Source organism: Streptomyces flaveolus, from assembly GCF_014648815.1.
Lineage (GTDB): Bacteria > Actinomycetota > Actinomycetes > Streptomycetales > Streptomycetaceae > Streptomyces > Streptomyces flaveolus.
The window spans coordinates 1-365,578 of record NZ_BMRV01000008.1; the positions used below are offsets into that span (position 1 = coordinate 1).

The 365,578-nt window shown below is 72.7% G+C and carries 305 protein-coding genes, 4 tRNA genes, 5 pseudogenes and 2 riboswitches; of the genes and pseudogenes, 126 read left to right on the forward strand and 188 right to left on the reverse strand.

What is annotated here, in order from left to right:
• The 18 genes from IEZ05_RS19575 to IEZ05_RS19660 form a co-directional block, all read right to left on the reverse strand.
• The coding region (locus tag IEZ05_RS19575) for a 2-oxoacid:acceptor oxidoreductase family protein (protein WP_189231465.1) at nt 1-594 on the reverse strand (594 nt) is incomplete at its 3' end.
• Nucleotides 595-740: 146 nt separating this feature from the next.
• Nucleotides 741-2,051: a dihydrolipoamide acetyltransferase family protein gene (locus IEZ05_RS19580; protein ID WP_189231466.1), complete on the reverse strand. Its 1,311-nt coding sequence runs from the start codon at nt 2,049-2,051 to the stop codon at nt 741-743.
• Nucleotides 2,052-2,061: 10 nt separating this feature from the next.
• Nucleotides 2,062-3,027: an alpha-ketoacid dehydrogenase subunit beta gene (locus IEZ05_RS19585; RefSeq protein ID WP_189231735.1), complete on the reverse strand. Its 966-nt coding sequence runs from the start codon at nt 3,025-3,027 to the stop codon at nt 2,062-2,064.
• A gap of 17 nt (nt 3,028-3,044) precedes the next feature.
• Nucleotides 3,045-4,202 (reverse strand): pyruvate dehydrogenase (acetyl-transferring) E1 component subunit alpha, encoded by a 1,158-nt coding sequence (pdhA, locus tag IEZ05_RS19590; protein WP_189231467.1) that lies wholly within the window; start codon nt 4,200-4,202, stop codon nt 3,045-3,047.
• The gene (locus IEZ05_RS19595) at nt 4,199-5,455 is read right to left on the reverse strand and encodes an AMP-binding protein (protein ID WP_189231468.1); all 1,257 of its coding nucleotides are present in this window, start codon (nt 5,453-5,455) and stop codon (nt 4,199-4,201) included. Before IEZ05_RS19595 ends, pdhA begins: the two co-directional genes overlap by 4 nt.
• A 14-nt stretch (nt 5,456-5,469) precedes the next feature.
• The gene (locus IEZ05_RS19600) at nt 5,470-5,991 is read right to left on the reverse strand and encodes a flavin reductase family protein (protein ID WP_189231469.1); all 522 of its coding nucleotides are present in this window, start codon (nt 5,989-5,991) and stop codon (nt 5,470-5,472) included.
• Nucleotides 5,991-6,797, reverse strand: coding sequence for a thioesterase II family protein (locus IEZ05_RS19605; RefSeq protein WP_189231470.1), 807 nt, complete (start codon nt 6,795-6,797; stop codon nt 5,991-5,993). The genes IEZ05_RS19600 and IEZ05_RS19605 overlap by 1 nt, the downstream gene beginning before the upstream one ends.
• The gene (locus tag IEZ05_RS19610; protein ID WP_229869763.1) at nt 6,794-9,235 is read right to left on the reverse strand and encodes a type I polyketide synthase; all 2,442 of its coding nucleotides are present in this window, start codon (nt 9,233-9,235) and stop codon (nt 6,794-6,796) included. Before IEZ05_RS19610 ends, IEZ05_RS19605 begins: the two co-directional genes overlap by 4 nt.
• Nucleotides 9,232-18,417: a type I polyketide synthase gene (locus IEZ05_RS19615; protein ID WP_189231471.1), complete on the reverse strand. Its 9,186-nt coding sequence runs from the start codon at nt 18,415-18,417 to the stop codon at nt 9,232-9,234. The genes IEZ05_RS19610 and IEZ05_RS19615 overlap by 4 nt, the downstream gene beginning before the upstream one ends.
• A gap of 56 nt (nt 18,418-18,473) precedes the next feature.
• On the reverse strand, nt 18,474-24,743 hold the full coding sequence (locus IEZ05_RS19620; protein ID WP_189231472.1) for a type I polyketide synthase: 6,270 nt from the start codon (nt 24,741-24,743) through the stop codon (nt 18,474-18,476).
• A 233-nt stretch (nt 24,744-24,976) separates the two neighbouring features.
• Nucleotides 24,977-26,620 (reverse strand): NAD(P)/FAD-dependent oxidoreductase, encoded by a 1,644-nt coding sequence (locus IEZ05_RS19625; RefSeq protein WP_189231473.1) that lies wholly within the window; start codon nt 26,618-26,620, stop codon nt 24,977-24,979.
• Between the two features lie 63 nt (nt 26,621-26,683).
• A complete protein-coding gene (locus tag IEZ05_RS19630; RefSeq protein ID WP_189231474.1) occupies nt 26,684-29,488 on the reverse strand; it encodes an ATP-binding protein in 2,805 nt (934 codons plus the stop codon).
• An 81-nt stretch (nt 29,489-29,569) separates the two neighbouring features.
• Nucleotides 29,570-30,769, reverse strand: a complete 1,200-nt coding sequence (locus IEZ05_RS19635; protein WP_229869764.1) for a cation:proton antiporter domain-containing protein — start codon at nt 30,767-30,769, stop codon at nt 29,570-29,572.
• A gap of 153 nt (nt 30,770-30,922) precedes the next feature.
• Nucleotides 30,923-32,197 (reverse strand): NAD(P)/FAD-dependent oxidoreductase, encoded by a 1,275-nt coding sequence (locus IEZ05_RS19640; protein ID WP_189231476.1) that lies wholly within the window; start codon nt 32,195-32,197, stop codon nt 30,923-30,925.
• Nucleotides 32,198-32,345: 148 nt separating this feature from the next.
• A complete protein-coding gene (locus tag IEZ05_RS19645; protein ID WP_189231477.1) occupies nt 32,346-33,356 on the reverse strand; it encodes an MBL fold metallo-hydrolase in 1,011 nt (336 codons plus the stop codon).
• Between the two features lie 136 nt (nt 33,357-33,492).
• A complete protein-coding gene (locus IEZ05_RS19650; RefSeq protein ID WP_189231478.1) occupies nt 33,493-34,101 on the reverse strand; it encodes a TetR/AcrR family transcriptional regulator in 609 nt (202 codons plus the stop codon).
• A 61-nt stretch (nt 34,102-34,162) separates the two neighbouring features.
• Nucleotides 34,163-35,725, reverse strand: coding sequence for an MFS transporter (locus IEZ05_RS19655; protein WP_189231479.1), 1,563 nt, complete (start codon nt 35,723-35,725; stop codon nt 34,163-34,165).
• A gap of 131 nt (nt 35,726-35,856) precedes the next feature.
• Nucleotides 35,857-37,740 (reverse strand): AfsR/SARP family transcriptional regulator, encoded by a 1,884-nt coding sequence (locus IEZ05_RS19660; RefSeq protein ID WP_189231480.1) that lies wholly within the window; start codon nt 37,738-37,740, stop codon nt 35,857-35,859.
• A 635-nt stretch (nt 37,741-38,375) separates the two neighbouring features.
• Here IEZ05_RS19660 and gndA point away from each other — a divergent pair.
• Entirely contained in the window at nt 38,376-39,821 is a 1,446-nt protein-coding gene (gene gndA / locus IEZ05_RS19665) for an NADP-dependent phosphogluconate dehydrogenase (RefSeq protein ID WP_189231481.1), read from the forward strand.
• A 625-nt stretch (nt 39,822-40,446) separates the two neighbouring features.
• On the opposite strand, the gene IEZ05_RS19670 is transcribed toward gndA, so the two are convergent.
• From IEZ05_RS19670 to IEZ05_RS19685, 4 genes are all read right to left on the reverse strand, one after another.
• Nucleotides 40,447-41,097: an aspartate/glutamate racemase family protein gene (locus IEZ05_RS19670; protein WP_189231482.1), complete on the reverse strand. Its 651-nt coding sequence runs from the start codon at nt 41,095-41,097 to the stop codon at nt 40,447-40,449.
• Between the two features lie 5 nt (nt 41,098-41,102).
• On the reverse strand, nt 41,103-41,447 hold the full coding sequence (locus tag IEZ05_RS19675) for a GNAT family N-acetyltransferase (RefSeq protein ID WP_189231483.1): 345 nt from the start codon (nt 41,445-41,447) through the stop codon (nt 41,103-41,105).
• Nucleotides 41,448-41,472: 25 nt separating this feature from the next.
• A complete protein-coding gene (gene panD / locus IEZ05_RS19680) occupies nt 41,473-41,892 on the reverse strand; it encodes an aspartate 1-decarboxylase (protein ID WP_189231484.1) in 420 nt (139 codons plus the stop codon).
• A gap of 347 nt (nt 41,893-42,239) precedes the next feature.
• A complete protein-coding gene (locus IEZ05_RS19685; RefSeq protein WP_189231485.1) occupies nt 42,240-43,475 on the reverse strand; it encodes a PucR family transcriptional regulator in 1,236 nt (411 codons plus the stop codon).
• A gap of 311 nt (nt 43,476-43,786) precedes the next feature.
• Between IEZ05_RS19685 and IEZ05_RS19690 the strand changes: the two genes are divergently transcribed.
• Nucleotides 43,787-44,395, forward strand: a complete 609-nt coding sequence (locus IEZ05_RS19690) for a helix-turn-helix domain-containing protein (RefSeq protein WP_189231486.1) — start codon at nt 43,787-43,789, stop codon at nt 44,393-44,395.
• 133 nt (nt 44,396-44,528) lie between these two features.
• On the opposite strand, the gene IEZ05_RS19695 is transcribed toward IEZ05_RS19690, so the two are convergent.
• From IEZ05_RS19695 to IEZ05_RS19705, 3 genes are all read right to left on the reverse strand, one after another.
• Nucleotides 44,529-45,893 (reverse strand): NAD(P)/FAD-dependent oxidoreductase, encoded by a 1,365-nt coding sequence (locus tag IEZ05_RS19695; protein ID WP_189231487.1) that lies wholly within the window; start codon nt 45,891-45,893, stop codon nt 44,529-44,531.
• 194 nt (nt 45,894-46,087) lie between these two features.
• On the reverse strand, nt 46,088-47,182 hold the full coding sequence (locus IEZ05_RS19700) for a dihydrodipicolinate reductase (protein WP_229869765.1): 1,095 nt from the start codon (nt 47,180-47,182) through the stop codon (nt 46,088-46,090).
• 170 nt (nt 47,183-47,352) lie between these two features.
• A complete protein-coding gene (locus IEZ05_RS19705) occupies nt 47,353-48,801 on the reverse strand; it encodes an APC family permease (RefSeq protein WP_189231488.1) in 1,449 nt (482 codons plus the stop codon).
• Nucleotides 48,802-49,413: 612 nt separating this feature from the next.
• On the opposite strand from IEZ05_RS19705, the gene IEZ05_RS19710 reads away from it, so the two are divergent.
• From IEZ05_RS19710 to IEZ05_RS19790, 17 genes are all read left to right on the forward strand, one after another.
• The gene (locus tag IEZ05_RS19710) at nt 49,414-50,949 is read left to right on the forward strand and encodes a flavin-containing monooxygenase (RefSeq protein WP_189231489.1); all 1,536 of its coding nucleotides are present in this window, start codon (nt 49,414-49,416) and stop codon (nt 50,947-50,949) included.
• On the forward strand, nt 50,942-51,877 hold the full coding sequence (locus tag IEZ05_RS19715; RefSeq protein WP_229869766.1) for an alpha/beta fold hydrolase: 936 nt from the start codon (nt 50,942-50,944) through the stop codon (nt 51,875-51,877). The genes IEZ05_RS19710 and IEZ05_RS19715 overlap by 8 nt, the downstream gene beginning before the upstream one ends.
• Nucleotides 51,861-53,255: a flavin monoamine oxidase family protein gene (locus tag IEZ05_RS19720; protein ID WP_189231490.1), complete on the forward strand. Its 1,395-nt coding sequence runs from the start codon at nt 51,861-51,863 to the stop codon at nt 53,253-53,255. The genes IEZ05_RS19715 and IEZ05_RS19720 overlap by 17 nt, the downstream gene beginning before the upstream one ends.
• Nucleotides 53,252-53,956 carry a transporter gene (locus IEZ05_RS19725; protein WP_189231491.1) on the forward strand — a complete coding sequence of 235 codons (705 nt, stop codon included), beginning with the start codon at nt 53,252-53,254 and terminating at the stop codon, nt 53,954-53,956. The genes IEZ05_RS19720 and IEZ05_RS19725 overlap by 4 nt, the downstream gene beginning before the upstream one ends.
• Nucleotides 53,957-53,982: 26 nt before the next feature.
• Nucleotides 53,983-55,341 carry an NAD-dependent succinate-semialdehyde dehydrogenase gene (locus tag IEZ05_RS19730; RefSeq protein WP_189231492.1) on the forward strand — a complete coding sequence of 453 codons (1,359 nt, stop codon included), beginning with the start codon at nt 53,983-53,985 and terminating at the stop codon, nt 55,339-55,341.
• A 29-nt stretch (nt 55,342-55,370) separates the two neighbouring features.
• Complete coding sequence (locus tag IEZ05_RS19735; RefSeq protein WP_189231493.1) at nt 55,371-56,486, forward strand: Zn-dependent alcohol dehydrogenase; 1,116 nt, start codon at nt 55,371-55,373, stop codon at nt 56,484-56,486.
• Between the two features lie 17 nt (nt 56,487-56,503).
• Entirely contained in the window at nt 56,504-57,760 is a 1,257-nt protein-coding gene (locus IEZ05_RS19740; RefSeq protein WP_189231494.1) for an aspartate aminotransferase family protein, read from the forward strand.
• Nucleotides 57,761-57,859: 99 nt separating this feature from the next.
• Entirely contained in the window at nt 57,860-59,416 is a 1,557-nt protein-coding gene (locus IEZ05_RS19745; RefSeq protein ID WP_189231495.1) for a long-chain-fatty-acid--CoA ligase, read from the forward strand.
• A 143-nt stretch (nt 59,417-59,559) separates the two neighbouring features.
• The gene (locus tag IEZ05_RS19750) at nt 59,560-61,137 is read left to right on the forward strand and encodes a class I adenylate-forming enzyme family protein (RefSeq protein ID WP_229869767.1); all 1,578 of its coding nucleotides are present in this window, start codon (nt 59,560-59,562) and stop codon (nt 61,135-61,137) included.
• Nucleotides 61,138-61,140: 3 nt separating this feature from the next.
• A complete protein-coding gene (locus IEZ05_RS19755) occupies nt 61,141-61,923 on the forward strand; it encodes an SDR family oxidoreductase (RefSeq protein ID WP_189231496.1) in 783 nt (260 codons plus the stop codon).
• A 29-nt stretch (nt 61,924-61,952) separates the two neighbouring features.
• Nucleotides 61,953-63,191 (forward strand): acyl-CoA dehydrogenase family protein, encoded by a 1,239-nt coding sequence (locus IEZ05_RS19760; RefSeq protein WP_189231497.1) that lies wholly within the window; start codon nt 61,953-61,955, stop codon nt 63,189-63,191.
• On the forward strand, nt 63,191-64,291 hold the full coding sequence (locus tag IEZ05_RS19765) for a phosphotransferase family protein (protein ID WP_229869785.1): 1,101 nt from the start codon (nt 63,191-63,193) through the stop codon (nt 64,289-64,291). The genes IEZ05_RS19760 and IEZ05_RS19765 overlap by 1 nt, the downstream gene beginning before the upstream one ends.
• Before the next feature lie 192 nt (nt 64,292-64,483).
• Nucleotides 64,484-64,717, forward strand: a complete 234-nt coding sequence (locus tag IEZ05_RS19770; RefSeq protein WP_189231499.1) for a hypothetical protein — start codon at nt 64,484-64,486, stop codon at nt 64,715-64,717.
• On the forward strand, nt 64,714-66,333 hold the full coding sequence (locus IEZ05_RS19775; protein WP_229869768.1) for a sodium:solute symporter family transporter: 1,620 nt from the start codon (nt 64,714-64,716) through the stop codon (nt 66,331-66,333). The genes IEZ05_RS19770 and IEZ05_RS19775 overlap by 4 nt, the downstream gene beginning before the upstream one ends.
• Before the next feature lie 264 nt (nt 66,334-66,597).
• Nucleotides 66,598-67,464 carry a phytanoyl-CoA dioxygenase family protein gene (locus tag IEZ05_RS19780; RefSeq protein WP_189231500.1) on the forward strand — a complete coding sequence of 289 codons (867 nt, stop codon included), beginning with the start codon at nt 66,598-66,600 and terminating at the stop codon, nt 67,462-67,464.
• 48 nt (nt 67,465-67,512) lie between these two features.
• Nucleotides 67,513-69,726: an ATP-binding SpoIIE family protein phosphatase gene (locus IEZ05_RS19785; RefSeq protein WP_189231501.1), complete on the forward strand. Its 2,214-nt coding sequence runs from the start codon at nt 67,513-67,515 to the stop codon at nt 69,724-69,726.
• Between the two features lie 51 nt (nt 69,727-69,777).
• Nucleotides 69,778-70,404 (forward strand): TetR/AcrR family transcriptional regulator, encoded by a 627-nt coding sequence (locus IEZ05_RS19790; protein ID WP_189231502.1) that lies wholly within the window; start codon nt 69,778-69,780, stop codon nt 70,402-70,404.
• Between the two features lie 71 nt (nt 70,405-70,475).
• Here the strand turns inward: IEZ05_RS19790 and IEZ05_RS19795 are convergent, their stop codons facing one another.
• The gene (locus IEZ05_RS19795) at nt 70,476-73,691 is read right to left on the reverse strand and encodes a bifunctional cytochrome P450/NADPH--P450 reductase (protein WP_189231503.1); all 3,216 of its coding nucleotides are present in this window, start codon (nt 73,689-73,691) and stop codon (nt 70,476-70,478) included.
• 252 nt (nt 73,692-73,943) lie between these two features.
• Between IEZ05_RS19795 and IEZ05_RS19800 the strand changes: the two genes are divergently transcribed.
• The gene (locus IEZ05_RS19800) at nt 73,944-75,005 is read left to right on the forward strand and encodes a zinc-binding dehydrogenase (RefSeq protein WP_189231504.1); all 1,062 of its coding nucleotides are present in this window, start codon (nt 73,944-73,946) and stop codon (nt 75,003-75,005) included.
• Nucleotides 75,006-75,113: 108 nt separating this feature from the next.
• Here IEZ05_RS19800 and IEZ05_RS19805 read toward each other — a convergent pair.
• A pseudogene (locus IEZ05_RS19805) lies at nt 75,114-75,266 on the reverse strand (DUF1345 domain-containing protein); the annotation flags it as partial.
• A gap of 134 nt (nt 75,267-75,400) precedes the next feature.
• On the opposite strand from IEZ05_RS19805, the gene IEZ05_RS19810 reads away from it, so the two are divergent.
• Entirely contained in the window at nt 75,401-76,621 is a 1,221-nt protein-coding gene (locus tag IEZ05_RS19810) for a metallophosphoesterase (protein WP_189231505.1), read from the forward strand.
• Nucleotides 76,622-76,819: 198 nt separating this feature from the next.
• Here IEZ05_RS19810 and IEZ05_RS36375 read toward each other — a convergent pair whose 3' ends face one another.
• The 6 genes from IEZ05_RS36375 to IEZ05_RS19840 form a co-directional block, all read right to left on the reverse strand.
• Entirely contained in the window at nt 76,820-76,933 is a 114-nt protein-coding gene (locus tag IEZ05_RS36375) for a helix-turn-helix domain-containing protein (RefSeq protein ID WP_229869769.1), read from the reverse strand.
• Nucleotides 76,926-77,255: an alpha-amylase gene (locus IEZ05_RS36815; RefSeq protein WP_189231506.1), complete on the reverse strand. Its 330-nt coding sequence runs from the start codon at nt 77,253-77,255 to the stop codon at nt 76,926-76,928. Before IEZ05_RS36815 ends, IEZ05_RS36375 begins: the two co-directional genes overlap by 8 nt.
• A gap of 489 nt (nt 77,256-77,744) precedes the next feature.
• Complete coding sequence (locus IEZ05_RS19825; protein WP_189231507.1) at nt 77,745-78,203, reverse strand: MaoC family dehydratase; 459 nt, start codon at nt 78,201-78,203, stop codon at nt 77,745-77,747.
• A 32-nt stretch (nt 78,204-78,235) separates the two neighbouring features.
• Nucleotides 78,236-79,582 (reverse strand): MFS transporter, encoded by a 1,347-nt coding sequence (locus tag IEZ05_RS19830; RefSeq protein ID WP_189231508.1) that lies wholly within the window; start codon nt 79,580-79,582, stop codon nt 78,236-78,238.
• A 132-nt stretch (nt 79,583-79,714) separates the two neighbouring features.
• Nucleotides 79,715-80,941, reverse strand: coding sequence for an acetyl-CoA C-acetyltransferase (locus IEZ05_RS19835; protein WP_189231509.1), 1,227 nt, complete (start codon nt 80,939-80,941; stop codon nt 79,715-79,717).
• Nucleotides 80,942-81,044: 103 nt separating this feature from the next.
• The gene (locus IEZ05_RS19840; protein ID WP_189231510.1) at nt 81,045-81,947 is read right to left on the reverse strand and encodes a LysR family transcriptional regulator; all 903 of its coding nucleotides are present in this window, start codon (nt 81,945-81,947) and stop codon (nt 81,045-81,047) included.
• Between the two features lie 153 nt (nt 81,948-82,100).
• On the opposite strand from IEZ05_RS19840, the gene IEZ05_RS19845 reads away from it, so the two are divergent.
• The 3 genes from IEZ05_RS19845 (at nt 82,101) to IEZ05_RS19855 (ending at nt 85,432) form a co-directional block, all read left to right on the forward strand.
• Nucleotides 82,101-83,018, forward strand: a complete 918-nt coding sequence (locus IEZ05_RS19845) for a CoA transferase subunit A (protein WP_189231740.1) — start codon at nt 82,101-82,103, stop codon at nt 83,016-83,018.
• Between the two features lie 26 nt (nt 83,019-83,044).
• The gene (locus IEZ05_RS19850) at nt 83,045-83,821 is read left to right on the forward strand and encodes a CoA-transferase subunit beta (protein WP_189231511.1); all 777 of its coding nucleotides are present in this window, start codon (nt 83,045-83,047) and stop codon (nt 83,819-83,821) included.
• A 63-nt stretch (nt 83,822-83,884) separates the two neighbouring features.
• The gene (locus tag IEZ05_RS19855) at nt 83,885-85,432 is read left to right on the forward strand and encodes a 3-hydroxyacyl-CoA dehydrogenase (protein ID WP_189231512.1); all 1,548 of its coding nucleotides are present in this window, start codon (nt 83,885-83,887) and stop codon (nt 85,430-85,432) included.
• A 112-nt stretch (nt 85,433-85,544) separates the two neighbouring features.
• Here IEZ05_RS19855 and metC read toward each other — a convergent pair whose 3' ends face one another.
• The 9 genes from metC to IEZ05_RS19900 all read right to left on the reverse strand — a co-directional run bounded on the left by metC (nt 85,545) and on the right by IEZ05_RS19900 (nt 93,823).
• Entirely contained in the window at nt 85,545-86,744 is a 1,200-nt protein-coding gene (metC, locus tag IEZ05_RS19860) for a cystathionine beta-lyase (protein ID WP_189231513.1), read from the reverse strand.
• The gene (locus IEZ05_RS19865) at nt 86,741-88,003 is read right to left on the reverse strand and encodes an MFS transporter (protein ID WP_189231514.1); all 1,263 of its coding nucleotides are present in this window, start codon (nt 88,001-88,003) and stop codon (nt 86,741-86,743) included. Before IEZ05_RS19865 ends, metC begins: the two co-directional genes overlap by 4 nt.
• 79 nt (nt 88,004-88,082) lie before the next feature.
• The gene (locus IEZ05_RS19870) at nt 88,083-89,300 is read right to left on the reverse strand and encodes an ATP-grasp domain-containing protein (protein WP_189231515.1); all 1,218 of its coding nucleotides are present in this window, start codon (nt 89,298-89,300) and stop codon (nt 88,083-88,085) included.
• A gap of 21 nt (nt 89,301-89,321) precedes the next feature.
• Nucleotides 89,322-90,563, reverse strand: coding sequence for a radical SAM protein (locus IEZ05_RS19875; protein WP_189231516.1), 1,242 nt, complete (start codon nt 90,561-90,563; stop codon nt 89,322-89,324).
• Nucleotides 90,564-90,664: 101 nt separating this feature from the next.
• Complete coding sequence (locus IEZ05_RS19880) at nt 90,665-91,876, reverse strand: ATP-grasp domain-containing protein (RefSeq protein ID WP_189231517.1); 1,212 nt, start codon at nt 91,874-91,876, stop codon at nt 90,665-90,667.
• 490 nt (nt 91,877-92,366) lie between these two features.
• Nucleotides 92,367-92,780, reverse strand: coding sequence for a hypothetical protein (locus IEZ05_RS19885; RefSeq protein WP_189231518.1), 414 nt, complete (start codon nt 92,778-92,780; stop codon nt 92,367-92,369).
• Nucleotides 92,781-92,826: 46 nt separating this feature from the next.
• Nucleotides 92,827-93,357: a protease inhibitor I42 family protein gene (locus IEZ05_RS19890; protein WP_189231519.1), complete on the reverse strand. Its 531-nt coding sequence runs from the start codon at nt 93,355-93,357 to the stop codon at nt 92,827-92,829.
• Entirely contained in the window at nt 93,317-93,658 is a 342-nt protein-coding gene (locus tag IEZ05_RS19895; protein ID WP_229869771.1) for a hypothetical protein, read from the reverse strand. Before IEZ05_RS19895 ends, IEZ05_RS19890 begins: the two co-directional genes overlap by 41 nt.
• 27 nt (nt 93,659-93,685) lie before the next feature.
• Complete coding sequence (locus IEZ05_RS19900) at nt 93,686-93,823, reverse strand: hypothetical protein (protein ID WP_189231759.1); 138 nt, start codon at nt 93,821-93,823, stop codon at nt 93,686-93,688.
• 202 nt (nt 93,824-94,025) lie between these two features.
• Between IEZ05_RS19900 and IEZ05_RS19905 the strand changes: the two genes are divergently transcribed.
• Nucleotides 94,026-94,592: a DUF6328 family protein gene (locus IEZ05_RS19905; RefSeq protein WP_189231520.1), complete on the forward strand. Its 567-nt coding sequence runs from the start codon at nt 94,026-94,028 to the stop codon at nt 94,590-94,592.
• Between the two features lie 143 nt (nt 94,593-94,735).
• On the opposite strand, the gene IEZ05_RS19910 is transcribed toward IEZ05_RS19905, so the two are convergent.
• The 4 genes from IEZ05_RS19910 to IEZ05_RS19925 all read right to left on the reverse strand — a co-directional run bounded on the left by IEZ05_RS19910 (nt 94,736) and on the right by IEZ05_RS19925 (nt 99,727).
• Nucleotides 94,736-94,978 (reverse strand): DUF5302 domain-containing protein, encoded by a 243-nt coding sequence (locus IEZ05_RS19910; protein WP_189231521.1) that lies wholly within the window; start codon nt 94,976-94,978, stop codon nt 94,736-94,738.
• A gap of 92 nt (nt 94,979-95,070) precedes the next feature.
• Nucleotides 95,071-96,483, reverse strand: coding sequence for a DEAD/DEAH box helicase (locus tag IEZ05_RS19915; RefSeq protein ID WP_189231522.1), 1,413 nt, complete (start codon nt 96,481-96,483; stop codon nt 95,071-95,073).
• 206 nt (nt 96,484-96,689) lie between these two features.
• Nucleotides 96,690-98,156, reverse strand: a complete 1,467-nt coding sequence (gene pntB, locus IEZ05_RS19920) for a Re/Si-specific NAD(P)(+) transhydrogenase subunit beta (protein WP_189231523.1) — start codon at nt 98,154-98,156, stop codon at nt 96,690-96,692.
• 5 nt (nt 98,157-98,161) lie between these two features.
• Entirely contained in the window at nt 98,162-99,727 is a 1,566-nt protein-coding gene (locus IEZ05_RS19925; protein ID WP_189231524.1) for a Re/Si-specific NAD(P)(+) transhydrogenase subunit alpha, read from the reverse strand.
• Between the two features lie 272 nt (nt 99,728-99,999).
• Here IEZ05_RS19925 and IEZ05_RS19930 point away from each other — a divergent pair, with 272 nt between their 5' ends.
• Nucleotides 100,000-101,784 carry an ATP-binding SpoIIE family protein phosphatase gene (locus IEZ05_RS19930; protein ID WP_189231525.1) on the forward strand — a complete coding sequence of 595 codons (1,785 nt, stop codon included), beginning with the start codon at nt 100,000-100,002 and terminating at the stop codon, nt 101,782-101,784.
• Nucleotides 101,785-101,965: 181 nt separating this feature from the next.
• On the opposite strand, the gene IEZ05_RS19935 is transcribed toward IEZ05_RS19930, so the two are convergent.
• Entirely contained in the window at nt 101,966-103,882 is a 1,917-nt protein-coding gene (locus IEZ05_RS19935) for an ABC transporter ATP-binding protein (protein WP_189231741.1), read from the reverse strand.
• A gap of 126 nt (nt 103,883-104,008) precedes the next feature.
• Here IEZ05_RS19935 and IEZ05_RS19940 point away from each other — a divergent pair, with 126 nt between their 5' ends.
• The 5 genes from IEZ05_RS19940 to IEZ05_RS19960 all read left to right on the forward strand — a co-directional run bounded on the left by IEZ05_RS19940 (nt 104,009) and on the right by IEZ05_RS19960 (nt 110,595).
• Entirely contained in the window at nt 104,009-105,004 is a 996-nt protein-coding gene (locus tag IEZ05_RS19940; RefSeq protein ID WP_189231526.1) for a lysylphosphatidylglycerol synthase transmembrane domain-containing protein, read from the forward strand.
• Between the two features lie 150 nt (nt 105,005-105,154).
• Complete coding sequence (locus tag IEZ05_RS19945) at nt 105,155-105,979, forward strand: S1 family peptidase (RefSeq protein WP_229869772.1); 825 nt, start codon at nt 105,155-105,157, stop codon at nt 105,977-105,979.
• A gap of 273 nt (nt 105,980-106,252) precedes the next feature.
• The gene (locus IEZ05_RS19950) at nt 106,253-107,332 is read left to right on the forward strand and encodes a mechanosensitive ion channel family protein (protein WP_189231528.1); all 1,080 of its coding nucleotides are present in this window, start codon (nt 106,253-106,255) and stop codon (nt 107,330-107,332) included.
• A 129-nt stretch (nt 107,333-107,461) separates the two neighbouring features.
• Nucleotides 107,462-109,681, forward strand: coding sequence for an NADP-dependent isocitrate dehydrogenase (locus IEZ05_RS19955; protein ID WP_189231529.1), 2,220 nt, complete (start codon nt 107,462-107,464; stop codon nt 109,679-109,681).
• A gap of 116 nt (nt 109,682-109,797) precedes the next feature.
• Nucleotides 109,798-110,595 carry an N-formylglutamate amidohydrolase gene (locus IEZ05_RS19960; RefSeq protein ID WP_189231530.1) on the forward strand — a complete coding sequence of 266 codons (798 nt, stop codon included), beginning with the start codon at nt 109,798-109,800 and terminating at the stop codon, nt 110,593-110,595.
• Nucleotides 110,596-110,616: 21 nt separating this feature from the next.
• Here the strand turns inward: IEZ05_RS19960 and IEZ05_RS19965 are convergent, their stop codons facing one another.
• The 3 genes from IEZ05_RS19965 to IEZ05_RS19975 all read right to left on the reverse strand — a co-directional run bounded on the left by IEZ05_RS19965 (nt 110,617) and on the right by IEZ05_RS19975 (nt 113,212).
• Complete coding sequence (locus IEZ05_RS19965; RefSeq protein WP_189231531.1) at nt 110,617-111,132, reverse strand: hypothetical protein; 516 nt, start codon at nt 111,130-111,132, stop codon at nt 110,617-110,619.
• Nucleotides 111,129-111,707: an RNA polymerase sigma factor gene (locus tag IEZ05_RS19970; protein ID WP_225638991.1), complete on the reverse strand. Its 579-nt coding sequence runs from the start codon at nt 111,705-111,707 to the stop codon at nt 111,129-111,131. The genes IEZ05_RS19965 and IEZ05_RS19970 overlap by 4 nt, the downstream gene beginning before the upstream one ends.
• 71 nt (nt 111,708-111,778) lie before the next feature.
• Complete coding sequence (locus IEZ05_RS19975; protein ID WP_189231533.1) at nt 111,779-113,212, reverse strand: S8/S53 family peptidase; 1,434 nt, start codon at nt 113,210-113,212, stop codon at nt 111,779-111,781.
• 187 nt (nt 113,213-113,399) lie between these two features.
• On the opposite strand from IEZ05_RS19975, the gene IEZ05_RS19980 reads away from it, so the two are divergent.
• Nucleotides 113,400-116,273 carry a CHAT domain-containing protein gene (locus IEZ05_RS19980; RefSeq protein WP_229869787.1) on the forward strand — a complete coding sequence of 958 codons (2,874 nt, stop codon included), beginning with the start codon at nt 113,400-113,402 and terminating at the stop codon, nt 116,271-116,273.
• A gap of 7 nt (nt 116,274-116,280) precedes the next feature.
• On the opposite strand, the gene IEZ05_RS19985 is transcribed toward IEZ05_RS19980, so the two are convergent.
• The gene (locus tag IEZ05_RS19985) at nt 116,281-118,215 is read right to left on the reverse strand and encodes a LuxR family transcriptional regulator AbsR2 (RefSeq protein ID WP_189231535.1); all 1,935 of its coding nucleotides are present in this window, start codon (nt 118,213-118,215) and stop codon (nt 116,281-116,283) included.
• A 72-nt stretch (nt 118,216-118,287) separates the two neighbouring features.
• On the opposite strand from IEZ05_RS19985, the gene absR1 reads away from it, so the two are divergent.
• Complete coding sequence (gene absR1, locus IEZ05_RS19990) at nt 118,288-119,367, forward strand: beta-glucuronidase AbsR1 (RefSeq protein ID WP_189231536.1); 1,080 nt, start codon at nt 118,288-118,290, stop codon at nt 119,365-119,367.
• Between the two features lie 159 nt (nt 119,368-119,526).
• Here absR1 and IEZ05_RS19995 read toward each other — a convergent pair whose 3' ends face one another.
• From IEZ05_RS19995 to IEZ05_RS20035, 10 genes are all read right to left on the reverse strand, one after another.
• On the reverse strand, nt 119,527-120,903 hold the full coding sequence (locus tag IEZ05_RS19995; RefSeq protein WP_189231537.1) for an NtaA/DmoA family FMN-dependent monooxygenase: 1,377 nt from the start codon (nt 120,901-120,903) through the stop codon (nt 119,527-119,529).
• 17 nt (nt 120,904-120,920) lie between these two features.
• Nucleotides 120,921-122,126 carry an LLM class flavin-dependent oxidoreductase gene (locus IEZ05_RS20000; protein ID WP_189231538.1) on the reverse strand — a complete coding sequence of 402 codons (1,206 nt, stop codon included), beginning with the start codon at nt 122,124-122,126 and terminating at the stop codon, nt 120,921-120,923.
• Between the two features lie 101 nt (nt 122,127-122,227).
• On the reverse strand, nt 122,228-122,974 hold the full coding sequence (locus tag IEZ05_RS20005) for a GNAT family N-acetyltransferase (protein ID WP_189231539.1): 747 nt from the start codon (nt 122,972-122,974) through the stop codon (nt 122,228-122,230).
• A 55-nt stretch (nt 122,975-123,029) separates the two neighbouring features.
• Entirely contained in the window at nt 123,030-124,055 is a 1,026-nt protein-coding gene (locus IEZ05_RS20010) for an ABC transporter substrate-binding protein (protein ID WP_189231540.1), read from the reverse strand.
• A gap of 55 nt (nt 124,056-124,110) precedes the next feature.
• Nucleotides 124,111-124,893, reverse strand: coding sequence for an amino acid ABC transporter ATP-binding protein (locus tag IEZ05_RS20015; protein WP_189231541.1), 783 nt, complete (start codon nt 124,891-124,893; stop codon nt 124,111-124,113).
• Nucleotides 124,890-125,870: an amino acid ABC transporter permease gene (locus IEZ05_RS20020; RefSeq protein ID WP_189231542.1), complete on the reverse strand. Its 981-nt coding sequence runs from the start codon at nt 125,868-125,870 to the stop codon at nt 124,890-124,892. Before IEZ05_RS20020 ends, IEZ05_RS20015 begins: the two co-directional genes overlap by 4 nt.
• A 210-nt stretch (nt 125,871-126,080) precedes the next feature.
• Entirely contained in the window at nt 126,081-126,230 is a 150-nt protein-coding gene (locus IEZ05_RS20025) for a hypothetical protein (protein ID WP_189231543.1), read from the reverse strand.
• A gap of 31 nt (nt 126,231-126,261) precedes the next feature.
• A riboswitch (SAM riboswitch) is annotated at nt 126,262-126,371 on the reverse strand.
• Nucleotides 126,372-126,424: 53 nt separating this feature from the next.
• Complete coding sequence (locus tag IEZ05_RS20030) at nt 126,425-127,084, reverse strand: glutathione S-transferase C-terminal domain-containing protein (protein ID WP_189231544.1); 660 nt, start codon at nt 127,082-127,084, stop codon at nt 126,425-126,427.
• Between the two features lie 101 nt (nt 127,085-127,185).
• The gene (locus IEZ05_RS36820; protein ID WP_268255213.1) at nt 127,186-127,308 is read right to left on the reverse strand and encodes a putative leader peptide; all 123 of its coding nucleotides are present in this window, start codon (nt 127,306-127,308) and stop codon (nt 127,186-127,188) included.
• Nucleotides 127,309-127,460: 152 nt separating this feature from the next.
• Nucleotides 127,461-127,534, reverse strand: a tRNA-Pro gene (locus IEZ05_RS20035).
• Between the two features lie 179 nt (nt 127,535-127,713).
• Here IEZ05_RS20035 and IEZ05_RS20040 point away from each other — a divergent pair.
• Nucleotides 127,714-128,688 (forward strand): bile acid:sodium symporter family protein, encoded by a 975-nt coding sequence (locus IEZ05_RS20040; RefSeq protein WP_189231545.1) that lies wholly within the window; start codon nt 127,714-127,716, stop codon nt 128,686-128,688.
• 66 nt (nt 128,689-128,754) lie between these two features.
• Nucleotides 128,755-129,135, forward strand: a complete 381-nt coding sequence (locus tag IEZ05_RS20045; RefSeq protein ID WP_229869773.1) for a hypothetical protein — start codon at nt 128,755-128,757, stop codon at nt 129,133-129,135.
• Nucleotides 129,136-129,218: 83 nt separating this feature from the next.
• Here IEZ05_RS20045 and IEZ05_RS20050 read toward each other — a convergent pair whose 3' ends face one another.
• From IEZ05_RS20050 to IEZ05_RS20075, 6 genes are all read right to left on the reverse strand, one after another.
• Nucleotides 129,219-130,535 carry an MFS transporter gene (locus IEZ05_RS20050; RefSeq protein ID WP_189231546.1) on the reverse strand — a complete coding sequence of 439 codons (1,317 nt, stop codon included), beginning with the start codon at nt 130,533-130,535 and terminating at the stop codon, nt 129,219-129,221.
• Nucleotides 130,536-130,706: 171 nt separating this feature from the next.
• Nucleotides 130,707-131,657, reverse strand: coding sequence for a VOC family protein (locus tag IEZ05_RS20055; RefSeq protein WP_189231547.1), 951 nt, complete (start codon nt 131,655-131,657; stop codon nt 130,707-130,709).
• Entirely contained in the window at nt 131,638-132,762 is a 1,125-nt protein-coding gene (locus IEZ05_RS20060) for a 4-oxalomesaconate tautomerase (protein WP_229869774.1), read from the reverse strand. Before IEZ05_RS20060 ends, IEZ05_RS20055 begins: the two co-directional genes overlap by 20 nt.
• A complete protein-coding gene (locus IEZ05_RS20065; RefSeq protein WP_189231548.1) occupies nt 132,759-133,466 on the reverse strand; it encodes a 4-carboxy-4-hydroxy-2-oxoadipate aldolase/oxaloacetate decarboxylase in 708 nt (235 codons plus the stop codon). Before IEZ05_RS20065 ends, IEZ05_RS20060 begins: the two co-directional genes overlap by 4 nt.
• A complete protein-coding gene (locus IEZ05_RS20070; RefSeq protein ID WP_189231549.1) occupies nt 133,463-134,215 on the reverse strand; it encodes a PIG-L deacetylase family protein in 753 nt (250 codons plus the stop codon). Before IEZ05_RS20070 ends, IEZ05_RS20065 begins: the two co-directional genes overlap by 4 nt.
• Nucleotides 134,216-134,263: 48 nt before the next feature.
• Complete coding sequence (locus IEZ05_RS20075; protein WP_189231550.1) at nt 134,264-134,914, reverse strand: GntR family transcriptional regulator; 651 nt, start codon at nt 134,912-134,914, stop codon at nt 134,264-134,266.
• Nucleotides 134,915-135,124: 210 nt separating this feature from the next.
• Here IEZ05_RS20075 and IEZ05_RS20080 point away from each other — a divergent pair, with 210 nt between their 5' ends.
• The 3 genes from IEZ05_RS20080 (at nt 135,125) to IEZ05_RS20090 (ending at nt 137,862) form a co-directional block, all read left to right on the forward strand.
• The gene (locus IEZ05_RS20080; protein ID WP_189231551.1) at nt 135,125-135,472 is read left to right on the forward strand and encodes a cupin domain-containing protein; all 348 of its coding nucleotides are present in this window, start codon (nt 135,125-135,127) and stop codon (nt 135,470-135,472) included.
• Between the two features lie 135 nt (nt 135,473-135,607).
• The gene (locus IEZ05_RS20085) at nt 135,608-136,771 is read left to right on the forward strand and encodes a Gfo/Idh/MocA family protein (RefSeq protein ID WP_189231552.1); all 1,164 of its coding nucleotides are present in this window, start codon (nt 135,608-135,610) and stop codon (nt 136,769-136,771) included.
• A gap of 86 nt (nt 136,772-136,857) precedes the next feature.
• Nucleotides 136,858-137,862, forward strand: coding sequence for a Gfo/Idh/MocA family protein (locus IEZ05_RS20090; RefSeq protein ID WP_189231553.1), 1,005 nt, complete (start codon nt 136,858-136,860; stop codon nt 137,860-137,862).
• 44 nt (nt 137,863-137,906) lie between these two features.
• Here the strand turns inward: IEZ05_RS20090 and IEZ05_RS20095 are convergent, their stop codons facing one another.
• From IEZ05_RS20095 to IEZ05_RS20115, 5 genes are all read right to left on the reverse strand, one after another.
• Nucleotides 137,907-138,320: a VOC family protein gene (locus IEZ05_RS20095; RefSeq protein WP_189231554.1), complete on the reverse strand. Its 414-nt coding sequence runs from the start codon at nt 138,318-138,320 to the stop codon at nt 137,907-137,909.
• Between the two features lie 95 nt (nt 138,321-138,415).
• The gene (locus IEZ05_RS20100; protein ID WP_189231555.1) at nt 138,416-139,318 is read right to left on the reverse strand and encodes a sugar phosphate isomerase/epimerase family protein; all 903 of its coding nucleotides are present in this window, start codon (nt 139,316-139,318) and stop codon (nt 138,416-138,418) included.
• A 1-nt stretch (nt 139,319) separates the two neighbouring features.
• Nucleotides 139,320-140,246: an ATP-binding cassette domain-containing protein gene (locus tag IEZ05_RS20105; RefSeq protein WP_189231556.1), complete on the reverse strand. Its 927-nt coding sequence runs from the start codon at nt 140,244-140,246 to the stop codon at nt 139,320-139,322.
• Nucleotides 140,247-140,253: 7 nt separating this feature from the next.
• Nucleotides 140,254-141,336: an ABC transporter permease gene (locus IEZ05_RS20110; protein WP_189231557.1), complete on the reverse strand. Its 1,083-nt coding sequence runs from the start codon at nt 141,334-141,336 to the stop codon at nt 140,254-140,256.
• The gene (locus IEZ05_RS20115) at nt 141,336-142,358 is read right to left on the reverse strand and encodes a sugar ABC transporter substrate-binding protein (RefSeq protein ID WP_189231558.1); all 1,023 of its coding nucleotides are present in this window, start codon (nt 142,356-142,358) and stop codon (nt 141,336-141,338) included. The genes IEZ05_RS20110 and IEZ05_RS20115 overlap by 1 nt, the downstream gene beginning before the upstream one ends.
• A 228-nt stretch (nt 142,359-142,586) precedes the next feature.
• Between IEZ05_RS20115 and iolC the strand changes: the two genes are divergently transcribed.
• From iolC to IEZ05_RS20140, 5 genes are read left to right on the forward strand one after another with little or no spacing between them, the layout of a single operon-like run.
• Nucleotides 142,587-143,549: a 5-dehydro-2-deoxygluconokinase gene (gene iolC, locus IEZ05_RS20120; protein WP_189231559.1), complete on the forward strand. Its 963-nt coding sequence runs from the start codon at nt 142,587-142,589 to the stop codon at nt 143,547-143,549.
• 13 nt (nt 143,550-143,562) lie between these two features.
• Complete coding sequence (locus tag IEZ05_RS20125) at nt 143,563-144,450, forward strand: Cgl0159 family (beta/alpha)8-fold protein (RefSeq protein WP_189231560.1); 888 nt, start codon at nt 143,563-143,565, stop codon at nt 144,448-144,450.
• A gap of 56 nt (nt 144,451-144,506) precedes the next feature.
• Complete coding sequence (gene iolB, locus IEZ05_RS20130; protein WP_189231561.1) at nt 144,507-145,400, forward strand: 5-deoxy-glucuronate isomerase; 894 nt, start codon at nt 144,507-144,509, stop codon at nt 145,398-145,400.
• Complete coding sequence (gene iolD, locus IEZ05_RS20135) at nt 145,397-147,268, forward strand: 3D-(3,5/4)-trihydroxycyclohexane-1,2-dione acylhydrolase (decyclizing) (protein ID WP_189231562.1); 1,872 nt, start codon at nt 145,397-145,399, stop codon at nt 147,266-147,268. The genes iolB and iolD overlap by 4 nt, the downstream gene beginning before the upstream one ends.
• A 32-nt stretch (nt 147,269-147,300) precedes the next feature.
• Nucleotides 147,301-148,086, forward strand: coding sequence for a GntR family transcriptional regulator (locus IEZ05_RS20140; protein WP_189231563.1), 786 nt, complete (start codon nt 147,301-147,303; stop codon nt 148,084-148,086).
• 3 nt (nt 148,087-148,089) lie between these two features.
• On the opposite strand, the gene IEZ05_RS20145 is transcribed toward IEZ05_RS20140, so the two are convergent.
• From IEZ05_RS20145 to IEZ05_RS20170, 6 genes are all read right to left on the reverse strand, one after another.
• Nucleotides 148,090-148,767 carry an NUDIX domain-containing protein gene (locus IEZ05_RS20145; RefSeq protein ID WP_189231564.1) on the reverse strand — a complete coding sequence of 226 codons (678 nt, stop codon included), beginning with the start codon at nt 148,765-148,767 and terminating at the stop codon, nt 148,090-148,092.
• Between the two features lie 64 nt (nt 148,768-148,831).
• Nucleotides 148,832-149,689 carry an alpha/beta hydrolase gene (locus IEZ05_RS20150; RefSeq protein WP_229869775.1) on the reverse strand — a complete coding sequence of 286 codons (858 nt, stop codon included), beginning with the start codon at nt 149,687-149,689 and terminating at the stop codon, nt 148,832-148,834.
• A gap of 2 nt (nt 149,690-149,691) precedes the next feature.
• A complete protein-coding gene (locus tag IEZ05_RS20155; protein ID WP_189231566.1) occupies nt 149,692-150,690 on the reverse strand; it encodes an amidohydrolase family protein in 999 nt (332 codons plus the stop codon).
• Nucleotides 150,674-150,907 (reverse strand): DUF1427 family protein, encoded by a 234-nt coding sequence (locus IEZ05_RS20160; protein ID WP_229869776.1) that lies wholly within the window; start codon nt 150,905-150,907, stop codon nt 150,674-150,676. Before IEZ05_RS20160 ends, IEZ05_RS20155 begins: the two co-directional genes overlap by 17 nt.
• Nucleotides 150,904-151,050: a DUF1427 family protein gene (locus IEZ05_RS20165; RefSeq protein WP_189231567.1), complete on the reverse strand. Its 147-nt coding sequence runs from the start codon at nt 151,048-151,050 to the stop codon at nt 150,904-150,906. Before IEZ05_RS20165 ends, IEZ05_RS20160 begins: the two co-directional genes overlap by 4 nt.
• 7 nt (nt 151,051-151,057) lie before the next feature.
• A complete protein-coding gene (locus tag IEZ05_RS20170) occupies nt 151,058-151,612 on the reverse strand; it encodes a quercetin 2,3-dioxygenase (RefSeq protein WP_189231568.1) in 555 nt (184 codons plus the stop codon).
• Between the two features lie 164 nt (nt 151,613-151,776).
• On the opposite strand from IEZ05_RS20170, the gene IEZ05_RS20175 reads away from it, so the two are divergent.
• The gene (locus IEZ05_RS20175; RefSeq protein WP_229869777.1) at nt 151,777-152,229 is read left to right on the forward strand and encodes a MarR family winged helix-turn-helix transcriptional regulator; all 453 of its coding nucleotides are present in this window, start codon (nt 151,777-151,779) and stop codon (nt 152,227-152,229) included.
• A 12-nt stretch (nt 152,230-152,241) separates the two neighbouring features.
• Here IEZ05_RS20175 and IEZ05_RS20180 read toward each other — a convergent pair whose 3' ends face one another.
• Complete coding sequence (locus tag IEZ05_RS20180; protein WP_189231569.1) at nt 152,242-153,030, reverse strand: MBL fold metallo-hydrolase; 789 nt, start codon at nt 153,028-153,030, stop codon at nt 152,242-152,244.
• A gap of 95 nt (nt 153,031-153,125) precedes the next feature.
• Between IEZ05_RS20180 and IEZ05_RS20185 the strand changes: the two genes are divergently transcribed.
• From IEZ05_RS20185 to IEZ05_RS20195, 3 genes are all read left to right on the forward strand, one after another.
• A complete protein-coding gene (locus tag IEZ05_RS20185) occupies nt 153,126-153,734 on the forward strand; it encodes a CGNR zinc finger domain-containing protein (protein WP_189231570.1) in 609 nt (202 codons plus the stop codon).
• A 100-nt stretch (nt 153,735-153,834) separates the two neighbouring features.
• Nucleotides 153,835-154,080, forward strand: a complete 246-nt coding sequence (locus IEZ05_RS20190) for a DUF5133 domain-containing protein (protein ID WP_189231571.1) — start codon at nt 153,835-153,837, stop codon at nt 154,078-154,080.
• A 160-nt stretch (nt 154,081-154,240) separates the two neighbouring features.
• Nucleotides 154,241-155,140, forward strand: coding sequence for a Vgb family protein (locus tag IEZ05_RS20195; RefSeq protein ID WP_189231572.1), 900 nt, complete (start codon nt 154,241-154,243; stop codon nt 155,138-155,140).
• A 137-nt stretch (nt 155,141-155,277) separates the two neighbouring features.
• On the opposite strand, the pseudogene IEZ05_RS37090 reads toward IEZ05_RS20195, so the two are convergent.
• Nucleotides 155,278-156,021 (reverse strand): annotated as a pseudogene (locus tag IEZ05_RS37090) (CAP domain-containing protein); the annotation flags it as partial.
• Between the two features lie 168 nt (nt 156,022-156,189).
• Here IEZ05_RS37090 and IEZ05_RS20205 point away from each other — a divergent pair.
• A complete protein-coding gene (locus IEZ05_RS20205; protein ID WP_189231573.1) occupies nt 156,190-156,717 on the forward strand; it encodes a DUF1062 domain-containing protein in 528 nt (175 codons plus the stop codon).
• Between the two features lie 90 nt (nt 156,718-156,807).
• On the opposite strand, the gene IEZ05_RS20210 is transcribed toward IEZ05_RS20205, so the two are convergent.
• Nucleotides 156,808-157,776: a GlxA family transcriptional regulator gene (locus IEZ05_RS20210; RefSeq protein ID WP_189231574.1), complete on the reverse strand. Its 969-nt coding sequence runs from the start codon at nt 157,774-157,776 to the stop codon at nt 156,808-156,810.
• Between the two features lie 135 nt (nt 157,777-157,911).
• On the opposite strand from IEZ05_RS20210, the gene IEZ05_RS20215 reads away from it, so the two are divergent.
• Nucleotides 157,912-158,550: an HD domain-containing protein gene (locus tag IEZ05_RS20215; RefSeq protein ID WP_189231575.1), complete on the forward strand. Its 639-nt coding sequence runs from the start codon at nt 157,912-157,914 to the stop codon at nt 158,548-158,550.
• 89 nt (nt 158,551-158,639) lie between these two features.
• Nucleotides 158,640-159,566, forward strand: a complete 927-nt coding sequence (locus IEZ05_RS20220; RefSeq protein WP_189231576.1) for an NADP-dependent oxidoreductase — start codon at nt 158,640-158,642, stop codon at nt 159,564-159,566.
• A gap of 145 nt (nt 159,567-159,711) precedes the next feature.
• Here the strand turns inward: IEZ05_RS20220 and IEZ05_RS20225 are convergent, their stop codons facing one another.
• Nucleotides 159,712-160,059: a MerR family transcriptional regulator gene (locus IEZ05_RS20225; protein WP_189231577.1), complete on the reverse strand. Its 348-nt coding sequence runs from the start codon at nt 160,057-160,059 to the stop codon at nt 159,712-159,714.
• A gap of 539 nt (nt 160,060-160,598) precedes the next feature.
• Complete coding sequence (locus IEZ05_RS20230) at nt 160,599-161,324, reverse strand: dienelactone hydrolase family protein (protein ID WP_189231578.1); 726 nt, start codon at nt 161,322-161,324, stop codon at nt 160,599-160,601.
• Nucleotides 161,325-161,627: 303 nt separating this feature from the next.
• On the opposite strand from IEZ05_RS20230, the gene IEZ05_RS20235 reads away from it, so the two are divergent.
• The gene (locus IEZ05_RS20235; protein WP_189231579.1) at nt 161,628-162,065 is read left to right on the forward strand and encodes an ankyrin repeat domain-containing protein; all 438 of its coding nucleotides are present in this window, start codon (nt 161,628-161,630) and stop codon (nt 162,063-162,065) included.
• A gap of 57 nt (nt 162,066-162,122) precedes the next feature.
• Here IEZ05_RS20235 and IEZ05_RS20240 read toward each other — a convergent pair.
• Nucleotides 162,123-162,196 (reverse strand) — tRNA-Pro (locus IEZ05_RS20240).
• A 100-nt stretch (nt 162,197-162,296) separates the two neighbouring features.
• On the opposite strand from IEZ05_RS20240, the gene IEZ05_RS20245 reads away from it, so the two are divergent.
• The 3 genes from IEZ05_RS20245 (at nt 162,297) to IEZ05_RS20255 (ending at nt 165,885) form a co-directional block, all read left to right on the forward strand.
• Nucleotides 162,297-162,824, forward strand: coding sequence for a DUF309 domain-containing protein (locus tag IEZ05_RS20245; protein WP_189231580.1), 528 nt, complete (start codon nt 162,297-162,299; stop codon nt 162,822-162,824).
• A 134-nt stretch (nt 162,825-162,958) separates the two neighbouring features.
• Nucleotides 162,959-163,732 (forward strand): precorrin-6A synthase (deacetylating), encoded by a 774-nt coding sequence (cobF, locus tag IEZ05_RS20250; RefSeq protein ID WP_189231581.1) that lies wholly within the window; start codon nt 162,959-162,961, stop codon nt 163,730-163,732.
• Between the two features lie 74 nt (nt 163,733-163,806).
• Nucleotides 163,807-165,885, forward strand: coding sequence for an MDR family MFS transporter (locus IEZ05_RS20255; RefSeq protein WP_189231582.1), 2,079 nt, complete (start codon nt 163,807-163,809; stop codon nt 165,883-165,885).
• A gap of 47 nt (nt 165,886-165,932) precedes the next feature.
• Here the strand turns inward: IEZ05_RS20255 and IEZ05_RS20260 are convergent, their stop codons facing one another.
• Complete coding sequence (locus IEZ05_RS20260; RefSeq protein WP_189231583.1) at nt 165,933-166,682, reverse strand: cobalt-precorrin-6A reductase; 750 nt, start codon at nt 166,680-166,682, stop codon at nt 165,933-165,935.
• 158 nt (nt 166,683-166,840) lie between these two features.
• Nucleotides 166,841-167,554, reverse strand: coding sequence for a DUF4232 domain-containing protein (locus IEZ05_RS20265; protein ID WP_189231584.1), 714 nt, complete (start codon nt 167,552-167,554; stop codon nt 166,841-166,843).
• Between the two features lie 278 nt (nt 167,555-167,832).
• On the opposite strand from IEZ05_RS20265, the gene IEZ05_RS20270 reads away from it, so the two are divergent.
• On the forward strand, nt 167,833-170,139 hold the full coding sequence (locus IEZ05_RS20270; protein WP_189231585.1) for an ATP-binding protein: 2,307 nt from the start codon (nt 167,833-167,835) through the stop codon (nt 170,137-170,139).
• On the opposite strand, the gene IEZ05_RS20275 is transcribed toward IEZ05_RS20270, so the two are convergent.
• From IEZ05_RS20275 to IEZ05_RS20285, 3 genes are all read right to left on the reverse strand, one after another.
• A complete protein-coding gene (locus tag IEZ05_RS20275; protein ID WP_189231586.1) occupies nt 170,136-170,912 on the reverse strand; it encodes a sulfite exporter TauE/SafE family protein in 777 nt (258 codons plus the stop codon). The genes IEZ05_RS20270 and IEZ05_RS20275 overlap by 4 nt on opposite strands.
• 60 nt (nt 170,913-170,972) lie before the next feature.
• Nucleotides 170,973-172,487, reverse strand: a complete 1,515-nt coding sequence (locus IEZ05_RS20280; protein WP_189231587.1) for a long-chain-fatty-acid--CoA ligase — start codon at nt 172,485-172,487, stop codon at nt 170,973-170,975.
• Nucleotides 172,488-172,579: 92 nt separating this feature from the next.
• Nucleotides 172,580-173,767 (reverse strand): thiolase family protein, encoded by a 1,188-nt coding sequence (locus IEZ05_RS20285; RefSeq protein WP_189231588.1) that lies wholly within the window; start codon nt 173,765-173,767, stop codon nt 172,580-172,582.
• A 181-nt stretch (nt 173,768-173,948) separates the two neighbouring features.
• Between IEZ05_RS20285 and IEZ05_RS20290 the strand changes: the two genes are divergently transcribed.
• The 7 genes from IEZ05_RS20290 to IEZ05_RS20320 all read left to right on the forward strand — a co-directional run bounded on the left by IEZ05_RS20290 (nt 173,949) and on the right by IEZ05_RS20320 (nt 180,333).
• Complete coding sequence (locus IEZ05_RS20290) at nt 173,949-174,758, forward strand: alpha/beta hydrolase (RefSeq protein ID WP_189231589.1); 810 nt, start codon at nt 173,949-173,951, stop codon at nt 174,756-174,758.
• A 241-nt stretch (nt 174,759-174,999) separates the two neighbouring features.
• Complete coding sequence (locus IEZ05_RS20295) at nt 175,000-175,332, forward strand: DUF3140 domain-containing protein (RefSeq protein ID WP_189231590.1); 333 nt, start codon at nt 175,000-175,002, stop codon at nt 175,330-175,332.
• Nucleotides 175,332-175,982, forward strand: a complete 651-nt coding sequence (locus IEZ05_RS20300) for an HhH-GDP family DNA glycosylase (RefSeq protein ID WP_189231591.1) — start codon at nt 175,332-175,334, stop codon at nt 175,980-175,982. The genes IEZ05_RS20295 and IEZ05_RS20300 overlap by 1 nt, the downstream gene beginning before the upstream one ends.
• A gap of 148 nt (nt 175,983-176,130) precedes the next feature.
• Nucleotides 176,131-177,006 (forward strand): hypothetical protein, encoded by an 876-nt coding sequence (locus IEZ05_RS20305; RefSeq protein ID WP_189231592.1) that lies wholly within the window; start codon nt 176,131-176,133, stop codon nt 177,004-177,006.
• 168 nt (nt 177,007-177,174) lie between these two features.
• Nucleotides 177,175-178,578 carry a type I glutamate--ammonia ligase gene (locus tag IEZ05_RS20310; protein ID WP_189231593.1) on the forward strand — a complete coding sequence of 468 codons (1,404 nt, stop codon included), beginning with the start codon at nt 177,175-177,177 and terminating at the stop codon, nt 178,576-178,578.
• Between the two features lies 1 nt (nt 178,579).
• The gene (locus IEZ05_RS20315) at nt 178,580-179,725 is read left to right on the forward strand and encodes an amidohydrolase family protein (protein WP_189231594.1); all 1,146 of its coding nucleotides are present in this window, start codon (nt 178,580-178,582) and stop codon (nt 179,723-179,725) included.
• Nucleotides 179,726-179,805: 80 nt separating this feature from the next.
• Nucleotides 179,806-180,333 (forward strand): NUDIX hydrolase family protein, encoded by a 528-nt coding sequence (locus tag IEZ05_RS20320; RefSeq protein ID WP_189231746.1) that lies wholly within the window; start codon nt 179,806-179,808, stop codon nt 180,331-180,333.
• Between the two features lie 115 nt (nt 180,334-180,448).
• Here the strand turns inward: IEZ05_RS20320 and IEZ05_RS20325 are convergent.
• The 15 genes from IEZ05_RS20325 to IEZ05_RS20395 all read right to left on the reverse strand — a co-directional run bounded on the left by IEZ05_RS20325 (nt 180,449) and on the right by IEZ05_RS20395 (nt 194,682).
• A tRNA-Pro gene (locus IEZ05_RS20325) sits at nt 180,449-180,522 on the reverse strand.
• 106 nt (nt 180,523-180,628) lie between these two features.
• Nucleotides 180,629-181,960, reverse strand: coding sequence for an MFS transporter (locus IEZ05_RS20330; protein WP_189231595.1), 1,332 nt, complete (start codon nt 181,958-181,960; stop codon nt 180,629-180,631).
• Nucleotides 181,961-182,117: 157 nt separating this feature from the next.
• Nucleotides 182,118-182,477, reverse strand: a complete 360-nt coding sequence (locus tag IEZ05_RS20335; protein WP_189231596.1) for an MmcQ/YjbR family DNA-binding protein — start codon at nt 182,475-182,477, stop codon at nt 182,118-182,120.
• A gap of 41 nt (nt 182,478-182,518) precedes the next feature.
• Nucleotides 182,519-183,052: a GNAT family N-acetyltransferase gene (locus IEZ05_RS20340; protein WP_189231597.1), complete on the reverse strand. Its 534-nt coding sequence runs from the start codon at nt 183,050-183,052 to the stop codon at nt 182,519-182,521.
• Nucleotides 183,049-183,645 carry a helix-turn-helix domain-containing protein gene (locus tag IEZ05_RS20345; RefSeq protein ID WP_189231598.1) on the reverse strand — a complete coding sequence of 199 codons (597 nt, stop codon included), beginning with the start codon at nt 183,643-183,645 and terminating at the stop codon, nt 183,049-183,051. The genes IEZ05_RS20340 and IEZ05_RS20345 overlap by 4 nt, the downstream gene beginning before the upstream one ends.
• 33 nt (nt 183,646-183,678) lie before the next feature.
• Nucleotides 183,679-185,061, reverse strand: coding sequence for a B12-binding domain-containing radical SAM protein (locus IEZ05_RS20350; RefSeq protein ID WP_189231599.1), 1,383 nt, complete (start codon nt 185,059-185,061; stop codon nt 183,679-183,681).
• Between the two features lie 69 nt (nt 185,062-185,130).
• Complete coding sequence (locus IEZ05_RS20355; RefSeq protein WP_189231600.1) at nt 185,131-186,033, reverse strand: LysR family transcriptional regulator; 903 nt, start codon at nt 186,031-186,033, stop codon at nt 185,131-185,133.
• Nucleotides 186,034-186,060: 27 nt separating this feature from the next.
• Nucleotides 186,061-187,254 (reverse strand): glycine C-acetyltransferase, encoded by a 1,194-nt coding sequence (locus tag IEZ05_RS20360; RefSeq protein WP_189231601.1) that lies wholly within the window; start codon nt 187,252-187,254, stop codon nt 186,061-186,063.
• Nucleotides 187,255-187,282: 28 nt separating this feature from the next.
• Nucleotides 187,283-188,311 carry an L-threonine 3-dehydrogenase gene (tdh, locus tag IEZ05_RS20365; protein ID WP_189231602.1) on the reverse strand — a complete coding sequence of 343 codons (1,029 nt, stop codon included), beginning with the start codon at nt 188,309-188,311 and terminating at the stop codon, nt 187,283-187,285.
• Nucleotides 188,312-188,497: 186 nt separating this feature from the next.
• Entirely contained in the window at nt 188,498-189,073 is a 576-nt protein-coding gene (locus tag IEZ05_RS20370) for a GAF domain-containing protein (RefSeq protein ID WP_189231603.1), read from the reverse strand.
• Complete coding sequence (locus IEZ05_RS20375) at nt 189,070-189,705, reverse strand: GTP-binding protein (protein WP_189231604.1); 636 nt, start codon at nt 189,703-189,705, stop codon at nt 189,070-189,072. The genes IEZ05_RS20370 and IEZ05_RS20375 overlap by 4 nt, the downstream gene beginning before the upstream one ends.
• Nucleotides 189,683-190,057 (reverse strand): DUF742 domain-containing protein, encoded by a 375-nt coding sequence (locus tag IEZ05_RS20380; protein ID WP_019330485.1) that lies wholly within the window; start codon nt 190,055-190,057, stop codon nt 189,683-189,685. Before IEZ05_RS20380 ends, IEZ05_RS20375 begins: the two co-directional genes overlap by 23 nt.
• Before the next feature lie 2 nt (nt 190,058-190,059).
• A complete protein-coding gene (locus tag IEZ05_RS20385; protein ID WP_189231605.1) occupies nt 190,060-190,494 on the reverse strand; it encodes a roadblock/LC7 domain-containing protein in 435 nt (144 codons plus the stop codon).
• A 74-nt stretch (nt 190,495-190,568) separates the two neighbouring features.
• Nucleotides 190,569-192,755, reverse strand: a complete 2,187-nt coding sequence (locus IEZ05_RS20390) for an ATP-binding protein (RefSeq protein ID WP_189231606.1) — start codon at nt 192,753-192,755, stop codon at nt 190,569-190,571.
• Between the two features lie 733 nt (nt 192,756-193,488).
• On the reverse strand, nt 193,489-194,682 hold the full coding sequence (locus tag IEZ05_RS20395) for an MBL fold metallo-hydrolase (RefSeq protein ID WP_189231607.1): 1,194 nt from the start codon (nt 194,680-194,682) through the stop codon (nt 193,489-193,491).
• Nucleotides 194,683-194,849: 167 nt separating this feature from the next.
• Here IEZ05_RS20395 and IEZ05_RS20400 point away from each other — a divergent pair, with 167 nt between their 5' ends.
• Nucleotides 194,850-195,434: a carboxymuconolactone decarboxylase family protein gene (locus tag IEZ05_RS20400; RefSeq protein ID WP_189231608.1), complete on the forward strand. Its 585-nt coding sequence runs from the start codon at nt 194,850-194,852 to the stop codon at nt 195,432-195,434.
• A 59-nt stretch (nt 195,435-195,493) separates the two neighbouring features.
• A complete protein-coding gene (locus IEZ05_RS20405; protein ID WP_189231609.1) occupies nt 195,494-196,114 on the forward strand; it encodes a TetR/AcrR family transcriptional regulator in 621 nt (206 codons plus the stop codon).
• Nucleotides 196,115-196,151: 37 nt separating this feature from the next.
• Here the strand turns inward: IEZ05_RS20405 and IEZ05_RS20410 are convergent, their stop codons facing one another.
• Complete coding sequence (locus tag IEZ05_RS20410) at nt 196,152-196,937, reverse strand: SGNH/GDSL hydrolase family protein (protein ID WP_189231747.1); 786 nt, start codon at nt 196,935-196,937, stop codon at nt 196,152-196,154.
• Between the two features lie 225 nt (nt 196,938-197,162).
• Complete coding sequence (locus tag IEZ05_RS20415) at nt 197,163-198,101, reverse strand: M23 family metallopeptidase (RefSeq protein WP_189231610.1); 939 nt, start codon at nt 198,099-198,101, stop codon at nt 197,163-197,165.
• Between the two features lie 4 nt (nt 198,102-198,105).
• A riboswitch (cyclic di-AMP (ydaO/yuaA leader) is annotated at nt 198,106-198,263 on the reverse strand.
• A 438-nt stretch (nt 198,264-198,701) separates the two neighbouring features.
• Here IEZ05_RS20415 and IEZ05_RS20420 point away from each other — a divergent pair.
• Nucleotides 198,702-199,499 (forward strand): tyrosine-protein phosphatase, encoded by a 798-nt coding sequence (locus IEZ05_RS20420; protein ID WP_189231611.1) that lies wholly within the window; start codon nt 198,702-198,704, stop codon nt 199,497-199,499.
• A 25-nt stretch (nt 199,500-199,524) separates the two neighbouring features.
• Here IEZ05_RS20420 and IEZ05_RS20425 read toward each other — a convergent pair whose 3' ends face one another.
• The 20 genes from IEZ05_RS20425 to IEZ05_RS20515 all read right to left on the reverse strand — a co-directional run bounded on the left by IEZ05_RS20425 (nt 199,525) and on the right by IEZ05_RS20515 (nt 220,688).
• Nucleotides 199,525-199,644 carry a DUF6126 family protein gene (locus IEZ05_RS20425; RefSeq protein ID WP_189231612.1) on the reverse strand — a complete coding sequence of 40 codons (120 nt, stop codon included), beginning with the start codon at nt 199,642-199,644 and terminating at the stop codon, nt 199,525-199,527.
• Nucleotides 199,641-200,306, reverse strand: a complete 666-nt coding sequence (locus IEZ05_RS20430; protein WP_189231613.1) for a helix-turn-helix domain-containing protein — start codon at nt 200,304-200,306, stop codon at nt 199,641-199,643. Before IEZ05_RS20430 ends, IEZ05_RS20425 begins: the two co-directional genes overlap by 4 nt.
• 76 nt (nt 200,307-200,382) lie before the next feature.
• Entirely contained in the window at nt 200,383-201,768 is a 1,386-nt protein-coding gene (locus IEZ05_RS20435) for an aspartate aminotransferase family protein (RefSeq protein WP_189231614.1), read from the reverse strand.
• On the reverse strand, nt 201,769-203,685 hold the full coding sequence (dxs, locus tag IEZ05_RS20440) for a 1-deoxy-D-xylulose-5-phosphate synthase (RefSeq protein WP_189231615.1): 1,917 nt from the start codon (nt 203,683-203,685) through the stop codon (nt 201,769-201,771).
• A gap of 27 nt (nt 203,686-203,712) precedes the next feature.
• Entirely contained in the window at nt 203,713-204,867 is a 1,155-nt protein-coding gene (ispG, locus tag IEZ05_RS20445; protein WP_189231616.1) for a flavodoxin-dependent (E)-4-hydroxy-3-methylbut-2-enyl-diphosphate synthase, read from the reverse strand.
• Between the two features lie 4 nt (nt 204,868-204,871).
• On the reverse strand, nt 204,872-205,894 hold the full coding sequence (gene hpnH, locus IEZ05_RS20450; RefSeq protein WP_189231617.1) for an adenosyl-hopene transferase HpnH: 1,023 nt from the start codon (nt 205,892-205,894) through the stop codon (nt 204,872-204,874).
• A 6-nt stretch (nt 205,895-205,900) separates the two neighbouring features.
• Nucleotides 205,901-206,542 (reverse strand): phosphorylase family protein, encoded by a 642-nt coding sequence (locus tag IEZ05_RS20455; RefSeq protein ID WP_189231618.1) that lies wholly within the window; start codon nt 206,540-206,542, stop codon nt 205,901-205,903.
• On the reverse strand, nt 206,542-208,584 hold the full coding sequence (gene shc, locus IEZ05_RS20460; RefSeq protein WP_189231619.1) for a squalene--hopene cyclase: 2,043 nt from the start codon (nt 208,582-208,584) through the stop codon (nt 206,542-206,544). The genes IEZ05_RS20455 and shc overlap by 1 nt, the downstream gene beginning before the upstream one ends.
• 118 nt (nt 208,585-208,702) lie before the next feature.
• Nucleotides 208,703-209,767, reverse strand: a complete 1,065-nt coding sequence (locus IEZ05_RS20465) for a polyprenyl synthetase family protein (RefSeq protein WP_189231748.1) — start codon at nt 209,765-209,767, stop codon at nt 208,703-208,705.
• Between the two features lie 68 nt (nt 209,768-209,835).
• Nucleotides 209,836-211,269, reverse strand: coding sequence for a hydroxysqualene dehydroxylase HpnE (hpnE, locus tag IEZ05_RS20470; protein WP_189231620.1), 1,434 nt, complete (start codon nt 211,267-211,269; stop codon nt 209,836-209,838).
• Complete coding sequence (locus IEZ05_RS36385; RefSeq protein WP_229869778.1) at nt 211,266-211,409, reverse strand: DUF6380 family protein; 144 nt, start codon at nt 211,407-211,409, stop codon at nt 211,266-211,268. The genes hpnE and IEZ05_RS36385 overlap by 4 nt, the downstream gene beginning before the upstream one ends.
• Complete coding sequence (hpnD, locus tag IEZ05_RS20475; protein WP_189231621.1) at nt 211,406-212,356, reverse strand: presqualene diphosphate synthase HpnD; 951 nt, start codon at nt 212,354-212,356, stop codon at nt 211,406-211,408. Before hpnD ends, IEZ05_RS36385 begins: the two co-directional genes overlap by 4 nt.
• Nucleotides 212,353-213,255 (reverse strand): squalene synthase HpnC, encoded by a 903-nt coding sequence (gene hpnC / locus IEZ05_RS20480; protein WP_189231622.1) that lies wholly within the window; start codon nt 213,253-213,255, stop codon nt 212,353-212,355. The genes hpnD and hpnC overlap by 4 nt, the downstream gene beginning before the upstream one ends.
• A 360-nt stretch (nt 213,256-213,615) precedes the next feature.
• Complete coding sequence (locus tag IEZ05_RS20485) at nt 213,616-214,395, reverse strand: ABC transporter ATP-binding protein (protein ID WP_189231623.1); 780 nt, start codon at nt 214,393-214,395, stop codon at nt 213,616-213,618.
• Nucleotides 214,388-215,317, reverse strand: a complete 930-nt coding sequence (locus IEZ05_RS20490; protein WP_189231624.1) for an ABC transporter permease — start codon at nt 215,315-215,317, stop codon at nt 214,388-214,390. The genes IEZ05_RS20485 and IEZ05_RS20490 overlap by 8 nt, the downstream gene beginning before the upstream one ends.
• A gap of 96 nt (nt 215,318-215,413) precedes the next feature.
• Complete coding sequence (locus IEZ05_RS20495) at nt 215,414-216,286, reverse strand: glycosyltransferase family 2 protein (RefSeq protein WP_189231625.1); 873 nt, start codon at nt 216,284-216,286, stop codon at nt 215,414-215,416.
• Nucleotides 216,287-216,294: 8 nt separating this feature from the next.
• The gene (locus tag IEZ05_RS20500) at nt 216,295-217,074 is read right to left on the reverse strand and encodes a CDP-alcohol phosphatidyltransferase family protein (RefSeq protein ID WP_189231626.1); all 780 of its coding nucleotides are present in this window, start codon (nt 217,072-217,074) and stop codon (nt 216,295-216,297) included.
• Complete coding sequence (locus tag IEZ05_RS20505) at nt 217,052-218,116, reverse strand: iron-containing alcohol dehydrogenase family protein (protein ID WP_189231627.1); 1,065 nt, start codon at nt 218,114-218,116, stop codon at nt 217,052-217,054. The genes IEZ05_RS20500 and IEZ05_RS20505 overlap by 23 nt, the downstream gene beginning before the upstream one ends.
• The gene (locus IEZ05_RS20510; RefSeq protein WP_189231628.1) at nt 218,104-218,856 is read right to left on the reverse strand and encodes a phosphocholine cytidylyltransferase family protein; all 753 of its coding nucleotides are present in this window, start codon (nt 218,854-218,856) and stop codon (nt 218,104-218,106) included. The genes IEZ05_RS20505 and IEZ05_RS20510 overlap by 13 nt, the downstream gene beginning before the upstream one ends.
• Nucleotides 218,853-220,688, reverse strand: coding sequence for a DUF5941 domain-containing protein (locus IEZ05_RS20515; protein ID WP_189231629.1), 1,836 nt, complete (start codon nt 220,686-220,688; stop codon nt 218,853-218,855). The genes IEZ05_RS20510 and IEZ05_RS20515 overlap by 4 nt, the downstream gene beginning before the upstream one ends.
• Before the next feature lie 452 nt (nt 220,689-221,140).
• Here IEZ05_RS20515 and IEZ05_RS20520 point away from each other — a divergent pair, with 452 nt between their 5' ends.
• Both IEZ05_RS20520 and idi read left to right on the forward strand, forming a co-directional pair.
• Entirely contained in the window at nt 221,141-222,079 is a 939-nt protein-coding gene (locus IEZ05_RS20520) for a cation diffusion facilitator family transporter (RefSeq protein WP_189231630.1), read from the forward strand.
• A 329-nt stretch (nt 222,080-222,408) separates the two neighbouring features.
• Nucleotides 222,409-223,002 carry an isopentenyl-diphosphate Delta-isomerase gene (gene idi / locus IEZ05_RS20525; RefSeq protein ID WP_189231631.1) on the forward strand — a complete coding sequence of 198 codons (594 nt, stop codon included), beginning with the start codon at nt 222,409-222,411 and terminating at the stop codon, nt 223,000-223,002.
• A gap of 9 nt (nt 223,003-223,011) precedes the next feature.
• Here the strand turns inward: idi and IEZ05_RS20530 are convergent, their stop codons facing one another.
• Nucleotides 223,012-223,464 (reverse strand): ATP-binding protein, encoded by a 453-nt coding sequence (locus IEZ05_RS20530; RefSeq protein WP_189231749.1) that lies wholly within the window; start codon nt 223,462-223,464, stop codon nt 223,012-223,014.
• A 204-nt stretch (nt 223,465-223,668) separates the two neighbouring features.
• On the opposite strand from IEZ05_RS20530, the gene IEZ05_RS20535 reads away from it, so the two are divergent.
• Complete coding sequence (locus IEZ05_RS20535) at nt 223,669-224,424, forward strand: enoyl-CoA hydratase/isomerase family protein (RefSeq protein WP_189231632.1); 756 nt, start codon at nt 223,669-223,671, stop codon at nt 224,422-224,424.
• Here IEZ05_RS20535 and IEZ05_RS20540 read toward each other — a convergent pair.
• A complete protein-coding gene (locus tag IEZ05_RS20540) occupies nt 224,411-225,046 on the reverse strand; it encodes a DJ-1/PfpI family protein (protein ID WP_189231633.1) in 636 nt (211 codons plus the stop codon). The two genes, IEZ05_RS20535 and IEZ05_RS20540, sit on opposite strands and share 14 nt — an antisense overlap.
• 39 nt (nt 225,047-225,085) lie before the next feature.
• Nucleotides 225,086-226,045, reverse strand: coding sequence for a GlxA family transcriptional regulator (locus IEZ05_RS20545; RefSeq protein WP_189231634.1), 960 nt, complete (start codon nt 226,043-226,045; stop codon nt 225,086-225,088).
• 113 nt (nt 226,046-226,158) lie between these two features.
• Here IEZ05_RS20545 and IEZ05_RS20550 point away from each other — a divergent pair, with 113 nt between their 5' ends.
• The 3 genes from IEZ05_RS20550 to IEZ05_RS20555 all read left to right on the forward strand — a co-directional run bounded on the left by IEZ05_RS20550 (nt 226,159) and on the right by IEZ05_RS20555 (nt 229,728).
• Nucleotides 226,159-227,028 (forward strand): SCO6745 family protein, encoded by an 870-nt coding sequence (locus tag IEZ05_RS20550; RefSeq protein ID WP_189231635.1) that lies wholly within the window; start codon nt 226,159-226,161, stop codon nt 227,026-227,028.
• Between the two features lie 94 nt (nt 227,029-227,122).
• Nucleotides 227,123-227,248: an LPFR motif small protein gene (locus tag IEZ05_RS36825; protein ID WP_267889763.1), complete on the forward strand. Its 126-nt coding sequence runs from the start codon at nt 227,123-227,125 to the stop codon at nt 227,246-227,248.
• A 116-nt stretch (nt 227,249-227,364) separates the two neighbouring features.
• Nucleotides 227,365-229,728 carry a Tex family protein gene (locus tag IEZ05_RS20555; protein WP_189231636.1) on the forward strand — a complete coding sequence of 788 codons (2,364 nt, stop codon included), beginning with the start codon at nt 227,365-227,367 and terminating at the stop codon, nt 229,726-229,728.
• Nucleotides 229,729-229,889: 161 nt separating this feature from the next.
• Here the strand turns inward: IEZ05_RS20555 and IEZ05_RS20560 are convergent, their stop codons facing one another.
• Nucleotides 229,890-231,536 (reverse strand): ABC-F family ATP-binding cassette domain-containing protein, encoded by a 1,647-nt coding sequence (locus IEZ05_RS20560; RefSeq protein WP_189231637.1) that lies wholly within the window; start codon nt 231,534-231,536, stop codon nt 229,890-229,892.
• Nucleotides 231,537-231,571: 35 nt separating this feature from the next.
• Complete coding sequence (locus IEZ05_RS20565; protein ID WP_189231638.1) at nt 231,572-232,603, reverse strand: oxidoreductase; 1,032 nt, start codon at nt 232,601-232,603, stop codon at nt 231,572-231,574.
• A 76-nt stretch (nt 232,604-232,679) separates the two neighbouring features.
• Here IEZ05_RS20565 and IEZ05_RS20570 point away from each other — a divergent pair, with 76 nt between their 5' ends.
• Complete coding sequence (locus IEZ05_RS20570; RefSeq protein WP_189231639.1) at nt 232,680-233,633, forward strand: FAD-dependent oxidoreductase; 954 nt, start codon at nt 232,680-232,682, stop codon at nt 233,631-233,633.
• Between the two features lie 50 nt (nt 233,634-233,683).
• Here IEZ05_RS20570 and IEZ05_RS20575 read toward each other — a convergent pair whose 3' ends face one another.
• Together IEZ05_RS20575 and IEZ05_RS20580 are read right to left on the reverse strand one after the other, a co-directional pair.
• Nucleotides 233,684-235,417, reverse strand: a complete 1,734-nt coding sequence (locus IEZ05_RS20575) for a BCCT family transporter (protein WP_189231640.1) — start codon at nt 235,415-235,417, stop codon at nt 233,684-233,686.
• Nucleotides 235,418-235,497: 80 nt separating this feature from the next.
• Entirely contained in the window at nt 235,498-236,781 is a 1,284-nt protein-coding gene (locus tag IEZ05_RS20580) for a M14 family metallopeptidase (RefSeq protein ID WP_189231641.1), read from the reverse strand.
• Between the two features lie 455 nt (nt 236,782-237,236).
• Between IEZ05_RS20580 and IEZ05_RS20585 the strand changes: the two genes are divergently transcribed.
• Nucleotides 237,237-238,730 (forward strand): M1 family metallopeptidase, encoded by a 1,494-nt coding sequence (locus IEZ05_RS20585; RefSeq protein WP_189231642.1) that lies wholly within the window; start codon nt 237,237-237,239, stop codon nt 238,728-238,730.
• Between the two features lie 22 nt (nt 238,731-238,752).
• On the opposite strand, the gene IEZ05_RS20590 is transcribed toward IEZ05_RS20585, so the two are convergent.
• Complete coding sequence (locus IEZ05_RS20590; protein WP_189231643.1) at nt 238,753-239,238, reverse strand: macro domain-containing protein; 486 nt, start codon at nt 239,236-239,238, stop codon at nt 238,753-238,755.
• Nucleotides 239,239-239,280: 42 nt separating this feature from the next.
• Entirely contained in the window at nt 239,281-240,747 is a 1,467-nt protein-coding gene (locus tag IEZ05_RS20595) for an amino acid permease (RefSeq protein ID WP_189231644.1), read from the reverse strand.
• Between the two features lie 232 nt (nt 240,748-240,979).
• Between IEZ05_RS20595 and IEZ05_RS20600 the strand changes: the two genes are divergently transcribed.
• A complete protein-coding gene (locus IEZ05_RS20600; RefSeq protein ID WP_189231645.1) occupies nt 240,980-241,702 on the forward strand; it encodes a MerR family transcriptional regulator in 723 nt (240 codons plus the stop codon).
• Nucleotides 241,703-241,739: 37 nt separating this feature from the next.
• Here the strand turns inward: IEZ05_RS20600 and IEZ05_RS20605 are convergent, their stop codons facing one another.
• Genes IEZ05_RS20605 through IEZ05_RS20615 form a run of 3 tightly spaced genes read right to left on the reverse strand, consistent with a single transcriptional unit; the run spans nt 241,740 to nt 246,335 of the window.
• Complete coding sequence (locus IEZ05_RS20605; protein WP_189231646.1) at nt 241,740-243,920, reverse strand: 3-hydroxyacyl-CoA dehydrogenase NAD-binding domain-containing protein; 2,181 nt, start codon at nt 243,918-243,920, stop codon at nt 241,740-241,742.
• Nucleotides 243,921-243,954: 34 nt separating this feature from the next.
• Nucleotides 243,955-245,169, reverse strand: a complete 1,215-nt coding sequence (locus tag IEZ05_RS20610) for an acetyl-CoA C-acetyltransferase (RefSeq protein ID WP_189231647.1) — start codon at nt 245,167-245,169, stop codon at nt 243,955-243,957.
• Between the two features lie 11 nt (nt 245,170-245,180).
• Complete coding sequence (locus tag IEZ05_RS20615) at nt 245,181-246,335, reverse strand: CaiB/BaiF CoA transferase family protein (protein WP_189231648.1); 1,155 nt, start codon at nt 246,333-246,335, stop codon at nt 245,181-245,183.
• A 239-nt stretch (nt 246,336-246,574) separates the two neighbouring features.
• Here IEZ05_RS20615 and IEZ05_RS20620 point away from each other — a divergent pair, with 239 nt between their 5' ends.
• Entirely contained in the window at nt 246,575-247,753 is a 1,179-nt protein-coding gene (locus IEZ05_RS20620; protein WP_189231649.1) for a saccharopine dehydrogenase family protein, read from the forward strand.
• A gap of 387 nt (nt 247,754-248,140) precedes the next feature.
• Here the strand turns inward: IEZ05_RS20620 and mmpA are convergent, their stop codons facing one another.
• Complete coding sequence (gene mmpA, locus IEZ05_RS20625) at nt 248,141-248,287, reverse strand: morphogenic membrane protein MmpA (protein WP_189231650.1); 147 nt, start codon at nt 248,285-248,287, stop codon at nt 248,141-248,143.
• 71 nt (nt 248,288-248,358) lie between these two features.
• The gene (locus IEZ05_RS20630) at nt 248,359-249,060 is read right to left on the reverse strand and encodes an endonuclease V (protein ID WP_189231651.1); all 702 of its coding nucleotides are present in this window, start codon (nt 249,058-249,060) and stop codon (nt 248,359-248,361) included.
• 43 nt (nt 249,061-249,103) lie between these two features.
• Here IEZ05_RS20630 and IEZ05_RS20635 point away from each other — a divergent pair, with 43 nt between their 5' ends.
• On the forward strand, nt 249,104-249,400 hold the full coding sequence (locus IEZ05_RS20635; protein WP_189231652.1) for a YciI family protein: 297 nt from the start codon (nt 249,104-249,106) through the stop codon (nt 249,398-249,400).
• A gap of 12 nt (nt 249,401-249,412) precedes the next feature.
• Here the strand turns inward: IEZ05_RS20635 and IEZ05_RS20640 are convergent, their stop codons facing one another.
• Nucleotides 249,413-249,742, reverse strand: coding sequence for a plasmid stabilization protein (locus tag IEZ05_RS20640; RefSeq protein ID WP_189231653.1), 330 nt, complete (start codon nt 249,740-249,742; stop codon nt 249,413-249,415).
• A gap of 281 nt (nt 249,743-250,023) precedes the next feature.
• Here IEZ05_RS20640 and ssgD point away from each other — a divergent pair, with 281 nt between their 5' ends.
• Nucleotides 250,024-250,440 (forward strand): spore wall synthesis regulator SsgD, encoded by a 417-nt coding sequence (gene ssgD, locus IEZ05_RS20645; RefSeq protein WP_189231654.1) that lies wholly within the window; start codon nt 250,024-250,026, stop codon nt 250,438-250,440.
• Nucleotides 250,441-250,579: 139 nt separating this feature from the next.
• Here the strand turns inward: ssgD and IEZ05_RS20650 are convergent, their stop codons facing one another.
• Nucleotides 250,580-251,251, reverse strand: coding sequence for a GOLPH3/VPS74 family protein (locus tag IEZ05_RS20650; RefSeq protein WP_189231655.1), 672 nt, complete (start codon nt 251,249-251,251; stop codon nt 250,580-250,582).
• 323 nt (nt 251,252-251,574) lie between these two features.
• Here IEZ05_RS20650 and IEZ05_RS20655 point away from each other — a divergent pair, with 323 nt between their 5' ends.
• Together IEZ05_RS20655 and IEZ05_RS20660 are read left to right on the forward strand one after the other, a co-directional pair.
• Nucleotides 251,575-253,206, forward strand: a complete 1,632-nt coding sequence (locus IEZ05_RS20655) for an ABC-F family ATP-binding cassette domain-containing protein (protein WP_189231656.1) — start codon at nt 251,575-251,577, stop codon at nt 253,204-253,206.
• Nucleotides 253,207-253,509: 303 nt separating this feature from the next.
• Nucleotides 253,510-254,484 (forward strand): acyl-ACP desaturase, encoded by a 975-nt coding sequence (locus IEZ05_RS20660; protein WP_189231657.1) that lies wholly within the window; start codon nt 253,510-253,512, stop codon nt 254,482-254,484.
• Nucleotides 254,485-254,548: 64 nt separating this feature from the next.
• Here IEZ05_RS20660 and IEZ05_RS20665 read toward each other — a convergent pair whose 3' ends face one another.
• Nucleotides 254,549-254,794 (reverse strand): WhiB family transcriptional regulator, encoded by a 246-nt coding sequence (locus IEZ05_RS20665; protein ID WP_189231658.1) that lies wholly within the window; start codon nt 254,792-254,794, stop codon nt 254,549-254,551.
• A 216-nt stretch (nt 254,795-255,010) separates the two neighbouring features.
• On the opposite strand from IEZ05_RS20665, the gene IEZ05_RS20670 reads away from it, so the two are divergent.
• Nucleotides 255,011-255,799 carry a VOC family protein gene (locus IEZ05_RS20670; protein ID WP_189231750.1) on the forward strand — a complete coding sequence of 263 codons (789 nt, stop codon included), beginning with the start codon at nt 255,011-255,013 and terminating at the stop codon, nt 255,797-255,799.
• Between the two features lie 38 nt (nt 255,800-255,837).
• Here IEZ05_RS20670 and IEZ05_RS20675 read toward each other — a convergent pair whose 3' ends face one another.
• Together IEZ05_RS20675 and IEZ05_RS20680 are read right to left on the reverse strand one after the other, a co-directional pair.
• The gene (locus IEZ05_RS20675) at nt 255,838-256,935 is read right to left on the reverse strand and encodes a LacI family DNA-binding transcriptional regulator (protein ID WP_189231659.1); all 1,098 of its coding nucleotides are present in this window, start codon (nt 256,933-256,935) and stop codon (nt 255,838-255,840) included.
• A gap of 60 nt (nt 256,936-256,995) precedes the next feature.
• Nucleotides 256,996-258,000 (reverse strand): multicopper oxidase domain-containing protein, encoded by a 1,005-nt coding sequence (locus IEZ05_RS20680; RefSeq protein ID WP_189231660.1) that lies wholly within the window; start codon nt 257,998-258,000, stop codon nt 256,996-256,998.
• A gap of 189 nt (nt 258,001-258,189) precedes the next feature.
• Here IEZ05_RS20680 and IEZ05_RS20685 point away from each other — a divergent pair, with 189 nt between their 5' ends.
• Nucleotides 258,190-260,667 (forward strand): ThuA domain-containing protein, encoded by a 2,478-nt coding sequence (locus tag IEZ05_RS20685; protein ID WP_189231751.1) that lies wholly within the window; start codon nt 258,190-258,192, stop codon nt 260,665-260,667.
• Nucleotides 260,668-260,681: 14 nt separating this feature from the next.
• Nucleotides 260,682-262,871 carry an OmpL47-type beta-barrel domain-containing protein gene (locus IEZ05_RS20690; RefSeq protein ID WP_189231661.1) on the forward strand — a complete coding sequence of 730 codons (2,190 nt, stop codon included), beginning with the start codon at nt 260,682-260,684 and terminating at the stop codon, nt 262,869-262,871.
• 1 nt (nt 262,872) lies between these two features.
• Here the strand turns inward: IEZ05_RS20690 and ligD are convergent, their stop codons facing one another.
• On the reverse strand, nt 262,873-263,898 hold the full coding sequence (gene ligD, locus IEZ05_RS20695; RefSeq protein ID WP_189231662.1) for a non-homologous end-joining DNA ligase: 1,026 nt from the start codon (nt 263,896-263,898) through the stop codon (nt 262,873-262,875).
• A 74-nt stretch (nt 263,899-263,972) separates the two neighbouring features.
• Here ligD and IEZ05_RS20700 point away from each other — a divergent pair, with 74 nt between their 5' ends.
• Nucleotides 263,973-265,040 carry an ATP-dependent DNA ligase gene (locus tag IEZ05_RS20700; protein WP_189231663.1) on the forward strand — a complete coding sequence of 356 codons (1,068 nt, stop codon included), beginning with the start codon at nt 263,973-263,975 and terminating at the stop codon, nt 265,038-265,040.
• A gap of 11 nt (nt 265,041-265,051) precedes the next feature.
• On the opposite strand, the gene IEZ05_RS20705 is transcribed toward IEZ05_RS20700, so the two are convergent.
• Entirely contained in the window at nt 265,052-266,242 is a 1,191-nt protein-coding gene (locus tag IEZ05_RS20705; RefSeq protein ID WP_189231664.1) for a zinc-dependent alcohol dehydrogenase, read from the reverse strand.
• 197 nt (nt 266,243-266,439) lie between these two features.
• Between IEZ05_RS20705 and IEZ05_RS20710 the strand changes: the two genes are divergently transcribed.
• Entirely contained in the window at nt 266,440-267,444 is a 1,005-nt protein-coding gene (locus tag IEZ05_RS20710) for a DUF3048 domain-containing protein (protein ID WP_189231665.1), read from the forward strand.
• Here IEZ05_RS20710 and IEZ05_RS20715 read toward each other — a convergent pair whose 3' ends face one another.
• Nucleotides 267,445-267,909, reverse strand: coding sequence for a MarR family winged helix-turn-helix transcriptional regulator (locus IEZ05_RS20715; RefSeq protein ID WP_189231666.1), 465 nt, complete (start codon nt 267,907-267,909; stop codon nt 267,445-267,447).
• Between the two features lie 224 nt (nt 267,910-268,133).
• Here IEZ05_RS20715 and IEZ05_RS20720 point away from each other — a divergent pair, with 224 nt between their 5' ends.
• From IEZ05_RS20720 to pcaDC, 7 genes are read left to right on the forward strand one after another with little or no spacing between them, the layout of a single operon-like run.
• Complete coding sequence (locus IEZ05_RS20720; RefSeq protein ID WP_189231667.1) at nt 268,134-268,889, forward strand: CoA transferase subunit A; 756 nt, start codon at nt 268,134-268,136, stop codon at nt 268,887-268,889.
• On the forward strand, nt 268,889-269,533 hold the full coding sequence (locus tag IEZ05_RS20725; protein ID WP_189231668.1) for a CoA transferase subunit B: 645 nt from the start codon (nt 268,889-268,891) through the stop codon (nt 269,531-269,533). Before IEZ05_RS20720 ends, IEZ05_RS20725 begins: the two co-directional genes overlap by 1 nt.
• The gene (locus IEZ05_RS20730) at nt 269,530-270,732 is read left to right on the forward strand and encodes a thiolase family protein (RefSeq protein ID WP_189231669.1); all 1,203 of its coding nucleotides are present in this window, start codon (nt 269,530-269,532) and stop codon (nt 270,730-270,732) included. Before IEZ05_RS20725 ends, IEZ05_RS20730 begins: the two co-directional genes overlap by 4 nt.
• 33 nt (nt 270,733-270,765) lie before the next feature.
• On the forward strand, nt 270,766-271,539 hold the full coding sequence (gene pcaH, locus IEZ05_RS20735) for a protocatechuate 3,4-dioxygenase subunit beta (RefSeq protein WP_189231670.1): 774 nt from the start codon (nt 270,766-270,768) through the stop codon (nt 271,537-271,539).
• A gap of 5 nt (nt 271,540-271,544) precedes the next feature.
• Nucleotides 271,545-272,150 carry a protocatechuate 3,4-dioxygenase subunit alpha gene (pcaG, locus tag IEZ05_RS20740; RefSeq protein ID WP_189231671.1) on the forward strand — a complete coding sequence of 202 codons (606 nt, stop codon included), beginning with the start codon at nt 271,545-271,547 and terminating at the stop codon, nt 272,148-272,150.
• Nucleotides 272,147-273,475, forward strand: a complete 1,329-nt coding sequence (pcaB, locus tag IEZ05_RS20745) for a 3-carboxy-cis,cis-muconate cycloisomerase (protein WP_189231672.1) — start codon at nt 272,147-272,149, stop codon at nt 273,473-273,475. The genes pcaG and pcaB overlap by 4 nt, the downstream gene beginning before the upstream one ends.
• A 2-nt stretch (nt 273,476-273,477) precedes the next feature.
• Nucleotides 273,478-274,593, forward strand: coding sequence for a bifunctional 3-oxoadipate enol-lactonase/4-carboxymuconolactone decarboxylase PcaDC (gene pcaDC, locus IEZ05_RS20750; protein WP_189231673.1), 1,116 nt, complete (start codon nt 273,478-273,480; stop codon nt 274,591-274,593).
• Nucleotides 274,594-274,602: 9 nt separating this feature from the next.
• Here the strand turns inward: pcaDC and IEZ05_RS20755 are convergent.
• Nucleotides 274,603-277,276, reverse strand: a pseudogene (locus IEZ05_RS20755) (ATP-binding protein).
• 240 nt (nt 277,277-277,516) lie between these two features.
• On the opposite strand from IEZ05_RS20755, the gene IEZ05_RS20760 reads away from it, so the two are divergent.
• Nucleotides 277,517-278,587, forward strand: a complete 1,071-nt coding sequence (locus IEZ05_RS20760) for a DUF2510 domain-containing protein (protein WP_189231674.1) — start codon at nt 277,517-277,519, stop codon at nt 278,585-278,587.
• Nucleotides 278,588-278,732: 145 nt separating this feature from the next.
• Here the strand turns inward: IEZ05_RS20760 and IEZ05_RS20765 are convergent, their stop codons facing one another.
• Nucleotides 278,733-279,344 (reverse strand): TetR/AcrR family transcriptional regulator, encoded by a 612-nt coding sequence (locus IEZ05_RS20765; RefSeq protein WP_189231675.1) that lies wholly within the window; start codon nt 279,342-279,344, stop codon nt 278,733-278,735.
• 250 nt (nt 279,345-279,594) lie between these two features.
• Here IEZ05_RS20765 and IEZ05_RS20770 point away from each other — a divergent pair, with 250 nt between their 5' ends.
• Both IEZ05_RS20770 and IEZ05_RS20775 read left to right on the forward strand, forming a co-directional pair.
• Entirely contained in the window at nt 279,595-280,425 is an 831-nt protein-coding gene (locus IEZ05_RS20770; RefSeq protein ID WP_189231676.1) for a phosphatase PAP2 family protein, read from the forward strand.
• Nucleotides 280,422-281,384 (forward strand): DMT family protein, encoded by a 963-nt coding sequence (locus IEZ05_RS20775; protein ID WP_189231677.1) that lies wholly within the window; start codon nt 280,422-280,424, stop codon nt 281,382-281,384. Before IEZ05_RS20770 ends, IEZ05_RS20775 begins: the two co-directional genes overlap by 4 nt.
• A gap of 15 nt (nt 281,385-281,399) precedes the next feature.
• Here IEZ05_RS20775 and IEZ05_RS20780 read toward each other — a convergent pair whose 3' ends face one another.
• Nucleotides 281,400-283,454 carry a phosphocholine-specific phospholipase C gene (locus IEZ05_RS20780; RefSeq protein ID WP_189231678.1) on the reverse strand — a complete coding sequence of 685 codons (2,055 nt, stop codon included), beginning with the start codon at nt 283,452-283,454 and terminating at the stop codon, nt 281,400-281,402.
• 174 nt (nt 283,455-283,628) lie between these two features.
• Here IEZ05_RS20780 and IEZ05_RS20785 point away from each other — a divergent pair, with 174 nt between their 5' ends.
• Nucleotides 283,629-284,924, forward strand: a complete 1,296-nt coding sequence (locus IEZ05_RS20785; RefSeq protein ID WP_189231679.1) for an MFS transporter — start codon at nt 283,629-283,631, stop codon at nt 284,922-284,924.
• An 85-nt stretch (nt 284,925-285,009) separates the two neighbouring features.
• A tRNA-Arg gene (locus IEZ05_RS20790) sits at nt 285,010-285,127 on the forward strand.
• A gap of 68 nt (nt 285,128-285,195) precedes the next feature.
• Here IEZ05_RS20790 and IEZ05_RS20795 read toward each other — a convergent pair.
• A complete protein-coding gene (locus IEZ05_RS20795; RefSeq protein ID WP_189231680.1) occupies nt 285,196-290,217 on the reverse strand; it encodes a DNA-binding protein in 5,022 nt (1,673 codons plus the stop codon).
• 41 nt (nt 290,218-290,258) lie between these two features.
• A complete protein-coding gene (locus IEZ05_RS20800; protein ID WP_189231681.1) occupies nt 290,259-291,128 on the reverse strand; it encodes a DUF4132 domain-containing protein in 870 nt (289 codons plus the stop codon).
• A gap of 205 nt (nt 291,129-291,333) precedes the next feature.
• Between IEZ05_RS20800 and IEZ05_RS20805 the strand changes: the two genes are divergently transcribed.
• The 3 genes from IEZ05_RS20805 to IEZ05_RS20815 are packed head-to-tail and all read left to right on the forward strand — an operon-like array spanning nt 291,334 to nt 293,509.
• The gene (locus IEZ05_RS20805; protein WP_189231682.1) at nt 291,334-292,407 is read left to right on the forward strand and encodes an aromatic ring-hydroxylating dioxygenase subunit alpha; all 1,074 of its coding nucleotides are present in this window, start codon (nt 291,334-291,336) and stop codon (nt 292,405-292,407) included.
• On the forward strand, nt 292,404-292,574 hold the full coding sequence (locus IEZ05_RS20810) for a hypothetical protein (protein WP_189231683.1): 171 nt from the start codon (nt 292,404-292,406) through the stop codon (nt 292,572-292,574). The genes IEZ05_RS20805 and IEZ05_RS20810 overlap by 4 nt, the downstream gene beginning before the upstream one ends.
• Nucleotides 292,571-293,509 (forward strand): PDR/VanB family oxidoreductase, encoded by a 939-nt coding sequence (locus tag IEZ05_RS20815; RefSeq protein ID WP_189231684.1) that lies wholly within the window; start codon nt 292,571-292,573, stop codon nt 293,507-293,509. The genes IEZ05_RS20810 and IEZ05_RS20815 overlap by 4 nt, the downstream gene beginning before the upstream one ends.
• Here IEZ05_RS20815 and IEZ05_RS20820 read toward each other — a convergent pair.
• Nucleotides 293,460-294,278: an IclR family transcriptional regulator domain-containing protein gene (locus IEZ05_RS20820; protein WP_189231685.1), complete on the reverse strand. Its 819-nt coding sequence runs from the start codon at nt 294,276-294,278 to the stop codon at nt 293,460-293,462. The genes IEZ05_RS20815 and IEZ05_RS20820 overlap by 50 nt on opposite strands.
• 235 nt (nt 294,279-294,513) lie before the next feature.
• Between IEZ05_RS20820 and IEZ05_RS20825 the strand changes: the two genes are divergently transcribed.
• The 4 genes from IEZ05_RS20825 to IEZ05_RS20840 are packed head-to-tail and all read left to right on the forward strand — an operon-like array spanning nt 294,514 to nt 297,851.
• Complete coding sequence (locus IEZ05_RS20825) at nt 294,514-295,482, forward strand: ABC transporter substrate-binding protein (protein WP_189231686.1); 969 nt, start codon at nt 294,514-294,516, stop codon at nt 295,480-295,482.
• Nucleotides 295,479-296,252, forward strand: a complete 774-nt coding sequence (locus IEZ05_RS20830; protein WP_189231687.1) for an ABC transporter permease — start codon at nt 295,479-295,481, stop codon at nt 296,250-296,252. The genes IEZ05_RS20825 and IEZ05_RS20830 overlap by 4 nt, the downstream gene beginning before the upstream one ends.
• Nucleotides 296,249-297,028 carry an ABC transporter permease gene (locus tag IEZ05_RS20835; protein WP_189231688.1) on the forward strand — a complete coding sequence of 260 codons (780 nt, stop codon included), beginning with the start codon at nt 296,249-296,251 and terminating at the stop codon, nt 297,026-297,028. The genes IEZ05_RS20830 and IEZ05_RS20835 overlap by 4 nt, the downstream gene beginning before the upstream one ends.
• Before the next feature lie 22 nt (nt 297,029-297,050).
• Nucleotides 297,051-297,851: an ABC transporter ATP-binding protein gene (locus IEZ05_RS20840; protein ID WP_189231689.1), complete on the forward strand. Its 801-nt coding sequence runs from the start codon at nt 297,051-297,053 to the stop codon at nt 297,849-297,851.
• Between the two features lie 29 nt (nt 297,852-297,880).
• Here IEZ05_RS20840 and IEZ05_RS20845 read toward each other — a convergent pair whose 3' ends face one another.
• The 8 genes and pseudogenes from IEZ05_RS20845 to IEZ05_RS20880 form a co-directional block, all read right to left on the reverse strand.
• A complete protein-coding gene (locus IEZ05_RS20845) occupies nt 297,881-298,876 on the reverse strand; it encodes a LacI family DNA-binding transcriptional regulator (protein ID WP_189231690.1) in 996 nt (331 codons plus the stop codon).
• A 46-nt stretch (nt 298,877-298,922) separates the two neighbouring features.
• Nucleotides 298,923-299,597, reverse strand: coding sequence for a GntR family transcriptional regulator (locus IEZ05_RS20850; protein WP_189231691.1), 675 nt, complete (start codon nt 299,595-299,597; stop codon nt 298,923-298,925).
• Complete coding sequence (locus tag IEZ05_RS20855) at nt 299,594-300,595, reverse strand: proline racemase family protein (protein WP_189231692.1); 1,002 nt, start codon at nt 300,593-300,595, stop codon at nt 299,594-299,596. Before IEZ05_RS20855 ends, IEZ05_RS20850 begins: the two co-directional genes overlap by 4 nt.
• A gap of 9 nt (nt 300,596-300,604) precedes the next feature.
• Nucleotides 300,605-301,495 (reverse strand): dihydrodipicolinate synthase family protein, encoded by an 891-nt coding sequence (locus tag IEZ05_RS20860; RefSeq protein ID WP_189231752.1) that lies wholly within the window; start codon nt 301,493-301,495, stop codon nt 300,605-300,607.
• Nucleotides 301,496-301,522: 27 nt separating this feature from the next.
• Nucleotides 301,523-302,869 (reverse strand): annotated as a pseudogene (locus IEZ05_RS36395) (FAD/NAD(P)-dependent oxidoreductase); the annotation flags it as partial.
• The gene (locus IEZ05_RS20870; RefSeq protein WP_189231693.1) at nt 302,859-303,182 is read right to left on the reverse strand and encodes a (2Fe-2S)-binding protein; all 324 of its coding nucleotides are present in this window, start codon (nt 303,180-303,182) and stop codon (nt 302,859-302,861) included. The gene IEZ05_RS20870 and the pseudogene IEZ05_RS36395, both read right to left, overlap by 11 nt.
• Nucleotides 303,179-304,330 (reverse strand): NAD(P)/FAD-dependent oxidoreductase, encoded by a 1,152-nt coding sequence (locus IEZ05_RS20875; protein ID WP_189231694.1) that lies wholly within the window; start codon nt 304,328-304,330, stop codon nt 303,179-303,181. The genes IEZ05_RS20870 and IEZ05_RS20875 overlap by 4 nt, the downstream gene beginning before the upstream one ends.
• An 88-nt stretch (nt 304,331-304,418) precedes the next feature.
• Nucleotides 304,419-305,078, reverse strand: a complete 660-nt coding sequence (locus IEZ05_RS20880; RefSeq protein ID WP_189231695.1) for an MmyB family transcriptional regulator — start codon at nt 305,076-305,078, stop codon at nt 304,419-304,421.
• Between the two features lie 232 nt (nt 305,079-305,310).
• Here IEZ05_RS20880 and IEZ05_RS20885 point away from each other — a divergent pair, with 232 nt between their 5' ends.
• Both IEZ05_RS20885 and IEZ05_RS20890 read left to right on the forward strand, forming a co-directional pair.
• Nucleotides 305,311-305,964 (forward strand): helix-turn-helix domain-containing protein, encoded by a 654-nt coding sequence (locus IEZ05_RS20885; RefSeq protein ID WP_189231696.1) that lies wholly within the window; start codon nt 305,311-305,313, stop codon nt 305,962-305,964.
• Between the two features lie 139 nt (nt 305,965-306,103).
• On the forward strand, nt 306,104-306,325 hold the full coding sequence (locus tag IEZ05_RS20890) for a hypothetical protein (protein ID WP_189231697.1): 222 nt from the start codon (nt 306,104-306,106) through the stop codon (nt 306,323-306,325).
• A gap of 36 nt (nt 306,326-306,361) precedes the next feature.
• Here IEZ05_RS20890 and IEZ05_RS20895 read toward each other — a convergent pair whose 3' ends face one another.
• The gene (locus tag IEZ05_RS20895; protein ID WP_189231698.1) at nt 306,362-307,042 is read right to left on the reverse strand and encodes a 4'-phosphopantetheinyl transferase family protein; all 681 of its coding nucleotides are present in this window, start codon (nt 307,040-307,042) and stop codon (nt 306,362-306,364) included.
• 265 nt (nt 307,043-307,307) lie between these two features.
• Complete coding sequence (locus IEZ05_RS20900; RefSeq protein WP_189231699.1) at nt 307,308-308,645, reverse strand: 6-phospho-beta-glucosidase; 1,338 nt, start codon at nt 308,643-308,645, stop codon at nt 307,308-307,310.
• Nucleotides 308,646-308,973: 328 nt separating this feature from the next.
• Here IEZ05_RS20900 and IEZ05_RS20905 point away from each other — a divergent pair, with 328 nt between their 5' ends.
• The 5 genes from IEZ05_RS20905 (at nt 308,974) to IEZ05_RS20925 (ending at nt 315,571) form a co-directional block, all read left to right on the forward strand.
• Nucleotides 308,974-309,759 carry an IclR family transcriptional regulator gene (locus IEZ05_RS20905; protein WP_189231700.1) on the forward strand — a complete coding sequence of 262 codons (786 nt, stop codon included), beginning with the start codon at nt 308,974-308,976 and terminating at the stop codon, nt 309,757-309,759.
• Nucleotides 309,760-309,815: 56 nt separating this feature from the next.
• The gene (locus IEZ05_RS20910; RefSeq protein WP_189231701.1) at nt 309,816-311,009 is read left to right on the forward strand and encodes a sensor histidine kinase; all 1,194 of its coding nucleotides are present in this window, start codon (nt 309,816-309,818) and stop codon (nt 311,007-311,009) included.
• Entirely contained in the window at nt 311,006-311,674 is a 669-nt protein-coding gene (locus tag IEZ05_RS20915) for a response regulator (RefSeq protein ID WP_189231702.1), read from the forward strand. Before IEZ05_RS20910 ends, IEZ05_RS20915 begins: the two co-directional genes overlap by 4 nt.
• 128 nt (nt 311,675-311,802) lie before the next feature.
• Nucleotides 311,803-313,911 carry an MMPL family transporter gene (locus IEZ05_RS20920; protein WP_189231703.1) on the forward strand — a complete coding sequence of 703 codons (2,109 nt, stop codon included), beginning with the start codon at nt 311,803-311,805 and terminating at the stop codon, nt 313,909-313,911.
• 259 nt (nt 313,912-314,170) lie between these two features.
• Nucleotides 314,171-315,571, forward strand: coding sequence for a glycoside hydrolase family 16 protein (locus IEZ05_RS20925; protein WP_189231704.1), 1,401 nt, complete (start codon nt 314,171-314,173; stop codon nt 315,569-315,571).
• Nucleotides 315,572-315,638: 67 nt separating this feature from the next.
• On the opposite strand, the gene IEZ05_RS20930 is transcribed toward IEZ05_RS20925, so the two are convergent.
• On the reverse strand, nt 315,639-316,562 hold the full coding sequence (locus tag IEZ05_RS20930) for a helix-turn-helix transcriptional regulator (RefSeq protein WP_189231705.1): 924 nt from the start codon (nt 316,560-316,562) through the stop codon (nt 315,639-315,641).
• A 157-nt stretch (nt 316,563-316,719) separates the two neighbouring features.
• Between IEZ05_RS20930 and tkt the strand changes: the two genes are divergently transcribed.
• Genes tkt through gnd form a run of 6 tightly spaced genes read left to right on the forward strand, consistent with a single transcriptional unit; the run spans nt 316,720 to nt 325,242 of the window.
• Nucleotides 316,720-318,795, forward strand: a complete 2,076-nt coding sequence (tkt, locus tag IEZ05_RS20935; protein WP_189231706.1) for a transketolase — start codon at nt 316,720-316,722, stop codon at nt 318,793-318,795.
• 42 nt (nt 318,796-318,837) lie between these two features.
• A complete protein-coding gene (tal, locus tag IEZ05_RS20940; RefSeq protein WP_189231707.1) occupies nt 318,838-320,007 on the forward strand; it encodes a transaldolase in 1,170 nt (389 codons plus the stop codon).
• A complete protein-coding gene (gene zwf / locus IEZ05_RS20945; RefSeq protein WP_189231708.1) occupies nt 320,004-321,782 on the forward strand; it encodes a glucose-6-phosphate dehydrogenase in 1,779 nt (592 codons plus the stop codon). The genes tal and zwf overlap by 4 nt, the downstream gene beginning before the upstream one ends.
• On the forward strand, nt 321,779-322,714 hold the full coding sequence (opcA, locus tag IEZ05_RS20950) for a glucose-6-phosphate dehydrogenase assembly protein OpcA (RefSeq protein ID WP_189231709.1): 936 nt from the start codon (nt 321,779-321,781) through the stop codon (nt 322,712-322,714). Before zwf ends, opcA begins: the two co-directional genes overlap by 4 nt.
• A complete protein-coding gene (gene pgi, locus IEZ05_RS20955) occupies nt 322,707-324,359 on the forward strand; it encodes a glucose-6-phosphate isomerase (protein WP_189231710.1) in 1,653 nt (550 codons plus the stop codon). Before opcA ends, pgi begins: the two co-directional genes overlap by 8 nt.
• Nucleotide 324,360: 1 nt before the next feature.
• The gene (gene gnd / locus IEZ05_RS20960; RefSeq protein WP_189231711.1) at nt 324,361-325,242 is read left to right on the forward strand and encodes a phosphogluconate dehydrogenase (NAD(+)-dependent, decarboxylating); all 882 of its coding nucleotides are present in this window, start codon (nt 324,361-324,363) and stop codon (nt 325,240-325,242) included.
• Nucleotides 325,243-325,294: 52 nt separating this feature from the next.
• Here gnd and IEZ05_RS20965 read toward each other — a convergent pair whose 3' ends face one another.
• A complete protein-coding gene (locus tag IEZ05_RS20965) occupies nt 325,295-327,091 on the reverse strand; it encodes a bifunctional sugar phosphate isomerase/epimerase/4-hydroxyphenylpyruvate dioxygenase family protein (protein WP_189231712.1) in 1,797 nt (598 codons plus the stop codon).
• Nucleotides 327,092-327,106: 15 nt separating this feature from the next.
• A complete protein-coding gene (locus IEZ05_RS20970; protein WP_189231753.1) occupies nt 327,107-327,985 on the reverse strand; it encodes a shikimate dehydrogenase in 879 nt (292 codons plus the stop codon).
• Between the two features lie 154 nt (nt 327,986-328,139).
• Here IEZ05_RS20970 and IEZ05_RS20975 point away from each other — a divergent pair, with 154 nt between their 5' ends.
• Nucleotides 328,140-328,805, forward strand: coding sequence for a TetR/AcrR family transcriptional regulator (locus tag IEZ05_RS20975; RefSeq protein WP_189231713.1), 666 nt, complete (start codon nt 328,140-328,142; stop codon nt 328,803-328,805).
• A 161-nt stretch (nt 328,806-328,966) separates the two neighbouring features.
• Nucleotides 328,967-330,331, forward strand: a complete 1,365-nt coding sequence (locus IEZ05_RS20980) for an MFS transporter (protein ID WP_189231714.1) — start codon at nt 328,967-328,969, stop codon at nt 330,329-330,331.
• A gap of 22 nt (nt 330,332-330,353) precedes the next feature.
• Here the strand turns inward: IEZ05_RS20980 and IEZ05_RS20985 are convergent, their stop codons facing one another.
• Entirely contained in the window at nt 330,354-330,947 is a 594-nt protein-coding gene (locus IEZ05_RS20985) for a TetR/AcrR family transcriptional regulator (protein WP_189231715.1), read from the reverse strand.
• A 142-nt stretch (nt 330,948-331,089) separates the two neighbouring features.
• On the opposite strand from IEZ05_RS20985, the gene IEZ05_RS20990 reads away from it, so the two are divergent.
• Both IEZ05_RS20990 and IEZ05_RS20995 read left to right on the forward strand, forming a co-directional pair.
• A complete protein-coding gene (locus IEZ05_RS20990; protein WP_189231716.1) occupies nt 331,090-331,977 on the forward strand; it encodes an NAD(P)-dependent oxidoreductase in 888 nt (295 codons plus the stop codon).
• Nucleotides 331,978-332,044: 67 nt separating this feature from the next.
• On the forward strand, nt 332,045-333,274 hold the full coding sequence (locus tag IEZ05_RS20995) for a serine hydrolase domain-containing protein (RefSeq protein ID WP_189231717.1): 1,230 nt from the start codon (nt 332,045-332,047) through the stop codon (nt 333,272-333,274).
• Nucleotides 333,275-333,292: 18 nt separating this feature from the next.
• Here the strand turns inward: IEZ05_RS20995 and ribA are convergent, their stop codons facing one another.
• Nucleotides 333,293-333,955: a GTP cyclohydrolase II gene (ribA, locus tag IEZ05_RS21000; protein ID WP_189231718.1), complete on the reverse strand. Its 663-nt coding sequence runs from the start codon at nt 333,953-333,955 to the stop codon at nt 333,293-333,295.
• Between the two features lie 54 nt (nt 333,956-334,009).
• On the opposite strand from ribA, the gene IEZ05_RS21005 reads away from it, so the two are divergent.
• Nucleotides 334,010-334,774: a creatininase family protein gene (locus IEZ05_RS21005; RefSeq protein ID WP_189231719.1), complete on the forward strand. Its 765-nt coding sequence runs from the start codon at nt 334,010-334,012 to the stop codon at nt 334,772-334,774.
• A gap of 161 nt (nt 334,775-334,935) precedes the next feature.
• Here the strand turns inward: IEZ05_RS21005 and IEZ05_RS21010 are convergent.
• The 5 genes and pseudogenes from IEZ05_RS21010 to IEZ05_RS21030 form a co-directional block, all read right to left on the reverse strand.
• Nucleotides 334,936-335,805: pseudogene (locus IEZ05_RS21010) on the reverse strand (lysylphosphatidylglycerol synthase transmembrane domain-containing protein); the annotation flags it as partial.
• Nucleotides 335,802-336,908, reverse strand: coding sequence for a hypothetical protein (locus IEZ05_RS21015; protein ID WP_189231720.1), 1,107 nt, complete (start codon nt 336,906-336,908; stop codon nt 335,802-335,804). The pseudogene IEZ05_RS21010 and the gene IEZ05_RS21015, both read right to left, overlap by 4 nt.
• A complete protein-coding gene (locus IEZ05_RS21020) occupies nt 336,905-338,098 on the reverse strand; it encodes a glycosyltransferase family 4 protein (protein ID WP_189231721.1) in 1,194 nt (397 codons plus the stop codon). Before IEZ05_RS21020 ends, IEZ05_RS21015 begins: the two co-directional genes overlap by 4 nt.
• Complete coding sequence (locus tag IEZ05_RS21025; RefSeq protein WP_161168933.1) at nt 338,095-338,493, reverse strand: 6-pyruvoyl trahydropterin synthase family protein; 399 nt, start codon at nt 338,491-338,493, stop codon at nt 338,095-338,097. The genes IEZ05_RS21020 and IEZ05_RS21025 overlap by 4 nt, the downstream gene beginning before the upstream one ends.
• Nucleotides 338,494-338,649: 156 nt before the next feature.
• Nucleotides 338,650-339,633: a zinc-dependent alcohol dehydrogenase gene (locus tag IEZ05_RS21030; RefSeq protein WP_189231722.1), complete on the reverse strand. Its 984-nt coding sequence runs from the start codon at nt 339,631-339,633 to the stop codon at nt 338,650-338,652.
• 109 nt (nt 339,634-339,742) lie between these two features.
• On the opposite strand from IEZ05_RS21030, the gene IEZ05_RS21035 reads away from it, so the two are divergent.
• Nucleotides 339,743-340,558: a CDP-alcohol phosphatidyltransferase family protein gene (locus IEZ05_RS21035; RefSeq protein ID WP_229869780.1), complete on the forward strand. Its 816-nt coding sequence runs from the start codon at nt 339,743-339,745 to the stop codon at nt 340,556-340,558.
• On the opposite strand, the gene IEZ05_RS21040 is transcribed toward IEZ05_RS21035, so the two are convergent.
• The 6 genes from IEZ05_RS21040 to IEZ05_RS21065 form a co-directional block, all read right to left on the reverse strand.
• Nucleotides 340,525-341,793 (reverse strand): MDR family MFS transporter, encoded by a 1,269-nt coding sequence (locus IEZ05_RS21040; protein ID WP_373298815.1) that lies wholly within the window; start codon nt 341,791-341,793, stop codon nt 340,525-340,527. The genes IEZ05_RS21035 and IEZ05_RS21040 overlap by 34 nt on opposite strands.
• Nucleotides 341,790-343,574: an ABC transporter permease subunit gene (locus tag IEZ05_RS21045; RefSeq protein ID WP_229869781.1), complete on the reverse strand. Its 1,785-nt coding sequence runs from the start codon at nt 343,572-343,574 to the stop codon at nt 341,790-341,792. Before IEZ05_RS21045 ends, IEZ05_RS21040 begins: the two co-directional genes overlap by 4 nt.
• A 15-nt stretch (nt 343,575-343,589) precedes the next feature.
• Nucleotides 343,590-345,092: an ABC transporter substrate-binding protein gene (locus IEZ05_RS21050; RefSeq protein WP_189231724.1), complete on the reverse strand. Its 1,503-nt coding sequence runs from the start codon at nt 345,090-345,092 to the stop codon at nt 343,590-343,592.
• A 108-nt stretch (nt 345,093-345,200) separates the two neighbouring features.
• Nucleotides 345,201-345,674 (reverse strand): GNAT family N-acetyltransferase, encoded by a 474-nt coding sequence (locus IEZ05_RS21055; RefSeq protein ID WP_229869789.1) that lies wholly within the window; start codon nt 345,672-345,674, stop codon nt 345,201-345,203.
• A gap of 97 nt (nt 345,675-345,771) precedes the next feature.
• On the reverse strand, nt 345,772-346,197 hold the full coding sequence (locus IEZ05_RS36400) for a hypothetical protein (RefSeq protein WP_229869782.1): 426 nt from the start codon (nt 346,195-346,197) through the stop codon (nt 345,772-345,774).
• Nucleotides 346,198-346,248: 51 nt separating this feature from the next.
• Nucleotides 346,249-348,909, reverse strand: a complete 2,661-nt coding sequence (locus IEZ05_RS21065; protein ID WP_189231726.1) for a hypothetical protein — start codon at nt 348,907-348,909, stop codon at nt 346,249-346,251.
• Nucleotides 348,910-349,240: 331 nt separating this feature from the next.
• Here IEZ05_RS21065 and IEZ05_RS21070 point away from each other — a divergent pair, with 331 nt between their 5' ends.
• Nucleotides 349,241-350,353, forward strand: a complete 1,113-nt coding sequence (locus IEZ05_RS21070; protein ID WP_189231727.1) for a hypothetical protein — start codon at nt 349,241-349,243, stop codon at nt 350,351-350,353.
• A 170-nt stretch (nt 350,354-350,523) separates the two neighbouring features.
• Nucleotides 350,524-352,122, forward strand: a complete 1,599-nt coding sequence (locus IEZ05_RS36405; protein ID WP_229869783.1) for a serine/threonine-protein kinase — start codon at nt 350,524-350,526, stop codon at nt 352,120-352,122.
• Between the two features lie 23 nt (nt 352,123-352,145).
• On the opposite strand, the gene IEZ05_RS21080 is transcribed toward IEZ05_RS36405, so the two are convergent.
• The 3 genes from IEZ05_RS21080 to IEZ05_RS21090 all read right to left on the reverse strand — a co-directional run bounded on the left by IEZ05_RS21080 (nt 352,146) and on the right by IEZ05_RS21090 (nt 356,029).
• Nucleotides 352,146-353,252, reverse strand: coding sequence for an ADP-ribosylglycohydrolase family protein (locus IEZ05_RS21080; protein WP_229869784.1), 1,107 nt, complete (start codon nt 353,250-353,252; stop codon nt 352,146-352,148).
• Between the two features lie 110 nt (nt 353,253-353,362).
• On the reverse strand, nt 353,363-354,301 hold the full coding sequence (locus IEZ05_RS21085; RefSeq protein WP_189231757.1) for an alpha/beta hydrolase: 939 nt from the start codon (nt 354,299-354,301) through the stop codon (nt 353,363-353,365).
• Between the two features lie 114 nt (nt 354,302-354,415).
• Nucleotides 354,416-356,029, reverse strand: a complete 1,614-nt coding sequence (locus tag IEZ05_RS21090) for a phosphodiester glycosidase family protein (protein ID WP_189231728.1) — start codon at nt 356,027-356,029, stop codon at nt 354,416-354,418.
• Nucleotides 356,030-356,394: 365 nt separating this feature from the next.
• Between IEZ05_RS21090 and IEZ05_RS21100 the strand changes: the two genes are divergently transcribed.
• Entirely contained in the window at nt 356,395-357,213 is an 819-nt protein-coding gene (locus IEZ05_RS21100; RefSeq protein WP_189231729.1) for an SAM-dependent methyltransferase, read from the forward strand.
• A gap of 10 nt (nt 357,214-357,223) precedes the next feature.
• Here IEZ05_RS21100 and IEZ05_RS21105 read toward each other — a convergent pair whose 3' ends face one another.
• The 5 genes from IEZ05_RS21105 to IEZ05_RS21125 all read right to left on the reverse strand — a co-directional run bounded on the left by IEZ05_RS21105 (nt 357,224) and on the right by IEZ05_RS21125 (nt 363,865).
• Nucleotides 357,224-359,107, reverse strand: coding sequence for a discoidin domain-containing protein (locus IEZ05_RS21105; RefSeq protein WP_189231730.1), 1,884 nt, complete (start codon nt 359,105-359,107; stop codon nt 357,224-357,226).
• 152 nt (nt 359,108-359,259) lie between these two features.
• Complete coding sequence (locus tag IEZ05_RS21110) at nt 359,260-360,624, reverse strand: GH1 family beta-glucosidase (RefSeq protein ID WP_189231731.1); 1,365 nt, start codon at nt 360,622-360,624, stop codon at nt 359,260-359,262.
• A 38-nt stretch (nt 360,625-360,662) separates the two neighbouring features.
• Entirely contained in the window at nt 360,663-361,502 is an 840-nt protein-coding gene (locus tag IEZ05_RS21115) for a carbohydrate ABC transporter permease (protein ID WP_189231758.1), read from the reverse strand.
• A gap of 7 nt (nt 361,503-361,509) precedes the next feature.
• Nucleotides 361,510-362,511 carry a carbohydrate ABC transporter permease gene (locus tag IEZ05_RS21120; RefSeq protein ID WP_189231732.1) on the reverse strand — a complete coding sequence of 334 codons (1,002 nt, stop codon included), beginning with the start codon at nt 362,509-362,511 and terminating at the stop codon, nt 361,510-361,512.
• A 37-nt stretch (nt 362,512-362,548) separates the two neighbouring features.
• Nucleotides 362,549-363,865 (reverse strand): ABC transporter substrate-binding protein, encoded by a 1,317-nt coding sequence (locus tag IEZ05_RS21125; RefSeq protein WP_189231733.1) that lies wholly within the window; start codon nt 363,863-363,865, stop codon nt 362,549-362,551.
• A gap of 182 nt (nt 363,866-364,047) precedes the next feature.
• Between IEZ05_RS21125 and IEZ05_RS21130 the strand changes: the two genes are divergently transcribed.
• Nucleotides 364,048-365,403 carry an ROK family transcriptional regulator gene (locus tag IEZ05_RS21130; RefSeq protein ID WP_189231734.1) on the forward strand — a complete coding sequence of 452 codons (1,356 nt, stop codon included), beginning with the start codon at nt 364,048-364,050 and terminating at the stop codon, nt 365,401-365,403.
• Nucleotides 365,404-365,578: the final 175 nt, after the last annotated feature.

Below are 365,578 nucleotides of genomic sequence, written 5' to 3' on the forward strand. Positions count from 1 at the left end.
CGACCGCAGGAACTTCTCCGTACCCTCCGTCGGACGGTGATACATCCAGCTCAGCAGGCCCAGCGCGAACATGTTCTTGCTGCGCTCGGCCTCCTTGCGGCTGAGATCGAACTCCCTGAGCGCCTCCACCGTCAGCGTGGTCAGCGGCACCGGATGCACCTGATACCCGTCGAGGGAACCGTCCTCCAGCGGAGAGGTCTCGTAACCGACCTTCTGCATCGCACGCCGGGTGAACTCGTCCGTGTTCACGATGATCTCCGCACCCCGCGGCAGATCACCCACGTTCGCCTTCAACGCCGCCGGATTCATCGCCACCAGCACGTTCGGCGCATCCCCCGGGGTGAGGATGTCGTGGTCGGCGAAATGGAGCTGGAAGGACGAGACGCCCGGCAGCGTGCCGGCGGGCGCCCGGATCTCGGCCGGGAAGTTCGGCAGCGTCGACAGATCGTTGCCGAACGACGCCGTCTCCGAGGTGAAACGGTCACCGGTGAGCTGCATCCCGTCACCGGAATCCCCGGCGAACCTGATGATCACCCGGTCGACGGACTTCACCGCCTTCACCGAGTTGTTGACCGACACTGCGGTGCTCCTCATGTGTTCGGGTACAGGAAGGACGGGCGGAAGGCGGACCGGCCGCCAGGCGGGGGATGGCTGGCGGCCGGCCCTGTCACGGGGGGCGTCACACAGTCTGCGACGGCGGTCTGTGCAACCTCTGGACATCGGCTGGAGGCGGGCCGCGCTCAGCTCCAGGCGATCAGGCGACGGGGGCGCTCCAGCACCGCGGCGACGTCCGCGAGCACCTTGGAACCCAGTTCCCCGTCGACCAGCCGGTGGTCGAAGGACAGCGACAGGGTGACGACCTGGCGGGGCACCACCTTGCCCTTGTGCACCCAGGGGCGGGGTGTGATCGCGCCGACGGCGAGGATGGCCGCCTCCCCCGGGTTGAGGATCGGTGTGCCGCTGTCCACGCCGAAGACACCGATGTTGGTGACGGTGACCGTCCCACCGCTCAGCGCAGCGGGACTGGTCCGCCCGGCCCTGGCCGCGTCGACCAAGTCGTCCAGAGCGCCCGCGAGTTCGGCCAGTGACAGCGTGTGCGCGTCCTTGACGGCCGGGACGATCAGCCCGCGGGGGGTGGCCGCGGCGATGCCCAGGTCGACGTAGTGCTTGCGGACGATCTCCTGGGCCTCGTCGTCCCAGGAGGCGTTGATCTCCGGGTTGCGTGCGACGGCGACCAGGAGGGCCTTGGCCACCAGGAGCAGCGGGCCCACCCTGCGGTCCGCGAAGCGGGGCTCCCTTCTGAGCTCGCGCACCAGCTTCATGGTCCGGGTCACGTCGACGGTGACGAACTCGGTCACGTGCGGGGCGCTGAACGCCGAGGCGGTCACGGCCGCCGCGGTGGCCCGCCGCACTCCGCGCACCGGCACCCTCGTCTCCCTCGGCTCGCTGTCCGGGGCGGCTGCAGACTCCTGTGGGACGGAGGGCGATGCGGGAGCCGGGGCCGGTGCGACCACGGTGCCGGCCGTGTTCGCGGCCGCGTGTACGTCCGCCCGCAGGATGATGCCCTGCGGGCCCGAGGGCACGACGCGGGAGAGGTCGACGCCGAGGTCCTTGGCGAGTTTGCGCACCGGCGGCTTGGCCAGGACGGGTCCGGGACCGGAGGCGCGGCCGGGCTCGGCGAGGCGGGCGGGAGGCGGGTTCGCCGTGCGGCCACGGCGGCTCGTGGACCCGGAGGCGACCCCGTAGCCGACGAGCACCGGTTCCCGGGCCGGCGGTGCGGGTGACGGGTCCGGGGATGCCTGGGCCACGGTGATGACGACCGTGCCGACGGGCACCGTCTCGCCCTCCGCGCACCGCAGTTCCCGCACCACCCCGTCGAACGGGATCGGCAGTTCCACCACGGCCTTGGCCGTCTCTATCTCGCACACGGTCTGCCCGTCGACGACGGTGTCGCCGGGCCGCACGTACCAGGTCAGGAGCTCCGCCTCCGTGAGTCCCTCGCCCACGTCGGGCATCCGGAACTCCAGCAGTCCTGCGGCAGTGTCAGTCATGGGTGGTCCCTCAGTACGCCAGCGCGTGGTCGACGGCGGCGAGCACGCGGTCGAGGTCGGGCAGGTAGTGCTCCTCGAGCCGTGCCGCCGGGTAGGGGGCGTGGTGTCCGCCGACCCGCAGGACCGGGGCCTCCAGCGAGTAGAAGCACCGGGTGGTGATCCGGGCGGCGATCTCCGCGCCGGCCCCGAAGAAGACGGGTGCCTCGTGCACGACGACCAGGCGGTGGGTCTTCGACACGGAGTCCTGCACGCTGTCGAAGTCGACGGGGGACACGGACCGCAGGTCGACCACCTCCAGTGAGCGGCCCTCCTCGGCCGCCGCCTCGGCGGCCTCCAGGCACAGCCGCACCATGGGGCCGTAGGCGACGAGGGTCAGGTCGGTGCCGGGGCGCACCACCCGCGCCCGGTGCAGGGGATCGGGGGCGGCGGCCTCGTCGACCTCGCCGGTGTCCCAGTAGCGGCGCTTGGGCTCGAAGAAGATCACCGGGTCGTCGCTGCGGATGGCCTGCTGGAGCATCCAGTAGGCGTCCGAGGGATTCGAGGGCGAGACGACCTTCAGTCCCGCCACGTGGGCGAAGAGCGCCTCCGGGGACTCACTGTGGTGTTCCACGGCGCCGATGCCGCCGCCGTAGGGGATCCGGACCACGACGGGCATCCGGATCGTGCCGTGCGAGCGGGCGTGGAGCTTGGCCAGCTGGGTGACGATCTGGTCGTAGGCGGGGAAGACGAAACCGTCGAACTGGATCTCGACCACGGGCCGGTAGCCACCGAGCGCCAGCCCGATGGCCGTGCCGAGGATGCCCGACTCGGCGAGCGGGGAGTCCATCACACGGTCCTCGCCGAAGTCCTTCTGCAGGCCGTCGGTCACCCGGAAGACGCCTCCGAGCCTGCCGACGTCCTCCCCCATCACGAGGACCGAGGGGTCGTCCTCCAAAGCTTTGCGCAAGGACCGGTTGAGTGCCTTGGCCAGTGTCATCGTGTCCGCGGGCATGGTCATCCACTCTCCGGGCGGGCGAAGGATCGGTGATACTCCTCGAACTGACGCCGTTCCTCTTCCAGGACCGCGTGCCCTTCGGCGTACACGTGGTCGAAGACGGCCGGCCGCTGCGGGTCGGGCATGTTCCGCACCTCGCGACGGACCCGGTGGGCGAGGTCCCGGGCCTGTTCCTCGACCTCCTCGAAGAACGACGGCGCCGCGTGCCCGGCTTCGGTCAGGTGGACGCGGAGCCGGGCGATGGGGTCCCTCGCCCGCCAGTACTCCAGTTCCGTCTGGGTGCGGTACCGGGTCGGGTCGTCCGAGGTGGTGTGGGCGCCCATGCGGTAGGTGAACGCCTCGACGAGGAAGGGACCGTTGCCGCTGCGGATGTGGTCCAGCGCGAACCGCGTCACGGCGTGCACCGCGAGGACGTCGTTGCCGTCCACCCGCACGCCGGGGAATCCGTAGCCGTGGGCCCTGCGGTAGAGCGGGCCGCGCTGCTGCCGGGTGACGGGCTCGGAGATGGCCCACTGGTTGTTCTGGCAGAAGAACAGCACCGGCGCGTCGTGGACGGCGGCGAAGGTGAACGCCTCCGCGACGTCACCCTCGCTGCTGGCGCCGTCCCCGAAGTAGGCCACGGCCGCGGCGTCCGAGCCGTTCTTGGCCAGGCTCATGGCGTACCCGGTGGCGTGCAGGGTGTGTGCGCCGACGACCAGGGTGTACAGGTGGAAGCGGGACTCGCGCGGGTCCCATCCGCCGTTGGTGACTCCCCGGAACAGCCGGACCACGTCGACCGGGTCCACGCCCCTGCACCAGGCGACGCCGTGTTCGCGGTAGCTCGGGAACACGTAGTCGTCGGGGCGCAGTGCGTGGGCCGAGCCGACCTGGGCCGCCTCCTGGCCCGCCAGCGGCGGCCACAGTCCCAGTTCGCCCTGCCGTTGCAGGGCGGTGGCCTCGGTGTCGAGGCCGCGGGAGATCACCATGTCCCGGTAGAGGGTGCGCAGCAGCTCCGGGTCGTAGCCGGGGATCTCCTCCGGGGGTGCGACCAGGGTGCCCGCCGGCGTCAGCAGTTGCAGCGTCTCCGGTTCCTGCGGGCGGGTCATGAAGGCGTTCACGGCGTCCGTGAAGCCGGGCGCCGGGGCCGTGGGCGAGCGGTCACTCGTGGGCAAGGTCATGTCACTTCCATCTCGGGGCGGGCCGCCGGGGCCGCCGGCCGGTCGTCGCGGCCGGGTCCCCGTGCCGCGCGGCCGGTGAGGTCGAGGGTGTGGTCCTGGGTCCAGCAGCCCCGCCAGCCCGAGTGCTGCACGTCCTCGGGCCACCAGGGCGGGCCGGTCGCGACGATGGAGCCGACCGCTCCCTGCGGCAGGCTCTCGCCGCCGGCTCCGGCGACGCGCAGGCGCAGCGGCGGCACCGAGCTGCCCGCGCCGGGTTCGTGGGGCCGTCCGCCGTCCCGGGCGAACAGCTCCTGCGCGGTCCACGGCACCGCGCCGTCGGTCGGGGCGAACTCGGACCACAGCCGGGTGCCGGGGCGGACCGCGAAGTGCCGGGAGACCAGCCGACGCGTGCAGGGGCCGCCGATGAGCACCACGGTGCCCGGGCCCTCGGCGGTCCGCACGGTCCGCCGCTCGGGGGGCGGGCCTGCGTCGAGGCGGTCGGCGTACTCCTCCGGGGTGAGCACCGTGACGCTGTCGCGCGCCCCGGTGAGCGGCCAGCCGGGGTCCTGGTCCCACGGCGCGGTGTGCAGCATCGCGCCGCAGCTGTAGGCCCACCACATGGCCGCCAGAGCGGCCGGCGACGCCGGTTCCTGGTCGATGGTCACGGTGCCGCCGGGCACGCCGGCCCGTCGGCTGCGGTCGGCCGCGGAGCGCAGCCAGGACCGGTGGTCGATCAGCCGCTCCCGGCCGTGCCGGTCGAGCAGCAGATGGGCGCCGCCTTCCGCCGACGAGCGGGACAGGGCCGCCTCCACCGGGACCGAGGCGATCTTGCGCCAGGTCGCCGGGTCGTCCAGGGCGAGCGACGGGGCGCCGCTCACGGCGGGGTCGTAGGTGGAGCGGCTGCACAGGACGGCACGCGCCCCGGTGGCGCGCACGGCGGCCGCCGTGCCGCCGGGGCCGTTCGGTGCGGGGACGCACACTCCCCCCGCCTTGAGCACGGCGAGCTGGGCGACGAGCCCCTGGCGGTGGTTCTCGCAGCGGACGACCAGCGGCTCCCCGAGCTGGACCCCGCCGCGTACCAGGGCGGAGGCCAGCCGGACCGCCTGGCGGTCGGCCTGGGCGTAGGTGAGCCGGTGCCAGCCGTCCTGGATCGCCACCCGGTTCGGATGATTGCCGGCGGTGTGCGCGAAGATCTGGTCGAGGGCGAGGGCGGCCGGTGGGCCGTCCCGGGACGGGAGGGTGGGCTCCCGCCGCTTCCGCTGGTGCGTGGTCACTGGTCCTCCCCGTCTCAGGAGATGAAGTCGTAGGACAGGTGGTCCTCGGTGTCGGGCCAGGTGGCGAAGCGCCGCAGCCCGTACAGCAGGGGGTGCTGCTCCTCCGCCATCCGGGTGACGCGGGTGACCCGGCCCATGATCACGACGTGGTCGCCGACGACCTGGTCGTTGGTGACCGTGCAGTCGGCGATCGTGTGGGCGGCGTCCACCAGGTGGGGACCGGCCGCGTCGTCGCCGGTGCGCCAGGGCACCCGGTCGAAGCGGTCCGGTGCCCCGGAGGCGAAGAGTTCGGCGGTGGCCCGCGCCCGGCGATGCAGCAGGTTGACCGCGAACCGCCGGCCGTCCTGGACGGCGTCCAGGGTCGGGCTGCCCCGGCGCATGCACACCAGCAGCACGGGCGGTTCCAGGGACACGCTGCACAGCGAGGTGAGGGTCATGCCGCGGTGCGCCCCGTCGGGTCCCGTGGTGGTCACGACGGTCACGCCGGTGGGGAATCCGGCCATGAGGGTGCGGAAGTCGGCGGGATGCCCGTGCATCAGTACGCTCCTTCCCGGCCGCCCGTGGCCGCCGAGGACGACAGGGTGCCGAGCGCCTCCCGGATCTCGGCCACCACGGCCTCCGTGAACGCCGGGAAGGCGTCACCGAGGAAGTGGAAGTGGCCGCCGGTGAAGAGCCGGCGCCGGAACGCGCCCTCGGTCTCGGGGGCCCAGGCCGCCGCGCCCGGAGCGGGCGCCAGTGCGTCGTCCGTCGAGGCGAACACCGTCAGCGCGCCGGTCAGGGGCCGCCGCCCGGGGTCGGGCCGGTAGGAGTCCAGGGCCCGCAGGTCGGACCTGATCACCTTGAGGAACCGGTCCTTGAACTCGGGGAGTTCGTCGAGCCGGTCCGGCATGCCGCCGAGCCGGGTGAGCCGGCGGACGAACTCCACGTCGGACAGGCTGGGGTCCAGGAGGCGGATCGCGGGCTGGATGCCGGGTGCCTGCCGGCCGGAGACGCCCAGCCACAGCGGGGCGGTGCCGCGGTCCTGCAGGGACCGTGCGGTCTCGGAGGCGACGACCGCGCCGAGGCTGTGCCCGAACAGGGCCAGGGGTGTCCCGTCGGAGACGGCGAGCACGTCCTCGGTGACCCGGGCGACCAGCGCCTTCATGTCGGTGACGGGCTGCTCCGCGTGCCGCCTGCCCCGGCCCGGCAGGTCCAGGAGCAGCAGGTCCCAGGTGGGCGGCAGGAAGCGGGTCATCGGGTGGTAGACGCTGCCCGAGCCGCCCGCGTGCGGGACGACCACCAGACGGACGGCGGGCGCGGCGACGGCCCGGGGCCGGACGAAGGCGCCGGTGCCGGTCGTCATGCGCCCACCCCCCGGCCGGCGGCCGCGGTCGCGGCGATGCTTTCGGCGAGCTTGCCCAGCAGGTCCCGCAGGGGCATGGAGAGGGACAGCTCGTCGGCGGTCATGCCGACCTCGAAGTGCTCCTCGACGCGGGTGATGAAGAGGGTGGAGGTGAAGGAGTCGCCGCCCACGTCGAGGAAGGTCAGCTCGGGGTCGAGGGCCTCCGCCTGCAGGACCTCCTGCAGCAGGTCCAGGAGGTAGCGGGTCAGCGGCTCGGCTTCCAGCGACTCGGGAAGGGCGACTCCCGCCGCGGTCTCGGCGGCGGGCCCGGGCTCGGGAACGGCGGCCGGCTCGTCGATCCAGTACGTCCTGCGACGGAAGGGATAGGTGGGCAGGTCTCCGACGAAGCGGGCGCCGGGGGCGGACAGCGCGCCCAGGCGGAGGTCGGCTCCCGCGGTGAACAGCTCGGCGAGGGCCGTCCGCAGCAGGCCGGGGGCGTCCTCGGGGCCGGCCCCGGCCAGCGGCAGGACGGTCCGGCGGCCGTGCGCCTCCCACGACAGGGCGACGCGGTCCTCCGTGTCGGCGGCGGTCCGCCCGGTGCCCTCCGCCGGCCTGGCGTGGACGCCGAGCCGGGCCAGCATGTCGCACAGGCGGTCCGCGGGGTGCTCGGCCCCGGTGCCGGTGCCCGCGTCCCGCAGGCCGGGGTGGGCGTCGGCGAGGCCGGCGACCACGGCCTCCAACTGCCCGGCCGGGCCCCCGGTGTGGAGGGTGATCCGGCGCGGCGGTTCCTGCGCGGGAGCCGTGACCACGCCCTGGGCGCGCCAGTCGGCGAGGGCTTCGGCGAGGTCGCGGGCGGTGGCACCGGTCAGCGCCAGCCGGTGGGCGAACGGGGCGCGTCCGGCGCGCAGGGTGTGGCACAGGTCGGCCGGCCGTGCGTCGGTGCGGCGCAGCAGCGAGCCCACGCGGTCGGCGAGCCGGTCGAGTGCCGCGTGGTCCTTGGCGCTCAGGGTGAGCAGTTCCGGGCCGGGCGGGATGGGGGCGGGCTCCGCGGGCGGCCGGTGGGCCTCGAGGACGGCATGGACGTTCGTGCCGCTCATGCCGAAGGAGTTGATGCCGGCGACCCTGCGGGACAGTCCGCCGGGCCACGGCGTGTTCCGGCGCGGCACGGTGAAGTCGAGCCGCCCCCACGGGATGTGCGGGTTCAGTTCGCCGTCGTCGGGGTGCGCGGCAGCCGGGATCACCCCGTGCTGGAGCATCAGCACGGTCTTCATCACGGACGCGATGCCGGAGGCGCCTTCGAGGTGGCCGAGCCGGGACTTGACGCTGCCGATGGCCAGCGGGACGCCCCGGCGGCGGACCGCCTCCCCGAGCACCCCGTCCAGGGCGCCGATCTCGATCGGGTCGCCGAGCACGGTGCCGGTGCCGTGGGCCTCGACGAAGCCGACGTCGGCGGGGTCGACCCGGGCGTCGGCCAGCGCCGCCCGGATCACTTCCTGCTGGGCCGGTCCGTTGGGGGCCGTCAGCCCGGAGGCGGCGCCGTCGTGGTTGACGGCCGTGCCCCGGATGACGGCGAGGACCGGCCGTCCCTCGCGCTCGGCGTCGTCGAGGCGCATCAGGGCGACGACGCCGACCCCCTCGCCGCGCCCGTAGCCGTCGGCGGTGGCGAGGAAGGACTTGGACCGGCCGTCCGGTGCCAGCGCCCTCGTCTGGCACAGCGAGACCATCAGGCTCGCGGAGAGCAGCAGGTTGGCGCCGGCGGCCAGCGCGTAACGGCACTCGCGGTTGCGCAGCCCCTGGACCGCCAGGTGCAGGGTGGTCATGGAGGAGGAGCAGGCCGTCTCCACCCCGAGGACGGGGCCGGAGAAGCCCATCAGGTGGCTGACGCGTCCGGCGCCGAAGCTGAGGCCGCCGCCCGTGATGTAGTACGGGTCGATGCGTGACATGTCCGAGCGGTCCTCGTTGCGCTCGCTGTACTCGGACGTCATCATGCCGAGGTAGATCCCGACGTCGAGCCGGTCGGAGCGGCGGACCGCGATGCCGGCCCGCTCCAGCGCCTCCCAGCTGGTCTCCAGGAGCATCCGCTGCTGGGGGTCGAGCAGCCGGGCCTCACGCCGGGAGAGCCCGAAGAAGTCGGCGTCGAAGTCGGCGATGGCGTCGAGGAAACCGGCGCGGTCGACGTAGGAGCGGCCGAGCCGTCCGACGGACGGGTCGTACACCGCGCGCAGGCCGGGCCGGTCGGCGGGGATCGCGGACAGCGCCGAGTCGGTGCCGCACAGGAACTCCCAGTACGCCTCGGGCGTGTCGATGGCCGGCGGCAGCCTGAGCCCCATGCCGACGACGGCGACGGGTGCGTGACGCTCCTCCTCGAGCTCGGCGATCCGGGCCCGCAGCCGGTGGGAGAGCCGGAGCTGGTCCTCCATCAGGGCGCGGACGGCTTCGGTGTCCATGGCCTCACTCATGCCTGCCTGTCTCCTTTCTGGGATACGTCGCTGTGGACGGCCTGGACGAGTTCCTCGAAGGACAGTTCCGCGAGGTCCGGGAGGCCGGCGGCCTCCGCCTGGTCCGGTGTCTGCGGGCGGTCCGGACGGCCGGGGTCGGCGGGCCGGGCGGGTTCGGGGTGGAGCAGGCCGAGGATGTGGTCCGCGAGGCGCGGGACCGTGGGGTGGTCGAGGGCCACGGTCGCCAGGAGATCGACCCCGAGGGACTGGGAGAGCCGGGTCCGCAGGTCGATCACCATGATCGAGTCCAGGCCCATGTCCCCGAAGGTGGTCTCCTCGTCGAGTGCCGCGGGCTGCCCGAGGGTCTCCCCCGCGGCTTCCCGGACGAAGTGCCGCAGCGCCGCGTCGCGTTCGCCCGGCTCCAGCGCGGCGAGGTGGGCGCCGAACCAGCCGCGCGGCCGGCCGGACGGGTCCGCGTCCGGACGGCGGGCGCCGTGGGCGTCTCCCCCGGCGTGGGCCTCCAGCAGGCGAGCGCGCGGATGGTCGCCGAGCGCCTCGGTGAACCGGTCGGGTGCGAGGTCTACGGCGATGACCCGGGCTCGGCGGGCGGTGAGCGCGGTCAGCAGCAGCGCCTCGGCCGCCTCGTCGGTGAAGGTGCCGATGCCGAGCCGGGTGGTGGCCCGGCGCACGGTCTCCGAGGCGGCCATCCCGCCCTTGCCGCCGGGCACCCAGGGCCCCCAGGCGATGCTCGTGGCGGGCACGCCCTCGGCACGCAGCGTCTCGGCGAGGCCGGTCAGGTAGCCGTTGGCGGCGGCGTAGGCGGTCTGTCCCGCCGAGCCGAGCACACTGGAGGCCGACGAGAACAGGACGAAGGCGTCGAGGTCGTGGCCGCGCAGAGCCTCGGCGAGAACGTCTGCGCCGTGCGCCTTGGCGGCGAAGACGCGCTCGGCGGCGCCGCGGTCGACGCGGCCGAAGGCCCGGTCGTCGGTGGCCCCGGCGAGGTGCAGGACCAGGCGCAGCGGATGGACCGCTGCGGCCCGTGCGACGGCGCGGGCGCAGTCGGCGGGGTCGGTGACGTCGCCGCGCACCACGTGGACCGGTGTGCCGGCGGCGGTGATCTCCTCGATGAGGCGGCGCGTCTCCGGGTCCGGTTCCGAACGGGCCATCAGGGTGACGGCGGCGCAGCCGTTGCGGGCGAGGACCGCCGCGGTGCTCAGGCCCAGTCCGCCGAGTCCGCCGGTGACGAGGGCGGCGCCGGAGAGGCCGTCGGCCGTGGTGTCGGCCGGGGCGGTCGCGGGGACGAGCCGGGCGGTGCGGGTGCGGCCGGGGCCGATCTCCAGCCGGGTCTCGACCGTGCCGTCGTCGAGGATCCGGTCGAGGGCGCGCAGCAGGCCGGGGGCGTCCCAGCCGTCCGTGAGGGTCACGCGCAGCAGCCGGCGTTCGCTCTCCTCGGCCTCGACACCGGCCAGCAGACCCCACAGCGCCTCGCGCAGGGGGGCGTGCGGGGTACTGCCGTCGACCGGGACGGCGTAGGGCACGTCCTGGGGGACGGAGCGCAGGGCGGCGGCGAGGTCGAGGACGGCCTCGGTCGCGGGTCGCGCGCCGGCCGGTGCGTCGGCGGTGAGGAAGCGGGCGTCGACGATCAGGTCCGGGGTCCGAGCGAGCGGCGACTGTGCGTCGGCCGCGAGGGTGTGGTGGCCCGCTTCCTCGGCGGCCCGGGTGAGGAGCTTCCCGGCGGGGGTGGCGGCGCCGACGACGGCGACCGTCCGCTCCCGGGTGGCGGCCGGGTCGGTGGCGGCCGGGGCGGGCAGCTCGGTCCAGGCCAGGTCCCAGGTGTGGCGGGTGCCCTGGCGCAGCGAGGACTGGAGCACGGCGCGGGAGGCCGTGCGGAACCGGAAGCCGTCCATGGCGAGGACGGTGGCGCCGCTCTCGTCGAACAGGTGCAGGTCGGCGGTCTCCACCCGGTGGAACCGGTCGTCGGCCGTCTCCCGCAGCTCGGCTCGGACGTGCCCCCACAGGGGCCGGCCCGGGGTGGGCCGGCCGGGGAACGACACACGGGCCGCGGCGAACGGGATGACCAGGGCCTCCTCCTGGTCCAGCGGCTCCGCGTCGTCCTCGTGGATGGCGAAGCAGACGGAACTCTGCAGGCAGGAGTCGAGCAGGCCCGGGTGGATCTCGTAGTCCTCGGCGGGCTCGTTCGTCTTCTCCGGCCAGTCGAACCGGATCAGGGCCTCGTCCCCCCGGATCCAGGCGTCCCCGACCCAGCTGAAGGACGGGCCGAGCAGGTAGCCGATGCCGCGCAGTTGGCGGTAGAAGGCCTCGCCGCCGAGGTGACGGTCGGCGTGTGCGATGAACTCCCGCGGGTCGGGCGCGGTGCGGTGTCCGGCCGGGTCGGCCGGGATGCGGCGTGCGGTCAGGTGCTCCTGCCACAGATGGCGTTCCGGGTCGAGGAGGCTCTGCACGCTGACCGTGCGGGTGCCCCGTTCACCGTCGCGCTCGATGATCTGCAGCTCGTAGCGCTCGCCGTCGTGCAGCACCAGCGCGCGCGGGAAGTGCAGGTCCTCCAGGACCACCCGGTCGCCGTCGCGGCCCAGCGCGGACAGCACCGTGGCGGTCTGGGAGGCACCCGCCACCTGGACGGTGCCGAACAGCCGGTGGTCGTCGAGGTGCGGCGGGTACACGGTGCTGCGCTCGGTGACGAACACCCGCCCCTGGATCGCCGGTGAGCGCAGCTCGGTGCCCCACGGCGGACCGGCCGGGGCGGCCGCGGGCACGGTCCGCCGGTCCTGCGGTGCGGCGGACGCGGGGGCCGGTGTGCCGGCCCGGCCGGCGCCCCGCCAGTAGGGGGTCGCGGCGAACGGGTAGAGCGGGGCAGCCGCGCGCGGGGTGCGGCGCGGTGCCTGTACGGCGGCCCAGTCGATGTCCTGGCCGAGTTCGTACAGTTCCTTGGCGGCGGCGGCCAGGGCGGCCCGGTCCCCGGTCCCGCGCCGCAGCGAGGGCAGCAGGGTGCCGTCCGGGACCGAACCCCCCGCGCGCACCAGGTTCACCAGCGTGCCGTCCGGGCCGATCTCCAGGCAGACGTCCACCTTCTGCTCGGCGAGCCGCCGCGCACCGTCGTGGAAGCGGACGGGGTTGCGGGCGTGCCGCACCCAGTACTCCGCGTCGAACGTGCCGGGTTCGGCGAGGGTGCCGGTGAGGTTGGAGATCAGCGGGATGCCCGGGTCGGCGAGGTCCAGGGCGGCGGCGGTCTCCCGCAGCCGAGGCAGGACGGGGTCGAGCAGCCGCGAGTGGAAGGCGTGCGAGACGGTGAGCCGGACGCCGCGTACGCCCTCCTCGGTGATCCGGGCGGCGAACCGCTCGATGTCCTCCGGTGCGCCGGCCACCACGGTGGCGTCCGGGGCGTTGACGGCCGCGATGTCGAGGGGGGTGTCCGCCAGCAGGGCGCGCACCTGCTGCTCGGAGGCGCGGACGGCCAGCATGGCTCCGCGCCGGGTGCCCTGCATCAGCTCGGCCCGCCGGGCGATCAGCCGCAGCCCGGACGACAGGTCCGTCACTCCGGCGTGGACGGCGGCGGCGACCTCGCCGACGCTGTGGCCCATGACCACGTCCGGGGTGACTCCCCAGGACTCCCACAGGGCGGCCAGCGCGCTCTCCAGGGCGAACAGGGCCGGCTGGGTCACCCGGGTCTCGTCGACGGCCTTCGGGTCGTCGCCGTAGAGGACGAGTTCGACCAGGGAGCCGCCCAGGACGGGGGCGAGTTCGCGGTCGCAGCGGTCGAAGACCTCCCTGAAGACCGGCTCGGTCTCGTACAGTTCGCGGCCCATGCCGAAGCGCTGGCTGCCCTGTCCGGAGAACAGGAAGGCGATGCGCGGGCGGCCGGTGGTCCGGCGGTCCGTGAGCGGGGCGGCGAGTTGGGCGAGGAGCTTGTCGCGGGTGTCGCCCAGCAGGGCGCGGCGGTGCGGGAAGTGGGCCCGGCCCGCGGACGCGGTGGCGGCCAGGCCGGCCAGTTCCTCGTCGTCCGCGGCGGTCAGCCGCTCTCGCCAGGAGGCGGAGAGCCGCTCCAGGCCCGCCGCGTCGGGGGCGGACAGGGGGACGAGGTGCGGGGTGCCGGCCGGGGCGCCGCTCGTGGCGGCAGGGGCCCCGGCCGGTGCGTCGGCGAGCACCACGTGCGCGTTGGTCCCGGTGAGTCCGAAACCGGAGACGCCGGCCACGCGCGGGGCAGCGCCGGAACGCCAGGGGGTGGGGGTGTCCACCACCCGGACGTTCATCTCCGCCCAGTCCACGTGCGGGTTGGGTGCCGCGAAGTGGAGGTTGGCCGGGATGAGATCGTGTCTCAAGGCGAGCACGGTCTTGAAGACCGCCGCCATCCCGGCGGCCGACTCGCAGTGACCGATGTTGCTCTTGACGGAGCCGATGTGGAGCGGCTCGCCGGGCTTGCGGTCCGGGCCCAGGACGTGCCAGGCCGCGCCCAGTTCGATGGGGTCGCCCAGGGCGGTCCCGGTTCCGTGGGCTTCCAGGTAGGAGACCTGGGATCCGGTGACGCGGGCGTCGGCGAGGGCGTCGGCGAGCAGGGCCCGCTGGGCCGTGCCGCTGGGGGCGGTGAGCCCGGAGGAGGCGCCGTCCTGGTTGACGGCGGTGCCGCGGATCACGGCGAGCACGCGGTCGCCGTCGCGCCGGGCGTCGGTGAGCCGCTTGAGGACGAGCACTCCGCAGCCCTCGGCGCGCACGAAACCGTTGGCGTCCGCCGAGAACGTCCGGCAGCGTCCGTCGGGCGACAGCATGTGCGCGCGGCTGGCCGAGACGGAGGCCATCGGGTCGAGGATGACGTTGACCCCGCCGGCCAGCACCGTGTCCGACTCGCCGCCGCGCAGCGACCGCACCGCGAGGTGCAGGGCGACGAGGGAGGACGAGCAGGCGGTGTCCACGGCCATCGCGGGGCCGTTCAGCCCGAGGGTGTACGCCAGGCGGCCCGCGGCGGCGTTGAGCGAGGTGCCGGTGCTGTAGTAGGCGTCGAGGTGCTCGGCGCCGGTTCCGGCGAGCACCCGGGCGTAGTCGGCGTAGCTGATGCCGACGAAGACGCCGGTGCGGGTGCCGCGCAGGGCGTGCGGGTCGGTGCCGGCGTCCTCCAGGGCGTGCCAGGCGGACTCCAGGAGCAGGCGTTGCTGCGGGTCGAGGTTCTCCGCCTCGCGGCCGGGGATGCCGAAGAAGGCGGCGTCGAACCGTTCGATGTCCGTGAGGAAGCCGCCCTGGTCGGTGGTGATCCGGCCGCTCTCGGGGGCGTCGTCGCCGTGGAAGGCGGCGGTGTCGTAACGGCCTTCGGGAACGGGGCCCACGGCGTCGCGGCCCTCGCGCAGCAGGGTCCACAGGTCCTCGACGGAGTCGGCCTGCGGGAAGCGCCCGGCCATGCCGACGATCGCGATCGGCTCGTGTGCGGTGCTCGGGGACTCGCCCGGGGCCTCGTCGTACGGCGTGGCGGCGGGTGCCGGGGGGTCGTACGGCGTGGTGGTGGCAGCCGGAGTGCCGTTCGGCGTGGCGGCGGGGGCGGGGGCGGGCCGCTGCTCGGGCGCGGGCGGGGCCGTCTCCGGCGAGGGGGCGGCCGGCGGGGCGTCGGTGAGCAGGTACTCCGCCATCCGGGTCACCGTGGGGTGGTCGAACACGTCGGCCGCGCGCAGGGAGACCTCGAAGGCCTGGCCCAGGCGTCCGACCAGATCCACGGCCATGATCGAGTCGAGGCCCAGGTCGAAGAAGCCGGTGTCGTCCTTGACGGCCGCCGCGGTCTCGAAGCCGAGCTGGGCGGCGACGATCCGGGCCACGTGGACGCGGGCGGCGGCGGGCCGGGCGCGCTCGGGCACCGCCGCCAGCCCGGCCACGACCGACGGCTCGCGGACGGCCGCCAGGGGCTCGTCCCGCACCGGGTCCGGCAGGTCGGCGGAGAACAGGCCGCGGGCCCGGAAGCGGGACATGACCGAGCGGAACCGGGGCATGTCCAGCGGGCAGACGACGACGTGTCCGGAGACGGCGGGGGACGCGGCGAGCGCGGCACGGCCGGCGGCCGCGTCGAGGGCGCCGACGCCCAGCCGGGCGAAGGTGTCGCGGCTGGCGGAGTCGGCCATGCCCGACTCGCCCAGGTCCCAGGGCCCGTAGGCGATGCTGACCGCGGGCAGGCCACGGCCGGCGCGGTGCGCCACCAGGGCGTCGAGACCGCCGTTGGCCGCGGCGTAGCCGGCGCACCGGTCGGTGCCCCACACGGCCGAGACCGAGGAGATCACGGCGAAGAAGTCCAGCGGCCAGTCGAGCGAGGCACGGTGCAGCAGCCAGGCACCCGCGAACTTGCCGCGCAGGGCGTCGGCGAAGTGCGCGGCGCCGGCTTCCGCGGCGGGCACGCGGTCCAGCACGCCCGCCGCGTGCAGCACGCCCCGCACGGGCGGCATGGCCTCCAGTGCGGAGCAGGCGGTCGCCACGGCCTGAGGGGTGTCGCATCCGCCCGGCCGGTAGACGGCCTCGACACCGGCGGCGGCGAGGTCGTCGAGCAGCTCCCGCGCCTCGGGGGCCAGGTCCTCCCGGCTGCGCCGGCCGATCAGCAGGAGGTGGCGGGCGCCGCGGGCGACCAGCTCGGAGGTCAGCTCGCGGCCGACGCCGCCGAGACCGCCGGTGACGACGTAGGTGGCCTCGGGGACCACCCGCAGGGGTTCGGTGGGTGCGGTGTTCTCGACGAGACGGGCGGTCAGGACCGCGCCGTCGCGGACGGCGGCCCGGTCCTCGGCCGCCTCCCCGCGGGTGGCGGCGTCGCTCTCCCCCGCGACGAAGGACAGCAGGGCGTCGAGATCCGCGTCGCCCGGGTCGGCGGGCAGGTCGACGACGCCGCCCCAGCCGGCCGCGAGTTCGAGGCCGAGGACGGGTCCCAAGCCGTGCAGGAGGCCGTGGTCGGTCGCCGCCGTGGTGTCCTGCGGCCGGGTCCGGCAAGCGGCCCGGGTCAGGGCGAACACCCGGTGGCCGCCCGCGCGGGCGGCCGCGGCGACCGCGGCCGTCACCGCAGCGCACAGGGCGGCTCCCGGCTCGGCGGGGTCGCTCGCCGTGTCCGGGGCGCCGTCGCTCCCGGGAAGCGGGGTGGCGCGCAGGGCGAGGACGAGCGGGACGCCGGCCTCGCCGGTCGTGTCCTGGCCGGCGGCCCACGTTCCGGCCCAGGCGGCGGGGTCGGCCGGAAGTCGCCCGTGCCGCCAGCCGTCGGGCAGGTCCGTGGCGGACGGTGCGAGCACGGTGCCGGTCAGCCCTCGTGCGGCGGCCCGGCCGGCCAGCGCGACGAGGAGGTCCTCGTCGTCGCCGGCGAGGACGACGGAGCGGCCGGCCGGAGCGGTCGAGGCGGCCTGGGGCCGCCACGCCACCTCGTGCACGAGCGGTACGGCGGGGGCGGCCGGGGCGGTGTCCTCCCGGCCGGCAGTGGCGGCACCGGGGCCGGCGGCCCGCGTCGGGGGTGCGAACCGGCTGCGCTGCCACGGGTAGGGGGGCAGGTCGACGACCCTGCGGGGCAGGCCGGGACCGGCGGCGTCGGGCGCACCGCCTCCCTCGGTGACCGCGACCTCCGGCACCGTGCGTCCCTCGGCGAGCGCCCGCAGGGCCTCGGCGGCGGAGCGGGGGTCGGCCGCGGTGACGGTCGCGTGCACGTCCATGGGCGTGCGTCCGGCGGTCGCGGTGTGCGCGAAGGCCGGGTAGTCGGCGGCGGGGAGTGCCTCCAGCGCGCCGGCGTACTGGGCGGCACGCGCCCGCAGCGCCTCCACGGTCTTGGCGGAGACGGCGAACCCGGTGACCGTGACGGGCGCGGAATCCTCGTCGGGGCCGGCCGGCACCTCCTCGGCCGACAGCGGTCCGACGATCGCGTGCGCGTTGGTGCCGCTCATCCCGAACGAGCTGACGGAGGCGCAGTCACCCGACAGCGGGGACCACTCCCCCAGCGTGTCGGGCACCGTCATTCCGGTCCCCGACAGGTCGATCCGCGGGTTGAGGTGGCGGAAGTGGACGACCGGGGGCACCTGGCGACGCGAGACGCACAGCATCGCCTTGATCAGCCCGGCCACCCCGGCGGTGCCCTCGAGATGCCCGAAGTTGGTCTTCAGCGCGCCGACCGGCAGCGGTGCGCCGCCGTTGCGCCGGCCCAGCGCGGTGGCCAGTGCGTCCATCTCGATCGGATCGCCGAGGGGGGTGCCGGTGCCGTGCGTCTCCGCGTAGCCGACGGCGTCCGGCTCCAGACCGGCGTCCGCCAGGGCCGCTTCGATCAGCGACACCTGCGCGAGGACGTTCGGCGCGGTGAAGCCGCTGGAGCGGCCGTCCTGGTTGACGGAGGTGCCCCGGATCACGCCGAGCACCCGGTCCCCGTCGCGCAGGGCGTGGTCGAGGCGCTTCAGCAGCACCGCGCCCACGCCCTCGCCGCGGGTGAAGCCGTTGGCGCGGGAGTCGAACGTCTTGCACAGGCCGTCCGGCGACAGCGAGCGGGTCTCCTGCACCAAGCGCATGGTCTGCGGCGACATGATGAGGTTGGCGCCCGCGGCGAAGGCGAGTTCGCACTCGCCCCGGCGCAGCGCCTGCACCGCGAGGTGAACGGCGACGAGGGAGGACGAGCAGGCCGTGTCGACGGTCATGGTGGGCCCGGTCAGGCCCAGCGCGTAGGCGACCCGGCCGGCGGCGAAGTTGTGCCCGTTGCCGGTGGCCCAGTAGGCGTCGGGTTCGCCCTCGCACCATTCCCGGTAGTCCTGCCACATCACGCCGAGGTAGAGACCGGCCCGGGCCTCGGCGAGCGTGCCCGCCGGGACGGCCGCGTGCTCCAGGGCCTCCCAGGCCACCTCCAGCAGGAGCCGGTGCTGCGGGTCCAGGTGGCGGGCCTCGCGGGGGCTGATGCCGAAGAAGCCCGCGTCGAAGTCGAGGACCTCGTCGAGGAAGCCTCCGCGCTGCGGCAGTCCCCGCCAGGCGTCGGCGAAGGGGCCCTTGCGGTGCTCCGGCATGGGACGCACCAGGTCGCGGCCCTCGGCGAGGGCGGTCCAGTACGCGTCGAGCGTGTCGATGCCGCCGGGCAGCCGCAGCCCCGCGCCGATGATCGCGACGGGCTGGTTCCCCCGTTGCTCGGCGAGCTGCTGCCGCAGGGAGCGGACGGTGTCCAGGGCCCGCGTGAGCGGCGTCTGCCTGCCTCCCTGGGAGGGGGATGTCTCGTGCATCGGGGTTCCTTGTGGTCGGGGCGTCAGGGGGGCCGGCGGGGTGGTCCGGTCGGCGCTCACCGGGTCTCCTGCGCTCGGGTGACCTGCTCGGTCAGGGCTTTGGCGAGGGTGCGGAGCGTGCCGTACGTCCACATGAGGGTCGGCGACAGGCGCAGCCCGAAGGCGGCCTCCAGCCGGTTGCGCAGTTCGAGGCTCATCAGCGAGTCCAGGCCGAGGGACTCGAACAGGGTGTCGCGGTCCACACGTTCGGGGCTGAGGCGCAGCACCTGGGCGGCGAGTTCACGGACCTTGGCCTCGACCAGGCCGTGGCGTTCCTCCTCCGGTGCGTCCAGCAGACCGGCCGCGAAGGCGCTCCCGGCGGTGACGGAGCCGCCGTCCCGCAACGCCTCGCGCAGGTCGCGCCAGGCGCTCAGGGCCACCGTGTCGGGGGCGGCCTCGAACCAGCGGCGCAGGTCGAGGGGGACGTAGCCGTGGACGGGCCGTTCCTCGGTGAGCAGGCGGGTCAGAGCGGCCCAGGCCTCGTCCGCCGGGAAGCTGCTCATGCCGCGGTCCCCGAGGCGGGCGCCGGCCTCCGCGCTGCGCGCGGCCAGACCGATGTCCGCGAACGGTCCCCACTGCACGCTGAGCGCGGGCAGTCCGCGGTCGCGGCGCGCTTCGGCGACGGCGTCGAGGTAGGCGTTGGCCGCGGCGTAGGCGGCCTGTCCCGGGTTGCCGACGAGGGCCGCGACGGACGAGAACAGGACGAAGAAGTCCAGCGGTTCCTGACCGGTCGCCGCCTCCAGGCTGCGTACGCCGTCCACCTTGGGCTGCAGCACCTTGGCGATCTGACGAGACGTCAGGCTGCCGATGGTGGCGTCGGAGACCACGCCGGCCGCGTGCACGACACCGCGCAGCGGCGGCAGGCCCCGCTCGCGCAGGCCGTCGAGCGTCCGGCGTACGGCGGTGCGGTCCCGCACGTCACAGTGCGGGGTGTGGACCACCGTCCCCGCGGAGCGCAGCGCCGTCAGCCGGGCGGCTGCCTCGGCCGAGGGCGCGGACCGGCCGACCAGGACGAGCGTGCCGGCGCCGTGCGCGGCGAGGAACTCGGCGAGCGAGAGACCGAGGGCGCCGAGGCCGCCGGTGATCAGGTAGGCGCCGTCCGCGCGGAACCGGCCGTCGCGCAACGGCTCGGGCGCCACGTGCGCGACCTCGGCGAGCCGGGTCAGCACGAGCCGGGGGCCGTGCGGGTCGTGGTCGAGGTCGGCCGTCGTGCCGGTCACGCCGGCGCAGTCGTACGTCCTCGGCGGCAGGGCGGTGAGCCTGCCGTCGGCGGCCAGCGTCAGGACGTCGGCCAGCAGCCGGGCGAACAGGGCGGGGCGGCGGACCCGCAGCGCCTCCAGGTCGGTCGAGCCGAAGGTGGCGCCGGCGGGCAGCGGCCGTGCCTGCGGGGCCGGGTCCGGCAGGGCCGCCCGGGTGACGTCCTCGACGTAGCGTCCGTCCGGGGCCAGGAGGTCCCAGGCATGGGAGGCGGTCGCTCCACCGCGCGGGCCGAGGACCATGTCGACGCCCTCGCCGGCGATCGCCTCGACGGCCGACGGCCAGTGGGGATCGGCGGCGTCGAGGACCTCGAGGGCACCGGCGGCGCGCAGCGACTCGGCGTGCCGGGCCGCTCCGTCGACGACGGCCAGCGGGACGGCACCCCGGCTGCGGGCGATCTGTACGGCGGCGAGCGCGTCGGGCAGGGCCGGGGTGTGGATCAGGACGGTGTCGCCCTCCGCCAGCCGGCCGACGTGGGTCAGCGCGTACCAGGCGGTGACGGCCGGGAGGGTGAGGGCGGCGGCCTCGGCGTCGTCGAGCCGGTCGGGCAGCCGGACGGTGTGGGCCGCCTCGGCGAGCACGTGCCCGGCGAGCGCACCGGGTGCCACGGCGGTGACGCGGTCCCCGGGGCGCAGCCCGCTCACGTCGGGGCCCACGGCGCTGACGCGGCCCGCGCACGCGCGGCCGAGCGGCAGGGTCACGGGGGCTCGTCCGGCGCGGATCTCCGCGAGGTCGCGCAGGTCGGCGGGCGACACGGCGGCGGCCGTGGTGTCGATGACGACCTGGCCGGGTCCGGGCGTCGGTGTCGGGTGCGGGAGGAACTCGGCCGTGGTGGAGGTGCCTCGCCGGGCGGCGCCCAGCCGGAAGGGCTGGGGGCCGGTGCGCCAGGCGGGACGCGCCGTGCCGTCGGCGCCGTCCGTGTCGCCGCCCCGGACGATCCGGGCGGCCAGCCGACGGTCGCCGCGCAGGGCGAGCTGGTCGTCGGCGCCGTCGTCGAGCAGGGCGCGGCCGCACTGGGCGGCCCAGTCCGGGTGGGAGGCGTCCACGTCGACGAGCCGGGGCCGCAGTTCGGAGTGCTCGCGTTGCAGCACCCGTCCGTAGCCCCAGTACAGGGCGGCGCCGGGATCGGGCGTGTCGGCCGCCGTGACGCTCTGGGCCCGGTCGGTGAGCACGGTGAGCCGGGGCAGCGAGGGCAGGGCCGCGCAGACGCGGACCACGGTGGTGAGGTGGGTGAGTCCGCGCTGCTGGGCGTCGGGGCCGACGCAGGCGCGCGGGGCGAGGAAGACGACGCCGTCGACGTCGCCCGTGAGGGAGTTCTCGGGGTGGGCGGGGTCGTCCACCGTGGTCACCTCGGCGCCGGCCGCGCGGAGGGCGTCGGCCAGGTCCTGGGTGCCGCCCGTGCCGCCGCAGACGACCCAGCGCCCGGCCGTGGCCGAGCCGGCGGCGCGGGGCGGCGCGGCGGTGGTGTCGGTCCAGTGGAGGCGGTGCAACCGGTCGGCGTGCGCGTCGTGGCCGTCCGAGGTGGGCAGGGACCGCAGGACCAGGCCCTCCATCACCAGCAGCGGACGCCGGTCGCCGGTGAGGACGCGGACGTCGACGGTGCCGTCGGGGCGGCGCAGGACGTGGGAGTGGAGCGCGGTGACGGGTTCGTCGCCGGCGTGCAGCACGTGGACGGCGCGTACGGCGGTCGGCATCAGCGCCTCGGCGCCGTCGTCGAGCAGCAGGGCGACCTGGAGCGCCCCGTCCCACAGCACGGGGTGCGGGACCCGGGGCCGCAGGCCGGCCCACAGCTCCTGCGGGAGCCGTATTTCGCCGAGCGCCTCGTCGCCCGACGGGTGGCGCCGCAGGGAGTGCACCACCTGGAACGCCGGCCCGTAGTTCTGGCCGCGGGCGGAGCAGCGGCGGTAGAACTCGCCGGGGTCCTCGGCCGCGACCTCGTCGGCCCAGGCGGGGAGGCCGAAGCTCTCCGGGGCGTCGGTGCCGGGCTCGGCGCCGGCGGTGGCGACGACGTCCCACTCGGTGGCGCCGGGCGGCAGGGACAGCAGGCGGAAGGCACCGCCGCCGGGCGCGTCCTGCCACTCGGTGGTGAAGCGGACGGGGTCCGCGCCGATCGTCACCTCCTTGCGGAAGGAGACGTCCACGAGCCGGCCGGGCAGTGTGCCCGTGCGGGCCGCGGCGGTGTGCAGGGCCAGCGCCAGCATGCCGGTGCCGGGGAGCAGCGCGGTGTCGTAGAGCTTGTGGTCGGTGAGCCAGGGCTGGGTGAGGGGGGACAGCTCCAGGGTGCCGTGCCACACGCCGGGGCGGCCGGGGGCGGGGGTGAGCGGTGCCTCGAACCCCTGCGCGGCGTCGCCGGTGCGGCGGTTGTCGGCGGGCCAGAAGCTCTCGCGCTCGAACGGATAGGCTGGCACCGGGAAGCGGCCGTCGCGGGGCAGCGTGCCGAAGGGTTCCAGACCGGCGGTGTAGGCGCGCGCGAAGGCGCGGGCGACGTCCCGGGTGCCGCCGTGCCCGCGGCGCAGGGTGGTGAGCAGCGCCAGGGGTTCCTCGCGTACGGCGGTCTGCTGCTCCAGGGCCGGCTGCAGGACGGGGTGCGGGCTGATCTCCACCACGTGGGTCACACCGCTGTCGAAGAGGGCGTCCGTCGCGGAGACCAGCTCGATGGGTTCGCACAGGTTGCGGACCCAGTAGTCGGGGCCCAGGGCGCCGCCGTCGACGACGCGGGCCTCGACGGTCGACATGAGGGGGATGTCGCCCGCGGCCGGCCGGATCGGGGCGAGGCCGGTCATGAGGTCCTCGCGCAGCACGCCCATGCCGGCGCTGTGGGAGGCGTAGTCGATGTTGACCAGGGCGCAGTACGTGCCCTCGGCCTCCAGCAGTTCCCTCAGCGCGAGGACGTGGTCGCGGTCCCCGGACAGGACGCAGGAGTGCGGGCCGTTGTGCGCGGCGAAGGAGACGAGGTCCTCGAACCCCTCCAGGGCCCGCTCGGCGGCCTCGCGGTCGAGGTCGACGGCGAGCATCAGTCCGCGGCCGGACACCCGCTGGGCGATCAGCGCGCCGCGGCGGGCGAGGACGAGGGCGGCGTCGTCCAGGGACAGGGCGCCGGCGAAGGTGGCGGCCGTGATCTCGCCCTGGCTGGTGCCGAGCACGACGTCGGGGGTGACGCCGGCCGCGCGCCACAGCTCGGCCAGGCCCAGGGACATGGCCCACAGCGCCGGCTGGAGGACGTCGGTGCGCGTCGTCCACGTGTGGGCGATCGTGTCGGGACCCGCGTCGGCGTCGGGGGCGAACACGTCGGTCAGGTCCCAGTCGACGTGCGGGGCGAGGGCCTTGGCGCAGCGGTCGACGACGGAGGCGAACAGGGCGCTGTCGCGGTAGAGGGCCACGCCCATCTCCCGCCACTGCGAGCCCTGCCCGGGGAAGACGAAGGCGGTGCGGCCGTGCGGCACGGCCCGTCCGGTGACGACGTCGGCGTCCGCGGCGGCGGGGTCGTCGAGGGCGGCGAGGCCGGCGGCGGCCTGCCGGAGGTCCTCGGCGACGACCGCGGCCCGCTCCGGGAAGTGGTCGCGGCGCCAGGCCAGCGTGCCGGCCAGCTCGGCGGCCTCGTACTCGCCACCGGCGCCGAGCGCGTCCCGGAGCTGGGTCGCCCGGCGGGCGAGCACCGGGGCTCGCTTCGCGGACAGGGTGACGACGGGGGGTACCGCGGTCTCGTCGGACCGGTCGTGGCGGTCCGCGGGCCGGGGCTGCGGCGGGGAGGAGACGACCACGTGGGCGTTGGTGCCGCCCCAGCCGAAGGAGTTCACCCCGAGGAGGACCGGGCCCTCGGCGGGCAGGGCGAGCGGCTCGCGCAGCACGCTCAGGTTGAGGTCCTCGAACGGGATGTCGGGGTTGAGCTCCTCGGCGTGCAGGGACGGCGGAACCGTGCGGTGGCGCAGGGAGAGCAGGACCTTGATCAGCCCGGCCAGACCGGAACTGCCTTCCAGGTGGCCGATGTTGGTCTTCAGCGACCCGATCGGCAGTGGGTCGCCGGCCGGACGGGCGCGGCCGAGGACCGCGCCGAGCGCGCCGGCCTCCGTGGGGTCGCCGCGCTTGGTCCCGGTGCCGTGGGCCTCGACGTACGACAGGGCGGCGGCCGGCACGGTGTGCTCCCCGTAGCTGCGGCGCAGCAGGTCCTCCTGGCCCTCCTGGCTGGGGCTGACCAGGCTGTGGCCGCCTCCGTCGTTGTTGGTCAGGGTGCTCACCAGGACGCCGTGCACCCGGTCGCCGTCGCGCAGCGCGCGGGCGAGGGTCTTCAGGTAGACGGCGGCGACGCCCTCACCGCGGACGAAGCCGTTGGCGGACTTCGCGAAGGAGGCGCAGCGGCCGTCCGGGGAGAGCCCGCCGAAGTGGGTGAGGCCGATGCTGACGTGCGGGTCCATCATCAGGTTCGTGCTGCCGACGATGGCGGCCTCGATGTCGCCGGCGCGCAGCGCGCGGGCGGCCAGGTCGAGACCGACGAGCCCGGAGGAGCAGCCGGTGTCGACGGCGAGGCTCGGGCCGCGCAGCTTCATGAGGTAGGAGAGCCGGTTGGCGAGGATGTCGCGGCCGGTGCCGACCAGGGAGTGGGAGGTGTGCAGGGCGCCGCGCGCCTTGCGGAGCAGCTCGTAGTCGTGCCAGACGGTGGCGACGTAGACGCCGGTCCGCGAGCCCGCGAGGTCGCTCGCCCGCTGTCCGGCGTCCTCCAGTGCCCGCCAGCCGACCTCGAGGAGCAGCCGCTGCTGGGGGTCCATGGCGGCCGCCTCGCGCGGGGAGATCCCGAAGAATCCGGCGTCGAAGAGGTCGATGTCGTCGAGGAAGCCGCCTACCGCCGGGATGCGCAGCCGGGGGTCCAGTTGTGCGGAGGCGTCCCAGCGGTCGGACGGCACCGGCACGATGGCTTCCTGACGGTTCATCAGCAGGTGCCACAGGCTGTCGACGTCCGGTGCTCCGGGGAAGCGGCCGGCCATGCCGACGACGGCGATCAGCCCTTCGGGATCGGGTGTGGAATGCGCGTTCATTCGCTGCCTTTTCGTCCTGGGAGTAGTGCCGGGCTCGGCCTGGGACCTCACTCGCGGGTGCCGACGGCGTCGTGGGCGCGGACCTCGACGGTCCCCTGGGCGGGACCGGATATCCGTGAACTCGTGTGGTTCCAGGCTAGGAAGAGCGCCGGGTGCGGGAGAACCCCCTGCCACGCGGAACGGGGGGTTCTCCCGCTGCCCCCTGAGACGGGCATAGGGGGTGCGGCGGCCGGCTATTTCCCGGCGCGCAGTCGCATGCGGACGAGCCCCTTGCTCGCGTTGATCATGCGGGGGCCGATCTCCGGCGGCGCGTCCTTGCGGCACCAGCGCGCGTTCATCGCCATCTTGGCCGGGGACATGGCGAAGCAGCGGGTGTCGCGCTCCCCGAACCGGAACGACGGCGCGATGAAGTCGGCGTCCCGGATGTAGGAAAGGATCTTTCGCGCCGCCTCCGAGGAGGTCTCCGTGCCCTGGTCGACCGCCTCGCACAGCTCCCTGGTGAGGGGTCCCATCCGGGTGAAGCCCTCGCTCACCGGGAGCGGGGACCCGGGGTGTCCGAACTCCTCCAGCTCGCGGAAGACGCCGTCGTCACCGGTGCGCTCGAACCGGTAGTAGGCGTCCTCCAGCATGACGTTGCCGAGCATGGTGCCGAGCATCCAGGTGCGGTTGACGGCGTTCCACAGCTCGTAGTCGCGGAACCCGACGAAGGAGCTGTAGACGATGTCGTCGTGGAAGTCGAACAGGCCCTGCTGGAGGTCCTCCAGGTACCCGAACCGCTCCATGGACCAGTCGCCGTCCTTGCTGGCCGCGATGAGGCGCCAGCCGAGGGCGTTGACGAGTTCCATCGTGTTGGTCAGGCCGCGCGAGTACAGGGCGTCGATGAAGCCGGCCGCGTGGGAGGTGAGGCAGAACCGCTCGCCGACCACCTGCTTGGCCGAGTACTGCAGCCGGCCGGTCGACACCCAGGGGCGGACCGCCTTCGCCCCGCGGAACTGGTGCGCGATCTCGGGGTACCGGGCCAGGAAGTCGTCGAACTCCTGCTGCGGGGTGCGGTCGCCCTTGGGGTGGACGCGGGGATCCAGGGTGAGGCCCACGCTGCACAGGGGGTTGAGCGAGTGCTCGTTGTTGTCGAACGGGATCACCCACAGCCAGCCGCCGTCGAAGACGTGGTGCAGGGTGCCGTGGTGCCAGGGATTGGGCTGGTCGTGCCGTCGGGCCGCCGGCGCCTTGTCGAAGGGCTCGACCCCGATCATGTGGGTGAACAGGCACCGGGAATGGGTCCTGGCCCGGGTGGGGGTCTCGCGCAGGGCGAACTTCTCGGCCAGCGGGGAGCGGAAGCCGCTGCCGTCGACCACGTAGTGCGCGCGGAACTCCTCGCCGCCGTCGGTGCGCAGGACGGCGCCGGTGTCCGGGTCGGTCTCGACGTCCACGATCCGGGTGCCGAGCCGCGGGTGGGCGCCGTACTTGACGGCCACGTGGAACAGGTAGGCGTCGATGTCCTGGCGGAACAGGTGGGTCTCGGTGCGCAGCACGGAGGGGACCACCAGTTGGTTGATCTCCTGCCAGTCCTGCGGGGAGCCCTCGCGGTGGTAGACGAAGCCGAAGTTCTGCTTCTGGCCGCAGTTGCGCGAGACCTGCTCGCGGATGCCCTTGAAGCTCGACAGGGCGCGCAGCTCGGGCACCTTGTAGCGGTCCGCGATGAGCCTGGTCAGGCCCGAGGTGTAGGGGATGGTCGACTCCCCGACGGCGAACCGCGGGTGGGTGCCGGCGTCGAGGAGCAGCACCTTGACGCCGTTCCGTGCCAGGACGGCGCCCAGCATTCCGCCGGCCATGCCGCTGCCGAGGATCGCCACATCGTATTGGTCACTGCGGTTCATGGGGTTCCTGACCCTCCTCGTGGGGTGGTGACTGCCGCTGACGGGCAGGGGGACCTGGGCGGTTCACCCGGCCAGAGCCCGGTTCTGGCGGAGATCGCCGCGGGTACGGACGCCGAGCTTGCGGAAGATCCGCGTCAGGTGCTGCTCGACGGTGCTGACGGTGATGCCGAGGCGTGCGGAGATCTGCTTGTTGCTGAGCCCTTCGCCGGCCAGTGAGGCGACGCGCTGCTCGGCCGGGCTGAGCAGGTCCAGGTCCTGTGCCGGAGCCGTGCCGGGCGTTCCCGGCGGTGCCATCCGGGTCGGCAGCAGGCGGGTGAACTCCGCGGCGAGGGCCGGTGCTCCACAGGCGCCGGCCAGGTGCGCGGCCCGCTGCACGAGCGCCCGGGCCTCGGTGTCCCGGCCGGAGCGCAGGTGCGCGACCGCGAGTTCCGCGAGGGCCCCGGCCAGCTGGAGCCGGTCCCCGGAGCGCTCCAGGATGGCCGTGGCGCTCTTCAGCAGGGCGCCCCGCTGGGAGGGCCGCCCGGCGGCGGCGAGGACCCGCAGGGAGATGCCGCGGGTGCGGGTCAGCGCGTCCCCGGCCAGGTCGAGTTGCTGCCGGGCCAGGGCGTGCGCGCGGTCGTTGTCGCCGAGGGCCAGCAGGGCCCGCGCGGCACCGGACCGCCAGGGGACGAGGGACGGCTGGTCCAGTCCCCAGGCGCGCATGAGGGCACCGCAGTTGGTGAAGTCGTCGAGGGCGGCCCGGGGCTGCCCGGTGGCGAGGTAGTGCTGTCCCCGGGCATGCAGGTAGTACAGGCCGAACCGGCTGTCGAACATCCCCTGTGGCAGCGGTACTTCGAGGTACTCTGCCGCCGCCTCGTGGTCACCGAGGTCGGTGTTGGCCTGGATCAGGTTGGCGAGCGGTCCGCCGATGCACACGCCCCAGCTCTCCACGGGGATCCGGACGAGGGCGGCCTCGGCCAGCTCGCGGGCCTCGCGCGGCCTGCCCTGGCGCAGGGCGATACCGGCCCGCAGCGAGGAGAACTCGGCGATCCACAGCGGGACCCGGCGGGCACGCGCCTCGTCGAGCCAGTGGTCGCACCAGGCCGCGGCGGCCTCCGTGCGGTCAGCGAACAGCAGCGCGGAGACGGCGCAGGTCAGCCACTCGTGGGTGTTGCGGCCCAGCCGCATCGCCCGCATGGCCGCCTCGGCGGAGTCGACCACGTCCTGGCGGGGGCCGCGCCGCAGCACGTCGGAGAGGGCCACCGCGCCCCGGATGCGCGGGTCGCCGCCGAAGGACACCTGCCGCGCGGGCCCGGTGCCGGTCGCGCCCGCGGGCACCAGCCCTGGGTAGCCGACCGAGAGGAGTTCGCGGGTGGCCCGGGCCTCGGCGGCGGCCAGCGGGTCGGTCATGCCCGCGTCGCGGCGGCCGATCCGCTCGACGGCGTCCGCCGCCTCGACGTACCGCCCGTGCCACAGCAGGTACTTGGCGAGCACCACGGCGTACTGGTCCGGCAGCCGGCCGGCCCGGAGGGCGTCGGCGAGTTCGACGAGGTGCCGCGCCCCCATGGTGGGGTCCAGCACCCAGGTGGCGCCCGCCAGGAGCGCCTTGAGCCGCAGTTGCTCGTCGTCGTCCCGGCAGTGCCGCAGGGCGACTTCGAGGCACAGTCTGGCCTCGGCGGGGCGGCTGAGAGCCAGGTGCCGTTCGGCGGCCTCCCGGAGCTGGCCCACCGCCCAGGGCGCGGTCGCCGTGCCGGCCGCGACGAGGTGCCGGGCCACACCGAGGACCCCGGCCCCGCCCTCCTCGTACAGCAGTTCGGCGGCGCGGCGGTGCAGTCGGGCGCGTTCCTCGCCGGTGCAGCCGGCGAGAGCGGCGGCAGCGGCGGCCGGGTGGCGCAGCCTGCCGTCGGCGACCAGGCCGGCGTCGTCCAGGGCCCGCAGGCCCCGGCTCAGTACGGCGTCCTCGACCCCGGCGAGGCGGGCCACGGTTTGCGCCGTGGCCTGGTCCTCGTGCAGTACGGCGAGGGCCTGGGCGATGTGCAGCAGGGCGGGCCAGCCGCGGTGCAGGCAGCCGGTGACGGCGTCCAGGAAGGCGTCTCCGACGACCAGGCGCCCGGTGGCGTGCACCGTGCCGGCCGCGCCGCGCCTGCTGTCCTCCGCGAGCGCCCTGATCAGCAGCGGGTTGCCGCCGCTGACCGTGTGGCACTCGGCGGCGAGCCGGGAGGCGAGGTCGGCGCCGAGGTACGGAACGAGTACGGCCGCGACCCCGTCGCCGGTCAGCCGCCGCAGGGCGAGCGGCCGGTGCTCGGGACGGCGGCGCAGTTCCGCGCGCAGCCGGGGGTCGGCCGGCCGGGAGAGCCCGCGCTCGGTCATGATCAGGGTGAGGGGCACGTCGGAGAGCCGGCGGATCAGCAGCAGCACCCAGTGCAGCGACAGGTCGTCCAGGAACTGGACGTCGTCCAGGCACAGCAGCAGCGGAACACGCCGGGCCCGCCGCTCGACGGCGGCGCACAGGTCCTGCAGGGCGCGCCCGGTCTCCGCGTCGAGGGTGTCCGGGCCGAGCCGGGCGACCGTCCCCGTGCCGTCGTGCCGGTCCGGGCCGGCTCCGCGGGCCGTGCCGGCCGCCACCGCCCGGTCCACGAGGGCCGGTTCGACGTCGCGCAGCAGTTGGCCGAGCACCGCGCCGGGGATCGGGCGCTCGACCAGTGAGCCGGTGGCGCCGCGCACCTCGAAGCCCAGCTTCTTGGCGACGGAGCCGGTCTCGGCGAGCAGCGCGGTCTTGCCGCAGCCGATGCCGCCGGTCACCAGGGCCACCTGCCCGGCGCCGCGGGCGCTGCTTCGGATCATGTCGGTGAGTGAGGAGAGCTCCTGGTCCCGTTCGACCAAGTGCATGTGGGGTCATCCCTTCGGTGCCTGTTGCGTCGCGTCCGCACGCCCGCGCCGTCGCGGGGCCGTTCCTGGGTCGTGTCCGTCCTAGGGGGCCGCGCTGATCCGTTCGCGGGGCGCGGTACCGTCGGCCGCTGTCCCGGACCGGCCGGTTCCGGCGAGGCTCAGGAGCGGGCCGGTCATCACCGTCGTCACCACGGCCATGACGACCATGAGCGAGTACAGCGAGTCGTCCAGCAGCCCGAGCTGGAGACCGACACCGAGGATGACCAGTTCGGTGAGGCCACGGGTGTTCATCAGCGCGGCGAGGGTGGCGGAGGGCCGGGGGGGCAGTTTCGTGGCGCGGGCGCCGAGGTAGGTGCCGCCGAACTTGCCCGCGATGGCCACCAGGAGGATGAGGGACAGTTCCCGCAGTCCGCCGAGCCCGATGCCGCCGAGGTCGACCTGGAAGCCGGCCACCACGAAGTAGACGGGCAGCAGCACCGACGTGAGGTGCGTCGTGCGGTCGTGGAGGTCGGCGCGCAGGGCCTGGGCGCGTTCGCGGGGCACCATCAGCCCGAAGAGGAAGGCGCCGAAGATGTGGTGCATGCCCATCGCCTCGGTGGCCGAGGCCGACAGCAGCGCGCCGACCAGGACGACGGCGAACTTGAGCGGGCCCGGCTCCGCGGCCTTGTCGCCGGGGGCGAGCACGCGGCGCAGCAGCGGGCGCACGACGAAGAGCATGGCGGCCAGGTAGGGCACGGTGAGCAGGACGAGCCGGTGGTCGCCCGCAGCGCCGACCGAGGCGTTGACCGCGGCCAGCGCCGCCCAGGCGACCACGTCGACGAAGGCCGCCGCGGCCAGGGCGATGCCGCCGATGGCGGTACGGGTCAGGCCCCGCTCGGCGAGGATGCGGGCGAGCACGGGGAAGGCGGTCACGGACACGGCGAGCCCGATGAAGACGACGAAGGTGCCACGGTCGGCGGGGTCGTGCCCGGGCAGCAGGGCGAAGGCGAGTCCGATGCCCAGCAGGAAGGGAACGGCGGTCGACCCGACCGCCGCGGCCACGGTGGTGCGGCCGTGCCCCTTCATCAGATTGCCCTCGATCTCGAGGCCGACCACGAACATGAAGAGGGCGACGCCCAGATTCGCCACGCCGGACAGCACGGGCCGGACGTCGTCGGGGAACAGGGTCTCGCTCAACACCCCGTCGAACAGGGTCGGACCGAGCAGCACTCCCGCGAGGATCTCGCCCACCACCGGCGGCTGCCGAATGCGCGAGGCGAGATGTCCGAGCCCGCGCGCCATGACGAGAATAATCGCTAGATCGAGAAACAGAATTTGTAACTGATGGCTGTTCATTTCCCCCGGCCTCGTCTTCGAATGCAGCGCGCTTCGTGCGCGGAAATGCTGCTGGGGCAGCCGTCGAAACCCGCCCGGCGGCTACCCCAGGAATTGCTTTCAGGACTGCGTCACGTCCGGCGTCGAGTGGTCCGCGATGAGGTCGTCCAGCGTGATGTTGAACAGGGGGTGGTTTCCGCTGAGACCGGAGATGAGGGTGACGAAGTCGTCGGCGGGCTTCCGCTCGTGCTCCGGGTCGATCATCTCCTGGGCGAGGCTGTGGTAGAACTCCTTGTACTTCGTCTGGTCGTAGAAACGCTCGACGAATTCCCGGATCTCGTCGAAGAATCCGGAGTACGCGGTGGCGTACCGGTCCAGGGCCTTGGCCTCGATCTCCGGGTGCTTGATGACCTGGTCGACGATCTTGGCGAGGGTGCTGCCGGCCATGCAGGCGAGGGCGACGCCCGTGGAGAAGAGCGGGTCCACGAAGGCCGCCGTGTCACCGACCAGCACCCAGCCGTCGCCGTGGAAGCGGTCCGAGTGGTACGACCAGTCCCGGGCGGTGCGGAAGCCCGCCGACTGCCGGGCGTTGGCCAGCATCTTCCTGAGCTTGACGGTGCGGTCGCGCTGCTGGTGGAACAGTTCCTCCAGGGACTGCCCCGACTCCCCCGCGCTGGCGACGCGGGTGACGTACCCGACGCTGATGGTCCCCTTGTCGATGGGGATCGCCCAGAACCAGCCGCCGTCCAGGCCCTCGATCAGGATGTTGGTGTACTCGTCGCCCTCGAGGCGCTCGCAGTTGTCGTAGTACGTCCACACGGCGACGTTGCGCAGCTGGTCGTGCCACTTGACGTCGGTGTAGCGCCGGCTGAGCACGCGCGCCTGGCCGGAGGCGTCGATGACGAGGCCGGCCCGCACCTCGCGCAGGCCCTCCATGCCGCGCAGGGCGTAGCGGACGCCGACGACGCGGCCGTCCTCCTCGATCGGGTCCTTGACGGTGGCGTCCTCGACGATGTGCGCGCCGAGTTCGCGGGCGCGGTCGAGGATGAGGGCGTCGAGGTCGGCGCGGCGCGTGTGGAAGGCGTAGGGGTGCTTGCCCTTGAGGAAGGCGAATTTCCACGGCACCTGGTTGTTGCCCCACACCAGGCTGCCGCCGTACTTGCGCTCGAAACCGCGCTGGTCCATGCGCTCGGTGAGGCCGAGTTCCTCCATGGGGCGCATGAACGCCGGAATGAGCGACTCGCCGACGTGGTAACGCGGGAAACGCTCCCGGTCGAGTACCAGAACACGGTGCCCTCGCTGGGCGAGGAGACCGGCCGTCGTGGCGCCGGCCGGTCCTCCTCCGATGATGACGACGTCGTAGTCGGCGGATATTCCGTAAATACTGGATGACACGCTTGTTACCTTCCCCTAGACCCTGGAGCGATGCGAGAACTGAGCGGGATTCGGCGAATTCGACCCCCCGCCGTATTGCCCGCCGTCAGTCTGCATTGAGTCACCTGGAGAAGGTCTGCAGCTCCTCTGGACGAGTTCTGGTCGTCGGCTAAAGACCGGCCTTCAGGACCTTCGACGCGCCGATGGGGAGGTCCCACAGGTCCTCGCGGGGCCGCCCGGTCCGCTCCCAGGCGGCACGGACCCGGTGCAGCGGCTCCAGCGGCGGTTCGGCGGACAGCAGGAAGGTCGCCCAGTGCATGGGCGCCATGCTCGTCGCCCCCATGTCCTCGCAGGCCTGGACGGCCTCCTCCGGAGAGGTGTGCACGGGCCGGAGCATCCAGCGCGGCTCGTACGCGCCGATCGGCAGGATGGCCACGTCGATGCCGGGGTAGCGCCGGCCGATCTCCTCGAACCAGTGGCCGTATCCCGTGTCCCCCGCGAAGTGGACCCGGCGCCCGTCCGCGGCGGTCAGCATCCAGCCGCCCCACAGGCTGCGGCAGGTGTCGGTCAGTCCGCGCCGGCTCCAGTGGTGGGAGGGGACCAGGTCGAACCGGACCGCGCCGAGCGGTCCGGGCAGTTCCACCGCCTCCCACCAGTCGAGTTCGGCGACCTCGGTGAAGCCGCGGCGGCGGATCCACGCGCCGAGGCCCGCCGGCACGAGGAGGGGCGTGTCCGGCGGCAGCCGGTCGAGCGTGGCGGTGTCGAGGTGGTCGTAGTGGTTGTGGCTGATGACGACGGCGTCGAGGTGGGGCAGCTCGCGCCACGGCACACCGACCGGGGTGACGCGTTCCGGGGTGCCGACGATCCGGTTCGACCACACCGGGTCGGTCAGGACGGTGAGGCCGCCGATCCGGACGACCCAGCTCGCGTGCCCGGCCCAGGTCAGGGACAGGTCCGTGGGGGCGACCTCGGGGACGGGTGCGGGGTCGACGGGCAGCTCGCCGAGCTGGGCGAGTGTTCTGCCGGGCGGGCGCAGACGCTGGCCGCGCAGCGCGAGGCGCAGGAAGTCCGTCACGCCGGGCAGCGGGGAGGTGAGGCGGTCGGCGAAGGAGTCCGGCCACGTGCGGATCTCACCGAACGGGCGCGGCGGCGACAGAGGCGGGCGGGCGGGGGAGGTCATCGGAAGTCTCCATCGGTGACGAAAGAAGACCGGCCCCGGTCCGCCCTCGGTCTCTGTCGAGTGCGCGGGGGCGGACGGGGGCCGGTCGCTGCCGTCCGGGGACGGCTTCGGGCACGGAGGGGCCGTCAGAGCGGAGTCACAGCAACACGCCTCCGAGGAGGGCGTCGATCATCTCCTGGATCTGCTCGTCGGTCAGCGGCTTTCCCTGCCCCAGGAACAGGCGGAGGATCACCACACCGGCGAGCATGTCCACGACGGCGGTGAGATTGACGTCCTGGCGGACCAGGCCGTCGGCCCGGCCCCGGACGAACACCGCCTCGACGGCGTCGCGCCAGGGGCAGACCCAGGTGTCCATGTGGCTGGACGGGAAGTTGGGATCACTGACCGCCTGGGCCGCGAGATGCGGCAGGAGCCGGCCCTCGGGGGCGTTGAGCAGCCCGTCCCGCAGCCAGCGCGTCATGGCGAGCAGATCCTCGTGAAGGTCGCCGCTGGGCTCGAGGTCGAAGTCCGCCATCAGCGTGTCGAGCGCACCGATGATCATCTCTTCCTTGGAACGCCAGCGCCGGTAGACGGTGGCTCTTCCGACTCCGGCCCGGCGGGCGACCTGGTCCATGGTCAGCCCCTGGAACCCGGACTCGCCCAGCACCGTCACCGCCGCCTGCAGGATCGCCGCGTCCGCACGGGGGCTGCGCGGCCGCCCGACGGGGGTGGATGTGGCCTGTCGACCTTCACGCGTCTCGTACATCTATCCCGTCAGCCTCTCGATATGACCACTGCCGCAGACCGAGCACGTTCCGAACGAACCATCATACGGACTCCGTGACGGGCGGGGAGGTGCCCGCCGAGGGCGAGGTCGCCTCGTGCTCCTCGGCCCGGCGCGGCATCCAGGCGAAGACCACCGCGGCGAGCGCGAAGACCACCACGGCCCCGCCGACCAGGGCGACGTCCATGCTGTCGACGTACGCCCGGCGGGCCGCCTCCGCCAGTTCCCGTCCCGCGGGACCCAGCTTCTGCGCGACGGCCAGCGCGGCGCCGACCGTCTCCTCGGCGGCATCGGCCGCCTCCGCGGGCAGACCGTCCACGGACTTCTCCATGTCGCTCCGGTACCCGGTGCTGAGCACACTGCCGAGCACCGCCACGCCGATCACACCGCCGACCTGCCGGAAGGCGCTGGTGATCCCCGAGGCCTCACCGGACTTGTCGTCGGAGGCGGTGGCGAGCGCGGCGTGCATGGCGATGGCCAGCGTGAGACCGATGCCGATGCCGAGCGGCACCTGGCAGGCGGCGACGGTGAACTCGCCGGAGTCGACGTCCGTGCTCGAGAAGAGCAGCAGTCCCACGGCCATCAGTAACAGGCCCGCCACCACGGGACCGCGCGGACCGACCCGCGGCGCGAGCCGCTCGGCCGTGCCCGCCCCGACCATGACCGCGAGCACCACCGGAAGCATCCGCACGCCGGTGCCGAGGGAGGAGTTGCCGAGGACGGCCTGGAGATAGGGGCTCAGCATGAAGAGGAAGCCGGTCATCGCGAAGTGCACCAGCAGCAGTGCCGAGATGGAAGCACCGAAGTAGCGGTTGCCGAAGGACCGCACGTCCAGCAGCGGGTACGGGGTGCTCCGCTCGCGCAGCACGAACAGGACCAGGAGCACCACGCCGGCCGCCGCACCGCCCAGCGTCCGGCCGCTCAGCCAGCCCTCCTCCGGCGCCTGGGTCAGCGCGAAGGTGACGGCGCCGAGCCCGAGGACGGACAGCACCGCCCCCTGCCAGTCGAAGGCGTGCTCGCGCACACCCCGGTGCTCGGGGAAGAGGAAGAAGCCCGCCACCATGGCGGCGACCAGGATCGGGATGTTGATCAGGAAGACCGATCCCCACCAGAAGTGCTCCAGCAGCCAGCCGCCGGCCAGCGGGCCGATCGGCAGGCCGAGGGCGACGCCCGCGGACCAGATGGCCAGCGCGCGCGCCCGTTCCCGCGGGGCGAAGAGGACCGGCAGCATGGCCAGGGACACCGGGGTGACGATGGCCGCCCCCAGACCCATCAGGGCTCGCCCGAGGATCAGTTCACCGGAGCTGTCCACCAGCATGGCGTAGCCGGACGAGAGACCGAAGACCGCGAGTCCCGCCAGGAGCAGCCGTTTGCGCCCGATGCGGTCGGCGAGCACACCGAAGGGCAGCATCAGGCTTGCGAAGACCAGCAGATACGCGTTGTGGAACCACTGGAGATCGGAGTTGGAGGCGCCCAGCGAGTCGACGAGCTCGGGCATCGCCACATAGAGGATCGTGGCGTCCAGGCCGTTGACCAGCACGCACATCACCAGCACGGCCAGTGCCCACCAGCGCTTCGGACTGGTCCACACTGCGGATGCAGACACAGCTCCCCCTTTCTGAATTTTGATACGAGACTGGCTCGTATCAAAACACGGGCGCACCCGGCCCGCACCCCCTGAAAGTGCCCTAGGGGGTGCTTTTCAGCCGGACGGGTGAAGCACCCCGTCCGGACTCGTCAGCCCGTGCGCAACTCGCCGTCGACCGGCGCCCTTCCGGCCGCCCGACGCAGCAAGGGGGGCCGCCGCGCGGGCCATTCCTCCTCCGCGCACTCGAGGGCGAAGACGCGCGTCAGATCGTCGAACCGGTAGACGCCGGCCCCGGTTCGCTCCAACAGCCCCAGGTCGGCGAGGAGTTCGAGCTGTGCGGCGACCTCGGAGCTGTGCACGCCCAGCAACTGGCTGGATTCGGGAACCCCGATCTCCTCCAGCCCCACCCTGCCGAGCAGCCGGAACAGGTGGGCCGTCTCGCCGGGCAGGCCGCGGTAACTGGCGGCCAGCGAGGCGCGCAGGCTCATCCCGTCGTCACCCACGACCGTCAGCAGGTCGAGCCGGGTCATCGGGTCCTCGTAGAGCGCCGCCAGCCGCTCGGGGCTGGCGTAGGAGGCTTCCAGCAGCGCTGCGGCGGTGATCCGGATGCTCAACGGAAGGTACCCGCACAGCTCGGCCAGCCGGTGGACCGCCGCCTTCCGCCCGTTCGTGCCCTCGCCGCCCAGGAGCTTGCCGAGCAGTTGGGCGGCGGGAGCGGGGAGCAGCGGTTTGAGGGCGATGCGGTGCGCGCCGTACCGCGCGACCAGGCCGCGCTGGGGGCGGCGGCTGGTGACGATCAGGCAAGCCGACGCCTGCGGGATCAGCGGTCCGATCTGCTCCATGTCCGCGGCGTCATCGAGCACGACCATCATCTGCTTCTCGTGCAGGAGGCTGCGGTAGAGCATGGCCCGGCTGTCCAGATCGACGGGCAGGTCCGCCCTGCTGACACCGAGGCTCTCCAACAGCCGGCCCAGGGCGTGGAAGGGATGGTTCGGACGTTCACCGGTCCCGCCGAGGTCCGCGTAGAGCTGGCCGTCGGGGAAACGCGGCGCCAACTCGTGCGCCAGTTCGAACGCGAGAGCGCTCTTGCCCACCCCGGGCCGTCCGTCGATGGCGACGATGGGGGTGGCCCGCCCCCGCGCCGGGGACGCCTGGTCGAGCAGCGCGCGCACCTGCTCCAACTCCGCCTCGCGGCCGGTGAACATGTGTGCTCGGGAGGGAAGTTGACGCGGGTTCAGTCCCATCCGGGTCAACATGGCGCGCTCGCCGCCCACCTGGGAGGGGGTCTGCACGAGAGCCGGGCCGGCCGACGCGATCTGCCGCCGCACGGCACTGTCGTCCACCGTGCCCGCCAGGATCCTGGCGTGCAGCTCCTGCAGTTCCGACCCCGGCTCGATGCCGAGTTCGTCACGGAGATGACAGCGGGCCTCACCGTACGCCTGGAGGGCGTGCGCCTGCCGCCCGGACCGGTAGAGCGCCAGCATCAGCAGCCACCGCAGCTTCTCCCTCAAGGGCTCCTGTGCGACGGCCTCGCTCGTCACCACGATCGCCTCCTCGCTGCGTCCGGCGGCGATCATTCCGGCGATCCAGTCCTCCGCGGCGGAGAACCGCATCTCGCGGAGCCTGCTCCGTTCCAGGGCCGCGAAAGGGCCGGGCACCCCGGCGAGGGCATCCCCGCGCCACAGCCCCAGCGCCTTGCCGAGCAGGTCGAAGGCGGCGTCGGTGTGGCCCTGCGCGGTCAGTCGCCGGGCCTCCGTGAACTGCTGCACGAACTGCGGTGCGTCCACCGACTCCAGGGGCAGGCGCAGCTCGTATCCGCCGGCCACGGAGAGCAGGACACCCCCCGACTCGCGCCCGCGGCGCGTGGGGTCCAGGGCCCTGCGCAGGCCCGCGACATAGGTGTGCACACCGTTGATGGCCGTGTTGGGCGCCTCCGGGCCCCACAGTCCGTCGATGATCTGGCTGGGGCCCACCACCGTGCCCCGGTGGGTGCTGAGCAGCGCCAGCAGTGCCCGCTGCTTCGGCGGCCCCACGGCTAACTCCTGATCACCTCGCCAGACGCGGAGAGGTCCAAGAAGTTGAACAGACAGTGAACCGGCCGCAGCCGACATGAGCTCCCCCTTGAGAAGTACGACGTGGTCACGTCCCGGGGCGCGGCGACCGGGCCACGAGGCCATAGAGGTATGCGGAAGCCCCGTCGATGACACGGACACCCGTCAATTCCCCACCCCCAGGCGACCTGTATCCGACGCACCCCGACTCCATTACGTCATCATTCGATCACACGGCAACCTCGGCCAACAAGACGTTCCGGGAGGCCTGCAACTTCCTGCTCGCAACCGGTTTCGACGCCGTGAACACCTCGTTGCGGCTGCCCGAATCCGCTCTGCGGAGAGCTGGCGAAAGGCCGTCCCCTCGACACGGGGCAGGGCGGGCACGGGGAGGAAGGGCTTTCCCCCGGCATGGGGATTTGATGAGAAAGCGGCCCCTTCTCCTCTGTATTCCGATCCGGCCATCCCGGGGGTAAGCCCATTCACAGCCGGTCCGTCCGGGCCCCCTCCGTTCACCCGTTTCCCTCACGCCTCCCGGGCGTTGCCCGCCCCCCGCACGGCTCGGCCCACTAGTGTCGGAGCCCCCGGTTCGGGACAACCGATCGAAAGAGGTCCAGATGGAGACCAGCGGATCCGCCAACATCGGCGTCGTCGGCCTTGCGGTGATGGGATCGAACCTGGCGCGCAACCTCGCCTCCCGCAAGGGCAACAGCGTGGCCGTCCACAACCGCACCTACGCCCGCACCGAGAGGCTCCTCTCCGAGCACCCGGAAGCGGGCTTCATCGCGGGCAGGTCGATCGACGACTTCGTCGCCTCGCTGGCCAGGCCCCGCACCGCCATCATCATGGTGCAGGCGGGAGCGGGCACGGACGCGGTCATCGACCAGCTCGCCGAGCGGTTCGAGCCGGGCGACATCATCGTCGACGGCGGCAACGCCAACTTCCAGGACACCATCGCCCGGGAGAAGCGGATCGCACCCACCGGCATCCACTTCGTCGGTGTCGGCATCTCCGGCGGCGAGGAGGGCGCGCTCAAGGGGCCGTCGATCATGCCGGGCGGCTCGGAGGAGTCCTACCGGACCCTCGGACCCATCCTCGCCTCGATCGCCGCGGTCGTCGGGGACGAGCCCTGCGTCACCCACGTGGGCACCAACGGCGCCGGCCACTTCGTCAAGATGATCCACAACGGCATCGAGTACGCGGACATGCAGTTGATCGGAGAGGCCTACGACCTGCTGCGGACGGTGGGAGGCCTTGATCCGCGCGCGATCGCCGACATCTTCACCGAGTGGAACAAGGGCACGCTGGAGTCCTACCTCATCGAGATCACCGCCGACGTCCTGCGCCACGTCGACCGGGCCACGGGGCAGCCGTTCGTGGACGTCGTGCTGGACCGGGCCGGCTCCAAGGGCACCGGCGTGTGGACCGTGCAGAACGCCCTCGACCTGGGCGTGCCGGTGGGCGGCATCGCGGAGGCCGTGTTCGCCCGCGCCGTCTCCGGCAAGGCCGAACAGCGCGACGCGGTGCGCCGCCTGCGCACCTCCCGGCCGGAGCCGCAGGCGGTCTCCCCCTCCTTCGCGGACGACGTGGCCGCGGCCCTGTACGCCTCGAAGGTCGTCGCGTACGCCCAGGGCTTCGACGCCATCACCGCCGGCGCGGACAAGTACGGCTGGGACACCCACAAGGACCGGATCGCCAAGATCTGGCGTGGCGGCTGCATCATCCGGGCGCGGTTCCTCGACCGCATCGCCCAGGCTTACACCGAGAACCCGGACATCGCCACGCTGCTCGAAGCCCCGTACTTCGCGCAGGCCGTCGCCGACGGGCAGGACGCCTGGCGGCGCGTGGTCGCGACCGCCGCACTGTCCGGCGTCCCCGTACCCGGCTTCAGCTCCGCCCTCAGCTACTACGACTCCCTGGCCGCCGAGCGCCTGCCCGCCGCGCTCGTCCAGGGGCAGCGGGACTACTTCGGCGCCCACACCTACCGGCGCACCGACAGGAACGGCACGTTCCACACGCTGTGGTCCGGCGATCGTACGGAGGTCGAAGTCGACGGCCACTGAGGTCGACGACAGGGCCTGGGGTGCGCCGGGCTCGGACACCGGCGGCCGGGTGGACTCGTCGTCGGGGCGAGCGGTGAGGGGCGGGGGACGGCCTGTGTGGCCGTCCCCCGCCCCTCCCCTGTCCCCACTGCCTGTGGCTACGGCCACGGCTGCCGATCGGGACCAGGCCGGGTCAGGTGAGCGGCGGTCCCGGTTCCGGGTTGGGTACGGGCTCCGGTCCCGGCGGGATCGGTGACGGGGAGGGCTCCGGCGGGCCGGGGTGCGGGGGCGGCGGAGTCGGCCCCGGCGCCGGGCCGGGTCCCGGGGGCTGGGGCGTCGGCTCGGGTCCCGGACCCGGGGGCTGCGGGGTCGGTGCGGGGCCGGGGCCAGGCGGGGGCGGCGGGGGCGTCGGGTCCGGGCCCGGCCCGGGCGTCGGAGGCGCGGGTGTCGGGTCCGGTCCCGGAGTGGGTCCCGGGGTGGGCCCGGGCGGGACGGGATCCGGATACGGGTTCGTCATGGCGGGGTCCTCCGGCCAGTCGGTCGACAGCGGCTCTGGACTTGTCCCCCGCCTACCCGACTGCGGTGTCCCCACTCACTCCCCCGCATGAAGGGCAGGGCCCAAGTGGCCGATGAGGTCCGCAGCTCCTCAGACCGCCGGCCGGCCGTCGCGTACGGCCTCCGCCCCGGCGGCCAGACCTGGCGCGGGACTCGCCAGTACCGGAATCCGGGTACGCGTCAACCGTCCGGCGGGTGCCATGGACGCCTGGGCCAGGACGATCGCGTCGGCGTCGGTGACCGCGTCGGCCGCCTCGGCCACCAGACGTGCGTAGCGGCCGGTGTCCCCGGCCTCGAAGTACGGCCAGGCACCGTCGACCAGACGCGTCCGCACCTCGATGGGGCGCCCGGCGCGCTGGGCCTCATCGGCGACGAGTGACCGAGTCGGCGCGAGCGTGCTCTCCACGGCGGCGAGGACGACGACGCGCGGACCGGCGGCCACCGCCGCGGCGGCCATCGGCCGGTCGACCCTCAGCACGGGCACCCCGACGCCGGCGGCGGCCTCCTCGGCGACGCCGCCGATGGTCGAGCAGGTGCACAGCACGGCTCGCGCGCCGTCGGCGACGGCCTGCCGCAGCGCGGTCAGTACGCCGGCCCGCACCGCCTGCGGCCCCTCGCGCCGGGCCCGGTCCAGCAGCCCGGCATCGACGTGGTGCCGCAGTTCGAGGCCGGGATGAGCCTCGTCGCGCAGGGCGTCGAAGACCGGCACGTGGACGGGCGAGGTGTGCAGGAGGGCCAGCATGCCGGTCAGAACCGGCCGGGGTGGGCCACGAGCCATTCCTTCGCCGCGCGCAGCAGCTCGGGGTCGGCGGCGGGGGCCTCGTCCGGGTGCCGCTCCGCCCACTTGACGACGTACGGGCACAGCGGGGCGACGGGGACGCCCTCGCCCCGCGCCATGGTGTACAGCTCGCGTGCCAGCGAGCCCGCGATGCCCTTGCCCTCGTGGGCCGGCTCGACGATGGTGTGCACGGGGACGAGGGCGCGCTCGGGGGCCTCCAGCACGAAGTACTCGATGCGGCCGACCACCTCGCCGTCGCCCCTGGCCTCCAGGCGGCCCGCCGCCCGGTCGTCACGGATCTCGATGTCGCTCACGGGCACGCTCCTCGCACGAAGGGGGTCAGGCCGACACGGCCTGGGGGCTGCGCTCCTGGTCCGATCCGGGAACCGGCTCGGACGGGTCCGCGCCGAGCTTCACGACGCGGTTGTCGCCGTCCACGTGCACGACCCGCGGCTTCAGCGACCGCGCCTCGGCGTCGGTGACCTGAGCGTAGCTGATGATGATCACCAGGTCGCCGGGGTGGACGAGATGGGCGGCGGCCCCGTTGATCCCGATCACGCCGGAGCCGCGCTCGCCCTCGATGACGTACGTCTCCAGCCGGGCACCGTTGGTGATGTCCACGATGTGCACGAGCTCGCCGGGCAGCAGATCGGCGGCGTCCAGCAGGTCGGCGTCGATCGTCACGGATCCCACGTAGTGCAGGTCGGCCTGGGTGACGGTGGCGCGGTGGATCTTGGACTTGAACATGGTGCGCAGCATGTTGGACTCCTCTGAGGCGGCTCCCTGCCTGCTTCCTGCAGGTCAAGGGCGGTCTCGACTGTACACCGGCACATGCCGAACGATGTTTGTGAGGAACATCGCTCCGCCCAGGAGATACGGCCCTCACCTGGGCTTTTACGCCGTGACCGGCGGCTGTTCGGGCAATTCTCCAGGAACGCTCTGCGGCCCGTGCTGACCGAATGCTGACTTATCTGATGAACCATCAACCGAGCGAGCCCCCGTTCCCGTCCACATACCGCAGACCTGTCAAACGTCCAGGGTCGGAACCTACGCACGAGTACTGACACTGCGCGGCAGATGCCGACCGCGGCCCGTGCTTCGTGAGCTCAGCTCGGGGCGATCGTCACGATGTCAGGGGCGATGTCCAGCACCAGGAGCGCCGCCGCCACGTGGGTCGGGTTGTCCTCCACCTTGACGGCCGAGAGCTCGTTGGCGCGTGAGACGCGCCGTTCGACGGTGTTGCGGTGCGCGTAGAGGTCGGCGGCCGCCCGGGTGGTACTGAAGCCGCACTGCACGTAGGTGAGCAGTGCCTGCCGCAGGGCTGTGTCGGCTTCGGCCAACGGCCCGAGGGTGTTGACGACGAACCGACGCGCGCCGGGCCGGTCCTTCGTGAGCGCGTCGATCAGCTCGACGTCGGCGTAGGCGGTGAACCGCCGGTCGGAACCCAGCCGGATCACCAGCGCCTGCGCCGCGAGGGCGTCCTGGTGACTGGAGCGGAATCCTTCGAGACCGCGTCCTGGCCTTCCCACCGCCGCGCGGACCTCGTCGGTCGCCGCGAGGCCCTTCTCCACGTGATGAAGGTCCGGGACGACTTCCCCCGAGAGCCAGACCCACCGCGACGTGGCGCTGGCGCGCGCCACCAGGGCGCTTCGGCCTCCGGCGGAGGAGCGCACGGCGGCGATCGCCTCGTCCAGGGCGTCGGCCTCCTGGGGATCGTCGACCCAGAGGACGAGGCCCACATGCCACCGCGCCATCCGGTAGCGCAGGCGCCCTTCGGCGAGGTCCTCCGCCATCGGTGCCCCACTGGCGATCAACTGGATCAGTGCGATCCCCTCGGCATCCGTGTTCCCCATCGCCGCGGCGAGGCCGGCCTGCCGCAGGGATGCGACGGAGTCGAGGGCGTACTGCACCAGCGACTGCGCCGTCACGTCCAGGATCCCCACGAGGAGATCGGGGTCCGCGCAGTCCGCCACGCATTCCTCCAGCCATCGCCGCCAGCCGATCCCCAGGGCCACACGCCAGGCGACGGCGAAATCGGGCGCGATGCCCCGCGAGACGAGATCGTTGATGTACGCCGTGGTCCTCGGACTGACGTAGGGCTCTACCCTCCGCCCCGGTTGCTGAACGTTTGCGGTCAGCCATTGGACCAGCTCGGAGCGGTTGAGCGCGCGATCCTCCTCGACCAGCGATGCGTCCGCGAGGAGAGCGGGATCGTTCTGGGCGACGAGGGAGGGCCTTGCGAAGGCGTCGATCAAGGCGTCCGTCTCCGTCAGCAGGCGCTGACACAGTGACCTGATCGCATCGGCGACCTCACGCGAGGGCGGGGGCCACAGCTCTTCCATGTGCTCAGTGTCCCTCTGCTCTCGGGGAGTCGAGGCTCCCGACATGCCGTGTCCCGGGCAGACGAAGGGCCCGTCGGCGGTCCGGCCGGCGGTGAGGGCGCAGGCCCTGGACCGCTGTTTACTACCACTAAACGACGGCAGATTTACCACGCCCTTGCCGGCGCCACAAGGGGTTCGACGCCGTCACGCCCCGGCGCACCGACTGCCCCGGACGCATGCCTTAGCCTCGTGTCACGGAGAGGACTCGTCCGGGTCGGCCTGTCACCTGACAGGCACACGACCTCGGCCTCAGGACGGGCGGTGAGCACACCATGGCCATCGGTGACGGTGGGACAGCAGGCGGAGCGGAAAGGGGTGCCGCCGCCCTCGAAGCGTCCACCGGCGCGCAGCTGCGGAAGATCAGGCTCGACCGCGGCTTGTCGTTGACGGAGGTCGCGCACCGGGCAGGGGTCACCAAGGGTTTCCTGAGTCAGTTGGAGCGTGGGCTCACCAACGTGTCCGTCCCGACGTTGCTGCGCGTCTGCGAAGTGCTGCGGATCGGGGTCGGGGAGCTGTTCGAGTACCCCGACGAGCAGGTCGTGGACGGCGGAAGCCGGATCGGCATGGGCGGTGAGGGCGTGGCCGAGTACCTGCTCACGCCCGCCGGCACCACGGCCTTCCAGGTCTTCCGTTCCGTGATCGAGCCGGGCGGGGGCACCGGAGGCCCCTATCGGCTCGACACTGCCACGATTTTCGCGATGGGGCTGAGCGGCTCGACCCGTCTGATCGTCGGGGGCGAGACCCGGATGCTGTCGGAAGGGGCGTCCACGTCGTTCTCCGGCCAGACGCTTCACCAGTTCGACAATCCGGGTACGACGGTCAGCGAGGTCCTCTGGGTCCTGTCGCCGCCCCTGCCGCGCGCCGCGCGAGGGCCCGCTTAGATCCTGTCGTCGCATGCCGGGCCCGCATCAGGAGTGATGCGAGGGCGCCGGCTGTTCCGCAGGACCCGGCGGTCTTGTCGTAGCGGGTGGCGCTCTCACACCGCGCCGTCACGGAGCAGGCGTCGCCCGACCCTCAGGAACCCCCGCGCCTGCCACGACGGAGCGCCCGCCGGGCCCGTTTCCTGCTGCCGTTGAAGAAGTCGTTGAACCGGTCCAGCCCCCAGACGGCTCGGAGGACGAACGGCTGCATCAGCAGCGACATCGACGGCGAGTACTTCGAGGCGTCCGACCAGATGCCGGCGAGGTCCTCCGGCATCTCGCCGTCGACGATGTAGTCGGCGAGCTGATGGGTCACGTACGGCACCTGGCAGAGACCGTGGCCGTTGCAGGCCATCGCGTAGAAGACGTTGTCACCCACCTGCCCGGCGACCGACAGCCAGTCCGGGCTGATGCCGATCCAACCGCCCCAGGCCCGTTCGATGGCCACGTCGGACAGCGACGGGAACCGGTTGGCCAGATCCTTCCCCATGTCCCGCACGACACCGGGGTCCGGGACCCGGTCCGGGAGCGGGTAGGTCTGGCCTCGCTGTGCTTTGCGGACCCCGCAGACGATGGTGTTGCGCTCGGTGAGCCGGTAGTGGGTCATCAACTGGTGCTGGGTGATGATGCCGGACCGACTGGTCCAGTCCAGCGCGGCGAGCCGCTCCGGCGCTATGGGTTCCGACTCGATCTCGATGACGTACAGCGGCGTCGCGAGGTTCTTGGGCGTGATGTCCCACTCGCCGCCGTAGACGCTGGTCGCGAGCAGCACCTTGTTGGCCCGCACGGTGCCGTGCGGTGTCGTGATCTCGACGATGCCGCCTGTGCGCCGGACATCGCTCACCCGTGTCCGCTCGAAGACCATGGCCGAGGACGCGAGCAGCGCGCGGCGCACACCACGGGCGAGCTTGCCCGGGTTCAGCATCCCGCCGATGGATTCCCGCATCCCGCCCACGAAGCCGGCGGGGAGGCCGAGCTCCTCTCTGCTGCCGACGGTCCCGCCCCCACCGAAGGCGCGCAGGATCGCCGCCTGCGTACGCACCCTGAGCATCATGAGGGGTGACACCGCACCCCACACCAGGCCGTTCGCCACGTAGTCGCAGTCGATGTCGTGCCTCTTGATGAGGTCTTCCACATAGCGGCCCGCGTGCTCCGCCAGTTTGGCCATGACCGGCATCTTCTTCGGGGACTGGAGGCTGAGCATCCGCAGGTCGCCACCCGGCGCCCCGGCGATCTGACCGCCGTTGCGCGAGGCCGAGCCGTAGCCGCAGAACTCGGCCTCCAGCAGGACGACGTCCTGGTCGCGCTCCGCGAGGCGCAGCGCAGCCGCCATGCCACCCATGCCGCCGCCGATGACGGCGATGTCGCAGGTGAGGTCGCCGTCCAGCGCGGGCTGCACGTCGTCCGGCGGGTCGATCCAGCCGGTGAAGCTGGTGTACTTCGTGCTGTCGGTCCTCATGCTGTCCCGATCTCCTTCCAGGTGAGGCGTCCGCCCCACTTCGTGCTCCGCGTCGAGGCGTGCTCGGCAGCACGCCCGAGCCCCCGTTCCCGTCCGGCCGATCAACCGTGGCGGGCGGCTCTTCGGCGAGACGCGTGAGGACGGCGAACAGGAGGTTCTCCGTCTTCTGCGTCTCCGTCTTCTGCGTCTCCGTCTCAGTCCTGAGAAGTCGTGGCCCCGAGCGAGGCCCGGCCCGCTCGCCGCTCTCCCCTGGCCGCGAGCGAACGGGCGGGCAGGTCCCCCATCGACAGGAGACCGGGACGCGCCTCGACGACCGCGGTGGAGGCGTTGACCGCCGCCGCGACGGTGCTGAGGAAGGAATCGAAGCCCACGGAGGAGCGGAGGTCGACGATCTGCTCCTCTCCGACGATCCGGTAGTCGTCGCCCGCGGCCACCTCATTGGCCGGCTCGAAGAACCCGAACGTGATCTCCAGATCGATCACCACGTCGCCCTTGAGCACGCCCCGGGCGGCGTGAGTGACCGCCGCGATCTGCCCCGGTTCGATACGCATGTGGTCCCCGACGCGCGGCGAAGTCGTCACGACAGCGGGTTCGACGTCTCCCACGTCCACCGAGTCGAGATCCCATCCGAGCCCTGCCGCGAGCGCCCCGATGGCCTGCTCGAAGCCGTGGTGCCCGACGACCTCGCCCCGGTTGCGAGCCGTCGTGAACTCGCGCATGGTCAGACCGAGGCCGAACTTCGACAGGATCGCGCCGTAGCGTGACATGTTCGTCCGTCGGCGGATCCACACGCTCTCCACACGCTGAGTCAGGGCAGTCAGGAGGAGAGGAAGGGTGTCCATCAAGATGCCCGGGTTCGCCCCGCTGCCCAGGACGGTCACGCCGTGCGCCTTCGCCGTGTCGTCGAGCCGTCGCGCGAGATCGGGGTGGCTCCGCCATGGATGGGCCAGCTCTTCGCAGATGCTCAGGACGTTGTACGAACGTTCCAGCAGCGGCAGCAGGACGTCGGCCGCCCTGTGCAGATCCGAGACGGTCGCCACGATCGCGAGGTCGGCGGCGGGCAGCTCGGCCGGGTCGCTCACGACGACGACACCGTTCGCGACGCCGCCGAGGAGCACTCCGAGGTCCTGACCGACCACGCGGGGGTCCAGGTCCGCCGCTCCCACGATCTCCACGTCCGCGCGTCGCAGCAAGGAAGAGGCGATGGCCCGGCCAGTGGCGCCGAGGCCCACCACAACAGTCCGATTCTTCAACGTCACTCCCTTGGGCGCCTCGGTCGGCCCGCCCACGACACGGTGCTCGGCGAAACCGGACTTCGCCGGTGGCGGTTGCCTGGTACCCCACTGTCACAGGCCACCGGCGTGGGGAGAACGACACCTGGCACCGGCTTCCTCCGGGGGCAGTGCACGGTGCACAGACCGGCCGCGCCCTTGCGCCCATGAGCTGACCGGCAAGTCGCTCAGAGTCGCTCGTAGACACCCGGTCGGCGCGCTCGCAGGACGAGGGCCTGCACCGCGCCGGCCACGGCCGAGAGGGCGACTAGTCCGCCGATCACCCAGGCTCCCGTGGTGGTGCCGACGAGGAGCGGGAAGTTGGCGACCATCAGGCAGACCACACAGGCCAGCCCGAGGAAGGCGACGCCAGGGGCCACGACCGTACGCCACACCGGCTGCCGCCCGTCGGTGCGCCGGAAGAAGCCGATGGCGGCGAGGCTGGTGGCCGCCATCAGCAGGACGATGCCGAGCGTGGCGGCGCCGGAGAACCAGGCGTAGAGGTCCCCGATCGGGTCGAGGCCGAGCGAGGCGACGACGACCGTGGTGACGAACGCGACCGCCGAGGCGACGGCCGAGGACGCCGACGGCGCGCGGTGCCGGGGGTGGACGACGCTCAGCGACGCCGGAAGCACGCCGGCCCGGGACAGCGCGAACTGGTAGCGCGTCACGACGTTATGGAAGGCCAGTACGCATGCGAACTGGCTTGTGATCAGCAGGAGTTGCATGGCGTCGGCCCAGACGGACCCCACATAGCTCCGCGTCAGCGTGAGGACCAGGCCCTCGGGGTCGGCCTGCGCGGCTGCGACCACGGCGTCGACGCCGGAACCCACCACGATCGCCCACACGGTGAACGAGTAGAAGGCTCCGATCACCAGGATCGCGACGTATGTCGCCCGCGGGACGGTTACGTCGGGGTCCTTCGCCTCGTGGCGGAACACGGCCGTCGCCTCGAAGCCGATGAACCCGAAGAGGGCGAACATGACGCCGAGGCCCAGGGAGCCGGTGCCCACGATCGAGGGTGACACCGGCTCGGCCGTCAGGCCGTGGGCGCCGCCGTGGCCCACGATGCCGAGGTCCAGGACCAGGAGCAGCAGGGATTCCAGCACCAGCACGGCGCCGAGCACCTTGGCACTCAGCTCGATGTCGCGGTAGCCGAGGAAGGCGATGACGCCCAGCGAGACGAGCGCCCACGACCACCACGGGGAGCCGACGTCGGCGTACCGCTCGATGACGTTGCTCGTCGCGACCCCGACATAGGCGTTCACCCCGACGAGAAGCAGCGTGTAGGAGAAGAGCGCGAGGGTCGCGGCCGAGAGGCCGGGTATGCGGCCGAGCCCCGCCTGGACGTAGGCGTAGAAGGCGCCCGCGTCGCGTACCCGTCCGGCCATCAGTGTGAAGCCGACCGCGAAGACCAGCAGCAGCACGGTGGACAGCACGAAGTACAGCGGCATCCCCGGGCTGCCGCTCACGGCGAAGGCGAGCGGCACCCCGCCGGCCACAAGGCCGAGCGGTGCCGCCGCGGCGACGACCATGAACACGATCTGCGACACGCCGAGCCCACGGTGGAGCGGGTTGCCCGCTCCCGCTTCACCGCCGGGTGCTTCGGCGTGCCCTGTCTTGGAGAGGTCGGTCATCGCGATCACCTTTCGGCTCACAGGCCGGTACCGGCTCGTCATGGGTGGGTGAAGGAGTGCGTGGAGCGGTACGCCTGCGCGAACGAACAGGTGCGGCTCCCTCGCGGTGGCTGAGCCGGAGCGGCAGGAGGCGGCTCCTGCCGCCCGAGAAGACGTGACCCCGTGCGGGTTCCGGGTCGTCGGCCGCTTCCGCTCGGCCGCGATCGCGGGAGTGACGGCGGCGATCCCCCGCGGCTCGATACACCTGTGGGTCCCGGCACGCGGGGAGGTCGTGACGACAGCGGGTTCGGTCTGCCCGCGTGACCACGACCCTGCTGTTTAGTACCACTAAACAGCAGGGGGAAACCTCTACCACCCCGGTCTTGCTCCCGCAATGGCCGCGGCAGCAAGACGCCGCTGGGCGGTCGTATCCGACCGCCCTCCCGGAAGGGCCGGGCCCCGGGCTCGACCGGGGCCTCCGCCCGAACGGCGGACACCGTAGGGGCGCAACGGCCCGGTCCGCCTGTGCATCGTGCACCGAGCCCTGGCGAAGGAGGTGCCCGCTGTCGTTCTCGCAGGCGGTCGCAGCTCGCGACAGTGAGGTATCCGCCACAGGAACAGCGAGGAAACGCCATGACAGCTGAGGTGTTGGACGCCGTCGAGGAATTCGACGTGGTGATCATCGGAGCCGGGATCTCCGGGATCGGCGCGGCCACCTATTTCAGCCGGGAGCTGCCCGACAAGTCGCTCGCCGTACTGGAAGCGCGCGACGACATCGGAGGCACTTGGGACCTGTTCCGCTATCCCGGCATCCGCTCGGACTCCGACCTCCACACGTTCGGATACGCGTTCAAGCCCTGGCGCCACGAAGCCGCGATCGCCGACGCTCCCCTCATCAAGGAGTACCTCCACGAGACCGTCGAGGAGAACGGCCTGGAGCGCGTCCTCAGGCTCGGCCACCGGGTCGTCCGCGCGGAGTGGTCCACGGCGGACTCACGGTGGACCCTCACCGTCCAGACGTCGGACCCCGCCACGGGAGCGACCCGGACCAGGACGATCCACGCGGGATGGGTCTTCGCCGCCACCGGCTACTACCGGTACGACGAGGGGTTCTCCCCGGAGTTCCAGGGACGGGACGAGTTCGAGGGCCAGATCGTCCATCCGCAGCACTGGCCCGAGGGACTCGACTACAGCGACAAGAAGGTCGTCGTCATCGGCAGTGGCGCGACCGCGATCACTCTGGTGCCGGCCATGACCACCGGGGCGGGCGCCGCCCGGCACGTGACGATGCTGCAGCGCACCCCCACCTACGTCATGGCGCTCCCCCGCGTCGACAAGGTCGCCCTGGCGCTCACGAAGCTGCTCGGGGAAGAGCGCGGGTACGCCGTGACGCGGTTCAAGAACATCTGGACCGAACACGCCGTCGTGAAGGGCCTGCGGACCTTCCCCAAGGCAGGACGGGCTTTCATCCGGCGCGAGAACGTCAAGCGCCTTCCCAAGGGATTCGACGTCGACAAGCACTTCAACCCGCCGTACGACCCGTGGGACCAGCGACTGTGCGTGGCACCGAACGGCGACTTCTTCGACGCGATCAAGGAAGGAAGGGCCTCCGTCGTCACCGACGCCGTGGCGAGGTTCAGCAAGCGCGGCATCGTCCTGGCATCGGGTGAGGAACTGGAAGCCGACATCATCGTCACCGCGACGGGGCTGAACCTTCGGCTTTTCGACGGCATGCCCATCGTGGTCGACGGACACCAGGTCGACATCGCGGACGCGCTCTGTTACCGCGGCATGCTGCTGAGTGGGATGCCGAACTGGGCGATGGCGATCGGCTACACCACCTCGTCCTGGACGCTCAAGGTGAGCCTGATGTGCCGTTACTTCATCGACCTGGTCAGGCACATGGACGCCCGCGGATACGACACGGTGGTTCCGGTCGCACCGTCGGGAACGAACCGCAGGCCCGTCATGGACCTTCAGGCCGGGTACGCCAAGCGCGGCGAGAAGCTCCTGCCCAAGCAGGGACCCGAGAAGCCCTGGCGGATGGCGATGTCCTACCCCGAGGACGCCAGGGCGCTGCGCGGCCCGGTGGCCGACGAGAACCTCCGGTTCGGCGCCCGCCGGGCGGCCGCGCCGGCGCCCGGCGGGAGGCGAGGCACCCGTGTCTGAGACGAGCGCCGCCGAGGGCGGCGACCAGTACGCGACCCTGCCGTCCGGGATGACGATCTGCTTCCGGGACCACGGCCACAAGGACGCCCCCGCGATGCTGCTCATCGCGGGACTGGGCGAAGACCTCACCTTCTGGTCCGACTCGTTCGTCGACTCCCTCACCGCCCACGGTTTCCGGGTCGTCGCGATCGACAACCGCGACGCCGGCCAGTCGACGTTCGTCGCCTCGCCCCCTCCCGGGCTCTGGCGTCAGATCGCCGCGCGTCCGCGCGGCGACGCGTACACGCTGGCCGACATGGCCCAGGACGCCGTCGGCGTACTCGACCATCTCGGGATCGCGCGGGTGCACCTGGTCGGGCGGTCGATGGGCGGAATGATTGCGCAGACGATCGCGGCCACGGCGCCCGAGCGGGTCCTGTCGCTGGCCTCCCTCTATTCCACGACCGGGGCGCGCAAGGTCGGTCAGCCGGCCCTGTCGACGATCCGGCTCCTCGCCGCCCCGCCGGCGAGGAACAGAACCGCGGCGGTCCGTGCCCACCTGAGGCTCACCCGTCACATCGCGGGAACGGGGCACCCCATCGACGACGCGGCCGAGGCGGCCATCGCGGCGCGCGGCTGGGACCGCAGCGCCGGCGACCCGGCAGCCGGCACGGCGCGCCAGATCCAGGCCATCCAGCGCTCCGGGGACCGGACGGCCCAGCTGAGCCGGATCACCGCCCCGACGCTGGTCATCCACGGCGACCGAGACCCACTGGTGAGCCCGAGCGGCGGCGCCGCGACAGTCAAGGCGATCCGCTCGGCACAGCACGTGGTCATTCCCGGCATGGGCCATCACCTCCCCGAGCCCCTCGTCGACCCCATCACGACCTACATCGCGCAGCACGCGAACCGCGTGGGTGAAGGAGGCAGCCATGTCCGGATCTCGTGAGCCCCGCTCCGGGAGCACCACGATCGACGTCGTGGTCGTCGGTGCCGGTTTCGCCGGTCTGAGCGCGGCGGAGCGACTGGTGAGCACGGGGCGATCCGTTCTGGTCGTGGAAGGCCGCGACCGGGTCGGAGGCCGCTCGCTCTCCGGCGAGGTGGCCGGCGTGAAGGTCGACCTCGGAGCGACGTGGGTGGCCCGGCGCCACACCGCCGTCCGGGACCTCGCCAGCCGGGTCGGGTGTACCACCACCGACCAGTTCGCCCAGGGCCGCAACGTGCTGTGGATGGCGGGCCGGCGCCGCACCTACAGCGGCACCATTCCCAAGGTCTCCCCCGCGGCCCTGGTGGACATGGCCCGCATGCAGGCGGCGCTGAACAAGCTGGTCGCGACCATCGACGTGAACGCCGCGTGGGAGACGCCCGGGGCCGGCCGGCTCGACACCCTCTCGTTCGGCGAGTGGCTCGACCGGAAGAACGCGCTGCCCGGCACCCGTGCGCTGATGACCGTCATCAGCAAAGTGCAGTGGGGTTGCACCCCGGGAGACGTCTCCTTGCTGCACGCACTGCGCTACATCCGCTCGGCGGGCGGGCTCGATCACATGCTGGACGTCGAGGGCGGTCAGCAGCAGGACCGGATCGTCGAGACCACCCAGGAGATCGCCAAACGGGTGGCGGAGCGGCTCGGTGACCGCGTGCGCCTGGAGACACCGGTGCGCCGCATCGCACAGGACGACGACGGCGTCACCGTGCGCACCGACTCCGGCGAGATCCGCGCCCGGTACGCGATCGTCACGGCCTCGCCGGCGCACCGCGCCGCCATCACCTTCGAGCCCGCTCTGTCCGAACGGGGCGAAGGGCTCACGCGGACCTGGCGCATGGGCGTGCTGAGCAAGGCGTTCGTGGCCTACGAGAGGCCGTTCTGGCGGGCCGACGGCTGTTCCGGCGAGGCGGTGACCGACACCGGAACCGTGTTCATCACCTTCGACGTGTCCCCCGCCCCCGGCGGACCGGGCGTCCTGATGGCCTTCTGCGATCCGCGCGTCTTCGACGGCTTCAGCCCCGAGACCCGGCGCGACCGGGTGGTCCGGCAGCTCGCCGACCTCTACGGTCCGCAGGCGCTCACCCCGATCGACTACGTGGACCACTGCTGGGGAGCGGAGCCCTTCGCCCCGGGCGGCCCCAATCCCGCCGTCGCTCCCTACGCGACCACGAGCTTCGGCAAGGCGCTGAGCGAGCCCCACGGGCGCGTCCACTGGGCGGGCTCCGAAACCGCCGGTGAATGGGCCGGAACCATGAACGGCGCGGTTCTGACGGGCCAGCGCACCGCGGAGAGCGTCATCACCCTGCTGACCCGCGACGTCCGAGAGGGGGCGTCCCGATGAAGGAGACGCTGTTCCTGCTGGCCGACCTGTGGATGATCTTCGCCGGCTACTTCTACGGCTGGAGGTTCATCCGCCGGTACGGCAACTACCTCCTGGGCCTCGAGTGGATGGTCGTCGCGACGTCGGGCAGCAACTTCCTGCTCTGGTCGTTGCTCGGAGCCAAGAGCGACAGCGTCCTGTACGACCTGGCGTACTTCCTCGACGCGTTCTCCAGGTCGGTCGGCATCACGCTCATCCTGGTCCTGGGCCTGATGAAGGTCACCCATCGCTACAAGCCGAGCCGCAGCGTCGACGTCGCCGTGTTCGGGGTCGCGATCGTGGCCGCCCTTTTCCTCCGCCCCTTCCACGGCGCGGATCTCCACACCGACCGTGGTGCGTTCTGGGTCTCCGTGTTCTACGTCGTCGTCAACCTCCTCACAGCCGCGTTCCTCTGCTACTTCGTCAAACGGCTCTGGGGCGCGGGCGCGAGGTGGCCGGCGGTCTGGACCGGACTGGTCACGACCGCGGCGACCACCATCGCGATCACATACGACTTCTTCCCCCTGCCGTTCGACGACGCGAACCGCACGATCTTCTACACCGCCGCGCTGGCGACCTGGGGCACCCAGGGATTCGTCTACTTCCGCGCCTACCGCGCGCTGCACGACCGCGACGCGGCTTCGGACGCGAACCCGGCCCGCCCGACCGGGGCCCTCGCATGAACCCGCAACACGAACAAGGAGTCAGTATGGCGAAGAGGCACGTGTACGCGGTGGTGGACCCCGCCAGTGGCAAGCTGGTCAAGGAGTACCCCACCGCGACGGACGAGACCGTCGACGCGGCGCTCGACACGGCGGCGGATGCCTACGCGCACTGGTCGAGGCAGACCTCCGTGGAACAGCGCGCCCAGCTGTTGCACACCGTGGCCACCCTGCACAGCGAGCGCCGCGGGCACCTTGCCGAGATCATCCATCGGGAGATGGGCAAGCCGGTGGACGAGGCCGTCGGGGAAGTCGAGTTCAGCGCCTCGATCTACCGGTACTACGCCGAGAACGCGGAGAAGTTCCTCACCGACGAGCCGATCGAGCTTCTGGAGGGAGAGGGCACCGCTTTCATCCGTCGTCAGCCGGTCGGCGTGCTGCTGGGGATCATGCCCTGGAACTACCCGTACTACCAGGTGGCCCGGTTCGCCGCGCCCAACCTCGCGCTGGGCAACACCATCGTGCTCAAGCACGCATCGCAGTGTCCGGAGTCGTCCGCGGCTCTCCAGCAGCTGTTCACGGACGCGGGTTTCCCCCAGGGCTGCTACGTCAACGTCCACGCCACCGGGGAGCAGATCGGCCGCGCCATCGCCGACCCCCGCGTGCAGGGCGTCTCCTTCACCGGCTCGGAGCGGGCCGGCGCGGAGGTCGCGGAGAAGGCCGGGCGCAGCCTCAAGAAGGTGGTGCTCGAACTGGGCGGTTCGGACCCCTTCATCGTGCTGTCCACCGACGACCTCGACGCCACGGTCCAGGCGGCGGTCGAGGCTCGGTTCGAGAACGCCGGTCAGGCGTGCAACGCCGGGAAGCGCTTCATCGTCGCCGAGGACATCTACGACGCCTTCCTCGACAAGTTCACCCAGCAGGTGCTCGCCCTGACCGACGGCCTGGCGCCGCTCTCCTCGGTCGCCGCCGCCGAGTACGTCGAGGAACAGGTCGAGCGAGCCGTCGATGACGGGGCGACCTTCGTCTCCGCGCGACAGCGCGAAGGGGCGTACTTCCCGCCCGGTGTGCTGACGGGTGTCTCGCCGACGTCGCCGTCGGCCGCCGAGGAGCTCTTCGGCCCCGTCGCGACCGTCTACCGGGTCGGCTCCGAGGACGAGGCCGTCGAGCTGGCGAACGGAACCCCGTACGGGCTGGGCTCCTATGTGTTCACGACGGACGCCGAGCAGGCGCTGCGCGTCGCCGACAGGATCGACGCAGGCATGGTCTTCATCAACGGCGTCGGCCTCGAAAGCGCGGAACTGCCCTTCGGTGGCGTCAAGTTGTCCGGTTTCGGCCGCGAGCTGGGACGGGCGGGCATCGACGAGTTCGCCAACAAGAAGCTCATCCGTACCGCTCGGACGTGATCGCCCCAAAACACGGAAGGAAGACTTTCATGACGATCGAGTTCGACGCCGCCGTCTTCAGGACGCCGAACGAACCGCTGACCATCGAGAGAGTGACGATCCCCTCGACGCCTCCGCCCGGCGAGGTGCTCGTGCGGCTCCGGGCGAGCGGGGTGTGCCACAGCGACCTCCACGTCCTTCTGGGCGAATGGGAGGTTCCTTCGCCGATGATCCTCGGCCATGAGGGAGCCGGGATCGTCGAAAGTGTCGGCGAAGGCGTCACGACGCTGAAAAGGGGCGACCACGTCGTGCTGTCCTGGACGCCTTCCTGTCGCCGCTGCCGCTACTGCATCAGTGGCAGGCCCGTCCTCTGCGACATGGTCAGCCAGCACTCGGCGAACCACCTGTCGTTCGACGGTCGGTCCCGGATCACGTCCGCCGGCGGGGGCGACGTGCTCAGCTTCGCGGGCCTCGGAACGTTCGGCCAGTACACCCTCGTGCCCGAATCGGGCGCGATTGTCATCCGGGACGACGCCCCGTTCCCGCAGTCGGCTCTTGTCGGATGCGCCGTCACGACCGGTGTCGGCGCGGCCGTCAACACCGCCGGCGTGCGTCCGAGCAACACCGTGCTGGTCCTCGGCTGCGGCGGCGTCGGCCTGAACGCGATCCAGGGTGCCCGGCTCGCCGGCGCGCGGAAGATCATCGCCGCGGACATCTCCGACGAGAAGCTGGAGCAGGCGCGCGTCTTCGGCGCGACCGACCTGATCAACAACGGCCGCGAGGATTTCGCGGACCGGGTGCGACAGCTCACCGACGGACGCGGTGTGGAGATCGCCATCGAGGCCATCGGGCTGCCCCGCACCATCGAAGCCGCGTACGAGGTCCTGGCCCGGGGTGGCACGGCGGTGGTCGCCGGGCAGGTGGCGGACGGCCTGAAGGTCTCCATCGATCCCTTCGTCATGTCCGATCAGGAGCTCTCGCTCATCGGCTCGAACTACGGCTCCAGCACGCCGGCTTCCGACTTCCCGCTGCTGATCGACCACTACATGAACCACCGCATCGATCTCGACTCCCTGGTGACGGGCGTGATCGATCTGAAGGACATCAACGAGGCGTTCGACCAGATGCAGCGCGGCATCGGCATCCGCTCGGTGATCACGTACTGAAAGGCAGGGGCGATCTCATGGCCCTGGAATCATCACGCTCGGCCTTCGAGCGAGCCCGCCGCAGCGTCGGTGGGGGTGTGGGGTCGGGCCTGCGCGCCGCGATGCCTCCTCATCCGCTCTTCGTGCGCGAGGCACGGGGCGCATACGTCTGGGACCTGGACGGCGACCGGTACGTCGACTACGTGATGGCCTGGGGGCCGCTCGTCCTCGGTCACGGTGACCAGCGCGTGGTGTCCGCGGTGTCCGAGGTCGCGCCGAAGATGCAGGTCGTCGGCACGGGCCACCCGCTCGAGTACCTCGCGGCGGAAGCGGTCCTCGAAGCGGTACCGCACGGCGAGCGGCTGCTGTGGAGCAACACGGGGACCGAGGCGGTGCAGGTGGCGCTGCGCCTCGCGCGCGCCGCCACCGGGCGGCGCCGCGTCCTCAAGTTCGCCAAGAGCTACCACGGCTGGCACGACACCGTGTACGCCGGGATGTCCGAGGACGACTGCGACCGCCCCGCCACCCCCGGTGGGGCGGGACAGTCGGCCAGCGTCCTCGACGACCTGGTCGTGGCGCGCTTCAACGACGTACAGCTGGCCGAGCGCCTGCTGAGCGAGTCCGTCGAGCGCGACATCGCGGCCGTGCTCGTCGACCCGGTGATGAGCAACGCCGGCGTCGAAGCACCCGCACCGCACTTCCTGTCGACGCTGCGGGCCCTCTGCGACCGGCACGGCGTCGTCCTCGTCTTCGACGAGGTGATCGCCGGGTTCCGGATCGCCCGTGGCGGGGCGGCCGAGAAGTACGGCGTCCTTCCTGACCTGTCCGTCTTCGGGAAGGCGATGGCCGGCGGTTTCACCCAGAGCGCCGTCGTCGGCCGGGCCGATCTGATCGACCAGGTGACGTCCGGCGTCGTTCACGCCGGAACCTTCAACGCCAACCCGATCGCACTGGCGGCCGTCGCGGCGACGATGCGCGTCCTGGCCGATCCCGCGGTCTACGAGCAACTCGAACAGACCTCGTCCGAGTTCGAAGCCCTCGTCGGCGCTGTTCTCGTTTCATCGCCCGACTTCGGCAGCTTCAACCGGGTCGGCTCGCTCCTCCAGTACGTCCCCGCCGGTGGCGCCACGGGGCTTCACGGAACGAGCGGGCTCTGGGCGGTGATCCTCGAAGGGATGCTGCGGCAGGGCTTCCTGTTCATGCCGTCCGGCAAGGTCTTCCTCAGCACGGCGCACACCACCGCCGACGTCGAGGCGACGGCCGAGGCCCTCGACCGGCTCCTGCGGAAGTTGTGACACCCGCATCGAGTCACGCGTTACCCCCACCCGCTCCGAGCCAGGCCGCGTGTTCTGTTCCTCCGCGGCCCGGCCCGGTCCACCCTCCCGGAAGACACCATGCTGAACCTCTCGGTCCTGCTCGAGGACTCCGCCCGCACGCACCCGGACCGGGACGCGGTCGTCCTCGGCACGACACGTCTCACCTACGCCCAGATCGACACCGCCGCCAATCAGGTCGCCAACCTCCTGGTCGACCGCGGCGTCTGGCCCGGCGACAAGGTCGCGCTCAGTTGTCCGAACGTGCCCTGGTTCCCGATCGTCTACTACGGGATCCTCAAGACCGGCGCCGTCGTCGTACCGCTCAACATCCTGCTCAAGGGCCGGGAGGTCGCCTACCACCTCGCCGACTCGGAGGCGAAGGCGTACTTCTGCTTCGAGGGCGGCGAGGGCCTGCCGATGGGAGCGGAGGGGCACGCCGGGTTCAGCGAGACCCCTGCCTGCAAGCACTTCTTCCTCATCACCGCCGATCCCGCGGCGGAGAGCCCGATCGAGGGCGTCGAGACCATGGGCGCCGCGCTGCGGGGCACCGCATCGACGTTCGACAGCATCGGGATGTCGGGGGACGACCCGGCCGTGCTGCTCTACACGAGTGGTACGACGGGGCAGGCGAAGGGCGCCGAACTCAGCCACGCCAACCTGGTGCTCAACGCCCTGGCGGTCAACCAGCTGTTGGAGAACCGGCCGACGCTGGACACCCATCTGGTCGTGCTGCCACTGTTCCACTCCTTCGGCGCGACCGTGCAGTTGAACGCCGGCTTCTCGACGGCGAGCACGCTGGTGCTACTGCCGCGGTTCGACGCCCGGCAGGCGGTGTCCCTGATGCAGCGGGAGGACATCACCGTCTTCGCGGGTGTCCCCACCATGTGGTGGGGCCTGTTGCAGGCGCTCACCGAGGACGTCGACGTCGAGCGCATCGCGAGTAACCTGCGCGTCGGCGTCTCCGGCGGCGCCGCGCTCCCCGCGGAACTCATCAAGCAGGTCAGGGAGCGACTGGGCGTCCAGGTCCTGGAGGGCTACGGCCTCTCCGAGACCTCGCCGGTGGTGACCTTCAGCGATCCGGCGCGGGAGCCCCGTCCCGGGTCGATCGGCGTGCCGATCTGGGGCGTCGAGGTCAAGCTCGTCAACGCGGACTGGTCGGAGGTCGAGGACGACGGCTCAGGCAGCGCCATCGGCGAGATCGCGGTCAAGGGCCACAACGTGATGAGGGGCTACCACGGCCGTCCCGAGGCCACCGCCGAAGCCGTCAGGGACGGCTGGTTCCGCACCGGCGACCTGGCCCGCAGGGACAAGGACGGCTTCTACTACATCGTCGACCGGGCGAAGGACCTGATCATCCGCGGTGGCTTCAACGTGTACCCGCGCGAGATCGAGGAAGTCCTGATGACGCACCCGGCGATCAGCCTGGCCGCGGTCGTCGGCGTGCCGCACGAGAGTCACGGAGAGGAGATCAAGGCGTTCGTCATCCTCGACCGCGGCGCCGAGGCCCGCCCCGACGAGCTGATCGCCTGGGGCAAGGAGCAGATGGCCGCCTACAAGTACCCGCGCATCGTGGAGATCGTGCCGACCCTGCCGATGACGTCCACCGGAAAGATCCTCAAGCGCGAGCTCACGTGACCGGCGCGCCAAGGCATGGACATGGGTGGGAAGGACGGCAGATGACAGTGGATGAGGGTCGGCGGCGGGACACGTTCCCCGACGGGTCCGGTACGAGGCCGGATGTGGTTCCCGGCTCGCTCGTGGCCGCGTGGAAGGCACGTGTGGCCAGGAACCCTGACGGGGTAGCGCTTCGCTTCTTCGACGGCGCCCTGTCCGCGCGGGAGGTGGACGTGGCGTCGGACGCCCTGGCCGCCGCGTTCGAGGCCCGCGGGACCGGCCGGGGTGACCGCGTCGGGGTGTACCTGCAGAACGTTCCGCAGTACGCGCTCGTGCTGCTGGCTCTGTGGAAGCTGGGGGCCACGGCACTGGGACTCAACCCGATGTACCGGCGCCAGGAGCTCCGCCGGATCATCGACGACTCCGGGGCGGTCGGGGTCGTCTGCGCGGACGTGGACGTCCACGAGACCCTCGGCACGCTGGCGGGGAGCCCGGTGCGCTGGCTGGTCAGCACGTCGGCCCTGGACTACCAGTCCCGCAACGATCCGCGGGTCTTCGCGACGACGGAATGTCTGGCCCCCGCGCCGGACGGCGACCTGGTGGAGCTGATCGGCGAGTTCGAGGGCCGCAGCCCCTCGCCCGTGGAGCTGACCCGCGACGACGTCGCGTTCCTCACGTACACCTCGGGAACGACGGGGCCGCCGAAGGGTGCCATGAACACCCACGGCAACGTCCTGAGCGTGGTGGCGACCTGCGCGTCGTGGATGGGTGTGGGCGACGGGGACGTCGTGTTCGCCATGGCCCCGCTGTTCCACATCACCGGGGCGGTGGTCAACGCGACGATCTCCCTGCTCACCGACACCACGCTCGTACTGGCGGGCCGGTTCCACCCCGAGGTCGCCCTGGAGGCCTTCGCCGAGCACGGGGTGACCTACACGATCGGCTCCATCACCGCGTACAACGCGATCCATGAGCTGCCGCAGGCCGGACCGGAACACTTCGCCTCGGCGAAGGCCCTGTACTCGGGCGGCGCGCCGATCCCTCCGGCCACCGTCGAGCGGTTCCATGAACGGTTCGGCGTCTACCTCCACAACGGCTACGGGATGACGGAGACGACGTCCGCCGTCATCGCCGTGCCGCTGGAGGACAGAGCGCCGGTGCACCTGCCGAGCGGGACGCTGTCCATAGGCAAACCCCTGCCGCACCTCACCGCGCGCGTCGTCGACCCGCACGGTGAGCCGGTGCCGACCGGGGAGCAGGGCGAACTCGAGTTGAGCGGGCCGCAGGTGGTGCCCGGCTACTGGGACAAGCCCGAGGCCACCCGCCGGACCATGCCGGAGGGCCGGCTCCGCACCGGCGACGTCGCCGTCATCGACGAGCACGGCTGGGTCTACCTGGTGGACCGGCTCAAGGACCAGATCAACGTGTCCGGGTACAAGGTCTGGCCGCGCGAGGTCGAGGACGCCCTGTACGAGCACGCCTCGGTCCTCGAGGCCGCGGTCGTCGGACAGCCGGACGCCTACCGCGGCGAGACCGTCGTCGCCTACGTCTCGCTCAAAGCTGGTCTGAACGTCACGGCGGAAGAGCTCATCGCCTTCTCACGCGACCGGCTGGCCGCCTACAAGTGTCCCCGCACGATCCATTTCCTCGCCGACCTGCCCAAGACCCAGAGCGGCAAGATCCGGCGCGCCGAGCTGCGCGGCCTCGACGGCCCGGGGCCGGTTTCCCCCTCGAAGGACTGATCCATGAGCGAGAACCACACCGGCCACGGCCGCTTCTCAGGCCGCGTCGCCGTCGTGACCGGAGCGAGCCGGGGCATCGGTCTCGCCGTCGCGGAACGGCTCGTCGCCGAGGGTGCGCGCGTATGCCTCACGGCCCGCAAGGCCGGACCGCTCGAAGAGGCCGCCGCCACGCTTCCCCCGGGCAGCGTCATCACCGTCGCCGGCAAGGCGGACGACCCCGGGCACCGCCGCGAGGTCTTCGACACGGTCGCGGGCGAATTCGGCGGGCTGGACGTCCTCGTGAACAACGCGGGCATCAATCCCGCGTACGGTCCCGTCGTCGGCCTCGACCTCGACGTCGCCCGCAAGGTCCTTGAGGTCAACGTCCTCGCCACCCTCGCCTGGGTGCAGGACGCCGTGGCCCACCCGGAGCTCGGTTTCACCGAACGCCGCGGCACCGTCGTGAACCTCTCCTCCGTCACCGGCGACACCCCGTCACCCGGCATCGGTCTCTACGGAGTGAGCAAGGCGGCGGTGTCCCACCTGACCAGGACCCTGGCCGTCGAGCTCGGCCCGGAGATCCGCGTCAACGCGGTGGCCCCCGCCGTGGTCAAGACGCGGTTCGCCGAGGCCCTGTACGAAGGCAGGGAAACAGAGGTGGCCGCCGACTACCCCCTGCGGCGTCTGGGTGCGCCGTCCGACATCGCCTCTGCCGTGGTGTTCCTGGCCTCGGAGGACTCCTCCTGGGTCACCGGCCGCGTGCTCACCGTCGACGGCGGCCTCACGGTCGCCGGCGGCACCGCGTAACGACCTTGCCCACCTCACGAAGGACAGCAATGACTTACCCTCATCTTCCGCCGGAGATCGCGGAGCTGCGTGAGCGCACGCGCCGGTTCGTCCGCGAGGTCGTCGTCGACGCGGAGCCCGTACCGGGCGGACGTCTCGACCAGGCCACCCGCGACCGGCTGCAGGGCGCGGCGAAGGAGGCAGGCGTCTTCGCTCCGCTCGTGCCGAAGCAGTACGGCGGGCAGGGCCTGCCCATCGAGTACTGGTCACCGATCCTCCAGGAGGCCGGCTACTCGCCGATCGGTCCCGCCGCACTCAACTGCATGGCCCCCGACGAGGGGAACATGCACATGCTCAACCTCGTCGCCACCGAGGAGCAGAAGAAGCTGTACCTCGCGCCTCTGGCGGCGGGGGACGTCCGGTCCTGCTTCGGCATGACCGAGCCCCACCCCGGAGCGGGGTCCGACCCGGCCGCGCTGCGGACCACGGCCGTGCGCGCCGACGGCGGCTGGATCATCGACGGCCACAAGCGGTTCACCAGCGGCGCCGTCGGTGCCGGGTTCTGCATCGTCATGGCCCGCACCCCTGCCGTCGACGGCTCCCCCGAGGGGGCCACCATGTTCCTCGTCGGCATGACGAACCCCGGGATCCGGGTCGGCGAGGCAATCCATACGGTCGACCGTTCCATCGACGGCGGCCACCCGCATCTGTACATCGAGAACTGCTTCGTCCCCGACGACGCAGTTCTCGGCAAGGTCGGACTCGGCTTCCGGTACGCGCAGGTACGGCTCGGCCCCGCGCGGCTCACGCACTGCATGCGGTGGCTGGGGCTGGCACGCCGGGCGCACGACATCGCCCTCGACCGGGCCTCGAAGAGGGAACTGTTCGGCGGTCCGATCGACTCGCTCGGCCTGGCCCAGCACCTGATCGCCGAGTCCGTGATCGACATCGAGACGTCCGACGCAATCATCAACAAGACCGCGGAGCTGCTGCACAGCGACGCGAAGGCGGGCTCGGCGATGTCCTCGGTCGCCAAGGTCCACTGCTCGGAGGCGATCTACCGGGTGATCGACCGTGCCATCCAGATCTGCGGCGGCGACGGCGTCTCCGACGGACTCCCGCTGGCGCAGTATCTGAACGAGGTGCGCCCGTTCCGCATCTACGACGGTTCCAACGAGACCCACAGGTGGGCCGTCGCCCGGCGGGCCTCGGCCGCCCGGCGCACCGCCGTCCAGGCCGGTGAGCGATACCTGGGCGACGCCGTCGTCGGCCGGGACGGGGGCTCGTGATGCACACCGTGCCCGACGGCGTGGAAGTCGTCGCGAGCCGCGAGCGGGCCCGCTGCCCCGACAGCCCTCCGCTCCTGGTGCTCGACGCGGTCGCCGACTTCCTCGACGCACACGGCTTCGGCAGCGGGCCGATCGCGTGGCAACGCATCGGCGACGGCCACTCCAACGTCACCTATCTCATCCAGCGCGGCGGCGAGTCCGTCGTCCTGCGCCGCGGCCCGCGCCCGCCGCTGCCGAAGTCGACGCACGACATGGTGCGCGAGGCCCGCATCCAGAAGATCCTCCACGGGTACGGGGTTCCGGTGCCGGAGATCGTCGCCGTCTGCGAGGACGAGGACGTCCTGGGCGTGCCGTTCTACCTCATGTCCCGGCTCGACGGCACGGTCGTCACCGACATGATCCCGCCCCACCTCTCCCCCACCGAACAGCGCCGGCTGACCAGCGAGGCGGTCGTCGACACCCTTGTCGCTCTGCACGCCATCGACGTCACCCGAGGGGAGCTCGCCTCCCTGGGCCTGCCCGAGGGGTACCTCCGGCGGCAGGTCGAGCGTTTCCGCGGCCTCTGGGAGGTCAACACCACCCGCAGCCTGCCCGCGGTGGAGCACATCGCGGACTGGCTCGCCCAGAACCTGCCGACGAGCCAGGCGGCCTCGGTGGTGCACGGCGACTACCGCATGGGCAACCTCATGTTCGCCCCGCAGGCCCCGGCCAGGGTCCTCGCGATCCTCGACTGGGAGATGGCCACGCTCGGCGACCCGCTCGCGGACCTGGGGTACCTCACCGCCACCTGGTCCGAGGCCGGCAGCCCTGCCACCCCGCTCGAACTCACCAAGGTGACCCGTTCACCCGGCTACCTCACCCAGCGCCAGCTGGCAGAGCGCTACCAGCGCCGCACAGGCCTCGATCTCACCCCGCTCCCTTGGTACCAGACCCTCGCCCTGTGGAAGGCGGCGATCTTCTGCGAGGCCATCCACACCCGCTGGCAGCGTGGTGAGCGTCCTGGTGACACGGTCTTCGGACCGTCGCTCGAAACGGGTGTCCCCCGGCTCCTGGAGCGGGCCGGGCACTACGCCGGCCTGACGGCGACCGGCCGCCGCTGACACCCAACGCCCGCGGTACGAGGCTTTTCGGCAGCCTCACCACGGCCAGGCCGTCCTGCTCTGATGTCGCGTCGCGGCCGCGTTCCGTCCTCCACGGCTGCGGCCGTCCGCGCGCCCCCTCGCGCCGAGTCCGTCTTCCTCGTTCTTCCCAAGAGAGGTCCCGTGCCCTTCCCTTCCCCCCGTGACACACGGATGCTGGTCACTGTCAACGCGCTGCCGCTCGCCGTCGGTGTCCTGCTCTCCTGCTCCACACCCCTCGGAGAGATCTCCGTATACGGACGTCTCACCCTCGGCATCGCGTGGGCACTCACCCAACTGATTATCCTCGTCGCCGGGACCTGGTGGTACGAGAACCGGGCCACGTCCCCCTTCGAACCGGCCTCGGCGACGACTGCCGCCTCCCGTTCGGCCGGGGGCGCGTGGTGACGACGCACCTCCTGAGCGCCGGCTCGCCCGATCTCATCGGCACGGCCGCGAGGGGCGCGGTCATCAGCGCCTTCCTCGTCTTCATCGGCCTCTGCCTCCTGTGGGTCTTCACGCTCGCCACGCATGATGACGACCCAGAACGCCTCTACGTCGCCGGCCGGTCTCTCCCGCCCGTCTTCAACGGCATCGCGATGGCGGGGGAACAGATCACGGTCGTCATCCTGGTCTCGCTGCCGGGAGCGATCGCCCTCTTCGGTTACGACGGAGTCTCGACCGCCGTCGACAGCGCGCTCGCACTCGGCGTCTTCCTGCTCCTCGCCTCCAGGATTCGCGCGACCCGCCGCTACACCCTGGGCGAGCTGTTCTCCCTGCGTGCCGAGGGGCCGGGAGCACGGATCGCCGGTGCCGTGGTGACGCTGTGCATCGCCGTGCCCCTGCTCATGGTGCAACTGCGTGCCGGCGGCATCACCACCGCCCTTCTGATCGGCATGCCGAGCGAGCGGGCCCAGGTGGTGTGCACAGTGCTGATGGGGTTCCTGATCACGTGTTTCGCAGGGGTGGCCGATCTGCGCGGCACCAGTTTCGTGCAGGCCGCCAAAGTGCCCGTGGCCCTGGCGACGCTCGCCGCGGTGGTCCTGCTGGCGCTCCGCCTCTTCGACTGGAGTCCCGGATCCCTGCTGTCGGCAGCCATGGACAAGAGCGTGTCGCCGGACGAGTACCTCAGCCCCGGACTGTGGGAGCACTCCGCCGGAGGCGGAACGCTCGGCACGCTCAGTGACCACATCGTCGTCATCCTCGGAACCGCGATGATGCCCCACCTGCTCCTGCGCGTCAGCGCCAGCCAGGACGCGCCCGCCGCCCGGCGCTCACTGAGCGTCGCCGTCGGGCTGACCGGCCTCTTCTACCTGCTGCTGATCACGACCGGCTTCGCCGCGGCCGCGGTGGTGGGCAGCGGACGGATCGGGGCGGTCGATGTGAAGGGGCAGGGAGCCCCGATCCTCCTGGCGTCGGAGGTCCTCCCCCACCACTCCACCGGCCGGGTCGTACTCATCACCCTCGTGGCCTGTGTCGCCTTCCTCGCCGTGCTCACGGCCGTGGCGAGCGTGACCTTCGCCGCCGCCGTCTCCGTGACCCGCGACCTGCTCGGGCGGAAGGGCCGTACCCGGATCGGGATCGGAGAGCCGGCAGTCCTGCGGCTGTCCGTTGTCGCGCTCTGCGCCGTGAGCCTTCTCCTCACCACCGCCGTACACCGCTATCCCATCGAGTTCCTCCTCGCCTTCTCGCTGAGCCTCGCGGCCACATGCGTGTTCCCCGCGGTTGTCTACTCCTTCCTCTGGACCGGCTTCAATCGCCGCGGGCTGCTGTGGCTCGTCTACGGAGGGCTGTCCCTGTGCACCCTCCTGACCCTCACCTCCCCCGCTGTGTCCGGGACGAAGTACGCGCTGATGCCGGAGCAGGACTTCAACCTGTTCCCGCTCCACACCCCCGGGCTGGTCTCCGTGCCGACGGCCTTCCTCCTCGGATGGCTCGGCAGCGCGCGTCCCTGGGAGCGGGCCGCACAGCACCGGAGCGTGGCGCCCCTGGAGCGCGCCTCGACTCCGACAACGACGTCGTGAGCGGATAGCTCCGCATGGCCGCGACCGGACTGTGCATCCTGCACCGGACCCGGGCGAAGCAGGTGCTCGCTGTCGTTCTCGCCGACGGTCCTGGCTGGCGACAGTGAGACAACCGCCACAGGAACGGCGAGGAAACGCCATGACAACCGCACCCACCTGACTGTCGTCACGAAAACGCACAGCCGACCACGAAAACCAGGACGTCCGCGGCGCCGATCGGGTGTCCGAGCAACCGGAGTTCACACAGTGAGGGAGAGAATTCGCATGACCACACAGAGGCAGCCTCAGACCCTGTCGTCGGTGACGGTTGACATGCCGACGGACGAGATCCTCAAGCTCCTGACCCGCGACGGAGGCGTCATCGTCAAGAACTTCCTGACGAAGGAGGAGATGAACCGCTTCAACACCGAGATCGAGCCGCCGCTGCAGGCGCTTCGCCCGGGCTCGACCCATGAGAACGACATGGTGGCGGCGTTCCATGGCAGTAACACGAAGCGGCTCACCAACCTGGTCACGCACAGTGTCACGTTCCGCAACGAGATCCTCGAGCACCGCCTGGTCCACGAGATCTGTGACCAGATCTTCCTCCCGGAGTCGGGCACCTACTGGATGACCACCGCCCAGGTGATAGAGATCGGCCCCCACAGCCAGGCGCAGATGCTGCACCGGGACCTGGAGAACTGGTTCCCGTTCATCGGGATGGGGCCCGCCGGTCCGGAAGTCACCCTCAACTTCTTGATCGCACTGACCGACTTCACGGAGGAGAACGGCGCGACCCGTGTCATCCCTGGGAGCAACCACTGGAGCGACTTCGAGGACCGCGGGACACCTGAGCAGACGATTCCCGCCCTCATGGACGCCGGAGACGCCCTTCTGTTCAGCGGTAAGACCGCGCACGGGGGCGGAGCGAACCGGACGAGCGACGAGTACCGGCGGGCTGTGGCCTTCGCCCTCAATCCGGGCTTCCTCACCGGCGAGGAGGCGTACCCCTTCCTGGTCGACAGGGAGCTCGCCAAGACGCTCTCGCCGCGTGTCCAGCGCATGCTCGGCTTCCGCTCCCAGTACCCCACGGGCTCTCCCGGCCTGTGGCAGGTCGACTACGCCGACCTGGGCGACTACCTCGGTCTCTGAGAGCCGGACCGATCAGAGGCTGCCGCAGCCGTCCGAGGAGCGCACGTCATGGCCTTCCCGTACATTCGCACTATGGGAACCGATGTCGATGCGTTCCTTGGTCAGCTGGCCCGCCACCTCAGACCACAGGTGGAGAAGCTGTCCGGCCTTCTGCTCCAGCGCCTGAACGGCGAACTGCCCGAGCTGTGGGAAGACGCGGACATCGCGGCTCTGACCCTGGAGGAGACCGCCCAGCACGTCACCGCCCTGCTGGATCTCCTGGAGGCCCGCCCCGGTACGAGCGCACCGGAAGCTCCTCCGGCAGCCTTGGACATCGCCCGCCTCTACGCCCGGCGGGGGATCCCGGTGAGCCGGCTCCTCCGTGCCTACCGGCTCGACCATCTCAGCTTGCTCGAACAGCTGCAGGCCGAAGCTCCCCGCCTCACCGGCGACTGGCGCATGATCAACCTGGCCACGATGAGGTTGGTCGCGATCGGTTTCGACTACGTGGACCGTGCCTCGGAAGAGGTCGTCGCCGCCTACCAGGAAGAACGCGACCACCTGCTGCAGCGTCGGCTCGCCCTCACCGACAGGGCGAGCAAGCGGATCGGGACCACGCTCGACATCTCCCGCACCGCGGAGGAGTTGACGGAGGTCTGCACCGAGGACTTCGCCGACCTCGTCACCGTCGACCTCTTCGACTCCGCACTCGACGAAACCGGCACCGGTTCGCCGGAGGCCCTGACGCAGCGCCGCGTCGCCCAGCGCTCCGTCCTCGACGACTGTCCGGAGTCCCTGCTCCGCATTGGTGAGACCCACGCCTATCCCGACGACTCGGAACCGGTTCGCGCACTGACCACCGGACGATCCGTCCTGCACCACATCGCGGGGTCCGAGATGCCCACGTGGGTGGCGCCGTCGGAGACCCACGGCCGAGTGCTGCACGACCTCGGTCTCCACTCCGTACTCCTCGTGCCTTTGCACGCCCGTGGAGACACCCTCGGCCTGGTGCAGTTCGTACGCCATCGCACCTCGGCCCCCTTCGACGACGACGATCTCCTGCTCGCGCAGGAGATCGTCTCCAGGGCGGCGGTGTCCATCGACAACGCCCGCCGGTACACCCACGAGCGTTCCACCGCGCTCACCCTCCAGCGGACCCTGCTGCCGCGGAACACGGTGAAACACTCGGCCGTCGAAACGGCCTCGCGCTACCTGCCCGCCGGGGCCCGCGCCGGCGTGGGCGGCGACTGGTACGACGTCATTCCCTTGTCCGGAGCCCGCGTCGCGCTGGTCGTCGGCGACGTGGTCGGTCACGGCCTGCACGCCGCCGCCACCATGGGCCGACTCCGCACAGCCGTCCGCGCCTTCGCCGACATCGACCTCATGCCCGATGAACTCCTCACCCATCTGGACGACGTGGTCATCCGCATGCAGCGCGAGGAGTCGGCGGACAAGGGCGAGACCAGCGCCGCCTGCCTGTACGCGATCTACGACCCCGTCTCCCGCCGGTGCTCCCTGGCCAGTGCCGGACATGTCCCGCCGACCGTGGTGACCTCCCCGGCGCCGGGCGGGACCGCCCGGGCCGCCAGGGTGGTCGAGTCGCCCGAGGTACCGATCGGACCGCCCCTCGGCCTGGGTGGACTCCCCTTCGAGACGGCGGAGTTCGAGCTGCCGGAGGACAGCCTGCTGGTCCTGCACACCGACGGGCTGATCGCCGGCCGCACGCGTGACGTGGACCAAGGACTCGCCACGCTGCACGACGTCCTCACCTCGGCCCCGGACTCACTGGAGGAGATCTGCGACCGGCTCTTGGCCGCACTGCTGCCCGGCCGCCCCGCCGACGACGTCGCCCTGCTCGTCGCCCGGACCCATGTCCTCGACCCGGACCACGTGGCCACGATGGACCTCCCGCCCGATCCGGCGGCCGTGTCCGGGGCGCGACGCTTCGCCTCCGACGTCCTGACGACCTGGGGGGTGGAGGAACTTTCCTTCACCACGGAGCTGGTCGTCAGCGAACTGGTCACGAACGCGATCCGCTATGGCAAGAGCCCCATCCAGCTGCGACTGATCCTCCAGTCGACTCTCACCTGCGAGGTCTCCGATGCCAGCAGCACCGCCCCGCATCTGCGCCGTGCCCGGATCTACGACGAAGGCGGCCGCGGCCTGCTCCTCGTCGCCCAGTGCGCGGAGCGCTGGGGGACGCGGCACGGTCGCGAGGGAAAGGTCATCTGGGCCGAGCAGGCCCTTCCCGCGGACAGCGCGTCGACCGCCGAGGTGACGTAACGCCTGCTCGGAGCCGACTTGATCGATCGACTAAGTCGATATAGTGAACGCATGGCTCATGTTTCCGCGGCGGAGCGCCGCCCCCAATTGATCAAGGCGGCCATCGACCTCATGACCCGGGAGGGCGTCGCCGCGGGGAGCACTCGCGCCATCGCCGCGGAGCTCGGCGTCGCGCAGGCCACCGTCCATTACACCTTCGGCACGAAGGAGGGCCTGTACCGAGCTGTCATGGACCAGATCACCGACGAGCTGGTCGCGCAGGTGCAGCGGGAGGCGCCGGAGCATGCGGGCTTCGAGGAGACCTTCAGCGCCCTGGCGGGTGCCCTGTGGGGCACCGTGCGCGAGCCGACGTCGCACCACCAGTTGCTCAGCGAACTGACCATGTTCGCCCTGCGCATGCCCGGCCTCAACGAGGCCCGGCAGAGCCACTACCGGCGGGTCATAGAGGTGACCGCCCAGGTGATCACGGAGACGGCCGAGAGGGCAGGGCAGGAACTGGCGGAGTCCCCCGAGACGGTGGCCCGGTTCTTCCTCTCCGGCTTCGACGGACTCACCATGCAGGTCCTCCAGACCCTGCCGGACGACGCCACCGAGCGGACGGGGCTCAGGGCGCTCGTGGCCGCAACCGTGGCGCTGGCCAAGGGGGACCTCGACCTTCCGGACGTACCGACGGCCTGACACGACGCGAGAACGGTTGTGGGCGCACCCTTCCAGGTGCGCCCACAACCGATTCTTCCTCCTTGCGAGAATCAGCCGGCCCAGACGTCCTCGACGTAGCGTCCGGACGCGACGAGCTCCGCCAGCCACGCCACGGCCTGCTCGTCGCTCGCGCCGGTCCGCTCGCGGTGGACCGCCATGAACGCCTCCCGTACGGCGGGGGCCATGCGGCGGCCGTCGCCGCAGACGTAGACGCGTCCGCCGGCCTCCAGGACCGACCACACCTCCTCGCTCTCGCGGGCGATGCGCTCCTGGACGAAACGGACGCCGTCCTCGGGCGCGTGCATGAAGGTGGGGCGCATGCTGACGGCGCCGGCCGCCTCCGCCGCCTCGAACTCCTCCCGGTGCAGGAAGTCCACGTCGGGGTGGTCGCAGCCGAAGTAGCAGAGCAGGGTGCCGGTCGAGCCCGTGTGGTGGCGGTCCAGGACGGCTCCGCGGAAGGGCGCGAGTCCGGTGCCCGCGCTGACCAGGATCACCGGTACGGAGGTGTCCTCGGGGAGGCGGAAGGACTCGCTGCACGGCAGGACCCGGGCCTGGATCACGTCGCCCGCGTCCACGGTCTGCAGGAAGTGCGAGGCGATGCCCCGGAAGGTGCCCTCGCCCGCCCTGTGGGGCGCTGCGAGCAGCGACACCATCAGGTCGGCCTCGCCGGGCCGGGCCGCGGCGGACGACGAGATCGAGTAGTGCCGGGGACGCAGGACCGGCAGCAGTTCCAGGAAGCGCTCGAAGGGCAGCTCGCACGCGCGGTAGCGCTCCAGGAGGTCCAGGACACTGAGCCCCGCGACGCTCACCTGCTCCCGGAAGGTCTCGGGATCGGCGCTGGCGAGGGCGGTGAGCGGCTGCTTCTCGGGCGGGCAGTCGGTGTGCTCGGCGAGCACGGCGACCTGCTCCTGGGTGGCCGCGTCCTGGAGCTCGACGAAGTCGGTGAGCAGGCGGCGCAGGGTCAGCGGCCGGTCCACGGGCAGGGCACCCCGGCTCCGGCGGCGGGCGCGCAGTCGGACGGTGCGGTCCAGGTCGAGGCCGAAGCGGTCGGCGACGCGCTGGACGAGGGCCTCGGGGTTACTGGGCAGGACGGCCAGGTGGTCGGCGGTGCGATAGGTGACGCCCTCGGGCAGCCGGAGCCGCAGGAACCGCTTGGAGCGGCCCAGTTCGTGGTCGGTGTCGACGAGTTCGTACGCTTCGAGGACCTCCATCGGCTGGACGCCGTGCCGTTCGGCGAGACCGCCGAGGACCGACTCCGAGGTGTCCTCCAGCTCGTACAGTCCTTCCCCTTCCGCCTCAGGCGCGGGGCCGACCGCTTCACCGGCGGTCGCCTCGCCGTACTCCTCCAGGAGCGCCTTCCACAGGTCTTCCGTCCACTGGTCGACCGCTCCGCCGAAGTCGCCGGAGGCGTCGGCGCTGCCGCGCTCCAGGAGCGGAACGGCGCCGGCGGCGGTCAGACGCTCGTCGATCAGGGTGGGGATCCGCTGGTACGTGGCGGCCCAGTTGCGGTCGCCGACACCGAGGACGGCGTAGCGCAGCCCGGTGAGCGAGCCGGGGGCGAGGTTCTCCAGGGAGGCGACGAACTCGGCGGCGTCGTCGGTCGGGCGGCCGTTGTAGGAAGCGGCGACGATGACGACGGGGCCCTTGGAGCCGGCCAACCTCTCCGTGTACTGGTCGAGGGAGGTGACGGTCGGGGCGAAGCCGTGCTCCTCGCCGTCCGTGCCGAGGTCGCGGGCGATGCCGGCGCAGGTGCCGAGGTTGGAGCCGTGGAGCAGCGTCAGCGCGGTCCCGCTCGCCCGGCGCGTCACGGCCGCGGCCCGGCCCGCGGCGGCGTCCACCGCCGCGGCGGCGGGCAGGCGCCGTTCGTCGCTGGTGCGGCGGGCGAGCCTCAGGCTGAACCCGTCGGGCTTGATCGTCAGCGTCGACTTGATCTTCATCTGGTAGTCGGTGTGGTCGATCAGCCGATAGCGGTGCACCAGCAGGCCGAGCAGCAGGGTGGCCTCGTGCAGCGCGAACTGGCGCCCGATGCAGGCCCGCTCACCGCTGCCGAACGGCTTGAAGGCGTGGACCGAACGGGCCGCCTCCCGCTCGGGAGTGAAGCGCTCGGGATCGAACAGCTCGACGTTCTCCCCCCAGGCCGCGTCGCGGTGCAGGGCCGAGGCGATCACCATCAGCGACTCGCCCTTGCGCACGGGGTACTTGCCGCCGATGACGGTGTCCTCGATCGGCTCGACGGCGTACGCGGGCGCCGTCGGCCACAGTCGAAGGCTCTCGTTGAGCACCTGGCGGATATAGGTGAGCTTGCCGATGTCGCCGTACTGGGGGTCCGGGGATTCGGTGTCGCCCCACAAGGCGTCCACCTCGGCCTGGGCCCGGGCGAGGACCTCCGGGTGCTTGGTCAGGTAATAGAGGGCGAAGGAGAGCGCGCTGCTGGTGGTCTCGTGGCCGGCGATCAGGAAGGTGATCACCTGGTGCCGGATGTTGACGTCGTCCAGCGGCTCGCCGGTGACGGGGTCCTTCGTGTGCAGCATCAGCCCCATCAGGTCGTCCGTGCTGGTGTCGCCGGAGGCGCGACGCTCCCTGATCACGTCGTCGACGAGGTCCGTCATCAGGTCGACGTCCGCGCGGAACTGCTCGACCTTCTTCCTCTTGAACAGTTCGGAGCCCGGGATGGACTCGCCCTTCTCCTGGGCGAAGACGAGGGCCCGGGCCATCGCCTCGACGAACGGGTGCAGGTCGTCGCGGCGGAAGGACTGGAAGTCGTAGCCGAAGCCGCACAGGCCGATCGTGTCGAAGGTCAGCCGGGTCATCTCATCGGGCACGTCCACCGTCTGCACCCCGGCCAGCCGGTCCCACTTGCCGATCAGCGACCGGGCGACCTGGAGCATGGGGGCGTGGTAGCTGCGCATCGAGCCGAGCGAGAACGCGGGCATCAGGATGTCGTGGGCCTTGCGCCAGTTCGGCTCGTGGTTGTAGGCGGTGAACAGGCCGTCCCCGGCCAGAGCCCGGACCTCGACCAGGTCGGCGTGCACGTGCTTGCGGAAGCGGGTCTCGTCCGACAGCTCGGTCACGAGGTCCAGACCGCCGACCATGACGGTGTCCCTCCCGAAGAGCCGCAGCCGGTACACGGGCCCGAATTCCCTGAACTCCTTCAGCAGGTAGGCCAGGAAGTCCGCGCCCGCCGGAACGTTGAACGCGTGGCCTACGAGGGGCAGCGGGGGGCGCTCGGGGATCGCCCGCGCCGCGCCTACGGACACCTGAGTCATGAGCGTGCCTTTCGTTGCACTCCAGCAGTCACCAGCCAACATACATACGACTTTGTCGAGTGAACATGTCGCATGACTGTATTGAATGACACAGTCATGGTGCGGAACTCGGAAGGCCCCGCGCACGTCCGGCGGGAGCGGCTTGACAGATGACATCGTCAGTAGACACGGTTAAACGACATGGTCAGTCGACCATGTCAAGCGCCTGAGCTAGGCGCGCGCTTCTTCCACCGAGCACATCGAGGTTTCCGCATGAACACCATGCTGGCCGGGCGGCTGCGCCTGGACACCCGCACCTTCGCCGTCGAAGAGGTTCCGATCCCGGTTCCAGGCCCGGGTGAAGTCCTCGTGGAGGTGCGGGCCGCCGGCGTCTGCCTGTCCGACATCCATCTGATCGACGGCAGCCTGAGCCCCTTCTTCCCCACCGACGCCGTCACGAAGGCGGGCGCCGTCACCCTCGGCCACGAGGTCGCCGGAGTCGTCCACACCCTCGGCCAGGACGTGAAGGGCGACTGGACGCCCGGACAGCGCGTGGTCCTCCAGGCCGGCGAGGCATGCGGCGACTGCCCCGGCTGCCTGCGACGGATGATGTGCCACCGCCCGCTCACCCGCGGCCTCGACTACGACGGCGGCTGGGCGCAGTACACGATCGCCCGCGAGCACACGCTGCTGCCCATCCCGGACGGCCTGCCCTTCGACCAGGCCGCGATCATCCCCGACGCGGTCTCCACCCCGTACGCCGCGATCGTGGGCACCGGCGCGGTCCGCCCCGCCCAGTCGGTCGGCATCTGGGGCGCGGGTGGCCTCGGCGCCCACGCCGTGCGGCTCGCCCGGATGGTCGGCGCGGCCCCGATCCTCGCGATCGACCCGCTGCCCTCGGCCCGCGAGCGGGCCCTCCTCTTCGGCGCGGACGTCGCCCTCGACCCCCTCGCCCCGGACTTCGCGGAGGCGGTGCGGGAGGCGACGGCCGGGCGCGGCCTCGATGTCGCGTTCGACTTCGCCGGCGTGGGCTCCGCCCGTGCCCAGGCCGCGTCGGTCCTGGGTCCCTTCGGTTCGCTCGTCCTCGCCGGACTCACCCCGGAGCCGGTCGCGATCGCCGACAGCATCGGCTTCTGCTTCAACGTCAACCAGGTCCGCGGACACTACGGCTCCGAGCCGGAGCACGTGGAACAGCTCGTCGGACTGGCCGCCGCCGGACGGATCGACCTCGGTCCCTCCGTCAGCGCCCACGTCCCGCTGGCGGAAGCCGCGGACGCCGTCGCCCGCCTGGAGAAGAAGATCGGGGACCCGATCCGCCTCGTGCTCACCCCCTGAGCGGCGGGGGCGGTGGCGGGTTCGCTCCGCACGCGCGGACGAACCGGTCACCGCCCCACCATCGCCCGAGGACCGACGGCACCTGTCAGACGCCCTGCCCACTGTCCAGGCTGCGACCATGCCGGCCACGATCACCGTGTTGAAGACGAACGCGATCGTCGCGTTGGCCGCCACCGTCCGGCGCATCTCCCTCGACAGCACCGTGACGTCCGTCGTACCGAACGTCGTCATGACCGAAAGGGCGAAGTACACGTAGTCGACGGTGCAGCAGGAGCCTGAGGGGCATGGGGCGGGTCACTGCCCAGAAGGGGCCGCGTCCATGAACGCCGGTCCTGCCGGCCCGAAGCCGACCGGGTACAGTGCGCGAGACGGCAGCCCGGTCGGGGAGGGGAAGCGTGACCGACACCAGCAGCACTCGGCCCGCCGAGGGTGGAGCGCAAGCCCCGCGGCCGAGCCGACTGCACCGCCTGATGCGCTACATCCCCCTGATCGCCCCCGTCCTGCTGTGGGCTGTCCCCTGCTGGGTGCTCCTGCACACAGGCCAGCACTGGCCGCTGCCCGTCACGCTGGCCGGCACCGCGCTGTTCGCCCTCGGCCTGGTCGGTATGCCACTCGCGATGGTGCGCGGTCACGGCCGGCGCCAGCAGGACCGGGCGGCGATCGTCGGTGACACCCTGCTGGGCACCAGCTGGGTACTGTTCACCTGGTCCGTTCTGCTCGGCGTCTTCCTGCGGCTCGTCCTGGCCGTGACCGGCGTCGGCGAGAGCCAGGACCGGGCCAGGATCGTCACCTGGGCCGTCCTCGGCGTGACCGTTGTGCTGCTCATCTGGGGGTACGGCGAGGCCCGCCGGGTGCCACGCGTGCGTCGGCTCGACGTGCGACTTCCGCGGCTGGGGGCCGGGTTGGACGGCCTGCGGGTCGTTCTTGTCACCGACACCCACTACGGGCCGATCGATCGCGCCCGCTGGTCGGCACGCGTGTGCGAGAGCGTGAACACCCTCGACGCCGACCTCGTGTGCCACACCGGGGACATCGCGGACGGCACGGCCGAACGCCGCCGCGCCCAGGCCGCCCCGCTCGGTACCGTGCGGGCCACCCATGCCCGGGTCTACGTCACCGGCAACCACGAGTACTACAGCGAGGCCCAGGGCTGGGTGGACCTGATGGACGAGCTGGGCTGGGAGCCGCTGCGCAACCGCCACCTGCTGCTCGAACGCGGAGGCGACACCCTCGTGGTCGCCGGCGTGGACGACGTCACCGCCGAGTCCTCCGGTCTGACAGGCCACCGGGCCCACCTTGCCGGAGCCCTGGACGGCGCCGACCCGGACCTGCCCGTCCTGCTCCTGGCACACCAGCCCAAGTTCGTCGACCGGGCGGCAGCCGCCGGCATCGACCTCCAGCTGTCGGGCCACACCCACGGCGGCCAGATCTGGCCCTTCCACCATCTGGTCCGCCTCGACCAGCCCGCCCTCGCCGGCCTCAGCCGCCACGGCACCCGCACCCTCCTCTACACCAGCCGCGGCACCGGCTTCTGGGGCCCGCCGTTCCGCGTCTTCGCGCCCAGCGAGATCACCCTGCTCGTGCTCCGCAGCCCGCACCTGCCCAGCTCGCCGTAGCACTGTGCGCCTATCGCGCTCTCGCGACACGCGCCCGAAGCCGGCTTGCTCGCTCTCCCGGCAGTTCACTGGTTCGGGAAGCTCGTGCACGCGCCCCGTGACGTGAGCTCAGCTCGGAGCGGTCGCCACGATGTCAGGCGCGAGGTCCAGGAGCAGGAGGGCCGCCGCCACGTGGGTCGGGTTGTCCTCCTTGACGGCCTAGAGCTCGTTGGCGCGTGAGACCCGCCGTTCGACGGTGTTGCGGTGCGCGTAGAAGTTGGCGGCTGCCCGGGTGGTGTCGAAGCCGCACCGTTCCACCGTGCGGTCAGGCATCGTCGGCTTGGTCACACAGGACGATGCCCTCGACCGTGTTCCCGGTGGTTCCGTACCCCGGGAAGGTGAACCGGTTTCCCGGGGCCACCTCCTGACAGGGGACGTCCGTTCCGTCGCCGTACAGGACCTTCGCCCTGTGGGCGGTGGAGCAGTCGTTCATCACGAACGTGTAGCGCCACCCAGGGCTGTACGTCAGGCACGCGGGCACGGGGGTCTGGGTTCCCGCACTCTCCTGAGGTTCGGCGTGGGCCGCCGTGGAGGGTGCGGCTACGGTCAGAACCACCGAGCAAGCCAAGAAAGTTGAACGCACAAACCGCTTCATCAGAGTGCTCCCCTTCACTTACTGAACGAACACCCTCAGAGTACGGAGGCCGACCCGAGTCGGGAAAAAGGTTGCGGCAAGTTCCAGCAACTCGCGGCATCGGTTTTCCATGCCTCTCGTGAGACACAGTTTCCGATGAACGAGCATGTCAAAGAGCCGAGTTGATTTCACACCCCGGGGCGTCGGGACACATCTGGACGGATGAACCTGCGGATGCAGTGAGGCTACCGTCGGATGAAGCGGCACGTCCCACTCCTGCCACCAGGCCGCACTGCCGTCGATGAATGAACGCATGGCCGTGACCAGTGAGGCAGTCGCGACGAGACCGAAAGTCATCGCCCCCTCCCGTTCCCCGGTCCGCTCCGGCGGTCTGCACCGGGTGCAGCCGGCAGGTCCCTGGTAGTGCAGGAGGCGGGCCTTCTGCTCGGGGGCGGTGCCGTCCTCCTTCGAGGAGTTGGGTCGGCGTACGGGCGCCGGCCGCCGGCCCGCTCAGGGATAGAAGTGGGTCAGTGACTCCGCGACACAGGCCGGTTTCCGTGACCCCTCCAGTTCGAAGGTGAAGGCCCGCGTCATCTGCACCCCGCCCCGGGCGACCTCCTTCACCTCACCGACCGAGGCGTGCAGCCGGACGCGGCTGCCGACGGGGACGGGTGCCGGATACCTGACCCGGTTGACCCCGTAGTTGAGTGCGCGCCCCACCCCGGTCACCTGGAGCAGCTCGCCGAACATGGGGATGCCCCAGCTCAGGACCATGTAACCGTGTGCGATGGTGCGCCCGTACGGGCCGTCCGAGGCGCGCGCCACGTCGGTGTGGATCCACTGGTGGTCCCCGGAGACGTAGGCGTAGGCGTCGATGAGTTCCTGGGTGACCTCTTTCCAGTCCGAGTGCCCGAGGTCGCGTCCGCCGAGGGCGAGGATCTCCGGGATGCCGTGCACGATCAGGGGCATGGGCGGTACTCCGTTCTGCGAGTGGGGGACGGTCAGGCGCCGACGGGGGCGGTGCGGGAGTCGGCGACGGCGGGGCCGGCGGCCTGCTCGTCGTGGTCGGGGCGCCTGAGCAGCAGGAGCATGCAGCCCAGGGTGAGCGCCACCTGGAAGACGGCGTAGGCGATGACCGCGGTGACGGAGCCGGTCCGGTTGAGCAGGAACTGGCCGACGATCGGCGTCGTACCGCCCAGCAGCGTGCCGCACAGCTGGTAGCAGAGCGAGATACCGGTGTAGCGCAGGTGGGCGGGGAAGCGGCTGGCGAGCATGCCGGCGAGGGCGGCGTAGTACAGGCAGTGCGGGATGGTGGCGACGGAGACACCGAGCATCGCGAGACCGTAGTTCTCGGTGCCGATGAGGACGAACATCAGGGGCATCAGGACCAGTTCGGGCACCAGCATCACGAGCACGGCGCGGGACCAGCTCTTCATCCTGGTGGCCATCACCGCGCCGAAGGGCTGGACGACGATCTGGGTGATGTTGGCGACCAGGATGATCGTGAGGAACGAACTGCGGTCGAATCCGAGCGAGCTGGTGGCCCAGGACAGGGCGAACGTCGACTTGAAGTAGGTCGCCGAGAGGCCGATGGTGCAGGCGCCGATGCCGAGGACGATCAGCATGGGGTGGCTGCGCAGCACCTCGGAGAGCGGAAGCCTGACGACTTCCTTCTTCTCGATGAGCTTGGCCATGGCCGGGGACTCGGCGACCTTCAGCCGGACCAGCAGACCGACCATGACGAGCGCGGCGGAGGCGAGGAAGGGCACCCGCCAGCCCCAGGCGACGAAGGCGTCGTCGGGCAGTTGGCTGATGGCCAGGAAGCTCAGGGTGGACAGGGTGTTGCCGACGGGTGATCCCTGCTGGGCGAACGCCCCGTACAGGACCGATTTGCCCTTGGGGGCGTGTTCGGAGGCGATCAGCACGGAGCCGCCCCATTCACCGCCGAGGCCGATGCCCTGGATCATGCGGATGCAGACCAGGAGGACCGGGGCGGCGATGCCGATGGACCCGTAGCCCGGGAGCAGACCGATCGCGGTGGTGGAGAGGCCCATCATCAGCAGGGTGATGACGAGGGTCTTCTTGCGGCCGAGGCGGTCGCCGTAGTGGCCGAAGACGATGCCGCCGATGGGGCGGGCGAGGAAGCCGACCCAGAAGGTGGCGAAGGCGACCAGGGTGCCCACGGCGCCTTCGAGTTCGGGGAAGAACACCTTGTCGAAGACGAGAGCCGCCGCGGTGCCGTAGATGTAGAAGTCGAACCACTCGATGGTCGAGCCGATGAAGGCTCCGATCCCGGCGCGGTTGGCGGCTTTCGTCTTCTCGCGTGCGGTGGCGGTGGACGCACTCATGGGTGGCTCCCTGTGAACATGGTTCGTCGAGCGGACGGGGATGACTGACCGGGTGTCGCCCGGGACGTCCTGCGCCGCGCGAGTGGTACGGGGACGGCGGCGCGGAAGGGGGACGGCGGTGGTGGGGTGTCCTCAGGCGGTGACGCGCTCGAAGACCGCGGCGAGGCCCTGACCGCCGCCGATGCACATGGTCTCCAGGCCGTAGCGGGCCCGGCTGCGGTGCATTTCGTGGGCGAGGGTGGCGAGGATGCGGGCACCGGTGGCGCCGACCGGGTGGCCGAGCGAGATTCCGGAGCCGTTGATGTTGATGCGCTGCTCGTGGTCCTTCTCGCCGAGGCCCAGCTCCCGGGTACAGGCCAGGACCTGGGCGGCGAACGCCTCGTTGATCTCGATGAGGTCGATGTCGGCGAGGGTGAGCCCGGCGCGGCCGAGGGCGGCGTGGGTGGCCGGGACCGGGCCGATGCCCATGGTGGCGGCGGGGACACCGGCCCGGGCGAAGGACACGAGACGGACCAGCGGGGTGAGGCCGAGCCGCTCGGCGGTGGCGGCGCTGGTGACCAGGCAGGCGGCGGCCGCGTCGTTCTGACCGCTGGCGTTGCCCGCGGTGACGGTCGCCTCCGGATCGCCCCTGCCCATGATCGGGCGCAGCGCCGCGAGTTGATCGGCGGTCGTGTCGGGGCGGGGATGCTCGTCGGCGGTCACCACCGTCTCGCCCTTACGGGTGCGTACGGTGACGGGCACCGTCTCCGCGTCATAGCGCCCCTCCGTCATCGCGCGGGCGGCTCGCATCTGGGAGCGCAGGGCGAGTGCGTCCTGGTCGGCGCGGCTGATGGAGTACGCGCGGCGCAGGTTCTCCGCGGTCTCGATCATGCCGCCGGGGACGGGGTGGTGGACGCCGCCCGCGGTGACCCGGCCGCGGGCCAGTGCGTCGTGGAGCTGGAGGCCGGGGCCCTTGATGCCCCAGCGGCCGTCGTGCGTGTAGTAGGGGGCGGCGCTCATCACGTCGACGCCGCCCGCGATGACGATGTCGCTGAAGCCTGCCCGGATCTGCATGGCGGCGTCGAGGACGGCTTGCAGTCCCGAGCCGCAGCGGCGGTCGGTCTGGAGGCCGGTGACGGTGTCGGGGAGTCCTGCGTCCAGGGCGGCGACGCGGCCGATGGCCGGGGCCTCGGACGTGGGGTAGGCGTGTCCGAGGATCACCTCGTCGACCCCGCTCGGGTCGATTCCCGTGCGGGCGACGACCTCCGCGACGACGCGTGCGGCGAGCGCCGCGGGTGTCTGCTGGGCGAAGACTCCGCCGAAACGCCCGATCGGGGTGCGCAGCGGTTCGCAGATGACGACGTCCGAGGGGTCGGGCACGGCGGAACACCTTTCGGCGGCTCGGGTGTGTGGGGCGACCTTCGCACCCGACCACTTAGTCGGTCCAATATCGAGTTGGCCTCCTATTGATTCGCCGCCCGTCTCAATGAGCCGGGGAAGGTGTCGGCAGGGCCTCCTCGGCCACCGCGAGCACGGTCCGCAGCGCAGCGGACGGGTTGTCGGCGCGCCAGGCGAGCGCGGCCTGCCGCCGGACCGGCGGGCCGGCCAGAGGCCGGTAGACGAGCCCGCCCTGCTGGATGTGCCGGACGGAGGAGACGGTGAGCGTGACACCGACACCCGCCGCGACGAGGGCCAGGATCGTGTACGAGTCGGGGGCCTCCTGCACCACCCGCGGGTTGAAGCCGGCCGACTCGCAGACCTGGACCATCGCGTCGCGCACCGTGGAGCCGGCGTTCGCGGGGAAGGAGACGAAGGGTTCGTCGGCGAGGACCGCGATCGGGATGCTCTCGAGTCCGGCCAGCCGGTGGTCGGAGGGCAGAGCGCACAGCAGCTCCTCCTCGTCGATCACCCGGTAGGCCACCCCCGGCTGGGTCACCGGCAGACGGACGAACCCCAGATCGAGGGATCCGTCGGCGACCCGGGACAGGGCGACGTTGGCGTACGTCTGCCCCTTCATGACCAGCTCCAGCCCCGGGTGGGCGGCCCGCACCGCCCGGGTCAGGCGAGGCAGCGTCTCGTGGCTGGAGGCACCGGCGAAGCCGATGGTGACCCGGCCGCACTCCCCCCGCCCCGCGGCCTTGACCGCCCGCACCGCGGTGTCGAGGTCCTCCAGCACGGCCCGGACGGGTCCGAGGAAGGCCTCCCCCTCACTGGTGAGCCGTACCGAGCGGGTGTTGCGCTCGAAGAGCTGGACTCCGAGCTCCTTCTCGAGCTGGCGGATCTGCTGGCTGAGCGGGGGCTGGGCCATCTGCAGCCGCTTGGCGGCCCGGCCGAAGTGCAGTTCCTCGGCCACCGCGGTGAACGCCGTGAGATGACGCAGTTCCATCGGAGAAACCCATTCTTCTTGGTGTCGTCCTAATGGGACCTTAATTTGGTATTGGACAGCACTCAATAGCCGCTGACACGGTAGGGCGACCGCACGCACTCGCCGAGGAGCACCGTGGAACGGACGCGAACGGCCGACGGGGCCGGCAAAGTCATGTCGATGAGGGAGGCCGTCGCCACCTACGTGCACGACGGCGCCACCGTCGGCATCGAAGGCTTCACCCATCTCATCCCCACCGCCGCCGGGCACGAGATCATCCGTCAGGGTCGCCGTGACCTCACCGTCGTACGGATGACGGCGGACATCGTGGTGGACCAGATGATCGCCGCCGGCTGTGTCTCACGGCTCGTCTCCTCCTTCGTCGGCAACTCCTCGGCCGGTTCGCTCGGTGAGCTGCGGCGCAGGATCGAGCGCGCCGACCCGGCGCCGCTGACCTTCGAGGAGTACAGCCACTACGGGATGGTCTGCCGCTATCTGGCCGGTGCGCAGCGGCTCCCCTTCTACCCGCTGCGCAGCTACGGCGGCAGCGACCTGCCGGGCGTCAACGGCGACCTGCGCAAGGTGACTTCGCCCTATCCCGGGCCGGACGGCGAACCCGAGCAGATCTACGTCGTCCCGCCGGTCAATCCGGATGTCACGATCGTCCACGCCCAGCGGGCGGACCGCCTGGGCAACACCCAGATCTGGGGGCTGACCGGCGTACAGGCCCAGGCCGTGTACGCGGCGGACAGGGCGATCGTCGTGGTCGAGGAGGTCGTCGACGAGGAGGTGGTCCGCTCGGATCCCAACCGGACGCTGATCCCGGCACACGCCGTCGACGCCGTCGTCGTCTGCCCGCGCGGCGCGCACCCGTCCTTCGCACAGGGCTACTACGACCGCGACAACGCCTTCTACCGTGCCTGGTCGCACATCAGCGCGGATCCAGAGCGGCTGCGGGAGTGGCTGGACGAGTGGGTGTACGGAACGGCCGACCACGCCGAGTACGCCGCGAAGCTGGGCGAGGAGTTCTGGGCGGGGCTCGCGGTCGGCGAGGCGCTCAGCGAACCGGTGAACTACGGGCGGCGGCTGTGAGCACGCCGCGGGAAAGGAACGAGACCGTGACGCTCACCGCACCCGGGGCGGTCACGTCCTCGGAGCTGCTCTCCGTCGTCGCCTCCCGTGAGCTGGCCTCCCGCCGGACGGTGTTCGCCGGCATCGGGCTGCCGACGCTCGCCGTGGAGCTGGCCCGTCTGACCGTCGCGCCGCAGATCGAGGTCGTGTACGAGTCCGGGGTCTGCGGCGCGCACCCGTCGCACCTGCCGGAGACCATCGCCGACGCCGTCCTCATCTCGGGCGCGGAGGCGGTGCTGTCGATGCCGGCGCTGTTCGGGTACGTGTTGCAGGGCGGCCACATCGACGTCGGTTTCCTGGGAGCTGCCCAGATCGACCGCTGGGGCAACCTCAACACCTCCGTGATCGGGGACTGGGAGCGCCCGGACGTGCGGCTGCCGGGCTCCGGCGGCGCGATGGAGGTGATGGCCAACTCCCGTGAGGTCTTCGTGGTGATGCGCCGCCACACTCCGCGTTCCTTCACCGGGACCCTGGACTTCTGCACCACACCCGGCCCGGACCGGGCGCTGGCGGAGGGCATCCGCCCTCTGGGCGTCGGCGTCACCCGGGTCATCACCGAACTGGGCATCCTGGCCCGTGAGGGCATCGGGGAGGAACTGCGGCTGATCGCCGTCCACCCCGGTGTGACGGTCGACCAGGTCCGCGAGGCCACCGGCTGGGAGCTGAAGGTGGCCGGCTCCGTGGAGACCGTGGAACCGCCGACCGCGGCGGAGCTGCGGCTGCTGCGGGAGGACGTGGACCCCCACCGCGTCTACCTTCGCTGAGGCGACTCGCCCTTTCCGGGCTCTCCGATCCCGTTCCGCACCTACGAGAGGACCGTCATCGCCATGCGCATCAGGATCGTCGGTGCCGGGGCCATGGGCCGCGGCATCGCCCAGTGGGCCGCGTCCGCCGGACACACCGTGGAGCTGTGCGACGTTCGGCAGGAGGCCGTGACAGCGGCCGTGGACTTCGTACGGTCCATGCTGGAACGGGCGGTGGACAAGGGCCGGATGTCCGCCGGGGACCGCACGTCCGTCCTGGAGCGGCTGGTCCCGCTGGACGACCCGTGGGCCCCCGGCCCGGACGTCGAGCTGGTCGTCGAAGCCGTGAGGGAGGATCTGGACACCAAGGCCGAGGTGTTCGGGAAGCTGGAACAGGTCCTGCCCGCCGCCGCCGTCTTCGCCACCAACACCTCGTCCCTGTCCGTGACCCGGATCGCCGCCACCCTGCACGACCCGAGCCGGCTCGCGGGTCTGCACTTCTTCAATCCCGTGCCGCTGATGAAGATCGTCGAGGTGGTGCCGGGAGCGGCGACCCGGCCGGACATCCCGCCGGCCCTCACCGCGCTGGTGGAGGGCTGCGGCCACCGCGCGGTCACGGTCGCGGACACGCCGGGCTTCCTGGTCAACCACGCCGGCCGGGGCCTGGTCACGGAGGCGTTGGCGCTGCTGGAGGAGTCGGTCGCCGAACCGGTGGACATCGACCGGATCGCCCGGGACGTGCTGGGGCTGCGGATGGGTCCGTTCGAGCTGATGGATCTCACGGGGCTCGACGTCACGGCCTCGGTGATCGACTCGATCTGGGAGGGCTTCCGCCACGAGGACCGCCTGCGCCCCTCCTACCTCACCCCGAACCGGGTGACGGCGGGGCTGCACGGCCGGAAGACGGGCCGGGGCTGGTACGCCTACGGCCCGGATGACACCGCCGCCGCCGCCGTCGCGGAGCCGCCGGTGACGGGCGACGCGGACCGACCGGTGTTCGTGACGGAGACGGATTCTCCGTCCGCAGCCGCGCTGCGCCAGGCGCTGACCGCCACCGGGGCGACCGTGGAGGCCGGCCCCGAGCCGTCCGGTGCCGCGGTGGTGCTGGTTCCGGTCTGGGGCACCACGGTGGCCTCCGCCGTGGCCGCGCTGGGTCTGCCCGCCGGACGCGCCTTCGGGGTGGACCCGCTGCCCGCGGCAGGCCGGCGCCGAGTGCTCGCGGTGACACCTGCGGCCGATCCGTCCGCCGCGCGGGACGCGCGTGCGGTCCTGGCCCGGGCGGCGGACGGTGAGGAGCCGTACGCCGTGTCGGTGGTGCGGGACACGGCGGGCTCGGTCGCACAGCGGCTGCTGGCCTCCGTGGTGTCGGTCGCCTCGTCGATCGCGGAGCGCTCACTCGCCGTTCCGGCGGACATCGACCTGGCCGTGAGTGCCGGGCTCGGCTACCCCGTCGGGCCGCTGACCTGGGGAGACCGGATCGGCGCCGCCCGGATGCTGGAGCTCCAGCGGGCCCTGCACGCCACGACCGGCGACCCGCGACACCGCCCGACCCGCTGGCTCACCGAGCGCGCCCAGCTCGGCCTCCCCCTGACGGCCCCGGGCACATCGCCCGCCGACTGCACCGGCCGGTGACGGCGGAGGCTGCCGTTCGACCCTGCGACGTGTCGTGCGGGTGCCGCCGGTGTGCTGTCAGTCGAAAACGTCCAGGACATGATGCCGGCACCGCAGACGTGGCCCGTCCTTTCTACCCGCGCCTCCCGCGCAGGACCTCGAACCCCGCCCTCAGGTCCTCCTTCAGGTCGGCCAGGGCCTCGAAACCGACGTGCACCCGGATCAGCGGGCCGCGGCCCGCCCATGTTCCGGGCAGGCGCCGGGAGACGGGGTCGGCGGGGACGATCAGGCTCTCGTAGCCGCCGTAGCTGTGGCCGAGGCCGAAGAGGCGCAGCCGGTCCAGCATCGCGTCGATGTCCGGTTTGCCGAAGGCCGGGTCGAGTTCCACCCCGAACAGGCCGGCCGCACCGGTGAAGTCGCGGCGCCACAGATCGTGTCCGGGGTCCCCGGGCAGTCCGGGGTGCAGAACCGCCGCCACACCTTCCTGTTCCGCGATCCAGCGGGCCAGATCCAGCCCCTGTTCGTGGTGGCGGGCCAGGCGCACCCCGAGGGTGCGCAGTCCGCGCAGGCCCAGGTAGGCGTCGTCGGCGCTCGCGCACTGGCCGAGTCGCATCGCCGCGCCCCGGACGAGCGGGTAGCTCTCCTCGGTGCAGACGACCGCCCCGAGGATGCTGTCCGCGTGCCCCGTCAGGTACTTGGTCGCGGAGTGCACCACGGCGTCCACGCCCGCGCCCAGTGCCAGCGGGCGGTGGTACACGGGTGTGGCCCAGGTGTTGTCGGCGACGGTGGCCACCCCGCGGGCCCGGCAGACGGCGGTGAGCGCCGGGACGTCCTGCACCTCGAAGGTGGTGGAGCCCGGGGACTCCAGGTACAGCAGCCGTGTGCGCGGGCGGATCAGCCGGGCGATCGCGGCGCCGTCCGCGGTCGGGTCGTAGTACTCGGTCTCCACCCCCAGCGCGGCGAGCGAGTCGCAGAACTTCCGGGTCGGCAGATACACCGAGTCGCTGACGAGGATGTGGTCGCCGGCCCGGACGTACGCGAGGATCGTCGTGGTGATCGCCGCGAGGCCGGAGCACGTCACCACCGCGGCGTGGCCGCCCTCCAGTTCCGCCAGCGCCTCCTCGAAGGCGCGGGTGGTGGGCGTGCCGAAACGGCCGTAGACCGGGCCGCCGCGCTTGAGCGGGTCGGCCTGGGAGGCGTCCATCTCCGCCACGTCCCGGTAGAGGACCGTGGAGGCGTGGTGCACGGGCGGGTTGACGTAGCCGCCCTGCCGGCGCGGGTCCGAACCGGCGTGGACGTACCGTGTCTCCGGCGAGTCGACGGTCTCGTTCACCGGCCCACCGCCGGTTCGGGCAGCGGCGGTTCGGGCACGGCGGGCTGCCGGTGGCGGCCGAGCGCCAGGGCGAGCAGGGCCGCGATCGCGCACTGCGCGCCCACCACGAGCCAGAAGGTGCCCAGGTGGCCGCCGGACTTGTAGTGGGCGAAGACGAATCCGCCGACGACGCCGGCGAGGAGTCCGCCCACTCCGCCCGTGAGCCGCTGCACACCGAAGGCGAACGCGGCGTTGCGCGGCAGGAGTTCGACCAGTTCCAGGTCGCAGCGGAGGAAGAGGAAGATCTCCCCCATGGTGAACAGCGCGGTGCCGCCCAGCAGGGCAGGGGTGCCACCGAGGGCCATGACCGCCATGCCGGCCGCCATCACGGCGAACGAACCGGCCATCAGCAGGCGGTAGTCGGCCCGGGCGATGCGGTCGGCGAGCACCGGCTGGAGCACCACCACCATGGCGCAGTTGAGCAGCATCACCCAGCCCAGCGCCTGGATGTTGGACACCCCGGCGGCGTACAGACCTATGAAGCTCTGGAAGAAGAAGTACAGGTAGTAGGCGAGCGCGGTGAACAGGACCGGGCGCAGCGCTCCCCGCAGCGCCGCCCGCTTACCGGTGGGCCCCTCCTCCCCGGCCGGCTCCGGCGCCGCGGCCGGCCGGCGCCCGGCCTGCTGCAGGGTGATCTGGTGGGCCACGGTGATCAGCGCGAAGAGCGCGGCGAGTCCGATGAGCAGCGCCATCGGGTCGGCGTCGACCAGCAGCGCGGCCAGCAGCGGGCCGAGGCCCATGCCGGCGTTGAGCGCGGCGCTGCTCACCCCGAGGAACAGCGGACGCAGCTCGTCGGAGACACTGGTGACGATGTACGCCTTGTTCGCCGGGAGGTACAGCGCGGGGCCGCCCGCCACGAGGACGACGGCCGGGTACGCCACCCAGGGCACCTCGACGGCCACCCCGAGCAGCACCAGGCCGGCCGTGCGCAGGGTGAGCGCGCCCACCATGGTCCGCTTGAGCCCGAGCCGGTCCACGACCGCGCCGCCGAGGATGCTGCCGCCGAACTGGATGAAGGTGGCCACCGCCACCAGTACCCCGGCCACCCGGACGTCCAGGTGGACGGCCTCGACCATGAGCACCCCGATGAACGGGGTGACCATGTAACTGCCCAGCGCGACGACGAACGACAGGACGATCAGGGACTTGAGTCCGGACGGCAGACCGGTGAACGTCCGGTACCTCGCGGCGAGTCCGCCGCCGGCGCGTCCCCCGCTCACGGCGCGTCGCTCTCGCCGGTGGCGACGGGACGTGCCGAGGGCCGGCCGACGGGGTCGGTTCCCGTAGGTGCCGGCCTGCTCATGCGATACCTCCGGCGGACGGGGCCGGCCGCCACCGGGAGGTGTCGGAGAACCAGCCCGCCACGTGTTCGAGATTGGCGGCCACCTCCTCCTCGCTGTCCCCGCCGACCACGTAACCGGCCAGGAACAGCCCGGACTTCACGCCGCCGTGGAATTCCTGGCCGGCCCTCCCGGTGACCATCACCTCACGGACGCACTCGGGCTGCTCGGCCGCCGTGGGCAGCCGCTCCAGCACCCCGTTCTGCGGCGGGATGCACAGGGCGCCCGCGGGCCGGTACCCGTGCGTGGCCGGCGTCGGGGTCAGGCCGCACTCGGCGTACAGCCACGCCTTGTCCAGGTCCATCCCGAACGCCTGCCGGACCAGTGCGCTGATCATGCCTCCGCCGGTACGGCTGGCGATCTCGCAGAAGACCAGCCGGTCGTCCGGCGTGATCCAGAACTCGGCGTGGAAGGCGGTGTGCGGCGGCGTCGGCAGCTCGGCCAGCACCGCCCTCGCCGCCTTGACCAGCCGGTCGTACAGCGGATCCTGCGGGGTGAGCGGCAGGTTGGCCACCCAGTCGTTGCTCCGGAACGACAGGCAGTCGTTGAGGTAGCGGAAGGGGTGGACGAAGACGACCTCCCCGCCGGCCACCAGACCGTCCACGTGGTACATCTGCCCGGGAACGAACACCTCGATCTCGCTGGTCCCCCGCCACGGACTGGCCAGGTAGGCGTCCAGCTCCGCCTCGTCACGGATGATCGCCGCACCCAGCGAGCCCGACTCGGACACCGGCTTGATCACGACCGGGTAGCCGTGCTCGGCGACGAATTCGAGGGCGGTGTAGGCCGAGTCGAGCCGGCGGTAGGCCGGCACGTCGACGGGACCGCCCGCGAGATGGTCCTTCATCACGACCTTGTCGCGGAAGGCCAGCGCGCTCGCGGTGTGCTGGCCCGGCAGACCGAGCAGCTCCCGCAACTGCGCGGCGCGTACGACATCGGCCTCGGCCCGGGCGAAGACCGCCTCGACCGCGAACTCGCGGGCCAGCCGCAGCGCGGTCTTCTCGACCAGCTGGTTGGTGTCGTACGCGTCGAAGGCGTGCACGTGCGGGAGATGGGAGTAGCTCTCCGCGTACTCACGCGCGGTCACGATGACCGGGACGATCCCCGAACCGGCCAGCCACTGGTCGTACGGGGTCTTGGCATACGGCGTCTTGGCGAAGACGAGGATGTGGCGCATCGCTGGGGTCTTTCTCTCGGTTCAGGAGGCGGAGTCGGTGAGGAGCGGCAGCCGGCGCCGCTCCGGGACCCGGGAGATCAGGCCGAGTTCCTCGGACAGCTCGGTGGCGAAGCAGCCGTCCTTGTACGTGCCGGACATCCGCTTGGCGGTGAACGCCTCGATCTCCTCGTGGTCGAACTCCACGTCGTACGTGGTGCCGCCGGTGGTGACGGTGCGGGTCAGGATGCCGAGGTGCGGTTCGAAGGTGTTGACACAGCCGACGACGTCGCCGATCTTCTCGCGGCGGCCCTCGGGGCCCTCGGAGAGGACCTCCTCCTGCGCGGGAATGGCGGCGAAGAGCTGACGGCCGGCCCGGCACCAGCCGACGTGGCCGGGGAAGCCCATGGCCTTGATGCCGAACGTGCCGAAGTCCTCGCTGACGCCGAGCTGGAAGCCGAGCGGGATCGTCTCGTGGAGCCACTTGAAGTCGCGGTACGCCTGCTCGACCTCCTGACGGCTCAGGCGCAGTTCGGGGTGGCGGTTGCCGTGGTCGGTGAAGTTGTTGAACCGGACGGTGGCCACGCCCAGCTTGTTGAAGTAGTGGGCGTAGCGCTCCAGGGAGGTGCGGCCGTGGTTGTGACGGCCGACGGTGACGCCGATGTTGACGCGGAACGCGTCCTCGGGGGCGACGCCCTCGTTGTACTCGGCGATGCGGCGCAGCACCTCCTCGGTGTCCGCCCCGGAGAAGACGCCCTTGATGGGGTACGTCTTGTGATCGGTGACCTCGAGGTTCTCGTCGATCACGCCGTGGTAGGTGATGGAGATGGTGCCGTAGCCGTTCTCCACCGCCCGGTCGAGGAGTTCCCGCCAGTTGTCGGCGAGCAGGGGGCGTCCGCTGGTCCAGGCGTCGCCCTTCTCCATCGTGGCGGTCGGCGTGTGGTCCAGCTCCTGCCGGAACTCGCGGTTGTTGGCCGGTCCGTAGAGGTTCATGAACTCGCCGTCGTAGGCGAAGCTGTCCACGTAGCGCGGGTACACGTGGTATCCGTGCGACTGGAGGCCCTCCAGGATGCGGGGGCCTTCCTCCATGGCGAAGGACTTGTCGTAGACCTTCTCGTAGTTGACGAACCAGCAGTGCGCGCACTTCTGGCCGCAGGTGTTCCTGCCGACCTTGGTGTCGAGGTCGAGGTAGATGTGGATGTCGTCGGGCTTGATGTCCTTGAAGGGCGTGGTGAACGGGACATCGCCGTGGAAATCGTAGGAAATCGGCGCGTTTTGGACGGACATGTGGGCCCCCGGTGTGGTGTGTGGTCGTCAGGAACGAGGCAAGCGGGCAGGACGGAGCGTCAGGTGCTCCAGGAGACGCGGTACCGCGGTGCGGCCGCGCGTCAGAGATGTGGCTCGGGCGCGGTGGTGACCACCGGCCGTGCGGTGAGTTCCGCGACGGCCGCCGCGCAGGCTTCGGTGCCGGCCGCGGTCAGGACGGCCATGCCGAGCCGGTCGGCGGAGGAACGCATCGGGCGGACCTCGTCGCCGGGCCGGACGGAGAGTTCCCAGGCGTCGATCCGGCCGTGGGCGAGGGCCGGCGACGGCTCGACGGCCGTGACGCGCCCGGGCGGGGCGGTGAGGAAGACGGTGGCGGCCGCGGCCGCCGTGGCGGCACTGCGCCGGACCCCCTCGCCGATCGCCCAGCCCAGGGCGGCGCGCCGCCACTCGACTCCGGTCGTGAGCCGGACCAGGTCCGCGATGCCGTCGCCGCCGAGCCGGGTGTGGGTCTCGATGACGACGATCTTGTCGCCGTCGACCATCACCTCGGTGTGGCTGGGGCCGTCGGTGAGTCCGAGGGCGTCGAGCAGTTCGCCGACCGCCCGGGCGACCAGCTCCTGGCGGCGCGGGTCCAGGGAGGGCGGTGGCATCGTGTGGCTGACTTCCACGAAGCCGTCCGCGGTGCCCTTCTCGGCGATGCCGACGACCGTGTGCCGCCCGCCCGTGGAGAGGACCTCGACGCTGAACTCCCGCCCCTCGGCGAACTGCTCGAACAGGGTGGCGGCCGTACGGCGGTCCGCCGGGAGCGCGTCGACGCTCTCCACCAGGGCGATGGAGGCGCTGCCGACCCCGTCGACCGGCTTGGCGATGACCCGCCCGTAGACGGCGAACAACCGGTCCACCGCCTCGGCGTCGTCCCCCGCCGCGAAGGCCGGGTTCAGATGCGGTGCCTCGCGCTCCAGGACGCGCCGCATGGCCAGCTTGTCCCGGGTGACGCGGACGACGGCCGGGTCAACGCCGGTGACGCCGAGCCGGCGGGCGGCCAGTGCGGCCGGCTCCAGGCCGAACTCGGTGAGCGAGACGACGGCGGTGGGCCGCAGCGGGCGCAGCACCTCGTCGGTGAAGGCCAGGAAGGCCGGCAGGTCCCGGAAGTCGGCCGTCAGGACCCGGGTGCCCGGGTCGAGGGCCGGAGCGCCGGGCAGTTGTACGTGGATCAGCTCGCAGGGCAGAGACGCCGCCGCCCTCGCCACGGTCGGGTTGGCGCCGACGATCACGAGAGCCGGGACGTCGTCCGTGTCCCCCGGACAGTCCTCGTCGGGCCCGCCCGTACTCATTGCGTGCACTGTTTCCTCCCCCTCCCGCACCGACTGCTCGTTCGGTCGGCGCGGTCAGCAAGACAATGCAAGCGCGCCCTGAGGTTGTCAACAGGCTCACGGAGAGTGACAGTTGGCCCTCGCGACCCGGTCTGACCTGGCAACTGCCCGCATCCGTAGGGCACGTTCGATGCCGTGTACGACCGATGGACGACCCGCGCTCGCCCGCGCGTGGACACTCCGTGCCAGGCCATTCCGGCCAAGTTTCGACCGCCGCGAAACACTGCGTTCACAAAAACCGCAGCATGGTGTGCCGGTCGTCGGCGGTTTCTGGTCAATCATCGAAGGAGCGGCACGCGGCGGGAATATGGAGGCGCCGGAGGGGACGGCGACGGCGCCTCGCCACTGCCCGCTCACACCGCTTTCCCGCCAAACCGTCCCGACCTGCAGGCATCGCTGAGCACCGGGACGGCTGTGAGCCGCCCGGCGGGCTGGGTCGTTCCGCTTCAGTTCACGTGCTCCGGCCCCGTGCCCGGGCGAGCGGCTTCCGTTCGAGGAGGGGCGCGACGGCGTGCAGCCAGGTGGCCGCGGTGTCGTCGGCGGCGATGCCGCACGCGAGTTCGGTGCCGGCCACCAGCCACTCGTGTACGAGGGCGGCCGCTTCCCGGCGGGGCAGGGGCTCGGGCAGCTCCGGGGCGTGGGCGAGTCCGCCGGCGCGCACGGTGTCGGCGAGGAAGGCGACCGAGCGCCCCTGGGTGCCGAGGCGGTCGAGGACGACGGTTGCGGCCGCGGCGCCGTCGCCGAACAGGGCGGTGCGCCGGTCGCCGGACTCGGCGGTGAGGCCGTAACGCAGCAGGACGGTGATGTCGAGCCGGGCCAGCTCGTCGTCCGTGCGGTCGGGCGGGTGCGGGGCGCCGTCGTTCATGCGGGGCCTCGGGTGTCTCGTCTCGTCTGACCGGTCCGGCTGCGGCTCAGCCGACGGTGACGGTGTAGGTGATGCGCTCGGGGGCCTGGGAGGGGGTGGGCGATCCCGTGGCCGGGGCGGCGGAGGGGCCGGCCGTCCCGGGGGGCCGCGTGGAGGTGTTGCCCGTGCACGTGGTGAAGGTGCAGTGCAGCAGCGTGAACCGGGTGGTTCCCTTGCCCTTGGCCTCGAAGGTGAAGGTGAGCCGGCCGCCGGCACCGGGTACCGGCTCGTCGCCGGAGTCCGACGCGTGGTCCCGGCCGCGGCTGACGAGTACCGAGCTGTCGGGCGCGGGGCCGACCAGGTACCAGTACTCGCGGGTGGAGGCGTTCTGGTCGACGGTGAGCGTGAAGCGCTCGCCCGGCTCGGCGGTGATGCTGGTGTCGTTCACCGGGCGGCTCGAGGTGCCCCCGGAGCCGCCGGCCGGTTCGTCGGTGCCGGAGCCGCAGCCCGTGGTGAGAGCGAGGAGCGCGGCCGCCGCGACCGCGGCACCGCCCCTGCTACCGCGGAAGATGGACGCTGTACGCGTTGGGGAGATCATTGCTGGAAGCCTTGCCCATGTGACCGTTGATGAAGTCGTCCTCGCTGACCCAGGTGGTCGAGCCCCAGGGGTTGTACACCTGGAGCATGTCACCCTCCTGGGCGATGATGGTCATCGCGTGGGCGCCCTCCTTGCCCGAGACGTCCACCGGCACCGGCCGCCCCTGCGCCACCGACCTCTCGACGTCGGTGAGGACCGCCCTGCGGTCGGCTGCGCTGTTCAGGTCCTGGCGCTCGTAGTCGGTGCCGGTGACGCTGCCGACGGCGGAGTCGTTGATCCGTTCCTGCTCCTCGGGCCCCATGCCGCCCCGGTTCTCTCCCGCCGTCGCCTACGACGCGTTCAGCGCCGACGCGGCGTCGTGGCCGCCGGCATCGCCGTAGGAGTAGGTCGTGCGGGACTTGACGGCCGAGCTGACGCCATCCATGTCCGTTCCGGCGTCGTCGAGTTGCCGGGCCTGGCCGGTCATACCTGCCTTGACCTGAACACTCAGGTCACAGGCGGTGGTTCAGTCGTCGTCCGTCACACACCTCCTCCACGCGGCCTGCCCTCACTCCCCGGATCGCGCGGAATCGGTGAGACGCGCCACGCCGGAGATGGTGGTCGTGCGCCGGCCCCTGCATGAAGAAGGCCAGGCGGGGCAGATGGTCGGCCTGCGATCGGGAGGTGCCATGACCACAGCGGAGCAGTCGGCCGAGCTCCGGGAGAAGACCGCGTGCCGAGCACATCACGACGGCCACGGCCCGGGGCCCGGTGCCGAGGACCCGGAGTCGCCGCGCGAGCGGGTGAACCGCCGCTGGAACGAGATCCTTCAGGAGACGCGGGTCACCCAGACCGGTGTGCAGATCCTCTTCGGCTTCCTGCTGAGCGTGGCCTTCACCCCGCTGTTCCGGGAACTGGGAACGGTGGACCGCGTCATCTACGTCACCACCGTGGTCCTGGGCGCTTCGGCGACGGGCTCGCTCATAGCGCCCGTGTCCATCCACCGCTTCCTGTCCGGTCAGCGCATGAAGGACGAAGTCGTGGAGGCCGCCGGCCGCTTGATGATGTGCGGGATGGTCCTGCTCGCGCTGACCATCGGCTGCACGCTGCTGCTGATCCTGCGTTTCGTGATCCCCGGCGTCCTCGCCGAAGCGCTCGCCGCCGGTGTCATGCTCTGGTTCGGCCTGTGCTGGTACGTGCTGCCGCTGCACCTGCGCCGTCGCTCCGCTCGGCGCTCCCCCGCCGACGACTCGTAGCCGGTCGGAGGCAATGCCTCCGGTCACGCCTTGCCCGCGACGGGCGCAGTCGGATGCGCACATCGCGGGCCACTGCACGGTGCGCGCGGGGTCAGGAGCGCGCGGGGTGCCGGTGAAGCGGCCGGGTCCCAGGACCGGTGGACTCAGCCACCGCTCTTGCGTCGGAACGACCGCTGGCTCGACGCCGGGCCGTGCGCCGCGCGCACCTTCGACGCGTCGGGATTGGCGGCCATGTCGGCGGCGTCCGCCTGAGCACCGCGCTTGCGCGCCAGGGCTTCGCGGAACTTGCGCTTGAGGTCGTAGTTGCCGTCGCTGTCCGGCGCCAGCGGGGACGTCTCGGCGGCGGCCGGCTCCGAACCTTCCGTCGGTACGGGCTCTGCGGTCATGGTGACCTCCTGGGTTCGGGTGGGGGTGGGGCAAGCACAGCTTGTCATGCCGGGCGCGGTGCGGGGCGCCGGTGACATCATCCCGCTCCGTTTCAGCCGTTGCGACGCACGAGGGCGGCCTTGCGGGCCTCGGCGAGCTTGCGGGCCTCGCCGGACTTCCGGGACCTGCCGCCGGCGCCGCGGGAGGGGTCCTTGCTGGTGCCGAGGCCGCGGAACGGAGCGTTGTTGTTCTTGGGCCGGGGGGCGGGGGGTCCGCCGTCGAGCGGGGTGCCTGAGGGAGCCTTGGCGCCGGTGATCCGGCTCAGCTGCGCCTCGCCCGAACGCACCTTGGTGACGGTCGGCTCGATGCCGGCCCCGGCCAGCATCTGGCTCGTCTCGCGGCGCTGACCCGACAGCACGAGCGTGACCACGGTGCCGGTCTCACCGGCGCGGGCGGTGCGGCCCGCCCGGTGCACATAGTCCTTGGGGTCGGTGGGCGGGTCGACGTTGACCACGAGATCGAGGTCGTCGACGTGCAGTCCACGGGCCGCGACGTTGGTCGCCACCAGAACGGTGATCTGGCCGTTCTTGAACTGCGCCAGGGTCCGCGTGCGCTGGGGCTGGGACTTGCCGCTGTGCAGGGCCCCGGCGTGCACCCCGCTGGCCCGCAGATGCCGGGTGAGCTGGTCGACGGCGTGCTTGGTGTCGAGGAACAGCAGGACGCGGCCGTCGCGGGCGGCGATCTCCGTGGTGACGGCGTAGCGGTCGGGTCCGTGGACGACCAGGACGTGGTGCTCCATCGTCGAGACGGCGCCCGCGGACGGGTCCACCGAGTGGACGACGGGGTCGTGGAGGTAGCGGCGGACCAGCTGGTCGACGTCGCGATCCAGCGTGGCCGAGAACAGCATCCGCTGACCGTCGGGGTGCACCTGGTCGAGCACGTCGACCACCTGCGGCAGGAATCCCAGGTCGCACATCTGGTCGGCCTCGTCCAGCACGGTGATCCTCACCCGTCCCAGGCGGCAGGCGTTGCGCTCGATCAGGTCGTGCAGGCGTCCCGGGGTGGCGACGACCACCTCGGCTCCCTCGCGCAGCGCGGCGATCTGCCGGCCGATCGACATGCCGCCGACGACCGTGGCCGTCCGCAGCCGCAGTGCCTCGGCGTACGGTGCCAGCGCCTCGGTGACCTGCTGGGCCAGCTCCCGGGTCGGCACCAGGATCAGCGCGAGGGGCTGCTTCGGTTCGGCGCGCCGGCCGGCCGTGCGGGTCAGCAGCGGCAGGCCGAAGGCGAGCGTCTTGCCCGATCCGGTGCGCCCCCTGCCCAGGACATCGCGCCCCTTCAGGGCATCGGGCAGGGTGGCGGCCTGGATCGGGAAGGGTTCGCGCACCTCGAGCCGGCTCAGCGTCCGCAGCACCTCGCCCGGCAGTTCCAGGCCGGCGAAGGAGACGGCCGGGGGCAGCGCCGGGGTGGTGTCACCGGGCCGGGCGGGACCGCCGTGAGGGGTGCCGGAGTCGTCGGGATGCATCGTGAACAGCCTTCCGCAGGGGAACGTACCGAGGAAGGCCCGGCAGGATCGAACGGCCCGCGCACAAGCGGCACCGAACGTGCAGAATCGCCCACCGCGACGACCACGCAAACGCATGACACTAACACAGGACATGACAGCGTGCCGTGATCCCGGTCGCACCTTGCCACGGGCGGCCACCGGCCGGGCCGGTGACCGCCCTCGTCTCAGCCGCGGACCGGCGTGGCCCGACGCGTGCCCGGGGCCGGCCCGTGGTCGTCGTTCGTGCCGAGCGCGTGCAGGATCTCCTCGACGCTCTGCTTGGCGTCGCCGAAGAGCATGCTGCTGTTCTCGCGGAAGAAGAGCGGGTTCTGGACGCCCGCGTAGCCGGAGGCCATGGAGCGCTTGAAGACGATGACCTGTTCCGCCTCCCAGACCCGCAGCACCGGCATGCCGGCGATCGGGCTGGCCGGGTCCTCGGCCGCGGCCGGGTTGACGGTGTCGTTCGCGCCGATGACCAGCACGACGGAGGTGTCCGCGAAGTCGTCGTTGATCTCGTCCAGTTCCAGGACGATGTCGTAGGGCACCTTGGCTTCGGCCAGCAGCACGTTCATGTGCCCCGGCAGGCGCCCCGCGACGGGGTGGACGCCGAAGCGCACCTCCACGCCCCGCTCCCGCAGCCGCCGCGTCAGCTCCGCGACCGGGTGCTGGGCCTGGGCGACCGCCATGCCGTACCCGGGGGTGATGATCACCGAGCGGGCCCGGGCGAGCATCTCGGCCGCCTCCTCGGCCCGCACCTCGCGGTGCTCGCCCTGCTCGTCCTCGCGGCCGGACGGCGCCTCGATGCCGAAACCGCCCGCGATGACGGAGAGGAAGGAGCGGTTCATCGCCTTGCACATGATGTAGGACAGGTAGGCGCCGGAGGAGCCGACCAGTGCGCCCGTGACGATGAGCAGGTTGTTGTCGAGCAGGAAGCCCGCCGCGGCCGCGGCCCAGCCCGAGTAGCTGTTGAGCATCGAGACGACGACGGGCATGTCGCCGCCGCCGATCGAGGCGACCAGGTGCCAGCCGAGCGCCAGGGCCAGCACGGTCACCGCGATCATCAGCGGCAGGCCGGGGCTGATCGTGAACCACACGGTCAGGGCGACGAAGACGCCGAGGGCGCCGACGTTCAGCGCGTTCTTGCCCGGCAGCATCAGTGGACGGGACGCGATGCGCGCCGAGAGCTTCAGGAAGGCGACGACCGAGCCGGTGAAGGTGACGGCACCGATGAAGATGCCGATGAACACCTCGGCGTGGTGGATGCCCAGCAGGTCGGCTCCGATCCGGGTCTGCGCCGCGCCGTGCGCCTCCACCTCCAGGTAGCTGTTCCAGCCGACCAGCACCGCGGCGAGGCCGACGAAGCTGTGCAGTACCGCGATGAGTTCGGGCATCTGCGTCATCTCGACCCGCCGTGCCCGCCACAGGCCGATCGCGGCGCCGAGCGCCATCGCCAGCACGATCAGGGCCACCGCCCCGGCGCTGATGCTCTGCGCCGCCACCACGACCGTGGCGGCCAGCGCAAGGGCCATGCCGGCGATGCCGTGGACGACGCCGGCGCGCGAGGTGCGGTGCTGGGACAGGCCGGCCAGGCTGAGGATGAACAGCAGGGCGGCGACCAGGTCGGCAGCGTGGGAGGCCGTCATGGAGGTCATCCGGCTCAGCCTTTCGAGAACATGGACAGCATGCGGCGGGTGACGGCGAAACCGCCGAAGATGTTGATGCTCGCCAGCAGGATCGCCGCGAAGGACAGCGCGGTGACGAGCCTGCTCTCGTGCCCGATCTGCAGCAGGGCGCCGATCACGACGATGCCCGAGATCGCGTTGGTGACCGACATCAGCGGTGTGTGCAGCGCGTGGTGCACCTTGCCGATGACGTAGTAGCCGATCACCACCGCCAGGGCGAACACGGTCAGGTTCTCGGCGAGTTGGGCCGGTGCGAAGGCCACGAGCAGGAACATCGCGAGCATGCCGAGCCCGAGGACGCCGAGGCGCGCCGCGGGCGTCAGTCTGGGCCGCGGGGCCCCGGGCGGGGCGGGTTCGGCGGCGGGCTGCGCGGGCCCCGGGGCCGGCGCGGCCGAGACCGCCACGGGCGGTGGCGGCCAGGTGACCTCCCCGTCCCGCACCACGGTCACGGCCCGCTGCACGACGTCGTCGAAGTCGATCGTCAGCTGCCCGTCCTTGCCGGGGGTGAGCAGCTTGACCAGGTTCAGCAGGTTGGTGCCGAACAGCTGCGACGCCTGGGCGGGCAGCCGGGAGGCGAGGTCGGTGTAGCCGATGACGGTGACGCCGTTGCCGGTCACCACCGTGCGCCCCGGCACGGTGCCCTCGACGTTGCCGCCCTGGGCGGCGGCCATGTCGACGATGACGCTGCCCGGCTTCATGACGGCCACGTCCTCGACCGTCAGCAGGCGCGGCGCCGGCCGGCCCGGGATCAGCGCGGTGGTGATCACGACGTCCACGTCCCGGGCCTGCTCGTGGTAGAGCTCGGCGGCGGCACGGTCGTAGTCGGCGGAGGTCGCCCTGGCGTACCCGTCGGCGCTCGTCTCCTGGGCGACGTTCACCGGGAGGTACTCGCCGCCGAGGGACTTCACCTGGTCCGCGACCTCGGGCCGCGGGTCGGTGGCCCGTACGATCGCGCCGAGGCTGGAGGCGGCGCCGATCGCCGCCAGACCGGCCACACCCACGCCGGCGACGAGCACCTTCGCCGGCGGCACCTTGCCCGCCGCGGTGACCTGGCCGGTGAAGAACCGGCCGAAGACGTGCGCGGCCTCGATGACCGCCCGGTACCCGGCGATGTTCGCCATCGACGACAGCACGTCCATCGACTGCGCCCGCGAGATGCGCGGCACCGCGTCCAGCGCCAGGGCGGTCACCCGGGCATCGGCGAGCGCCCGCAGCAGCCCGGACTGCTGTGCCGGGGCCAGCAGGGCGACCAGGGTGGCCCCCGGCCGCAGCCGGGTGACCTCCTCGTCGGAGGGGGAGGTCACCTTCAGGACGACGTCCGCGGTCCACGCCTCGCCGGTCTCGGCGCCGGCGTCGAGGTAGGACCGGTCACTGAAGCCGGAGGCCGCGCCGGCCCCCGGCTCCACCACGACCTCGTAACCGAGGCCGAGCAGCTGGCGAACCGTCGTGGGAGTCGCGGCGACACGCCTCTCCCCCGGAACGGACTCGGCCACCACGCCGATGCGCTGTGGTGGTTGGTGCGCGGATTCACGTGAAGACATGTCTCGTGTTCTCTCCTCGGAGGGGATGGAACGGGATGTCCTGGGTGTCCCTCGGCCCCTTTCCCTGTGGGCGCGGCCGTAGGAACCTACCCGTCGGAGCCGCCCGTGCAGAGGCGCAGGACCGTGGCGCGTCTCACTCGGCGGGCGCCGCGCCGCCGTCCGCCGCCCGGACCTGCCGCCGGCGCGAGGCGGGGCTTTCCCCGACCGGACAGGCGCGGTGGCCGGTAGGAGGGGCAGAATCGGTTCCAGGAGGCCCTGGGAGGAGGCGGCGCGTGCGGGAACGACAGTGGCGGCGTGGAGCGCGACGGCCTCCGGGTCCCTTCGTCGGCGGACACCGCACGCTGCGGACCGCGCTGCGGCCGGTCAGCGAGGCGCTGGGCGCGCGCCGCCGGCTGGCCTGGCTGAACGAGGCCGGGATACGCATCGGGACCACGCTCGACCTCCAGGGCACGGCGAAGGAGCTGGCCGACTTCACCGTCCCGGAGCTGGCGGACGGGTGCGCGGTCGACCTGCTGGACTCGGTGCTCCGGTTCCAGGAGGGCGACCGCTTCCGAGGCCCGGGCGCGCCCGAGCTGAGGGCCATGGCGGTGTCGCAGGTCGATGGGTTGCACCTCGCCCCGGACCCGGTGGGCGAGCTGTCCGTGCACACCGCCGACCGGCTGGGGCAGACCTGCCTGACCTCCCGCAAGCCGGTACTGCTGACCCGGATGACGCGAACCGACTTCGCCGCCGTGGCCCCCACTCCCGACGCCGCCGACCTCATGCGCCGCGCGGGCGTGCACTCCTACCTGGCGGTGCCGCTGATCGCCCGCGGGGTGCTGCTGGGCCTGGCCGACTTCATCCGGGCCGGCAGCCGGGCCCCGTTCACGCGCGCCGACGTCGCCCTGGCCATGGAGCTGGCGTCCAAGGCCGCCATGTGCATCGACAACGCCCGGCTGTACGGACGCGAGCGGGAGCACGTGGTCACGTTGCAGCGGGCCCTGCTGCCCCGGACCAGCCCGAGCACACCCGGTCTCGACGTGTCCTCCTGCTACGTCCCGGCCGGTGATCCGGCCGCGGTGGGCGGCGACTGGTTCGACGTCGTCGCACTGCCCAGCGGCCGTACCGCGCTGATGGTGGGCGACGTGATGGGACGCGGGCTGGCCGCCGCCGCGACGATGGGCCGGCTGCGCACGGTGGCCCGCACCCTGATGGCCCTCGACATCGCGCCCGAGCGGCTGCTGGCCCGGCTCGACCTGGCCGCCCGAGACCTGGAGGAGGACCAGGTCGCCACCTGCCTGTGCGCGGTCCACGACCCGTACGACGGCACCTTCCGCATCGCCAGCGCCGGTCACCCGCCGCCCCTGCTGACCGGGCCGGACGGCACGACGTCGTTCCTGGACGTGCCCGCCGGGGCGCCGCTGGGGGCCGGGGTGATCCCGTACGACCCGGTCGACTGCCCCGTGCCCCGGCGGGGGCGGCTGACGCTGTACACGGACGGTCTGATCAGGTCGCGCACCGCCGGTCTGGACACGCAGCTGGAGCGGCTGCGCCGGGCGGTCGGCGACGGCGTGCCCGAGGACGGCACGGTGTGCCAGGCCGTCACCGAGCGCGTCGGCGGGGACCGGGCGGACGACGCGATCGTGCTCGTGGCCGCCGCCCGGCCGCTCGGTCCCGAGGGCGAGGTGTACGCGCGTGCGCTGCCGCCGGACGGCACGGCCGCGGGGCAGGCCCGGGCCACGGTGCGTGAGCAGCTGGCGAAGTGGGGGCTGCAGGACCTGGTCGACACGACGGAGCTGGTGGTCAGCGAGCTGGTCGGCAACGCCCTGCGCTACGGCAACGCTCCCGGTGAGCTGCGGCTGCTGCGGAACGAGCGGCTGTCCGTGGAGGTGTCCGACACGGGGCCCGACCTGCCGCAGATCCAGCACGCCGACGTGAGCGACGAGAGCGGGCGCGGGCTTCAGCTGATCAACATGCTGTGCCGGCGCTGGGGTTCGTGCCGCACGCCCGGCGGCAAGGTCGTCTGGGCCGAACAGGACCTCCCCGCGAGTGCCGGGAGCGTCCCTCCCGCGCGGTGAGTGCCGCGAACCCGCCGCGAACCCCGGCGGCTCCCCTGCACACCGAACTGCGCGAGCTGCTGCGGATCGTCCCGGACGGCGTGCTGGACCACTCCCGAGCCGTCCCCCTCCCCCACCGGAAGGGGCGACACGTGACGGCGGCGGTACGCCCGGCCGGGCGTACCGCCCGCGCCTTCCTGCCTCAACGCCCTGACGGCGCCGGCTCGGCGTGCCGCGGCCGGCCGGCCGCGTCCCCGGCCGGCCCGGGCGCGGCGAACTGCGTGCGATACAGCTCGGCGTACCTGCCGCCGGCCGCGAGGAGTTCGTCGTGCGTGCCGCGTTCCACGATCCGGCCCGCCTCGACGACCAGGATCTGGTCGGCCGCCCGGACCGTGGACAGCCGGTGGGCGATCACGATGGCCGTCCTGCCCTCCAGGGCCTCGGCGAGCGCTTCCTGGACGGCCGCCTCGGAGGTGTTGTCGAGGTGTGCGGTGGCCTCGTCGAGGATGACGACGCGCTGACGGGCCAGCAGCAGCCGGGCGATGGTCATGCGCTGGCGTTCGCCGCCGGAGAGGCGGTAACCGCGCTCGCCGACCACGGTGTCGAGGCCGTCGGGCAGGGACCGCACGAGGTCGTCGAGGCGGGCGCGGCGCAGCGCGTCCCACAGCTCGGTGTCGGTGGCCTCGGGCCGGGCCAGCAGCAGGTTGGCGCGGACGGTGTCGTGGAAGAGGTGGCCGTCCTGGGTGACCATGCCGAGGGTGTCGCGCAGTGACCGGGCGGTGAGGTCGCGGACGTCGACGCCGCCGATCCGTACGGCGCCGGCGTCGGTGTCGTACAGGCGCGGCAGCAGCTGGGCGATGGTCGACTTGCCGGCGCCGGAGGAGCCGACGAGCGCGATCGTCCGGCCCGGTTCGGCGCGGAAGGAGAGTCCGTGCAGGACCTCGTCGCCGCCGCGGGTGTCCAGGGAGGCGACCTCTTCGAGGGAGGCCAGGGAGACCTTGTCGGCGGACGGGTAGCCGAAGCGGACGTCGTCGAACTCGACGGCGACGGGGCCGTCGGGGACGGGGCGGGCGTCGGGCTTCTCGGCGATCAGCGGGGTCAGGTCCAGCACCTCGAAGACGCGCTCGAAACTGACGAGGGCGCTCATCACCTCGACGCGGGCCCCGGCGAGTGCGGTGAGCGGCGCGTACAGGCGAGTGAGCAGCAGCGCCAGGGCGACGACGGCGCCCGGGTCCAGGGTGCCGCGCAGGGCGAACCAGCCGCCGAGGCCGTAGACGACGGCCAGGGCCAGGGCGGAGACCAGGGTGAGCGCGGTGATGAACGCCGCCTGGGCGGTGGCGGTGCGCACGCCGATGTCCGCGACACGGCGGGCGCGGGCGGCGAACTCCGCGGACTCCTCCTCGGGGCGGCCGAACAGCTTGATGAGCGTGGCGCCGGGCGCGGAGAAGCGCTCGGTCATCCGGGTGCCCATCGCGGCGTTCAGGGTGGCGGCCTCGCGCTGCATGCGGGCCATGCGGCGGCCCATGCGGCGGGCGGGGACCACGAACACCGGCAGCAGCACCAGCGCGATCAGGGTGATCTGCCAGGACAGGGTGAGCATGACGGCGAGGGTCAGCAGCAGGGTGACCAGGTTGCTGACCACGCCGGACAGGGTGTTGCTGAAGGCGCGCTGGGCGCCGATGACGTCGTTGTTGAGACGGGAGACCAGCGCTCCCGTACGGGTGCGTGTGAAGAACGCCACCGGCATGCGCTGCACATGATCGAACACAGCCGTCCGCAGGTCGAGGATGAGTCCCTCCCCGAGCGTCGCCGACAGCCTGCGGGAGAGGATGCCGAGCGCCGCCTCGGCGACCGCGATCACCGCGATCAGCAGCGCCAGCCGGACGACCGTGCTCTCGTCGCCGCCGGTCACGATGGCGTTCACGACCTTTCCGGCCAGCACCGGGGTGGCGACGGCGAGGAGAGCGGTCGCCACCCCGAGCAGCACGAACCAGGTGATGCGGCGGCGGTGCGGGCGGGCGAAGGCGCCGATGCGGCGCAGGGTGGTGCGGGCGAAGGGACGGCGTTCCTGCTCGGCGTTCATCACGCTGTGCAGCTGCGTCCAGGCGGTGGTCTCCATGCTCATGCGGGTGACGGTATGACCTCAAGTTTCCTTGAGGTCAAGGACGGCGTGCCCGCGATCCGTAAGCCCGCGTCCGCGCGTCGGTCATCCGTAGTTGGCGCGGCTCGGGGAGTGTCTTGTGGTGTGACAGCGGTGCACCTTCCCGAGACGCCTCTCTCCGGCCGTGTCCCGACTGCCCGCCCGGACGGGCGGGCACGCCTGGTCCGGCGGCTCGTCTGTGTCCTTCCGCTGCTGCTGGTCACCGTGGTGGCGGTGCGGCACCGGTCGGTGCTCGCCGAGGGCTTCGGCCGGCTCGCCGACGCCGAGGGGCCCTGGCTGCTGGCGGCGGCCGGCGTGACGTGTCTGACCTGGGTGGCCGCCGCCTGCACCCGGCAGGGTGCGGTGGTGGAACGGCTGCCGTCGGGGCGACTGCTCGCCGTCCAGTTCGCGGCGGGCGCGGCCAACCATCTGCTGCCGACGGGGCTGGGCGCGAGCGCGGTCAACCTGCGGTTCATGACGGTGTGCGGGCTGCCTCTCGCCCGTTCGTCCGCCGCCCTCGCCCTGTATCTGCTGGCGGAGGGCGCCGGGCGGCTGGCCCTGCTGGGCGGGCTGCTGCTCGCGTTCCCCGGCGCGCTGCGGCTGGGCACGCTGCTGCCCGAGGGGGCCGTCGGCCCGCTGCTGCTCGCCGCGGGGACGGTGCCGGTCGCGGCGGCGGGTGCGCTGGTGCTGGTACGGCGGCTGCGGACGGCCGTGGTCTCCTTCCTGCGGACGGCGCTCGGCGAGGCCCGCTCGGTGCACGCACGCCCGGCGCGGGCGCTCGCGCTGTGGGGCGGCGCGCTGGCCTTCCCCGCGCTGCAGGCGACCGCGCTGGTGCTGATCGGCAGGGCGCTGGGGCTCGGGGTGCCGCCCGGGCACATGGCGGTGGCGTACCTGGCGGCGACGGTCGCGGTCGCGCTGGTGCCCACGCCGGGCGGCATCGGCTCGGTGGAGGCGGCGCTGGTGGTGGCGCTGGTGGCGGCGGGCGGGCCGGCGGCCGTGGCCACGGCGGTGGTCCTCGCCTTCCGCGTCATCACCGTGTGGCTGCCGCTGCTGCCGGGGGCGCTGACCCTGGCGGCGCTGGTGCGGACGAAGGTGCTCTGACGTCCTGTGGTGGTGGTCCGTCCGGGGGTTCTCCCCACCCTGCGCGGGCCCGCTCGCCGGAGCCCGGACAGGCCCACTGACCGGATGGATCAGTTCCTCTTGATCGCGGAGGCTGGGCACGTCGCACCTGCTCGTCCGATCGGAGATCCAGTGTTCAGCTTGAAGTCCTCGCGCCGCACGGTGGCGCGCACCGCCGCGGTGGTCCTGACGGGAGCGGCGTACGCCGCCATGACGACCGGCGGTGCCGAAGCCATCGTCAACGGGGAGGATTCCACGCAGCGTTACCCGTCCATGGTGTCGATCCCGGTGACGGGTGTGGACGACCCCTCGTTCAAGGGCGTCTGCGGGGGATCGTTGATCGACTCGAAGTGGGTGCTCACAGCCGCCCACTGCGTGGACCCGACGCTTGTCACCCCGGACGGCACCGTCCGGATCGGCAGTGCGTGGAAGTCGTCCGGGGGCACGGTCCGGTCCGTCGCGACGACGGTGTCCCACCCCGGCTACAGGAACGGCGACGGCACCGGCCCCAACCGCGACGACCTCGCTCTGATCCGCCTGGACCGCCCGGTCGCCGAGAAGCCCGTCCGCATCGCCGACGCGCCGGGGCGGCCCGGCACCCCGACCCGGGTCCTGGGCTTCGGCACCATCGTCGACGTACCCGACCTCACCGGATGGGTCTTCCCCGAGCGGCTCCAGGAACTCGACACGCGCAGGGGCGCCGACTCGGAGTGCGCGCCGGGCTACGCGGACCGCACCCGCCTGTGCACGATCAGCCGGGTACCGAAGGCCATGGCCTGCAACGGCGACTCGGGTGGCCCCCAGCTCCAGCGGGGCCGGAAGGGGCGCTGGGAGCTCATCGGCGTCACCTCGGGCCCCGGCACCCCGGGCGTGCGCTGCAGCGAGGGCCCGGGGCTCTACACCAGCGCGCCCGCCTACGCGGGCTGGATCCACAAGACGACAGGCCGCAACGGCTGATCCGGGACACCGGCCGCTCGCCACGCCTCGATACATCGGACGGTCCCGTGAGCCGCGCAGGCCGCACCGGGCCCGCACCCGGCGGTGTCCCGGTGCCCCGCCGGTGCGGACGGCACCGCGGCATACGGCAGGATGAGCCCTCGCGCCGGTCGAACTCCCTTGCGGGCCGGTGCGATCGCACGGATGAGAATCGAGCAGGTGACAGGTGACGAGTAAGCACATCCGCCCGTCGGTGAGCGGCTTCGCCGCTGCCGTACCCCTTGGAGGTGACCGATGACCGAAGACCTCACCGTGGACCATCTGGTGCCCGCCGGCATCGCGCTGGCCGCCGGTCTGCTGGGGGCGTTCCTGCTGCGCATGCTGCTGCGCTGGCTGGGACGGCACGCGGCGCGCACCCGGTGGGGCGGCGACGACGTGATGGTGGACGCGTTGCGCACGGTGGTGCCGTGGGCGGCGGTCTCGGGCGGCGTGGCGGGCGCGGCGGCGGCTCTGCCGCTGACCCGGACGGTGCAGCACAACGTCAACCAGGTGCTGACGGTCCTGCTGATCTTCGTGGTGACGGTGTCGGCGGCGCGTGTGATCGCCGGGCTGGTCCGGACGGTGACGACGTCCCGTTCCGGCGTGGCCGGCTCGGCGACGATCTTCGTCAACATCACCCGGGTCCTGGTGCTGGCGATCGGCTTCCTGGTGGTGCTGCAGACGCTGGGCATCTCCATCGCGCCGATGCTCACCGCCCTGGGCGTGGGCGGTCTGGCGGTCGCCCTGGCCTTGCAGGACACGCTCGCCAACCTGTTCGCGGGCATCCACATCCTCGCCTCGAAGACCGTGCAGCCGGGCGACTACATCCGGCTCAGCAGCGGCGAGGAGGGCTACGTCGAGGACATCAACTGGCGGCAGACCACCGTCCGCGCGCTCTCCAACAACCTCGTCGTGATCCCCAACGGGCAGCTCGCCAAGACGAACATGACCAACTTCATGCGTCCCGAGCAGCAGCTGACCATCCTGGTGCAGGCGGGCGTCGCCTACGACAGTGATCTGGAGCACGTGGAGCGGGTCACGATCGAGGTCGTAGCCGAGGTGATGACGGAGATCACCGGGGCGGTGCCGGAGCACGAGCCGGCCGTGCGCTTCCACACCTTCGGCGACTCGCGGATCGGGTTCACGGTGATCCTGGGCGTCGGCGAGTTCAGCGACCAGTACCGGATCAAGCACGAGTTCATCAAGCGCCTGCACCGGCGCTACCGCGAGGAGGGCATCCGCATTCCGGCGCCCGCCCGGACGGTCGCGCTCCAGCAGGGCACCGTGGTGATCCCGCAGCAGCGGACGGGCGAGGACTCCGTGCCGTCCGCCTGATCGATCACCCCCTCGGCCGGGGCCGCGCGGCCGGATGGCCGGAATCTCCGTGCGACCCCTGTCGAGCCGAGGTCGATCACGAGATATCTTGATGTCGAGCAATGTTGCAGACGTGGAGCGGAGCACCCGGTGACTGACTCGACCATCATCTACACACACACTGACGAGGCCCCGGCCCTGGCGACGTATTCCTTCCTGCCGGTGATCCGGGCGTACGCCTCGCAGGCGGGTGTCTCCGTGGAGACCCGGGACATCTCGCTGGCCGGACGGATCATCGCCCTGTTCCCGGAGTACCTCACCGAGGACCAGCGCATCCCGGACGCCCTCGCCGAGCTCGGCGAGCTGGCCAAGACGCCCGCGGCCAACATCATCAAGCTGCCGAACATCTCGGCGTCCATCCCGCAGCTCAAGGCCGCCATCGCCGAGCTGCAGGGCCAGGGCTACGCGCTGCCGGCCTACCCGGACGACCCGAAGACCGACGAGGAGCGCGACATCCGCGCCCGCTACGACAAGGTCAAGGGCTCCGCGGTCAACCCGGTCCTGCGCGAGGGCAACTCCGACCGCCGCGCCCCGGCCTCGGTGAAGAACTACGCCAAGACCCACCCGCACCGCATGGGCGCCTGGACCCCCGAGTCCAAGACGAACGTCGCGACCATGGGCGAGAACGACTTCCGCTCCACCGAGAAGTCCGTGGTGATCGCCGAGGACGGCGCGCTGCGGATCGAGCTGGTCGGCGACGACGGCACCACCACGGTGCTGCGCGAGTCCGTGCCGGTGAAGAAGGACGAGGTCGTCGACGCCTCGGTGCTGCGCGTCGCCGCGCTGCGCGAGTTCCTGACCGCGCAGGTCGCCCGCGCCAAGTCCGAGGGCATCCTGTACTCGGTGCACCTGAAGGCCACGATGATGAAGGTCTCCGACCCGATCATCTTCGGCCACGTGGTACGCGCCTTCTTCCCGAAGACGTTCGCCAAGTACGGCGACGTCCTCGCCAAGGCCGGCCTCACCCCGAACGACGGCCTGGGCGGCATCTACAAGGGCCTGGAGGCCCTGCCCGAGGGCGCCGAGATCAAGGCCTCCTTCGACGCCGAGCTCGCCGAGGGCCCGGAGCTGGCGATGGTCGACTCCGACAAGGGCATCACCAACCTGCACGTGCCCTCCGACGTCATCATCGACGCCTCCATGCCGGCCATGATCCGCACCTCCGGCCACATGTGGGGCGCGGACGGCCAGGAGCACGACGCCCTCGCCGTCATCCCGGACTCCTCCTACGCCGGCGTGTACCAGGCCGTCATCGAGGACTGCCGCGCCAACGGCGCCTTCGACCCGTCGACGATGGGCTCCGTCCCGAACGTCGGCCTCATGGCGCAGAAGGCCGAGGAGTACGGCAGCCACGACAAGACCTTCGAGATCCCCACCACGGGCACGGTCCGCCTGGTCGACGCCGACGGCAACGCCGTGCTGGAGCAGACGGTCTCCGCCGGCGACATCTTCCGCGCCTGCCAGACCAAGGACGCCCCGATCCGCGACTGGGTGAAGCTGGCCGTCACCCGCGCCCGCGCCACCGGCGACCCGGCCGTCTTCTGGCTGGACGAGGGCCGCGCCCACGACGCCAACCTGATCGCCAAGGTCAAGGCGTACCTGACGGAGCACGACACCGAGGGCCTGGACATCCGGATCCTCAACCCGGTCGAGGCGACCAAGCTGTCGGTGGAGCGCATCCGCCGCGGTGAGAACACCATCTCCGTCACCGGCAACGTGCTGCGCGACTACCTGACCGACCTGTTCCCGATCCTGGAGCTGGGCACCAGCGCCAAGATGCTGTCGGTCGTCCCGCTGATGGCGGGCGGCGGCCTGTTCGAGACGGGCGCCGGCGGCTCCGCGCCGAAGCACGTCCAGCAGCTGGTCAAGGAGAACTACCTGCGCTGGGACTCCCTGGGCGAGTTCTTCGCCCTGGTGCCGTCCCTGGAGCAGTACGCGGCGGCCACCGGCAACGGCAGCGCCAAGGTCCTCGCCGACACCCTCGACCGCGCCACGGCGACCTTCCTCAACGAGGACAAGTCCCCGACCCGTCGCGTCGGCGGCATCGACAACCGCGGCAGCCACTTCTACCTGTCCCTGTACTGGGCGCAGGAGCTGGCCCGGCAGACCGACGACGCGGACCTGGCCAAGGCCTTCGCCCCGCTCGCCGAGACGCTCGCCGCCAACGAGCAGAAGATCGTGGACGAGCTGAACGCCGTGCAGGGCAAGCCGGCCGAGATCGGCGGCTACTACCAGCCCGACCCGGCCAAGGCCGCCGCGGTCATGCGCCCGTCGGCCACCTGGAACGAGGCGCTGGCGTCCCTCGCCTGATCCTCGCCGGCCCCCGAGGGCTCCCGGGCACCCCGTCTCCGTCCGCCGGAGGCGGGGTGCCCGTCTCTTCGCCACCGCCTGCCGCGTCCCTGCGACCACCCTTCCGGAGCAGCCCCATGACCGACGCCCCGCAGACCTTCGAGCTGCTGCCCGGCGCCGCGCACTCCCCCGTGATCCTGCACGTGCCGCACTCCTCGCGGGAGATACCGGCCGACGTACGATCCGGCATCGTCCTCGACGACGCGGCGCTGGAACGGGAGCTCGACCACATCACCGACTCGCACACGGCCGAGATCGCCGAGGCCGCGGCCGGACTGGCCGGCGTCACGCCCTGGCGGTTCGTGAACCGGGCGTCGCGGCTGGTGGTCGACCCGGAGCGGTTCCCGGACGACCGCGAGGAGATGACGGCCGTCGGGATGGGCGCCGTGTACACGCGGACCACGCACCGCGAGGTGCTGCGGGCCGACGGCACCGACCCGGAACCGCTGCTCGAGCGGTACTTCCGGCCGTACGCGCGGGCGATGACCGAGGCGGTCGCCGACCGGCTCGCCGCCACCGGGCGGGCCGTGATCGTCGATGTCCACTCCTACCCCACCGAGCCGCTGCCCTACGAGCTGCACGGCGAGGGCCCGCGTCCGCCGGTCTGCCTGGGCACCGACGGCTTCCACACGCCGCCCGAGCTGCTCGCCGCCGCCCGTGAGGCGTTCGCGCCGTGCGGGGAGACCGGGCTCGACAGTCCGTTCGGCGGGACGTACGTGCCGCTGGACTTCTACGGGAAGCGGCGCGAGGTCGGCGCGCTGATGGTGGAGATCCGCCGGGACACCTACATGACCGAGCCGGGCGGGCCGGCCGGGCCCGGTCTGTCCCGCCTCGCGGCATCGCTGGCCATGCTCGTCGACGCCGTATCGGGCTGATCACCCGGCCGTCCGCCCGGGTCAGGCGCGCAGCCACTGGGTGACGACCACCTCGCCGCCGGTCCGCAGTCGCAGGGCGAACGGGCCGGTGGGCGGGGCGTCGCCGGTGAAGCGGCCCATGTCGTCGGCCGTCAGCCGGGCATGGGCCAGCGGGCCGGTGAGCACCTCGATCCGGGCCGGGCCCGGCGGCAGTACCTGTCCGAACAGTCCGTCGGAGGTCACCTCCACGTCGACGATCACGTCGTCCGCGCGGAAGGTCAGCATCCGCGGCGGGTCCGGCTCCCCCCGCACCGGGAGGGCGTCGGTCAGCGAGTCGAAGGTCAGCTCGGCGACGCGTGCCTCCAGGTCGTGCAGCGCGTAGGCGTCGACGGCGATCCGCCGCAGCTCGGCCGGTACCGGGTCCAGGATCGCGGCGGCCTGCCGCAGCTCCTCCTCCAGCAGCCCGGTGGCCAACTCCCCGTCGGTGAACGTCCCGTCGGGCGCTCCGTCCTCGGCGTCGTCGTCGTGGCCGTCGTATCCGTCGCGCAGATCGCTCATGGTGTGGTCCCCCGTGCCTCGAGACGGGCCCGCAGCCGGCGCAGACAGCGCTGGCGCATCGGCCCGATGCTGCCCACCGCGATTCCCAGCGCGGCGGACACCTCCTGATAACTGGGCGGTGGCGAGGAGATCAGCACCCTCAGCAACTGGCGGCAGCGTTCCCCCAGTTCCTCGAACTCCTGCCACAGCCGCCGCACGCGCTCGGTCTGCGCGGCGGCCTCCTCGGAGTCGAGCACCGACTCCTCCGGCGTACGGTCCTCGCTCGGCCGGTCGAGCAGCTGCGGGTCGTCGGTCGGCGTCCAGCGCTTCGACGCCTTGAGCAGCTTCAGACACTCGTGGCGTGCCGTGCTCGCCAGCCATGAGCCGGTCTTCTCCGGTTCGCGGATCCGCCCCAGGTGCTGGGCGAACCTGAACCAGGCGGTCTGGTACACCTCGTGCGCGTCGGCGTCGGACAGGCCGTGGGCCCGTACGACCGACCACACCAGCGGCCCCAGCCCGTCCACCAGTGACTTCCAGGCCGCCGCGTCCCCGTCGGCGGCCGACCGGACGAGCGCCCCGACATCTGCACGGTCCACGGCCCCACCCCTCGTGTACGACTCGTCATCGTACGCCGCGCAGGGGGCGGGTCCGCCCGGCATGACGCCGCTCACGCCCGCGCGGCCGGCGGTTCGACGGAGGCCGGACGCCAGGTGGGCGGCAGCAGCGCCGGTACGTGCGCGCCACGGACCTCGGCGAACTCGCCGTTGGCCGCGAGCAGTTGCCTGCGGGCCGCGCGGGGGTCGGTCTCCTTGCACTCCGTCATGTGGGAGGCGACCAGGCCGGCGACCACCGGGGTCGCGAAGGAGGTACCGCTCCACTGTGCGTGCCCCGCGAACATCACTTGGTCCGGCTTGGCGGGCGCCTCGCCCGGCTCGCTGAGCACCCCGTTGTGCCGGGGGTACTGGCAGGTGCAGGCGTAGCCGAAGCCGTACCGGCAGGCGTCGTAGGTGGAGTGCTGGTAGACGTACGGCACCGGCGTCCCGAAGCCGGTGAGGGCGCTGGTGAGACGCTCGCCGGGGGCGTAGACCTTGACCCAGCCGCCGTGGTTGCTGAAGCAGGCGCCGAACTCGCCGTCGGCGCGCAGCGCGCCCACCGACAGGACGGCGTGCTCCCAGCCGGGCAGGTCGGCGTAGGCGGCGGGCCAGAAGGGGGTGGCGCTGGCGTTGTTGCCGGCGGCGGCGACCAGCAGGGTGCGCTGGTCCCGCAGTTCCTCCATGAATGCCTGGAGGCCGAGCAGGCCGTCGGTGCGGCCGTTGGAGGTGCCGGCGGAGAGGCTGAGGATGTCGGGCCAGCCGCCCCGGTCGACGGCCTCGAAGAGCTTCTCGCCGAACTCGGACTCCAGGATGGCACCGGCGTCGTTGAGGCTGCCGCGCACGGTCACGTCGGTGTTGGGGGCGACGGCGGCCACGAGCCCCGCGATGAACGTGCCGTGGCCGACGTACTGCTGGAGGACGCCGTCGTCGTCGCACTCCCGGATCTGGGCGTCGCCGTCGGTGTGGGCCAGCAGCGGGGAGGAGCGGTAGTCGTGCATGAGCCCGGTGTCGACGACGAGGACGCCGACGGCGGTGCCCGCGTCGTACGGCGTCGCGGCCGGCGCCGGGTTCGGCGGCTCGCCGGCCGGGGCGGGCACGGGTTCGTCGCCGGGGCAGGCGTTGACGGCGATGGAGACGACGTGGTTGCGGCTGATCAGGCGGCGGCCGGCGCGGCCCTCCACCGTTCTGAGGGAGCGCAGTGCGCCCGCCACGGTCGGGTCGCCGCTCGGGTCTCCCTGGCCGGGGTCGCCGACCTGGATGCGGGTGATGCCCGTGCGGTTGGTCTCGGGGCTCGCCCGGCGGACGTGGTCCGGGGTCAGACCGGCGAACGTGGTGAAGTGCTCGCGCACGGTGTCCTCGACCAGCCGGGCCTCCTCGCCGTCGCGGGCGAGGACGACGCCCTTCTCGTAGAAGAACTCGGCGGAGTCGTCCGGGCCCATCGCCAGCGGGACGCCGGGCATCGAGCGCTGGATCTGGTCGAACTGCTCGCGGAAACGCTGTGGTGCCATGCGGGTCCTCCACTGAGGCGGCTGTCGTGGCGACGGTCGCCGGCGCTCGTTCGCGGTGGTCGGCGGTCGTCAATCAGAGTCCGGGGGTGGCTGATTGATACAGACTCGAACCTGTGGGACGTGGTTGCGGACCACTACCATCCGTGGGGTGACAGCGGGAAACGACTCGGTTCTCCAACTGCTGCCGATGGTGTTCGCCGCCCCCAACGAGGCCGTGGAGCGGGCGGGAGAGGTGCTCGACGCCGATCCGTCGCCGCTGCACGCCTCGGTCGCCCATCAGGTGATCGGCATCTGGCAGCGGGACTTCGGCGACCTGCGGCGGGCGCTCGCCCATCTGCGGCGCGCCCGCGACCTCGCGGCCCGGGCGGACTCGGCCGAGCGGGAGGCGGACGTGCTGGCCACGCTCGGGGTGGCGCTGGTGCACGCCGGGCGCACCCGGGACGGTCTGGCGGCGTTCGAGCGGGGCGTGGCGCGCGGCACCGGGCACACCAGGGCGCGGGTGCTGTTCCGGCGGGCGTACGTGTGGTGGGTGCTGGGCCGGCACGGCGAGGCGCTGGAGGACGTGCGGCGGGCGATCCCGGTGCTGCGGCAGGCGGACGACGTGATCTGGACGGCGCGGGCGCTGACGCTGCGGGCGACCGTGCATCTGGCGCTGGGCGCGGTGGAGCGGGCGGAGGCGGACTTCGCGGCGGCGGAGGCGCTGTGGGACACGACCGGCCAGGAGCACGACAAGGCCGACGCGGTGGAGAGCCGGGGGCTCGCGGCGTTCCGGTCCGGTGACGTGCCGGCGGCGCTGCGGCTGCTGGACGAGGCGGAGGAGCGGTACGCCAAGCTGGGCACACCGACGTTCATGCTGACCATCCGGCGCTGCGAGGTGCTGCTGGCGGCGGGCCTCGCCCGGGAAGCGCTGGCCGAGGCGGACGCGGCGATCGCCGCGCTGGACGGCATCGGCGGGCAGTCCACGCGCAAGGCGGAGCTGCTGCTGGTCGCCGCGCGGGCGGCCCGGCTGGCGGACGACGCGCGGACCGCGATCGCGCGCGCGGCCGTCGCGGTACGGCTGTTCGCCGCGCAGCGGCGCACCTGGTACGAGACGCACGCCCGGCTGGTGCTGATCGAGGCGCGGGTCACGGCGGGGCGCGCCTCGGGCCGGCTGGTCGCGGACGCGGCGGAGGTGGCGGAGCGGCTGGCCGCGTTCGGGGCGCCGGCCGCGCCGGAGGCGTCGCTGCTGGCGGGCCGGATCGCGCTGGACCTGGGCTGGACGGCCGATGCGGAACGGCATCTGGCGGTCGCCGCGCGCTCCCGCCGCAGCGGGCCGCCGCTGGCGCGGATGACGGGCTGGGCGGCGCAGGCGCTGCGGGCCCGGGCGGCCGGGTCGACGCGGGGGGTGCTGGAGGCCTGCCGGCGGGGACTGGACGTGCTGGACGACCACCGGATGACGCTGGGCGCCTCGGAGCTGCGGGCCCGGGCCACCGCACAGGGCGCGGAGCTGGCGGCGATGGCGCAGCGGGCGAGCCTGGTCTCGGGCGGGCCGCGGCGGCTGTTGGTGTGGAGCGAGCGGTGGCGGGCGACGGTGCTGTCGGCGCCGCCGACCCGGCCGCCGGCCGACCCGGCGCTGCTGAGCGGCATGACGGCGTTCCGGGAGATCGCCGCCCGCGCGGAGGAGGCCCGGCTGGACGGCGGCCGGCCCGTCCCCGTGCTGGAGCGCGAACAGCGGCGCCTGGAACGGGAGATCCGGTCCCGCACCCTGCACATGCGGGGCGAGGCGTCCGGGGACGGGGACCGGTTCGACGTGGACCGGCTGCTGCGGCGGCTCGGTGACGGCGTGCGGCTGGTGGAGCTGGCCGTGCTCGACGGGCGGGTGCACGTGCTGCTGTGCGGGCAGGGCCGGGTCCGCCGCTTCGAGGCGGGGCTGCTGGCCGAGGCGGAGCGGGAGGCCGAGCACGTCCAGGCGGGGCTGCGGCGGCTGGCCCATCCCGGGGCGGAGGCGCGGCTGCCGGTGGTGGAGGCCGCGGGGGTGCGTCTCCAGGAGCTGCTGCTCGGTGCGGCGGCGGCGCATCTGGGCACCGGTCCGGTCGTGATCGTGCCGCCGGGACGGCTGCACCGGGTGCCGTGGGCGCTGCTTCCCGCGCTGCGGGAGCGGGTGCTGAGCGTGTCACCGTCGGCGAGCAGCTGGCTGCGGGCCCGTGAGACGACACCGCCGCCCGGCGGCCGCCGCATCCTGGTACGCGGCCCGGGCCTGGCGACCGAAGGTGCGGAGGTGACGGAACTCGCCGACCGCACCATGGGTTCGGCACCCGACGGCCAGGGGTCCTCGGCCGCGCCGTCGGGCGAGGAGCAGCAGGCACCGCCGGCCGCCGGGCCGGGTGACGCGCGTCGTGAGGGGCGGGGGGCGCGGAACGCGTCGGTGTCCGCACCTTCGAGCGAAGGGCGGCAGCCACCGGCCGCCGGGCCCGGCACCGAGCGCCAGGGTGGGCGAGGTGCGCGGGACTCGCTGAACGGGTCCTCGGCCGCGCCGTCGGGTGAAGGGGCGCCTGCGTCTTCGCTCGCCGGGCCGGGCGGCGCGGGCGGGCCCGCGGAGGGGTACGGGGCTCCGGTCCTGCTGGAGGGGGACGACGCGCGGGTGCCTCGGGTGCTGCGGGAGCTGGACGGGGCCGCGCTGGCGCACATCGCCGCGCACGGCACGTTCCGCGCGGACAGCCCGCTGTTCTCGTCGCTGCGGATGGCCGACGGCCCGCTCATCGTGCACGACCTGGAGCGGCTGGACCGCAGCCCCTACCGGATCATCCTGTCCTGCTGCGACACCGCCCGGTTCGCGTCCGTCGGCGCGGACGAGCTGCTCGGGCTGGTCACCGCGCTGCTGCCGCTGGGCACGGCCGGGGTGGTGGCGTGCAGCGCGCCGGTCAACGACGCCGCGGTGGTGCCGCTGATGCTCGCGCTGCACAAGGGGCTGGACGCCGGGCTGTCCCTGGCGGAGGCGCTGCGCGACGCGCGGGCCGCGCTGCCGGGCGACGCGGTGCACCAGGCCACGGGGTGGGCCTTCTCGGCGTTCGGAGCTGCCTGACACGGGATCAGGCGGGCCGGGCCGCGGGCAGGTCCACCAGCCAGGGCAGGGCGCCTCGGTCACCGGCGCCGAGCCGGGTGTAGGCGCTGTAGAGGTGGTTGCCGACGGTGCGGACGGAGAGGGTGAGTCTCTCGGCGATCTGACGGTTGCTCAGTCCCGCTGCGGCGAGCGTGACGATCTGCCGTTGCCGGGCGGTGAGTTCGCCGAGCACCAGTCCGGACAGGGCGGGGGTGCGGGCGCCTTCGCAGCGCCGGGCGAGGGCGACGGCGCGGGTGCGGGCGGTGCGGGCGGCCCGCGGGTCGCGGTGGGCGCGTACCGCCTGGGCGTGCGCCTCGGCCGCGAAGAGCAGGAAGCCTCGCCGCTCCAGTTCCTCGGCCACCCGGTCCAGTCCGGGCCCGTCGCCGCGGGCGAGGGCGTCGGCGTGGGCGGCGAAGACGCCGGTCAGCCGGCCGGCCGCGCGCTGGGGGGCGCCGAGCCGGACGGCGTCGTAGGGATCGCCGCCGGTGGCCGCCCGGACGGCCCCGTCGAGGTCGCCGCGCACGGCGGCCGTCCACGCGGCAGCGCCGCCGCCCGGCGCGGGACGGTCGGGGCGGTGGCCCCCGTCACCCCGTACGGCAGGCGCCTCGCCCGCCCGGGCTCCGGTGGGCCCGCCCCCGGGGTGTGCCTGCCCGCCGTCCGGTCCCGCCGTCGGCACCTCCCCCGACTGGGCTGCCGCCAGGGCGAGTTCGGCCAGGCAAGCCGGGTCGCCGGCGTCCTGCCGCAGGCCCTCGCGGGCCCACGCCGCCGCCTCCCGGAGCCGGCCGCGCAGCCGGGCGAACCGGGCGCGGACGGCCGCGTCCCCGGCCGGAACCCGCGCGCCCTCCGCCGCCAGCCACTCCCCCACGGGCGCCGGAAAGCCCCGTACGTCGGCCCGCTCGATCCGCCGGTTCAGGGCGTCCGTCTCCGCCGCCAGGGCGGGCGCGCACCGGTCCGGGGTGCGGGCCAGCCGCCGGGCCCGCAGCCGGCCGGCCGCGGCGCGCAGGACGGGTCCGTGCAGGGGGTCGGCGAGGCGTGCGGCGCCGTCGTCGTCGACGCGGACCAGGCCCTCGGCCTCCAGGCACTCCAGGGTCCGCAGGTCGAGGGTGTCCGGGTCGAGGGGCAGGGGCTCGGCGAAGGCGAGGCGGTCGAGCGTCTCGCGTTCCTCGGGGCGGGCGCGGTCGAGGAGGTGGGCGGCGCGTTCGCGCACGGCCGGGGTGAGGGGAACCGGGCCGCGCCAGGCCCGTTCGGCCGTGCCCGGGACCGGGGTGAGCAGCCCCCGTTCCCGTACGGCGGTGAGCAGTTCGCGCAGCAGCCGCAGGTCCCCGCGGCACAGGCGGTGCAGCCGGTCCACGGTGAGCGGCTCCAGTGGGGTACCCGCGCCCGCCGTGAGCAGGTCCGCGGTGTCCTCGCGGGGCAGCGGCCCCAGGGTGAGCCGGGGCAGCAGTTCGCCGGTCCACAGCCGGGAGACCGCGCCCGGCACCGGAGCGCCCTCGGTGGCAACGGCCAGGAGCCGGGTGCGGCCGTGCACGGCGAGCTGGTGCACGAGGGCGGCGGAGGCGTCGTCGAGCAGGTGCGCGTCGTCGACCAGCAGCAGGCGCACGCCGGACAGGAGGTGCACGGCGCGGTGCAGGGTGACGGCCTCGGGCAGCAGGTGGGCGAAGGCCGCGAAGGGGATGCCGCGGGTCTCCGGCGTTCCGGCCGCGCGGGCGCAGTCCGTGCCGCGGACGGCCTCCGTCACGAGCCGGGTCTTGCCGCGGCCCGCCGGTCCCGTCACCACGATGCCGCCCCGTCCGGCGGCCAGGGACCGGCGCACCAGGTCCAGTTCGTCGGCGCGGCCGGTGAACGGCCAGGGCAGCTCCAGCATCTTGGCGTCCCGCGCGGACGTCGTCTCGGTCGTCACGGAAACAGGAGTCCGCCTACTCATTCCTGATACAGGGCGACTTGAGTAGCCCTCGACTCAGGTGCCCGGGGCGGTCCGGGCGGCAGGCTGGGGGCCATGACCGCACGCTACTGCTCGCTCGCGCAGCAGCCCGCCCCCGCGTATCCGCCGGGGCTGGCCGCCGAGCGGCACGCGGCGCTCGCCGGCGGGCAGCGGATGTGGGTCAACGGCACGGTGCTGCACTACTGCTTCCTCGGCGGCGACACCGACACCTCGGTCGTCCCCCTGCGGGGCACGGGCCGGCCGCGACGTGAGGCGTGGGCCGGTACGGAGGAGCAGCGGGCCGTGGTGCGCGACTGCTTCCGCGAGTGGCAGGACCTCGGACTCGGACTCGTCCTCACCGAGGTCGGCGACCGCTCGGAGGCCGAACTGCGCATCGGCTTCCGGCCCGGCGACGGCTCCTGGTCGGCGGTGGGCCGCGACGCCCTGCGGGCCGGCCTGAACGACCGCACCATGAACTTCGGCTGGGACCTGACCGCGCCCGGGGAACGCGCAACGGCCCTGCACCAGATCGGGCACGCGCTCGGCATGCTGCACGAGCACCAGAGCCCGTACGCGGGCATCCTCTGGGACGACGAGGCCGTCTACGCCGAGCTGGCGGGACCGCCGAACCACTGGAGCCGGGAGCGGACGTTCCACAACATCCTGCGCAAGCTGGACACGGACGAGGTCAACGGTCCGGTCTGGGACCCGCAGTCGATCATGGAGTATCCCTTCCCGTCGGGGCTGATACTGGAGCCGGAGCACTACCGTGCAGGCCTGCACCCGCCCGGCACCCTCTCCGCCGCCGACAAGGAGTTCGCGCTGCGCTGGTACCCGCCCGCCGGCCGGCCGGGGCCGCTGGTGCCGTTCCGTTCGGTGCCGCTCGGCCTTGGACCGGGCGAGCAGGCCGACTTCCGCCTAGCTCCGCCGGAGACCCGGGAGTACACCGTGGGCACGTTCGGCGACAGCGACGCCGTCGTCGTGGTCTTCGAGGAGCGCGGCGGGAAGCCCCGCTTCCTCGCCGGCCACGACGACGGGGGAACGCCCCGCAACGCCACGATCAGGGCCCGTCTCGTCAAGGGCCGCCGCTATGTCGTCCGGGTGCGCCTGTACTCCTCGTGGGGTGCGGGCGAGACGGCGGTCATGTGCTGGTGACCGCACGCACCCGTCCACGACCGGCCACAGTCCGGCGCCGGGGGACGGCCGGGGACGTCGCCTTCGGGGGAGGGTGACGTCCCCGGCCCCATGCCGTGTCCGCCGTACGAGGGGGCGGCGGACACGGCACTGCCGTACCGCGCGCCGAGGCGGGCTGCTTCACGACGCCGCACGTTCCCCGGTGCGTGCCGTGTCGGGGTGGGCGAGGCCGAGGTGGTCGCGCAGGGTGGTGCCCTCGTAGTCGGCGCGGAAGACGCCCCGTTCCTGGAGCAGCGGGACGACCGTGTCCGCGAACTCGTCCAGGCCCGTCGGGGTGATGTGCGGGACGAGGATGAAGCCGTCGGCGGCGTCGGCCTGGACGAAGTCGTTGATGGTGCGGGCCACGGTGGCCGGGGAGCCGACGAAGGTCTGGCGGTTGCCGGTGTGGATGACGAGGTCGCGGATGGACCAGTCGTTGGCCGCCGCCAGTTCGCGCCATTCGCGGGCGGTGGCCAGCGGGTCGCGGTACATCCGCACCTGGGCCCGGCCGCGCGCGATGTGTTCCCCGGTCACGTCCGGGTCGATGTCGGGCAGCGGGCCCTCCGGGTCGTAGGCGGACAGGTCCCGGTTCCAGACGAACTCCAGGTGTTTGAGGGCGGTGGCCCCGCTGACCTGCTGCCGGCGGACCTCACGCGCCCGCTCCTCGGCCTCCTCGTCGGTGTCGCCGAGCACGAAGGTCGCGGCGGGCAGGATCAGCAGGTCGTCGGGGCGGCGGCCGTACTTGGCGAGGCGGCTCTTGACGTCCCGGTGGAACGCCCGGCCCTCCTCGAGGGTGGCGTACCGGCTGAAGATGGCGTCCGCGTCGGCGGCGGCGAACTCGCGGCCTTCCTCGGAGTCCCCGGCCTGGAAGATCACCGGACGGCCCTGCGGGGAACGCGGGACGTCGAAGCGGCCGTGGATGTCGAAGTGCTGTCCCCGGTGGACGAACGCACCGGCCTTGGCGTCGCTCAGGAAGGTGCCGGTGGCCGGGTCGGCGACGATCTCGTCGCCGCGCCAGGAGTCGAGGAGTTCGTTCGCCGTGGCCAGGAACTCGCGGGCGCGCGAGTAGCGCTCCTCCTGCGGCAGGAAGCCGCCGCGGCGGAAGTTCTCGCCGGTGAACGCGTCCCAGGAGGTGACGACGTTCCAGGCGGAGCGTCCGTCGGAGAGGTGGTCCAGGCTCGCGAACTGCCGGGCCACCTCGTAGGGCTCGTTGAAGGTGGAGTTGATGGTGCCGGTCAGGCCGAGCCGGTCGGTGACGGCGGCGAGCGCGGCGAGGATCGTGAAGGTGTCCGGGCGGCCGACGACGTCCAGGTCGTAGATCTGCCCGCCCTGTTCGCGCAGGCGCAGGCCCTCGGCGAGGAACAGGAAGTCGAACTTGGCCCGTTCGGCGGTCCGCGCGAAGTGCGCGAAGGAGCTGAACTCGATGTGGCTGCCGGCCCGGGGGTCGCTCCACACGGTGGTGTTGTTGACGCCGGGGAAGTGCGCGGCCAGGTGGATCTGCTTCAGCGGCTTGGTCATGGTGGTGTCCTCCCGGCTCAGGCGGTGGCGGCGTAGCGGTTGGCGGGGCGGGCGAGGCCGAGCAGTCCGCGCAGGGTGTCCGCCTCGTAGGCATCGCGGAAGAGTCCGCGGCGCCGCAGCTCGGGGACCAGGCCGCGGGTGATCGCCGGCAGGTCGTGACCGAGGACGGCGGGGCGCAGGCGGAATCCGGTCAGTCCGGTCGACGCGAACTCCTCCAGCAGGTCGGCGAGTTGTGCGGGAGTTCCGGTGAAGACGCGGGCGTCGCTCGTGTACGGCGTCCCGGCGAGCTCGTCCAGGCGGTCCTTGCGGGCGGTGGCCTTCGCCGGGTCGTCGTCCAGGAAGACCACCAGGTCGGCGAAGACGTGCAGCGGCTCGGCGGCCCGGCCGGCCGTCTCCTGTTCGGCGCGGATCTCGGCGACGATGTCCCGCGCCTGGGCGCCATCGTGCGGGGTGACGTAGCCGATGTCGGCCTGCCGGGCGACGAGCCGGTACGGCACGGTCCAGTGGGCGAGGGCGGTGACCAAGGGCTGGCCCTGCGGGGGCCGGGGGGTGACGGAGGGGCCCTTGACGCTGAAGCGCGGGCCCCGGAAGTCGATGTAGTGCAGCTTGTCCCGGTCGATGAACCGGCCGGTGGCCACGTCCCGGATCTCCGCGTCGTCCTCCCAGCTGTCCCACAGCCGGCGGACCACCTCGACGTGGTCGGCGGCCTCGTCGAACAGCTCGGTCACCAGCTCGCGCGCGGCCGGGCTCTCGTAGCCGTCGATGCGCGGGGCGGTGCGGCGGCCGAAGTGGGCGGCCTCGTCGGGGCGGGCGGAGATCTTCACGCGCAGGCCGGCGCGGCCCGTGCTGACGTAGTCCAGCGTGGCGATCGCCTTGGAGATGTGGAACGGCTCGGTGTGGGTGGCGATCACGGTCGGCACCAGCCCGATGTGCCGGGTCAGGGGCGCCACGCGGGACGCGATCAGGACGGCGTCGAGCCGGCCGCGGACCTGGTCGGTGCGCTCGTCCGGGCCGAGGAGGCGGGAGGACTGCGGGCCGAGGCCGTCCTCGATGGTCACGAAGTCGAGCAGGCCGTGCTCGGCCTCGGCGACGAGGCCGGCCCAGTAGGCGGCGGTGAACAGTTCCGTGGGGCGGGCCACCGGCTCGCGCCAGGAGGCGGGGTGCCAGCCGGTGCCGTCCAGCGCGACGGCGAGGTGCAAGGGAGAGGGAGGAGTGGTGGACACGGGTGTGCCTTCCTGGTCGTCCGGAGGGAGCGCGGGCCCCGCTGGGGCGGAGCGGGGCACGCGACGGGTCGGGGATGAGGGAACGCGCTGCGCGCCGTCGGTCACCACGCCTCCGGCGCGGCGGCCGGGCCGGGCGTGCGCACGTCGCGGAAGTCGGTGTGGCGGCGCAGGGTGAAGCCGAGGGACTCGTACAGCCCGATGGCCCGGGTGTTGCTCGCGGCGGCGTGCAGGAACGGGGTGTCGCCGCGTTCGCGGATGCCCGCGGCGACGGCGCGGACCAGGCGGGTGGCGAGGCCCCGGCCGCGGTGGTCCGGGTCGGTGCACACGGCGCTGATCTCGGTCCAGCCGGGCAGTCTGAGGCGTTCGCCGGCCAGGGCGACCAGCCGGCCCCGGTGCCGGATGCCGAGGTAGGTGCCGAGGAGCACGGTGCGGGGCTGGAACGGGCCGGGCCGGGTGCGGGCGACGAGGTCCAGGATCTCGGGGACGTCGGCGGGCCCGAGCCGTACGGCCTCGGGGTCGGGTTCGGCGTGCAGGGCGGTGTCGACGAGCTGGACGCCGGGCACGCCGCCGGAGGTCCGCCAGCCTTCGGGGACGGTGGGCGCGCCGGGTACCGCGACCGCCGTGTCCGGGCCGACCAGGCGGTGCAGGTCGGCCCAGGCGGCCGGGTCGGCGGGGTCCTCGATGGCGGCGAAGACGGCCACGTCCGAGGGGTAGCGGGCGGCTTTGCCGAGGCGTTCGGCGAAGGCGGCGTGCGGGCCGGTCAGGGCGGCCCAGACGGCGTTGTCGAGGGGGTGCGGGGCGGGGGCGGCCGGGGCCGCGTCGACGCGGAGGACGGTCGGCTGGGTCACGGGTTCGGGGTCCTTTCCGACGGACGGGACAGGGCGCACGCGTGCTGACGTACCGTCAGGAGTTGTCGAGGGGCAGTCCGGGCGGGTTGACCTCGGAGGACTCGACGGCCTCGCTGGAGAGGTTCCAGGCGGCCAGCCACTTCGCGTACTGGCCGTTCTCGATCAGGTGGTCGATGGCGTCCGCGATCGGCTCGGCGAGCCCGCTGTCCTTCTTGGTGGTGGCCGCGATCAGCCCCTGGAGGGAGGCGCCCGCGCCCGAGTAAGTGCCCGCGCTGCGTGTGGCGTTGGGGGACTTGGCCGTCTGGGTGATGTGGTAGGCGACACCGGGGTTGGCGGCGAAGTAGGCGTCGATCTTCCCGCCGGTCAGCGCCAGGTAGGTGCTGCTCTTGCTGGCGTAGTGCTTGACGGTGAGCTGCTTGCCCTCCTGCTTCAGCTTCGCCTGCCACTCCAGGAGGATCTTCTCCTGGTTGGTGCCGTTGTCGACGGCCACGGTTTTGCCCGCGAGGTTGCGGTAGTCGCCGTCGAAGTTCCAGGTGCTCTTCTTCGGCACCTCGAAGCCGACGTCGTCCTTGCGGTAGGAGGCGAAGTCGTACTTGCGCTTGCGTTCCTCGGTGTCGGTGATGTTGGCGAAGGCGACGTCGGTGCGTCCGCTGTCGATGCCGACGAACATGTTCTCCCAGGTGGAGTTCTTCAGTTCGGGCTCCAGTCCGAGCACGGCGGCGACCAGCCGGGCCAGGTCGGGTTCGGCGCCGGTGAGGGACTTCTGGTCGTCGCCGACGTACGCCAGCGGCGGGAAGCCGTCGGGCAGGGCGCCGACGCCGATGACGAGTTTGCCGCTGCTGCGGACCGACTCGGGGAGGCGGGCGCTGATCGACTTCACTTCCGGCACCTTGAGCGTGGTCTCCTTCGCGGCGCCGTTGGACAGCCGGCCCACCGTCACCGTGCCCGCGGCGTCGGTCGTGGTGGCGGCGTCGCTGTCGCCGCCGCAGGCGGCGAGCCCGGTGGCGAGGGCGGTCGCGGCGGTCGCCGCCGTGATGCCGCGGAGCAGACCGCGTCGGGAGAGGGAGAGTGGGGTACGCATGGCTGTCCTTGTCGCTGGGAGGAATGAGGAGACGGGGGTGCGGGAGCGGTGGGGGTCAGAGGACCTTGGCGAGGAAGTCCCGGGTGCGTTCGTGCCGCGGGTGGTCCAGCACCTCGGTGGGCGGGCCCTGTTCGACGATCCGGCCGTCGTCCATGAAGACGATGCGGTCGGCGACCTCGCGGGCGAAGCCGATCTCGTGGGTGACGATGACGAGGGTGGTGCCGCTGGTCGCCAGGTCCTTGATGACGGCGAGGACCTCACCGACGAGTTCGGGGTCGAGGGCCGAGGTCGGTTCGTCGAAGAGGATGATGCCGGGCCGCAGGGCCAGGGCGCGGGCGATGGCGACGCGCTGCTGCTGACCGCCCGAGAGCTGGCGGGGGTAGGCGCCGGTCCGGTCGCCGAGGCCGACGCGGGTGAGCAGGTCGCGGGCCAGCTGCCGGGCCTCGTCGCGGGGGAGCCTTCCGGTGGCGACGGGCGCGGCGGCGACGTTGTCGAGCACGGTCAGGTGCGGGAAGAGGTTGAAGTTCTGGAAGACGAAGCCGATCCGGCCGCGCTGACGCAGGATGGCCCGCTCGCCGAGCTCCTTCAGCCGGGCGCCGTGGCGCCGTACGCCGATCGGCTCGCCGCCGACGCTGACGTGGCCGGCGTCGGGCTTCTCCAGGTGGTTGACGACCCTCAGCAGCGTCGACTTGCCGGATCCGGACGGGCCGAGGACGACGGTGACCTCTCCGGGCCGTACCGTCAGGTCGATGCCGTCGAGCACGTGGTGGGTCCCGTACCACTTGTGGACTCCGTGCACCTCGAGGGCGGCCGGGGTGATGTCGGTGGCGGTGGTCATACGGCGGCCTCCCGGCGCAGCCGGGCCCGGACCTCGGTGAGGCCGGCGCGCGCCTTCTGCAGGGGCGTCGGCGGCAGGGTGCGGGTCGCGCCCCGGGCGAAGTACCGCTCGACGTAGAACTGGACGACGGACACGGCGCTGGTGAGGACCAGGTACCAGACGGTGGCGACCAGCAGCAGCGGCACGATGTCGCCGGGGTAGGTGCTGCCCATGGTCTGCACCGAGCCGAACAGGTCGAGCAGGGACACGTAGAACACCAGGGACGTGCCCTTGATGAGGCCGATGAGCTGGTTGACGTAGTTCGGGGTGATGGACCGCAGGGCCTGCGGCAGGACGATCCGGCGGAACTGGTAGCCCTTCGGCAGGCCGAGGGCCGCGGCCGCCTCGTGCTGGCCCTGGTCGACGGAGAGGATGCCGCCGCGGACCACCTCGGAGGCGTAGGCCGCCTCGTTGAGGCTGAGGCCGACGACGGCGACGGCCAGGTCGGTGGCGAGGCGGGACTCGTCGAAGGTCACGAAGGCCGGCCCGAAGGGCACACCGAGGCTCAACGTCTGGTACAGGGCGGAGAAGTTGTAGAGGAAGATCAGGACGACGATCAGCGGGACGGACCGGAACAGCCACGTGTAGGTCCAGCTCACGGCGCGCAGGACCGGGCTGCCGGAGAGCCGGGCGAGGGCGAGCAGGACGCCGCCCAGCAGTCCGAGCACGGCGCTGAGCGCGGCCACTTCGAGGGTGACGAGGAGGCCGTCGAGGACGGTAGGCCGCAGGAACCAGTAGCGGAAGCGGTCCCACTGGTAGAAGGGGTTGGTGGCCAGGCCGTGGACGATCTGGGCGACGACGACCAGGACGGCGGCGGTCGCGATCCAGCGGCCGGGCCGGCGCAGCGGCAGCACCCGCTGGGCGGCGGGTGGCCGGGGGCTGTCGGTGGCGGGCGGTGCCTCGACGAGGGACACGGCGGCGCCCGGGGGTTCGCTCATGGGAGGACTCCGGTGGATTCGGACACCCCGGGGTTCGTGCGGACGGCGGTGGGCCGCTGCGGCGCGATGGCGCGGCGGGAGCCGCTCCAGGCGCGAGGCGGCGCACGGGGCAGGGCACGGGACCGGGGCGGGAGGGACAACGGCACACCGCGTGGGCGGTGTTCGTCGTGGCCGGGCGGCCGCTGCGAGGGCTGGGGTCCGGGAAGGAGGTCAGCCCTGGCGGCGGCCGCGGCCGCGGTCGGTACACAGTGCGCTGCTGACGCGGAGCAGATCGACGGTCCGGTCGGCGACGAGCGGGCTGGGGCACGGGCGTACGGCGCCCTGGGGGCGGCGGTCCGCCGTCCTGGGAGCTGCGTACATGTCCGTCACCGTCACTGTTCCGGCCCCGTGGGCCTCGCGCTTACCGAAGTGTCATCCGGTCCGGTCGTCACCTGGGGCACCCCACCGCGGAGCGAGGGTTGCCGGTCAGCAAGCCAGGGCTTGTCGCTGACGCTCATGACCGTTCTTGGTCCGTAAGTAAGGCAGTTGACCGTGCTCGTGTCAACGCCGTTCCGTCAGGTGGGACGGCCTTCGAGGTGGCGCGCGAAGGCCGGGTGCGCGCTCAGGCGCCGCACGTGGGACCACAGGGCGGGGTGGCGGTCCGTGCGGTGCGCGGTGTCGAGCCGGGTCAGGGCCACCCACACCTCGACGTCGGCCGCGGTGAGCCGCTCGCCCAGGACGTAGGGGCGGCCGGTCAGCCGTTCCTCCAGCAGGTCCAGCACCGCCGGGTCGGCCGCCCGTCCGCAGAGCAGCTCGACGGCCTCGATCGCCGCGTCCTCGCCGCACGGGTACAGCTCGGGGCCGGCGGAGGCGAAGTACCGGGCGAGGTCGCGCATGATGTCGGGCGCGTGGGTGCTCACGATCCGGCCCGACCAGTCGTCGCTGAGCACCGGCGCGAGAGCCGGGCCCCGGTAGTGGTGGGCGCTCGCCTCGTACAGCGGACGCAGGGCGGGGTGACCGCCGTCGGCGCAGTCGGCGCCGGGGTCGAGGAGGGTCACCGGGCACACCTCGTCGAGCCCGAGGAGGCTGTGGACGACGGCGATGCGCAGACAGTCGTCGTGGCCGGGCGACAGGTGGAGGCGGTAGCGACGCGGTACGGCGTAGTGGCCGCTGCGGGGGTCGCGGCCGATGCGTCCCCGGAAGGCGGGGGCGGGGGCGAGCGGGATGACGGACATGGTTCTCCTCGGGTGCGGGGGGCGTGGAGACACGCGCGGCGGAAACGGCGGCGGGCCGGCCGCGAGCGGGCACGGCTCGGCCCGACTCGGCTCGGTTCGGCTCAGTCCTGCGGCCTGATGGCGCTGCAGACGCGGAGGAGGTCGATGTGACGGCGGGAGGTGAGCAGCGGGGACGGGTGCGGCGTACGGCTGGCGTCGGCGACGGCCGGCTCGGTGCTCCCCATGCTTCCCTACCTGTTCACTAGGATTACCAGGGAAGTGTCGGCCGGTGTCCGGGGTGCGTCAAGGGGGCGTCCACGCTGTGGTCCGCCGCGTGCGCGGCCGGCACGAAAAAGGGCCCCCGCGAGCCACTGCTCGCGAAGACCCTTCGTCACCGTCGGGACGACAGGATTTGAACCTGCGACCCCTTGACCCCCAGTCAAGTGCGCTACCAAGCTGCGCCACGTCCCGGTGTGCGTCGCACGGGCCGCTGGTGACGGTTTCCGTGTGATCACGCAGGTCAACCCTACCCCATCCGCCGGGCGGGACGGAGTCGCCGGTCGTACAGCGGCCGGCCGGCGCGACCGTACCGATGATCACATCGCGAGACGGCGTTGCGTCGCGCCCGCCGCCGGGCGTTACCTCGCACGGTGCGAACCGAACGACCCGAACACCTCAGTGACCAGCCCACCGGTGACCGCCCCACCGGTGACCGCTCCGCGCGCCGTGCCGTCACCGTCTTCCCCCTCCTCGTCCTCGCGGCGGGCGCCCTCGGTCTCCTGCTCCCGGGGAGTTTCACCGGCTGGGGCGAGGCGGTGCCGTACCTGCTGGGCGTGGTGATGTTCTGCATGGGCGTCACCATGACGCCGGAGGACTTCCGCGGGGTCGCGCGGCGCCCCTGGGCGGTGGCCCTCGGGCTGGTCGCGCACTACGTCATCATGCCGGGGCTCGGCTGGGCGATCGCCCACCTGCTCGACCTCTCGCCGCAGCTCGCCGCCGGCGTGATCCTGGTCGGCTGCGCGCCCAGCGGCACGGCCTCCAACGTGGTGACCTATCTGGCCCGGGGCGACGTCGCCCTCTCGGTCTCCGTCGCCACCGTCTCCACGCTCGTCGCCCCGCTGGTGACCCCGCCGCTGACGCTGCTGCTGGCCGGTGAGTACCTCCCGGTCGACGCCGGTTCGATGGTCACGGACATCCTCAAGACGGTGCTGCTGCCGATCCTCGCGGGCGTCGTCGTACGGCTCGTGGCGGGGCGGTACGTGCGGCGGGCCCTGCCCGCGCTGCCGTGGCTGTCCGCGCTGACGATCTCCGTGATCGTGGCCGTGGTCGTCGCGGGCAGCGCCGACGCCATCAAGTCGGCGGCCGGGATGGTGTTCCTCGCCGTCGTGCTGCACAACGGCCTCGGGCTGGCGCTCGGCTACGGCGCGGGGCGCCTCGGCCGGCTCGGCGAACCGGCGAGCCGTGCCATGGCCTTCGAGGTCGGCATGCAGAACTCCGGCCTGGCGGCCTCGCTGGCCACCGCCCACTTCAGCCCGCTGGCGGCGCTGCCCGCCGCGGTCTTCTCCGTCTGGCACAACGTCTCCGGCTCCCTGACCGCGGCCTGGCTGTCACGCCGGGGGCGGTGACCCGCGGTCGGCCGTCCGGCGGTACGGTACCGGCACCCTGGAGGAGGGAACCGAGGTGAGCACCGCGTGCAGCACGAGGCCCGCCTCACCCGTGCGTGCCGTCGCCGACGGGACGGCCGGCTCGTGAGCGCCCGCCGGCGGGTCGTCGCCGTGTGGGCGGGGCTGTGCGTGGCCGGCCTCGCAGCGACCGCCGCGCTCCGCGCCGATCCGTACGCGGACGGGCCCGGCGCTCGGGGCGAGGATCCGACTGCCGCGGAGAGCCACCCCGTCGACTGCGAGGAGATCGCCGACCGCGTCGCCCGGGAGCGCCGGGAGCACGACGAGGCGGAGGGACGGGCCGCCCCGTCCACGTCTGCCTCGTACCGGAGCGACACGACCTTCACGGTGACGCTGGTGCCCGAGGAGTGCGCGGACGAGCTGGACGCCCGCGGCCTGTCGTCGTCCTGACGGTCAGGGCAGCGCCCTTCTACGCCGACGCCGGCCCCGCGTCGTCGCGTCGGCCGGCGTGCGTCCCCCGTCTCCGGGGGCGGTCAGTGCACGCCGACCAGCTTCTGCTCCGCTCGGTCACCGGCCGGCCTCGTGCGCAGGGCCGCGATGCCGATGAAGACCATGGACGAGACGCCGGCGAGCGCGAAGGCGGTGAAGCCCCAGTCGCCCCGGTCCGCGGCGAGCAACTGGCCGCCGAGCCACGGGCCGAAGACGGCGCCGAAGCGGCCCATGCCGGACGTCCAGCCGACCGCGGTGGCCCGGTCGGCCGGGGCGGAGCCGATGGAGACGGTCGCGTAGATCATGGTCTGGGCGCTGTTGAGGAACACGCCGGTGAGGAAGACGACCACGAAGGTCAGCGCCGGCGGCATGTGGACGCTGAGCAGGAAGACACCGCCCGCGGTCAGCGCGAACCAGATCGCGGAGATGCGCGGGGCGCCGAAGCGGTCCGATGCGCGGCCGGCGACCAGCATGCCCACGATGCCGCCGAGGTTGAACAGCACGACGAAGGTCAGCGCGGAGCCGAGCTCGTAGCCCTCGCTGCGCATCAGGGTGGGCAGCCAGGTGGCGACGCCGTAGACGAGCAGCAGGCCGCCGAAGGAGGCCGGCCAGTACAGCAGGGTCTGGATCCACTCATTGCCGCGGAAGAGGTTGGCGACGTTGGCCCAGGCGGCACCGGAGGTCTTGCCGGTGGCGGCGGGGAGTTCGACGTCGTAGCGGCCGGCCAGGGCGCGGGCCTCCTCGGTGCGGCCCTTGGCGACCAGGAAGCTCAGCGACTCGGGCAGGAAACTGGCCAGGACCGGGACGAAGAGCAGCGGCACCACGCAGACCCAGAACGCGGCGCGCCAGCCGAGCGGCTCGACGATCCACAGGGCGACGTAGGCGGAGAGGATGCCGCCGGCGTGGTGGGCGGTCATCAGCAGGCCGATGGTGATCGCGGCGCGGCCCCGCGGGGCGTAGTCGGAGACCATGCTGATCGCGGTCGGCAGCAGGCCGCCGAGGCCGACGCCGGCCAGGGTGCGGCCCAGGCCGAAGACGGCGACGCTGCTCGAGACGGCGCAGATGCCGGAGGCCAGCGAGAAGAGCGCGACGCAGCAGACCATCAGCTTCTTGCGGCCGATGCGGTCCGCGACCGTCCCCGCGGCCAGCGCGCCGACGAGCATGCCGAAGGTGGCGTAGCTGCCGAGGTCGCCGGCCTGGCCCGAGGTGATGCCGAGCGCCTTCTCCTGGAGCATGTTCGGCAGCACCGAGCCGTAGATGAACATGTCCAGGCCGTCGAAGAGCACGGCCAGCCAGCAGAGGCCGACGACGAGCAGGGCCAGTCTGCTGCCACGGGCGGACAGCACGGGGGAGGAGGACATCGTTGTTTTCCTCTCGTCCAGGAGGCGGCGCCTGGAGGGGACGGGGTGATGGGGCGACGCTAAGGACCGCACTCCAGGAGTGTCAACGCTTTTGTTGACAATCTCAGCAACGATTTGGGGGGTGGGTCGCGCGTGGGCGTGCGCGACCCACCCCCCGGTGGAAACGAACGGTCAGGCGACCGGCGGAGTGCCGTGCGTGTGGAACGACTCGATGGTCTTCAGACCCCAGGCCTGGCCCTTCTTCCGCTCCTCCTCGGTCCAGGTGACCAGCGGCCAGTCGGGCGCCAGCACCAGGCGGGTGAGCGGGTTGCACAGCTCGATGCGGTTGCCGCCGGGCTCGTAGACGTACAGGAAGAACGTCTGCTGGATGGCGTGCTTGTGCGGGCCCGTCTCGATGAACACGCCGGTGTCGATGGCGAGGTCGGCGGCGCGCAGGATGTCCTCGCGGGTGTCGGCCGCGAAGGCGATGTGGTGCAGCCGGCCCGAGGTGCCGGTCCAGTCCTCGGTGTAGACGACGTCGTACGACTTGTTCGTGAAGGTCAGCCAACGGGCGGCGATCTTCCCGGAGTCGAGCCGGATCTGCTCGGTGGGCCGGGCGCCCAGGAGCTGTTCCTGGAACTCGGCGGCGGCGAGCACGTCGGCGGCGAGGAAGTTGATGTGGTCCAGGCGGCGTACACCCACGCCCCGGTTGGGTTTGGCCTGGGGCTGGTTCTTCAGCGCGGGCTTCAGCTCGTCGGGGGCCTGGTAGTGCTCGCTCTCCCAGTACAGGGCGTGCTCGTGTCCGTCGGGGTCGGCGGTGAGGTAGAGCCTGCCGATGCCGGGTTCGTCCTCGACCCACTTCCCGGTGCGGCCGGCCTCCTCCAGTGCCCTGACGCGCCGCTGGAGGGCGTCCTCGCCGGAGGTGCGCAGGGCGAGCCGGCCGGGGCCGGGCGTCTCACGGGCGGTGAGCACCAGACTGTGGTGCTCGTAGTCGTCATAGGTGCGCAGGTAGACGGTGTCGCCGTCCTGGCCGTTGACCGTCAGGCCCAGGTAGTTGGTGAAGAAGGCGACGCTGGCGTCCAGGTCGGGTGTGAACAGCTGGGCATGGCCGACATGGGCGATGTCACCGAGCGGCGGAGTCATGGTGCCCTCCAGGGCGTTGTGCGGGTATCGGCGCCGTCGCGGCGGACCGGGGGAAGACGGTGCCGTCGAAGATCTTGCGTGCGGTGCGTACGGCGGCGGTGCGGCGGACCACGGCGGGGGTGCCGTCGGAACCCGGGTCGACCTGCACGTCGACCTCCAGGAATCCGGTGGGATGTTCGACGCGTACGCGCTCGCCGCCGGGGAGGTGTGCGATCCCCTCCCCCACCCCGCCGGGGACGCGCAGCCCCGCCGCCACGCTCGCGGCGCCGAGGACGCCGATGGAGGTGTGGCAGCGCACGGGGATGAAGGTGCGGGTCGTGACCGCGCCGCCGTCCCGGGGCGGGGCCAGCAGGGTCAGCTTGGGCACGGTGGCGCCCTCGACGTCGCCGAGGCCCATGAGCCGCCCGGCGGCCAGCCGTATCTCCCGGAGCCGGTCGGCGAGCGCCACGTCCTCCTCCAGGTCCCTGGGCGTCTCGTAGCCGGTGACGTTCAGCGCGGCGGCCGGGATCAGCACGACCGGCATGCCGTTGTCGACGCAGGTCACCTCGGTGCCGGCGACGGTGTCGCGGGCGTTCCCGGTGGGCAGCAGGGGGCCGGAGCCCTGCGGAAACTCGACGACGACGGGGGCGGCCGTGCCGGGCACGCCGGATGTCCCGACGGTGCCGGTGTGGTCGACACGCCCGCCCGGGGTCGGGAAGGTCGCGACGGCGAGTTCGCCGGTGTTGAGCATGCGGATGCGTACGGACGTCTCGGTGTCACCGGCCGGTACGAGCCCGCGCTCGACGGCGAACGGGCCCACCCCGGCGAGGATGTTGCCGCAGTTCTGCCGGTCGGTGACCTCGGGCGTGTCCACGGCGACCTGGAGGAACAGGTAGTCGACGTCCGCGTCCGGACCGGCCGCACGGGAGATCACGGCGACCTTGCTGGTCAGCGGGTGGCCGCCGCCCAGGCCGTCGATCTGGCGCGGGTCGGGGCTGCCCATGATCCGCAGCAGCAGATCGTCGCGGGCGGCGGGGTCGGCGGGCAGGTCCCCGGCCAGGAAGTAGGCGCCCTTGGAGGTGCCGCCGCGCATCAGCGTGCAGCGCACCTCCTCGGGGCCGGTCACCGCTCTTCCCCGGCGGTGTACTCGGCGTACGACCGGTAGGTGACGCCGAGTCGCTCCAGTCTCTCGCGCAACCCGTAGCGGTCCAGGCCGAGTTGGCCCTCGACGAAGGCGGCGCGGGCAGCGGCCTCCTTCTTCTCGCGGGCCTCGGACGCCTCGGCGGTGCGCCGGGCCTGCTCGCGCGGTACGACCACGACGCCGTCGTCGTCGGCGACGATCACGTCGCCGGGGCGGATCACCTGGCCGTCCACGGCGACCGGTACGTTGACCGAGCCGCCGGTGGCCTTCACCGTGCCCTGCGCGGAGACGGCCCGGGACCAGGCGGCGAAGCCCATCTCCCGCAGTTCCTGGGTGTCGCGGATGCCCGCGTTGATGATCAGCCCGCGGACCCCGCGCCGCTGGAGCGCGGTGGCGAACAGCTCGCCGAACATGCCGTCGGTGGACGGCGAGGTGGTGGTGACGACCAGGACGTCGCCCTCGCCGCACTGCTCCACGGCGGCGTGGATCATCAGGTTGTCGCCGGGCCAGGAGAGCACGGTGACCGCGGTGCCGGCGATCCGTACGCCCTGCTGGATCGGGCGGACGTCCGGCCCGAGCAGTCCGGTACGGCCCATCGCCTCGCTGACGGTGGCCACGCCGTACCCGGCGAGCGCCGCGACGTCCTCGGCGTCGGCCTTGGGCGGGTCGGTGACCACGACGCCGCTCATGCCAGCTCCTGCGCGATCTGCGGGTACGGGCGCATGTACGCCTCGGCCATGGTCCGGTGCGCCAGGCCCAGGTTGGGGCCGGCGTTGCGCTTGAGCTGGACGCCGCGGCGGACGGCCAGGTCGGTGTAGTAGTCCCACAGGTGCTGCTGGGCGGCGAGGCACTCCATGGCCTTGCGCTTGGTCTCCCACACCTCGGTGATGTCGAGGAGGACCTCGGGCCTGAAGCCGCTCATCTCGGGCTGGTGCGGCTCGAAGTAGAAGACGGGCGGGGCGCCGATGATCTCGCCCTCGCCCGGGTAGCCGATGGCCTGGGCGAGGACGCGCGCCTCCAGGGTCATGCGGTTGGCCGCCGGGTGGTCGCCGTTGTACGGGTCCTCGACGGGGTGGGTGAGCACGACGTCGGGCTGGGTGGCGCGGTAGACCTCGACGAGCCGGTCGGTCAGCTCGGGCGTGACGAGCAGCGGGTAGTCGCCGGCGTCGAAGAAGCGGACCTCGGCGCCGAGCGTGGCGGCGGCCTTCTCGGCCTCCTCCCGGCGGATCGCCTTGATCTCCTCCAGCTTCTTGCCCGCCCGCCAGGCCTGGGCGGACTCGCCGCGCTCGCCGAAGGTCAGGCACGCGATGGTGACCTTCTCCCCGCGCGAGGCGGCCAGGGCGATGGCGCCGCCCGCCCGCCACACGAAGTCCCCCGCGTGCGCGGTGACGACGAGTGTCGACCGTGGGGTGGCGGCGGGCGCGTTGCCGTGCGTCATGGGTGCAATCTCCTCGGTGGACAGGTGACGCCCGCCTCGATGCGTGTGTCAGTCGCGCAGCGCCTCGATCACGCTGGTGAGGTGGGCGCGGACGGCCGCCTCGGCCGCCTGCGGATCCCTGGCCTCGATCGCCTCGATCATGGCCAGATGCTCGTTCAGGGATTGCTGCGGACGTCCCGGCCGCAGCGCCAACTGGAAGCGGTGACGCACCAGTTGCGCGTTGAGGCGCTCCAGCAGCTCCACGGCCGTCAGCTGGCCGGAGAACTCCCGGATCCTGGCGTGGAGTTCGTGGTTGAGGTCCGAGTAGGTCAGCGGTTCCCCGCCGGCCACGGCCTTGCGCATCGCCGTGCCCAGGTCCTTGAGTTCGGTCACCTGCGCGTCGCTGACGGCGGCCGCCGCCTTCGCCGCGCAGAGCCCTTCGAGGACCAGGCGGCACTCGGTGATCGCGACCGCTTCCTCCACGGTCACCACCCGCACCCGGGACCCCCGGTTGCGGATCCGTTCCACGAGCCCCTGCGCTTCCAGGTCGATCAGCGCGGCGCGGATGCTGGCCCGTGTCACGCCGAACTGCTCGGCGAGTTCGTTCTCCACCAGCCGCTGTGCCGGTGCCATCTCGCCGCGCAGGATCGCCTGCCGCAACTGCCCGAGCGCAAGCTGTTTCGCCTGCTCCCCGGTGCCCGGACGGGCTTGGTTCGGCATGGTTGCCCTCCCTGAGTGAGTGCCTGTCGAACCTAAATCTAGCCAGACAAGATTGTCAACAATTTTGTTCGAGATAATTCGGCCCGACGGAGAGCGGCCCCGCGGGCGGTCGAGGACGGCGCAGGGCGCGACGAAGTGTCCGTACGCGTCCGCGGATACGGCACACCCTGTCGCCCCCGCGACCCCCTCCGCCCCGGCTAGCGTCGCCGCATGACCCACAGTTTCGTTGTCCACGTCCCCGACGCCGAGCTCGAACCCGAGCCCCTCTCCCCCGACCAGATCGTGTCCGGCTCCCCCGAGGTCACCGGCAAGGTGGTGTGGGAGTCGGCGGACGGGCGTCAGGCGCGCGGCATCTGGCAGATCACCCCCGGGGTCGTCACCGACACCGAGGCGGACGAGCTCTTCGTCGTGCTCAGCGGCTCCGCCACCATCGAGGTGGAGGGCGGCCCGACGCTGACGGTCGGACCGGGTGACCTGGCCGTCCTGCGCGAGGGCGACCGGACGACGTGGACGGTGCACGAGACGCTGCGCAAGGCGTACGCGGTCAACCTCGGGTAGGACTGCCGGACGGCGCACCTCCGTGCGGCCCGGACGCACTGGACCCCCCTTTGTCCTGTCAAACGGTTGACATGATGCGGAGGGTCCGCACAGGGTGGCCTGGACAGATCACGCACCGGTCCTCGAGGGGCTCTCATGGTGGATGCGCTCGGTGTCGCCGTCGTCGGATTCGGCTGGATGGGCCGGGTGCACACCCAGGCGTACGCCCGCGTCCTGCACCACTATCCGCGGCTGCCGCTGCGTCCGGAGCTGATCACGATCGCCGAGGAGGTGCCGGGCCGGGCCGAGGAGGCCGCCGCGCAGTTCGGCTTCGCCTCGGCCACCCGCGACTGGCGCGACGTGGCCGCCGACCCGCGCGTGCGGGCGGTCAGCATCACCACGCCGAACTTCCTGCACCGGGAGATCGGCGTGGCGATGGCCGGGGCCGGCAAGCACATCTGGATCGAGAAGCCGGTCGGCCTCACCGCCCGGGACGCCCGCGCCGTGGCGGACGCCGTGGCCGAGGCCGGCGTGCAGGGCGCCGTCGGCTTCAACTACCGCAACGCGCCCGCCGTCGAGACCGCCCGCGAGCTGATCGCGTCCGGGGAGATCGGCGCCGTCACGCACGCCCGCATCCGCCTGTTCAGTGACTACGCGGCCCACCCGGAGGGGGCGCTGACCTGGCGCTACGAGCGACAGCGCGGCGGCAGCGGAGTCCTGGGCGACCTGGCCTCGCACGGCGCCGATCTGGCCCGGTTCCTGCTCGGCGACATCGCGTCCCTGACCGCCGACACGGCGATCTTCCTGCCCGAGCGGGCCCGGCCCACCGCCGCGACGGCCGGTCACGCACGTGCCGCGGGCGGCGAACCCGGCCCGGTGGAGAACGAGGACTACGTCAACTGCCTGCTCCGCTTCGCCTCCGGCGCCCGCGGCGTCCTGGAGGCGTGCCGGGTCTCGGTCGGCGAGCAGAACACCTACGGCTTCGAGGTGCACGGCACGCGGGGCGCGGTGTTCTGGGACTTCCGCCGCATGAACGAGCTGGGCGTCAGCCGGGGCACGGCGTACCAGGACCAGCCGGTCAGCACGGTCCACGTCGGCCCCGGGCACGGCGAGTTCGCCGCCTTCCAGCCGGGCGCGGCCAACGCCATGGGCTACGACGACCTGAAGGTGGTGGAGGCCCACCGCTTCCTGCGCTCGATCGCCGAGGGCGTCCCGTACGGCGCCACCCTGACCGACGCCGTGCACAGCGCGACCGTACTGGACGCGATGGCGCGGTCGGCCGAGCGCCGGGCCTGGGTCGAGGTGCACGCCGAGGAGTGACCTCGGGCCCGGCGGGCGGAAGCGGACCCCGCCGGCCCGCCCCGCGTACCCATGACGGCAACCCCACACAAGGAGCAGCGGAACCCATGCGCATCGGAATCCTCGGCCTCGGCCGCATCGGCGCCTTCCACGCCGAGACCCTCTCCGGACTCGACGCCGTCGGCTCGCTCGTCGTCGCCGATCCGTTCGCGGACGCCGCGCGGGCCGCCGCCCGGCGGTTCGGCGCCGAGGTGGCCCCCTCGCCCGAGGCGGTGCTGGCCGCCGGCGTGGACGGGGTGGTGATCGCGGCCGCGACCGACGCCCACCCGAGCCTGATCCTGGCCGCCGTCGAGGCCGGAGTACCCGTCTTCTGCGAGAAGCCCGTCGCCCGCACCACGGCGGAGGGCGTCGAGGTCCTCAAGGCGGTCGCGGGCCGTGCCGTGCCGGTCCAGATCGGGTACAACCGTCGCTTCGACGCCGGGTTCGCCGCGGCGAGGGCGGCGGTGCGCGGCGGTGAGCTGGGCACGCTGCACACCGTGCGGTCGACCACGCTGGACCCGGCGCCGCCGCCGGCCGCGTACATCGCCGCCTCCGGGGGTATCTTCCGGGACTGCTCCGTGCACGACTTCGACATCATCCGCTGGGTGACGGGCCGTGAGGTGAGGGAGGTGTACGCCGTCGGCGGCAACCGGGGCGCCGCCTTCATCCGGGAGGCGGGCGACGCCGACACCACGGGCGCGGTCCTCACCCTGGACGACGGCACGATCGCGGTGGTCTCCAACAGTCGCCACAACGCGCGGGGGTACGACGTCCGCATGGAGATCCACGGCTTCGCGGACTCCCTCGCCGTCGGCCTGGACGACAAGCTGCCGCTGCGCTCGGTCGAGCCCGGCGTCACCTTCCCGGCCGGTGTCCCGCACGACTTCTTCATGGACCGCTTCGCCGCCGCCTACCGCGCCGAACTCACCGCCTTCACCGAGGTCGTCGCCGGTACGCGGCCCTCCCCCTGCACGATCGAGGACGCGCTGGAGGCGAGCTGGATCGCCGAGGCGTGCACGCTGTCGCTGCGCGAGCACCGCCCCGTGACGATCGCGGAGGTACGGCGGGCCTGAGCACGCCCCCGCACCCGCCACCGGTCGGCCACGCCCGGTGGCGGTCAGCCCTGGCGCTCGGTGATGTTCACCATCCAGGGGATGCCGAACCGGTCCGTGCACATGCCGAAGACGTCGCCCCACATCTGCTTCTCCAGCGGCACCGCGACGGTGCCGCCCTCGGAGAGCTTCTCCCAGTAGCCGCGCAGCTCGGCCTCGTCGTCGCCGCTGAGGCTCACCGAGAAGGTGTTCCCGGGGCTGTACGCCATGCCGGGCGGCACGTCGGCGCCCATCAGGGTGAAGCCGCTCGGCGTCTCCAGCATGCCGTGCATGATCTTGTCGGCCTCCGGGGCGTCGGCGTCGCCGAACGCTCCGAAGGTGTTCAGCGCGAGGGTCCCGCCGAAGACCTGCTCGTAGAACTCCATCGCCTGGCGGGCGTCGCCGTCGAAGCTGAGATACGGATTGAGGCGCGAGGGCATGAGAACCTCCCGGAACGGGACGAACGGTCAGTGCCTTGCACGCTAGCGCGTGGCACGGACGACGGCTCGCCGAGCGGGAGGAGGGGGCCGGTCGGTCAGGCGCCGCAGGAGCGCAGGAACCGGCGGGTGCGGACCGCGATGGGCAGTGGCTTGTCCGGAGCGCAGGGGTACATGTCCTGCTCGACGATGGCGAACAGGTCCACGCCCAGCCGCTGGGCCGCCGTGAGCACCGGGCCCAGCTCGGGGACTCCGGACGGCGGTTCGCACATCACCCCTTGCTGGACGGCCGGCCCGAACGGCACGCCGTTCGCGCGCACGCCGGCGAGGATCTCGGGGTCGACCTGCTTGAGGTGGAGGTAGCCGATGCGCTCGCCGTAGGTCTCGATGAGTTTGACGCTGTCGCCGCCGCAGTAGGCGTAGTGGCCGGTGTCCAGGCAGAGGCCGACCAGGTCGGCGTCGGTGGAGTCGAGGAAGCGCTCGACGTGCTCCTCGGTGTCGATGTGGGTGTCGGCGTGCGGGTGGACGACGATGTCCAGGCCGTAGGTCTCCCTGACCTGGTGGCCGAGGCGTTCCATGCCCTCGGTCAGGTGCGTCCACTGCTCGCCGGTGAGCTCCGGCGGCTCGAGGATCTCGGCGGTCCTGTCGTCGCGCCAGAAGGACGGGATGACGACGAGGTGGGTCGCGTCCACGGCCCGGGCGAGGGCCGCGACACGGCCGACCTGCTCCCAGGTGGCGTCCCACTCGGAGGGGCCGCGGTGCAGGCCGCAGAAGATGGTGCCCGCGGAGACCCTGAGGCCGCGCCGGGTCACCTCGTCGGCGAGCCGGGCCGGGTCGGTGGGCAGGTAGCCGTAGGGGCCCAGCTCGATCCACTCGTAGCCGGCCTCGGCGACCTCGTCCAGGAAGCGTTCCCAGGGCACCTGCCGCGGGTCGTCGGGGAACCAGACGCCCCAGGAGTCGGGGGCCGAGCCGACGCGGATGCGGTCCAGGGCAGCGGGCATGTCAGGCCTTCCCTTCGGCGGTGTCGGACGCGGCGGCGCGGGACGCGGGAATCTCCGGCTCCTCCCCCGGGAGTGCCGCCGTGTCGACCCCGCCGACCTGCGCCAGTTCGTGCTTGAGCGCGGCGAGTTCGGCGCCGCCGGCCATGTGGTTCGTGAGTTGCTCGACGGTGATGCCGGCGCGGGCGGCGCTGAGTTCGAGGGTGCCCAGGCGCAGCACGCTGAAGTGGTCGCCGACCAGGTAGGCGTGGTGGGGGTTGTGGGTGATGAAGATGACGCCGAGGCCGCGTTCGCGGGCGGCGGCGATGTACTTGAGGACCACGCCGGACTGCTTGACGCCCAGGGCGGCGGTGGGCTCGTCGAGGATGAGGACGCGGGCGCCGAAGTAGACGGCGCGGGCGATGGCGACGCTCTGGCGCTGGCCGCCGGAGAGGGTGCCGATGGGCTGTTCCAGGTCGTCCAGGGCGATGCCCATGTTGCGCAGTTCCTCGTCCGCGGTCTTCTTCATGCGGACGATGTCGAGGCGGCGGACGGGCCAGGGGCCCTTGGTCATCTCGGAGCCCAGGAAGAAGTTCCGCCACACCGGCATCAGTGGCACGGTGGCGAGGTCCTGGTAGACGGTGGCGATGCCCCGGGCGAGGGCGTCGCGGGGGGTGGTGAAGCGCACCGGTTCGCCGTCCACGAGGAGGTCGCCCTCGGTGTGCTGGTGCAGCCCGGAGATGATTTTGATGAGGGTGGACTTGCCGGCGCCGTTGTCGCCGAGCACACAGGTCACCCGGCCGGGGTGGACGGTGAGGTCGACTCCGTGCAGGGCGCGGATGTTGCCGTAGGACTTGCCGGCGCCGCGCAGTTCGACGAGCGGCCGGCCGGCGTCCCCGGGGGCGGTGTCCGCCAGGACGGCGCCGTGGGTGCCGGTGGTCTTGCTGGTCATTTTCCGATCACCTCCGGGTCGCCGCGCGGCGGACCCACAGATTGATGAGGACGGCCCCGAGCAGCATCACGCCGAGGAACGCCTTGAACCAGTCGGGGTTCCATCCGGCGTAGACGATGCCCTGGTTCACCATGCCGAACATGAAGGCGCCGAAGACCGGGCCGATGGCCGAGCCGTAGCCGCCGGTGAGCAGGCAGCCGCCGATGACGGCCGCGGCGATGTAGATCAGCTCCTGGCCGACGCCCTCGCCGGACTGCACGGTGTTGAAGGAGAACAGCTGGTGCATGCCGACGAACCAGGCGCCGAAGCCGACCAGCATGAACAGCGTGATCTTGGTGAAGGTGACGGGGACGCCGACCGCGCGGGCGGAGTCCTTGTTGCCGCCGACCGCGAAGACCCAGTTGCCGTACTTGGTGCGCAGCAGCACCCAGGTGGCCAGCGCGGCGAAGACCAGCCACCACACCACGGTGATCTTCACCTGGACGCCGCCGACGTCGAAGGACGAGGCGAAGAGCGCCTCGGCCTGGCCGAAGCCGTCCATGTCGCTGATGTCGTCGGTGGCGACGTTGCCGGTGACCAGCTTGGTGACGGCGAGGTTGACGCCCTGGAGGATCAGGAAGGTGCCGAGGGTGACGAGGAAGCTGGGCAGTCCGGTTCTGACGAGCACCCAGCCGTTGAACGCGCCGACGCCCAGGGAGACCACGAGGGCGACGATCACGCCCATCCAGACGTTCATGGTCAGCTGATAGCTGAGCATGCTCGCGGTGAGCGCCGAGCCGACCACGGCGACACCGGCGGACAGGTCGAACTCGCCGCCGATCATCAGCAGGGCGACCGGCAGTGCCATGATGCCGATGGTGGACGACTGGTAGAGGACCGTCGCCATGGAGCTGCCGTCGCGGACCGAGGGCGCGGCGATCAGGAAGAAGACGTAGACGGCGACGGCGCCGAGGAGGACCCCGACCTCGGGCCGGGCGAGCAGCCGCAGCGCCAGGGGGCGCTGCCGGGTCCGCGGGCTGCCGGGTCCGGGGCCGGGGCCGGGGGCCGGCGGTGCGGTCACCGCCGGCTCGGCCTGTGGGGTCGTGCTCATCACCGGGTGCCCTTCGAGGCGAACTCGGCGACGGACGTGACGTTGGACTTGTCGACGAAGGCCGGGCCGGTCAGCACCGGCTGCTCACCGCCACCGCTGTAGTTGCCGTTGTTCTTGTAGAGCCACAGGCCGTCGACCGCCAAGTAGCCCTGGAGGTAGGGCTGCTGGTCGACGGCGAACTCGATGGTGCCCTTCTCGATGGCGCCGGTGAGTTCCTTGTTGAGGTCGAACGTGGCGACCTTCGCCTTGCCGCCGGTCTCCTCGGCCGACTGCGTCGCTGTCATGGCGAACGGGGCGCCGAGCGCGACGACGTGGTCGATGGCGCCGTCCTGCTTCAGCTTCGCGGTGATCGTCGACTTCACGGACGGCATGTCGGTGCCGTTGACGTAGAGGTTCTCGACCGAGCCCTCGAAGGTCTTCTTCACGCCGTCGCACCGCTGGGTCAGGCCGACGTTGCCCTGTTCGTGGATCACGCAGACGGCCTTCTTCGCGCCGACCTCGTTCAGCTTCTTGCCGAACGCCTCGCCGGCCACGCTCTCGTCCTGCCCGAAGAACTCCATCAGGCCGAGCTTCTTCCAGTCGGCGAGGCCGGAGTTGAGGCCGACGACGGGTATGCCGGCCTGCTCCGCCTTGGCGAGGACACCGCGCAGGGCGTCCGGCTTGGCGAGGGTGACCGCGATGCCGTCGACCTTCTGGTCGATCGCGTTCTGCACCAGGTTGGCCTGGTTGCCCGCGTTGGGGTCGGCGGAGTAGACGAGCTTGATGTTGTCCTTGGCGGCGGCGGCCTCGGCACCCTTGCGGACGATGTCCCAGAAGGTGTCGCCGGGCGCCTGATGGGTGACCAGGGCGACCGTCATGCGGGGGGTGTTCGCCTTGCCCGCGGAAGCACCGGGGTCCCCCTCTTCGTCGGCCTTCTTGCCCCCCGAGCTGCTGGAGCAGCCGGCGAGGGTCAGCGCCGCCGCCGCGGCGAGGGCCACGGCCGGGGCGAATCTGCGGGAGCGGGCGTGCGAAGAGCGGACCATCTTTCCTGCACCTCACTGTGCGACGGGGAGCCGTGTGTCGGACCGGAGAAGAACGGCTGTTGCGCTGGGACCGGATACAAGTCCTTGAGGGGCCCGCTGTCAATACTTTGTCAAGACATCATTTCACGAGCTAGTCCGAATGTCCGTACAAACTCTTGACAGGGTCGTCCCGCAGTCATACACCTGGGAGGCGGCAGGCCCCCCGCCCCAGCCCGAGGAGCGTCGCACATGGCCGAGACAGTCCGGCATTTCGATCTGATCACGATGGGCCGCATCGGAGTGGATCTCTATCCCCTCCAGACGGGTGTATCCCTCGCGGAGGTCGAGACCTTCGGCAAGTTCCTCGGCGGTTCGGCCGCGAACGTGGCGGTCGCCGCCGCCCGCCTGGGCCGTGCCACGGCCGTCATCACGCGCACGGGCGACGACCCGTTCGGCGGCTATCTGCACCGGGCTCTCAAGGAGTTCGGCGTCGACGACCGCTGGGTCACGCCGGTCGCCGCGTACCCGACGCCCGTCACCTTCTGCGAGATCTTCCCGCCGGACGACTTCCCGCTGTACTTCTACCGTCGGCCCAAGGCACCCGACCTGGAGATCCACCCGGAGGAACTGGACCTCGACGCGATCCGCGCGGCCCGCATCTTCTGGATCACCGGCACCGGACTGAGCGAGGAACCGAGCCGTACGGCCACCCTGGGCGCCCTCGCCCACCGCGCCAGGGCCGGGATCACGGTCTTCGACCTGGACTGGCGCCCGATGTTCTGGGGCGACCCCGACCGGGCCCGCCCCTACTACGCCGAGGCGCTGCGGCACGCGACCGTCGCCGTCGGCAACCTCGACGAGTGCGAGATCGCCACGGGCGTACGCGAGCCGCGGGCCTGCGCCGAGGCGCTGCTGGCCGCGGGCGTGGAGCTGGCCGTCGTCAAGCAGGGCCCCGAGGGCGTCCTCGCCGTGCACCGCGACGGCCGGACGGCCGAGGTGCCGCCGGTGCCGGTCGAGGTGGTCAACGGCCTCGGCGCGGGCGACGCGTTCGGCGGCTCCCTCTGCCACGGCCTGCTGTCCGGCTGGGACCTGGAGCGGACCATGCGGTACGCCAACGCGGCCGGCGCCCTCGTCGCCTCCCGTCTCGCCTGCTCCTCCGCGATGCCCACCGGGGCGGAGGTCGACGGCCTCCTCGCGCGAGCCACTCCCTGAACGGAGCGTTGACTTGTCCCTCAGCATCCCCGACCTCACGGCGGTCAGAGCCCGGCACCCGGAGGCCATCGCCGAGGCGGCGGCCCGCCGGGTACGCCGTCCGCTGATCGGCGACTCCGGGCGCCTGATGATCGTGGCCGCGGACCATCCGGCGCGTGGCGCGCTCGGCGTCGGCGACCGGCGGCTCGCCATGGCCAACCGGGCCGACCTGCTGGAACGCCTGTGCACCGCGCTGTCGCGGCCCGGTGTCGACGGGGTGCTCGCCACCGCCGACGTGCTGGAGGACCTGCTGTTGCTCGGGGCGCTGGAGAACAAGGTCGTCATGGGCTCGATGAACCGCGGCGGCCTCGCGGGCGCCGCATTCGAGATGGACGACCGCTTCACCGGGCACCGCGCCGAGGACATCGCCCGCCTGCGCTTCGACGCGGGCAAGCTGCTGCTGCGCATCGACTACGACGACCCCGGTTCGCTGTCCACCCTGGAGTCCGCGGCCCGCGCGGTCGACGCCATGGCGGCACGTGAACTCCCCGTGTTCGTCGAGCCCTTCGTCTCCCGCCGGCTGGAGGGGCGGGTCCGCAACGACCTGTCCGCCGAGGCCGTCACCCGTTCCGTCGCCATCGCCTCGGGCCTGGGCGGCACCTCGGCCTACACCTGGCTGAAACTGCCCGTCACCCACGACCCGGACGACATGGGCGAGGTCCTGGAGACCTCCACGCTGCCCGCGGTCCTGCTCGGCGGTGACATAGGCGGCTCCCCCGCGGACCAGGCCGCCGCCTACGAACGCTGGCGCAAGGCACTCAGGCTGCCCACCGTGCAGGGCATGGTCGTCGGCCGCTCGCTGCTCTACCCCGCGCAGGGCACGGTGGAACAGGCGGTGGACACCGCCGTCGGCCTGTTGTGACTCCGGGGAAGGTGACTCAAGGAGCCGTGACACAGGACAGCACAGGAGAGGACCCGATGACGTATCACCTTCCCGCGGGCAAGGCGGCAGGCGGCCCGTACGCCGTGGACGTGACGCCCGAGAAGGCCGGCTGGGGCTACTCCGGTCTGCGTGTGCTGCACCTGCCGCCCGGCGGCAGCCACACCTTCGACAGCGGCGACAGCGAGTGGATCGTCCTCCCCCTGGGCGGCGGCTGCACGGTGGCCGCCGCCGACGACTTCGGCCAGGACACCTTCGAGCTCACCGGCCGCGCCGGCGTGTTCGACGGCGTCACCGACTTCGCGTACGTACCGCGGGACGCCCGTACGACGGTGACGTCCGCCGGCGGCGGCCGGTTCGCCCTCACCGGCGCCCGCTGCACCCGCCGCCTGCCCGCCCGCTACGGCCCGGCGTCGTCGGTGCCGGTGGAGCTGCGGGGCACCGGGAACTGCTCGCGGCAGGTGAACAACTTCGCCGCAGCAAGCGTCTTCGAGTGCGACAGGCTGATCGCGGTCGAGTTGATCACGCCGGGCGGCAACTGGTCCTCTTTCCCGCCGCACAAGCACGACGAGCACCGCCCCGGCGAGGAGTCCGTGCTGGAGGAGATCTACTACTTCGAGTTCGCCGGCCACGACGGCACCCCCGGCCTCGGCTACCAGCGGGTCTCCCCGTCCGGGCGGGGACGGGGCACGGACGTGCTGGCCGAGGTCCGCGACGGGGACGTGGTCCTGATCCCCGACGGCTGGCACGGACCGTCGATGGCCGTGCCGGGCCACCACATGTACTACCTCAACGTCATGGCGGGCCCGGAGGCCGAGCGCGCCTGGCTGATCCGCGACCACCCCGACCACGCCTGGATCCGCGACACCTGGTCCGGCCGGCCGGTCGACCCCCGGCTCCCCCTCTACACCGCACCGGAGAGGTCCGCATGAGCACCGTCACGCGCCGACTGACCACCGCCCAGGCACTGGTGCGCTTCCTGGCCGCCCAGTACACCGAACGCGACGGCGCCCGGCACCGCCTGATCGCCGGCACCTGGGGCATCTTCGGCCACGGCAACGTGGCCGGCCTCGGGCAGGCGCTCGTCGAGTACGCCGATGTCATGCCGTACCACCAGGGCCGCAACGAACAGGCCATGGTGCACGCGGCCGTCGGCCATGCCCGCCAGCTCAACCGGCTGTCCGCGCAGGCGGTGACGACGTCCATCGGCCCGGGCGCCACGAACCTGGTCACCGGCGCCGCCCTCGCCACCGTCAGCCGTCTGCCGGTCCTGCTGCTCCCCGGCGACTACTTCGCCTCGCACGCGGCCGACCCGCTGCTCCAGCAGCTGGAGCACCCGGCCGAGGGCGACGTGTCCGTCAACGACACCCTGCGCCCGGTGTCCCGGTACTTCGACCGCGTCACCCGCCCGGACGCCCTGATCTCCTCCGCGCTCCGGGCGATGCGGGTGCTGAGCGACCCGGCCGAGACCGGCGCGGTCACCCTCGCCCTGCCCCAGGACGTGCAGGCGCAGGCGTACGACTGGCCGGAGGAGTTCTTCGCCGACCGCGTCTGGCGCGTACGGCGTTCCGCCCCCGACCCGGCGGAACTGGCCGAGGCGGTCCGGGCGGTCCGCGCCGCCGAGCGCCCGCTGATCGTCGCGGGCGGCGGCGTCCACCACAGCGAGGCCGAGGAGGCGCTGAAGGCGTTCGTGGACGCCACCGGCATCCCGGTCGCCTCCACCCAGGCCGGCAAGGGCTCCCTGCGCCACGACCACCCGGCCGACCTCGGCGGCATCGGCCACACCGGCACCGCCGTCAGCGACGACCTGGCCCGCACCGCGGACCTGGTGATCGGCATCGGCACCCGCTACTCGGACTTCACCACGGCCTCCGGCACCCTCTTCCAGCACCCGGCCGTCCGCTTCCTGAACCTCAACGTCACCGCCTTCGACGCCCACAAGCTCGCCGCCCGCACCCTGGTCTGCGACGCGCGCACCGGCCTCACCCTGCTGACGGACGCCCTCACGGGACACCGGGTGGCACCGTCGTACGAGGCGGAGTACCGCGCGGGCAAGGAGCGCTGGGAGCGCGTGGTGGCGGCCGCCCTGACGGCGGACGACGACAACGCCGTCCCCACGCAGACCCGTGTGCTGGGCGCGCTGGACGCGGTGGTGGGCGACGAGGACGTGGTGATCAACGCGGCCGGTTCGCTCCCCGGCGACCTGCACAAGCTCTGGCGGGCCCGCTCCCCGCGCCAGTACCACCTGGAGTACGGCTACTCGTGCATGGGCTACGAGATCCCGGCCGCGCTCGGCGTGCAGCAGGCGGCGCCTGGGACGCCCGTGTGGGCGCTGGTCGGCGACGGCACCTATCTGATGAACCCGACGGAGATCGTCACGGCCGTGCAGGAGAACCTGCCGGTCAAGCTGGTCGTCGTGCAGAACCACGGCTACGCCTCCATCGGCGGCCTGTCCGAGTCGGTCGGCGCCGAGCGTTTCGGCACCGCCTACCGCCACCGCGCCGCCGACGGCACCTTCACCGGCGCCCCGCTGCCCGTCGATCTCGCCGCCAACGCGGCCAGCCTCGGCATGGAGGTGCTGCGCGCCAAGACGGTGCGCGAGCTGCGGGAGGCGCTGACGGCGGCCCGGGAGGCGACCCGCCCGACCTGCGTCTACGTCGAGACGGACCCGGCGGCGACCGCTCCCGGCGCCGAGGCATGGTGGGACGTGCCGGTGGCCGAGGTCTCCGCCCGCCCGGCCGCCGCCGACGCCCGCGCACAGTACGAGCGTGCCCTCGCCGACCGCCGCCACCACCTCTGACGCCCCGTCACTCACGCAAGGGAGGTACGTCCATGGCGAAGACCGGCGACCCCGTCGGTGCCGTGACCGCCCCCGCGTCCGGCTCGCTGGACTTCGCCCTGGACCGGAGCAGTCCGGTGCCGCTGTACCACCAGCTGGCCCAGCAGCTGGAGGCGGCGATCGAGCGCGGCGTCCTCACTCCGGGGAGCCTGCTGGGCAACGAGGCCGACCTCTCGGTCCGCCTCGGTCTGTCCCGGCCCACCGTCCGCCAGGCCATCCGTTCCCTGGTCGACAAGGGGCTGGTGGTACGGCGGCGCGGGGTCGGCACGCAGGTGGTGCACAGCCGCGTCAGACGCCCCCTGAAGCTGAGCAGCCTGTACGACGACCTGGCGGCGGCCGGGCAGGACCCGGCCACGCGGGTGATCCGCAAGGAGTCCGTCCCGGCCGGCGCCGACGTGGCCGCCGCCCTGGGCGTCGCGGAGGGCGCCGGGGTCACCGTCCTGGAGCGGCTGCGTCTCACCCACGGACGGCCGGTGGCCGTGCTGTGCAACTACCTGCCGGGGGGCCTCCTGGACCTCGACACGGGCCGCCTCGCGTCGACCGGCCTGTACCGGATGATGCGCGCGGCCGGCATCACCCTGCACAGCGCCCGCCAGACCGTCGGCGCCCGCTCGGCCACCGGCGAGGAGGCCGCCCGCCTGGACGAGAGGGAGGGCGCCGCCCTGCTGACCATGCGGCGCACGGCGTACGACGACACCGGACGGCCGGTCGAGTACGGGACGCACCTCTACCGGGCGTCCCTGTACTCGTTCGACTTCCAGCTGCTGGTCGGGCCGTGAGACTCACGCGCGTCCGCGGGGCTGGGCGAAGGGGCCCTCCAGGGCAGCCCACTGGAGCAGCATGATGGTCTTGGCGTCGGCGATCTCGCCGGTGCGGATCATCTCCAGGGCACGGGGGAAGGGCAGTTCGATGGTCTCGATGTCCTCGCCCTCCTCGTGCAGGCCGCCGCCGGCGTGGGTGCGGGTGGCGGGGCCGTAGGCGGCGGCGTAGAAGCTGACGCGTTCGGTGACCGAGCCGGGGCTCATGTACACGTCGAAGACGTGCCGGACCTCGCCGACGGTGTGCCCGGTCTCCTCGACGACCTCGCGCCGCACGGCGACCTCGGGGTGCTCGTCCTCGTCGTCGAGCACCCCGCCGGGGGTTTCGATCAGCATGCCGTCGGGGTGTCCGTTGACGTACACCGGCAGGCGGAACTGGCGGGTGAGCAGGACCGTTCCGCGTTCGGTGTCGTGGAGCAGCACGGTGGCGCCGTTGCCGCGGTCGTGCGTCTCGCGCTCCTGGGTGCTCCAGGTGCCGTCGGCGCGCCGGAGGTCGAAGGTGGTGGTGCGTTCGACGTACCAGTGACTGGAGAGGAGCCGGACGTCCCGGATCCTGACGTCCGGGTTGCCGGTCAGGTCCTGACCGGCCCGGTCGAGTCCGGTGCGGCCCCGGCGGTCCGGGGTGTCGATGCCGGCGGTCATCGGGCGCCCTCCGGCGCTGTCGGGCGGGACGATGCGGGGTGGGGCAAGGTGGTCATGCCCGCTTCTACCACCCCGTCCGGCTCCGCACGAAGTCGAGCACGGAGGCGAAGCAGTGTTCCACGTCGGCCTCGGCCGCCCCGATCCAGAGATGATCGGCCCCGGCGACGGTCCGGAGATCGGCCTCCGCGCCGGCCGCCTCCAGCGCCGACGCCAGGGCCTCCGCCTGGGTGACGGGGATGACCGTGTCCCCGTCACCGTGCAGGATCAGGAAGGGCGGGGCGCCCGGCGTGACCCGGGCGACCGGGCTGGCCTCGCGGGCCCGGTCCGGGGCGTCGGCGGCGGGGGCGCCGAGCAGCGCCGCCTCGGGGGTGCCCGGCGGCGCGGCGGTGAGGTCGGTGGCGCCGTACCAGACGACGCAGCCGCGCGGGGCCGGGTCGGCGGTGAGGGCGAGGAGCGCGGCGAGGTGGCCGCCCGCGGACTCGCCCCAGGCGACTGTCCGCTCGGCGTCGACGCCGAGGTCGGCGGCGCGGGTGCGCAGCCATGCCAGGGCCGCGCCGAGGTCGTCCAGCGGGGCGGGGAACACGGCCTCGCCGCTGAGCCGGTAGTCGGGGCAGACGACGGCGAACCCGGCCCGGGCGAGGCGGGCGAAGGGTCCGGGCCGCCAGGTGCGGAAGCGCGGGCCCAGGTCGTCACGCAGCCCGGTGCGCCAGGCCCCGCCGTGCACGAAGACGACGACGGGCAGCGGCCCGTCGGGGGCCTCCTCGGGGAGCCACACGTCGAGTTCCAGGGGCCGGCTGCCGTCGCGCACGGCGTAGGGGACCGCGCGCAGCAGCCGTACGCCGTCGGCGGGGTGTGCGGCGGGCGGAAGGGGCAGGACCGTGGGGTCGGGCGGGGCCAGGAAGGGGGCGAGTCGGGGGTGCACGGTCACTCCTCGGGTGTCCGGGTCGGCAGGCCGGCCAGGCGAGGCAGCAGCCGGTGGGCGTTGGCCGTCGTCAGGGACCGCCAGTCGGCGGCGCCCGCCGGCACCGGCGCGGCGTCGACGGCCGCGATGTGGGCGTCCACGCCGTGCGCCGGCGTCCAGCAGTAGTCGCTGCCGTACAGCAGCCGGTCCGGCTCGACCAGGGAGAGGAGCGCGGGGACCTGGCGCGGGAAGGCGGGGCCGGCCATGTCGTAGTGCAGGCTGCCCAGTTGCTCCACGGCGTCGGGGGTGTCGCCCGCCCCGGCCGGCAGGAAGAGTTTCATGAACCCGTTGATGCGGTCGGCGAGGACGGGCAGCGCGCCGCCGCAGTGCGGGACGATCACCCGGAGGCCCGGGTGGCGTTCCAGGGTGCCGGCCATGAGCAGGTCGGTGACGGTGCGGGCGGTGTCGAAGATGAACTCGACCATGGGACGCGGCCGTCCGAGGGCCGAATGCTCCCAGCACACGGGGGAGGTCGGGTGCAGGAAGACGACCGCGCGGCGGCGTCCGAGTTCGGCGAAGAGGGGTTCCAGCCGGGCGTCGCCCAGGTACACGCCGTGGGTGTTGGTCTCCAGTACGACCCCGTCGGCGCCGAGTTCGTCGAAGGCGTACGCCATCTCGGTCAGGGCACCGTCCAGGTCGGGCAGCGGGAGGGAGGCGAAGAAGCCGAAGCGGCCCGGGTGTTCGGCGGTGACCCGGGCGGCCTCCTCGTTCATCTCGCGGGCCAGGCGGCGGGCGGCCGCGTCGTCGCCGAAGTGCACCCCCGGGGACGACACGGACAGGATCGCGGTGCGGATGCCGACCCGGTCCATCAGTTCCAGGTGCGCCTCGGCGGACCAGCCGGGCCAGGCGGGCACACCGTCGGGCAGCTCGTGACCGGCGGCCCGTGCCTGCCGGACGTAGGAGTCGGTGACGAAGTGCGCGTGGACGTCGACGAAGCCTGTTCCCTCATCCGGTGCGGTCATGGGCTTCTCCCTTCGGGGTGTGGTGTCTCGATGCGCCGATCCGGCCGCGGCCCCAGGTGACGGCCCGCTCACCGAGGACGATGCCGAGCAGTCCGGTCAGGCCGATCAGGGGCGGGGCGGGCGAGGTGATGCCGAGGGCCCAGTAGACGGCGCCCATCAGGAGCCCGGCCCCGAGGCTGACGGCGGGGCCGCGCAGGGGCACGAGCGGGGACTTCACAGCGCCCCCAGCAGGGCCTGGCCGGCGAGCATGCCGAGCAGGCCGAACAGGGCGGCCGGCGGAGGCGCCGGCGACCTCACCTTCAGGGCCGCGTACAGCGCGCCCACGAGAGCGCCGGCGAGCAGCGCCCGTACGTACGCCATGGTGGTCTCAGCTGCCCGTGCGCCACTGGTGGTCGGGCAGGAAGGTCACGTCGTACTGCTGCGGCACGGTGCCGAACTTGTGCGGCTCGGGCACGAACGGCCGCTGCGGCAGGCCGAGTTCGTCCGTGTCGGTGCCGAGACTCTCGAAGAACCGCTCGAAGGTGCCGCCGGGGCCGGCGGCGACGCCGACGATCTGGCTGTGGTGGCGCTCGATGCGGTAGGCGTGCGGACAGTTCTTCGGCACGAAGCCGAAGTCGCCGGCGGTGAGCACCTTCTCCTCCTGCTCACCCTGGAGGTCCTCCACGAACAGCCGGACGGCGCCCTGCGTGACGAAGAAGACCTCGTAGGTGTCGGGGTGCGAGTGGGCCGGGATGATGTCGCCCTTGGGGCCCTCGCAGGTGAAGAAGTTGAAGGTGTTCTCGGTCTGCGGCCCGCCCGCGTAGATGGTGATCAGGTCGCCGAAGAGGTGGGCGCGGTCGCCCATGCCCTTCTCGATGAAGTAGGGCTTGCCCGGTTCGGCGGGGATCAGGGAGTGGGAGCGCCTGGCGAATTCGATGGTCATGGAAGCCTCCGGCTGCACACTGTCAGGTCACCTGACGATTGTGTGCGTCAGGCTACCTGACGATCGATACGGACAACACCCCTCGGGGACGGCGGGAGCGGACGCCGGGAGCACCGCCCCGTCCGCCCGCCCGTATGCTCGTGGCCCGAGGAGCCCGAGGAGTCATGACACAAGCGAAGGAAACCGCACAGAACATGCCCCTGCTGCTGGCAGGCGCCAAGCGCTGGTTCGACGACGCGCTGATGGCGAGCATGCGGGCGGCCGGCGAGCAGCCGCTGAGCAGCGCCCAGGGGCAGGTCTTCGCCCTCCTGGATCCGGACGGCACCACGGTCGCCGATCTGGCCCGCCGCCTCGGCGTCACCCGGCAGACCACCCACCAGGCCGTGCACGGCCTGCTCGCCCTCGGCCTGCTGGAGCAGGTACCGGACCCCTCCTCGGCACGCAATCGCCTCATCCGCATCACCGCGGAGGGCGTCCGCGTCCACCGGCGCGCCCAGGCGACGCTCGCCGTCATCGAGGACGCGCTGGCCGAGCGCATCGGCGCGGAGGCCGCGACGGCCCTGCGCACCGCGCTGACCCTGCCGCGCGGCGAGCCGCCGGTGGTCGGGGCACCGTAGGACCGTTCGGCCTCAGGCGCGCTGCGTCCAGTCACGGTCCAGCCGGTCGGCCAGGCCGGCGGCGGCGAAGGCGGCCTCGATGTCGTCGCGGCCCTCCGTGAAGTGGGCCCAGCTGTCGTGGTGGACCGGGACGACGCGGCGGGCGTCGAGGATCCGGGTGGCCTCGGCGGCCTGCGCGCTGTCCAGGACGATCAGGCTGCCGTCGAAGAGCATGGGGAAACGAGGTGCGCCGGCGAAGAGGACGGCGGTGTCCACCGGGGCGAAGCGCTCGGCGATCTCCGTCACCGCGTCGAGGGACGCGTTGTCGCCGCTGACGTAGACGGTGGGCAGGCCCCGGCCGGTCAGGACGAAGCCGACGACCTGGCCGGAGAAGGGCTCGACCGATTCTCGCGGGCCGGGCCCGTGGACGGCGGGAACGGCGGTGACGGTGACCGTGCCGCCGTCCGGACGCTCCAGCTCCACGGACTCCCAGTCGGCCAGACCCCTGGCCTTCTCCCCCAGGCGCTCGCCGCCGCCGGGGGTGGTCAGGGTGAGCGGGACGTCGGCGAGCAGGGCACGGCCGGCGATGTCGAGGTTGTCGGCGTGCTCGTCGTGGGAGAGCAGCACCACGTCGAGGGGCCCCAGGTCGGCGGGGGCGACGCTGGAGGGGGCCGTCTTGGTCAGGGTCGGTCCGGCCGTGGGGTAGTCACCGGGGCCGTCGAAGGTCGGGTCGGTCAGGAAGCGCAGGCCGCCGTACTCGAACAGGGCGGTCGGGCCGCCGAACGTGCGGACCGGGAACTGCTCGGTGTCGAGGTGGGACATGAGTCTCCCTTGTTTCTCACGAAAAATATCTGCGTTTAACGTGACCTCAACCTAGGCGTGCATCACGGAAAAACGCAAGCGCTAACATGAGAGTCATGGACGACGCCCCGGCCACCGACCTCACCCGGACCGCTCTGCCCCCGGCCCCCGGGGCCGACCGCTACCGCTCCCTGGACTTCGCCGACACCGTCGTGACGCTGCCCTCCGGTCAGGGTTACGACCTGCTCGCGGCCCCGGAGTCCGCCATGCGCTGGCTCGCCGCGCACGACCTGACCACTCCGGACGTGCGGTTGTACGAGGTCTGCGCACAGCGGATGCGCACGCTGCGCACCCACGTGCGGAGCCTGTTCGCCGCCCGCGTCGACGGCACTCCACCGCCCGAGGAATCCCTGCGCGCGGCGAACGAGGCGCTGACGGCCGTGCCCACGGCTCCCCTGCTCGCCTGGGACGGGGACCGGGGACCGCGGCGTGTCCAGGCACACCCCACCGACGAGGCCGTCAAGCACGCACTGGCGACCCTCGCCGCCGACGCCGCGGACCTGCTGACCGGCCCCGACGCCGGCCTCCTCGCCGCCTGCGGCGCCGACCCCTGCGACCGGTTCCTCCTGCGCACGCACGGCCGGCGCCACTGGTGCTCCACGCGCTGCGGCGACCGCGTCCGCGCCGCCCGCGCCTACGCCCGGCGAAGCGGCGCCTCACCCTGACGCATACCGCGAGGCGGCGGGGGCATACGGGCTCCCGGAATCCCCAGTGACGGTTGTCGCGGGACCGCTCAACCGGCCCGCCTGTGAAAGAGGTTGTACTTTGCTGCTGCCCGCTGAGAAGGACCTGCGCGCGGTGCTGGCCCGTTTCGCCGAGGCCCGCTTCCGTCACGACCTGGAGCCCACGGGCCGTTCGAGCCGAGAGCTGGAGGACACCTCGTACACGCTGTGCGTGATGACGGGCACCCAATCGGTGGACGAGGCCCTCAGCGTCGCCGACACCCTCCTGGAGCAACTGCGGGCAGGCCGCGAGCGGGCCGTCAGGACTGAGCAGGACTTGGCTGCCTGACCGGCACAAGGCGGCCCGGCCGACTCAGCGGCAGTACGCGGCTGTCGCCGTGCTGCGGATCTCCCCCGCCGCGCGGCCGGAATATCCAGGAGCATGCGGGGCCGCCGCCGGACTAGCATGCGCAGTCGCGCTTCGTCCGTCCGCCCTGCGAGGAACCCCCATGCCGGATCGTCCGACCGTCTCCCTCACGGAGTACTCCGTTTCCGACCGCGAGGCCGGACCCTATGGAATCGCGGCCGGACCGGACGGCGCGTTGTGGTTCACCCTGGTCCATCACGGACGGATCGGCCGGCTCACGCCCGACGGCGACACCACCTCCTACCAGCTCGAGTCCACTGCCGGCGGGCCGTCGATCATCACGGCGGGCCCCGATGACGCCCTGTGGTTCACCGAGTTCCGGAGTCATCGCATCGGCCGCATCACCACGGCCGGAGACGTCTCCTCCTTCCCGCTGCCGACTTCGGATGCCGGGCCGTTCGGGATCGCGCCGGGCCCTGATGACGCCCTGTGGTTCACCGAAGCCGGCGCCGACCGCATCGGCCGTATCACGACCGGCGGTCACGTCACCGAGTTCCCCCTCCCGGTCGCGAAGGCCTTCCCCTCGGCCATCACCGCCGGCCCGGACGACCGGCTCTGGTTCACCATGAACCAGGCGAACGCGATCGGTGCCATCGGCAGCGACGGCGCCGTGACCGTCCATCCGTTGCCGACACCCGCCGCCGCCCCGGTCGGCATCACGGCCGGCGCCGACGGCGCCCTGTGGTTCGTCGAGATCGGAGCCGGCCGGATCGGACGGATCACTCCCGACGGGAAGATCACGGAATTCCCCCTGCCCGACCCCGCGTCACGCCCGCACGCCATCGCCGCCGGCGCCGACGGGAACTGCTGGTTCACCGAATGGGGAGCCAACCGCATCGGACGGATCACCCCCGACGGCCGTATCGACGAACACGATCTCCCCAGCCCTTCCTCGGAACCCCATGGCATCGTCCAAGGACCGGACGGCGCGATCTGGGCCGCTCTCGAGATCGGGACGATCGCACGCCTCGCGGTCGGCTGAACGCCGTCGCCGGTCGCCCGGCGGCGGCGCATCCCGTGCCCGAGCGGTCCCCCGGCCGGTGCCTCAGTTCCCGCCGACCGGCTGCCCCACGTTCTGAAGCGACCGATCACGTTCCCCGCCGGAGCGTAGCTGCACACGATGTACGTCTGGTACGACTCCTCGCCCTCCGGCTTCCCCGCGGCCCGGCCGCAGCCGAGCCGGTCGGTCGACTTCCACACGACCTGCGTGAAGGAACCGGTGTCGGGGGAGTAGCCGGGCCGGTCCCAGTCGTAGCCCCCGGTCCAGCGCGCCTCGTACCAGAGCCGCGCGGCTTCCTCGCACGAGGCCGGCCCGTCCTCATGGGTGGCGAACCAGAAGCGGTTCTCTCCCCAGCCCGCCGCCCCCGGCGACGGCGCGAGCCCGTCCTGGGTCGAAGCGGCCCGGGCGCGGCGTACGGCGTGCGCGACGGCCTCGTCGTCCAGGCGCAGCGGTGGGGCGCCGTGGCGGGCGCGGTACTGGTTGTGGGCCGCAAGGCAGTCCTGGTTGAACGCCTCGTCCGTGGCATCGGGCAGGGGCGGACGCCCGTCCTCCGCGTGTACGGGCTGCACCGTGACCATGGCGGTCAACGCCGCCGCGGCGACCGTCAGAACACCGGATGAGAGCCGACCCATGGGTCCTCCTCGTACGCTGCGCGTTTCCGATGGCCGTCCGGCCACCGGGCAGCCTTCATGGAAAGGCCCCGCGCACCGCGACACGCCGTCGCACCACACGCCGCCACCCGTTCGCGGCAACTCCGCCGCTCCAAAGCGTGAACGACGCGACGGCGGCGGGCCTGCCCATGCCGTCCGGATGCGGAACCGGGGGCGCTCGAAAAGCAGTGGATCGGCTCCGCCGTGCGCCATTACCGTGCTGCCGAGCCACCGTCGCCCAGCCGAGGACGTTCCGTTGTACACCGTGTGAGACCTCCCGAGCGCTGATCCGTCGCGCGTCGCATCCGTGCGACGCGCTCCTTTCTGCTGCGGTCTTCTCACTGGAACCGGTGTACTTCTGTGCTCACCCACTGGGTTGTCATGCCCACCTGCCTGCCGCTCGTCCTCCGGCGCTGCCACGTGTGCGCGTCCGAGCGCTTCCGGGCGGACGGAAAGTTCCGCGTCAACACCCACCACAAGCTCCTCGACGCCTGGCTGCTCGTGCTCTGCACCTCGTGCGGCGAGACGGCGAAGCTCACGGTCCTGGAGCGGATGAACGTGCGCTCCATACGGCCCGACCTGCTGGACCGGCTGCATGCCAACGACTCCGGCCTGGCGGCCCAGTTGCTCCAGGACCCCGTCGTGCGGCGCCGCAATCGCATCGCCCTCGACTGGGAGAACGCCTGGCGCCTCGACACCGGCGGAACGGAACGTCCGGACCGCGAGGTGATCGACGTGTCGGTCCGCTTCGCGGCGCGGATCCCGGTCCGGCCGGTGCGCGTGATCGCTGAAGGGTGCGGTCTTTCGCGAGCCGAGGTCGGGCGACTGATCACGGAGGGCCAAGTCGTGTCGGCGGTCCGGCTGAGCGGCAGGCTGTCCGGCGACTTCACCTTCACGCTCAAGCGCTGAGCCCTCCTCGGGACCGGGGGCCTGTCCGGCACGGTCCGCCGGGCAGGCCCCCGGGCCTCTCGCCGTGACGGGGCCGGGACGGGCGCACCCCTACTCGGGGCGCCGGGCGGTGGTGAACCGGCGCTGGTAGGCGGCAGGGCTGATGGACAGCTCCCGCGCGAAGACCCGACGCAGGCTCTCGTAGCTCGGGAAGCCGGCCATGGCAGCCGCCTGCGTCGCGGTGTACCCGTGGTCGAGCAGCGACTTCGCGATGTCGAACCGGATCGACTCCACGTACCGGGCCGGCGTGCTGCCCAGTTCCTGCCGGAACAGCCTGGTGAGGTGACGGGTGCTGACATTGAGGCGGGTGGCCAGTTCGGCGAGGGAGTGGTCGCCGGCGGGGTCCGCCGTGACCAGGTCGACGACCTTGCGCAGGGCGGGTGAGCGGGGCGGCGGCCCCTGCAAGGGCGCGGAGAACTGTGACTGACCGCCCGCCCGTTGCAGATAGACCACCAGGGAGCGGGCCACCTCCCGGCTGATGTCCGGTCCCTGGTCCTCCTCGACGAGAGCCAGCGCGAGGTCGATGCCCGCGGTGACGCCGGCGGAGGTGTACACCGTGCCGTCGCGCACGTAGATGGCGTCGGGTTCGACGCGGGTCCTCGGGTGCCGGGCGGCGAGCCTGTCCGCGATCTTCCAGTGGGTGGTCGCCCGTTTGCCGTCCAGCAGCCCGGCCGCGCCGAGGACGAAGGCACCCGAGCACACGGAGGCGACCCGGCCGGAACGGGCTGCCAGCTCCCTGGCGGCTGCCACCAGGTCGCGCGTGACCGGGGTTCTGGGGTAGACGTCTCCGCCCGGCATCAGGAACGTGCCGGGGTCCGGTTGCGTGGCGGCGCTGCCGTCGACGGCGATCCGCATGCCGATCGAGGAGGTGACGTCGGCGCCGGTCGTCGACACCAGGGCGATCCGGTAGTCGGCGCCGAGCAGGTTCGCTTCGCCGAACACTTCGGCGGGGCCGGCGACGTCGAGCAGTTTGACGCCGTCGTAGACGAGGATCGTCACCCGATGCGTATCGGATCTCACGGGCCCATCCTGGGATGACTGGATTCGAGTGGTTCATGGCCGGACCGAGGCGGCGCCGAAGGCCGCACGGCCCACATGGTGGAGAACGGACGCACGGTCCATTCGTAGTACATCGCACCGGAAAGCACGGACACCATGACCGACATCATCGCAGGGACGGAAATCCCTGGGACTCCGGCCGTCGCGGAGGCCACGGAATTCCTTCGGGAGAGAACGAACCCCCTGATCTTCCACCACTCCCGGCGGGTATTCCTCTTCGGTTCCCTCCACGCGCGTCAGCTCGGCCTCCGGCCCGATCCCGAGTTGCTCTACATTTCGGCGATGTTCCATGACGTGGGCCTTCTGATCCCGTTCTCGGACACCCGGCAGCGTTTCGAGCTGGACGGCGCCGACCACGCGCGGGAGTTCCTGCTCGACCGCGGGTTCTCCCGCAGCGCCGCCGAGGTGGTCTGGACGGCGATCGCCCTGCACACGACGCCGGGGCTGCCCGGCCGGATGGGCCCCGAGTCCGCTGCCACGAACTACGGCGTGCTGACCGACGCGATCGGCTGGGGGCTGGACGAGCTGGAAGGCGACCAGGTGGACGAAATCGTCACCGCTCATCCGCGTGGTGATTTCAAGAAGGAGTTCTTGCAGGCATTCGTCGATGGCCTCAAGGACCGCCCGGACACCACGTACGGAACCATGAATGCGGACGTCCTGGAGCACTTCCTTCCCGATTTCCGCCGTACGTCCATGGTCGAGCGCGTCATCAATGCGCCCTGGCCGCGGTGAGCCGGCAGCCATGACGTCGACGGTTCCACCGATCGACCAAGAGTTTCGGCGCCCTGCGTCTCTCATCCGACACCGACAAAGGAGTACTCGTGCAAGCCATCACCGTCCGGGACCGCGAGGCCGGGGTCACGGGGCTGACCCTGGAAGACCTTCCCCATCCCCATGCCGCTGAGAACGACGTCATCGTGCGGGTGCACGCCGCGGGCTTCACTCGAGGGGAGCTCGACTGGCCCGCGTCCTGGACCGACCGCGCCGGCCGCGACCGCACCCCGAGCGTGCCCGGCCACGAGGTCTCGGGGGTGGTGGAGGAGCTCGGCTACGGGACGACCGGCCTCACCGTCGGCCAGCGGGTCTTCGGGCTGACCGACTGGACCCGCGACGGCTCGCTCGCCGAGTACGTCGCCGTGGAGGCCCGCAACCTCGCGCCGCTCCCCGCCGGCGTCGACCACACGGTGGCAGCCGCCCTGCCGATCTCCGGACTGACGGCGTGGCAGGGCCTGTTCGACCACGCACGTCTCGTCACCGGCCAGACCGTGCTGATCCACGGCGCCGCGGGCGGTGTCGGTTCGATCGCCGTCCAACTCGCCCGCGAGGCGGGTGCCCACGTGGTCGGCACGGGCCGCGCCGCCGACCGGGACACCGTGCTCGGCCTGGGCGCGCACGCATTCCGCGACCTGGAGAACGACCGGTGGGAGAAGGCCGGGCAGGTCGACGTCGTGTTCGACGTGATCGGCGGTGACATCCTCGACCGCTCGGCGTCGCTCGTGCGGGCCGGTGGCACGCTCGTCACCATCGCCCACCCGCCCACGGTACGACCGGACGACGGGCGGGCCGTCTTCTTCGTGGTGGAACCGGACCGCGCACGCCTCGCCGACCTCGCCCGGCGGCTGCGGGACGGACGACTTCAGGTGCGGGTCGGCGCGGTCCGGCCGCTCGCGGAGGCAGCCACCGCACTCGCCGGGCGACAGCGCGTCCCCGGCCGCACCATCATCCGGATCACCGAGGACGGAGGGTGACGGGGGCCGGACCGGTCCGGTGAGGGAACCGTCGGCGGGCCCGGCCGGGCTCGGTGGCTGTGCGGCTGGGCTGCGGGGCGACGAGGGCGACCGGCCTGCCCTCTTGGCCCCGCAGCTCAGCGGCCCGTCCTGCGGGAGTCACGCGTCAGACCGAGCTTTTCGGCTTCGCGCCGGCGCCCTGGGCCGCGCGGAGCTCTTCGTTGATGCGTTGGGCTTCTTCGAGCTGGTCCTCGAGGATGATGATCCGGCAGGCGGCTTCGACGGCGGTGCCGGCGTCGACCAGTTCGCGCGCGCGGGCGGCGATGCGCAGCTGGTAGCGGGAGTAGCGGCGGTGGCCGCCCTCGGAGCGCAGTGGGGTGATCAGGCGGTGTTCCCCCAGCGCGCGGAGGAAGGCGGGGGTGGTGCCGAGCATCTCGGCGGCCCGGCCCATGGTGTAGGCGGGGTAATCGTCGTCGTCGAGGTTGTCGACGGGGCGGGAACTGCCAGGGGGCATAGACCTCTTCTTCCGGGTGACGCGTCGGGGGGCCCGGGCGCCGACCGGCGCCCGGGCCCCGAGCTTTCCACACCATCTACCGGCTGACTGCGCCGGCCTTCTGTATCCGCAGGTTCCGCCTGGGAGGGCGGGCTTGCGGGGATCGCGGCTGCGTGACCGGGGACCACCTTCCAATCCGGGGTCTGCGGTACCCGGGCGGCTCCACCCACCCGGGCGATCCTGATGGCGTTCGGCTCCTTACCTCTTTCGATCGATCTTTCCGTACTGCTGTGCGGCCGGGTGAGGCCGCTCGGCTTGACCTTCTTGCACGGCACTTCGTCTCTGCCGTGCCCTTCGACTTCTGGCTACACCCAGAACAGTAGCTTCCGACCCAGGCAATGTCTACACCCGCCAATACAGATTTGCTCCATCCAGGGACGCCCGGTTTCCGCCTGTCATGTCCGGAACCCGTGACCGAGCGCGTCAGGCGGCCCTGAGCGCCCGATCGGCCCGGGCGGCCGCCGCCCCACCCTGGCCAGGTGGCTGTGACCACCGCAGGATCACTCCGTCACGGGCACGCATTCGGTGAGCAGGTCCACGATGTCGCGCCAGGCTCGCTGCGCGTGCCGCGGGTGGTGGCCGACGCCCGGGAGCACAGGCTGGTCGACGGGCGGGTGGTGGAAGGCGTGCAGGGCGCCGCCGTAGACCACGAGGCGCCAGTCGACGCCCGCGGCCTGCATCTCGGCGGTGAACGCGTCGCGTTGCGCGACCGGCATGATCGGGTCCTCCGACCCGACCCCGGCCCACACCGGGCAGCGAATGCGGGCCGCCTCGCCCGGCCGGCCCGTGATCAGTCCGTTGACCGTCCCGATCGCCCGCAGGCCGACGCCGTCGCGCCCGAGTTCCAGCCCGATGGCGCCCCCGGTGCCGTAGCCGACGGCGGCGATCCGGTCGGGGTCGGTCCGCGGCTCGGCCCGCACCACGTCGAGCGCCGCGTGGCCGATGTCCCGCATCCGATCGGGGTCGGCGAGCAGCGGCAGGCAACGGGCCAGCATGTCCTCGGGGTCGGTCAGATGGCGCCCGCCGTGGATGTCGAAGGCCAGCGCAACGTATCCCAGTTCGGCGAGGGCGTCGGCCCGGCGGCGCTCGACGTCGCTGAGCCCCGGGCCCTCCGGTCCCAGCAGCACCGCGGGCCGGCGGCCGGTGCCGGCCGGCAGCGCGAGGTGCCCGATCATCGTCAGGCCGTCGGCGGGGTACTCGACCGTGCGCGTCATCACTGTCGTCATGCGACGGGACGGTAGTGCCCGTGGAGCCGGCCGGGTCGTTTGTTCTGCCACCGGCAGAGCAGCGCGGGTCGGCCCTGGCGGCCACCTGGCGACACATTTCCGAGTTGCGGAAATCCGCCGGGCCGTCGGGCCGGGCCGTCCTGATCGAGACGGGAGCCGCTCTCGGCCCGGGTCACCCGCGCGTGACGGGCCCGGTGCGTTCGACCGCCGCCCTCCTGCTCGGCCTGGGCCGACACACACCTTGCTCCGCGTGCCCGGACGCCCCCGGCGGCGCCGTGCGGGTGCCCGCTAGGCTCGACGGTCGTGAACCGACGGCGGCGAAAGAAACTGTCCGGGCGTCTCGTCGACGCCGCACTGGTGGGCGACCTCACTCAGGTGCGCGCCCTGCTGCGCGCGGGCGCGCCGGCCGAGACGGCCGACTCCGCGGGCACCACGCCGCTGTACCAGGCGGCGGTGAACGGAGACGCCGGCATCGTCCGCCTACTGCTGGCGGCCGGGGCCTCGCCCGACACGGAGAGCGGTACCGGCTCGGAGGGCACACCCCTGTGCGGGGCGGCGTGCTGGGGCCACATCGAGGCCGTGCGCGCGCTCCTGGAGCACGGCGCCGACCCGAACCTGCGGGAGGACCACGGCACGGGCCGGCCCCCGCTCGACTGGGCTGTGAAGGGCCCGCATCCCGAGACGGCGGAGCTGCTCGTCGCCGCCGGCGCCCGGCCGGGACCGGCGTCCCCCCGGCAATGACCGAAGGCCGGTCTCGGATCTCTCCGAAACCGGCCTTCGGCCTACGACTCTCACGAGTCGGGACGACAGGATTTGAACCTGCGACCCCTTGACCCCCAGTCAAGTGCGCTACCAAGCTGCGCCACGTCCCGATGTGCTCACACGCGGTGCACCGCGCGATCACGCGGACAGCACTTTACCCCACACCCCGGGCTACGCCTAAGCGGGGGCGGGCGAGGGACAATCGGCCCCATGGACAGCCCTGCCGACAGCACAGCCTCGGACCGCCCGGTGGACCCGCGGGACCGCGACGACGAGGGGCGCGCCCGCAACGCCCGACCGCGGGACGGGCTGGGGCGCCCGCTGCCGTACGGCGCGGACGGCGTCCCCCGCCAGCCCGAGGGCGTCGTACGGGCCCCCGACGAGACGGTCGCCGAGGCGCAGCGGCTGCTGGACGAGGGGAAGCCCTTCCACGCGCACGAGGTCTTCGAGGACGCCTGGAAGTCGGGCCCCGACGAGGAGCGGGAGCTGTGGCGGGGCCTGGCCCAGCTGGCCGTCGGGCTCACGCACGCGGCCCGCGGCAATGTCACCGGCGGGGCCAGGCTGCTGCTGCGCGGGGCCGGGGCCGTGACGGAGTGGGCGGCGTCGGAACACGGTCGGGGGCGCCCGTACGGGATGGAGCTGGACGCGGTCGCCGCCTGGGCCCGGAGGCTGGCGCGGGACGTGGAGGAGGGCGTGCCGGTGGACGCGGGGGCCCGGGCGCCGCGGCTGCGGGGCTGAAGCCCTGTTCGCGGGGACGGCGAGCGGGCTGCCGCCGGGCCGGCCCGCGCCGCGCACGCCGGGTCCCCGAGCCGCCCTGGGGACGAGGGCAGCCCGGCCGGGGCGTCGTCAGCGGCGTACGGCAGACTCGGGGCGTGCGGAAGATTCATGTGATCGGTATCGGCGCCGGCGACCCCGACCAGCTCACCCTCCAGGCGGTCCGGGCGCTGCGGAGCACGGACGTGTTCTTCGTCCTGGACAAGGGCGAGGCCAAGGCGGACCTGGTGCGACTGCGCCGGGACATGCTGGAGACGCACGTACCGCAGGGCACGTACCGGGTCGTCGAGGCGCGTGACCCGGAGCGGGACCGCACCGCGGGCGGCACGGCGTACTCCCCCGCCGTCGGGGACTGGCGCAGCGCCCGCGCCGGCATCTACGAGCGGCTGATCGCCGAGGAGCTGGGCGAGGACGAGAGCGGCGCGTTCCTTGTGTGGGGCGATCCGGCGCTGTACGACAGCACGCTGGGCATCCTGGAGGAGATCCTGGACCGGGGCACGGTGGCGTTCGAGTACGACGTCGTGCCCGGCATCAGCAGTGTCTCCTCGCTCGTCGCCCGGCACCGGACCGGGCTGAACCGGGTCGCGCGCCCGGTTCAGATCACGACCGGCCGGCGCCTCGCCGAGGGCTTCCCGGAGGGCGTGGACGACGTGGTGGTGATGCTGGACGCCCAGCAGACCTTCCGGCGGTACGCGGACCAGGACATCGACATCTACTGGGGCGCCTACCTGGGCACCCCGGACGAGATCCTCGCCGCCGGCCCGATCGCCGAGGCCGCGCCCCGCATCGAGCGGCTGCGCGCCGAGGCCCGGGAGCGCAAGGGCTGGATCATGGACACGTACCTGCTGCGGCGCAACCCGAAGGACCGCTAGGACCTGCCGCCCGGCGGTACCCGGGCGGACCGGCCCCGCATGCGTGGCCGGTGCACGGGTGTGATCGTGACCTCGTGACAGTCGCCGAGGAAACGCCACGGACCGCCGCGATCCAGCCGCCCGTGCTGGACAAGCGCCGCCGCAACGTCGTCTTCGTCACGATCATGCTCGGCATGCTGCTCGCGGCCCTCGACCAGACCATCGTCGGCACCGCCCTGCCGACGATCGTGTCGGACCTGGGCGGCGCCGCGCACATGTCGTGGGTGGTCACCTCGTACCTGCTCGCGGAGACCGTCGCGACGGTGCTGGTGGGCAAGTTCGGCGACCTGTTCGGCCGCAAGGTGGTCTTCCAGGTCTCGGCGGTCGTGTTCATCACGGGCTCGTTCCTGTGCGGGCTCGCCACGAACATGCCGCTGCTGATCGCCTGGCGGGCCATGCAGGGCATCGGCGCGGGCGGCCTGATGGTCACGTCGATGGCGCTGATCGCGGACGTCATCCCGCTGCGGGAGCGCGGCAAGTACCAGGGCGCCATCGGCGCGGTGTTCGGGGTCGCGACGGTCATCGGGCCGCTGCTGGGCGGGCTGTTCACCGACCATCTGTCGTGGCGCTGGGCGTTCTACGTCAACGTGCCCATCGCGATCGTCGTGGTGATCGCCGCCGCCCGCACCATCCCGGTGGTGAAGTCGGCCGTCCGGCCCGTCATCGACTACCTGGGCATCGCCCTGGTCGCCCTCGGTGCGAGCGCGCTGATCCTGGGGACGAGCTGGGGCGGCAACGAGTACGCCTGGGGCTCGGGCGTGATCATCGGCCTGTTCGCGGGCGGGCTCATCGCGCTCGCCCTGTTCTGCCTGGTGGAGACCCGGGCGGCCGAACCGATGCTGCCGATGCGGCTGTTCGCCAACCCGGTGTTCACGGTCTGCTCGATCCTCAGCTTCATCGTCGGCTTCGCGATGCTCGGCGCGCTGACCTATCTGCCGACCTATCTGCAGTACGTCGACGGCGACTCGGCCACCGTCTCGGGCGTCCGGACGCTGCCGATGGTGGCCGGACTGCTGATCGCCTCGGTCTTCAGCGGCACCGTGGTCAGCAGGACGGGCCGGTACCGGCTGTTCCCCATCGTGGGCACCCTGGTGATGGGCGTCGGCCTGTACCTGATGTCGCTCATGGGGCCGTCCACGGGCGCCGGACTGGAGTCGTTGTACATGTTCGTGCTGGGCACGGGCATCGGCCTGTCCATGCAGGTGCTGACCATCGCCGTGCAGAACACCGTCGACTACGCCGACCTCGGTACCGCGACGTCCGGCGTCACGTTCTTCCGCACGCTGGGCAGCTCCTTCGGCACCGCCGTGTTCGGCACCATCTACGCGGGCGCCCTCGGCCCCAACCTCCGGGACGGCATCGCCGACGCCGCGCGGACCGGCGCCGCGGATCCCGCGGTGATCGGCCGGGCGGCGACCAGCCCGGCGGGCGTGCACGGGCTGCCTCCCGAGGCGGCGGCACCGGTGATCGGCGCGTACGCGGACACCATCCAGACCGTGTTCCTGTGGACCGTGCCGGTCGCCGCCCTCGGCCTGGTCGTCGCCCTGTTCCTCAAGCAGGTGCAGCTGCGCGACAGCGCCCGCGCGGGCTCCACCGACATGGGCGAGGGCTTCGCGTCGCCGCACGACGCCAGCAGCAGGAGGGCGCTCGAGGCCTCCGTCGGGAAGATCATCGGCGGTACGGAGCTGGACACCGCCCGCCGCATCATCGCGGACAGCGACACCCGGCTCGATGTCGCCGGCGCCTGGGCCGTCATGCAGGTCGACCTGTTCACGCGGCTGGTCGGCCACGCCAGCCTCGGCCTGATCGCCGCCCGCCGCCGGGTGCCGCCGGAGGTGCTGCTGCCGGTGTTCGACCGGATGGTGGAGGAGGGGTTCCTCACCCGGCACGGTTCGCTGCTCTCGCACACCGAGGCCGGCGCCCGCGAGGCCCTGGTCATCGGGCGGGCCTGGGCCTCCTGGCTGGAGGACCGGGTGGAGCAGGACATCGGCCGCCCCTCGGACGCGGACCTGCGCGCCGCCGTGGACGCGATCGCCAAGCGCCTGCTGGTCGAGGACCTGAACAACGGGCTGCCCGTCCGAGTGCGGCAGCCCGCTCCCGAGGCGGCGCACTGAGACAGCGGGAGCCCCGACAGGCCCCGCCGCCGGCGGGGCCGCTTCCGTCAGGGTGCGCCCAGGCCCAGCCGCTCCAGCACACCGGACACGTCGGGCACCACGGGCACGCCCGTCGGCAGTGGGGGCCTGCGCACGACCACCACCGGCAGGGCCAGGTCCCGGGCCGCCGTCAGTTTGGCCGCGGTGGCCGCTCCCCCGCTGTCCTTGGTCACCAGTACGTCGATGCGGTGGTCGCGCAGGACGGCGGTCTCGCCGGCCACGGTGAACGGGCCACGGGCCAGCAGGACCCGGGTGTCCGGCGGGAGGGGAGGCTCCGGGGGCTCCACCGAGCGGGCGACGAAGTGGAGGCCGGTCAGGTGCGCGAACGCTCCCAGGCCCAGGCGGCCGGTGGTCAGGAAGACGCGGCGGCCGAGACCCGGCAGCAGGCCGGCCGCCTCCGGGAGGGATGCGACCGGGTGCCACCGGTCACCGGGGCCGGGGTGCCAGCCGGGCCGGCGCAGGATCACCGCCGGGGTTCCGCAGGCCGCCGCGGCGCGTGCCGCGTTCGCCGTGATGGTCTCGGCGAAGGGGTGGGTCGCGTCGACGAGGGCGCTCACCCCCTGCTCGCGCAGCCACACGGCCAGCCCGTCCGCACCGCCGAACCCGCCGACGCGCACCTCGCCGTCGACCGCGCCCGGCCGGGTCACCCGCCCCGCCAGCGATGTCGTCACCCGCACCCCCGGCCGGTCCGCGAGGACGGCGGCGAGGCGGCGGGCCTCGGTGGTGCCGCCGAGGACGAGGACATGCGGGATCGGCATGGCGTCGAGGGTACGAGGTGCCCGGGGCCGGGCATGCCACAGGCTCCGGTGGAGCAGCGCGGCCGCTGCCGGACGGACCGGCGGTCACGCTCACACCGGCGCGGGCCGGTGCCGGTGCGAGCGCGTCACCCGAGGTGTCGCCGTCTCCTCCTCAGGGCTCAGAAGTCGTCCGCTCCGTTACGGAGTTCGGGCGTCCAGTAGCCGGTGAGCGCCTTCGCCGGGTCGACGGCGATGCCGTCGCTGCCGGGCGCGGTGACGGCGATGACCGTGGAGTCACCCTCCAGCGTCACGGAGAACGCCGACACGGGCTCGTTCTCCTCGTCGACCCCACCGTCCGACAGCTTCACCAGGGCGTAGGCCGGGGCTCCCGTGTCGAGCACGACGGGCGTGGCCGGCTTGCTCTTGGCGACGGCCGGGACGTCCTGCTTGTGGCTCTCCAGGAACTGGATCTGCGGAAAGCCCGTCAGCCGGCAGGAGTGCCCGCTGTTGTTCCGCGCCGTGAGGACGATGTGGGTGTAGGGCGGACCGTCCTGCGTGGCGGCGGTGACGCGGACGTCCCGGGCGGTGCAGACCGGGGTGGAGGCGGACACCTGCTCACCGGACGCACCGGCGTCGCCCGCGGAGGCGTCGGTGGAGCCCGCCGAGCCCTTCGATCCCGCCGAGTCGGCCGAACCCGCCGCGTCGGACGTGCCGGTGCCCTTGTCGGCCGTCGTCCCGGCCGCCGCCGGGGACGACGCCACCGTGGTGGTGGCGGACGGCGCGGACGACGACGTGCTGTCCGCGTCGCTCTGGCAGGCGGTGAGGGACAGGACGAGGGCGGTGCCCGCGACGGCGAGCAGCGCGGAGCGCTGACGCAGAGTGCTGTGGTTCATGTGAGAGATCCCCGTTCGGTGAGCTACGGCATGCATGCCACGGTCGTTCGACGGCGGCTGGTTCGAGCCGTTCCCGGGCCCGCACCGGCTCCGTCCCCGGCGGCTCCGTGCGCCGGGGGCGCCCGGAGCGCGCAGGCCGGGAGGGCTTTCCGCGTCGGCCTTCAGTCGATCACTTCCGGTCTACGCCGCCCAGGCGGTTCTCCCGGCAGAAGTCCCGTGGGCGATACTTCTGCCGGTGGCTCGCGTCCGGACGAGCCGGACGATCGGGGTCATCGACGGTGCGCAACGGCACGCCTTCTGCTGGGGACTTCGGGCCGCTGTTGCGGGACCTGCGGGGCCGCGCCGGGCTGAGCCAGGAGGCGCTGGCCCATGCGGCAGGGGTGAGCGTCAGGGCGCTGGCCGACATGGAACGCGGACGCACCCGGGGACCGCAGCGCCGTACCGTGCAGGTACTGGCCGAGGCGCTGGGGCTGGACGGCGACGAGGCGGCGAGCCTGGAGAGATCCGCCGCCCTGGGCCGTCCGCGTCCCCGGACGGCCACCGAGCCCGGCCCCGGCATCCTGGCCCTGCCGCGCGACATCCAGGACTTCACCGCCCGCGGCCCGGCCCTCGCCCGGCTGCTGGACCTGGCGCGGGACGCCGAGTCCGGCCGGCCGGTGGTCACCGTGGTCGCCGGGCAGCCCGGTCTGGGCAAGACCGCGTTCGCGGTGCACGCCGCGCACCGCCTCGCCCCGCACTTCCCGGACGGGCGGATCGCCCTCGACCTGCACGGCATGGATCCCGAGCCGACCACGCCCCGGGACGCGCTGGCCCGGCTCCTCGGCGCGATGGGGGTCGCCGACGCGGCGATACCGGCCGGCACCGACGACCGTGCCGGTCTGTGGCGGTCCCTGGCCGCCGGGCGGCGCATGCTCCTGCTGCTGGACAACGCCGCCGACGAGTCCCAGGTCGGCCCCCTGCTGCCCGGCACCGGCCCGTCCTTGACCATCGTCACCAGCCGCCATGCCCTGGCGGGTCTGGAGTCCGTGCACCGCACCGATCTGGCCCTGCTGCGGCGTGAGGAGGCGGTGGAACTGCTGACCCGCATCATCGGCCCGGACCGGGTGCGGGCGGAGGCACAGGCGGCGCGCGACCTCGCCGACCTGTGCGGACACCTGCCGCTGGCCGTGCGGATCGCCGGCCAACGGCTCCTCAGCCGGCCGCACGAACGCCTCGGCAAGCTCGTCTCCCGCCTCGCCGCCGAGGGACGGCGCCTGGACGGCCTCCAGGCCGGAAGTCTGCGGGTACGTGCCGCCTTCGCGCTCTCCTACCGGCAACTACCGCCCGACTCGCGGAGGGTGCTGCGCCGTGCCGCGCTGTCCGCCGGAGCGGACTTCGGCCCCGAGACCGCCGCGCTCCTGGCCGGACTGTCCTACGACGAGGCGGTCGCCTGCGCCGAGGAACTGACCGACGCCGGACTGCTCCAGAGCGATGCCGGCGCCGAGCGGTACCGCTTCCACGACCTGCTCAGGCTCTACGCCGCCGAGCAGGTCGAGGCCGAGGACGGCCCCGACGTCCGCGACGCCGCCCTCGACCGGACCGCGCACTGGATGCTGCGCCGCGCCACCGCCGCCGCGCTGCACTTCGACGTCGACCACGAACGGACCGCACCGCAGGACGATCCGGACCCGGAGACGGCGCCCACCGGCCGGGACGAGGCACGGGCCTGGCTGGAGGCCGAACGGGCCCAGTGGCTCGCCGCTCTGCGCCGGGCCCATGACACGGGCCGGCACCGGCAGGTCCTGGACACGGCGGAGGCGATGCACTGGTTCTCCGATCTCAACCAGCACTGGGAACAGTGGGTGGAGGTGTTCCAGCGCTCCGCCGACTCCGCCCGTGCCCTGGGCAGCAGACGGGACGAGGCCATTCACCTCAACTACCTCGCCTGGGCCTACAACCTCTGCGTGCACGACCCGCACGCCGCCCTGGCGAGCGCGGACGCCGCGCTCACGGCGGCCCGCGAGTGCGGGGACGGGCTCCAGGAGGGCTGGGCACTCGGCTACGGCGCGGGCGCGCTGAACCGGCTGGGGCGCGCGGGAGAGGCCCAGGAGCGCCTGCGCGAGGGGGCCCGCTGCCTCGCCTCACAGGAGTCGCCGCAAGGCAGGCTCGCCGAACTGACGAGTCTCAACTCCCTCGGCACCCTGCTGCGCCAGGCCGGACGGGCGGCCGAGGCGCTGGACATCCACCGCCGCAGCGAGCGGATCTGCCGCGCGGGGGTCCCGGGCCGTACGGACGAGGTGATCGCGTTGTACCTCGCGGTCGCCCGGCAGCAGATCGGCAACGATCTGGCGGCCCTGGAGCGCTGGCAGGAGGCCGAGGCGCCGCTGCGGCAGGCCCTCGCCGCCTTCGACGCCGCGAAGATGCCGGCCTGGACGGAGCAGGCCCGGCTGGACCTGGGCCAGGTGCTCGACGCCATGGGACACCCCGACGCCCGGGAGACGATCCGCACCGCCCGCGACGCCCTCGCCGCGCTGAGAAGCCCCCGTCAGGTCGAGGCCGCCGCCGCACTCGACGCGCTCGACGAGGCCGCCGCCGGCACCGTCTAACGCAGGAGCAGTTGCAGGCCGCCCACCACCGTCGCCGCGATGACCAGTTGCTCGAAGAGCCGCTGGTCGATCCGCTTCACCGCCCATGTGCCGAGGAACGCGCCGGGCACCACGAACACGACGAGCACGGCGTCGAGGAGCAGCGAGCGGCCGTCGATCAGGCCGAGGCCGGCGCTGAAGGGCAGCTTGGATACGTTGACGATCAGGAAGAAGAAGGCCGAGGTACCGAGGAAGCCGAGCTTGCGGAAACCGGCGGAGAGCAGGTACATCGACATCACCGGGCCGCCCGCGTTGGCGACCATGGTGGTGAAGCCGCCGAGGACGCCGTACGTGCGGGCCTTGACGCGACCGGCCCGGGAGCCGATCTCGTCCGGCTGCTCGGCGGCGGCGTCGGCCTGCCGTCGGCGCCACACCGGCACCCCGGCCATGAACAGCAGGATCACGCCGATCGACGTCCGGACGGCCGTGTCGTCGGCCCACACCAGGAACACGGTGCCCACGACCACGCCGGCCCCCACCGCCGGGAACAGCCGCCACAGCGTGGGCCAGTGCGCGTGGCGCCGGTAGGTGAGGACGGCCAGGATGTCACCGGCGATGAGGACGGGCAGCAGGACGCCGGTGGAGGCACGGGCCGGCAGGACCGCCGCGAAGACCGCGAGACTGACCGTGTTGGCCCCGCTCACGGCGGTCTTGGAGAAGCCGACGAGCAGGGCCGCGAAGGCGAGGGCGGCGAATTCCCAGCCGGTGAGGTGCCAGAGCGTCATGGTGTCCATTGCGGGCACCGATGCTATGCGCACCCGGCCGGCCCCCGTAAGGACCGTCTCGTCGGACGATCACTGACGGCCGGCGTACCGCGCCCGCAGTTCCCGCTTGAGCACCTTCATGCTCGGGCCCAGCGGCAGCGCGTCCGTGAACTCCACCCGGCGCGGGTACTTGTACTTGCCGAGGTGCTGCTTGGACCACTCGGTGATCTCGGCGCCGTCCGGTGTCGTGCCCGGGGCGGGGACGACCACGGCGCACACCTCCTCGCCGTGCAGCTCGTCCGGCAGGCCGATGACGGCGACCTGGGCGATGCCGGGGTGGCGCATCAGGACCTCCTCGACCTCGCGCGGATAGACGTTGTAGCCGCCCCGGATGACGACGTCCTTCTTCCGGTCGACGATGCGCAGGAAACCCTCGTCGTCCTTGGTGCCGAGATCCCCGGTGCGGAACCAGCCGTCGACGAGCGCCTCGGCGGTGGCCTCGGGGCGGCCGAGGTAGCCGGAGAAGACGTTGTGGCCGCGCACGACGACCTCACCCAGCTCTCCGGGCGGCAGCAGTTCGACGCGGTCCTCCGTCTCGGCGCGGGCGATCTCGACGTCCACGCCCCACAGCGGGTGGCCGATGGTGCCAGGCTTGGCGCCGAACACCGGCTGGTTGACGGCCGCGGCGGGCGAGGTCTCGGACAGCCCGTACCCCTCGTAGATCTTGGCGCCGAAGGCCTCCTCGAAGCGCTCCAGCACGGCGACGGGCAGCGAGGCGCCGCCGGAGATGCACACCCGCAGATCGGGCAGGGCGCCTGCCTCGGCCGCCGCGGCGGCGAGGGCGACGAACATGGTGGGCACCCCGTGGAAGGTGTTGACCTTCTCCCGCACCATCAGCTCGATCGCGCGCGCCGCGTCGAAGCGCGGCAGCAGGACGAGGGTCGCCCCCGCCCGCCAGGTGGAGTTGAGGGAGACGGTCTGGCCGAAGGCGTGGAACAGCGGCAGCGCGCCGAGCGCGATGTCGTCGGGGCGGATGTCGTTGGCGTCGAAGGCGTTGACGGTCGCGTTCATCACCAGGTTGAAGTGGCTGAGCACCGCGCCCTTGGGCACGCCGGTGGTGCCGCTGGTGTAGAAGACCACGGCCGGGTCGTCGGCGTCGCGCGTCACGTAGGAGGGCAGCGGTTCGGCGTCCGCGGCGAGCTTGCCGAGTTCGTCGCCCAGGACGACGACCCGTACCCCGGCCTCCCGCGCGGCGGCCGCTCCCGTCTCCGCCTGCGCCGGGTGCACCAGCAGCAGGCCGGCGCCGCTGTCGGTGAGGACGTGCCCGACCTCCGCCGGGGACAGCAGCAGGTGCACCGGAACGACGACGGCGCCGGCGGCGGCGATCGCGTAGTACGCCTGCGGGAAGTCCGCGGTGTTGGGCGCCATCAGGGCGACCCGGTCCCCCGGCCGGACGCCCAGCTCCACCAGGGCCCCCGCCTGGGCGCGGGCCCGCTGCCACACCTCGGCGAAGGTCAGCCGCAGGTCGCCCTCGACCAGTGCCTCCTTGTCGGGACGGCGCCGGGCGTTCTCGGCGAGGATGGCGGCGACGGAGAGGGTTGCCATGGGGTGTTGCTCCGTTTCCTTGCTGCGGCTCTGCAGGGGGGCGGGTGGGTGGCGGCGGACGGCGACGGGCCCTAGGACGGTGCGGACACGGCCTAGGACCGTTCGACCAGCACCGCGCTGCCCTGCCCCACGCCGACGCACATGGTGGCGAGTCCGCGGGCGGCGTCGGTGCGCCGCATGCGGTGGAGCAGGGTGGTGAGGATGCGGGCGCCGGAGCAGCCGAGCGGGTGGCCCAGCGCGATGGCGCCGCCGGTGGGGTTGACCAGGGCGGGGTCGATGCCGAGCTGGTCGACGCAGGCGAGGGCCTGGGCGGCGAACGCCTCGTTGAACTCGGCCTCCGCGATGTCGTCGATGCTCCAGCCGGCGCGGGCGAGGACCTTGCGGGTGGCGGGGACCGGACCGATGCCCATGACGTCCGGGTGGACGCCCGCCGAGCCGCCGGCCACGTAGCGGCCCAGCGACTCGAGGCCCAGGTCGTTCAGTGCCTCCTCGCTGACCAGCAGGAGGGCCGCGGCGCCGTCGTTCATCGGGGAGGCGTTGCCCGCGGTGACCGTGCCGCCGGCGCGGAAGACCGGCTTCAGCCGGGCCAGCTTCTCGACGGAGGTGTCCTCGCGGACGCACTCGTCGGTGTCGACGACCACGCCGTCGGGCCGCTCGACGGGGAGCAGCTCGGCGTCGAAGTGGCCGCATCTGCGGGCCTCGGCGGCGAGGCGGTGACTGCGCAGGGCGAACTCGTCCTGCCGCTCGCGCGACACGTCGTACCGCGCGGCGACCTCCTCCGCCGTCTCGCCCATGGCGAGCAGGCCGTGCAGGTCCTTCATCGCCGGGTTGACCAGGCGCCAGCCGAGCCGGGTGTCGGCGGTCTCGATGCGGTGCGGCAGGGCCTCGTCGGGCCGGGGCAGGACGAAGGGGGCGCGGCTCATCGACTCCGAGCCGCCCGCGAGCACGATGTCGGCCTCGCCCGCGGCGATGGTGCGGGCGGCGGTGGTGACGGCTTCGAGGCCGGAGGCGCACAGGCGGTTCACCGTGGCGCCGGGCACGGTCTCGGGCAGGCCCGCGAGGAGGGCGGCCATGCGGGCGACGTTGCGGTTGTCCTCGCCGGCCTGGTTGGCGGCGCCCCAGTACACGTCGTCGATGCGGGCGGGGTCGAGCGCGGGCACGTCGGCGACCAGGCCGCGGATCACGGTGGCGGCGAGGTCGTCCGGCCGTACGGCGGACAGGGCGCCGCGCAGCTTGCCGATCGGGGTGCGGCGGGCGGCCGCGAAGTGGACGGGACGCACGAGGTGACTCCTGACCGTCGTCGCTCGGCCGCCGGGCGGTGTGCCGCCGGCCGGCCTCCGCGAGCCTTCTTCCTTCATTCCCGCAGCCGAAATTAGCACTGCTAGTTTTGGACTATAGACCTCCGGCCGCCCCCCTGGGAAGATCCTCCGGGTGACCTGCACCGACGCAGCTGGAGGAGACATGGCCGAAGCCCGCGAGCACGTCCTGTCCGGAACCCGGGGACGGATCACCGTCCGCGAGTGGTCCGCCGAGCGGCCCCGGTACGCGGTGCTGCTGATCCACGGCTACGGGGAGCACGCCGGCCGCTACGAGGAGGTGGCCGGCGTGCTGACGTCGCACGGCGCGGCCGTCTACGGCCCCGACCACGTCGGGCACGGCGCCTCCGACGGCGAGCGGGTGCTGATCGAGGACTTCGAGGACGTGGTCACCGACGTGTACGCCGTCGCGGAACTCGCCCGGGCCGCCCACCCCCGCCTGCCCGTCGTCGTGCTCGGCCACTCCATGGGCGGCCTGATCGCCTCCCGCTACGCGCAGCGCCACCCCGAAGGACTGGCCGCGCTGGTGCTGTCCGGCCCGGTCATCGGTGACTGGGAGCTGCCGCGCCGCCTGCTCGCCCTGGACGAGATTCCCGACACCCCGATCAGTCCCTCCTCGCTCTCCCGGGACCCGGCGGTCGGCGCGGCGTACGCGGCCGACCCGCTGGTGTGGCACGGTCCGATGAAGCGGCCGACGCTGGAGGCCTTCGTCCGGACGCTGGAGACCGTCGCGAAGGGCGGCGACGTCGGCCGGCTCCCGCTGCTGTGGGTGCACGGCGACGACGACCGGCTGGTGCCGCTGCCCGGCAGCCGTGTCGGCGTCGAGCGGCTCAGCGGCGGCGACCTCACCGAGCGGATCTACCCGGGCGCCCGGCACGAGGTCTTCAACGAGACGAACCGCGCGGAGGTGTTCACGGACGTGACGCGCTTCCTGGACGGCGTGCTGGCCCGCTGAGCGGCCGGGGGCGTTTGCCCTGGTGCCCCACGGGCACCCGCGCCCCCATGGAGAGGTTGCGCCGCGCCGCCTACGGGAACATCGCGGCCGTCGAGCGCGTCCGCGCCCGACGGGCACCTGCGAGGAGGAGCGCGACGCTCTGCTCCGTACGAACAGAGGCCCGGCAGGGGTGAACGGCAGAGGCGCCGCCCGACTGCCCTGACGCCTCGCACGCACATCCGCACGACGAAAGAGGGGCACCATGGCCGACGCCCTCGAACTCGACGCGCTGTGGGAGGACTTCCACCGCGTGGTGAACATGACGTCCGCCGAGCTCGCGGACTGGCTCCGGGTACGGGACTCCGGCGAGCTGACCGAGCCGCTGCCGGACGACGCCGGCTCGCCACTCGGTCAGCACGTCCTCGCGATCCTGCAGAAACGGCGCACGGACCTGACGGAGGGCGACCTGCGCGCGATGCGCAAGGTCGTGGACACCGTGACCTCGCAGGCCGACCTGGAGAACGAGCCGCAGGCCGATGACACCCGGCTCAGGCACCGGCTGATGACGATCGGCCACGACCCGCTGAAGCCGTAGTGGCGGGCCACGACGAGCGCGTCCTACGGGAACTCGTCCGCGCGCACGGGCAGACGTACGCCGAGGAGGCCGGCATCCGGCTGAAGGACACCCCGCAGCCGCTGTACCGACTGCTGGTCCTCGCCCACCTGCTCAGCGCCCGCATCCGCGGCTCGATCGCCGTGGCGACCGCCCGGACCCTGGCCGAGGCCGGACTCGGAGACCCACGCCGCATGGCCGGCGCGGACCGGCAGAAGCGGGTGGACGCCCTCGGCCGGGGCGGCTACCGGCGCTACGACGAGCGCACCGCCACGCAGCTCGGCGACGGGGCCGGGCTGCTGATCGACCGGTGGGGCGGGGATCTGCGCCGGCTCCGGAAGGAGGCGGACGGCGAGGTGCCCGAACTGCGCCGCCTGCTCCAGGAGTTCCCCGGCGTGGGACCGGCCGGTGCGGACATCTTCCTGCGCGAGGCCCAGCGGGTCTGGCCGGAGGCGGCACCCTACCTCGACCGCAAGGCGCTGCAAGGAGCGCGGCGCCTCGGCCTCCCGGAGGACGCCGGCCGGCTGCTCGGGCTCGCCGGCGGGACGGAACCGGCCGTCCTGGCCGCCGCACTGGTGCGCGCGGCCGTGGACAAGGAGGCGGTGCGGGACTCCCTGGACCGCGCCGGCTGAGCGCGCCCCGACGGCCGGTGCGGGGGCTGTGCTCCACCGTCACCCCCGGCAGTGGTTGCGTCACCCGGACGGTCCCGTGCGCTGGTGACCCCACCGCCGCGGTGATGCCCTGAGGACACCGTGCCACGTCCTCCAGGAGGCATCCGCGATGAGCCGTCGTCCGTCCCACCCCGTCCGTCTCCTCGCCTCCGCGCTCGCGGCCGGCGCGCTGCTGACCACGGCGGCCTGCTCGGACGACGGCGGCGGGTCGGGTGCCGCCTCGGACACCGCCGCCGAGGAGGCCGCCCGGGCCGCGTCTCCCGCCGTCGAGCGCGACGCGGTGCGGCAGGCGCCCACCGGCTCCTCCACGGCCTCACCGTCCGCTTCCCCCTCGGCTCTCACCGAGTCCGGCGCGAAGGCCGCGCTGATCACGGAGGCGGACCTGGAGGGCGACTGGAACCAGGTGCGGGACGCGGACAAGTGGCACGACAGCATGCTCGTCGGCAAGGTCGACGTGTCCGACTTCCTCTCCGCGAAGGCCGACGCCGCGGAATGCCAGCAGCTGCTCGACCGGCTCTACTCCGGCGATCTGCTGGGCACGCCGTCCGGGGCGTCGGCGGTCACCGGCTTCGAACAGGGCGACTCCCGTCTGCTGGAGCAGGTCGCCGCCTACCAACGCAGCCAGCTGGACACCTCCCTGAAGTGGATGGCCTCGCTGCCGCAGACCTGCGACCAGTTCACGGCGACCGACGACTCGGGCGACAAGCGGACGGTCCAGGTGACCGAGGCCTCCGTGCCGGAGGTGGGCGACACCCGACGGGGCGTGCACGTGACGGTGCAGGGCACCGCCGCCGGCGCCCCCGCGACCCTCACCCTGGACGTGGCCGCCGTGCGGGTCGGCATCAACGCGGTCGCGGTCACCGGCGGCGGCCTGAGCGGCGGCGAGACCGACTCCGTGCAGCAGGCGACGCAGCAGGGCACCGAACGGCTGCAGGCCGTCCTGGCGGGCAAGACCCCCTCCCCGCAGCCCGGCAACCTCGACTGACCGCGCCGCGCAGCACCCGCCCCGCGTCCTCGGGCGCGGGGCGTCGCCGTGCGCGCCCTGGCCCGATCCCGGGACACGGTGATCAACCGGGCGGCACAATGGTCCCCCACGGGCGGCGCACGCGCGAAGCCCGGCGGGCACCGCATTCCGTCCCGTCAGGGAGGACGTATGACCACTCTCGCCGACCCCGTCCCCGGCGGACGGCCCGGTGACGTCGCCCGGGCCGCCTCGCTGAGCGGCGAGCTGGCCGGGCGGGGCGTCCACGGTGTCGTCCTGGCGTACGTCGACACCGCCGGGATCGGCCGGGTGAAGACCGTGCCGACCGCGAAGCTCGCCTCGGCCGCGGCCTGGGGCGTCGGGATGTCCCCGGTGTTCGACACGTTCCTCGCGAACGACGCGATCGTCACCACGGACGTCCTCGGCTCCCCGGACGGCGACCTGCGCCTCTACCCCGACCTCGACCGGCTGACCGTCCTCGCGGCGCAGCCCGGGTGGGCGTGGGCACCGGTGGACCGGGTCACGCAGGAGGGCGAGCCGCACCCGGCGTGCGGGCGGACCGTCCTGCGCCGGATGGTGACGGAGGCCGCCGAACGGCACGGGGTCACCTTCCGGGCCGCCGTCGAGATCGAGTGGGTCCTCGGCCGGGGCGACGCACCCGACGGAGCCTTCGTGCCCGCGGTCTCGGGGCCGGCGTACGGCGCGACCCGGCAGATCGGGCTGAGCGACTGCGCCGCCGAGCTGCTGGCCGCCCTGGCGGCTCAGGACGTGGACGTGGAGCAGCTCCATCCGGAGTACGCGCCGGGGCAGTTCGAGGTCTCGGTGGGCGCGCTCGACCCGGTGGCGGCGGCCGACCGCAGTGTCCTGGTGCGCCAGACGATCCGGGCGGTGGCCCAGCGGCACGGGATGCGGGTCTCCTTCTCCCCCGCGGTGTCGGCGCGGGGCGTCGGCAACGGCGGTCACCTCCACCTCTCGGCCTGGCGGGACGGGACGAACCTGCACGCGGGGGGTGCGGGCCGGTACGGCATGACGGCCGAGGCCGAGTCACTGGTCGCCGGGGTGCTCGCCCACCTCCCCGGGCTCACCGCGGTGACCGCGCCCAGCCCGGCCAGCCATCTGCGGCTCAGGCCGTCCCAGTGGGCCGGGGTGTTCACCGCCTGGGGCCGGGAGACCCGCGAGGCGGCCCTGCGGGTGGTCACCGGCACGGCCGGGGTGCGCGACCAGGCGGCGAACCTGGAGGTCAAGCCGGTCGACCTGGCCGCCAATCCGTACCTCGCGCTCGCCTGCGTGATCGCCGCCGGACTGCACGGCATGGCCTCGTCCGCGTCCCTGCCCGAGGAGATCACCGGCGACCCGGCCAGGCTCGACCCGGCCGAGGCGGCGGCCCGGGGTGTGCGCCGGCTGCCGGTATCGCTCGCGGAGTCGGTCGAGGCGTTCCGCGCCGACGACGTGCTCCGGAGCGCGCTGGGGCCGGTCCTGGCCGACGCGGTGACCGCGGTGCGGCGGGGCGAGATCGCGGCGGTCGACGGGCTGGACGACGACCGGGTGGCGGCGGCCTACCGCTGGATCTACTGACATGGCCGCGGGGCCCGTCCACGAGACCCTCGCCGCCCTGGACCTGGTCGATCACCACTGCCACGGCGCCGTCGTCGACGACCTGGACCGGGAGGGCTTCGAAGCCCTCCTCACCGAGGGCGAGACGTGGCCCGGCGTCTCGTCCTTCGACAGCCCCGTCGGGCTCGCCGTCCGCCGGCACTGCGCGCCCCTGCTGGACCTGCCGCGCCACGCGTCGCCGGACGCGTACCTGGCCCGGCGGTCCCAGCTCGGCGCCGCCGAGGTGAACCGGCGGTTCCTGCGCGCCGCGGGCACGGGCGTGTTCTGCGTCGACACCGGGTACGCCCCGCACCGCGTCACCACGCCGGCCGGCCTGGCCGGGGCCGCGGACGCGGTGGCGTACGAGGTCGTCCGGCTGGAGGGCGTAGCGGAGGCGGTGGCGGCCGGGGGTGTGGAGCCGGACGCGTACGCGGAGGCCGTCAGCACGGCCGCGTGGCAGGCGGTACGGCGGCCGGACGTGGTGGGCGTGAAGTCGGTGGCCGCCTACCGCACCGGCTTCGACCTCGACCCGGCCCGCCCGTCGGCCGAGGAGGTGACGCGGGCCGCCCGGCGCTGGCTGACGCGCGGAGGCCGGCTGGACGACCCGGTGCTCGTACGGCATCTGCTGTGGACCGCCGTCGACCTCGGCCGGCCGCTGCAACTGCACGTCGGGTTCGGCGACAGCGACATCCGCATGCACCGGGTGGATCCCACCCATCTGACCGACTGGCTGCACCTGATCGCCGGGACAGTCCCGGTCCTGCTGCTGCACTGCTGGCCCTACCAGCGGCAGGCGGCCTACCTGTCCGCGGTCTTCGAGCGGGTGTACCTCGACGTGGGCCTCACCCTGCACCACGTCGGCCCCGCCCGGGCGGGGGCGATCCTGGCGGAGGCCCTGGAGATCACGCCCTTCCGCAAGCTGCTGTACAGCTCCGACGCCTATGGAGTGGCCGAGTTCCACCACCTCGGGGCACTGTCCTTCCGGCAAGGGCTCGCCGGGCTGCTGCAGGAGCGGATGGACGCCGACGAACTCGCCCTGCCGGACGCGCTGCGCATCGCGCGGTGGACGGGCCGCGACAACGCGCGCCGGGTGTACGGGCTGCCCGGCGATCCCCCGGACGACGGCTGAGCGGCGTGGGGACGGTCACAGTCCCGGAGCGGCGCCCAGGAAGCACGAGAGGCTGAAAGTATGATCAAGCGATGTCTGACATGACCGAAACCACGCCGGGCTGGCTGACGACCGACGAGCTCGAGATGGCGCGCGCACGCATGCCGATCCTGTACGTCGAGGCCGTGCCCGTGCGCGTCGACGACAGCGGCGAAGTCACCAGCGTGGGCCTGCTGCTGCGCATCGGGCCGGACGGCACGGTCAGCCGGACCCTGGTCTCCGGCCGGGTGCTGCACCACGAGCGGGTCCGCGACGCCCTGCTGCGCCACCTGGAGAAGGACCTCGGCCCGGTGGCGCTGCCCCGGGTGCCGTCCTCGCTCCAGCCCTTCACGGTGGCGGAGTACTTCCCCACGCACGGCGTCACGCCGTACCACGACCCCCGGCAGCACGCGGTCTCCCTCGCCTACGTCGTGCCGGTGACCGGCGACTGCCGGCCCCGGCAGGACGCGCTGGACCTGGTGTGGTTCAGCCCGCAGGAGGCCCTGTCGGCGGCGGTGCAGAGCGAGATGCCGGGCGGGCACGGGGTGCTGCTGAAGCAGGCGCTGGCACATGTGGGCTGCGTGATCTGAAGGGCTCAGGCTCCACGGGAGGGACCGGCGGGCATCGGCCCGCGGGTCCCTCACCCGCGCCCGGAACCGACAAAAGGGTCCCGCGGGCTCTCGCCCGCGAAGACCCTTCGCTCTGTCGGGACGACAGGATTTGAACCTGCGACCCCTTGACCCCCAGTCAAGTGCGCTACCAAGCTGCGCCACGTCCCGTTGCCCGTGTGACCTGGGGTTTCCCCTGGCCGAACGCGCAGGAAAACCATACCGCACTCGGGCCGGTGGTCGCGCACCGCTTTTGGGGCCGGCGGCGCCCCGCAGGTCAGCCCCGCTCCGCGCGGGCCCGTCCGCGCAGCGCCGTCCGGCCCGGCCCGGCGGCGCTCGCGTCGACGCGCACCAGGCCGCGTACCGCCGGTATCACGAGCAGGGTGGTGCAGACCACGAAGCTCATCGCGCCGGCGACGAGCAGGACGTGGTCCGCGCCGAGGGCCGAGGCCGCGGGGCCGGCGAGGGCCTGGCCGACGGGCATCATGGCGAGGGAGCCCGCGACGTCGTAGGCGTGGATGCGGTTGAGGACGTCGGGCGGGACCTGGGTCTGCACGCTGGTCGCCCACATGACGCCCCAGAAGGACATCCCGGCGCCGGCGACGGCCGCTCCGGCGGCCATGGCCGGTACGCCGAGTCCGGCGCCGACGCTCGCCGGGAAGGCGGCGAAGCCGAAGAGGGCGATCGCGCCGGCGCGGAGCATGCGGCGGGGGCGCAGCCGCAGCGCGAGGAGTCCGCCGACGACCGTGCCGGCGCCCAGGGCCGAGTTGACCAGGCCGTAGGCGCGCGGGCCGTGCTGCTGCACGACCTCCGTCGCCACCAGCGGCACGGTCGGGCCCCAGACGGCGATCATGTAGACGCCCCAGACGGCGATGACGCCCCACAGCCAGGGCCGGGACCGGAATTCGCGCCATCCCTCGACGAGATCGGCGCGGAAGGCCTCGGTGGCGCGGCCCGCGGGATGCCCGCCGGCGCGGTCCCGGGGCGGGAGCGGGGGCAGGCGGAGCAGCAGCAGGCACAGGGCGCTGACCGCGTAGGTGGTGGCGTGGGCGGCGAAGACACCGCCGGGTGAGGCGAAGCCGACCAGCAGTCCGGCCGCGGCGGGGCCGGCGAGCTGGGCCGCGGACTCGGCGACGCGTATGGCGCCGTTGGCGCCCTGGATGTCGGAAGCGAGCCGGGGCACGGTGCTGGCGACGCCGGGCTGGAACACCGCGCCCGCGACGCCGTTGAGGAAGCCGATCGCGCAGATCTGCCAGAGGACCACGTGGCCGGAGAAGAAGAGCGCGGCGGCCAGGGCCTGGGTGACCAGGCGGACCAGGTCGGCGCCGATCATGAGTTTGCGGGTGCTGAACCGGTCGGCGAGGACCCCGCCGAAGACGACCAGTCCGGCGAACGCGGCGGCGGTCGCGGCCATGGCGAGACCCACGGCGCCCGCCCCGTATCCGTGCTGGAGCAGGCCGGCGGCGAGGGCGACGGGCAGCATGGTGTCGCCGAGCCGGGCGACGGCCCGGGCGGCGAAGAACAGGGCGAAGTCCCGTGACCAGACGGGTCGTGCCGCCTTCTGCTGGGCCGGCCCCTCCGGCGTGGGCCCCGATGACGTCCCGGCCATCCCGCGCGCTCCCCTCCCCGGCCGGCCCCCGGCCCCCGTCGATCCCCCGGCCCCTGATCCCCCGTCACGCTTCTGGCAGCCGGAGCCCCCCTCCGGCCCCGGCTGCCACGCTTGTCTCGGATCATGCCACGGGGCACTGACAACGCCCGAGGGGTTTTCAGCCCCCGGCCGGGAGCCCCAGCCGGGGGTGCGCCTCCAGCAGCCGGGAGGGGGCGGCCTGGCGCCAGGAGTCGGCGAGGATGTCTCGCAGCTCGTCGTCGCCGTCGAGGGCGGCCAGGCGCGCCCGCACCCAGGCGAACTGGGCCTCGTGATCGGCGATCCAGAACTTCTCCGGCTCGGCCAGCACCAGTTCGGCGCGCTCCTCCTTGGGGCAGCGCACCGCCATGGAGGTCTCGTCCTCGGGCAGCGTGGCGAACATCTTGCCCGCGACCCGGAACGTGGGCATGCTCCAGGCGATCTTCTCCGTGGTGTCCGGCAGGGACAGGGCGATACGGCGTACGTCTTCGGCGTCCGGCATGTCAGGCACCGTAGCCGCCGCCACTGACATTCAGCGGGGAATCAGCCGCCGGCCGCGAGGGCGCCGACCTGCTTGAAGTAGAGGGTCGTCGGCCGCAGCACGCCCTCCGGGCTCGCCGCGTAGTCGGGGATCGTCCCGGCCCGTGTCCACCCGGCGGAGCGGTAGAGGTGTTCGGCGGGACTGCCGGTCTCGGTGTCCAGGTGGAGCAGGGTGATGCCGGTCCGGGCGGCGGCCTCCTCGGCGGTGGCCAGCAGCCGACGGCCGAGTCCCCGGCCGCGGGCGTCGCGGGACACCATGAGCTTCACCAGCTCGGCGCGGTGGCGGCTGTTGGGCTTGTCGGGCAGGGCAAGGCTCACCGTCCCGGTCACCCGTCCCCCCTCCTGCGCCACCCATACGGTGAGCTGCCCGGCGGCCACGGCGGCGGCCCGTCCCCGCCACCAGGCGAGGGCCTCGTCGCGGTCGAGCGGCGCCAGGAAGCCCACGGAGGCGCCGCCGTCCACGGTGTCGGTCAGCAGGTCGGCCAGTTCCTCCAGCAGTGCGGTCAGCCGGGCCTCGTCGGCACGGGTCACGGTCACGGCAGCACCACCGCCAGCACGTACCGCGCGTCCTGCGGGCCGGCACACCGGAACCGGGTCGGCCCCCACACCCGCAGCCGCAGGCAGTCGCCGGTGCCGAGGTCGTGCGCGACATCCTGCGCGGTCACCTCCAGCGCCCCTTCCAGGACCCAGATGTGCTGTTCGAGGCCGGGCACGGGCGGCCGGTCGTAGGCGATGTCGGCGCCGGCGGTGAGCCGTCCCTCGACGAGTTCGCCGCGCAGGCCCGCGTGCGGCGGGGACACCGACCTGCGCACGAATCCGGCGGTGCGGTCCTCCCACCGGGGCTGCTCATCGGCGCGCACCAGGAGAGCCGGCTCCGCCTCGACCTCGCTGAGCAGCCGGGACATGGTCCGTCCGTACACCGCGCACAGGCGGTTCAGCAGGGAGGCGGTGGGGCTGATCTCCGCGCGCTCGGCCCGGGACAGGGTGGACCGGCTCACCCCACTGCGCTCCGCCAGCTCGCCCAGCGACCAGCCGTGCTCGGCGCGCAGCTCGGCGAGGCGGGCGCCGAGCCGGGCGTCGACGGGGTCCAGCACGGGGGCGGGACCGTGCACCGTCTCAGACTGTTTCATATTCGGGATGCTATCCCATATCAGAAACGCGATTCACCTGACGTCGGAGCGCCCGCCGAACGCGCTCAGCGTGCGCTCCAGCACCGGCAGCGCCCGCACCACCCGCTTCGAGCGGATCAACAGGTCCCAGGCCGGCTCGAACTTCTTCCAGCCGCCCGCGTACGCGAGGTGCCGCAGCCGCTCGTGCGCGCCGGGCTGGGCCGCCGAGCCCCGCCAGATGCTGGACCAGCGGTAGAAGTCGCGGTAGGCCCGCCAGTAGCCCTCCTCCAGCTGCTCGGCCGTCATGCCCCTGGGCCGGTGGACGACGTGGCGGGTGTCGTACAGGTCCCAGTCGCGGTGCAGGATGCGGTCCTCGGACTCCAGTTGCCGCCACAGCCCGGTCGACGGGTAGGGCGTCATGATGTGGAAGGTGGCCGTCTCGACCCCCTGTTCGACCGCCCACTCGACCGTCCGGTCGAAGACGTCGGGGCCGTCCTGGTCGAGCCCGAAGACGAAGCTGGCGTTGACCATCACCCCCGCGTCGTGCAGGCGTCGTACCGCCGCCCCGTAGTCCGTGCCGATGTTCTGGTTCTTGCGGCGTTCGGCGAGGTTGGCGTCGTTGACGGTCTCGAAGCCGACGAAGAGGCTGCGCAGGCCCGCCTCGGCCGCCCGCTCCAGCAGGCCCGGCTTCAGGACGGAGTTGACCGTGCCGGCCGCCTGCCACAGCCGGCCCATGCCCTGCATGCCGTCGAAGAGGGCCTCGGCGAAGCGCGGGTTGCCGAAGAGGTGGTCGTCGAGGAAGTAGAGGTGGCGGCCGGGCAGGCGCTCGATCTCGGCGAGGGCGTCGTCGACGGCCTGGGTGTAGAAGGACTTGCCGCCCTCGAAGAAGGCGTCCTTGTAGCAGAAGTCGCAGTGGTGCGGACAACCGCGCGAGACGACGAGCGAGTTGGGGACGAGGTAGAGGTGACGCTTGATCAGGTCGCGGCGCACCGGCGGTAGTCCGCCCAGGGTGCGCAGGGTGGAGTCGTAGCGGCGGGCCGGTACGCCGTCGCGGAAGTCCTTGAGGAACAGCGGCCAGGTGTCCTCGCCGGGGCCGGTGAAGACCGTGTCGGCGTGGGCCGCCGCCTCGTCGGGCAGTGAGGTGACGTGCAGGCCGCCCATGGCGACGTGGACGCCGCGGGCACGGAAGTGGTCGGCGATCTCGTAGCTGCGCCGCGCCGAGGTGATGTACGGCTGGATCACCAGCAGGTCGGGGGTGGGCAGGGCCGCCAGGTCGAGGCGTTCCACGTGCTCGTCGTGGAGGGTGACCTCGTCGTCGGGGTCCAGGTAGCCGGCGAGGGTGGCGAGGCCGAGCGGCGGGAACAGCGAGTACTTGATGGGCCGGAACAGCGGGCTCGTCGCCTCGGTCAGGGCCGGGAGGATCATCGTCACGCGCATGACAGCCCAGACTGCGGGCGGCGGGTGGCCGGTTCCCGCCGGCCGGACGGCGCCCGGGCGTGCGGCGCCCTACCGTTCGGCGACCGCCTCGAGCGCGTCCAGCACCGGGCGGATCAGCGGATGCCCCTCGGCTCCCCGGCGTACGGCCGCGAAGACCCGTCGGGTGGGCGCGACCCCGTCGACGGGGCGGACCACCACTCCGGCCAGGTCCATGCCGAGCAGCGCCGAGCGCGGGACGAGCGCCACGCCCGCGTCGGCCGCGGCGAGGGACACGACCGCGCGGAAGTCGTCCGAGGAGTGCTCGAGCCGGGGCTGGAAGCCGGCCGTCTCGCAGGCCAGGACCACCACGTCGTGGCACGGGTTGCCGGGGTAGGGGCCGATCCACGGGTCCTTGGCCAGCTCCGCGAGCGGCACCTCCGCGGCGTCGGCGAGGCGGTGGGTGACCGGGACGACCGCGTCGAACGGCTCCGCGTACAGCGGCACGTGGGTCAGGCGCGGGTCGTCGGCGGACGGCGCCCCGCGGTACTCGACGGCGACCGCCACGTCGACCTGGCGGTCCAGCACCATCGGCAGGCTGGCGTCGCCCTCGGCGTCCTGGACGCGGATGCGGATGCCGGGCGCCGTCTCCGCGAGCCGGGCCAGCGCGGGCCCGACGACCAGGGTGATGCCGGTCGCGAAGGCGGCGACCGTGACCGTGCCGGCCTCGCCCGAGCTGTACGCGGCGAGCTCGGCCTCGGCCCGCTCCAGCTGGGCGAGGACGGCGTTGGTGTGGCTGAGCAGGATCTCGCCGGCCGGGGTCAGCCGTACGCCCTTGGCGCCGCGCTCGACCAGGCGGTGCCCGGTCTCCTGCTCCAGGGCGGTCAGCTGCTGGGAGACCGCCGACGGGGTGAGGTACAGCGCGGCGGCAGCCGCCGTCACGGTGCGGTGGTCCGCCACCGCTCGGAGGATGTGCAGCCGCCGCGCTTCGATCACGGAATCGATTCTCTCAGGTCACCGGGCTCAGGCGTCGAGCTCGGCCCGCGCCGCCACGAAGGCGTCCACCGCGCGGTCGACGTCCTCGGTGGAGTGGGCGGCCGACAGCTGCACGCGGATGCGGGCCTGGCCCTGCGGGACGACCGGGTAGGAGAAGCCGATCACGTACACCCCGCGCTCCAGCAGCAGCTCGGCCATACGGCCCGCCTTCGACGCGTCGCCGATCATGACGGGCGCGATGGCGTGGTCGCCGGGGAGGATGTCGAAGCCCTCCTCGGTCATCCGGCGGCGGAACAGGGCCGTGTTCTCGGCGAGGCGGACGCGCAGGTCGTCGGCCGACTCCAGCAGGTCGAGCACCTTGAGGGAGGCTGCGGCGATCACCGGGGCCAGCGTGTTGGAGAAGAGGTACGGCCGGGACCGCTGGCGCAGCAGGGCGACGATCTCGGCGCGGGCGGCGACGTACCCGCCGGAGGCGCCGCCCAGGGCCTTGCCGAGGGTGCCGGTGATGATGTCGACGCGGTCCATGACGCCGTGCAGCTCGGGGGTGCCGCGTCCGCCGGGGCCGACGAAGCCGACGGCGTGCGAGTCGTCGACCATGACCATGGCGTCGTAGCGGTCGGCGAGGTCGCAGATCTCGTCGAGCGGGGCGACGTAGCCGTCCATGGAGAAGACGCCGTCGGTGACGATCAGCTTGCGGCGGGCGTCGCCGGCGGCCTTGAGCTGTGCCTCCAGGTCGGCCATGTCGCGGTTGGCGTAGCGCAGACGCTGGGCCTTGGACAGGCGGATGCCGTCGATGATCGAGGCGTGGTTCAGGGCGTCGGAGATCACCGCGTCCTCGGGGCCGAGGAGGGTCTCGAAGACGCCGCCGTTGGCGTCGAAGCAGGAGGAGTAGAGGATCGTGTCCTCCTGGCCGAGGAACGCGGAGAGGCGGGCCTCCAGCTCCTTGTGGACCTCCTGGGTGCCGCAGATGAAGCGCACGGACGCCATGCCGTAGCCCCAGCGGTCCAGCGCCTCGTGGGCGGCGGCGACGACCTCGGGGTGGTCGGCGAGGCCGAGGTAGTTGTTGGCGCAGAAGTTGAGAACCTCGCCGGGACGGCCGCCGGCGGTGACGTTCACGGTCGCGGACTGGGGGGTGCCGATGACGCGCTCGGGCTTGTGCAGGCCGGCGGCGCGGATCTCGTCGAGGGTGGCGCGCAGGTCGTCGCGCACGGAGTCGAACATCTCAGAAGCTCCTAGGAAAGCAGAGGACTTACGCGGTCCAGTCGAGGATGACCTTGCCGCCCTTGCCGCTCGCGGCGTCGGCGAAGGCCGCCTCGAAGTCGCGGTGGCTGTAGCGGCCGGTGATCACGGGCGCGAGGTCGAGGCCGCCTTCGAGCAGCACCGACATGGCGTACCAGGTCTCGAACATCTCGCGGCCGTAGATGCCCTTGATCGTGATCATCGAGGTGACGATCCGGGCCCAGTCGACCGGGAACTCCTCGGAGGGCAGGCCGAGCATCGCGATCCGGCCGCCGTGCGTCATGTTGGCGATCATGTCGCGCATCGCCTCGGGGCGGCCGGACATCTCCAGGCCGATGTCGAAGCCCTCGCGCAGACCCAGTTCGCGCTGGCCGTCGGCGATGGTCGCCTTCGACACGTCCAGGGCGAGGCTGACGCCGACCTTGAGCGCGAGGTCCAGGCGTTCCTCGCTCACGTCGGTGATCACGACGTTGCGGGCGCCCGCGTGCCGGGCCACGGCGGCGGCCATCAGGCCGATCGGCCCGGCGCCGGTGATGAGGACGTCCTCGCCGACCAGCGGGAAGGACAGGGCGGTGTGCACGGCGTTGCCGAACGGGTCGAAGATCGCGGCGATGTCGAGGTCGACGGGGACGCGGTGCACCCAGACGTTGGCGGCGGGCAGGGCGACGTACTCGGCGAACGCCCCGTCCCGGCCGACGCCGAGGCCGACCGTGGCGCGGCACAGGTGGCGCCGGCCGGCCAGGCAGTTGCGGCACTTGCCGCACACGAGGTGCCCTTCGCCGCTGACGCGGTCGCCGGCCTTGATGTCGGTGACGTCCCGCCCGGTCTCGACGACCTCGCCCACGAACTCGTGCCCGACGACGAGTGGGGTGCGGATGGCCTGCTGCGCCCAGCCGTCCCAGGCCCGGATGTGCAGGTCGGTGCCGCAGATACCGGTGCGCAGCACCTTGATGAGCACGTCACCGGGTCCTACGGCGGGCTCGGGGACGTCCGCGAGCCACAGCCCGGGCTCCGCCTTCTCCTTGACCAGCGCCTTCAACGCTACGGCTCCTGACGGGTGTGGTCCCCGCGGTGGGCATGCCGAAGCGGCCCGCGTCCGGGGAAGGGAGTGGAATCGCACAGCAATCTGCCGTACGTGACCGCCCCGGGTCCATCGAGCCTTTCTTAAGCCCGGCCGCAGCTTTCCTTCACACCCCGCCCGCCGGTCGTGCCGTCCCCCGGCGGCTCACAGCGGAAGCCCGTCCTCGGCGCTGCGCTCGATGCGCCGTACGAGGTCGGCCGCCGAGGACTTCACGGTGTCCAGGCCCGCCCGCCCCCAGGTCCGGGGCCGCACGTCGGCGGCGGAGACCGTGCCCAGCACCGTCCCGGTGCTGTCGATGAGGGGCGCGCCGAGGTAGGAGTGGATGCCGAACTCGTCGACGACCGCGTTGCCCGCGAAGCGCGGGTAGTCGCGCACGTCCTCCAGGACCAGGGCCTTGCGCCGGACCACCACGTGGGGGCAGAAGCCGTGGTCGCGGGGCTGGACGCGGCGGAACTCGGGACTGGTGCCGTCCCCGCGCCGCACCGGCGGGACGTCGGGCACCCGCAGGCCCGCGAAGAACTGCCCGCCCTCGACCAGGAAGTTGACCATCGCGTACGGCGCCTCGACGAGCACCGCGAGATGGGCCGCGAAGGCGTCGAGGGCCGGATCCGGGCGTTCCGCCAGACCGAGCCGGCGCAGCCGTCGCACCCGGGCGGGGGCCTCCCGGTCCTCGGGGGTGAGCAGCAGACGTCCGACCGGGCGCGGCGGGTCGTAGCTCATGGGCGGGCTCCGGCGCCGAACCCCGTCGTGGGGGCCGGCGTGTGGGCGATGAGGTGGCGGACGAGGGTGAGCAGCGTCTGTACGCCGGAGCTGGAGATCCGGGCGTCGCAGCGCACGATGGGGATCTCGGGATGGAGGTCCATGGCCGCGCGCACCTCCTCGGGGTCGTAGCGGTGGGCGCCGTCGAACTCGTTGATCGCGACGATGAAGCCGAGGCCGCGCTCCTCGAAGAAGTCGACGGCGGCGAAGGACTCCTCCAGGCGCCGGGTGTCGGCGATGATCACCGCTCCGAGCGCGCCCTCGCACAGCTCGTCCCACATGAACCAGAACCGTTCCTGGCCGGGGGTCCCGAACAGGTACAGCACGTGCTGCGGGTCGAGGGTGATGCGGCCGAAGTCCATGGCCACGGTCGTTTCGAGCTTGTTCTCGATGCCGTCGAGGTTGTCGGTGGCGGCGCTGACGGTGGTGAGCAGTTCCTCCGTGCTCAGCGGTGCGATCTCGCTCACCGCGCCGACGAAGGTCGTCTTGCCGACGCCGAAACCGCCCGCCACGAGGATCTTCAGCGCGGTGGGGAACGGATCGGTGCCGTCGTCGTGGCCGTGGCCGTAGTCAGAGCTGTCGTCGTAGTCCATCGAGCACTGCCTCCAGAAGGGCCCGGTCCGTGGGGTCGTGGTGGAACGCGGCGGGGGGTTTGGTGGTCAGCGCGCCGCAGTCGACGAGGTCCGACAGCAGCACCTTGGTGACCGCGACCGGCAGCCTCAGGTGCGCGGCGAGCTCGGCGACCGGGAGGGGCGCCCGGCACAGGTCGAGTGCCTGGGCGTGTTCGGGTCCGAGGTAGCCGAGCGGGGTCGCCCCCGTGGCCATCACCTGGGACATCAGGTCGAGCGCGACGGTGGGCCGGGTACGGCCGTTGCTCACGGTGAAGGGGCGCACCAGCCGTCCGGCCGCGTCGTCGAGCCAGGGCCCGTCGCCGGCCGCGGCCACCCTCAAGGCCTCATCGCCGGGGGTTCCACGGCGTACTGCCGGGGCGCGGTGACCAGGTAGGGGCGGACGCTCTTGACCAGCATCGCCATCTCGTAGCCGAGCACGGCCGCGTCGGCCTCGCGGCCGGCCAGCACGGCGAGGCAGGTGCCGGAGCCGGCGGTGGTGACGAAGAGCAGGGTCGAGTCGAGTTCGACGACGACCTGGCGTACGTCTCCGCCGTCGCCGAACCGGACGCCGGCGCTGCGGCCGAGGGAGTAGAGGCCGGAGGCCAGGGCCGCCATGTGGTCGGCGCTGTCCGCGTCGAGGCCGTGGACGGACTTCACCAGTCCGTCGCAGGACAGGAGCACCGCGCTGGTCGTGTGCGGTACGCGCTGCACGAGGCCGCTCATCAGCCAGTCGAGGTCGGACACTTGGCCGGTCGGCGCGTCGCTCGCCATGGTGGATCGACTCCTTGGGGTACGAAGGGCTGCGGGAGCGCTGGTCGTGGGGGTGGGGGTGGGCGGGGGTGCGGTCATCCGGCCGGTTCGCTCCCGTCGTGCGAGGCGGTGCGGTCGGCGCGGGGCGCGGGCAGTCGGTGCGCGTCGCTGTACGCGGTGCGGACCGGCTCCCGCTGGGACGCGTCGGAGGTGACCGGCGCGGTGGGGGGTGATTCCGTGTGCGGCGGCGCTGTGCGGGCGGGCTCCGTCCGGGCCTGTTCCAGGTGCTGTTGGGCCTCTGCCAGGCCGACGCCGCGCTGGAAGGCCGCCATCAGGCCGGGGTCGTGGCCGACGAGTTGCCCGGGGTCGGTGTCGGGGCGCGGCGCGGGACCGCCGCGCAGCTGTGGCGCGATGTGCTCGTGGGCGCGGCGGCGGGGCAGTCGGGGCTTGCCCATGGTGCCGCGCACGGCGCTGTGGCGCGGGACGGGCGGGGTGGCCGCGTGCTCGGCGAGGGCCCCCCGGTCACCGGGCCGGAGGCCGGGCACCGCGGCGGCCGGGTTGGCCCGGTCCTCCCGGGCACCCCGCACGGGCAGCGGCAAGGGTTCTTGGGCGGGGGACGCCTGAGACGAGGGAGGCGCCGGCGCCCACGGGGCGGGGGCGGCGGGAGCGGGCGCCGGGAAGTCCGGTACGGCGGAGACGGGCGCGTCGGATTCCGGTGCGTCGGAGGCGGGCGCCCCGGTGCCGGGCAGCGCGGGGGCTGACGCCACTCTGCCGGGCACGGCGGGAGCAGGCTCCGCGGGGCCGGGCAGGGCGGAGGCGGGTACCTCGGACAGCGGCTGGGCGGGAAGGGTCGCTCCTGTGCTCGGCGCGGCGGGAACGGATACCTCGGAGCCGGGCGCGGCGGGAACGGGCGTCCCAGGGCCGGGCGCGACGGAGATGGGCACCGCGGGCGCGGGCCTGGCGGACGGGGGCGGCAGGGGTGTGGCCGGCGGTCGTGGCTGCTGCGAGGGCGGGACGAGCGACGGCGTGGCCCCCGTGGCCTCCTGCGGCCGGACCCCGGCATCCGCGATGGGCGGTTCCGTGCCCAACAGGGCCTGCGGAACGACGAGTACGGCCTGGACCCCGCCGTAGATGTTGGTCTGCAGGCGGACGGTGATGCCGTGCCGCTTGGCGAGCTGCGAGACCACGTACAGCCCGATGCGGCCGTCCGCCAGCAGGCGGGCGACGTTGACCTGGTCGGGGTCGGCGAGCAGGGCGTTCATCCGGCTCTGCTCGGCGACGGGCATGCCGAGTCCGCGGTCCTCGACCTCCACGGCGAGGCCCGAGGTGACGAGGTTGGCCCGCATCAGCACCTGGGTCTGCGGGGCGGAGAACAGGGTGGCGTTCTCGACGAGTTCGGCCAGCAGATGGATGACGTCGGCGACGGCGTGACCGCGCAGGGTGCCGTCGATCGGCGGGACCAGGCGGACCCGGGAGTACTGCTCGACCTCGGCGATGGCGGAGCGCAGCACTTCGGTCATGTCCACCGGGTTGCTCCACTGCCGACGGGAGACGGCGCCCCCGAGCACGGCGAGGTTCTCGGCGTGGCGGCGGATGCGGGTGGCAAGGTGGTCGACGTGGAAGAGGCCCTTGAGGAGGTCGGGGTCCTCGATCTCGTTCTCCAGCTCGTCGAGGATGGAGATCTCGCGGTGCACCAGGGACTGGAGGCGCCGGGCGAGGTTGACGAAGACCTCCAGCTTCTGTTCGCTGCCCGCCTGGCTGGAGAGCTGGGCGGCCCGGACGACGGCGGCGACCGCACCGTCGTGGGCGCGGGAGAGGTCGGCGGCGAGCAGTTCGAAGTCGTCGGCGTCGTCCGGCGGTCCGCCGCGCGGCTTGCGCTGGGGCGGGGTCTCACCGCGGCGCAACGCCTCGACCACGGCGCGCAGATCGCCCTCCCCGCGCGCGGTGCTGCGGCGCAGCGCGCCGACACGGTCGTGCACCGATCGCGCGGCGCGGTCGGCGGCGACGGCGGCGATGACGACGGCCGCCAGTGCCACGGAGACCGCTCCGCCGAGCACGCACCACAGGACGGGGCCGGGCCGTACGCCGGTGGAGCGGACGGTGAACAGCACGGCCGCGCAGGCGCTGAGGGCGACCGCCACGGGCGGCAGCACGGCGAGACGCAGGAGTTGGGGCCGTATGTGGGTCTCGTGCAGCGCGGCGGCGGTGCGTGGGGCCGGCCGGCCGTGCCGCCCGCCCTCACGGCGGTCTGCTCGCGCGGCGGGGGCGCGGAGGTGAGACATCGGGGTCCTCGTACTGGTCCGTTGGTCCGTCGGGCGCGGGGGCCCGCACGTGGTGGCGGGCACCACGCGGGCACGCGACGCCACGCGGGCGTGCGCCAGCGCGCTGTCGGCCGGGCGGACCGGGGGATCCGGCCCTACGTCGCCCGACGGACACTGACAGTAGTCGCCCGCACATCATGTGCGGTGGGCAGTTGCCAAAGTCCCCCGGGCAACGTCCCGCTCTGGTATGAGGCGTCGTACGACAGACCGATAACAGGGTGAAGGAGTCGCTCCAGAAGCACTGAGGATCGATCTGGTTCGATCAGATTCGGTCACCATGAGTGACGGTGGCGGCGAGGTGTCCACGCGCATCCGGACAGGCGGCGCCACCGGAGTATGGACGTCCCCAGTTGATCGCCACCCCGCGGGAGACGTCCGTCAAGGACGTCCTGGACCGCTGGCGCGCGGCGGCCGCGGAGGCCGGTCCCGCTACGTGGACCTGCGGGACGCAGCGCGGAGGAGGTCGCCGAACGCCATGTGCTGCTGAGCCTCGGCACCGTGGTTACCCGGCGCGTTCAACCGGACGCCGTCTGGGCCGGGTTGGACACCTTGGGGCCCGAAGAGATCCTGGGCGAGTGGAAGGGCGCGAGTGCGACACCGGCCATCCCCTCAACGGCATCCACGGGGATCCCTCCGACTCCGACACGCCTGATGGCCCACGGAACCGGTGATGACGGGACATTCCCCACCGATGTCACCGCTCACCCGCGAGGTCGAGATCACCCCTGCTCGTGCCGGCCACCCCCTCAGTGATGCGCGGACGGGGCCAGTGCTGCGCGACCGGACCGGAAACCGCCCGCCACCACGGCTCCACCGGCAGCTTCCCCGTCGGCTCGAACGGCTCGCCCGGCCGCGGGAAGGCCACCGCTTGGCCGGCCTCCTCGGCGGCGTCCTTGGTCCACTCCCCCGGCTCCGCCCAGGCGTGCGGCGCCAGGTTGAAGGTCCCCCAGTGGATCGGCAGCATGGCGCCGCCCGGGCTGCCGCCCTGGAGGTCGAGGTGGGCGCGTACGCCCTCCTCGGGGGTCATGTGGATGTCCGGCCAGAACTCGGCGTACGCCCCGATCTGGATCATCGTGGCGTCGAACGGGCCGTGTGCGGCGCCGATGTCCCGGAAGCCGTCGAAGTAGCCGGTGTCGCCGCTGTGGTAGACGCGGTGCTCCTCACCGGCGACGACCCAGGACGCCCAGAGGGTGTGCTGGGTGTTGCGCAGCCCGCGTCCGCAGAAGTGGCGGGCCGGGGTGGCGGTCAGGGTGAGGCCGCCGACGCGCGTCGACTCGTGCCAGTCCAGCTCCCGCAGCCGGCCGGCGGACACGCCCCAGTGTTCGAGGTGGGCGCCGACACCGAGCGGCACGGCGAACAGGGTGTCCGTGCCGGCCAGTGCCGTGATCGTGGGCATGTCCAGGTGGTCGTAGTGGTCGTGGGAGATGACGACGACGTCGACCGGGCCCAGGGCAGCCAGGGGCACCGGGACCGGGTGCAGCCGCTTGGGTCCGGCGAAGGGGAACGGGGAGCAGCGCTCGCCCCACACGGGGTCGAACAGCACCCGCTGTCCGTCGATCTCGGCGAGCACGCTGGAGTGTCCCGTCCAGGTCAGCCGCAGCCCGGTGGCGGGCGGCCGGGCGAGGTCGGCGAGCGTGGTGGCGTGGACCGGGACCGTGCCGCGCGGGGCACGGCGGAGCCGCGACTCCCGGTCGAAGTAGATCTTGGCGAACTCGCGGGCCGATCCGGAGGGCCGGGTCCTGGCGGTGCCGCCGGGGTTCTGGAAGACCCCGTCGCGAAAGTGCGGCGATCTGCGGATACGCGCCATGCGCTCACCGCCCGGGTCCGCGCCGAAGGCGGCGGGCCGCGGCACGCGGAGCCCGGTGTGGGGGGAACGGGGGGCGGCCACGGTACCTCCTGGTGGAGTGGGTCAGGCTCTCATTGTCGTCCTGTCCGACGTCACCTCGAACGAGGGATGTCACATCCGGGTTCCCTCCAGCCGTCGTACCGGTGAGGGCGCCCCGCCGGAGCGCCCGGAACGGATCGGCACGGCCGACGGACAGGAAGGTGGCCCCCATGGCCCGCGTATCCCTCACCCCGCCCCGGACTCTCCTCTTCCGCGTCATGGAGCGGTACTCCCGGCGTACCTACGGCAAGGTCCTCGACCCCGGCAAGGCGCTCGCCCACAACCCGCGCGTGCTCTGGGGCGACCTGCGCTTCGAGCGGTCCGTGGCCAAGTGGAACAGGCTGGACCCCGGCCTGAAGGCGCTCGCGGTGATGGCCTCGGCGTCCTCGATCGGCTGCTCCTGGTGCATGGACTTCGGCTACTGGGAGAACGCCGGGCGCGGCATGGACCGGCGCAAGCTCCACGACGTGCCCGTGTGGCGGGAGAGCGACGCCTACACGCCGCTGGAGCGTGACGTCATGGAGTATGCCGAGGCGGTGACGGCGACCCCGCCCACCGTCGGCGACGACCTCGCCGGACGGCTGCGGACGCGGCTGGGCGAGCCGGCGTTCGTGGAGCTGACGGCCATGATCGCCGTCGAGAACCTGCGTTCCCGCATCAACGCCGCGCTCGGCCTCACCAGCCAGGGCTTCAAGGAGTCCTGCGACCTGCCCGGCGCGGGGCGCTCGGGCGCGGCCACCACCGCGGCGGACTGAGCCGGCGGGCCGGAAGCGGCCGTCGTCGCACCTGCGTGCGCCTGTATAGGGTGACGGGCGTGACGAGAGTCCGGTTGAGTGTGGCGGAGCGGCGTGAGGAGCTGCTGCGCGCGGCCATCGAGCAGATATCGGCGCGGGGCGTGGCGGCGCTGCGGATCGCCGACGTGGCCGCGGCGCTCGGTGTCAGCAGCGCTCTGGTGCTCTACCACTTCTCGACGAAGGAGCGGCTGGTCGCCGCCGCGTTCACCCACGCCGCCGAGGACGATCTGGCCCGTCTGCGCAAACTGCTGGGCCGCCGCACCTCGGCGCTGCGCCGGCTGCGCGCGGCCGTGCGGTGGTACGCCCCGACCGGCCAGGCCAAAGGCTGGCGGCTGTGGATCGAGGGCTGGGCGGCGTCGCTGCGCGAGCCCGCGCTGCGGGAGGTCACGCGGGAGCTGGACCGGCAGTGGAAGGCGGCCATCGCCGAGGTCATCGCGGACGGTGTGGCCGCCGGGGAGTTCCCGTGCCCGGACCCCGACGGCGCCGCCCTGCGGCTGACGGCACTGCTGGACGGGCTGGCCGTACAGCTGACGTCGTACACGGGCGCGGTGTCCCGCGCCCGTGCGCTGCGCTGGGTGGACGAGGCGCTCGCCCGCGAACTCGGCCTGGACCGGGCTGCCTTGACCGAGCCACGGCCCTGAAGCGCCCCCCCGGCCGGATCGCAGGGGCGTCCCCGCCTCAGGCCACCGAAGCGATGCGCAGCCTGAGGTCGTCCGCTGTCAGGGTCCCCTTGGCCGTGACGTGGTCCCCCGAGGATTCGCCGCGCAGGCGGCGGCCGATCCAGGGCACCAGGTACTCCCGCGCCCAGTGCACGTCGTCCCGCCGGACGTCGAGGGTGCCGCGCGGCGGCAGGGGCGGCCAGGGCTGGTCCGGGTCGGCAGGGACGCGCAGGCCGAGGACCTGGCCGGCGCGCAGCGCCACGCGGGTGTGCCCCTCGGCCGACAGGTGCAGGCGGTCGGCGTCCCAGGCCCGGCGGTCCTGGACGCTGCGCAGCGACCAGAGGTCGAGCACCGGGCAGCCGTAGCGGTCGGCGATGGCCCGCACGTGTCCGTTGTAGGTGGCGATCTTGCCGCGCAGGTGCCTGAGGACGGGCACTCCGCGGGTGTCGAAGCCGGTGGTCACCAGCACCGTGCCGGCCGCGGCGGTCAGCGCGGCCACCGCCCGCTCGAACCGTTCGGCCACCTCGTCGGGGTCGGTGCCGGGCCGGATGATGTCGTTGCCGCCGGCACAGAACGAGACCAGGTCCGGCGCGAGTTCGACCGCCCGGGGGACCTGCTCCGCCACGATCTGGTCGAGCAGCCTGCCGCGTACGGCGAGGTTCGTGTACGTGAAGTCGCCCTCGGGGCGCCGGTCCGCGAGCAGTACGGCGAACCGGTCGGCCCAGCCGACGAACGCCCCGTCGGGGCCGGGGTCGCCGACGCCCTCGGTGAAGCTGTCCCCCACCGCCACGTACGACCCGATCACTGCTCTGCTGTCACTCTTCGAATCGTCTGCCACATCGGCCCATGATTCACCTTGGAATGTGACCTACGCGACCGTAGGAAAGGGTTGACGGGCGGTGAGAAAAGCCACTCCTAAAGTGTTCGCCAACTCAGGAATAAGCACAGCCCGGTGACGGACGCACCGAAGGCCGGACCCGGGGATCGGGGTCCGGCCTTCGGTGGCGCGGTCACTGCGCGGGAACGGTCGTCAGATGGAGACGCCGTGCGAGCGCAGGTAGGCGACCGGGTCCACGTCGGAGCCGTAGTCCGGCGTGGTGCGGATCTCGAAGTGCAGGTGCGGTCCGGTCACGTTGCCGGTGGCGCCGGAGAGACCGATCTGCTGACCGGCGGTCACGGACTGACCGGCGGAGACGGAGATCGAGGACAGGTGGGCGTACTGGGCGTAGTAGCCGTCGGCGAGCTTGATGACGACCTGGTTGCCGTACGCGCCGCCCCAGCCGGCGGAGACGACCGTGCCCGCGCCGACGGCCTTCAGGGAGGTGCCGGTCGGGACGACGAAGTCGGTGCCGGTGTGGTAGCCGCTGGACCACATGCTGCCGGACTGGTGGTACGGGGTGCCGACGCCGGCGCCGGCCACGGGGGCGGTGTAGGCGCTGGTGGTGCCGGCGGACTGGGCGCTCGTGCCGGAGGACTTCGACGCGGAGGTCTTCGCGGTGTCCGACGACTTCTCGGCGGACTGCGCGGAGGACTTCTCGGCCTTGGCCGGCTTCTCGGCGGACTTCTCCGCCGGCGCCGAGGACTTGGCGCTGCCGGCCGCGGCCTTCTGGCCGATCGACAGCTTGAGACCCGGGTGGATGAGCGACGGGTCGGAGCCGACGGCCTCGCGGTTGTCCGAGTAGAGCTTCTTCCAGCCGCCGTCGACGTGCTGCTCGTCGGCGATCTTCGAGAGGTAGTCGCCGCTCTTCACGACGTAGGTGTGCGAGGCCGAGCCCTTGTCGGCCGACTTCTGCGCGCCGGTCGCGACGGACTGGACGGACTGTCCGGCGACGGAGTGCGCGGGAGCGGCGTTGGCGGCGGCGGCACCCATCAGCGGGAGCGCGAGCGCGGCGCCACCGGTTCCGGCGACGGCGATGGTGCGGGTGATGCGCTGGGCCTTGGTACGGCGGTGCTTACCCTTCGCGGGCATGGCGAATTCCTCTCCGGCGCCTGCGAGGTGAGCTGTCGGGTGCGGGCTGGAGATGCCCGGCCGCGCCATGACGCGGCTTTACCCCGAGCCGTTCCGGGAACCGGAACAGGCGGTGTTACCTGTGGGTCCCCCGCTCCTGCCGTGTACGGGTGGTGGATGATTGCGGGCTCCGGTCGGCGGCAGGATTAGGCGTCCGTCCGGATCGGTGGTGAACGTAAGCGACCACGATGCGAACGGACAAGCGAGTGGTTCCGCGGACAGGCGTCTCACTTGATCCTTTACGGGGACGGGCGGTCACACTCCGTCGATTCCGCGAGCGCCCTTTTCCGCAAAGGGCCTTGATAGGCACATGAATTACGTGAACATGACGGGCAACGGACGGTCACCTCTATGACGCTGCTCACGGGAGACACTCCAGCATCCTTTATTTCCTGGCGAGTTGGGATGAAGAGACCAATTCGGACAGAAGGCTCAGATGCGCCGTAGCCGGACCTGCCGACTGCCCACGGGCGACTCGTTGCCGCAGGCAAGGGATGCCGTATCGTCGGCTGGGCGCCCGCCGGCGAGCAGCGCCGGCGGGGCGGACTGGGAGGAGCCCCCGTGACGCAGCAGGTCCCGTCGACCGAACCCGAGCTGGCCGGCGTGCGCAACTTCCGGGACGTGGGCGGACTGCCGACCGTGGACGGGCGGCGCGTGCGCCAGGGTGTGCTGTTCCGCAGCGGCCACCTCGCGCACGCCACCGGGGAGGACTCCGCGTTCCTCGCCTCGCTGGGGCTGCACACGATCTTCGACTTCCGCAACGCCGCCGACCAGAAGCTCGAGGGCCCGGACGTCGAGCTGCCGGGCGTGCGCAATGTGAACCTGCCGCTGAGCGATCCGGCCGACGGCGCCGAGTTCTGGAAGATGGTCCGCGACGGCGACCTCGACCAGCTGCGCGAGATCCTCGCGGACGGCCAGGCCGCGAACCGGATGATCACCTCCTACCGCACGATCATCAAGGAGCGCACGGCGGAGCACTCCCGGGTGCTGCACGCGCTCGCCGAGGACAGCGTCCCCGCGCTGATGCACTGCGCGGCCGGCAAGGACCGCGCGGGCCTGTCGATCGCGATCACCCTGCTCGCCCTGGGCGTGCAGCGCGACGCCATCGTGGAGGACTACCTGAAGTCGAACGCGACGCACCGCCGCTACAAGGTGCGCCGCAGCAGCTCCGCCGCCTCGGCCTACTCCCCGGAGGTCATGGAGCTGCTCAGCCCCCTGTTCGACGCGCGCGCCGAGTACCTGGCGGCGGCCTTCGAGACCGTCGAGGAGACCTGGGGCGGGGTCGACGCCTACCTGGAGAAGGGGCTCGGCATCACGCCGGAGATCCGGGAGCGGCTGCGCGAGCGGATGCTGGACTGAGCCACCCGCTCACGGTGCCGGCCGGCTACTTGGCGCCCACCTCGAAGAGCAGGAAGAGGAAGCCCGCGACGACGTGCCCGAGGGCGATGTAGATGAGGAGTCGCACCCACAGGGCGCGCGGGAGCTTGTCCTGGATCGTGCTCATGGCATCTCTCCTGCGGTGTGACGGGTCGGTGTGGTGACGGGCCCCAGGCACAGCGCCGCCGTGGGGCTCTGCAGCAGGGTGTGGACGAAGAGGAGCTCGAGCCCGTCGGCGTCCTGGGCGGCGATACGGTGCGGGGTCAGGGAGTCGAAGTGGGCGCTGTCGCCCGGGCCGAGCAGGTGCACGGCGTCCCCGAGGCGCAGCCGCAGCCGGCCCCGCAGGACGTAGAGCCACTCCTCTCCGGGGTGCACGCGCACGATGTCGCCCTGTGTGCCGTACGGCACACGGACGCGCAGCGCCTGCATCCCGCGGCCGGACCCGCCGGCCTGCCAGTACGTCCAGCCGCCCGCGGCCGTCGGCTCCATGTCCCCGGCCCGCACGACGGCGTCCCGGTCCGCGGTCGTCTCGCCGAGCAGCTCCGAGACGGTCGTACCATAAATGCGGGCGAGCGAGAGCAGCATCGGCAGCGAGGGCTGGCGCTGCCCCGTCTCCAGGCGGGAGAGGTGGGCGGGCGACAGTCCGGCGGCGCGGGCCGCCGCCTCCAGGGTGAGGGCCGCGCGGCGCCGCAGGGCGCGCAGCTGCGGGGCGACCACGGAGGTCACGGCGTCCGCCGGTTCCTCCACCGGCTCCACCGGCTCCTTCGAGGAGTCGTTCGAGGAGGTCATGCCTCCATTCAGCCCGAATTTTGCCTGTGAGGCAATTTTCTTGCCTCACAGGCAAAACGGCGTCGGTCCCCGACGGCTAGCGGTTCGCCACCGCCTGCCTGACCAGCGTCTTCCCGAAGTCCCACATCAGGCCGCCGCCGTGGTGCGCGTCCTCCATCACCTCGGTGAAGGCGTCGACGAAGCGGTCCGCGTCCGACGTGTCGATGATCAGCGGCGGGATCAGCTTGATCACTTCCAGGTGGTCGCCGGACACCTGCGTCAGGATCCGGTGCCGTTGCAGCAGGGGCACCACCACCATCTGCGCGAACAGCCCCTTCCGGGCGGCCTGCAGCATCGTCCAGCGGCTGCGCAGCTTCAGCGACCTCGGCCGGCCGAACTCGATGCCGATCATCAGTCCCCGGCCCCGGACGTCGGCGAGCAGCTCGTAGCGGTCCACCAGCTCCGTCAGCCGGGACTTGAGGCGTTCGCCCACGGCGGCGGCGTTCGCCACGATCTCCTCGTTCTCCATCACCGACAGCACCGCGAGCCCGGCGGCCATGGCCTGCGCGTTGGACCCGAAGCTCGCCGAGTGGACCAGCACCCGGTCCATCGAGGAGTACACCTTCCGGAAGATCCAGTCCTTGCCGAGCGTGGCCCCGACCGGCACGTACCCGCCGGACAGCGCCTTGGCGACGCACACCAGGTCGGGTTCGACGCCGTCCTCGTGCTGATAGGCGTAGAACTTCCCGGTCCGGCCGAGGCCCGTCTGCACCTCGTCGGCGATCAGCAGGGCCTTGTGCCGGCGCAGCAGCTCCTGCGCGGCGCGCAGATAGCCGGGCGGGGCCTCGTGGACGCCCTTGCCCTGGATCGGCTCGACGATCAGCGCGGCCACATCGCCCTTGATCAGCTCGCGGGCCAGGGCGTCCAGGTCGCCGAGCGGCACGGCGGTGTCCGGCAGCAGCGGGGCGAAGCCGTCCCGGAAGCCGCTCTCGCCGTTCACCGACAGCGAGCCGGTGGTCAGCCCGTGGAAGGCGTGCGTGCAGTACAGGATCCTCCGCCTGCCGGTCGCGTACCGGGCGAACTTCAGCGCGGTCTCCACGGCCTCCGTGCCGCTGTTGCCGAAGAAGACGCGGTCCAGGTGGGGGCTGTAGGAGAGCAGCCGCTCGGCCAGCAGTCCGGGCAGCGGCGGACAGTCGAAGCGGGTCAGGTCGGCCAGCGAGGCGTCGAGGACGTCGTGCAGGGCCTTGCGGACGACGGGGTGGTGGCGGCCCAGGCCCATCACGGCGAACCCGGCGAGCATGTCCAGGTAGTCGTTGCCGTCCGTGTCCCAGAAGTGGGCGCCCTCGGCCCGCTCGTAGACCTTGTCGAAGCCGATGGTGCGCAGCATGCGCGGCAGTTGGTGGTTGAGGTGCTTCGCGTGCAGCTCGTACCGCTCGGCGCCACGCTCGGCCAGCAGCGCGCCGAGGTCGAACTCCTTGGTCATTCAGTTCTCTCCTTGCCCTGGCATGACGATCCGGCCGTCCCCGGCCGCTTCCCGCACGGCCAGGCTCGCGCTGATCCGGCCGGCGATCTCGACCGGGGTGAGGCCGATGTCGGCGAGCACCTCGGCGCGTTTGGCGTGCGCGAGGAACTGTTCCGGGATGCCGAACCGCCGTACGGGTACGTCGACTTCGGCGTCGCCCAGGGCCAGCGCCACCGCGGAGCCGACCCCGGCGGCGCGGCTGTTGTCCTCGACGACGGCCACCAGACGGTGCCGGGCGGCCAGGGGCGGCAGCGCGGGATCGACGGGCTTGACCCAGCGCGGGTCCACGACGGTGCATCCGGTGCCGCGGCCCTCCAGCAGCTCGGCGGCGGCGAGGCAGACGGGCGCCATCACGCCGACCGCCACGAGCAGCACCTCGGGCCGTTCGGCGGCGTGCAGGACGTCCATTCCGCCGACCCGGTCCACGGCCGGGAGCACCGGTCCGACGGACTCCTTCGGGAAGCGCAGCAGGGTGGGCGCGTCGTCGACGGCGACCGCCTCGCGCAACTGGGCGCGCAGCTGGTCGGCGTCGCGCGGCGCGGCGATGCGCAGGCCCGGGACGACCTGGAGGACGGACATGTCCCACATGCCGTTGTGCGAGGGCCCGTCGACGCCGGTGACGCCCGCCCGGTCCAGGACGAAGGTGACGCCGCAGCGGTGCAGGGCCACGTCCATCAGGAGCTGGTCGAAGGCCCGGTTGAGGAAGGTGGCGTAGACGGCGACGACCGGGTGCAGTCCGCCCGTCGCGAGGCCGGCGGCGGACACGGCCGCGTGCTGTTCGGCGATGCCGACGTCCCAGACCCGGTCGGGGAACCGCTCGGCGAAGGGGGCGAGGCCGACCGGGTGCAGCATGGCCGCGGTGATGGCCACGACATCGTCGCGTTCCTCGCCGATCCGCACCATCTCCTCGCCGAACACGGAGGTCCAGGACGGCCCTCCGGGAGGGCTGAGCGGCGCGCAGGTCAGCGGGTCCATCACGCCGACCGAGTGGAAGTGGTCCTCCTCGTCGCGCAGGGCGGGCTCGTAGCCGCGGCCCTTCTCGGTGAGGCAGTGCACCAGGACCGGCCCGTGGAAGCGTTTCGCGCGCCGCAGGGCCGACTCGACGGCGCCGATGTCGTGGCCGTCGACCGGGCCCACGTACTTCAGTCCGAGGTCCTCGAAGAGTCCCTGCGGGGCGAAGGCGTCCTTGAAGCCCTTCTTGGCTCCGTGGAGGGCCTCGTAGACGGCGTTGCCGACCACGGGCGTGCGCTGGAGGACGGCTTTGCCCCAGGCCAGCACCCGCTCGTAGCCGTCGGTCGTGCGCAGCGTCGCCAGGTGGTCGGCGAGGCCGCCGATGGTCGGCGCGTACGAGCGTTCGTTGTCGTTGACGACGATGATCAGCGGCCGGTCCCTGGCCGCCGCGATGTTGTTCAGCGCCTCCCAGGCCATGCCGCCCGTGAGCGCGCCGTCGCCGATGACGGCGACGACATGGCCGCGCTCCCCCTGGACCTGGCGGGCCTTGGCGAGGCCGTCGGCCCAGCCGAGCGCGGTGGAGGCGTGGCTGTTCTCGATGACGTCGTGCTCGGACTCGTCGCGCGAGGGATAGCCGGAGAGCCCGCCCTTGCCGCGCAGCTTGGAGAAGTCCTGACGACCGGTCAGGAGCTTGTGCACGTAGCTCTGGTGGCCGGTGTCCCACAGGATGCGGTCGGCCGGCGACTCGAAGACCCGGTGCAGGGCGACGGTGAGTTCCACCACGCCGAGGTTGGGTCCGAGGTGTCCGCCGGTACGGGCGACCGCGTGCACCAGGAAATCGCGTATCTCGTCGGACAGTTCGCCGAGTTCCGCCTCGGACAGCGCCTTCAGGTCGCGTGGTTGCCGGATGCTCTCCAGAAGCGTCACGCCCTGGCCCCCTTCGGTTCGTGCGGTTCAGCTCACGGTGACGGCCGGCTCCCCCGACGCGCCGTCCTTCCCCATCTGCTCGGCGATCCGCATCGCCTCGTCGATCAGCGTCTCCACGATCTTCGACTCGGGCACGGTCCTGACGACCTCGCCCTTGACGAAGATCTGCCCCTTGCCGTTGCCGGAGGCGACGCCGAGGTCGGCCTCCCGGGCCTCGCCGGGCCCGTTGACGACGCAGCCCATGACGGCGACGCGCAGCGGGACGTCCATGCCCTCCAGACCGGCCGCGACCTCGTCGGCCAGCTTGTAGACGTCCACCTGCGCGCGGCCGCAGGACGGACACGACACGATCTCCAGCCGGCGCTCCCGGAGCCCGAGGGACTGCAGGATCTGGATGCCGACCTTGATCTCCTCGACGGGCGGTGCCGACAGGGAGACGCGGATGGTGTCGCCGATGCCCTGGGAGAGCAGGGCGCCGAAGGCGACGGCCGACTTGACGGTGCCCTGGAAGGCGGGGCCGGCCTCGGTGACGCCGAGGTGCAGCGGGTAGTCGCACTGGGCGGCGAGCTGGCGGTAGGCCTCGACCATGACGACCGGGTCGTTGTGCTTCACGGAGATCTTGATGTCCCGCAAGCCGTGCTCCTCGAAGAGCGACGCCTCCCACAACGCGCTCTCGACCAGCGCCTCCGGGGTGGCCCTGCCGTACTTCTGGAGCAGGCGGCGGTCCAGGGAGCCCGCGTTCACGCCGATGCGGATCGGGGTGCCGTGGTCCTTCGCCGCCTGGGCGATCTCCTTGACCTTGTCGTCGAACTGCTTGATGTTGCCCGGGTTCACCCGGACCGCGGCGCAGCCCGCCTCGATCGCGGCGAAGACGTACTTCGGCTGGAAGTGGATGTCCGCGATCACCGGGATCTGCGACTTCTTCGCGATCACGGCGAGCGCGTCGGCGTCGTCCTGCGTCGGGCACGCCACCCGCACGATCTGGCAGCCGGAGGCCGTCAGCTCGGCGATCTGCTGGAGCGTCGCGCCGATGTCGGACGTACGGGTCGTCGTCATCGACTGCACGGACACCGGGGCCCCGCCCCCCACCGCCACCGGCCCGACCTGGATCCGCCGCGACATGCGCCGCTCGGCGATCGGCCGGACCGGTACCTCGGGAACGCCCAGGGAGATGGCGGTCACGACGTCAGTCCCGGTTCCCGGAGACCGTCTCCCGCATGGCCCGCAGAGACTCCTTGAGGGAGCCCATGGTGGCCAGGACGGCGGTGGGCTCGTAGCCGCAGTGCGCCATGCAGTTGGCGCAGCGCGGGTCCTTGCCGCGGCCGTACTTGTCCCAGTCGGTCTCCTCGATCAGCTCCCGGTACGTGGGCACGTACCCGTCGCTCATCAGGTAGCAGGGGCGCTGCCAGCCGAAGAGGGAGTAGTTCGGGATCGCCCAGGCGGTGCAGGGGAAGTCGACCTTGCCCTCGAGGAAGTCGAGGAACAGCGGGGAGTGGTTGAGCCGCCAGCGGGCCCGGTTGCCGCCCGAGAACGCCTTCTTGAACAGCTCGCGGGTCTGCTCCACGCCCAGGAAGTGCTCCTGGTCGGGCGCCTTCTCGTAGGCGTAGGCGGGCGAGATCATCATCTCGTCGACCTGGAGGTCGTCGTTGAGGAAGTTGAGCACCTCGACGATGGTCTGCGGGGTGTCGGTGTTGAAGAAGGTCGAGTTGGTGGTGACCCGGAAGCCGCGCCGCTTGGCCTCCTTGATGGCCTCCACGGCCTCGTCGAACACCCCCTCCTTCGCCACGGACTCGTCGTGCCGCTCACGCAGCCCGTCGATGTGCACCGCGAACGCGAAGTACGGCGAGGGCGTGAACTTGTCCATCTTCTTGCGCATGAGCAGGGCGTTGGTGCACAGGAAGACGTACTTCCGCTTGGCCACCAACTGGCGCACGATCTCGTCGATCTGCGGGTGCATCAGGGGCTCGCCGCCGGCGATGGACACCATCGGCGCACCGGACTCGAGCACCGCCCCCACGGCCTGCGCGACCGGCATGCGCTGCTTGAGCACCCCGGCCGGGTGCTGGATCTTGCCGCATCCCTCGCACTTCAGATTGCAGGCGAACAGCGGCTCCAGCTCGACGATGAGCGGGAACTTGTCCCGCCGCCGGAGCTTTTGTTCGGCCAAGTATGTAGCGACCTTGATGGACTGGCGCAGCGGCATGGCCATCTGGGCTCACCTCCTGGGGAGCAGCAAAGAACGGTGCCATTCGAAAAATGCGGGAAGTACGGACCGGAGGACGCGGAAAGCCGATATTCCACCGCGCACGGTGCCGATCCGGACGAGTTCGTGTTCGGGAGCGTCCACGACCACCCGGACGGCCGCAACGGGGCGCGTGCCCGTACGGACGGCGCTCAGGAGCGTGGCGGCGGACTCCATGTCGACGGCGATCGCGCCGGTCGCGAGCAGGTCGGCGCGTTCGGGACCGCGGACGACGTGGTCCGAGCCGGTCAGCGGCCCGGTGTGGACGGTGCGCCCGGGCACGGCACGCACCAGTTCCTTGACGAGCCGGTCGGTGCCGACGCACCCGACCGTGCCCCGCGGATCCCGGGTCTCCTCGGCGACGACCAGGTCGCCGGGGTGCATGCCGGGGGCGAGGCCCGCGCAGAAGCCCGTGGCCAGCACGGCGGCGTCGCCGAGCGCCGGGCCCGCCAGGACCCGGGCGACGGAGCGCTCGGCCGCCTTCGGTCCCATGCCGGTCCGCAGGACCGTGACCGGCCCGGCGGCCCCGCCTCGGTCACCGGCGCGCAGGGCGAGGTGCTCGATGCCGAGCGCGCAGGCGATCAGCAGCGGGGCCGGTCCGGGCTGGGCGTTCATCAGCTCCCCTTCGCCTCGGTCAGCGACTCGGCGAGTGCCTGGACCGTGCGGGGCGCCTTGGCGAAGGGTTCGCCGTGGACGTACCGGCCGAGCGCGGTGAGCGGGAAGACCTGCCGGTAGAGGTGGTAGTTGATGGAGAAGTCCCAGGGGAAGCCGGTGCCGGTGAAGTACGGCTCGTCCCAGGAGCCGTCCTCCCGCTGGGTGGCGGCGAGCCACTCGATGCCGCGCTCGACGGCCTTGGAGTCCCTCTCCCCCGCCGCCAGCAGGGCCATCAGGGCCCAGGCCGTCTGCGAGGCGGTCGAGGCGCCCTTGCCGCTCCACTCCCTGACGTAGCGGTAGGAGCGCAGGTCCTCGCCCCAGCCGCCGTCGTCGTTCTGGACGGACTCCAGCCAGGTCACCGCGCGGCGGATGGCCGGGTGCGAGGCGGGGATGCCCGCGGCGGTCAGGGCGGGGACGACGGATCCGGTGCCGTAGACGTAGTTGACGCCCCAGCGGCCGAACCAGGAGCCGTCCGCCTCCTGCTCGGCGAGCAGCCACTGGATGCCGCGCCGGGTGCGCGGGTCGTGGGCGAGGCCCTCGACCGCGAGCATCTCCACGACGTGCGCGGTGACGTCCGCGGACGGCGGGTCGATCACCTCGCCGAAGTCGCAGAACGGCAGCCGGTTGGGGAAGGGGCTGGTGTTGTCGACGTCGAAGGCGCCCCAGGCGCCGTTCTTGGACTGCATGCCGAGGTTCCAGCGCACTCCGCGGCCGATGGCCTTCTCCGTGCGCTCCGGGTCGTGGTGCCGGACGCGGCGCAGGGCGAGGACGACCTCGGCGGTGTCGTCGATGTCGGGGTAGTTGTCGTTGTGGAACTCGAACGCCCATCCGCCGGGCGGGAGTCCGGGCCGCTTCACCGACCAGTCGCCGGGGCGCACGATCTGCTCGCCGAGCATCCAGTCCGCGGCCTTCACCAGAGCCGGGTGGTCGGCGGGGACCCCGGCGTCGGCGAGCGCGATGGTGGCCAGGCAGGTGTCCCACACCGGGGACTGGCAGGCCTCGATCATCCGGGCCCCGTCCTCGCGCCACACGGCGAAGCGGTCCAGGGACTCCAGGCCGGCCCGCATGACGGGGTGTTCGAGGTCGTAGCCGAGGAGGTACAGGGCGATGACCGAGTACACGGCGGGGGGCTGGATGCCGCCCCAGCAGCCGTCGTTCTCCTGCCGCTCGACGATCCAGCGGGCGGCGGTGTTCATCGCCGCCCTGCGCAGCCGTTTCGGTGCCACCTTGCGGTAGGCGTGCAGGGCCTTGTCGATGCGCTGGAAGGCGCCGTCCCAGCTGGCCGCCGGGGCCAGGGGCCGGGGCGGGTTGGGGCGGGCGGGGTCGGTGTGCAGTTCGTCGAGCGGGAACGGCGCCGGGCGCACCGGGCGCTTCGCCGAGACGATGGTCAGCGGCACGATGGTCTGCCGGGCCCAGCAGCCGAAGTCGTAGATGTTCAGCGGCACCCAGGTGGGGAACCAGATCAGCTCCGGCGGGAGTTCGGGCAGGTCCTCCCACTTCCACCAGCCGAACAGGGCCAGCCAGATCCGGGTGAAGACGCGGGAGGCGGCGATGCCGCCCCGGGCCCGTACCCATTCCGCGGCCTTCGCCATGTGCGGGGCGTCGGGGGCGTCGCCTGCCAGGCGGAGGGCGACGTAGGCCTCGATGGTGGCGGACAGGTCTCCGGGGCCGCCGTAGAAGGTGGCCCAGGTGCCGTCCTCGCGCTGCTCGCCGCGGATGAAGAGGGCGGCGGCGCGGGTGGTCTCCTCGTCCTGGATGCCGAGGAACTGACGCAGGAGCAGGTCCTCGGCGTCCATCGTGACGTTGGTCTCGAGGTCGCCCTTCCACCAGCCCTCGGCGTCCTGCCGGGCGAGCAGGAAGTCGGTGGCGCGCCGAGTCGCGCGGACGGCGGCTTCGTGTACCCCGGCCGCCGCGGCGGGGCTCGTGATGTCGGCTGTTTCGCTGGCCGCGGCTGCGCGGGACGGGAGGGCCGCCCCGGTGCTTCCGTCGGTCGTCGCTGTCATGGCTTCCCCTTCGTGCAGTGTGCAGGTGGTGCTTCTGCTGTGGGTCCGCCGTCGGCCGGTGCTGTGTTTCCCGCGACACCGGCCGGCGACTACGCGAGGGCTATTCGACCGATAGTGATCATCTCTTTCGTACGACGACGAAGTCCGCGAGCGCCGTGAACCGGTCCCGTACCCGGTCGGGCATGTCGACGGTGTCGAGGGCTTCGATGGCGATGGTGTGCTGGCGGCGCGCCTCGTCGGCGGTCCACTCGCGCCCGCCCGCCTCCTCGATGAGGGCGGCACGGGCCGCGAACTCCTCCTCGGAGAAGTTCGCGAAGTCGCTGCTCTTGGCGTCGGCGGCGAGGATCTCGCCGAGCCGCTCGGAGGCGGGGCCGCCCGCGGCCAGGGCGGCCACGACCGGGAGGGACTTCTTGCGCTGGCGCAGGTCGCTCCAGGTCTGCTTGCCGGTGGCGTCCGGGTCGCCCCAGATGCCGAGGAGGTCGTCGACGGCCTGGAAGGCCAGGCCGAGGTGGTAGCCGTAGGTCTCCAGCCTGTCGGCGGTGTGCTCGTCGGCGCCGCCGAGGACCGCGCCGATGGAGCTGGCGGAGGCGAGCAGGGCGCCGGTCTTGTTGCCCTCCATCTCCAGACACTCCGCGACGCTGACCCGGTCGCGGTGCTCGTAGGAGATGTCCTGGGCCTGACCGTCGATCAGGGCGCGGGAGGCGCGGGTCAGGCGGCGGGTGGCACGGCCGGCGTCGACGGTGCCGAGTTCCAGCAGCACCTCGTTGGCCAGGGCGAACAGGGCGTCGCCGACCAGGATGGCCTGGGCGGGGCCGTGCACCTTCCACACGGTGTCCCGGTGGCGGCGCTGTTCGTCGCCGTCCATCAGGTCGTCGTGCAGGAGGGAGAAGTTGTGCACCAGCTCCACGGCGACCGCGCCGGGTACCCCGACCTCGGGCGCTGCACCGGTGACCTCGGCGGAGAGCACCGCGAGCGCGGGACGGACGGCCTTGCCGCCGTCGCCGTCCGCGGGGTTGCCCTGGGCGTCGATCCAGCCGAAGTGGTAGGCGGCGACGGTGTCCATGGGGGGCGCCAGGCGGTCGACGGCCGCTCGCAGGACCGGCGTGGCCAGCGTCCGGCCGCGCTCCAGCAGCGCGGCCACGTCCACCGTGGTCCGTCGATCGGCCTTCGGGGCCGGGGGCACAGTGGACACAGTCTCTCCTCCAGTTGCGGTACCGGGAGTGCGGGAGTCGGTCCCACGCGGATCGGTTTTCATGCCGCCTCCTCGAAATCGGGCAGGCGGTCGCGGGACCGGCCCAGGGCGGCGAGCACGGCTCCCGCCGCCCCGACACCGCTGCGGACGGCACTCTCCATGGTCGCGGGCCACCCGGTGGCGGTCCACGCACCGGCCAGGTACAGGCCGGGGGCCTTGGTACGGGGGCCGGGCCTGAGCCGGCCGACACCGGGGGCCGGCGCGAAGGTCGCGGTGCGCTCCCTGGTCACGAAGAAGTCCTTCACCTCGGCGCCCCGGGCGCGGGGCAGCAGGCGCTCCAGTTCCGGCAGGTAGCGCTCGCGCAGCGTGGCCACGGGTGTGTCGATCTCGTCCTGCGCGGTCGACTGGGACAGCGCCAGGTACTGACCGTCCTTCAGGCCGGAGGCCTCGGTGCGGTCGAACACCCACTGCACCGGGGTGCCGAGGGCCGTGAGGAAGGGCGTGGCGAGCACCTTCCGGTCGTAGATCACGTGGACGTTGAGGATCGGGGCGGTGCCGATCTCCAGCAGCTGCCCGGGGGCGTCGAGGGCGCCCGGGGGCAGGAGTTCGTGCGCCTCGCGCTGCGGTACGGCGAGGACGACGGCGTCCGCCAGAAGCGTTTCACCGGGAACCTGAACGCTCCACTCCCCATTTCCGTGTCGGAGGACGGAGGTGACGCGTGTACGGACCTCGGTACGGACGCCCGCGGAGTCGAGCGCCTTGCGGGCCAGCCGGTCGTGCAGTTCACCGAGCGGGACGCGGGCCCAGCCGATGTCGGCCGCGCCCGGGTCGGACAGCAGACCGGTCTTGAACACCATCGCGGCGAGTCCCAGCGAGGCGTCGCCCGCGGCCGCGTTCAGGGTGGCGACCCCGACCAGGTCCCACAGGGCCTCGACGGCCCGCGCCGACTGGCCGTGGGCGGTCAGCCAACTGCCGAAGTCCTGGCTGTCCAGCGCCGGATCGGTGAGGTCGAGCCCCTTGAGCGCGAGCGCGGCACGCCCGACCCGGGCGCGCTCGGCGAGCGAGAGGTGCGGATACGTGGCGAGGCTGCGCCCCAGGTGCAGGGGTACGGGCAGCGCGTCGCGCCGCAGCCGGCCGAGCCGTCGGCCCTCGGGCCTGGCCAGGTCGACGACGGGCACGTCGAGACGTTCCTGCACCGGAGCGAGCGCCGTCCCCTCGATGCGGTCGAGGAACCAGCGGTAGGCGGTGCAGCAGCGCAGGTACACGTGCTGGCCGTTGTCGACGGTCAGGTCGCCGCGCCGGAAGGAGAAGGCGAGCCCGCCCAGACGCGGCCGTCCCTCCAGCAGGGTGACGCGGACCCCGGCGTCGGCGAGGGCGAGCGCGGCGGTGACACCGGCGAGTCCGCCGCCGACCACGACGGCGCGTCTGCCGGCCGGGACGGCGGACACGTCCGTGAGCGGCCCGTCGTCACGCGTGCCGTTGCCGTGGGTCATCGTGCACCTTTCCCTGCCCGGTCGCCGTGGTGTGTGAACGCTGTACGGCAGACCGTCTCAGTCAGGGACGCCGCCCGCCACCGGAGGGTTGCCCGCCGTTCCGCGCCGTGCGTGCCGCCGTGGACCGGTGTGCCGCTCACGGGCGCCTCCTGACGGACCGCCGGGCCACGTGCCGGGTGTCCAGTCCGGACAGGCCGCGCACGGCGACGTACGCCTTCTCGCGTCCGGGCAGCGAGACCCGGCCGCGCAGCACGGCCTCCGGGTCGCGCTCGATGCGGTCCAGGAGGCGGCGGTAGATGCCGGCCATGGCGGCGACACAGGCACCGCTGCGCCGGTCGAGCATCGGGAGCAGCCGGTACCCCTCGGCGAAGAGGGCGCGGGCCCGGCGTACCTCGAAGTGCACGAGTCCCGCGAAGTCGGAGCCCTCCGGTGGCACCGGCCCGCCGAACCCGGCCGAGCAGCCGAACTTGGCCAGGTCGTCGGCGGGCAGGTAGGTGCGCCCGTCCTCCGCGTCCTCGCGGACGTCCCGGAGGATGTTGGTGAGCTGGAGCGCGAGCCCGAGCGTGTCGGCATATTCGGGCGCGCGCTCGGCGCCGCGCGCCCCCGGTTCGGTGCCGAAGACGCCGAGCGAGAGACGTCCGATGGCACCGGCCACGCAGCGGCAGTAGACCCTCAGGTCGTCCCAGGTCTCGTAGGTCTCGCCGCGCAGGTCCATCTGGACGCCGTCGATCAGTTCGTCCAGGCCGCCCAGCGGAATCGGGAACTGCCGCGCGGCGTGGGTGAGGGCGACGGCCACGGGGTCGGTGTCGTCCTCGTCGACCGCGCCGTCGTGGACGCGTCCGAGCAGCGACCGGGTCTCCTCCAACCGGGCGACCTTGACGTCCGCCGCGAGATCGCCGTCGCCGATGTCGTCGACGCGGCGCGAGAACGCGTAGAGCGCCGACATCGCCCGGCGCTTGGCCGTCGGCAGGAGCCGGATGCCGTAGGCGAAGTTCCGGGCCTGTTGTCCGGTGACGGTCTCGCAGTAGCTGTACGCGGCGAGTACCGGTGCGGACACGTGTGCTGACGACTCCACGGTCCGGATCACCCCTCTCCTCGCAGGGTCGCGCCCACCTCGCGCAGCAACCGGACCTTACCGGGCTTGGGCGGGCCGGGCAGTACGTCGTGTCCGGCGGCGGTGATCGCCCCGAGGGCCGCTCGTCCCCCGGCCACGAAACCCGCGAGCAGCAGCCTCAGCCTTCCGTGGACGCTTCCCACCAGGGGGGAGCCTTCGTTCAGCAGTTCGCGGGCGCGCCCGGCCTCGAAGGCGATCAGGGCGCGCACCGACGCGCCCGCGGTGGGTGCGGCGAGGTCCGCCTCCTGGACGCGGAAGCGCTTCATGTCCTCGGCGGGCAGGTAGACGCGGTCCCGGGTGAGGTCCTCGGCGACGTCCTGGAGGTGCTCGACGATCTGCAGGGCCGTGCAGATCCGGTCGGAGTGGCGGATCCGCTCGGGGGTCGAGGTGCCGGTGACGGCGAGGACGAGGCGGCCGACCGGGTTGGCGGACAGCTCGCAGTAGGCGAGGAGGTCGTCGTAGGTCTCGTACCGGCCGACCAGCTGGTCCTGGCGGTTGGCGGCGATGAGGCCGAGGAAGGGCTCGGGGGTGAGCGAGCGGCGGCGCACGGTGGGCTGCAGGCGCCGCAGCAGGGGGTGGCGGGGCGTGCCGTCGAAGACCCTGCGCAGGTCGGCCTCGAAGGCGTCCAGCATCAGCAGCCGGTCGTCGGCGCTGTCGTCGGGGACGCCGAGGAGGCGGGCGTCGGCGCCGCCGGGGGCCAGGTCGCCGTCGCCGATGTCGTCGACCAGGCGGGCGAAGCCGTAGACGGCCATGAGGTCGGTGCGCCAGTCGCGGGGCAGGAAGAAGGGCGCCACGGGGAAGTTCTCGCTCGCGGCCTTGTCGAGCGTGCCGCGCTCCGGGTCGGCGGCGTGCGCCGTGTCGGTCACCGTCATCGCCGGCTGCCCGGGACGGGGACGGCGCACGCTTCGCGGAGCAGGGGAGTTTCCGTAGCCATTGCCGTCACATCTCCCGTTCTACACTGCCGACCCAATACACACTATTTCGGACACGCCGCCCGGCCGCCCGCACGGCAGGCCCGCTCGAGGGTGACGGGCATTATCGCCCCATGTGCCGCGTTTCGGGACCGGTACAGCTTACGTTGTACAACTCACCGAGTTCCGCCGGGGTGCTCTGCGCACCACCACAACACACCGGTCGGCTTCAAGATTCCTCGTCCGGCCAGGAGTTGACGTTTCCTTTGCAGACGCGGGGCCCCGCCGGAACAGTTCCGGCGGGGCCCCGGGCGTGTCGGGTTACTTGCCCGTGAACTTCTCGTACTCCTTGAGGACCTCGTCGGTCGGCCCGTCCATGCGCAGTTCGCCGCGTTCCAGCCACAGGACGCGGTTGCAGGTGTCGCGGATGGACTTGTTGTTGTGGCTGACCAGGAAGACCGTGCCGGCCTCCTTGCGCAGCTCGCGGATGCGCTCCTCGGAGCGCGTCTGGAACTTGCGGTCACCGGTGGCCAGCGCCTCGTCGATCATGAGGACGTCGTGGTCCTTGGCGGCGGCGATGGAGAAGCGCAGGCGGGCGGCCATGCCGGAGGAGTAGGTGCGCATCGGCAGGGTGATGAAGTCGCCCTTCTCGTTGATGCCGGAGAAGTCGACGATGTCCTGGTAGCGGGCCTTGATCTCCTCGCGGGTCATGCCCATGGCGAGGCCGCCCAGGATGACGTTCCGCTCGCCGGTCAGGTCGTTCATCAGGGCCGCGTTCACGCCGAGCAGGGAGGGCTGGCCGTCGGTGTAGACCTTGCCCTTCTCGGCGGGCAGCAGGCCGGCGATGGCCCGCAGCAACGTCGACTTGCCCGAGCCGTTGGAGCCGATCAGGCCGATGGCCTCGCCCCGGTAGGCGACGAACGAGACGCCCCGCACGGCGTGCACCTTGCGCACGCCCCGCTCCTGCCCCCGCTTCACGATGCGGCTGAGGGCCGCGGTGGCGCTGCCCTTGCCGGTCTTGGCGCCGTTGACGCGGTAGACGATGTGGACGTCGTCCGCGATGACCGTCGGCACCCGCTCGCCCTGCTGCTGCTCAGCCACGGCCGTACCTCTCCTCCGCCTTCCAGAAGTACACGAAGCCGCCCACGGCGAGCAGCACGGCCCAGCCGAGCGCGACCGCCCACACGTGCGGCGGCAGGTTCTCGGAGCCGTACCCGTCGATCAGCGCGAAGCGGATCAGGTCCATGTAGACGGCCGCCGGGTTCCACTGGAGCACGTCGGCCAGCCAGCCCGGCTTGTCCTTCAGCATGATCGGGATGGAGAACATGACGCCCGACGCGTACATCCAGGTGCGCATGATGAACGGCATGAGCTGGGCGAGGTCCGGGGTCTTCGCCCCCATCCGCGCCACGATCAGCGCCAGCCCCATGTTGAACAGGAACTGCAGGACGAGCGCCGGTACGACCAGCAGCCAGGACAGGGAGGGATAGCTGCCGAAGCCGATGACGACCGCGAACATGACGATCATCGAGGCCAGCAGTTGCTGGAGCTGCTGGAGCGCGAAGGAGACCGGCAGCGAGGCGCGCGGGAAGTGCAGCGCCCGCACCAGGCCGAGGTTGCCGGAGATCGCGCGCACGCCCGCCATCGCCGACGACTGCGTGAAGGTGAAGACGAACACGCCGGTGACCAGGAACGGGATGTAGACGTCCTTGGGCATCCCGCGGCCGGCGTCCAGGATCAGGCCGAAGATCAGGAAGTAGACGAGCGCGTTCAGCAGCGGCGTGGCCACCTGCCACAGCTGGCCGAGCTTGGCCTGGCTGTACTGAGCGGTCAGCTTCGCCTGGGAGAAGGCGAGGATGAAGTGCCGCCGCCCCCAGAGCTGACGGACGTACTCGACGAGGGACGGCCGGGCGCCGCTCACGGACAGCCCGTACTTGGCGGCGAGGCGTGCCGCCGTGAGGCCCTCGTCGGGCGACACGGGCCTGGTCATCGCGACCGTGCCGTCGTGCGTTGTCTCACTCACTAGTGGAAACTTTCGTCTTCGTCGATGCGTGGCCGGTACGGGCCCGGCATGAGTCCGTCGGCCTCGGGCGGCCGGGTGCTCTCGGGTACGAGCTTGTCAGATCACGGGAGGCCGGCCCAGCCGGGTCAGCCGCCACACCGTACGCCACTTCATGGGCCGGCGAGGACCGCAAGGGGTGCCCCAGCCCTCACGGAACCCGCCGAACCAGGCCTTCAGGGCCGGGCGCGAGGGACGGCGCAGCAGCGTGAGCAGCAGCCACACCCCGAGGTAGACCGGCACGAGGAGCGCGGGGAGGTTGCGGCGGGCGAGCCAGACGCGGTTGCGGGCGACCATGCGGTGGTAGACCGCATGCCGCGAAGGCGCCGTCGTCGGGTGGTACAGCACCATGTCGGAGCGGTAGTCGATCATCCAGCCGGCGTCGAGGGCCCGCCATGCCAGGTCGGTCTCCTCGTGGGCGTAGAAGAACTCGCCCGGCAGGTTTCCGACCTCCGCGAGGACGCGGGTGCGAACGGCGTTGGCGCCGCCGAGGAAGGTGGTCACCCGGGAGGAGCGCATCGGGTCGGAGGCGCGCAGGCGCGGCACGTGCCGGCGCTGGGTCTCGCCGGTGTCCGGGTCGGCGATGCGGAAGCTGATGATGCCGAGCTCCGGGTCGTCCGTGAACGCCTTGCGGCACAGCTCCGCGGTGTCGGTGCGGGCGAGCAGGCCGTCGTCGTCCAGGAAGAGCAGGACGTCGACGTCGGTGCCGCCGGGGCCGAAGGCCTCGATGCCGACGTTGCGGCCGCCGGGGATGCCCAGGTTCTCCGGCAGCTCGACGGTGCGGACGCCGGCGGGCACCTCCGGGACGGGCGAGCCGTTGCCGACCACGACCACCTCGACCGGGTCGCCGTCCTGCTTGGCGACCGAGTCGAGCAGGGCGCGCAGCTCCTCGGGGCGGTTGCCCATCGTGATGACGACAGCGCCCACCTTCATGGCCGCGCTCACTTGAGCCTGCTGGAGGCGAGGACGGACACGAGGTGCAGCAGGGTCTGGAGCAGGGCGATCCCGGCGAGTACGGCGGTGCCGAGGCGGGTGAAGAACAGGTCGCCGCGGGCCTGGTCGACGACGGCGAGGACCAGGATCAGCAGGGACGCCTCGATGCCGAGGATCAGCCGGTGGAACTTGAGCGCCCCGGCGGCCCGGCGGGCCAGCGCCATGCCGGAGGAGCGGATCTCGGAGGCGGACTCCTTGACCGGGGCCATCCCGGCCTGGTGGCGGGCGACGCCGACCAGGTCGGTCTCGGCCTTGATCAGGATGGCGCCGAGAGCGGCCAGGGTGCCGAGGAAGGCCCACAGCCAGTCGATCCGGCCCGTGCCCCAGATGTCGGCGGCGCGCAGGCCGAGCCCGACCAGGACCGCGGCGTCGGTGAGGTAGGCACCGACGCGGTCCAGGTAGACGCCGCCGAGCGAATACTGCTTCTTCCAGCGCGCGACCTCGCCGTCGACGCAGTCCAGCAGCAGGTACAGCTGGACCGCCACCACACCGAGCACGGCGCCCCAGATGCCCGGCACCAGCAGGGCCGGGGCCGCGAGGACGCCGCAGACGGTCATCAGGTACGTGAGCTGGTTGGGCGTGATCCTGGTGTTCACCAGGTAGCGGTCGATCCGCAGCGAGACCTCGCGCATGTAGAGGCGTCCCGCCCAGTGCTCACCGCTGCGCCGGTCCTTGACCCCCGCGGGATGGACGACCGGGCGTAGTTCAGCTACCGATGGCCTTGACATAGTCGGCGTACATGTCCTTGATCTGGTCGGTCGTGAGGGCGAGGTGTTCGAGGATCGTGTAGCGGCCCGGCCGGGTCTGGGGCGCGAAGTCGACGGCCTCCACGAACTCGTCGAGGTCGAAGCCGATCTCGCCCGGCAGTACGGGCAGCCCGTGGTGGCGCAGCACGTCGGCCATCTGCCCGGCCGTCTCCCGGTCGCCGCGCAGGAACGTGGCGAAGGCGCCGCCGAGGCCGCACTGCTCGCCGTGGAGCGCGCTGCGCTTGGGGAACCGCAGGTCGAACGCGTGACTGATCTCGTGGCAGGCGCCCGACGCGGGACGGCTGTCCCCGGCCACCGACATGGAGATGCCGCACAGCACCAGGGCCTCGGCCAGCGTCGTCAGGAACGTGTCGTCGCCTATGCCGCCGGGGTGGCGCAGCACCGCCTCGGCCGCCTGGCGGGCCATCGCGGCGGCCAGGCCGTCGACCTTCTCACCGGTCTCGCGGTGCGACAGCTCCCAGTCGGCCACAGCGGAGATCTTGCAGATCACGTCGCCGATGCCGGCCCGGACGTAGCGCACCGGGGCCTCACGGATCACATCGAGGTCGATGACGATGCCGATCGGGTTGGGCACACCGTAGGAACCGCGGCCCGCGTCGTTGTCGAGGGTGGCGACCGGCGAGCACAGCCCGTCGTTGGCCAGATTGGTGGCCACCGCGACCAGTGGCAGGCCCACCCGGGCCGCCGCGTACTTGGCGCAGTCGATGACCTTGCCGCCGCCGACACCGACCACCGCGTCGTAGCGGCCGGACTTCTTGATGGAGTCGGCGAGCCGGACGGCACCGTCGATGGTGCCGTCGGCGTCCGCGAACCAGTCCGCGCCAGGGAAGGCCGGGCCGAACCGGTCCCGCAGCACCTGGCCGGAGCCGTTGCTGATGGCGAAGGCCAGACGCCCGGAGGGCGAGATCCGCTCGTCGGAGAGGATCACGGCCAGGTCGTCGAGCGCCCCCGGCCGGATGTCGACGACCAGCGGCGAGGGGATGAGCCTCGTCAGTACTGGCACGCGATCTCCCGTCCCTTGGCGAGGTCGTCGTGGTTGTCGATCTCGACCCACTTGACGTCGCCGATGGGCTCCACGTCGATCCGGAAGCCGCGGTTGACCAGCTCCTGGTAACCGTCCTCGTAGTACAGCTGCGGGTCGCGCTCGAAGGTGGTCCTCAGCGCGTCGGCCAGCTCCACGGCGGCCTCGCCCTCGATGAGGGTGACGCCGATGTACTCGCCGGTCGCCTCGGCCGGGTCCATCAGCTTGGTGATGCGCTGGACGCCCTTGTCGGGGTCGACGACGACCTTCATCTCCTCCTCGGCGAGGGACTTCACCGTGTCCAGCGCCAGGATGATCTTCTTGCCGTCGCCGCGGGCGGCGAGCAGGGTCTTCTCGACGGAGACCGGGTGCACGGTGTCGCCGTTGGCGAGGATCACGCCGTCCTTGAGGGCGTCACGGCCGCACCACAGGGAGTAGGCGTTGTTCCACTCCTCGGCCTTGTCGTTGTCGATGAGGGTGAGCTTGACGCCGTACTTCTGCTCCAGCGCCTCCTTGCGCTCGTACACGGCCTCCTTGCGGTACCCGACGATCACCCCGACCTCGGTGAGGCCGACCTCGGCGAAGTTGCCCAGGGTCAGGTCCAGCACCGTGATGTCGTCCTCCGCGCCCTCGGGGCCGACCGGGACCAGTGCCTTGGGCAGGGTGTCGGTGTAGGGGCGCAGACGGCGTCCGGCGCCGGCCGCCAGCACGAGGCCGATCATGCGGGTTCTCCTTCGTCGTGTACGGCGGGTGCGCCGACCTTGTGGGCGGCGACCCAGAAACGGGTGCTCTCGACGAGCACCACGAGGGCGACGGCCACGGCGAGCACCGTGAGCGCGACCTTGAAAGCGGAGGCGGTGAGCAGCACGGCCAGCACCGTGACCAGCAGCGTGCGGCCGTCGTGCCCCCCGATCGCCCGCACCAGCCAGTGCGGGGGCGCACCCGCGTTGCCGCGGATGCGGTAGACCGTGTCGTAGTGATGGTAGGCGACCGCGGCCACCAGCCCGAAAGCCGCCGGAAGCGCCCCGTTCACGTCCGCCTTCGCCGCCAGTACCAGTACGGTGCCGTACTCGGCGGCGCGGAGGAAGGGCGGGACCAGCCAGTCGAGGGCGCCCTTGAGGGGGCGGGCGACGGCGAGGGCGGACGTCAGCACGTAGACGATCGCGGCGACGGCCGGCCAGGGGCCGCCGAAGCCGGTGAACGCGGCCGTCGCGACGACGGCGGCGCCGCCGAGGAGGGCGACGACGGGGGCGGTGAAGCCGGGCAGCCGGCGGGCGGGCCCTCGCAGGCCCGCGGCGACGGCCTCGGCGAGCGGGCCGGAGTCGGCGAGGTCGGCCAGCGCCTTCGCGGCCCGGTCGGTGCGGGTGGCCCTGCGGGTCAGCGAGCGCAGGACGCGGCCGGCCGTGGTGTAGGTCGCGGCGAACGCGCAGCCGATCAGCAGCGCGTAGAAGGTGATCCGGGGGGTGGTGGCCGCGGTCAGGACGGCGATCATGGCCCAGCGTTCGCCGATGGGCAGGACGATCATGCGGCGTACCCAGACCGTCCAGCCGACGCTGTCGAGCTTGTCGGAGAGGGCCGCGGTGGGGCTGGCCAGCGACAATTTACCGAGCGCGGTGGCGTCGTGGTTGGCCTCGTTGAAGGAGAAGTCCACGACGTGCCGGCAGGTCTGGAGGACCATCGCGCCGAGGGCGAGGGCCCATACGTCGTCGCCGCCGCGGGCGGCGCCGAGGGCGAGGCCCGCGTAGTAGGCGTACTCCTTGGCACGGTCGAAGGTGGCGTCCAGCCAGGCGCCGAGCGTGGAGTACTGCAGGGAGTAGCGGGCGAGCTGCCCGTCGGTGCAGTCGAGGACGAAGGAGGCGATCAGCAGGACGCCGGCGGCGACGAAGCCGCCGCGGGTGCCGGTGGCCGCGCAGGCCGCCGCTATGAGCGCGGTGAGCAGCGAGGCGGTGGTGACCTGGTTGGGGGTCAGTCCGCGTCGCGCGCACCAGCGGGCGATGTAGCGGGAGTAGGGGCTGATCAGGAAGGTGGTGACGAAGCCGTCGCGGGCCTTGACCGCCGACTTCAGGCGTACGGCCTCGTCGTCGACGGAGGCGACGGCCTGCCGTGCCTCGTTGCGGGCCTGCGGGTCGGTGGGGACGACGGCGACGAGACTGCCTAGTTCCGGCCGGTGCACGTCGGCGCCGTCGGCGTCGAGCGCGGTGACGATCCGGTCGGCGAGGCTGTCGACGGCCACCACCGCCGTACCGCTGCCCGCGGAGCTCTCCCGGGCCATCGCGCGCGTGAGCGCCTGGCGGGCGTCCGGCTGGGCGGTCACCGCGCCGGGGATCGCGGCGAGCGGGAAGCGGGGGTCGGTGAGGCCGAGGCGGAGGGCGTGCAGATGACCCACGAAGCGGGCGTCCACCACGGCGACGCGCTCTCCGCCGGGCACCCGGGCGAGCAGCGTCTCGGCGTCCGCCGTGTCGGAGGCGAGCCGCACGTCGAAGCCGAGGGACCGCAGCTCGCTCTCGACGGACGAACCGGGGACCGGCTGGCCGGTGAGGATGGCGGTCGACAACCGAACTCACTCCCTGGTGCCGACGCCAGTGCGCCGGCCTGTGCATGGTGGAGCGCCCGTGCCTGGGGCACCCGGGCGGCATGTCGGCAGAGGTTATCGGATGCCCGGAACACCGTGTTCACCGCCCGTTTCACGGTCAGTCGACGCCGCTTGCACCCGCCTTAGCCGCGATCATCATCGGGGATCCGGGGCCCGCCCCACAAACCGCGCTCCCCAAACGGACATCAAGGGCATCGCGCAGTGTCGAGGGGTGTGCGCGGAGGGTCAGGACGCCACGCGGGCGCATAGGCGGACGCATCGCCTCCCGTCACGGCCCCGCATCTGGGCAACGCTCTGACCTGCGTAACGTTTTTGCAGGTCAAGGCATATGACAACGGTGTTCAGTGCCGCGTTGCCCTATACCCCCCACCCGTAGTTGACTGGGGGCTCCGCGGACAAGGGAGGCGGCTTTCATGGGGGCTGGGCACGATCACGGGCACGCGCACGGCGCGCACGGCGGCGGTACGGCGACGGCCGCGTACCGCGGCAGGCTGCGGGTCGCGCTGGCGATCACGCTCACCGTCATGGTCGTCGAGATCGTCGGCGGTGTGCTCGCCGACTCGCTCGCGCTGGTCGCCGACGCGGCGCACATGGCGACGGACGCCCTGGGGCTGGGCATGGCGCTGCTGGCGATCCACTTCGCGGGCCGGCCGCCGAGCGACCGGCGCACCTTCGGCTACGCCCGTGCGGAGATCCTTGCGGCCCTGGCGAACTGTGTGCTGCTGCTCGGGGTCGGCGGGTACGTCCTGTACGAGGCGATCGAGCGGTTCGTCACACCGGCCGGCACCGCGGGCGGGCTGACCGTCGTCTTCGGCGCGATCGGTCTGGTGGCGAACATGGTGTCGCTGACGCTGCTGATGCGCGGCCAGAAGGAGAGTCTGAACGTGCGGGGCGCCTTCCTGGAGGTGGCGGCGGACGCGCTGGGTTCGCTGGCGGTGATCATCTCGGCGCTGGTCATCCTGGGCACGGGCTGGCAGCCGGCCGACCCGATCGCGTCCCTGGTGATCGGTCTGATGATCGTGCCGCGCACGTGGCGGCTGCTGCGCGAGACGCTGGACGTGCTGCTGGAGGCGGCGCCGAAGGGCGTGGACATCGCCGAGGTGCGCGCCCACATTCTGGCGCTGGACGGCGTCGAGGACGTCCACGACCTGCACGCGTGGACCATCACCTCGGGCATGCCGGTGCTGTCGGCGCACGTGGTGGTGAGCGGCGAGGCGCTGAGCGCGATCGGTCACGAGAAGATGCTGCACGAGCTGCAGGGCTGCCTGGGCGACCACTTCGACGTGGAGCACTGCACCTTCCAGCTGGAGCCCAGCGGGCACGCGGAGCACGAGGCACGGCTGTGCCACTGAGGCCTGGCCGGGGGCGCCTCGTCGGTCGGGCTGCTTGTCGGGGGCGGGGGCGGGGGCGGGGGGCGTGGGTGGGCGGGGGGTGCGCCGGGGAATGCCGCCGTCCGCCGGTCTGCCGCCGCCTGTCTCCCCCGGCGCTCCGCTCGGTCGCGCCCGGGGCGGTTCCCGGCGGGTGAGGCCGGGCACGATCTTCCATCGGGCCCCCTCGGCGTTCGACCGGTGACGGCCGCTGCCCGCGCCACCGCGCGGGACATGCGGGTGTGCCGGAAGTGCCGGGAGTACCGAATGCGTGGGGCACACTTGGGGCGCGAGGACCGATGTGAAGGATGGGTATGCCGATCACTCCTGCCACCGCGACGCACAGTTCGTCGAACGGCACCGCAGACGCGATTTTGCTGGAACTGGTCGACGAGAACGGCGTGACGGTCGGTACCGCGGAGAAGCTCGCCGCGCACCAGCCGCCGGGACAGCTGCACCGCGCCTTCTCCGTGTTCCTCTTCGACGAGCGCGGCAGGCTGCTGCTCCAGCAGCGGGCCCTGGGCAAGTACCACTCCCCCGGCGTGTGGTCCAACACCTGCTGCGGTCACCCCTACCCTGGTGAGGCGCCGTTCGCCGCCGCGGCCCGGCGGACGTTCGAGGAGCTCGGTGTCTCGCCGTCGCTGCTCGCCGAGGCGGGCACGGTGCGCTACAACCACCCGGATCCGGCCTCGGGACTGGTCGAGCAGGAGTACAACCACCTGTTCGTCGGCCTGGTGCAGGCAGCGCCGCGGCCCGACCCGGAGGAAGTGGCCGAGACGGTCTTCGTGACCCCGGACGAGCTGGCCGTACGGCACGCCGAGGACACCTTCTCGGCGTGGTTCATGACGGTGCTGGACGCGGCACGGCCCGCCGTCCGCGAGCTGACGGGTGCCTCCGCCGGCTGGTGAGCGGGCCCGCTAGCGCGGGGCGTGCTTGAGCGGCAGGGCGGCCCAGATCACCTTGCCGCCGCTCGCCGTGTGGGCCACGTCGCACGCCCCGCCCGCCTCGAGGGTGATCTCCCGGACCAGGAGCAGCCCGCGCCCGCCCGTCCGGCCGTGGTCCGTCTCCAGGGCGGTCGGGCGGTAGGGGTGGTTGTCCTCGACGGACACCCGGACCCACTCGGGCCCGACGGCGACCTCCACGGCGAGGGTGGGCGACAGCACCGCCGCGTGCCGGACGGCATTGGTGACCAGCTCCGAGACGATCAGCAGCAGGCCCTGGGTCACCTCGTCGGAGACCGGCACGCCCTGGCGTACCAGCAGGTCCCGGACGGCGTGCCGGGCCTGCGGGACCGAGGCGTCGACGGCGGGCGCGGTGAACCGCCAGACGCCTTCGTACGGCAGCGGTTGTGTGGGCCCGGTCTCGTCCATCGTCCGGTCGCCACCCTCGGGCTCGATTGTCACCACACCCCAGAGTGTTGGTAACGCGTCCCTCCGCACCGGAGAACTGAACACAAGTCGGCATGTATCGAACGGTTCTGATCGTTGGCGTATGCCCGGGTCAGTCGTGGGACCGTTCCTGTCCGCTTGCACCTGCTCCGCGAACCGTTCGGACGGATGGATAGCATCCGGCCCATGGAGCCACGTCTGCTGCACCGGGTGTCCGACTCGGTCGCCACCGTCGTCGTCCACCACCCGGCCAAGCGCAATGCCATGACGGCCGCGATGTGGCGGGCGCTGCCGGAGCTGCTCGCCTCCCTGGCGGGCGACCCCGCGGTGCGGGCGCTGGTGCTCACCGGTGAGGGCGCGACGTTCTGCGCCGGTGCCGACATCTCGACCCTGCGGGACTCCGCGGAGGAGGCGCAGCTGCTCGCCGTACGCGCCGAGGAGGCCCTCGCGGCCTTCCCCAAGCCGACACTGGCGGCGATCCGCGGTCACTGCGTGGGCGGCGGAGCCCAGTTGGCGGCGGCCTGCGATCTGCGGTTCGCCGAGGAGGGTGCCCTGTTCGGGGTCACCCCCGCCAAGCTCGGCGTGGTGTATCCGGCGTCGGCGACCCGGCGGCTGGTGGCGCTGGTGGGTCCGGCCACCGCGAAATACCTGCTGTTCTCCGGCGAACTGATCGACGCCGGGCGGGCGCTGCGCACGGGGCTGATCGACGAGGTACTGCCGGGGGACGAACTCGACAAGCGGGTCGCCGAGTTCACCCGCGTCCTGGTCTCCCGCTCGCAGTTGACGCAGGCGGCGGCGAAGGAGTTCGCGAACGGTCGCACCGACCGGGACGAGCACTGGGCCGCGCAGGCACGCGGCAGCGGCGACACCGCCGAGGGTGTCGCCGCGTTCCTGGAGCGCAGGCAGCCGAGCTTCGGTTGGAGCGTGCCTACGTCAGGGTGAACCGGTTCCGGGTGTGGAACTCCTCGACGAGGTGCGCGGGGGCCTTCTGCGGTGACCCGGCGTCGTAGGGCGGCTGCGGGTCGTACTCCGTCAGCAGCTGGACCGCCTGGGCGTGCTCGTCGCCGGCGATCCGGCCCACCAGGGTGAGGCCCATGTCGATGCCGGAGGAGACGCCGGCCGCGGTGACGTACTTGCCGTCGGTGACCACCCGCTCCCCCGTCGGCTCGGCGCCGAACCGCTTCAGCAGGTCCAGGGCCAGCCAGTGCGAGGTGGCCCGGCGGCCGGTGAGCAGTCCCGCCGCGGCGAGCAGCAGGGAGCCGGAACACACCGAGGTGGTCCAGGTACTGGCGGCGTCGGCGGCGCGCAGCCAGTCCAGCAGGGCCTCGTTGTCCATCTGCGCCTGTTGACCTGGACCGCCCGGCACGAGGACCACGTCCGGGCTCGGTACGTCCGCCAGGGTCCGGTCGGCGGTCAGCGCGAGGCTTCCCGTGTCGTTGCGCACGGGGCCGGTCCGCTCGGCGGCGAAGACGGTCTCCGCGTCCGGGATACGGCTCAGGACCTCGTAGGGGCCCACGGCGTCGAGGGCGGTGAAGCGGTCGAAGAGGACGATGGCGATCTGCATGTGTTTCCTTTCGTGTGCACTCGGTGAACGGGGGCGTCGTCAGCGGGCGGCCGCGGGCCGGAACCGGCGGCGGTACTCGGCCGGTGAGGTGCCGAGCGCCCTGACGAAGGCGCGGCGCATGGCCTCCGGCGTGCCGTAGCCGCTGACACGGGAGATCTCCTCGACGCCGTCGGCGCTGTCCTCCAGCAACCGGCGGGCGTGTTCGAGGCGCACCCGGTCGACGTACCGGCCGGGCGTCGTGCCGGTCTCGGCCTGGAAGGCGCGGGCGAAGTGACGCGGGGAGAGGGCGGCGCGGGCGGCCAGGGACTCGACGCTCAGGTCGGCGCCGGGGTGCTCGGTGATCCACTGCTGGACCTCGCGGAGCGGCTCGCGACGCGCGGTCTGGGCGGCGAGCTGGGCACTGAACTGGGCCTGATTGCCGGGCCGGCGCAGGAAGACCACCAGGTGCCGGGCGACGGTGAGGGCGGCGTCCCTGCCGAGGTCCTCCTCCACCAGGGCCAGGGAGAGGTCGATACCGGACGTCACACCGGCGGACGTGACGACGTGGCCGTCGCGGACGTAGATCGGGTCGGGATCGACCTCGACGGCCGGATGGTCACGGGCGAGCCGGTCGCAATAGGCCCAGTGGGTGGTGGCGCGGCGGCCGTCCAGCAGACCGGCCGCCGCGAGCAGGGCGGCCCCGGTGCAGACGGACACCAGGCGCGGGGCGCCGGGCCCGTGCTCGCGCAGCCACCCGATCAGGCGCGGGTCCGGATTCCGGGTGCCCCGGCCGCCGGGGACCAGCAGGGTGTGCGGGGCGGGCGCCCCGGTGAGGGCCCGGTCCGGTACGACGGTCAGACCGCTGGACGTGCGCACGGGAGCACCGTCCAGCGAGGCGGTGCGGATGCGGTACGTGCCCGGTGTGTGCTGCTCGGCGCCCGCGAAGACCTCCACGGGACCGGTGACATCGAGGCTCTGGACGTCGTCGAAGAGGACGACGAGAACGGTGCGCTGCGCCATGCCGCCGATTCTTCGGCCGCCCGACGACGGCCGCAATGACGAGTACCCCACCTTTCCTGCCATGCCTCCCACCCCCCTGGAGGACGTACTGAGCGGTTGGTAACGTGCCGAGCATGACAACCGCCGCCCTCGACGCCCGCGCCGGCCGCCGCTGCCACAACGCGCTGAACTCGCTCCACTCGACGCACTACTTCTCGCCCGACGTGGGCCGGGAGCTGGCCGCCCTCGGGGTCACCGACCCCCGCGCCGTCAACTTCGCGGTGCGTGCCGCCGCGCTCGGCCCGGTCGGGGCCGGCGCCGTGACGGCGACGTTCTACAACTACAAGCACGACCTGGTGGCGCGGCACGTCCCCGCCGTGTGGGAGACCGTCACGCCCGCCCAGGTCCTGGCGGCGCGCACACGCGCCGTCGACGCGACGCTGCGCCGCCTGCTCGGCGAGGAGGCCGTGGCGTCCGCGGAGATGGCGGAGGCGGCCGAGCTGGCGCTGCGGGCCGCCGAGGGCTGCTCGCGCAACGCCCGCCCGCTGTACTCGGCCCACGCCGACCTGCCCGTACCCGGCGAGCCGCACCTCGCGCTGTGGCACGCGGCGACCCTGCTGCGCGAGCACCGGGGCGACGGGCACCTCGCCGCGCTGCTGGCCGCGGGCCTCGACGGCCTGGAGGCGCTGGTGACGCACACCGCCACCGGCAAGGGCATGACGCCGAAGTGGGTCTTCACCACCCGCGGCTGGAACCAGGAGGAGTGGGACGCGGCGTCGGACCGGCTGCGGGGCCGCGGGCTGCTCGACGACGCCGGCGAGCTGACCGAGCAGGGCGTTGCCCTGCGCGACGGGATCGAGCGGGAGACGGACCGGATGGACGAGGCCCCGTACGCGCACCTGGGCGCGGAGGGCGTGGCACGTCTGACGGAGCTCGGGACCGCCTTCGCGCGCCGGGCACTCGCCGCCGGCGCCTTCCCGAAGGACCTGCTCGGCAAGCGCTGAGCAGGTCCTCCGCGCGCACGGGGCATGCCGAGCCGATCGCGAGGTACCCGTACTACTCCCGGCCGGAGGGGCCGGGAGAGGAAAGGGGCTTTTCGTGTTCCGTGCCATCGCAGACGTCCTGCGCCAGATCGGTGGCGCCATCGCCACCGTCGTCACGCTTCCCTTCCGGGCCCTGGCCCGGCTCTTCGGCGGGGCCTCGTCCTCGACCCGCAGGGCCTGATGCCGCGTCCCGGTACCGTCCCGCCGCGACGGGCCCGGGTGGCGCCCTGATCCCCGATTGTCGGCTCCACCTGCCACAATTGCCGCGCAACCTCTGTGAGAAGGCGGTACGGGATCGTGACGACACCCGGGTCCAGCGCGTCCATCGACGTGCGGTCCATCGAAAGCAGGATCGCCGAGGAGCTCGGCGTACGGGAGCGGCAGGTGAAGGCCGCGGTGGAGCTGCTCGACGGCGGCTCGACGGTGCCCTTCATCGCCCGCTACCGCAAGGAAGCGACCGAGATGCTCGACGACGCGCAGCTGCGCACGCTCGAGGAACGGCTGCGCTATCTGCGGGAGCTGGAGGAGCGGCGTACGGCGATCCTCGACTCGGTGCGCGAGCAGGGCAAGCTCAGCGAGGAGCTGGAGGCCCGGATCCGTGAGGCGGAGACCAAGGCCCGCCTGGAGGACATCTACCTGCCGTTCAAGCCCAAGCGGCGCACGAAGGCGCAGATCGCCCGGGAGGCCGGTCTGGAGCCCCTCGCCGAGGGCCTGCTCGCCGACCCGTCGGTGGATCCGCTCGCCGCGGCCGCCGCGTTCGTCGACGCCGGCAAGGGCGTGGCCGATCCGCAGGCCGCCCTGGACGGCGCCCGGTCGATCCTCACCGAGAAGTTCTCGGAGGACGCCGACCTGATCGGCGAGCTGCGCGAGCGGATGTGGGTGCGCGGGCGGCTCGCCGCCAAGGTGAAGGCGGGCAAGGAGGAGGCCGGCGCCAAGTTCGCCGACTACTTCGACTTCGCCGAGCCGTTCACCGAGCTGCCCTCGCACCGGATCCTCGCGATGCTGCGCGGCGAGAAGGAGGACGTCCTCGACCTCGTCCTGGAGCCCGAGGAACCGGCCGACGGGCCGTCGTCGTACGAGGGCATCGTCGCCAACAGGTTCGGGATCTACGACCGCGGCCGGCCCGGCGACAAGTGGCTCCAGGACACGGTCCGCTGGGCCTGGCGCACGCGCATCCTGGTCCACCTCGGCATCGATCTGCGGCTGCGGCTGCGCACGGCCGCCGAGGACGAGGCGGTGAACGTCTTCGCCGCCAACCTGCGCGATCTGCTGCTGGCCGCCCCGGCCGGTACGCGTGCGACGCTCGGCCTCGACCCGGGCTTCCGCACGGGTGTCAAGGTCGCCGTGGTCGACGCGACCGGCAAGGTCGTGGCCACGGACGTGATCCACCCGCACGTCCCGGCCAACCGGTGGGACGAGGCGATCGCCAAGCTGGCGCGGCTGGCGAAGGAGCACGCGGTCGAGCTGGTCGCGATCGGCAACGGTACGGCGTCCCGCGAGACGGACAAGCTCGCCGGTGAACTCATCACCAAGCACCCCGAGTTGAAGCTCACCAAGGTGATGGTGTCCGAGGCGGGCGCCTCGGTGTACTCGGCGTCGGCCTTCGCCTCGCAGGAACTGCCCGACATGGACGTGTCGCTGCGCGGTGCCGTGTCGATCGCGCGGCGGCTCCAGGACCCGCTGGCCGAGCTGGTGAAGATCGACCCGAAGTCGATCGGCGTCGGCCAGTACCAGCACGATCTGTCCGAGGTGAAGCTGTCGCGTTCGCTCGACGCGGTGGTCGAGGACTGTGTGAACGGCGTGGGCGTGGACGTCAACACGGCCTCCGCGCCGCTGCTGGCCCGCGTCTCCGGCATCACCTCCGGGCTCGCCGAGAACATCGTGGCGCACCGGGACGCGAACGGGCCGTTCCGGTCGCGGACCGAGCTGAAGAAGGTGTCACGGCTCGGGCCGAAGGCGTACGAGCAGTGCGCGGGCTTCCTGCGGATCCGGGGCGGTGACGACCCGCTGGACGCGTCCAGCGTGCACCCCGAGGCGTACCCGGTGGTACGGCGGATGGTGAAGACCGTCGGCCAGGAGGTGGCCGGTCTGATCGGCAACACCTCGGTGCTGCGGTCGCTGAGGCCGGCGGAGTTCGTGGACGAGAAGTTCGGTCTGCCGACGGTGAGCGACATCCTGAAGGAGCTGGAGAAGCCGGGGCGCGACCCGCGGCCGGCTTTCAAGACGGCCACCTTCAAGGAGGGCGTGGAGAAGATCTCCGACCTGGCGTCCGGGATGGTCCTGGAGGGAGTGGTCACGAACGTGGCCGCGTTCGGGGCGTTCGTGGACGTCGGTGTGCACCAGGACGGGCTGGTGCACGTGTCCGCGATGTCGAAGACGTTCGTGAAGGATCCGCGGGATGTGGTGAAGCCCGGGGACATCGTGAAGGTGAAGGTGCTGGACGTCGACATTCCGCGGAAGCGGATCTCGTTGACGTTGCGGTTGGACGACGAGGCCGCTCCGCAGGGGGAGCAGAAGCGGGAGCCGCGGCAGGGGGCCCGGCCTCCCAAGCAGCGGCAGCAGCAGCGGCAGGGCTCCGGGGGGAAGGGGCGGTCCTCGGGGGCGCCGGCACCTTCCAACGGGGCGATGGCCGACGCGTTGCGGCGGGCCGGGCTGGCGTAGGCCTCCGGCGTGGTGGCGGGGGGTGGGTGCGCGGCCCGGCGTTGCGGGGTGCCTCCCCCACCGCCCACCCGTGCCGCCCCTGGGGGTACCTCCCAGGCCGTTCAGGCCCTGGGGGAGGCACGACCGCCCGCAGCTGCGGCGGCCTGCAGCTGCGACTGCGGCTAGGCCGGCGTCTCCGTCACCTTGCCGTCTGTGACCTCCAGGCGGCGGGTGACGTGGACGGCGTTCAGCATGCGGCGGTCGTGGGTGATCAGGAGGAGCGTGCCCTCGTAGGCGTCCAGGGCTGATTCCAGTTGCTCGATGGCCGGCAGGTCCAGGTGGTTCGTCGGCTCGTCGAGGACCAGGAGGTTGACGCCTCTGCCCTGGAGGAGGGCCAGGGCGGCCCTCGTGCGTTCGCCCGGGGAGAGGGTCGACGCCGGGCGCATGACGTGGTCCGCCTTGAGGCCGAACTTGGCCAGGAGGGTGCGGATCTCGGCCGGCTCGACATCGGGCGTCGCCGTGCGGAAGGCGTCGAGCAGGGACTCGGGCCCGTGGAACAGTGCGCGGGCCTGGTCCACCTCGCCGAGCAGGACCCCCGAGCCCAGCGCCGCGTGTCCGGCGTCGAGCGGGACGCGGCCCAGGAGCGCGCCGAGCAGCGTGGACTTGCCGGCGCCGTTGGCTCCCGTCACCGCCACGCGGTCCGCCCAGTCGATCTGGAGGGAGACCGGGCCGAGCGTGAAGTCGCCGCGCCGGACCTCCGCGTCGCGCAGCGTGGCGACCACCGCGCCGGAGCGCGGCGCCGACGCGATCTCCATGCGCAGGTCCCACTCCTTGCGCGGCTCCTCGACGACGTCCAGGCGCTCGATCATGCGCTGGGTCTGGCGGGCCTTGGCGGCCTGCTTCTCGCTGGCCTCGCTGCGGAACTTGCGGCCGATCTTGTCGTTGTCGTTGCCCGCCTTGCGCCGGGCGTTCTTGACGCCCTTGTCCATCCAGGTGCGCTGCATCTGCGCCCGGTCCTGGAGGGCCGCGCGCTTGTCGGCGTACTCGTCGTACTCGTCGCGGGCGTGCCGGCGGGCCACCTCGCGTTCCTCCAGGTAGGCCTCGTAGCCGCCGCCGTAGAGGTTGATCTGCCGCTGGGCCAGATCCAGTTCGAGCACCTTGGTGACGGTGCGGGTGAGGAACTCGCGGTCGTGGCTGACGACGACGGTGCCGGCGCGCAGGCCGGTCACGAAGCGTTCGAGGCGTTCCAGGCCGTCCAGATCGAGGTCGTTGGTCGGCTCGTCGAGCAGGAAGACGTCGTAGCGGGACAGGAGGAGGGAGGCGAGGCCCGCCCGTGCCGCCTGGCCGCCGGACAGGGACGTCATCGGCTGGTCCAGGTCCACCGTCAGGCCCAGGGCGTCGGCGGTCTCCCCGGCTCGGTCGTCGAGGTCGGCGCCGCCGAGGGCGAGCCAGCGCTCCAGGGCGGTCGCGTAGGCGTCGTCGGCGCCGGGGGCGCCGTCCACCAGGGCCTGGGTGGCCTCGTCCATGGTGCGCTGCGCCTCGGTGACGCCGGTGCGGCGGGCGAGGAACGCGCGGACGGTCTCGCCGGGCCGGCGCTCCGGCTCCTGCGGGAGGTGGCCGACGGTGGCGCTCGGCGGGGACAGGCGCAGCTCGCCCTGTTCCGGGGTGGTGAGGCCGGCGAGCATCCGCAGGAGGGTGGACTTGCCGGCGCCGTTGGCCCCGACGAGTCCGATCACGTCGCCGGGGGCGACGACGAGGTCGAGCCCGGTGAACAGGGAGCGGTCTCCGTGGCCGGCGGCGAGGTTCTTGGCGACGAGGGTGGCAGTCATCAGACCGTCGATCCTAACCGCGCCCCGCCGCCCGCTCAGCCGGGTTTCCCGCCCCGCACCGCCGCCACCAGCACGCTTCCGGGCGTCCGCGCCACCACGAACGACTCCCTCTTCACCGTAGTCGCGTCCAGGGCGATGCGGTGGCCGCCCGGTTCGAGCACGTCGTCGAAGACCTCGTGGGTGTGGGTGCGGTGGAGGCGGTCGAGACGGTACGCGGTGAGCCGCACCCGGCAGGGCGAGGTCACCTCGATCTCCGCCGCGCCGCCGGTCGCCGTCAGGCGGGTCAGCCGGTGCCGCTCGGCCGGGCCTCGGTCCAGGGCGTGTTCGATCTGGGCGACGAGCAGCGGGACGATCGGGGCGAGGCCGTCGACGTAGGCGACGTCGACACCGGCCCGGGTGAAGGCGTGGCGTACGGCGGCCCGCTCCTCCTCGCCGATGGCGCGGCCGAAGGCGACGGCGCCGTAGGCGCGCAGTTCGTCGGCGGGGACGCCGGAGGCGTCCTGGGCGATGTCGGCGCCGATGCCGATGGTGCGCAGCGCCGCGGCGAGTCTGGCGAGCAGCGCGACGCGGGCGCCGATCAGCAGGACCCTGCGGCGGGTGTGCGCGCTGCCGTCGAGCAGGGCGGCCAGCGCCGCGCGGTACTCGGTGCCGGGGAAGCGGAAGGGGCCGATGCCGTGGTAGCCGTTGAACGCGAGGTCGGCGTGTTCGCCGGTCTGCCAGGCGAAGTCCCGCCAGATGAAGTCGTCGCCGTCGCGCCGGATCACGGCGGTCACCGCGCCGCAGGCCAGGTCCTCGCAGTCGGGACAGCCGTAGATGACGTACCGGCCGCCGGGCAGCGGCGCGTCGGTCTCCAGGAGCAGGCCCCGGACCTGCGCGGTGAAGATCGCCGGTGGGACGTCGGCGGCGAGCGGGGAGACGGCGTCCAGGTCGGAGAGCCGGAACAGCAGGGACCGGCCGTCCACGACGAAGTCCATGAAGTCGCGGTGGACCTGGTAGTCGCCACCGGGGAGGACTCCACCGGCCCGCATCGCCGGTGCCAGGGCGAAGGTCGCGTATTCGGCAGCCATGCGGTGAGTATTCCCTCGGCGCCGCCGATGTGAGCACGTGCTGACGTACGGGGGCGCGGAGGCCTATCGTCCCGGTGTGGAAACCGAACTGGGTGACGAGGTCGTCGTGGTCGGCGGCGGTGTGATCGGGCTGACGACGGCCGTGGTGCTCGCCGAGCGCGGCAGGCGGGTGCGGGTGTGGACGCGGGAGCCCGTCGAGCGCACCACCTCGGCGGTCGCGGGCGCGCTGTGGTGGCCGTACCGCATCGAGCCGGTGGCGCTGGCGCGGGAATGGGCGCTGCGTTCCCTGGACGTGTACGAGGAACTGGCGGCCCGGCCCGAGGGGACGGGGGTACGCGTGGTCGAAGGGGTGCTGGGCGAGACGGGTCTGGACGAGGTCGACGGGTGGGCGACCGCGCGGCTGCCGGGGCTGCGCTCGGCGCGGGCCGAGGAGTACGGCGGTTCGGGGCTGTGGGCACGCCTGCCGCTGATCGACATGTCGACTCATCTGCCGTGGCTGCGGGAGCGGTTGACGGCAGCGGGCGGTGCGGTGGAGACGCGTGCGGTGGCCGATCTGGCGGAGGTCGCGGCGCCGGTCGTGATCAACTGCACGGGGCTGGGCGCCCGGGAGCTGGTGCCGGACGCGTCCGTGCGTCCGGTGCGCGGGCAGCTGGTCGTGGTGGAGAACCCGGGCATCGACACCTGGCTGGTCTCCACCGACCCGGTCTCCGGGGAGATGGCGTACCTCTTCCCGCATCCCGGCCGGCTCGTCCTGGGCGGCACGGCCGAGGAGGACGCGTGGTCGGCGGAGCCGGACCCGGCGGTCGCGGAGGCGATCGTGGGTCGGTGTGCCGCGCTGCGGCCCGAGATCGCCGGGGCGCGGGTGCTGGAGCACCGGGTGGGGCTGCGGCCGGCGCGGGACGCGGTGCGGCTGGAGCGCGAGCGGCTGCCGGACGGGCGGCTGCTGGTGCACAACTACGGGCACGGCGGCGCGGGCGTGACGGTGGCCTGGGGCTGCGCCCGCGAGGCGGCACGACTCGCGACCGACTGACCGGGCGGGCCCTGCGGTGCCGGGCCGCAGGAACCGCCCCCGGCGGTGGGTCAGTCCCCGTGCTTGCCGATCGGGTCGCCCTCCACCTCCGTGCCGGCGCCCGGGCCGATGCGGATCTCGAAGTCGCCGTCGTACTGCTGGTGGCCCGCGATGACGGCCAGTTCGACGGCCTCGGAGCCCATCTCGCCGCGCACGATGAGCGGATCCCTGCGCAGGTCGCGCATGAGGGCGATACACATGAAGATCATCACGATGACGAACGGCGCCGCCGCGAGGATCGTGAGGTTCTGCAGGCCGGTCAGCGCGTCGCCCTGGCCGCTGCCGACCAGCAGCATGATGGCGGCGACGGCGCCGGTGACCACGCCCCAGAACACGACCACCCGGCGGCTGGGTTCGAGCGCGCCCTTCTGCGAGAGGGTGCCCATCACGATCGAGGCCGCGTCGGCGCCGGAGACGAAGAAGATGCCGACGAGGATCATCACCAGCAGGCTGGTGACGGTGGCGACGGGGAACTCCTGGAGGACGGCGAACAGCTGGCCCTCGGGCGTCGAGTCGCCGCCGAGCCGGTCCTGCTCCTGGAGCTTCATCGCCGAGCCGCCGAAGATCGCGAACCAGACCAGGCTGACCGTGCTGGGCACGAGGATGACGCCGCCGATGAACTGCCGGATCGTCCGCCCCCGGCTGATGCGGGCGATGAACATGCCGACGAAGGGCGTCCAGGAGATCCACCAGGCCCAGTAGAAGACGGTCCAGCTGCCCAGCCAGTCGGCGACGCCCTTGCCGCCGCTGGCCTCGGTGCGGCCGGCCAGCTGGGGCAGGTCGCCGAGGTAGGCGAAGACCGAGGTGGGCAGCAGGTCGAGGACGACGATGGTCGGGCCCGCGACGAACACGAACACCGCGAGGATCAGGGCCAGCACCATGTTGGTGTTGGACAGCCACTGGATGCCCTTCTCCACACCGGAGATCGCGGAGGCCACGAACGCGACGGTCAGCACCGCGATGATGGAGACGAGCAGTCCGGTGCTGACCTCGTCCAGCCAGTCCAGCTTCTCCACGCCGGAGCCGATCTGCAGCGCGCCGAGGCCGAGCGAGGCGGCGGAGCCGAAGACGGTCGCGATGATCGCGAGCATGTCGATGATCCGGCCGCCGACACCGTTGGCGTTCTTCTCGCCGATGAGCGGGGTGAACACGGCGCTGATGGTCTGGCGGCGGCGCCTTCGGAAGGTGCTGTAGGCGATGCCGAGTCCGACCACGGCGTAGATCGCCCACGGGTGGAGCGTCCAGTGGAACAGGGTGGTGGCCATGGCCGTCTCCATGCGTTCGCCGGAGTCGGCCGGGGAGGTGCCCGGCGGGGGCGTCGTGTAGTGCGCCAGCGGCTCGCTGACGCCGTAGAACATCAGGCCGATACCCATGCCCGCGCTGAACATCATCGCGACCCAGGACACCGTGCGGAACTCGGGTTCCTCGCCCTCGGCGCCGAGGTGGATCCGGCCGTAGCGGCTGGCCGCGAGCCAGAGGGCGAAGACGACGAATCCGGAGGCGGCCAGCATGAACGCCCAGCCACCGTTGTGCATCAGGCCACCGAGCATGCTGGTGGAGACGTCCTCCAGCGAGTCGGTGAAGGCGGCGCCCCAGATGACGAAGGCGAGGGTCAGGGCAGCCGTGACGCCGAAGACGACCCGGTCGGTCCGGGGGTGCTCATCCTGCCCGGAAAGGCCCGCTTCCGCACCCGGAAGCGTGCCTCTTTCGTGGTGTTCCTCGTCGCTCGGTCGGTCCTGTGTCACAGGCGGCACCTTTCCCTTCGGTGAGGCCGAAAATAGTCCTCTGCTACGCCCTTACCACGTGTGACGCGGAACTCACCTCCTCAGCAGCGGGTGTCGGGTTCGCCCACCGTCAGGTGGTACGCGGCGCGACCGTCCAGGAGCAGCGGCACGAGGGCGCGCAGCGGCTGGCGCAGCGGCACCCGGGCCCCCTCGCCGTCCGGCCGCACCTGTACGCCGTGCAGGGCGAGTTCGTCCTTGACCTCGGCGTACTGGCCGGCGGTGAGCCGGTAGGCGCAGGGCGGGTCCTGGATCACCTCGGCGGGTCCGGCCGGGTCGTTGTCGGCGCCGCCGAGGTAGACCGGGCCGGTGTCGGCCCGGCCGGTCCGACGGGCGGCGCCGGTGGCCGCCTCGATGGGCCCGCGCCGCTCGTCCGCGTGGCGGAAAAGGCCCCCCAGGGCGGCGAGCTGGGAACGCACCCTGCGCCGGTTGTTCAGCGCCTCGTCCTGCCGCTCCGCGTCGGTGAGGGGGTCGACGCGGCTCTCGATGAGCAGGCCGACGGCGTGCTTGACGCCGGACATGTTGCGCAGGATGCGCTCCTGGCCGTCGCCGGCGGTCTGCTTGACCGGGTCGCCGGTGACCGGGTCGGTCCAGATGCCGTAAGTGCCGGTCGAGTACCCGGCGTTCTCGGCGGCGGGACGGACGTAGGCACCGGACAGCATGCGGGCCTCGTCGTGCACCGCCGGGTCGGTGTTGAGGTTGCGGGGCCAGAGGTCGAACAGGTCCTTGTCGTAGTACGGGGGTGTGGCGCCGTACTCGTGCAGATCGTAGAGGACGTCGGGCTGCCGGTCGCGGATCACGGCGGCCAGGGCGCGTGCCTCGGCGGTGCGCAGGGCGAGGTGGTCGCGGTTGACGTCCACGCCGTCGCTGTTGCCGCGGGTGTCGGCGGCACGGCCGTCGGGGTTGGCGGTGGGCACGACCAGCACGGTGGTGCGGTCCAGGAAGCGCCGGGTCCGCCGGTCCGTGGCGTAGGCCAGGTCGCGGACGGTGGACAGGCAGGCCTCGCGGCCGGAGGGCTCGTCGCCGTGCTGACTACACACGAGGAGCACCGTGTTCGGGGCGGTGCGCCTGCCGACGGTCACGAGCTGGACCGGGCGGTCCTGCTGCGTCGTGCCGATGCGGTCGACCGTGACCCGTCCGCTCGCCCGGTCGACGGCGGACAGGAACGCCTGCTCCTCGGGCTGGGTGGTCCAGCGGGCGCCGTGGGACGTCTCGAAGCCGGTGCGGGGCGGCTGGTGCTGCGAGGAACCCGCGGCGTGGGCCGGGGCGGTGAGGAGGGACGCGGTGAGGGCCGTGACGGTGACGGTGAGGGTGCGCAGGCGGTTCATCGGCCTCCGTTCGGGACACGGTGCATGGTGTGCGGCGCACTTACGCCGTCCGTGGATGTGGCGGCGGGGGCCTGGCCGGCGGTGCCCCGGGCGGACCCGGTGGTGCCGCCGACGAACGGTACGCGGACCGGCGTGCGCGAGGGGTCCGCGGTGCGTGTCGGCGTGTCGGCACGGCGAGCCGGGGTGCGGGCGGGACGCGTGGGGAGGGTGGCCGTGGCCGGCGTCGCGAGCGGTCTCCAGGTCGTGAGGCGCGTGCGTTTCGGCATGCGCGGGACGGTACATCGGTCAACTGCTGTACAGAAGAGGGCGTCCGGAGGCTGCTGGGGCCCGCGCGGCGGGTGTCTCATGTCGGCCGGATGACGATCATGTGACCGGAGTGGCCGTGGACATGACTGGGCACACAGGGGCTGAATAGGCTCCGAACAGTCCTCGTACCCCTACGACTTGGAGCTTTCGTGCACCGCAGACTCATCGTGCCGGGCGCACTGGGCGCCGCCTCCCTCATGCTGGCGATCCCGGCGTCGGCGGCGGCCCACTCCCCCGGCGCTCCGGGCATCGGCGACCCCTACTACCCGGCGTACGGCAACGGCGGCTACGACGTCTCCCACTACGACCTGCGCCTGAAGTACCAGCCGGCGACCGACCGCCTGGAGGGGACGGCGACGATCCTGGCCCGCACCACACAGGATCTGTCGCGTTTCGACCTGGACTTCCTGCTGGACGTCGGCGAGGTGCGGGTGAACGGCGCCAAGGCGTCGTTCACGACGTCGGGCGAACACGAGCTGGAGATCACCCCGAAGAGCCCGCTGCGCAAGGGCACGCCCGTCACCGTCGTGGTGCGCTACAGCGGGGTGCCGTCCTCGAAGCAGGCGTACGGCTTCACCAGCTGGCACCGCACCCCCGACGGCGGCGTCGGCGCGAACGAGCCCGAGGCGGCCTGGTGGTGGTTCCCCAGCAACGACCATCCGCTCGACAAGGCCACCTACGACGTGTCCGTGCAGGTGCCGGACGGCACCCAGGCCATCTCCAACGGCACCCTCCAGTCCAGCAGCTCGCGCCTGGGCTGGACCCGCTTCACCTGGCGGTCGGACAAGCCGCAGGCCACGTATCTCGCCACTCTGGCGGTCGGGAAGTTCGACCTCACCACCGGCACGACCGAGAGCGGCATCCCGGTCGTCAACGCCTACAGCAAGGACCTGGGCGCCAACGACGGCGCGGCGCGGGCCAGCGTGGAGCGGACCGGGGAGATCGCCGACTGGCTGAGCGGCTACTTCGGGCCGTACCCCTACAACGCGCTCGGCGGGTATGTGCCCAACACGACCACCGGGTACGCGCTGGAGACGCAGACCCGTCCGTTCTACAGCCCGCGGCAGTTCGCGAACGGGTCGAACGTCTCCGTCGTCGTCCACGAGCTGGCCCACCAGTGGTACGGCGACCTGGTGTCCGTGCACGGCTGGAAGGACATCTGGATCAACGAGGGCTTCGCGCGGTACGCCCAGTGGCTCTGGTCCGAGCACGAGGGCGAGGGCACGGCGCAGGAGCTCGCCGACTACACGTACGCGTCGCACCCGGCGGACGACCCGTTCTGGACGGTGCGGCCCGGTGACCCCGGGCCGGAGAACCAGTTCGACATCGCGGTCTACGACCGGGGTGCGCTGGCCGTGCAGGCGCTGCGCAACGAGATCGGCGACGAGGCCTTCTTCGAGGTCCTGAAGGGCTGGCCGCAGCGGTACGCCTACGGCAACGCGTCGGTCGCCGACTTCCAGCGGTACGCCGAGGAGGTGTCCGGCAGGCCGCTGGCCGCGCTGTTCGACACCTGGCTGTTCCAGCCGTCGAAGCCGGCCGCGCCGGCGGCCCGCGCGGCGTCCCTCGCGAAGGCGTCGGTCGCGCCCGCACAGCCGCGGTCGTGGAAGAAGATCGCCGCGACGAACGACGTGCACGAGCACTGAGGGCCCCGGGACGGCGTCCGCCTCAGGCGCCGTCCCCGTGGTCGTACACGGTCACGGACAGGCCCTGCCGCGTGAGTCGCTCCCTGACGAGCGGCTCCACGCGGGACCACTTCCCGCCGGCCAGTCCGCAGCCGATGCGGGGCATGTGCACGGAGGCGTTCAGCTCGGCCGCGCGGCCGGCGAGGCGGCCGAGGGCGGTGTCGATCGCCTCGTAGCGCACCGGGACGCCCTTGCTGCCGGTCCTCATGCCGTGCTGGCCGATCATGTTGGCCACCCACACGTACGGCTCGACCCGGACGAGCTGGACGGCGCCGAGACCGAAGTCGTTCGACGCGCGGTCGCGGTGCCAGGCGCGGTAGGCCGCCTCCGGTTCCGGCCAACGGCGGGACACGGCCAGGACGAAGCCCTTGCCCCAGCCGCCGAGGTCGTTGCAGACATGGGCGATCACCTTGACGCCCTTGGCCGACGGGGCGGTGGCGTCACCACGGACGTACGCGATCTCCGGCATGACACCACCGTAGGGGCCGCCACTGACAGCGGCCCCGGTCCGCTAGCCGCTCAGCCGGCTGAGCTCCTGGTCGGCGTTGAGCGCCACCCGGCGGCGGACGCCGAACCAGCCGACGACCAGCATCAGCGCGATCACCGGGATCAGCAGGAGGGTCCAGCGGCCGATCTCGGGATCGTTGCCCATCAAGCAGAGCACCGCCACGAGGAAGGCGATCGTGACGATCTCCGTGACCGGGCTGCCGGGCAGGCGGAAGTGCGGGCGGGTGACCAGGCCGGCGCGGGCGCGGCGGACGAAGACCAGGTGGCAGATCATGATGATCACCCAGGTGCTGATGATGCCGAGGGAGGCGACGTTCAGCACGATCTCGAAGGCCTTGCTCGGCATCAGGTAGTTCAGGCCCACGCCGAGCACACAGATGCCGCAGGTCAGCAGGATGCCGCCGTAGGGGACCTGGCTGCGGCTCATCACGCGGGTGAACTTGGGCGCGGACCCCGCCATCGCCATGGAGCGCAGGATGCGGCCGGTGGAGTACAGGCCGGAGTTCAGGGAGGACATCGCCGCGGTGAGGACGACGAGGTTCATCACGTCACCGGCCGCCGGGACGCCGACCTTGGACAGGACGGTCACGAAGGGGCTCTCGTCGCCGGAGTAGAGCGAGCCGGGCAGCAGCAGGGCCAGCAGGACGACCGAGCCGACGTAGAAGAGGGCGACGCGCCACATGATCGAGTTCACCGCGCGCGGGACGACCTTCTCGGGCTCGGCGGTCTCGCCCGCGGCGACGCCGACCAGTTCCAGGGCCGCGTACGCGAAGATCACGCCCTGCATGACGAGCACCACGGGCATCACCCCGTGCGGGAGGATGCCGCCGTGGTCGGTGATCATGCTGACGCCGGGGGTGTAGCCGCCGACGTCGTGCTGGGTGGCCAGCAGGAAGATGCCGATCAGCATGAAGCCGACCAGGGTGGCGACCTTGATGATCGCGAACCAGAACTCCATCTCGCCGAAGATCTTCACCGAGATGAGGTTCACGGCCAGGACCACCGCGAGGGCGGCCAGGGCGAGCACCCATTGCGGGATGCTCGTGAACAGGCTCCAGTAGTGCGTGTACAGCGCGATCGCGGTGATGTCGGCGATGCCGGTGGTCGACCAGTTCAGGAAGTACATCCAGCCGGCGACGTAGGCGCCCTTCTCGCCGAGGAACTCGCGCGCGTACGACACGAAGGACCCGGAGGAGGGCCGGTAGAGCACGAGCTCGCCGAGCGCCCTGACGACGAAGAAGGCGAAGACGCCGCAGACGAGATAGGCGATGGCGAGCGCCGGGCCCGCGTCGCGCAGCCGTCCGCCGGCGCCGAGGAAGAGGCCGGTGCCGATCGCGCCGCCGATGGCGATCATGTTGACGTGGCGGGCCTTGAGGTCCTTGCTGTAACCGGCGTCGCCCGCGTCCGCGGGTGTCCCGGCCGCCTGGGGATGGGCGGCGGCCTGTGCCGTGTCGACGGCGTCCTTGCTCACGGGTGGTTCCACTCTCTGGTGCGCCCGGGCGGGGTACACCCGGGTCGTCCGTACAGTGACTAGGCCCGCACCACCCTTCGCGGCACAGACCAAGGCAGCACCTTCCCACGACCCTGCGTTCGCATGCGGTGGCTCATGTCACACAGCGTGACTTCTCACAGGACCCGCCGGACGCCTTCACGTGGGGCCCATGAGGTGTCACAGCGTTGGTGAGACAGCGATACTGCTGCACATGACGACGAGCGACACCGGGGAGCCGACCCTCACCATCGACGAGCTGGCCGCGCGGACCGGCGTCACGGTGCGCACGGTCCGTTTCTACGGCACCAAGGGTCTGCTGCCGCCGCCGGTGATCGGCCCGCGGCGGGTCGGGCACTACGGCCGGGAGCACCTGGCCCGGCTGGCGCTGATCGAGGAGCTTCAGCACCAGGGCATGACGCTGGCCGCGATCGAGCGGTATCTGAAGCGGCTGCCGCCGGACCTGACCGCCCACGACCTCGCGCTGCACCGTGCGGTGGTGGCCTCCTGGGCGCCTCAGACGGTGGAGCGGGTCACGCGCGAGGAGCTGGGCCGGCGGGCCGGGCGGCCGCTGACCGACGAGGAGGTGGACCGGCTGGCGGAGATGGACATCGTCGTGCGGGACGGCGAGGCGGGCGGCGCGGACGCCTACCGCGTCGACGCGGGGCTGCTCCGGCTCGGCGTCGAGCTGCTCGACGTACCCCTGTCCCCCGAGACGGTCCTCGCCGCGCGCACGGCTCTGCTCGAACACTCCCGCGCCGCCGCGCGCGACCTGTCGCGGCTGCTGCGCGACGCGGTCGCCGAGCGCGACGCGCGGGACGTGCGGTCCCTGTCCGCCCACATGCACCCGATCGTGGTGCAGGCGCTGCTGACCACCTTCCAGCGATCGCTGCGGGACGAGCTGCGGGAGTGGCTCGACACCGACGGCGAGTGCTGAGGGGCCCCAGTCGCTCGCCGCCGGTGGGAGGTCGCCGTCAGCGGCCGTCGGTGAAGACCTCCCCCTTCTCCGCCTTCTCCACGAGCAGCGCGGGGGGCGTGAACCGGTCGCCGTAGCGCTCGGCCAGCTCGCGCGCGCGGGCCACGAAGCCGGGCAGGCCTCCCTCGTAGCCGTTGATGTACTGGAGGACGCCACCGGTCCAGCCGGGGAAGCCGATGCCGAAGATGGAGCCGATGTTGGCGTCCGCGACGGAGGTGAGCACGCCCTCCTCCAGGAGGCGGACGGTGTCCAGCGCCTCGGAGAACAGCATCCGCTCCTGCATGTCGCGGAACGGGATCTCGTACCCGGGCTTCGTGAAGTGCTCGCGCAGTCCCGGCCACAGCCCGGCGCGCTTCCCGTCCTCGCCGTACTCGTAGAACCCGGCACCGCCGCTGCGGCCGGGGCGCTGGAACTCGTCCACCATGCGGTCGATGACGGCCTCGGCGGGGTGCGCGGTCCAAGTGCCGCCGGACTCCTCCACGGCCCGCTTCGTCTCGTTGCGGATCTTCCGCGGGAGGGTGAGCGTGAGCTCGTCCATCAGGGAGAGCACCTTGGCCGGGTAGCCGGCCTGGGCCGCCGCCTGCTCGACGGACGCGGGCTCGACGCCCTCGCCGACCATGGCCACGCCCTCGTTGATGAAGTGGCCGATGACCCGCGAGGTGAAGAAGCCGCGCGAGTCGTTGACGACGATCGGCGTCTTCTTGATCTGCCGGACCAGGTCGAAGGCACGGGCCAGGGCCTCGTCGCCGGTCCGCTCACCCTTGATGATCTCCACCAGCGGCATCTTGTCGACCGGCGAGAAGAAGTGCAGACCGATGAAGTCGCCCTGCCGCTCCACGCCCTCGGCCAGCGCCGTGATGGGCAGCGTCGAGGTGTTGGAGCAGAGCAGCGCGTCGGGAGCGACGACGTTCTGGATCTCCTGGAACACCTTGTGCTTGAGCGAGGTGTCCTCGAACACCGCCTCGATCACCGCGTCGCAGCCCGCCAGGTCGGCGGCCTCGGCGGTCGGGGTGATCCGGGCGAGCAGCGCGTCGGCCTTCTCCTGCGTCGTCCGTCCCCTGGCGACGGCCTTGGCGCACAGCTTCTCGGAGTAGCCCTTGCCCTTGAGCGCCGCCTCCAGCGAGACGTCCTTCAGCACCACGTCGATGCCCGCGCGGGCACACGAGTAGGCGATGCCGGCGCCCATCATCCCGGCGCCCAGGACGGCGACCCTGCGGACCTGGCGCGGCTCGATGTTCTTCGGGCGGTTGGCGCCGGAGTTGACCGCCTGGAGGTCGAAGAAGAACGCCTGGATCATGTTCTTCGCGGTCTGACCGGCGGCCAGCTCGACGAAGTAGCGGGCCTCGATGACCTGGGCGGTCTCGAAGTCGACCTGGGAGCCCTCGACGGCGGCGGCCATGATGTTGCGCGGCGCCGGGTAGGGGGCGCCGTTCGTCTGCTTGCGCAGGTTGGCCGGGAAGGCGGGCAGGTTGGCGGCGAACTTCGGGTGGGCGGGGGTGCCGCCGGGGATGCGGTAGCCGGGCCTGTCCCAGGGCTGGGTCGACTCCGGGTGGGCGTCGATGAAGGCGCGGGCCTTGGCGAGCATGTCCTCGCGGCTGTCGGCGACCTCGTCGACCAGGCCGTTCTCCAGGGCGCGGCGCGGGGTGTACTGGGTGCCTTGGAGGAGGACCTTCAGCAGCGCGTCGGTGATGCCCAGCATCCGGACGGTGCGGACGACGCCGCCGCCTCCGGGGAGCAGGCCGAGGGTGACCTCGGGGCAGCCGATCTTGGAGCCGGGCGCGTCGAGGGCGACGCGGTGGTGGCAGGCGAGGGCGATCTCGTAACCGCCGCCGAGGGCCGCGCCGTTCATCGCGGCGACGACGGGCTTGCCGAGGGTCTCGATGCGGCGCAGGTCGCGCTTGATCGCCATGCCGCCGTCGAAGAGGTCCTGCGCGGTCTCCGGGGTGACGCGGATCAGGTCGCGCAGGTCGCCGCCGGCGAAGAAGGTCTTCTTGGCGGAGGTGACGATGACGCCGCGGATCGCGTCCTTCTCGGCCTCCAGACGGTCGGTGACGGCCGCGAGGGACGCGCGGAACGCCTGGTTCATGGTGTTCGCAGACTGGTCGGGGTCGTCGATGACGAGGGTGACGACGCCGGTGTCGTCCTGCTCCCAGCGGATGGTGGTGGACTCGGTGGTCATGAGGAGGTGCTCCAGGTGATCCGTCGGGAGGGGGTCAGATGCGCTCGACGATGGTGGCGATGCCCATGCCGCCGCCCACGCACAGGGTGGCGAGGCCGTACCGCTTGTCCTGGCGCTCGAGTTCGTCGACGAGCGTGCCGAGGATGATGGCGCCGGTGGCGCCGAGCGGGTGACCGAGGGCGATGGCGCCGCCGTTGACGTTGACCTTGTCCAGGGACAGTCCCATGTCCTTGACGAAGCGCAGGACGACCGCCGCGAACGCCTCGTTGATCTCGACGAGGTCGATGTCGTCGATGGTCAGCCCGGCCTTGGCGAGGGCCTTGCGGGTGGCGGGGGCGGGTCCGGTGAGCATGATGGTGGGCTCGGAACCGGACACGGCGGCGGAGACGATCCGCGCGCGCGGGGTGAGCCCGTAGCGGTCGCCGACCTCCTTGGAGCCGATGGCGACGAGGGAGGCGCCGTCCACGATGCCGGAGGAGTTGCCCGCGTGGTGGACGTGGTCGATCTTCTCCACCCAGTGGTACTTCTGCAGCGCCACGGCGTCGAAGCCGCCGAGTTCGCCGATGTCGGCGAAGGAGGGCTTGAGCTTTCCGAGGGAGTCCGCGGTGGTGCCGGGGCGCAGGTGCTCGTCGTGGTCGAGGACGGTGAGGCCGGCGCGGTCCTTCACCGGCACGACGGACCGCTCGAAGCGGCCCTCCTTCCACGCCGTGGCCGCCCGCTCCTGGGAGAGGGCCGCGTACTCGTCGACGTCGCGGCGGGAGAAGCCCTCGATGGTGGCGATCAGGTCGGCGCCGATGCCCTGGGGGACGAAGTTGGTGGCGAGGTTGGTCATCGGGTCGTTGAACCAGGCGCCGCCGTCCGAGGCCATCGGCACCCGGGACATGGACTCGACGCCGCCCGCGAGGACCAGGTCCTCCCAGCCGGAACGGACCTTCATGGCCGCCATGTTGATGGCCTCCAGACCGGAGGCACAGAAGCGGTTCTCCTGGACGCCGGCCACGGTGTCGGGGAGTCCGGCGGCGATGGCGGCGATGCGGGCGATGTCGGAGCCCTGGTCGCCGACCGGTCCGACGACGCCGAGGACGATGTCGTCGACGGCGGCCGGGTCGAGGCCCGGGAACCGGGCGCGGATCTCGTGGATGAGGCCGACGACCAGGTCGACGGGCTTCGTGCCGTGCAGGGCGCCGTTCGCCTTGCCGCGTCCGCGCGGGGTGCGGATCGCGTCGTACACGTACGCTTCGGTGGTCACTGGCAGGCCTTTCACTGAGGGTTCTTCGCAGGGCTGTTCGGCTGAGGGGTACGGGGCAGGTCCCAGTCGCGGGCGACGGCCTCCGCGTCGGCGCCCGGCCGGGCGGGGCCGGTGCGGACGGCGGTGGGGGTCGCCGAGAAGCGGGGCGCGGGGGCCGGCTGGGTGATGCCGCCGTGGTCGGTGAAGGTGCCGCGGGCGGCGAGGTGCGGGTGGTGCGGGGCCTCGCGCAGCGACAGGACGGGGGCCACACAGGCGTCGGAGTCCGTGAAGAGGGCCGTCCACTCGTCCCGGGTGCGGGCCTTGAAGCGGGTGGCGATCGCCTCGCGCAGCTCGCCCCAGCGGGCCATGTCCTCGCGGGCGGGCACCTCGCCCGGGACGCCGAGGCGCTCCATGAACTCGGCGTAGAACTGCGGCTCCAGGGCGCCGACCGCCATGTACCGGCCGTCGGCCGTCTCGTAGGTGCCGTAGAAGGGGGCGCCGCCGTCGAAGAGGTTGGTGCCGCGTCGGTCCTGCCAGGCGCCGGCGCCGAGCATGCCGTGGATCATCGCCGAGAGGTGGGCGGCGCCGTCCACGATGGCGGCGTCGACGACCTGGCCGGTGCCGGTGGCGCGGGCGTGGTGCAGGGCGGCGAGGATGCCGACGACCAGGTAGAGGGAGCCGCCCGCGTAGTCGCCGAGCAGGTTGGCCGGGACGGCCGGCGGCCCGTCGGGGGCGCCGATCATGCCGAGGGTGCCGGTGAGCGCGATGTACCCGACGTCGTGGCCGGCGCGCTGGGCGAGGGGGCCGTCCTGGCCCCAGCCGGTCATGCGGCCGTAGACGAGGCGGGGGTTGCGGGCGTGGCAGGGCTCCGGGCCGATGCCGAGTCGCTCGGCGACGCCGGGGCGGTAGCCCTCGATCAGGACGTCGGTGCGTTCGGCGAGGTCGAGGACGCGGGCCGGGCCGTCGGGCGACTTGAGGTCGACGATCACCGAGCGCTTGTTGCGGTTGGTGACGTCGAGGGCGGGGTCGATCGCGAGGCCGGGGCCGCCGGGCCGGTCGACGCGGACGACGTCGGCGCCGAGGTCGGCCAGGAGCATGGCGGCGAAGGGCCCGGGGCCGATCGCGGCCAGTTCGACCACGCGCACGCCGCTGAGCGGGCCGTCACCCGGCGTCTTCGCCTCTGTCATCGAGCCCCCAGCTCTGTGACACTACTGATGTAACACCAGCGATGCTAAGAACGTGTTCCACTCGGCACAAGACCTGACGAGCAAGCGCTTAGCCAATTATGGGGCAGGCTCGTCGCCGGGCTCGGCACTCCTCACGCTAGCCTCAGCCACCGGCGACGGCGCGTGCTGTGGGCCCAGGGGTTGCCGACGCGGCCGCCGAGGGGCGCCGACGGGACGCCGAACGGTGGCGAAGGAGTGTCATGAGCAGGCTGAACAGGACGGACCGGCCGTACGACATCGTGCTCTTCGGGGCGACGGGTTTCGTCGGCGCGCTCACCGCGGAGTACCTCGCCGCGCACGCGCCCGAGGGACTGCGCTGGGCGATCGCCGGCCGCGACGAGGTGAAGCTGCGGCGGCTCGCCGGGCGGCTGCCCGGCGGTACCGAGGTCGGCATGCTGCGGGCGGACGTGTCCGACCCGGCCTCCCTGCGGGCGCTCGCCGAGCAGGCGCGCGTGGTCGCCTCGACGGTGGGCCCGTACGTCCAGTACGGCGAGGGACTCGTCGCCGCCTGCGCGGACACCGGCGCGGACTACCTGGACCTGACGGGCGAGCCCGAGTTCGTGGACCTCATGTACGTGCGGCACGACGCCCGCGCGCGGGAGACCGGTGCGCGGCTGGTGCACGCGTGCGGCTTCGACTCCGTACCGCACGACCTGGGCGTGTACTTCACGGTGCGGCAGCTGCCGGAGGGCGTGCCGCTGACCGTGGACGGTTTCGTGACCGCCGACGCCACCTTCTCCGGCGGGACGTTCGCCTCCGCGCTCGGCCAGTTCGCGCGCGGCCGGCAGATGCAGGCCGCGGCGCGGGAGCGGCGCCGGCACGAACCGCGGCTGGTGGGCCGCCGGGCGGTGACCCCGACGGGCGCGCCGCGGTACGCCGGGGAGGTGGGGGCCTGGGCGCTGCCGCTGCCGACGGTCGATCCGCAGATCGTGCGGCGTTCCGCCAAGGCGCTCGACCGGTACGGTCCCGACTTCCGCTACCGGCACTACGCGGCCGTCCGGCATCTGCCCGTCGCGGTGGGCGGGGTGGCGGCGGTGGGCGCGCTGGTGGCGGCGGCGCAGGTTCCGCCGGTACGGCGCCGGCTGTCCGGCCTGCTCGAGCCCGGTGACGGGCCGAGCCCCCAGAAGCGTGCCAGGAGCTGGTTCCGGGTCCGCTTCGTGGGCGAGGGCGGTGGCCGGCGGGTGTTCACCGAGGTCGCGGGAGGTGATCCCGGGTACGACGAGACGGCGAAGATGTTCGCCGAGGCGGCGCTGTCCCTCGCCGTCGACGACCTGCCGCAGACCGCCGGCCAGGTCACGACGGCGGTGGCGATGGGCGACGCGCTCACCGAGCGCCTGCGGGCGGCGGGCATCACCTTCCGAGTGGCCGCCACCCGCTGACGCCCGAACCCCGGTCCCGGCAGTGCCTCGGCCCGCCGGGGCCGGTCGTCGGGCTCGGCTGCCGCCTCGGCCCGCCGGGGCTGCCCGCCGTATCAGCCCCGCCGACTCCGGTCGCCGGGACCCGCTGCCCTCTCAGCCCCGCCGGGGTCCGGTCGCCGGGCTCGGCAGCCGCCTCGGCCCGCCGCGTCCGGTCGCCGGGTCAGCCCCGCCGGGACCGGTCGCCGGAGCCCGCTGCCATCTCGACCCCGCCGAGGTCCGGCTGCCCTCCCAGCCCCGCGAGGTCCGGTCGCCGGGCTCGGGAGCCGTCCCGCCGGGGCCGGTCGCCGGCTCAGCCCTGCCGGGACCGGTCGCCGGGGCCGGTCGTCTCGGAGGCCGGTTCGGAGCGGTCTACCCCGACCACCCGGCGATCGTGTAGATCATGCCGCCGATCCAGGCCGCCCCGGCCGTCACGGCGAGCGCCAGCCCCGCGGTCACCGCCCGTTCGGTGAGCCGGGGCGGGTGGGCGGAGGGCTCGGGGGTGCGGTGTGTCGTCATGCGCTCAGCCTGCCGCCCCCCACTGACAACGCACATCCGTACGGATACTCAGGCGTGTCTGCAGACAGGCGTCACTCCGCGCGGACGGCGTCCCGCAGGGCCGCGCGGCACAGGGCGTCCGCCCTGCGGGTCGTCTCCGGCAGACGGTAGGCGGGGGTCAGCGCCAGCGTGTGCGCGCAGGCGTTGTCCAGGCTCACGCGATGGCCGACCGAGACGAAGACCGGCTTGACCCCGTCACGGGTCCGCAGCGCGCGCCCGACCTCCTCGGTCCCGGCGAGCAACGGGGCCGCGCTGCCGCGCCGTGCGCCCGGGTCGTCGTGGGTGAAGGCGAACGGGTTCTTGGCGACGCCGATCGAAGGCAGTCCGGTGAGCACGCCCAGGTGGCTGGCGAGGCCGAAGCGGCGCGGGTGGGCCAGCCCGTAGCCGTCGCAGACGACCAGGCCGGGCGGGCAGGGCAACGCGTCAAGGGCGGCGAGGACGGTGGGGATCTCCCGGAAGGCGAGCAGGCCGGGCACGTAGGGGAAGGAGATCCGCCCGACGGCGGTGACCTCCGCGACCACCGCCAGGGTCGCCGCGTCGAGGACGACGGCGGCCGCCGCGACGACGTCCCGTTCGTCGTCGTAGGCGACGTCCACCCCGGTCACGCGACCCGTTCCGGGAGGCGGTCCCGGCTCGTCGAGCACCACGCGGGCCCGCAGTTCGTCCTGGACGGCGCGGGCCTCTTCCTCGGTCCCCGGCCAGTCGGCGGGGGTCTGCGCGGTCACGGTCGTCATGGTGGCCGCAAGCCTACGGGACCGCCGGAGTAGGCTCGCGATCATGTTCGTACTGGAGCTGTCCTACACCGCCCCGCTCGAAGCCGTCGACGCCGTGCTGCCGGACCATGTGGTGTGGCTCGAATCCCTGTACGAGCAGGGCGTGTTCCTCGCGTCCGGGCGCAAGGAACCCCGCGACGGCGGAGTGATCATCGCCGTCGCGGAGAACCGGGCGCGGATCGAGGAGATCACCGCGGGCGACCCCTTCGTCGAGGCGGGCGTGTGCGCGTACCGCATCACCGAGTTCATCGCCACGAAGACGGCCCCGGCGCTGGAGCGGTACCGGGAGACGCTCGGCTAGGGCCGGTGCGGCTCACTTGCCGAGCGCACGCTGCAGCTCGCCCTTGTTCATGTTCGAACGGCCGCTGATGTCACGGCGCTTGGCCTCCTGGTACAGCTGGTCGTAGGTGGGGCCCTGGGAGCCCTGCCGCGACCCGGAGCGCTGTCCGCCGCGCTTGCTCGGCGACTTGTCCTGCGTGGACGTACGACTGGCGGTCTTCGACTCGCCGGACCGGGCGCGCTCCTTGTTCACCGTCCGGGCCGCGATCTCCTTGGCCCGGCCGGTGCTCTCGCCACGGTCCTCGGCGCTCTCCTTGATGTGTTCGTACTGCCGCTCCCGCTTGGAGCTCGAACCGCGTGGCATGTCCGCTCACTTCCTCTCACGTTCAGCGAACGGATACCCACGTTACGGACAAACACCCGGCCCCGCGCTCCCGGCGCCTCCTGGCGGAGGGCGCGCGTGGCGCGTCGGCCGCAAGTGCCTTGTGCGGCACCCGAGGAGAGTCATGTCACTCGCGTGCATGAAGGCGGTGACAGAGGTCACTCGCACACCGTGTGCACGGATCGGCTGATTCCGTCGTCTCTTCCAGTGCCCGGCCCGTACCACCCCGGAAGCCCGCCCAGCCGTCACGAGGGAGCAAGGCGTTGTCCACCGTCATCGAGCAGCCCGTCGAGGCGCGTCTCGTCGCCGCCGCGCCGCGTATGCCGAGCATTCCCGCCACGCTGCACTACGACCGCAGCGACCCGTTCGCCGTCCGCATGACCTTCCCGGCCCCGGCCACCCTGGAGGGCGTGGAGGTCTGCTGGACCTTCTCCCGCGAGCTGCTCATCACCGGGATGCGGGAACCCGACGGCCACGGTGACGTCCGGGTGCGGCCGTACGGGTACGACCGCACCGTGCTGGAGTTCCACGCCCCGGAGGGCACCGCCGTCGTCCACGTCCGTTCCGGCGAACTGCGCCAATTCCTCCAGGCCACCGGCGAGCTGGTGCCAGTGGGCCTGGAGCATCTGCAACTGGACCTGGACCACGACCTGGCGGAGCTGATGCGGGGCACCTGCTGAGCGGGCCGCCCGCCGGACCGGACGCCCCGCCGCCGCGTCGACGGACCGCCGCGGGCGGCCGGCCGATCCGCCGGCGCGCGGCACGCGGCTGAGGGAGTCCGGCAGGGGCGTGCGTCCGGCCGGTCCCGGCGGGTGCCGGTCAGCCGCCCGCCGAGGCCACCGCGCGCGCCGTCTCCGCGCTCAGCGCCGCCCGCACCTCCCGCAGGACCTTCTCCAGGCCGGCTGCCGCCGTCGCGCCGCGCGCGGTCAGCTCCTCGATCCGTCCCTCCCTGCGCGCCCGGTCCCCCACGGGCCCGAGGGCACGCAGCTCGGCCGCGGCCGCCAGGGCGGCGACGATCGCGTCCCGCTCGGAGAGCTCGCCGGCCGGCAGCGGACCGTCGAGGGCCGCCCGCGTCTCCTCGCGCAGCGCCTGTGCCGCGGCGCCCCGGGCCAGGACGTGGTCCACGGAGGGGAACACCCCGAGCACCCGCTTCTTCTCGGCCCGCAGGTAGCCGTCGGCCACCAGCTGTTCCCGGACGGCGTCGAAGGTGACCCGCGCGTACGAGCGCACCCACGCCCGCCAGCGGCGCGGCATGGACTCGCGGACGAGGTCCAGCAGCCCGTCGAGGACGGCGTCGCCGGTGCGGGAGTCCAGGTCGACGGGGGTGGCGATGCCGTCGTCGTCGGTGAGCAGTCCGCGCCGGGCGAGTTCGGTGAGGGCGCCGGCGCGCACCAGGTGCTGCAGCCGCGCGGTGTCGGCGCCCCCGGGCCGTGCGGGGTCCCAGGCCAGCAGGCAGAGCCGGGCCGGCAGTGAGAGTGAGCCGTTGGGCACGGGGCCTCCTTGGGGCCGTGAGACCGGATCCGCGATAAGGCGTTGACACCCCGGACCGGCACTCCTACGGTGTACAACGCTTCTGTTGCCGCCGATCGGAGAAGGACGTTGCTCGTCTGAGGTTCTGAGACACCGCGTCGCCCACCGATGTGGGTGCACGTCGCGTGCGACCTCGGCGTTCGAGCCGTCCCTAGCGGAACAGGGCTTTTCCATGCCCCGCCGTCCCGCGGACTCCTCCTTCCCTCGCCCGACGGCGGTCGCCGCTCCCGGTGTCTCGATACGCGTTTGCCCCTGACCGCATCAAGCAACCGCGGAGACCCTGTATGTCTGCATCCATCACCTGTACGGCCCTCTCCTTCGCCTGGGCCGACGGCACCTCCGTCTTCGAAGGGCTCGACACCGCGTTCGGCCCCGGCCGGACCGGGCTCGTCGGGCTCAACGGGTCGGGTAAGTCCACCCTGTTGAAGCTGATCGCCGGGCAGCTCGTCCCCACCGACGGCGCCGTCCGGGTGGCCGGCGAGGTGGGCTGCCTCCCGCAGAACGTCACGCTCGACACCGGCCTGCGGGTCGACGAGGCGCTCGGCATCGCCGCGCAGCGGGCCGCGCTGCACGCCATCGAGGCCGGCGACGTGGCCGAGGAGCACTTCGAGACCGTCGGCGACGACTGGGACGTCGAGGAGCGCGCCCTCGCCACGCTCGGCGAGCTCGGCCTCGGCCATGTGGCGCTGGACCGGACCATCGGCGAGGTGTCCGGCGGCGAGTCCGTTCTGCTCCGGCTGGCGGCCCTGCTGCTGCGCCGGCCGGACGTCCTGCTGCTGGACGAACCGACCAACAACCTCGACCTGTACGCCCGCAGGCGGCTGTACGCGGCCGTCGCCTCCTGGCCGGGGGTGATGATCGTGGTCAGTCACGACCGTGAGCTCCTCGACCTCGTCGACCAGATCGCCGACCTGCGCGCCGGCGGCATCACCCGGTACGGGGGCAACTTCTCGGCGTACGAGGAGGCCCTGGCCGTCGAGCAGGAGGCGGCCGAGCGCATGGTGCGCGTCGCCGAGGCCGACCTGCGCAAGCAGAAGCGCGAACTGTCCGATGCCCATGTCGTCCTGGCCCGGCGCAAGCGGTACGGACAGAAGATGTACGACACCAAGCGCGAGCCCCGGGCGGTGATGAAGCTGCGCAAGCGCACCGCCCAGGAGTCCGCCGGGAAGTACCGCATCATGCACGAGGAGAAGCTCGCCGAGGCGAAGGAACGGCTCGACGACGCGGTGGAGGCCGTGCGGGACGACGACGAGATCCGCGTCGACCTGCCGTACACGGCCGTCCCGCCGGGCCGCTCCGTGCTCACCCTGCGGGATCTGGAACTCGTGCACGGCGCGCGCGTGGCGGGCGGTCTCGATCTGCACGGTCCCGAGCGGATCGCGCTGACCGGGCGCAACGGCGCGGGCAAGACCACGCTGCTGCGCACGATCGCCGGGGAGCTGGATCCGGTGTCGGGCGAGGCCACCGCGCACGTCCCGCTGCGGTTCCTGCCCCAGCGCCTCGACGTCCTCGACGACGCGCTGACCGTCGCCGAGAACGTGGCCCGGTTCTCGCCGGGGGTGACCAACAACCGGATCCGGGCGCGGCTGGCCCGCTTCCTGTTCCGGGGCGCCCGGGCCGACCAGCAGGCGGCGACGCTGTCCGGCGGCGAGCGCTTCCGGGCCACCCTGGCCGCCCTGATGCTGGCCGAGCCCGCGCCCCAGCTGCTCCTGCTGGACGAGCCGACGAACAACCTGGACATGGCGAGCGTCCGGCAGCTCACCACGGCCCTGGAGTCGTACGAGGGGGCGCTGATCGTGGCCAGCCACGACATGCCGTTCCTGGATTCCCTCGGCATCACGCGCCGGCTGCTGCTGGGGGGAGGCGAGCTGCGGGACATCACGCGGGACGCCGGCACGGAACAGCGGGCCGGCTGAGGGAGACGCCCGCCGCCGGGAAGGAGCCCCCTGACGCGCCGCCGGGCGCCGACGGGGGTTCCTTTCGCGCGGGCGCGCATTGCATGATGGCCCATCGGCGCCCCTCCGCGCGCCACCCGTTCGGCTCAGACCTGCGGGTTCGGTGCGCGCCACGCCCCGGTCGACGGTGGCTGATCAGCGGCCTTTACAGTGCGTTTAACCTACGGTCTCGTAACCTACGGTTTCGTAGCCTACGATCCCGTAGGTTCCCGGCACCGCTCGCCGGACCACCTTCCGCTCTGTCGCACGTCCCCTGGAGTACCCGTGACGATCACTTCCCCGCACCTCGGCACCTCCGCCGCTTGGACCGACGCCCGGCTGCTGTACGCCCTGGAGGAAGTGGTCGAGAACGAACTCAACCGGCATCTGAAGGTCGCCAAGGACTGGATGCCGCACGAGTACGTGCCGTGGAGCGACGGCCGCAACTTCCCCGGGCTCTTCGAGGACGGCGAGGCCTGGGAGAAGGACCAGTCCAAGGTCACCGAGATCGGCCGGATCGCCCTCGTGGTGAACCTCCTCACCGAGGACAACCTGCCCAGCTACCACCACGAGATCGCCAGCCTGTTCGGCCGCGACGGCGCCTGGGGCACCTGGGTGCACCGCTGGACCGCCGAGGAGGGCCGGCACGGCATCGTGATGCGCGACTACCTGCTCGCCTCGCGCGCCGTCGACCCGGACAAGCTGGAGCAGTTCCGCATGGCCCACATGAGCGAGGGCTTCGAGTCGGACAACCGGCACTCGATGCTGCACTCGGTGGCGTACGTCGCCTTCCAGGAGCTGGCCACCCGCATCTCGCACCGCAACACCGGCCACCAGTCCGGTGACCCGGTCTGCGACCGCATGCTGGCCCGCATCGCGGCCGACGAGAACCTGCACATGATCTTCTACCGGAACCTGCTCAAGGCCGCCTTCGAGCTCGCGCCCGACCTGACGATGCAGGCGGTGCGGGACGTGGTCGTGAACTTCCGGATGCCCGGCCACGGCATGCCCGGCTTCGAGCGGGCCGCCGCGCAGATGGCGATCGGCGAGGTCTACAACCTGCGCATCCACCACGACGACGTGATCCAGCCCGTGCTGCGCTTCCTGAAGATCATGGAGATCGACGGCCTCGGCCCCGAGGGCCGGCAGGCCCAGGAGGAGCTCGGGCTGTACATGGGCGGCCTGGACGCGGAGGCCGCCAAGTTCGACGAGAAGCTGGCGGCCCGCAAGGCCCGGATGGCGGCCCGCGCGGCGGGCTGACCGTCCTGCCGGGGCGGGCGCGGCACTGCGAGGCAGCGGCGGGCGAGGTCCCGGCCGTCCGGGTTCACCGCGAGGTGCGCCGCAGTGCCTGCCGTTCTTTCTCCGACAGTCCGCCCCAGACGCCGAAGCGCTCGTCGTGGGTCAGTGCGTACTCCAGGCAGGCCGAGCGGATCGGGCACAGGGCGCAGATCCGCTTGGCGTCGCGTACGGAGCTTCCGGGCTCGGGGAAGAAGAAGTCCGCCCCGGTCTGTGCGCACAACGCCTCCTGCTGCCAGGTCAGGTCGGGCGTCGGGATCGTGTCGATGTGCATGGGCAGGATCGTGCCCGGTGGCGAAAAACATTCGATCAACGCGGGATCAACGCCGGTCCGCCGGGTCCGCGACCGCCTCGGCGGACCTACCCGGTCGGCCTCCCGATGGTCTCCCCGGCACGGGCGGGCGCGCACGGCGGCGCGCGGAAGCGGTTGTCAGTGGTCGGTGGAAGACTCGGCAGTGCAGGCAACGGGACCCTTCCGAGGAGGGCAATGATGCTCACCACCCGTTTTGTCACCGGCGCTCCGAACTGGATCGACGTCGGCACGTCCGACATCGACGGCGCCACGTCGTTCTACGGCGGCCTCTTCGGCTGGGGGTTCCGGTCGGCGGGGCCCGAGGCCGGGGGCTACGGCTTCTTCGAGCTGGACGGCCGGATCGTGGCCGGGGGTATGCAGACCACGCCGGAGCAGGGACCGCCGTCCTGGACGGTGTACTTCCAGACCCCTGACGCCGAGGCCACCGCCGAGGCCTCCGAACGGGCCCACGGCGGTGTGCTCATGCGGCCGATGGACGTGATGGGCCAGGGCACCATGGCGATCCTCGCCGACCGCGCGCAGGTGCCGTTCGGCGTCTGGCAGCCGGGGCGGCTCGGCGGCCTGGGCGTGGCCGGCGAGACCGGTGCGCTGTGCTGGGTCGAGCTGTACACGCCGGACATCGCGGCCGCCGCCGCGTACTACCACACGGTGCTGGGGCTGGAGACCTCCGCGGTACCGTTCCCCGGCGCCGGGACGTACACGTGCGTGAACCCGGCCGGGGAGGGCGAGGAGAGCATGTTCGGCGGCGTCGTTCCGCTCGCCGACGACGCGCTGGAGACGGACGCCCACTGGCTGCCGTACTTCGCGGTCGCCGACGCGGACGCCACGGTCGCGCGGGCCGGGGAGCTGGGCGGCACGGTACGGATGCCCGCGACGGACATCGAGGGGGTCGGGCGCCTCGCCCGGCTCGCCGACCCGTACGGCGCCCGGTTCGCGGTGCTCAGGCCGGCGCCGCGGGAGGGATGAGTCCCGGAGGGCAGAGCGACGCGTCCGGTCCGGCGGGCTCAGGCGGAGGCGCGACGGACCAGGGTGGTCGGCAGGATCACCCCGGAGGCCGTGCCCGACACGGCTCCCGCGCCGTGGTCCCGGGACACAGGTGCAGAGCCGCCGGCCGCGGTTTCCCCGTCGCCGTCCCCCGCCGCCCCGCGGTCCAGGCCGCGCAGCAGCAGGCGGGCCATCAGGCGGCCCATGCCCTCGATGTCCTGGCGGACCGTGGTCAGCGGGGGGTCGGTCTGCTCGGCGACGGGCAGCATGTCGTCGAAGCCGACCACGGCCACGTCGTCCGGCACTCGCCGTCCCCGCTCGCGCAGCACCCTCAGGGCGCCCGCCGCGGTGAGGTCGTTGGCCGCGAACACGGCGTCCAGGTCCGGGCGCCGGTCCAGCAGTTCGCGCATCGCGAGCTCACCGCCGCCCGGCGTGAAGTCCCCGTGCGCGATCAGCCCCGGGCCGGCGTCCGCGCGGACGTCCCGGAAGCCGGCGAGCCGGTCGGCGGCGGAGGTCTGGTCGAGCGGGCCGGCGATGTGCGCGATGCGGGTGCGGCCGAGGGCGGCCAGGTGGCGTACGGCCTCGCGGGCGCCGCCGCGGTTGTCGCTGTCCACGTAGACCACGTCGTCCCGGCCGTCGTCCCAGCCGGGCCGGCCGCCGAAGACGGTCGGCACCCCGGCACGGCGGACGAGGCCGGGCAGCGGGTCGTCGAGGTGGAGGGAGAAGACGAGGGCGCCGTCGACATGCCCGCCGGCCAGGTAGCGGCCGACGCGGGCGTGGTCCTCGCGGCCCTCGGTGAGCAGCAGGACGAGCTGGTTGTCGTGGGCGGTCAGCTCCTTGCTGATCCCGCGGAGCTGCTGGGCGAAGTAAGGGTCGGTGAAGACCCGGGTCTCCGGTTCGGCGGCGACGACGGCGACGGCGTCGTGACGTTTCGTCACCAGGCTGCGCGCCGCCTGGTTGGGGACGTAGCCGAGCTCCTCCACCGCGCGCCGGACCCGCTCGGCCAGCGCGTCGCGCACCCCGTGCGCCCCGTTGACCACGCGGGAGACGGTGGCCCGTGAGACCCCGGCCCGCGCGGCCACGGCCTCCAGCGTGGGACGCGGCGCGGTCTCGGTCACGGGCTCCTCCTCGGCGACTGCCGCTCAGGATAGCGGCAGGTCGCCGGGCGGGAGAGGGCGTCAGTGCTCGTGCTCCGGCGCCTCCTCGGCCGTCTGGCCGTGCTCGTGCGGGTCGTACCCGGGGATCGTGCCGTCCGTCTTCTTCACCAGGAACAGCCCCACCATCCCCATGTCGGAGTGGCTCTGTACGTGGCAGTGGTACATCCACGCCCCGGCACCGACCCCCTCCCCCGCGATCACCTGGAAGCCGAAGGAGTCCGCCGGGCCGACGATCTTGTTGTCGACGACCCGGCTGGGGTCCTCCGGCCCGGTGAGCATGCCGGTGCGGTTGTCGGCCCAGCGGTGACCGTGCATGTGGAACGTGTGGTAGTACTCGCCGTGCGTGATCATCACGAACTCGACGCGGTCGCCCACGGTGGCCTCGAAGTCGGGACCCGTGTGCGGGGCACGGTTGTTGATCCGCATGTCGTTGAAGACGATGGTGTGCGTGGCGTCCGGCAGCACGTCGCCCTTGCGGCGCACGACGACCGGGCCGTAGAGGCCGTTGCGGATGCCGCCGGTGCCGTGTTCGGTGCCGACGACGTGGTCGTGGTAGTGCCAGTAGCCCGCGCTGCCCGACCGCCAGGTGCCGTCCTTGCGGCGGCCGGGCAGGTGGGTGCGCCAGGTGTAGGTGCGGGTGCCGCCGGGCTCGACGTCGCTCCGGTTCATCTTCGTGCCGTCGCTGGAGATCTCGTAGTCGAGCCCGTGGACGTGCAGACTCGCCGCCACGTCCATGGTGTTGGTGAACTCGATGTGCAGCGTGTCGCCCTCGTTGAGTTCGATCAGCGGCCCGGGGATCGTGGCCTTGCCCTTCTCCAGGCCGTACCCCATCTGCCCGTCGGGCAGCTTCTCGGCGTACAGCTTGATGCGCTTCACCTCGCCGCCGGCCGGTGCCGTCGCCGCCTGCACCGCCTGCACCGCCTGCGACCGGTCGGCGGCGCCTGCCGCCCCCGAGGCCGCCGACAACGATGTCGCGGCGGCGGCGCCGCCCAGCAGCACCCGGCGGTTGAAGCCGCGTCTGTCCATGCCGAACTCCCCACACTGGTACGGAATTTGCTCAGACGTAGCTGTGATGAGCCGGTGCGACGGTACCGGGCCCCGCTCTGTTTATCCACACTCAGGACAAAGTTCGATCCATCCCGGTGATACCTATTGGCGAATCGCGCAAAGAGGTCTAACTTCCTTGGCGCTGCTGCCGTGACCGAGGAGGTGCCCATGCACTTACGAGGGTTGAGCGCGAGAAGAAAGAGTTGGGCGGCGTTCGCGACCGCCGGATTCGTCGCCGCCGGACTCCTGTCCGGCCCTGCCGCCAGCGCGCGGCCGGCGCCGGATCCGTCTCTGACAACGATGTCGATCACGTCGCCACCGGGCGGCGCCAACGTACGCGTCCTGGTCTTCTACGGATCCGCCGCGGCCGGCGACGAGTCGCCGGTGGTGAACGCCGGGATCGCGGCGATCGAGCGGATCGGGCTGTCCGGCCCCACGAGGGAACGCTTCAAGGTCGAGGCCACGGACGACGCCTCGGTCTTCACGAACGAGAGGAAGCTCGGCCGCTTCAACGCGATCGTGTTCCTGACCGGGGGCGGTGACGTCCTCGATCCGGACCAGGAGGCGGGCCTGGAGGCGTACATGGAGGCCGGCGGCGGTTTCGTCGGCATCCACGACGCGGCCCGCGCCGAGCCGTACTCGGACTGGTTCACCGGTCTGGTCGGCGCGCGGCCTGCCGCGTCCAGCCCGGCGGGTGTCCAGCGGGCCACCGTCGAGGTGGGTGACCGGAACCATCCGGCCACCAAGGACCTGCCGGTGCAGTGGAAGCGGCCCGACCAGTGGTTCAACTGGCAGAAGAACCCGTCCGGCGAGGTGCACACGGTCGCCCGGGTGCGCGAGTCGACGTACCGGCCCGGCGCGAGCGCCAACGGGTGGGACCACCCGGTCAGCTGGTGCCGGGACTACGACGGCGGGCGGTCCTTCTACACCGGTATGGGCGGCACGGTGTCGTCGTACGACGAGACCGACTTCCGCGCCCATCTGCGCGGCGCCCTGCTGTGGACGACCCGGCTGGTGCAGGCCGACTGCAAGGCGACCATCACCGGCAACTACCAGGCCGAGCGGCTGACCCAGCCCAACCAGCCGGGCCAGAACGACCAGATCGGCGAGCCGCACGGACTGGTCACCGCGCCCGACGGCCGGGTGCTCTACATCGGCCGCGGCGGTGCGGATTCGTCCCAGCCCGTGATCACGGACTGGAACAACCCCGACATCGGCAAGGGCAAGGGCCAGATCCACGTCTGGGACCCGAAGACCAAGAAGGTCACGCTCGCCGGTGAGCTGACCGTCTTCGGCAACAAGGGCGGCGGCGACGAGCTCGTCAAGGTCGAGGAGGGCCTGCTCGGCATCGAACTGGACCCGGGGTTCGAGGAGAACGGGTGGGTGTACCTGCACTACACGCCGCACGCCGGGATCAACCGGGACACGCACATGGCCGAGCGGCGCGTCTCCCGCTTCACGCTCGACCGGGCGACGAACAAGCTGGACCTGGGCAGCGAGAAGGTGCTGCTGAAGTGGCCGGTGCAGATCCACAGCTGCTGCCACGCGGGCGGCGGGATGGCCTGGGACTCCAAGGGGAACCTGTACATCGCCACCGGTGACAACAACTCCAGCGGCTTCAGCGGCGGTTACTCGGGCAACAACCCGGAGCCCAACTTCAAGGGCGTGTCCTTCGCGGACGCGCGCCGCACCGCCGGCAACACCAACAACCTCAACGGCAAGATCCTGCGCATCCACCCGGAGCCGGACGGGACGTACACGCTCCCCGAGGGCAACCTGTTCACCGGCAAGGAGACCGCCGAGGGCGGCGGCAAGACGCGCGGCGAGATCTACGTGATGGGCGTGCGCAACCCGGCACGCATCTTTGTCGACAAGTTGACCGACACCCTCTACGCGGGCTGGGTCGGCCCGGACGCGGGCGCCCCGTCGCCGACGTGGGGCCCGGCGAAGTACGACACGTTCGCCGTGATCACCAAGGCGAGCAACCGGGGCTGGCCGTACTGCATGGGCAACAAGCAGCCGTACCGGGACCGGAACCTGCCGGACCCGTCGAAGCCGCTGGGCTGGTACGACTGCGACCACCCGAAGAACGAGTCGCCGAACAACGACGGCCTGGTCAACCTGCCGCCGGTGACCGGCAACAACATCTGGTACTCGCCGCAGGGCGGCGGCCCCGACTTCCCGCGCGACGAGAACGGCATCCCGTCGTACGAACAGGACGAGGCCACCTACCAGCTGCCCTGGCTCAAGGGCGGCGGCCAGGCCGCGATGAACGGCCCGGTCTACCGCTACGACGCGGCGAGCACGAGCGCCACCAAGTGGCCGGCCTACTGGGACGGCAAGTGGTTCGTCGGCGACTTCTACGACGCCGACCAGCCGCGCAACGCGGTGCTGATGGACCCGAAGACGCAGGGCGACGGCGGTCTGCCGGTGCACGCGGAGTCGCTGAAGAAGATCGTGCCGGTCGGCAACGACGGCATCAAGAACCTGATGGGCTGGAAGTTCGGCCCGGACGGCGCGCTGTACGTCCTCGACTACGGCCGCGGCTTCTTCACCTCCGACTCCAAGTCGGCCCTGTGGCGGGTCACCTACAAGGGCGGCGGGCCGACCCCGGCCGCCGGACAGCTGGCGAGGGGGAGCGAGTGATACGGCAACGAAGAATGTGGGCCGCCCTGCTGGCCGGCCTGCTGATGATGCTCGGCCTCCAGGCCACGTCCGCGTCCGGGCAGCCCCGGGCCGAGTCCGGGGCCGAGGCCGCCGAGCAGGTCCTCACCTGGACCGCGGGCGACGACATCACCAAGTACGCGTCCGCGCCCGAGACGGCGGTCGCCGGACCGGCGACGATCGTCTTCGAGAACAGCGCGGCGACCGGCAACACCACCGGCATGCCGCACACGCTGACGTTCGTGACGAGCGACCCCGCGTACAACAGCGACGTCCAGCTGAACATCCTGGCAAACCCGTTCGACGCCCAGGGCGGCAAGCACACCGCCGAGGTCACCCTCACCCCGGGCCGCTACCTCTACCACTGCACGATCCCCGGCCACGGCCAGATGCAGGGCGTGCTCGTGGTGACCGAGGGCGGCGGCACCGACACGACGGCGCCGGAAACCTCGGCGGACGTCAAGGGCACGCAGAACGCCGAAGGCCAGTACGTCGGTTCGGCGAGCGTGACGATCGCGGCGACCGACGCCGGCTCCGGTGTCGACCGCGTCGAGTACGCGATCGGGGCCGACGGCGCCTGGCAGCCGTACACCACGCCGGTCGTCGTCGACCAGGTCGGCGACCACACGGTGCGCTACCGGGCGTTCGACAAGGCGGGCAACGCGGCCGCCGAGAAGAGCGTCACGTTCTCCGTGGCCGCCCCGCCGACCGACGACAGGACGCCGCCGGAGACCTCGGCGACGGTCGACGGCGAGAAGAACGCGGACGGCGCGTACCTCGACATGGCGACGGTGACCGTCACCGCCTCCGACACCGGCAGCGGTGTCAACACCATCGAGTACGCGATCGGTGCCGACGGCGCCTGGCAGGCGTACACCGCGCCGGTGATGGTGCATCAGGTGGGCACCCACACCGTGCGCTACCGCGCCACCGACAAGGCGGGCAACGTCGCGGCGGCCAAGAGCGTCGAGTTCACGGTCGTCGCCGCTCCCCCGCAGGACACCACCGCACCGGTGACCGGCGCGACCGTGGAGGGCACAAGGAACTCCGACGGCGCGTACGTCGGCAACGCCAAGGTGACCGTCAGCGCCACGGACGAGGGCGGTTCCGGCGTGGCCGGCATCGAGTACTCGCTCGACGCCGGGCCCTACCTGGCGTACAGCGCGCCCGTGGTCGTCGACCGGGCCGGTGCGCACACCGTGGCGTACCGGGCGAGCGACCGGGCGGGCAACACGTCCGAGCCGCTGAGCGTCAGCTTCACCGTGGTGGCGGGCGGGGGCGTGCCGGCGCCGCCGTGCCCGGAGTACGACGAGCGGCTGACGGTCATCGTCGGCACGGTCGACTCGGGGGTGCCGAACCGGGTGACGAACAACCGGTGCCGGATCAACGAGCTGATCGAGGACGAGAAGGAGTGGACGTCCCAGGCGCTCTTCCTCAAGCACGTCGGGGAGGTCCTGGACGCGCTGCTGGACGAGGGCGTCGTCGACAAGCGGGAGGTCAGGGCGATCAACAAGGCCGCCCGGCAGTCCGGGATCGGCAAGCCCGGCCAGACCGAGGGCTACCGCACGATCCTGGACGGCACCCAGGAGTCCTTCGCCAGGTGGGAGCAGGTAGGCGGTGGTTCGTTCGCGCTGAACGCGGACGGGTCGATCACGTCCAGCACCAGCACGCCGGGCATGGGCATGCTGTGGTTCCCCGAGCGCAAGTACGGCGACTTCTCGCTGAAGCTCCAGTGGCGTGACGACGCGCCGGGCACCGGGAACGCCAACGGCGGTGTGTTCGTGCGCTTCCCGTGGGTCCACGACCACCCGGAGGAGTCGCGGCCGGAGTGGGTCGCCATCAAGTACGGGCACGAGGTGCAGGTGCTCGACAGCCCGAGCGGCGACATGTACAAGACCGGGTCCGTCTACGGATTCGACCGGGTCGGGCTCGCCGGGGCCGGCGTCACCGGGAAGGGCACCTGGAACGACTACGAGATCCGGGTGGTCGACCAGCACTACTCGGTCTACCGCAACGGCGTGCTGATCAACGAGTTCGACAACATCGGCGGCCAGGACTTCTACCCGGCGCGCTCGGACGACCCGGGCACGGACGGGCGGCGGTTCGCCTCCGGCTATGTCGGGCTCCAGGTGCACAGCACCACGGACGTGGTCTCGTACCGGGACGTCCGGATCAGGGAGCTGTAGCTCACTCCGCGCCAGGAGCCGGCTTCTTCGCCCGGCTCGGCTGTACCCGTCTGGGTTCTCCCGGCATCTTCGGATACTCGGGCGGGTACGGCAGGTCGCCGAGTCCGTGGTCGTGCTCGTCCTTCGTCGCCAGTTCCAGCAGGGCGTCGAGGGAGTAGGCGTGATCGTCCATGTCCGCGTGCACGTCCCCGAGTTCGGCGAAGCGCGCGGGCATGGTCGTGATGTCGAAGTCCCGCGGGTGCGCGACGCCGACCTCCTCCCAGCGCAGCGGCGCGGAGACCGGGGCGTGCGGGCGGGGGCGCACCGAGTAGGCGGAGGCGATGGTGCGGTCCCGGGCGGTCTGGTTGTAGTCGACGAAGATGCGCTCGCCGCGTTCCTCCTTCCACCACTTGATGGTGACCTGTTCCGGCATCCGCCGCTCCAGTTCCCGCCCGACGGCGATGGCGGCGCGGCGCACCTGGGTGAAGGTCCAGCGCGGCTCGATCGGCACGAAGACGTGGATGCCGCGCCCGCCGGAGGTCTTGGGCCAGCCGCGCAGGCCCCCGAACTCCTCCAGCACCGCCCGCAGCTCGTGGGCGGCGCGGACCGCGTCGTCGTAGTCGGTGCCGGGCTGGGGGTCGAGGTCGATGCGCAGTTCGTCGGGGTGGTCGACGTCGTCGCGGCGCACGGGCCAGGGGTGGAAGGTGAGGGTGCCGTACTGGGCGGCCCACACGACCGCGGCCTGTTCGGTGGGGCACATCTCGTCGGCGCTGCGTCCGCTGGGGAAGGTGATGTGCGCGGTGGGGATCCAGTCCGGCATGCCCTTGGGGGCGCGTTTCTGGTAGAACCACTCGCCCGTGATGCCGTCCGGGTAGCGCTCCAGGGTGGTGGGCCGGTTCCGCAGGGCGCGCAGGATGCCGGGGGCGACCGCCTGGTAGTAGCGGGCGACGTCCAGCTTGGTGTAGCCGGGCTCCGGGAAGAAGACCTTGCCCGGGCTGGACAGCCGCACGGTCCGTCCGTCCGTCTCCAGTTCCACCGCTTCCGCCATGCGAGCCACGGTATGCGCAGCCCGCGCACTTCGCATATCGCGCATTCGGGGCGTGGGGCGCGCAGAATGCGTGCATGGATCTCCCCGTCATGCCGCCCGTGAAGCCGATGCTCGCCAAGTCCGTGGCGAAGATCCCGCCGGGGATGCACTACGAGGCGAAGTGGGACGGCTTCCGGGTGATCGTGTTCCGCGACGGTGCCGAGGTGGAGTTCGGCAGTCGGACGGGCAAGCCGCTGACCAGGTACTTCCCCGAGCTGGCGGAGGCCGTGCGGGAGCGGCTGCCCCAGCGGTGCGTGGTGGACGGGGAGATCGTGATCGCGCGGGAGGGCCATCTGGACTTCGACGCGCTGACCGAGCGCATCCATCCGGCGGACTCCCGTGTGCGGATGCTGGCCGAGCGGACCCCGTCGTCGCTGGTCGCCTTCGACCTGCTGGCGCTGGACGACGAGTCGCTGCTCGACGTGCCGCTCACGGACCGGCGGGCGCTGCTGGTCCGGGCGCTGTCGGGCGTCTCGCCGCCGGTGCATGTGGCGCCGGCGACGGACGACATCGAGGTGGCGCGGCAGTGGTTCGAGCAGTACGAGGGGGCGGGTCTGGACGGTGTCGTCGCCAAGCCGCTCGACCTGCGCTACCGGCAGGACGAGCGGGCCATGTTCAAGATCAAGCACGAGCGGACGGCGGACGTCGTCGTCGCCGGTTACCGCCTCCACAAGAGCGGACCCGTGGTCGGCTCCCTGCTGCTCGGCCTGTACGACGACCGGGGCCGGCTCCAGCACGTGGGGGTGAGCGCCGCCTTCTCGATGAAGCGCCGCGCCGAGCTGGTGGAGGAGCTGGAGCCGCTGCGCATGGACGACGTCCAGGGCCATCCGTGGGCCGCCTGGGCGGAGGAGGCGGCGCACGAGTCGGCACGGCTGCCCGGGGCGCCCAGCCGCTGGTCGGGCAAGAAGGACCTGTCCTGGGTGCCACTGCGGCCCGAGCGGGTCGTCGAGGTGGCGTACGACCACATGGAGAACGGGGCGCGCTTCCGGCACACGGCCCGGTTCCGCCGCTGGCGCCCGGACCGCACACCGGAGAGCTGCACCTACGCCCAGCTGGAGGAGCCGGTCCGCTACGACCTGGCGGAGATCCTCGGCGGCCCGTGAGCGCCTGAGCCCTACGGCTTCATCAGGACCTTCACCGCGCCGTCCTGCTTCTTCTGGAACATCTCGTACGCGCGCGGCGCCTCGGTGAGCGGGACCCGGTGGGTGGCGAAGTCGTCGACGCCGAGCGGGTCCTCGTCGGTGAGGTACGGGACGATCTCGTCGCTCCAGCGGCGTACGTTGGCCTGCCCCATCCGCATCTGGATCTGCTTGTCGAACAGGGTGAGCATCGGCATCGGGTCGGCCATGCCGCCGTAGACGCCGCTCAGCGAGATGGTGCCGCCGCGCCGCACCAGGTCGATGGCGGTGTAGAGGGCCGCGAGCCGGTCGACGCTGAAGCGCTCCGCGAGCGGGCTGCCGATGGCCCGGGGCATGATGGCCGCGGACTGCTGGACCAGCTTGGCGATGGTGCCGCCGTGCGCCTCGGTGCCGACAGCGTCGATCACGGCGTCGGGGCCGCGGCCTCCGGTCTGATCGTGGATCGCGGCGACCAGTTCCTTCTCGTTGTCGAAGGCCCGCAGGTCGTACGTCTCCACGCCCCGGGCGCGGGCCCGCTCCAGCCGCTCCGGCACCAGGTCCACGCCGAACACGCGTCCGGCGCCCTTGACCTGCGCGACCCTGCAGGCCATGTCGCCGATGGGGCCGAGTCCGAGCACGGCGACGCTGCCGCCCTGCGGGACGGCGGCGTACTCGACGGCCTGCCAGGCGGTGGGCAGGACGTCGGAGAGGTAGACGAAGCGGTCGTCGGCCGGCCCCTCCGGCACCTTGATGGGTCCGTACTGGGCCTGCGGCACCCGCAGGTACTCGGCCTGGCCGCCGGGCACCGCGCCGTACAGGCGGGTGTAGCCGAACAGCGGGGCGCCCATGCCCTCGCCGGTGACCTGGGTGGTCTCGCACTGGGTCGGCAGCCCGGTGTCGCACATGTAGCAGTGCCCGCACGCGATCTGGAACGGCACCACGACCCGGTCGCCGGGCTTCAGACCGGTCACCTCGGCTCCGACCTCCTCCACGATGCCCATGGGTTCGTGGCCGAGGATGTCGCCCGGTGTCATGAACGGTGTCAGCACCTCGTACAGGTGCAGGTCGGAGCCGCACAGTCCGCTGGACGTGACGCGGATGACCGCGTCCGTCGGCTCCTGGATCTTCGGGTCGGGCACGTCCTCGACCCGGACGTCCCGCTTGCCCTGCCAGACAACTGCCTTCATCGCCTCGCGCTCCCTCCGTCGCCCGTGCGCGTCGGTCTTGCGTCGCGGCCGGGTACCCCGGGGCGCCCCCACCGAACCGCGGCCGGTTCGGCCGAACAGCGGATTCCGGGTGCCTTATCAGATTCAGTCGGGTATGGCCATAGACGCCTTCAGAAGCGGACAATCATGGATACGAAGTGGGTGGGCGGGTGGTCGGGATGCGACACAAGACGCGCAGGCGGGACCGTGCCGTACGGCGCGGCACAGGGGGCGGCGCCGTACCGGTGCTGCTGGCCGCGGCGGTGACGGCCTCGCTGACGGCGGCCTGTACGGCGCCGCCGGCGAGGGAGGACGACGGCCGGGCCCCGCACCTGGAGCGGTCGCACGGCACGCACGGCACGCACAACGCGGGCCCGGTACTGGCCGTCAAGGTCGACAACACGTCCGCGGCCCGGCCGCAGCGGGGTCTGGACGCCGCGGACGTCGTCTACGTGGAACCGGTGGAGGGCGGGCTGAGCCGTCTCATGGCCGTCTACGCCACCAGGCTGCCCGAGTCGGTCGGGCCGGTGCGCAGCGCCCGGGAGTCCGACCTGGAGCTGCTGCGCCAGTTCGACCGGCCGACGCTCGCGTTCTCCGGCGCGCAGAGCAAGCTGCTCCCGCTGATCGACCGGGCGCCCCTGCGCGCCGAGTCGCCCGACCGGGCGCCCGACGCCTACGTCCGCGACGACGACCGCCCCGCACCGTACAACCTCTACCTGCGGCCGGACCGGCTGATGCCGTCACCCCCGGGCGCCGCCGCGCTGACCACGGGCTACCGCCACGGCCAGGCCCCCGAGGGCGGCCGGGACGAGACCTCGCGCACGGTGCGCTATCCGGCGGCGAGCTTCACCTTCACCTGGTCGGCGGGCCGTGGCCGCTGGCTGATCGCCATGGACGGCGATCCCGTCCCCGCGGCCGGCGGCGGGCGGCCGGAACCGGCGACGGTCGTCGTCCAGCACGTGACGGTGCGCGAGTCCGCCTTCCGCGACTTCCTCGGCAACAACTCGCCGTACGTGGAGTCGGTGGGCTCCGGGAAGGCGGAGGTGCTGCGCGACGGGCGCTCCTACGACGTGACGTGGAAGCGCGGGGCGGCCGAGGAGGGCACGGCCTTCACCGCCGGGGACGGCACGCCGGTGAACCTCGCCGAGGGCCCGGTGTGGGTGGTGTTCACGAACACGCCCTGATCAGCCGGGGGTCACCACGGGCTCGGACGGGTTGCGGAGGCCTTCGGCGGCGTCCGCGACCCGTTGGATGAGGTCGAAGAACACGGCCTGTTCCGCGGCGGAGAGCGGGGCGAGGAAGACCTGGTTCATCCGGGCCGTCCGCACACTCAGCCTGCGGTGGACGCGCAGCCCCTCGTCCGTCAGGCGCAGCAGGAAGCGGCGGCCGTCCTGCGGATCGCGGACCTTGTCGAGCAGCCGGCGGCGGCCGAGCCGGCTGATCACCTCGGCGATGGTGGACCGGTCGAGCCCCACTCGCTCCCCCACGGTGCGCTGGTCGAGGCCCGGTTCGGCGACGAGCGCGTTGAGGACCGCGAACTGCGGCGAGGTGGTCTCCTCGGAGACCATCGTGTTCCACAGCAGGTGGTGCGCCTGCTGCAGCCGCCGGGCCAGATGCCCGGGGTGGGTGGTCAGATCGACCGCGGCCATGTGCGCTCCCCTAGCGGCGAGATTCGTCGGTGCACTGACGATACATCGGCGGCCCGGAAATCGTCCGCAACCTCCACACGCGATCTACCTCGCACTTTTCGAGGTCTTGACGCCCCAGCCGTCCGGTGGCACCGTGTGGGCCATCTCGCTGAAATACTCAGTGCCCTGATTAATTTCGCGGGGTTCCAGATCCCGGGGCGCTTGGAAGAGATGGGGCTTCTCGGATGGACAAGGTGGTGGCCACGGCCGGTGAGGCAGTGGCCGACGTGCCGGACGGCGCATCGCTCGCGGTGGGCGGTTTCGGACTCAGCGGTGTGCCGAACGTGCTGATCGAGGCGCTCCACGAGCGCGGGGTCGGTGAGCTGTCGGTCGTCTCCAACAACTGCGGCGCGATGGACTCGGGACTGGCCGTCCTGCTGGCCGCGGGACGGATCGCCCGGGTGACCGGGTCCTACATCGGGGCCAACAAGGAGTTCGCACGCCAGTACCTCGGCGGCGAGCTCGAGGTGGAGATGATCCCGCAGGGCACGCTGGCCGAGCGGCTGCGGGCCGGCGGCGCGGGCATCCCGGCCTTCTACACGCCGGCGGGCGTCGGCACGCAGGTCGCCGAGGGCGGGCTGCCGTGGCGCTACGACGGCTCCGGCGGTGTCGCGCTGGCGTCGCCGCCGAAGGAGGTCCGTGAGTTCGACGGCGGTCAGTACGTGCTGGAGCGCGGCATCCGCACCGACTTCGCCCTGGTCAGGGCGGCGAAGGGCGACCGGCACGGCAATCTGGTGTTCGCGAAGTCGTCGCGGAACTTCAACCCGCTGGCGGCCATGGCGGGCCGGATCACCATCGCCGAGGTCGAGGAGCTGGTGGAGCCCGGCGAGATCGACCCGGACGCGGTGCACCTGCCGGGGATCTTCGTGCAGCGGGTGGTCGCGCTGACGGCGGAGCAGGCGGCAGACAAGAAGATCGAGCGGCGGACGGTGAGTTCCTGATGGCCTGGACGCGTGAACAGATGGCCGCGCGGGCCGCGCGTGAGCTCGAGGACGGCCAGTACGTCAACCTCGGCATAGGCCTGCCGACGCTGATCCCCAACTACCTCCCCGAGGGCGTGGAGGTGACCCTGGAGTCCGAGAACGGCATCCTGGGCACCGGCCCCTACCCGACGGACGACCAGGTCGACCCCGATCTGATCAACGCCGGCAAGGAGACCGTGACGGTCCTGCCGGGCGCCTCCTTCTTCGACTCGGCGCTGTCGTTCGGGATGATCCGCGGCGGGCACATCGACGTCGCCGTGCTCGGGGCGATGCAGGTCTCCGCCACCGGTGACCTGGCCAACTGGGCCATCCCGGGCAAGATGATCACCGGGATCGGCGGGGCCATGGACCTCGTCCACGGCGCGCGCACGGTCATCGTCGTCATGACCCACACCGCGAAGGACGGCTCCCCGAAGATCCTTCAGGAGTGCGCGCTGCCGCTCACCGGCAAGGCGTGTGTGAACCGGATCATCACCGACCTCGGCGTCCTCGACGTCACCGACGACGGCCTGGTCCTGGTGGAGACCGCACCGGGCGTCGACGTCGACGAGGTCGTCGCCAAGACCGACGCCAAGCTCGTCATCGCGGAGGACCTGAAGTGAAGGACGTCTACGTCGTCGACGCGGTGCGCACCCCGTTCGGCAAGTACAACGGCTCCCTGGCCGGTGTACGCCCCGACGACCTGGCCGCGCACGCCGTCCGCGCGCTCCTCACCCGCACCCCCTCCCTGGACCCGTCCCGGATCGAGGACGTGTACTTCGGCAACGCCAACGGCGCCGGCGAGGAGAACCGCAACGTCGCCCGCATGGCCGCCCTGCTGGCCGGCCTGCCGACCTCCGTGCCCGGCGTGACCGTGAACCGGCTGTGCGCCTCCGGTCTGGAGGCGGTGATCCAGGCCGCCCGCGCCATCGCGGCCGGGGACGCCTCGATCGTGCTCGCGGGCGGCGTGGAGTCGATGACCCGGGCCCCGTACGTGCTGCCCAAGTCGGACCGGCCGTTCCCGGCCGGGCACGCCGAGCTGTACTCGACCACCCTGGGCTGGCGCATGGTCAACCCGAGGATGGACCCGCAGTGGACCATCCCGCTCGGCGAGTCGGCGGAGCTGATCGCGGACAAGCACAAGATCGGGCGGGAGCAGCAGGACGAGTTCGCCCTCGCCTCCCACCACAAGGCCGCGCAGGCGCAGGCGGACGGCCTGTTCGATGTCGAGCTGGCGCCGGTGCCGGTGCCGCAGCGCAAGGGCGACCCGGTCGACGTCGCGGCCGACGAGTGCGTACGGCCCGGCGCCTCCCTGGAGGCGATGGCGAAGCTCAAGCCGGCCTTCCGCACGACCGGCGGGACCGTGACCGCCGGGAACGCCTCGCCGCTCAACGACGGCGCCGCGGCGCTGCTCCTCGTCGACGAGGACGGCCTGAAGGCCACCGGCCGCGAGCCGCTGGCCCGGATCTGCGCCACCGGTGTCTTCGCGAACGACCCGCAGTACTTCGGCCTCGCCCCCGTCGAAGCGGTGAACCGCGCCCTGGCCAAGGCCGGCAAGACCTTCGCCGACCTGGACGTCCTCGAACTCAACGAGGCCTTCGCCGCCCAGGTGCTCGGCTGCGTCGCCGAGTGGCCCGAGTTCGACCCGGCGATCCTCAACCCGCAGGGCGGTGCCATCGCCCTCGGTCATCCGCTCGGCGCCTCCGGCGCCCGCCTCGCCGGCACCGTCGCCCACCAGCTCGCCCGCAAGGGCGGCGGCACGGGCGTCGCCACCCTCTGCATCGGCGTCGGCCAGGGCCTCGCCCTCGTCCTCGACCGCTAGGGCCTGTCCGGCCTCAGTCACCCAGGGAACCCCATGACTCTCACTCAGCACGACATCGACGCGGAGATCGCGGCCGAGCACGCCGCCTACGAGAAGCGGGTCGCCGACGGCGCGCCCGTCGAGCACCACCCGCGCCGCGACTACGCCCCGTACCGGTCCTCGGTGCTGCGCCACCCCAAGCAGCCGCCGATCAACATCGACGTCAGCAAGGACCCGGAGCTGGTGGAGCTGTCCTCCCCCGCCTTCGGGGAGCGTGACCTCACCGGCATCGACAACGACCTGACCCGGCAGCACACCGGTGAGCCGGTCGGCGAGCGCATCACCGTCTCCGGCCGCCTCCTCGACCGCAGCGGCAAGCCCGTGCGCGGGCAGCTCGTGGAGATATGGCAGGCCAACTCGGCCGGCCGCTACGCCCACCAGCGCGAGCAGCACGACGCGCCGCTGGACCCGAACTTCACGGGCGTGGGCCGCACCCTCTCCGACGACGACGGCTTCTACCGCTTCACCACCATCCAGCCCGGCCCCTACCCCTGGCGCAACCACGTCAACGCCTGGCGTCCGGCCCACATCCACTTCTCGGTGTTCGGCTCGGCGTTCACCCAGCGGCTCGTGACGCAGATGTACTTCCCGAACGACCCGCTGTTCCCGTACGACCCGATCCTCCAGTCCGTGACGGACGACGCGGCCCGGCAGCGGCTGATCGCGACGTACGACCACAGCCTGTCCGTGCCCGAGTTCTCCCTCGGCTACCACTGGGACATCGTGCTCGACGGCCCGAACGCCACCTGGATCGAAGAAGGACGCTGACCGCCATGACGAAGATCGACACCAGCAGCCCGGAGAACGTGCTGCCCACCCCGTCGCACACGGTCGGCCCGTTCTACGGGTACGCGCTGCCCTTCCGCGGCGGCGAGGACATCGCGCCCCTCGGGCACCCCGACACCGTCACCGTGCACGGGTACGTGTACGACGGCGAGGGCCGGCCGCTGCCCGACGCGCTGCTGGAGGTGTGGGGCCCGGACCCGGACGGCAAGGTGCCCACCACCGACGGCTCGATGCGGCGCGACCCCGCCTCGGGCGGCTTCCTGGGCCGCAACGGCGTGGAGTTCACCGGCTTCGGCCGTATCCAGACCGATGCCGACGGACACTGGTACGCGCGGACCCTGCGCCCGGGGGCACGCGGGCGGAACGCGCCCTACCTCAGCGTGTGCGTGTTCGCCCGCGGTCTGCTCGTGCACCTGTTCACCCGGATCTACCTGCCGGGCGACGACGCCGCGCTGGCCGCCGACCCGCTGCTGTCCCGGGTGGACGCGGAGCGCCGCGGCACGCTGATCGCCGGGGACGAGGGCAACGGCACGTACCGTTTCGACATCCGCCTTCAGGGCGAAGGCGAAACGGTCTTCCTGGAGTTCCAGTGACATCAGCTCCCGACGCCGGCCTGCTCGCCCCCGGGTGGGCGGGCTCGCCGGCCGCCGACGCGACCGACGACCGTGCCTGGCTGCGGGCCCTGCTCGACGCGGAGGCGGCGCTGACCCTGGCCCAGGCCGGGCTGGGGCTCGCGCCGGCCGAGGCGGCAAGGGCGGTGACCGAGGCCGCCGACCCGGCCCGCTTCGACGTGCGTTCCCTGGCCGAGCGTGCCCGCGGCGGCGGCAACCCGGTGATCCCGCTGGTCGCGGATCTGACGAAGGCGGTCGGCGAGGAGTACGGGCCGTATGTGCACCGGGGCGCGACCAGCCAGGACATCATGGACTCCGCGACGATGCTGGTCGCCGCCCGCACCCTCGACCTGCTGCTGCCCGACCTCACCCGCACGGAGCGGGCGCTGGCCCGGCTGGCGGCCGAGCACCGGGACACGGCGATGCCGGGCCGGACGCTGACCCAGCACGCCGTGCCGACGGCCTTCGGGCTGAAGGCGGCCGGATGGCGCACGCTGGTGCTCGACGCGCGGGACCGGATCACGGTCGTACGCGACGCGCTGCCCGCCCAGCTCGGCGGCGCGGCGGGCACCCTGGCGGCGTTCGGGGCGTACGGCGCCGAGGACGCGACCGCGCTGCCCGAGGCGTACGCCCGTGAACTGGACCTCCGGGCACCGCTGTTGCCGTGGCACACGCTGCGCACCCCGATCGCCGACCTCGCCGGCTGCCTCGCCTTCGCCGCCGGCGCCCTCGGGAAGATCGCCGTGGACGTGCTGACGTTGTCCCGCACCGAGATCGGCGAGGTCGCGGAGGGCAGCGGCGGCGGCTCGTCGGCTATGCCCCACAAGGCCAACCCCGTGCGCTCCACGCTGATCGCGGCGGCGGCCCGGCGCGCGCCGCAGCTTGCGGCCACGCTGTACGGCTGCCTGGCCGCCGAGGACGAACGCCCGGCCGGGGCCTGGCACGCCGAGTGGGAGCCGCTGCGGGACCTGCTCCGGCTGACCGGCGGGGCGGCGCGCGACGCCGCCGAGCTGACCGAGGGGCTGCGGGTGCGCCCGGACGTGATGCGTGCGCACCTCGGCCTCACCCACGGGCTGATCGTGTCCGAGCGGCTCTCCGCCGAGCTGGCGCCGGTGCTCGGGCGGGCCCGCGCCAAGGCACTGCTCACCGAACTCGCCCGGCGCACCTACGCCGAGGACCGCAGCCTGGGCGAACTCCTCGCCGAGGTACCGGAGTTGAAGGACGTCGACCTCGACGCCCTGACCGACCCCGCCCGCTTCACCGGCTCCGCCGGAGCCCTGACCGACCGTGCTCTGGAGCGACGTTGACCATGCTCAACCACCTGACCGAAGGCCCCTCCTCCGCTCCCCCGCTGCTGCTCGGGCCCTCGCTGGGCACCTCGTACGCCCTGTGGGACCAGGTGGCGCCCGAGCTGTCCATCGGGCACCGGGTGATCCGCTGGGACCTGCCGGGGCACGGCGGTTCGGCGGCGGACCTCATCGGTCCCGGCGCCACCGTCGCCGACCTGGCCGGCCTGGTGCTGGCGCTCGCCGACTCGCTCGGCGTCGAGCGGTTCGCCTACGCGGGCGTGTCCCTGGGCGGCGCGGTGGGCCTGCACCTGGCCGTGCACCACCCGGAGCGGGTGTCGTCGTTGGCCGTCCTGTGCTCGTCGGCGCACTTCAACGGTGCGAAGGCGTGGGAGGAACGGGCCGCACTGGTGCGCGCGGAAGGGCTGGCGGAGCTCGCCGAGAGCGCCGACGCACGGTGGTTCACGCCCGGGTTCACCGTGCCGGAGCTGGTGCGGGACCACCGGGAGGCCGACCCCGGGGCCTACGCCGCGTGCTGCGACGCGCTGGCCGCGTTCGACCTGCGGGACCGGCTCGGCGAGATCGCCGCGCCCACGCTGCTGATCGCCGGCCGCGAGGACCCGGCCACGCCGCCCGCGCACCTGCGGGAGATCGCCGACGCCGTGCCGGGCGCGGCGCTGGTGGAGATCCCGGGTGCCTCGCACCTGGCGCCCGCCGAGCGTCCCGAGGCGGTGCTGTCCGCGCTGCGCGGGCACTTCGACGGGAGTGCCGAGCGGGGCATGGCGGTGCGGCGGGAGGTACTGGGCGACGCGCACGTGGACCGGGCGCAGGGGAGGCAGACCCCGTTCACCGCGCGGTTCCAGGACTTCATCTCGCGCTACGCCTGGGGTGAGATCTGGACCGACGAGACGCTCTCGCGCCGCGAGCGCAGCATGGTCACGATGACGGCGCTGGTGGCGCACGGCCACTACGAGGAGCTGGCCATGCACGTCCGGGCGGCCCGCCGCAACGGCCTCACGCCGGACGAGATCGGCGCCGTGCTGCTCCAGACGGCCGTGTACTGCGGGGTCCCGGCGGCGAACTCGGCGTTCGCGACGGCCCAGCGGGTGCTGGCCGAGGAGGACGGCACCGCGGGCTGAGCGGGCGGTTCAGCCCGCGAGTCCCGCCAGGGCCTCGCGGGCCTTCGCCACCAGACCGTCCGAGCCGCACGAAGCCGCCAGCGCCAGGCCCCGGTCGAGCTCCGCCTTCGAGCGGGCCGCGATGCCGTACTCGACGCGGGCCGCGGCGTGTTCGTACTGGCAGGGCGAGGCCTCCAGGTAGGCGACCGCCTGGGCGGCGAGCCGCACCGCGCGCTGGCCCGTCTCCAGGGCGGCGGCGCAGCGCAGGGCCTCCCCTATGGCGGTGTCGGTGCCGAAGCGCTCGGCCTGGCGGCGCGCGTCGGAGGCCAGTTGCGCGGCGCGGCCGGGGTCCTCCGCGGCGAGGGCGCGCGCGAGGTCGGTCGCCCAGGGGACCACCACCGGGTTGTGCCGGCCCCGTGCGGCGGCGGCCTTCTCGGCGGCCTCCAGTTCGTTGATGCCGTCCTTGGTGCGGCCGGTGGCGAGCAGCAGCCGGCCGCGGACGGTACGGGGGTCGGGCAGCACGATCGTGGACGGGTAGGGCGGGGCGAAGCCGTACTGGTCGGCGAGCGACCGGGCCTCCTCGACGTGGCCGCGGGCGAGCAGCGTGTCGATCAGGTTGCAGGTCGCGGACCAGTACAGCGGCAGGCCGCGGCCGACGCGCTCGGCGATGCGCAGCGACTCGCGCAGAGACTTCTCGGCCTCCCGCAGCCGTCCCCGCCTGCGGTGGCCCAGACCGACGTAGGCGTGCGCGAGGGCGAGGTGGCCGCCGCTCCAGCCCGCGGTCTCGTAGGCGCGCAGGGCTTCGGTGAACAGGGCCTCGGCGCGGTCGAGCCGGTCGCAGTAGGCGTAGGCGCTGGCCAGCATCATGGGCAGTTCGAGGCCCCACTCGGTGCCGGTCCAGCCGAGCCCGGGGGCGAGGCGGCCGTTGACGAGGGCGCGGTCGCACAGTTCGACGACCTCTTCGGCGTTCTCCCCGTGGGTCATGGCGTCGAAGCCGCGCAGGATGAGCAGGGCGCGTTCGGCGTTGTCGCGGCCGGTGCAGGTTGCGGCGAGTTCGGCGAGGCGCGCGGAGCGGCCGGGTGAGGCGGTCTCGCCGGCGTGGATGCCCTCCCACATGTACTGGACGGCCTGGAGGCGCAGCCGCGCCGACGGGTCCGGGTTGCGGGCGGACTCCGCCTCGACGGTGCGGACGGCCTCCTCCAGCTGGTCGTTGTGGAGGAGAGCCTGGGAGAGCCGGAAGACGGCGTCGACGCGTTCGTCGCCGTCGAGGCCGGGCATGGCGAGGGCGGTGCGCAGGTGCCCGATGGTGGTGGCGGGCGCGGTGAGCAGGGTGGCGCAGCCGAGTTCGTAGAGCACCCGCGCGTGCGCTTCGGGCAGCGGCGGTTCCTCGAGGGCGCGTTCGAGGCAGCGCCGGGCCGCGTCGGGCGCGCCGACGGCGAGGTGCTCCCGGGCGGCGTCGCGCAGCTGACGCACGACGTCCTGGTCGTCGTCGGGGTGGACCTGGAGGAGGTGGCGGGAGGCGGCCGCGGCGCCGAGGCCGGAGTCGGCGACGAGCTGGGCCGCTATGCCGTGCATGGCCCGGCGCAGCGCGTCGGGGATCGAGTTGTAGACGGCGGTGGCGATCAGCGGGTGGACGAACTCCAGGTCGCCGTCGGCCGCTTGCCCGGCGGCCGGGTCGGGCCCGGTCAGGATGCGGGCGGTGCCGAGCAGTTCGGCGCAGCGCACGGCGTCGCCGCGGTCGAGGGTGGCGAGCCGGGCCACCATGTCGACGGTGATGCCGGTGCCGAGGATGGCGGCGGCCCAGGCGAACCGGGTGGCGTCCATGCCGAGTTGCTCCAGGCGGGCGACGAGGCCGCCGCCGCGGGCCGAGCGGTTCAGGGCGCGCAGTTCGGCGGCCCGGGCCTCGACCGGCTCCAGTTCGCTGTCCTGGACCTTGGCGAGCAGCTCGACTCTCGTAGGGGTTGCCGTCGGTGACGGCCCACACCTCGCGGCAGAACGCGCCGTCGGCGTGGGCGCCCACGGTGGCGCGGGTGAGCCCGGCCGTCGCCTCCGGGGTGAGGGCGCTGAGCGGGGCGAAGGGCCGGCCCGCGGCCTCGGCGGCGTCCAGGTGGCGGGCGCTGTCGCCGGTGACGCCGCCGGGGCGGCGGGCGATCACCAGCAGGGCGGACGTCTCGTCGAGGCGCTCGGCGAGCGCGGCGAGCCAGCGCAGGGTCTCCTGGTCGGCCCAGTGGACGTCGTCGATGAGCAGGACCAGCGGCCACTCCCGGCGGGCCAGCCGGCGCACAGCGGCGACCAGACCGTCGCACACGCCCTGCGGGTCGGCCTGCCGTTCGCCGGGTTCGGCTATGCCGAGGGCGGGGCCGGCGATGTCGTACCAGTCGCCGAGGTAGTCGCGCGCCTCCTCCGGGAGCATGGACACGAGGGCCGGCTGCAGCAACTGCCGTACGACGTTGAAGGGGACGGAGCGCAGGGTCTCGCCGCCGCGCGCCGACCAGACGGTGCAGCCGCGGGCCTCGGCGATGCGGCGGGTCTCGGCCAGCAGCGCGGTCTTGCCCAGTCCCGCCTCGCCCCGGCACACCAGCAGGCTGCCGGAGGACGAACGGTCCGCGCACAGGGTGTCCACCGCCTGTGTGATGGCGGCGACTTCCTCGTCGCGCTCCCAGAGGGAGGCCGAGGCTGCGGCCGTGGGCCGTACCTCCGTCATCCCGCTACCTCCCCATGTCGCCCGAACGACGTACAGACGTTGAGCCTAGCGGCCGGATCGGCCCGGTGGTGGACGGTCGGGGCACCAGTTGCCGTGACGGGTGACATGCGGTAAAGCGCGGGCGACGTGCCGGGCCCGTCACCAGCGGCGGAAAGCCGGTCGTGCGTCAACGGGCGGGAGGGCGGGGGCGGTCGCGGGGTCTCTCATCCCGCTTTCACTGACGCCCCCTACGGTGGGGCCATGACGCAGGCGACTCCTCCCGGGTGGTACCCGGACCCCGGGCAGACAAGTGACGGTCCCGCCACCGAGCGCTGGTGGGACGGCAAGGTGTGGACGGACCAGGTCCGTCCGGCGGGGCCGGCCGCCGCGCGGGGGCCCGGGACTCCGCCGGTGACCGGCGCGGCGCCCGCGCCGCCCGTCCCCGCTCCCGGGTCTCACGACGCCGCATCCGGGCCGTACGACACCGCGCCCGCGTCGTACGGCTCCGCGCCCGCGCCGTATCCGGTGCACCCGGGTTATCCGGGGTATCCCGTCCAGCCGCCGGCCGCCCGTCGGCGCCGTCTGCGCACCGGGATAGCCGTCGCGGCGGCCGTGGCCGTCCTGGCCGCCATCGGCGGCGGTGTGTACGTGCTGGCCGACGGCGACGGCTCGTCCGGCAGCAGCGCGGGGTCCCGGCAGCAGGAGGGGCCCGGCTCCGGCGACGGGAACGACCCCTTCGGCGGCCCGGGCGACGGCGGGTCGCCCGGGCCGGAGTCTCCGGGACAGTCGGAGCCGCCCACGATCGACAGCGGGTCGGTCCCGGACCCGGTCAGCGGGATCAGCCTGCCCATCCCGGAGGGCTGGTCGGGGCAGCAGCTGTCGGTCGGCGCCCAGGTGACCTCCGACGACGCCTACAAGTGTCCGGGCGACACCTCCGCGACCTGCACCAAGGGCGGCGCCTACTCGGCCCCCGCGATGGTGCTCGGCACCGAGGGCAGCACCGCCGAGGAGGTCGCGAAGGCGGACATCGAGGCGAACGCGGAGGAGTCGTACGGCGGCAAGTCCTACGGCGGGATCACCTCGCACCAGGAGCTGGCCTCCAAGGCGGTGACCGTCGCCGGTCAGGAGGGGTACCTGGTGCGCTGGAAGGCGGTCACCAGCAAGGGCGCCGACGGGTATGTGGAGTCGCTCGCCTTCCCGTCACCGGCCGACGCGAAGCGCATCGTCGTCATCCGCTTCGGCGTCGACACGGACGGGCCGCAGACGGTGATCGACGAGATCACCCAGGGCATCGAGGTGTCCTCCGGCGGGGGCAGCGGCCAGGACGTCTGACCGGCCCCGGAAGGTCGGCCGGCCGGGTGGGGCGCCCTTCCGCTCAAAGGGCGTCCCACCCGGCCGGGGTGCGCGCCGCCCCCGTCCCCACGGTGCGGCGCGGGCAGGCCACCGTCCAGTCATCCCGTGGACGGCGGCCTGGGTCTCAGGGCAGGCCGAGGGCCGGCAGCACGACGGCCTCCACGAACCGCACCAGGTACTCGGCGTCGGCGTACTCGCCTTCGATGACCGGCCGCATCCGCAGGGCGCCGAACATCTGTGCGGGCACGAACTCCAGCGCGGGGTGACCGGCCGGGACCTCGCCGCGTTCGACCCCGCGCCGCAGGATCTCCCGCAGCGCGGCGATCTCCGGCTCGACCAGCGCCTCGCGCAGCGCGCGCTGGAGCTCCGGGTCCTGCATGACCGCGTGGCCCAGGGCCTGGAGCAGCGTGTCCTTGCCGGACCACTCGCCCGCGGCCCGGGCCGCCTGGCGCAGGTCCTCGGCGAGCGAGCCGGTGTCGATACCGGCGAAACGCACCCGGCGACTGGAGCGCAGGGCCGCCGCCACGAACTGCGGCTTGGTCTTCCACTGCCGGTAGAGCGTGGACTTGCTGCACCGGGTGCTGGCGGCGATGCCCTCCATGGTCACGGCGTCGTAGCCGCACTCCCGGATCTGTTCGAGCACGGCGTCGAAGAACTCCTGCTCACGCTCGGGCGTGATCTTGGAGCGGCGCGAGGCGCCGACCGTGTCCGGTCGGTCCGCGGCCTGCGACGTCATGCTCTTCTCCTCACTCGGTGCAGCGGCACTGCAGCAAGGGTCGAGGGACCCGTGTTCCAGTGTGTCGTATGTCTATCGATACGCCAGTGTACCGGTACCCCACCGTATCGGTACACTGGCGTATCGGAACGGGGTCGTATCGATGAGAACCGTCGCACGCCCTCCGGACCGATGACTCCGCCGCACCCGGTGAGTCCTCGGTCCGGCCAGCACCACCGCACGCACCACCGTCAGCGAAGGGGCCCCGGGGATGAATGCCCGCACCTGGCCTGCAGAAGCGGAGCCGGACGCGCCCGCGCGCCCGCCGCTCGTCCGTGAACTCCTGCTCGTGGCAGGGCTCTTCCTCGTCTACAAGTTCGGCCGCCAGCTGGCGACCGGCCACACCGCCGAGGCCTTCCGCAACGCGCACCACGTCTGGGACTGGGAGCGCGCGCTGCGGCTGCCCGAGGAGGGCACGGTGCAGTCCCTGCTGCTGCACGGCGACTCCCTGATCCACGTCGCGAACACCTACTACGCCACCGTCCACTTCCCGGCCACCGTGGCCTTCCTGGTCTGGCTCTATCTGCGACGCCCGGCGCACTACGTCTGGGCCCGCAGGGTGCTGGCGGCGGTGACCGGCGCCGCACTGGTGCTGCACCTGGCCTTTCCGCTGGCCCCGCCGCGCATGCTGGGCGCGACCGGCCTGATCGACACGGCCCGGGTGTTCGGGCCCTCGGTGTACGGCCCGCCGCGCACCGATCAGCTGTCGAACCAGTTCGCGGCGATGCCCTCCCTCCACTTCGGCTGGGCCCTGATGCTGGCGGTCGGCATGATCGTCGCCACCCGGTCACGCGCGCGGTGGCTGTGGCTGCTGCATCCGCTGGTGACGCTCCTGGTGATCGTGGGCACCGCGAACCACTACTGGCTCGACGTGATCGTGGCGACCGCCCTGCTCGGCGTCGCCCTCGCCGTCGGCCGCCCGCAGCACGCGGCCCACCGGACCCCGCACCGCCTGCCGGTGCCCCGGCGACGAGCGGCCGAGCGGCGCGCACCGCAACGGCGCGAACCGGAGCGGCCCGAACTGGTGGGGGCGGGCCGATGAACGCCGCGCTGATCGCCGTCCTGCTGTCCCTGGTCTCGGCCGTCGCCTACGCCGCCGCGGCCGTGGCCCAGGAGCGGCTGGCCGCCCGCAGCTCCGCGGGCGCGCTGCGGATGCTGGGCAACGGTGCCTGGTGGTGGTCCGTCGCGCTCAACGCGTCGGCCGCGCTGCTGCACGTCGTGGCCCTCAAGTACGGCCCGCTCACGGTGGTCCAGCCGCTCGGCGCGCTCACCCTGGTCGCGGCGGTGCCCCTGGGGGCACGGCTGGCGGGCCGGCGGGTGAGTGCGGTCGAGTGGCGGGGCACCGGGCTCACGCTGCTCGGCCTGGGCGCGCTGCTGCTGACGGCGTCCGGTCCGGCGCCCGACGACGTGCTGAGCGTGCCGGAGGCGCTGACGGTCTCCGGTGCGACGGCGGCGCTGATCGGTCTGCTGTCGCGGCCCGGCGCCCGGCCGGGTCTGCGGCACGCGACGGCGTCCGGCATCGCCTCCGGGGTCGCCTCGGCGCTCACCCAGACCGTCACGGTCGCCGTCACGGACCGCTCGGGTCCGCTGCTCAGCGTCCAGGTGATCGGAGTGGCGGTGCTGGTGGCGGCCTTCGCGGCGGGCGGGCTGCTGCTGTCCCAGACGGCCTACCAGGGTGGCCTGGGCGCCCCGCTCGCGGTGGTGACGCTGGCCAACCCGGTGGCCGCCGCGATGATCGGGGTGTCGTTGCTCGGTGAGCGGCTGCGCGGCGGCCCGGCCGGTGCGCTGCTCGCGCTGACCGGTGCGGCACTGGCCGGCTGGGGCGTGGTCCAGCTGAGCCGGGCCACGCCCGCGCCGGCCGACGAGGCGCTCGCGGCGGCCGAGGACCGGCCTCCGGTGGCGCCCGCCGTGCCGGGCCCGGAGCCGGAAGGCGGACCCGTGGGGGCGGAGCCGGTCCTGGTGCCCCGGCAGCCGATGCCGGGGCACCTGACTCCGCTGTGACGCCCGCGCCGATGCCTACACCGTGGCGATCGCCGGGTCGCTCACTCCCGGCCGCCCGTTCTCCACGTGCCCGGCGAAGCGCCGCAGGAAGGCCGGGTCGCCGTCGGCCGTGACGGTGAGGTCGTACCAGCGCCGGCTCTCCGCCAGGCCGACCGTGTGCCGCACGGTGGCACCGGGGCGCACGGTGACCGTCCTGCCCGGGCCGCCGTAGCCGTCGGCGATCCGCAGGCGGACCGTGCCGGACCCGGCGTTGGTGAAGGTCAGCCGGACGTCGTCGCCGGTGTGCCGGGCGGTGACCTCGGGCCCCGCGGCCCTGTTCCCGCCCCGGAAGACGCGCAGGAAGCCGTTGGGGCCGTGCACGGTCAGGTCGTACGCGCCGTCCGAGTACACCGAGTTCCAGGTGTCCGCGATGCTCTTGCCGGCCTCGGTGGTGTACGTCCACGGGCCGTCGCCGCGGTTGCCGGAGGTGACGAGGAAGGCCGCACCGGCCCGGGCGCCGGAGGCGAAGGTGAGCGTGAACTTCCCGGCCGCCGCGTCCACGGCGCCGTCCACGTGCGGGTCGTAGCGCAGCGGGCGTGCGGGGCGCGGGCCGCGCTCCTGGCGGGGCATGTCCGGGTCCGCCGGGGGTGTCGGGCGGTAGTCCGGGTGACGGTCGCGGTCCGGCGGCTCGTACGCGTCGGTGTCCGGCAGCCGGGCGGGCCGGCTGTCCGGGCGGGAGAAGTCGAAGGCGGAGGTCAGGTCGCCGCAGACGGCGCGCCGCCACGGTGAGATCTGGGGTTCGCGCACGCCGAAGCGGCGTTCCATGAACCGGATGACCGAGGTGTGGTCGAAGGTCTCGGAGCAGACGTAGCCGCCCTTGCTCCACGGCGAGACGACCAGCATGGGCACGCGGGGACCCAGCCCGTAGAAGCCCTCGGTGTGCGTGGCGCTGCCCTTGAAGACGTCGAGGGACACGTCGACGGTGGACAGGCCCTGCGCGGCCGACTTGGGCGGCAGCGGCGGCACCACGTGGTCGAAGAAGCCGTCGTTCTCGTCGTAGGTGATGAACAGGGCGGTCTTCGCCCACACCGCCGGGTTGGCGGTGAGGGCGTCCAGGACCTGGGAGATGTACCAGGCGCCGTAGTTCGAGGGCCAGTTGCCGTGCTCGGAGAAGGCCTCGGGGGCGGCGATCCAGGAGATCTGCGGCAGCTTGCCGGCCTTGACGTCGGCGCGCAGCCGGTCGAAGTAGCCCTCGCCGCTCTTGGCGTCGGTGCCGGTGCGGGCCTTGTCGTACAGCGGGTCACCGGGCTGGGCGTTCCGGTACGAGTTGAAGTACAGCAGGGAGTTGTCGCCGTAGTTGCCGCGGTAGGCGTCCCCGATCCAGCCCCAGGAGCCGGCCGCGTCCAGGCCGTCGCCGATGTCCTGGTAGATCTTCCAGGAGATGCCGGCCGCCTCCAGCCGCTCGGGGTACGTCGTCCAGTCGTAGCCGCGTTCGTCGTTGCCGAGGACCGGGCCGCCGCCCTTGCCGTCGTTGCCGGTGTGGCCCGACCACAGGTAGTAGCGGTTGGGGTCGGTGGAGCCGATGAAGGAGCAGTGGTAGGCGTCGCAGACGGTGAAGGTGTCGGCGAGCGCGTAGTGGAAGGGGATGTCCTCCCGGGTCAGGTACGCCATGGTGGTGGTGCCCTTGGCGGGCAGCCAGCGGTCGTACTTGCCGTTGTGGTAGGCGGCCTGACCGTCGGACCAGCCGTGCGGCAGGCCCTGCAGGAACTGCATGCCGAGGTCGTCGGCCTCGGGGCGGAAGGGCAGCACCTCGGTGCCGTCGCTCTTGGTCTGGTGCCACACCGACTTGCCGCTGTCCAGGGTCACCGGGTGCGGGTCGCCGAAGCCGCGGACGCCTCGCAGCGTGCCGAAGTAGTGGTCGAAGGAGCGGTTCTCCTGCATCAGGACCACGATGTGCTCGACGTCCTCGATGCTTCCCGCGCGGTGGTTCGCCGGGAGTGCGGCGGCCCGCTCGATGCTCGCGGACAGCGCGCTGAACGCCGATGTGGCGCCCGCTAGTTGGAGAAAGCGGCGCCGGTTGACTTCGGGCATGGGGTGGGAAGCCTCTCGCCTCGGGGGTGTGGGGATCGTGCCGGACCGTGCCGGGCCGGTGACGGAATGCGCGCGAAAAGAGTGTTCCAGGAGCACCAAACGTCAGGGAAGGGTCCGGTGGCGCTGATGTGAAAGTCGTCGGTACGTGGGGTGTGCCGGGCCCGCCGGGCGGGGATGGTCGCGATCATGACAGGCATGCACACGGTTTCCCCGCCGACCCGACGGCCCGTACGCCAGCTCCTCGCCGCCTCGGTGGGCAACGCCGTGGAGTGGTACGACTGGTACGCCTACACGTTCCTGGCGACCTACATCGCCGACCAGGTCTTCCCCGAGAGCGCGGACAACTCGCTGGTGCCGTTGCTGTCCACGTTCGCCGTGTTCGCCGTGGGCTTCTTCATGCGGCCCGTCGGCGGACTGCTGATGGGCGCGATCGCCGACCGGCGCGGACGGCGGGCGGCGCTGACCGTCACCATCCTGCTGATGGGCGGCAGCAGCCTGCTGGTCGGGCTGACCCCGACCTACGCGGCGGCCGGTGTGCTGGCGCCGGTGGTGCTGGTCGTCGCGCGGCTGCTCCAGGGGCTGTCGGTGGGCGGCGAGTTCGCGGCGTCGACGACGTTCCTGGTGGAGTCGGCGGGGCCCGGCCGCCGCGGTCTCTTCTCCAGCTTCCAGTACGTCTCGACGACCGCCGGGCAGCTCGTCGCGTCCGGTGTCGCGACCGTGCTGGTGGACACGCTCGACGAGGGGCGGATGAACGGCTGGGGCTGGCGGGTGCCGTTCGTGTTCGGGGCCGTGCTCAGCCTCGTCGGATTCTGGATCCGGCAGGGCGCCCAGGAGACCCGCAGCGCCGAGCAGCAACGGGCGCCGCGTCCGGGCCTGTTCGAGGCGCTGCGCCGCCATCCGCGCGAGTCGCTGCTGATCGGCGGCATCACGGCGGGCGGCACGATCGCCTACTACACCTGGACGTCGTACCTGCCGACGTACGCCGAACTCAACACGGGACTGGACAAGTCGGACGCGCTGCTCGCGGGCACGCTCTCGCTGGCCTTCTTCGGGATGCTCCAGCCGCTCGGCGGCCTGCTCTCCGACCGCTTCGGCCGCCGCCCGCTGCTGCTGTTCTTCGGCGTGGGATTCGCCCTGCTGAGCGTGCCGCTGCTGCACGCCCTGCGCGACTCGTTCGCCGTGCTGCTGCTGGTGCAGTGCGCCGGCATGATCCTGCTGACCGGCTTCACCTCGATCAGCGCCGCCGTCAACGCGGAGATCTTCCCGCCCCGGGTGCGCGCGGCCGGCATCGGCTTCCCGTACTCGCTCACCGTCGCCCTGTTCGGCGGCACGGCCCCCTACATGGGCACCCTGTTCAAGGAACTGGGCCATTCCGGGCTCTTCCCCTGGTACGTCGCCGTCCTGTGCCTGCTGTCCTCGCTGGTGTACCTGCGGCTGCCGGAGACGGCGCACAAGGAGCTGGCGCGGTGACCGGCACGGCGGGGTAAACGGCTCGCTCCCACGCGGTGACCTCTCTACGCTCGTCACAGCGGGACCGCGCGGTTCCGCAGGTCGCGGCGCCGTGGCAGAGCGGCCCATTGCGATCGGCGTGGGCGAGGCCCCGTCCACGTCGACTGACGGGGCGGGGCGGGCCTGCCCCCACCCGTCCGCGGGTTCGAATCCCGCCGGCGCCGCAGCCGCCCGAGGTACGCCGGGCCGGCGAGGGACGGCCGCACGCGACGGCCGTCCCTCCGGACGGGACTCAGCGGCGGCGCCTGCGCGGTCGCGGCACTTCCGGTTCCTCCAGCCGCGGACCGTCCCCGTCCTGCACGCGCCGCCAGGCGTCTCGGTAGAGACCGGCGACGGGCCGGGCGGGCACGACGACGCCCAGGACCGGCGTCTCGCCGTCCAGCAGGTCGTACAGCGGCAGCTTCCACCGCTCCAGCGGGAGGTGCGGGTTCGCGAGCTGCGCCCACCCGCCGGGCAGGAACAGCGAGCGTCCCGCCTTGGGGCGGCTGCCCTCCAGAACCAGGCCGGTGGCCGCGAGTTCGGCGCGGGCGGCGCGGAGCCGGGCGGTCCCCCCGCGCCGTCCGCCCCAGCCGGTCCAGCGCGCGACGTTGCGGTCGGTGGGGTCCGGCAGGGCGAGCACCATCAGGTAGAGAACGGCGGCGTCCTCCCCGAGGCCGTGCCGCCCGGCCACCTCGCCGACCAAGTCGGGCACGGAGCGGGCGGGGTCCTGCGGCCACCACGCGCCGTCGGCGTCGCGCTCGCCCGCCACCGGGGCGCCGGGGTCGGCGAGCAGCTCGGCGAACCGCCGGTCGTGGACCAGACGCAGCGCGGTCTCCTGGGCGTTCGGCCGTTCACCGGTGAACAGGGCCGTCAGGTGGGGGCCGTCGCCCGTGGTGTCCAGCAGCGCCGGCCGGACGGCGGGGACCGGTTCGGCCCCCTCGGTGCCGAACAGGAGCGCGCCGTGACGCACGAAGGCGTCGCCGGTCTCGTCCGGGTCTCCGGCGGCCCGCCGGAACGCCTCCCAGTCGGCCCTCCGGTCGAGACCCAGCAGCAGCCCGGGGTGAGCCAGCCGGTCGCGCAGCGCGGTCAGTACGCCGGGCAGTGCGGCCCGGATCGGGTCCCCGGCCGGGAGGCGGTGGGCGAGCCACGCGGCCAGGGCCACCGAGCCCTTCAGGGCGCTGTTGTCGAAGCCGGGCGTCCTCTCGGCGGACTCGACCCGGTAGTGACCGAAGGTCCAGGTCAGGTCGCGGGTCAGCCGGGGCTCGGTGGCCAGGTCGACGAAGCCCCGCAGGGCGTCGGCCGGTGCCCACCCGACGGGCTCGACGGTGCGGACCGCGTCGTGGAGCACCTCCTCGGGGAGGGGGGTACGCCGGCCCAGCCGCTCGTTCCAGACCTCGGCCGCGCGGGCCGCGTCGGGGCCGTGCGTCCACAGCCGGGCCGGTTCGACGGGCAGCAGCGCCGCCACGACGGCCCGCAGGGCGTCCATGTCGAGGGCCCTCAGCTCGTCCTTGGCCACGCGGGCATCGGCCGCCTTCACGCCGATGGTCTTCAGCGTCGCGGAGGGCACGGCCTCGCGCTTGTCGTCGATCTGCGGCATTCCGGCCAGCACGAGGCGGGCCGTGGTCGGGGTGACGCCGGTGAGCCGGGCGAACTCCTCGGCGGCCTCGGGGCGCCAGGGCGCCGGTCCGCGCTCGGCCAGCTCGGCCCGGAACGCCGCGACCCAGCCGGGCGCCCGGGTCGGCTCCGGTACGAACGGCTCCTCGGACACCAGGGTGTAGGGGGCGGGAACCTCGAAGCGGCCGGAGGGGTCGTGGAACACCGCGCCGTAGTGCTTCCCCCTGTCTCCGGCCGGGTCGTACTCGCTGACGAACCGGTACCAGTCGGCGGGGAAGAGCAGGAACGCGCCGCCGCCCAGGTCCAGCACGGCCGCCTTCGGGTAGCCCCCCACGGCGCCGGGCCCGCGGAACAGGGCGTAGTCCAGGACCACGCGGACCCGGCGCCAGTGGGCGGGGTCCAGCTCCGTCAGCCCCTGCGCGTCCAGTTCCGCAAGATAGGCGTCGAGGGCATGCCGGTGCTCCTCGACGGTGGCCTCCGAGGCGGCCCGCAACGCCAGGACGACGGGCAGTTCGGGCAGCGCCCGCACGTTCACGGTCTCCAGCGGCTCGTTCTTGTCCAGGGACACGTGCACGGTGCCGGCGGGGACCGGCTCCGCCTCGCCGCGTGCCGACCGGGCGAGCAGCTTCGGCAGTTCGAAGGCGCAGTGGAGCCAGTCGTAGAGATGGCGTTTGTCGCGTTCGGTCAGGCCGGTGCCGTTCAGCGCGGAGGCGAGCAGGCGGTCGCCGATCGCGGGACGGGGCTCCTCCGGGGCGTCGCCCCGCACCGCCGAGTCCAGCCGGGCGAGTGCCGCGTCGAGGACGCGCTGCTGCTCGGCGGCGAACCGCACCACCCCGATGACGCCCGCGCGCAGGGCCTCGTGGCCGACCTGCGGCAGCAGGGTCCGGACCAGGCCGGGCAGTGCGTCCCGGTCGTCCGTGCCGTCCCCGGGCGCCTCGGCCACGGCCGCTGCCAGCAGCGCCGCCGCGGTGTCCTCGCCGACCCGGCGCAGCGCCGCGGAGCCCTGCGGGTCGCGGGGCCGGAGCAGGGGCCAGTACCGCAGGGGCGGCAGCAGGGCGGTGCCCGCGCTGAAGGGACCGGCCGTGTGACCGCGGGTGACCTCGGCGACCACCGCGCCCTCGGGATCGAGCAGCCGGATGTCGCTGCCCGACCACCGCATCACCGTGAGGGGCCGGTCGGTGCCGGGAAACACCAGAGCGTGCTCCGGGCTCCCGCCCACTCCGGGCGGCACGACGACCGTGCGACCGGCCAGGTCCTCGCACCGCCGCGAACCGTCGGGCAGCGTGATCACCCGCCAGCCGAGCACCCCGTCCACCGGGGCGCACACCGGGCCCGGCTCGGCGGAGGGGGCGGGCAGCAGCCAGGCGGTGCCGAGGGTGCTGCCCTCCGGCGCGGTGCGCAGGGCCTCGGCGAACCAGTCCGGCCGGCCGGGCTCCCCCACCGTGTTCCCGGCCGGGTCGTACACGTGCCAGGCGCTGTTCACACCGTTGGCCCAGTCGTTGACACACACCCAGTACGACGTGCCGTCGCCGATCACCGGACGTCGCGAGGGTATGCCGGTGGTGTCCCCCCGGCGCAGCACACCGTGGCCGGTGGTCCGGCCGCCCCCGGGCAGGGGGAGGGAGGCGGAGGGCATGCCGTTCATGCCGCCGGTCCCGTCCGCCGCGCACGCGTAGCCGTAGCGGACGTCACCTTCGACCTCAACCGGTGCCGGGGCCGATGCCGAAGCGTCGGCATCGGCGTCGTGCCAGTAGCCGTGCGTGCTGGACGTGGAGAAGGTGTACCAGGTGACGAGCAGTCCGCCGTCCACGTACCGGAAGTCGGGGTGCCACCGGTCCCCCAGGCCGGGGAGGCGCAACTCGTGCGCGAGGACCGTGCCCTCCGGGCCGATCACCCGGACCCGTGTGCCGGTGTGGACGACCAGGTGCGGCCACGCCTCGCTCACTCTCGTGGCCCGCGCGGCCTCCGGGGACTCGGGCGACCCGACGGCGTCGTCCCAGGCGGGCCAGCCCAGCTCGTCGAGGATCCCGGTGCGCAGGGTGCGGGCGAGCGCCGGGGCCATGCCGGTGGCCAGTGCCTCGCGCACCGCCTTGTCGGCGGTCGCCAGCACCTCGCCCGGCAGCCACTTCAGCGTCTCGAACGGGCCGGAGTATGGGGAGAACCCGCCCAGTTCCGTGGTGAGGTACCTCCGGCTGACGTCGGCCACCCACTCGGCGAGCATCGGTCGTCCGCCGGGCGACCCGGCCAGGGCGATGACGGTGCGTTGGTCGGTGTCCTCCCGCTCGTAGGTGGGGCAGCCGCGGCGGAAGGCCGCGCGGAAGCGGGCGTCGGCCTCCAGGGCGAGAAGATCGCGCCGCCGGTCGCGGGCCGCCCAGTCCTGGAGGTTGAGTCGCGAGCGCTCGTCGGGGTCGGCGACCGGAATGCGCAGGGCCAGCAGCTGGTCGAGGAGGTCGATGTCGCCGACCGGGGGCGGCAACGCGGCGCCGTCGGCGAGCAGTTCGGCGCGGAGGGTGCCGGCCATGCGGTCGACGAGCGGGTACAGCTCCGCCGGTGCGAGCCGCCGGTCGCCGGTGCGGCACAGGTCGAGGAACCGGCGCGTCCAGCCGGCCGTGCCGTCGGGTGAACGCTCCTGCGCGGGCAGGCCGGCGTCGCACAGCCCGGCGGTGGCGCCGGACTTGTCCAGCAGGTCGAGCCACTGGGGCAGCTCCTCCTGCTCCCACTCCGTGGGCAGCAGCCCCAGCAGGGTGCCCCGGACGGCGGGCTCCCGCCGGGTCAACTCCAGCAGGGCGGGGCGATGGGACTTCCACCAGCCGAGCGGTGCCATGGCCGTGCCGGGCAGCGGCAGCATCTCGCGCAGGTAGGCCATCTCCTCGGCGAGCGCGTTCTTGCCGGCGACGGCCTTCGCCAGTCTGCGCAGGTCGGTCGCGCCCGGACTGGACGGCGGCACGCCGTGCGACGCGAGCCGGACGAAGAGCCCGCGCAGATGCCGGAACGCCGTGGTGGCCGGTACCCGCGAGGACAGCCCCTTGGCGTAGCCGGACAGTATCTTCGTCGGCACGGCGTCGGCCAGGGCGAACTCGAGGAACACCGCGTCCATGCGCGCCTCGTCGAAGGGCAGCGCGTGCGCCGTCTCCGCCTTGCGCGCGTTGACGAACATCTGGGACGCGTAGGCCTTCTGGTCGGCGGCCAGGAAGACCCGGCCGGCCTGCTCGTAGAAGGTCGGCAGGAAGTGGGGTACGGATCCGGCGAGCCGCTGCCCGATGGACTCGTAGGTGGCGCGGGCCTTCTTGGGGCGCGATCTCACCGTCCGCGCCACCTTGTCCATCTCCTCGACGAGGGACATGGCCAGGTGGCCGTCCGAGGGATGACGGACCAGGACCCATTCGGGGAAGCCCATGGCCCGGGGCCGCCCGAGGCCGACCTCCACCGGCTCGCCCTCGGGTTCGAGACCGAGGAAACCGGTGCCCGGCTCCACGCCCTGCTCCGCGGTGGTGAGGCGGACGATGATCCGGCCGTCGAGGCCGGGATGCCGGTAGGCCTGGGTGAGCACCGGCACGGCCCGGTCGCCCGCCCCGGTGGTGCCCGGCGGCAGTACGGCGCCGGCGCGCAGCAGTTCCTCCGTCCGTGCCGTCGCCCCGCCCGGTGTCGTCGCGTCGTTCATGAAGCGGTTGCCTTCCGTGGGTGTCCGTGCCGCCATGCCGTTCACTCGCCGCCGTCCGCGGGCACCGCGCGGCCCCCGTGCAGGGCCGCGGCCATGCGCATGCCCTCGGACCAGGCCACGGGGCCGACCTCGGTCAGCGGAAGCGCGCGGTGCCCGTCCTCGTCGCGCCAGGTCAGCGCGCCGGTCCAGGCCTTCTCCTCGGTGAAGGGGTTGCCGATGTCGACCGAGGCGGTGAAGATCCGCCCGGCATCCCGGATCCGGTCGACGGCGCTCATGCCGGAGACCCGGTAGCCGAGCGACGTGGCGCGGGCGGAGAGGTGGTACCACGAGCCGTACTCGGCGCCCGCGAACTCGGTGACCGCGAAGGCGCCGCCGTCGATCCCGTCGGGCTTGTGCCAGGTGGCGCGGTGCAGCTGGTCGACGCCCTGGGTCACGCCCGACTCGGCCGCGAACGCGCGGAGTTCGTCGAGGTCCGGGAGGAGGACCGGATGCGGCATGGTCACCGTCCGGGGCGTCAGGCGGACGGTCTCGCCGTCGGCGTTCACCAGCCGGAGCCCGCCCGAGTCGTCCGCGTCCCGCAGGAATCCGACGTCGTCGGGGCCGTCGCCGGCGATAACGATGTCACGGAGCACCGCCCGCCACGCCTCGTCGGGCCAGACCCGGGCCAGCAGAGCGGCCGGGACCGGCAGCGAGGACACCATCCAGTGGGCGACCTGTGCCGCGCACTCGGCCGCGTGCCGCTCCAGCCACTCGGCGAACCGCTCGAGCCCGCTCACCTCGGGGTGGTCCCGTATCTCCGCCGGCAGGCCGCCCACCCGCTCGCCCGGTGACTCCCCCGACGCGGGCCGGGCCACCACCCGCCCCTCCACCAGTGCGACTTCGTAGGTGTCGCCCGCTGCCAGCCAACCCATCGCTGCCTCGCCCCTTCCCGTCCGGATCCGGCACCGCGCCCCCCGGCGGCCCCAAATGGCGCGCCACGCCGTGTCGTTGATCGAAAGACTAGGGGCACCCACCGACAGTCCCCGGCGCGCTCCTTCCGTGAGGCGGAAGCAGCGTTGCCGTCCCGCCGCGCCCTCGCCGACGATGCCACCACCCACGACGGACGGAGCCGCAACGATGCCGCACATGACCGCCTTCGCCAGGAACCAGTGGTACGTCGCCGCCTACAGCCACGAGGTCGGGCGCGAGCTGCTCGGCCGGACGCTCCTCGGTGAACCGCTCGTCCTCTACCGCACCGAGGAGGACGGGACCCCGGTCGTCCTGCACGACCGGTGCGTGCACCGGCGCTATCCGCTGTCCGAGGCGCCGACCCGACTCGACGGCGACCGGATCGTGTGCGGGTACCACGGGTTCACCTACGACACGACCGGCACCTGCGTGTACGTGCCCGGGCAGAAACGCGTCCCGCGCACCGCCCGGGTCGCCTCCTACCCGGTGCTCGAACAGGACTCCCTGGTGTGGGTGTGGATCGGCGACCCGGCACTCGCCGACCCCGGGGACGTGCCGCGCGCCCGGCACCTGGACTCGCCGGGCTGGGTCACCGTGCGAGGCATGGAGCCGATCGACGCCGACTACGGGCTGCTCGTCGACAACCTCCTCGACCTGTCCCACGAGACCTATCTGCACGGCGGCTACATCGGCACCCCGGAGGTCGCCGAGACGCCGATCACCACGGAGGTCGACGAGGGCGCCGGCATCGTCCGGGTGAGCCGGCACATGGACGACGCCGAGTGCCCGCCCTTCTACGCCCGGTCGACCGGGATCAGCGGGCGCATCTCGCGGTGGCAGGACATCGAGTACCACGCCCCCTGCCTGTACCTGCTGCACAGCCGGGTCGCCCCGGTCGGCGTGGTGCCGGAGGCGGACGGCAGCGATCCGCACGGCTTCCACACCGAGATCACCTACGCCATCACGCCGTCCGGCGACGGGAAGGTGTACGACTTCTGGGCGGTCTCCCGGGACTGGGCGACCGAGGACGCCGAGGTCACCGAGTTCCTGCGGACGAACAACCACACGGTCGTCATGCAGGACGTCGACGCGCTCAACCTGCTCCAGCGCACGCTGGGCACCGAGCGCACCGGCTACCAGGAGCTGAGCATCAACATCGACACCGGTGGTCTGGCCGCGCGCCGCATCCTCGCCCGGCTGGTCGAGGAGGGCGACAAGCCCGGTGAGCGGGCGGCCCGGTGAGCGCGCGCACCGGCGAGATCTACCGCGTCGACTGGATCCCGGGCACCGACGTGCTGCACGGCACCTGCCACTGCGGCGCCGAGCACAGCGCCGAGGACCCGGTCGCGATGTGGGAGTGGATGCTCGCTCACCCGCAAGGACACCGGCCCCGGGGAAACGCCTCATGACCCTGTACGAGACGGAACTCGTCGTCGGCCGCCGGGAGACCGTGGCCGACGGCGTGCTCGCCCTGACCCTGCGCCACCCGCTGGGCGAGCCGCTGCCCGCCTGGGAGCCCGGCGCGCACGTCGACGTCGTCCTCGGCCCGGGTCTGGAGCGGCAGTACTCGCTGTGCGGCGACCCCGCCGACCGCCGGGCGTGGCGGATCGCCGTGCTGCGCGAAGCCGACGGGCGGGGAGGGTCCGCGTATGTGCACGGGCGGCTCGGACCCGGCGACAAGGTGCGGGTGCGGGGACCGCGCAACCACTTCGCGCTGGAGCCGGCGGCCCGCTACCGCTTCGTCGCCGGCGGCATCGGGATCACCCCGCTGCTGCCGATGCTGGCGGCCGCCGAGGAGGCGGGCGCCGAGTGGACGCTGCTGTACGGCGGGCGGACCCGGGGCACCATGGCGTTCACCGGGGAACTGGAGCGGTACGGCGACCGGGTGACGATCGCCCCCGAGGACGAGGCCGGACTGCTCGACCTCGCCTCCGTGCTCGACGACGTGCCCGAGGGGACCCTCGTGTACTGCTGCGGGCCCGGGGCGCTGCTGGACGCGGTGGAGGCGCGGTGCCCGGCCGGGGTGCTGCGCGTGGAGCGCTTCTCCCCCAAGGAAGCGGAAGCGGCCGGCCCGGACACCGAGTTCGAGGTCGTTCTCGCCCGCAGCGGACGCACGGTCACCGTCGCGCCGGACGTCTCGGTCCTGGACGCCGTCCGTGCCGCCGGGGCAGAGGTGCTGTTCTCCTGCACGGAGGGCACCTGCGGCACCTGCGAGACCGATGTCGTCGAGGGCACCCCGGACCACCGGGACTCGGTGCTGACCGACGCCGAGCGGGCCGCCGGGGAGACCATGCTCATCTGTGTGTCCCGCTGTCGTGACCGGCGGCTCGTGCTGGACCTGTGATTCTCAGGTCGGCCTCGATCCGGGCGACGGTCGCCAGCAGGTGGGGCAGCAGGTCCCGGCGCACCGACTCCACGGAGTTGCGGCCGGCGTGCACGGCGATGTTCACGCCGGCCACCACCTCGCCGTCCCGGTCTCTGACCGGCGCGGCGACCGACCGCAGGCCGTCTTCCAGTTCCTGGTCGACCAGCGCGTACCCCTGGCGGCGCACCCGGCGCAGTTCCGCGCGCAGGGCGTGCGGCGAGGTGAGGGTGCGGGAGGTGTGGGCGCGCAGGTCGGCCCGGGCGAGGCGGGTGGCGATCTCGGCGTCCGGCAGGCCGGCGAGGACGACCCGGCCCACGGAGGTGAGGTGCGCCGGGAAGCGGGTGCCGACCGTGATCGACGCGGTCATGATGCGGCTGGTCGGGACGCGGGCGACGTACACGATGTCGTCGCCGTCCAGGACGCACAGCGAGGACGACTCCCGGACCTGCGCGACGAGTCGTTCCAGATGCGGTTCGGCGATCTGCGGCAGCGTGAAGCCGACGAGGTAGGAGTAGCCGAGTTCCAGCACGCGCGGGGTGAGGCGGAACAGCCGGCCGTCGGTGTGGACGTAGCCGAGGTCGGCGAGGGTGAGCAGGAAGCGGCGGGCCGCCGCGCGGGTCAGGTCGCAGGCGCGGGCGACCTCGCTGAGGGTGAGAGCCGGACGTTCGGCGCCGAAGGCGCGGATGACGGCGAGGCCCCGTTCGAAGGACCTCACGAAGTGCGGTGCGCGGGCTGCGTCTTCGGGCATCGGGCCTCCGGCGGGAGCCTCACTGCGGGGACGTGGCGCACGGACGACCGTACGCCGTGCGCACGCCGTGAGTGCGTGTCCCGCACTGTCGGCGAGGTTCGGAAACCTGTCAACAGCCCTTGTTGTCAAGGGCATTGACCACGACTCCGCACCGGCCCTACGTTCACGCTGAGCACGTTCGTGCTGTCTGCGCACAGCCTGTCGGAGCACCTGGTCCGGTCCCACAGGGGGAATCATGCGTCGTCTGTTCGTCGGCCTCACGGCCGTGTCCGTCCTGGCCGCCGCGACGGCCTGCGGTTCGTCCGACTCCGGCGGGTCGGACGGCGCCGGGTCGTCCGGCGGCACCACCACGGTCGAGGTGGGCCTCATCCCCATCGTCGATGTCGCGCCCCTGTATCTCGGCCAGAAGAAGGGCTTCTTCGGCGAGCGCGGCCTGAAGCTGTCCTTCTCCAGCGCGCAGGGCGGCGCGGCGATCGTGCCGGGCGTGGTCAGCGGCCAGTTCCAGTTCGGCTTCAGCAACATGACGTCGCTGATGATCGCCCGGTCCAACGACGTGCCGGTGAAGGCGGTGGCGAACGGCATCGCCTCGACCGGTGTGCGCGGCAAGGACTTCGAGGCGCTCACCGTGAAGGGGGACAGCCCGGTCAAGTCGGCGAAGGAGCTGGAGGGCAAGAAGGTCGCCATCAACACGCTGAAGAACATCAACGAGACCGCGGTGCGGGCCTCGGTGCGCGAGGCGGGCGGCGACCCCGACAAGGTGGAGCTGGTGGAGCTGGCCTTCGACCAGATGCCGGCCGCGCTGGACGCCGGGCGGATCGACGCGGCGATGGTGGTGGAACCGGCGCTGGCCACGGTCAAGAGCCAGGGCGGCCGGGAGATCGCCTCCCCCATGATCGACGTCGCCCCGAAGCTCACGGTCGCCATGTACTTCACCTCCACGCGGTACGCCCGGCAGAACCCGGAGATCGTGAAGAAGTTCCAGGAGGCCACCGCGGAGTCCCTGGCCTACGCCGACTCCCACCCGGACGAGGTCCGGGAGATCATCACCACGTACACCAAGATCCCGGCGGACGTGCTGGCGAAGGTGACACTGCCGAAGTGGCCGGCCGAGCCCGACCGGGCCTCCATCGAGCGGCTGGCGGAACTCGGCGAGCGGGACGGCCTGTTCAAGCGGAAGCCGGACCTGGACGAGCTGCTGCCGTGAGGGGGGAGAACGCCGTACTCGGAGCGGCCGGGCTCGTGGCCTTCCTCGCCGTGGGCGAGGCGGTGCCGCGGCTCGGTCTGGTGAAGGAGGAGTACTTCCCGCCGACCAGCCGCATCGCCGGCGCGCTCGGCACGGAGGTCGCCGACGGCGCCTTCTGGACGGCGTTCGGGGACACCCTCACCGGCTGGGCGCTGGGCCTGGCGATCGCGGTCGGCGCGGGGATCGTCGCCGGGGTGCTCCTGTCGGTGGTGCCGCATCTGCGGGAGGCGACGGCGTCCACGATCGAGTTCCTGCGCCCGATCCCGTCGGTCGCGCTGATCCCGCTCGCGGTGCTGCTGTACGGCACCGAGCTGCGGTCGGTGCTGCTGCTGGTCGTGTACGCCTCCTTCTGGCAGGTGCTGATCCAGGTGCTGTACGGAGTCCGGGACGTCGACCCGGTCGCCGAGGAGACGGCGCGGTCGTACGGGCTGGGCGCCTGGGCCCGCGTGCGGCACGTGCTGTGGCCGACGGCGCTGCCGTACGTGATGACCGGGGTGCGGCTGGCCGCGGCCGTCGCGCTGATCCTCACCGTCACCGCAGAACTGGTCATCGGGGCACCGGGGCTGGGCGCGCGGATCGCCGTCGCCCAGACCTCGCAGGCCGTGCCCGAGATGTACGCGCTGATCGTCGTCACCGGTCTGCTCGGGCTGCTGATCAACGTCGGGGCCCGGTCGGTGGAGCGGCGGGCGCTGGCCTGGCACCAGTCGGTGCGCGGGGAGGTGGCGGTGTGAGGCGGCTGCTGCTGCGGCTGGTGTTCGTGCTCGCGCTGCCGGTGGTGCTGGTGGCCGTCTGGTGGGCGGCGTCGGCCGGCAGCACGGACGTGTACTGGCCGCCGCTGCGCACGATCCTCACGGCCTTCCCGGACGTGTGGACCGGTGAGCGGTGGCGCGGTGACGTGCTGCCCAGCGTGCTCAGGCTGGCGGCGGGCTACACGCTCGCGGCCCTCGCCGGGGTCGCGCTCGGCACGCTCGTCGGCTCCCACCGGCGGGTGCGGGCGGTGTGCGAGCCGGTGCTGGAGTTCCTGCGGGCCGTGCCGCCGCCGGTGCTGGTGCCGGTGATCATGCTGTTCGCCGGCATCGGCGACACCATGAAGGTCGTCGTGATCGCGAGCGGCTGTGTGTGGCCGGTGTTGCTCAACACCGTCGAGGGCGTCCGGGCGGTCGACGCCGTGATGGCCGACACGGCCCGCTCGTACGGCATCACAGGTCCGGCCCGGCTGACCCACGTGGTGCTGCCCTCGGCGAGCCCGCAGATCTTCGCGGGTCTGCGCCAGGCCCTGTCGATCGGCATCATCCTGATGGTGATCAGCGAGATGTTCGCCGCCAGCAACGGGCTCGGCTTCACGATCGTGCAGTTCCAGCGCTCCTTCGCGATCCCCGACATGTGGACCGGCATCCTGCTGCTCGGCGTGCTCGGCTTCGTGCTGTCGGTCCTGTTCCGGCTGGTCGAGCGACGGGTGCTCGGCTGGTACCACGGCCTGCGTGCCGCCTCCCGGCGGTCGGTGTGAAGCTCCTGGAAGGGCGGGGTCCATGCTCGACGTACGCGGCCTGAAGAAGGTGTACGAGGGATCGGGGCGGCGCGTCGAGGCGGTGCGCGACCTGACCTTCACCGTGGAGTCCGGTGAACTGGTCTGCCTGGTGGGTCCGTCGGGATGCGGCAAGACGACGCTGCTGAAGTGCGTGGGCGGGCTGCTCGCGCCGACGGCCGGCGAGGTGTTCCTGGCCGGGCGGAAGGTGGCGGGCCCGCCGCCGGGGATGGCGTTCGTCTTCCAGGAGTACGGGCGCAGCCTGTTCCCGTGGATGCGGGTCGGCGAGAACGTCGGACTCCCTCTGCGGCAGAAGGGCATCGGCCGGGCGAGGCGCCGCGAGCTGGTGGCGGACGCGCTCGCCTCGGTGGGGCTGGCGGACGCGGCCGGGGCGTACCCGTGGCAGCTGTCCGGGGGCATGCAGCAGCGGGTGGCGATCGCGCGGGCGCTGGCGTACGAGCCCGATGTGCTGCTGATGGACGAGCCGTTCGCGGCGGTGGACGCGCAGACCCGTGCCGACCTGGAGGACCTGGTGCGGCGGCTGTGGCGGGAGCGGGGCATCACGATCCTGTTCGTGACCCACGACATCGACGAGGCCGTCTACCTGGGCGAGCGGGTGATCGTGCTGTCCGCCTCCCCCACCGTCGTGCGGGAGCAGCTGAAGGTCGATCTGCCGGCGGCCCGGGACCAGGTGCACACGCGGGTCGCCCCGCGCTTCGCCGAACTGCGCACCCATGTGTACGAGCAGATCCAGGCGGCGAAACGCGGGGCGGGTGACGGTCGGCCGGTCACGAAGGACCGGTAGGTGCCGACGGGCAGGGGGCCGGGGGGCTTTCAGGCGCGGGGCGCTTGCGCGGTCGAGCCCCGCACCACGAGTTCGGGCTCGAACAACAGCTCTTCGGCGGCGACGGAACTGCCGTTGATCTGCGCGTTCAGCAGCTCCACCACGGCGCGCCCCATGGCCTCGATGGGCTGCCGGACGGTGGTGAGGGGCGGCTCGGTGCAGTTCATCAGCGCGGAGTCGTCGTAGCCCACGACGGAGATCCGCGACGGCACGTCGAGGCCCTTGCGCCGGGCGGCCCGTACGACACCGAGGGCCAGCGGGTCGCTGGCACAGATGAAGCCGGTGACGCCCCGGTCGATGAGGCGGGAGGCCGCCGCGTGACCGCCCTCGATGGAGAACATGGCGCGTGCGACGAACTCGTCCGGCACCTCCCCGATGGACCGGGCGGCGGCCAGCTTGCGGCCCGAGGGCATGTGGTCGCCGGGGCCGAGCACCAGGCCGATCCGCTCGTGGCCGAGCGAGGCGAGGTGCCGCCAGGCCTGCTCCACCGCCACCGCGTCGTCGCAGGAGACACCGGGGAAGCCCAGCTGCTCGATGCCGGCGTTGACCAGGACGACGGGGATGTTGCGTTCGGCGAGCCGCTCGTAGTGCTCGTGGGGCGCGTCGGCCTGCGCGTACAGCCCGCCGGCGAACACCACGCCGGAGACCTGCTGTTGCAGCAGCAGGTCGACGTAGTCGGCCTCCGAGACCCCGCCCTTGGTCTGCGTGCACAGCACCGGGGTGAGCCCGAGCTGGGCCAGGGCACCACCGATGACCTCGGCGAACGCCGGGAAGATCGGGTTCTGCAGCTCGGGCAGGACCAGGCCGACCAGCCGGGCCCGCTCGCCGCGCAGCTGGGTGGGCCGCTCGTAGCCGAGCACGTCCAGGGCGGAGAGCACCGACTGCCGGGTGGCCTCGGAGACTCCGGGCTTGTTGTTGAGCACCCGGCTGACCGTGGCCTCGCTGACCCCGACCTTCTTCGCCACCTCGGCAAGTCGTCGCGTCATGCGCGCAAGCGTAGCGCAAGTTACGCAAGCCGCTTGCGTACCGGTGTCATGCCCACAGGCCCCGCACGTGTCCGAGGTGCCGGGCCATCACGTCCCGCACCGCCCGCTCGTCCCGGGCGAGCAGCGTGTCGAGGATCTCCAGGTGCTCCTGGGCCGACGCTTCCAGGCGGCCCTGCTCCACCAGCGCCGTCAGCCCGTACAGCCGGGAGCGGCGGCGCAGGTCCCGGACGACCTCCACCAGGTGCGCGTTTCCCGCCAGGGCGAGCAGGCCGAGGTGGAAGCGCAGGTCGGCCTCGACGTACGCGATGAGGTCGCCGGCCACCGCGGCCGTGACGATCTCCTCGGCGACCGGGCGCAGCGCCTCGACGGCGACCGGGTCGGCGGTGCCGGCCAGGGCGGCGGTGGTCGGGATCTCGATGAGCGAGCGGATGTGGGTGTACTCGTCGAGCTGCCGGTCGGAGACGGCGGTGACCCGGAACCCCTTGTTGGGGACGGTGTCGACCAGCCCTTCCTTGGCGAGGTCGAGCAGGGCCTCGCGCACCGGGGTGGCGGAGACACCGAAGCGGGCGGCCAGGCCGGGCGCCGAGTACACCTCGCCGGGACGCAGTTCGCCGGCGATCAGCGCGGCCCGCAGCGCGTCGGCGACCCGCTCACGGTGGCTGGGCCTGCGGCCGCCCAGGTGGGGCAGGGACGGGCCGGTGCCCGTGCTGACGGTGTTCACAGCACGAAGCCTGCCGGGAAGGGGTCCTCCGGGTCCAGCAGGTACTGGGCGGTGCCGGTGATCCAGGCACGGCCGGTGAAGCTGGGCAGGACGGCCGGATGCCCGGCGACCTCGGTCGTGCCGAGCAGCCGGCCGGTGAACCGGGTGCCGATGAAGGACTCGTTCACGAACTCGGTGGCCAGCGGGAGTTCGCCGCGGGCGTGCAGCTGGGCCATGCGGGCGCTGGTGCCGGTGCCGCAGGGCGAGCGGTCGAACCAGCCGGGGTGGATCACCATGGCGTGCCGTGAGTGGCGGGCGGTGGCACCGGGCGCGGTCACCTGGACGTGGTGGCAGCCGTGGATGGACGGATCCTCCGGGTGGACCGGTTCTCCCTCGGTGTTGACGGCGTCCATGAGCGCCAGACCGGCGGCGAGGATGTCGTCCTTGCGGGAGCGGTCGAAGGGCAGCCCGAGCCGCTCCAGCGGCAGGATGGCGTAGAAGTTGCCGCCGTAGGCGAGGTCGTACGTGACCGTCCGGCCGTCGGGCAGGGTCGCCTCGCGGTCGAGGGCGACGGCGAAGGACGGCACGTTGCGCAGCGTCACGGCCTTCGCCGCACCGTCCTGGACGGCCACCTCGGCGACGACGGGCCCGGCGGGGGTGTCGAGGCGGATGGTGGTGACGGGTTCGGTGACCTCGACCATGCCGGTCTCCACGAGGACGGTCGCCACCCCGATCGTGCCGTGGCCGCACATGGGCAGATAGCCGGAGACCTCGATGTAGACGACGCCCCAGTCGCAGTCGGGCCGGGTGGGCGGCTGGAGGATCGCGCCGCTCATCGCGGAGTGCCCGCGCGGCTCGTTCATCAGCAGGCGTTTGACGTCGTCGCGGTGTTCGCGGAAGTACAGCCGCCGTTCGTTCATGGTCGCGCCGGGGAGGGTGCCGATCCCGCCGGTGATCACGCGGGTGGGCATGCCCTCGGTGTGCGAGTCGACGGCGTGCAGGACGAGTCTGCTGCGCATGACGCCCTCCTAGGCCAGTCCGGCCGCGAGGGCCTTCTCGGTGGCGGCGCGGACGGCGGCCTCCTGCTCGGGCAGCAGCGGGACGCGGGGCGGGCGGCAGACACCGCCGTGGCGGCCCGCGAGGTCCATGGACAGCTTGATGGCCTGGACGAACTCGACCCGCGAGTCCCAGCGCAGCAGCGGGTGCAGCTGCCGGTACAGCCGCTGTGCGGTGGCCAGGTCGCCGGCCGTCGCGGCGCGGTACAGCTCGGCGCAGGAGGCGGGCAGGGCGTTGGGGTATCCGGCGACCCAGCCCTTCGCACCCGCCATCGCCAGTTCCAGCAGGACGTCGTCGGCGCCGATCAGCAGGTCGAGTTCGGGGGCGAGTTCGGCGATGCGGTAGGCGCGGCGGACGTCGCCGGAGAACTCCTTGACGGCCCTGATGTGTCCCTCGCCGTGCAGCCGGGCGAGCAGCTCGGGCACCAGGTCGACCTTGGTGTCGATGGGGTTGTTGTAGGCGACGACGGGCAGGCCGGCCTGCGCGACCTCGGCGTAGTGGGCGAGGACGGAACGCTCGTCGGCGCGGTAGGCGTTGGGCGGCAGGAGCATGACCGCGCCGCAGCCGGCCTCCCGCGCCTGCTCGGCCCAGCGGCGGGCCTCGGCGGACCCGTAGGCGGCGACGCCGGGCATCACCCGTTCCCCGCCGATCGCGGCGACGGCGGTCTCGACGACCCGGGCCCGCTCCTCGGGGGTGAGCACCTGGTACTCGCCGAGCGAGCCGTTGGGGACGACGCCGTCGCAGCCGTTCGCCACCAGCCAGGAGCAGTGCTCGGCGTAGGCGTCGTAGTCCACGCGGAGGTCGTCGGTCAGCGGGAGCGCGGTGGCGACGAGGACGCCGCGCCAGGGACGGTGGTCGGTCATGAGTGTCCTTCCTCCGGGAGGCTGGGGTTGGGCGAGGACGCGGAGGGGTACGGGGCGGGCGAACGGCCGCCGGGACGGGACGGGTCCGCATCCGGTGAGGCCGGCCACGGCGGGGGCGCACATCCTCCCCTGGCACCAGCCCATCCCGGCCCGGGTCAGCAGTTTCACGGTGCGGACGTCGCCCGCGCCGAGTCCGCCGACGGCCTCGCGGACGGCACCGGCCGTGACCTCCTCGCAGCGGCAGACGACGGTGTCGTCGGTGACCCGGTCGGTCCAGTGCGCCGGCGGGGCGAAGGCGGCGGCGAGGGCGGCGGCGGACGTCCGCAGTGCCTCGCGCGTCCCGGCGGCCGGCGCCCATCCCGCCGGGTCGGGTGCGGTGCCCCGCAGCCGGGCGGCGATCGAGCGTCCGGCGATGTGACCCTCGGCGAGCGCGAGACCCACGCCGCCGATGCCGGTGGCCTCCCCGGCCGCCCACACCCCCGGCACGCTGGTGCGCTGCTCGGTGTCGACGGCCACCGTCGTGCCGTCGATGCGGCAGCCGAGGCCGTCGGCGAGGTCGGTGTGCGGGAGCATGCCGTGGCCGACGGCCAGGGTGTCGCAGGGGAGGTGCCGCTCGGTGCCGGTCCTGGAGTGACCGTCGGCGTCGAGGGCGACGACGGTGACGCCGGTCAGCCGGTCGTCGCCGTGCGCGCGGACCACGGTGTGCCGGGTGAGGGTGCGGACGCGGTGGCGCAGCAGGCGGCCCGCGTACCCGGCGCCCTCGGGAAGCTTGCCGGCCAGGGCGCGGGCGTGGCGGGCGAGGTGCGCGGGGCCGGCCGACTCGACGAGCGCCGCCACCCGCACGCCGGCCGCCGCGAGCCCGGTCGCCACGGGCAGCAGCAGCGGTCCGGTGCCGGCGACGACGGCGGTCCGGCCCGGCACCACCAGGCCGCCCTTGAGCATGGCCTGGGTGCCGCCGGCCGTGAGGACGCCGGGCAGGGTCCAGCCGGGGAAGGGCAGGACGTACTCGTATCCGCCGGTGGCGAGCAGTACGGCGTCGGCGTGCACGGCGACCGGCTCGTCCTCGCCGGGCCCGCGCAGCGTGTGCACGGTGAAGACGCCGGAGTGCTGCTCGACGAACCACACCTGGTGTTCCGTCAGGACGTGGACGTCACTCGCGGCGAGCCCGTCCCGCAGCCGCTCCCAGGTGCGCCACCCGTGGTGGAGGGACCGGGGGCGCCGGGCGCCCAGTGCGGGGGCGGGCTGCCGGTAGAACTGCCCGCCCGGCTCAGCCGCCCCGTCCACCACCGTGACACGCACACCTCTGGCGGCCGCCGCCAGTGCCGCCGCGAGCCCGGCGGGTCCCGCGCCGATCACCGCGAGTTCAGTCCGCATGCCCGGTCCCCTCCTGGGTGCGGATCACGTCGCCCGGCCGGGCGGGCACCAGGCAGGCCCGCTGGTTGGGACGGCCGTTGACCGTGACCAGGCAGTCGAAGCACACGCCGATGCCGCAGAACACCCCGCGGGGGCGGCCGGTGCCCCGGGTGGCGCGCCAGGAGGTGATGCCGGCCGCCCAGAGCACCGCGGCGACCGTCCGGCCGGGCAGCGCCTCGATCTCCCGGCCGTCGAAGGTGACCGTGCCGGCGGGTCGGGGCCGGGCGCGGACCAGGCGGAGCGCTTTCGGGCGCCCTTCTCGGCGAAGGTTCACGCGGCCTCCTCGGCGAAGCGGTCGGGGCGGAAGGGGGTGAGGTCGAGGGCGGGCCGCTCGCCGCACAGGGCCTGGGTGACGAGGTGCCCGGTGCCGGTGGACAGGCCGATGCCCGCGCCCTCGTGCCCGCAGGCGTGCAGGAGACCGGGCACCCTGGGGTCGGGGCCGATCGCGGGCAGGTGGTCGGGCAGATACGGCCGGAAACCGGCGTACGCCCGCATGGCCCGTACCTCGGCGAGGAACGGGAACAGGCGGGTCGCGCCGGCCGCCAGTGCCCGCAGCGCCGGGAGGGACACCGACCGGTCGAAGCCGACCCGTTCGCGGCTGGCGCCGATGAGGACGGGGCCCGCGGCGGTGCCCTCCACCACCGGGGAGGTCTGCAGGTCCGCCGAGTCGCTGGCGACGTCCGCGACATAGTCCGCGGCGTACACCTTGTGCCGCACCCGGCGCGGCAGCGGTTCGGTGACCAGGACGTAGCCCCGCCTGGGCAGGACCGGCAGCCGTACCCCGGCCAGGGCCGCCACCTCGCCGCCCCAGGTGCCGGCCGCGTTGACGACCGCCGGGGCGTGCAGGTCGCCCCGGTCGGTGCGCACCCCGCGCACGGCACCGTCCGGGCCGCGCAGGACGCCGGTCACCGTGCGACCGGTGAGCAGCCGGGCGCCCGACGCCCGCAGCAGGTGGGCCGCGGCCAGGGCGGGCATGACCTGGGCGTCCTGCGGATAGTGCACGGCGCCCGCGAGGCCGGGGGCGAGGTGGGGCTCGAGGTCGTGCAGCCGGTCCGCGGGGACGCTCACCGCCTCCACGCCGGCCGCCCGCTGGCCCGCGGCGAAGGCCTCCAGGCCGGTCAGCGCCCCGGTGGTGGCGGCGACGACGACACCGCCCTTGGGTTCGTACTCGACCGCCGGGCCCAGGTCCTCGGCCAGTCCGCTCCACAAGCGGCCGGAGAGCAGGGCCAGTTCCAGCTCCGGGCCGGGTTCCTTGTCGGAGACGAGGAGGTTGCCCTCCCCCGCTCCCGTGGTGCCGCCGGCCACCGGGCCGCGGTCCACCACCGTCACGTCGAGCCCGGCGCGGGCGGCGTACCAAGCACAGGCGGCGCCCACCATGCCGGCCCCGACCACTACGACATCGCAGGTCGGCGACTCGATCACGTCAGTACTATGTCACACATCACAGAGCGCGGGAACGGTGCCGCAACGGTCTTCTCGGGGACGCGCGCCCGGCCCTGCGCGGACGCGCTCAGTCCGTCGCGGAGACGACCCTCAGGTGGGTGGCGGGGCGCCGGGCCCGGCGGGGCCGCTGCGGGGTGCGGCGCGTCTCGCGCAGGACCAACGTCAGCCGGGTGTAGCCGAGTTCCTCCAGCGACCTGGGCGTCTCGACGACGACGCGGCACTCTGTGGCGCCCCAGCGCGGGTCGGGGTGGTGCAGCGGCCGTACGGCGCCGTCGTGCTCGACGGCCTCCACGCCGACGGCGCGGACCCAGTGCGGCAGGCCCTGCCGGTAGGCGGCCTCCATGATCGGGTCCTGGGCGATGTCCCGTCGGACGGCCTGCAGCGCGGCGTCGTGTCCGTACTTCTCCATGGCGGCGGCGAACTGCGCCAGCATGGGCAGGCACCAGCTCGCCTCGTGGTCCGCGAGCACCGCGGACGCGTCCGGGTGGAAGAGGACGAACCTGAGGAAGTTGTCGGCCGGCATGGCCGTCGGGTGCGGTCCCGCACCCCGGAAGAGTGTCCGGAAGGCACCGTTGGTGAGGACCACGTCCCAGCGGTGGTCGACGACGAGGGAGGGAAAGGGGACGGCCTCCAGGAGGGTGCCGTAGTCCTGGAGATACGCCTGGGCGTCGGGGGTCGCGGGGACGGGCCGCGGTGCCGGCCGCTGCCCTCCTGCCTGAAATGCCATCGGGAGGTCACCCCTCTTGCCTATGCGGCCTTCTCGCGGCGTCCCGATCCTGGTGCCCCGACGCAAGGCGTGTCAACTATCGTGGCATTTCGTGCCTGTTGACGGCTGAAATAGGCCACAGTTGTGGCGAGACCTGGATGTGAGTTCGAGCGGCAGGCTACTCTCCGGGAAGTTCACGGCTACCGCTTGTGAGAAGCCTGTGAGGGCTGTGAGAGACGTAGGAGATCTGTCGGTGACCGGTGGCTTCGAGGGTCCGGGTGCCAAGCCGACGGCCGCGCTGCCGTCGGTGGTCGCCCGCGTCACCGCACTCGCGGACCGGCTCGGCGTGGCACACGCGGAGGTCTTCGACGTCGGCGCTCTCTCCGTCGCCTCCGGCGTCCCCGAACCCGTGGTGGGGGCCCTGTTGAGCGGCCGGCCCGCGGGCGAGCCCGATGTGCAGTCACGGTTCGTGCAGCGGCTGGACCTGCTGCGCCGCACCCGCCTCAAGCCCAACGGCCGCAAGTACACCCAGCAGGAGATCGCCGACGGCGCCGGCATGTCCCGGCAGCAGGCGGGCGCCCTCATCAACGGCGACCGGCGGCCCACGATGGAACACTGCGACGCCATCCAGCGCTTCTTCCGTGTGCACGCCGGTTTTCTCACCGCGGAGGACCCCGAGGCGCTCGCGGGTGCCCTGCAGCACACCGAGCAGGAGTTGCTGCAGCAGCTCGCCGACCGCGAGCGGGCGGCCGCGGGCGCCGCCGACGATCCGCTGGAGCGGCTGTTGCAGGACCACGGCGTGCGGGGAATCGCCTGGCGCGCCGCCCAACTGCCCACCGACCAGCACCGCGACAAGGTCGCCGAGTGGCTGGACATGCTCCTGGAGAGCGTCAAGCGGCCCGAGTAGTGGCCCGGGTGGCCGCGCACCCGCGGGGGTGCGGGGCGCGGCTCGGGGGGATTGTCAGTGGTGGGCGGCAAGCTGGTGGGAGTGCCACCGCGGTGCGGGGGCGCGTGACCGCCGACGTCGTTGTGGGGAGAGCCGACCGATGACCACCGCCGTGCTGACCGACCGCGAGCGCACCGCCGTTCAGGCCTATCTGCGCCTCCTGCACACCGTCCGGGCCGGCTTCGACACGGCGGCCGGGCCGCCCGTCGTCCCGCCCTCCGTGCTCGCCGAGGCGGAGCAGGCGCTCGAGGCCGCGGGCCTGGCGGGGAACGAGGACGCCTTCTTCCGGCTGCTGGGGAGCTGGTGCCCGCCGAACCCGTGACTCGGGGGCCCACGCCGGGACCGAGGGGGCGTGGGGTCAGGTGTGCGGGACCGTGATCGTCGTGGCGACCAGGCCGTGGCGGGCCGTCCATCGGCCCTCGAAGCGGGACAGCCGACGGCCGCCCACCCACGGCCCCGGAACCAGGAGCGTGGCGTGCAGCCCGCCGCGGCGGCCGTCGACGGGGTCCACGGAGATCTCGATGTCGGCCTCCGTGAAGTCGAGCCACTGCCCGGTCAGGGGGAACCACGCCTTGTAGACGGACTCCTTGGCGCTGAACAGCAGCCGCTCCCAGTGGATGCCGGGACGTTCCCCGGCCAGCCGGCGCAGCCGCTCCACCTCGCCCGGCAGGGAGACGGCGGGCAGGACACCGTCGAGCAGCGGTCCGTCGGGTTCGGCGTCGATGCCGAGGGACGCCAGGTCGGTGGCGCGGGCCAGGGCGGCGGCGCAGTAGCCCTCGCAGTGGGTCATGCTGCCCGTCAGACCGTGCGGCCAGCGCGGTGCACCGCGCTCCCCGGGCAGGACGGGCTGCGGCGGCACGCCGAGCTTCCGCATGGCCCGGCGGGCGCAGGACCGGACGACGGTGAACTCCCGGCGCCGTTTGTCGACCGCCCGGGCGACGAGCGGCTCCTCCTCGGGGTGGAGGGGCGAGTGCCCGGCGTAGTCCAGGTCGTGGGCCTCGACGGTGACGACCGTGTCGGGCATCAGCTCCTCGATCACCGGGCGGGTTCCTTCCTGTGCGGCGTCGGCCGGACACGGCGCGGTCGTGCCGGGTGACCCGCGGTCGGGGGAGGTGTCCGTGGACCATGGTGTCGGCCCGGGGCCCGGGATGCCAGTCGGGGGTGGCGGTCTGCCGGTGGCCGCGGGCCAGGGGGTGTCGTTCGGATCAGGCCGACTCCGGGCAACGGTGCCTGGCGGCCGACGCGAGCGGGGTCGGATGCGCGTGCCAGTCCCCGCGACCCCGGCAAGATCCGAACGACACCCCCTAGGTGAGATAGGCCAGTCCGGGGTGGACGCTCGTGTACCCGTCGACGAGGCGGCGGGCGACGTTCACCGAGTCGACGAGCGGGTGCAGGGCGAAGGCCTTGACGGCCGCGGCGCGCGAGCCGGCGGCGGCCGCCTCGAGCACCTCCCGTTCGACGGCCTTGACCGCGCAGACCAGCCCGGTGGCGTGGCCGGGCAACGGGTCGACGGCCACCGGGTGCGCGCCGCTCGCGTCGACCACGCACGGGACCTCGATCACGGCCTCGGAGTCGAGGACCGACAGGGTGCCGCGGTTGCGGACGTTGAGGATCAGGACCGTGCGTTCGTTGCGGGCGACGGCCCGCATCAGTGCCAGGGCCACCTTCTCGTAGCCGCCGGACAGGTCGTCGGCCTCGCGCTCCCCGGCGCCGGCCGTTTCCCGGTTCTCTGCCATGTAGGTGGCCTCGCGTTCGGCGCGGGTGCGGTCCCAGGCGGCGAGGGCGGGGGTGCCGGGGCGGCGCATCTCCTCGTAGAAGCGGGCCTGCTGGTCGCGCAGGAACGCGCCGCGGGTCCGTTCCGCCTCCTGGTAGGCGCGCACGGCCTCCCGGTTGAAGTAGTAGTAGTGCAGGTACTCGTTGGGGATCGCGCCCAGCGAACGGAGCCACTCGGCGCCGAAGAGCCGGCCCTCCTCGAAGGAGCCGAGCAGCTCGGGGTCGGCGAGCAGGCGCGGAAGTCGGTCGCGGCCGGCGACGCGCAGGCCGCGGACCCAGCCGAGGTGGTTCAGGCCGACGTAGTCGATCCAGGCCTCCTTCGGGTCGGCGCCGAGCACGCGGGCGATGCGGCGGCCGAGGCCGACGGGGGAGTCGCAGATGCCGATGACGCGGTCGCCGAGGTGCCGGGACATGGCCTCGGTGACCAGGCCGGCCGGGTTGGTGAAGTTGATGACCCAGGCGTCGGGCGCCAGCCGGGCCACGCGGCGGGCGATGTCGACGGCGACGGGGACGGTGCGCAGCCCGTAGGCGATGCCGCCCGCGCCGACCGTCTCCTGGCCGAGGACGTCCTCGGCGAGGGCGACCCGTTCGTCGTCCGCGCGGCCCTGGAGGCCGCCGACGCGGATCGCGGAGAACACGAAGTCGGCGCCGCGCAGCGCCTCGTCCAGGTCGGTCGTGGCGGTCACCTCGGGGGCGTCCGGGACCCCGGCGGCCTGCTCGGCCAGCACCCGGGTCACCGCCGAGAGCCGGTCGGCGTCCAGGTCGTGCAGCACGACGTGGGTCACGCGTCCCTCGGCGCGGTCCGCGAGGAGCGCCCCGTACACGAGCGGCACGCGGAATCCGCCGCCGCCCAGAATCGTCAGCCTCACGCCGGCACCCTTTCCTCACGGCCCTACCCTCTCGGGCCGATCATGGCATGCCGGCGCCGTGCCGCGGGCCAGGGCGTTGTGGGGTGCCCGGCGCGGGGGCGGGCCGCGTGGCCCGGCGCTGCCGGGGTGCCCCCTGGAGGGGGTACCCCCAGCACCCACCCGTGCCTCATCTGGGGGCACCTCCCTCGCCGTTCAGGCACTGGGGACGGCACGACCGCCCGAAGCTGCGGCGGCATGGCAGTGCGCCTGGCCGACGCTCTCCCCCGCACCCGCCCCGCCCCCGTACCCTGCCCGACGACCCCGCCCGGCCACCGGAAGGACGCCAGCCGTGCCCACCCGCTCCGCGCCCGACCGTCTGCTGTCCGTCCTCGCCGCGTTCGACCACGAACACCCGGCCCTGTGCCTGACGGACATCAGCCGCCGCGCCGGCCTGAGCCTCACCACCGCGCACCGCCTCGTCGGCGCGCTGACCGCGTGGGGCGCGCTGGAACGGGACGACGCCGGCCTCTACCACGTCGGCCTGCGCCTGTGGGAGGTCGCCGCGCTCGCCCCGCGCGGCCTCGCGCTGCGGCAGCTCGCCCTGCCGTACCTGGAGGACCTGTACGAGGCCACGCACGAGAACGTGCAGTTGGCGGTCCGCGACGGCGGTGAGGTCGTCTACGTCGAGTGGCTGTCGGGCCGTTCGGCGGTCGGCGTGCACATCCGCGTGGGGGCGCGCTGGCCGCTGCACGCCACGGGGGTGGGACTCGCGCTGCTCGCCCATGGCGAACCGGAGTTCCAGGAGGCGTACCGAGCGGGGCCGCTCGCCTCCTTCACCCCGCACACGATCACCGATCCGGTGCGGCTGCGCCGCGTGCTGGCCGAGGTGCGGCGCACCGGCGCGGCGGTGAGCGACCGCCAGGTCACCGACGACGCGCTGTCGGTGGCCGCTCCGGTGCGCGGGCCGGACGGGACGGTGACCGCCGCCGTCTCGGTCGTCGTCCCGCATGCCGACGCGGCGGTGCCCGTGCTGGTCCCGGCGGTCCGGCTGGCGGCGCGCGGGATCTCACGGGCCCTGGGATGGCGCCCCGGCACCGGCGCGGGAGCCGGTGCCGGATATCCCTCTCACCGGTGAGGACGGGGCCCGCCGGCCTCGTGATACTGGAACGGCCCTTGCCCCGAGGAGCCGCCATGCCCGCCCCCTCCCCGCTCGCGTCGCTCACCGCCCGGCTGCGCACCACGAACGCGCACGCCGTCGACGCGGCCGTCGCCGCGCTGGTGCTGTTCGCCGTCTCCCTGCAGTGGCTGTTCCCGGACGAGGGGGACGATCCGCTGACCTGGCCGGGCTGGCTGCTCGGGGCCGCGACGGCCGTGCCGCTGGTCTGGCGGCGCAGGGCGCCCTTCGTGACGGCGTGCGCCGTGTCGGTGGCCACCCCCGCCCAGGCGATCCACCACGCGCCGCCGCCGGACCTGATGTACGGCGGGTTCGTCGTCCTCTACACCCTGGCGGCCCTCGGCCGGCCCTGGCAGCGGCGGATGATGCTCGCGGGCTGGCTGATCGGGGTCGCCGTCACCATCCGGCACCGGGAGGACGCCGAGCCCTTCGAGTACGCCTTCCAGCTCCTGAGCATCGTGTGCGCCTACGCCCTCGGCCTGCTCGCGCGCACCCAGCGGGCCTACACCGCCGAACTGGAGGACCGGGCCCTGCGGCTGGAGCGCGAGCGCGCCGCCGGCACGGCGCGGGCCGCGGCACAGGAACGGGCCCGGATTGCCCGCGACATGCACGACATCCTGGCGCACGCGGTGAGCCTGATGGTGGTGCAGGCCGAGGCCGGCCCGGTGGTGGTACGCAGTGATCCGGCGCGCGCGGAGGCCGCGTTCGACACGATCGCGACCGCCGGGCGGGACGCGATGACGCAACTGCGGCGCATCCTCGGAGTGCTTCAGCAGGAGCAGGGGTCCGCGCCGCAGCGGCTGCCGCAGCCGGGCCTGGACGCGCTGTCCGGTCTGGTCCGGCGGGTCGGCGAATCGACCGGCCTGCGCGTGCAGTTGCGCGTGACCGGCGATCCGCGCCCGCTGCCGCCGGACACCGAGGTCGCCGCCTACCGCATCGCGCAGGAGGCCCTCACCAACACGGTGAGACACGCGTACGCTTCCTCCGCGACGGTCGCGCTCGACTGGGGGGAGAACGAAGTGACCTTGGCGGTGACGGACGACGGCCGGGGCCCGTCGGGTCCGGTCGGCGGCGGCCACGGGCTGATCGGCATCAGGGAGCGGGCCGCGGCCTGCGGGGGCGAAGCGGTCACCGGTGCCGGGCCGGACGGCGGCTTCGGCGTCGTCGTACGCCTGCCCGTCGCCGCCGGGCGGCGGGCGGCGCTCGGGTGAGCATCCGGGTGGTCGTCGCCGACGACCAGGAGCTGGTCCGCAGCGGGTTCAGCATGATCCTCGAAGCGCAGGCCGACATCGAGGTGGTCGCCGAGGCCGGGGACGGCGCGGAGGCGGTCGCGGCGGTCGAACGGCACGCGCCCGACGTGCTGCTGCTGGACATCCGCATGCCGGTCATGGACGGCCTGGAGGCGGCACGGCTGGTGTGTGCGCGGTCCGGCTGCAAGGTCGTCATGCTGACCACGTTCGACCTGGACGAGTACGTGTACGAGGCGCTGTACGCGGGGGCGAGCGGCTTCCTGCTCAAGGACGTCCGCCGGGACGACCTGGTGCACGCGGTGCGGGTGGTGGCGGCCGGCGACTCGCTGCTCGCACCGGCGGTGACGCGCCGGCTGGTCGCGGACATCGTGCGGCGCCGGCGTGCGGAGGCCGCCGCGGAGGTCGCCCCGCAGCGGCTGGACGCGCTGACCGCGCGCGAGGTGGAGACGCTGCGGCTGCTGGCCCGCGGACTGTCCAACTCCGAGATCGCCACGACGATGTTCGTGAGTGAGCACACCGTCAAGACCCATGTCAGCAACGTGCTGAGCAAGCTCGGCCTCAGGGATCGGGTGCAGGCGGTGATCTGCGCGTACGAGACGGGTCTGGTGGCCCCCGGCTCCCCCTGACGGGCGAGTCCGGCACCGTTCTCCCCCGTACGGGCGAGCCCGCGAACCGCTCCCTCCGGCGATCCGGCGGACCCCCGGCGGACCCGAGGCTGGTGGCGATGTCGGAAGACGAATCGCCGGGAGGGACCGTGCTGTCCACACTCGCCCGGGCGGCGACCCGCCGCCCCCTGACCGTGATGCTCCTGTGGGGCCTGTTCCTGCTGCTCGGCTTCGGCCTCGGGACGGGCGTCTTCGGGAAGCTCTCCGACGACGTGCCCGACGTCCCGGGCACCGAGTCGCAGCTCGCCGCCGAGTACCTGGACGGCCTGGACCCGGCGGGCGACTCGATCACCGGCGTGGTCGAGTCCGCCGCCGTGTCGGATCCCGACGTGCGTGCCGAGGTGCGGCGGGCCGTCGCCGGCCTGAGGGACGTCGCGGGCGTCGCCGCGGTGCCCGACCCGTACACCACCCCCGGCCTGGTGGCCGAGGACGGCAGGGCGCTGATCGTCCCCGTCACCTTCGAGGGCGGTCTGGACGACGCCGCCGAGGAGGAGGCGGTGGACGCGGCGGCCGCGCGGCTGCACGGGATCGACGCGTCCGGCGTCCATGTCAGCGGCGGCCCCCTGCTCGGCGAGCAGCTCGGCGAACGCGCCCAGGAGGACGTCAAGAACGCGGAGTTGATCTCCCTGCCGGTCGTCCTGGTACTGCTGCTCGTCGTGTTCGGCGGGCTGCGCGCGGCCGGGCTGCCGCTGCTGGTCGCGCTCGCCGGCATCGCGGGTGCCTTCCTGGCCCTGTTCGGCTTCAGCCAGGTCACCGACATCTCCGTGTACGCGATCCAGGTCACGACGATGCTGGGGCTCGGCCTCGCCGTGGACTACGCCCTGCTGATGCTGGTCCGCTTCCGGGAGGAGCGGCGGCACACGGCGGACGTGACCGAGGCCGTGCACCGCACCGTCGCGGCGGCCGGGCGCACCGTGCTGTTCTCCGGGCTGACCGTGGCCGTGAGCCTGGCCGGACTGCTGGTCTTCCCCAGCACGTTCCTGCGCAGCATGGGGCTCGCGGTGGCGGCGGTGGTCGTCGTCGACATGCTGGCCGCGCTGACGCTGCTGCCCGCGCTGCTGGCGCGGTTCGGCGGGAGGATCGCCCCGGCGAGGACACGGCCGGACGGGGAGGAGGGCCGGCTGTTCGCCCGCCTCGCCCGTTTCGCCGCCCGTCGGCGCGTGGCCGTCCTGGCCGTCGCCGTCCCGGCCCTGCTGGTGCTGGCGCTGCCCCTCACCGGCATGCGCATCGGCATCGGGGACGCGCGGCAGCTCCCCCGGAGCACCGAGGCGCGGCAGCTGCACGACGCCGTCGACACGCACTTCCCGCCGGGTACCGGGGTCGAGCCGGTCACCGTGGTGCTGCGGCCCGGCACCGACGCGGCGACCGCCGGCCGGATCGGCGCGCTCGTGCCGGGCGCCGAGCGCCGTGACCTGCCCGGCGGCACGACGGTGCTCGAACTGCCGCCGGGCGGACCGGCCGACGGCGCGGCGGCCACCGAGCTGGTCGAGCGCGTACGGGACATCCGCGGCGACGCCCCCGTCCAGGTCACCGGCACCGCCGCCCAGTTGGCCGACTTCCGGCAGATGCTCGCCGACCGGGCGCCCTGGGCGGCGCTGACCGTGCTGGCCGGGATCTTCGCGCTGTTGTTCGCCTTCACCGGATCGGTGCTGCTGCCGCTGCGCACCGTCGCGACCACGCTGCTCAGCCTGGCCGCCGCGCTCGGCGTCGTCGTGTGGGTGTTCCAGGACGGGCATCTGGCCGGGCTGATCGGCGCCGAGGGGCTGGGCGCGCTGAGCCTGACGGCGCCACCGCTGATCATCGGGATCGCCTTCGGACTCGCCATGGACTACGAGCTGTTCATCCTGGCCCGGATGCGCGAGGCCCGGGAGCGGGGCGAGGACGACCGGGAGGCCGTGGTGTCCGGGCTGCGTCGCTCGGGGCGCGTGGTGACCTGCGCGGCGCTGCTGCTCGCGGTGGTGTTCGGCGCCTTCATGACGGGCGGGTTCTCCCCCATCCTGCAGATCGGTCTCGGCCTCACCCTGGCGGTGCTGGTCGACGCGACGGTCGTACGGATGCTGCTGGTTCCGGCGACCATGGCGCTGCTCGGGCGGCGTGCCTGGTGGGCGCCGGGGCCGCTGCGCCGGGCGCACGAGCGGTTCGGCGTGCGCGAGGAGGCCGTCGCCGTCCCGGCCGCGCCGGAGCCGGCACACCGGTGACGCGGCCGGTCCGCGGTCCCTCTCCGACAGTGCGGCGAGGGGCCGCGGGCGGGCACCCGCGGGAACCCGATTCACGGCCGCTGGCCCCCTTCAGGTACTGAACTCCCTTGGTCACAAAGGACTTTCTCGGTTTCACCTCTTGACGACGGCCACGGCCGGGAGCACATTGGCCGCACCCTGAGAGCGCTCTCACCGCTCGATCGGAGCGCACTCGGACCGTCCGCGCTTCCCCCTCCCCCACCCGAGAGGCGACCCCCACATGAGAGAGACCTCCGGCAACCCGCCCCGACGGCCGAGACCGCTGCGCCGGGCCCTGGTGGCCGTCGTCGGCACGCTCGGCCTGGCGGCGGCCGCCACGGCCGTCACCGGCCCGTCCGCGAACGCCTCCGCTCCCCCGCCCCCGTCCGGCTGGACGCAGGTCTTCGCCGACGACTTCGACGGCGCCGCCGGCTCCGGCGTGAACACCTCGAACTGGCAGTACGCGACCGGGACCTCGTACCCCGGCGGCCCCGCCAACTGGGGCACCGGCGAGATCGAGACGATGACGGCCGGCACGGACAACGTCTCCCTGGACGGCAACGGCAACCTGCGCATCACCCCGCGGCGCGACGGCGCCGGCAACTGGACCTCGGGCCGCATCGAGACGCGGCGCACCGACTTCCAGCCCCCGGCCGGCGGCAAACTGCGCGTGGAGGCCCGCATCCAGGTCCCGAACGTCACGGGAGCCGCGGCCAAGGGCTACTGGCCGGCGTTCTGGATGCTCGGCGGCCCCTACCGCGGCAACTACTGGAACTGGCCCGGCGTCGGCGAGATCGACATCATGGAGAACACCCAGGGCCTCAACACCGTGTGGGCCACGCTGCACTGCGGCACCTCTCCCGGCGGCCCGTGCAACGAGACCAGCGGTATCGGCGGCAACACGCCGTGCCCCGGGACCACGTGCCAGGCCGGGTTCCACACGTACCGGGTGGAGTGGGACCGTTCGGCCAGTGTGGAGGAGATCCGGTTCTCCGTCGACGGGACCACCTACCACACGGTGCGCCAGAACCAGGTCGACGCGACGACCTGGGCCAACGCCACGAACCACGGCTACTACGTCATCCTCAACGTGGCCATGGGCGGCGGCTTCCCGAACGCCTTCGGCGGCGGCCCCGACGGCGGCACGCAGCCCGGTCACCCGATGCTCGTGGACTACGTCCAGGTGCTGTCGTCCGGTGGGGGCGGCACCACGCCTCCCCCGGCCGGCAGCCGGGACGCGTACGGCACCATCCAGGCCGAGTCCTACGACGCCCAGTCCGGCACGATGACGGAGGGCACCTCCGACTCGGGCGGCGGACAGAACCTCGGCGCGCTCGCGAACGGCGACTGGGCCCAGTACAAGGGTGTGAACTTCGGTTCGAACGCCGCGACGCAGTTCACCGCCCGGGTCGCGAGCGGCGCGGCGTCCGGCGTCAGCGGCCTGGTGGAGGTGCGCCTGGACAGCCGCGGCAGCGCGCCGGTCGGCAGCTTCGCGGTGGGCAACACCGGCGGCTGGCAGTCGTGGCGGACCGTCCCGGCGAACATCGGCGCCGTCACCGGCACCCATGACGTGTATCTGACCTTCACCAGCGGCCAGCCGGCCGACTTCGTCAACGTGAACTGGTTCGGCTTCGGACACTGACCCGCACGGCCCCCACAGGAGGGCGGAGGGCTCCACGCGCGCGTGGAGCCCTCCGTCGTGCGGGGTCTCAGCGCAGCTCCGCCCGGAACGCGGCCGGGGTCATGTCCGTGTGCTGCTGGAAGAACTTGGAGAAGTTCGCCGCGTCCGGGAAACCGACCGCCGCCCCGACCCGGCCGATCGGCATGTCGGTGTGGGCGAGGAGCCGCTTGGCCTCCAGCACCACCCGCTTGTCGATGAAGCCCTTCGGCGTCTCGCCGGTCGCGGCGCGCACCGCGCGGACGAGGGTGCGGCGGGAGTAACCGAGCGCGTCGGCGTAGGCGCTGACGCTGTGATTGGTGGCGAAGTCCCGTTCGACCGCGTTCCGGAAGAGCGTGAAGGTGGTGTCCCCCGGCGCTTCCGCCTGCCCCGTGCCCTGCCGCTCCTGCTGTGCCGAGCTGGCCGCGAGATGGGCCAGGCGCAGCAGGAACGCGGTCAGCGTGTGGCGCAGCACCGCGGTGTGCAGGCTCAGCGGGAGGGTCGTGGCGTCCTCGTACTCGCGTCGCAGCTGGTCGAGCGAGGCGGTCAGCGCGACGAGCCGGGCCTCGTCGGGGCGGAGCAGGGGCGGCAGGTCGTAGCGGTAGAGGCCGGTGGCCTCCACGGTGGCGCGGGGCAGGAAGCCGGGCTGCATGGTCAGCACCGTTCCGCGGTACTCGCTGTCGGGCGAGAAGCGGTGGACCTGGCCGGGCCGGATCCACAGCAGCTCGCCGGCCGTCGCCTCGTACTCGGCGAAGTCGATCATGTGACGGACCGGTCCGCCGGTGAAGAGCATGACGACGTGGAAGTCGATGCGGTGCACGCGGTGCAGCGGGGCATGCGCATGCCAGGTGCGGCCGGCGCCCATGGGGCCGACCTGCATGCCGACGCCGAGGAGGCTGAGATCGACCGGGAAGGGGAAGGTTCTGATCCCGTCGCCGCCATCGCCGTCGCCGTATTGGGTGTGTTCGTCCGCCATGTCCTTCTCGCGCCGTGCCGCCCGTACGCCGTGACGCCGGGGCGTGTCCCAGTTTCACCACAGGCTGGCACACCACGACCTTCACTCTCAAAAGTCAGACTTTTAAGTTTGAACGCGTCAGACCAGATACTCCGCTCCGATCGAGGATTTCTTGAAGATGAGCACGCAGACAACGGACAGCTTCGAATGGACCGAACTCGACCGGCGTGCCGTCGACACCGCCCGTGTTCTGGCGGCCGATGCGGTGCAGAAGGTGGGGAACGGCCACCCGGGCACGGCGATGGCCCTCGCCCCGGCGGCGTACACGATCTTTCAGAAGGTGATGCGGCACGATCCCGCGGACCCGGAATGGACCGGCCGTGACCGCTTCGTCCTGTCCCCCGGGCACACCTCGCTGACCCTCTACACGCAGCTCTACCTCGCCGGGTACGAGCTGGAGCTGGACGACCTCAAGGCGTTCCGCACCCACGGCTCGAAGACGCCCGGCCACCCGGAGTACGGGCACACCGCGGGCGTGGAGACCACGACCGGCCCGCTCGGCCAGGGCGTCGCGAACGCGGTGGGCATGGCGATGGCCGCCCGCTACGAGCGCGGCCTGTTCGACCCCGAGGCCCCCGCGGGCGAGTCCCCCTTCGACCACACGATCTGGGCGATCGTCTCCGACGGCGACCTCCAGGAGGGCGTCTCCGCCGAGGCGTCGTCCCTCGCCGGTCACCAGAGGCTCGGCAACCTGGTCTTCCTGTACGACGACAACCACATCTCCATCGAGGGCGACACCGCGACCGCGTTCTCCGAGGACGTGCTGAAGCGGTACGAGGCCTACGGCTGGCACGTGCAGCGCATCGAGCCCGCCGAGAACGGCGACGTCGACGTGCACGCCCTGCACGCGGCCCTGACGGCGGCGAAGGCCGAGACCGGGCGCCCCTCCATCATCGCCATGCGCACGATCATCGCCTGGCCCGCGCCGAACGCCCAGAACACCGAGGCGTCCCACGGCTCCGCCCTCGGCGAGGACGAGGTCGCGGCCACCAAGCGCGTCCTCGGCTTCGACCCGGAGCGGTCCTTCGAGGTCGCCGACGACGTGCTCGCCCACACCCGCGCGGCCCTGGACCGGGGCGCCGAGGCGCACGCCGCCTGGGACAAGCGGCTCGACAAGTGGCGCGGCGCCCAGCCGGACCGCGCGCAGCTGTTCGACCGGGTCCTCGCGGGCCGCCTGCCCGAGGGCTGGCAGGACGCGCTGCCGGTGTTCGAGCCCGGCAGGGCGGTCGCCACCCGCGCCGCGTCCGGCAAGGTCCTCCAGGCCCTCGGCCCGGTCCTGCCCGAGTTGTGGGGCGGCTCCGCCGACCTGGCCGGCTCGAACAACACGACCATCGACAAGACCAGCTCCTTCCTCCCCGAGGGCAACCCGCTGCCGGAGGCCGACCCGTACGGGCGCACCGTGCACTTCGGCATCCGCGAGTTCTCGATGGCCGCGGAGATGAACGGCATCGCCCTGCACGGCAACACCCGCGTCTACGGCGGCACCTTCCTGGTGTTCTCCGACTACATGCGCAACGCGGTGCGGATGTCCGCCCTGATGCAGCTCCCGGTGACGTACGTGTGGACGCACGACTCCATCGGCCTGGGCGAGGACGGCCCCACCCACCAGCCCGTCGAGCACCTGGCCGCGCTGCGCGCCATCCCCGGCCTCAACGTCGTCCGCCCGGCCGACGCCAACGAGACCGCGATCGCCTGGGCCGAGATCCTCAAGCGGCACTCCACCGCCCCGGCCCCGCACGGCCTCGCACTGACCCGCCAGGGCGTGCCGACGTACGAGCCGAACCCGGACGCCGCGCGCGGCGGCTACGTCCTGAAGGAGGCCTCCACCGGCTCTCCGGACGTCGTCCTGATCGCCACCGGCTCCGAGGTGCAGCTCGCGGTGGCCGCGCGGGAGGCGCTGGAAGCGGAGGGCACCCCCACCCGGGTGGTGTCGATGCCGTCCGTCGAGTGGTTCGAGGAGCAGCCGCGCGAGTACCGCGACAGCGTGCTGCCGCCGTCCGTGAAGGCCCGGGTGGCCGTCGAGGCCGGGATCGGCCTGACCTGGTACCGCTTCGTCGGCGACGCGGGCCGGATCGTCTCCCTGGAGCACTTCGGCGCCTCCGCCGACGCCAAGACCCTGTTCGCCGAGTACGGCTTCACCGCCGAGCACGTCACCGCCGCCGCCCGGGAGTCCCTCGCCGCCGTCCGCGGCTGAGCCGACCGGGTCCGCACGCCGAAAGAACCGCAGAAAGAGAAGATGATCACTGTGACCGAAGCAACCGCCACCGCGGGAGCACTGCGACGCCTGTCCGAGGCGGGCGTCTCCATCTGGCTGGACGACCTGTCGCGGCGGCGGATCGAGTCCGGCAACCTCGCCGAGCTGATCGCCACGAAGAACGTCGTCGGCGTCACCACCAACCCGTCGATCTTCCAGGCCGCCATCGGCTCCGGCGAGGGTTACGAGGAGCAGCTCGCCGACCTGGCCACCCGGGGCGTCGCCGTCGACGAGGCGGTCCGCATGATGACCACGGCCGACGTCCGCGCCGCCGCCGACGTGCTGCGCCCGGTGTACGACGCCACCGGCGGCCGGGACGGCCGGGTCTCCATCGAGGTCGACCCGCGCCTGGCCCACGACACGACGGCCACGATCGCCGAGGCACGGCAGCTGGCCTGGCTGGTCGACCGCCCCAACGTGATGATCAAGATCCCGGCGACGAAGGCCGGCCTCCCGGCGATCACCGAGGTCATCGGCGCGGGCATCAGCGTCAACGTCACGCTGATCTTCTCGCTGGAGCGCTACCGCGAGGTCATGGACGCCTACCTCGCCGGTCTGGAGAAGGCGCGGGCGGCCGGCATCGACCTGTCGGGCATCCACTCCGTGGCCTCCTTCTTCGTCTCCCGCGTCGACAGCGAGATCGACAAGCGGCTGACGCTGCTGGGCACCGACGAGGCCCTCGCCCTGAAGGGCAGGTCGGCGCTGGCCAACGCGCGACTGGCCTACGAGGCGTACGAGAACGTGTTCGGCTCTGCCGACGATTCGACACAGCCGGGCGACCGGTTCACCGCCCTCGCCGGCGCCCGGGCCAACGCCCAGCGCCCCCTGTGGGCCTCCACCGGGGTGAAGGACCCCGCATATCGGGACACCCTGTACGTGGAGGAGCTGGTCGCTCCCGGCACCGTGAACACGATGCCGGAGGCCACCCTGGACGCCGCCGCCGATCACGGTGACGTCCGGGGCGACACGGTCACCGGTGGTTACGCCCAGGCCCGGGCCGACCTCGCGGCCGTGGAGCGGCTCGGCATCTCGTACGACGAGGTGGTGGAGCAGCTGGAGCAGGAGGGCGTCGCCAAGTTCGAGGCGGCCTGGCAGGACCTGCTCGACGCCGTGACGAAGTCCCTGAACAGCAAGGGAGTTGACGGGGAATGAGCGAGGAGCTTCCCGCTACGACGGTCCACGAGACCAAGGCGACGAAGGAAGCCAAGGAGGCGACGGCGTCCCAGGAGGCCGCCGGACCGCTGACGGCCGAGGAGACCGACGCGTCTCCGGCCGCCGGGGCCCCCGAGGCCGCCCGGGCGAGCAGGTCCGCACGGTCCGCCAGGAAGTCGAAGGCGGCCGGCAGCGCCGAGAAGGCGCAGAGCGCAGGGACGGGCGAAGGCACCGTCGAGCCCGTGGCACCGCTCGACTGGAGCAATCCCCTGCGCGATCCGCAGGACCGCCGCCTCCCGCGCATCGCGGGCCCTTCCGGCCTGGTCATCTTCGGCGTCACGGGCGACCTGTCCCGCAAGAAGCTGATGCCGGCCGTGTACGACCTCGCCAACCGGGGTCTGCTGCCGCCGGGCTTCTCCCTGGTCGGGTTCGCCCGCCGGGACTGGGAGGACCAGGACTTCGCCGAGGTCGTGCACGACGCCGTCAAGGAGCACGCGCGCACGCCGTTCCGCGAGGAGGTCTGGCAGCAGCTCGCCGAGGGCATGCGCTTCATCCCCGGCGACTTCGACGACGACGACGCGTTCGAACAGCTGCGCAAGGCCGTCGAGGAACTGGACGCCTCCCGCGGCACCAGCGGCAACTACGCCTTCTACCTCTCCGTGCCGCCGAAGTTCTTCCCCAAGGTCGTCCAGCAGCTCAAGAAGCACGGGCTGGCCGACGCCCCGGAGGGCTCCTGGCGCCGCGCGGTCATCGAGAAGCCGTTCGGCCACGACCTGGACAGCGCCTGCGACCTGAACGCGCTCGTGCACGACGTCTTCGATCCGGAGCAGGTCTTCCGCATCGACCACTACCTGGGCAAGGAGACCGTCCAGAACATCCTGGCGCTGCGCTTCGCCAACCAGATGTACGAGCCGATCTGGAACCGGTCCTACGTGGACCACGTGCAGATCACCATGGCCGAGGACATCGGCATCGGCGGCCGGGCCGGCTACTACGACGGCATCGGCGCCGCCCGCGACGTCATCCAGAACCACCTGCTCCAGCTGCTCGCGCTCACCGCGATGGAGGAGCCCGCCTCCTTCGACGCGGCGTCGCTGCTCACCGAGAAGCTGAAGGTGCTGAAGGCGGTACGGCTGCCGGACGACCTCGGCGAGCACACCGTGCGCGGGCAGTACGCGGCCGGCTGGCAGGGCGGCGCGCAGGTCCCCGGTTACCTGGAGGAGGAGGGCATCGACCCGGCCTCCACCACCGACACCTACGCCGCGGTCAAGCTGGCGATCGACAACCGCCGCTGGGCGGGCGTCCCGTTCTACCTGCGCACCGGCAAGCGCCTGGGCCGCCGGGTCACGGAGATCGCGGTGGTCTTCCAGCGGGCGCCGCACTCCCCCTTCGACTCCACCGCGACGGAGGAGCTGGGCGAGAACGCGATCGTCATCCGCGTCCAGCCCGACGAGGGCATGACGGTGCGGTTCGGCTCGAAGGTGCCGGGCACGTCGATGGAGATCCGGGACGTGTCCATGGACTTCGCGTACGGCGAGTCCTTCACGGAGTCGAGCCCGGAGGCGTACGAACGGCTGATCCTGGACGTCCTTCTGGGCGACGCCAACCTGTTCCCCCGTCACCAGGAAGTGGAAGAGTCCTGGCGGATCCTCGATCCGATCGAGGAGTACTGGGCCACGCACGGCAGGCCCGCACAGTACGCCTCGGGCAGCTGGGGACCCCAGGAAGCCGACGAGATGCTCGCACGAGACGGACGGAGCTGGCGCAGGCCATGAGGATCGACCTGACCGACACCACGGCAAGCAAGGTCAACAAGGCGCTGGTGCAGGGCCGCCGCGCCATCGGCACCCCGGCCGTGGGCATGGTCCTGACGATGGTGATCGTCACGGACGAGGAGAACGCCTACGACTCGATCAAGGCCGCCGAGGAGGCCTCGCACGAGCACCCCTCGCGCACCCTGGTCGTCATCAAGCGGCATGCCCGCAACCTGCGCGACCGCACCCGCTCGCACCTCGACGCCGAGGTCCGCGTGGGCTCGGAGGCCGGCACCGGCGAGACGGTCGTGCTGCGCATGTACGGCGAGGTGTCCGAGCACGCCGACTCGGTCGTGCTGCCGCTGCTGCTGCCCGACGCCCCGGTCGTCGTGTGGTGGCCGGTGGAGGCGCCCGACAACCCGGCGAAGGACCCGCTGGGCGCGCTGGCCCAGCGCCGGATCACCGACCTGTACGCGGTCGAGCGGCCGATGGAGGTCCTGGAGAAGCGGGTCCGCTCCTACGCGCCCGGCGACACCGACCTCGCCTGGACCCGGCTGACGCTGTGGCGCTCCATGCTGGCCGCGGCGCTGGACCAGGCCCGGGTGCCGGTGACCTCGGCGACCGTGGAGGCCGAGGCGGACAACCCGGCCGCCGAGCTGCTGGCCCGCTGGCTGGAGGCCCGGCTGAACGTGCGGGTCGACCGGGTGGTCACCGACGGCCCGGTCGTCACGGCCGTCCGCCTGGGCACCGCGAACGGCGAGATCGTCATCGACCGGCCCGAGGGCCCGCTCGCCACACTCACCCTGCCGGACCAGCCCCCGCGTTCGCTCGCGCTGAAGGTCCGCCCCACCTCCGAACTCATCGCCGAGGAGCTCAGGCGCCTCGACGCGGACGAGATGTACGCCATCGCCCTGCGCGGCGAGGCCGACAAGGAGACGCCCGTCCATGTCTGACACCCCCAAGCTCACCGCCCGGCCCGAGTGGACGGCGCTGAAGGACCACCGTGCGGACGCCCTCGCGCGTCCCGACCTGCGCGAGCTGTTCGACCGGGACCCGGGCCGGGCCGAGCGGTACGTCGTGCGCGTCGGCGACCTGCGCATCGACTACTCCAAGAACCTGGTCACCGACGAGACGCTGTCCCGCTTGCGGGAACTGGCCGCCGCCACCGACGTGTTCGGGCTGCGCGACGCCATGTTCCGCGGCGAGCGGATCAACATCACCGAGGACCGCGCCGTGCTGCACACCGCGCTGCGCGCCCCGCGGGACGCGGTGATCGAGGTCGACGGCGAGAACGTCGTCCCCAAGGTCCACGCCGTCCTGGACAAGATGGCCGACTTCGCGGACCGGGTCCGTTCCGGCGAGTGGACCGGTCACACCGGCAAGCGCATCCGCAACGTCGTCAACATCGGCATCGGCGGCTCCGACCTCGGTCCCGCGATGGCCTACGAGGCGCTGCGGGCCTTCACCGACCGTTCGCTGACCTTCCGGTTCGTGTCCAACGTGGACGGCGCCGACCTGCACGAGGCGGTCCGGGACCTGGACCCGGCAGAGACCCTCTTCATCGTGGCGTCCAAGACGTTCACCACGATCGAGACCATCACGAACGCCACCTCGGCCCGTTCCTGGCTGCTGGCCGGGCTCGGGGGCGAGGAGAAGGCGGTCGCGAAGCACTTCGTCGCCCTGTCGACCAACGCCGAGAAGGTCGCCGGCTTCGGCATCGACACGGCCAACATGTTCGAGTTCTGGGACTGGGTCGGCGGACGCTACTCGTACGACTCGGCGATCGGTCTGTCCCTGATGATCGCCATCGGCCCGGACCGCTTCCGGGAGATGCTCGACGGGTTCCGCATCGTCGACGAGCACTTCCGCAACGCCGAGGCGGAGGACAACGCCCCGCTGATCCTCGGCCTGCTGGGCATCTGGTACGGCAACTTCTTCGACGCCCAGTCGCACGCGGTCCTGCCGTACAGCCACTACCTGTCGAAGTTCACCGCCTACCTCCAGCAGCTCGACATGGAGTCCAACGGCAAGTCGACGGACCGCGAGGGCCGCCCGGTGGACTGGCAGACCGGGCCGGTGGTGTGGGGCACGCCCGGCACCAACGGACAGCACGCCTACTACCAGCTGATCCACCAGGGCACCAAGCTGATCCCGGCGGACTTCATCGGCTTCGCCCGGCCGGTGGCGGAGCTGAGCGACGAGCTGAAGGCCCAGCACGACCTGCTGATGGCCAACTTCTTCGCCCAGACCCAGGCGCTCGCCTTCGGCAAGACCGCCGACGAGGTGCGGGCGGAGGGCGTGCCCGAGGAGCAGGTACCGCACCGCACCTTCCACGGCAACCACCCCACCACGACCGTCCTGGCCGGCGAGCTGACCCCGTCCGTCCTCGGTCAGCTGATCGCGCTGTACGAGCACAAGGTGTTCGTGCAGGGCGCGGTGTGGAACATCGACTCCTTCGACCAGTGGGGCGTCGAGCTCGGCAAGGTCCTCGCCAAGCGCGTCGAACCCGCCCTGACCGAAGGCGCGGACGTGCCCGGTCTCGACCCGTCCACGGCCGCGCTGGTGGCCGCCTACCGTGAACTGAAGGAAGTGCACTGACATGCAGATCGGTCTCGTTGGTCTCGGCAAGATGGGCGGCAACATGCGCGAGCGCCTGCGCAACGCCGGTCACACCGTCGTCGGATACGACACCAATCCGGAGAAGGCCGACGTCGCCAGCCTGGTCGAGCTCGTCGAGCAGCTGGAGCGGCCGCGCGCGGTCTGGGTGATGGTCCCGGCCGGGGCCGCCACACAGCACGTCATCGACCAGCTGGCGACACTGCTCAAGCCCGGTGACACCGTCATCGACGGCGGCAACTCCCGCTGGACGGACGACGAGAAGCACGCCGAGGAGCTCGGCAAGCGCGGCATCCACTTCGTCGACGCCGGTGTCTCGGGCGGCGTGTGGGGCCTGAAGAACGGCTACGCGCTGATGGTCGGCGGCGAGAAGGAGCACGTCGACGACCTCAAGCCGATCTTCGACGCGCTCAAGCCGGAGGGCCCGTACGGCTACGTCCACGCGGGCAAGGTCGGCGCCGGGCACTTCTCCAAGATGGTCCACAACGGCATCGAGTACGCGATGATGCAGGCCTACGCCGAGGGCTGGGAGCTGCTGGAGAAGGTCGACTCCGTGGACAACGTCCGCGAGGTCTTCCGGTCCTGGCAGGAGGGCACCGTCATCCGCTCCTGGCTCCTCGACCTGGCCGTCAACGCCCTCGACGAGGACCACCACCTGGACAAGCTGCGCGGCTACGCGGAGGACTCCGGCGAGGGCCGCTGGACCGTCGAGGCGGCCATCGACAACGCGGTGCCGCTGCCCGCGATCACCGCCTCCCTGTTCGCGCGGTTCGCGTCCCGGCAGGACGACTCGCCGCAGATGAAGATGATCGCCGCGCTGCGCAACCAGTTCGGCGGGCACGCCGTGGAGTCGGCGAAGAAGTGATCCGCTCGTACGCCCCCGCCCGGCCCTCCGGCCGGGCGGGGGCGTCGGCGTGTCAGCCGCCGGTGAATCCCCGTACCGCGTGCTGCGCGGCCAGCCGGACCGGGGCGTTCGCCGCGCCGTAGCCGCGGTAGCCGTCGTCGCGCTGGACGAGTTCGAAGAAGACCCGGCCGACGGTGTGCGTGTAGCAGTGCCGGAAGGTGCCGTGGTCGTCGCGGTCGTAGAGGATGCCCAGCTCCCGGTACGTCTCCAGCTCGCCGTCCGCGAACGCGAAGCGGGCCGCGAGGTCGTCGTAGTAGTTGGCCGGGATCGGCAGCAGCGCACCGCCGGCGGCGCGGTAGCGACGGGCGGCGGCGACCACGTCGTCGGTGGCCAGGGCGATGTGCTGGGCGTGCGCGGTGTCGTCGGTGGGTGCGGCGCCGACGGTCAGCACGATGCGGACGGCGCCGTCGCCGGTGGTGACGGCGCGGCTGCGCAGCAGGCCGTAGGGGTCGGCGACGTCGACGCTCTCCTGCGGGCGCAGCCCGAGGACGCTGCGGTGGAAGAGCGCCGCCTCGTCGAACTGGTGCCAGGGCTGGGCGAGGGAGAGGTGGTCGACGCGCCCGCCCGGCGCCGCCTCGGCGACGGCCCCCGTGTCCTCGAAGTCCGCCCGCCAGTCGGACGGTCCGGGGCGTTCAAAGGCGCAGAAGAACAGCTGCGTGCCGTCGGGTGCGGCGACCGCCTCCAGCGGGGCGTCGCCCGGGGCGCGGCGGCGCGGCAGCACCGGGGCGAGCAGGGCCTCGGCCCGGCGGGCCGCCCCCGCGGGGTCGGGCGACTCGAGGCCGACGGCGGCGAGGCGGGTGCCGTCGCGGCGTTCGGCCGGTCCGGTGTTGACGAGGACCCGGGCGTCGCCCCACTGCCACAGGTCGACGGGTTTGCCGCGGTGGCGTCCGGTGCGGGTGAAGCCCAGCGCGTCGAGCACGGCCGAGACGGGGGCGGCGTCGGGTGTGACCAGTTCGGCGAAGGCGATACCGGTGGGCACGACGGGCGCGGGCTGCGCCGCGAGGCCGGCCTGCTCCTGGAGCGCCAGCAGGGAGCGCCGGCCGTCCACGGCGGTGGGCCCGGCCTCGGACTGCCGGAAGACGTCGTTGAAGACTTCCAGGGAGAGCGGGCCGTCGTAGCCGGTGCGCAGCACGTGCCGGAGCAGCCCGGCGAGGTCGAAGCCGCCCTGGCCGGGGAAACAGCGGTAGTGCCGGCTCCACTGGAGGACGTCCATCGCGAGCAGCGGGGCGTCGGCGAGCTGGAGGAAGAAGATCTTTTCGCCGGGGATGTCCTCGATGCCCTTGGGGTCGCTGCCGCGCGAGAGGATGTGGAAGCTGTCGAGGCAGGTGCCGAGCGCGGGGTGCCCGGCGGTCTCGACGACGCGCCAGGCGTGGTCGTAGGTGCTGATGTGCCGGCCCCAGGCGAGCGCCTCGTAGGCGACGCGGATGCCGTGGTCACGGGCCAGGTCCGCGAGGCGGCCGAGCTGTTCGGCGGCGAGGTCGTCGTCGTCCAGGGCGTGCGGGGAGACGTTGGAGCAGACCAGGACGGTGTCCGCGCCGAGCCTTCCCATCAGGGCGAACTTGTGCCGGGCGCGGCGCAGCGCCCGGGCGAACTCCTCCTCGGGCAGCGCCTCGATGTCCCGCATCGGCTGGTAGAGGTCGACGGTGAGTCCGAGGTCGGCGCAGCGGGCGCGGACCTCCTCGGGGGTCAGGGGGCTGGCCAGCAGGTCGTTCTCGAAGATCTCCACGCCGTCGAAGCCGGCCCGGGAGGCGGCCGTGAGCTTCTCGGTGAGGGAACCGCTGAGGGAGACGGTGGCGATGGACGTCCGCACGTGACTGCCTCTTCTCTACCGCGGGGCCCCGAGGGCGCCCGCCAGGTCGGTGATGTCGGCGAGCATCCGCACGGCGTCGGGTTCCCGCCCGGTGAACAGCCGGAACGCGTCGACGGCCTGGAAGACGGCCATGCCGCCGCCGTCGAGCGTGGCGCAGCCCAGCGCGCGGGCGGTGCGCAGCAGCTCGGTCTCCAGGGGCCGGTAGACGACCTCGGCGACCCACAGCCCGGGGTGCAGCAGGCCGGCGGGCAGCGGCAGCCCGGGGTGGGCGGCCATGCCGGTGGGGGTGGCGTGCACGATGCCGTCGGCCCCGGTCAGCAGCCCGGGCAGGCGGTCCGGGCCGGCACCGGTGGCGCGGCCCTCCCCGAAGTGCCGGTTCAGCGAGGCGGCGAGCGCGGCGGCCCGCTCGGGCAGCGCGTCGACGACGGTGACCTGTCCGGCGCCCAGGGTCAGCGTGGCGTGGGCGACGGCGGCGCCCGCGCCCCCGGCACCGAGCTGCACGACCCGCTCCAGCGGCGCGTCGGGCAGCCCGCGGGCGAAGGAGGCGGCGAACCCGGTGACGTCGGTGTTGTGGCCGGTCGCCCGGCCGTCCTCGTCGAAGACGACGGTGTTGACCGCGCCCAGCGCCTCGGCCTGCGGGGCGAGGGCGTCCAGGTGCCCGATGACGAGCTGCTTGCACGGGTGGGTGATGTTCAGCCCGTCGAAGCCCAGGTCGCGGGCGGCGCGTAGCAGGTCGCCCACCGCCTCGGGCGGGACGCCGAGCACGTCGATGTCGATCAGCCGGTACAGGTAGCGCAGACCCTGCCGGCCGGCCTCCCGCTCGTGCAGTGCCGGGCTGAGCGACGGGCCGATCCCCGAACCGATCAGTCCGACGAGAAACGAGTCCTTGGCCACCTGGCCCTCCCTCACGGATCACTAATGTACGAACCAGTACGTTAGTCATAGCAGCCGGGTGTGGGCCGGGGGAAGACCTGACCACTCCCGGCCCGGTGCGCGGACCGGGCTTCTACAATCACCGGACCGCCCCCGCCCCAGCCGAAGGAACCCGATGACCAGCGTCGACGAGCCGGCACGACCGAACGGGCGCATCCGCGACGCCGCCCGTACCCAGGCCGAGATCCTCGACGTGGCCACGCACGAGTTCGCCCGGGCCGGCTACGACGGGGCCCGCGTCGACGAGATCGCCGCCCGCACCCGCACCACGAAGCGGATGATCTACTACTACTTCGGCGGCAAGGAGCAGTTGTTCACGGCCGTGCTGGAGCGGGCGTACGGCGTGATCCGGGAGGCGGAGCAGGAGCTCGACGTGGAGCACCTGGACCCGGTGGCCGCGATCCGGCGCCTCGCGGAGGTGACCTTCGACCACCACGAGCAGCACCCGGATTTCATCCGCCTGGTCGGCATCGAGAACATCCACGGCGCCGAGCACATCGCCGCGTCCGAGGCGCTGGGCCGGATGGGCTCGCCCGCGCTGGACGTGATCCGCCGGATCCTGGCGGCGGGCCAGGAGTCGGGCCTGTTCACGGCGGACGTGGACGCGGTCGACCTGCACGCGATGATCAGCGCGTTCTGCTTCTTCCGCGTCTCCAACCGGGCCACCTTCGGCGCCCTGTTCGGCCGGGACCTGGTGGACCCGGACCGGCGTGAGCACTACCGCACCATGCTGGGCGACATGGTGATCGCCTACCTCACGGCGGAGCGCGCGGCGGACTGACCGCCGCGGCGGTGCCGGGGACGTGACCCCTTGACACGCGGGAAACCTGCGCGCAACATCCGTAGCCAACCGCGACTAACTATCCAGTGGGTTAATTAGCCGTCCGGCATTCCTCCCCTCCGCTCACTCCGCCTGCGGTGGAGTCCCCCGAAGGAGCAGCCGTGTCCGTCCCCGCCCCCGCGTCCCACGACACCGCCCCGCCCGGCCAGCCGAAGAAGGCGGCGCTGGCCGCCTGGGTCGGCAGCGCGCTGGAGTACTACGACTTCTTCATCTACGGCAGCGCGGCGGCGCTGATCTTCCCCGAGGTCTTCTTCGACGAGTCCGACCCGGCCACCGCGACGCTGCTGTCGCTCGCCACGTTCGGCGTCGCCTACGCCGCCCGTCCGGTCGGCGCGTTCTTCCTCGGCCACATCGGCGACCGCCTCGGCCGCAAGAAGATCATGGTGTTCACGCTGGTCCTCATGGGCGTGTCCACGTTCCTCATCGGCTGCCTGCCCACCCGTGCCCAGGTCGGCACCCTCGCGCCGGTCCTGCTGGTGCTGTGCCGCGTCCTCCAGGGCATCTCCGCGGCGGGCGAGCAGGCCAGCGCCAACTCCATGACGCTGGAGCACGCGCCGGCGCACAAACGCGGCTTCTTCACCAGTTTCACCCTCAGCGGCACCCAGGGCGGGCAACTGCTCGCCACCCTGGTCTTCCTGCCCATCGCCGCGCTCCCCGAGGACCAGCTGCTGTCCTGGGGCTGGCGCGTGCCGTTCTGGCTGAGCGTCGTGGTCGCCGCCGTCGGCTACGTCATCCGGCGCACCCTCGACGAGACGCCTGCCTTCGCCCGGCAGGCGGCCACGGAGGGCGTGGCGAAGATGCCGCTGGCCGTGCTGGCGCGCGACCACTGGGCGGACGTGCTGCGGGTGGTCGCGGGCGCGCTCATCGCATCGGTCAGCACGATCTTCACGGTCTGGGCGCTCGCGTACGCCACCAGCGACGCGGTCGGCATGTCCCGTACGGCCATGCTCTGGGTGGGCGCTCTCGCCAACGTCGCCGCGCTCGCCGCGATCCCGCTGTGGGCGATGCTGTCCGACCGCATCGGCCGGCGCCCGGTGTACCTGATCGGCGCGGTGGGCAGCGCGGTCACGATGGTCCTGTACCTGTGGGCGATCTCGACCGGCTCCTACCCGCTGACGTTCCTGACGGGCATCGTCGCCTTCGGTGTCGTCTACAGCGCCGCGAACGGGGTGTGGCCGGCCTTCTACGGCGAGATGTTCTCCACCCGGGTCCGGCTGTCCGGGGTGGCGATCGGCACCCAGATCGGCTTCGCGGTGGCCGGGTTCGCGGTGACGTTCGCCGCGCAGATCGCCGGCCCGGACGGCGACGACTGGTTCGCGGTGGCCCTGTTCACGGCGGCTCTGTGCGTCCCGCCGGTGATCGCCGCACTCTCGGCGCGCGAGACCCACGGTGTCCCGACGGAGGACCTCGGCGAGCCGTCCCGCCGCAGGGCGTCACAGCCGGAGACGGAGACGGTGACGGCCTGACGGCACGCCGCCGCCCGCCGGTTCAGACGCCGGTGGCGGCGGCGTCCAGGAGCGGGCCCAGCTCGCGGGAGACCGCCGTCAGGGCCCGTACGTCCCGTTCGGCGCGGGCGATGAGGATCGCGCCCTCGAGCGCGCTGATCATCAAGGTGGCGAGCGGTACGGACCGCGCCTCGGGCACGCCCATGCCGGTGAGCGCCTCGGCGACCGGGCGGGTCCAGGTGGCGAAGGCGTCGGCGGCCGCCTGGCGCGTGGCCTCGGAGGTCTCGGCGCAGTCGACCGTCGCGGCCGCCACCGGGCAGCCGGCGGCGAAGCCGGCCGTCTCGTACTCGTCGGTCCACTGGCGCACCATCGCGTCGAACAGCCCGCTCGGTGCCGGCCGCTCCAGCTGTGCCAGGAAGCGCGCGACGCGCTCGGCCGCGTACCGGCCCGCCCACTGCAGGGCCTCCCCGACGAGCTGCTCCTTGCCGCCCGGGAAGTAGTGCCGGATCGATCCCCGGGGCGCCCGGGCGTGGGCGGCGACGTCCCGCATGCCGGTGGCCTCCACGCCGTCGCGCCGGATGAGCTGCGCGGCGCTGAACACCATGCGTTCCCGCGGTCCCCGTCCGGACTCCGCCATCACCGGCCTCCCACCGCGTCGTCGGTACCGCCACTCTATGACGGCCGTCATAAGCGCGGCTATTATGACAGCTGTCATAGGCGTGCGGTGCTCCTCCTGAGCCGCCGGGACGCCACCACCCCCGGACGACGGACGGTGCACCATGCGCGTCGGTTTCCTCGGTCTCGGAGTCATGGGCCGGCCGATGGCCCTCCGGCTGGCCCGCGCCGGCACTCCCCTCGTGGTGGGCAACCGCACCGCCGCCCGGGCCGAACCGCTGCGCGCGGCCGGCGCCGAGGTGGCGTCCGGCCCCGCCGAGGTCTTCGACCGCGCGGAGACGGTGATCCTCATGCTGGCGGACGAGCGGGCGATGGACGAGGTCCTGGCCCGCGGCACCGAGGAGTTCTCCTCCCGCGTCGCCGGCCGCCTCGTCGTCCACATGGGCACGACCTCGCCCGCGTACTCGCAGGGCCTGGAGGCCGACATCCGCGCGGCGGGCGGACGCTACGTCGAGGCCCCCGTGTCCGGGTCCCGCGTCCCGGCGGAGAACGGGGAACTGGTGGCGATGCTCGCCGGGGAGCAGGAGGCAGTGACGACGGTGCGTCCGCTGCTCGCCCCGCTGTGCCGCGAGACGTTCCTCTGCGGACCGGCGCCCAACGCCCTGCTGATGAAGCTGTCGGTGAACCTGTTCCTGATCACGCAGGTCACGGGCCTCACCGAGGCCTTCCACTTCGCCGGACGCCTGGGTCTGGACGGCAGGCTGTTCCTCGACGTCCTGGACGCGGGCCCGATGGCCAGCGCCGTCTCCCGGATGAAGGCGCCCAAGCTGCTGGACCGCGACTTCGGGGTGCAGGCCGCGGCGCTGGACGTCCTGAAGAACAACCGCCTGATCGCCGAGGCCGCCCGCGCCACCGGCCTCGCCTCTCCCCTGCTCGACGCCTGCCACGCCCTGTTCGAGGAGACGGTGTCGCTCGGCCACGGCGGCGAGGACATGGTGGCCGTGCTGCGCGCGATCGAAGCGCGTACCGCCGGCAACGCCGCCCGGTCCTGACGTCTGGGACCGCGTCCGCGGGGTACACCGCACCCACCTCGTCCGGCGAGCGAGGAGGGCGACGGCGATGGGACCACTGCGGCGGGAGACCGACCCGGGCGCGGCCGGGCTGGACCCCGGGGCGCTGGACCGGCTCGACCGGCACTTCACCCGGCTGGTCGACGAGGGGCGGCTGCCCGGTTTCCTGGTGGCCCTCGCCCGCGGCGGGCGGGTCGCCCACCTGACCGTGCACGGCCGACGGGACGTGGCGGCCGGGCTGCCCGTCACGGCCGACACGCTGTGGCGGATCTACTCCATGACCAAGCCGGTCACCTCGGTGGCCGTACTGATGCTGGTGGAGGAGGGCCGGCTGTCGCTGGACGACCCGGTGGACCGGTACCTCCCGGCCTTCGCCGAGCCGCGGGTGTACGTGGAGGGCGACGCGGACGACGTCGTCACCCGGCCGGCCGCCGGGCCCCTCCTCGTGCGGCACCTGATGACCCACACCGCCGGGCTGACGTTCGGCTTCTACCGCGTGCACCCCGTCGACGCGCTGTACCGGGCCGCCGGCCTGGAGTCGTCCCTGCGGCCCGGCGCGGGCCTGGCCGAGACGGTCGACCTGTACGCGAGCCTGCCGCTGCAGTTCGAGCCGGGTACGCGGTGGAACTACTCGGTGGCCAGCAATGTGCTGGGACGGCTCGTCGAGGTGGTGTCCGGGCAGGCGCTGGACACCTTCTTCGCCGAGCGGATCCTCGGCCCGCTCGGCATGACGGACACCGGGTTCGAGGTCACCGACGAGCAGGCGGAGCGGCTGGCCGAGCTGTACGGGGAGACGGACGGCGGCGGCATCGAGCCGGTCCCCGGCCTGCCGCTGCGGGGCCGGCCCCGGTTCCTGTCGGGCAGCGGCGGGCTGGTGGCCTCCGCGCACGACGTGCACCGCTTCACGGAACTGCTGCGCCGCCGCGGCGAACTCGACGGCGTCCGGCTGCTCGCCCCGGCGACGGTGGACCTGATGACCCGCAACCACCTGCCCGACGGCGCCGACCTGCGCTCCTACGGCAGCCACCCCGCGCACGACGACCCCGGCAACGACGGCGTCGGCTTCGGCCTGGGGGTCTCGGTGGTGACCGACCCGAGCCGCACGCAGGCGCCCTCCGGGCTCGGCACGTACGGCTGGAGCGGGGTGGCGACGACCACCTTCTGGGTCGACCCGGGCCGTGATCTGACGGTGCAGTTCATGACCCAGGTCCGGCCCAGGTCGGCATCGACGGTGTACCGGGACCTCAAACGGCTGGTGCACGAGGCGGTGGCGGACTGAACCGGGCCGTTCCCGAGTTCACGACGACAGGTGCGCCACCGCGTCCAGGTGGGGCAGGTGGTGGTCCAGCCGCTCCCTCTTGGTGCGCAGGTAGGTGATGTTGCTCTCGCACGGCGGTATCAGCAGCGGCACCTGCTCGGCGACCTGGATGCCGTGCCGCACCAACGCCTCGCGTTTGCGGGGGTTGTTGGACATCAGGCGCACCGACCGCACGCCCAGGTCGTCGAGGATGCGGGCGGCGACGCCGTAGTCCCGGGCGTCCACCGGCAGGCCGAGCGCCAGGTTGGCCTCGACCGTGTCCAGCCCCTCGGCCTGCAATGCCATGGCGCGCAGCTTGGCCAGCAGGCCGATGCCGCGTCCCTCGTGCCCGCGCAGATAGACGACGACGCCACTGCCCTCGGCGGCCACGGCACGCAGCGCGGAGGCCAGTTGGTCCCCGCACTCGCAGTGCCGGGAGCCGAACGCGTCTCCGGTGAGGCACTCCGAGTGCAGCCGCGTGAGGACGCGGTCGGTGCCCGGATCGCCGTACACCAGGGCCACCTGTTCGTCACCGCGCTCGTGGTCGAAGTAGCCGACCGCCTGGAATTGCCCGTACACGGTGGGCAGCGGCACATTCACCACGCGTTCCACATCGGTGCGTTGCGGGGTCTTCTTGCCGAGTACGCCAATGTTTTCTGTCATGATTCTCGAGTTCCTCAGCCGGGGTTCTGAGCGGAGACGAAAGGCCGTGCGGAAATGGACGTTTCACTGGTGCCGGCGGACACTACGGAGGATGTGCGCAGGCGGGGTGCCGGGCTCGCGCGGCAGGTCGCCGTGCTGCCCGTCGGGAGCTTCGAACAGCACGGCCCGTACCTGCCGCTGGCGACCGACACCCTCGTCGCCTGCGCCATCGCCCGGGAGATCGCCGACGCGTACCCGGTGCACCTCCTCCCGCCGGTGACGATCGGCTGCTCGCACGAGCACGCGGACTGGCCGGGGACGGTCAGCATCTCCTCGGTGACCCTTCACGCGGTGGTACAGGACATCGCGGCCTCGCTGCGCCGCTCGGGCGTCGACGCCCTGGTGCTGGTCAACGGACACGGCGGAAACTACGTACTGGGCAACGTCGTTCAGGAGGCCTCCGCCCGCGGTGAGCGGATGGCGCTCTTCCCGGCCGCGGAGGACTGGGAGGCGGCGCGGCAGCGGGCGGGGGTGGCCACGTCGCTGCTCACCGACATGCACGCGGGGGAAATCGAGACCTCCATTCTTCTGCACACGCATCCCGAATGCGTCCGGCCCGGTTACGAGGCCGCCGATTTCGTCGCCGACGACCGGCGTCATCTGCTCTCCCTCGGCATGTCCGCCTATACCGATTCCGGTGTCATCGGGCGTCCTTCACTGGCTTCGGCGGAAAAGGGAAGAGAACTGCTGGCCGGCCTCACGGAATCCTTCGGCGAGTATGTGGCGCTGCTGACTTCGGTGACGGTGACGGTTCCCCCGCAGGGCGGCGAGCGCGGGTAGTGCCCGCCGGGCGCGTGGTGCGGCTCGGGGCCCGGTACGACGGGCCCCGCGTGCGCTGCGGAGGGAGCGCGGCGGCGGACGACGAGGACGACGGCACCGGGCAGGCTCGCCGCGAGACTGAGCACCCCGTAGACGACGGCCACGCCCAGCCCGCTGCCCGCGCCCAGCCCGGCCGCGCCGAACGCCCAGACCGTGACGCCCTCCCGGGGACCCCAGCCGCCGACGTTCAGCGGCAGGCCCATCGCGAGCAGCGCCAGGACGGCGAGCGGTGTCAGCACGGCGACGGAGGCGGCGGACCCGGCGACGCGGGCGGCGAGCACGAACATCGTCAGGTGCCCGGCGAGGACCACGGCGGACGACACCACGACCCCCGGCCCGTTGCGCCGGGACAGCAGCGCCTGCCGCGCCTCGCCGAGCGCCGCCCGCAGGGCCCGGCCCCGGCGCGAGGACGTCGCGTTCAGCCGCAGGGCGAGGCCGACGGCGAGCGCGCCCAGCGCGGCCAGGCCGAGGAGCGGGGTGATCTGCCGGGTCTCCGCCCGCACCGGGGACGGCATCGTGAGCAGCACGGCCGCGCCGACGCCGAGCAACGCGAGCTGTCCGGCGGCGCGTTCCAGGACGACGGTCCGCACGCCCCGGCCGAGGTCACCGGCGCTCCGCCCGTGCCGTACCGCGCGGTGCACGTCGCCGAGGACGCCGCCGGGCAGGGCCGCGTTGAGGAACAGGGCACGGTAGTAGTCGCCGACGGCCGGTGCGAGCGGCAGCCGGATGCGCAGTCCCCGGGCCACCAGGACCCAGCGCCAGGCGCTGAACACCGTGGTGACCAGCCCGATGCCGAGCGCGGCCAGCAGCGTGGGCCCGTCGATCCTGCGCAGCCCGTCCAGGAACGCGCCGGTGCCCAGCCGCCACAGCAGCACGGCCAGGATGCCGGCCCCGGCGAGGCTGCCCAGGTGGGCGCGCAGGGCGCGGGGGACGGCTCTGCGGCGCAGTGCCGCCGGTGGGGCTGCCGGCGCCCGCACCGCCGGTGCGCTCATGAGGTCCCGCCCGTGGGCCGGCACAGCACCAGCAGGTCGCTGTGGTGCACCACCACCCGCAGCCGTCCGGCGGCGCAGGCCGCGAGGCGCTCCGCGAGGTACCGCTCAGCGGACTCCCGCAGCCCGGGGCGCTGTTCGACGGCCGCGCCGACCCAGCCGCGCAGCCACTGGGCGGTGAGCGCGGCGTCGTCGGGGCCCAGTCGCCAGGGGCTGGGGCGCGTCCGTACGGTGGCGCCGTGCTCGGCGAAGGCGTCCGCCGCGGCGGTGACCGCGTCCGGGCCGAGGAGGCCGGAGCGCCGTTGGTGGTCGTTGAAGGCGTCGGCGATCTCGGCGTCCAGGGGATGGGCGGGAGTGAGGTCGACGCGGCCGGCGACGGACAGGGTCAGCAGTGCCGCGCAGCCGGCCCCGGCGCAGGCGGCGGCGAGGGCGCCGACCTCCCGTGCGGTGAGGACGTCGAGCAGCGCCGACGCTGTCACCAGTCGGGCGCCGGCCAGCGCGTCCGGGGTGAGCCGGGCGATCTCGCCGCGCCGTGTCTCCACGGTGACCCGGCTGCCGTCGGCGGCGGAGCGCGGGGAGGCGACCGCGGCGAAGTGCAGCAGGTAGGGGTCGCGGTCGTGCAGGACCCAGTGCTGGGCGCCGTCGAGCAGCGGGGCGAGCCAGCGGCCCATCGAGCCGGTACCGCAGCCCAGGTCGTGCACGACCAGCCCGCCGGCCCGGCTCGGCAGGTTGGCGAGGCGGACACGCAACGGGTCGAGCAGATCGTGCGCCCGCGCGGCGGCGTCCGCGCCCTCCCGCAGCCGGAGCCACTCGGGGGCGTAACGCGGGGGGTCGTCGGGGTCTTCGGGGCCTTCGGAGGCTGGTGCTTCTGCCGCGCGAGGGCCGCCGACCGCGTGAGGATCCGCGGACCCCTGCGGGTCCTCGCCCTGGTGGGGCCGGTGATCGTGCGGCACGTCGTCGGTCTCCTCGCCGCTCCCCCTCAGCCGCAGGGTGGGTCGGTCGGCGCGGCCGGCGCCCGGCATGGCGCCCGTCGTGGCCTCGGGCGCCTCCTGCGGTCCGGGCTGGGCGGGGATCACGCCCCCGGTGGGTGCCGTCGTCCTCCTCATGCCGTCCTCCGGGGTTCCGCCGGCAGCCGGTGCAGGACGCCGGCCAGGCTCCGTGCCGTGGCCGCCCAGCCGTTCAGCGCCGCGCGGCGCCCGCGTGCCGCCGCCTTCAGCCGGCGCCGTACGTCCGCCTCGCCGAACCAGCCCCGCAGTTCGGCGGCGAGCGCGGCGGGGTCCTCCGGCGGGACGAGGATGCCGGGCACCCCGCCGTCGGGCGCGCGTCCCACGGCCTCCGGGAGGCCGCCGACGTCCGTGGCCAGTACGGGGATGCCGCGCGCGAGGGCCTCCGTCACCGCCATGCCGTACGTCTCGGCGTACGAGGTGAGGACCATCAGGTCGGCGGCCGCGTAACTGGCGTCCAGGTCCGCGCCGGAGCGGGGCCCCGCCAGCTCCAGCCGGTCCTGGAGGCCGTACCTCCCGATCAGGGCCCGCAACCGGCCGACGTACGCGGGGTCCTGGCCGAGTCCGCCGACGCACACGCACGACCAGGGGAGGTCGGCCACCGCGGCCAGCGCCTCCACCAGCCGGTGCTGTCCCTTGCGGGGCGTGACCGCGGCGACGCACAGGAGCCGGGAGACTCCGTCGGTGCCGGGCGCGAGCGGCGCGATGTCGGCGCCGGGTGCGGCGACGTGGACGCGGGCCGGGTCGAGGCCGTGGTGGGAGACGAGGCGGCGCACCGCCCAGTCGCTGGTGGCGACGACGGCCGGGACGGCCCGGAGCACCGCGCGCTCCCGGGCGTCCAGCGCGGCGGCCACGGTCGGGTCGAGGCCGGTCTCGTCGCCGAGCGGCAGGTGGACGAGGACGGCCATGCGCAGCCGCCCGGCCTCCGGGACGACGACCTCCGGCACGCCGCAGGCGACCAGCCCGTCCAGCAGGACCACGGCGCCGTCCGGCAACCGGCGCAGGACGCGGGCGAGTTCCGTCCGCGCGGCCTCGTCGGGCCGGGGCCAGTCGCCGTCCACGGGCAGTCCCCGCACCCGCCAGCCGAAGCCGGGCAGGTCCAGTGCCACCCGCCGGTCGTAGGCGTTGCCGCCGCTCGGCGCGGCCGGGTCGTCGACGCCGCCCGGCAGCACGAAGTGCACGGAGCGCAGGGACATGGGGACGATCCCGCCGTTCCTCAGGGCCGACGCCTGCGCGGGCACATAGGCGAGCCGGGCGCGGCCGGCCGTCGTTTCGACGGACGTGCCGGTCACAGCGCACGCTCGTAACTCGCCCAGGCGACGTGCGACTCGTGGAGGGTGACGGTGAGACCGGCCAGGCCCTTGGCCCCCTCGCCGAGGGCGCCCTTGTGGACGCGCTCGGCGAGCCGGTCGGCGACGACCTTGGCGAGGAACTCCGTGGAGGTGTTGACGCCGGCGAAGTCGGGTTCGTTGTCGAGGTTGCGGTAGTTCAGCTCCGCGACGACGGCTCCCAGTTCCCGCGTGGCCAGTCCGATGTCGACGACGATGTTGTCCTCGTCCAGCTGCTCGCGCCGGAAGGTGGCGTCCACCAGGAACGTCGCTCCGTGCAGGCGCTGCGCGGGCCCGAAGACGTCGCCGCGGAAGCTGTGGGCGATCATGATGTGATCGCGGACGGTGATGCTGAACAACGGACGACCCTCCAGGTGTGGCGCGTCTGACCCCCCGCCGGTCACTGCGCGGGGTGCCGTCTATTACGGCTCGGTGCCTTCCCTTGTTCAGCGGCCCGTATCTCTTTTCCCAAGGTCAGTCGATCGCTCCCCCGTCCGGGAGACGGACGGGGACGGTCAGTCGTCGTCGCCGTACCGGATGCGGTGGCACAGGGCGGGGATCTCCCCCGAGGCCAGCTTCGGCAGCACGTCCGGCAGTTCCGCGAAGGCCGACTCGCCGGTGACGAGGGCGTCCAGGGCGGGGTCGGCGAGCAGGTCGAGAGCGAGAGCGAGCCGGTCGGCGTACGTGCGGGTGGCGGCGCGCGCCGGGGAGACGGTGCCGACCTGGCTGCCGCGCACGGTCAGGCGCCGGGAGTGGAAGGCCTCGCCGAGCGGCAGGGCGACGCGCCGGTCGCCGTACCAGCTCAGCTCGACGACCGTGCCCTCGGGCCGCAGCAGCTCCAGGGACCGGGCGAGTCCCTCCTCGGTGGCGCTGGCGTGCACGACGAGGTCCCGGTCGCCGAGGGCGTCGGCGGGGGACGCGAAGCCGACGCCGAGTGCCTCGGCGACCTTCGCCCGCGCCGGGTCGGCGTCGACCACCTGGACGCGGACGCCGGGGAACCGGGCCAGCAGCGCGGCCACCGAACAGCCGACCATGCCGCCGCCGACCACGGCGACGCGGTCGCCGACCAGGGGCGCGGCGTCCCACAGGGCGTTGACGGCGGTCTCCACCGTACCGGCGAGCACGGCCCGCCCGGCGGGGACGTCCGACGGCACGGGGGTGACGGCCGCGGCCGGGACGACGTAGCGGGTCTGGTGGGGGTAGAGGCAGAAGACGGTGCGCCCGGCGAGCGCGTCCGGGCCCTCCTCCACCACGCCGACGTTGAGGTAGCCGTACTTCACCGGCCCGGGGAAGTCGCCCTCCTGGAAGGGCGCGCGCATGGCCGTGTACTGGTTCTCGGGCACCCGGCCGTGGAAGACGAGCGTCTCGGTGCCCCGGCTGACCCCGCTGAAGAGCGTGCGCACGAGCACCTCGTCCGCGCCGGGTTCGGGCAGCTCCACGTCCCGGATCACGCCCCGGCCGGGCGAGTCGAGCCAGAACGCACGTGCGGTGCGGGTCATCGGATGTCCTCCTGAACGATCGGGAAGCCGCCCACGTACCGAGGGATGCACAAGCCGCGCACAAGGTAGCGGCGTTGATCGACTCTGTCACACGGCCGGAGGATGTTCGGTGGCCCAGCACAACACGTACGACGCCAGGTCGCGGACACGACCTAGGCCCCCGCAGCAGGAGACCGCGGTGGGAGCTAGCGCGCAGGTCCTGCTGCTGGTGCTGCTCGGTACGGCGATCGGCATGGGCACGGCGGGCTGGCTGACCGGCCTCGCGTTCGCGTTCGCGACCTGGGCGGTGCTCACCCGGGCCCTGCACCGCTCCCGGCCGCCGTCGTTCGGCCCGGCCAACCGGGTCACCCTCGGCCGGGCCACCCTGGTCGGCGGGGTGACGGCCCTGGTCGCCGACTCCTTCCGCAGCGCGCCGCCCGTCTCCCTCCTCGTCGGCCTGACGGCCGTGGCCCTGGTCCTGGACGGAGTCGACGGCAAGGTCGCCCGCCGCACCGGCACGTCGACGGCCCTGGGGGCGCGCTTCGACATGGAGGTCGACGCGTTCCTCATCCTGGTGCTCAGCGTGTACGTCGCGATGGACCTGGGCCCGTGGGTGCTGCTGATCGGCGGCATGCGGTACGTCTTCGTCGCCGCCGCCCGCGTATGGCCGTGGCTCACCGCCCCGCTGCCGCCGAGCACGGCCCGCAAGACGGTGGCGGCGCTGCAGGGGGTGCTGCTGCTCCTCGCGGGCGCGCAGCTGCTGCCGGAGTCGGCCAACGCGGGGGTGGTGGGGCTGGCGCTGGGGCTGCTGGTGTGGTCGTTCGGGCGGGACGTGGTGTGGCTGTGGCGGAGGACGGGGAGCGGGATGGCGGCTCCTGGGGAGGACCCGGCGTCCGTACCGGCAGCCGCGGCTCACGTGGGCGCGCGACGAGTCCTGGCCCGGTGACCGCGGGGCAGCAGGGCGACCGCGGCGAGCGGTACGGCGGCCAGTGCCAGCCACGGCACGGCGACCGGCAGCCCGCCGTCCAGGAGCAGGCCGGTCGCGGAGCTGCCGGCCAGCGCGATCAGCCCGGAGACCGAGGACAACGCCCCGGTGTACAGGCCGAGTCTGCCGTCCTCGGCGAGGTCGGGCACCCAGGCGCGGGCGACGGGTGCGACCAGCATCTGACCGAGCGTCAGCATGACGACGAACCCGGCGGCCGGCACGAGCCCGCCCGCGCCCGTCCATCCCGCGGGCCGGGCGAGGCCGACGGCGGCGAACCCGCCCGCGATCAGCGCCAGCCCGGCCGCCATCGACCGGCGCGGCGTCAACCGCTCCCCCGCCCACCGGGTCACCGGCAACTGCGCGGTCACCACCAGCAGCGAGGACAGCGCGAACAGCCAGGCCAGCGGCGCCTGCGAACCGGCGGCCCGCTCCACCTCGGCGGGCAGGGCGAGGTAGAGCTGGTTGTAGGCGAGCAGATAGGCGCCGTACGCACAGCACAGCGCCAGGAAGGGCCGGTTGCGCAGGAGCAGCCGCGCCCCGCCCCTCGCCCGGACGCGGGCCCGCCCGGGAAGGTGCTGGGGCAGCAGCCACGCGTGCCCGGCGAGGACGAGCACGAAGACGCCGGCCCCGGCCAGGCACGCCGTGCGGAAGTCGACGGCCAGCAGCAGCGCGCCCAGCAGCGGCCCGACGAACGCCCCCGCCTGGCCGGCCACGGTGAACAGCGCGAGCACCCTGGTCCGGTCCCCGCCGCCCTGTTCCTCCCACAGGACGGCCTGCCGGGCGACCTCGGACTCGACGGCGGGTGAGAACAGCGCGGCGGCGAACCCGATGAGCAGCACCGCGCCGACGACCGCCCAGGTCCGCTCGGCGTACCCGAGCCACCCGAACCCGGCGATGCGCAGCACGCATCCGGCGAGGACGACGGGCCGGATGCCGTACCGGTCGGCCAGCGCCCCGCCGACCACGAACAGCCCCTGCTGGCTGAAGGTCCGCAGCCCGAGCACGAATCCGACCAGCCAGCCCGCCATGCCCACGGCCTGCCCGAGGTGTTCCGCGAGGAAGGGCAGGACGGCGAAGAAGCCTATGTTGAAGGCGAGTTGGGTGAGGATCAGCAGGCGCAGCAGCGGGGAGAGCGGGGTGGTGTGGCCACGGCCGGGAGCCTTCATGGTCGAGCGGCCGGTGGGGGTGGGGGTCATCGGGCTCCGGCCAGTTCCTTCTCGGCGACGGCGGTGGGCTGCGGGCCGGTGGCCGGGGGCTCCGGGCTGTGCCGTCGTCGCGGCCGGCGCAGTCCGCCCGCCGCGGTGACGGCGAGGGCGCCGAGCAGGGCGAGGACGGCGGCGGGGGCGAGGACGGCCCAGGGGGCGCGTTCGGCGTAGGGCTGGTTCTCGGCGAGGAGCAGGCCCCATTCGGGGGACGGCGGCTGGGCGCCGAGGCCGAGGAAGCCGAGCGAGGCGAGCGCGAGGGCGACGCCGGGCAGCCGCAGCAGGGCATGGCGGATGACGGGCGGCAGGACGGCGGGGAGCAGTTCGCGACGCAGCAGGTAACGGCGCCCGGCGCCCAGCCCCCGGGTGGCCGTGATGTGCAGGGTGGCGCGTTCCTGGCGCAGCAGCGACGCGGTGTGCGTGGCCAGCGGTGCCCAGGCCACGGCGCCCACGGCGAGGGCGGGGGTCGCCGCTCCGCTGCCCGCGACGGCGGTGACGAGGAGGGCGGCGAGTACGGGCGGCACGGCGTTGACGGTGTCGACGAGCGGCGCGGACACCCCGGGAAGGAGCCCCAGCAGCACGCCCGTGAGCAGGGCGACGGCGGTGATGGCGGAGGCGAGCAGCAGCGTGTCGAGGGCTCCGTGACCGACGCGGGCGAGCAGGTCGCGGCCGAGGGCGTCGGTGCCGAAGGGGTGGGCGGTGGACGGCGGTTGCAGCCGCTGGCCGGTGTCGAGGGCAAGGGGGTCGCGGGTCAGGCCGCAGGCGACGACGGCGAGCAGGACACCGCCGTGGAGGAGGGGCAGGAGGCCACGGGCGGGGGGTGCGGGCCGGTGCAGGGAGGACAGGGCGCCGTCGCGCAGGGCGGGCCCGGTGAGCAGGCGTCCGGTGACGCGGGTGGCGAGGGTCGCGAGCGCGGCGAGCAGGAGGAGGGCGAGGGTGCCGGCCTGGAGGACGGGCAGGTCCTGGGCGAGGGCGGCCTGGAGGGTGGTACGGCCGAGGCCGGGGATGTCGAAGACCTGCTCGACGGCGACGGCCCCGCCGGTCAGCCCGACGACGAACAGCCCGAGGTTGGGCAGCAGCGCCGGCACGCACCGGCGCACCGCCTGCCGGGCGATGCGCCGGCCCGGCAGTCCACGGGCGGCGGCGGCCAGCGCCCAGGGCTCGCCGAACGCGCCGGGCAGCAGGTCGTCGAGCAGCCGCCCCAGCACGGCCCCGGCGGGCAAGCCGAGGGCGAGGGCGGGCAGTACGGTCCACTGCGGCCCGTACCACCCCAGCGCGGGCAGCCAGCCCAGTTGTACTCCGACGACGGTGGCGAGCACGGAGGCGACGAGGAACTCGGGCAGCGCGGCGGCCACGGCGGAGACGGTGCCGCCACGGCGCCGCCCGTCGAGCCGCCGCCGTGCGCCGAGCCGGAGGGTGCGGGCGCAGACGGCCGTGGCGGTGAGGGCGGCGACCACGAGGGCGACCGTCATCAGCAGCAGGGAGGCGCCCAGGGCCTGGAGCACGTCGGGCAGGACGTCGTTCCCGGAGATCCACGACTGCCCGGCGTCCCCGTGCGCGAGCCCGCCGAGCCACCGGCCCAGCAGGTGCAACGGCCCGCCGTCGAGCCCGAGCTGCTCGCGGATGCCGGCGAGGACCTCGGGCGTGGGGTCGCGGTCGGCCGCCCTCGCCTTGAGGACGGTGTGCGCCGGGTCGGTACGGGTCAGCCACGGCAGCAGCCCGATCCCGCACACCAGCCCGGCCGCGAGCACGACCCGCCACACCACGGTTGCCATGCGCTGCCGCACGGTTCAGCGCCGGGTGCCGGTGCCGACGAGGGTGCGCTCGTACGGGTCGAGGACGACACCCTGCACGGACGTGCCGACGCCGGTGATGATGCGCTGGTGCACCAGCGGCACGACGGCGTCGGTTCCGAGGACGCGGGCCTCGGCGGCCATGGCGGCGTCCTGCCGCCCGGCGGTGTCGGCGATCCCCTCGGCCTTCTTCACGGCGGCGTCGACGTCCTTGTCGCACAGCTGGGCGATGTTGTAGCCGCCGTCGCAGGCGTAGTCACTGGCGAGGACGGCGACGGGGTCACCGGTGTCGACCAGGGTGTTCCGGGCGAGCACGAAGGCGTCGAACTTCCCGTCCAGCGCGTCGCCTTCCAGGCGCGAGTACTCGCGCACGGTCAGCTTCACGGTGAACCCGGCCTTCTCCAGCTGCTGCTTGACGACCTGGGCGACCTCGGGCAGCTCGGGCCGGTTGTCGTAGGTGGCGAGGGAAATGGTGACCCCGTTCGCCTTCCCGGCGGCGGCGCGCCCGACGGGCTTGAGCCGCTTGCCCTCGGCCCAGGTCACGGCGGGCCCGTAGACACCGGCCCCGGCGTCGGCGTACCCCTCGTAGACGTCCTCGGCGAACACGGAGGTGTCGAGCGCACCACGGGCGGCGGCACGCAGGCCGGCGTTCTTGAAGGGCCCGGCGGAGGAGTTGAGCAACAGGCTGGTGGTCCGCGTGGTGGCGGTGCCCCGTCGGCTCTCCTTGTCGAGGCTCGCCGCCTGCGCGACGGGAACGGCCTCTGCGATGTCCAGCTCGCCGGTGCGCAGGGCGTTGGCACGGGCGGTGCCGTCGGCGATGAAACGGGCGTCGATGCCGGAGGCCTGGGCGCGGCCGCCCCAGTAGTCGTCGAAGCGGTCGAGGGAGGCGGAGGTGGCGCCGTTCACCTCGGTGATCTCGAAGGGCCCGGTGGCGGTGCCGACGGGATCGACGCGACCGCTCTTCTCGTAGGCCTTCTTGGAGAAGATCGCGAGGCTGGGGCTGGACAGCCGCAGCGGGAGCACGGGGTCGGGCGCGGCGGTGGTGACCCTGAGGACTTGGTCGCCGTCGGCCTTCGCGGTGAGGGCGACGCCGGCGAGGGCGGCGGGCGCGGGCTCGGCGGCGGTGGCACGGGCGAGTGACTCGGCCACGGCGGCGGGGGTGACGTCGGTGCCGTCCTGGAAGGTGGCGTCGCGGAGGGTGAACTCCCATGCCCTGTCCCCGTCCCTGCGCCAGGACTCGGCGAGGGCGGGCGCGGCGGAGCCGTTGGCGTCCAGCGCGGTGAGGCCCTCGGTGACGCCGAGCCGGCTGAGGAGGGTGGCGTCGGCGCCGTAGGGCGACAGGTTCTCGGCGGGCGGGAAGGCGAGACCGACCCGGAGCCGGGAACCGCCGTCACCGTCACCGCCCTTGGCGCCCTCGCCGCCGCCTGAGGCGAAGCAGCCGGCTATCAGCGGGAACAGGAGGAGAGGGGCGAGCAGCCGGGGGCGGGGGTGGAAGCGCATGGTCCTCGGTTCGATCGGGGCGACATGGGGGCTTGAGGGGCGGTGCGAGGAAACCCTACATGAAAATGGTTTCCACGAGGCCCTCCGGGTGCCGCCCGCACGGCAGGGTTACGGCATGGGCACGTCGAAGTGCACGACGCTCTGCCCGCCCCCCGCGTCCTCCCGCTCGTCGTGCACGACCTTGGCGAGCGACCGCCAGAACGGCTCGGCACCGGTGACGGCGGGGTCGGTGTGCAGGTACACGGCCCGGTATCCCCCGTCGGCGACGGCGAACGCGAGCAACGCGTCGACGAGCCTCCGCGCCAGCCCGCGCCGGCGGTGCTCGGGCCGGACGTACACGCGACGCAGCTGCGCGGTGACGCCGGAGGGGTAGCGCTCGGCGACGCGGCGGGGGTTCGGGGGGTGCGCGGGCCCACGGGAATCCAGGGCACCGGTGGCGACGACCTCACCGTCCCGCTCGTCCACGGCGACGAGGAGGGTGTGCCGGGCGGGGCTCAGGTACGCACCGTCCAGGTCGATGACGTCGCCGTGCCAGCGGGGGACGTACCCGGTGCCGAAGTCGCGGTAGACGGTGTCGAGCATGACGGCCCGGGCGGCGTCCAGATCGGCGGGGGTGGCGGGGCGGATGGTGTAGTCGGTGCGCACTTGCACATCATATGCAGTAAGCGTTGAGTGCTGGTCAGGGGCCCGCTTCCGCACGCATGAGCCCCGCGTTGACGGCATCGACGAACTCGTACAGGGGGCCTTCGGTGACGATGGCCTCGCCCCGCCCCCTGCGCCCCGGTTCCACGTCGATGACCGTGACGAGTGCGCCGCCCAGGCCGACGACGACCCACCAGTCGCGTGCGTCCGCCCGTACGCGCCACGTCGACGCGACCCACTTGCCCGTATCGGTCCGCACCTCGGCGGAGACGAGGTCCCAGTCCACCGGGTCGAAGTGTGTCACCTCGTGAACCGGTGCGTTCCGCTGCCGGAGCCGTTCGGTGACGTGCGGACCGTGCGCCTTCAGCGCCACCGGCTCGCGCATGATGTGACGGACCCGGGCGAAGAGGGAGACCGGGCCCGTCTCCTTGTGGAACCGGGCGGTCTCGAAGCGTGGTGACACGAAGAACTCCTGTGTGCGAGAGACGGCCGGAGCGCCCGGCCCGGTGGGAGATCAGCGGTGCCGCCACAACTGGTGGAGTTCGAGGACGTCCATCCGCCAGTGCATCTCGAGGGACTGTTCCGGCACGCGCTCCCGGCCACGGCTGTCACGGACACGGCGGTACTGACGGTGCGGCGACAGGTCGGCGTCGGCGACCAGGGCAGCCAGCGGGGGCTCGTCCGCCGGTGTCTCCTCGTCGACCAGGAGGAGGATCTCGCCTTCGTCGTCCGCAGGGACATGGCGCAACCGTCCGCCCATCCGGCGGTCCAGCTCCTCCCAGGTCACTGTCGTGCCGGCGCGCGCGGCATCCTGCAGGAGAGTGCGCACACGGGCGGCGAGCGACGCAAGGGTGTCGTCGCTGCCGCTCTCCACCCCCAGTCGGTGTCGGAGATCCGCGCGACGGCGCCGCAATGCCTCGTCGTCCGCTTCCGGCAACGGGTCGGCGAGAGCGCGACGGATCCGGTCGGCCTCGGTGAGGGCGTCCGCGATCTCGGCGGTGGTCAGCGTGGCCTCCCGGGTTCCGAGATCGTGGAGGATGCGCCGCAGCGCCCCGAGCGAGCCGTCCGCCCGAGACGCGGCTTCCTCGTCACGCAGCCACTGCTTGAATGCGCGCATCAGACCGGTGACCGCCTCGCGGTCCTGGGGTGAGAGGCGCAGGGCGTAGACGCGTCCCATCGCGCTGTGGACGCGCCTCGCCAGCACGAGGTCGCCCGCGTCACGGGCGGTGCGGAACTCGTCGGCCATCTTGTCGAACACCTCACGCGGTGGGGTCTCGGCCTCGCCCGGCCCCTCAAGACGCCGGCGCAGGACCTTGCGCCAGTGGCTCAGGCGCTGCGACACGGGGGTCGGCAAGAAGGGGGTGCCGATCAGCAACGCCAAGTCGTCCGCTTCACGCACAGCTCTGTTGAGCGCCGGGAACGGGAGCTCTGCTTCCGTCTCCTCCAGATACCGCAGGATCGTCTGAAGCCGCCCGACCGGATCCTCCCCGGGGCGTGCGGGCGGCAGGGCCCCGGCACCCTGCGCAGGTCCCGGACGCTCCGACGGCCGCGCGCGGTGGATGCGCGTCCGATGGTCCTTCCAGATCTTCGCCGCGCCCGCGGCATCGGTCCAGTGGGGCCAGCCGAGCGCGAGGAGCACCTGCCGGAAGAAGGGGGGCGGTGTGTCGTCGTGCGGCTGCGCCTCCCTGGAGAAGGTGATCAGGCTGGACAGCAGCGGCCGGTGCGTCTTGGCATGCGGCGCGTCCACGGCGGTGAGCAGGCGCAGTTGCCGTGCCTGGTTGACGTCCTCGGGCCGGGTCCCGGTCTGCTTGAGCAGCTCGTACCAGGTGATGGTGGTGCCTTCACGTGCGGTCCTCACCAGCACGCGGGTCAGCTCGGCGGCGAGGCGGGCGTCAGGGATGGGCACCGGCTGCGCCGATGTGGGGGTGAGTGGGCGGTGCGGGGGCTCCTTCTCGTCCGCTCCGGCCGGCGGCCCGGGCTTCTGCTGCGGGTCAGGAGCGGCTGCTGTCGCGTCCGGCTCACGGGCGGGCACGTGGGGGTCGAGCAGCTCCCATTCCGCCGCCTTGGCGGGCGCGAGACGGACGAATCCCTCGGCACGAAGCATCCACCGCGAGCCGGGAAGGGCGAGTTGTGGGCCGTTCAGTACGGCTGCTCGGTCGGTCAGTACGTACACATGGTGAGATTCCGGAGCCGCACCCGTGCCCGGCAGGGAGATCCGGGCGCGGAACATCGCCGACCCGATGGGCTGGGCGTCCGCGTCGTAGAGACGTCTGCCGCCCTCCTCGGACACCAACGCGGCCCCTGTGAAGGCGACGCGCCCGGTCATGAGCGGGAGTACGGGCCCGGCACCGGAGCCGTGGTCCCGCACCGCCGGCTCCTGAGCCGTTGGCGTCTGCCGTCCGCCAACGGCGGGGCGCTCAGGGCCGGAAGCGGGCGCGGTCCCCTTCGGCCGAATCCCGTACGGGGTCTCCTCCAGCCACGGGGTGACGATCCCGGCGTGCGCGAGTCGGCACTTGTCGAGCGTCGTCCACTCGACCCGGTGACCGGGCGGGTGCGTTCCGACGTACACGACGCGGGTGCCGTCCTCGGTCGCACACCGAAAGCGCAGGGCGTGGCCGGTGGCGTCGAGTTCGAACGGGGCGAGCTGGCTCTCCGGTCCGTACATGCGGATGGTGGCCGGCTTCCCGGCCGGGGCGGTGAGCCGCTCCCCGTCGGCCTGCCACTCCTTGAACGAACGCCGGGCCATCTGCACGTGGATCAGGCGGCGCTTCTTCTTGGACCCGAAACGGACCTCTATCGCGTCGCTGCGCGCGCCCTTCTGCTTGACGTACTGCACCGCGACGGACGACTGCCCCTGCCTGCGCAGCCACTTGGCGATGGCCTCACCGATGTAGAGGTGGTCGGCACTGTCCTCACCGAGCGCGGTGCGCGCGCACCGGACGGGCGGGCGGTGGGCGAAGTGCGACTTCTTGTCGTCGCAGGCGCGCAGTGTCAGAAGCTTCCCGCACCCGCCGAGGAGGGTGCCGCAGGTGAAGGCGTTGGAGCCGTGCTTCTGGCGCAGCTGGTCAGCGGCGTGTTTCTCGTACGGGAGGAAGAGAGGGAGATGACCGTCGGGTCCACCCAGCACCGCCGTCTGAACCTTGCGGGTGTCCTCTTCGCGTCCGACTGGGATCATCGGCGGCCGTCTCCTTGCTGTCCGTGCAGAGCGCACGTCCGAACGAGCTCGGACGGCACGTCATCATCGACGTCTCGCAGCCGGGTCTGGTTGTGCACGAGTCCGTCACTTTTCAGCCACGCCACACGTGCGCCGACGCCGCCTTCCCGCCGAGGGACCACTGGGGATGCCCTCCCCCGTCGCTTCCGGCAGGCGAGGGGACAAGGGCGACGCGCTAGGGTTGTGGCTCACGGGACGTCTGTGGACGGACACGCTGTTCAAGGGGTCACCGTGTCGAGACGTCAGGTTGTGCGACCTGACTGCGCGCTGAGCTTCCGGGGGGGAACTCACCATGATCGAGACTCCGATCGAACGCGACGGCGAGGACGAGGCCGACCGGAAGGTCGTCGAGCAGGAGCGGGCCGAGCTCAAGGAGTTCGTCAGGGGCCTGAGCGCGGACGACATCAAGTCGGGCAACTGGTTCACCAAGCTCAGCGCTCATGCCATGAGCTCCTACACCGAGAAGGTCGACTGGCAGTACTTCCAGGAGCGGTACGCGGGCGTGCCCGCCGATGCCATCGTCGATCAGCGGATCAAGATGGCGGCTCGGTATGCCGCGCTCGAAGGCGGGCTCTCCGCAGGGGCCTACACCGCGACCGTCGCCGCCACCATCGGGAGCCTCGGTGGTGCCTCCCCGGCGACCGTCCCCGCCGCCGTCGCGACGATGATGATCGACGTCGCGTTCGTCACCCGGCTCCAACTCCGCCTGGCCTACGACATCGCGGTCCTCTTTCGGGTCCCGCTGAACCTGTCCGATCCCGACGACCTGTGGAAGCTCATTCGAGTGGCCTTCACGATCAAAAGTGGGGAGGCGGTCCGGGAAGGCGTGGTCAAGGCGGTGCCGGCCATCGTGCGGCCGGTGATCAAGCGCTTCTACTCCGGAGAGGTGCTCACCGCCGCGAAGGCGCTCCCGGTCGTCGGGAAACATCTCCTGCAGAAGAACGTCATCAAGATCGGGATCCCACTGGTCGGCGTTCCCCTTGCGGTGATGCTGAACCGCTACACGACGCTGCTCGCCGGGCGGCACGCACAGGCCGTCTTCCGGAACGAGGCGCGAGTGATCGAACTCGCCGAGCGTCTGAGCAAGGAGAGTCGGCACCCGCAGTTGATGCTGTGGGTCGCGTGGCTCGTCATCAGAGCGAGCCGCAAGATCGCCGACGACGAGGCGTTGTTGATGCGCCACCTGGTGAGGCTGGTCCGGGACCAGCATCAGGTGGTGGACGAACAACTCGCCCACCTGGTCGACATCGACCCCGCCGAGGTGTGGCGCCGCCTGGACGCCGAGCCGGGGGATCTCAGCGACATCGTCGAGGCGGCCGAGCGGGTGGCCACGGTGGACGGTGCCGTCGACGCCCGCGAGAGAGCCGTCGTCTCCGAGCTTCGAGACCGCTGCCGTCGCGTCTGACGCCGTCGTGTGCTGGATCCCGCGGTCGGACGAGGACCCCGTCCGTCCCTGACCGGGTCCGGTGCGTGCCGGTCCTCGGCACGTTCCGGACGGCAGCTGTGCCCAGGGGACAAGTGGGGTGTAATAGCCCTGGTGGGGACGCGCACGGGGTGCGTCAGGGGGGAGCCCCGATGGAAGGGCTGAAGCCGACCGATCCGCGGCAGGTGGGCCGGTACCGGATCTCCGCGCTACTGGGCGCCGGCGGAATGGGCCGTGTCTTCTTGGGACGTTCGCCCAGCGGACGTCTGGTGGCGGTGAAGGTGGTTCGGCCGGAACTTGCGGAGGATCCCGGGTTCCGCCGCAGGTTCGCCCAGGAGGTGGCGGCGGCCAGAAAGGTCACCGGATTCTTCACGGCCGCGGTGGTCGACGCCGACCCCGACGGTTCGCCCCCGTGGCTGGCCACGGCGTACGTGCCCGGGATGGCATTGGACCAGGCCGTCGCGACGCACGGCCCGTGGCCGGTGGAATCGGTGCGCGCGCTGGGCGCGGGCTTGGCCGAGGCGCTGGAGGCCATCCATGCGGCCGGCCTGATCCACCGGGACCTGAAACCCTCCAACGTGCTCGTCGCTCCCGACGGTCCCCGAGTCGTCGACTTCGGGATCTCCGTGGCGACCGAGTCGACCGCGCTCACCCGCGCCGGGACAGTACTGGGCACCCCCGGCTTCATGGCTCCCGAGCAGCTCACCGGCGAGCCCGCGACACCGGCCACCGACGTGTTCGCATTCGGTGCGGTACTGACCTACACGGCCACCGGCACCGGCCCGTTCGGCACCGGCTCGGCGCAGTCACTCAACTTCCGTATCGCGTACGAACAACCACGGCTCGGCCAAGTGCCCGAGCCCGGGCTCGAGATCATCGCTCGGTGTCTGGCCAAGGACCCCGCCGAGCGGCCAACGGTCAGCGAACTCATCGACGATCTCGTCCAGGTGACGGATGCCGGCGGGTACACACCTACTGAAGTCGTCACCGAGGCCACCGCCTGGTTGCCCGGCCAGGTCGCTCGCGCACTGCCGGCCACGGTCACCGCGCCCGCCCGGCCGACACCCCGTACGCCGAAGGCCGAGATCGCACCACCGGCCTCCCCGCCCGCCGGCCCGGGCAGGCCCCACCCGGCGTCCGCCGTTCCGTCCGCGGCGGCCACGACTCCCCGGGCCGTCCGGCCCGAACGGCCCAGGAACGCCGGGACTTCCCGGCCGCCGTCAGCCGGGAAGTCCGAGGCCACGCGCCCCGAGCCGGCCGCGACAGCCGGCGCCACTCGCTCCGCACCGGGCACCCGCACACCCGCTGTCACAGCGCCGCCCTCCGTGGTCCTGCGCCCGCTGCCCTTCTGGGGCGCGGGGACGGCACTGGTCCTCGCCCTGTGCTTGCCGTTCCACGGTCGCATGCGGCTCTTCGAGAGCTCGTTCCTCACCTACTGGATGTACTCACCTGCCTGGCCCTTCGGCGGTTCCTGGCCGTTCCTGCTGGTCACGGTATTCGCTTTGAGCACCTGTGCGGCCGTGTTGTCGGCGCTGCGCAGAACCCCTCAAGGGGCCGTACCCCGTCGCGCCCGGTACCTTCACCTCCTGAGCACCGTACTCACCACGGGGTTGTTCGCCTTCTGGGTGGGCACGGGGCTCAACAGCCACGGGAGCCTCTACTTCCTCGACTCGGGCGCGTGGTTCTTCGCCCTGGCATGCGCCGCACTGATCCGCAGCGCCTTTCGGCTCCGGATCCCGAAGGGCGTGTGAGCGGAGCGGGGTCCGTTGCCCCCTCACCACCCCGGATAGCGGACCCACCAGTACGGGTCCGAGCCGGGGACGTACTCGCTGCCGCTCGGGGAGTCGTTCATCTCGGTCAGCAGGTCCCGGGCCAGGGTGTCGAGCACCCAGGCGAGTTCGTGGCGGCTCACCAGGTCCAGGGGCAGGGCCTCGTAGCCGTGGACCGCGCCCAGGAGCGCGCCGGTCACGCAGGCTGCGGAAGCGCCGTCCGGGGCCTGCGCCGCGAAGTCCAGTGCGGCCCTGAGCTGCGCACGGCCGGGGAACGAAGACACCGTGTAGACGGCGCCGAGGAGGGCCGAGGGCGCCGTCGCGTCCGGTGCGAGGTGGGCGAGCGTGGGCGCATGCGCCGGTTGGTCGACGCCGAGTCGGTACGCCGTCGTCAGACGCCTGTGTTCGTCGTCGGTGGTCGATTCGCCGAGGCCGGCGATCCCCGCGCCCATCGCTTCCCGGACCGCGCGGTCGGAGCGGCCCTCGTGGTCCGGGGCGGGCGCAGTGATGGTGAGGCAGTGGTGGACCAGTACGGCTGCCCGAGCCGTGGCGGACAGCGCGGCGGGGTCGCCGTGCGTGAGCGCGGCGAAGTCACCGGCCTGTCTGGCCGGCTCGAGTCCGGCGACCGCCAGCGGCAGGGACCGGGTCAGCGCATGACAGCCGCGGCTGGTGGTGGCCGTCGGGGCGTCAAGGCCCTCGATCCGGGACAGGGCCGCCACCGTCGCCGGTGCGCTGCCACGCCGTTCGGCGAGCACGGGCACGCCCGCGAGCCAGCCGTCCGGCCACGCGCCGTCTGCCTTGGCGAAGGCCCATCGGCGACGCATCCGTTCGACCTCGATGCCCTGGAGGGCCGCCCACCTGCAGTAGGCGTGCAGAACCACCGAGGGCGGATGGCAGATCCCCTTGTGACTCATCCGCACCATCGCCCGGATGACGCCCTCCGCGGTGAAGCAGGCGAGCTGTGTGCTGACGCCGGCCCGCAACGTTCCGCTCGCGGGAAGCCCGCCCCGAGCCGCTCCGACCGTGTCACCGATGGCCAGCCCCAGCATCATCCCCCGCACCCGGGACTCCGTCCCGAGAGCCTTGCCGAGCCGGTCCTTCTCCTCGGTCACGTCCGCCTGCTTTCTTGTGCAGCCCTGTGCGACGACGGCCGACTCCTACCGCGCCCAGGCACGCCGTCCGGTCACGTCAGCGACGTGAAGGAGTGACCGACGTCGCCGGCTCAGTCGTCGACCCCCAGCGCCCCCAGCAGCATCGGCAGCGACGCATGCAGCTCCCGCTCCCAGTACGCCCACCCGTGCGTCCCCGGACCGTAGAGGTTGGTCGTCAGGTGCCGCGCGCCCACCCTCCGCAGTTCCCCCGCCAGTGCCTGGTTCTGGCGGTTGAAGTCCGCCTCCAGGGCGCTCGTCGCGCCCGGGGTGTCCAGGGGGCCCGTCGTGCCGTCGCCGCAGGACAGGTAGACCGGGATCGAGCGGAGTCGTTTCGCCAGGTAGTACGGGTCGTGGGCCTCCCAGATGCCGCGTTGGGCGACCGGGTCGCCCCAGACGCGCAGCGGGTCGTTGCCCTGGCCGGCGAAGAAGCCCATGATGCGGTCGATCGACTCGGTGTCGAAGAGCGGGTGGGCGGAGCCGGAGTACGCGGCCGTCGCCCTGAACATGCCGGGGTGGCGGGCGGCGTAGAGGAGGGCTCCCTGGCCGCCCATCGACAGGCCCGCCACGACGCGGTTCGCGCCGGCGCCCCAGTCGTGCTCCAGGAGGTGGCGCAGTTCCACGGTGTGGAAGGTCTCCCACGCGGGGTCGCCGCCCCGGCCGTGGTTCCACCAGTCGCTGTACCAGCCGTTCCAGCCGGCCTCCGGCATCACGACGAGGACGTCGCGGAGCGCGGCGGTCTCCGCGACGTCGGTCATCCGGGTCCACGACGTGTAGTCGCCGCAGCAGCCGTGGAGCAGCCACAGGGTCGGCCAGTGCTGCGGACGTCGGGAGTCCGGGTTCCAGCCGTCGGGGGTGAGGAGGCGGACCTTGACCGTCCGGCCGCCGAGGGCGGTGGAGCGTACGGACAGGTCGACCTGGCGGTCCGCGACCTGGGTGACCGCGACGACCTCCGCACCGTGCGGGGAGGGGGCCCGGGACGCCGCCAGTGCCGGTGCCGTCGGCAGCACCATGGCGAGCACGGCGGTGAGGACGAGAAGAGCGCGGGATCTGAGAGTCGGGGCGGTGGTCGTGGTCACGGCGGCTCCCTGCTGTGCGGTTCGTGAGAACGGTGCGACCGGGCTCGTTCAGTGCTTGCGGGGCAGGATCAGCACAGCGTCGCCGACCGGGCGTTCGCCCGTCGCGTCGGACGGGGCGTTGACGACCTTGCCGTCGGTCACCATCGTCGTCGAGCCGCCGCCGTCCAGGTTGACCGCGTCCCGCAGTCCCAGGGACTTGGCGACCTCGGCGCTCTCCACGATGCTCAGCCCCAGTGCCTCCGCGCTGCGTCCGTCGGACGTGATCAGTACCGTGCGGCCGGCCGCGTCCACTCCGGCCAGGGTGCGCGGGTTGCGCTTGTGCACCCAGCCGTAGTACCAGCTCGGGTCGCCCGGGTGCACCATCCCGTCAGTGGCCGGTGTGACGTGGAGCCGTCCGTCGCGGACCAGTTCGGGGCCGGCGTTGACGATGTCGGTGCCGGGGGACGGAGTGACGCGCTTGCCCCGGTCGTCCAGCAGGTTCGTCGTCAGGCTCACACGGGTGCCTGGGTGGGCCAGGGTCGTCAGGTCCGCGACGCGGTTCCCCGTCGCCTGGATGGAGCTGCCGCCCTTCGGGAGCGGTCCGCCCCGGGGGGTGCGCAGTTCCACAACCCGCTCGTGGGCGTCCAGTACCGCCTCCACGCCCTCGCCGGACGGGGTCTGCGGCCCGTACTCCGGGGTGAAGGCGACGACTTCGTTCGGGTTCGTGCAGGTCACGTCGTGCAGCGGGAGGGGCGTCGGCTGGTCGCCCTCGCCGCCGCCGCAGTTTCTGATCAGGCCGGGGACGCGGTTGATGCCGTCCAGGGTGAGTGAGGTGCCGTGTGCTCTGATCCGTCCCTGCCACGTGTAGCGGGCGATCGCCGTCCCCCTGCCGTTGCCGTGGAGGGCCAGGGCCGGGCGGCCGCTCACCGGTTCGCTGAGCAGGCGTCCGTCGTAGACGCCCACTCCGGCGGGGTCGCCCGGGGCGCCCGCCTTCGGGTCGAGGACGAAGAAGCCGGCGTTGACCGCCGCCGTCGCACCCGCCGTCTCCGACAGCTGGCTTGTGGTCTCGCGGTTCTCCAGGTCGGGGCCGTAGGACGCGTCGAGGGCGCCGCGGAAGGTGCGCGGGTCGACGGTGAGGACGTCGATGTGCCAGGGGCCGCGGTCCGTGGCCTCGCCGTCCCAGCCGGTGAAGACGGCGGATCCGGTGTGTCCGGCCGCCCTCAGGCGTGTGCGTTCCGTCGTCGCGGCGGACTGGGACGTGAATGTTCCGACGCGGACGCGCCAGCCGAGGGTGCCGCCCGTGTAGTCGGCCGTCCTCTCCGTCGTCACCTGCTCGACTCGGGCCGCGAATCCGTCGCGGGTGAGTGCCGCCGCCAGTTCGTCGGCGCTCGCCTTGTCCTTCAGGGCCGTCGGCGGTGCGTCGGGGTCCGGTGAGGTGTCTCCGCCGGGGATGGAGACCTCCACCGTCCAGTGCAGGGACGGGTCGGCCGCGTTCCCGCGCACGATGCGGGTGAGGGTGACGCCCGGCTGGAGGGCCGTCGTGGTCCGGGTTTCGGGGAGGTCGGCGGGCCCCAGCGGAAGTACCCGCCGGGCGGGCGGGGACGCCTCTGCGGCCGCTGGAAGTGCGGTCAGGGTGGTGAGGACGCCGAGAGCGGCAGCAGTGGCACACAGTCTCTTCTTCATCTGTCCCGCCTCGCGCCGACCACGGACACCGACCGACCCATGCTGCGCACAAGTATCGGCGGGTTCCGGCTCCCGTCAAGGTGGCCCGGTGGGCGTGGGCCCGCCCCTCGTACGGCTCGCGCCGGTCAGGGGACCCGCGCCACGCCCACGTAGAAGCCGCTGCGTTCCCGGACCGGTGCGGTTCCTCCCGGGACCACTCGGTGACGAACACCAAGCCGGGCGCGACGAGTTCCAGCCCGGCGAAGAAGGGCTCGACCTCGGTCCGGGGATCTCGTGCCAAGATGACGTCTCGACAGGCATGCAGGCAGGTCTTCACGAGGCATGTGCCGTGCGTGGCCCACGAGTTGAGGACGGAGTCAGGCCGCATGACCTCCCTGAGCAGCCGCGAGAGCGCCGCCCACCCCGACCTGATCGACACGAGCAGGCCGCACCCGGCCCGCATGTACGACTACTTCCTCGGCGGGAAGGACAACTACGAGGTCGACCAGAGGGCCGCCGAGGAGTTCATGAAGGCGGCGCCCGAGGTCCGCGAAGGCGTCCTCGCCAACCGGCACTTCCTGCACCGCGCGGTGCGGCACGTGGTGGCCGAGGGCGGTGTCCGCCAGATACTCGACGTGGGCACGGGTCTGCCCACCGAGCCCAACGTGCACCAGGTCGCGCGGTCGGTCGCCCCGGAGACCCGGGTCGCGTATGTCGACAACGACCCGATCGTCGCCACCCACTCGAGGGCCCTGTCGGACGACCCGGACACCGCCGTCGTCCTGGCCGACCTGCGCGACCCCCGGGCGATCCTCGACCACCCCGAGGTGCGCGCGGTCATCGACTTCGACCGGCCGGTGGCGCTGTTGCTGGTGGCCGTCGTGCACTTCGTCGCCGAGTCGGAGGACCCGGCCGGCATCGTCGCCACGCTGCGCGACGCGCTGCCGGCCGGCTCCTACCTCGTCCTGTCGCACGCGACGGGTGACGTCCACGAGGACCGGCGCGAGGAGGCGGCGGCCGTCTACGACCAGGCCACCGCCTCCCTCCATCTGCGGTCGCACGCGACGGTCCTCGACCTGTTCGGCGACTTCGTGATGGTCGAGCCGGGGCTGGTCCGGGTCACCGACTGGCGGCCCGAGGAGGCACGGCGTCCCGACGCGCCGCGGATCGGCATCTACGGCGGAGTGGCACGCAAGGGCGCCTGAGGCACGGCGGCTACCCCTTCTGCTCCACCCGCACCCAGTCCACCTCCGCCTGTACTCCCCCGGCCGCGATCCGGTCCACGCTGGACTGCGGCAGGCCCCAGTAGGGGCTGGTGACCTGGTTCCAGCCGGCCGGGTAGGCGCCGCCGAGGGCGAGGTTGAGGATGACGTACTGGTCGTGGGCGAAGACCCACGCGCCGCGCGTCGACTCCAGCTTGTTGCGGGTCGTCTCCTGGACCACCCGGTCGTCGACGGAGAACTTCATGCCCGTCGGCGTCCACTCGACCGCGTAGGTGTGCCACTGGTCGGCCCGGCCGCCGCCCGGGTACACCTGGCGCGCGCCGATGTTGCCGTCGGCCGAGTAGCCGGGGCCGTGCAGGGCGGTGCTGGTCCAGTCGCCGTAGCCGATGTTCTCCATGATGTCGGTCTCGCCGGAGGCCGGCCAGGACACGGAGGGGTCGTCGACGTTGCTGCCGAGCAGCCAGAAGGCGGGCCAGAAACCGTCGCCGACCGGGAGCTTCATGCGGGCGCTGACCCGGCCGTAGGTGAAGTCGAACTTGGTGTTGGTGTCGATGCGGCCGGAGGTGAAGTCGTAGGTCCCGCCGCCCGCCTTCGTGCAGCCCTTGCAGTGCTTGGCGCGCAGGACCAGGGCGCCGTTCTCCAGGCGGATGTTGTCGGCCGAGTCGACGTAGGCCTGCGACTCGCCGTTGACGGAGCCCATCTCGGTGCCGGTGCGGACGACGCGCCACTTGCCGCGGTCCAGCGAGGCCGAGGTGAAGTCGTCGAAGAACGTGGTCCGGTAGGTGCCGGACTGTTCGCCGGGCAGCGCCGGGTAGGCGGCGGCCGCGCTGCCTCCGGTGCCCCAGACCTCGAACTCGTAGAGGGAGTAGCCGAACTGGGCGGTGGCCGGGGCGGGGTTGTAGAAGGAGCGGCGTTCCTTGCCGAGCATGCGGACGTAGCGGCCGGTGACGGGCTGGGGCAGGCGGACGGTGTCGTGGCGGCCGGTGGCCTCGCCCGGGGACTTGACGTCCGCGCGGCGGGCGGCGGCCTCGGCCGCGGAGGGCCGGTACACGGTGCGCCAGGTGCGGTTGTCGTCGGAGACCTGGAGTTCGTAGTCGACGGCGTAGGCCGCCTCCCAGTACAGGTCGACGGTGTCGATGGTGGAGGCGGCGCCGAGGTCGACGGAGACCCATCGGTCGGCGTTCCAGTCGCTGGACCAGCGGGTGGCGTCGGCCTTGAGGTCGGCGGGACGGCCGCCGTCGGTGACGAAGGCCGGTGAGTTCCCGGCGTGCTGGTAGACGTTCGAGTAGGCCGGGTGGTTCAGGGCGAGGTTGGTGCGGGTGGTGGAGGCGGGGGCCGGTTCGCCGCCGTAGACCTTGAAGGAGTAGAGGGAGTAGCCGTAGGGCGTGGCGCGCTCGATGCCGCGCATGCGGACGTAGCGGGCCCGCACTTCCTGGGGGTAGGTGTGTGCGGTGACCGTTCCGCCGGTGCCGGCGGTCTCGGTGTAGAAGGGCTTCCAGTCGGTGCCGTTGGTGGATGCCTCCAGGACGTATCTCTTGCCGTAGGCCGCTTCCCAGTCCAGCGTCACCCGGTCGACGCGGATCGTCGTCTTGAGGTCGACGCGGATCCAGGCGCCGTCGGTGAAGTCGCTGGACCAGCGGGTGCCGCCGTTGCCGTCGAAGGCGAGGCCGGGCGCGGTGCCGGCGTTCTCACTGGCCGAGGCGGTGACCGCGGCCGGGTCGGCGGCGTAGGCGGAGGCCGCGCGGTCGGTGTCCCAGGCCGCGACCGCGGCAGCGGACGGTTCGGCGGCGGCCGGGCTCGTGAGGGACGGGACCGCGGCCAGCAGGGCGAGCGCGGTCAGGGCGGTGAGGAGAGTGCGGGGGGCGCGGGACGGCATACGGATCTTCTCCTTGGACGACGACGAAGAGCTCCAGTGTTATGTCATGTACCTGACAGTTCACGGTCTGGCAGGGCCATACCTGACAGGCCGGTTCGTGCGAGCAGGCCGTGGTGGGCGCGGACTCCCGCATCCGCGCCCACCACGGGGTCTCAGGCGGCCCGGCGTGCCCGTTCCCGCCCGTGTGCCGCGATGATCTCCGCGTAGCGGTGGCCGCTGCCCTTGATCGTGCGGACCTGGGTCTGGTAGTCGACGTGGACGAGGCCGAAGCGCTTGTCGTAGCCGTACGCCCACTCGAAGTTGTCCAGGAGGGACCAGGCGAAGTAGCCGGCCAGCGGGGCGCCCTTGCGGGCCGCGGAGGCGCAGGCGGCCAGGTGGCCGGTAAGGTAGTCCTGCCGTTCCGGGTCGTCGATCGTGCCGTCCGGGCGTACCACGTCCGGGAACGACGAGCCGTTCTCCGTGACGTACAGCTTGCGCGGCCCGTACTCGTTCGTCAGGCGCAGCAGCAGGTCCTCGATGCCACTGGCGTCGACCTCCCAGTCCATGCCGGTACGGGGGACGCCGACGCGGCGGACGGTGCGGACGTACGGGGCCGGGGCCGTGGGGTCGGCGGCCACCGTCTGCGGGAAGTAGTAGTTCAGGCCCAGCCAGTCCAGGTCGGCGCCGATCAGGGCCATGTCGCCGTCGCGCTCGGGCAGTTCGACGCCGTAGACCTCGCGCATGTCCTGCGGGAAGCCCCGGCCGTGGACCGGGTCCAGCCACCAGCGGTTGGTGTGGCCGTCCATGCGGCGGGCGGCGGCGAGGTCCTCCTCGCGGTCGGTGGCCGCGTGGATGGTGGAGAGGTTGTTGACGATGCCCACCTGCGCGTCCGGGGCGGCCGACCGGATCGCCTGCATCGCCAGGCCGTGACCGAGGAGCAGGTGGTAGGAGGCACGGACGGCCGCCGTGAGGTCCGTCAGGCCCGGGGCCATGACGCCCTCCAGGTGTCCGATCCACGCGGAGCACAGGGGCTCGTTGAGGGTGGCCCAGTGCGTGACGCGGTCGCCGAGGCGCTCGGCGACGACCGATGCATAGGACGCGAAGTGCTCCGCCGTGGCCCGTGACTGCCAGCCGGCGTCACGGTCCTGGAGCACCTGCGGCAGGTCCCAGTGGTAGAGGGTCACGGACGGCGTGATGCCCGCCTCCAGCAGGGCGTCGACCAGCTCGTCGTAGAAGGCCAGGCCCTTGGCGTTGACCGGGCCGTCGCCGCCGGGTACGACGCGCGGCCAGGCGACGGACAGACGGTAGGCGTTGGTGCCCAGCCGGCGCATCAGGTCGATGTCCTCGCGCCAGCGGTGGTAGTGGTCGCAGGCGACGTCGCCGTGGTCGTTGTTGTCGATCTTGCCCGGGATGTGGGAGAAGGTGTCCCAGATCGACGGTGAACGGCCGTCCTCCGCCACGGCCCCCTCGATCTGGTACGCCGATGTGGCCGTGCCCCACAGGAAGTCGTGCGGGAGTGCGGCGAGGTCGATGCTCACGTGGGTCCTTTCGGTTTCGGGACGTTCTGCGGCAGGGGTCACTTGACGGCGCCCGCCGTCAGGCCCGCCACCAGGTAGCGCTGGAGGAGCAGGAAGCCCGCCACCACGGGGACGCTCACCACCAGCGAGGCGGCCATGATCTGGTTCCAGTACACGTCGTTCTGCGTGGAGTAGCCCTGGAGACCGACCGCGAGGGTGCGGGTGGTGTCGTTGGTCATGACCGAGGCGAACAGCACCTCGCCCCAGGCGGTCATGAAGGCGTAGACGGCGACCGCGACGATGCCCGGGGTCGCCGCCGGGACGACGACCCGGACCAGCGCCTTGAGCGGGCCGCAGCCGTCCACGAGGGCCGCTTCGTCCAGATCGCGGGGCACCGAGTCGAAGTACCCGATCAGCATCCAGATGGAGAAGGGCAGGGAGAAGGTCAGATAGGTGAGGATCAGGCCCCCGCGGGAGCCGAAGAGGGCGATGCCGGTGGTGTTGCCGATGTTCACGTAGATGAGGAACAGGGGTAGCAGGAAGAGGATGCCGGGGAACATCTGGGTGGACAGGACCGTCACCGAGAAGACGCGCTTGCCCCGGAACTCGTAGCGGCTGACCGCGTAGGCGGCGAAGACGGCGATCACGACCGAGCAGACGGTCGCCGCGCCCGCCACGACGAGGGAGTTGACGAAGTACTTCGCCAGCGGGACCGTCGACCAGATGTCGATGTACGGGCGCAGGGTCAGGCCACTGGGCAGCCAGCGGAACTCGCCGGAGACGTCCTGCAGCGGTTTGAGCGAGCTGGAGACCATGACGTACACCGGCAGCAGCACGAAGCCGGCGAGCAGGGTCAGGAAGACGCGGCGCGTCCAGAGGAACGAGCGCGGCATCGCCATCGGGGACCTAGGCACGGGTGGACCTCCGTCCACGCGACGTCAGGAACAGGTAGACGCCGGTCACGAGCAGCAGGAACAGCAGCAGCAGGACCGACATGGCGGAGCCGGTGCCGAAGTTCCAGGTGACGAACGACGACTGGTAGATGTGGATGGAGATCAGGTCGGCCGCCTCCGGGGCGGACTTGCCGAACAGCACGTAGGGCGTGTTGAAGTCGTTGAACGTCCACAGGAACAGCACCAGCACCAGCACCTGGTTGACCGGGCGCAGGGACGGCAGGGTGATGCGGCGGATCTGCTGCCAGACGCCGGCGCCGTCCAGGGACGCGGCCTCGTAGAGCTCCCTGGGGATGTTCTGCAGGCCGGCCATGACGATGAGGAAGGCGAACGGCCAGCCCTTCCACACCGACACGGTGAGCAGCGCGACGAAGCTGTTGTCGCCGATCAGCCAGAAGGAGGGCTTGTCGGTGAGGCCGAGTTGGTCGTGCAGGACGTGGTTCACCAGGCCGTTGTCGTGCTGGAACATGAACGCCCAGGTGATGACGGCCGCGTAGACCGGCAGGGCGTAGGGGACCAGGAAGACGGTCCGGAGCAGGCCGCGGCCGCGGAAGGAGTCCTGCATGCAGATCGCCGCCGCCGTGCCGAGGAACCAGCACAGGCCGACGGACAGGACCGTGAAGCCGCAGGTGACCAGGAAGGAGTGGAGCAGCGCCTCGCCGACGGGGGCGTCGAAGTCCACCGACATGCGGTAGTTGTCGAGGGCGGTCCAGGGGGCGGTGGTCCAGTCGCGGATGTAGAACTGGGTGAGTTCCTTGAAGCTCATCACGATGCCGATGACCATCGGCACCAGGTGGACGAGGAGTTCGAGGAGAAGGGCCGGCAGGAGCAGCAGGTAGGGCAGTCCGATGCGGCGGATCCGCCCGGGGCGGCGGCGGGGTCCGCTCGCCGCTCCGGGGGAGCTCTTGCCGACCGTCCGCTCGCCGGGCTGCGCCGAGGCGGTCGTGGTGGTCATGGCGAGGTCCGTGTCCGTGGGGTGTCGGTGGGGGTGCTCACTTCGTCGGCATCTGCTGCTGGGCCTTGGCGAGCTTGGCCTTCACCGACTCGGTGGTCACCGCGCGGCCGGCCGCGGCGTCGGCGAACAGCTCCTTGACGGCCGTGCCGACCGCCGTCTCGAACTGCGACTCGTCGGGGACCTGGGGCAGAGCGGCGGCGCTGGTGGCGAGGGTCTCGCGCAGCACGGCGGTGGACTGGGTGTTGAACGCGGGGTCGCTCTGGGCGGCCTTGACCGGCGGGATGGAGCCGTACGCCTTGTTGAGGATCTTCTGTTCGGCGTCGCTCGTCATGAATTCGACGAACTCGGTGGCGCCGTCGACGTTGTCGGTGTTCTTGAAGACGGCCATGTTGATGCCGGCGACCATCGAGTTGGTGGCGGTGCCGGTGCCGGGGGTGCCGGACGGGACGGGAGCGGGGGCGACGCCCCACTCGTCGTCCTTCATGCCCATGGTCTTGAAGGTGGCGGAGGCGGTCTGCCACAGCACCATCGCGGTCTTGCCCTTGGCGAAGTCGCTGAGGGACTGGTTCTGCGCGTACTCGGCGTTGCCCGGGGCGACGATCTTGTCCTTGGCCATCAGGTCGACGTACTGCTTGACGGCCGCGACCGCGCCGTCGGAGGTGAAGTCGGGCTTGCCGTCGGCGGTGAAGAAGTCGGCGCCGTGCTGCTTGGCGAAAACGAAGACCTGGTGGATGTTGTTCGACAGGTTGGACCCTTCGGCGCCCAGCCCCCACTTGCCGCCCTTGGAGATCTTCTTGCCGGTCGCGACCAGCTCGTCCCAGGTGGCCGGCGGCTTGGTGACGCCCGCGTCGGCGAACATCTGCTTGTTGTAGTAGAGCGCGTACGCCATCGAGTACAGCGGTACCGCGGCCGGGTCCTGGCCCTGGGCGCCGGTCGATCCCAGCGCGGACTGCACGAAGCGGTCCTTGCCGCCGATCCTGTCGAAGTTCTTCGCGTCCCAGGGCATCAGGGCGCCGGTGGCCTGGAGGGAGGCGCTCCATGTGTTGCCGATGTTGAGGACGTCGGGGCCCTGGCCGGAGGTGGTCGCGGTGAGGATCCGGTTGAGCAGGTCGGACCAGGGCACGACCTCCAGCTTCACCTTGATCCCGGTCTTCTTCTCGAACTTGTCGAGCTCGGGCTGGAGGACCTTCTTGTCGACCTCGACGCTGGCGCCCTGGTTGGAGGCCCAGTAGGTGAGTTCCTTGGGCGAGTCGTTGGATCCGCCGCCCGAGGAGGAGCCCCCTCCGCAGGCCGAGGCGGCGAGAGCGAGAGACATGGTGACGGCGCCTACGGCCGCGGCTCGGATGCTGCGCATGGCTCCTGGTCCCTTTCCGGGAGTCGAGAAGTCCGAGGACGGCTTCCGGGGGCGACACCCCGTGCGCTTCCCGAAGCCCCTCATGGCTTAATTTAGGACGTGAGTTAAACCTCAAGAGAAAGACGCGTCAAGGTGTCGCGCACGGCCGGTCGGCGACCGGGGGCGGTGAAGAAGGGGGCCGGATGGCCAGGGCGAGCGGGCGCACGGTCCGTGACCTGCGGCGGGAGAACCGCGCCGCCGTTCTACAACGGTTGTATTTCGACGGGCCGATGAGCCGGGTCGCGCTGGGTTCGGCGACCGGGCTGAGTTCGGGCTCCGTCAGCAATGTCGTCGCCGAACTGCTCGCCGAGGGACTGGTGGAGGAGGCGGGGAGCCTCGGTGCCGACGGCGGCCGGCCGCGCACCCTCGTGCGGATCGCGTCCGGTCACGGACGGCTCGTCGGGGTCGACGTGGGCGAGACCCGGGTGCGCATCGAGCTGTTCGACCTGTCGATGGCCGAACTGGGTCGAACGGAACGGCCGTTGTCCGGTCACGGCGCCCGGTCCTACGACGTCGGCGTCGTCGCCGGTCACATACTCGACGGCATCGCGGAGGTGCTGGACGCGGCCGGGGACGGACGCGGGTCCGGCGACCTGCTCGGCGTCGGTGTCGGCGTACCCGGCATCGTCGAGCACACCGCCGGCGGCACCCTCGTGCACGGCCAGACCATCGGCTGGGACGCCGTGCCGCTGGAGCGCCTGCTGCGGGCCTCGGGGCGCCTGCCCGCGCACGTGCCGCTGTTCATCGACAACGGCGCCAAGACCCTGGGCCAGGCCGAGATGTGGTTCGGCGGCGGACGCGGTGCGCACAACGCGGTCGTGGTGCTGTTCGGCTCCGGGGTCGGCGCGTGCGTCGTCACCCACGACGTCGAGCAGGGCCGCGCGGTGGAGTGGGGGCACCTGACGGTGCGGGTCCGGGGCCGCCGGTGCCGGTGCGGGGCCCGGGGGTGCCTGGAGGCCTACGCCGGCGCCGAGGCGCTGCTGGCACGCTGGCGGGAAGCGGGCGGGCGGCCGCCGTCCGGCACCGACGAGGAGGCCGCCCTCACCGACATGCTGCGCGCCGCCCACCCTCCGGACGGCCGGGAACCCGACCCGGTGGCGGCCCGGGTGCTCGCCGAGACGGCCGAGTACCTGGGCGCGGGCCTGTCCGACCTCATCAACCTGTTCCAGCCCGAGCGCATCCTCGTCGGCGGCTGGGCCGGGCTCCAGCTCGGCCCCGGGTTCGTCGAGTCGGTGCGGACGCACGCGTACGCCCACGCACTCCGCCATCCCGCCGGGCGGGTCGGCATCACCCTCGGCCGACTCGGCCCGGACGCGGTGACCGTGGGCGCCGCCGTCCTGCCCCTGGCGGCGTTCTTCGCCCGCGGCGGCCACCGCGCCCCGGTCGACTCCCCCGCCCGGCCCCCTGCGTGGCGGACGGCACTCGGCGGCAGGCTGGCGGGGACCGGTCAGCGCGCGGGCCGGGACGAGCGACCGGAGGGCCGGACACGCGTTCCCTGACCGGCGGGGCGTGAGCGCGACCCGTCGGCGCCGGGGCGGGCGTACGCCGAGAGGCCACCCACCGTCGGGCCGCGACCGGCCGCCCGCCGTGAACACCCCCGCGAGAACAGGGCTGTTGCCCGCGTACAGCACCCCGCCGCCCCACCGACGCCGGGACGATCGTGCGCCGCGAAGC

What these genes read in the sequence shown, in the direction of transcription:
- IEZ05_RS19580 (WP_189231466.1), bottom strand. Translation starts at nt 2,051, where the DNA reads ATGACTGACACTGCCGCAGGACTGCTGGAGTTCCGGATGCCCGACGTG.
- IEZ05_RS19585 (WP_189231735.1), bottom strand. Translation starts at nt 3,027, where the DNA reads ATGACACTGGCCAAGGCACTCAACCGGTCCTTGCGCAAAGCTTTGGAG.
- pdhA (WP_189231467.1), bottom strand. Translation starts at nt 4,202, where the DNA reads ATGACCTTGCCCACGAGTGACCGCTCGCCCACGGCCCCGGCGCCCGGC.
- IEZ05_RS19600 (WP_189231469.1), bottom strand. Translation starts at nt 5,991, where the DNA reads ATGCACGGGCATCCCGCCGACTTCCGCACCCTCATGGCCGGATTCCCC.
- IEZ05_RS19605 (WP_189231470.1), bottom strand. Translation starts at nt 6,797, where the DNA reads ATGACGACCGGCACCGGCGCCTTCGTCCGGCCCCGGGCCGTCGCCGCG.
- IEZ05_RS19610 (WP_229869763.1), bottom strand. Translation starts at nt 9,235, where the DNA reads ATGAGTGAGGCCATGGACACCGAAGCCGTCCGCGCCCTGATGGAGGAC.
- IEZ05_RS19615 (WP_189231471.1), bottom strand. Translation starts at nt 18,417, where the DNA reads ATGCACGAGACATCCCCCTCCCAGGGAGGCAGGCAGACGCCGCTCACG.
- IEZ05_RS19620 (WP_189231472.1), bottom strand. Translation starts at nt 24,743, where the DNA reads ATGAACGCGCATTCCACACCCGATCCCGAAGGGCTGATCGCCGTCGTC.
- IEZ05_RS19625 (WP_189231473.1), bottom strand. Translation starts at nt 26,620, where the DNA reads ATGAACCGCAGTGACCAATACGATGTGGCGATCCTCGGCAGCGGCATG.
- IEZ05_RS19630 (WP_189231474.1), bottom strand. Translation starts at nt 29,488, where the DNA reads ATGCACTTGGTCGAACGGGACCAGGAGCTCTCCTCACTCACCGACATG.
- IEZ05_RS19635 (WP_229869764.1), bottom strand. Translation starts at nt 30,769, where the DNA reads ATGGCGCGCGGGCTCGGACATCTCGCCTCGCGCATTCGGCAGCCGCCG.
- IEZ05_RS19645 (WP_189231477.1), bottom strand. Translation starts at nt 33,356, where the DNA reads ATGACCTCCCCCGCCCGCCCGCCTCTGTCGCCGCCGCGCCCGTTCGGT.
- IEZ05_RS19650 (WP_189231478.1), bottom strand. Translation starts at nt 34,101, where the DNA reads ATGTACGAGACGCGTGAAGGTCGACAGGCCACATCCACCCCCGTCGGG.
- gndA (WP_189231481.1), top strand. Translation starts at nt 38,376, where the DNA reads ATGGAGACCAGCGGATCCGCCAACATCGGCGTCGTCGGCCTTGCGGTG.
- IEZ05_RS19670 (WP_189231482.1), bottom strand. Translation starts at nt 41,097, where the DNA reads ATGCTGGCCCTCCTGCACACCTCGCCCGTCCACGTGCCGGTCTTCGAC.
- panD (WP_189231484.1), bottom strand. Translation starts at nt 41,892, where the DNA reads ATGCTGCGCACCATGTTCAAGTCCAAGATCCACCGCGCCACCGTCACC.
- IEZ05_RS19685 (WP_189231485.1), bottom strand. Translation starts at nt 43,475, where the DNA reads ATGGAAGAGCTGTGGCCCCCGCCCTCGCGTGAGGTCGCCGATGCGATC.
- IEZ05_RS19690 (WP_189231486.1), top strand. Translation starts at nt 43,787, where the DNA reads ATGGCCATCGGTGACGGTGGGACAGCAGGCGGAGCGGAAAGGGGTGCC.
- IEZ05_RS19695 (WP_189231487.1), bottom strand. Translation starts at nt 45,893, where the DNA reads ATGAGGACCGACAGCACGAAGTACACCAGCTTCACCGGCTGGATCGAC.
- IEZ05_RS19705 (WP_189231488.1), bottom strand. Translation starts at nt 48,801, where the DNA reads ATGACCGACCTCTCCAAGACAGGGCACGCCGAAGCACCCGGCGGTGAA.
- IEZ05_RS19710 (WP_189231489.1), top strand. Translation starts at nt 49,414, where the DNA reads ATGACAGCTGAGGTGTTGGACGCCGTCGAGGAATTCGACGTGGTGATC.
- IEZ05_RS19720 (WP_189231490.1), top strand. Translation starts at nt 51,861, where the DNA reads ATGTCCGGATCTCGTGAGCCCCGCTCCGGGAGCACCACGATCGACGTC.
- IEZ05_RS19725 (WP_189231491.1), top strand. Translation starts at nt 53,252, where the DNA reads ATGAAGGAGACGCTGTTCCTGCTGGCCGACCTGTGGATGATCTTCGCC.
- IEZ05_RS19730 (WP_189231492.1), top strand. Translation starts at nt 53,983, where the DNA reads ATGGCGAAGAGGCACGTGTACGCGGTGGTGGACCCCGCCAGTGGCAAG.
- IEZ05_RS19735 (WP_189231493.1), top strand. Translation starts at nt 55,371, where the DNA reads ATGACGATCGAGTTCGACGCCGCCGTCTTCAGGACGCCGAACGAACCG.
- IEZ05_RS19740 (WP_189231494.1), top strand. Translation starts at nt 56,504, where the DNA reads ATGGCCCTGGAATCATCACGCTCGGCCTTCGAGCGAGCCCGCCGCAGC.
- IEZ05_RS19745 (WP_189231495.1), top strand. Translation starts at nt 57,860, where the DNA reads ATGCTGAACCTCTCGGTCCTGCTCGAGGACTCCGCCCGCACGCACCCG.
- IEZ05_RS19755 (WP_189231496.1), top strand. Translation starts at nt 61,141, where the DNA reads ATGAGCGAGAACCACACCGGCCACGGCCGCTTCTCAGGCCGCGTCGCC.
- IEZ05_RS19760 (WP_189231497.1), top strand. Translation starts at nt 61,953, where the DNA reads ATGACTTACCCTCATCTTCCGCCGGAGATCGCGGAGCTGCGTGAGCGC.
- IEZ05_RS19765 (WP_229869785.1), top strand. Translation starts at nt 63,191, where the DNA reads ATGCACACCGTGCCCGACGGCGTGGAAGTCGTCGCGAGCCGCGAGCGG.
- IEZ05_RS19770 (WP_189231499.1), top strand. Translation starts at nt 64,484, where the DNA reads ATGCTGGTCACTGTCAACGCGCTGCCGCTCGCCGTCGGTGTCCTGCTC.
- IEZ05_RS19780 (WP_189231500.1), top strand. Translation starts at nt 66,598, where the DNA reads ATGACCACACAGAGGCAGCCTCAGACCCTGTCGTCGGTGACGGTTGAC.
- IEZ05_RS19785 (WP_189231501.1), top strand. Translation starts at nt 67,513, where the DNA reads ATGGCCTTCCCGTACATTCGCACTATGGGAACCGATGTCGATGCGTTC.
- IEZ05_RS19790 (WP_189231502.1), top strand. Translation starts at nt 69,778, where the DNA reads ATGGCTCATGTTTCCGCGGCGGAGCGCCGCCCCCAATTGATCAAGGCG.
- IEZ05_RS19795 (WP_189231503.1), bottom strand. Translation starts at nt 73,691, where the DNA reads ATGACTCAGGTGTCCGTAGGCGCGGCGCGGGCGATCCCCGAGCGCCCC.
- IEZ05_RS19800 (WP_189231504.1), top strand. Translation starts at nt 73,944, where the DNA reads ATGAACACCATGCTGGCCGGGCGGCTGCGCCTGGACACCCGCACCTTC.
- IEZ05_RS36375 (WP_229869769.1), bottom strand. Translation starts at nt 76,933, where the DNA reads ATGCCTGACCGCACGGTGGAACGGTGCGGCTTCGACACCACCCGGGCA.
- IEZ05_RS36815 (WP_189231506.1), bottom strand. Translation starts at nt 77,255, where the DNA reads ATGAAGCGGTTTGTGCGTTCAACTTTCTTGGCTTGCTCGGTGGTTCTG.
- IEZ05_RS19825 (WP_189231507.1), bottom strand. Translation starts at nt 78,203, where the DNA reads ATGCCCCTGATCGTGCACGGCATCCCGGAGATCCTCGCCCTCGGCGGA.
- IEZ05_RS19830 (WP_189231508.1), bottom strand. Translation starts at nt 79,582, where the DNA reads ATGAGTGCGTCCACCGCCACCGCACGCGAGAAGACGAAAGCCGCCAAC.
- IEZ05_RS19840 (WP_189231510.1), bottom strand. Translation starts at nt 81,947, where the DNA reads ATGGAACTGCGTCATCTCACGGCGTTCACCGCGGTGGCCGAGGAACTG.
- IEZ05_RS19845 (WP_189231740.1), top strand. Translation starts at nt 82,101, where the DNA reads ATGTCGATGAGGGAGGCCGTCGCCACCTACGTGCACGACGGCGCCACC.
- IEZ05_RS19855 (WP_189231512.1), top strand. Translation starts at nt 83,885, where the DNA reads ATGCGCATCAGGATCGTCGGTGCCGGGGCCATGGGCCGCGGCATCGCC.
- IEZ05_RS19870 (WP_189231515.1), bottom strand. Translation starts at nt 89,300, where the DNA reads ATGCGCCACATCCTCGTCTTCGCCAAGACGCCGTATGCCAAGACCCCG.
- IEZ05_RS19875 (WP_189231516.1), bottom strand. Translation starts at nt 90,563, where the DNA reads ATGTCCGTCCAAAACGCGCCGATTTCCTACGATTTCCACGGCGATGTC.
- IEZ05_RS19880 (WP_189231517.1), bottom strand. Translation starts at nt 91,876, where the DNA reads ATGAGTACGGGCGGGCCCGACGAGGACTGTCCGGGGGACACGGACGAC.
- IEZ05_RS19885 (WP_189231518.1), bottom strand. Translation starts at nt 92,780, where the DNA reads ATGAACGACGGCGCCCCGCACCCGCCCGACCGCACGGACGACGAGCTG.
- IEZ05_RS19890 (WP_189231519.1), bottom strand. Translation starts at nt 93,357, where the DNA reads ATGATCTCCCCAACGCGTACAGCGTCCATCTTCCGCGGTAGCAGGGGC.
- IEZ05_RS19895 (WP_229869771.1), bottom strand. Translation starts at nt 93,658, where the DNA reads ATGGGGCCCGAGGAGCAGGAACGGATCAACGACTCCGCCGTCGGCAGC.
- IEZ05_RS19900 (WP_189231759.1), bottom strand. Translation starts at nt 93,823, where the DNA reads ATGACCGGCCAGGCCCGGCAACTCGACGACGCCGGAACGGACATGGAT.
- IEZ05_RS19905 (WP_189231520.1), top strand. Translation starts at nt 94,026, where the DNA reads ATGACCACAGCGGAGCAGTCGGCCGAGCTCCGGGAGAAGACCGCGTGC.
- IEZ05_RS19910 (WP_189231521.1), bottom strand. Translation starts at nt 94,978, where the DNA reads ATGACCGCAGAGCCCGTACCGACGGAAGGTTCGGAGCCGGCCGCCGCC.
- IEZ05_RS19915 (WP_189231522.1), bottom strand. Translation starts at nt 96,483, where the DNA reads ATGCATCCCGACGACTCCGGCACCCCTCACGGCGGTCCCGCCCGGCCC.
- pntB (WP_189231523.1), bottom strand. Translation starts at nt 98,156, where the DNA reads ATGACCTCCATGACGGCCTCCCACGCTGCCGACCTGGTCGCCGCCCTG.
- IEZ05_RS19925 (WP_189231524.1), bottom strand. Translation starts at nt 99,727, where the DNA reads ATGTCTTCACGTGAATCCGCGCACCAACCACCACAGCGCATCGGCGTG.
- IEZ05_RS19935 (WP_189231741.1), bottom strand. Translation starts at nt 103,882, where the DNA reads ATGGAGACCACCGCCTGGACGCAGCTGCACAGCGTGATGAACGCCGAG.
- IEZ05_RS19950 (WP_189231528.1), top strand. Translation starts at nt 106,253, where the DNA reads ATGACCGAAGACCTCACCGTGGACCATCTGGTGCCCGCCGGCATCGCG.
- IEZ05_RS19960 (WP_189231530.1), top strand. Translation starts at nt 109,798, where the DNA reads ATGACCGACGCCCCGCAGACCTTCGAGCTGCTGCCCGGCGCCGCGCAC.
- IEZ05_RS19965 (WP_189231531.1), bottom strand. Translation starts at nt 111,132, where the DNA reads ATGAGCGATCTGCGCGACGGATACGACGGCCACGACGACGACGCCGAG.
- IEZ05_RS19975 (WP_189231533.1), bottom strand. Translation starts at nt 113,212, where the DNA reads ATGGCACCACAGCGTTTCCGCGAGCAGTTCGACCAGATCCAGCGCTCG.
- IEZ05_RS19980 (WP_229869787.1), top strand. Translation starts at nt 113,400, where the DNA reads ATGGTGTTCGCCGCCCCCAACGAGGCCGTGGAGCGGGCGGGAGAGGTG.
- IEZ05_RS19985 (WP_189231535.1), bottom strand. Translation starts at nt 118,215, where the DNA reads ATGAGTAGGCGGACTCCTGTTTCCGTGACGACCGAGACGACGTCCGCG.
- absR1 (WP_189231536.1), top strand. Translation starts at nt 118,288, where the DNA reads ATGACCGCACGCTACTGCTCGCTCGCGCAGCAGCCCGCCCCCGCGTAT.
- IEZ05_RS19995 (WP_189231537.1), bottom strand. Translation starts at nt 120,903, where the DNA reads ATGACCAAGCCGCTGAAGCAGATCCACCTGGCCGCGCACTTCCCCGGC.
- IEZ05_RS20010 (WP_189231540.1), bottom strand. Translation starts at nt 124,055, where the DNA reads ATGCGTACCCCACTCTCCCTCTCCCGACGCGGTCTGCTCCGCGGCATC.
- IEZ05_RS20015 (WP_189231541.1), bottom strand. Translation starts at nt 124,893, where the DNA reads ATGACCACCGCCACCGACATCACCCCGGCCGCCCTCGAGGTGCACGGA.
- IEZ05_RS20020 (WP_189231542.1), bottom strand. Translation starts at nt 125,870, where the DNA reads ATGAGCGAACCCCCGGGCGCCGCCGTGTCCCTCGTCGAGGCACCGCCC.
- IEZ05_RS20025 (WP_189231543.1), bottom strand. Translation starts at nt 126,230, where the DNA reads ATGTACGCAGCTCCCAGGACGGCGGACCGCCGCCCCCAGGGCGCCGTA.
- IEZ05_RS20030 (WP_189231544.1), bottom strand. Translation starts at nt 127,084, where the DNA reads ATGTCCGTCATCCCGCTCGCCCCCGCCCCCGCCTTCCGGGGACGCATC.
- IEZ05_RS36820 (WP_268255213.1), bottom strand. Translation starts at nt 127,308, where the DNA reads ATGGGGAGCACCGAGCCGGCCGTCGCCGACGCCAGCCGTACGCCGCAC.
- IEZ05_RS20050 (WP_189231546.1), bottom strand. Translation starts at nt 130,535, where the DNA reads ATGTCCTCCTCCCCCGTGCTGTCCGCCCGTGGCAGCAGACTGGCCCTG.
- IEZ05_RS20055 (WP_189231547.1), bottom strand. Translation starts at nt 131,657, where the DNA reads ATGACTCCGCCGCTCGGTGACATCGCCCATGTCGGCCATGCCCAGCTG.
- IEZ05_RS20065 (WP_189231548.1), bottom strand. Translation starts at nt 133,466, where the DNA reads ATGAGCGGCGTCGTGGTCACCGACCCGCCCAAGGCCGACGCCGAGGAC.
- IEZ05_RS20070 (WP_189231549.1), bottom strand. Translation starts at nt 134,215, where the DNA reads ATGACGCACGGCAACGCGCCCGCCGCCACCCCACGGTCGACACTCGTC.
- IEZ05_RS20075 (WP_189231550.1), bottom strand. Translation starts at nt 134,914, where the DNA reads ATGCCGAACCAAGCCCGTCCGGGCACCGGGGAGCAGGCGAAACAGCTT.
- IEZ05_RS20080 (WP_189231551.1), top strand. Translation starts at nt 135,125, where the DNA reads ATGACCCACAGTTTCGTTGTCCACGTCCCCGACGCCGAGCTCGAACCC.
- IEZ05_RS20085 (WP_189231552.1), top strand. Translation starts at nt 135,608, where the DNA reads ATGGTGGATGCGCTCGGTGTCGCCGTCGTCGGATTCGGCTGGATGGGC.
- IEZ05_RS20090 (WP_189231553.1), top strand. Translation starts at nt 136,858, where the DNA reads ATGCGCATCGGAATCCTCGGCCTCGGCCGCATCGGCGCCTTCCACGCC.
- IEZ05_RS20095 (WP_189231554.1), bottom strand. Translation starts at nt 138,320, where the DNA reads ATGCCCTCGCGCCTCAATCCGTATCTCAGCTTCGACGGCGACGCCCGC.
- IEZ05_RS20100 (WP_189231555.1), bottom strand. Translation starts at nt 139,318, where the DNA reads ATGCCCGCTGCCCTGGACCGCATCCGCGTCGGCTCGGCCCCCGACTCC.
- IEZ05_RS20105 (WP_189231556.1), bottom strand. Translation starts at nt 140,246, where the DNA reads ATGACCAGCAAGACCACCGGCACCCACGGCGCCGTCCTGGCGGACACC.
- IEZ05_RS20110 (WP_189231557.1), bottom strand. Translation starts at nt 141,336, where the DNA reads ATGAGCACGACCCCACAGGCCGAGCCGGCGGTGACCGCACCGCCGGCC.
- IEZ05_RS20115 (WP_189231558.1), bottom strand. Translation starts at nt 142,358, where the DNA reads ATGGTCCGCTCTTCGCACGCCCGCTCCCGCAGATTCGCCCCGGCCGTG.
- iolC (WP_189231559.1), top strand. Translation starts at nt 142,587, where the DNA reads ATGGCCGAGACAGTCCGGCATTTCGATCTGATCACGATGGGCCGCATC.
- iolB (WP_189231561.1), top strand. Translation starts at nt 144,507, where the DNA reads ATGACGTATCACCTTCCCGCGGGCAAGGCGGCAGGCGGCCCGTACGCC.
- iolD (WP_189231562.1), top strand. Translation starts at nt 145,397, where the DNA reads ATGAGCACCGTCACGCGCCGACTGACCACCGCCCAGGCACTGGTGCGC.
- IEZ05_RS20140 (WP_189231563.1), top strand. Translation starts at nt 147,301, where the DNA reads ATGGCGAAGACCGGCGACCCCGTCGGTGCCGTGACCGCCCCCGCGTCC.
- IEZ05_RS20145 (WP_189231564.1), bottom strand. Translation starts at nt 148,767, where the DNA reads ATGACCGCCGGCATCGACACCCCGGACCGCCGGGGCCGCACCGGACTC.
- IEZ05_RS20155 (WP_189231566.1), bottom strand. Translation starts at nt 150,690, where the DNA reads ATGACCGCACCGGATGAGGGAACAGGCTTCGTCGACGTCCACGCGCAC.
- IEZ05_RS20165 (WP_189231567.1), bottom strand. Translation starts at nt 151,050, where the DNA reads ATGGCGTACGTACGGGCGCTGCTCGCCGGCGCTCTCGTGGGCGCGCTG.
- IEZ05_RS20170 (WP_189231568.1), bottom strand. Translation starts at nt 151,612, where the DNA reads ATGACCATCGAATTCGCCAGGCGCTCCCACTCCCTGATCCCCGCCGAA.
- IEZ05_RS20175 (WP_229869777.1), top strand. Translation starts at nt 151,777, where the DNA reads ATGACACAAGCGAAGGAAACCGCACAGAACATGCCCCTGCTGCTGGCA.
- IEZ05_RS20180 (WP_189231569.1), bottom strand. Translation starts at nt 153,030, where the DNA reads ATGTCCCACCTCGACACCGAGCAGTTCCCGGTCCGCACGTTCGGCGGC.
- IEZ05_RS20185 (WP_189231570.1), top strand. Translation starts at nt 153,126, where the DNA reads ATGGACGACGCCCCGGCCACCGACCTCACCCGGACCGCTCTGCCCCCG.
- IEZ05_RS20195 (WP_189231572.1), top strand. Translation starts at nt 154,241, where the DNA reads ATGCCGGATCGTCCGACCGTCTCCCTCACGGAGTACTCCGTTTCCGAC.
- IEZ05_RS20205 (WP_189231573.1), top strand. Translation starts at nt 156,190, where the DNA reads ATGCCCACCTGCCTGCCGCTCGTCCTCCGGCGCTGCCACGTGTGCGCG.
- IEZ05_RS20215 (WP_189231575.1), top strand. Translation starts at nt 157,912, where the DNA reads ATGACCGACATCATCGCAGGGACGGAAATCCCTGGGACTCCGGCCGTC.
- IEZ05_RS20225 (WP_189231577.1), bottom strand. Translation starts at nt 160,059, where the DNA reads ATGCCCCCTGGCAGTTCCCGCCCCGTCGACAACCTCGACGACGACGAT.
- IEZ05_RS20230 (WP_189231578.1), bottom strand. Translation starts at nt 161,324, where the DNA reads ATGACGACAGTGATGACGCGCACGGTCGAGTACCCCGCCGACGGCCTG.
- IEZ05_RS20245 (WP_189231580.1), top strand. Translation starts at nt 162,297, where the DNA reads ATGGACAGCCCTGCCGACAGCACAGCCTCGGACCGCCCGGTGGACCCG.
- IEZ05_RS20260 (WP_189231583.1), bottom strand. Translation starts at nt 166,682, where the DNA reads ATGCCGATCCCGCATGTCCTCGTCCTCGGCGGCACCACCGAGGCCCGC.
- IEZ05_RS20265 (WP_189231584.1), bottom strand. Translation starts at nt 167,554, where the DNA reads ATGAACCACAGCACTCTGCGTCAGCGCTCCGCGCTGCTCGCCGTCGCG.
- IEZ05_RS20275 (WP_189231586.1), bottom strand. Translation starts at nt 170,912, where the DNA reads ATGGACACCATGACGCTCTGGCACCTCACCGGCTGGGAATTCGCCGCC.
- IEZ05_RS20280 (WP_189231587.1), bottom strand. Translation starts at nt 172,487, where the DNA reads ATGGCAACCCTCTCCGTCGCCGCCATCCTCGCCGAGAACGCCCGGCGC.
- IEZ05_RS20290 (WP_189231589.1), top strand. Translation starts at nt 173,949, where the DNA reads ATGGCCGAAGCCCGCGAGCACGTCCTGTCCGGAACCCGGGGACGGATC.
- IEZ05_RS20295 (WP_189231590.1), top strand. Translation starts at nt 175,000, where the DNA reads ATGGCCGACGCCCTCGAACTCGACGCGCTGTGGGAGGACTTCCACCGC.
- IEZ05_RS20305 (WP_189231592.1), top strand. Translation starts at nt 176,131, where the DNA reads ATGAGCCGTCGTCCGTCCCACCCCGTCCGTCTCCTCGCCTCCGCGCTC.
- IEZ05_RS20310 (WP_189231593.1), top strand. Translation starts at nt 177,175, where the DNA reads ATGACCACTCTCGCCGACCCCGTCCCCGGCGGACGGCCCGGTGACGTC.
- IEZ05_RS20315 (WP_189231594.1), top strand. Translation starts at nt 178,580, where the DNA reads ATGGCCGCGGGGCCCGTCCACGAGACCCTCGCCGCCCTGGACCTGGTC.
- IEZ05_RS20320 (WP_189231746.1), top strand. Translation starts at nt 179,806, where the DNA reads ATGACCGAAACCACGCCGGGCTGGCTGACGACCGACGAGCTCGAGATG.
- IEZ05_RS20330 (WP_189231595.1), bottom strand. Translation starts at nt 181,960, where the DNA reads ATGGCCGGGACGTCATCGGGGCCCACGCCGGAGGGGCCGGCCCAGCAG.
- IEZ05_RS20335 (WP_189231596.1), bottom strand. Translation starts at nt 182,477, where the DNA reads ATGCCGGACGCCGAAGACGTACGCCGTATCGCCCTGTCCCTGCCGGAC.
- IEZ05_RS20345 (WP_189231598.1), bottom strand. Translation starts at nt 183,645, where the DNA reads ATGAAACAGTCTGAGACGGTGCACGGTCCCGCCCCCGTGCTGGACCCC.
- IEZ05_RS20350 (WP_189231599.1), bottom strand. Translation starts at nt 185,061, where the DNA reads ATGCGCGTGACGATGATCCTCCCGGCCCTGACCGAGGCGACGAGCCCG.
- IEZ05_RS20360 (WP_189231601.1), bottom strand. Translation starts at nt 187,254, where the DNA reads ATGTTCGACTCCGTGCGCGACGACCTGCGCGCCACCCTCGACGAGATC.
- IEZ05_RS20370 (WP_189231603.1), bottom strand. Translation starts at nt 189,073, where the DNA reads ATGAGCTACGACCCGCCGCGCCCGGTCGGACGTCTGCTGCTCACCCCC.
- IEZ05_RS20375 (WP_189231604.1), bottom strand. Translation starts at nt 189,705, where the DNA reads ATGGACTACGACGACAGCTCTGACTACGGCCACGGCCACGACGACGGC.
- IEZ05_RS20385 (WP_189231605.1), bottom strand. Translation starts at nt 190,494, where the DNA reads ATGGCGAGCGACGCGCCGACCGGCCAAGTGTCCGACCTCGACTGGCTG.
- IEZ05_RS20390 (WP_189231606.1), bottom strand. Translation starts at nt 192,755, where the DNA reads ATGTCTCACCTCCGCGCCCCCGCCGCGCGAGCAGACCGCCGTGAGGGC.
- IEZ05_RS20400 (WP_189231608.1), top strand. Translation starts at nt 194,850, where the DNA reads ATGGCCCGCGTATCCCTCACCCCGCCCCGGACTCTCCTCTTCCGCGTC.
- IEZ05_RS20415 (WP_189231610.1), bottom strand. Translation starts at nt 198,101, where the DNA reads ATGCCCGCGAAGGGTAAGCACCGCCGTACCAAGGCCCAGCGCATCACC.
- IEZ05_RS20425 (WP_189231612.1), bottom strand. Translation starts at nt 199,644, where the DNA reads ATGAGCACGATCCAGGACAAGCTCCCGCGCGCCCTGTGGGTGCGACTC.
- IEZ05_RS20430 (WP_189231613.1), bottom strand. Translation starts at nt 200,306, where the DNA reads ATGACCTCCTCGAACGACTCCTCGAAGGAGCCGGTGGAGCCGGTGGAG.
- IEZ05_RS20435 (WP_189231614.1), bottom strand. Translation starts at nt 201,768, where the DNA reads ATGACCAAGGAGTTCGACCTCGGCGCGCTGCTGGCCGAGCGTGGCGCC.
- hpnH (WP_189231617.1), bottom strand. Translation starts at nt 205,894, where the DNA reads ATGGCCATGCCGCTGCGCCAGTCCATCAAGGTCGCTACATACTTGGCC.
- IEZ05_RS20455 (WP_189231618.1), bottom strand. Translation starts at nt 206,542, where the DNA reads ATGAACGCCCAGCCCGGACCGGCCCCGCTGCTGATCGCCTGCGCGCTC.
- shc (WP_189231619.1), bottom strand. Translation starts at nt 208,584, where the DNA reads ATGACAGCGACGACCGACGGAAGCACCGGGGCGGCCCTCCCGTCCCGC.
- hpnE (WP_189231620.1), bottom strand. Translation starts at nt 211,269, where the DNA reads ATGACCCACGGCAACGGCACGCGTGACGACGGGCCGCTCACGGACGTG.
- hpnC (WP_189231622.1), bottom strand. Translation starts at nt 213,255, where the DNA reads ATGACGGTGACCGACACGGCGCACGCCGCCGACCCGGAGCGCGGCACG.
- IEZ05_RS20495 (WP_189231625.1), bottom strand. Translation starts at nt 216,286, where the DNA reads ATGAAGGTGGGCGCTGTCGTCATCACGATGGGCAACCGCCCCGAGGAG.
- IEZ05_RS20500 (WP_189231626.1), bottom strand. Translation starts at nt 217,074, where the DNA reads ATGTCAAGGCCATCGGTAGCTGAACTACGCCCGGTCGTCCATCCCGCG.
- IEZ05_RS20510 (WP_189231628.1), bottom strand. Translation starts at nt 218,856, where the DNA reads ATGATCGGCCTCGTGCTGGCGGCCGGCGCCGGACGCCGTCTGCGCCCC.
- IEZ05_RS20520 (WP_189231630.1), top strand. Translation starts at nt 221,141, where the DNA reads ATGGGGGCTGGGCACGATCACGGGCACGCGCACGGCGCGCACGGCGGC.
- idi (WP_189231631.1), top strand. Translation starts at nt 222,409, where the DNA reads ATGCCGATCACTCCTGCCACCGCGACGCACAGTTCGTCGAACGGCACC.
- IEZ05_RS20530 (WP_189231749.1), bottom strand. Translation starts at nt 223,464, where the DNA reads ATGGACGAGACCGGGCCCACACAACCGCTGCCGTACGAAGGCGTCTGG.
- IEZ05_RS20535 (WP_189231632.1), top strand. Translation starts at nt 223,669, where the DNA reads ATGGAGCCACGTCTGCTGCACCGGGTGTCCGACTCGGTCGCCACCGTC.
- IEZ05_RS20540 (WP_189231633.1), bottom strand. Translation starts at nt 225,046, where the DNA reads ATGCAGATCGCCATCGTCCTCTTCGACCGCTTCACCGCCCTCGACGCC.
- IEZ05_RS20545 (WP_189231634.1), bottom strand. Translation starts at nt 226,045, where the DNA reads ATGGCGCAGCGCACCGTTCTCGTCGTCCTCTTCGACGACGTCCAGAGC.
- IEZ05_RS20550 (WP_189231635.1), top strand. Translation starts at nt 226,159, where the DNA reads ATGACAACCGCCGCCCTCGACGCCCGCGCCGGCCGCCGCTGCCACAAC.
- IEZ05_RS20560 (WP_189231637.1), bottom strand. Translation starts at nt 231,536, where the DNA reads ATGACTGCCACCCTCGTCGCCAAGAACCTCGCCGCCGGCCACGGAGAC.
- IEZ05_RS20565 (WP_189231638.1), bottom strand. Translation starts at nt 232,603, where the DNA reads ATGGCTGCCGAATACGCGACCTTCGCCCTGGCACCGGCGATGCGGGCC.
- IEZ05_RS20580 (WP_189231641.1), bottom strand. Translation starts at nt 236,781, where the DNA reads ATGAACCGCCTGCGCACCCTCACCGTCACCGTCACGGCCCTCACCGCG.
- IEZ05_RS20590 (WP_189231643.1), bottom strand. Translation starts at nt 239,238, where the DNA reads ATGCCGGAGATCGCGTACGTCCGTGGTGACGCCACCGCCCCGTCGGCC.
- IEZ05_RS20600 (WP_189231645.1), top strand. Translation starts at nt 240,980, where the DNA reads ATGACGACGAGCGACACCGGGGAGCCGACCCTCACCATCGACGAGCTG.
- IEZ05_RS20605 (WP_189231646.1), bottom strand. Translation starts at nt 243,920, where the DNA reads ATGACCACCGAGTCCACCACCATCCGCTGGGAGCAGGACGACACCGGC.
- IEZ05_RS20615 (WP_189231648.1), bottom strand. Translation starts at nt 246,335, where the DNA reads ATGACAGAGGCGAAGACGCCGGGTGACGGCCCGCTCAGCGGCGTGCGC.
- IEZ05_RS20620 (WP_189231649.1), top strand. Translation starts at nt 246,575, where the DNA reads ATGAGCAGGCTGAACAGGACGGACCGGCCGTACGACATCGTGCTCTTC.
- mmpA (WP_189231650.1), bottom strand. Translation starts at nt 248,287, where the DNA reads ATGACGACACACCGCACCCCCGAGCCCTCCGCCCACCCGCCCCGGCTC.
- IEZ05_RS20630 (WP_189231651.1), bottom strand. Translation starts at nt 249,060, where the DNA reads ATGACGACCGTGACCGCGCAGACCCCCGCCGACTGGCCGGGGACCGAG.
- IEZ05_RS20635 (WP_189231652.1), top strand. Translation starts at nt 249,104, where the DNA reads ATGTTCGTACTGGAGCTGTCCTACACCGCCCCGCTCGAAGCCGTCGAC.
- IEZ05_RS20640 (WP_189231653.1), bottom strand. Translation starts at nt 249,742, where the DNA reads ATGCCACGCGGTTCGAGCTCCAAGCGGGAGCGGCAGTACGAACACATC.
- IEZ05_RS20655 (WP_189231656.1), top strand. Translation starts at nt 251,575, where the DNA reads ATGTCTGCATCCATCACCTGTACGGCCCTCTCCTTCGCCTGGGCCGAC.
- IEZ05_RS20665 (WP_189231658.1), bottom strand. Translation starts at nt 254,794, where the DNA reads ATGCACATCGACACGATCCCGACGCCCGACCTGACCTGGCAGCAGGAG.
- IEZ05_RS20670 (WP_189231750.1), top strand. Translation starts at nt 255,011, where the DNA reads ATGCTCACCACCCGTTTTGTCACCGGCGCTCCGAACTGGATCGACGTC.
- IEZ05_RS20680 (WP_189231660.1), bottom strand. Translation starts at nt 258,000, where the DNA reads ATGGACAGACGCGGCTTCAACCGCCGGGTGCTGCTGGGCGGCGCCGCC.
- IEZ05_RS20685 (WP_189231751.1), top strand. Translation starts at nt 258,190, where the DNA reads ATGCACTTACGAGGGTTGAGCGCGAGAAGAAAGAGTTGGGCGGCGTTC.
- IEZ05_RS20690 (WP_189231661.1), top strand. Translation starts at nt 260,682, where the DNA reads ATGTGGGCCGCCCTGCTGGCCGGCCTGCTGATGATGCTCGGCCTCCAG.
- ligD (WP_189231662.1), bottom strand. Translation starts at nt 263,898, where the DNA reads ATGGCGGAAGCGGTGGAACTGGAGACGGACGGACGGACCGTGCGGCTG.
- IEZ05_RS20700 (WP_189231663.1), top strand. Translation starts at nt 263,973, where the DNA reads ATGGATCTCCCCGTCATGCCGCCCGTGAAGCCGATGCTCGCCAAGTCC.
- IEZ05_RS20705 (WP_189231664.1), bottom strand. Translation starts at nt 266,242, where the DNA reads ATGAAGGCAGTTGTCTGGCAGGGCAAGCGGGACGTCCGGGTCGAGGAC.
- IEZ05_RS20710 (WP_189231665.1), top strand. Translation starts at nt 266,440, where the DNA reads ATGCGACACAAGACGCGCAGGCGGGACCGTGCCGTACGGCGCGGCACA.
- IEZ05_RS20715 (WP_189231666.1), bottom strand. Translation starts at nt 267,909, where the DNA reads ATGGCCGCGGTCGATCTGACCACCCACCCCGGGCATCTGGCCCGGCGG.
- IEZ05_RS20720 (WP_189231667.1), top strand. Translation starts at nt 268,134, where the DNA reads ATGGACAAGGTGGTGGCCACGGCCGGTGAGGCAGTGGCCGACGTGCCG.
- IEZ05_RS20725 (WP_189231668.1), top strand. Translation starts at nt 268,889, where the DNA reads ATGGCCTGGACGCGTGAACAGATGGCCGCGCGGGCCGCGCGTGAGCTC.
- pcaH (WP_189231670.1), top strand. Translation starts at nt 270,766, where the DNA reads ATGACTCTCACTCAGCACGACATCGACGCGGAGATCGCGGCCGAGCAC.
- pcaG (WP_189231671.1), top strand. Translation starts at nt 271,545, where the DNA reads ATGACGAAGATCGACACCAGCAGCCCGGAGAACGTGCTGCCCACCCCG.
- pcaDC (WP_189231673.1), top strand. Translation starts at nt 273,478, where the DNA reads ATGCTCAACCACCTGACCGAAGGCCCCTCCTCCGCTCCCCCGCTGCTG.
- IEZ05_RS20760 (WP_189231674.1), top strand. Translation starts at nt 277,517, where the DNA reads ATGACGCAGGCGACTCCTCCCGGGTGGTACCCGGACCCCGGGCAGACA.
- IEZ05_RS20765 (WP_189231675.1), bottom strand. Translation starts at nt 279,344, where the DNA reads ATGACGTCGCAGGCCGCGGACCGACCGGACACGGTCGGCGCCTCGCGC.
- IEZ05_RS20770 (WP_189231676.1), top strand. Translation starts at nt 279,595, where the DNA reads ATGAATGCCCGCACCTGGCCTGCAGAAGCGGAGCCGGACGCGCCCGCG.
- IEZ05_RS20775 (WP_189231677.1), top strand. Translation starts at nt 280,422, where the DNA reads ATGAACGCCGCGCTGATCGCCGTCCTGCTGTCCCTGGTCTCGGCCGTC.
- IEZ05_RS20780 (WP_189231678.1), bottom strand. Translation starts at nt 283,454, where the DNA reads ATGCCCGAAGTCAACCGGCGCCGCTTTCTCCAACTAGCGGGCGCCACA.
- IEZ05_RS20785 (WP_189231679.1), top strand. Translation starts at nt 283,629, where the DNA reads ATGGTCGCGATCATGACAGGCATGCACACGGTTTCCCCGCCGACCCGA.
- IEZ05_RS20795 (WP_189231680.1), bottom strand. Translation starts at nt 290,217, where the DNA reads ATGAACGACGCGACGACACCGGGCGGGGCGACGGCACGGACGGAGGAA.
- IEZ05_RS20800 (WP_189231681.1), bottom strand. Translation starts at nt 291,128, where the DNA reads ATGGGTTGGCTGGCAGCGGGCGACACCTACGAAGTCGCACTGGTGGAG.
- IEZ05_RS20805 (WP_189231682.1), top strand. Translation starts at nt 291,334, where the DNA reads ATGCCGCACATGACCGCCTTCGCCAGGAACCAGTGGTACGTCGCCGCC.
- IEZ05_RS20815 (WP_189231684.1), top strand. Translation starts at nt 292,571, where the DNA reads ATGACCCTGTACGAGACGGAACTCGTCGTCGGCCGCCGGGAGACCGTG.
- IEZ05_RS20820 (WP_189231685.1), bottom strand. Translation starts at nt 294,278, where the DNA reads ATGCCCGAAGACGCAGCCCGCGCACCGCACTTCGTGAGGTCCTTCGAA.
- IEZ05_RS20825 (WP_189231686.1), top strand. Translation starts at nt 294,514, where the DNA reads ATGCGTCGTCTGTTCGTCGGCCTCACGGCCGTGTCCGTCCTGGCCGCC.
- IEZ05_RS20840 (WP_189231689.1), top strand. Translation starts at nt 297,051, where the DNA reads ATGCTCGACGTACGCGGCCTGAAGAAGGTGTACGAGGGATCGGGGCGG.
- IEZ05_RS20845 (WP_189231690.1), bottom strand. Translation starts at nt 298,876, where the DNA reads ATGACGCGACGACTTGCCGAGGTGGCGAAGAAGGTCGGGGTCAGCGAG.
- IEZ05_RS20855 (WP_189231692.1), bottom strand. Translation starts at nt 300,595, where the DNA reads ATGCGCAGCAGACTCGTCCTGCACGCCGTCGACTCGCACACCGAGGGC.
- IEZ05_RS20860 (WP_189231752.1), bottom strand. Translation starts at nt 301,495, where the DNA reads ATGACCGACCACCGTCCCTGGCGCGGCGTCCTCGTCGCCACCGCGCTC.
- IEZ05_RS20880 (WP_189231695.1), bottom strand. Translation starts at nt 305,078, where the DNA reads ATGGCATTTCAGGCAGGAGGGCAGCGGCCGGCACCGCGGCCCGTCCCC.
- IEZ05_RS20890 (WP_189231697.1), top strand. Translation starts at nt 306,104, where the DNA reads ATGACCACCGCCGTGCTGACCGACCGCGAGCGCACCGCCGTTCAGGCC.
- IEZ05_RS20910 (WP_189231701.1), top strand. Translation starts at nt 309,816, where the DNA reads ATGCCCGCCCCCTCCCCGCTCGCGTCGCTCACCGCCCGGCTGCGCACC.
- IEZ05_RS20925 (WP_189231704.1), top strand. Translation starts at nt 314,171, where the DNA reads ATGAGAGAGACCTCCGGCAACCCGCCCCGACGGCCGAGACCGCTGCGC.
- IEZ05_RS20930 (WP_189231705.1), bottom strand. Translation starts at nt 316,562, where the DNA reads ATGGCGGACGAACACACCCAATACGGCGACGGCGATGGCGGCGACGGG.
- tkt (WP_189231706.1), top strand. Translation starts at nt 316,720, where the DNA reads ATGAGCACGCAGACAACGGACAGCTTCGAATGGACCGAACTCGACCGG.
- tal (WP_189231707.1), top strand. Translation starts at nt 318,838, where the DNA reads ATGATCACTGTGACCGAAGCAACCGCCACCGCGGGAGCACTGCGACGC.
- zwf (WP_189231708.1), top strand. Translation starts at nt 320,004, where the DNA reads ATGAGCGAGGAGCTTCCCGCTACGACGGTCCACGAGACCAAGGCGACG.
- opcA (WP_189231709.1), top strand. Translation starts at nt 321,779, where the DNA reads ATGAGGATCGACCTGACCGACACCACGGCAAGCAAGGTCAACAAGGCG.
- pgi (WP_189231710.1), top strand. Translation starts at nt 322,707, where the DNA reads ATGTCTGACACCCCCAAGCTCACCGCCCGGCCCGAGTGGACGGCGCTG.
- gnd (WP_189231711.1), top strand. Translation starts at nt 324,361, where the DNA reads ATGCAGATCGGTCTCGTTGGTCTCGGCAAGATGGGCGGCAACATGCGC.
- IEZ05_RS20975 (WP_189231713.1), top strand. Translation starts at nt 328,140, where the DNA reads ATGACCAGCGTCGACGAGCCGGCACGACCGAACGGGCGCATCCGCGAC.
- IEZ05_RS20985 (WP_189231715.1), bottom strand. Translation starts at nt 330,947, where the DNA reads ATGGCGGAGTCCGGACGGGGACCGCGGGAACGCATGGTGTTCAGCGCC.
- IEZ05_RS20990 (WP_189231716.1), top strand. Translation starts at nt 331,090, where the DNA reads ATGCGCGTCGGTTTCCTCGGTCTCGGAGTCATGGGCCGGCCGATGGCC.
- IEZ05_RS20995 (WP_189231717.1), top strand. Translation starts at nt 332,045, where the DNA reads ATGGGACCACTGCGGCGGGAGACCGACCCGGGCGCGGCCGGGCTGGAC.
- ribA (WP_189231718.1), bottom strand. Translation starts at nt 333,955, where the DNA reads ATGACAGAAAACATTGGCGTACTCGGCAAGAAGACCCCGCAACGCACC.
- IEZ05_RS21005 (WP_189231719.1), top strand. Translation starts at nt 334,010, where the DNA reads ATGGACGTTTCACTGGTGCCGGCGGACACTACGGAGGATGTGCGCAGG.
- IEZ05_RS21015 (WP_189231720.1), bottom strand. Translation starts at nt 336,908, where the DNA reads ATGAGGAGGACGACGGCACCCACCGGGGGCGTGATCCCCGCCCAGCCC.
- IEZ05_RS21030 (WP_189231722.1), bottom strand. Translation starts at nt 339,633, where the DNA reads ATGACCCGCACCGCACGTGCGTTCTGGCTCGACTCGCCCGGCCGGGGC.
- IEZ05_RS21040 (WP_373298815.1), bottom strand. Translation starts at nt 341,793, where the DNA reads ATGACCCCCACCCCCACCGGCCGCTCGACCATGAAGGCTCCCGGCCGT.
- IEZ05_RS21045 (WP_229869781.1), bottom strand. Translation starts at nt 343,574, where the DNA reads ATGGCAACCGTGGTGTGGCGGGTCGTGCTCGCGGCCGGGCTGGTGTGC.
- IEZ05_RS21050 (WP_189231724.1), bottom strand. Translation starts at nt 345,092, where the DNA reads ATGCGCTTCCACCCCCGCCCCCGGCTGCTCGCCCCTCTCCTCCTGTTC.
- IEZ05_RS21055 (WP_229869789.1), bottom strand. Translation starts at nt 345,674, where the DNA reads ATGCTCGACACCGTCTACCGCGACTTCGGCACCGGGTACGTCCCCCGC.
- IEZ05_RS21065 (WP_189231726.1), bottom strand. Translation starts at nt 348,909, where the DNA reads ATGATCCCAGTCGGACGCGAAGAGGACACCCGCAAGGTTCAGACGGCG.
- IEZ05_RS21070 (WP_189231727.1), top strand. Translation starts at nt 349,241, where the DNA reads ATGATCGAGACTCCGATCGAACGCGACGGCGAGGACGAGGCCGACCGG.
- IEZ05_RS36405 (WP_229869783.1), top strand. Translation starts at nt 350,524, where the DNA reads ATGGAAGGGCTGAAGCCGACCGATCCGCGGCAGGTGGGCCGGTACCGG.
- IEZ05_RS21085 (WP_189231757.1), bottom strand. Translation starts at nt 354,301, where the DNA reads ATGGTGCTGCCGACGGCACCGGCACTGGCGGCGTCCCGGGCCCCCTCC.
- IEZ05_RS21090 (WP_189231728.1), bottom strand. Translation starts at nt 356,029, where the DNA reads ATGAAGAAGAGACTGTGTGCCACTGCTGCCGCTCTCGGCGTCCTCACC.
- IEZ05_RS21100 (WP_189231729.1), top strand. Translation starts at nt 356,395, where the DNA reads ATGACCTCCCTGAGCAGCCGCGAGAGCGCCGCCCACCCCGACCTGATC.
- IEZ05_RS21105 (WP_189231730.1), bottom strand. Translation starts at nt 359,107, where the DNA reads ATGCCGTCCCGCGCCCCCCGCACTCTCCTCACCGCCCTGACCGCGCTC.
- IEZ05_RS21115 (WP_189231758.1), bottom strand. Translation starts at nt 361,502, where the DNA reads ATGGCGATGCCGCGCTCGTTCCTCTGGACGCGCCGCGTCTTCCTGACC.
- IEZ05_RS21120 (WP_189231732.1), bottom strand. Translation starts at nt 362,511, where the DNA reads ATGACCACCACGACCGCCTCGGCGCAGCCCGGCGAGCGGACGGTCGGC.
- IEZ05_RS21125 (WP_189231733.1), bottom strand. Translation starts at nt 363,865, where the DNA reads ATGCGCAGCATCCGAGCCGCGGCCGTAGGCGCCGTCACCATGTCTCTC.
- IEZ05_RS21130 (WP_189231734.1), top strand. Translation starts at nt 364,048, where the DNA reads ATGGCCAGGGCGAGCGGGCGCACGGTCCGTGACCTGCGGCGGGAGAAC.